The following is a 451,696-nucleotide window of genomic DNA, read 5'->3' on the forward strand; positions in this document are numbered from 1 at the left end:
GCGCAAACGCCAGTAACCCAACGTTAAGGGCCGCGAATCGCAGGGATTTCCCTCCACCGGACCAGTGCGGCTATACTCCGAAGCATGAATCTGCGCCAAGCCCTTTTGCACGCGGGCAACAGCGGGACGGCGCGTACCCTGCGCCGGCTCTGGGTGCGTCTACGGTTCGCCGCACGCGGCAGTCGGCTCGCAGCTTTCACCAGCTATGTGGTCAAGCGCTTCGTCGGCGACGATGGGCTGCGGCTGGCCTCGGGCCTCAGCTATGCCTCGCTGCTGGCGTTGGTGCCGCTGCTGGCGATCGCGCTGGCGATTCTGACCGCCTTCCCGGTGTTCGACGGTGTCGAGAAGCGGGTGGTTGCCACGCTGCTCGACGAGTTCCTGCCGCAAACCGATGCCGAAATGGCCGTGCGGTTCGAGACTTTCCTCGATAACGCGAACAGGCTGACGGCGCCGGGTCTCCTCGGGTTAGCGGCGACTGCGCTGTTGCTGCTGTCGAACATCAACGGGGCGTTCAACACGATCTGGCGGGTGCACGAACCCCGTCCCCTGGCCACGCGCGTGCTGGTTTACTGGACGCTGTTGACCCTGGGGCCGCTGCTGCTGGGCGGCTCGATCTCGGTGACCAGTTACTTCTTCGCCTCGATCCGGCAGAGCGGGCTGGATAGCTGGGGCGGCTTGGACATTCTGTTGACGCGTGGCTTTGCGATTGCGCTGGCGGCCGTGGGCTTCGGGATCATCTTCTACGTCGCGCCCAACCGGCGGGTGCACGCCTGGCACGCCGCCTTGGGGGGGCTGGTCGCGGCGGTCCTGTTCGAACTGCTGAAGGGCGCCTTTGCGCTCTATCTGTCATTGGTGCCTGGCTACCAGGCGGTTTACGGCGCGCTCGCCAGCATCCCGATTTTCCTGGTCTGGCTGTTCCTGGTGTGGTGCGTCGTCCTGTTGGGGGCGGAGGTCGTCGCGGGGCTGCCCGAATGGCGCGCGGCGCGCGCCCGCGGCCATGCGCGCGTTGGACCTGGCGGCAAGCTGGCGCTGGCGCTTGCGATCCTGGACCGGCTGCATGCGGGCGCGCTGGAGGGCCGGCAGCTGAAACGCGCCGAGGCGATCCGTGGCTTGCCCGTCACCCCGGCCGAGATCGACGAGATCGCGAACGCCTTGCGGGAGGCCGGTTTCATCGCCCGAAGTCCGGGGCTGCGCTGGGTGCTGTCCTATGACCTGTCGGCCGCGACGCTGGGCGAACTGCTGCAGGCGATCGGTCTGTCGCTCGAGGTGGGGATGGGGTGGCCGGGCCCGGTCCGCAGTGCGATCGAGGAACTTCGCGACTCGCACGCACCGCTGACCGATCTGACGATCGCCGAGGTCCTGAAGCGCAGCGGCCAGCCGCTGCCGCGCGTTGTGGCGCGCGGGGAGGGGACGTAACGCCGCGTTACCCCTGCCCGTGCCGGCGCAGGACATCCTGTACGCGGTCCTGCAGGGCTTGGCGGTGCTCCTCGGGCAGACTCTGCACCGCTTCCTGCATCTCCTGCAGCGCCGCGCGCAGACCGTAGACTTGATCCAGCAACTTGAGCACCACCGGCATGGCGTCGTCGTTGACGTCCATGTCCTCGCGTAGTTCCTGGATCAGGGAGACGCGGGCGACATCGGCGTCGTCGAACAGCCACTGGTCGTCCTGTTCGCTGGGCAGGACCCAGCGCTGCTCGACCCAGGCGACGACGTCGTTCTCGGCGACTTCGGTGGTTGCGACCACTTCCGCCAGCGTGCGCGCCATAGCGTGTCAGCCTCCCTCAAACGCGGTCTCGTGGGTTAGACCAGACCCGCCTTCTCGCGCGGGTTATAGGGGTGCTTCTGCCCCCACTTCTGGACGAACTTCTTGAGTTCGTCGTCCGGTTGGTCGGGCAGAACGACCTGCAGCTTGACCAACTGGTCGCCGCGTTCGCTGCTGCCTTTGGGCTGGATGCCGCGCCCGCGCAGCCGCAGCGTCTTGCCTGAGTTGCTGCCGGCCGGGATCTTCATTTGCACCGTGCCGTCGACCGTGGGGACGGTGACGATCGCGCCTTCGACGGCTTCCTGCAGGGTGATCGGCAAGGTCAGGTGGACGTCCGCGCCGTCGCGCGCGAAATAGGGGTGCGGCTCGACGTTGATCCGGACGTAGGCATCGCCGGCTGCGCCCCGGCCCGGCCCGGGTTTGCCCTTGCCCTTCAGGCGCAGTTGCTTGCCGTCCTCCGTGCCGGCCGGGATGTTGACGTCGACCGTCTGCCCGTCGGCCAGACGCACGCGTTTGCGCGCGCCGTTCGCGGCCTCCAGGAAGCCGACCTTGATGGCATAGGTGACGTCTTCGCCCTTGCGCTTGGTACCGCCGGCACCGGCGCCCATGCCCGCTCCGGGCCCGCCGGCGCCGGGACCGGCACCCCTGGGGCCGCCACCGGCCGCGCCGCGCGGGCCGCCGCCCATGCCGCCGAAACCGCCGCCGAACAGGTCGGCGAAGATGTCCTCGGCCGTGAACTGCTCGCCGCCGAAGTCGAACCCGGTGTACTTCGCGCCGCGTCCGCCGCTGGTGTAGCTGCGGTAGAAGCCGCCGCCCGGATTGGCGCGCGCTTGCTCCTGGCCGGTTTCGTCGATCTCGCCGGCGTCGTAGCGCTTGCGCTTATCCGCATCCGCCAGGATGTCGTAGGCCTGGGAGATATCCTTGAATTTCTGCTCGGCTTCCTTGTTCCCGGGGTTCAGGTCCGGGTGGTACTGCTTCGCGAGCTTGCGGTAGGCCTTCTTGATCTCGTCCTGGCTCGCGCTTTCGGAGATGCCGAGGACTTTGTAGAGGTCTTTCATGGGGCCGTTGTTCGTCCCGTCGTCCTTTGGGTGCGTGTGGCGCCTGCAACTTGCGTCCGCGGGAATGCCCCCGGGCGTCGAGGGCATTCCGCGCGTGAGCTGATTAATTTTTAATCAATCGCGTCCGGACTTTAGGTAGGTCGGGTTACTGCACCTTCCAAGTCCCATCAGGCTGTCGGCAGGCGGTGCCGTAGGCCTGTTCGGTTTCCCCGCCGATCGTGACGGTCTGCTGGAACTCCCGGCAATAGCTCCCGTTCTGTTGATACGTGCGCGTCGGCGTCACGCTGCCGGAGTGGCCGCTGTCCGGGTTATTCCAGGTCGACGTCTCGCCCGAGCGGGTGTGCTCGAGCGTGGCTTGCGTGGTCTGGGCCATATAAGCCTTGTCCGCACGGTCGAGCGATTTGCCAACTTCGGAGCCGGCGAGCGCGCCCAGTACCGCGCCCGCGCCGGTTGCCCACAGCTGACCGGAGCCGCCACCGACCTGGCTGCCCAGAAAGCCGCCCAACACGGCGCCGCCGAGCGCGCCCACGGTCTGCTTGGGGCCGACGTTGTTGCCTTCGCAGGCGCCCAGACCGAAGGCGGCGATCACAAGGACGATGGCGGTCTTCAGGCGAATGGCTTGGATGGTCATGGGAGGCACTCCTGAGTTTTTGAACGCGCCGCCCGGGGCGGCTGGAAGAGGCGTCGTCGCCGGCTTGGCGGCGCACGCGCGCATCTCTAGTTTAGCGTCCACAAGCTTAGCGCTGCTGTGCGAAAAATCGGACACCGCTTTCATCCAGCGCAAGGCACGCGCGCCCGGAACAGCCGGCGCGCGTGTCCCGCGCCTTGATACCGACCAAGGACTGGCATGTTTCCCGACCATCTGCCTGCCGACCCGATCGAGCTACTTTCCACTTGGTATGAAGACGCCAAGCAGAGCGAACCGACCGATCCCAACGCCATCGCGCTTGCCACCGTGGCGCCGGACGGGACGCCTTCGGTACGCATGGTGCTGCTGAAGGAGTTCGACCAGCGCGGGTTCGTCTTCTACACCAACCTGGAAAGCCGCAAAGGTCAGCAACTGACCGAGACGCCCAAGGCAGGCTTTGTGATGCACTGGAAAACGCTGCGCCGGCAGGTGCGCGTTGAGGGACCGGTTGCACAGGTCGACGACGCGGAAGCGGATGCCTATTTCGCCAGCCGCGCGCGTGGCAGTCAGATCGGCGCCTGGGCCAGCAAGCAGTCGCAGCCGCTGGAATCCCGGCATGCCCTGGAAAAACGCGTGGCGCAATACGGCGCCAAGTTCCATATCGCCAAGGTACCGCGCCCGCCGCACTGGTCGGGGCTGCGCATCGAGCCGCAGCGTATCGAGTTCTGGGCGGAAGGACGCTTCCGCCTGCACGACCGGGTCGTGTACCTCCCAGATGGCCAGGGCGGTTGGACGACCGAGCGCCTGTATCCTTAGGGGTAAACGGGCACGATCCAATTCCCTCTCGCTCCTCTTCTGCCACGCGCGAGAGGGGACGAGGTGGTTCACGCGGACCGGGGCAGGGCGCATCGGCGGATGACGCAGACAGACGCGACCAACAGCCAGCAGCGGGTAACCGGCACGCAGCAGCACAGACTGATGCGTCGGGCGACCTATGCCTCCGTCTCGGTTGCCAGCGGTTTGGTCCTGCTCAAGACCGGCGCCTGGCTGATCACCGATTCGATCAGCCTGCTGTCCACCCTGGTCGACTCGCTGCTCGACGTCGCTGCGTCGCTGGTGAACCTGCTGGCGGTGCGCCAGGCGCTCAGCCCGGCTGACCGGGAGCACCGTTTCGGCCACGGCAAGCTGGAACCGTTGGCCGCGCTGGGGCAGGCGGCTTTCATTACCGGGTCGGCGCTGTTCCTGGCGATCACGGCCGGCCAGCGGTTCATCGCCCCGCGACCGGTGCAGCAGGAGGAGGTCGGTATCCTGGTCATGCTGGCCTCGATCATCGCCACCCTGCTGCTGGTCAGCTACCAGCGGCGGGTCGTCCGGCGCACGGGCTCGCTGGCGATCCAGGCGGACAGCCTGCACTATACCGGCGACCTGCTGGTCAACGCGGCGGTGATCCTGGCGCTGGTCCTATGGCTGCAGACCGGCTGGACCTGGCTCGACCCGGCCTTCGCCATCGCGATTGCCGTCTATATCCTGATCACCGCCGTGCGGATCGTCCGCGGCGCCTACGACATGCTGATGGACCGCGAGCTTCCGGAGGAGGAGCGCCAGCGGATCGTCGAAATCGTGCGCCAGCACCCGCAGGTGATCGGCATGCACGACCTGCGCACCCGCGCGAGCGGACCGCACAGCTTCATCCAGCTGCATCTGGAACTGGACGGCCGGATGAACCTGTATCAGGCGAACGTGATTGCCGACACGGTGGAAACCGATGTCGCCAACGCCTTCCCGGATGCGGAGGTGATCATCCACCAGGACCCGCACGGGGTGGACGACGACTCCATGCCTTTTGCGAAGCAGCAGGCCGAGGGGGAAAGCGAAGAGGCGCCGTCCGTCGGGGATGCGCGCGATTGACGCCCATCAAGGCGTTGACGCCCCGGCGGGCCTAGCCTGATCCTACCTGTCGGTTCGGCGGCGAGCCGCGGGGCCACTTGTGAGATTCGCGGGGATAACCGCGAGAAAGGAATGCGTCATGGCAATCCGATCTATTCTGTGTCTGGTCGACGGCGGTGAGGACAGCGTGGCCACGGTCCGCAGCGCCCTCCAGATTGCGCAGGCGCAGGACGCCTACCTTGAAGTGCTGCACGTCGAACTTGATCCGCAATACGCCGTTCCGATCGCTGCCGACGGCATGACCGCGACGATGATCGAGGATATCGTCGAGACGGTTGCCAAGGAGAGCGAGAAGCGCGCCAAGGCGGCGGAACAGGCGGTGCGCGAGGCAGTCGAGGCTGCCGGTCTCAGCCTTTCGGACCCGCAGGCAGAGGCCAAGCCAGGCTTCGCCGTTGTCTTCCACAAGTTGCGGGGGCGCGAGCATGACTTGGTCGCCCGCCGCGGCATGCTGTTCGATCTGGTCGTGCTCACGCGGCGCCACGCCGAGGGGGAAGCGCCGGCGACGCCAACGCTGGAAATCGCGTTGATGGAGAGTGGGCGACCGGTCCTGGTGGCCGCTCCCACCGTCCCGCCCAAGATCGGTCATCGCGTCGCGATCGCCTGGCGTGCCACCGCGCCGGGCGTTCACGCCCTGCAAGGCGCATTGCCCTTGCTTGCGGGGGCCGAGGCGGTCACGGTGATCACCGTCGACGACGGGCACAGCGAGGACGCCCAGCCGGAGCAGGTCACAGCTTATCTGGCGCGCCATGGCATCCGCGCGGAAAGCCGCCATGTGGCTGCGCGCGGGCGCGATGCCGGCGATGCGATCCTGCAGCAGGCGGGGGAGATGGACGCCGACATGCTGGTGATGGGGGCCTACGCGCATAGCCGGCTGCGTCAGCTGATCCTGGGCGGCGTGACCTCGACCGTGCTGCGCCGGGCGAACCTGCCGTTGCTGCTGGCCCACTGACCCGCGGCGCACCGCTGAGGGTGCATTGCCGCCGATCCGGAACCGAAAAGACCCGCGATGAGCGAGGATACCCGTAAGACGATCATCCTGACCGGCGCCAGCCGCGGCATCGGTCACGCCACCGTCCGCCGTTTCTCCAACGAAGGCTGGCGCGTGATCACCTGCTCGCGCGAGGAGGTGCCGGAGGACTGTCGGCGCGACCCGAACTGGACGCACCACGTCACCGCAGATCTGCGCAACCAGGAAGGTCTCGACGCCTTTATCAAGCGCGGGACCGAGATTCTGGATGGCGGGCCGGTGCATGCCCTGGTCAATAATGCCGCCGTGTCGCCGAAGACGCCGTTCAAGGAGCGCTTGGGCGTGCTCAACGGCGACATGAGCGAGTGGCGTACGGTGTTCGAGTTGAACCTGTTCGCCCCGCTGGCGCTGGCGCGCGGTTTCGCGGTGCCGCTGCGCAAGGGCAAGGGATGTATCGTCAACATCACCTCGATCGCGGGCCACGCGATCCACCCCTTCGCCGGCAGCGCCTACTCGACCTCCAAGGCCGCATTGTCCGCGCTGACGCGCGAACTGGCGGTGGAGTTCGCCGCGCTTGGCGTGCGGGTCAACGCGGTCGCGCCGGGGGAGATCGAGACCTCGATGGTGGGGCCGGAGTACGAGACCCTGATCCCGCGCATCCCGATGCATCGCATGGGCACGCCGGAAGAGGTCGCTGGCGCGGTGTTCCAGCTGACCTCCCCCGACTTCGGCTATGTGACCGGAACCGAAGTGTTCGTTACCGGCGGCCAGCACCTGTACTGACGCCCGTCTGGTTGTGGGGAGGGGCACCACAAAGGGCACGACGGGACAAAGAGGTTGCGCCGTCGTCAGGCGCTGCGTGCCTTGGAATAAATCGGTAAGATACAGATGATGTTCCGCAAGCCCGCTGGGTCAGCGGGAAGTCAGGGAATAGTTAGACGCGCGCCGCGTGGAAAAGCTTACGGCACTGATTAAGCGATACAGTCAGAACCGTCACCGAATCTCTGTGCTGACCGTGGCCAGGCTGCCCTCAAACGAGGGGGAGACTTCTGTACAGCGCCTTGTTCTCCTGTGTGCCTTTTGGGGCACGCCCTGACTGGCCGCAGCGGGATTATCCCACCCGAGCCTGTAGGTCCTTGAACCAGTTCAGGCGTTCCTTGGTGGCGGCGATGTCCTGGTCGAGCCAGTCGAGGAAGAAGCCCGCGTCCTGGTCGTAATGCGCACGCAGGTCGGTCAGGCGGGCGAGTTCACGTTCGATCATCTCGACCAGCGTATCCACCTGCTCCTGGCGATCCTCGCCCTCCAGCAGGTGCAGGAAGCGCATCTTGAGCGCGATGATCAGCTTGTTGATGTCGTTGATCGGCGCGCGTACCGAGGAGGTCATCAAGCGGTGCAGGTCGCTTTGCCCGGCGTCGGTGATGCGCAGCAGGGCGTTGTCTTCCATGCCCTTGCCGGAAACCGGCTCGATCAGGCCCTCAACGATCAGCAACTCGACCGGCGTGCCGACCAGGTCCAGCGACGGACCGACGATGCGCTGGGTGAAGTGGCGCACGTCTTCCGCGAGCTCGGCGTAGTGCAGGTTCCGGCCAGCCAGCGCCCCGAGCGCGGCGAGGCGGATCGCTTCCGTCGGGATCAGGGTGTTGTCGCGGTACATCGCCAAACCTCCCAGCCGTCGGCCCGAAGGCGGCGCCGGTCCCGGCGCGGCAATCCGGACCATATCACTCTTGATTAGATACTGGATTGTGCGAACGCTGTCCAGTTGCACTTTTAACCATCGATATCTCTGTCTTGAGATACGTGGTCCGAGGCCGATCGGATCACATCCATCGCGCGTCCGCGACGGATTGCCGCTGGTTATGGCGTTCCGTGCGCGACGGGTGAGGCAGAAACCGCCGTTCGGGCGGTCCCGAACGGCAGTTTGGCACGGCTCCACGCGTGCGTCGCGTTTTCTACGACGGCGCCATACCGCGCTGCGCCTCGCTGCGCCGGCGCAGGATTTCCAGCGTGGCCAACAGGATCACCGACAGCGTGACCAGCATGGTCGCGACCGCCAGGATCGTCGGGCTGATCTGCTCGCGGATGCCGGACCACATCTCCAGCGGGATGGTCCGCTGCTCGTAGCCGGCCAGGAACAGAACGATCACCACCTCGTCGAACGAGGTGATGAAGGCGAACAGCGCGCCCGAGATCACGCCGGGCGCGATCAACGGCAGGATGATTCGGAAGAATACAATCCGTTCGTTGGCGCCCAGGTTGTTCGCCGCCCGGATCAGCGAGCGGTCGAAGCCGACCAGGGTCGCGGTCACGGTAATCACCACGAACGGCGTGCCGAGCGCGGCGTGGGCCAGGATCACGCCCAGGTGCGTCTGCGCCAGGTTGATCTGGGAGTAGAAGAAGAACATCGCCGCGCCCGAGATGATCAGCGGCACGATCATCGGCGAGATCAGGATCGACATGATCGCCTCGCGCGCTGGCATGTGCGGGCGCGACAGGCCGAGGGCGGCGAGCGTGCCGAGCGCGGTCGCGATGAAGGTGGCGGCGATCGCGATCAGAAAGCTGTTCTTGATCGAATGCAGCCAGCTCTCGGAGGTGAAGAAGTCCTGATACCAGCGCGTCGAGTAGGCCTCCGGATCCAGGTCGAGCATGCCTTCCGTGAAGGTGAAGTAGGGTTCCGCGTTGAACGACAGCGGCACGATCATGATGATCGGCAGGATCAGGTAGAGGAACACCAGCCCGCAGATCGTCAGGTAGGTGTAGTGCCAGGTCCGCTCGAGGCGGCCGACGTAGGGTGCGAACTTCGCCATCGGGCTTACCCCAGCTTCATGTTGTCGATGCCGACGATGCGGTTGTAGCCGGCATAGAGGAGCAGCACGCCGAACAGCAGGATCGTGCCGATCGCGGCCGCCAGGCCCCAGTTCAGGGACTGCTGCATGTGATAGGCGATGTAGTTGGAGATCAGCTGGCCGGATTGGCCGCCAACCAGGGCGGGGGTGATGTAGTAGCCGATCGCCAGGATGAAGACGAGGATACCACCCGCCCCCATGCCGGGGATCGTCTGCGGCACGTAGACCCGCCAGAAGGCGACCGGCGGCCGGGCGCCGAGCGATTTCGCCGCGCGCATGTAGGAGGGCGAGATGCCCTTCATCACCGAATACAGCGGCAGGATCATGAACGGCAGCAGGATCTGCGTCATCGCCACGATCGTGCCGGTCTGGTTGTAGATCATCTGTAATCGGCCTTCATCGGAGAGAATGCCGAGCCAGACCATCATGTCGTTCAGCACGCCTTCGGTCTGCAGCACCACGATCCAGGTCGTCGTGCGCACCAGCAGCGAGGTCCAGAACGGCAGCAACACCAGGATCATCAGCAGGTTGGCGTGACGCGCGGGCAGGGTGGCCAGCAGGTGCGCGACCGGGAAGCCCAGCAGCAGTGCGAGACCGGTGATCAGCGCCGACATCCAAAGCGTGCGGATGAACAGCATGACGTAGATCTGCCGGTATTCCGGCTGGGCGACGATTTCGCCCGTATCGGAGTAGGTCAGATCGATCGCGTTGAGGTAGTAGCTGGTGGTGTAGTAGCCGCTTTCCCGCTCGATCAGGCGCCAGACATCCAAGTCGCCCCAGTCGTCGTTGATCTCGATCAGGGCTTCCTTGTAGGGCGGTTCAAGCTGATCGGACCGGCGTGCGGTGCCCATGATCAGCGAGCGCATGCCGGCGTCTTGGTAGTTCAGCCGGGTCGCCGCCTGGCCGATGGTACGGGAGCGTTGGCCTTCCTGGATATCGAGCGCGAGCGCCTCGAAGGCGGCTTCGCCGGGCACGCTTTCGCCGTCCCAGGTCTCCAGCGCGGCCACCGTGCGCGGCAGTGCCTCGGGGATCTGGTGGTTCTCGACCGACCGGCTGGCCATGTCGAAGATCGGCATCAGGAAAGAAAAGAAAATGAAGAACAGCAACGGTGCGGCGAGCCCGAAGGCGATCAGCTTGTTGCGCCGCATCGCCCGGCGGATCGACGCCTTGAGCGGCGTGCCGTCGGCCGTGGTCAGCTTGTCGAGGCGGGTGTCGCCGTCCCCGCTCTGTGTGATGTCGGCCTGAGCCATCCCTGTCCCCGCTGCGGCTGGTCCGGTGGCCGGGTTGCCGCGGCGGTTCGGCCGCGGGTCGGCACGTCCGGCTCTTTCTCGGGAGTCGTTGTCTTTTTTCGTCGCCTAAGGCGGCAGCCCTGGGACATCTGCCGGGTCATCTACGTGTCGCCGGGTGTCGCCGGGGCTTGGCCGGATGCGGGCGGGGCTGGGACGGTGTCCCGTGGCCCCGCCCGCTGGCTTCCGGTGTGCCCCGTCAGCCAGGCTGTGCGCTGTTAGTTAGCGGGCCAGCCAGGCGTTGAAGCGTTCCGACATGGCGTCGCCGTTATCGGCCCACCACTCGGCGTCCTTCTTGATCGGGTTCTTGAAGTTCTCCGGGGTGGTCGGCATGTGCGGCTTCATGTCGATGCCCGCTTCCGCGTGGGTCGACACGAGCGGCGCCGAGGACTTCCGGGCCGGGCCGTAGGAGATGTACTTGGCCTGGTCGGCGAGGCGCTGGGTGTCCGTGGCGAAGTTCAGGTAGTCCTTCACCCGGTCAGTCAGCTTGCCGCGCGGGACGACCCAGCCGTCCAGCTCGAAGTACTGCCCGTGCCACATCAGTTCGAACGGCTGGTCTTCCATCACCTGCGCGTTGAAGAAGCGGCCGTTGTAGCCGGTGGCGATCGAGACCTCCTGGTCGGCCAGCAGCTGCGGTGGCTGCGCGCCCTCGGTCCACCAGATGGCGTCGTCTTTCAGTTCGTCGAGCTTGGCGAACGCGCGGCCGATGCCCTCGTCGGTGTCGAGCACCTCATAGACCTCGTCCATCGGCACGCCGTCGGCGACCAGGGCCCACTCCATGTTGCCATCCGGGACCTTCCGCAGCGCCCGCTTGCCGGGATAGGTGTCCATGTCCCAAACGTCGCTAACCTTCGATGGATAGTTGCCGTCCGGGAATGCTTCCTTGTTGTAGGCGAACAGGGTGGCGTAGACGATCGACGGCACGAAGCATTCGCGCAGCTGGACGAAGTCCTCGCTGGGCGGCGTGCCGTCCGGCGCGTCGGCCAGGATCTCGTCGGCCGGCAGCGGCTCGACGATGCCCTCGGCACAGGCGGTCATCGCCGGGCCTTCCAGCATGTCGACGATGTCCCAGGTCACATTGCCGGCCTGCACCTGGGCGCGGATGCCGGCGAGGCCGTTCGCGGATTTATCCTCGTTAACGATGTTAACGTCGGGATTATTCTCCATGTACGGCTCGTGATAGGCCTTCTGCTGGGACATGGTGTACGCACCGCCCCAGGAGACGATGGTCAGGGTCTCCGCAGACGCGGCCCCGGCCGTCACGCCAAGCGCAAGCGCGCTGCTGGCGGCCAGAAGGGTGGCTTTGTGAAGCTTCATTAGGCTCTCCCTGATTTGTTGGCCGGTCGGGGCTTGTGCGTGTCGACCGGCAGTCGGGCCATGATGCTTTGAGATCGATTCGGCGAACTCGGCTCAGCGAACCCGGTGTTCGACCGAATTCGAAGGCACGGCACCGTAGCGCCGGCCTGAGGGCCGCCGGCTTGTCGGCTTCGCCGACCTCGACGGCCACGCCGCCGCGCCTGGCGCATCATGCATCCAGGGCGCGGCAATCCTGCGTCGCCCAGCCGACCTTCACGGTTTCGCCCTTCTTAATGATGGCGTGACCGGAGGCGTTGGGGATTTTGATGACGAACTCGTCGTTGCCGCAGACGCGTACCCGCGTGCGGATGTGATCGCCCAGGTAGATCAGCTCTTCGACCTGCGCATCGAAGGCGTTGTCGATGCCGTTACTGGGATTGACCTCGACCCGTTCGGGACGGAGCGACAGCGTGGTTTTCTGCCCCTCGCCGGCAACGTTGACCGGCAGCGCCTTCACCGTGCCGCCGTTGTTGTCCAGTTCGACGTCGCAGGCTTCGCCGTTGACGTGCTTGACCGTGCCGCGCAGGCGGTTGTTCTCGCCGATGAAGTAGGCGACGAACGCGTTTTGCGGTTGCTCGTAAAGCTGATCCGGGGTGGCCAGCTGCTGGATGATGCCATCGTCGAACACGGCGATCCTGTTCGACATGGTCAGCGCCTCCGACTGGTCGTGCGTGACGTAGACGACCGAGACGCCCAGCTGCTCGTGGATGTGCTTGATCTCGAGCTGCATCTCCTCGCGCAGGTTCTTGTCCAGCGCGCCGAGCGGCTCGTCCATCAACACCAGATCCGGATCGAACACCAACGCCCGGGCGACCGCTACGCGCTGCTGTTGGCCGCCGGACAACTGGCCCGGGCGACGATTGCCGAACTGGCCCAGCCGGACCATGTCGAGCGCGCGCTGCACCTTCTTGTCGGCATCCGCCCGGTTCATCTTACGCACGTCGAGTGGGAAGCGGAGGTTCTCCGCCACCGTCATGTGCGGGAACAGTGCGTAGTTCTGGAACACCATCCCGATCCCACGCTTGTGCGGCGGCACCGCGTTGATCGGCGTGCCGTTCAGCAGGATTTCGCCATGGGTGGGGACCTCGAAGCCGGCCAGCATCATCAAGACGGTGGTCTTGCCGGAGCCGGATGGGCCGAGGAGGGTGAGAAATTCGCCGCGGGCCACGTGCAGGTTGAGGTCTTTTACGACGAGCGTTTCGCCGTCATAGCTCTTCTGCACATGGTTGAATTCAACGATATTGTCGTGCGACATCCCCGTCCTTTTCGTCTCCCAGGCACCGTGGCGCTTACAAGCGTTCACGAGGTCTTGCACGAATGCCGAGCCTGGAACGACTTGCCGTCACGGCGCTATGCCCGCACCAACCAGTCCGCCAGTGGTGCGTGATTTGCCTTGGTTCGGCGTCGACCCGTTGTTTTTTTGACGGTCCCGACACCACGGCGCCCTGTCGCCGTTTGGCTAAGGCTAATCGATCCGCTACCTGATTGGGAGTCATTTTGTTTCAAGATTGGGACTGGCCCGAGTGCGCCGGTCGGGAGCATACGGACTGTTCCTCTGGCCTCCGATCGGGTGATCCGGCAGAAGGTCGGAGCCGGAACGCTTTGACGAGAACGTGACGGCTTGCCGCCGGCGATCAGCAAGACGCAGCCCAAGGAGGAAAAGCGTGTCCGATTGCTCCGCAACCCACGACACGGTCGTGCCCGCGCCCACGTCCGTCCTGCTGCCGGTCGTCGGCGACAGCCGGCGGTTCCCGGTGCACCGGGTGTATTGCGTCGGACGGAACTACGCCGCGCACGCCGTTGAGATGGGCCACGACCCCAACAAGGAGCCGCCGTTCTTCTTTCAAAAGAACCCGGACAACCTGCTGTGTGGGGTGCCCGAGATGCCCTATCCGCCCGCGACCTCGGATCTGCACCACGAGATCGAACTCGTGGTCGCGCTGCAGGCGGGCGGCCGCGATATCCCGACCGCGCGCGCGCTCGACTACGTTTACGGCTATGCGGTCGCGCTCGACATGACCCGGCGCGATCTGCAGGGGGAGGCGAAGAAGCTCGGCCGCCCCTGGGCGGTCGGCAAGGCGTTCGAGCACTCGGCTCCGTGCGGTCCGGTCGTGCCAGCCTCAAAGATCGGCCACCCGGATGCCGGCGCGATCTGGCTCGACGTCAACGGCGAACGGCGGCAGGAAGGCGACCTGGTGCAGATGATCTGGAAGGTGCCGGAGATGATCGCGATCCTGTCCGGCCTGTTCACACTCCAACCCGGCGATCTGATCATGACGGGCACGCCGGCCGGCGTCGGTCCTGTACAGCGCGGCGACCGCCTGCACGGCCATGTCGCCGGCATCGGGGCGTTGGAGGTCGCGATCGGGTAGGGGAGTGCGTCCTTGGAAACGCGCATACAAAACGGTCCATCTCGCTCTTCGCGGATGGACCGTTAAAGCGTTGATCGGGTCGCGAAAGGGCGGCGGAGCCCGTCCTCCCCCGTCGTGCGTGGGCGGCTACGCCGCCTGACGCAGCCCCAGGCGTGCCCAGACGTCGATCAGGGCCTGGGTCAGGTGGTCCATGTCCGCGTCGCTGTGGCAGGGGTTCGGCGTCAACCGCAGCCGCTCGCTGCCGCGCGGGACGGTCGGATAGTTGATCGGCTGGACGTACAGGCCGTGACGCTCCAGCAACAGGTCCGAAGCTTCGCGACACAGCGTCGGGTCGCACACCATCACCGGCACGATGTGGCTTTCGGTGTGCACCACCGGCAGCCCGGCGGCGGCCAGCTTGCGCTTCAGCGTCGCGGCGCGCTCCTGGTGGCGCTCGCGCTCGATCTGGCTTTCCTTCAGGTGCTCGACGCTCGCCAGCGCGCCGGCTGCGACGTGCGGCGGCAGGGCGGTGGTGAAGATGAAGCCGGAGGAATAAGAACGGATGAAGTCGACGAGGTCGGCGTTGCCGGTGATGTAACCGCCAACGCAGCCGATCGCCTTGCCCAGGGTCGCCTCGATGATGTCCAGACGGTCCATCAGGCCGTCACGCTCCGCCACGCCCCCGCCGGTCGGACCGTACAGGCCGATCGCGTGCACCTCGTCGAGGTAGGTGAGCGCGTTGTACTTCTCCGCGACGTCGCAAATATCTGCGATCGGGGCGATGTCGCCGTCCATCGAGTAGACGCTCTCGAATGCCACGACCTTCGGCCGGCTGGGATCGATCGCCGCCAGCTTGCGCTCCAGATCGGCGACGTCGTTGTGCTTCCAGATCACCTTTTCGGCGCGGGAATGCCGGATGCCCTCGATCATCGAGGCGTGATTGTAGGAGTCCGACAGGATCACGCAGTCGGGCAACCGCGCCCCCAGCGTGGCGAGCGAGGCCATGTTGGAGACGTAGCCGCTGGTGAACAGCAGGGCCGCTTCCTTGTTATGCCAGTCGGCCAGCGCTTTCTCCAGCTGGACGTGGTAGTAGTTGGTGCCGGAGATGTTGCGCGTGCCGCCGGCGCCAGCGCCGCAGCGGTCGATCGCCTCGTGCATGGCCTGCAGCACCTTGGGGTTCTGCCCCATGCCGAGGTAGTCGTTGGAGCACCAAACGGTGACCTGACCAACTTCGGGCTTGCCGTGGTGGACGGCGTGCGGGAAATCCCCGGCGCAGCGCTCAAGCTCCGCGAAGTAGCGGTAACGGCCCTCCTGCTTGAGCTCGTCCAGCTTGCCTTTGAAGAACTGCCCGTAGTCCATAATACTACCTCGCCCCGATGCTCGGTGGACCCGGCGCGGGGCTGTCCCCCATGCGCCGCGTCCTTGGGATACTGGTCGGCGGGCTCGCGGGGCCGTTGCGCGTGCCCTGTCCGCCGATCACTGACGTACAGCCGATCGCTGACGTCCATATGTGCGGTACGATCCAATCCGTCACGTGTCGATAACAGGGGGTGCGGATCAAGACCGCAGACGCCCCATGTGCGCTTCCGTCGCGCCGGATCGGGACCGATAGCCAGCCTTCAGTCTGCCGACTGTTGGCGTTGCTGCCAAGAACAAACTGTCGCGCTGAGTTGACACAACGTCAATCCGAAAACGACAAGCCAGGTTGACACGCCATTCGTCCGACACGCTCATCGGTGTCGGGGCATAGCGTGCCTCGACTGAACATCCGATGAACGTGTGCCGGTGGGTGAAGTCAGGCCGCCGCCAGGCCTTCGCGCTGGACCCAGTCCCAGGTCTCCTCCAGCGCTCGGCCGAAAGCGGCGACGATCTCGTCGATCTGTTTCGGCTCGATCACCAGCGGCGGGCAGAACGCCAGCGTGTCGCCCATGTTGCGCAAGATCACGCCATGGTCGCGGCAGCGCGCGTCGAGGTAGCCGCCGACCTTGCCCACCGGATCGAACGGCGTGCGGGTCGCCTTGTCGGCCAGCAGCTCGACGCCGGCGATCAGGCCGACGCCGCGAACCTCGCCGACCAGCGGATGGTCGGCGTAGGCGCGCAGGCCGTCCTGCAGGTGCGGCGACAGGTCGCGGGCCCGCGCGGCGATATCCATCTCCTCGTAGATCTTCAGCGTCTCCAGCGCCACGGCCGCGGCGACCGGGTGGCCGGAGTAGGTGAAGCCGTGGGCGAAGGTGCCGATCTTGTGCGTGTTGTCGGCGATCGCCTGGTAGATCTCGTCGCGCATCATGATCGCGGAGATCGGCACGTAGGCGCTCGACAGCGCCTTGGCGCAGGTCACCATGTCGGGCTCGATCCCGAAGGTCTGGCAGCCGAACATCTGTCCGGTCCGGCCGAAGCCGCAGATCACCTCGTCGGCGATCAGCAGCACGTCGTGCTTCTTCAGCACCGCCTGGACTTTCTTCCAGTAGCCGGCCGGCGGGATCACGACGCCGCCCGCGCCCATCACTGGCTCGGCGATCATCGCGGCGACCGTCTCCGGCCCCTCGTCCTGGATCAACTGGTCCAACTCGTCGGCCAGGCGCTGGCTGAACGCCTCCTCGCTCTCCCCGGCGTGCGCCTCGGCATGGTAGTGCGGACAGCCGGTGTGGCGTACGCCCTCGATCGGCAGGTCGAAGTCGAGGTGGTTCTTCGGGATGCCGGTCAGCGAGCCGGAGGCGATCGTGATGCCGTGGTAGCCGCGCTTGCGGGAGATGATCTTCTTCTTCTCCCGCCGGCCGAGGGCGTTGTTGTAGTACCAGACGAACTTCACGGCCGTGTCGTTCGCCTCCGACCCGGAGTTGGCGTAGGCAACCTTGCCCATCTTCCCCGGCGCGATTCCGAGCAGCGTCTCCGACAGCTCGATGACGCTGGGCGGCACCTTGTGCGCGAAGGAGTGGTAGTAGGCGAGTTCGCGCAGCTGCCGCTCGGCCGCCTGGATCAGCCGCTCCTGGCCGTAGCCCAGCGCCGTGCACCACAGCCCGGCCATCCCTTCGATGTACTGCTTGCCGCTGTCGTCGGTGACGGTGCAGCCCGCGCCCTTGGTGATGATCAGCGGGCCCTGCTCTTCGTGCGCGCGCGCGTCGGTGTAGGGGTGGAAGTGATAGGCGACGTCGCGTGCGGCCGGGGAATTCGGACGATCGTGCTGCATGGCTTTCGGCTCGGCTGTCCTGCGTAAATAGAAGGGGGTGTCGTTCGACCGCGACAGGCTACGCCGCCGCTGCCGGGCCCGCCAAGCCTCCCGCGACTCCGGGCGGGGCGAGGGCGTGCCAGAAGTTGAACAAAATCTCGAACGCGGCCATTGTCAGGGCGTCCGTCAGGCGATATACACGCCCGCGCTGACGGGGCGTAGCTCAGCCTGGTAGAGCGCCGTCTTCGGGAGGCGGAGGCCGTTGGTTCGAATCCAGCCGCCCCGACCAATATGATTGGCACGTCGCAAGAAGCCGGTTCTCCGAGGGGAGCCGGCTTTTTTGCGTTGTGCCATTGCCTGCCCGGTTGCCGAGCCCTTAGCGTCGCGCTGCGAAGTTATACGTGGAATGGAGGTTTGGATGGCCGGGCGGGGCGCTGCGATTCCGCGGTATCGCCGGTATAGCGGGCCGGCGGTGCTGTCGCAGGGGTTCCGGCCGTTTTTCCTGGGCGCCGGCGTTTGGGCGGTCGCCGGGATGCTGCTGTGGTCGGGCGTATTGCTTGAGGGCGTGCCGCTGCCCACCGCGTTCCGGCCCGCGGTTTGGCACGCGCACGCCATGCTGTTCGGCTTCGTCGGCGCGGCGATGGCCGGGTTCCTGGCGACCGCGGTGCCGAACTGGACCGGCCGGATGCCGATCCAGGGCGCGCCCCTTGCCATGCTCGCCGGTCTTTGGGCATTGGGACGGCTCGCCTGTGCCACCTCCGGCGTGATCGGCGCGCCGGCGGCGATGATCCTCGATCTGTTGTTCTTCCTGGCCTTGCCGGCCGCGCTCGCGCGCGAGGTTGTGGCCGGGCGGAACTGGCGCAACCTGCCGGTCGTGGGGGCGACGCTCGTGGTCGCGGGCGCCAATGCGCTTGTGCACCTGGACCCGGTCGCCGGCGTCGACTCCGGCTATGGCCTGCGGCTGGCGATCGGGGCGTTCGCGTTCCTGATCGCGCTGGTCGGTGGGCGGATCGTGCCGTCGTTTACCCGCAACTGGCTCGCTAAGCGGGATGGCAGGCACCGCCCGGCCTCCGCCAATCGGGCGGATCGGGCGGTGGTTGCGCTGACCGGTCTTGCGGCGGCAGCCTGGACGGGGTGGCCGGACCATGCGGTCACGGGCGTGTTGTCGGGCGGGGCCGCGCTCGCCAACGCCTGGCGGCTGAGCCGCTGGCAGGGGCACCGGACCTGGCGCGAGCCACTGCTGCTCGTGCTGCACGTCGGTTACGCCTGGCTGGCGGTCGGGTTCGGATTGCTCGCGCTCGCCGCGCTGAGCGATGCGGTGGCGCAGACGACGGCGTTGCACGCGCTGACCGCCGGGGCGATGGGGACCATGCCCGCCGCCGTGATGACCCGCGCGACGCTGGGACACACGGGCCGCGCGCTCACCGGGGGGGCAGGGTCGGCCGCGCTGTTCGCGCTGGTGGCGCTTGCCGCCGCGTTGCGTCTCGCGGCCCCGATGTCGGGTGGGGGATACCTGAGCTTGCTCGGCGCCAGCGCACTTGCCTGGATCGCCGGCTTTGGACTGTACGTGGCGCTCTACGGCCCCCTGCAGATGCGGCCGCGATGATAGGGGGGGATGCCTAGTAGGCCCGCTCGATCGAGAAGTCGAGCGCGTCGATCAGGGCCTGCTTGATCTCGCCGTCGGGGAAGACGTCCATCGCGGTGCGGGCGTTGCGGCCATAGGCGCGGGCGCGTTCCAGGCTGTCATTCAGGCAGTCGTGCTTCTGCAGGAGCTGCATGGCGTGGGGCAGGTCGCCCTCGCGCTGGTCCATCTCCTCCAGGCAGCGCCGCCAGAACGCCTTTTCGTCCGCGTCCGCGCGCTCGAAGGCGAGCACGACGGGCAGGGTGATCTTCCCCTCGCGGAAGTCGTCACCGACCGTCTTGCCAAGCGCTTCCTGCTTGGCGGAGTAGTCGAGCACGTCATCGACCAGCTGGAACGCCATGCCCAGGCCGGTGCCGAAGCTGCGCAGGGCCTGCTCTTCGTCCGCCGAGCGCTCCGCCATCACCGCGCCGATCTGGCAGGCGGCGGCGAACAGCGCGGCCGTCTTGCCCTCGATCACCTCAAGGTAGGCCTGCTCGTTGGTGTCGGTGTCGTTGGTGGTGATCAGCTGGTGAACCTCGCCCTCGGAGATGATCGCGGAGGCGTTGGACAGGATCTCCAGCGTGCGCATCGAGCCGTCGGCGACCATCAGCTGAAAGGCGCGGGAGAACAGGAAGTCACCGACCAGCACACTGGCCTGATTGCCCCACAGCGAGTTGGCGGTGTCCAGCCCGCGGCGCAGTTCGCTCTCGTCGACCACGTCGTCGTGCAGCAGGGTCGCGGTGTGGATGAACTCCACGCTGGCAGCCAGGCCGATGTGCCGGCGGCCCTGGTAGCCGCACATCCGCGCGCTGGCGAGGGTCAGCAGCGGGCGCAGGCGCTTGCCGCCGGCGGCGATGATGTGGCCGGCGAGTTGTGGGATCAGCGCCACGGGCGACTGCATATGCTCGCGAATCACCGCGTTGACGGCCTGCAGGTCCTCCGCGCACAGCTGTTGCAGCGGCGCGATCCCCTGCTTGGCGTCGCCCTTGTCGCTGCCCTTATCGCTGTCTGTGCCCGGTGTATTGCCCGGGGCCTGCTTGTTCGCGTCGGGGGCCACGGCCACGTCCCGGCTCCTCGCCCGTCTTTTGTCGGATCGGTGTCGATTTATCTGGTTTGTCAGCTTGCGGTATGCCGCACTACGTCTGCGGTACGCCGCATTGGGGCGGGAGCATAGAGGGCATTCAAAGGGGGTCAAGGGCACCGCCGCTGTGCCAAACCCCCGCAGGGACCGCCAGAGCGTGGCGGCAGGGGACGAGAAGAAGCATGCGCGAACTGCTGCGCACCAACGATCCCGTGAAGCTTTCCTGGATCCAGGCGTTGCTGGCCGATGCCGGGATCGAGGCGGTGGTGCTGGACACCCATACCTCGATCGTCGAGGGGTCGATCGGCGCGATCCCGCGCCGGCTGTGCGTCCTGGCGGAAGATCTGGAGCGCGCGCGGCGGGTGCTGGAGGATGCGGGCGAGGGCTACAGCGAATGGTGAGGCCAGCCGATCCGGAAGCGGAGTCTACGGGGAGCGACGATCTGGCGGTGACGCACGACCGCCTGCTGGGGGGGCGGGTCGCGCTGGCCCAGCCGATGCATGGCTATCGGGCCGCCCTCGATCCGGTGCTGCTGGCCGCCGCGGTGCCGCTGCGGGGCGGCGAGCGGGCGCTGGAACTCGGCTGCGGCGCCGGGGCGGCGGCGCTGTGCCTGCTGGCGCGCGTGCCGGAGGGGCGGGTGAGCGGTCTGGAGGCGCAGCCCGCCTTGGTTCGCCTGGCCCGGTCTAACGCGGCGACAAACGACGTGGGCGATCGTTTCGAGGTATACGCGGGCGACCTGCTCGACCCGCCGTCGGACGTGGCGTCGGGCGCCTTCGACCATGCGTTCGCGAATCCGCCCTACCTGGCGGCCGGCACGGCGGATGCGCCGAGCGATCCGCTGCGCGCGGCGGCGAACGTCGAGGGCGCGGCGCGCCTGCCCGATTGGATCTCGGCGCTGGCGCGGGCAACACGGCGTGGCGGGACCGTTACGGTCATCCACCGCGCCGATCGCCTGCCTGAACTGTTGAGCGAGATGGGGCGGGTTGCTGGCGCGCTGGTCGTCTGTCCGCTTTGGCCCGCGGCCGGCAAGCCGGCCAAGCGCGTGCTGGTGCAGGGGCGTGTCGGCGTTGGCGGTCCGGCGACGCTCGCGACCGGCCTGACCCTGCATAGCGATGGCGGTTTTACCTTGGAAGCGCGCGCGATCCTGGAGGACGTTGTCCCGCTGAAGCTGCGATAGGGTGTCCAGCGTGAAAGTCCCCTATCGAATTTTCGCGTTTTAGCCCCAGGTGCGTGCAGGCCTGTAACCCATCCTTGGCAAACACCCGAACTCGGGGTCATTTAGCCACCATGATATATAAGCTCATCTCTCGGATTCCCGGCCTTAGACGCTTTTCCAAGAACAAGCCCGTGGTGCCCGTTCTGCGCCTCAACGGCGCGATCGGGCAGGGCGGGGCGCTGCGCTCGGGCCTGACCGCCAGCGCGCTGGCGGAGCCGATTCGCCGGGCGTTCTCCACCTCCGGCGCCAAGGCGGTGGCGCTCGCGGTCAATTCGCCGGGCGGTTCGCCCGTGCAGTCCGAGTTGATCGCCAGCCGGATTCGCCAGCACGCCGAGGAGAAGGACCTCAAGGTCTACGTTTTCTGCGAGGACGTCGCGGCCTCGGGCGGCTATTGGCTCGCGTGCGCGGGCGACGAGATCTATGCCTCGAAGGCTTCGATCGTGGGCTCGATCGGTGTGGTCGCGGCCGGCTTTGGCTTCCAGGACCTGATTCAGCGCTACGGCGTGGAGCGCCGGGTGCATACCAGTGGCGAGAAGAAGGTGATCCTCGACCCCTTCCAGAAAGAGGACCCGGACGAGGTCGCACGGCTCAAGGAGATCCAGGCGGAGATCCACGAACACTTTAAGGCGATGGTGCGCGACCGCCGCCAGGGCAAGCTGAACGCCGAGGAATCCGAACTCTTTTCCGGCGCGTTCTGGACCGGACAGGAAGCCTACAAGCTGGGCCTGATCGACGGCCTCGGCGAGCTGCGCCAGACGTTGCGGGGCGTGTTCGGCGAGAAGGTGCGGCTGCCGCTGGTCGAACCGAAGCAGTCCTGGCTCAAGCGCAAGTTCGGCGGCGCTTCCCTGAGTACCTTTTTCGACGGGGCTGGCGACGGCAGTTGGGCCGGCGATCTCCTGTCCGCGGCGGAAGAACGCGCGCTCTGGTCGCGCTATGGGTTGTAAGCCCTTCTCCGGGGGCGTGGCGGCGGGCTGACGCGCGGGTTTCAGCTATCAGGGGCGTTTTGCCGCAGGGTGCGGGCGCCCCAAGCTTCTCCCGACCGCTCACATCCCTTGGATGCGTGGCAGCCCTAGTGGGGTGCCACCGGCTTGACCAGCCCAAGGCGTCCGGGCCAAATGCGGGCATGTTCTCCTTTTCGAAACTGCTCGTTCTGGCTGCGGTGATCGCGGCCGTCTGGTTCGGCTTCAAGTACGTCGCGCGCCTGCAGTACCAGCGCGAGAAGGCCGCGGAGGCGCGCGACCGCGTCGAACGCCGGCGCGACGGCGAGCCGGTGAACGCCCGGAAAGGCCGCGAGAAGGCGCAGGACATGGTCCAGTGCCCGGCCTGCATGGCCTACGTCGCGCCCAAGGGCGCGCGTAACTGCGGCCGTCCGGACTGTCCGTATTAGCGACGGTCGCCCTCTCCCCTTCCTCTCAAGTGCGAGGCGCCCAAGCGGCCGTTTTCGCCAGCCATCAGCGGGACGCAAAGCTACGGAGGTACGGCGTTGATTCGCCGTATCGTCGCGGCTAAGGTCCGCGCCGTTCCCGCAGTGCACCACAACCGGCGGCAGCCCCGCGACCGGCGGGCGCTCAAGGCCCCGGCGAACCGCTAGGCAGACGACGCGATGCCCACCGAGGCCCGCAGCCAAGGCCGCGACACCCAACACCACGACCCCGAAACCTGTTTCCAGCGCCTGCTGCTGAAGCTCCAGACCTACTGGGCGGAGCGCGGCTGCGTGCTGCTGCAGCCCTACGACATGGAGGTCGGCGCGGGGACCTTCCACCCGGCGACCACTCTGCGTTCGCTTGGGCCGGAGACCTGGAACTGCGCCTATGTCCAGCCTTCGCGTCGGCCGACCGACGGGCGGTATGGCGAGAACCCCAACCGGGTGCAGCACTATTATCAGTTTCAGGTGCTGATGAAGCCCTCGCCGAAAGACAGCCAGGAACTCTACCTCGGCTCGCTGCGCGCGATCGGGATCGATACGCGCGCCCACGACATCCGCTTCGTGGAGGACGACTGGGAAAGCCCGACGCTGGGCGCCTGGGGCCTCGGCTGGGAGGTCTGGTGCGATGGCATGGAGGTCAGTCAGTTCACCTACTTCCAGCAGGTCGGCGGGATCGACTGCGATCCCGTGTCGCTGGAGCTGACCTACGGGCTGGAGCGCCTGGCGATGTACGTCCAGGGCGTGGAGAACATCTTCGACCTGGACTGGGACGGCGTGCCCAAGGACCAGGGCGGCAAGACCTACGCCGACGTCTTCCTGCAGAACGAGCGCGAATTCTCCGCCTACAACTTCGAGGAAGCGGATACCGAGGTGCTGTTCCGCCACTTCCAGGACGCGGAGAACGCCTGCAATCATCTGCTACGCCGCGATCCGCCGCTGTCCCTACCGGCTTACGACCAGTGCATGAAGGCGAGCCACCTGTTCAATCTGCTGGACGCCCGCGGCGTGATCTCGGTAACCGAGCGGGCCAGCTACATCGGCCGGGTGCGCGCGCTGGCGAAGGGCTGCTGCGAGGCGTGGCTGGCCAGCCGAACCCAGACGACCGACGCCGGGGAGGCGGCCTGATGCCCCAGTTCCTGCTTGAGCTGCGCAGCGAGGAAATCCCCGCGCGCATGCAGGCCAAGGCGTGCGCCGATCTGAAGAAGCTGGCCCAGCAGAAGCTGGAGGTCGCGAGCCTGAGCTACGAAGGGCTTGAGGGCTTCGTCTCCCCTCGCCGGCTTGCGCTTCTGGTCGATGGGTTGCCGGAGAAGCAGCCGGACACGCGCGAGGAGAAGAAGGGCCCCAAGGTCGACGCCCCGCAGAAGGCGGTCGACGGCTTCCTGCGCTCGGTCGGCTTGAACTCGATCGAGGAGGCGGAGCAGCGCGAGACCGAAAAGGGTACCTTCCTGTTTCACGTCCGCGAGATCGCCGGCCGGCCGACCCGCGAGGTGTTGGCCGACATGGCGGCGGAGCTGCCGCTGGAACTGCCTTGGCCGAAGTCGATGCGCTGGTCGGAGACGAGCGCGCGCTACGTTCGCCCGCTGCATGGCATTCTGGCCCTCTTTGGTGGCGAGCCGGTGCCGGGCCGCCTCGACCTCGGACGCGGCGAAGCGCTCGAGTTCACGACCGAAACGCGCGGCCATCCCTTCACGGCGCCGGAAGCCTTCGCGGTCGCGGACTTCGAGGACTACCGCGCCAAGCTGAAGCAGGCCGGGGTCGTGCTGTCGCGCGATGCCCGCCGCGAACGCATCCGCACGGAGGCTGAACGTGTCGCCGCGGCGGAAGGGCTGCGGCTGCGCCCCGACGACGGTCTCTTGGATGAGAACGCCGGCCTGACCGAGTGGCCGGAGGTGCTGCTGGGGCGGATCGAGGACCGCTTCATGGCGCTGCCGCCGGAGGTGCTGCAGGTCTCCATGCGCACCCACCAGAAGTATTTCGCCACCGAGACTGAATGCGGCCGGCTCGCCAACCGCTTCATCGTGGTCACCAACATTAAGACGCCGGACAACGGGGCCGCGATCGTCGCCGGCAACGAGCGGGTGCTGCGCGCGCGCCTGGCGGATGCCGAGTTCTTCTGGCAGACCGACCGCCAGCAGCCGCTGCGCGACCGGGTGGCGCAACTGCACGAGGTGGTTTTCCAGGAGAAGCTGGGTACGCTGCACGACAAGGTCGAGCGGATGCAGACGCTGGCCGCCACGTTGGCCGGGCCGGTCGGCGCGGATCGGGACAAGGCGCGCTCCGCCGCCTACCTCGCCAAGGCGGACCTCGTCACCGGCATGGTCGACGAGTTCCCCGAGCTGCAGGGCCTGATGGGCAGCTACTACGCTGAAGCCGACGGCGAGGCGCCGGAAGTCGTGCGCGCGGTTGGCGAGCACTATTCGCCACTGGGCCCGAGCGACGACTGCCCGAGCGCGCCCGAAAGCGTGGCCGTGGCGCTCGCCGACAAGCTGGACACGCTGACCGGCTTCTTCGCGATCGGCGAGAAACCGACCGGCTCCAAGGACCCCTACGCCCTGCGCCGTGCGGCGCTGGGCGTGGTGCGGCTGATCACGGATAACGGCCTGCGCGTGGGCCTGCGCGGCGCGCTTATCGAGGCGCACGGCCTGCTGCCGGAGGCGGTGCGCAAGGCCGCCAATGCCGGGACGGTCGCGGACGAAGTTCTCGCTTTCCTGACCGACCGCCTGAAGGTGGTGCTGCGCGATCGCGGCGTGCGCCACGACCTGATCGCGGCCGTGTTCGCGGTCGAGCGGCCCGAGGGCGGGCCGGAGGACGATCTGGTCCGGCTGCTGGCGCGGGTGGACGCGCTGGAAGGCTTTTTGCGTTCCGACGACGGCGCCAACCTGCTGATCGCGTATCGCCGCGCGGCCAATATCGTCCGGATCGAGGAGAAGAAGGACAAGCAGGTCTACGACACCGACGTTGCCGAGGACGCGTTGAGCGAGACGGCGGAGGCCAACCTGTTCCGCGCGCTCGATACCGCGGCGCGGCAGGCGAACGGTGCGTTGGCGCAAGAAGACTTCCAAGCCGCGATGCAGGCATTGGCAGAGCTGCGGGCGCCGGTCGACGCCTTCTTCGAGGACGTGACCGTCAACGCTCAGGATCCAACGCTCCGCGCCAACCGTTTACGCCTGCTGAAGCGGATCGGCACGACCTTGGCCCAGGTGGCCGACTTCTCGAAAATCGAAGGGTAGGGACGACCATGACCAAGTGGGTCTACAGCTTCGGTCCGAACGGCTCCGACGGCCGGGAAGACATGCGTCAGCTCTTGGGTGGCAAGGGCGCGAACCTGGCCGAGATGGCCTCGCTGCATCTGCCGGTGCCGCCGGGCTTTACCATCACCACCGAGGTCTGCGCCTACCAGATCAAGCACGGCGCCTATCCCGACGACCTGATGCAGCAGGTCCGCGAGGCGCTGAAAAGCGTCGAGAACGAGGTGGGCCACAGCTTCGGCGACCCGGAGAACCCGCTGCTGGTCTCCGTGCGCTCGGGCGCGCCGGTGTCGATGCCGGGCATGATGGATACGGTGCTGAACCTGGGCCTGAACGACGAGACGGTGGCCGGTCTGGCGCGCAAATCGGAAGACGAGCGCTTCGCCTTCGACAGCTACCGCCGGTTCATCCAGATGTTCGGCGACGTCGTGCTGGGCGTCGAGCATCACCGCTTCGAGGATGCGCTGGAACAGTACAAGGACGGCAAGGGCTACATCCTCGACACCGAGCTGACCGCCGATGACTGGCGTGAGCTGATCGAGGAGTACAAGGCGATCGTCAAGGCGGACACCGGCAATCCCTTCCCGCAGGACGTTCACGAGCAGCTCTGGGATTCCGTTGGCGCGGTGTTCGGCTCCTGGATGAACCAGCGCGCCAAGACCTACCGGCGTCTGCACAACATCCCCGAGGAGTGGGGCACGGCCGTCAACGTGCAGGCCATGGTGTTCGGCAACATGGGCGAGGACTGCGCCACCGGCGTCGCCTTCACCCGCGACCCCTCGACCGGCGACAACGACTTTTACGGCGAGTTCCTGCCCAACGCCCAGGGCGAGGACGTGGTCGCGGGCATCCGCACGCCGCAGCCGCTGACCGAGCACAGCCGGGAGAAGAACGAGAGCGACCTGCCGTCCATGGAACAGACCATGCCGGAGGTCTACCTTCAGCTGTGCGACGTGCGCGCCAAGCTCGAGTCCCACTACCTCGACATGCAGGACATCGAGTTCACCGTGCAGCGCGGCACGCTCTACATGCTGCAGACCCGCAACGGTAAGCGCACCGCCAAGGCCGCGCTTAAGATCGCCGTCGACATGGTGCACGACGGCCTGATCGGGCAAGAGCAGGCGGTGCAGCGGGTCACGCCGGGCTCGCTGGATCAGCTGCTGCACCCGACCCTCGATCCGGATGCGGAAAAGGACGTGATCTCCCGCGGTCTGCCGGCCTCCCCGGGCGCGGCCTCGGGTACCATCGTGTTTACCGCTGACGAGGCCGAACAGCGGGCCGAGCAGGGCGAGAAGGTGATCCTCTGCCGGGCCGAGACCTCGCCCGAGGACATCCACGGCATGCACGCCGCCGAAGGCATCCTGACCACCCGCGGCGGCATGACCAGTCACGCGGCCGTGGTCGCGCGCGGTATGGGCCGGCCCTGCGTCGCCGGGGCGGGCGAAATCCGGATCGACACCAAGTCCGGCACGATGCGCGCGCGCGACATCGAGTTGAAGGCCGGCGATACGATCACGATCGACGGCGGCTCCGGCGAGATCATGCGCGGCCGGGTACCCACCGTGGAGCCCGAGCTGTCGGGCGACTTCGCCACCTTGATGGGGTGGGCCGACAAGATCCGTCAGCTGGCGGTGCGCACCAACGCCGAGACGCCGAACGATGCCCGCACGGCCGTCAAGTTCGGGGCCGAGGGCATCGGCCTGTGCCGCACCGAGCACATGTTCTTCGAAAGCGACCGCATCGTCGCGGTGCGCGAAATGATCCTGGCGGATAGCGCGGAGGGACGGCGCAAGCCGCTCGAACGCATCCTGCCCATGCAGCGCGACGACTTCGCGCAGCTGTTCCGGATCATGCGTGGCCTGCCGGTGACCATCCGCCTGCTGGATCCGCCGCTGCACGAGTTCCTGCCCCACGAGGACTCCGAGATGGCGGAGATGGCGGAAGCGACCGGGCTGACGGTCGACGAGGTCCGTGCCCGGGCCAACCGCCTACGCGAGACCAACCCGATGCTGGGGCACCGGGGCTGCCGGTTGGGCGTGACCTATCCTGAAATCTACGAGATGCAGGTCCGCGCGATTTTCGAAGCGGCCTGTCAGGTTGCCGAAGAGGCGGGTGAGACGGTCGAGCCGGAGATCATGATCCCGCTGGTCGCCATCGACCGCGAACTGAAGCAGCTGCGCGAGCTGACCGACCGGGTCGCGGCCGAGGTGATGGAAAAGCACGGCCGAACGGTGAACTATCTGGTCGGCACGATGATCGAGCTGCCGCGCGCCTGCATGACGGCCAACCACATCGCGCAGCACGCCGACTTCTTCTCGTTCGGCACCAACGATCTGACCCAGACCGCCTACGGCATCAGCCGCGACGATTCCGCAAGCTTCCTGCCGTCCTACGAGCATCAGGGGATCATCGAGCGCGACCCCTTCATCACCATGGACCCGGACGGCGTCGGCGCATTGGTGCAGCTGGCGGCCGAGCGCGGCCGGCAGACCCGGCCCGACATCAAGCTCGGCATCTGCGGCGAGCACGGCGGCGATCCCGACTCGATCCGGCAGTGCCAGGAGGTCGGCCTGAACTACGTGTCCTGTTCCCCCTTCCGGGTGCCGATCGCCCGCCTCGCCGCCGCCCAGGCGGCACTCAAGGCTGGCTAGGGCAAGGGAGAAGGCTAGCGCCCGGCGGCGCGTGTGGGTCGGTGCGGCCCTGCGCCGCCGGGCGGCTGTTCAGCCAGCAACGCGGGTGTAGAGGTGTGTCTGCCCATCCCGTGTAAAGGCGAGGACATCCTGTACGCCGCCGCCGCGCATGCCGGGAGAATCCTGCGGCATGCCCGGCACGGCGATGCCGTGCACGTCCGGGCGCTCGGTCACCAGCTTTTCGATCGCGGGCAAAGGCACGTGCCCCTCGATCACATAGCCGTCGGCGATCGCGGTGTGGCAGGCGGCAAGCTGGGGCAGCAGGCCGACCTGTTTCTTGATCGACGAGACGTCTTGCAGATTGACGACCTCGACCGTCCAGCCGCTGGCGCGGAGGTAGTCCACCCACCGCTCGCAACAACCGCACGTCGGGCTCTTGTAGACGCGCATTGTCTTGGCCTCGGCCGCGTGGACGGGACCGAAGCTCGCCAGAACGCCTGTTGCGGTAATGCCGGCGACCGCCCCCAAGGCAAGCCGGCGTGAAATCGGTTTCCGACCAGCGTCGCGCGCCATCGTGCTCTCCATGTTGCCTGAAATGCCGTGCCTGCGGAACGCGACGGTCCATTCGATGCAGGCGCCCCTTATTGGAATATGCAACAGTACTCAGGCAGAACGGGCAAGACGGCGACTGAGAAAAATACGGCTTGACCTTCCGTCCACTGGAACCCCATCGAATTGTTCGATTACCCACGAAAGGACTCGTCGGCGCGCCTGGCCGTCTTAGAGGCGCGGCGGTTGGCTGACGCATCCCCCGTCACGCATGCGTGATCCTGTGCCGCGTTGAACCTGACGCGCGCGTGCTCCACCTGCTGAAACGGCACACTACCAAGGGAGATCGCATGCGTGTGACCACCAAGCCGCTTGGCGAGTACCCCTGGTACATTCGCCTGTTTTTCTGGAAGCAGAAGCGTACCTACGGGCAGGTGTTGGAGCCGGGGCTGGTCTGGGGCCGGTCGCCCAGGCTGTTCATGGGGGTGGCCCTGCTCTATGGCATGATCGAGCGGCGCCGGAATCCGCTCGCTCCGGCATTGCGCTCGCTGGTTACGGTGCGGGTCTCGCAGATCAACCATTGCCGCTTCTGCGTCGACGTCAATTCGGCGACCTTGATGAAGCGTGGCATCGGCGAGGAGAAGGTGGCCGCGCTGGACGATTGGCGGAACAGCAACCTGTTCGACGAAACAGAGCGCGCGGCGCTGGCCTACACCGAGGCGGTGACCTATTCCGACCGGGAGCCGGACGACGCGATTCACGAGGAACTGCGCCGCCATTTCGACGAGGATGCGGTGGTCGAACTGACCGGCCTGATCGCCTTCCAAAACATGTCGAGCAAGTTCAACGCGGCCCTCGACGTCCCACCGCAGGGCTTCTGCCGCCTGCCGCAAGCGGGGGAGTAGACGTTAGGGCTTCGCTAACGTTGATCGTGATTATCTGTTGTCGTCTCCGGGGGTGCAGGGTTACAACTGATCCCGGACGACGCAGAAGCGCACATATCTTGCGCGCGTCTGCAATGCGTGGACCGCCGGGTCGAGGATCATGGTGAAGCTGAATGCCACCAACGATCGGACTGTAAACGCCGCCGCGGCATCGGCTGCCGGCTTGGCGAACGGTGGTGTGCGTCTACCCGCTGACCGTCTCCTCGGTGATACCCTTCTTCTGCTTATCTGCCCCTGAACGCGCTGGCGCGTCAGTCGCCGGGGTGCGGGCGTTCAGGGGGGAGAGGGCAGCACAGCACCCCAGCCGCAAAATCACCGACACTTCGTGGCGACAGGTCATTTGTTGAGACCACGCCACCGGCTCGGAATCGCCGGAACCGCGCGCCCGTGTCGCGCGCCGTGCCCGAGCCTGCGGGACGAGGAAGGACGCGAGTAACACGCCATGACGACGCAGCCCGAAAACCACACCACGCCGGCGCACGATCAACGCTTCGGCGAGAACCACATCACCATCTTCGATACCACCCTGCGTGACGGCGAGCAGTCGCCCGGTTGTTCGATGAACAAGGAGGAGAAGGTCCAGGTCGCCAAGGTGCTCGACGCGATGGGCGTCGGTGTCATCGAGGGCGGTTTCCCGGTTTCCTCCAACAGCGACTTCGAGGCGGTCAGCGAGATCGCCGGGGTGGTGCAGAGCGCCCAGGTCGCCGGCCTGGCCCGCGCCCGGCCGGGCGACATCGACCGGGCGTGGCAGGCCCTCCAGCACGCCGCCAACCCGCGCATCCATACCTTCCTGTCCACCAGTCCGCTGCACATGAAGTACAAGCTGCAGATGGACCCGGAGGACGTCTATCAGGCGGTGATCGATAGCGTTACCTACGCCCGCAACCTATGCCCGAACGTGGAGTGGTCGCCGGAGGACGGCACGCGCACCGACCATGACTTCCTGTGCCGCTGCGTCGAGGCGGCGATCAAGGCGGGCGCGCGCACGATCAATATCCCCGATACCGTCGGCTATACCGTGCCGGACGAGTTCCGCGATCTGATCCGGATGCTGCGCAACCGCGTGCCGAACATGGATCAGGCGATCATCTCGGTGCACTGCCATAACGATCTGGGCCTGGCGGTGGCCAACTCGCTGGCCGCGGTCGAGGCGGGCGCCCGGCAGGTCGAATGCACCATCAACGGCATCGGCGAGCGCGCCGGCAACGCCGCGTTGGAAGAGATCGTCATGGCGCTCAAGACGCGCCAGGACATGATGCCCTACGAGACGGGCGTCGATAGCGGCTACATCACCAAGGCCTCGCGGCTGGTCTCCGGGATCACTGGCTTCAATGTGCAGCCGAACAAGGCGATCGTCGGCAAGAACGCCTTCGCGCACGAGTCCGGCATCCACCAGGACGGCATGCTGAAGAATGCCGAGACCTACGAGATCATGACCCCGGAAAGCGTCGGCCTGACGCGTTCGACGCTGGTGATGGGCCGGCACTCCGGCAAGCACGCCTTCAAGACCAAGTTGAAGGAACTGGGCTACGAGCTGTCGGACAACGAGCTGAAAGACGCCTTCCAACGCTTCAAGGACCTGGCCGGGCACAAGAAGGAGGTGTTCGACGAGGACCTGCTGGCGTTGGTCGACGACGCGGTGCTGCGGCACAACGACCACATCCGGTTCGTTCGTCTGGGCATCAACTGCGGCAACGACGGGCCGCAGACCGCCGATCTGGAACTGGAGGTCGAGGGCACGCGCAAGCGCGTCACCGCCGAAGGGTCCGGGCCGGTCGACGCCACCTTCCGCGCCATCCGGGAGATCTGGCCGCATGAGGCGACCCTGGAACTCTACCAGGTGCACGCGGTGACCGGCGGTACCGACGCCCAGGCCGAGGTCACGGTACGCCTGGAGGAAAACGGCAAGACCGTTAACGGGCAGGGCGCGGACTACGACACGCTGGTCGCCTCCGCCCGGGCCTACATCAACGCGCTCAACAAGCTGATGGTGAAGCGCGAGAAGCAGGTTCCGCCGGAAGAGGCGGCAGACGCACTGAGCGCGTAACTCTCGCTTAAAGCCGGGAAAATCGGTGAGGGTGGGACCCTTGGGACGAACCCGGGGCATCCCACCCTCGTTGCCGACACAGCTTCGCCATCTGTGCCTGTCCTCTCCCGTTCAGAAGAGGACAGCTTTTTTATCTTTCCCTGTTGCTGCCGTCCTGGCCGGGAAAAATCCTTGCCGTGCTGGGTCAAAAATCGTTAAGCGGGCGCGTGATCCTTTAGCGCGCGTTAACCACTTAGGGCACACTGTCGCGGCAGTGAATCGGCGGCGGCCTAGGCGCGACGACTCCGGTCGGTGCGTTCCCCGCGGCTACGGTGTGGGTCCCAAGGAGTTTCAAGAGCCACAATGTTTTCCCGTCTTCTCGGCGTCCTTAGCGCGGACATGGCCATCGACCTCGGGACCGCGAACACGCTGGTCTACGTGAAGGGCCGCGGCATCGTTCTGAATGAGCCCTCGGTGGTCGCAATCGCCGACCAGAAAGGCAAGAAACAGGTCCTCGCGGTCGGTGACGAGGCGAAGATGATGCTGGGTCGCACGCCCGGCAACATTCAGGCGATCCGTCCCTTGCGCGACGGCGTGATCGCCGATTTCGAAGTCGCCGAGGAGATGATCAAGCACTTCATCCGCAAAGTGCACAATCGCCGCTCCTTTGCCTCGCCGCAGTGCATCGTCTGCGTGCCCTCCGGCTCCACTGCCGTCGAGCGCCGCGCCATCCAGGAAAGCGCGGAGGCTGCGGGCGCGCGTCGGGTGTTCCTGATCGAGGAACCGATGGCGGCGGCGATCGGCGCGGGCCTGCCGGTCACCGAGCCGACCGGCTCGATGGTTGTCGACGTCGGCGGCGGCACCACCGAGGTCGCCGTGCTCTCGCTAGGCGGCATCGTCTATTCGCGCTCCGTGCGCGTGGGCGGCGATAAGATGGACGAGGCGATCATCGCCTACATCCGCCGCAACCATAACCTGCTGGTCGGCGAGGGCTCGGCCGAGCGGATCAAGAAGCAGATCGGCTCCGCCTGTCCGCCCGAGCACGGGGAAGAGGGCCGCACGATGGAGATCAAGGGCCGCGACCTGATGAACGGCGTGCCCAAGGAACTCGTCATCTCCGAACGGCAGATCGCGGAATCGCTGGCCGAGCCGGTCGGGGCGATCGTCGAGGCGGTGAAGGTTGCGCTCGAGCACTCGGCCCCCGAGCTTGCCGCTGACATCGTCGACAAGGGCATCGTCCTCACCGGCGGCGGCGCGCTGCTCGGCAATCTGGACTACGTTCTGCGCGCCTCGACGGGACTGCCGGTGTCGATCGCCGACGATCCGCTGTCGTGCGTGGCGCTTGGTACCGGTCGTTGCCTGGAAGAAATGAAGACGCTGAAGAACGTCCTCATTTCGATGTACTAGTCTTCTGGAACTGTAATTCATATCATTTACTGGATCAGTTTCGGGAGATGATGGGATGTCAGGTCGGGTGGCGGATGCAGTTGTTCTGAGTGACGAGGAGCAGGTTTTTCTCGAAGCGCAGGTTCGTCGGCATAAGGCGGCACGGTCGCTTTCGGATCGCTGCCGAATGATCCTTCTCTGTGCTCAGGGTTTGCAGAGTAAGGAAGTCGCGAACCGGCTCGGTGTGCATGAGCACACGGTTGGAAAGTGGCGCAGACGGTTCGTGAAGGACCGGATCGAGGGCCTCACGGACGAACATCGCCCCGGCCGGCCGCGCACAGTTTCGGACGACCAGGTTGCCGATGTGATCGAGCGCACGCTGCACACCACGCCCAGGGACGCCACCCACTGGTCGATCCGAACCATGGCCGCCGAGAGCGGGCTGTCGCACACCACGATCCGGCGGATCTGGACAGCCTTCGGCCTGCAGCCACACCGGAGCGAGACGTTCAAGCTCTCGACCGATCCCCTATTCGTCGACAAGGTGCAGGACATCGTCGGCCTTTACATGTCGCCGCCGAACCGGGCCATTGTGTTGTGCGTGGACGAAAAATCCCAGATCCAGGCGCTGGATCGCGAGCAACCGGTGCTGCCGATGGCGCCGGGTGTCGCCGAGCGGCGAACCCACACATACATTCGCTATGGCACCACGTCACTCTTTGCTGCGCTCGACATCGCCACAGGGGCGGTGATCGGGAAATGTTACAAGCGCCACCGGACGACAGAGTTCCTGGACTTTCTCAAGAAGGTCGATGCTGCCGTGCCGAAGGGGCCGGACGTGCATCTGGTGATGGATAACTACGCCACCCACAAGGCACCGAGCATCAAGGCCTGGTTGGCACGCCGCCCGCACTGGCACGTCCACTTCACCCCCACATCGGCAAGCTGGATCAACCAGGTCGAACGTTGGTTCGCGGAACTGACCCGCAAGCAGTTGCAACGCGGCGTTCACCGCTCGACCACCGAACTGGAAGCCGATATCGCTGCCTTCATCAAGGCGCATAACGAAAATCCAAAACCCTACAAATGGGTCAAATCCGCCGACGAAATACTCGCCGCCGTCAAGCGGTTCTGCCAGCGAACGGAGCAAACCCTATGCGCCGAACTTTAGATTCAGGTGACTAGGTCGAACGCGAAAAATTCACCTGCTCGGCGGGTCTGTTGTTTAATCCTTAACCGTTCTTGTCTAGTTTGGCATCTGCCGCCAACATGCGTCGGGTCCGATTCGGACCGAATGTGCGGCAGTCGGGAGGCACCGCGTGAGACGACCGGCAGGAACGCTGCTGACCTTGGCAACGCCGATCCGGGCGTGGGCCCAGCGCTTCGCTTTCCTGCTTCTCGTGGGTGCGGCCTTCGCCTTGATGCTGCTCGGCAAGGCGGACACGGTCTTTGTCGAACGCGCCCGTACCGCGATCACCGATACCGTTACCCCCGTTCTGGACGTCGTTTCGCGGCCGATCGCCTCGGTTGCGGAGGTGCTGCGCGAGGGGCAGGAGCTGGCGGCGCTGCGCGCGCAGAACGCTGCGCTGCGCCAGGAAAACGCCCGGCTGCAGCATTGGCAGACGGTGGCCCGGCGCTTGCAGGCCGAGAATACAGCCCTCAGCCAGTTGCTGAATGTCGCCCCCGAGCCCAGCACCAGCTACGCCACCGGCCGGGTCGTTGCGGATACCGGCGGGGCGTTCGTGCGTTCCGTGCTGATCAACGCGGGCCGCACGATGGGCGTGCAGAAGGGCCAGGCGGCCTTGGCGGGCGATGGGCTGGCCGGGCGTGTGGCCGAGGTGGGCCAGCACAGCGCGCGCGTGCTATTGCTGACCGATATCAACTCGCGCATTCCAGTCGTGATCGCCGACAGCCGCTATCGCGGCATTCTCGCGGGCGACAATACCTCCCGCCCGCAGCTGCGCTACCTGCCGGAGGAAGCCCGGCCGAAACCGGGCGAGCGGATCGTCACCAGCGGCCACGGCGGCGTCTTCCCGCCGGGACTGCCGGTTGGCCGGGTGGCCACGGCGGAGGAGGGCAACGTCCGGATATCTCCGTTCGCCGACTGGAACCGGATGGAATTCCTGCGCGTGGCCGACTATCGCATGCCGGGAATTCTGATGACCGATGGCGCGACGGCGCCCAAGCCGCCGGGCACGCCACGTCCGGGGATGGACAGGCTGCCCGAATTGCCGAGCGCAAGCGGCGAGGGCGGCGCGCTGGCCGAGCGCGCGTTGGAGGCGGAGGCCCCGCGCGAGTGATCCGGTGGGCGCAGCTTGCGCTTGGGCACGTCGGACGACGCATGCGCACAGGCGCCATGGAGTTTGATCATGTCAGCCGAACGTGTCGCAGGACCGCGGGGAGTGCGGCGTGAAAACGACCTTTTGGCAGCGCCTCGATCTGGTCGCGCGTCAGATCACGCCGCTACTGCTCACCCTGGCCCTGGTGACACTGACGCTGGTGCCTTATCGGATTCCGGACTTCGCGCCGGTGGTGCCGTGGCTCGCGCTGATCAGCGTGTACTATTGGTCGGTCCACCGGCCGGATCTGATGCCGGCGGCAGTGGTGTTCCTGATCGGGCTGTATCACGATCTTGCCGGCGGCACGGCGCTGGGCGTGGGCGTTCTGATCCTGCTGCTGGTGCATGCGCTGATCGCCACCCAGCGGCGCTTCTTCATCAGCCGGTCGTTCTTCGTCGTCTGGGCCGGCTTCGCCATCATCGCGCTGGGCGCCAGCGTGGTGCTCTGGCTGCTGAACGCGATCCTGGCCGGTGCCTTGATCGGGCCCCGTCCGGCGGTGTTTCAATTCCTGACGACGGTGGCGGCCTATCCGCCGCTCGCCTGGCTGTTCGCGCAGGTGCAGCGGGCGGTGCTGCGCTGACCAGGGCCGGGCGCGTGGCGGCCTGATAAGCGTCCTTGCGGACCCGCACGAGAGACCGACAACGATGGCGTTGCTGAACGAAGATCATAGCCGCTTCAAGACCTTTTCCCGGCGGGCAGCCCTGCTGGGCGGGGGCAAGGCGCTGCTGTTCGGCGCGCTGGCGGCGCGGTTGTACTACCTGCAGGTCGTCGAATCGGACAAGTACGCCACGCTCGCCGAAGACAACCGCATCTCCCTGCGCCTGCTGCCCCCGCCGCGCGGGCGGATCCTCGACCGTTTCGGCATCCCGCTGGCGGCGAACGAGCAGAACTACAAGGTCGTTCTGGTCGCCGAGCAGGCGAACGACGTTGAGCGCACGCTCGACCGTCTGGGGCAGGTCATCGAGCTGAGCGCGGACGAGCGCGCGCGGATCATGACCGAAGTGCGCAAGAAGCGCGCCTTCGTGCCCGTCACCGTGCGGGAGTACCTGGATTGGCAGACGGTCAGCCGGATCGAGGTGAACGCGCCCGACCTCCCGGGCATTTCGATCGACGTCGGCCAGACCCGCGCCTATCCGTTCGGCAAGGAAATGGCGCACGTCCTTGGCTACGTCGCCGCGGTGTCGGAGGCCGAGCTGAAAGCGGCCGAGGACCCGCTGCTGGAACTGCCGGGCTTCAAGATCGGCAAGAACGGGCTGGAAAAGGAATACGACGAGAAGCTGCGCGGCACCGCCGGCACCACGACGGTCGAGGTCAACGCCGTTGGCCGCACCATCCGCGAGCTGAAGCGCGAGGAAGGCACACCCGGACAGGATTTGGTGCTGAGCGTCGACAATCAGCTGCAGGCCTACGTGCAGCAGCGTCTGGCGGGCGAGAAGAGCGCCTCCGTCGTGCTGCTGGACATTGCCACCGGCGGCGTGCTGGCGCTGGGCTCCGTGCCGTCCTACGACCCGAACGCCTTCAACCTCGGCATCTCGTCAAGCCACTGGCGTCAGCTGCTGAACGACCCGCTGCACCCGCTGACCAACAAGGCGACCGCCGGACTCTACAACCCGGGCTCGACCTACAAGATGGTCGTCGCGTTGGCGGCCCTGGAGGCGGGGATCGATCCCGCGGAGGAGGTCTACTGCCCGGGGCACTACGATCTGGGCAATGCCCGCTTCCACTGCTGGAAGCGCTGGGGCCACGGCAAGATGGACATGCACGCCGCGATCAAGGAGTCGTGCGACGTCTATTTCTATGACGTCTCGCGCCGGGTTGGCGTCGATAACATCGCGGCGATGTCGAACAAGCTGGGCCTGGGCGCGCGCACCGGTCTCGACCTGCCGGGCGAGCGCGGCGGCACGATCCCGACCAAGGCCTGGAAACGCGCCCAGATCGGCGAGCCCTGGCAGGGCGGCGAGACCCTGGTCACCTCGATCGGGCAGGGCTTCGTGCTGACCTCGCCGCTGCAACTGGCGGTGATGACCGCGCGTATCGCCGGCGGCCATGCCGTGACCCCGCACTTCGCCCGCGACCTGCAACCGCGCGGCGACGACGATCCCACGGCACAGGCGGTTGATGCCGCCCAGGCGATGGCGGCCCGGCAGGGCGATCCGGCGGAGGCGGCTGCCGCCACGCCCGCCGCCCGTGCCGGCCTGTTCCCCAAGCTGGATATCCCCGAGGCCGATCTGGCATTGATCCGCGATGCCATGGATGCCGTGGTCAACGAACGCGGCGGCACCGCCTACAGCAAGCGGATTACCCGCGAGGGCTGGGCCATGGCCGGTAAGACCGGCACCTCGCAGGTGCGCCGGATCACCATGGCCGAGCGTCGGCAGGGCGTGGTCGAGAACGAGGACCTGCCGTGGCGCCGGCGCGACCACGGCTTATACGTCGCCTTCGCGCCCGTGCACGCGCCGCGCTACGCCTGCGCGGTCGTGGTCGAGCACGGCGGGGGCGGCAGCAGCGCCGCCGCGCCGATCGGCCGCGACGTGTTGACGGAGGCCCAGCGCCTCGATCCGCTGGCCAACGACTCGCCGCGGCAGATCGCGGACGCCCCCTCGCGGACGCAGGGCACGGGGCGCATGCCATGAGCCTTGCCGGTTTCAACCGCAACCCCGAACTCAGCCTGGGTCAGAAGATCCTGCAGGTGAACTGGGGCCTGATCCTGCTGATCGCGGCGTTGGCGGGGATCGGCTGCGTGATGCTCTACTCTGCGGCCGATGGCAGCCTGACGCCGTGGGCCCAGCGGCACGCCCTGCGCTTCGGCGGTGGCCTGGTGCTGCTGCTGACGGTCGCGATGTTCGACATCCGCTTCTGGTTCCGCTGGTCGTATCCAATCTACGTGGTCGGCGTGTTGCTGCTGATCGCCGTGGAGGTGATGGGCACGGTCGGCATGGGCGCGCAGCGCTGGATCCAGCTGGGCCCCCTGACCCTGCAGCCGTCCGAGGTGATGAAGGTCGCCATCGTAATGGCACTCGCCCGTTACTTTCATGGCATGGCGGAAGAGGAGATCGTCCGTCCGACCAAGCTGATCGGGCCGCTGGTGCTGGTTGGCCTGCCGACCGTGCTGGTGCTGAAGCAGCCCGACCTGGGCACCTCGCTGATCCTGATCATGGTTTCCGGCGTGCTGTTCTTCGCCGCCGGCGTGCGCTTGTGGAAGTTCGGCGTCGTCGCGGCGTTGGGCGCGGCCGCGGTGCCGGTCGCCTGGCAGTTTCTGCACGACTATCAAAAGCAGCGGGTGCTCACCTTCCTGAACCCGGAAAGCGATCCGCTGGGCGCCGGCTACCACATCATGCAGTCCAAGATCGCGCTGGGGGCCGGCGGGATGTTCGGCAAGGGGCTGCTGGAGGGTTCGCAGTCGCATCTGAACTTCCTGCCGGAAAAGCAGACCGACTTCATCTTCACCATGCTGGCCGAGGAGTTCGGGCTGATGGGCGGGGTGGCGCTGCTGGTGCTGTACGCGCTCGTCATCCTCTATGGCTTCGCAATCGCGTTGCGCGCCCGCAACCAGTTCGGCCGCCTGCTCGCGATCGGCCTGACAGCCAACCTGTTCCTCTACGTCTTCATCAACATCGCCATGGTGATGGGCCTGATCCCGGTGGTCGGCGTGCCGCTGCCGCTGGTCTCCTACGGTGGCACGGCGATGCTGGCGATCATGATCTCGTTCGGTCTGGTGGTCTCGGTCTACGTCCACCGCGACGTGCGCATCCCGCGCCGCGGCCTGGGCGAGGAGGATTGACCCTAGGTCTCGGGGGCACTGGCGGCTGTGCGTCGGGCGCCGGAGAGCAGCGCGGGCCGGCCGGAGTCGGACACGGCTTGGCAAAAACCACGGGCCTGAGACAAAACAGGCCTTCACAAAGCCCCCGCGCCTTGCTATCACCCGGCCCGCGTTGGGCCTGTAGCTCAGTTGGTAGAGCAGTCGACTCTTAATCGACTTGTCCAAGGTTCGAGTCCTTGCAGGCCCACCATCCCCTCCCTTCCGGTAATGTTCGCCCGCCGTTGGCGGAACCGCTGGTAAGTGCTCTGAGCGGGCACCATTCGTCCGCGACCGAGACGCCAACGCGGCCGTTGCGGCTGACGCTCGATCTCTAAGCGGCTATAATGTACATCGTGCAGGTGTCGCCGTCGTAGCAGTTGCGGCTGACGCTCGATCTCTAAGCGGCTATAATCGCCACGCCCCGCATGCGCCCGCCGGCGTAGTTGCGGCTGACGCTCGATCTCTAAGCGGCTATAATACGATATTATGTCGATAACTCGCGTACAAGGTTGCGGCTGACGCTCGATCTCTAAGCGGCTATAATTAAAGCTGCATCCCACCGACCAATTCGGTCGTTGCGGCTGACGCTCGATCTCTAAGCGGCTATAATAACCGCATAATGCGGTCGATGTTGTGGACAGTTGCGGCTGACGCTCGATCTCTAAGCGGCTATAATGATACCTCGACGCGGTTCACCGGATGATGGGTTGCGGCTGACGCTCGATCTCTAAGCGGCTATAATGCCGGGCCGGAGCGGGATCGGGTCCACACCGTTGCGGCTGACGCTCGATCTCTAAGCGGCTATAATGATAGCGGTCCGCAATAGCCTCGTCAGAAAGTTGCGGCTGACGCTCGATCTCTAAGCGGCTATAATGCTCCAAGAATATATTGACAATCACTGCAGTTGCGGCTGACGCTCGATCTCTAAGCGGCTATAATGGCACATCATGGTGCGGCAGCAGAAGACCGGTTGCGGCTGACGCTCGATCTCTAAGCGGCTATAATGTTCGAGGAAGTCGGGCGGTCAATTCAATCGTTGCGGCTGACGCTCGATCTCTAAGCGGCTATAATCGAGTTCCGCAAGACGTTGTTCGAGGACAAGTTGCGGCTGACGCTCGATCTCTAAGCGGCTATAATGCTTCGGCTTGCTCATTCCGGTCTCGCGAGTTGCGGCTGACGCTCGATCTCTAAGCGGCTATAATGGCCTTCATGTCGCCGCGGTAGGTGTTGGAGTTGCGGCTGACGCTCGATCTCTAAGCGGCTATAATATTTCTGACCTACGCCGAGGGTGCGCCGCAGTTGCGGCTGACGCTCGATCTCTAAGCGGCTATAATGAACACCCGTATGCAGTCGTGGTCGCGTACGTTGCGGCTGACGCTCGATCTCTAAGCGGCTATAATCTTCCTGAGTATCGGGGCGGCGCGACGACATGTTGCGGCTGACGCTCGATCTCTAAGCGGCTATAATGGATCTCTACAGCGGGAAAGTCCTGGCCTGGTTGCGGCTGACGCTCGATCTCTAAGCGGCTATAATAAACAATTGGCGCACTAGCACGAAAGCTGAGTTGCGGCTGACGCTCGATCTCTAAGCGGCTATAATCCTGCCCGACGGCCTGCGGGCCGGCATCCCGTTGCGGCTGACGCTCGATCTCTAAGCGGCTATAATGATATGGAGTTCGCTGCGCGTCCGTGGGAGTTGCGGCTGACGCTCGATCTCTAAGCGGCTATAATGCTCTTGGCCGCGGTAGGCGGTCGAGACGGTTGCGGCTGACGCTCGATCTCTAAGCGGCTATAATGGTTTCGAGAGCACGTCGACCCCTGCGAAGTTGCGGCTGACGCTCGATCTCTAAGCGGCTATAATGGTGCCCCGATCTCGACGGTGATCCGCTCGGTTGCGGCTGACGCTCGATCTCTAAGCGGCTATAATCGGCCGGCAACGCCGACGCCGGCGTCGAGTGTTGCGGCTGACGCTCGATCTCTAAGCGGCTATAATGACGACGCCCACGACGACCGGCACACGCAAGTTGCGGCTGACGCTCGATCTCTAAGCGGCTATAATAAGCCCCGGCATGCCAGCCGGTAGTGATGGTTGCGGCTGACGCTCGATCTCTAAGCGGCTATAATGCGCCCGCTGCGCTTCGGCAACGTCGGCGTGTTGCGGCTGACGCTCGATCTCTAAGCGGCTATAATTTCCGCCATCAGTAAGGCACCTCTTCTGCGGTTGCGGCTGACGCTCGATCTCTAAGCGGCTATAATCCAGGCATCAAATGGGCCACGACCGTAGGGGTTGCGGCTGACGCTCGATCTCTAAGCGGCTATAATACCTGGTGGCGATTGTGCGCGTCCTCCCAGGTTGCGGCTGACGCTCGATCTCTAAGCGGCTATAATAGATACCTTGCTAAGCCCCTGACCCAGGGGCTTTTTCTTGCCCAGCCAATGGGCGAATTTGAACGTTTGGCGGTCAGAAAAGGGCGAGTTGGTTTGGATTTCCACGGCCGCGTTCCCGTTTTCGTCCCGTAAAAATGCGCGCGTTGGCGTATTGTTTATCGGTCAGGGTAACGATGTGCACCTTGCCGCTTGCTGGCAAGCTGCCGCGAATGCGCTGGATGCGCGTTTCCGCCGCTTCCTTGCTTTCGACGAAGCGGAGATAGACGGAAAACTGCGCCATCTCGAAGCCTTCGTCGAGCAGGAAGTTGCGAAAGTCGGTCGCCGCCTTGCGTTCCCGCTTGGTGCCCACCGGTAGATCGAACATCACATAGAGCCACATGAGACGATACCCGCTGAGTGCCGGATACGACCGGGCCATGGGTCAAGCCAGCAGCGGCGGTACCCGCCGTGCCAGGTCCAGTTCACGTGCCGTGCCGGCGTAGCATTGCGCCAGCGACACGGCGGCGCGTTCCAGGCAGGTGCCGACCGGGGTCATCCCGTCCGTCGTGCTCATGTCCAGGGTCAGGATTCGCGCCAGGTCCGGCTTGGTGGTGCGGTCGACGGTTTCCGCCCCGTCGTTCACCAGATCGGCAACCAACAGGTCCGCCATGGGGCGGAACGGTTCCATCAGGTCGTCGGCCAGTTGGAAAGCGTTGCCCCGCTGCCGATGGGCGAGACCGAGGCTGGGGTGCAGGCCCGCCGCCATGATCGCCCGCGCCGTGCCGGCGCGCAGCACGGTATAGGCGTAGTTCAGCAGGGCGTTGACCCCGTCCATGTCGCGGTTGCGGCGGAAGTCCGGTCCGAACAGGAGCGGCCAGTAGCGCCGGGCCGCCTGCGCCTCCACATTCTCTGGATCGCCGGAACGGACCTTGCGCTGCAGCAGTTGGAAACCGGTGTGGCTTGCGCCGACGGCACGCAGCGTTTCCGCCTGCCCGGCGATCTTGGCCCGGACCAGTTGGGCCCACAGCCGCTTTTTCAGCGGCTTCGGCGCTGCCGCCTGGTCGGCGAGCCGGCCGGCCTGGGTGTGGTGGCCGGCGACCGGCAGCAGGAAGGCAGCCGGCAAATGGTTCGATCCGCACAGCACCACCGGGGCACCGCGCTCCGCCAGGGCGGCGATCAGCGCGTTGGAGTAGGTCAGGCCATAGCCGCTGGCGATCACCGCGACCACGTCGTCGAGCGGCACGCGGCCGATTTCCGCGCCGTTGGCGGCGACGGTCAGGAAGCCACGGTCCTTGGCAAGGTGCCGCCCGGTTTCCGCCACCTCCACCACGCGCCCGATCACCGGGGCTCTCCATCGCGTGCAGGCTTGACCCGGCCGAGAACGTCAACATGGACGCGTCGGGCGTTGGCAGTTTTCAGTTTGCTCCAAGTGGCGAACACCCATTGCAGGTGATCATCCTTGTCTTCATGCCGCGCTTGAATGCTGCCGCCTTCGTTATGGGCGGCGAGACGCACGCGTTTTGCGGAGGGTTCCAGGCGATGCACGCGGTAGACACAGCTGCCTAGCCCATTGTCGAAATCCGCTTCGACGCAGTCACCCGGGTGCAGCCGCATCACGAGCCGGGCGTTCGGATTCTTATCTGGCCAGTCCGGCGTGTAGCCGGGCTGGTTGGCGTCGTGCATGGTCACCCCTTCGCCCTGCCAGGTGCCGTCGGGGAGCTCGAAAATCTCCACCCGGTGGTTGTCGCCGGGGACGTACGCCTTCTCGAAGGTCCGGCCCAGGCTGTCGGTATGGCGGACGGTGCGCACGGACTTCTCGGTCTTCAGGAGGCGCACGCGGTAGACCTGCTGGTCCCGGGCGAATTCATCCAGCAGGGCGCGCCGGCGTGCGCCGGTCAATGTGCCTTCCCGCGTTTCTGCCGCCTGCAAGTGGGCGTGCAGTTTCTCCCGCAGGCGGGCGTCGCGAATCTGGCCGATCTCTTTGTTGGTGAGGTCCGTCACCGGTTTGCGGGTCACCAAGTTGAAGCGCTTGTCGTCGATCTCCTCGTCGACCCGGCCATAGGCGGTCTGCTCGTGCAGGCGGCCGGCGGTTTGATGCACGTCGGCCTGGGCGCCGGGGGCCAGGCCGTGGTCGGGCTTGTGGCTCACCACCATTGTCCGCAGCCGGGCCCACAGGTCGTCGCGGTAGCCGGGGTAGGGCTCCGGAAACGCGCCCTGCGGAAACCGGCGGTCGAGGTCGAGTTCTTCCGCTTGGGCGGAGGCGCGGGCGATCCGGTTCAGCAGGCCGCGGTCGGTGTTGGCGACGACAAAGGCGTCGATCGTGTGGTGCCGGTGGTCGTTCCGGTTTTTCGCCGCTGTATCGCTCTCGGCTTCCGCTTCGGTTTTGCGATTATCCTCCCGTGGCAGGACGTTCAGACCCCACTTGCCGCGGAGCATCGCGGTGAGCCGTCCGGGCACGACCCAGACTTGGTCGCAAACCTGCTCCAGGTAGGTCTTGGCGAGGCGCGACATGTATTTGGTGTCGTTCAGTTGTCTGGCGAGGAAATCGCCGTGCTCTGCGAGCTTTTCCATCGCATCCGGCTGGAAGCGCCAAGCTTTTGCCGGCACGATCCGCTGGGCCCGGGCGACGATCTCTTCCAACTCCGTCCCGGACCAGACATCCACCGGCGGGCGCTTGCCCTTTTGGCGGTTGGCTTCGCGCGTGCACAGCACCTTGTTCGCGAAGCTGTCGTCCAGGGTCTTGGAGTGCGGCAGAATATGCTCGATTTCGATCTGGGGCGTGAACAGGTCTTGGCAGCCGATTGGGGTGCCGGTGAAGACGCATACCCGTTCGTCCGGAGGCAGCTCTTCGTAAAGGCGTAGCCGCAGCATCGAATCGCGGCTGACAGGCACACCGAGCTCCGCCAGTCGGGCGCGGCGTTGCTCGTTGCGGGTCTCGTTCTCCCGGTTGCGCTGCTGATCCTTGGCCTTTTGCTCTTGGTTCTGCTTCAGCTCGCGGCTCAGCTCGATCACGACTTCTGTCGGCGGGCCATAGCTATCGATCAGCGCATTGACCAGCTTGCGCACCTGGTTGAGCGCGATGTGCACGGTCGGGTTCGCCACCCGGCCAACCCGCTCCTGCGAACCGTCCGGCGCGGCCGGGTTGGAGATCACGTGACGGGGCAGCGCCTCGCCATAGTAGGGCAGGCGCGTTGCAAGCCCGTCGCGGCGGTGATCGGAGTGGTGGTGGCCGATCGCCGCGACAGCTTCATCGTAGGTTAGGGGTCGGGCATAGACCTCGCCCGTCTCGGGATCGCCCCCGTCCTCGCGGGACTGCGTCTCCATCCCCTGGACCAGATCCCGCAGCACGCCGCGTCCGAATTGTCCGTGTCCGTCGGGCAAGCGCACGGTGGTCAGGTGCTTGGCCTTATCGGTGTCGATACCAAGGGTGTCGCGCAGCCATTCCGCCAGGGCGTCGGGGTCCTCGACGGCGAGCAGGTGTTCGACGACGGCAATCTGGCGGTCGCGGGGGAGGGCCGGCCACTGCTTGCCCAGGGCGTTCTTGTGGGCGAGTTTTGCCGCTGTCTGGTCCGGCGGGAAACCGGTCTGGCCGGCCAACTCGTAATTGAACCGGGCCTCGCCCGGCAGCTTGAGGGCCTTGCGCAGACTCTCGAAGGTCACGCGGTTGGTGGATCGGCAACTGAGTACGCCGATCAGCTTATCGCGCTCCTCAAGGGTCAGATAACGCGCCGGCTGCCCGGGCCGGGCGATCACGCGCAGTTGTGCCACGTCTTGAAGCATGCGGAAGCGCTGGAACAGCGGATGCGCCTTGGGGGCGCGGGCACCAAGGTCGACCGTCACGCCATCCAGCTCGACCTCCGCGACCGCCGGGCGCAGCGTGCAGCGGCCGACCGGTGGTGTCTTCAGCGGGCGCTGCTCAATGACAATGCGCTTGATGTCCTGCAGCAGATCGCCGGTTAGCTGGGGATGGTGGGGCTGTTGCGCCTGCCAGATTGCGTCCAGTTCTTGTTCGATCAGTTGGCGCGAGGGGTACCAGGGGTAGGTGACCTTGGTGCCATTACGCTGGGGACGGAAACGGACCGTCTGAGGCGTTTCAGCTTGGTCGGTGCGGTGGCCATATTTGTCGCGCCCGTGCCGCTTCGCCAGCAGCTGTCCAAGTGTTGTGGCAGCTTCTGCATCCAGGGCCTGCGTGAGCTCGGCGATGCCTTGCTTGATGGCGCCCTGCTCGGCGTCCTGATTATCGGCCAGTCGATTCGACTGGAAGCCGCGGCGCTGGTTCAGATGGAAGATCGCGCGGCCCAATTCATAGGCGTTGAGCGGCCCTTCCAACGCAGCGGCGCGCAACCAGTAAGGGTCCAGCCGTTCCAGCTCTTTGCGCTTTTCCACGTCCTCCGGCATGAGGCCGGCTGTGATCAGCGTCTGCATCAGCCGCCGCTGACGTCGAACGAAGCGGTCACGCCGTCGACGGGCGCTGCGCGCAGCTCGACGGTCTGCAGCCAGCGATTCCTTTGATTGCGGATCGCGTCCGGCCTCTTCTTGCGGGGTGAGCAGACGGGTCCCCGCATCCAGCAAGCCGACGGGCTGATGCGCTGGCCGGCCATCTGTGGTGGTGGTCCTTTCCAGATGAAGGGCACACCACCCGATGGAGTTGCTGCCCAGATCGAGTCCTAGCCGGTACTGTTGCATTATCGCACCCCCATGCTCGCCCCATGCCTGTGGCGCCGCGCTCGCCACATCCGCGTCTTAGCCAAGAAATACTAGCGTGTCGGTCGTGATTTCGACAGGGGTGCTAGGCGATCGCACGGCAACGAGTCCGGGTTAACGGGCGGCAGAGGTGAGGATCTTCTGGAGGTAGTCGGTGTTCCAGCCGGCGATTTTCCGGGCGGTTTTCAGGGAGTTTTTGTCTTTGCCGCGTCGCAGGATGTTGAAGGCGAAGCGCCTGACCAGCGCCATGTTCTTGGCGCCGTGCCCGCGGCGCAGGCGTGAGAGGTCCTCCTTGAAGGTCACGTCGAGCACCCAGTGCAGACTCTCGATCCCCCAGTGGCCGCGGATCGCCTGGGCGGCGCGCTCGGGGGTGAGTTTGGCAGAGGAGAGGTAGTACCGGATCTGCTCGCTGACGTGGCCGGCCTTCTCGCTGCGAGAGGTCGTCTGGATCAGGCAGGCCAGGCCGGGAAACCGCGGTTCGCCGGGATAGCGCCGGTTGCCGCCGAGCCACGCGATATCATGGCAGACCCGGTAGGTCCGGGTTTCCAGCCGGCCATGGTCCTTGTCGACGACCTCCAGACTGGGCAGCCCGGCGCTGGCGGGGTCGGTGAAGAAGAGGTCGGCCTCCGCGTGTAGGCTGGGCTGGTTGGCCTTGAGCGCGACGACGTAATCCGCTCCGGCCTCCTGGATCGCGGCGGCGACCGCGGGCGTGGCGCCGATCGCGTCCACAGTGACCAAAGCGCCGTTGACCGGCAGGCGCCCCAAAATGGCGCGGATCGCTGCGGTCTCGTTAGCTTTGTCCGGCACGGCTTCCTGCGCCAGGACGAGGCGCTCGTTGGACGCCCAGGCGGAGACCAGATGAAGCGCCGCCTGGGCGGCATTGGTATCGTGGCTGCGCCGCAACGTCTTGCCGTCGAGCGCGACGACCTCGGGGCCATCTGGCCGCAAGTCGGCCACCCAGGCCATGAACGCCGCCTCGAACAGCGCGGGATCGATCCGGTTCATCACAGTTCGCAGCCAGTCCTCCTTGGGCACGCCGAAGTAGAACTCTCCGTGTTGGCGCAGGAACGCCACGTGGCTGTCGCCCCAAGCCACGATCTCGTCGTAGTCATCGCATCCAGCGATGGTGGCGCTGGTCACCAGGAACAACAGCTCCGACAGCTGGAAGCGAACCCGCCACGGATCGCGGGGATCCTCGACCCGGCTGAAGTGCTGCAACAAGAGGCGCAGACTATCGCGGGGCGGCGCCTGATCCATCCGCAGGTCTCCTTTCGAACCGGGGAAACCTGTTTGAATCAAACCGCTCCGCGTCGGCACCAGCGAAATCCGTACCTCACCGCGTTAACCTGAGCAGGTTGCCGTGTAGGCGATCGCAACACGCTTGACAGGAAAGATTGGACATCGGAGAGTATTGCTACGGGTGTTGTTTGTTAGCCGCTTAGAGATCGAGTGTCACCCGTTAACAAGCACCTTTGAGTGCACAGAATCCCTCCTCTGTTTTGGAGGGGCGCGCGGCGGGCTGCGGCCCGCCGTTTGCGTTTGGACTTGTGCGCGCGCCGGAGGGGCGGTGGCTACAGCAGGTACAGCAGGCCGCCGCTAACAGCCGCCAACAGCAGGCCCATCGCCATCGAGGCGGTCAGTCGGCTGGCCTCAACCCCCGCGACGTCGGCGACCTCTTCGGGCAGGGAACGGGAGCGGGCCAAGAAGATGCGCTTGAACAGACCGGCCAGGAACAACGCCGCGCCAACGCCGAAAATGCCCCAGAACACGACATCCAGCGAATTCGTCTGTTCCGCGGCCAAGGCCGCCAGGGCGGCGACCAGCCCGTACATCAGAATGGCGAGTATGTCCCAGGGTTTCATCATGGCGTTCACTTCCCCGCATGGCCGCGTCAGGGCCCGGTCGTATCGCCGCGCCCGTCTCTATTGAGCATGCCGCGGGGGAGAGGATCAACGCCGACGTTGCCGTGCAGGCGACTTCGTCTATCGGGAGGAGGTGTTTGCCACAGCCATCCGCGAGGGCTGCTCGGCTGGCGCCGTGGGGCGGGCCGGCTCTTCCGGTGTCGTCAGCGTCCGGCGCACCAGATCGGTTAATTCGTTCGGCATGAACGGCTTGGCGATCGCGGCGACCGCGCCCAGCGCTTTGGCGGCATGCAGCATGTCGATGCCTGCATAGCCACCGGACATTGCGATCACGGGGACATCCACTTTGGACAGCTGGCCCGAGCGCAGCAATTCGATGCCGTCGCAGTGGGGCATGAACAGGTCCGTCAGAATCAAGTCGGGCGCCGCAATGTCCAGGAGCTCGATCGCCGTGTTGCCGTCGCGCGCCAAGATGACGCGATAGCCCGCGCGCGTGAGGGCGGTTTGCACCATGTCGCGTACGAGCGCGTCGTCGTCGACGACCAGAATGGTGCCGGCGGTTGGGGAAGTTGGAGCGTGCTGGGCCATGGAGAATTGGCGTCCCGGAATGTCGTGGTGACAGAGGCGTGCCGGGCAGCTTCCCGACACGCCTAAAGTTACGTCCGATGCCGGGTAAATGCCTATACCAACGCTCGTATAGGTATGAGTGTTTGCCCCGCTCAAAAGGATAGTGTCGCGCCAGCGGGCGGGACGATCGATCAGCTTTAATCCAAAGGTAACCGAAACCGGTGCACCAATGGTGCGTCGCGAAAACTGCGGCCGTTGGATGAGACGTCACCGTCGAAAGGGTTTGGATCGTGCTGTCGCTTGGAGGAATGGGAATCGTCGTGATGGGCGTTTTCGGCGGCTATCTGCTAGCCGGCGGAAAGATGTCCGTGATCATCAAGGCGTTGCCGTTCGAGTTCATGATGATCGGCGGTGCGGCCCTTGGCGCTCTGTTAATCGCCAATTCGATGAAGGTCGTGAAGCAGACGTTCGGTGGCGTTCTGCGCGTGATCAAAGGGCCGAAGTGGAAGCAGAAGGACTATCAGGACCTGCTGTGCCTGCTCTACGCGCTGGCCAATGTCTACAAGAAGAAAGGCGCGCTCGGTCTCGAACAACACGTCGAGCAACCGTCGGAGAGCCAGATTTTCCAGACCTATCCCAAGGTGCTGAACGACCACTTCGCCTGTGCGATGATTTGCGACACGCTGCGGATGATGACGCTCAACCTGGAGGACCCGCACCAGATCGACGACTACATCGATCGGCTGCTGGAAAAGCATCACCACGAGGACATGCAGGGCGCGCAGGCGTTGCAGACGACCGCCGACGCGCTGCCGGCGCTGGGTATCGTCGCGGCGGTGCTGGGCGTGATCAAGACGATGGCTTCGATCAACGAGCCGCCGGAAGTCCTTGGCAAACTGATCGGTGGCGCGCTGGTTGGTACCTTCCTCGGCGTGTTCCTGGCCTATGGCTTCGTCGGACCGCTGTCCTCGCGCCTGTCGCAGATCGTCGAGGACGATTCGCGCTTCTATCACGTGATCAAGGACGTGCTGGTCGCGATCGCTCAGGGCGCCGGTCCCCAGCTCGCCGTTGAGATCGGGCGTGGCAACGTGCCCACGGCCGTTCAGCCCAGCTTCTTCGACCTGGAGCAGGCGGTCGAGCAGGCCCCGGCGGTCACCTAACGGGCCGTCACTTAACGAGCCGTCACCTAACGACCGGGGACGGATCGTTCGATCCACCCAGCCGCATCCACCAAGGCCCGTTTCCCCAGGAAACGGGCCTTGTGACGTATGGTGAGTCGGACAGGCGTGTCGCTGGGCCGACGCCTAGCGGAGCGCGAACGCGAGTGCGGATAGCAGTACGAGTGCATTGGTGCCCCAGAAGACGGCGAGCACGAGTTGCTGGCGCATGGCGGTTGGTCCCGGAAATTAGGTGTAGTCGAACTTCTCGGAGATGATCCGGTGGGCGGGCACGTCCAGATTGCGTAGTTCCCTGTCCACCGCGTCGATCATCGGGCCGGGGCCGCAGATGAAGTAGCGGGCCACCCGCCGGCTTTCACGGGGCAGGCAAGCGTCCAAGACATCCTGCGTGATCATGCCGGCGGGGCCGTCCCAGTCTTCGGGGGGCTCCTGCAGCACGTAGTGTACCTTTAGGTTCAGGTGCTGGGCCATCTGGTCGAGTTCGGCCTTGCTGGCGATGTAGTCCACCGTGCGGTTGCCATAGATCAGGGTGATCGGCCGACGGTCGCCTTCGGTTCGAAAGGCGCGCAGGTGGCTTAGCATCGGTGCGATGCCGACGCCGCCGGCGATGTAAACAGTTGGGATCTCCTCCGCGTCCGGTACGAAGTTGCCGTGGGGACCGTCCAGATAGGCGGGCGTGCCGGGTGGGATCTCGCCGATGTGACGGGTGAAGTCGCCGTTCTCGCGGATCGTGAAGCCGATCTCCGGTGTCTGCTCGGGCGCGGTGGAGATCGAGAAGGGGTGCTCGCGCACCCGGAAGGGATGCGGGCCGATCTTCACCCAGGCGAACTGGCCGGGCTGGAAGCGCAGCGTCCCGTGCGTCCCGGCGCCGTCGCGCGCCTTCAGGCGCAGTTCCCACGTATCGGCGGCGACCGATTCCACGCTATGCACGGCATAGGGCGCACGCTTCTGCTGGATCGATCGGATGATGTAGACGTAGATCAGCGTCATGCCCGCCAGCGTCAGCAGCGCCCCCCAGAAGACGATCATCGCGGGTTGCGCGCTGTAGCGCCCGGCGGCGAGCGCGTGATGAGCAACCAGGCCGGTCACCAGGACCGCGCCGATCGCGTGGGCGCCGCGCCAGCTTTCGTACCGGTAGGGCAGCAGACGTCGCCCAATTGCGGTTGCCACCAACACCACCAGCAGCCCCCAGGCGACCGCGCCGGTGGCGATCGACCAGGTATCGAGGCCAAGGCGCAAGTGCGCGTCGGTGTCCCAAGGCAGGGCATGGCCCATCGGGGTCGAATAGACGAAAGGGTGGACCAGCATGAAGCCGACCAGCGAGAGCGCCACCAACTGGTGGAACCGCATGGTGAGGTCGATGCCGATCCGCCCGGACACGCTCCGGTAACGCCCGGACAGCATGAACTCCAGGCACATGATGGCAAGCGCCGACAGGCCGAGTGCGCTGGCCACCTCGTCCCAGAAAGGCCGCGGCGGTAGCGGGTGTGCCGCGGCGATCGCGACCGGGGCCAGCGCCAGCACGAGATAGAGCGTCAGGACCAGGCCCGGGTGCAGGCCCACGCGCGGCGGCCAACGGTGGTCCTGTAGCGCGGTTTTCGTAGCCGGCGTAGGCCGCTCACCGGCTTTCGGGTGGGCATCGATGGCCAAGGTGGTCATCCCTGTTCGCGTGTGCCTTGCGCGGCTTGCCGATGGTCCCAGGGCAAACCGTGCGGTGCATTAATTCCATCGCCGGAATGAGTCGTGATTGCTGACGGCGCAAACGGGCGCGTTTTGGTGCATCCTGCAGCGCGGCTCAGTTTTGCGGAGGTGCCCATACTGTCAGGAAAGGCAGTTCAGGACGAAATCCGCGCGTCCATTAATATCGATCTTTGGCAAGATAATCGTATCGTAGCCGAGGCTGTCGAAAGCCTTGAGCAGTCGATGGTATTCTTCGAGGGCGTCGTCCATACCATGCTGCCGCGCGCCATCCGTCTTGTAGATTTCCGGCCATGGCGGGGTCAGAAAGACCTGCCGGTGAAAGCAGTCTGTTGCGCGGAGGGTGTCGGATGCGGCGATGCCCGTCGCGTGCTCCAACGCGACGGCTGCATCGACAAGCCCACGGTCGAAGAAGACCCACGCCTGCGCGCCATCCATGTGCTGCCGATCGCGGGAGGCCATCTCGATCGCCCGCCGCGCGAACGCTTCGAGATCGACCCAGGGGAGCGCCTTTCCGGCGCCGCGCTGTTCCTCCGCAACGATTCGTCTGCCGGGTTCTTCGACGGTCTGGAAGCCCCGCCGTTGCAACTCGGCTAGGAGCGTCGATTTTCCGCCACCCGAACAGCCGGACAGAATGACATGCCGGTTGGCGGTGTCGCTTCGCATCTGGCTCACCTCCGGCGGTCGCTTATACGAATATCGTGCAGGGCAATGGCAGTTCTGTTCCGCGCGCGCGGACACAAACTTCTTGCCAGGACCCGTCTGCCTCAAACGGTCGTTTCGGGACCAGGCTCACTTACCGAAAAATGTTCAGGGTCCAAATGATCTATGTCACGCGCCCATTGCGGAACAGCCGTGCTGGGGCCGGGATGCGGGACCTGGACAGGGCGCCATGAACGTCTTGTCGGCTCTACCTCGCCGTTTCGGCTTCGATATAGACCCGGGTGACTTCCGGCTGGGCCTGTTTGATGGCGGCATCGAGCCGGGCGATCGTCTGCTCGATCCGTCCGGTCGGGAGACCGTCGGCGAATTCGACGCTGACGGTGGCCAGCACGTCGTCCGGGCCGAGTTGCAGGGTCAGCACTTGATTCACCCGCTCGACGTCGCTCTCTTTCCGAACGAGGCTGCGGATTCCGGCGGTGACGTGCGGCAGGGCGGACTCGCCGACCAGCAGGCCCTTGGTTTCGTAGGCGAGCAGGAAGGCGGTGACGCCCAGGATCAGGCCGATGACGATCGAGGCGACGCCATCCATCACCGCCCAGCCGAACAGATGCGCCATACCCACGCCCAGGAAGGCCACCACCAGGCCCGAGAGCGCCGCCGTGTCCTCGAACAGCACGGTGATTACCGTGGGGTCTTTGCTCTCGCGGACAGCCTGGATATAGCCGCGATCTCCCTTGGTCTGCTGGAACTCCTTGAGCGCGACCGAGAAGGCCCAGCCTTCGAACCCCATGGCAAGCAGCAGAACGACGTAGTTGACGACCGGGTTGGTGACCGGGTGCGGGTGCAGCACCTTCTCCACGCCCTCGTACAGCGACACGCCGGCGCCCACCGCGAAGATCAGGATCGCCACCACGAACGCCCAGAAATAGAGCTCGCGGCCGTAGCCGAAGGGATGATTCTCGTCGGCTGGCTTCTTCGCCCGGGCGGTGCCATGCAGCATCAGCCCCTGGTTGCCGGTGTCCACGACAGAGTGAATGCCCTCCGCCAGCATGGCCGAGGAGCCGGTGATCCCGGCGGCGACGAATTTGGTCACCGCGATCAGCGCGTTGCCCGCGAGGGCGGCGTAGATCACCTTCTTGGAATTGGCATTCGCCATAGGGGCGCGGACCTCGCAACTGCTATGAACGGAAAAGGCAGCGCGAGGGTGGCGATTAACCGGCGGGGGTGCAATGCGGGAACGTCCCGCTGGTCCCAATAGACCGCTGGTTTGCTTCAACTCCGTTGACGGCCTCTCGTGCGCTGTGTGGGCATACGGCCAGTGGCGACGTCCCGACCTTCGCCTGGTTGGCTTGGGTCTTGGGGGGCGATTTCGTAGAAATTCACCCGCCCGTTTGCGTCCCCGGTTGTGTCTAAGGTTTTTACAGTTCTGCGCCAGTATCTTCTTAAGGTGTAAAATATCCCAACAGATGAACTCCTAACACAATCGGGGTAGGCGCTAAATCAATGGGTTAGGGTCTGGCATGGCGCTTGCTTTAAGAAGCTTCGCGATGTGGGGCGGGCGGTCCGGGGTTTTCGAATAGAAATTATTTTCTGGATCGACTTATCGAACTGTACTCAGGAGGCGGCGGGGTATGATGCAAAAACCGACTGTATTGAATAGGGCCATTCTTGCGGCCGTTGCTGGTGTCGTGGCCATGGTCGCGGGGGCTGGCGGGGCGACGGCTGCGCCAATGACGACAACCGAGATTCTGGACCAATTCAATCTGGTCGTGTTCGGCGACCTTTCGGGCACTTCGGAAGTTGAAGGGCGTTCGCTGATCGGCGGAAACCTGACCGGCGGCTCAATGACCTTCAACACCCGCGCCGCGCCCATCTCAACGTTCGATGAGCTGATCGTCGGCGGCAACGTTTCTGGCGGTGGTTTCAAGAACCTGAACAATGGTGGCGATGCGACGGTCGGCGGCAACGTTCAGAACATGAACCTGAACGGCAATGGCACCCTGAACCTGGGGGGTGCGGTGACCGGGACGGTGCATGCCGGCACCGTCAACGCCAACCAAGCGGTCACGATCCCGGATTTCCAGGCGGCGCTGCAAAAGACCTCGGCCGATTTGGCGGGGCTTGCCGGTGTTGCGCCGGGGTTGTCCGGCAACCGGGGCCTGTTTAATACCGCGATCCCGGATGGCAATGATCTGGCCGTCTACAACGTGGATACGAGTTTCTTCGACGCCATCAACGAAATCGAGCTCGGCCTGAACGGCGCGACCACCGTCGTGATCAACGTCACCGGGACGGGCGCGCTTACGATCAGCGATAATTTCCTGGGGGGTCCGTTTGCCTTGGCGGACAATATCCTCTGGAACTTCAGTGACGTGACCAGCCTGACGTTCGGGACCCAGTTCTTCGGCTCCGTCCTGGCGCCTAATGCGGCTGTCACCAATACCAGCCCGATCGAAGGCAGCTTGATCGCCGATAGCCTGGTCCTGAATGGGGAAGTGCATCAGCAGCCATTTGCCGGCGACCTTCCAACGACCAGGGTGCTGGGCCCTGGCACCCTGGTGCTGTTCGGTGGCGGTCTGCTGGCGCTTGGGGCTGTCGGACGCCGGCGGCACGGCAGGTAACACCGGTTTCGCCCGTCGACAGCGCGCGATCACGCCCTAGCGGTCGCTTGCTTCCTGATGCCACGGCGTCAACGCGCTTTGCAGGCGGACCAGCAGCAGGTCGACCACGATCGCGAGTGCGACCGACAGCACGAAGCCAACGATCACCGGGGTGGCGAAGTCGCGGGTGAAGCCGTCGATGAACAGGCGGCCCAGACCGCCCTGGCCGATCAGGGCGGTGACCGTGACCAGCCCGATCGTGGTCACGGCGGCGATCCGGATCCCGGCCATGATCATCGGCAGCGCCAGTGGCAGTTCCACCTGGAACAGCCGCTGTGTGCGGGTCAGGCCCATCGCCTTTGCCGCCTCCAGCACGTGCGGGGAGACGCCGCGCAGTCCCTCCACGATGTTCCGCACCAGGATCAGGAGCGTGTAGATCGTTAGCCCGATCAGCGAGGTTGCCTTGGAGAGCCCGGTGTAGGGGATCAGCAGGATGAACAGCGCCAGCGAGGGGATCGTGAACAGCACCCCCGTGAAGCCCAGCAGCGGACCGTAGAGGCGCGGCCAGCGCAGCGCGGCGAGCGCCAGCGGGAAGGCGATCGCGACCCCGAACAGGAGTGCCAGGCTGGCCAGTTGGATATGCTCGACGAACAGCCAGCCGATGTCGTCCAGGTGGTTCCTGACCCAGGACCAGCGGATCAGCTCCACAGCCCGGCCTCCGCGATCCGGTCGAGGGTGATCACCCCCAGATAGTTGCCGGCGGCGTCGACCCGGACGACCGACCGGCTTTCCGCCGACAAGGCGGCGTCGAGCGCGGTGCGCAACGTGTCCCCGGGGCCGACGGTGGCGATCTCGGGCCCGCCAACGATTTGCCGGGCGGTGTGGCCGTTGACCAGCTGGCGGCTGTCGCACCACCCGAGGAATCGCCGGTCCGCGCCCACCACGGGCACCCATGGTTGCCCGGCTTCTTCGGCCGCGGCTTCGACCACGGCGGCGTCGGCATCGGGATCGACCGGGTTGCCGGCGGTGACGTCGAGGCTGTCCGCGGTCATCAGGGCAAGGCGTTTGAGCGTGCGCTCGCGGCCGACAAAGTCCGCGACGAACCGGCCGGCCGGGCGGGCCAGGATGTCCACCGGCCGGCCGTACTGCGCCAACCGGCCGCCTTCCTTTAGAATGGCGATCTTATCGCCCAGCTTGATCGCCTCGTCGACGTCATGGGTGACGAAGACGATCGTCTTGCGCACCTGTTTCTTGAGGTCGAGGAACTCCTGTTGCAGGCGGGCGCGCACGATCGGATCGACGGCGGCGAACGGCTCGTCCATCAGCAGTACCGGCGGCTCTCCTGCCAGCGCGCGGGCAACGCCCACACGCTGCTGTTGCCCGCCGGACAGCTGGTGAGGGAAGCGTTGCGCGACGGCGCGGTCCAGGCCGACGGTCTCCAACATGGCATCGACGCGCGGCGCGATCTCCCCGCGCGCCCAACCGAGCAGCCGGGGCACGGTGGCGATGTTGCCGTCGATTCGCCGGTGCGGGAACAGCCCGGCGTGCTGAATGACGTAACCGATGCCCCGGCGTAGCCGGGTCGGATCGACCTGGGAGACGTCCTGGCCGTCGACCAGGACGCGTCCCTCGGTCGCTTCCTCCAATCGGTTGATCAGCCGCAGCGTGGTCGTCTTGCCGCAGCCCGAGGGGCCAACCAGCATCACGGTCTCGCCGTCGGCGATCTCCAGGTCCAGGGCGTCCACCGCCGTCGTGCCGTCGGCAAAACGCTTGGTTACCTGCTCGAAGCGGATCATTGGCAGAGCTCGGGGACCTGAGGTGGTGGTTTGCTGGCTTCACGCGGGGCCGTCGGGCTAGATCAGCCCTTGGGCCTTCAACCATTCCTCGGCGACCATCTCCGGATCCATCTTATCGATACTCACCTTGGCGTTGAGCTTGGTCAGCGCTTTGGTGGACAAGGCGGCGGAGAGCTCGTTCAGTGCCGCTTCGATTTCCGGCGAGGTTGCATCGGCGCGGATCACGGGCACGAGGTTCTGGGCCGGGATCAGGTTCTTGTCGTCCTCGAGCGTGACCCAGCCGTTCTCGTCGATTGCGCCCTGCGTGGTGAACATGCGCGCGACGTCGATATCGCCATTCTGGAGCGCGTTCTTGGTCAGCGGCCCGCCCGCGTCGAGCGACCGGAACTCCTGGAACTCGATGCCGTAGACGTCCTTCAGGCCGGGCAGCCCGGCGTTACGCGTCTTCATCTCCGGCGGCCCGCCGATAATCAGTTCACCCGCCACGTCGGCCAGATCGGACACGGTGGTCAGGTTGTATTTCTCCGCGGTTTCCGCGCGGATGACCAGGGCGTCCTTGTCCTGTGCCGGAGAGGGCTCAAGGGCAACGATCCCCTCAGGCAGCCTCTCGCGGAGCTGGGTCAGGACCTCCTCCGGCTTGCGCGCGTGGGTCTCTCCGCTGGTGACGTAGGACAGCAGCGCCCCGGTGTATTCCGGCAAGGCCTCGATCTCGCCCTTGCGCAGGGCGGGGAAGACGATCTCGCGCGAGCCGAGGTTGAGGCGGGTCTCGACCTCGACGATACCGCGCGCTTCCAGGATGTCCTCGTACATGTTGGCGAGGATCAGTTGCTCGGGGAAATTGGTGGAGCCGACGATCAAGGTGTCGTCGGCCTTGGCCGAACCGATGCCCGCGAGGGTTCCCGCGGCGATTGCGGCCGCGCCAGCGAGCGCGGGCAGGGTATGTCGCAGGGCGTGCTGGGATAGCTGAGTCAGGCGGATCATGGAGTGCCTCCCTAGTGGCTTTTGTTCGTGTTTGCGGGTGTCCGACGCGTAGGAGGGGGAAATGTCATCGATTACGTCTGCTACGTCTGCGTCGGTCATGTGGATTAATGGTTGGAGGCCTAGTCTGCCCGGGCCCATGGCCGTGTGTCATCGGCAAGATGGGCTGGTGGTGCCGCCTGTCAACGAAACCGGGAGCGACGAAAGCGCCGGAGTAGGATGGCTCACGGCGTGGCCTGTTGGCGCATGCTTTGGAGAGCGCGCGGAACGATCACCCGCTGCAGGCCGGCCAGCAACAGCTCTGCTGTCATCGCCAGCACTGCCACTGCGATCGCGCCGCCCAGGACCTGGTCCATGCGGTGCTGCGCCAAGCCGTCGATGATGAAGCGGCCCAGCCCGCCCAAGCCGACATAGGCACCGATCGTCGCGGTGGCGATCACCTGCACCGTGGAGGTTCGGATGCCCGCCATGATCGCAGGCGCGGCGAGCGGCAATTCGACCTGTAGCAACCGCTGCCAGCCGGTCATGCCCATGCCGCGGGCGGCACCTGTGACCTGACGGTCGACGTCGCGCATGCCGACGTAGCTGTTGGTCACGATCGGCGGTATGGCGAGCGCGACCAGCGCGACGATCACCGGCAGGTCGCCATAGCCGGCGATGATGAACACCAGAATCACGATTCCGAACTCCGGCACCGCGCGGCCGATGTTGGAGACGTTGATCGCGAACAGCCCGCCCTTGCCCAGATGGCCCAGCCCGATGCCGACCGGCAGGGAGATCGCAAGTGCGATGGCGAGCGAGACCCCGGTGTAATACAGGTGTTCGATCACCCGGTTGGGAATCCCGTCGTTGCCTGTCCACCGTCCGGCCTCGGTGAACCAGGTCCAGAGATTCTGCAGCACCTCGACCGGGCTGCCGGCGCCGCGCATCATCAAAGAATCGCTGGCACAGCCCGTCAGCGCCAACAGTGTCAGGCTGGCAAGCGCGAGCGTGGTCCGCGATGACCGGGCGCCTGCGCTGGGCATGCGTTTGGGTGTCATGGCGATGGGTATCGCCCACCGCCGCACTCAGGTCAAACCCGTGCGTCCCGTTGAAGTCGCCGCTCGGCCGATGGGATCGCCCGGATAGGGATTAAGTCCGGAGTGTCATGCGTCGGCTTGTTGAGCCGTTTCTCGAGCCGCCGGTCTTGCGGGCACGGGATTCCGCCGCTGCTGGCCAACCGCTGAGATGGTCTGATATGAATGGGAGACGGCCCATCGTTGAGGCTGTCCAGGGACTTCGGGGGAAGAATTGAACAACGGGATGAAGCCGGTCGTCGCGGCGCTGGCCGCGGCGTTCCTGGTGGCGGTAACCCTGATCGCTGTGGTGCGTCCGGCGAGGGCCGATGAGCGTGCCTGGATCGTTGTCGATGCCGCGACGGGATCGGTGGTCAAGGCGCACCGCGCGCAGGCGCAGCACTATCCGGCCTCACTTACCAAGATGATGACGCTTTACATGGTGTTCGATGCGCTTGCGGCGGGCGAGCTGCATCTGGACGACACCATGTACGTCTCGCCGCACGCCCAGGAGATGCCGCCCACCGAACTGGGCCTGCGCGCCGGCGACCGGATCGACGTGGAGACGGCGATCAAGGCGCTCGTCACCAAGTCCGCGAATGATGCCGCCGTGGTGATTGCCGAGCATATGGCGGGGACCGAGTGGGACTTCGCCATGGATATGACGGCGCGGGCGGAGGAGCTTGGCCTGGACGATACCGAGTTCCGTAACGCTTCTGGCCTGCCAAACCCCTATCAGGTCACCACGGCGCAGGACATGGCGGTGCTCGCGCAGGCGCTGATCGACGACTACCCCGGCTACTACAAGTACTTTTCCCTGAAGCGGATGCGCTATCACGGGCGCGTCTACCGCAATCACAACAACCTGTTGGGCCGTTACGACGGGGTCGACGGCATCAAGACCGGTTACATCGACGCCTCCGGCTATAACCTGGTCGCCTCCGCCAAGCGGCAGGGCCGACGGGTGATCGCCGTGGCGCTCGGTGGGCGCAGCGCGGGCGCGCGCGACCGGCGCGTGGCGGACCTGCTCGACGTTGGCTTCAACCAGTTACCCAGCCAACTGCCGCCCGTCCCCAAGGCCAAACCGGGGCGTGGCCGCTATGCCGTCCAGGTCGGTGCGTTCGCCAGCGAACCTGCGGCCAAGCGGATCACCAAACGGGCGTTGGAGGAGGCGCGCTCGGCGCTGGCGGGGGGCATCCGTCGGGTCGCCCACCTGAGCGAGCGCGATCTCTACCGGGCCCGGGTAACCGGTTTGACCAGCGGGGCAGCGGAACAGGCCTGCCAGCGCCTGAAACGCCGCGGGATGGAGTGCCTGGTCGTGCGTGGGACGCCGACCCAGATCGCCGATGGTAGTTGATTGCCTGTTGCCCGCCGGACGCGCGATATAGGCGCGCATGAAGCATCCATGCGGCGGCCCACCCGGGGCGGCCACGGACCCCAGTAAGGAGCCTCCTGGATGGAGACGTTGGCCGCGCTTGCCACACTCTGGTTTGTTCACCTGCTTGCGGTGATGTCACCTGGACCGAGCTTGGTCGTGGTCGCGCGCAGCGCGATCGCCGGATCCCGCACGCGCGGCATGTGGGTGGCGCTCGGCCTGGGCCTGGGCACGCTGGTTTGGTCGTTGGCCGCGATGTTTGGTCTCAACGCGCTGTTTGCGCTCGCGCCCTGGCTTTATACGGGGATCAAGGTCGCCGGCGCGATTTTCTTGCTTTATATCGCGGTGATGATGTGGCGCCATGCCCGGGATCCGGTGCCGACCGGGGAGACAATGGGGTCGGACTCCGAGGATAGGCCGGACTTGCTGAAGCGGCCGGGGGCGGCCGTACGCCTGGGCCTGTTGACCCAACTGTCCAATCCGAAGGTTGCTGTCTTTTTCGGATCGATTTTCGTGACGTTGTTGCCGGCCGCGCCGTCGCCCGCCGTGCAGGCGGCCGTGATTGCCATCCTCTGCCTCAACGAGGTGGCATGGTATACGGCCGTCGCCTACGCCTTCGGCGTGCAGCGCCTGCGTCGGGGCTACGCCCGGGCGAAGGCGTGGATTGACCGGACTTGTGGCGGCTTTTTAACGCTTCTGGGGCTTCGGCTGGTCTTGGATGTTCGGTGAGGGCCCGTTTGGCGCGGGTTAGAACCAGATCTTGCCGTCCGCTTCCGGGTCCTCGATGTGGCTGTAGTCGCCGTATTGGTAGGCCTGTTCGATCATATCGGTCGGCACTTCCGCGACGTAGCCGCTATGCCCTTTGGCGGGTTTCGGCCGTCCGGCACCCGCGACCAGATCGGCGATGATCCGGCGCAGTAAAAGATTCTGACGCAGCAGGCTATCGATGTCACGGTGGCTGACGTGACCGTCCGCGTCCGCCCATCGCTCAAACACCTCCCGCTCGCTTGCGCCCAGGGCGTTGGCATCGATATCTCCGGCCGCAGTCTGCTCACCCGGTGTTGAGGCCAAGGATGTCGCGGCGAGCTTGTAGTCCAACTGACCCATTGTTTTCTTCGTCCTATTCATCGGCATGTGCGGGATTGCTGTAACACCTAAGTGATTTACATTTCCTTGCGTCCACGTCAAATGCGCGAAAAGTTATCGTCGGACATAGCGCACTAGGCGTATGGATGTGCGGTTGTATCCATTAGGATATTCGTGTCTTGGTGCTATGTAACCATCTAATACTTATGGATAGATGTGGTGGGAAATTTACGTAAAATAGGGTCTGTAATGTGCGGAACCCTTCTGGATTTTATCTAAAAACACATCGAGTGATGTGTGGTGCGACCCTGAACACGGTCGGCGTGCACCTGATTTTTGGGCGCACTGCGTGACAACGGACAGCCACAGTATGTGAGAACCTTGTTGCTCAGCCGTGCAGCCCTCCCGCGTCGCATACTGGGTCATCACCTCTTCCTTTGGACAGACACACCGACACGTCCGAAGAGGCGAATGATATGCAGGAGCGCTTTGAGATAGCTGTTGCCCGGGAGTTGCCGGCTGTACGCCGCTACGCGGCAACCTTGGCGCACGACCGCGCTGACGCAGACGACCTCGCTCAGGATACGCTGGAACGCGCGCTGATGCGTCCGCAACAGTATCGCGAGGGCACGCACCTGCGTGCCTGGCTTTACAGCATCCTGCGTAGCCGGTTCTTCAACCAGCGCCGCGACGCGGTCACGCGGTCGACTGCCTTGGCCCGGCGGTATCCGGTTCTCGGCTCATCGACCGTTGACGCCAATCAGGAAGCGCACGCGGAACTCCGTGAGATCAGTTCCGCCATGCAGCGCCTGTCAGATGATCATTTGGCGGTGCTTCAACTGACCGTACTGGACGGCTGCAGCTACGAAGAGACCGCCCGGCGTCTGAGTATGCCGGTCGGGACGGTACGCTCGCGATTGGCGCGGGCGCGTCAGCAGTTGCAGGCTGACCAGCCGCACCAGTGGCACTAACCAAGCGGCCCCGGTAGCGCTATGCGCAACCGGGGCTATAACGTCGGCGGGACACGGGGCTATCCACCCCTGGGTCCGCTTAGCGCGATCCGCCGTGGCGCTCGCCCAGCAGCAGGCCCACAATCAGTCCGCCGATCAGGGTGATGGCCAGGGTCGCCATCGGGTTTTCGCGGGCGCGGTGCTCAAGCCGGCGGCCCGTTTCCTGAGCGGCCTCACGCCCGCGGGCCGCCTGGCCGCGGCCGATCGCGTTCACATCGCGCGCCAGACCTTCCACATCGTCCTGCAGACGCTGCAGGCGCTGGCGCAGGATGTCGCTTTCGCCGCCGGTGTTCCGGTTGCCCTGGGCATTCTTATCGCCGGTATCCTGGGTGTTGGCGTAGGTCTGTTCCGCCATCTTCATCTCCTCTCGTTCGTGACTCGTGACTCATAGGGGGATCCGTAGACGATGGCTGCCCACGGGCACGCCCTCGTCTGTACCTATGCAACACATGACCGACCGCTTGAGTTCCATGCATCTGGTCAAGGCGGTGTCGACGAACGCAAAAATCCTTTGGAACTGGCGGGCTCATCCGGGTGTTGTAATAGGTGACGACATCGCTCGCCCTGCAGAGATATCACTGCTTTGAACGGAAAGGATCGCGGTCCCATGACTTCCCACGGCTTCGCCGACATGCTTGCGCGCGTCTGCACGGCCATTGCGCTGCTGGGGCTCGCCGGGATCGTGTTGGTTGCAACGCTTGGCGGGATTGCGGCGTCCATTTTTCTCGGGCTCGCCGAACTGCTGCACCCGGCCTGGGCGGCGCTTGGCACGGCGGCGGCTGGACTCGTATTCGTGGCCGGATGCCTTTTATTCGCCCGCGTGGTCGCGCGGTCGCCGGCGCGCCGCGAGCCGCGGCGACCGGAAAGCGCGCCGCAGGATGGTGTGGCGGATAATGGTGACGCGGACGCCGCCGAAGACGACCTTGCCCGGCTTCAGGCGCTTGCGGAGCGGGTGGAGCCGGCTGCGCGCCGGAATCTCGGACCGCTCGGGCTGGCGGCGTTCGCGCTCGGCGTGTTGCTGGGGCGGCGGCCCGATTTGCGGCGGGAGTTGATCGCTGCCCTGAAGGAGCGGGCATAGATCGTCGCATCGGGTGGAACCGGGGGCATAGGTTGGGTGTTGCCCACCTAGGACAGGCCGCCCCTGGCAACGCAACCGGATCGGCGTCTGGCCAGTGACCCCAAGCGATCCAGTGAACCCGCGCGATGCGGTGCGGCGCGCTTTCCGAGCGATTACCACGAAAAGACAGGAGACGAGGACGGTTTGACCTCCACTACCATCGACATTCACGGGCGCCACGACACCCATCGGCTGAGCGGCGAGATCGACGGCTCGCAGAACCTTGCCTTCATGATCGATGCCGCCGTCAAAGCCTGTCGCGACCTTTGGCATCCCGTAGAAGCCCATAAGGTTGACCACGGTGCACGCGCCGATGAGGCCGACTTCGAACCGGATAGCTGGATGAACGCCGGCTTGCTCACGGCCACTCTGGTGCGCACGGCCGCCGAGAACGGCTTTACTCTCGACCTGATCGGCGCCGACGAACCGGACGCCGATGTTCCGGAGGCGCACGTTGTGCTGGTTCAGGACGAGTTGAAGCCGCGAACGGTGGACGTGCAGTTGGAAGAAAGCGGCGTCCAGCGGTTCCATGGCCGGGTAACCGATTTCGTCGGCTGGGCCAAAGCGGTGTGATGCCTGATCCCGCCGCCGTCTGCGCCATAATTCCGGTTTGGGAGACGGCGCAGGCGCGGCTTACTCGGCACTCTGCCGGCAGACGGACTCGAGGCCCCCGCGGGGCTCGTAGTCGCGTACGCCTTCGAGCAACCAGGCGTCGACGGGATGATTGGCGTCCGAGCGCAGCACGTGAATGTCGCCCGTACCTTCCATGATCACCGCCTGGACCTGTTCGAGATCGTGGACGTTCGAGCTGCGCAACGTGCTGCGCAGGTCGTCCTCGGTGATCCGGGCGACCGCCATGTTGGTGGGCAGCAACCGGCCGCGCGGCCCCATAAGCAGGATCGGCCGGTTATCCAGGATCTTTTCCGCGGCCCGGAAGCGCCCGCGGATCTTCGAGATCGCCAGTTGCAGCGCGTAGAGCGCGATGATGCCCGCGATTCCGCGGCTGAGCGCCGGGCTGTCGGAGACGATGGTGGTCGCGATCGTGGAGCCGATCGCGATCGTGATCGCGATGTCGAAGTTGGACATTTCGGCGAAACTGCGCACGCCAGCCAGACGCGCACAGGCCAGGATCACGGCGTACATCACAACCGCGCTCGCCCCGACGTAGAGCAACTCACTAGGGGGAACCTGCAAAAAGTCGGTGGGGGACACGAGCGGTCTCCGTTCTTGAGGTCGGGAGTGAACACACGCAGCCCCACCGCACCCGCGCCCGGTGGGCTGGGTGTCGACGGGGCGCGTGCGCGGATGTGAGCTTGAAGTGGGCGGCTACACCGCCATCACGGTGCCGAGCTGCTCGTGCAACTCCTCGGTCTGGGCGTTGACCAGTTCCTTCTTGATCTCGCCCACCACCATCTTGCGGGTGTCGTCGTCCAGCTCATTGCGCAGGTGACCCATCTCCTTGGGCGGCGCGACCAGCACCAGGCGGTCGAACTCGTGGCGCTTGCGGGCATGGATCAGCACCTCCGCCACCTCGTGGGCGAAGCGCTCCTTGGCGAACTCGTGATGGTCGACCTTCGGGGTGAGGCCGTGGCCATCGCCGCCAGGGCCTTTTCCGAAGCCCGCCTGATCGCGCGTCAGCTCGCGGTCGGGCGGCAGGGCCTGCTGCATCGCGCGGTCTCTGGCGGATTGCAGACCCTTCTCCGGACCCAGGTTTTCCAGAAAACGGGCCCGCCGCCCATCGGCCACCAGGACCCAGGTGCGTATCGGCTTCATCGGGGACTCCTTAGCCGTGTATTGCGGATCGGGCGGGCGTATCCCGCCCCGTTAAGGCACAACACCTGGGGACCGGCTCTGGTTCCGGTTTAATCCCACATCTGTTGGCTAGCCGCCGATCTCTGGCATCTTCGGCAGGAAGTCGCCGCGCCGTGAAAGCACGAAGTCCTGGAAGACACGCGCGGTTTTGGTCGGATCGCGGTCGGCGCGGCGGATCAGGTACCATTGCCGGCCGATCGGCAGGCCGGGGGCCTTTACCGTCGCCAGTTTGCCCTCGGCAATCTCGGTATGGACCGTGTGCGCGGAGATGATCGCGATGCCAAGGCCGGCCATCACCGCCTGCTTGATCGTCTCGTTGGTCCCCATCTCGTAGACGTGAAACGGCCGGTCGCTCTCCAGCCGATCCAGGAAACGCCACATCAGCGTTCGCGTGCCCGAGCCCTCCTCGCGGGTCAGGAAGGTACATTCCGCCAGGTCTTGCGCGCTGACCTCGTCTTTCTGGACCAGCCAGCTGTCCGGCTGGGCCACCAGTAGGTAGGGGTGTTCGCCCAGCGTCTCCTGCACCACCTCGATATGCTTGGGCGGCCGGCCCATGATCGCCAGATCGTATTGCCGGCGGTCCAGGCCGGCGATGATGTCGTCACGGTTGCCGATCGATAGGTGCACCCGGATATCCGGATAGGCTTGCATGAAAGCGGCGACCAAACGCGGAGCGAAGTATTTGCCGGTGGAAACCACACCCAGCGTGACCGCGCCGGTGGCCCCGGCCTGCAACGCTTCGATCCGGCTGCGGCATCGCTCGACCACCGCGTCCATGTCGTTGGCTGCCTCCAGAAGCTCCAGGCCGATCGGGGTGGCCTCCAAGCCGTCGCGGTCGCGGGTGTAGATCGGCGCGCCCACGCTGCGTTCCAGAATCTTCAGTTGGGTGGTCACCGCAGGCGGGGTGACGCACAGCTCCTGTGCGGCGGCGGTTACCGATCCGTTGCGGATCGTGGCTGCAAACGCCCGGAGCTGGCGGAGCGACAGGCTACGCAGGTCGGCCATATAGTTCTCCTTAATCTGAATTCTAGAATATTAAATTTTGTTTTGTAAGGCAAAGCGCCAAAGTGCCGGCGTGCCCAAAAAGGCGCGGCGCTGGACTCTGGGCTTCCTGGTGGTGCGACGCGGGAAAGGCTTGCGCAGAATGGGGGTATGGGCGCACTCCCGAAGAGGTGCGAGCACGGCGCAGATGCCACCAGGACGTCAGTTGAGAGGGGAGAGACGAGTATGGCGAGCGAGCCCGAGGTCACGGCCGCCAAGACACGCGAAACGTTGAACGACTATCTGGCCCGATGGGCTGGTCAGGACGAGGAACGCACGGCAACCGCGGATACGCTCCTGCGGATGTGCGACGCCGCCGCGGAGATCGCCCGACAGATTGGCTGGGGGCCCCTGGGCGGTCCGCTCGCCGAGGAGGTCGGGGGCGAGAACGCCGCCGGCGATACCCAGAAAACGCTTGATGTTACTGCCAACGAGCTGCTGCTGGACGCGCTGCGCGAGGCGCCGGTCGCCTACTACGCCAGCGAGGAAAGCGAGCAGATCCAGACGCTCGATCCCGCCGCGCCGGTTTCGGTCGCGGTGGACCCGCTGGACGGGTCCTCGAACATCGAGCTCAACGTTTCGGTCGGCAGCATCTTCTCGATCTTCCCCACCGTGCCCGGCGGGGCGGAATCCTCCCTGTTTCGTCCTGGGCGCGAACAGCTTGCGGCGGGCTATTTCGTCTATGGTCCGCACACCTCGCTGATAATCACGTTGGGCGAGGGGACGGATCATTACGTTCTCGACCCGAAGACGCTGCAGTTCCGCCTGGTCGAACGCGGCGTGCAGATCCCGCGGGAGACCAAGGAGTTCGCGATCAACGCCTCGAACTACCGGGAATGGTATCCGCCGATCCGATCCTTCGTCGACGATCTGCTGGAAGGCGAACAAGGGCCGCGCGGCAAGAAGTTCAACATGCGTTGGGTCGCCTCGCTGGTCGCGGAGGTGCATCGGATCATGATGCGCGGTGGCGTGTTTCTCTACCCGAACGATCAGCGCCGTGGCTATCAGAACGGGCGCCTGCGCCTGGTCTACGAGGCGGCGCCGATGGCCTTCCTGGTGGAGCAGGCCGGGGGCGGCGCCACCGATGGGACCGAACGTATTCTGGATAAGGTGCCGAGCGACCTGCACCAGCGTGTGCCGTTGGTGATCGGGTCGCTGACCAAGGTGGAGCGGGTCGCGAAGTACTACACCGACCCCAGCTTCGAGCGCACCCAGTCGCCCTTGTTCGCCGAGCGCGGGCTGTTTCAGAGGTAAGTAACGAGAAAGAGACACGGAGACGGGCAGATGTCGATCCGACATCCGATTATTTCGGTGACCGGGTCCTCCGGGGCCGGGACATCGACGGTCAAACATACATTCGACCAAATCTTCCGGCGTGAGGGGGTGAAGCCGGCGACGATCGAGGGCGATGCCTTCCACCGCTTTAACCGCAAGGACATGAAGGCGGAATTGCATCGCCATGCGGAGGAAAACAACAACACCTTCAGCCACTTTTCGATCGAGGCGAACCGGCTGAAGGATCTGGAGGAGACTTTCCGTGCCTATGGCGAGACCGGCACGGGGCGTACCCGCCACTACGTCCACACCCACCAGGAGGCCGAGCAGCACGGCGTCGATGTCGGGCACTTCACCGAATGGGAGGACCTCGACCCGGACAGCGATCTCTTGTTCTACGAGGGACTCCACGGGGCGGTGAAGACGGAGGACATCAATATCGCCGGCCACGCCGACCTCAAGATCGGGGTCGTCCCGGTAATCAACCTGGAGTGGATCCAGAAGATCCACCGTGACAAGGCCGCCCGCGGCTATTCGACCGAGGATGTCGCGGACACGATCCTGCGCCGGATGCATTCCTACGTGAACGTGATCTGCCCGCAGTTCACCCAGACCGACATCAACTTCCAGCGGGTGCCGGTGGTGGATACCTCCAATCCCTTCATCGCGCGTTGGATCCCAACCCCGGACGAAAGCCTGGTGGTGATCCGCTTCCGCGATCCGCGCGGCATCGACTTTCCGTACCTGATCTCGATGATCCAGGGCAGTTGGATGAGCCGCGCGAACTCGATCGTCATTCCGGGCTCCAAGCTGGACCTCGCGATGCAATTGATCCTGACCCCGATGATCCGGCGGTTGGTCGAACGCGCCCGACGGGCGCACTGACCGCCGGCGGCGAACAGCACCCGGGGCTGCCGTCCGTTTCCGACGACCCCCGCCCTTATATGACCGACGCATGGGAGAGCACCCGATGGAAGGTTCCAGCAACCAGCCGCTCAGCACCAAGGAGCGCTACAAGGAAGGCGTTCTGAACTACCGCGACATGGGCTTCTGGCGTCCGGACTACGAGCCCGTCGAGACCGACATACTGGCCGTCTTCCGGATCACCCCACAGGACGGCGTCGATCCGATCGAGGCCGCGGCCGCCGTGGCGGGCGAAAGCTCCACCGCGACCTGGACGGTGGTCTGGACCGACCGCCTGACTGCTTACGACAAGTACCGCGGCAAGGCCTACCACGTCGAACAGGTCCCGGGCACCGAGGACCAGTGGTTCGCCTACATCGCCTACGACCTGGATCTGTTCGAGCCGGGCTCGATCACCAACGTCACCGCCTCGATCATCGGTAACGTGTTCGGCTTCAAGCCGCTCAAGGGCCTGCGGCTGGAGGACATGCGTTTCCCGGTCGCCTACGTGAAGACGTTCCACGGCCCGGCAACCGGTATCGTCGTCGAGCGTGAGCGGCTGGACAAGTTCGGTCGGCCGCTCTTGGGTGCCACGGTCAAGCCGAAGCTGGGCCTGTCGGGGCGTAACTACGGTCGCGTCGTGTACGAAGCGCTGAAAGGCGGCCTCGACTTCACCAAGGACGACGAGAACATCAACTCGCAGCCGTTCATGCACTGGCGTGACCGCTTCCTCTACTGCATGGAAGCGGTCAACAAGGCCGAGGCGGCGACCGGCGAGATCAAGGGCACCTATCTGAACGTCACCGCCCCGGACATCGAGCAGATGTACGAACGCGCGGAGTTCGCAAAGGAGCTCGGTTCGCCGATCATCATGGTCGACCTAGTGGTCGGCTACACCGGCATCCAGTCGCTCGCCAACTGGTGCCGGCGCAACAACATGATCCTGCACCTGCACCGCGCCGGCCACAGCACCTACACCCGGCAGAAGACCCATGGCGTCTCCTTCCGCGTGATCTCCAAATGGATGCGTCTGATCGGCGTCGACCACATCCACGCCGGTACGGTGGTCGGCAAGCTGGAAGGCGATCCGATGACCACGGCCGGCTACTACGACGTCTGCCGTGAGGAACGGAATCCGAAGAACCTGGAGAAGGGGCTGTTCTTCGACCAGGAGTGGGCGAGTCTGAATCGTACCTTCCCGGTCGCCTCCGGCGGTATCCACGCCGGGCAGATGCACCAGCTGCTGCACTACCTGGGCGAGGACACGATCCTGCAGTTCGGGGGCGGCACGATCGGCCACCCGATGGGCATCGAAGCCGGCGCGACGGCCAACCGCGTTGCGCTCGAGGCGATGATCCTGGCGCGCAACGAGGGCCGGGACATCTGGAACGAGGGGCCGGACATCCTGCGCGAGGCCGCCAAGTGGTGTTCGCCGTTGCAGAAGGCCCTGGATACCTGGGGCGACGTGACCTTCAACTACGCCTCCACCGACAGCCCGGACTACGTCACGACGCCGACCAGCGCGTAACGCCTGTTCCGTACGCAATACCCGCACGCAAGCGAGGACCGACATGCGACTGACCCAGGGCACCTTCTCCTTCCTGCCCGATCTGAGCGACGACCAGATCTACAAGCAGGTGCAGTACGCCATCGACAATGGCTGGGCCGTGAGCCTGGAATACACCGACGATCCGCATCCCCGGAACACCTACTGGGAGATCTGGAACCGTCCGATGTTCGACAATCCAGACGCCCAGGCGCTGATCGAGGAGTTGAAGGAGGCGCGTGCGCAATTCCCGAACTACTACATCCGGATCGTGGCGTTCGATAACAGCCACGGCTGGGAGGCACCGCGCCTGTCCTTCATCGCTCACCGCCCGCCGGAGGAACCGGGCTTCCGCCTGGAGCGCATGGAAGGTCCGCAGCGCCGTCAGCACTTCAGCCTGCAGCCCTATGCCAGCGCCAAGCCAACCGGCCAGCGCTACAAGAGTGCGAAGTAAGGGCTAAGTTCCCCGCGCCGCCATTGGGAGGACTGGGACGGGGAGGTTGCACGGTCCATGCTGGCGGCAACCTCCTCCCCGAATTCCTCTTCCCATTGGCGGCGAGGGAGTCCCGTGTGTGACGTCAAGGAATCCGCCATGGCCGACGACTTTGATCCGCAGCGCCCGAGCCGCCGGCCGCGCACCCAGGCTTCCGGCACCAGCGAACCTGCGGAAAGCGGCCGCGAGCAAAAGTCTGCCGAGCCTGCGCCCAGCGCGGTCGACCTGGGCGCCGAGTGGCAGAAGGCCGGCGTGCAGGAGGTGCTGGACGAGCTCGACCGTCAGTTGATCGGTCTGCAGCCGGTCAAGCGCCGAATCCGCGAGACGGCAGCGCTCCTGCTGGTCGAGCGGGCGCGCACGCGCATGGGCCTGACCCACGAGGCGCCGACGCTGCACATGTCCTTCACCGGCAATCCGGGCACGGGCAAGACCACGGTCGCCATGCGCATGGCCGACCTGCTGCACCGCCTGGGCTATCTGCGCCGTGGGCACGTCGTGAACGTCTCGCGTGACGATCTGGTCGGGCAGTACATCGGCCACACCGCGCCGAAGACGAAGGAAGTCGTGAAGAAGGCGATGGGCGGGGTGCTGTTCATCGACGAGGCCTACAATCTCTACCGCCCGGAGAACGAGCGCGATTACGGCCACGAGTGCATCGAGATCCTGCTGCAGGTGATGGAGAACCACCGCGACGATCTGGTGGTGATCCTGGCCGGCTATACCGGCGCGATGGCGAAGTTCTTCCAGTCCAATCCAGGCTTCCGTTCGCGCATCGCCCACCACATCGACTTCCCGGATTTCCAGGACGACGAACTGTTGGCGATCGCCAAACTGATGCTGGGCGAACATCACTACAAGCTGACGCCGGCGGGCGAGCAGGCGCTGCAGGAATACATCGCCAAGCGCCGTGCGCAGCCGCATTTCGCCAACGCCCGCAGCGTGCGCAATGCCCTCGACCGCGCGCGGCTGCGTCAGGCTATGCGCCTGTTCGAGACCGCGGACGGCCCGCTCGACGCCGAGGCGCTGTCGACCATCGATGCCCCGGACATCTATGCCAGCCGGGTATTCAAAGGCGGCCTGGACAGCGACCACGCCAGTCCGGAGAACGACGGTCAGCCGGCGGGGTAGGGCAGGTCGGCGCTTTGGGCGGTTACTCCGCTGCCATGCGCTCGCGCGTCAACTCCCAGGCCTGGGGAGCCATGGCGGGCAGGTCGGCATTCGCCTCCGCCATTTCTAGAAATGCCCGAGCGCAGGCGTTGGCCGGGCGCATGTCGTGAAGCGACAGGCGTAGGCCGTGCCAAAGCATGGCCGCCGCGCAGGGACCGGGCGCGGCCTTGGCGCTGAGGTCGCGCGCGTGCGCGGCGCCGGCCTCGGTGATCGACACGCGCCACCTGTCAGGCAGGCCGCGGGTGTCGAGTGCGACGAAGCCGGTCTCGTGCAGGTCGTACAGGCGCCCTTGCACCAGTTCGGTCGTTGGTGTGAACCAGTGACCGCTCAATGCGCCCAGACGCGCCGGCAGCTCGCCCACGCGGGGCGTCTCTTCGCGCGCCACCAGCAGCACCGACAGGTCGATGATCTCGTTGACGCTTAGACCGGCCATCGCCGTTTCTCCCATTCGCGGATCCAAGAGGGGCTCGAAAAAGGACTGCCCGTTTTAAAAGCGGGTTAGTGGACAGCCGCGCTGCCGGGAGCCGTCGCGGCTGGCCAGTCGTGCGGGCTCGCCGTCGGGGCGAGGGCTTGCGGCTGGTCGATGGCGACCGGGAGCTCGACCTGAGAGAGCGCGTGGGCCAGACGCATCGCGGCGCGCGTCGCCTCCCGCGCGGCAACCGGTGAGAGCAGGCTGCGCAGCAGCTGTTCGCAACCGGACCGGTCGCCGTCCTGCGCGGCGGCGACGGCCGCCAGCACCTGGGCTTCGTCCGGGCTGACCTGTTTGCAGCAGAAGCAGCCGATCGCCACCGGCTTCACCGCCGCGCCGTCGAGCCAGTCGAAGATTTGATCGAAGTCGCGCGCGACCTCCGGCACGCCGGCGACCTGAAAGCCGTGGTCGATCCGCGCCCGCGCGTCCTCGCCCTTGCGCTTGCAGACGAGGCGGGTGCGTAAACACCAGACCGTGAATTGCGCCCCGCTCGCCAGATCCTTTGTCAGGCTCGCCTCGAACGCTGCTGCGTGCATCGCCGCCATCCCGGGCCTCGCTCTCCTGCAATTGCAAATCATTCGCAATTATAAGCTGCCCGCCGCGTAACCATCTGTCAAACCCGATGTTTTGGAATTCTTCCAAGGAGACGCGCGGCGCGGGGCGCCGTCGGGTTTGAACCGGATGCGTAGCTGAGGAATACTCATGTGATCGGGCCTGGGCATGGGAATGTGCACGGGCATAAAGCCGCAGAAAAACAGCCGCAGAAAGCTGTGGCGGCGATCTAGGAGGTTTCGGCTCATGTGCAATATATTTGCGGGGCAAGACCCGGAAAGTTACGCCTGTATCACGCGTTCCGTCCGTCTTTCCGGTCACGCGACCAGCATTCGATTGGAAGCGCAGTTCTGGTCGATCATCGACGAGATCGCGCAGTATCAGGGGCTCAGCACGCCCCGCTTTCTGAGCAAGCTGTATGATGAGGCGTTGGAGATTCACGGCGAGGTCGGGAATTTCACCTCGCTGCTGCGCAACGCCTGCGTGATCTATCTGCGCCAGCCGGAGGCGGTGCCCCGTGCCGAGGCGCTGCTCCACCCGGTCTAGCCGTAGGGTGCGCCCGCGTCCGGCTTCCCCGGTCTATCGGCTCTGGCGGGGGCGTATCTGGGGTGTAGTACCCGGCTAATACCGGCCGCAGCAGCGGCCGGGTAATCTTGTGGATCGAACCGGACTCCGACGATCCCGGCACGGGTACGTGCGGGAGCGCCTGGCAGGTTCGAGCCCATTGCCCCGGGGCGTTCCAGAACACAACAAGAAGCGCCGCTGGGGTCCGTTCGCCATGAGGAGGTAAGCGCCCGCCATGATTGGCAAATCCCCCGGCATGAACCGCCGACAATTTCTGCAATCCGGCACGACCGCCGCTGGCGTGGTCGCGTTCGGTCTTCCCGTGATCACCGCACCGGATAAATCCTGGGCGGTGGAGCTTTCCGGCACGTTGGACCAGCATACGGCGGACACGCTGCTCGTCATGGCGCGGCGCCTGTACCCCCACCGCACTTTGAACGACGTCTATTACGGCCATGTGGTCGATGCGCTCGACCGGGCCGCGAAGGCGGACCGGGAACTCGCCCGCCTGCTCACCGATGGGGTGAAGCAGCTCGATACCGTCAAGCACCTGCGGTTCCTGGACCTGTCTCCGGGCTATCAGGTCGAGGTGCTGGAGGCGATGCAGGACCAGCCGTTCTTCGAGAAGGTCCGTTCCACCGAGGTCGTTGCGCTCTACAACGACCAGTTGGTCTGGCGCCATTTCGGTTATGAAGGGGCCTCGTTCCGCTATGGCGGGTACATCAACCGGGGCTTCAACGATCTGTCCTGGCTGCCGGAACCGCCTCCCGAGGCCAGCCCGCCCGCGCACGGCGATCTGGATTAGGGGAGGCACGGACCATGGCACGCATCGACCTGAACGACGACAGCGCGGTCGTCATCATCGGCTCCGGCGCGGGCGGCGGTACGCTCGCCAACGAACTCTGTCAGAAGGGCATCAAGACCGTTCTGCTGGAGGCCGGCAAACGCCACGAGATCGAGGATTTCGTCAACGACGAGTGGGCGTCTTTCTCCCAGCTCGCCTGGCTCGACATGCGCACCACCTCGGGTAGCTGGCGGATCGCCGAGGACTTCGAGAACCTGCCGGCCTGGATCGTCAAGTCGGTGGGCGGCTCGACCGTGCACTGGGCGGGCGCGAGCCTCCGTTTCCAGGAGCACGAGTTCAAGGCACGCACCACCTATGGCGCGATCGAGGGCGCCAACCTGCTTGACTGGCCGATCAGCCTGCAGGACCTGGAGCCCTATTACACGCGCGCCGAGGACAAGATGGGCGTGACCCGGACGAACGGCATTCCGGGCCTGCCGGGCAACAACAACTTCAAGGTGATGTATAACGGTGCCACGCGGATCGGCTACAAGGAGGTCCACACCGGCCGTATGGCGATCAACAGCCGCCCGCGCGACGGCCGGGCGGCCTGCATGCAGATCGGCTTCTGCTTCCAGGGGTGCAAGTCGGGCGCCAAGTGGTCGACGCTCTATACCGAGGTTCCCAAGGCGGAGGCGACCGGCAACCTCGACCTGCGGCCGGAAAGCCAGGTGATCCGGATCGAGCACGATAAGGCGGGCAAGGCTTCCGGCGTCGTCTACGTCGACAAGAACGGCAACCGCCAGCGCCAGAAGGCTCGCGTGGTGGCGGTCGCGGGCAACTCGATCGAGACTCCCCGGCTGCTGCTGCTCTCGGAAAGCGCGCAGTTCCCGGATGGGCTGGCCAACGCCTCCGGCCAGGTCGGGCGCAACTACATGCGGCATATGACAGGGTCGGTCTACGGCGTCTTCGACAAGCCGGTGAACGCCTATCGGGGCACGACGATGGCCGGCATCATCTCCGATGAGGTGGGCAACAATCCCGATCGCGGCTTCGTCGGCGGCTACGAGATGGAGACGCTGTTCCTGGGCCTGCCGTTCATGGCGGCTTTCCTGGATCCCGGGTCCTGGGGCGCCCGCTTCGCCGCGCACATGGATGCCTACGATCACATGGCTGGCATGTGGCTGGTGGGCGAGGACATGCCGCAGGAGTCCAATCGCATCACCCTGCACGACAGCGTGACCGACAAGAACGGGCTCGCGGTGCCGAACGTTCACTTCGACGATCACGCCAACTACATCGCCATGCGTTCCCATGCCTACAAGCAAGGCGCGGCGGTCTACGAGGCGGCCGGGGCGCTGGAGACGATCGAGACCCCGCCCTATCCCTCGACCCATAATCTGGGCACCTGCCGGATGAGTGCGCGGGCGGCGGACGGCGTCTGCAACGGCTTCGGCCAGACGCACGAAATCCCCAACCTGTTCATCTCGGATGGCAGCCAGTTCACAACCGGGGGCGGTGAGAATCCGACGCTCACCATCGTCTCGCTGGCGATCCGACAGGCGGAATACATCGCGCAGCAGATGGGCCAGAAAGCCATCTGACGCGCCGTGAGGACACGGGCGGCGGGCCTTGACCTCGCCGTCCGTGCGGCGTCTTTTGGCGGCCGCGTCTTACCCAATCATTATTCTACCTTGCATGGGAGCCTGTAGCTCAAGATGGCGAAACTCGTTCACATGATGGTCCGGGTGGTCGACCTGGACCGATCGATCCAATGGTACCGGCAGGCGTTCGGGCTGGAGCCGGCGGCCCGCTTCGAATTCGACAGCTTCGATCTGGTCTATCTGCGCAATCCGGAAAACGACTTCGAGCTGGAGTTGACCGCGAACAAGGACCGCCAGCAGCCCTACGACCTCGGGGAGGGCTATGGCCACGTCGCCGTGGTGGTCGACGACCTGGACGCCGAGCACGCCCGCTTTACGGCCGAGGGCTTCCAGCCCAAGGACATCAAGCAGCTCGAACACGGCGGGGAAAAGCTTGCGCGCTTCTTCTTCGTCGAGGACCCCGACGGCTACAAGTGCGAGGTCATGGAGCGCTACGGGCGCTATCAGTAGGCGGGGGCTATCGCGCTGCTGCCACCGCTTGGGCACGGCCCCAATCGACTTCTACGCCCAGCCCCGGAGTCTGCGGCACCACGGCGAGCCCGTCGGCGAAGCTGACGCCGTCGGCCAGGATGCCGTCCTCCAGGGTCAGAAAGGAAACATGGCCCTCGCAGTCGACCGGGTAGTGGGTCGTCAGCGCGCTGGCGAGCTGGGCGCTGGCGCTGTCGCCCAGCAGGGTGAAGGGGTTGGTGTCGACACTGACACCGATCCCCGCCGCCTCGCAGAGCGTCGCGATCCGCATTGCCGGGTGCAGGCCGCCGACCCGATTCAGCTTGATCACCACCCGGTCGCAGGCCTCCGCCCGGATCAGCTGCATCACCGCTTCGGGCGAGCGCACCGGCTCGTCCAGGACGATCGGGACGCCGGCGATCCGGCGCAGCTGGGCGTGGCCGCTATTGTTCTCGTAGCCCAGCGGCTGTTCGATCGACAGGTTGGGCCGGTCGGCGAAGACGCGCAGTGCGGCGGCGGCGTCGCCGGCGTTGCGCCAGCCCTGGTTGGCGTCGGCGTCGATCATGACCTCGGGCCCGACGGCGTCGAGCGCGGCCGTCAGCTTCTCCAGCTCCGCCGCCAGCCCGGCGCGCGACCAGCCGTGCGCCAGCAGGCTTTCGCCGACCTTGATCTTCAGGGCCTTGAAGCCCTGCGCGACGAAGTCCCGCGCGCCTTCGGCCATCGCCTCGGGGGTGGCGTGGTATAGGTTGGTGAGCTGCTCCAGCCGGTCGCGGTAACGCCCACCCAGGAGCATCGACGCCGGCACGCCCAGCGCTTTCCCGACCAGATCGTGCAGGGCCATGTCGACGCCTGCGCGCGCCGCGTTGCCGCCCGGTGCCGCGCCGGCATAGCAAGCCAGCATCGCCGCATGCGCGCCCGCGATATTGTCCGCCGGATGGCCTTTGAGTGCTTCGGCGTAGAGCGCCAGCACCGAGTCCATCTGCCTACGGGTTTCGCCGAGGTACCAAGTCTGTGTCGTCGCCTCGCCAAAGCCTACCGTGCCGTCGGCGGCGGTGAGGCGGACCAGCAGCGATGGCAGTTCCCCAGGCCAAACGGAATCCGAGTCGCCGTAGCCTTCTTTCACCAGGCGTGGGGTGAGCGGGACCCAATCGAGGGCGGCGATGGCGAGATCGTTGGGCATGGCGGCGGCCTTTCGCACACGAGAGGAGGGGGCGGCAGCCTAGGCATCCGCTTCGGGCACAGCAAAGACGTGCTGTCACCCCGCAACGGAATTTGCGCGCCGCGCGTGTGTCGGTCGCCTCATGTCGCGGTTTCCTGGTTGTCTGCCGGCGGTGTCTTGCCGACGGCGGCCCAGGCATCCGCCTCCCGGTCGTAGTTGCCGGCGTAGGCGAAGGCACCGGGCCGGTCGGGATGCTGCAGCGTGCCGGCGTAAAGGTCGCGCCAAGCGACCCAGGTCCCCGGCCGGCCCCCGGAGGGGTGCACGTAGGAGCGGTCCATGATCCGGGGCTGCGCCATCCAACTTTCCTTTTGCCAGGGCGTGCGCCGCCCAGTCTCAGTCTAGCACACCGTCGGCCATCGGCGTGGGACGGCATGGCCCTGCGAAATGGGCGGTGTCGGGGTGTGACAGCGAGGGCGCGTATGGCCCACAAAGCGGTCACTTCCCCGACCGGCATAAGATTAACAGAGTTGAGAGAGTGTTAAGGCTTGCCGTGACGTGCCATGCCGTGGCGGGGCGAGCGATCGGATCAACCGGATGGGAGGATCGCACGTGGAAAGGCGTCGGTTCCTGGAAACGGCCTTGGGGACGCTCGTAGCTGCCGGGTTCCTGCCGTCCGGGGTGTCCTCGGCGGTCGCGGCGGAACAGGGCGGGGATAACGCGAACGGCCAGCCGTTCGACCGCGCGCGCCTGGAGGACATGGCCCGCAAGCTGGCGGAGAGTAGCTACGATCCCGTGCCCGAGATTCCGGAGTCGCAGCTGCCGGAGATGAAGCGGCGCACTTACAAGGCGATCGGCTACCGTCCGGACCGCGCGCTGTGGGCCGACCGCGCGCGAGCCTTCCGTGCGCGGTTCTTTCATCCCGGCCTGTACTACCGCCAGCCCGTCAGCCTGTACGAGGTTGTTGACGGTACCGCCCGGCCGATTCCGTTCGACAAGGCGGACTACAGCTATCCCAACGACGAGCTGAAACAGCAGGTGGGCGAGAACATCGGCCACGCCGGCGTACACCTCTTCCACCACCTGAATTGGCAACGGGACGTGGTGTCGTTCCTCGGCGCGACCTACTTCCGGGCGGTCGGGCAGACGATGCAGTACGGCATCTCCGCCCGGGGCATCGCGATCGATACGACGGACATCGGCTCCGAGGAGTTTCCGCGCTTCACGGATTTCTGGCTGGAGCGCCCTGGGGAGAACCAGCAGCATGTGCGCGTGCATGCGTTGATGGACGGCGAGAGCGTCACCGGTGCTTACAGCTTCGACATCTGGCCGGGTGCGACGACGGAGGTGAATGTCGACGCGCTGATCTTCCCGCGCCGCGAGCTTTCCCGGGTGGGCATCGCGCCCCTGACTTCGATGTACGCTTACGGCGAGAACGACTACGTCGGCCGGCGAATCTACCGCTCCGAAGCGCATGACAGCGACGGCGTGCAGGTTCACCGCGGCAATGGCGAATGGATCTGGCGGCCGCTGACAAATCCGCACGATCCGCGGGTGAGCAGCTTTGTGGATGAAAACCCGCGTGGTTTCGGTCTGTGCCAGCGGGACCGCGCGTTCGACCACTATCAGGATCCGGGCGCCAACTACGAAGACCGCCCGAACCTGTGGATCGAGCCCGGCGAGGCATGGGGCAAGGGCGCGGTCGAACTCGTCGAACTGCCGACCAGTCAGGAGACGCTGGATAACATCATCGCCTACTGGAAGCCGGACAGCCCGCTGAAGCCTGGCGAAGGCCACCGCTTCACCTATCGCCAGCGCTGGGGCTCCAGGCCGCCGGTGCCCGGTCCCAGCGGCGCGCGCGTGGTGGCAACGCGGCTTGGCCGCGGTGGGAAGCCCGGTGGACGTAACAGCGGCACCAAGTTCGTGATCGACTTCGCCGGTGGCGATCTGCCGATGCTCGCGCCTGACCGTCACCCGACGGCGGTGGTCAAGACCTCGCGCGGCGAGACCTACAATCAGCACGTCTTCCGGATCGAGAAAACGGGCAACTGGCGTGTTGAATTCGACATGAAGGCCGATGGCGACGAGGACGTCGACCTGCGCTGTTTCCTGAGCCTGGATGGCGCGGCCTTGAGCGAAACCTGGCTGTACCGGTGGAACCCGGTGCGCTGGGATGAGTCGCGCTCCTGATTCCCTCTCGTCAGGAGCGTGATGGCGGGGTCAATGGGCGATCAACGCCCGAGACCGGATCCTCCCTGTGGAAGCCTCCCAGGCCCGCGGTCCTGCCAATCGGGCCGCGGGACAGGCATCCAACTCGAAGCCCCGTGGGCCGGTCGCGACCCACGGGGCTTTTTTTGCGCAGGCGCCGGCCGCGCCTTACAGCAGGAAGTCGTCGGCGAACATCGTCGTGGTGTTCGGCAGTGCGACCTGTAGCTCGGCAAGGCCATCGCCGGTGACGTCGCCCTGCAGCTCACCGTGGGCGAAGCGCAGTTCGCCGGCGGTGCCGCTGAAGGTGTCGGTGCCGACGAAGGTGAAGGCCTGGTTGCCCTCGGCGTGGGCATCGGCGTCGATCCGGGCGAGGTCGATCCAGTCGCCTTCGGAGCGTAGGAACTCCGCGATCGTGTCCGTCTCGCCCAGGTCCCATTGGGTGAACTCGAACTCGTCCGCGCCGGAGCCGCCGTACATCGTGTCGTGGCCGCCGCCGCCCATCAGGATGTCGTCGCCGCCGCCGCCGTCCATTTCGTCGTCGCCCGCGCCGCCGTAGAGGCGGTCGCCGCCACCGCGCCCGTACAGTGAATCGCCACCGTCCTCGCCGCGCAGCACGTTATCGACATCGTTGCCGATCAGGACATTGCGCGTCTCGGTGCCGTTGGCGGTCTGTGCGGTGCCCTGCAATTGCAGCTGCTCGACATGGTCGTCGAGGGTGTAGCTGATCCAGCTGTCGACCTTGTCCCAGCCGCCATCCTCGACCTCCTGGATGTCGTGCGAGTCGTCGACCAGGCGGTAGGTGTCATCGCCGTCCGTGCCCGTGAAGGTCAGGCCGCGCACGCCGTCGATCGCCCGAACCACGGCATCCGTGTCGCTGATGCCGTCCAGCACGATCGCGAGGTCTTCGGTTCCGTTGCCGTCCAGGTCGCCCGACAGGCGGTCGTCTTCGAAGCGTAGTTCGCCGGCCGCCCCTGAAAAACCGTTGCCGGCGATCCAGGTGAAGCCCTGGCCACCGTCTTCGGTCGCATCCGCATCAAGGTCGAGCACGAGGAGGTCCTCGTACAGGTTGAAGTCGGTGATCGTGTCCGGGTTGTCGGCCGTGCTGTCGCTGGAGGCGGTCAGTACGAAGCGGTCGCTGCCCCCGCCCCCGGTCAGCAGGTCGCCGCCGCCCAGACCGATCAGGGTATTATCTCCTGAGTTGCCCAGAATCATGTCGTCCAGATCCCGGCCGGTTGCGCGGAGGTCGGCTCTACCCTGAAGGTCGACCCGTTCGACCGAAGCTGGCTGCTGCAAGTCGACATAGCTGCGCAGCGTATCGAAACCGCCGCGCGCGTCGACACGCACATTCGCGGCATCGACATCCAGGACATCCGCGCCGTCCGTGCCGATCAGCAGATGCTCCGCCACGCCAAGGAAGGTTTTCGTTCCCGGCGCGAAGGTCGCATGGCCATTCAGATCGATAGCGATGTCTGCGGCACCGTCACCATCGAGATCGCCTTCGACGACGCCGTCGGCCATGCGCAGCTGGCCTGCCTGGCCCGTGAACGCCGTGCCGGCGATGTAGGTGAAGTCCTGCGCGCCGGTGGTCCTGGTGTCGGCGTCGATGCCGGACAGGTCGAGGCGGTCGCCTTCGCTGACCGTGAAGTCATAGATCAGGTCGGGCGCGTCGACCGGGCTGTCTGCTGTCGCGGCGACGACGAAGGTATCCGCCCCGTCATGGCCTTTCAGCGTGTCGCGGCCGCCGCCGCCTTCCAGCCTGTCGGCGCCGCCGCCGCCATAAAGTGTGTCGTTGCCCCGGCCGCCCGACAGGTCGTCGTCGCCGTTGTAGCCGTAGACCTGATCGTCGCCTGCCAGGGCGTGGATCACGTTGTCGTGCTCGTTCCCGCGCAGCACGTTGCGGCTGTTGTTGGCCGTCAGATCCTGGTCCCCCGCGCGGGTCAGGGTGACGGACTCCAGGTGCCGGTTCAGCGTCCAACTGACCGATAGGTCGACATGGTCCCAGCCGCCGCCGGCCTGCTCCAAGATCAGGGTGTCGACGTCATCGACCGTGTAGCTGTCGCTGCTGTCGGTGCCGAAGCGCACGTCCAGCGTGTCGGCGTCGACGACGAGGTAGGGGAGGGTGGTCGAATCGCCGTTGGCGAACACGATCTTTTCGATGCCGTACAGCGTATCCAGCCCGTCCGGTCCGAACGCGAGGGTCCGGCCGTCGTCGTACTGAATGAACACCGTGTCCTCGCGGCTGCCCGAATAGTGCGCGATGTCCCAGCTGTCGCCGCCCTTGAGCAGATCGTCGCCCGCGCCGCCTGTGAGCTCGTCGCCGTGGGCCTGGCCTTCCAATATGTCGTCGCCCGCGCCGCCCAGCAGCGTGTCCTGGCCGGTGCCGCCGCGCAGCCGGTCGCTGCCCCGGCCGCCCGCCAGGAGGTCGGCATCGAAGCCGCCCTTGAGCAGGTCGTCCCCGTCGCCGCCATCGAGCACGTCGGCTGCATCGCCGCCTTCAAGCGTATCGTCGTCGTTACCGCCGAGCAGCCGATCGGCCCCACGTCCGCCGATCAGGACGTCGTCGCCGCTGCGGCCATCGATATAGGCTCCGATGTCGCTCGCCTGCACGACGTCGTCACGCACGCTGCCCTCGACCCAGTCGAACATCACCTTGTTGGTCGAGATGTCGGTCGGTGCGCCCCAGCTCGCGCCCTCGGTATTGTAATAGACCACCGGGGAGAGACCGTCGGTCGCCGCATTGCGGTCGGAGCTGTGAACCAGGACGGTGTTGTCGTGGTCGCGTCCCCCATGGAAGTTGATGTCGCGGTTGGTGGCCTCGACCTCGATCTGGTTGCCGACGTTGGAATACCAGGAGCCGAATACCACGGCGTGGCGCATGTCGGTGCTGTCGATGCCGGTGAAGGTGCTGTCGTAGACGCCTTGCAGGTGCACGCCGTAGCCGTTGCCGCCGCTACCCTTGTTGTGGGTTCCATCCGACATGAGGCCGTTGGCCGCGACGTCGGCGCTGTAGAGGAACGTGAACGCGCTGCTGGCTGCGTCGCTTACTGCGATATCATTTACCGTCGCGCCGACCGCGTGGGCGATGTGCACCGCGCTGTCGCGGGTATAGGCCCCGAGCGTGTTCTCGAACGTGCCGCCATCGGGGGTGCCGAGGTTGTAGGCCATCGAGAAGCCGGACAGCGTCACGTCTTGGATCGGGTCAAATTTCTCGACCGTGGTCTCGTCTTCTGGAAAGTCGAAATGGAGGCCGTTTTCAAGGGTCACGCCTGTATCGGTGACCTCTTTCACCTGGACCATGCTGGTGCGCAGCGGCTTGTCCTCGCGCCATGCGGTATCACCGATGCTGTCGAGATAAGCCTCGGTGTTCTCCGCCTCGATCCACAGCCAGTCCCCAGCGGCGAGTTCTGGACCTTTGCCGAGCTGCAGGCTCGTGTCGCCTGCCTGAGCGCTGGCCTGGAGCTGGACATCCTGCCACGGCCATTCCCCGGCTACCGAGATGACATCGCCCGTCCAACCCGAGCTGTGATCCACCTCGAACACCGTTTCGCCCGCGCCCGCGCCGACCAGCGAAATGCCGTCGGTATGGATCGAAAGCGGGTGATCCAGGGTGTAATTGCCGGCTTGCAGATAGATCGTGCCGCCTTCTGGGGCGCTATCGATCGCGGCTTGCAGATCGTGGCTGTCGGCGCCGCTTGCGAGCGTGATGTGCCCGTCGGACCAGTCGTATGTCGTCATGGTAACCTCGGCCAGAGATCGGTGACGTTTGAGCAGGTTTCCTGCTTTCGCCTCCGGATCTATAAGGCCGAATTCTTAAAAAACGGGAATCACTGAGAAGTATGTTCGGGTTCTGTCGTCTTTTTCTCAAATTTAAGGAGTGAAACTGGAAATATGTTATCCATATTATCTTGTAACAGTTTTTTGTTATTTTCTGTGGGTGCGTGCATGCGCACCAATACCAATACAGCCCATCGACCGGCGGTGGCCGGCGGGGAGTCACATCACGTCAGGTTTGAAAGATATGCTCCGCCCCTGGCAAAGGGGCCGCCTGCCTTGCGTGGCTACCCTATAACCAGCTGTCTACGAGCGAACGAATCCGCGGTGGCAGCTCGTCGTTGTCGTGCTCGCGTCCAAACGTCTTCAGCCGATCGTTGATTTGCTTCAACTCAGCGATCCGCTTCTGCAAGGCCGTGTCCTGCTCGATGAGCGCCGTGACCTCCTCCAGGCGTGCCGGATCGAGTTCGCCGTCAACAAAGGCGTTGAGCTCTTCTTCGCTCACAGCTGGCATGTCGGCCTTGTACTTCGATGCGTTTACGTCCCGCCGTCGAGTCATTGTGTCGCAAGCCTCTAGTTGGCGCCGGCTTCAAGCCGGGCGCGACTCATACTCACGTGTGCCGAGGGTGTAACATCCCCGGCGATGATGTAAACGAACGGACACGGCAACCAACGTGTGCCCATCAGCTCAGACCAAGCCCGTGGTCGCGGCAAGCGCAACGAGCCCGGCATAGAGGCCGAAGACGCACACCACGCCGGTGGCGAACACGCGTTGTGACCAGCTGCGGCGCACGGCGGCGACCGCGCCTGTAACGAGGGCCGGCATGCCGTAGATCAAAGCCAGGATCATCCCGCCTTCGATCAGCAGCCGCTCGATCCAGAAGGCGACGATCTGCTCCGTACCGCCCAGGTTGCCGATCCGACCCATATCCTCGGAGTCGCCGGCGTTCGCGTAGGCCAGGGTGACCACACCGACCATCACGCCGAGGATGATCGCGAGGTTCCACCAACCGAGCTTTCTCACCAAAACCGTCTCTCCCCAGGGTTTTTCGTGTCCCGTATCAGGGGTCCAGGCAGCCGGCACGGACGTTCTCGCGCCATCGATCATGGGCTGCTGGTCCTTGGCTGTCAGTCATACGACCTTCACAGTCTGCCCGGTATTCCACGACAACTTAACCTAGGTAATTCTTCGCGCGAGCGCTGTGGTCTCATAGCCTGGTTTGCGTAAAAGAAAGACTAATACGAACGATTTGGCACAGTTAAACTGTGTCGGTTCTGGTTAACAACGGGTCGGAAATGCGCGTATAGCGCGTTGGTGGCGCAGACATGTGTGTGACGCTGGAATAATGTTCTATTATGTCCAGTCAACACTAAACGCCCTGTGTATACTTTAAGAAATCTGTCCGAGGAAGACACGTGCATCGATAGAAGTAGGGTGCACAAGCTTATATGATATGATTGGCTGTTAGAGGATTTGCCGGTAACATCGTCACAAGTTGTCACACCGAGGCATCACGGCAATGACATGGAATGTGTCAGGCTGTCTATAAGTATGACACGCTGCCAATATTTGGTTGGATGCGCTGCAATAACTACATTCATGGGTGCCTTGATGCAGATCAAGCAGCATGCACACGAGCCATTTAAGGAGGCACCACATGCCAGGCGTCCAGGACGAGGTCGAGGCGCACCTCAAGTCGCTTAGACGGTATGCCTGTGCGCTGGTGGGCAACACGGCCGATGCCGACGATCTGGTACAGGAGGCTGTGAAGCGCGCGATTTATTACTGCTCGGACGGTCGGGAGATCAAGGACGTTCGGGCGTACCTTTTCACCATTCTTCACAATGTGCGAACCGACCAGGCCCTCAAGTCGAAGCGAGCAGGGACCCAGGTGACGATCGATGACGAGGGGCCTCAACTCCCCTCCGCCGCATCCCAGGAGTCCACCGTGGAGTGCCGGCAACTCGGCCAGGCTCTGCGCCAGCTGCCGGAAAGCCAGCGTCAGGTGGTTCTCCTCGTGGGCATGGAAGGCATGGCCTACCGCGAGGCCGCGGAAGCGCTCGGCCTGCCGATCGGCACCGTGATGTCCCGGCTTAACCGCGGTCGGCAACGCCTGCGTGAACTCATGTCAACTGATCGCCGCCCGGGTTCCGGACGCACCTGAACCCGAGGCGCTGCCAACAAAGGACTAGCCATGTTCGAGACCCATCGTCGCACGGGGCGTCGCGTCCCAACGCTTGCCTGCGCCCTCCTGGCCCCAGCTCTGGTGCTGGCCGGCTGTGCCGGTTCGGAAAAGACCTTGCCGGGACAATCCGGCATTTACGCCAAGACGCGTGGGGAGGAGAGCCGGCTGATTCGCTTGGGGGCTGCCGGCCATGCGGCCCAGTGGTCGTCCGCCAACAACCTGCCAGGCAATGTTCGTCTGCTTGTGGCGAACCGCGGCATGGGCTCGGACCCCTCGCTGTTCGACGATTACGTGACCCTAACCCGCGCCGGCTGGGTGCGCAGCGAAATCCAATCCGACGGATCGGTGCAGCCAACCATGGGGCAGCAGTATGCGGTACCGGAGTTGGCCGAATATCGGGTGCCCATTTCCTTGTCCTACGTCGGCCGCGAGAATGGCTTGGATATCGTTCGGGTCACGCCTAAAACCCCGCTCGAGCCAGGACTTTACAGCATCGAGGCTGATCCGGCGGCCAGCCAGTCCGTCAGCGGACGCTTCGGCGTCCAGGCCGGGCAACTGGATCGCCGGCGCTATGCCCGGAACCACTGTCTGGACCGGTACGCTGGCGCGCAGACTGAGTATCGCGCGTGTGACGCTGGCGCGTCCACGCGATCCGGGGACCCGTCGATGTCGAACGATGCGCGGGATACGCAAGCCGCTGCCGTGGGTGAGGTCGAGCAGCAGCGCCTGCAGGGCCCCGAGACGACCGATGGTCGTACCGGGCGCGCAGGCGAAGACGCCGGCGGGCAGAACGCGGGCGCCCAGAACCGGTCCGTGAACGCCCAAAGTGATGGCGCAGGTCCGGAGAATGCCGACCCGCAGTCGGTCGAGAACATGATGCCAGGTCTGCATATCGTCGACATGAGCGTCGACCGCGCCCAGCGGGAGCAGGGCGACGTGCTGCTGATTCGCGGCGAGGTGGTCAACGCGGATGATGAAAGGCACGAGTTGCCCGGCTTGAAGGGCCAGATCGTCGACCCCCGCGGCACGGTGCTGCAGCGTTGGACCTTCCTCGCCAACGCCCGCGCGTTGGCGCCGGGAGAGCGGACCGGCTTCACCACCGTGCGCGACGCGACCGAGGAAGGCGGCAAGCGCGTCGAGATTCGCTTCCAGATCGAGGACTAGGCTGGCAAGCGAGCATGTACGCAGTTCGCGCGTGCGCCTGCGGCTTTCTGTGTAGGGCAGGCCGTAGCAGCCCATTCTTGGTGTGATGGGGGCAGCTAAGATGCTCAGCAGCAGAAGCGGGAACGGCCTGCATGGGGCTGTCCTGCCTGCTGCTCGACCGGCCCCCATGGACACGATCGGGTCGGTTTGAGCCGGTGTTGGCATCCCCCCGACCCGATCAAATCGGTTCAGCGGACTGGCCAGGCGCTTACGCTTACACCTCAGATTTATTGGACAGGTATTCGCGCGCCAGGCGCTTGCCGTCCTCGACGGCCGGCTGGGTGAACGGATCAACCTCCAGCAGGTCGGCCGCGATCACGGTCTCCAGCATGAAGTGCATGAACAGCCCGCCCAGGGTCATCTCGTCCAACTGTGCGACGTCGATCGTGCGCACCGGGCGGTCGCTCCGCTGCAGTGTCTCGACCGTGGCGCGCGCTTCGGCGGCCAGTAGCGCGCCCATGCGGGTGTTGGCCAGGTAGTCGATTTCCGGGTCGTCCAGGATCGTGGCCGGCGCGGCCGGACCCGGGCTTTCACCAGTGACGCGGAGGATCGTGAACAGCTTGTCGGGACGTCCGTCGAGGTAGAGCTGCAGCTGGCTGTGCTGGTCCACCGCACCCAGAGCGTCGATCGGTGTGGTACCGGTGCCGTTCTTACCCAGGCTTTCCGCCCACAGCTGCCGGAACCAACGGGTGAACGAGCCGAGCCGGTCGCTGTAGGCCATCAGCACGGATTGCGAGACACCCAGGTCGTGCATGGCGCCGACCTGCAGGGCCGCACCCTGGGCTGGGGCGCTCAGTTCCGGCTGTTCGGCGCTCATGGTTTCGCTCAGCATCTCGGCCGCGCCGGCGCGCAGTTCGCGCACATTCATGCCGAGCAGACGCGCGGGCAGCATGCCGACATTGGAGAGCACGGCGAAGCGACCGCCGATGTCTTCGTCGTGGGGCAAGGTCGCCAGGCCGTAGCGCCTCGCCAGACGGGTGAGCGGGCTGTCCTTCGGCTCGGTGATGACGGTGATCCGCTCCTTCATCGCCCCGGGGCTGAGGTGCAGTTCGAGGTTCGCCATTACGATCCCGAGTTGCATCAGCGTTTCCGCCGTGCTGCCGGATTTGGAGATCGCAATCACACCGGTCTTGGCCAGATCGATCCGGGTGCACAGGGCCTTGAAGGTCGCTGGATCGACGTTTTCCATGAAATGCAGGCGCGGGGCGCCGGCCGGCGGTCCGAAGCCTTGATCGACCAGGGCGGCGGTGGCTTTGCCGCCCAGCGAAGAACCGCCGAGGCCCAGGATGAGCACGTCGTCGAAGCTGGCCTGATAGCGCTCGGCGATGGAATCGATCGAGTCCAGGTCATGGGTCGTCTTCGCCGCTTCCAGGCAGCGCAAACGTGGGTTCCCCAAGTCCTGTGCCATTGCTTCGACGGCACGGCCCGCGCGTGCGGCCAGGTCTTCATGGGTCTTGTTGGTGATGCGGCCGCTTTGGTTTTGGGCGATCGCGCCGGACAGGTCTTGATTGAGCGAGTTGGCCATCTCGGGTCGAACCTCGGGTTGGCTGGGAGTGATACGACTCACCCGTAAAACAGGGCGCCCTGCACGGGGCGCCCTGTTGAAAACGGCGTGAGGGGAAATGGTGTGGCTAGCGGTTAGCGGCTGACTGCGAGATGCGGCGGGCTTGCCATGACCAGGAGCGTCCGAAGCTGTCTTGCCCCGTGCCCTCGATCCGGTCACGGGCCACCAGCTTGCCGGTGCGCGTGCTCCGGCTCCGTGTGCCGGAATCGAAGCTTAGACGGACCTTTCGGCCATCGCGTTGCCATGACCAGTTGCCAACTGGCGCCTCGACGCGACCGTCCGGTCCGAGGGTGATGATGATTGACTGGCTCGGGCCGCCGCTGAGGCGCCAGCGCGTTCCGGTCAAGTCGATTTCGGACAGCTGCGGCGTGGCCTGCTTATCCGTATCGGCCTGCCGTTGGTCCGACTGTTGAGCCGGCGCGTTATTCCCAGGAGCAGCGACGTTGTCGTTATCTGCCTTGGCATCCGGAGTGGTGTCTGTGGGGGTGGACCGGGGCGATGTCTGGGGATCGGCTGTGGCCTGGCCGCTCTCAGGAGTCTGATTGGTTGGCGCCGGCGAGGTCGTGTTCGTTGCGGTGGGGGAGTCGTCAGGCGTGGCGTGTGCGATGGGCCGGTCGACGGTCGTCTCGACGGCATTGTCGGAGAGGCGCAGCTTGGTCGGGGCCGTATCGGCCTTACGGTCGTGTGTGCGCGCCCCATCTTGGTTGTCGGAGTTGTCAGCGGCCTGCGTGGCGTTGGGTCCGGTGTTTTTGTCGGACTGGGGCGCTGACTTGACCGCGGCCAGCAGGCTGGCGCTTGGCTCGCCGGTCGGTTTCAGATCGCGATCCCGCTGGAAGGCCCGGATGCCCGCGCGCGTCTTCGGGCCAAAGGTGCCGTCGATCGGCCCGGCATCATAGCCAAGGACTGTCAGGCGGCGCTGGATAGTTTGGACCCTCGACGTCTCATAGCTCACGTTCTGTGGGGACGCTTCGGGGCTGGTAGTCTGGTCCTTCGATGGCGGGTCGGTTGGTGCCGCGCAGGCCGCGAGGACCAGCATTCCGGCCGCCGGGATGAGATGTCTTGCTTCCATCATAGTCAGACGTGCGCTCTTAGCCATGAGGCGCCCCCTAGCTGTCGTTGTTGTCAGGCAGGCGATCCGCGGACCACTGCCAGCGTTCGCCAAACGTGTCCTGACCCCAGCCGGTCATGTGCCGCGGGCCGCGGAGCTTGCCGATCAGGCGTGAATTCAGACGGCTGCCGCTGTCGTAATGGATCACCACACGGCCATCCTGACGCTCCCAACGCCAACTTCCGGCGGGAGCCTGGATCGTGCCGCCGCGTCGAAATTCGAGAACGATGTTCTCACCTTGCGGGTGGTGTAGCCGCCAGCGTGTGCCGGGCAGTGCGATCTCGGTATCGCCGGTCTGTTGGTCATCGCCCTGAGCGGTCTCTGTCTGACGGTTTTGGCCGTCTTGTTGATCCGCTTCAGCTTCTTCCCGAGCGGTATCCTCCGCGCGCTTGCGCTGCAGGGCCTTGGCAAGGCGCTGGCGCACGTCCTGGTCGGGCATGCCGATAACCGGCATGTCGTGATCCCGTTCGAACGCCATGATTGCCTTGCGGGTGGTCTGACCGTACTGACCATCCACCGGGCCCGCGTCGTAGCCAAGGGCGTCCAGGTGCTTCTGGATTTGCCTTACCTCGGCGCGCGTTGCGGCGACGTCGTCCGTGCCCGCTGCGGCGGGCGGTACAGGAGAAACCGCGCCCACGCCCCAGGTTACGAGACCCAGGGCAAGCACGGCCCCGAGCAAGGCATGGGCTCGCTTGGCTTTGGACTGTCCGGCTGGCCGTTTCATACCCAATCAATCGCCAGATGCCGCTTTCTATTCCGCGCGCGCCGGGCTTGGCGGCGCATAGCAGCTGCGTCTCTGATGGGTGGGAATAAATCGGCAAGATCGCGGGTCGATCTCGTTAGCGGACGCCCCGGAACCTTTGGATCCCCCCTCTAGATTCCTGAAGGACGCTCTGGGGCGCTCCGCCCAGGTCCGGCTTCTCCCCCCTGAGCCGGGCCGTGTTGCTCGGGACCGGCATGAAGCACCCTCGGCATGCCGGCCCCGATGGATGCCTTGTGGCGACCGCCCCGCAGTTCCGTCTCGCGAGAGCTGCGGGGCGTTTCCGTTCCAGCCCGCGCGTTGGGCCTCAAACGGACCGGCCGAGAGTTAACCTTCAATGACGGAACGGAATAACGCAGTCGCCGCCGCGTCCATGCGGTCGGATAGCAAGATCAAATCATTCGATTGACTAAAACGCAGCATCCTCGGAAAGGAGTTCCTGCGATGAGTGAACGCGTTCGTACGGCCGTCATCCCGGCCGCCGGTCTTGGCACGCGGTGCCTGCCCGCCAGCAAGGCGGTGCCGAAGGAGATGATGACCGTGGTGGACAAGCCGGTCATCCAATACGCCGTCGAAGAGGCCTTCGAGGCCGGTATTGAGCGCGTGGTGCTGGTCACCGGTCGCGGCAAGACCGCGATGGAGGATCATTTCGACATCGACGAGTCGCTCGACCAGACCCTGAATGACAAAAGTAAAACGACGGAACTCAACGCGGTCCGCAATACCGAGCTGGACAGCGGCCGTCTGATCGCCGTGCGGCAGAACGAGGCGAAGGGCTTGGGCCACGCCGTCTGGTGCGCCCGCCATGTGGTCGGGGACCAGCCGTTCGCGGTGATCCTGCCGGATGATCTGGTGCTCGCCGAGCGGGGCTGTTTGGGTCAGATGCTGGACGTCCACGATCAGGTCGGCGGCAATCTCGTCGCCGTGCAGGACGTCCCGCGTGAGATGACCAAGAAGTACGGCGTGCTCGACGTCATCAGTGAAGACGGGAAGCTGGCGCGTGCCAACGGCTTGGTGGAGAAGCCGGAGCCGGACGTGGCGCCGTCCACGCTTGCGGTGATCGGCCGCTACGTCCTGCAGCCCGAAGTGATGAAGGCGCTCGACGATCAGGGTCCCGGCGCGGGCGGCGAGATTCAGTTGACCGACGCACTGGCCCGCCTGCTGGGCACGCAGCCGTTCCATGGCTTCCGGTTTGACGGCACGCGCTACGACTGTGGCGATAAAAGCGGCTTCGTCGAGGCAAACGTGGCGTTCGCCCTGCAGCGCGCTGATCTGGGGCTGGCCGAAAGGCTGCACGCGCTCACGAGCCCCAACGCCCGGCAGGCCGCCTAGTCGAGCCGGCTGGTTCACCCCCGAAACCCGACATTCTTTCCTGTCGTCGCCGTGGCCAACAGTCGGCCGCGGCGACGCGAACGCACGCGTGGAGTACCATGTCGCCTCGTGAGGTGATGGCCACCCTGGACGAACGCTTCGTGCCGACCGTCGCCGGCTTCTGGGCCAGGTTCGCGGCTACGGGCCTGCTCGTCTACGTGGCCGCGATGCTGGTCTTGTTCCTGCCGACATCGGTTTTCCTGCCGGCTTCCGGTACGTTCATTCTATCGATCGGCATCATCGGGATTTGGCGCTATTCCTGGTGGGCGGTCCAGGCCGTGCGCGCGCTGTATTATCGGCGCGTGCGCTTCCCGCAATACCGCGCCGACGCGGAATCGATCGCCGACAACAAGGTCGATCACGTCTACGCGCTCGTCACCTCGTATCAGATCGAGCCGGAGGTGACCTGGCCGGTCTACACCTCGCTTTTGACCGAGATGAAGCGCTATGGCGTGCCGGCCACGGTGATCGCGGCGATCAGCCACGAGTCCGACCGCGATGTCCTGATGCGCGTGGTCGAGGACGTTGGGCTGCCGGATCACATCGAACTGGTCACGATGTACCAGGACGGCACCGGCAAGCGCCCGGCGATGGCCGAAGCGCTGCGCGCGATCTCCCGGCGGATGCCGAGCGAGAACTCGGTGTGCATCTTCATGGACGGCGATTGCCGGCTGAACGGCGGCACACTCGAGAAGGCGCTACCGTTCTTCAAGTCGATGCCGGATGTGGGCGGCGTAACGGTCGACAACCGGGGCATCACCACGGGCGGTCCCTGGACCAAGGAGTGGTACGACGTCCGCTTCGCCCAGCGCCACCTGGTGATGAGTTCGCTGTCGCTGTCGCGCAAGCTGCTGGTGCTGACCGGCCGCTTCTCGGTCATCCGGGCGCGGTTGGCCACGGACAAGACGTTTATCGAGCAGCTTGAGCACGATTCTATCTATCACTGGCGTTTCGGCCGCTTCCAGTTCTTGAGCGGCGACGACAAGTCGACCTGGTTCTGGCTGCTGAAGAACGGCTGGAACATGCTCTATGTGCCCGACGCCCGCGTTGATGGCTTCGAGGAGCTTCCCGGCAAATGGCTGCCGACCTCGGCGGCGTCGCTGATGAAGCGCTGGTTCGGCAACATGATGCGCACCAACGGCCGCGCCATCGCGCTTGGCCCCGGCCGGGTCGGCGGGTTCGCCTGGTGGGCGCTGATCGACCAGCGGATCACGATGTGGACCGCCCTTGTCGGACCGCTCGTCGCGGTCGTGCTGTCGATCATGTACGACGTGCGCATCCTGGCGGCCTATATCCTCTGGGTCTTGGGCACGCGGCTGATCCTGACTGCCGTTCTGGGGGCGCAGCGCGGCCGCTTCTCTCCGCATTGGCCGTTTCTGCTGCTGTTCAACCAGATCCTGGGCGCGATCATGAAGAACTATGTCGCGTTCCGGATGAACCGGCAGAAGTGGACGCGCCAGGAAATCTCCGCCGGCGAGCCGGAAAACACCACAAAGCGCAAGCTGCAGCGTGCGGGCTCCAACCTGGTGCACGCCACCGCTGTGCTGGCCTTTCTGGTGGGCATCTTCTTCTACACCGGCTTCTTCACCGTGCCCGAGCGCACGACCGTGCGCGAAGCGACGGCCTCTCCCCTGGCCGCGACCAACGACACGATGTGGGTGCGCAACATCCTCGACGATCTGCCGAGCGGGCGCACGCTCGATCTGCCGGAGGGCCGCTATGCGCTGAACGGTGGCCTGACGTCCCAACGGCCCGACCGGGCGATCCGCGGTGCCGGCGTGAAGCAGACGACCCTCACCCTATTACCGGATGGCGATGCCTCCACCGCCACCGATTGGAAGCGCGTGCGCTGCACGGGGGAGCAGCCGTCCCAGGCCTGCCGAACGGGTGGGCCGGTTCCGGTCCGCCTGCGCCACCTGACGCTGCGCGTACCGCGTGACTGACGCCCCGCCGCGCATTTCAAAGAATTTTCACTGCCACAGCCCGTACGCCGAGGACTGAGCGAGGACGCGATATGACCGACAACGATAAGCATTCCAACGGCAAGGAGCGCGCCGAGCCGATGCTGGCGACCGACCGCCTCCGCACCGAGCGCCGCGATCAACGTAAGCATGTGCGCGTCGAACTGCCCTTCGAAGCGCAGATCGATGGCAAAACCTATGTCGGTCGCGACGTTTCCTTAAACGGCTTCGGCATCGACAAGGCACTGTCGTTCCATGAGGGCGACAACGTCCATGCCGAACTGATCTTCAAGTTCAAGGGCTTCACCGTGAACCTGCCGGTCACCGCCAAGGCGAGCGGCACCGGCACCACGGGGCGCACCGGGTTCGAGATCACGTCGATCGAGGACGATGAGCTGGAGGTGTTGCGCAAGCTGATTACCGCGCACCTGTCCGGCACGCTGGTCTCGATCGATGGGCTGTTGGTTTCGACCGACGGTCAGGTGGCTCGCAAGGCGAAGAAAACCGGCCATGCGCATTCGGCGAAGAACCGCAAACGCGGGTCCGGTCTGGGCACGCTCGTGCGTTGGGGCGCCGTCGCATCGGTCGCCGTCGCCCTGCTGCTGCTGGCTGGCACCTCGTTTTACGAGCGTCTGTTCGTCGTCGACTCGCCGTTTGCCGCTACGACCGCGCCGCGCGTGGACATGCGTGCCTCAGGCAGTGGCCGGTTCAAGGACATGGGCATCGTGCCCGGCGATCGGGTGAAGGCGGACGAGAAGATCGGCCGGATCATCAACGATGAGCTGGTCTCCGAACTCGCCATCGCGCAGGCGACCTTCCAATACCAGAAGCAGCTGATCTCCAAGCTTCGGGAAGCCCGGGAGCAGGGCGGCGATGCCGCGGCGGAGGCGATCGCGGCCTCGCTGTCCAACTCCAACCGCTCTGGCTCGTCCGGCAAGCGCGACGTTGCCACGCTGCTGACGATCGAGAAGCGGATCGAACAGCTGGTCTCGAAGAAGAACCTGCAGCGGGCCCGGATCGCCGCGCTGAACCAGCAGGACAAGGGCAATACGATTTATTCGCCGTGCGATTGCATCGTACACTGGGCCCGCGGTGGCGCTGGCGGTACCTGGGTGCACAACGGCGACAAGCTCTACGAGCTGATCCCCGCCTCGCCGGACAAGGTAATGGTCGAGGCGCAGATTCCGATGAGCGAAGTGCGCGAGATCAAGCGGTTCCAGAAGGCCAATATCGAGCTGCCCAATCGGGAGCAGACGATCACCGGCCGGGTCGTCGAGGTGAAGCTGGAGGGTGAGCACCGTCCGCGCGCCGGCTTCCCCAAGTGGGTCCGGCAGGACCTGAGTAAGGCGACGGTCCTGATCGCGCCCGAGAAGAAGATTGCCCAAGTCGGCGTCGGCACGCCGGTCGACGTCAGCTTCTCCGGCACGCCGCAGTCGCTGCGCACCATCCACAACACGGTGACGGAAGTGGCCAGCAGTCTGGTCGATCAGGTGCTGACCGATGACAGCGCCCAGGCGGCCCGCGGCGATCTGCCGGAGAAGCCGCAACCTCAGAACTAACGTGCCCGCACGCTCAGCCGCCGCGCCCGGTTCCGGCGTTGGTCGCCGGTCGGGCGCGGTACGGGATGGAATAGTGAACCGGTGTGCGGGTCTCCCCAACACCCCGATGAATAACAGGGAAGAGCTATGAAGATCGCGATGATTGGCACCGGCTATGTCGGTCTGGTGTCCGGCGTCTGCTTTGCGGAGCTTGGTTTCGAGACGGTCTGCATCGACAAGCAGGCGGACAAGATCGACGGGCTGGAGCGCGGCGTCATGCCGATCTACGAGCACGGCCTGGAAGAGATGGTCGCGCGGAACTTCGCCGCGGGCCGGATCAGCTTTTCCACCGACCTGGCGGGCAGCGTCGCCGACGCGGACGCCGTGTTCATCGCCGTCGGCACCCCAAGCGACGTCGATGGCCGGCCGGATCTGTCGGCGGTTTACGCAGCCGCGCGCGAGATCGCTAACGCGGTGACCGGCTACACGGTGGTGGTCAACAAGTCGACCGTTCCGGTCGGCACCGGTGCCGAGGTCGCCCGGGTGATCCACGAAACCAATCCGGACGCGGATGTGGATGTCGCTTCCAATCCCGAGTTCCTGCGCGAAGGCCAGGCGATCGGCGATTTCATGAACCCGGACCGGGTGCTGCTGGGTGTCCCGAGCCCGCGGGCGGGGCAGGTCCTGCAGACGATCTACCAGCCGCTCAAGGATCAGGGGGCGCCGGTGATCGAGACGGTGCGCGAAAGCGCTGAGATCGCGAAGTATGCGGCGAACAGCTTCCTCGCCACCAAGATCACTTTCATCAATCAGGTCGCCGACCTGTGCGAGCGCGCCGGTGCTGACGTCGATGACGTGGCGCAGGCGATCGGCCTAGACCCGCGGATCGGCAGCAGCTTCCTGAAGGCCGGTCCCGGCTATGGCGGCTCCTGCTTCCCGAAGGACACGCGTGGCTTCGCGAGCGTCGCGCGCGATTACGGCAGCGACCAGGAGGTCGTGGATGCCGTGATCGAGGCCAACGAGAACCGCAAGTACCGCATGGCCGAACGGATCGTCGACGCCGGCGGCGGCGATCTGCGCGGCAAGACGGTCGCGGTGCTTGGCCTGACCTTCAAGCCCGACACCGATGACATGCGCGCCTCGCCCAGCCTGGTCATCGTGCCGGAACTGCAGCGCCACGGCGCCAAGGTGCGCGCCTACTGTCCGGGTGGCATGGGCAACGCCAGCGAGATGCTGGAGGGCGTCGATTTCTGCGATGGCAAGGAAGACGCCGCTCACAATGCCGATGTCGTGGTCGTCCTGACCGATTGGGCTGAGTTCAAGCAGATGGACCTCGTACAGATCGGCCAGCGGGCGCGCGGCAATACACTGATCGACTTGCGCAACCTGTTCGATCCGCAGCAGGTCCTGGATGCCGGCTTCACCTATTTCAGCGTGGGACGTCCGGCCAGCCAGGCGATGCAGGGATCGGATCTTGGAGCGATCGAAGACATGCCGCGGTTCGCGGCGGCAGGCGAGTGAGGCAAACCATGACCGATCATTCCCGCTTCTTCCATAAAGCCGGCTGCTTTGCGGTCCCGGCCGCGGCGCTGGCGTTCGCCATTGCCGCGGTGGTGGGCGCCCCGCAGGGGCAGGCGGCCGACGGGCAGCAGGATCGGATCAAGGGATTCCCGAACGCGGCCAATTCCGATTATGTCCCGCGCAAGCGGGTCGCCGGCTGTGCCCAACGTTACGGTGATGCGGCCAGGCTCGGGATCGATCCGGGCGATACCGGCCAGCCGCTCGACAAGGCAATCGAACAGGCCAAGCTGGGCCGTGTTTGGGGGGTCGAGAAAAACGCCTCGATCACTTCCTCGCCCGATGGCGCCGCCATGGAGGTTGTTTACCCGAAGGGCTCCTATAGCCCGGGGGCCGACGATGCGCCGCGTGGTGGTGCCGGCTTCGTGGCCGAATTCGGCGCCGGCGATGGGCTGGAGCGCGCCTGCCTGACCTATAATGTACGCTTCCAGGACGACTTCTACTTCAAGAAGGGCGGCAAGCTTCCGGGCCTTTACGGCGGCAACGCGCCGACCGGCGGTGATGAGGTGACCGGCACGAACGGCTTCTCCGCGCGGCTTATGTGGCGGTCGCTCGGTGCTGGGGAGGCCTACGCCTACGTCGTCAACAAGCCGGATGACTATGGCCTGTCGATTGGCCGCGGGGCCTGGCAGTTCCAGCCGGGAGCATGGCAGGCGATCCAGATGGAGGTCGTCCTCAATGATCCAGGCAGGGCCAATGGCCGGTTGCGTGTTTGGGTCGACGGTCGGCAGGTGATCGACAAGGGGCAGCTGGTCTATCGCACCGATCGGGGCGTGAAGATCGACGGCCTGATCTTCCAGACCTTCTTCGGTGGTGGCGACAAGTCGTGGGCCAGCCCGAAGGATCAGAGCGCCGCGTTCTCAGACTTCAAGATCTACCAGCCGCAGCGGGGCGAGGGATGAACGCCCGCAGAAGCATTGTGACGACGGCTCGACATGCGGGGCTCTGGCTCGCTGTGGCGGCGCTGACGGTGCAGGCGGCTCTGGGTGTGCCGACGGCCACCGCTGAAACCAGCCAGCCAGACCGCCAGTCCGAGGACGGTAACAAGTTCAACCGTGGTCAGACCGCGGTCACCGGAGCTGACGGGTTGGTCTCGATCAAAGAGCGCGAGGCCTTTCCCCTCGAGCAATACAAGGTGCACGACGACGACGCGAGCTACTTCGACGTCGAACAGCGCCGCCAGTTCATCCAGAGCCATGGTACGCCGGCCATGCTGGCGCAGGCCGAACAGCTGTCGCTATCGCAGTCCTGCGCCGATGCGATGAACATGCCGGTGATGTCGCATAAGATTCAGCTGCCGGGCTTCTATCCGCAACCCAAACGGTGGCGGCAGGCCGCGCAGCCGTTCTTCGCGTTCGAGGATGCGGTGACGCGCCTGGCCGGGCGGTGGGTCGTCACCGGCAACCCGGAGCCGGCCAGGTGCCTGACCCGGATGCTGGCAAAGTGGGCGCGGGAAGGTGGTTTCATGACCTTCTCCTTCGCCCAGGCGACGCCGCAGGCGTGGTTCGCCATCGAATCCTCGCTGTTCGCCGCGGGTCTCGCCTATTCGACGGTCAGCGAATTCGCCGCGCGGGAAATGCCGGAGAAGGCGCAGAAGGTCGAAGACTGGCTGAACGCCGTCTCGCGCGAGCATATCTCCAAAAAGTCGGACGGGCCGTCCTGCTGCAACAACCACTTCTATCGCCGAGGTTTGCACGCTGCCATCAACGGCGTGGTGTCGGACGATGACGAGTTGTTTCGCTACGGGGTCGCCGCACTTTACTCGGCCCTGCACGAGGCGAACCCTGATGGCAGCCTGCCGCGCGAGCTTACCCGCGGTACGCGTGCGGTCCACTACCAGAACTACGCCAACATCTATCTCAGCCTGATCGCCCAGATCGTCCAGCGGCAGGGGTATGACATCTACGACGTCGAGGTGAAGGACCGCACGTTGAAGACCTTGGCGAACTGGGCCGTCGACGTGGTCCGCCATCCCGCCAAGATCGATCCATACGTCACCGATTCCCAGAACCGCTGGTTCATGGACGATCCGCAGTATTTTGCCTGGATGGAAACCTACATTCGCGACTTTCCGAACGAGGGCATGCAGAAGCTGCTGACCCCGCGCCGTCCGACCTACAACCGGTCAGCCGGTGGCTTCATGACCCTGTATTTCCGCAAGCCGGATCCCAGCAACGAAGCAACCTCGCAGACCTTGGTGCAGGTCGGGAATGCCTTCGTCAGCGAGACGGAGAGCTGCGCGAAAGATCCGCGTTGGCACCAGAAGCGTGACATCGAGTGGCGGCGGCAGTGCGAGCGCACGCTGCGTGAGGAGCCGCCGCGTAAGCATTCCACCGGGGCCGACATCTATAGCGATCAGTTGTCGGAACAACCGGACCAGTAAACCAGTCGGTACGGACAAGACCAGCGCCGCGCGCCCAGCCAACGCGTCCAAGGAATGTGCAGGCACAGCCGCCGCCGGCGCTTACGCGACTTGCCGGGAGGAGCTTTTTCGATGACCCACGCCAATACGGCGCGATCTGTCAGTGCGCTTGTCGCCATCGCGGTGGTGAGCGGGAGCCTTGCGGCCTGTACGACGTCCGGCGGTCGTGTGCAGGGCTACTACGAGCTGCCCCGGGCGACGGAAGGCCGGATGGAAGCGGCTCAGCTCGCCATGGATCGCGGTAACTACGAGCAGGGGCTGCCGGTGTTCCGCGACCTCGCCAGCGAAGGGTGGCCACACGCGCAGTACGAACTGGGCAAGGCCTACCTGAAGGGCCATGGCGTGACGCAGGACAAGGAGAAGGCGGCTGACTACTTCAAGAAGGCGATCGCGGTGAACTCCAAGCGCCGCGATCAGGCCTCCTTCTATCTGGGCCGGATGTACATGAACGGCGAAGCGGTGCCGCAGGATTATGCCCGCGCCCGCGAGCTGTTTGAGCGCGCCCTCAAGGGCAGCCGCTACACCGGCCCTTACGACAAGGCCGGCTGGCCGCTTGGCGAGATGTACGAGAAGGGGCTGGGTGTCGAGCAGGATTACGAAAAGGCCGTCGAACTCTACAAACAAGCCTCCACCCACAATGGCGGCGACGCCGACGCCTACATGCGCCTGGCACAGATGTACCGCGAAGGTAAGGGTGTCCCGGTCGATCACGCCCAGGCCCTGGAATACATCCAGGCGGCGATGCAGACCCTTCGAGAGAAGTCCCGCGAAGGCAAGCTCTACGCCACCGCCGAGCTGTGGCGGCGCTACCGCGACGGCGAGATGGTGCCGCAGAACTCCGACAAAGCGCTGTCGTGGCTACGCAAGGCTGCCGAAGGTGGCCATACCCATGCGCAGACCGCGTACGGCTGGCGCTTGGTCGCCGGCGAGGGCGTCGACAAGAACCCGGAGCGGGGGTTCGAGATGCTTCGGGATTCGGCGAACGAAGGCCACGGCTATGCCATGCAATTACTTGGCCGGGCGTACGCCGATGGGGTCGGCGTCGAACGCGATCCGCAAGCCGCGCTCGATTGGTACCGCACGGCCGCCGATCACGGACAGCTTGGGGCCATGGCTTGGCTCGGCCGCGCCTATCAGGATGGCACCGGCGTTGAGCCGGATGGTGCGAAGGCCGCCAAATGGCTGCGCAAGGCGGTCGATAAGGGCCACAAGTCCGCCCGCATCGATCTTGCCGAGCTTTACCTGACCGGGCGCGGCGGCGTTCAGGCGCATCCAGAGAAGGCGGTGGCCCTGCTGCAGGAAGCGGCCGATCAAGGCGAGGTCCGGGCGCTCGCGAAACTGGGCGAGGCGTACTATCAGGGACTCGGCGTTCGGCAGGATGTGCGCAAGGCGTTCGGCCTGCTGCAGCGCGCGGCTGACCAGGGCTACGTCAACGCATACGACGATATCGCCGAGATCTTCCTGGAGGGCAAGGGCGGCTTCCAGAAAGACCCGCAGCGCGCGCTCAGCTGGCTGCGTCGTGCTGCGCAGGAGGGCAACCCCAGTGCGCTCACCACGCTTGCCGAACTGCGCCTGGAAGGTCGTGGGTCGGTGGCGCAGAACCAGTCGGTCGGGCTGCAGCTGCTGCGCGAAGCGGTGAACAAGGGCGACACCTACGCCATGGTGGTCATGGGCGATGTCTACGCCGAAGGCCAGGGGGTGGAGCCCGACCTGCAGAAGGCGGCCGATTGGTACGGTCGCGCAGCCGACCAGGGCCACACCACGGGGCTGGTCAAGCTTGGCAAGCTGTATCTGGACGGGGACGGCGTCGAACAGGACGGCGAGCGTGCCAAGCAGCTACTGGAAAAGGCCGTCGCCCGCGGGGATATGAACGCCAAGGTCGCCCTTGGGGCTGCCTATCTGGAAGGGGCGCCGCTGGCGCATGAGCCGGAGCGCGGCATCGCCTTGATCGAGGAAGCGGCTGCCGCTGGCGATGCTTATGCCATGACCGAGCTCGGGCGCGCTTACCTGAAAGGCAATGGCGTCCAGCCGGACCCGCAGAAGGCGCAGCGCTGGCTCACCAAGGCCGCCGATCAGGGGCAGACCGGTGCGCGGGTTACGCTCGGCCGTGCCTACCTGGATGGCGAGGGCGGCTTCCCGCGTCGTCCCGAGAAGGGGCTCTCGCTGCTTGGCAAGGCGCGGGAAGCGGGCAACCCCTATGCCACCACCGCGATCGCCAAGGCCTATCTGCACGGCAACGGTGTCCAGCGAAACACCGACCGGGCGCTGTCCCTGCTGCATGACAGTGCGCAGTCGGGCCACGCCTATGCGATGTCGATCCTGGGGGACGCCTATGCCAACGGCACCGGCGTGGCGCAGGACGGCGACAAGGCACTCGAATGGCACGAGCGCGCGGCCGAGAAGGGGCAGCTCGGCTCGATGCTCTCGGTCGGCCGGATGTACCTGGATGGCAAGGGCGTGCCCCAGAACGGCGAGAAGGCCAAGCGTTGGCTGGAGAAGGCGATCTCGCGCGGCCATGCGGGTGCGATGAGAGAGCTTGGCGGCGCCTATCTGGCTGGCAAGGCGCTGCCGCAACAGCCCGCGCGTGGGGTGGATCTGCTCCAGAAGGCCGCGCAGAAGGGGCACCGGTACGCCATGCTGGAATTGGGCCGCGCTTACCTGGACGGTCGCGGCGTGCAGCACAACGCGCAGGCGGCGGAGCGCTGGTTGAACCGGGCCGCCAACCGCGGCCTCGATGGTGCGATGGTCGAACTGGGCCGCGCCAAGCTGCTGGGCGAAGGCCTGCCGCAGGATCAGGACGCAGGGATCGCCTGGCTGAAGAAGGCGGCAGATCGTGGCCACACCTTCGCGCGGACGGCGCTCGCCAACGCCTATCTCGATGGCTACGGCGTCGAGCAGGATGTGCCCAAGGCGATCGAACTTCTGGAAAAGAGCGTCGAAGATGGCCACGCCTACGCCATGGCCACGCTCGGCCGCGCCCTGGTGAAGGGCGAGGTTACCGACCGTAACGTCGAGCGCGGCGCCGACCTGCTGCTTCGGGCGGCCCGCAAGGGGCACCAGGGCGCCTTCGTTTCGCTCGCCCGCGCCTACCTGAACATCCAGGGGGCGCAGGCGCAGAAACGCCAGGTGATCCTCTGGGTCGATCGGGTGCTTAACGCCCAGACCCAGACGTCCGTCGAGGCGCTGGGCCAGGCCGTTGCGAGAGCGATCGAGCAGCAAGGCCTTGGCAACAGCAGCGGCGAGGATGGGCCAGGCAATGACGTCAGCTAGCCGCTAGTTCTGCCGCCGGCCGCGTCCCAATCGGCGCGACCGGCCCCACCCATCTCTGAAAGACAACCGTGTCGTCCGGTGTGCCTGGCCGCACATCGCGCACGTGGCCTCGGTCCCGCAGCGCCACGACGGGGGCGGTGTTTCCCGTCCATGGGCGATCAAGGGGCCGTGGTGGCACGCTCATCAACTGGAGAGCAAACCATGGCTGATCCAGCCTTCATCCGCGAATTCTCCGAACTCCGCGCCGGCGACGTCAGCCAGGTGGGCGGCAAGAACGCCTCCCTCGGCGAGATGATGGCCAACACCCGCAGCGCGGGCATCGCGGTGCCCGATGGCTTCGCCACGACCGCGGCCGCCTACTGGGCATTCCTGGACGCGACCGGTTTGCGCGCGGAGATCGAGGAAGCGATGGCCGAACTGCAGGACGATCTGGGCAATCTGCCCGAGATCGGCCGGCGCGTGCGGAGCATGATCGAGGAAACCGACCTGCCGGCGGCGATGTATGACGGCATCGCTGCGCACTATGGCGCGATGTGTCGGGAGGCCGGCTTGACAGCGGTCGAGGTCGCGGTGCGCTCCAGCGCCACCGCAGAGGACCTCCCGGACGCGAGCTTCGCGGGACAGCAGGAGAGTTTCCTGAACGTCCACGGGCTGGATGCTGTCGTGCACGCGACGAAGAAGTGCCTGGCTTCGCTCTACAATGACCGGGCGATCGCCTACCGGATCGAGCGCGGCTTCGATCACGACAAGGTCGCGCTGTCCGTGGGCATCCAGCGCATGGTGCGTGCCGACTGTGGGGCAGCCGGCGTGATGTTTTCGATCGAGACGGAGACCGGCTTTCCCAATGGGGTCTTGGTCACGGGGGCCTGGGGACTTGGCGAAACGGTCGTCCAGGGCATGGTCGACCCCGATGAATGGCTGCTGTTCAAGCCCCACCTGGAGGACACGGGTAAACGCCCGGTGCTGTCCCAAACGCTGGGCAGCAAGCAGGAAAAGATGGTCTACGCCGGCGGTAGCACGGAGGTCGTGGCGACCAGTGAGGACGAGCGCCGCAGCTTGGTTCTGAGCACGGACGAGGTGCTTCAGCTCGGTCGTTGGGCCAAACGCCTGGAAGAGCACTACGGCCGCCCGATGGATATCGAGTGGGCCAAGGATGGCGTTACCGGCGAACTGTTCGTCGTTCAGGCCCGCCCCGAAACCGTCCAGTCGCAGCGCAACGACGGCAAGCTCAAGAGTTATTGCATCAACAGCGCCGGCGCGACGTTGACGCGCGGCTATGCAATCGGCGACGCGGTGGCCGCTGCGCCGGTTTGCCGGCTGGACTCGCCGGACGAGGCGGACCGCTTCGTCGACGGTTCCGTTCTGGTGACCGGCATGACCGACCCGGACTGGGTCCCCGTGATGCGCCGCGCCGCGGCGGTGGTGACTGAGCAGGGCGGGCGCACCTCGCACGCCGCGATCGTCAGCCGCGAGTTGGAGCTGCCGGCGATCACCGGCACCGGCAACGCCCGCGCGATGCTGGCGGACGGTCAGGAGGTCACGGTGTCCTGCGCGGAAGGCGGCGAGGGCTTCGTCTACGACGGCATCGCCGACTACACGGTTGAGGACATCGATCTGGATCAGGTGCCGCAGACCGACACCGCCGTCATGCTGAACGTCGGCAACCCCTTGTCCGCGCTGCGCTGGTGGCGCTTGCCGAGCGACGGTGTGGGGCTGGCGCGCCTGGAGTTTATCGTGTCCAATCTGATCAAGTGCCATCCGATGGCGCTGATCGATTACGATCGGATCGAGGATGCCGAGGTGCGCGCCCAGATCGATGCGGTCACGCGCGGCTACGACGACAAGGCGCAGTACTTCGTCGACACGCTGGCGCGCGCCGTCGCCCATATTGCGGCGGTGGCGTATCCGAAGCCGGTGATCGTCCGGATGTCGGACTTCAAGACCAATGAGTACGCAGACCTGATCGGCGGCAAGCTGTACGAGCCGGACGAGGAAAACCCGATGCTCGGCTGGCGCGGCGCCAGCCGGTACTACCACGACCAATACCAGCCCGGCTTTGAGCTGGAGTGCGAGGCCTTGCGCGTCGCGCGCGACGTGATCGGCATGTCGAACATCAAGGCGATGGTGCCGTTCTGCCGGACCCCCGATGAGGCTGACCGGGTCATCGCGACGATGGCCAACGCGGGTCTCCGGCGCGGTGAGAACGGGCTGGAGATCTATGCGATGTGCGAGGTGCCGGCCAACGTCGTGTTGGCCGAGGCGTTTGCCGAGCGGTTCGACGGCTTCTCCATCGGCTCGAACGATCTGACCCAGTTGATCCTTGGGATCGACCGGGACTCCAGCCGTCTGTCCAACCTGTTCGATGAACGCGACGATGCCGTGCTGTCGACCATCGCCGATGTAGTCCAGCGCGCGCAGGCGAAGGGCTGCAAGGTTGGCCTGTGCGGGCAGGGGCCGAGCGACCGGGTGGAGTTCGCCCGCGACCTCGTCTCCACGGGTATCGATTCGATGTCGGTCACTCCGGACAGTTTTGTGAAGGTCAAGAACCGCGTCGCCGCGCTGGAGCAGAACTGGGAGTCGGACGCGGTCGCTGACGCGGCCGCCAAGCGCAAGAGGAAGACGAACGGGGCGGCCGGTCACCCGGAATTTCACGGAATAACGGCCGCCGTCGGCAGTCCCAAGACGTAGCAGGCCGCGACCGCCGCAGTCGTCGGTCGAGACAGGCTGGCGACTGCGCGGCGGGCCGTCCCAAGCACCGACATGAGAGGATGCTGTTATGGCTGAAGCGCGCACCCTGGATCCCAGTTTGCTGCGCGAATACGACGTGCGCGGAATCGTGGGCGAGACGCTGTTTGCCGACGACGCCTACGCGCTTGGCCGTGCCTTTGCACGGGTCGTCGCCGATCGGGGCGGTTCGCGGATCGCGGTCGGGTATGACGGCCGGATATCCTCCCCGGAACTGGCCGATGCGTTCGCCAGCGCCCTGGTCGACAGCGGAATGACCGTGTTGGAGGTCGGCCTGGGGCCCACGCCCTTGCTGTATTACGCGACCAAGGTCCGTGGCGCCGATGCCGGTGTCCAGATCACCGGGTCGCATAACCCGCCGGAATACAACGGCCTCAAGTTCATGCTGAACGGCGAGCCGTTCTTCGGGAAGGATATCGCCGAGTTGGGCGAGATTGCCGGGCGCGGTGATTTCGTCGATGGCACTGGCGCGCGCGAGTGGATCGCGGTGATGCCCGAGTATGTCGAGGCGCTGGCCCGCGAACTCGACCTGGCCAGCAACATCCGGGTTGCCTGGGATCCGGGCAACGGCGCTGCGGGCGCGGCGACGCAGATGTTGAAGAAGATCGCGCCCGGTCAGCACACCCTGATCAATGCCGAGGTTGATGGTCGCTTCCCGAACCACCACCCAGACCCGAGCAAGGTCGAGAACCTGGAGCAGTTGCAGCAGGCCGTGCGCCAAGGTCAGTGCGACCTGGGCGTGGCGTTCGACGGTGATGGCGACCGGATCGGCGTGGTCGACGAAGAGGGCGAAGTCCTCTGGCCCGACGAGCTGATGATCCTGTTCGCCCGGGATATGCCCGGGGTCGGCAACAAGGCGCCGATCGTCGCCGACGTGAAGGCGAGCAAGCTGCTGTTCGACAAGATCGCGGAAACCGGCGGCGAACCGATCATGTGGAAGACCGGCCATTCCCTGATCAAGGCGAAGATGGCCGAAACCGGGGCGCAACTCGCCGGGGAGATGAGCGGTCACGTCTTCATTAATGACCGCTGGTACGGCTTCGACGATGCGCTCTACGCTGCCTGTCGGCTGCTGCGCATCGTCGCCGCGCGCAATATTTCGCTGGCGGAATTTCGGCGCAATCTGCCGGAAATCTTCAACACGCCGGAAATCCGGTTCGAGTGTCCACCCGACCGCAAGTTCGAGGTGGCCGGCGAGATCGAGCAGCGGCTTGCCGACGATCCGGACAGCGAGGTGATCACGGTCGATGGGGTGCGCGTGAACACCCCGCAGGGCTGGTGGCTGCTGCGTGCGTCCAACACCCAGGACATGCTGGTAGCCCGTTGCGAGGCGTACGACGCCGAAGGGCTTGAGCAACTCAAGGAGCAGCTGGCCGACCAACTGGCGCTCAGCAACCTGAAGATTCCGGCCGAAATCGAACCCGCCGCCCAGGCCCTGACGACCAGTCAAGGCACCTAGGCGGGCCTCCTGCTGCGATCTGAACAGCGGGTGGCACCAGGGTTTGAACGCGTTCGCGTCCGGTCGCTGAAGGTGGCTTCAGCCTCAGCGATCGGGCGTTCGAATGGACAGAACTGGCCCAAGGCAGAACCGGTGTCTTGCGTTGCGGGGCCGCTTGCCCTTTCGCCTGGGCGTTTGGGGCGCTAGCGTGCGGGCCGTCTCCTGCACTGCCTTGCCCTGGATGGCCCAGCCCGACGCCATGGTCGATATCAGACTGTTCGAAGACGCCGATTGGCCCGAGGTTTGGCGGATCGTCGCACCGGTGTTTCGGGCGGGTCGGACCTATGCAGTCGCCACCGATATCAGCGCCCAGGCAGCGCGTGCGATGTGGGTCGACACCCCGACCGCGACCTACGTCGTGCGGGACGGTGAGGGGCAACTCGTCGGCACCTATTTCCTGCAAGCGAACAAGCCCGGGCCCGGGGATCATGTCGCGAACTGCGGCTATATCGTCGATCCCGAAGCGCGCGGGCAGGGCGTGGCCACGGCGATGTGCCGGCATTCCCAAGAGCGGGCCGTGGCGCTCGGCTTCCGGGCGATGCAGTACAACCTCGTCGTGGCGACGAACGAGCAGGCCGTGGCGCTTTGGCAGCGCGAGGGCTTTGCGATCGTCGGTACGCTGCCGGGGGCCTTCTGCGATCCCGATTATGGCGATGTCGACGCCTACGTCATGTTCAAGACGCTTGTCTAAGCGCGTTGGGTCGGTCGGCAGCGCGCACCGAAACGCGGAGGCTAGACGTCATCGCGTTCGCGGTGAACATGGGTGGCGGTGGGATCCCTGCTGAATCGCGGGCGCACACCACGCTATAAGTTGGCTTTGACGGATGCCGGCGGTTCGTTGCATGACGAATGCCACCCGCTCCCGCGCGTATCATGCCTCTAAATGTGTCTCCGCCTCCTCCCGATGGAAGCAAAATGTGGAAGTAATCGGGGAGGCGTGTTTCCGGTAATGCAGAACGCTGAAAGGTGCGCCGAGTTTTCTAGTAGAAATGTTGTTGTTTTACCAATCAAAAGCGGAACATGCGCGGTGAACACGCGTTCTCATACGCAAGAGAGGCGAGGCATGAGCGATGAGGGGAAGCTTATCATGTTTTTTCGAGAGATGGCGTTGGGGTTTCTCGTCTTCGCGACGAGCGGTTTCGTCCTTGGGCGTGTGCTAGCCACCAAGATGGATATCAACGGCGAGGGGTTGAGCGGTGCCTATATCTGTTACGGGGTAAGCTTCGTTTCGGGTCTGATCGGCATCCTCGTCGCGATTGTCTGAGGTTCTGGGCTGTTATCGCCCGATGGTTAGGGGCGGACGGTGCCAGCTTGTCCAAAATATCTGGGTGGACTCGCAAGCGAAAATCGAGTCGAAATAATGAATGTTAGTCAATCGATGGAATATAGGAGCCGATAAACCCTTCTTCTGGATGGAGCGAGCCAAGGGTGAAAAGCCCGAGAGCCCATCTGGAAGGTCTAGGTTTAATGCATCATCACTATTCGGTTTTGCCGTTGCGCGGTCGTGCGGCGAGCGGCGTCGTTGTGAGTCTGTGCGCCCTTTTGGTCTTGGCCGCGCCCGGACAGGTCGCGGCACGGCGGGATCAGCCAAGCCGCCTGTCCGAAGACGGCCATCAGCTAAACCTCACCACGACGTCGGTGACGGGGAAAGATGGTCTGGTTTCGCCAAGCGAACGCGCGGCGTTTCCGTTGGATCGTTACGAGGTTCGTGACGATGGTGCGGGCTACTTCGATGTCGCCGAGCGCCGGGAGTTCATCCGGGACCACGGCACGCCGGGCATGAACGCGCAGGCCGAGCAGCTGCCGCTGTCACAATCCTGCGCGGCCGCCATGAACATGCCGGTGATGGCGCACAAGATCCAGCTGCCGGGCTTCTATCCCTCGCCGGAGAGATGGCGGCAGGCCGCGCAGCCGTTTTTTGCTTTCGAGGATGCGGTGACCCGCTTGGCTGGCTGGTGGGTGGTGAGCGGCGACCCGTATCCGGCCCGCTGCCTGACACGCATGCTGGCGAAGTGGGCCAAACAGGATGGCTTCCTGTCCTTTGCCTTTCCGCAATCGCCGCCCCAGGCTTGGTTCGCTATCGAGTCTTCGCTGTTTGCCGCCGGACTGGCCTATTCGACGGTTCAGGAGGTCGCGGAACGCGACCTGCCCGACCAGGCAGAGCACGTGGAGGCGTGGCTCGACGCCGTCTCCCGGGAGCACATCTCCAAGTCCTCGTACGGGCCGTCCTGCTGCAACAACCACTTTTATCGCCGCGCCTTGCACGCAACGATCATCGGTGTCGAGACCGATGACGACGAGCTTTTCCGGTACGGCGTTTCGGCGCTGTACGCGGCGCTGCACGAGGCGAATCCCGACGGCAGCCTGCCGCGCGAACTGATGCGGGGGCGCCGGGCGCTACACTACCAGAACTACGCCAACATCTACCTCACCATGATCGCCCAGATCGTGCAGCGGCAGGGGTACGACATCTACGACGTCGAGGTGCAGGGGCGCACCCTGAACACGCTGGCGAACTGGGCCGTGGGGGTTATTCGTGATCCGTCCAGGATCGACAAATACACGACGGATTCCCAGAACCTCGGGTTCATGGACGATTCACAATACTTTGCCTGGATGGAGGTCTACACCGACGACTTCCCGAACAAGGGCATGCAGAAATTGCTGAACCCGCGCCGGCCGACCTACAACCGATCCGCCGGCGGTTTCCTGACGCTGTATTTCCGCGAACCCGATCCGCAGAACGCGGCGACCACCCAGACGATGGTGGAAGTCGGCAACGCCTTCGTCAGCGAGACCGAGAGCTGTGCCAAGGACCCGCGCTGGCACCAGCAGCGCGACATCGAATGGCGCTTGGAGTGCGAGCGCACACTGCGCGAGGAACCCACCGGCCAGCATTCGACCGGGACAGACATCTACAGCAAGCGACTCTCGCAACAGACCGGAGGGTGAGCGGATTTTCTATCGCTGGAGGCATGCTTTTACAGACGTGTCTCCAGCGGTACCCCATGAAACTGGCTGGGTCGCGCCGATCGTGTCGCCTGCAACATTGTTTCAGGAGAGTTCTGGAGGGATCGGAGGTGATGGGGGCGGCGCGGTCCGGTCTTTCTTCGAAACCGATCCGCTCGGGAACTCACGTTCTGGGCGATAGCGCGTCCGAAAACGGATGGTAGATTGTCCGGGTCAATCAAGGGGCCTTCAATGACCTTCGAAATCTGGACGATCTACGTCGCAACCGTGTTCGCTTTGATGAGTACGCCCGGGCCAAGTCAGCTTCTGATGTTATCCAATAGTGGGGCGCACGGACTTCGAAAGTCACTTTTGACAGCGGCCGGCGATCTTTCAGCAAACAGTCTGCAAATGCTCGCTGCGGGTTTGGGGGTGGCTGCGATCCTTGCGATGTCGGCGGCCGCGCTTGCGGTCATTAAATGGATTGGGGTGGCTTATCTGATCTGGCTTGGCATTCGTATGATCAGAAGAGCAAAACTGAATGCGCCCAGAGGCGACGTTCCAGAACGCAGCGTCTCGCTCAGAAATCTCTGGGTTCAAGGATTTCTGACCTCAGCAGCCAACCCTAAAGCGGTTGTCTTCTTCGCGGCGCTTTTCCCGCAGTTCATATCTGCAGACCACGCGTTCTGGCCACAGTTCCTTATCCTATCTGCAACCTACATCATCATGGATGGGATCTTCCTTTCCTCTTATGGCGCCGGGGCAAGTTGGATTGCGGCTCGGTTTAAGGGGGCTGCAAAAGTCTGGATCGAACGCATCGGAGGCAGCTTCATGATCGTTGCGGCGATCTTGCTGGGGCTCAAATCGATCGCGCGACAGTGATTTATTTGGGCAGGCGCGGCTGAAAATAATAATATATTCCAGTGTGTTATAAGAAAATTCCGGCGATGCCCCACTCGCACGGTTGACTTCTGCAAACGTTTGCGGCGACCATCGAAACAGCAAACGATTGCAGCCACAGGGTTGCGCAATAAAATTATAAGACCGCGATCCAATCGCGGTGTGCTTGGGGAGAAACGATGTGACGGGCGAGATAGCGCTTGCCGTACGAAATGTGACCAAGAGCTACGGCGCGACGGTGGCTCTTGCGGGCATGTCGCTCGATCTTCGGGCAGGCGAGATTCATGCCATTCTTGGCGAGAACGGGGCTGGCAAGTCGACCCTGGTCAAGATCCTGAGCGGGGTCGTCGCACCGGACCACGGCGAGATCAGGCTCAACGGCGAGCGCTTCGCGCCGGCTTCCATTCTCGGGGCGCGCAGCAGGGGGATTTCGACCGGATTCCAGGAGATCAGCCTCGTCCCCAATCTGAGCGTCGCGGAGAACCTGCTGTTGCCGCGGCTCGGCAAGGGAAGCGCCGGGCTCAACAGCCGGCGCCGGACTTGGGACGCGGCGGGCGAGCTGCTGGCGCGTTTTGACGTCACTGACATCGACCTGTCCCGGCCCGTACGCACGCTCTCCCTCGCCGAGAAGCAGCGGATCGAGATCGTCCGGGCGCTGTCCCACGCGCGCAACGTCCTGGTCCTGGACGAGCCGTCGGCTTCGCTGGCCGATACGCGCTGGCTGTTCGAGCAGGTGCGCAAGCAGGCCCGGGCCGGGGTTGGTGTGCTGTATATCTCGCACCGCCTGAGCGAGGTCCGGAGCCTCTGTTCCCGCGGCACCGTGCTGCGCAACGGCCGCTCGATCGACACGGTCGACCTCGGCGGCGTGAGCGACGACGAGATCTTCCAGATGATGGTTGGCCGGTCGCCCGACACGGCGTTTCCCGAGCGCCATCCCTCCAGCATCTCCGCGCAGCCGCTCGTCGATCTGCGCGGCGTCGATGCGGGGCAGATCCAGGACGCATCACTCAAGATTCACAGCGGCGAGATCCTGGGTGTTGCGGCTCTGGAAGGGCAGGGGCAGCGCGACCTGTTCCACGCGATCGCCGGTTTGACGCCGGTCGAGCGGGGCGAAATTCGGATCGTCGGCGAACCGGCGCACCTGACCTCGCGGCGCGCGGCGATGAAGACCGGACCGGGGATCGCCTTCGTGCCCGAGGAGCGCAAGGTCGAAGGGATATTCAGCGGCCTACGCACGGCGGGCAATATCGCAATCTCGACCATGGCCGGCTGCAGCCGGTTCGGGTTCGTGAACCATGCGATCGAGCAGGCCAGTGTCGCCAAGAGTGCCGAACAGGTCGAACTGCAGCCCCGCTACCTTGGATTCCGGATCTCCGAGTTGTCCGGCGGCAATCAGCAGAAAGCGGTGATCGCCCGCGCCCTGCAGAGTCAGGCACGGATCCTCGTGCTGTTCGACCCCACGCGCGGCGTCGACGTCGGCACCAAGCAGGCGGTCTACAAGGTCGTGCGGGAATTTGCCGATCATGGTGGGGCGGTGCTGATCTACTCCTCCGAGTTGCCCGAACTCGTGCACCTTTGCGACCGCTGCTCGGTCGTCTACGGCGGGCAGATCACCGAGGAGTTCACCGGCGCGGAGATTACCGAGCAGGCGCTGATCGCCGGCGTCGTGGGGCACCGCGGCGACCAGCCGGCCGTCGCCGAGGCGGGGTGAGCCATGGCGTACGGTAGCAAGACTTCGGCACTGTCGCGCCTTGCCGGCAACGGCGCGGCGATCATCGCGCTCGTCTATGTCGTGCTCTTCAGCATCTACGCGGTGAGCGAGCCCACGGCTCTGTCGCTCTTCTCGATCACGAACCTGGTCAACAACTTCGTCCCGCTGGCCCTGGCCGCGGCGGGCCAAACGCTGATCGTGCTGCTTGCGGGCTTCGACCTCTCGGTCGCCGGCGTGATCTCGCTCACGAACGTGGTGTTGGCCGTGACGCCGCTGGAGGGGCCGCTCGGGGCGCTGGCCGGACTGGCGATCGCGCTGGCGATCGGGGGCGTGGCGGGAAGCATCAACGGTTTGCTGGTGGCCTATCTGCGCATCCAGTCGATCGCCGCCACGCTGGGCACGATGATCGTCCTGAAGGGGGTGGCCCTGCTGATCCTGAGCGCGCCGGGTGGCTGGATCTCGGACTGGATCGTCTACGAGCTCACGGACGTTGCCTTCGGTCTGGTGCCGATTTCCGGGCTCATCCTGCTCGCTGTCGCCGGGGTCTGGCTCGCCCTGAAGCGCACGGATTTCGGCGCGGCGATCTACGCGGTCGGCGAGGACGAGACCTCGGCCAGCTTGTCCGGGATCAACACCCGCCTGACCAAGTTCAAGTCCTACTGTCTGGCGGGCATGTTCTACGGCCTGGCGGGCTACATGCTCTCCGCCCAGACGGCAACCGGCAACCCGAATGCGGGCGAGCCCTTCCTCCTGCTTTGCTTCGCGTCCGTGGCCATTGGCGGCACCTCCTTTTCCGGCGGCCGGGGCGGCATGATCGGCTCGATCATTGGCGCGGCGACCCTGCTGCTGATGCAGAAGGTGCTGTTCTCGACGGGCGTGTCCTCCTTCTACACGGGCATGTTCCAGGGGGCGGTGATGATCGCAGCCGTGGTTTTTGCGGCCGCCATGCTCCGGGTTTCCATCCGCAAGGGAGCCGCGTGATGACGTCACAGGAAGATCGACACAGCGAACCCGCGGCGTCTCAAGGTTTCGAAGCCGGCGGCGATACGCGCGGGCGTAATCGGATCGAGGCCGAGACGGTGACGGTCGGGGTGATCTACCTGATTGCCTTCCTGCTGATCCTCGGATCGCGCGTGATCAGTCCCGCATTCGGGTCGCTGAACCAGGCGATGACGATCCTGGAGCTGGCCTCCTTCCTCGTCGTCGTCGCCTTCGGGCAAGGCTTGGTGATCCTCGTGCGCGGCCTCGATCTGTCGGTGGCGTCGATGATCACCCTGGGGGGTGTTCTGACCACGATGTGGATCGGGGCCGATGGTAATGCGCTCCTGTTGATTCCGCTGGTGCTTGCCGTCTGTTTCGCGGCCGGTCTGGTCAGCGGCATGGGGGTGACGTTCCTGGGCGTGCCGCCCTTCATCATGACGCTGTCCAGCGGGATCATCATCTATAGCCTCTGCCTCGGCTACACGAAGGGCAGTCCGAAGGGGGCGTCACCGGAACTGCTGACCGACTTCATGAGCGGTGAGCTTTTGGGCATCCCGACCGTGGTCGTCTTCCTCGTCCTGTTCGCGGTTGGCGCAACCCTGTTCCAGGGCTGGACCGTGTATGGCCGCCAGCTGCACGCGGTTGGGAACAACCCGGTCGCGGCCCGCTTCGCGGGCCTGCGGGTACGGACCCTGACCGCCAGTGCTTACGGCGTGTCGGCTCTGTGTGCCGGTTTCGTCGGCATGATGCTGGTCGGCTACGCGCAAGGGGCGACCTTGCGCATGGGTGACGACTACCTGTTGCCGTCGATCGCGGCGGTCGTGATCGGCGGCAGCTCGATCCTCGGCGGCAAGGGCAATTTCGCCGGAACGGTCGGGGGCGCGATCCTGCTGACGACCCTGACGACCATCATCAGCGCGATCGGGCTGGCGCAGGGCTGGAAGACGATCATCGAGGGCGTGATCATTCTTCTGGCGCTGCTGCTGTTGCGCGAAGAGCTGTTCACCGCCGTCCAACGGTTGGTCGGGAGACAGAACACCTAAGCACAATCGGCTGAGACTGGCTTCTTCGAAGTCAGTCCGCAGACGCGATGCAAACGTTTGCAGCTTCGGCTGGCGGGTGCCGCTCGCGTCATCCGTCCGGCTTCTGACCGGCCCAGAGCAGGTCGGGGGCGGATAAACAAGAGACCCCGGCGCTATGCGGGGCAACACGTGGGAGGACTACGCGATGATAGGACGTGTATCGACTTGGCAACGGGCGTTGATGGCTGCCGGCGCCGTGACGGTCGGCCTGAGCGGGCCGGCGATGGCGCAGGATGACGAGAAGTTCCAGATCTACCTGTCGCTTAGCTATTCGGGCAACTCGTGGCAGTCCGAGGCGGCCAACATCGTCAAGGCGTTGGCGAAGACGCCGCCGTACGACGAGCTGGTGGAGCTCACCGAGGTGATCTCGGGAACGGACCCGCAAGCGCAGATCTCCGACTATCAGAGCATGATCGCTGCGGGGGCCGACGGCATCGTCAGTTTCCCGATCTCCTCGAACGCGCTGAATCGGGTGATTCATCAGGGCTGTGAGCAGGGCGTCTTGTTCTTCATGTACGACGCCACGGTCACCGAGGACTGTGCCTACAACGTCAGCTACATCACCAGCGGCTTCGGTGAGAACTCGGCCCAGTACCTCGTCAACGAACTCGATGGCGAGGGCAAGATCTTCCTGTCCCGCGGCGTGCCGGGGAATTCCGTCGACCAGCGTCACACCGACGGGGCGATGCACATCTTCGACCAGTACCCGGGCATCGAGGTGGTCGCCGAGTACTACAGCTACTGGGATGACCGCACCACGCAGCAGGAAACGGCCAAGGCGCTGGCCGCGCATCCGGACGTCGACGGTATCTGGGCGCAGGCCGGCGAGCATGGCGCCATCAAGGCGCTGCTGGAGAGCGGCCGCGAAGACCTCGTTCCGGTCACGGGCGAGAATTCGAACGGTTTCCGGCTCGCGCTCGCCGACCCCGAGCTGCAGGCGCGTGGACTGAGCGGCGTATCGGCGGGCTCGCCACCGGCGCAGTCCGGCTACGCCTTCAAGCTGATGATGGAGATGCTGCTCGGCAAGCGTGAACTGGAAACGCACGATATCCAGTACCCGCTGCCATGGGTGCCCGCTGATCAGGTCAAGCTCTGCGAAGGCGACACCTTCGAGAACGGGTGCAACGCCTTTCCCAGCGGCAAGGTTCCGGATTCCTTCGTGACCGAGGTGTTCAACCCGACGCTGCTGCCCGAGCTGAGCATCCCCTCCGCCCTGGAAGGCGAACCCACGCCCGGGGCCGAGATCCAGCCACTTCCAGCCGAGGTGGTGCCGGCGCCGAACGAGCCCGGGATCAACTGCCGTCGCTGTGACCCGCCGGCCAATCACTACGAGCTGACCAAGGTCGAGCCGACCGTCGAGCCGGGCGAATAGAGCAGAGCTCCCCGTCCGGTCCGTGCGTGGCCGGGCGGGGTCCCCGATCCATCCCGCATCGCGCATTGCTGAGAAAACGAAGGGAGCGCCCCCGTCTCGGGCATCCCAGAAGTGCAACGGAAGAAACGGAAGAGAAGCGACATGGCAGAGGTACTGAAGCACGGCATCACACCCGAGGCGGCGGATGCGGCCGACACGAAAGTGCGCGACACGGTGCAGGACATCCTCACGCGCATGAAGGACGATCCGGACGGCGTGGTGCGTGAGTTGTCGAAGAAGTTCGACGATTGGACGCCAGACAGCTTCCGCTTGAGCCAGGAACAGATCCAGGCCTGCATCGACAGCCTTCCCCAGCAGACCATCGACGACATCAAGTTCGCGCAGAAGCAGATCCGGACCTTTGCGGAGGCGCAGCGCGGCACCATGCACGACCTCGAGGTCGAGACCGTTCCGGGCGTGACGCTCGGTCACCGTCACGTGCCGATGAACAGCGTCGGCTGTTACGTGCCGGGTGGCCGCTACCCGATGGTGGCCTCCGCCCACATGAGCATCGTCACCGCAAAAGTGGCCGGCGTGAAACGGATCGTTGCCTGCACCCCGCCGACCAAGGGCAACCCCCATCCCGCCACGATCGCCGCGATGGCGTTGGGCGGCGCGGACGAGATCTATCTGCTCGGTGGTATCCAGGCGATCGCGGCCATGGCGCATGGCACCAGCGAGATGAGCCCGGTCGATATGGTTGTCGGCCCCGGCAACGCCTTTGTCGCGGAGGCGAAGCGCCAGCTGTTCGGCCGGGTCGGCATCGATCTGCTGGCGGGCCCGACGGAGATCCTGGTGGTCGCTGACGACAGCGCCGACGGGGAAATGTGCGCGACCGACCTGCTCGGTCAGGCCGAACACGGCCCGAATTCCCCGGCAGTTCTCCTGACGACCTCCCGGCGCGTCGCCCAGGAGACCGAGCAGGAGATCGCCCGGCAGTTGGAGACCTTGCCGACCGCCGACGTCGCCGGCCAGGCTTGGAAGGACTATGGGCAGATCATCCTGGTCGAGGATGACGCGGAAATGCTGGCTGAGGCCGACCGGATCGCCTCGGAGCACGTTGAGATCCTGACGCGCGAACCGCGCTGGTATCTGGAGCGCATGACGAACTACGGATCTCTTTTCTTGGGCAAGGAAACCAACGTTGCCTACGGCGACAAAGTAATCGGCACCAACCACACGTTGCCGACGAAAGGAGCCGCGCGCTATACGGGCGGTCTTTGGGTCGGCAAGTTCATCAAGACAGTCACCTACCAAGAGTGCACACCTGAAGCCAGCGCGTTCATCGGCGAGTACTGCTCGCGTTTGTGCGCGGTTGAGAACTTCTGGGGGCACAAGGAACAGGCCGACCTGCGTGTCAGGCGCTACGGCGGCAAGAACGCCTAGGTCCCTGCGGCGCCGCGCCAGGCGGTCGAGAGGAGATGTAGATGTCGGAGAAGCGGCGCACCTCTCGCGGGTCCAGTTCGCGGTCGGATCGAGTTCCGAGCGCATCGGTTCGGCTCACGGCCCGCGACGTCGCTGCATCCCTGGGCGTTTCCATCTCGACCGTCTCGCGGGCCTTCACCGAGAACGCGGTGATCTCGGAGGAGACGCGGCGGATGGTGCTCGAAGAGGCCAGTCGCATGGGCTACACGCCCGACGTGCTGGCGCGGAGCATGATCACCCGGCGGACGCGGATTGCCGGGATCGCGGTGGCGGACATCACCAACCCCTTCTACCCAGAGGTGTTGGCGCGCCTGACCCGGCGGCTGCACGAGGCGGGCATGCAAAGCATGGTCTTCTTCGCCGATCCGGGGCGCAACGTCGACGACGCGATCCCGACGCTGCTCCAGTACAAACCGGACGTGGCCCTGATTCTGGCGGCGACGCTCTCCTCGGAGACGACCGCGGCCTGCAAGCGGGCGGGCACGCCGGTGCTGCTGTTCAACCGCAATGTGCAGGACGCGCAGGTCGAGTCCGTGACCTGTGACAACCTGGACGCCGGACGGATGGTTGCCGAGGTGCTGCTGGGTGCCGGACACCGGCGTCTCGCGTTCATCCAGGGGCTGTCCGACACCTCCACTAACCGCGACCGCCTGGAAGGTTTTCAGCAGGGCGCGCGTGCGGCGGGCGCAGCGGAGCCGACGGTCGAGGCGGCGGGCGGCTTTACCTACGAGGGCGGCTACGCCGCGCTCAAGCGGCTGATGGACGGCCTGAACCCGCCGGACGCGGTGTTCTGCGCCAACGACATCGTTGCACTGGGTGCGCTGGATGCAGCCCGTCGGGAACTGGGGCTGCAGGTACCTCAGGATCTCTCGGTGATCGGCTTCGACGACATCTCGATGGCGGCTTGGCCGTCCTACGACCTGACCACGGTGCGCCAGCCCGTGAACGCGATGATCCAGCTCACCGTGGAGAAGATTCAGGCTCTCTTGTCGAAAGACGATCAGGTGCCTGAGCAGGTGTTCTTGCCCGGGCGGCTGATCCGTCGCTCGTCGGCCCGACTGGAGGAGAGGTGATGGCCCAATTCAGACAAGGCCAGAAGGCTAAGGCAGGCATTCACGATAGCGACTGTCCCGCGCTCGGGATGCCGGAGATCGATCCCGAGGTTCTGCTCGCGGACATCCAGGACGAGGCGGTCGTCGCCTACCTGCAGGAGGTCCGGCCCGTTTACGAGCGCTTGAAACGTGTTCTGGGCCAGTTCTCCGGCGTGTTCATTCTGGCCCAGACGACCCGTCGGAACGTTGATCGCGACCGGCCACTCGTGACCACGGCGCGCGAGCAGTTGGCGCAGGCGGCGGATGCGGCCGGGCGTATCGTGCCGCCCGGGCGGGCCAGGCGGCATCACGCCTGTCTGCTCGAGGTCGCGGAGCATCTGACGGCCGTCTCGGATGCGCTGACGCGGCGGGTCGACCTGCTCGTTCCGGACAGCCACGACCTCTCAGAGGCCATGCGGCGCCTCTATGCCGCGCATGCCCGCCTGTTGGCCGTCAGTGACGAACGGGCAGGGATGACGCCGGTCGACTTCTCGCAGGCGTGCTGCTGCGGCAGTGCCGCAGCAGGCGGCCAGGGATCGGGCGCGGGCGAGAAGACCGCCGAAATCGAAACGCACTAAGTCCGGCGGCCCGACCCACCAAAACGAACAAGGGGAGAAACGTTCATGGCGGACTATTCGATCTACGTATTGGAGTATGCGGCTGTGCCCGAATACCACGTGAGCGGCATCATCTATGCCTATCACAACCAGGGCTATCGCAAGCTCCCGTATGCCTATGCGCTGATCAAGGGCAATGGGCACGTCGCGCTCGTCGACGTGGGCTATAACCACAAGGATTACGGCAAGCATCTGGCCGATAAGTTCGGCGTCAAGAATTGGCACAGCCCGCGCGAGGTGCTGGCCGAGGTTGGCCTGACCCCGGAAGACGTCGACACGGTCTTCGTCACCCACGCGCACTTCGACCACTTCGGCAACGTGGAAGATTTCCCGAACGCGACCTTCTACATCCAGGAACGCGAGATCGCGAAGTGGGTCTGGGCGATGTCGCTGCCGGAGCGCATGCGCTGGATGATGATTGCGGTCGATCCCGGCGATATCCTGCGCGGGGTCGATCTGGCGCGCCAGGGCCGTCTGGTGACGGTCGACGGCGACATGGAGAACGTGTTGCCCGGCATCGATCTGCACGTCGCCTACGACACCCATACCTTTGGCTCGATGTGGGTCACGGTGCGCAACGACGGCGAGGCGGAGTCCAGCGATCCCTGGGTGCTCGCCGGCGACCTCATTTATGTCTACGAAAACATCGAGGGCGACGGCGGCGCCGTGGATGCCGAGAACGTCTATACGCCGGTCGGCCTCGCGACGGGTAGTCAGACCAACATGGTCCTCGCGACCGAGGAGATGATGCGCCAGGTCGGCTACCAAAAGCGCCGCGTCGTGCCGGTGCACGAGGAACGGCTGAAGGACGAGTTCCCGAGCCGGATCTCGGACAAGGACCTGCGGGTCTCCGAAATCTGCGTTGCCGATCAGGAAACCTCGAAGGTCGGCTAGGTCCCCAATCGACGCCGGCCCGGCGGTGGCGGTTGGCCGTCCCGCCGGGGTCGGTGTCGTGGTCGTGAGGCGTTTTCGATGACTGGACATATTGGAATTGTGGGCGCCGGCCTCGTCGGCGCCGGCTGGGCGATCGTGTTCGCGCGGGCCGGACACGACGTGCGCGTCTTCGATGGTGCGGAGGCGACCTTGGCGGCCTTGCCGGGGCGCCTGGATACGGCGCTGGCCGATCTCAAGCAGTCCGGACTGATCTCGGACCCCGCCGCGATCCGCAACCGCATCACCATCGTCGAGACTCTGGGCGGCGCGCTGGCGGGTGCGCAGTACGTGCAGGAATCGGTGTTCGAGCGGACCGACGTGAAGCGCGCGCTTTACGAGCAGATCGATCCGCTCCTGGGCCCGGGCACGCTGGTCGGCAGTTCGTCGTCCGGCATCCCGGCCTCCGCCTTCACCGGCGGGATGGCGCATGCTGACCGCTATCTGATCGTGCACCCGGTCAATCCGCCCTATCTGGTGCCGGTGGTCGAGCTCGTGCCCAGTCCCGCGACCTCCGAAGCGACCGTGGCGCAGGCTCGGGAGCTGATGACGCAGGTCGGACAGGTGCCGGTTCACGTCCGGGGCGAGCCCCAGGGGTTCATTCTGAACCGGCTGCAGGGGGCGCTGCTGCGTGAGGCCTGGGCGCTGTTCGAGGAAGGCCACGCCAGCGTCGCCGATATCGACAAAACGGTTTCCCACGGGCTCGGCCTGCGCTGGTCGTTCATGGGTCCGTTCGAGACGATCGATTTGAATGCGCCGGGCGGGGTGCGCGACTACGCCGAGCGTCTGGGCGGGCTCTATCTCGACATCGCCCGCGATCGGACCGACCCGCAGCCGTGGAACGAGGAACTGGTGGCGCGCGTCGAGGCCGAGCGGCGCGCATGCCTGCCGGAGCAGGATTTGCAGACACGCGGCGCCTGGCGCGATCGCCGCCTGATGGCATTGGCCGCGCATAAGACTGCGGCCGAACAGAAGGATGGAACGTGATGGGCGGCCAGGCGGGACGAGACGATGGGGCGCTGGCGGGCCGCTGGGCGCTGGTGACCGGGGCGAGCCAGGGGCTGGGGCGCGGCTGTGCCCTGGCGCTGGCGGACGAAGGCGCCAACGTCGCCTTGATGGCACGCAACCGGGAGAAGCTCGAGGTACTGGCCGGCGAGATCCGGGACCGGGGCGTCGAAGCCCGTGTCCTGGTCCGTGACGTGTCCGAGATCGACGCGGCGGCGGCCGACATCGCTGACCTCCCGCACCTGGATGTGCTGGTCAATAATGCCGGCACGAACGCGCCGCAGAGTTTCCTCGACGTCGACCCCGAGACGTTCGACCGGGTCGCGAACCTGAACCTGCGCGCGGCGTTCTTCGTCGCCCAGGCCGCGGCGCGGCGGATGGTCGAGCAGGGCCGCGGATCGATCGTCAACATGTCCTCCCAGGCCGGACACGTCGGCCTCAAGTTGCGGACCGTCTATTGCGCGACCAAGTTCGCGGTCGAGGGGATGTCCAAGGCGATGGCCGTCGACCTGGCCGGGACGGGCGTTCGGGTGAACTGCGTGGCGCCAACCTTCGTGCGCACCGAGATGACGGCGGCGCAGTTGGAGCAGCCCGAGTTCCGGGACTATGTTGATCGCAACATCCTGCTTGGGCGGCTGGCAGAGGTCTCCGAGGTCGCGGCGGCCGTCGTCTTCCTGGCATCCGATCGCGCGGCGATGGTGACCGGCACCAGCCTGCCCGTGGATGGCGGCTGGTTGGCCCACTGAAAGCGCAGGCATGCGTCTTGCCAGCGCGCCCGGGAGCCTACGTAGCCGAATGAGGCGGTGGCGCAGGTCATCCAGTCGGGGGCGTGAGATCCGGCAGGCGGCCAGGCCATGGGCCTGTCTCGACCAGACTACGGCAAACCTCGGGGTGTAGCCTTCACCGGTCGGGTGTTCACAATCGTGAACCGGGCTCAACGCCACGGGACATGGCTGTCGGCTTGTCGAAGCGATAGGCTCCACGCTGCGCCACGATGCCGAAAGACAGCCCCTGATGATCGATCTGCGCCAGCTGCGGCAGTTCATTGCCGTCGCCGAGGAACTCCATTTCCATCGCGCGGCGGCCCGGCTCAACATGTCCCAGCCGCCGCTGACGGCCGCTGTGCGACGTCTCGAAGACGAGGTCGGCGCCGAGTTGCTGGAGCGCGGCAACCGGGTTGTCCGCGTGACGCCAGCCGGGAGAGCTCTGCTCGAACACGCCCGGTTGGCCATCGATCAAGCCGATCTGGCGATTGCGGCGGCCCGGGACGCGGCGGCCGGGCGGACCGGGCTGTTGCGCCTAACCTACGTTCCCAGCGCGATGCACGGCCGGCTGGCGGGGACTATTCGGGGCTTTCGGCACGCCTATCCCGCGGTCAGGCTTGATCTGCGGGAGGCCACGACGGCCGCGCAGGTCACGGCCCTGCGCGAGGGGACGAGCGATCTCGCCGTGCTGCTCCCGCCGCTGCCGGACGACGCCGGCCTGCGCATGATTGCCTTCGACGGGGACAGCTTCGCGATCGCCCTGCCGGCCAGTCATCCGCTGTCGACCCGCAGCGCGGTCACGCTCCGCGATCTCGCAGACGAGCCGTTCGTCATCTGGCCGGCGTCGGAAGGGCGGGGCTTCTACCATCAGGTCATCCAGCTCTGCGCGACGGCCGGCTTCGTGCCGCAGGTGGTTCAGGAGGCGGGGCAGATTCACGGTGTGCTCGCCCTGGTGGCGGTCGGGATCGGGGTCGCGCTCGTCCCGGCAAGCATGACCGGTTTTCGTGCGGACGAGATCGTCTACCGACCGCTTGCTCAGGAAGAGGCGCGCTTCACCCTCTTCCTCTGCCACCGCGATGAACCGCTTGGCACGGTGGCGCAAAACTTCGTGAATATGGCTCTGTGATAGCCTTGGCATATCGCTGAAGCAGATAAACGGTATTGGACCGATCGTAACGCGCCCTCTACCCGTCTCCTCAAGCAAACGAGGAGGTAAAGGTGATCAGTTTCGAAGATCGGGTTGCTATCGTAACTGGCGCAGGGCGCGGCCTGGGATTTGCCTATGCGGAGCTGCTCGCCCGCCGGGGGGCGCGGGTGATCCTCCAGGAGATCGGCGCGGATACGCACGGGACGGGGCAAGAGTCATCGGTTGCCGAGGCTGCCGCGACGCAGCTCCGATCACGCGGCTGCGACGTCGTCGCGGCGCCCGACCGGATCGACAGCCGAGAAGCTTGCCGGGCGCTGATCGAGGGCGTCGTGGCTACCCATGGGCGCCTGGATATCCTGATCCACAACGCTGGCTGGGTCGGCTACCAGGATATCGAGGCGTTGGAGCCGGACTTTCTGGCCCGGATGACGACGCTGGGCCTGGAGACACCGCTGTGGCTGGCACAGGCAGCTTGGCCGGTGATGAAGGCGCAGGGCTATGGCCGGATTCTGCTGACGACGTCGGATCGGGCGCTTTATCCCGACTACGTACAGGCTGGTTTGAGCGCCTATGCCGCGGCCAAGATGGCGACCGTCGGCATTACGAACGTGCTGGCGCACGAGGGCGCGCCGCATGGCATCCGCGTCAACGCAATCTCTCCGGTCGCGAAGACGCGCATGTGGGGCGTCGAGGGTGAGCCCGAGGACCTACGTCCCGATGCGGTCGCACCGGGCGCGGCCTTCCTGGTGTCGCAGGCGTGTGAGGCCAGCGGCTGGGTGCTGCGCGCCAGCAACGGTCAGTTCCACGCAGTCAAGCCGTGTGAGGCGGAAGGGGTTGACTATCCGCGCGATCTCCGTGCCGTCGCGGCGGGCAGTCCCGAGGCGGTGGCGGCTGCCTGGGATCGCATCGCGCTTGCTAACACGGAACCGCGGACATGACGCGCGACGTACTGATCACCTAACGCTTGCAATCGCCCCCGGCTGACGGTGAAGGTGTCAGCCGGGGGAGGCGCGCGTTACGTCTGCACCGACTTCACGAACGGTAGCCGGCGCACACGCTGGCCGGTCAGGCGGTGGAAGGCGATCGCCACCGCCGGGCCGATCGGCGGCGTGCCGGGTTCGCCGACACCGGTCGGCTCGGCGTCGGACTGGACCACCTCGACCTCGACGGCCGGCATCTCGTCCATCCGCAGCGAGCGGTAGCCGTCGAAGTTGTTCTGCTGCGGCTTGCCGTCCTTAAGCTCGACCTCGTCGTACAGTACTGCGCCGAGGCCGTAGCCGATGCCGCCTTCCATCTGGGCGCGCACCACGTTCGGGTTGACCGCCACGCCGCAGTCGACCGCGCACCAGACGCGGTGGACCTTGGGCAGGCCGTCCTCGCCCTGGCTGACCTCGGCGATCTGAGCGACGTAAGTGTCGAACGACTTGTGTACGGCGACGCCGCGGGCCCGGCCTTCCGGCGGACCGGCATCCCAGTCGGCCATCCGCGCGACCGCCTTCAACACGCCGGCGTGGCGGGGATGGTCGCCCAGCAGGGCAAGACGTCCCTCGACCTGATCGCGGCCGGCGGCGGCCAGCAGCTCGTCCAGGAACACCTCGGTGGCGAAGCCGGTGTGGGTATGGCCAACCGACCGCCACCATAACGGCGGCACGCCGACGTCGGTCGACTGCAGGCTGACGTGCAGGTTCGGGACAGCGTAGGGCAGGTTGCGTGCGCCCTCGACCGAGGTTGGATCGATGCCGTCCTGCATCATGCCGGAAAAGGGCGAGCCGGCGATGATCGACTGGCCGACGATGCTCTGATCCCAGGCGACGATGTTGCCGTCGGCGTCCAGGCCACCCTTCAGCTTGTGCACGTAGATCGGCCGGTAGCGCCCGCCGGTAATATCGTCCTCGCGGGAGTAGACCAGCTTGATCGGTCGGTCGGTTTCGCCCCACGCCTTGGCGACGGCCGCGGCCTCGGCGGCGAACTCGCCGTTCTGCTGGCCACGCCGGCCGAAGCTGCCGCCGGCCAGCATGGTGTGGATCTGCACCTTCTCCATCGGCAGACCCAGCGTCTGGGCGATCATCTTGTGGTCGACCGTCTGAAGCTGCGAACCGAACCGGGCTTCCGCGCCGTCGTCGTGCAGCGTCACTAGGGCGTCCAGCGGCTCCATCGGCGCGTGGGCGAGATAGGGGAAGATGAACTCGGCCTCCAGCACCTGCTCGGCACCGGCCAGGGCGTCGTCGATCTGTCCACGGTCCGCGGCCGGCTTTCCGCGGCTTTGCGCGCGCTTGCGGTGATCCGCGATGATCTCCTCCGACGAGCGCGTTTCGGCGTTGCTGTCGTCCCAGGAGATTTCGAGCGAATCCCGCCCCTTCTTCGCCGGCCAGAAGCCGGTCGCGTAAACCGCGATGCCGTAGGGCACCTGCTTGACGTCGAGCACGCCCTTGATCTTGCGCGCCTCACTGTCGTCGAACGAGGTCACCTTGCTGCCAAAGCGCGGCGGATGGGCGACCAGGACCGTGACCGTGCCTTCCGGCTGCAGGTCTAGTGTGAATTGTGCTTCGCCGGTTGCCTTGATCCGCGAGTCCACCTTGGGCACGTCGGTGCCGATCAGGCGGAACTGGTCCGGCGACTTCAGTTTCGGTTCCTTGGGCGCTGGCTGCTCGGCAGCCGCGGCGGCGAACGCGCCGAAGCCGGCTTCCTGGCCGCTGGCCTCGTGGCGGATACGGCCCTGGCGCACCGTGATCTCGTCCGCCGGCACGTCCCAGGTCTCCGCCGCGGCTGCGACCAGCATCGCCCGGGCGGCGGCGCCGGCCCGGCGCATCTGGGTGTAGGAGTTCTTGATCGCGTTCGAGCCGCCGGTGCCCTGCAAGCCGAAGTCGAGGTTCTTATAGACCTCGGGGTCGGAGGGGGCGGCGGTGGCGCGCATCTGCGACCAGTCCGCGTCCAACTCTTCGGCGACCAGGGTGGTGAGGCCGGTATAGGGGCCCTGGCCGAGCTCGCTGTGCTTGCTGAGCACGGTCACCGTGTCGTCCGGGGCGATCCGTACGAAGGCGTTGGGCGCCGCGGCCGTGCTCGTCCCGTCGCCCTGGATCACGCTGGCTGCGCCGGAGGCGGCCCGGCCGGGGGTCGGCAGGTAGACGCCGACGACCAGCCCGGCGGCGGCGGTGCCAGCCTGCTTCAGGAAGGTGCGCCGGCTGGTGCCCGTGCGGGCCTGCATGGTGTGGGTATCGCTCATGGTCGCCTTAGCCCTCCAGCTTGCCTGCGGCGTCTTGGATCGCCTGGCGGATTCGGGTGTAGGTTGCGCAGCGGCAGATATTGCCCGACATCGCCTTATCGATGTCGGCATCGCTGGGCGCCGGGTTGGCGCGCAGCAGGTTGGTCGCGCTCACCACCTGTCCGGATTGGCAGTAACCGCACTGCGGCACGTCGATCGCGGTCCAGGCGTCTTGCACGGCCTGGGCGACACGGTCGCTCTGGCCTTCGATGGTCGTGATCTCGGACCCCTGCACGCTGACGATCGGCAGGGAGCAGGAGCGCTGCGCCGTGCCGTCGATCTCGACCGTGCAGGCACCGCACTGCGAGATGCCGCAACCGTACTTCGTGCCGGTCAGGCCGAGTTCATCGCGTAGCACCCACAAGAGCGGCGTATCCGGGGTCGCATCGACTTCGCGGGTGCGCCCGTTAACCGTAATGCTGTAGGCCATGGAAGTCTCCCTGTTGGGCTATCATGGGCGCGCAGTCAGCCGTCTGATTGCTGTTACGGCAGTGATGTTGATCACAGACGGATATTCGTCAATCGTGTATACGCGTCTTATTCATGAGCGGCTTTCATAGGAAATATCGGATCGGTCGCCCTAAACGTACCGGGCGGGATTCTCCAAACTGAAGTGCGCTGGACACATGTGCGCATCACGTTTCTTGCGACCCGTCATGGTCGCGATTGGAGGGTCAGATTATGAAATATCTCGCCGCAACTGCACTGTCGCTCGCTCTCGTAGGCGTCGCTCCGGCCAACGCCGAAGACGCTCAGACCGATCAGACGTCCCCCGATGTGGCGGCCGTCTCTCCGGCACTGGCTGCTTATACCCAGCAAGATTTGGAAGGTGAGGTCTGGCAGCGCCCGGATCTGTCGAAGCGGGATCGCAGCATCGTCACCGTGGCGTCGCTGATTGCCCGCGACCAGCCGGACGATATGCCGGCTGAGTTTCGGCGTGCGCTCGACAACGGCGTCACGCCCTCCGAATTGTCGGAGATCATCACCCATCTGGCGTTCTACACCGGCTGGGCCAACGCCATGTCGGCTGTAGAAGTGGCGGACAAGGTGTTCGACGCGCGCGATGTCGACGCCTCGCAGCTGCCCTCGGCCAATCCGGAATTGACCCCGATCGACGAAGAGGCGGCTGAGGCCCACAAGCAGAGCCTGCAGGAGACCTATGGCAACGTTTCCCAGGGCGTCGTCAACTACACCAGCGCCCTGCTGTTCCGCGAGCTGTGGCGCCGGCCGGCGCTGGAACCACGGGATCGCAGCCTGGTGACGATCAGCGCCCTGATCTCGAACAGCCACACCGGCGCGCTTTCGTTCCATCTGAACCGGGCGATGGACAACGGTCTGACCAAGTCGGAGGCGTCCGAGGTGCTGACCCACCTGGCGTTCTACGCCGGCTGGCCGAACGTGTTCGCCTCCATGCCGGTCGCCAAGGAGGTGTTCAACACGCGTGCCGAGCAATAAGACGGCCCGTCGGTTGCTGACCCGAGATGGCGCGAGCTGATCGGGTCAGCCCCGATAGCGCAGTGCGTCCACCACCAGGGCGAAAGCGGGGGAATGCTGGCGCCGGCTTGGGTAGTAGAGGTGGAACCCGGAGAACGGCGGACACCAGTCCTCGAGCACGCGGGTCAGGCGGCCGGCTTCGACGTGCGGCAGCGCCAGCTCCTCCGGACAATAGGCGATTCCCAGGCCAGCCAGTGCCGTATTAAGCGTTTGGTAGGTGCCGTTACAGATGACCTGCCCGTCGACACGCACGCTCAGCTCCTCGTCGCCCTTCTGGAACTCCCAGGCATACAGCCCGCCATGGGTGGGGAGGCGGAGATTGATGCAGTTGTGTTGGAGTAGGTCGCGCGGTGTTTCCGGCTTTGGTCGATCGGCGAAATACGATGGGGCCGCGACGACGGCAATGCGCATGTCCGGGCCGATGCGGACCGCGATCATGTCCTGGGCGATCTGCTCGCCTTCGCGCACGCCGGCATCGAACCCCTGTTTGACGATGTCGGTCAGACCGTAGTCGATCGCGACCTCCACCTTGATGTCGGGGTATTGGGGTAGGAACCGGCAGAGTTTTGGCCAGAGAATCGTATCGGCAACGTAGTCGATAGCCGAGATGCGGACCGTTCCGGCCGGCTTTTCGCGCAGTTCGGTGATCGCTTCCAGCTCGGCCTCGATCTCGGCGAACCGCGGGCCGAGACGGCGCATCAGCCGGTCCCCCGCTTCCGTCGGGGTGACGTTGCGCGTTGTGCGGTTCAACAGGCGGATGCCCAGGCGTTCTTCGAGCCCGCGGGTCTTGTGGCTGAGCGCCGACTGGGAGACGCCGAGCTGGGCGGCAGCCTTGGTGAAGCTCCGCTCCCGGGCCACGATCAGGAAAGCGATCAAATCGGAAGCGTTTTCGCGCAACATGTTTGAGACCCTCCCCATTGGCTCGGTTCCAAATTTTTCAGAACCTTGGCCGGACATTTGGCGGAGCATTCATGATAAAAACTCATAAGTCTATACAAAACAGGGCGTGTACAACGGCCTAATCGCCTGAGCCATCTTGATTGCAGTCGAGGTTGCAGCTCAGCCGGAACAAAAATCAGGAGCAGACACGTTATGGAGATCATGCGAGACCGCTTGCCCTGCGGCACGGGGGCGATCCTCGCCGTTGCCGCGTCGGGCCCGCTGCTCGTGCTGATCGCCTTCACGGTGCCTCTCACGACCCTGACCGATACGGCCATTGCCTTGAACGCCGGCCCTGGGGCCCAGGCGTGGATCATGAGCGCGATCGCGGTGGGGGCCGCATCCGGTTTGTTGGGCAGCGGTGCGATCGGCGACGATTATGGGCGCCGCCGGGCCTTTGTCGTGGGTGCCCTGGTCTTGGCTGGGGCGTCTGGGGTGGCCGCGATGGCGCCAACGGCACTGTTGTTGGTGTTGGCGCGTGTGCTGCAGGGCCTCGGCGGGGCGGCGATCCTGGCCTGCGGTCTCGGCTTGGTGGGGCAGATCTTTCCATCCGGTCCGGCACGAGTCCGCGCCACCGGCGTTTGGGCGGCCGCGATTGGGGCCGGTGTGGCGATCGGCCCGGTGCTGTCGGCGCTGCTCGCGGATGTCGGCGGCTGGCGGCTGCCCTATCTGGCGACGGCGCTTGGCGGGGGCGCGCTCGCGCTGGCGGGATGGACCGTCTTGCCGGAGTCCCGCTCGCCCACGCCGCGGCGCATCGATTTCATCGGAACACTGCTGATCGGATCGGGCCTGGCCGCCCTCCTGTCCGGACTGGTGGAACTCCGCGCGGGCTGGGGACAGTCGTCCGCATTCGTGCTGCTCGCGACCGGCCTGATCCTTTTGGTCGGGTTTGTCGCGGTCGAGCGCCGCATGTCTGATCCGATGCTGGACCTCGGCCTATTTCAGCGCCCAGCGTTCGTTGGGGCGACCGTTGCGGCGCTTGCGGCCGGCACCGGTGTGCTCTCGCTGGCGTCTTTTGTGCCAACGCTGCTGGAGCGAGCCATGGGCGTGGACACGGCGCTCGCGGCGGCCGTGCTGATGGCCTGGTCGGCGACGAGCGTCCTGACCGCCTTTGGGGTCCGGTGGCTGCCAACGTCGACCACCCCGCGCAGCTTGCTGGTCATTGGACTGCTCGGGGCTGGGGGCGGGCAGCTCGGCCTGTATGGCCTGGCACCGGACAGTTCGCTTTGGCGCCTGTTGCCGCCGCTGTTGCTGGCCGGTCTGGCCTACGGCGTGCTGAACGCCGCGCTCGGTCGTCAGGCGGTGGAAAGTGTGCCCGCCGACCGCACCGCAATGGGCGGTGGCGCCAATAACACGGCCCGTTTTCTCGGCTCTTCGATCGGCCTGACCATCGTCACGCTGCTGGTGACAAGTCCGGACGGCACCGCAACACCTGAACGTCTGCTATCCGGTTGGAACGCTGCCGTGCTGATTACGGCTAGTGCGTCCTTGTCTGGCGCGCTGGTTGTCCTGCTGGCGCGCGGCAGGACCGTGCGAACGGCTTCTGCGCCGGAAGATACGGTGGACGCGACTGGTGATGTGCCATCGTGAGAACGCGGCTGCTAAACACGGACGGTGCGTCCCATGGCGGCCACGCCGGAGTGGTGACATTGCCGCCTACGCTCGGGCACTCGAGTGAACTTCCAGGAAGATTTCGGCTTTTCACACGGGTTGGTACGTCTTGGATCGGTCGACGGCGACTTGCCGCCCCCGAGAGCCGTCAGGCCCGCTTGAGGCCACCATCGACTGGTCGAACCATAGCAACACAGAGGACATTTTCAATGCCGTGGCCGCAGGACGAACTGCGCAGAATCACCGAGCAGGATGACTTGCACGTCGCCCCCTTCCGGGAGGATGGCGCAACCTACGGAACCCCCACCTGGATCTGGTGTGTGGCCGTGGAGGGGGAACTCTACGTCCGGGCCTACAACGGTCGGGAGTCCCGCTGGTATCAAGCCGCGATGCAGCAGAAGGCCGGCCGGATCACGGCGGCCGGCCTGACCAGGGAGGTTACCTTCGAACCGGTCGAAGGCCAGCTCAATGAGCTGATCGATGATGCCTACCGGGAGAAGTATCGGGATAGCCGGTACCTGATTCCGATGCTGGGCGCGCGCGCGCGCACCGCGACCGTGAAGATCACGCCGCGTCGCACGCATACGGGGTCAGATGGTGGGCCTGGCATGGCTCAGGGGTCTGTGAGCTATGATTTCACCGGTGCTGTCGCACTGGTCACCGGGGCCGCGTCGGGGATGGGGCTGGCGACGGCCCGCGCGTTCGCCCAGGCGGGGGCTTGCGTGACGCTTGCCGACGTCGATGGCGATACGGCGCGCAAGGCTGCCGCTCAGCTCAAGGAAGAAGGCCACCAGGCCCTTGCCATCGCATGCGATGTGGCCGATGAGCTCGCCGTACGAGACATGGTCACAGAAACCGTTGCCGCTTTCGGGCGCCTGGATGTGGCGTTCAACAACGCCGGCGTTCAATCGCCCGCGACGGATACGGCCGACTCGCAGAGCAGCGAGTACGACCGCGTCACCTCGATCAATCTGCGGGGCGTCTGGGCCTGCATGAAACACGAGTTGGCGCAGATGCGCGCGCAGGACAGGGGGGCGATCGTCAACTGCTCGTCACTCGGCGGGCTGGTCGGGGTCCCGGGACGCGGCGTCTACCACGCGGCCAAGCATGGCGTCCTTGGCTTTACGAAGAGCGCCGCGCTCGAATATGCCGCGACGGGGGTTCGGATTAATGCGGTTTGCCCGGGGATCATCGACACCCCGATGGCGGCTGGCATGAAAGCAACCGAAACAGAGGCCATGGACACCTTGATGCAGGAGGTGCCGGCCCGACGGCTTGGCTCCTCGGCAGAGATCGCCAACGCCGTCCTCTGGCTGTGCAGTTCGGGGTCCAGCTACGTGATCGGGCACGCGCTCGCCGTGGATGGTGGCTACACCGTCCGATAAAGCGGGGAGATCGAGGTCGCCGGATCTACTGAGCGCCGGCGTTTGCCAAATAGAACCCCAATATCTAGTTGCGGGGGGGGCCGGAGCCGGTTGCGACTTGGTTCACTGCCTCGCGCTCACCCCTTGCCGGCTTGGTCGGTTCTGTGCTGCGCAACTCATGAGTCCGGGTCATAACTTCAAGCAATATCTCCCCAGTAATCGAGCCCCGTTGGGAGCCTAATCTCCTGTCGACGGCTGCAACGCCGATCTTGAGCACGCATCCATCCAGCCACGGTAGTGAGAGCAGACACGATGAAACGGCACCTGACTGGCTTGTGCGCGGCCGCGGTTCTGGCGGCCGCTCCGGCGATGGCGCAGGACATGGAGATTTCCGAGAACGGCTCGCGGGACTCGTTCGTCGGCCCGGACAAGTACTTCACCGGCACGGCGGTGGTCGACCGCGTGTTCGCCCAGAAAGATGGGCGCAACCTCTCGGCCGGCCGCGTCACCTTCGCGCCCGGGGCCCGCTCCAACTGGCACACCCATCCTGCTGGCCAGACATTGATCGTGACCTCGGGCACCGGCTGGGTACAGCAGGAAGGCGGGGAGAAGCGCCGGATCCAGGCGGGTGACGTCGTCTGGACCCCGGCCGGCGTGAAGCACTGGCACGGCGCCACCGACAGCACCTCAATGGGCCATATCGCCCTGCAGGCCTTTGTCGATGGCGAGAACGTGAAGTGGCTGGAGGCGGTTAGCGACGACCAGTACCTCGACTGACCAGCGATTGACCCATCTGTAAGGAAACGGGGTGGCTGGCCGTGGCCAGGTCGAACTGGACGGTCAGCCGCCCTCCTGAGGGCCCGGCCCCGTCAAAATCCTGAAACGCGCCATGGTATAGTCAGCCGTCTAGACGAACCAGAAACGTTCCACGCGACCGCCATGCGCCGGTGCCAGTGCCGGGGCGTTGGGGACGCCAATAATAATCTTCGCGTTCGGATGAAACCGTGACAGATACCGCAACATCGGCCCCGGCTCCTGCCCGGCGCGCTTGGCTGCTTGCCGAATTCTGTCTGCTGTTTTTCGTTGCGCCGGCCCTGCAGTTCGCCTTCTTCGACACGCTTGGCGTGTTCGGGCCGATCGCTGTCGTCTGTCTCCTGGCGGTCGTTCTGCTTCAGCTCACCCCGGGCTGGCACTGGCGCGAATTGATCGCGTTCCACGGCCTTGCGCGCTGGCTGCCGTTCTTGGCCGCTTTTGTGATCCTCGCGATCGCGATCATGGCGGCGCTTGTGCTGTGGCTGCGTCCTTATGCGTTCCTGTCGATGCCGGTCGAGCGCACCGGACTCTGGGTGCTGATCATGACCCTCTATCCGGTGTTGTCGGTGATCGGTCAGGAAATCGTGTTCCGCCCGCTGTTCTTCCGGCGCTACGGCCATTTGATAGGCGGGCCGGTGATCCGTGTTGTGCTGAACGCCGGCGTGTTCTCGCTGGCGCACCTGTTCTATCAGAACTGGGTCGCCCTGACCCTGACCTTCCTGGGCGGGATCGCCTTCGGCTACGCCTACGAGCGCAGCGGTTCGTTCCCCCTGGTCTTCCTGATGCACACGCTGGCCGGCCAGGCGCTGTTCACGCTCGGGCTCGGCGCGTTCTTCTATCATGGGTCGATCCCCGGCTAGCCGTCCCGGGATCGGTCGCCGGTGCCGTTCGGCAGGCGGCTTGGGCTGTTCGTAACGCGAAACAGGGCCCACCGCGGAGAGGCGGCGGGCCCTGTTCGACGTTTGAGGTTGGCCGGCTGGGTCGGTTACACGGGCTGGACCGTTGGGCGGAACAGGATCTCGTTCACGTCCACGTTGTCCGGCTGGGAGATCGCGAAAGCGACCATATCGGCCATGGTTCCGGCCGGGACGCCGATCTTGCTGACCACGTCGCGCACCGTATCGCCGACGCCGGGTTCGGTGATGTGGCTGGTCAGCTCCGTATCGACTGCGCCCGGGGAGATCACGGTGACGCGGACGTTGTAGTCCTTGACCTCCTGGCGCAGTCCTTCGGACAGCGAGCGGACCGCGTGCTTGGTGGCGCAGTAGACGGCGCCGGTCTCGACGGTCTTGTGCCCGTAGACCGACGAGACGTTGATGACGTGGCCGGACTTCTGCTCCTTGAAGATCGGCAGCGCGGCGGCGATGCCGTAGAGCGTGCCCTTCACGTTCACGTCGATCATCTGGTTCCACTCGTCGATCCGCAGGCTTTCCAGCGGCGATAGCGGCATCAGGCCGGCATTGTTGAAGATCACGTCAACTCGGCCGAAGCTGTCCTTGGCGGTCTGCACCAGCTTCTGGACGTCTTCCAGCTTGGTCACGTCGGTAGAGACGGACACGGCCTCGCCGCCAGCTTTGGTGATCTCCTTCGTCAGCGTCTCGAGCCGGTCGGTCCGACGGGCGCCGAGCACGACCTTGGCGCCCTTGGCTGCCAGGTCGTGGGCGGTCGCTTCGCCCATGCCGCTCGAGGCGCCGGTGATGACGACGACTTTTCCGGTGATGTTATCGGTCATGACTTTCTCCTACTGTGTTTGCGCTCCGCGGCCGTTTCGCCGGCAGCGGAAGGGGTCGGTTCGCGGAGGGCAGCGCGACGCGCGCTTCTGATCGGGAAGAATTTTCAAGGCCGTGCGCTCACTCGGCCCGTTCGATGCGCACCGGAAAGGCGCCCTTCTGGAGCAGGGCATCGATCGGCCCATCGAAGGCGCCGAGCCGGACCAGGCCGGCTGCGGCCTGGAAGGGCTTGTAGAAGATCGCGAGGTTGCCCCAGGGGGCGTAGAGCGTGATGTCGCCGGCCTTGGCCGCGTAGCGCGACGGCGCGTCGGTGATGTCGAGCTTGCGCGGCAGGTCCGCGATCTTCTCGACCCCGTGATAGTCGCTCAGCTCCAGCTCCAGCGGCAGCAGGGCAGCGAAATCGCGCCCGGCCGGCGTGTCGTCGAGCGTCGCCGGCAGAACCCGGTCTGCGACGCGGATGTTGATTCGGGTCATGGTGGGCCTCCGGTCTTCGTTCGCTCAAAGAGTTAAGCGTCAAAGCGCGAGGGAATTATCCCTTGTGTTGTACTGGCACCCATGAGCCGAACTCATAAATCGAACGAATGCGACGTGCCGAATTCCGGTCGATTGGGACCGATACGGACTGGCGTTTTGATCCCGCGAGATGGCTGCACGTGACCCTCGTATTCAGGCGGACGCGAGAGGGCATGAGCATTCGTGAATAATGCTCATAAGTCTTTTGAGCATTCTGACCGTTAAGCGCCATGGATGACCCGCTATCTCTAACGTGTGGCGATGAGATCGCCTGTAACCGGCGTTGTTTTCCAGAAACGGCGATACCGCAGCCAAGCTGGCCCGGCCGCCGGCCTGGAAGACCGCGAGGAGACACGGATGAAGATCGGCATTCTCGGATCGGGCCTGATGGGCGGCAAGCTGGGCAAGTTTTGGGCCGCCTGCGGGCATGACGTGACCTTTGCCTATGCCCGCAGCCAGGCCAAGCTCGCACGCCTGGCCGCGGAATGCGGCGGCGCTGACGGCTCGGTCGCCGAAGCCGTCGACGGCGCGGAGGCGGTCCTGCTGTCCGTGCACTGGTCGCGCATCGACGACGTTCTGGCGCAGGCGGGCGACCTGGCCGGCCAGGTCGTGCTCAACTGCTGTGTCCCCTTGAACGACAGCAATAGCGACCTTGTGCTGGGCCCGACCACCTCCGGCGCGGAGGAACTGGCCGCCCTGCGACCGAAGGCCCGCTGGGTCTCCTGCTTCAACACCAGTCCGTCGGAAAGCTTCGCCCCGGTGTTTGCCCGCAAGGGCACGGACACGCCGCCACAGCTCCTGGTCTACGGCGACGACGTCGGGGCCAAGGACGTTGCGGCGGGTCTGATCCGCGACATCGGCTTCGAGCCATTGGAGACCGGTGGTCTGCGGACCGGGCGCTTCGCCGAACCGTTCGCCTTGGTGACCGCGGAACTGGCGTACGACCAGCCCGGCGGCCCGGCACTCACCTACCGTTTCGACAAGCTGCGCGGTTAAACGCACAACGCTCAGAATAAGGAGACGACCATGAAGATCATCCGCTCAGGCAGCAGCCCCTCGACCCCGGGGCCGGAAGACTATTTCACCGGAACGGTGCGCATCGACCCGCTGTTTCAGGCCGAAGAACCCGGCCGCGCCAGCGGGGCTCACGTCACCTTCGAGCCGGAAGCCCGGACCGCGTGGCACACCCATCCGGCGGGCCAGACCCTGATCGTCACCTTCGGCCGCGGCCGCGTGCAGCGCGAAGGCGGGCCGATCGAGGAGATCAGCCAGGGCGACGTCGTCTGGTTCCCCGCCGGCGAGAAGCACTGGCACGGGGCGTCGCCCGAGACGGCGATGAGCCACATCGCCGTCCAGGAAAGCATCGACGGCAGCCCCGTCACCTGGATGGAGAAGGTCTCGGATGAGGACTATTTCGGGGAAGGTGGTGAGCGCTGAGCGCCAAGCCGGGCCACCTTGCAAGACCCGCTACGCCATGCGGCCCGCAAACGCTCGGGTCATCGTTAAGCTGCGGTTCCCTGCAATCTGGCTCCGGAGTCTATGCGCCTGCGCTTTCTTCACCCGCTCCGACAGGGCGGGGCGTCTGCGCCGTGCGCCTGTAACCGCCACTGGGCCGCCCGGCCACCAGCCGATGTCTCTGCTCTTAATCGTTGGGGCGCCGTGCAAGCCGCATCAATAATGCAGAACACCTGAACGCTTGTTCTTTCCCGCATTATTGACGCTCAGGCACGGCGCAGCGAGGGCCGCTATTGCGGCACGCTCCACCATCAGGGCAGAGGCGTTTCCTCTGACTAAAAAAAAGCAGAACGGTTTGGTGCTTTTCAAAGGATAGCTTGGTGGAGCCGGCCGGGCTCGAACCGGCGACCTCTACAATGCCATTGTAGCGCTCTCCCAGCTGAGCTACGGCCCCATCCTGAAGCGACGGCGGCTGGGTGCGATCCGTGTGAATCGCCGTGTGCCGTCGCCACGGAACCTAAGAAGCGTGGTCCCCGGTGACAAGAGAAAACTGAGGACGCTCCTGCATCGATTTTCCGGTCCGGTTCGGCGTCGATCGTCTGGCCGAACAGGTCCGCCTGCGCGGGATCTGGTCCGGCGAGGTTGACCGGCGGGCCGCCGCTTGAGCTGGTCAGCGGCCTTGGCCCGCCGTCAGGTCGCAAGACCCGTTGAGATCGGTTAGTTGTCTTCCTGGTCGTCGTCGTCGACGACGTTGCTGAACGCGGTGTCGTCGCCGCCCAGGTCGGAGCTGTCGTCGATCTCTTCGCTGCTGTCTTCCTCGTAGCTGGTATCGTCGTCCAGGCCCGTGTCCTCGGTATCTTCGCCCAGGACGGCTTCCTCTTCGGCCGGTGCGGCCGCTGCGGCCGGAGCAGCCTTGCTGCGGCTGCTGTCCTTGCTGCGGCTGCGCCGGCTTTTGGCCGGCGCTTCAACGTCGACCGTTTCGCCGCACGACGGGCAGGCCGGCGGGTTTTTCCGTAGGTCGTAGAACTTCGTGCCGCACGACGGGCACAGGCGCTTCTTGCCCCACTCGGGCTTGGCCACGGTTCGCTCCCCCGTTGCTGCGTGCTTGGCGTTGACTGCGTACCGCGTTCGAGGCGACGCCCCGCGAGTGGACATCTGCCGCGCGCCGCCGCCCCCTGGCGGTTGGCGACGGCAATTGCCACGCCCTGGCTGGACCTGTCAAAAGGAAAAGGCCGGGCCGTCCGGCTTTCTCGCCCCGACCCAAAGCCGCCCGCTGGTGCGGCCATAACGCTCTCAGGACTCATGACCGATCCCACCGCGCTTCCACGTCCGCTGACCGCCCGCCCGGCTGGCGGGCTATCCGGCCGCGTCGCCGTCCCGGGCGACAAGTCGATCTCTCATCGCGCCTTGATGCTGGGCGCGCTGGCGGCCGGGGAAACCACGATCGACGGCCTGCTGACCGGTGCCGACGTGATCGCGACGTCGGATGCGATGGAAGCCTTGGGGGCTACGGTGCACCGCGGCGGCGAGGGGGAGAGCTGGCGGGTCTGGGGGCGTGGCGTGGGCGCGCTGATCGAGCCGGACCAGGTGCTCGACCTCGGCAACTCCGGCACCAGCGCCCGGCTGCTGATGGGGGTTTTGGCCGGTCACCCGGTGCGCGCAACGATGACCGGCGATGCCTCGTTGCGTCGGCGCCCGATGGGCCGGGTGATCGAGCCGCTGAGCCGGATCGGCGCGCAGATCGCCGCCCGCACCGGCGGCCGGATGCCGCTGACGGTCACCGGCACCGCCGATCCGATGCCGATCGCGTACGAACTGCCGGTCGCCTCCGCCCAGGTGAAATCGGCCATCCTGCTCGCCGGCCTGAACGCGCCGGGCGAGACCAGCGTGATCGAGCCCGAGGATACCCGCGACCACACCGAATTGATGCTGCGCGCCTTCGGCGCGGAGGTTCGGGTTGACCGGACCGAGCGCGGCCGCCGGTCGATTCTGGTGGGCGAGGCGGAGCTGACCGGCCGGCCGGTGCGTGTGCCGGCTGATCCCTCCTCGGCGGCTTTCCCTTTGGTCGCGGGGCTGCTGGTGCCGGGCTCGCGGGTCGAACTGCCAGCGGTCGGCATGAACCCGCATCGCACGGGGCTGCTGACCACCCTGCGCGAGATGGGCGCGGCACTTACCATGCAGAACGAGCGCACCGAGGCCGGCGAGCCGGTGGCCGATCTGATCGCCGAGGCGGGGCCGTTGCAGGGGGTCGAGGTACCGGCACATCGGGCGCCGTCGATGATCGACGAGTATCCGGTCCTGTGCGTTGCGGCCGCGCTTGCCGAGGGGCGGACGGTGATGCACGGCATCGGCGAATTGCGGGTAAAGGAGAGCGACCGCCTGGATGCGATGGCCCGTGGGCTGGAAGCTTGCGGCGTCACGGTGGAGGAGGGCGCTGATTGGCTGGTCGTCCACGGCACTGGCGGCCGGCGGCCGGAGGGGGGCGCCACGCTTGATGCCCGCCTGGACCATCGGATCACGATGAGTTTCCTCGTGCTGGGTCTGGTCAGCGAGGCCGGGGTGGCGATCGATGACGCGCGGCCGAGCGAGACCTCCTTTCCCGGTTTCGATCGGCTGATGGCGGCGCTGGGTGCGGATCTCCGGCCTGGCGTCCTCTAGCACGGCCCGCGCGCCCTTCCGTCATTGTCCCCGCCCATTGCCGCCGCCAGCGCGGAGCGTGCCGACGCGCCTGAACTTTCGCGTGTGGGGTTAACGGAACCGGGGTGGCGTTGATACCGTTTATTCGCCCGGGCGGCAAAAGCGCCCCAAGAAGGCGCCCCCTTTGGACGGGGATGACCGCCCGGTGGGGGTAACCGGCGAGTGACGTGAACGCGCGTTTGCCCAAAAAGCACGACAGCAAGGGAGGCTCACAGATGAGCGACACCAAGCGCAGTCACGCGAGCACCACCCAGGCGATCAACCGCCGCGGCTTTATTAAGACCGCCGGGGTTGCAGGCGGTGCGCTCGCGCTGAGCGGAATCGGCGCCCCACGCGTGCGCGCGCAGGCGGCCAAGGTGAAGGTCGGCCAGATCGCGCCGATGACCGGCTCCGCGGCCGAGTTCGGGCCGTTCTACCGCGATGGCGCGCGCCTCGCGATTCAGCAAATCAACGAGGCGGCGAAGGAGGTGTTCGGCCAGGAGATCATCGCCGAGCATATCGTCGAGGACACCAACACCCTGCCGACCCCGGCGATCGAAAGTGCACGCAAGTTGGTCGAGGCCGACGGCGTCGCGGCCATGATCGGCGCCTGGTCGTCGGGCGTGACGGTGGCGACCGCGACGTCCGTGTCGATCCCGAACGGGGTGTTGCAGATCTCCAACGGTTCGACCTCGCCGCTGATCTCGGTGCTGCCGGAGGATGCCGAGGCCGACCTGCTGTTCCGCACCACCTCCTCCGATGCGCTGCAGGGCGTGGTCGCCGCCCAGCTCGCCGCGGGCGAGATCATGGACGACTATTCCAACAAGACCGCCTCCACGATCTTCGTGAACAACCCCTATGGTCAGGGGCTGTCGAACGCTTTTGCACGCTCCTTCCAGCTGCGGGGCGGTACGGTGCACGCCCAGGTTCCGCACCCCGAGGAGGTGCAGCCGACCTACAAGTCCCAGCTCGCCGTCGCGCTCAAGGACGAGCCGGATATCCTGGTCTGCTGTTCCTATCCGGGGCACACCGCCACCTTCCTGAAGGAGGCGCGCGACGTCTTCGGCTTCACCAACTGGCAGTTCGTCGACGGCAACAAGTCCGAGAAGGTGCTGAATGCCGTCGGCGCAGAGGATCTGGCCGGGAAGATGGGCACCGCCCCCGGCTCCGATCCGAGCCTGCCGGCCTACCAGAACTTCGAAAGTGCCTTTAAGGCGCAGTTCGACCACGACCGGATCGTGCCGTTCACCAACTCGGCCTACGATGCGGGGGCCGCGATCGGTCTGGCCGTGGCGCGTGCGATCGCCAATGGCGCGGGCGAGCTCGACGGTCGCACCATTCGCGACAACCTGCGGCCGGTGTCGAATCCGGACGGCACGCGGATCGATGGCGGCAAGCCGGAGAACTTCGCCAAGGCGATGGAGATGCTCCGCAACGGCGAGGACATCAACTATTCCGGCGCTGCGGGCGCGTGCGACTTTGACGACAACGGTGACGTCAAGACACCGATCGCGCTGTGGCGCTTCACCAAGGATGGTACCGAGACTACGCAGATCCAGGGGGCCACGGACATTCCGTCCGAGTAACCCTGGCAAACGGCCGGCATCTGGCCGCTTACGAGGCTGTCTGGTCCGCCGGGCGGGAAAGGCCCGTCGCCGCATAACCGCGGCGGCGGGTTCTTTCTTATGTGGGCTTCTGTTACGCGGGACGCGGTATGCTGTGGGCGCTTACCGGTGGTATCCAGCACCTTCATCCGCACAGGCACGATAATTTTGCCTGCACGGACTGCACGAGCTGCGGCGTGGGTGTCAGGCCATCAAGCCGCAAGATCGGCGCAGACTGTTTACGCAGCCAAGATTCATGTTTTGCGAGGTTGCGCCCGGGCACGGTCGGGTTTTCATAACGTGATGCCCAGTCACGGAAGGCCAGGTGGGCTTCGTGCATATCCCCGCCCGGCAATATCCGCGCGCCGTAACGGGCGGTTTCACGCTGGTCGAGGCGTTGAAGCCGTGTGGCGGTGGGCGTGTAAATGAAAACGATCAGATCGACGGCGCGGATCAGGGTGTCTCCCCAGCTCATACACGAGCCTGTCAGAATCCAGCCCGCCGTCTCATCCTGTCGTCTCCCGATCAGGCTGATCCGATCTTCGATTGGCCGCTTGATCCTGAACGGGGGATCGGTCGGCATCCAGTAGAAATCATCGACATCTATCTGGGGAACGGTGAGCTGTTCGGCCAGGGCCGCGCCGAGCGTTGAGACACCGGCGCAGGACCCGCCTGTGATGTGGATTTTTCGCCCAGTCATGACCTGCGCCTTACCACCCAAGTCGAGCGGGGATTGCCAGCCTGCGGAATCGTGCGTGTGAACTGTCTGCTGTGTCCCGCAGCCAACCCTGGGCAGCGGTTTATCTGCGGCTGGCCAGCAACCCCGGGAGCAGCGCGGGAATTTCGGTGAACGAGCTGACGACTGCGTCCGCGCCGAGGTCGGCGGCGGGCTGGGCGGTATAGCCGTAGTCGACCAGCACGATTGGCACGCTGGCGTCCCGCGCGGCGTCCAGGTCGGTTCGGCTGTCGCCGATCATGACTGCCCGCTCCGGATCGCCGCCGGCAAGTTCGATCGTTGCGGTGATGTGGCCGCCGTCCGGCTTGCGGACTTTGAAGCGGTCACCGCCGGCCACCGCCGCGAAGTAGGGCATCAGCGCCAGTTCGCGCAGGATCTTGTCGCTGGGAACCTGCGGTTTGTTGGTGCAGACCGCCAGCGTATGCGTTTCCGACTGCCAGCGCGCCAGCGTGTCGAGGACGCCGGGGTAGGGGCTGCTGTGGCTGACCGGATCGCGTTCGTAGATGTCCTTGTACGCCTGGACCAGCTCGGGCAGTTGCTGGCCGTCGGGGCGCCCGCCCGCTGCCTCGATCCCCCAGGCCACCAGTTGGCCGACGCCGCGTCCAACCAGCTTGCGCACGGTCACTTCGGAGAGCGCACAGAGATCGAGGCTCGCGAGCAGGCGGTTCAGCGCGGTCGTCAGATCGGCGACCGTGTCGACCAGGGTTCCGTCGAGGTCGATGATGAGAGTGGCAGGTGCGTCCAGACGGTCAGCGGTTGGATCGGACATCGAATGAGTGGGTCTCCGGATGGGGTGTGGGCGCGCGAGCGGCACAGGTGTGCGGCGCGGGGCCACGCTTTTGACACGGTCGCCCCGGCTTGTGTGTTCACGGCCCACGCAAAAAGTAGCGGTGTGGGGCGGGATGCTAGCCTAACTACGCTGGCCGTGCATCCCGTCAGTGGCTGACCTGAAACGAAAGGATGCATGCCATGACCTCGATCGAGCCGTTTGAGACGCAGACGCCCCGCTCCACCCGCCTGGATATCGCCAAGCGCCTGGGCGCGGGCTTGATGGCGGCTTTCCTGTTGGCCGGGACGACCGCGCCCGCCTTGGCCGCTGGCAGCGACAGCGAGACCAGCGCTGGCAAGGCCGAGCAGACCAGCGATATGACCATCGACCAGGCCTGGGCCAATGCGAAGGAAGACTGGCGCGAACTGCAGGAGGCCAGCGGCGACGCCTGGAACGATGCCCGTGACGAGTTCGAGGAATCCTGGAGCCGCTTGCAGCGTATGATGTCCGAGGAGGAGGGCAGCGCTCCGCCGCCGGACAATCCGGAGGCGCTGGAGCAGAAGGAAAGTCAGCAGTAAATCGGCCTCGACCGATCTGCTATGGCGTGCTTCCGGCCCGGCGGGGTTAACCCGCCGGGCCGGCTTGCGTGTGGCGATGCAACATGATGAAACAAGGCTTGAATTGCGGTTCGCGCGTCAACTTGGCTGAATCCGGCCAACGTTATAGCCGCAAGTTTTCAAGCCATCCACGAAGCCGAGAGACCGTGAGCGCCGAACCGACCGAGTCCCCAGCTATTTCCTCAAGCCCCCGTCCCTTGGGTATCGTCGTCCTGGCCGCGGGGCAGGGCACGCGGATGCGCTCGAGCCGGCCCAAGGTGCTGCATCAGGTCGCCGGCAAGGCGATGCTGCGTCACGTCCTGGACGCCGTGGACGCGCTCCAGCCCGAACGCTGTGTGGTCGTCGTCGGTCCCGGTCAGGGCGAGGTTGCCAAGGCCGCCGCGCCCCATGCCACCGCCGAGCAGACCGAGCGTCTGGGGACCGGCCATGCCGTGCAGGCCGCGCACGCCGCCCTCGGCGACCTGGCGGCCGATCCGCAGGCGGAGGTGCTGGTGACGTGCGGCGACACCCCCTTGCTGACGGCGGAGACGCTGGCCGGCCTGCGGCGCGCGCGGGTCGCGCAGGATGCCGGCATGGCGGTGCTGGGCTTCCAGGCGGCGGACCCGGGGGCCTACGGCCGGCTGGTGATGGACGATACGGGGTTGTTGCAGCGGATCGTCGAGGCCAAGGACGCGAGCGCGTCCGAGCGCGCGATCGATCTGTGCAACGCCGGCGTTCTGCTGGCGCGCGCGGACATCCTGTTCGAATCCCTGGCCCGGGTGACTAACGACAACGCCAAGGGCGAATACTACCTGACCGACGTCGTCGGGATCGCCCGGGGCGACGGCGAACGCGTCGCCGTCGCGCTGGCGGCGGAGGCCGAGATGCAGGGCGTGAACAGCCGGGCCGACCTCGCCGCCGCGGAAGCCGGGATGCAGCAGCGTCTGCGCGCCGCGGCGATGGCCAGTGGGGTGACCTTGAGCGCGCCGGAGACGGTCTTCCTGTCCCACGACACCGCGCTCGCTGCGGACGTCATGGTCGAGCCGCACGTCGTTTTCGGCCCCGGCGTCGAGGTTGCGGAAGGCGCGACGATCAAGGCGTTCAGTCACCTGGAAGGCGCGCGTGTCGGCGCGGGCGCCCAGGTCGGCCCATACGCCCGCCTGCGTCCGGGCACCGTGCTCGGCAGCAACAGCCGAATCGGCAATTTCGTCGAGACCAAGAACACCGAACTCGGCGCCGGCGCGAAGGCCAATCACCTCACCTATCTGGGCGATACGGTGGTTGGCGCGGCTGCTAACATCGGCGCCGGGACGATCACCTGTAATTACGACGGCTTTCTGAAACACCGCACGCAGATCGGCGAGGGCGCCTTTATCGGCTCCAACAGCGCGCTGGTCGCCCCGGTCAGTGTCGGGGCCGGGGCGATCGTCGGGGCCGGCAGTACGCTGACGCAGGATGTCGACGCCGACGCGCTGGCGGTTGCGCGCGGGCAGCAGAAGACGGTGGCTGGCGGCGGCGCGCGGTTCCGCGCCTCCCGCCAGGCGGACAAGGCGCGCCGCGACGGCGCGGGCAAGCACGGGAGCTAGGCCATGTGCGGCATCATCGGCATCGTTGGACGGGAGCGGGTCGCCCCGCTGCTGCTCGACGCGTTGCGGCGCCTGGAATATCGGGGCTACGACTCGGCCGGGATCGCGACCCTGGTCAACGGCAAGATCGATCGCCGCCGGGCGCAGGGGAAGCTGCGCAATCTGGCCGCCCGGCTGGAGGAAGCGCCGATCGAGGGCACCACGGGGATCGGCCATACCCGCTGGGCGACCCACGGCCGCCCCAGCGAGGGCAATGCCCACCCGCATGCCAACGCTCATGTTGCGGTCGTGCACAACGGCATCGTCGAGAACTTCCACGAGCTCAGGCAGGAGCTCGAAGCCGACGGCGCGGTGTTCGAGACTGAGACCGACACGGAAGTGATCGTCCATCTGATCACCCAGGAGCTGAAGCGTCAGGCCTCGCCCAGCGCGGCGACGGCGGCGGCGCTCAAGCGGCTGGAGGGGGCGTTCGCGCTGGCGGTGCTGTTCGCGGGGCGGCACGACATGATGATCGGCGCCCGCCGGGGCAGCCCGATGGCGGTCGGCTACGGCGACGGGGAGATGTACGTCGGGTCGGACTCGCTGGCGCTGGCGCCTTTGACCAATCGGATCACCTATCTGGAGGAGGGCGACTGGGTCGAGCTGACGGCCGAGGGCGTCACCATCCACGACGCGGATGACGCGGTGGTGGAGCGGCCGGTAAAGCAGACGTCCGTCTCGGGCGCGATGATCGGCAAGGGCGATTACCGCCACTTCATGCAGAAGGAGATCCACGAGCAGCCGTCGGTGATCGGTGACACGCTGCACGCCTTCCTGAACCCGCTGCAACGCGCGGTCACGCTGCCGGACCTGCCGTTCGATCTGGGCAAGCTGCCGCGCGTGACGATCACCGCCTGCGGCACGGCCTTCCTGGCCGGCTGGGTCGCCAAGTACTGGATGGAGCAGGTTGCCCGCCAGCCGGTTGAGCTCGACCTCGCCTCCGAACTGCGCTACCGCGCCCCGCCGATGCCCGACGGCGGCCTCACGACCGTGATCTCGCAGTCGGGCGAGACGGCGGAGACCCACGGCGCCCTGCAGTACGCCCGCGAGCAGGGGCAGCGCACGCTTTCGATCGTCAACGTTGCGGAAAGCGCGATCGCGCGCGACAGCGAGGCGGTGCTGCAGACGCTGGCCGGGCCCGAGATCGGTGTCGCCTCGACCAAGGCGTTCACCACCCAATTGACCGTCCTGGCCGCGCTGTCGATCGCGATCGGCCGGGCCAGGGGCACGATCGATCAGGCGACCGAGGCGCGTCTGACCGACGCGCTGATCGAGGTGCCAGCCCGCGCGAGCGAGGTGCTGAACCACGACGGCCACATCGCCGAGATCGGGCAGTGGGTCGCGGAGGCGCGCGACGTGCTCTATCTCGGCCGCGGCAACCTCTACCCGATCGCGCTGGAAGGCGCGCTGAAGCTGAAGGAGATCTCCTACATCCACGCCGAGGGCTATGCCGCCGGCGAGATGAAGCACGGTCCGATCGCGCTGATCGACGAGCACGTGCCGGTGATCTGCTGCGCCCCCTCAGGCCCGCTGTTCCCGAAGATGGCGAGCAACGTGCAGGAGGTGATCGCGCGCGGCGGCCGGGTGATCCTGCTGTCCGACAAGCAGGGCCTCGAACGCGCCGGCGCGGGCGCGGAGTACACCATCGAACTGCCCGAGGTGGACCCGTTCGTCGCCCCGCTGCTCTATTCCATCCCCGTCCAGCTGCTCGCCTACCACACCGCCGTGTTCAAGGGCACCGACGTCGACCAGCCGAGGAACCTGGCGAAGTCGGTCACGGTGGAGTAGGGGCGCACCACGCCGCTATTTCACGAAGATCGATATGTGTCGGGGGCTGACTGGTGCCGCCGGTAGGAATCGAACCTACGGCCTCACCCTTACCAAGGGTGCGCTCTACCCCTGAGCTACGGCGGCATCCGGTCTGTGGCGGGCGGGGCATCAACAAGGCCCCGGCGCCAGCGCGGCGGAAAATGCCAGCCGGCGCGCGCGATGGCAAGGACGATTCGCGCACGTCCGATGGGTGAGCCCCATGGCTGCTGGTGCAGACAGGCGCGAGAGGGCGCTAGCTCTTGACCGGAGCCTCTTGACGGGGCGCCATCGCGCCCACGACCTTGGCGTCCCAGGCGCCCGCGTTTGGGGCGCCCGCGTTTGGCGCGGCACGCAACAGGACCGATCCGGAGATGAGCGAGCGTAAGCGTCCCCAGGTCCGCCGCGAGACGGCGGCCGAGCAGCAGGCCCGTGAGGAGCGGCTGGCCCAGCAGCTCCGCGCCAACCTGCGCAAGCGTAAGCGCCAGCAACGCGGCCGGCAGGCGGACGACGGCGCACCCGATGGCACCGCAGCCGGCGCAGGGCAGGGCAAGCCCGGCCCGGAGGGGAGCGACTAGCGCCGCGTGCATCTCGGCGCTTCCTTGCCGGTAGGCTGACGTCAGGCTTGTTTCGCTGTTCGGCGCCGAACCTGTGGCTTGGCTGCGCCAATCGCTCGAATCCCCGGTCTTTTTCTGGCGCGGTTTGCGTTTGCTGATCGTTCCGCGCGCAGCGGGCGCATCGTTGACTGGACGCGGCGTGTCCAGCGTCAGCCAGATTGCTGGGCGGCACCGTCCGGCGTCCGCCGTTCCAGTTCCGAGTTCAATTCGGCGCCGAACAAGACGCAGAAAGTCGATAGCCAGAGCCACAGCATCAGGATGATCACGCCGGCGAGCGAGCCGTAGGTCTCGTTATAATTGCCGAAATTCTGGATGAAGACGGAGAACAGCGCCGAACCTACGAGCCATAGGAGCGTGCCGAATAGGGCACCCGGCGTGATCCAGCGCCAGTGCGCGTTCCGGCGGTGCGGGCCGAAACGGTAGATGACCGCGAAGCTGAGGATCGTAAGAAGCGCGAGGATGGGCCAGCGCACAAAGGCGATCAGAAAGCCGAACGTCGACGCCAGCCCGATGGCCTGCAGTAGCAGAGGGACGACGGCCACGACCGCGAGGCCCAGCATGGCGATTCCGATCAGCACCAACGTCAATGCCACGCCCACGGCGTTCCTTTTCAGGACCCCACGCGTCTCCTCGACCTGGCAGGCGATGTTCAGCCCATCCATCAGGTTCTTCGTGCCGGAGGAGGCGCTATAGAGCGTCAGCACGAGGCTTGCCAGGGCGATCCACCCAACGCTTTCGCCGCCCGAGGCGATAGCTTGGGCCTGCCCTCTCAGAAGGCTTGCCGTCTCCTGGGGAAGGGACGCGGCGAAATACCCCATCTGATCAGCCATCGCTTGCGGATCGATCGCCAACCCGGCGATCGACACCATCGCGGCAATCAGGGGGAAAACAGCCAGCATGAACCAGAAAGCAATCCCGGAGGTCACGATCGGAATGTTGTCGCGCTCGATCCTGCCCTTGATGTTCTTGAATACCTGCAGCCAACCTTTCGCAGAAATGCCCTTTAGGTGGGACAAGCGCGGTTCACCGATTTCCCGTGAGATCGCATTCAGCATGGTTGCTTCCTTCCGACGGTCTTGTCGGCTGGACGTGTTGGCCGGCCGCAAGGGGCGGGCGCGCCGGTCCGCGGAATCGCCTGCCGCCATCTACCGGCGAGACGAAGTCTCCGCATGGGGCCCGGGACCGGAAGGAGCAGGCCGGCGCGCCGTGCGGCCTCCCCTATCGTCGGCTCCGCGTTTTTTAGGGGCATTACCTGGGCTCACCGTGGCGGTGAGTCTTGGGCCCCATACCCGTGCTTTCTTTCCAGGGGGCAGGAAAAGAAGACCATGCAGCGGCCGGATTTGTTCCCAAGGTCCGAGCTCAGATCACAGAAGTCACATCTGCGCTGCGCTGCGATGCATGCGGGACACTGCTGTCGTTCGAGTTGCGTGTTCTGATCCCCAATTGCGCGCCTCGTTGTATCGATGGCCCGTTCGAGGATACGGTCGTCTCCGCACAGATCTGCCCGTTCCGGCTGGGGTGCCGGTCAGGTTTTCGGCGGGGCAATGAAATTCCCGTTGTCCTGCATACCTGCGAGCCATTCAGCGTGGTTGGCCTGCTGGACGCGTTCCATTACAACCGCATGCCGAACGCCGTCGTACAGGCTGTGCGGTGAGCGTTGGGCCGCATCCGATGGACGCAAGCCCGCCATGCATGTGCCATGAAATCGGCGCATCTGCGCGCCACCAAGCGCTGCAGCACGTCGGGGGACGGCTTTCGGGCGGCCCGAGGATATCCCACAGCTAGGGCACGCGCGCCTGCGCGCGGCTTCGAAGGAGACGCATGGACCGCATCAAGATCCAAGGCGGCCGGCCGCTCAACGGCGAAATCGCCATCTCGGGGGCAAAGAACGCCGCCTTGCCGCTGATGGCCGCGTCGCTGCTGACGGAGGCGCCGCTGCGCCTGTCCAACCTGCCGCATCTGGCCGATATCACCACCCTCGCCAACGTGCTCTCGCAGCACGGGGTCGAGCTGCACATGGATGGCGGCGCGGCGGGCGGTCACGCCGGCCGGGTGCTGGAACTGACGGCCGGCAAGGTGGTCAATGTGCGTGCGGCCTACGACCTGGTGCGGCGGATGCGCGCCAGCGTGCTCGTGCTGGGGCCGCTGCTCGCGCGCGAGGGCTACGTCGAGGTGTCGATGCCGGGGGGCTGCGCGATCGGCACCCGTCCGATCGACCTGCACCTGAAGGCGATGGAGGCGCTGGGCGCGCGGATCGAGCTGCAGGACGGCTACATCGAGGCGCACGCCCCTGGCGGCCTGTCCGGCGGCGAGGTGGTGTTCCCCAAGATCTCCGTCGGGGCGACCGAGAACGCGCTGATGGCGGCCACGCTGGCCAAGGGGACGAGCCGGATCGTCAATGCCGCGCGCGAGCCCGAGATCGGCGATCTGGCCGAATGCCTGAACAAGATGGGCGCGCGGATCACCGGCATCGGCACCGACACCCTCGTCGTCGAAGGGGTGGACCGTCTGAACGGTGCGGAGCACGCGGTGATCGGCGACCGGATCGAGACCGGGACCTACGCCATGGCCGCCGCGATCACCGACGGCGATCTGGAGCTGGTCGGCGCCAACAGCAAACACCTGCGCGCTGCACTCGACAAGCTGAGCCTGGCCGGGGTCGCATGGCGGGAGACCAATCGCGGCATCCGGGTGTGCCGCGCCAATGGCCCGCTCCAGGGCACGGATGCGCAGACCGAGCCCTATCCCGGCTTCCCGACCGATCTGCAGGCGCAGTTCATCGCCACCATGGCGACGGCCGAGGGCGCGTCGATGGTGACCGAGACGATCTTCGAGAACCGCTTCATGCATGTGCCCGAGTTGATGCGTATGGGCGCGGATGTGCAGATTGACGGGTCGAGCGCCATGGTGCGCGGGGTCAAACGGCTGAAGGGCGCGCCGGTCATGGCGACCGACCTGCGCGCGTCGGTCAGCCTGGTGCTGGCCGGCCTCGCCGCGGAGGGTGAGACCGAGATCAACCGGGTCTACCACCTCGACCGCGGCTACGAACGACTGGAAGAGAAGCTGAGCGCTTGCGGCGCCGAGATCGTGCGCGCCCGTGCGCAGGAGGATGACGCGTGAGCAACCCCATCGCCAAACTGGTGTCCGGTGTGTTCGGCAAGCGTGGCGGCAGCGTCGCGCCCGATAACAAGCCGCTCAAGCTGCGCGCCTACGACAAGGAGGATTTTGCTGTCGTTTCGTCCGTGTTGCAGGACGCGCTGGTGCCGGTGATCGACATGGATTGGCTCAGCGAAGACAAGCGCTTCGCCCTGGTGGCCAACCGCTTCCGCTGGGAACGGCGCGCGCCGGTCGGCGACTTGCCGGACCAGCCGGCCGCAGGCGCGCCGAGCGCGGAGACCGAGACGCAAAGCAGCGCCGATTCCGGCCAATTGCCGCAGACCGCCGAGGAGCCGGACGCCCGCTTCGAGGACGCGCCGCTGTACGAGCGGGTGCATTGCGGCATTACGTTCGACCGGGTCGAGCAGGTGGCCTACCGCGGCTTCACCAAGGAGGCGAGCGGCCAGGTGCTCGAACTGCTGGCGGTGGTTGCCGACGATCGGGGACTGACCGTCACCTTTGCGGGGGATGCGGCGCTGCGCTTGCAGGGGGCCAACATCGTCTGCCATCTGGAAGACCTTGGCGAACCCTGGCCGACGCAGTGGCGCCCCAGCCACGAGCGCACCGAGCCGGAACAGCAGAGCGATCAAGACGCCGCTACCAATCGCAACGGGAACAAGCCGTGACGCCCGCGAATGAAAACCTGGTGCTGGCGCTGCCCAAGGGCCGCATCCTGAAGGAAGTGATGCCGCTGTTGAAGGCGGCCGACATCGTCCCCGAAGCCGCATTCGAGGACGACGATTCCCGCCAGCTGCGATTTCGCACCAACCATCCCAACCTGGACATCATCCGGGTGCGCGCCTTCGACGTGGCGACCTTCGTCGCCTTTGGCGCCGCGCATTTCGGCGTCGCGGGCAATGATGTGGTGATGGAGTTCGACTACCCCGAACTCTATGCGCCCGTCGATCTGGGGATCGGCAAGTGTCACCTCGCGGTCGCCGAGCCGAACGATCTGGTCAAGCGCGACGACCCGACGCGCTGGAGCCACGTGCGCATCGCGACCAAGTATCCCGGCATTACCAAGCGCCACTTCGCCGCGCGCGGCGTGCAGGCGGAGTGCATCAAGCTGAACGGCGCGATGGAGCTGGCGCCAAAGCTCGGGTTGGCGCGGCGGATCGTCGATCTGGTATCCACCGGCACCACCCTGAAGGCGAACGACCTGGTGGAGATCGAGCGGATCGCCGAGGTCACCAGCCGCTTGATCGTCAACCGCGCCGCGCTGAAGACCCGCCCGCACGACGTGGGCCGTTGGGTCGAGACCTTCCGGGAGGTCGCAGATGCCGCATAAGCTGGACGCGCGCCAGGCCGATTTCGAGCGGGCCTTCGCCGATTTCCTCGATGTCCGGCGCGCGGAGGAGGCCGACGTCGACCGCACCGTGCAGGGCATTCTGGCGGATGTGCGCGCCCGCGGCGATGCCGCGTTGCTCGACTATACGGCCAAGCTGGACCGCTACGAGACCACGGCCGCCGGCCTGAAGGTCACGCACGAAGAACTCGAGGGCGCGGTCGCGCAGTGCGATCCGGATACGGTGGAGGCGCTGCAACTCGCGCGCCAGCGTATCGCCGCCTTCCATGAACATCAGAAACCGGCGGATCTGGATTACACCGACGCGGACGGTGTGCGCATGGGGCATCGCTGGACCCCGATCGACGCGGTGGGGCTGTATGTTCCCGGCGGCACGGCGGCCTATCCCTCCAGCGTGCTGATGAACGCCGTGCCGGCCAAGGTCGCGGGCGTCGAACGCGTGGTCATGGTCGTGCCCGCGCCGGATGGCGTGCTGAACCCGCTCGTGCTCGCGGCCGCGCGGATCGCGGGGATCGACGAGGTCTACCGGATCGGCGGGGCGCAGGCGGTGGCCGCGCTCGCCTATGGCACGGAGACGATCGCCCCGGTCGACAAGATCACCGGTCCGGGGAACGCCTATGTCGCCAGCGCCAAGAAGCAGGTGTTCGGCACGGTCGGCATCGACATGATCGCGGGCCCGTCGGAAGTGTTGATCGTCGCCGACAAGGACAACGATCCCGCGATCGTCGCCGCCGACCTGCTGGCGCAGAGCGAGCACGACGTCAACGCACAGTCGATCCTGATCACCGATGACGCCGATTTTGGCGAGGCGGTCGAGCGGGCGGTGCAGACCCATCTGCAGCGCCTGCCGCGCAGCGAGATTGCCGGCGAGAGCTGGCGGCGCCACGGCGCGGTCATCCAGGTCGGGCAGATCGAGGAGGCTGGCCGCCTGATCGACCGCGTGGCGCCGGAGCACCTGGAGCTGCAAGTCGCCGATCCGGATGCCTTGCTGCGGACCTTCCGCCACGCCGGTGCGATCTTCATGGGGGGACATGCCCCGGAGGTTCTGGGCGACTACGTTGCCGGGCCGAACCACGTCCTGCCGACCGGGCGCAGCGCGCGCTTTTCCTCCGGTCTGTCGGTGCTCGATTTCATGAAGCGGTCTTCGCTGCTGCAGAGTTCGCCCGCCGGTTTCGCCAAGATCGGCCCGGCGGCGGTCGCGCTCGCCCACGCCGAGGGCTTGGACGCGCACGCGCTCTCCGTCAAACTCCGTCTGAACGAGGGGTAGGGCCCGAGTGCACGCATGCGGCGTGCGCCCCGTCCAACGACCACGGCAGTCGGTCGCTTCCCTTCGAGGCAGTGGGGACGAAAATGGTCGCCCCAAGTGCGTAAGCGCAGGAAGAGACGGTAACGCGGTGAGCGAGGACGAGAACGCCAGGCTCGACGACGGGTCCAGTCAAGAGCAGGCCGGCGGGAGCCGGCGCAACCAGATCGTTGACGTCACGCTGGACGAACGGACGGTCAAGCGGCGCCACCCCGACATCGAGCACGAGCGGGCGGTGGCGATCTACGATCTGCTGGAAGACAACCGTTTCGCGCCGTTCGGCGATTACCAGGGGCCCTACCGCTTGCATTTGCGGCTGGAGGAGAGCCGGCTGGTCCTCGACATCGCCAGTGAGGATCACCAGCATTTGGGGTCGATCGGGATTTCGATCTCGCCGTTCCGACGGATCGTCAAGGACTACTTCACGGTCTGCGAGAGCTATTTCGAGGCGATCAAGACCGCCAGCCCATCGCGTATCGAGGCCATCGACATGGGGCGGCGCGGTCTGCACGACGAAGGTTCGGAACTGCTGCTCGATCGCCTGAAGGGCAAGGTGGACCTGGACTTCGACACCGCGCGGCGGCTGTTCACCCTGCTGTGTGTCCTGCACCTCCGCGCCTAAGGCGCGCGGCCACGGGCGAGAGAGGGGCCTTGAAGGCGCCAAGCCATGCGCGATCTGCCCGACAGCGTGCTGTTCTCCTGCACCCACAACTCCGTCCGCTCGGCGATGGCGGAAGGGCTGCTCAAGCATCTGCTCGGGCATCGTCTGTATGTCGATAGTGCGGGGGTGCGTGAAGGCGAGATCAATGGCTTCGTCATCGCGGTGATGGACGAGCTCGGCATCGACCTGTCGAAGCACCGCGCCAAGACGTTCGATCAACTGACCGACACCTCATTCGACCTGATCATCACGCTGTCGCCGGAGGCCCAGCACCGGGCGGTCGAGATGACCCGCACGATGGCCTGCGACGTCGAATTCTGGCCGACCTTTGATCCGACCTTGGTGGAGGGGGCGCGTGAGCAGCAGCTTGAGGCTTTCCGCCAGGTGCGCGACGACCTGCTGCAGAAGTTGAAGGCGCGTTTTCCACTCGACTTGAAACCGGTGCCCTGACGGCGCATCTCGATAACGATAGCCAGGGGGCGGCCCGCCATGCGCACCGCGTGGATCGGGGCGAGTGAATCTTGCGTTTGTTGCACGGCGGGCCATCCCGTATGATCCGCGCGCCGCGCGGAGATGGGTCCGGGGCCCGATCGCCCGCGTCTCGAGACAATGACCGGCACGCCTTTGCCGATGGCGGGCGTGCCGCGGCACATCCGGGAGCGCCCCTAGGCGCCCCCGGGCCATCATGCGCGCGCTCTCAAGCGACGTGGCGCGCGCATCTGACGACACACCGACCGGAGGTCAACGCAGGAACGCATGTCGAAAGAAGATCTGATCGAATTTCAGGGCACCGTCAGGGAGCTGCTGCCCAACGCGATGTTCCGCGTGGAACTGGACAACGGCCACGAGGTTCTGGCCCATACCTCGGGCAAGATGCGTAAGAACCGCATCCGCGTGCTCGCAGGCGACCGGGTCAACGTCGAGATGACCCCTTACGACCTGTCCAAGGGCCGCATCACCTTCCGCTACAAGTAGCCGCACCGGTTCCGCGCGTCGGATGCCAAGGAGGGCCTCGCGCCGTGAGTTCGGCCCCGCAGACAGCCCGCACGGTTGCTGACGCCGCCGCGCCCGAGGCGCCTGCCGATGCGCGGGCGCCTGAGGGGATGTTGGTGCTTGCGTCCGGTTCGCCCCGGCGGGTCGATCTGCTGGGGCAGGTGGGCGTCGTCCCGTCGGAGATCGATCCCGCCGATCTCGACGAAACGCCGGGGCGGCGTGAGACGCCGCGCGCCTATGCCGCGCGCATGGCACGCTCGAAAGCGCATGCCGTCGCACAGCGGCATCCAACCTGTTACGTGCTGGCCGCGGATACGGTGGTGGCCGCCGGTCGACGTATTTTGGACAAGCCGGCGGATGCGCGCGAGGCACGCCAGCGTCTGGAGATGCTCTCCGGCCGGCGGCACTGTGTCTACGGCGGTGTCTGCCTAGTCGCGCCCGACGGCCGGGCGGCCGAACGTCTGGTCCAGACCAGCGTGCGCTTCAAGCGTCTGCACGATGTGGAGATCGCCGGCTACGTCGCCGGTGGCGAATGGCAGGGCAAGGCCGGCGGTTATGCCATCCAGGGCGCGGCGGCGGCGTTCGTGCCCTGGATCAACGGCTCCTACACCAACGTGGTCGGCCTGCCGCTTACTGAAACCCTGGCGCTCTTGGACGGGATGGGGGTGCCCCGGCCGCCGGTAGGGGCAGCGTCGGCATGACTGTCCGGCGCGGGCGCGCGCTGGTCGACGGCTGGCCTGGGGAGACGCGCGCGGCCGTGCTGGCGCCCGCGCCCGATGGCGACGAGGCTCTTGTCGAGTTGCTGGTCCTGCGCGCCGACAAGCCCAGCTACGCCGGCAACCTCTATCTGGGCCGGGTCAGTGCGCTGGACCGCGGGCTGAATGCGGCGTTCGTCGAACTCGGGCTGGCGCGCTCGGGCCTGTTGCCGCTCAAGACCGCCCCGGCCGGCCTACAGGAAGGTGCGGCCGTATCTGTGCGCGTCGTGCGCGAGCCATCGGCGGGGAAGGGCGCGAAGTTGGCGCACGCTCCCGACGGGGGCGAGTCGCACGTCAAGCCGCCCGCCTTGTTGGCAGAGGCGACACCGCTGCTCGACTTGCTGCGTCGCGTCGATCCCGAGCGCATCCTCGTCGAAGGGGCGGAGCGGCGCCGGGCTCTGGCGGACACCGCCCCCGATCTGCAGACGCGGATCGAGGGGTATACCGGGACCAAGCCGTTGTTCGAGGAAGCTGGCCTGAATGCCGAGATCGAGGCGTTGCTGGAGCCCGAAGTGCCGTTGGCCGGCGGTGGGCAACTGCTGATCGAGCCGGTGCGTACCCTGACCGCGATCGACGTGGACGCGGGCCGCGCCGATGCGCGGGGCGGCCGGACCCGGCAGGCGTTGGAGGTGAACCTCGATGCCGTGCGAGAGATCGCGCGGCAATGCCGGCTGCGGGCGTTGTCCGGGCTGATCGTGGTGGACTTTCTGGAACTTGAGACCAAGTCGGAACGGCAGCAGGTGGCGAACGCGCTGCAGGCGGCGTTCGCCGACGATTCCGTCGCCGTCAGCATCTCCCCGATGCGTGCCAGTGGGCTGGTCGAGATCGCACGGCAGCGCGCCCGCCCGCCGTTGCACGAATTGCTGAGCGAACCGGTGGGCCGTGCCGGACGGATCGCGGACACGTTGAGCCTGGCCTACGATCTCTTGCGCCGGGCTTGGGCGGAAGCCCTGGCGAACCCGGGGCGCACGCCTGTACTCAAAGCGCATCCCGACGTGCTGGCCGAACTCGATGGCCGCGCGGACGCGGCGCATGCCGCGCTGACGCGTGCTCTTGGCCGGCGGCCGGAACGCTGCGGCGACCCGACGCGCCCGCGCACGGTGCTCGACATTCTGCTAGCCTGAGAAATACGAGATGACGGACAAGAAGCATCAAGATCGCGTGGGGACGACCGGCACGGCGCGCGGCGCCAGTTGCCCGATGTGCGGCAAGGCCGCGGCCGAGCGTCATCACCCCTTCTGCTCGAAGCGTTGCCAGCACCTGGATCTGGCACGTTGGCTGGACGGCAGCTATCGCGTGCCGACCGACGAGCCGGCGGACCTGAGCGATCTACCGCGGGAGGATGAGGAATGAGGCGACTTCTGCCGGCCCTTTTGACGGGTCTGCTGCTGCTGGGGGGGCTGACACAGCCCGCTGGCGCGTTCGAGCGCGCGGTGATCGAATCGGTGGTCGCCGTACTGCGCCCCGAACCGGCCCAGCAGGTCGAGCCGCAGCGCGAGTCCGACTACCGTCCGCTGGAGCCGGAAGGCAGTGCGGTTGCCCTGGCGCATGGTCTGTTCGTGACGGCCAACCACGTGCTGGGGTCGGGCGACCGGGCGTTGCTCCGCCTGGACGATGGCCGCGTCTTCGAGGCCAAGGTGACGGCGCGCGCCCCGGCGGCGGATCTGGCGCTGCTGGAAAGCGCCGCGCCGGCACGGCCGATGCAGTGGGGCGAAACCCCGCTGCTGGGCGAGGAGGTGTGCGCCGTTGGCAACGCCTTCGGCCTGGGAATCTCCGTGGCCTGTGGGGTGGTGTCGAAGAAGCATGTCACCCACGCCGGCTTCAATCCGGTGGAGGACTATCTGCAGACCGACGCCGCGACCAACCCCGGCATGTCCGGGGGCGCGCTGGTCAACGAGAAGGGCAAGCTGGTCGGCATCCTCTCGGCGATCTTCACCAAGAGCAACGATGCCAACATCGGGGTTAACTTCGCGGTTTCCGGCGTTTTGACGCGCCGTGTCGTCGCCGACCTGAAGGACGACGGCAAATTCACCCGCCCCGCGATCGGCGCGTCACTGCAGGAGCAACCGCGCCTGGCGCCGCGCGATCAGGCCGGCGCGCGTGTCACCCGGGTGGACCCCGAAGGGCCGGCCGCCAAGGCCGGTCTGCGCGAGGGCGACCTGCTGGTCGCCTTGGCCGGTCGGTCGGTGCAGCGGCCAAGCGACGCGGTCGCCGCGCTGGCGCTGGCCGAGCGCGGCACCACGATCCAGGCGCGCGTGCAGCGCGGCGACAGCCAGGAGACCGTGGAGATCGATCTGCCGTCGAGCTAGCCGCCGCGCTCCTGCCGGGGCGGGGCCCCGGGCTGTCGGGCGCGGATATCATGCAGGATCTCCAGATTGGCCGCGAAGCCGATCAGCATCGCCCCCGCGAATCCGGCAAGCGCGCCCAGCGTCAGCAGCAGGGTGCCGGTCGCCGTGTCGTGCACCACCGTGCCCAGACCCAGCAGCATGCCGGTGCCGGGTAGGGCCAGGGCGATGCCGCCGAGCACGGCGACCGCGCCCAGGGCGCGGAACACCGGGATGCAGCGCGGGCGTGGGATATCCTCGTTCATACCCACAGGCTAGCGCGTCGCCCCCGGTAGACGCCAAGAGGTGGCTGTATACGTTGGGTGTGACAGCGGGCCGTGGTCGATCGGCGTGGAAAGCGTCGCCGCAGGGCTGGACACGACTCGCTGTGATCGCTATACACCGCACCGCATCGCGTAGCGGCCCTGTTCGAGCGCCGCTGCCTGTACCCGGTGCCCAGGTAGCTCAGTTGGTAGAGCATGCGACTGAAAATCGCAGTGTCGGAGGTTCGAATCCTTCCCTGGGCACCACTTTTTCTGCGGGTTTCAGCGTTTTCCGGCTTAAATCAGTGGCACTTCGGGTAACACGTCGGGTAACAAGCGTTACCCAGGATTAGCCTATGCGACTTCCGCGCGCCGACGAAATTGACCAGGACACCCCAGCGCACGAACTCCATTTCGTGCGGTACAGCGGCTCGTCAGACGCAGCACAACTGGCAAAAGCGGAAGCCGAGCTACAGCGGCGCCAACAATCGCACGATGCGGAGATAAGCCGTCGGCAAGAGCGCGCTGCTTGGGCGGCTGCTATAGCTGCTGGCCTATCCGCGCTCGCCACCATCGGCTTGGTAATCGTTTCGGCCATACGTTTATAAGCGTTACCCAAGACCGTTACCCGATATGACACCCGACCAACGCCTGCGCCTCGACTATCCCCACGTCGCCGATCTGCCGGAGCGGCCGGGCGGCTGGGGCCACGACTACGACCGCGTACACGAATGGCTCTGTGAGCGCCTAGGAGGGCCACTCAGCGGGCGTTGGTATCTGCTTGGGCTAACGTGTGCCTACTTCGCCAGCGAGGTGGACTGTGCGGCGTTCTGTAAGGCTTGGGTAGCTACAAATAATCCGGTGTATGAGTAGATTCGCCGTTGCAACCAACGCGCGCACACCCGTAACGTGACGCGTCATAGATAGACTTCGGAGCAATAATGTTGCGAGAAGAATCCATTCGACTGGCATGGCAAAGTTTGAAATATCCGCTCTTGGGCTTTGCAAACCTAGTAGCTCTTACTGTCGGAGCTGTTGGTGGCGTTGCTGGTGTCCTTCCGCTCTTTAGTGCCTCACAAGCCATCAACGAAATTGTTCAATCTGCGGCGTTGGCAATCATTGCGATCGCAGCATTGGGGGCCTTCGGTGTACGTGAAGTTACATTTTTGAAGAGAAGGAGGGTCGCCAATACCGTAAATGAACAGCGCGCTGCATCCGAAACTTTGAGAGACCTGAGCACTTATCTTGATAATGTGCTAACTGACCACCATGAAGGGCGTTCGCTCTCATATCGAGAACAAGACTGGGCTGTTGAAGAATTTTGTGGATTACTCGACTATTATTCTCGGATGTTCTCAACAATTACCTCAACTCGGTGCCGGGCGACAATTAAGCTGATTTTTGTCGAGAATCATGAACTCTACGTTTACGCGCTTGCGCGGGATAAAATCTCGTCTCACGAAATGAGCACTCGTGATGAACGACGATTGGAATTAAGGCATGATCGTTTGGAAGATAATGAAGATTTCAAAAAACTGTTCCTGCCGGATTTTGCTGACTCTGGATTTTACTTAAACAACTATCTGCCATATATGAACTCTTACGAGTCATCTAGTTTAACGTTTTGGCAAGAAATTGAGGGCGACAATTCAGAGTGGCCATTGCCCTACAGAAGCACCGTCGTATGGCCAATACGGCAAGATCAACGACGTTCTATTGGCGAAGACGAGTCGCTTTGTATTGGATTTTTAGCGGTAGATAGTGACTCTACAGGCGTTTTTGACCAAAGATGGACGGTACCTATTGGAAAAACACTGGCAAATTCATTATATCACGTGTTATTGTTATACAATGAGTTGACGCTGGCTACGCAGCCCTTAGTATCAAACCCGTCAAACGGGGAGGTGCCCGATCATGGACAAGAGTGCCAAGAGCAGTCCGCTCCGGAGGGCGAAAGCTCGGAGTGTGGGTAGGTCAGTCGGGCTTCGAGCTGAGCACGTCGACAAAAACAACCGCGTTGAAGTTAAAGTTTCTAATGGTGAGTATGCGGGTGAGCGGTTCAAGGTACTCGCTACACCTCCCACGGCCGCATACTTTAAGGAGCGTTCGCGGAAGGGCAAGAAAGAAAAAGCGTAGTGTCGCCCCGCCGACGCGGAACGCCGACGGGGCAAGCATGGTGCGGGCGTGCCTTACTCGGCGGCCTGCTGTTGAGGGGCAAAGCCTCCAAGCTGCTCAATTTCGGCAAGCGCGCGGTACTCTAGCTTGTCGGCCGGCGTGGTCGGTTCGTTACTGCGACTGAAAATCGCAGTATCGGAGGTTCGAATCCTTCCCTGGGCACCATTCAGCCGGTTTTTCAAGCGTCGGGCAGAACGACCTTCCCCCTCACATCGCTGACTTGAAGCCCACGCCTTGGCATAAAGCAGCCGCTCGTGCGCGATGGGGCGAACGGCTAGAGCATCGGACCCGCTCATCGAATCAGGGATTCCCTTCGGCGCTGCTGTGTGATTCACCGTCGTAGGAGGTGAATCATGAGCGGTGCGCATTCCAAGGACCTGCGCGAGCGGGTGGTGCAGTACGTCGAGGCGGGTGGCAGCAAGCGGGCGGCTGCCCGGCACTTTCGGATCAGCCCGAGTTCGGCGGTCAAGCTGGTAAAACGCTGGTCGCAGACTGGTCGGATTGCGCCGGATGCGCGAGGACGTCCGGGCGGTGGTGGCAAGCTGGCCGGCCAGTTCGACTATCTGCGGGCGTGTCTGGCCGAGCGGCCAGACCTGACGATGCCCGAGCTCGCGGACAAGCTGGCGCGCGAACGCGGCGTGTCGGTCGCGCCCGCATCTGTGTCCCGCTTCCTGTGCCGCAACGGCATCACTTACAAAAAAAGGCGCTGACGGCCGCCGAGCAGCGCCGCCCGGACGTGGCCGCCGCGCGGCGCGTCTGGACCGGGCTGCGCCAAGCCCGGATGCGCGCGCAGCCCAGGCGCCTGGTGTTCGTCGACGAGACCGCGACCTCGACCAAGCTGACCCGCCTGCGCGGCCGGGCGCCGCGGGGCACGCGGGTCGACGCCAAGGCGCCGGCCGGGCGCTGGGCGACCCAAACCTTTATCGCCGGCCTACGCTGCGACGGCCTGACAGCGCCTTGGGTGATCGACGGGCCGCTCAACCGCGAACGCTTCGAAGCCTACGTCGAGCACCAGCTCGCCCCGACACTGCGCCCGGGCGACGTCGTCATCCTGGACAACCTGTCCGCCCACGACAGCGCTCACGCCAGAGCGCTCCTCGCCGAGCGCGGCGCTTGGTTCCTGTTCCTGCCGAAATACTCGCCGGACCTAAACCCAATCGAACTGGCGTTCTCCAAGCTCAAGGCACATCTCCGGGCCGCCGAGGCGCGCACCTACGACGCCCTCTGGCGACGCACTGGCGACATCTGCAACCTGTTCCAGCCAGAGGAATGCTGGAATTTCTTCCGCCACGCAGGCTATGTGCACGAATAAAAGTCTGATGCTCTAGATGATGCCTGCTCAGAATTGCTTTACACGCGCGGGTTTCTGTAGCTGGCTCACGGGAAAGCATCTATCCGGTGGCATATCCATGGAATTTCACGTCTGGCTCGCGTTCGCGTCCGCTTCCATCCCCCTTCTTATGATCCCGGGGCCGACCGTGCTCCTGGTTCTGAGCTATGCCATCAGCCAGGGACGACGGGTCGCGCTGGCGACGGTCGTGGGGGTCGCGCTCGGGGATCTGATCGCCATGTCGGCCTCCTTGGCAGGGTTGGGGGCCTTGGTCCTGGCGTCCGCCAAGCTGTTCGTGCTGCTCAAATGGGTCGGGGCGGGGTATCTCGTCTACCTTGGCATCAAGTTGTTTCGCAGCGCCCCTGAGGCCGCTTTAGGGCGGCTCGACGAGGCGCCGTCGGTCTCGCCGCGGAAGGTCTTCGTGCATGCGGCCGCGGTGACGGCCCTCAACCCGAAGTCGATCGTTTTCTTCATCGCGTTCGTGCCGCAATTCATTGACCCGAATGCTGTCCTGGCGCCGCAGTTCGGCCTGCTCATCGCGACGTTCGTGGGCTTCGCCGCGATCAATACGCTGGCCTATGCCCTGCTTGCCGACACGTTGCGCCAGAAGATCGTGCGCCCGTGCGTGCTGCCGTTCTTGACCCGACTGGGGGGTGGTGTGCTCGTCGCGATGGGGGTCGCCACGGCGACGATGCGGCGCGCTTGAGCCTGTTCCGCGCCGTCCGTTTCGCGGGGCGGCGCGGGCGTCGTTCGTCTGTGGGACGTCGGGACGCAGGGCACGCGCTGGCTGTGGCGGCGAGCGATGGGTTGTGTCGCGGCACCTGACGCGGCTATCTCTTGCGGTATCAAGCGGGGCCGTAGGTAGGGGGCATGCTGCCGGCGATACGGTCCGCCGGTGTCGGTCGACGATGAGAGGGATCGGAGATGATCACCAAGCGCAATGTTGTCGCCACGGTCGCCGCGCTGGCGGTGATGGGCGCGATCGCCGCAGTCGTGTTGATGGCCTGGCCAGAGTCGTCCGAAGCGGCCCGATTGGGCGGGGCCTTGCTGGACTGAGGTCGCAGGTCCCCTGCTAAGCACCTGGGACTGCGTCAAATTGAAACGTCAAGCGGCCGGGCCCGTTGGGGCACCGGCCGCGTCGTCGCGCGCCAGGATCGGCTTACGCCGCTGGCTCAGTCTTCACGGTAGGTGTCGTGACATTCCGAGCAGGCGTCGGTGGTCTTCTTGAAGGCCGCCGCGTAGGCCTGCAGGTCCTCGTTCTGCGCGGCCTGGATCATCTCGCGGGCGTGCGTCTCCATCGGCTCGAAGCCCTGCACGAAGGTATCGTAGTCGTCCCAGATCTTGGGCAGGGCGGTGGTGTCCGCCTCTGCGTCGGGGAACGGGCCCTCCTGGAAATGTTGCGGGGCCATGCGCGCGGCATGCGCGATCGCACGGGCCTGCAGACCGAGGTAATCGAACGCCCGCGGGCAGCCTTCGCCCTTCAGCGCGCAGGCCACGGATTTGGTCGCCGCCGCCGCAGAGGCGAGATTGTCCTGGCGGTCCTGGATCCACTGCTCCGGGCTTTTGTCGCCTTGTGCGGCGGCGGGCGCGAGTGTCCCCGCAGCCGCGACGGCCAGCGTCGCGGCGGCAAGAGTGGTCTTGATTAGGGTCATCCTCATGGCAGGCAAACTCCTCCCTATCATCGTGTCTTCAATCCGGTGAGGCCCCATCGTCGGACACGGGACGAATCCGGGGCGGATGGGGATTGTGCGGTGCACCTATACGATTAAAGTTCATGTTATGTGACGTGCAACCGCGTCTCTGAGTCGCGTCATATTCACTTGCGCTAAAACGTCCTGGGGCGCTACCAAAAACCTTTGGTGGCGCAAAGTTGACGCAAGCACTCTGAACGATGTGCATCAACGAACCAAGCGAAGCTAGTCTGGAGTGGCAGGCATGGTCGAACGAACGGCGGACACGGGCAACGCCGCGCCGGCGAGCGGGCGCGAAACGGGAATGGGGATGGCTGGGCAGCAGCGCCTGAAGGTGTGGGACCCGTGGGTGCGCGCCTTCCACTGGCTGTTGGTGATCGGCCTCGTGCTCGCCTGGTATTCGGCCGAATACGGCTTCGGTGAGCTGGGCAAGGTCTGGCATATGCGCATCGGTACGGCCGTGCTGGGACTGATCGTCTTCCGCGTCCTGTGGGGACTGGTCGGCAGCCAGACCGCGCGGTTCAGCCAGTTCGTGAAGGGGCCGGGCGCGGTGCTTGGCTACCTCAAGGCGCTGCCCCGGCGCGCGCCGACGCCGATCGGGCACAACCCGCTGGGCGGCTGGGCCGTCGTCGTGTTGCTGCTGCTGGCGGCGGCACAGCCGATCACCGGCCTGTTCGCCAGCGACGACATTCTGTCCTCGGGCTATCTCGCCAACGACGTGCCGGCGGCGGTCCAGGACGCGATCGGCGGGCTGCACAAGGACCTCTTCTGGGTACTGCTGGGTTTTGTCGGGCTGCACGTCGTCGCAACGTTCGCCTACCTGCCGCTGAAGCGTGAGAACCTGATCCGCTGGATGATCACCGGTCGTCGCCCCGCGCCGGCCAGCTGGCGGGAGCCCTGGTTCGCCAGTCCGGGGCGCGCGCTTGTGTGCATCGCGGTGGCGGCCGGCGTCGCGGTCGCGATCCCACAGATCTGGGGCTGAGCTGAGCGCCTGCGTGCTGGTGCCTCCCTTCCCTGGGCGCGGGGGCTGCGACAGGATGGCGCAGCACATGGCTTTTAGTTTAGAGGTCTCTTATATTCATAGATACGAATTTATAGGAGGCTTGCCCGATGTCGATCGACCGTATCGTCTTACTGTTCGCTGGCCTGATGGTGCTGCTCGGCCTCGGCCTGTCGCAGGTGCATAACCCCGCTTGGCTGTGGCTGAGCGCCTTCGTCGGCGCCAATCTGGCGCAGGCATCGGTGACCGGTTTCTGTCCGCTGGCGTTCATCGTCAAGAAACTGGGCGCCAAGCCGGGGCAGGCGTTCGGCTGAACGTACCCGCGCGAAACGGACCGCCCGCTCAGCGCGGAGACAGGTTACGCGTGAAGAAATCGATCAGACGCGTGTGAAACAGGTTCTCCGCAGGGGTGCTGAGCAGGTGATCCTCCCCCTCGAAGTAGTGCACTTCCGGTTTGCGGCCCGCGGCGATAAGGCGGGCCTCTAACCGCCGCGTCATCTCGACGCTCCACATGGTATCGGCGGTGCCGTGGCTGATGAACAGCGGTCCGCCGTAGCGCTCGATCTCGATCGGTGTCGTGGGCAGCAGGTCGTCGGATCGCCCGCGCCACGTCCAGGCGCGCTCCCCCGGATCCCAGACCTGCCATCCGGGATCGCCGCGATCGCGCCAACGTCGCGCGTCGAACGCGCCGCAGACGACGTCTGCGGGGCTGTGTACGGCGATGGCGTCCGGCGGCATGTTCACGCCGTCGCGCAGCATCAGGCTGGCCATCAGAAGCGCATGCTCCGCGCCCCGAGAGGCTCCGAACAGCCCGACCCTGTGCGCCGCCAGCTCGTGGTCGCGCAGCGCCTGCAGCGCGTCCACGGTCCGGTCGATCGGCACGTCGCGGATGTTTCCGGCGTTCCAGGCGTTGCCGTCCCGGGAATAGGCAAAGGGCATGGCGCAGAACCCGTGGGCGGCCAGCAGCACCGCGGTGCGATGGCTCCAGCCGGAGGCGCCGCCTTCGGACCCGTGTAGGACCAGGAGTGCGGGGAACGGTCCATCGCCCGGCGGCGCGTAGGCGATTGCGACTTCCGGGATCAGGTGCCGAACGATTTTCAAGGTCACTGAAGCATGTCCACAGGGTGCTGACGGTTCGCTTCAGGGATACTGCCACAGCGACGCCTGAGCGCGAATTGTGGCTGTGCGCGGGCGATCAGAACCCGATTCGCGCGGCCACGAACGCGTTGGAATTGTCCCTGAGCTGACCGAACCGGGTGTCGTCGTCCGCGCCGAACAGCCAGTTGACGCCGGCCTCCAGGGTCCAGCGGTCGGTGGGACTCCAGCTCACCCGGGGACGCAGGTAGCCGTCCTGATCGGTCGGGGAGTAGAAGGCGAACAGGGTGGCGGTGACCTGTTCTCCCGGCCAGTCTTTCTGCAGCTTGACCGTCCAGAGGTTGCGCCGGTCATCGCGGGCCGGCGGATCGTCAAGGCGCTGGGTGCGCAGGAACTGCACCGCGCCGGTCAGGTTGGCGACGATCTCCCGCTCGTAGCCCAGCAACACGCGGACCTCCCGGTTCGGCACGGTGGGGTCGGTGCCGTCGCGGTCGTCCAGACTGTCGTAGTAGGCCACTTCGGCGTTCGCGATGCCGCCCAGGCCGCCAGGCATCGGTCCTTCGACACTGGCGCCATAGCTGCGCAAGCGTGGGAAGGTCGCCCGCTGGCTGCCTGGCAGCTGGCCTTCCGGGCTTTTCCAGTAGCCGTCGTAGAAATAGAGCGCGCTGTCGTAGCGCCCGATCGGCCGGTGCAGGCGCGCCGCCCATTCGTCGTTCGTGAAGGGCGTGTCCGGCTGGCGCACGTCGAGCGGCGTGCTGTCCCCGACGATGCGGTGCGCGAACGGGTTGAAGTAGCTCAGCCGGTCACCGTCGATGTAGCGGTCGGCGTCGAACTGCGGGGTATAGACCAGATCGAGGTTGGCGATATCGGTATAGAGGCTGGTCTTCAGCGCGTCCGACGGCGCTTTCAGCATGGTGTCGCGCCGGCCGATGAAGAAGGAGGGATAGTCCTTCGGAAAGAGGTCGTTCAGGAAGACGAAATCCCCAGTCCCCCAGGTAAGGATTTGCCGGCCGGCCTTAACATCAAGGAAATCGGTGGCGCGCCACAGCACGTTCGCCTCGCGCAGGTCCAACGCGCCGTCGCCAGACTGCAGGTCGGGCTCGTGCTGCTCCGCCACCGCGTCGGCCAGCAGGTGCGCGCGCACGGTCGCGGTGACGCCTGGCCAGCTCCGCACGGCCTTCAGCTCCGCGCGTGTTTCGGCGAGGGCAAAGCGCTCCTGATCCGTTCGCGCGCCCAGGCGCGGGCCGGCGCGGCTGTCGATGTAGCCGCCCAGCCGCCAGTCGCTCAGCAGGCCGAAAACGGGGGTGTCGTCCGGTGCCTCGGGCGTGGCCTGAAGGCCGCCGTCGGATGATTCGCCAGTCCCGGAGTTGCCGAGATCTTCCGGCAGCGCCGGACCGCCGCCGTCGTTGCCGAGGCCCTCGGGAAGCGACGGGCCGCTGGGTCCGTCCTCCGCCGCCGCATTGTCGTCGCCAAGCCCCTCCGGCAGGGCCGGCTGGGCGTACGCGGTCCCGGCCAGCAACGCCAGGATCGCGACGGTCGAGGCCAGGAGGCGCCAATATATGGTCATTCCGTACTGGTCAGCTGGCCGCGCGGCGGGTTGCGCAGGTAGCGTTCGGTGAAGATATCCGCCGACAGACCGACGTCGTAGTCCACCTGGGTGTAGGTCAGGGTGGATTTTCCGCCTTCCTGCAGGGCTTCCATGGTCGACTGGGCGACCGTCGGATAGCCCTCGATGGTCTCCACCTTGTTGACGGTGTATTGCCGGTACTTCGTGCCGTCGGCCTTGAAGTACTGCACCTGGACCGGGATGAAGGTCTGCTTGTGGATGTAGGAGACGTAGTGGTCGAACTCGACCAGTTCCGGACGCTTCGGCACGGAGCGCAGGACGTAGTACTGCTCGGTCGTCTCCTGCAGGGTGTGTGCGTCCTCGTTTGACCCGCGCCCGGAGACGTCCTCGTAGAAGTAGTCCGAGCCGACGAAGGAGGAACGCTCGTCCTCCGCCGCGATCCGGCGCACCAGGTCGAGCGCCGGCAGGTAGAGCCAGCGGTCGTCGTTGGCATCGGGGTGCTTGTGCACCATGAACACCGTGTCGCGGATGTCCGCCGGCTCGTGGAAGTAGACGTAGAAGCGTTGATGGCCGGTCTGCTCGCCGCCGTCCATCATGTCGTGGCGTAGGATCGTCATCGTACGTGCGCGGCTGCGCCTCTGGGGATCGATGATCTCCATCTGCACGCGCGCCCGGCCGTCGTCCGCCTGGTAGTAGGCGGCCTGCTCCGAGCGATCGGCGATCTCTTGGGCGCTGAGCTGCGCCTTAGCGGCGGCCGGCGCCAGCAGCAGCGCCGCCAGCAGGACTGCGGGAACGGCTCGCATCGCGCGTCTCCTTCTTGAACAGGTGGTGGGGGAACAGGCTGACCAGGGCCGGCAGGATCAGCAGGGTGGCGAGCCCTGCCAGCACCAGGATCGCCGAGATCAGCGTGCCCACCGTCTTGTATGGCACCAGTGAAGAGGCCAGCAGCGGCAGGAAGCCCACACCCAGGACAATGATGTTGCGGGTGATCGCCCGGGCCGGCTCCTCGAAGATTTCCGGCAGGGTGCGGGCCCACGATTGGGTGCGGGCGAAGATCTGCCGGCTGCGCGCCAGGAAGTGAATGGCGTAGTCGACCGCCAGCCCCAGGCTGAGCGACGACAGCACCGCCGTGGGCATGTCGTAGTCCTTCCCGATCCAGCCGACGATGCCATAGATCGTGACCACCGTGACGGTGAGCGGCACCATCGCCAGCAGGCCCCAACTGGGCGAACGGAACAGCACGATGACCAAGACCAGCACCACCGCGAACGAGCCGAGCAGCGCTTCGGCCATGCCGGTCACCATCCGCTCCTGCCAGACCAGATTGATGTAGGTGAGGCCGAACCAAGTCTTGTCCATCGCGACCGGCGGCGGGGTATCGGCCAGGTAGGCGTCGACCGCCTGGACGACGCTCTGCATGTCCTTGTTGTCGCCGCTGTTGAGCTGCAGCCACAGGTTGGCGCGGTCGTAGTCGGTCGTGGTGAAGTTCCAGACGGTGTCCGGGTCGTGGCTGTTTTCGTAGGTCAGGATGGTCTGTGCGACCGCCTGCGGGCTGTCGGGGATGCGGAAGGCTTCCGGGCTGCCGAGCAGTTCCCGGTGCACGGTCTTGATGATGTCGGGCAGGGCGGTGACCTTGCCGACGGTCGGAACCTCGGCTTCGAGATGCCCTTGCAGACCGGCGATCCAGCGCAGCATCTCCGGCTGCTTGAATGGCTGGTCGCCGGCGGACCCAGGGGTGGCCGGTTGCAGGGCTAGGTAGGCCATGTAGCTGCCGGCGAAGTGATCGTTGATCACCCGGTCCGCCACGCGGATCTCGTGGTCGCTTTCGAACCAGCGGATCGGGTTGTCGTTCACCTCGATCTTGGTGATGCCCCAGACGCTGAGCGCCAACACGACCGCGCTGCCGGCCAGGATCAGCTTGCCGTTGCCGGCCGCGAAGCCGCCCAGGACCCGCAAGCCTCCGGCAAGCGCGCCGCCCGGGCGTTCGGTATCTGCGCCCTTGGCTTTCTGCGCGGTGCCGAACTTGGCCAGCGTGGCGTCCGAAACGACCATCAGGTAGGCCGGGCGCAGCGTCACCGTGACGAACCAAGCCGCCAGCACGCCGATCGCGACGAATGCGCCGAACACCTGCACCGGCGGGTTCGGGGTCAGGACGAGCGAGGCAAAGCCGGCGATGGTGGTGAGCGAGGTGAACAGCATCGGCCGCCAGAGTTCGCCCATCACCTCCTGGATGATCTCCAGCCGCGGCCGGTCGGGCGTATAGCGGTCGTGGAAGTCGGACAGGATGTGAATGTCGTCGAGGATCGCGATCGGGATGATGAAGATCGGGATCATCGACGACATGATGTGCACGGTGAAGCCGCACACCACGAGCAGGCTCATGGTGAAGGCCACTGCGATCATCGCGGTGACGAGCGAGAACAGCACCAGCTTCACGTTGCGGAAGAAATAGAGCAGCAGCAGGAAGACGCAGAGCATCGCCAGCGGGGCGGAGACGGCCATCTGGAAGAACATCTCCGCGCCGAAGCGGTCCTCGGCCACCGGCAGGCCGGTGATGTGGTATTCGGCCCCGGTGTCCGCGAAGCTGTCGATCTCGTGGCGCAGTTCCTGCTCGACGGCGTGGCTGATCTGCTTGTGGGTGATCGGGAAATAGAGCGCGAGCGCCTTGCCGTCGGCGCTGACCAGCGTGCCGCGGTACATCGGGATGTTCTGCGCCCGCGTACGCACCTGGACAGCTTCCGCCGCCGTCTTGGGCACGCGCGGCATCAGGTAGGAGAAGTCGACCGCGCCGATCCCGCTGGTCTCGATGTTGTCGACTTCGCCGGGGGCGATGATGTCCTCGGCGACCACGCGGGCGGTCACCGGCTTTCCGTCCACCGTGATGTCGAACTTCAGGCTCTTCGCCGTTGCGGTCAGTTGGGCGATGTTGGCGAGGTCCTGCGGATTGAACACGCCCTCCGCGTGGCTGTCGTTGATCACCCCGACGACGACGAACTCGTCCAGCCCGAAGATCTGCTTCAGCCGGTGGTGGTCGACGCGGACCGGCGCATCGTCGGCCAGCATGTTTTCCGGGTCGGTGTCGATTGTCAGCGCCTGCAGCAGCGGCGCGCGGGGGAACAGCGTGCCCGCGACGGCCAGCAGCATGAGGGCGAAGGTAAGCGCCAGCACACTCCAGAAGTAGCCACGCCGGTGCGTCGCGGCGTGTTCGGACAGCTTGCGCATGGACGGCGCTCCTCCCCTTGGCCGGTCGTCTTGACGGCGAATCGTATTCGTTCGACCGAATATGTAAGCTTATACTAATATGCGTTTTTGATAAATCAATGGCTCAGTCCGCGTACGGCGGGTGTCGGGCGGGGAAGGGCCGGACAGGCCACAAGCCCTGAACAAGGGGCACGCCCCTGCGACAGACGGTTGCACCCAATTGAATATATCGGGCGTTGTGCTTTTATAGTTATATGAGCGATATAACTTTAGGGCCCGCAGCGGCGCCCGTCACGACGCCAGCCCTCGGGTCCGAACCTGTTAGGAACGGAGGTGACATGAATCATGACATCCACAACGAAGAGCCTTCGGCCGCTCGATCCCCAGGGCGCCGGCGGCGGGCAGGCGGTCGGTCGCCGGGATTTCCTGGTTCTGGCAACCGGAGCCACCGCCGCCTTCGGCGGCGCTGCTGCGCTATGGCCGTTCATCGATCAGATGAACCCGAGTGCGTCCAAGATGGCGTTGGCCAGCATCGAGGCGGACCTTTCGCCGGTGCAGGAGGGCATGGCGATCAGCGTGATGTGGCGTGGCCGGCCGGTCTTTCTGCGCAAGCGCACCCAGGCGGAGATCGAGCAGGCACGCAGTGTCGATCTGGACGCGTTGCCGGATCCCGAGTCGGATGCGGCGCGGGTCCAAACCCCAGAATGGCTCATCGTCGTCGGCGTCTGCACGCACCTTGGCTGTATCCCGCTGGGCAACAAACCGAGTGACCCGCGTGGCGACTACGGCGGCTGGTTCTGCCCGTGTCACGGCTCGCACTACGATACCGCGGGGCGCATCCGGAAAGGACCGGCACCGAGCAACCTGGTGGTTCCGCCCTACACGTTTGGCGACGGCAACACCGTGACGATCGGCTAGGCCCGTCGACGGTCTGGTCTGCGCCGGGCGCATGCCCCGTCCCGCATGCGTTGGTTGCGTGGATGGGGGCGCCCGGCTACAGAGGGTGTGGGCGGCGGAAAAATTAGGGTAGGAACGCATGACCACGCCTGGCGCGCGCCGTTGGACGCCGCTGGCCGTCGTCGGTCTACTCGCCGCCGGTGGCCTGGCTGGGTTGCTCGTGGCGGGAGGCGGCGCGGTCGCGGTGCATCAGACGAACAAGACCGAGTTCTGCACCAGCTGCCACGTTTACGATCAATTCGCGGCCAACTTTCGGCAATCCACTCACGGTACCAATCCCGTCGGTGTTCGAGCTGACTGCGTGGACTGCCACGTGCCGGACAACAACCTGGTCAACATGCTGTGGACCAAGGCAAGGTCCGGCGCGCAGGCTTACTGGGCCTATTATATCGAGGGCATCGATACACCCGAGGAGTTCGCGGAGGTCCGTCCGGAACTTCAAGAGGAGGTGCACGCCTGGTTTAAGTCACACGACAGCCAGACCTGCCGCTCCTGCCATTCCGTTGAGGCCATGCAACTGGATCAGCAGCCGCCTGCTGCGCGCGCCTCGCACCAGTCGTTGAGCGCCGGTAGCGGGATGACCTGTGTGGACTGCCATGTGGGCGTGCCGCACGGCCGCGCGTCGGATGGCTAAGCAGTGATTCGCCACGCAGTTCAGGAGATTTTGCGATGACTCGTGCCTTGCTCGCGGCCGGTGCCCTGTGCTTGATGACAGTCGGGGTCCAGGCCGCCGATGGTGATCCGGCCGTCGGCGAAGAATTGGCTCAACGCGCGTGTGCGATGTGCCATAAGCTGCCTGACGGGAGCGGCGTTGCGGTCGGTCCGGCGTTCGCCGGGATCGCGGCCAACCAGGCGCCTTTGGGGGCCGAAGCGCTCGTCGAGGTCTTGAACCAGCCCCAGCATGCACCGGCGAAGGCGCAAGTCACCTTGCCGGGCGACGCGCATGATCTGGTTGCGTATCTAAACGGGCTGAACTAGCACTCGGAAACAAGCCGTCAGGCCCTCGGGGCCTGACGGCTGTACCTTCTGCTCAATAGACGGGTTTGTGGCCGCTTTACTGGCTGAAGCCTTGGCCTTGCATTTGGCCACGGCGGGGTTTTGCGACGCCTTCGACCTTGAGGGGGACGGTCTTGGTACTGCCGTCCTCGAACGTCAGGGTCAGCGGAAACTCGGCGCCCAGCCTGAAGCGCTCGTTGGTGCCCGTCATGCACAGATGGCGGCTGCCGCGCTGCAGCGTGACCGTGCTTCCCGCCGGAATGGCGAGCGGCCCTTCGGCCGGCGCGGAGCGCTGGCGTTGCATGCCCTGGCCTGGCTGCATGCCGCTTGGACCCATACAGCGGTCCAACGATACCGTGCTCGCGACCGGGACCGAGGCGGCGGTGATGACGGCAGGGCCGTCGCCGGCGTTGCGGAGAGTCATGAAGACGCCGCCGCCTTCGTGCATCGGTGAGACGAGGGCGTGGGCACCGGAGACTTGCACCTGCTCGGCTTGCCCAGCGGCCGCAGCGGGTCCTGCAGTCGCAATCAGGCATCCGGAGATCACGGTCGCCACCGCGCTATAGACGCATAACATCCGTCGGTTGTTCATGGTCCGCCTCCATCCGTGCCAATTGGACCTACAATTGCATTTTATAGAATAGGTATGGGGCTGTTCGGGCGGTAGGGCCTGGTTGGGTGCTGTAGTGTCGCACCTGACGCGCGCGTCAGGCTGTCTTGCGGCCCCACCAACGCCGGGTGTGCCGGCAATAGTCGGTGTAGGGGCGGCCGAACATGTGGGTCAGATGTCGTTCTTCGCGCACGATCACGTAGCGGTCGGTGACCAGCACGGCCAGGGGAACCATGATCAGTGCCCACGGCAGGTCCGCCGCGATCGCGGCGCCAGCGGTCATCAGCGTCAGCGACACGTACATCGGGTTGCGGGTGTACGCGTACGGACCGTGCGTCACCAGATTGCGCGCCGGTTCCCAGGGTTCGATCGCGGTGTCCGCGCGCCGGAAGGTGAGCAGGGCCCAAAGCGCCAACCCGACGGCCGGCAGGGCGAGCGCGCCCGCCAGCATCCAACGCGTGGGCCCGTCGAACGCGCTCCAGGGAATGAGGCGGTCGATCCCCAGGCCGATCAGGAACGCACCGGCGTAAATTATCGGCGGGGGCAGCTTGACGTTGGGCTTGTCGGACACGGGGCGCTTCCGTCGGGTCAGTAGTTGAGCGGGACTTCGATCACCGGCGCGGCGGCAGGTAGCTCGAACGCGGCGGGATCGAAGTCAGGCGGACCGCTGATCTCCGGATCGTTCGACAGGCCCCAGGCCTCCGTCGGCATCATGCCGAAGAAGCGGTCGAGTTCGCCGTCACCATCTTCGTCGTGATAGGCGATGATGGCATAGCGCCCGGCGTCCAGGTCGCGGAAGGTGATCTCGACCGCCCCGTCGCGGGCCGGGGTCGTGCCCTCCCGGGCGGTGCGGGTCCAATCCCGGAATCCGTCCGTGCCCCGCCAAAAGGCGACGTGGATCGTGCCGTCGCCGCCGCGTACCCCGGTGACACGGACCGCGAGGTCGCTCGCATGCGCCGGTCCGGCCAGCGCCGCGACCATCGTCGCGGCGAGCCATGCCGGTGCCCATCGTCTCCTGATGGTGCCGCTCACTGCTGCTGACCGCCAACGATGTGCTGTCCGCCGCTGGCGGGGTCGATCGCGACGTACGGCAGGCCGGCCTGTTTCCAGGCGCCGAAGCCGCCTTCCAGGTGTGCGACCCGCTCGAATCCGGCCTGGACGCACGCTTCCGCCACCCGCCGGGAGCGCACGCCGGAGCCGCAGTGAAACACCAACTTCTTGCCCTGCTGCGCGGGCAGCATGCGCGCCTCGAAGGTCGACAGGGGCGCCAGCAGGGCGCCCTTGATGTGCTCGAAGGCGAACTCCTGGGGCGTGCGCACGTCGATCACGGCGACATCGCCGCGTTGCATGGCGTCGTACAGCTCCTTCGGACCCCATTGCTCCAGCGTCGCGCCATTCAGCTCGATCGTCTCCATCGCGGGCGTCCTCCTCGTCGTCATGGTGGCGGTGGGCCTGGGGCGAGCGCGTGACGTCGCCGCCCGGCTATCATTTAAGGTAACAGTGATATGAGTAACGGCGATACGGGGCTTGGGCAAAGCGATATTGCGGATTTAACTTATAGAGATCGACGATGGCCCCAAGCGTCACCGGAATCGGGGAGGGCAAGGACGATGCGGCTCAAGAACTACACAAACTATGCCCTGCGCACCCTGCAGATGGCGGCTTTGCGCGCGCCCGCGCTTACCCAAGTGGATCAGGTCGCCACAGCGCACGGAATCTCGCGCGCGCACATCATGAAAATCGTCCACGAACTGGGGAGGGCCGGCTATGTGGAGACGGTGCGCGGGCGTGGCGGCGGCTTCCGGCTGGCGCGCGACCCGGCGGAAATCACGTTGGGCGAGGTCGTCCGCCTGACCGAAGCGCCGATCGAACTGGTGGAGTGCTTCAATGACGACACCAACAGTTGCCCGCTGATCGGCATCTGCCGCCTGTCGACGGCCCTGGACGCCGCGCTGGAGGCTTTCTTGCAGGTGTTGGACGGCATCACGGTCACCGACCTCGCGGGCAACCGCCGCGATCTGGTCGCCCGCCTGGGCCCCGTCGCCGAAGCCCCCGCGCCGGAACCCACGGGATAGCAGGGGTGGAAACTCGCAGGTAGGCCGCTTGCAACTCCGGAGCCTGGCTCAGTCGGCCTGCTTTTCGAGGATGTAGACGGTCGATTTCGAGCCGAGCTTGACCAGATGGTCGCCATGCTCCTGGAAGCGCTCGGCGACCTTCCCGGTCTCGATTGCCCGCGCGAGACGCGATGTGTACGCCGGCTCGGCCAGCGTATGGTCGTTGTAGGAGAGCGCCAACAGCCCGCCTGGGACGAGGCGGTCGAGCAGGGTATCCAGATAGTAGGCCGGCGCGGCGCCCGGCGAGAGGGCGCCGATCGCTGCGATCGCCGCGTAGTCGCCGGGCGCGGTGTCGGGGGCTTCGTCGGGCGCGAGTTTGAAAAGATGGCGATAGATGCCGCGTGTCCGGGCCGTCTCCAGCATCGGCCCGGAGAGGTCGCAGCCGTCGATGACCGAAAACCCCTCGGCGGCGAGCGCTGCGCCCGAAAGTCCCGTCCCGCAGGCGAAATCGAGGATCGGTGTGTTGGGGGTCGGCAGATGTGCCGCCAGCGCTGCCGCGACGCGGCCCGGCGTCATGTAGCCGTTACCCGTCACGTCGGTGTCGTACGTGCCCGCCCAATCGTTGTAGAGCGTCTCGACCGCGTCCTGCGCCGTCGTGCGGTAGACTTTGTCAAAGAAGTCGCTTGCCATGCAGGTGAGGCTACCCCGCCCGCGGTGCGAGGTCTAGCGCGCCTTCTCGCTCAGCGGAGCTTCGGTCACCAGGGCCAGCAGGTCGCGCAGGGAGAGCATGGCGAACGGTTCGCCGCTGGCGTCGACCACGGGCAGGTGCCGAAAGCCGCCGTCGCGCATCCGGGCCACGGCTGTCTCCACCGGGTCGTCGACGGTGATGGTCGCGACCTCGGTGGTCATCACCTCCGCCACGGCGGTCGCCGTGGCATCCCGTCCCGCGGCGGCGACCTTCACCAGCAGGTCGCGTTCGGTGAAGATCCCGGACATGCTGCCATCCTTGACGGCGACCACCGCGCCGATCCGCTGAGCCGCCATCAGCGTTGCGGCTTCCGCGACGGTCAACTGGTCGTTCACCACTGCAAGCGCGCGGTGCTCGTGCATGCCGGGAACGTCGGCGATCCGCATGAGGGCTCCTTGTAGGCGAGCGCGTGGTTCGACGGGCCATCTCTCGTCGTAAAACTAGGGCGTGTATGCGACAGGTCCATGACGCGGCTTTCATCCGGGGGGCGGGTGCCCATAGGTTAAAGGCGTGGTGCTTGTCGCCTTCACAGTTTTTGTCCCTGCGTAACGGAATCCCATGGCCACCCCCGATCGATACCTCCCCGCCGCCCGAGCGTTGTTCGAACAGATCGCCCGCGACGCCGATCTGCCGCTGCAGGTCGAACTGTGGGACGGCAGCCGGGTGGCGCTCGGCGCCAATGCAGGCGGGAACGCGGCGCCGGCGCTCGCCCTCTCGGACGCGGGCGTGTTGCGCCGCCTGCTGCGCCGGCCGACGTTGGAGACGGTCGCGCGCCTGTACGCCGACGGGCGGATCGCCGTGGTCGGGATGGACCTGTTGGGCTTCGTCGAACGCGCCCGGCAGCACAAGGTCAGGCTGCGCCTCGGCGACCTCGACAAGTGGGCGCTGGTCAAGCGGGCCTGGCCGCTGCTGTTCGCGCCGGACCGGCCGGAGCACCTGACCCACGTATATGCCGGAGACGCGACCGGGCGCGCCCAGACGAAGCGGGACGAGCGCGCGTTCATCCAGTTCCACTACGACGTCTCGAACGCCTTCTATCGGCTCTTCCTCGACCCGGAAATGCAGTACTCCTGCGCCTACTTCACGGCTTGGGACAACGGCATCCAGCAGGCCCAGCACGACAAGCTGGAGATGATCTGCCGCAAGCTGCGCCTCAATCCGGGTGACCGGTTCCTGGATGTCGGCTGCGGCTGGGGCGGTCTGATCTGCCATGCCGCCCGGCACCACGGCGTGCAGGCCCACGGTGTGACCCTGTCGAAGACGCAGTACGATTGGGCGCTGGGCAAGATCGCCGCCGAGGGGCTGCAGGACCGCGTCACGGTCGAGCTCAAGGACTATCGGGAGCTGACCGGGCCGTACGACAAGATCGCCTCGATCGGAATGTACGAGCACGTCGGCATCCAGAACTATCCCGATTACTTCAGCCAGCTGAACCGGCTACTCGCCGACCGTGGCCTGCTGCTCAATCACGGCATCACCCGCGGGGCCAAGAAGTCGGCCCGGCGGTTCAACCGGATCCGTCCGGAGAACCGGCTGATCCGCAAGTACATCTTCCCCGGCAGCGAGTTGGATCATATCGGCCATACGCTCTCGGTGATGGAGGCACACCGTTTCCAGGTCCATGATGTCGAAGGCTGGCGCGAGCACTACGCTTGGACGACGCGGCTGTGGTACCGCGCGCTGATCGACCGCGAAGCCGCCGCCCGCGCGGAGGTTGGGGACGAGAAGTACCGCATGTGGATCGCCTATCTGGCGGGCGTGTCCCTCTCCTTTCAGGACGGCTCGCTCCGGATCTTCCAGACGCTCGCCAGCAAGCATAAGGGCAAGGGACCGAGTGGCTTGCCGCCCACCCGGGCGGACCTCTATCGCGATGCGCCCGGTGGCTTGTAGCCGCCTCATTGCGGGGTTATCTGCGCTAGGTGGATGAGCCACGGTATCGTCCCTCTTCTGAAAGAACACCGCGGAACACCATGAGCGAACAGCCCACCGCCGTCCCGTTGCCGAGCCGTGCGCTGATGCGCCTGTCGGGTGAGGACGCTAAGTCCTTCCTGAACGGCGTGGTCACCAACGACGTCCATCAGGTGACGGCCGAGCAGGCGATCTGGTCCGGCTTCCTGACCCCGCAGGGCAAGTTCCTGCACGAGTTCTTCCTGGTCGAGGGGCCGGACGGTGCGCTGTGGCTGGACTGCGAGGGGGCCCGGCGGGCGCACTTCAAGAAGCGGCTGGCGATCTACAAGCTACGTGCCAAGGCCGAGATCGCGGAGGCCGACGAGCTGTGCGCCTATGCGTTGCTCGGCATCCGGTCGCTGGGGCTGCTCGACCTGCCGGCGCTGGAAGGCTATGCGCGGCCGCTGGGCGACGGCGTGGCGTTCACCGATCCGCGCCTGAGCGGGCTCGGCGCACGCGCCCTCCTGCCGCGCGAGACGGCCGAGGCGACGTTGCGGGAGGCCGGCTTCCAACTTGGCGAGACGGCCGCGTTCGAGCGCCTGCGCTTCTCCCTCGGCGTGCCGGAGGGCAGCGGCGACCTGGAGCCCGAAAAGGCGACCCTGATCGAAAGCGGCTTCGACGAGCTGCACGGGATCGACTGGGACAAGGGCTGCTTCCTGGGCCAGGAGCTGACCGCGCGGATGAAGTATCGCGGGCTCGCCAAGAAGCGGCTGGTGCCGGTCGAGATCGACGGCCCGACACCGCAGGCGGGCGCGGAGATCCGCACCGACGGCAAGCCGGCGGGCACGCTGCGCTCGGCGGTCGATGGGGTCGGCCTGGCGCTGCTCCGCCTGGACAAGCTCGCCGCCGGCACCCCGATGACGGCCGGTGAGGCCACCGTGACCCCGCGCAAGCCCGACTGGGTGAATTTCTGACCAGCCGGGCGCTGTGAGTCTCACCTGAACAGAATCGCAGGAGTCCCCCGATGGACGACCCGCTGCGCCGGCTGATCGCGTTCGTCGCCGGGGTGGCCGTGGAGGGCCACCAGGCCGAGGGCGTGTTCGACTTCGAGGTTGGCAGCCGCTTTCCCGTCTCCGGCACGATCCAGGGGAACGAGGTCGCGGTCACCGACGAGACCTCTGGGGTCGTGCTGACCGGCCGTTTGCCCAATCTGCAGACCGCCGATGGCAAGCCGGTATCGCTCAATCTCGCCGGCGATGCCTTCGACGGTGCGGACGAGGGCAGCGGTCACGCCTTCGCGGGTGAGGTCTCTGGGCGCAATATCGACCTCACCGACAAGAAGACCGGGATCGACTACACCTACTGTTTGTGAGCGCTACCGCCCGAGCGGCGCCGTCTCGCCGGCCAGCCAGCGCGCCGTGTCCGCGTCGAGATGCGGGGTCAGGGTGTCGCGCACGCGGCTGTGGTAGCTGTCGATCCAGGCAAGCTCGTCTGCCGTCAAGAGTGCGGGATCGATCAGCGCCCGGCAGTAGGGGGCCAGCGTCAGCGTCTCGAAGCCCAGCATGGAACGGCTGTCAGGCCCGCTACCTTCGTGCGCGGTGACGGCCACCAGATTCTCGATCCGGATGCCGTAGGCGCCGGTCTTGTAGTAGCCGGGTTCGTTCGAGCAGATCATGCCGGGCGCGAGCTTGATCGAGCTGGGGTGCTTGGAGATCCGCTGTGGCCCTTCGTGCACCCCGAGGTAGCTGCCCACGCCGTGCCCGGTACCGTGATCATAGTCCAGCCCGGCCGACCACAATGGCCGGCGGGCCAACGCGTCGATCTGGCTGCCGGTGGTGCCGTCGGGGAAGCGTGCGAGCGAGAGGGCGATGTGACCCTTCAGCACCAGGGTATAGCGCGCGCGCTGCTCGCCAGTCGGCGTGCCGACGGGCAGGGTGCGGGTAATGTCGGTCGTGCCATCCAGGTACTGGCCGCCGGAATCCACCAGATACAGCTCGCCCGTCTGGAGCGCGCGGTTGCTGCTGTCGTCGACCCGGTAGTGCACGATCGCGCCGTGCTCGCCCGCGCCGGAGATGGTGTCGAAGGCGTGATCGCGGAACAGCGGATCGGCCCGGCGGAACGCGGCCAGCGCCTCGGCCGCCTCGATCTCGGTAATCGGTTCGCCGCGGTCCGCGCGTTCCGGAGCGCGGCTCTGCAGCCAGCAGAGGAAGCGGGTGACGGCCGCGCCGTCGCGGACATGGGCATTCCGCGCGCCCGCCAGCTCGGTCGCGTTTTTGCGGGCCTTGGGCAGCTGGCAGGGGTCGGCGTCGCGCGCTACGCGCCCGCCAGCGGCCTCGATCCGCTGGACGATCGCGGCCGGCGCCGTGGCCGCGTCCACCCGCACGGGCTTGCCGGCCTGTGCCAGCCTATCCAGCGCTTCGAGGAACAGTTCGGGTGCGTGCAGTTGGACGGTGTCGTCCAAACCGGCGCAGACGTCCGAGGGAACCTTGCGCGGATCGACGTACCAGTCGAGCCGGCCGTCGGCGTTTAGTACCGCGAATGACAGAACGAGCGGCGTGTGCAGCACGTCGCGCCCGCGCACGTTGAGCAGCCAGCAGATTGAGTCCGGCAGGTTGAGCACGGCGGCCGCCTGACCCGCGTCCGCAAGCGTGGTGGCGACCCGCGCGCGTTTCTCCGTGGAGGGTTCGCCGGCGTAGGCCAGGTCATGAATATGTGCTGGCGTCAGCGGAGCTGGCGGCTGATCCGGCCAGACCGCGTCCAGCGGGTTGTCCTCCACGGGCGCGAGGCTGCCGCCGGCGCGCTCGACCGCCTGCTGCAGCCGCTGCACGCCCTCGGCCGTGTGCAGCCAGGGGTCGTAACCCAGCACGCCGCCATCCAGATATTCCGCGATGAAGTCCGCCGGCGGCGCATCGCTCAGGTGACGCGGCTCGACCAGGGAGGCGTCCACCTCGTTTGCCACCTGCAGGGTATAACGCCCGTCGACGAAGATCGCGGCGACATCCTTGAGCACGACGGCGACGCCGGCCGACCCGGTGAAGCCGGTCAGCCAGGTCAGGCGCTGGGCGTGCGGCGGCGGAGCCTCCAGCTGGTGGGCGTCGGCCCGGGGCACCACGAACCCGGCGAGACCACGGCGATCCAGTTCGGCACGCAATGCGCTGATCCGTGCCGCGCTGGCAGGGCTGCCGGCCGACAGGCCGCCGTCGACCGATTGAGCTCGCACGGCCCGCGCGACCCAGGCCTGCAGGTCCGCGTCGAGGTTGGTACCAAACAGGGACATCCACGCCGTCGGCGCATCGGCGACGGGGGAGGCGGCGATGCCGGCCAAAAGCCGGTCTAGGGCCTCCGCCTCGAGTCCGACCCCGGCTTCTTGCAACGCCTGGGTAAGGCCGGACAGGTCGAGGGTATCGGAGGTTGGGTCGAGCGCGTTGGGCATAGCGGGATGGGCCCTTCCGGCGGCGGTCAGGAGGTTCAGAGCTAGGACGCTAGGCGTGTGGACCCAGGCACACAAGACCCTGGCGCAAGGTCGGCGCATCAGGGCCTGCAAGAAGGGCAGGGAGCTATGCGTCACAGCTCTGAAATCGTACTTTAACCCCTTTTAAACCAATAGTTTAAGCTATGCGCGCCTGGCAATACTGCGGTGCGGAATCGCCGTTATCGCCCGCGCGTGAAGAAGGCTATGTCTTTGGCATGGACGACGGCAAAAAGCTGGTTTGCGCCAGCGTGTTTGACCGGTCGTTCGCGGAGTTCGGCCACGCAACGGCGGGCCGAAGCCCGGTTCGTGAACCACGCAACCTGACCGCAACACCCACTAGATCCAGAGGAGTTTCCCTTATGACCCGCATGATCGATCCGACTGAGCTGTCGGGTGCGCGGGCCGGGCAGCGGTCCCAGGAGCGCCGGCCGGATACTGCCGACGTCTACCTGCTTGCCCGGCAGATGCAGGCTGATGCCATTGCCCGCACCACCCAGATGGTCGTCTCCAAGCTCGCCGAACTGGTTGGCCGCGGCATTCGCGGCGCGCGTTCGGCGTTCGCCAAGCATCGCGCCCGCCGGCGCACGGTCGCGGAGTTGAGCCAGCTTGACGCGCGCTCGCTCGCCGACATCGGCATCAACCCGCACGACATCACCGGCGCGGTTGATCGCCTGTTCGCGCAGCAGCAAGCCGAGGCCGCCGGGGCGACGGCAACTGGCCACGACTTTGGCGAGACGCTGCGTCCCGTCGAGGAAGACATGGCTCCGGTGCACGCGCGCACGGCGTCTGCCACGCTCGAGCGCCCGGCACCTGCGAATAGTCAGGATGATGCGCGCCCGCAGCGTCGGGCAGCGTAAGGCGCGCGCCACCGTGCGCGCCCACGCGGCCTGTTTGAAACCGCCCGTTGGCCTCCCGATCCGGCCAGCGGGCGGTTTTGTATGTTAGCCCTGCGTCAGGCTAGGCCCGCCGTGTGGTGGGCTCATGACCCGGCCGGCAGGCTGTCGCAACACCAATGTGGTCCAGTCGCCGATCCGTCGGCGGCGCAGCAGCACCAGTCCCTGCGCGCGGTGGCGCAGCAGGACCTTGCGTGCCTGGTGGTTCAGTAGGCCCGATAGGATCGCGATGCCACCCGGGGCCAGTGCCTTGTCCAGATCGCGCGCCATCTGTGTCAGCGGCTCGGCCAGGATGTTGGCGCAGATCAGGTCGTAGGGCGCGTTGGCCTGTAGCCGTAAGTCGGCGTAGCCGTCGCTCATCAGGCTGGTGACCCAGGGGGCGACGCCGTTGATCTGAGCGTTCTCGGCACAGATCCGCACCGAATTCGGGTCGTTGTCGGCTGCGATCACGGGGCGGCGCCACAGCCGCGCGACCGCGAAGGCAAGCAGCCCACTGCCCGCCCCCATGTCGAGCGCGCGGCGCATCGGGAAGCCGGTCTTCGCCAGCCGCTCGATCTCCAGCAGACATCCCAGCGTGGTCTCGTGCCGGCCGGTGCCGAAGGCTTGGTTCGCCTCGATGTGGAAAGCGATCGAGCCGGCCGGGCGCGGCTTGTCCCTGTCGTGCTCGCCGTAGACCCAGAAACGCCCGGCGTGGATCGGCGGCAGCCCCTCGTAGGCCTGCTGCACCCAGTCGACGTCGGGCAACGGTTGGCTCTCCACGGCCGGCTGCGGCACGCCGGCCGCCATCGCGGCGGTGGCCAGGCGTGTATCCAGGTCGTCCGGGTCCGGCGCCGTAGCCAGATAGACGTCGACCGGGATTTGACCCTCGGCGTTCGCCTCGCCGGTCACGATCGCCGCGTCGAATCCTTGCAGCGCCGCCTCGAAGGTCGCCAGCGCCGATTGCGGCACGTCCAGGTGCAGATGGTGCCCGCTGCTCATGAAACTCCTCGCCCCCGTGGATGCGGGCGCGGGTTATAGCCGCCCGGACGCGTTCTGGCAAAGCGGGTGTCCTGGCGCGGCAAGGTTGCCGCCCCTCTTCCTCGTGTGGGCAAGAGGGGCGGCCGGATTACAGCAGCTTCTCGTCCAGCGCGAGCGTGCTTGCCGCCCCCTGGCGGACCTGGGCGGCGGCGGCGTCCGCGCGCGGCAGCAGGTTGTCGGCATAGAACCGAGCGATGGCCAGTTTGGCGCGGTGCTGGTCGGGCGCGGATTCCTGCGCCGCCATCTGCTGGGCGGCGACGCCGGCCTGCTGGGCGAGCAGGGCGCCCGCCACCACCGTGCCGGTCAGTTCCAGGAAGGGGTCGGCAACCGCGGCGGATTGGGCGATGTCGTCCCGCGCGAGGGAGATCAGCGTCTCTCCGGCGGCCTCCAACTGGTCCAGGCCGCGGGCGACCGCCCGGCGGATCGCGGTCAGGTCATGGTCGCTGATGTCATCCAGATCGCTCAAGCCAGCGCGCAGATCAGCCAGCAGGGCGTGTAGTCCCGCGCCCTCGTCGCGCAGGACCTTGCGGCCCATCAGGTCGAGTGCCTGGATGCCGTTGGTGCCCTCGTAGATCGGCGCGATCCGGGCGTCGCGATAGTGCTGGGCGACGCCACCCTCCTCGATGAAGCCCATGCCACCCAGGATCTGCACGGCCGTCGAGGCGACCTCGACCCCGTGGTCGGTGCACCAGGCCTTGACCACCGGAACCAGCAGATCGACCCGGGTCTTCATGCGGGCACGCTCGTCGGCGTCCTCCGCCTGCTTGGCGCGATCCATGGCGTTGCCAGCGTAGAGCGCCAGCGCCCGGCCGCCTTCGGTGAGTGCCCGCATCGTCAGCAGTTTGCGGCGGATGTTGGGGTGCCGGACGATCGGCACGGACTCGTGGCCGCCGTGGATGTCGTGCGCCTGCATGCGCTCGAAGGCATAAGCGCGGGCATCCTGGTACGCGCGCTCCGCGATGCCGATCCCCTGCACGCCGACGGCCAGCCGGGCGTTGTTCATCATCGTGAACATGCCGGTCAGGCCGCCGTGCTCCTTGCCGATCAGGTAGCCGACCGCCCCGCCGTCGTCGCCGTAGCTCATCGTGCAAGTGGGGCAGGCGTGGATGCCCATCTTGTGCTCCAGGCCGGTGCAGCGCACGTCGTTGCGCTGACCCGGATTGCCGTCGGCGTCCGGCAGGAACTTGGGCACCAGGAACAGCGACAGGCCCTTGGTGCCGTGCGGGGCGTCCGGCAGGCGGGCGAGCACCATGTGCACGATATTCTCCGACAGATCGTGCTCGCCCCAGGTGATGTAGATTTTCTGGCCGGTGATCCGGTAGCTGCCGTCGTCCGCGCGCTCGGCCTTGCAGGAGATTTGGCCCAGGTCGCTGCCGGCCTGCGGCTCCGACAGGTTCATCGTGCCGGTCCACTCGCCGGTAATCAGCTTGGGCAGGTAGGTCGCCTGCTGCTCCGGCGTGCCGTGGGCCTGCAGCAGCTCGACCGCGCCGATCGTCAGCATCGGGTTGAGCGCGAGTGAGGTGTTGGCGCTGTGCCAGACCTCCATCAGCGCCAGCGCCAGCGTCCAGGGCAGTCCCTGGCCGCCCCACTCCGGATCGAACGGCAGGGTGTTGAAGCCGCTGTCGACGTAGCTGCGGTAGGCGTCCTGGAAGCCTTGGGCGGTGCGCACCAAGCCGTTGTCCAGGCGCACGCCTTCCTGGTCGCCGGAATGGTTCAGCGGCGCCCAGACCTCCGCGGCGACGTTGCCGGCTTCCTCGACGATCTGATCGACCAGTTCGGCATCGACCTCGGCGAACGCGGGCAGGGCATGCAACGCTTCCAGCCCGCCGGAGGTGCGCAGCGCGAAGTCAAGGTCGGCAAGCGGCGCGCGGTAGTCGGCCATGGGTCACTTTCTCCTGGTGAGTCGCTTCTGCTTCGACCCCTACGCTGCCACGACCGCCTGCCGGGCGCCATCCGACATGGGCGCACAGCAGGGCTGCTCACCTGTCTAGGCCGGCTTGGGGCCGGTCCGGCCGGGAAAGGTCAGTGGCTTTGCGCGAACTTGGCCTTCTGTTCGGGCGTGGCCTCGGTCTGGTATTTGGCCTTCCAGTCGTCGTAGGGCATGCCGTAGACGATCTCGCGGGCGTCGTCATAGGAGAGCTCGACCCCCTGCTCTTCGGCCGCTGCGCGGTACCACTTGGACAGGCAGTTGCGGCAGAAGCCGGCCAGGTTCATCAGGTCGATGTTCTGCACGTCGGTGCGCTCGCGCAGGTGCTGCACCAGGTCGCGGAACACCTGCGCCTCGATCTCGGTGCGGGTTTTGTCATCCATGGCTGTTTTTGCTCCCCTTTCAGCGGACTGTCGGGAGATATGACCCGACCGGCGCGAACGGTAAAGCGGCTAAACACCGATCAGTGTCTCGCGTGCCAGCATGTCGACCACCTGCTGCAGGGCCGTGTGCGTGTCCGCGCCCTCGGCGAGCGCGTCGTGGTAGACCTTGAGCTGGCGGTGGGCGCTGGTGCCGTGGCGGACGATCTCGCGGGCGTGGCTTACCTCGGCCAGCACGCCCATCTCCTCCGCTTCGGGGCGGATCAGGTCGAGCAACTCTTCCAAAAGCTCGCTGTACGGCAGCAGTTCGCCCCGGCCGAAGTCGACCAGGCCCTCGTCGAAGCCGTAGCGCTGCGCCCGCCAGCGGTTCTCGCGGACCAGGATGTTGGCGTAGCGCCGCCAGCGCTGATTGTTGCGCTTCAGGCGGTAGAGCATGCGCAGCAGGCACACGAAGATCGCCGCGATGCAGATGCCGTCGTCCAGGCGCGGCGTGACATCGGTGATCCGCAGTTCCAGCGTCGGGAAGCGCGCGGAAGGGCGGACGTCCCACCAGATCTTGCTGGCGTCCTCGATCAGCCCGGCCTCGACCATCATGGCGAGGTGGCGCTGGTATTCCGACCAGCTTTCGAACATCTCCGGCAGGCCGGTGCGCGGCAGCTCGTCGAACACCGCCAGACGATAGGACTTGAGCCCGGTATTCTCGCCCCGCCAGAACGGCGAGGAGGTCGACAGCGCCAGCAGGTGCGGCAGGAAGTAGGCCGCCTGACCCATCAGATCCATGCGCAACTCGTCGTCCTCGATGCCGACGTGAACGTGCATGGCACAGATGATCATCCGCCGCGCGACCGCCTGCATGTCGCGGGCGAGGACGTTGTAGCGCTCCTTGTCGGTGTGCTTCTGGCTGGTCCAGGCGGCGAACGGGTGGGTCGAGGCCGCGATCGGCGCGAGGTCGTAGGCGTTCACCACATCAGCCACCGTGCGCCGCAGCTCGCGCAGTTCCTCGCGGCAGCCGTGCAGCGTATCGTTGACGCCGGTGCCGACCTCGATCTGGCAGCGCAGGAATTCCGGACTGACCCGGCTCTTCAGCCGGCGTTCGCATTCCGCCATCAAGGCGTCCGGGACTTCAGTGACCAGATCGCGGCTCTGCCGTTCGACCAGCAGGTATTCCTCCTCCACGCCCATGGTGAAGGAGGGGACGGTCTGGCTCATGCGCGTGCGCTCCCGGCTCCGACGGCGGTTGGCTGTACAAAGTTTGCCCGCCGCGCGCCCAGCTTGCAAAGACTGTGGGCGATGAACGCGGATGATTCAGCGTCGTGAGCGGCTGATTGGGAGCCAGGCGTCTCGGGGGCTCTCCGCCCGTCGGCAGGCGCGAAGCGCGTTACTGCCGATACGGTTTGTACAGCTCGGGATCGTCGAGCAGCGGGCGCAGCAGCTCGACCATCTCGTCCGCCCAGGCACGCTGGCCGCGCTGGGTGTCGATCAGGTCCTGGCGAATCTCGACCAGCGCGTTGGCGAGGCCGCGCTTGTCGCCGTGGACGTGCTGGGTATAGCCGTGGCCGTCACGCGCGGAGTAGGGCTCGTTATCGCCGACCTGCCAGCCCCGCGCGCGGGCCCGGCGCATCAACGGCACCGGCAGGCGGGGGTCGTAGTCCCACAGCACGCCGATCTGCCACGGCCGCTCCCGCCCCCGCAGGATGGGGGTGAAGGAGTGCATCGAGACCAGCACGGGCGCCCGGCCGCGCGCGGTCATGGCGTCCAGCTGCCGGGCGACCGCGCCGTGATAGGGCCAGAAGAAGCTCTGCAGCCGCGCTTCCAGCGCGTCCGCCGAAAGCTCGCGGTTGCCGGGCACCACCGTCTCGTCGGCGATTGCGGGGGTCAGCGTGGGGTCGTCCAACTGCCGGTTGGGGTCCACGATCAGGCGCGAGAAGTGCGAGAATACGGCGGGCGCGTTCAGCGCGTCCGCCATCATCCGGGTGACCGGCGCGATCCCGATGTCGTAGGCGATGTGCCGTTCCAGCGCGCGCGCCGGCACGCCCAGGCCATCCAGCGCGCGCGGCACGAAGTTCGCCGCGTGGTCGCAGACCAAGAGCAGGTCGCTCTCCGCCTCGGCGTTGTAGGTCCAGAAGGGCGCGGGCTCGTCGTCGGCGAGCAGCGGGCACGCGGCCGTGTCGGTATCTTGGGTGTCGGGGGAGCGCGTCATCGCGCGCGATCATAGACCAGGGCTGCGTAACAGGGAAACGGGGTCCGTTCTGCCAAAGCCGCATGGCACCGTTTCGTCATTGACCCGTGATGAGTGCGGTCGCCTAATTGGCGCATGCGGATCGGACAGCCCAACACCTTCTTCTGCATCGACGGGCACACCTGCGGCAACCCGGTTCGGCTGGTGGCCTCGGGCGGGCCCAGGCTCGACGGCGCCACGATATCCGAGCGCCGGCAGGACTTCCTTGCCCGCTACGACTGGATCCGCACCGGCCTGATGTTCGAGCCGCGCGGCCACGACATGATGTCGGGGGCGATCCTCTATCCGCCGACCACGCCCGACGGCGACATCGGCGTGCTGTATATCGAGACCAGCGGCTGCCTGCCGATGTGCGGCCATGGGACGATCGGCACGGTGACCTTCGCGCTGGAACGCGGGCTGGTGCAGCCGGCCACGCCCGGCGTGCTGCGTCTGGACACGCCGGCCGGACGGGTCACCGCCGACTACCGCGTGCAGGGCGACAAGGTTGCGGCGGTCAAGATCACCAACGTCCCGGCCTTCCTATACGCCCAAGGCATCGAGATCGCGGTGGACGGGCTGGGCCGGCTGACGCTCGACGTGGCCTACGGCGGCAACTTCTACGCCATCATCGAACCGCAGGCGGCCTTCGGTGGGCTGGAGACGATCGGCGCGGCGGATGTGCTGGCCTGGTCGCCCAGGGTGCGGGACGCGGTCAATGCCGCCCTCGACGCCGTCCATCCCCAGGACCCGACGATCCGCGGGGTCAGCCACGTGATGTGGACCGGCACGCCGCAGACCGAGGGCGCGCACGCTCGCAACGCCGTCTTCTACGGCAAGCGCGCGATCGACCGCAGCCCCTGCGGCACCGGCACCAGCGCGCGCATGGCCCAGCTCGCCGCCCGGGGTGACCTCCGGCCGGGCGATGCCTTCGTGCACGAGAGCATCATCGGCTCGCTGTTCACCGGGCGGGTCGAGGCGGCCACCGAGGTCGCCGGCACCCCCGCGATCCAGCCGTCGATCGAGGGCTGGGCGGTGATCACCGGCTTCAACACGCTCTTCCTGGACGAGTCCGACCCCTACGTGCGCGGGTTTACGGTGGGGTAGGGGCTACTCAAAAACGAAGATCGACGTCCTGCTGAGCAGGGCGCGTAAGGCCCGTGTCGCCCATGTCCGGTGGCGATCCCCGCGTTACGACCGCCCCTGCCACCGGGCGATCTCTTCCCGCCAGAAATCGCGGTCGGCGTACTCGGTCGGATCTTCCACGCCGGCGTCGTGCAGCGCCTCCAGGCGCTCGACGCAGGTGCCGCAGCGCCCACAGTGCACCGCCTCGCCCTTGTAGCAGGACCAGGTCTCCGCGATCGGCACGCCGAGGCGGCCGGCTTCGGCGGCGATGTCGGTCTTCGACCAGTGGATGAACGGGGTTTCCAGGTTGATCGACGCGACGCCGTCGAGCGCGGTGTCCTCCATCGCCTGGAAGGCGTCGACGAAGGCCGGGCGGCAGTCGGGGTAGATCACGTGGTCGCCGGTGTGCATCGCCGCCGCCACGCGCGCAATCCCGCGCCCACCGGCGAGCGCGAAGGCGGCCGTCAGCATCAGCGGGTTGCGGTTGGGCACGACGGTGACGGCCATCGTTTCGGACGAATAGTGCCCGTCCGGGACGTCTTCGCTGTCGGTGAGCGCGCTGCCGGCGATCCGCCGGCCGACATCGGAGAGATCGATCACCTCGTACGCCACGCCCAGGCGCTTGGCGCAGCGGGCGGCGAACTCGATCTCCTTGCGATGGCGCTGGCCGTAATCGAAGGTCACCAGGGCGGCCACGCCGCCCGGTTCGGTCGACAGGCGATGGGCGAGCGTCACCGAGTCCAGACCGCCGGAACAGACCACCAGTGCCGGGCCCGGGTCGGCGGTCATGCCGGGGCGAGGCCGATCTTGCGGTCGCGCCGGCGCAGCAGCAGGACGCAGGGCAGGGCCAGGAGGGTCATCCACAGCTTGCCGAGGACTTGGCCCCACAGGTGGTCCAGGCCGCCGAAGGCGAGCTGCAGGAACACCAGGCTGTCGATCGTGAGGCCGACCAGGCCGCTCAGGAACACCGCAAGCACCAGGCGCCGGCGCTGCAGCGGGGTATAGACCGCGAAGTCCGCCAGTTCGGAGAACAGGAAGGCGGCCGTGGAGGCGATCACCAGCGCGCCCGGCGAGACCAGGGCCGACAGGCCGGCGCCGACCGTGATCGCGGCCAGCGTCCACAGCTTGCCCAGGCGCCGCTGCACCATGTCACGCATGACGAGCGCGATCCCGATCATCAGCACGCCCGAAGGCGCCATGATCGGATCGCCCAGCAGGCCCGGGGCGACCGGGATCAGGCACGGACCGTTCGGCACGCAGGTCGTGCCGAGGTTGCCGATCAGCCAGTTCGCCAAGGGCACGCAGGCGCAGAAGGCGACCAGGAAGGCCGCGCCCTCGATCCGTCGTTGCCGGGATGTCACGGGTGTGTCGGTCATCGCGACAAGGGTGCTACACGATGCGGGGTGCAAGGGGCAAGACGGCTGATCGTCGGGACCTGCGGCCGTGCCCGGCTGTCCCGGAACGTTGACCGGCCCGGCGGCCACGCCTTAAACCCGGTGGTCCATCAGACAATTGCGACCGCACCGCGCGAACGGCGAAGAAACCGAGATGACCAGCGACCACCGCGTCCACTTTTACGACTGTACGCTGCGCGACGGGCAGCAGACGCAAGGCGTCGATTTCTCCGTCGCCGACAAGCGTACGCTCTCGCTGGCGCTCGACGAGCTTGGCGTCGATTATATCGAGGGCGGCTGGCCGGGCGCGAACCCGACCGATGATGCCTTTTTCGATGAGCCCCCGCAGCTGACCAACGCCAAGCTGGTCGCCTTCGGTATGACCCGGCGGATCGGCCGGTCGGCGGACAACGACCCGGGCATGGCCGCGCTGCTGAACAGCCGCGCCGATGGTCTGACGATCGTGGGGAAGACCTGGGATTACCATGTCGACCTCGCGCTCGGCGCCGACCGGGACGACTACGTCGAGGTGATCGCCGACAGCGTGCGCATTGCCCGGGAGCGCAAGGGCGAGGCGATCTTCGACGCCGAGCACTTCTTCGACGGCTACAAGGCGAACCCGGACTACGCGCTGCGCTGCCTGGACGCGGCCTACCAGGCGGGCGCGCGCTGGATCGTGTTGTGCGACACCAACGGCGGCACCCTGCCGCACGAGGTCAGCCGGATCGTAGGCGAGGTCGCGCAGCGCATCCCGGGCCAGCAGCTCGGCATCCACACCCACGACGACACCGGCAACGCGGTCGCCAATTCGCTAGCCGCGGTGGAAGCCGGCGTGCGGCAGGTGCAGGGCACGCTGAACGGGCTGGGCGAGCGCTGCGGCAATGCCAACCTGATCTCGGTGATCGCCTCGATCGCGCTCAAGACGGATTTTAAGACGCGGATCACCGATCAGCAGCTCAAGGAGTTGACCCCGGTCTCGCGGCTGCTCGACGAGCGGCTGAACCGCGCGCCCTCGCGCGGCGCGCCCTACGTCGGGGAGAGTGCGTTCGCGCACAAGGGCGGGTTGCACGTCTCCGCGGTCGAGAAGGACCCGCGCACCTACGAGCACATCGATCCCGCGCGGGTCGGCAACCAGCGCCACATCGTCGTCTCGGATCAGTCGGGGCGCTCCAACATCCTGGCGCGGTTCCGTGAGATCGGCATCGAGATGGACCCGAACGATCCGGCCGTGGCCGATCTGGTCGAGCGGGTGAAGGCGCGCGAGTTCTCGGGCTATGCTTATGACGGGGCGGAGGCGAGCTTCGAGCTGATGGCCCGCCGGGCGCTCAAGCAGGTGCCCGACTACTTCGCGCTGTCCCGCTTCCGGGTGATGGACGACCGCCGCTGGAACGCGCGCGGGGAGCTGGTGACGGAGTCCGAAGCGACCGTGACCACCGAGGTTGCCGGGCGCGAGATGATGACGGTCGCCAACGGCAACGGTCCGGTGAACGCGCTGGACAAGGCCCTGCGCAAGGCGCTCCTGGAGTTCTACCCGCAGCTCGAGGACATGCGCCTGAGCGACTACAAGGTGCGTATCCTCACCCCCCAGGCCGGCACCGGCGCGGTCACCCGTGTGATGATCGAAAGCGCCGACGGGCAGGGGCGGAGCTGGACCACCGTGGGGGTGTCGACCAACATCATCGACGCCTCCTTCAATGCCCTACACGACGGCCTGACCTGGAAGCTGTACCAGGAAGGCGCCCACCAGGCGCAGACCCCGCGCCGTCCGCACGCGCTCGAGGAGTAGATGGCCCGCGAAAAGCCGCTGCCCGTGCCGGATGGGCCGCAGCCGGCGATTGTGCTGGTGCGCCCGCAGTTGGGCCAGAACATCGGTATGGCCGCGCGCGCGATGTTGAACTGCGGCCTGTCCGACCTGCGCCTCGTGGCCCCGCGTGATGGCTGGCCGAACGCGGACGCGCAGGCCGCCGCGGTGAACGCCCGCGCCGTGGTCGATCAGGCCCGGGTCTACGACAGTACCCACGAGGCGGTGGCGGAGATGGCGCGCGTCTATGCCACCACCGCCCGCGCGCGCGATCAGGTGAAATGGGTGCTGACCCCGCGAGCGACCGGTGCCGATCTGCGTGCGGCGGTACGCGACGAGGGGCCGGCGGCGGTGTTGTTCGGTCCGGAAAAGCAGGGGTTGGAGAACGACGAGGTCGCGCTGGCCGACACGCTGATCCGAGCCCCGCTCAACCCCGGCTTCACCTCCCTCAACCTGGCGCAGGCGGTGTTGATGATCGCCTACGAATGGTGGACGGCGGAGGAGGCCAGTCCGGCGGTCAAGCTGGTCAGCGGCCGGCAGAACAGCGGCCGGGCGGCACGGGTGGAGGAGTTCGACAACTTCATGGCCCGGCTGGAAGCGCGGCTGGAAGCGGCCGGCTATTTCAACATCCCGGAGAAGCGCCCGGCGATGGTGCGCAACCTGCGCAACATCTTCGCCCGCGCCCGCCCGACGGCGGCGGAGATCGATAGCCTGCACGGCATGGTCAAGGCGCTCTGGGAAGCCCCCAAGGTGACCCGTCGCCCGCGCGAGCAGGAGCGCGAGACCGACGATTGACCGTCGGAGTGCCGCGCCAGCAGCGCGCACGCGACAGCTTTACTTGACAAGCCGACGTTCAGCCGTAGTGTCCGCCGCACTTCCTGGGAACGTGGGTCGACCTTCGAGGGTCGGGCCCCGCCCGTCTCCGGGGCGCAGTGCTGCAAACGCGAAGCGTCCGGATGATCGTTAGTGCGGCATCCAGCAAAACGGAGCGATCGGGCCTACCGGGACATCAACGCGCGTCACAGCGCGGCCATTCCCGCTTAAGCGACGGAGAAAGCTCGCAAAATGAGCAAGCGTAAGGCTTCGAAGTACAAGATTGACCGACGCCTCGGCGTCAACCTCTGGGGCCGTCCGAAGAGCCCGTTCAACAAGCGCCCGTATGGCCCCGGCCAGCACGGCCAGCGCCGCAAGAAGGTCTCCGACTACGGCCTGCAGCTCGCCGCCAAGCAGAAGCTGAAGGGCTACTACGGCTCGATCGGCGAGAAGCAGTTCCGCAAGTACTACGAGGAGGCCACGCGCCGTAAGGGCGATACCTCCGAGAACCTGATCGAGCTGCTGGAGCGCCGTCTGGCGACCGTGGTCTACCGCTCGAAGTTCGTGCCAACCGTGTTCGCCGCCCGGCAGTTCGTGAACCACGGCCACGTGCTGGTGAACGGCAAGCGCGTCAACGTCCCCTCCTACAAGGTGCAGGACGGCGACGTGGTGCAGGTCGACCCGAAGAAGAAGGACATGCAGCTCGTGTTCGAGGGCCAGGAGTCCAGCGAGCGCGATCTGCCGGACTACATCGAGGTCGACAGCAACGACCTGAAGGCGACCTTCCAGCGCGGCCCGAAGCTGGCCGACGTGCCGTACCCGACGACGATGGAACCGAACCTTGTCATCGAGTACTACTCACGGTAAACGCGGTTTTCCGCGCGGAAGATGGATCACGCCCCGGAGGCCAAGCGCTTCCGGGGCGTTTTCGTGTGTCTATACCTGACTAGCATCGGGCTCATAGGCTCCCCGGGCGTCAGCCCCAGAGCAGGTAGGTGCCGTAGCCGACCAGCAGGGCCGGGACGCCGCTGTAGATCGTGGCGATGAACGCGGCCCTGGGCGCGATCGCGAGCGCCGGGAACAGGGCGTCGCCGTCGTTGGAGATCGCGTTGCCAAGTTGGCCTGACAGCGGCATCGCGCCGGTGATGTAGAGCGTGGTGACCACGATCTGCGGCCCGCAGCCGGGCAGGAAGCCGACCAGCACCGCCAGCGCCGGGATCAGCGGGGCCCAGGTGTCGAAGAGGGCAGCGAGGTCGACGCCGGTGAAGTGCACGCCCAGCTCGTAGATCAGGAAGCCGACGATCACCCAGACGGTGACGAAGTTGGTCGCGTCCACCGTGCGCACGAACGGTCCGCCCGCCCGCGACACGCCGGGATCGAACCGCAGCTCCGGATCCAGCGTCCACATCGCGAACGCGAGCAACGCGCCGGTGACACCGATGATCTGCGTCGGGTCATGCGCCGCGAACGGGCCGAACAGGGCATTGGTGTTGATCGTCATCAGATCCAGCGTGCCCAGGACCAGCCCCGGTAACAGCAGGACCGCCCAGAGCGGGCGCAACCGATTCAGCCGCGGCAGTGTCTTGCGCGGCATATGATCCGGCACTTCCGCATGATCGGCGCGCAGGAAGTCCTGTCCATGGATCGCGTCGATCGTATAGCCGGTGATCGTCCCGACCAGCATGCCGATCGCGAACACCATCAGGCCGGTGGTTGGTTCGGCCGCCAGTAGCAGGAAGGCCGCGTCGCCCATCGTCGCCGTCAGGACGGCGACCAGCGAGCCGAACGAAATCGCGCCGCGGACGTACTGCGTGACCACGGCGACGGCAGCGCCGCAGCCGGGCAGGGCCCCCAGCAGGGCCGCCACCGGCACCTGCCAGCGTTGGTACTTGCGCAGCACCGCGCTGACGTCGACGTCGAAGCGGTGCTCCAAATAGTAAATCGCGCCCAGCGTCGCCGCGACGAACACGCTGACCTGAAGGTAGGCATCCGACAGCGCGGCGAAGATGATCCCGCGCGTTTCTGCCGAGGTGAACAGCAACAGACCGAACACGGCGGCGAGCAGCAGCAACTTCGCCACACCCAGCTGGCGCAGGTATCTGCCCACGTCCCAAAGACTGCTCTTCGCGTTTGCCGCTAGGGTCGTCACGTCGCCGGTCTCCCATGTGCCTTAACTGCGCGTGGGGCTTTGTCGCAGGTCAATCTTAGCCATGGCTTAATTCATGTGACAAGGCTCGAATTTCAAGGGGGCTACGCGCGATGGTGACTGTGTCCACGGCGCCGACGCGCTCGGTCGCCGTGAACGATGGGTGTCGCGCAACCAGCCCCTCGGCGCGAGGGTGTCGAACGGTATAAGATGGGGGCACCACGCCGTCGTTCGCTTGTTGTCCCCTCTCGAGACGAGCTTCCGTCAGCCCCATGCTCAAGACTCTCGCGCCCGTCGTGGCGCTGCTCGTTTCGGTCGCGCTGTTGCTGATGGGCAACGGGCTGCAGGGCACGCTTCTGCCCCTGCGCGCCCAGTTGGAAGCGTTCGGGGCGCTGCAGATCGGCTGGCTGGGATCGGCCTATTTCGCCGGTTTCGCGCTCGGCAGTTGGGCGGGACCGCGATTCGTTCGGCGGGTCGGGCACATCCGGGCGTTCACGGCGTTGGCGGCAATCGCCTCGGCGACCGTGTTGGGCCACGCGTTGGCGATCCAGCCGGACGTCTGGTTGCCGTTGCGGGCCGTAACCGGTTTTTGCCTGGCCGGTTTGTACGTCGTCATGGAAAGCTGGCTGAACGCGCAGGCGACCAACGCCACCCGTGGGGCGATCCTGTCGGTCTACACCACGATCAACCTGACGGTGATCACGCTGGGCCAGCTGCTGGTCGCGGTGCTGGAGCCGCAGACCTTCGTGCCGTTCGCCGTTGCGGCGATGCTGATCGCGTTGGCCGGCGTGCCACTCGCGCTCACCACCTCCAAGCCGCCGGCTGGGCCGACGGCAACCGGCATCCGGCCGCTGTGGCTTTACCGCATTTCGCCGGTCGGGTTGGTCGGTTGTTTCGCTGTGGGGCTTGCCAACGGGCCGTTCTGGACGCTCGCGCCCGCGTTCGCCGTCGCCAATGGGCTGGACAGCGGCGGGGTCGGGCTGTTCATGGCTCTGGTGGTTCTGGGGGGCGCGGTCGGGCAGTGGCCGGCCGGACGGCTGTCGGACAAGCTCGACCGTCGCTACGTCATCCTGGGCACGTGCATCTTGGCGGCCGGGGCCGGGATCGCGTTGGTCGCCGCGGCGCTACACCGGCCGGCGTTGCTGCCCTATGCGGGGCTGGCGTTCGGTGCTTTTGCGATCCCGCTGTATGCGCTGTGCGTGGCGCATACGAACGACTTCGTGCCGTCCGGTCAGTTCGTTCAGGCGTCCGCTGGTTTGCTGCTGGCGAGTGCACTCGGCTCGGCGTTCGGCCCGGCCCTGGCATCGTTCGTGATGGCGCAGGCAGGCAGTGTCAGCCTGTTCGCTTTCTCCGCCGGCGTGCATCTGCTGCTCGCCGCGTTCGTGTTCGTCCGCCTGCGCACGCGCGCCGCGCCGGAGGCGAAGGCCCCGTTCGTGGCCGTGCCGCGGACCTCCACGGGGTTGAGCACGCTGGACCCACGTGCTGGCAAGCGTTAGCGGGCGCGTCCTCTTGTGCCGCGGCGTGGCGGCGCACTAGCCTTCGACGCGTTCGGCCCTACGAAACGAGTTCCCGATGACCCAGTCCGCCAACCAAACGGGCGTGTCGCCCGCGCGCGTCACGCTGCGTGCGATTTTGACCGTGTTCCTGCCGTTCGCCGGTGGCTATTACCTGAGTTACCTGTACCGCTCGGTGAACGCGGTGATCGCCGATACGTTGACGGCCGACGTCGGCCTGAGCGCGAGCGACCTGGGTCTGTTGACCAGCGCCTACTTCGTCGCCTTCTCCGCCTTCCAGATCCCCTTGGGGCTGCTGCTCGACCGCTACGGCGCGCGCAGAGTGCACGGTCTGTTGTTGCTGCTGGCCGCCGCCGGTGCGCTCGGCTTCGCGTTGGGGGAGGGGTTGTTGCAGCTGTGGCTGGCGCGCGCGCTGATCGGCCTGGGGGTCGCCGGTGGGCTGATGGCCGCGTTGAAAGCGATTACGCAGTGGTTTCCGGAACACCGGTGGCCAGTGGTTAACGGCTGCTTTCTGGCGATGGGCGGGGTGGGCGCGATGTCGGCGACCGCGCCGGTGGAATGGCTGCTGCAGGTGACCGACTGGCGCGGCATTTTCGCGGGTCTTGCGGCGGCGACGTTGGCGGTGGCGGTGTTGATCCTCTCGATCGTTCCGGACCGGCGGGACACGCATTTTCCGCAGTCGTTAAGCGAGCAACTGACGGGCGTGCGTCATGTGTTCGCCGACCGTTTTTTCTGGCGTTTGGCGCCGATGGCGTTTTTGTGCATGGCCACCAGCCTGTCGATCCAGGGGCTATGGGCTGGTCCTTGGCTGCGCGACGTTGCCGGTTTCGATCACGCGGGCGTGGCGCAGACGCTCTTCATGCTGGCTGCGGCGGTGACGGTCGGCTACGTCTTTTGGGGTACGGTGGCGGATTGGCTGAGCCGGCACGGCGTGCCGTTGACGCGCACGCTTGGCATGGGCGTGGCGCTGTTCCTGACCGCGCTTGGCTGCATCACCTTCGAACTCGACCGCACCGCCCTGTGGCCCTGGCTCTTCCTGGGTCTGATGGGGAATGTCACTGCGCTCAGCTACACCGTGGTGTCCCGGCACTTTCCGCTGGCGCTGTCAGGCCGTGCGACCACCGCGCTCAATCTGCTGGTGTTTCTCGGGGCCTTTGGGGTGCAGTCGGCGATCGGTGGCATCATCGACCTGGTCGCGGCGGGCCAGACGGACCCTTATCCGGCCGCCGCGTACCAAGTCGCGTTCGCCACCTTCCTGGCGCTCTGTTTGCTGGCGTGGCTGTGGTACCTGCTTGCCGCCCGTTTCGCGCGGGCGTAGGCAGCCCGATGGTGCCTTACGCCTCTTCGGCCAGTGGGTGGTACTGGTAGAGCCAGGTTTCGGTCAGGACCTGATCGTCGGTACGCAAGTAGCAGCGCAGTTCGATCGGGTCGGCGCCGTCGATCGTCAGGTCGAACATGGTGCGCCAGTGGCCCGGTACATCGTTCGGCACCGCTTCCGTGCGCTGGTTCGAGAAGCTGCCGCGCGAGGCGGTGAGCACCGGCTCCGGGATCGTGCCCTTGGGCAGGTCCTCCAGTGGGCCGCCCTTGAACTCGACCACGAACTTGCGTTTGTCCTTGGGGTTCGCCCGGCCAGCCTGGCCGCCATGGCCCAGCCGCGTGGCGACGCAGCGCGCCAGGTCGCTGGGATAGGGGCAGTCATCCATCCAGTACAGCTTGTAGTTCAGGTGGTATTCCGTACCCGCTCCGTGATCGCCGTCGGGGATCCAGATCGCGTTGATGTTGTCGTGGATTTCATCATCGGTCGGAATCTCGACCAGCTGAACCACGCCGGGGCCCCAGTCGTGCAGCGGCTCCACCCAACTCGACGGACGGCGATGGTAGCGTACGCCATCCAGATAGTTGTCGAACTCGCGATCCCGCTGCATCAAGCCGAAGCCGCGCGGGTTGCGGTCCTGGAAGCTGGAAATGGATATCCGGTCGGGGTTATTGAGCGGCCGCCAGATCCGCTCGCCATTCCCGGTCCACATGTACAGGCCGTCGGAATCGTGCACTTCCGGCCGCCAATCGGTCATGGTTTCCTTGCGGGTCTCGGAGAACCAGTACATCGAGGTCAGCGGGGCCAGGCCCAGCCGTTCCACCTTCTTGCGCAGGTGAAGGTTGGCCTCGATGTCCATCACCACGCCTTCGTTGCGGTGGAGCAGGAACTTGTAGGCGCCGGTGACCGACGGGCCGTCCAGCAGAGCGTAGACCGTGACGGGCTCCGCCTCGCTCGCCGCCGGCTCGAACCAGAAGGCGCGGAAGTCCGGGAACTCTTCCGCCCCCGATCCCCCGGGGTCGAGAGCGACGCCGCGCGCGGACATGCCGATCTGACCGGATTCGCCGATGCCGCGGAAATAGCAGCCGCCCAGGAAGGTCGCCCACGGCTCGACCTCGGACAGCGGCCCTTCACTGCGTGGCTGGTGCACCCAGAAGCCTGCGAATGCCGAGGGCTTTTCCGGCAGATCGGAGGCGACGTGGTCCGGGCCGACATCGAAATAGCCCGGATCGTACAGCACCTCGCGTGCGTCGCCACTGCCGGTCAGCTTGTGCATCTGCACCGTCTTGGGGAAGTACATCCCAACGTGCTGGAAGGAGATCGGATAGGCGCTCTCGGGGAAGAGCGCGTAGTTCATCCGATAGTCGAGCTTGCCGTGTGCGTCGTAGTCGATCCTCTGCACGATTTCCGGATCGGGGCGTGGCGGCGCGTCGTACGGTTGGGCGGCAAGTTCACGGGCGTGGCGCTTAAGCCACTCGTAGGAGAACGATTCCGCTGGTCCGAGCTTCAGACCGTCGGGCGCCTGGGCCTGCGCCGGGCCGGTGAACAGCCGCGCGAGGCCCGCGGCGGCGGAAAGCTGCAGCATTGTACGACGGGTCAGGCCGGTCATGGGCACCTCTTGGCTGTGCGACGAAGCGGGAGCGCCCTTGGTCGCGTCGGATATATGTCACGGACTCACGTTCTGCGAACGCCGAACGCCGCCAAGCTATCCAAGGCGCCGCCCCAATTGGGAGTGATCGTCCTGTGAGGCAGGGGCCAGCGGTGTCACAGGGGGCGGCAATCAGCGTGGCCCCCACAATGTTGGTATTATTGCGTGTATAAGTCACTGGACCGCTGTTGCGGCAATTCGGGCGGCCGCATCGGGAGTTTCTTTGGGGGATGGGGCTATTCGGATGAATTCGATTGATTCGCTATACGGACTTGCTCGTTATTGGTGAATTCCACGACCAACTTTCGACATTAACTAAAAATTGAGAGTCGAAGTATAAACCAGTTTCCGGCTGCGTGTGAAAGCGGCGCTCGGGCCCGTGTGCCCCACGCATCATCGTTCGACAAGACAGCCCGCTTGCGATGGGCGTGGCGGATGGAAGCTGGGTCAGAAAGATGCGGGGGACGTGCGTTCTGACTGACTTGGATGCGGGAGTGAAGCACCGATGAGTGGCCGGCATTCAGATATCCTGCAGTCGTTGATGCGCTTCCGGGAGAAGCATCGCCTGCTGGTCGACCTATTCCTCTATACCGCGCTCTTTGTCGTTTTACTGGTCAAACTCATTGCGATTGATGCGTTTGATCTGATGCACGAGTTCACCCGTACGCACGAGCATTGGGAGCTCGACGAAATCATCCTCGCGCTGTGGTGCCTCGCCGTCACAGCGTGCGCTTTTCTTGTTCAGCGATGGCGCTTCGATCGACGGGAGAAGCGCGCGCTGGAAGCCCGTCACCATGATCTGGAGCGTGCCGTCGAGTCCGCCCCCTATGCGGTCATGATGACCGACACCGCGCTCGAGCAGCCGGGTCCGCGCATTTTGTACGTCAATCGCGCGTTCGAGGAGATGACTGGCTGGTCCCGTACCGAAATTCTCGGGCGTACGCCACGGGTGCTTCAAGGACCGAAAACCGATCGCCGAGTTCTGGCAACCCTCGCCGCAAACCTGCGTGCGGGGCGGACTTGGCACGGCGAGGCGGTCAACTACCGCCGCGATGGCCGCCCGTTCAATATGGCCTGGTCGGTTTCGGCGGTGCGCGCCAGCAGTGGCGAGACGCTGCGCTACATGGCCATCCAGCGGGACGTCACCGAGCAGCGGAAGACGCAGGCGGCTCGCGACCATCTCAGCGCTCTGGTCGATCGCCTTATGGAAGCGGCCTCGGAAGGCATTCTCGTCGCTGACAAGGACGGCCAGATCGTTCATTTCGGTGCTGGGGCCGAGAAGATATTCGGATGGTCCAGCAGTGAGATTGTTGGCCAGTCGGCGAGTGTTCTGATCCCAGAGCGCCGGCGTAGCATCTATCCCGACGCCGCCAGCATGTTCGAGCAGAACGTGACGCAGTCGGGCGTTCGGGGCAGGGCGGATAACTTTATCGGCCTTCGCCGCGATGGTCAGGAATTCCCTGCTTCGGCCACGATTTCCCACCTGCTTTGCGAGGAGAATCAAGGCTACGCCGTGATTTTGCGCGATCTCACGCAGCAGCGTCTTGCGGAACGTGCCCTCCGCGAGAGCGAGCGGCGTTTCCGCGCGCTTTTCGACAGGGCATACCAGTCCATTTTCTTGCTCGATATCCAGGGGCGGGTTCGTGAGTTGAATGCGACGGCGCAGGCCGCCCTTGGTCTATCGTCCGTGGCGCAAGGGGGGATGCCCTTCTGGGACCTGTCGTGGTGGGTCCATCCCGACGACGCGAAGAGCCGCCTTCAGGACGCGGTTGGCCGGGCCGCCGGAGGCGAGACCGTGCGTGTGGTGATGGCGACATCGAGCCCTGAGGGGACGGAACGTATGCTCGATTTGTCGCTTAAGCCCGTTCGAGGCGACGATGACGGTGTGACGATGCTGGTCGCAGAAGGGCGTGACGTCACGGAACTGCTGCAGCATCAAGCCGAACTGGAACGCAGCGCAGCCCGCATGCGCAACGCCCAGCGCATCGGCCGGATGAACAGTTGGTTCTATGACCCGGTCGAAGATGTTTACTACGTTGATGGCAGTGAGAATACGCTCTTCGATTTCTCGATTTATGGCGACCGGATTGACGGGCCGGAGGCCAGGAGCTGGACGGCTCCCGAGGATCGCGAGCGGGTTGAGGCGGCCTTTTGGAACTCCTTGGCGACCGGGTCGGTCTACGACGTTGAACACCGGGTGTGTCTGCCAGGCGGAACATCCGCCGTTGTGCATGTCCGTGCGGAGGCCATCCGGAAATCGGATGGAACCGTCGAGGGCCTAGTCGGCGTTGCTCAGGATATTACCGAGCAACACAAGACTCAGCAGGAGTTGATCGACGCCCGGAACGCCGCCGAGGCCGCCAGTGAGGCGAAGTCCCGGTTTCTCGCGACGATGGGACACGAGCTGCGTACGCCGCTCAACGCCATCAACGGCTTCGCGCAACTCATGTCCAGTGAGATCTTCGGGCCGATCGGAAACGAGAAGTACACCGAATACGCGCGCCATATCCATGAGAGCGGCGAACATCTTTTAGAAGTCATCAACAGTATCCTCGATGTCTCGCGCCTCGAACGGGGAACCTTGGCGCTTGTTGAAGAGACGTTCGCAATTGCCCCGGTTATCGAGAGTGCCGTTGCGTTGCTGCAGCCCGCTGCTGCGGCCCGGGAGGTGCGGCTCGATGTCCACGTTGCGAATACGAGCATGCTGCGGGCAGACAAGCGTTTGATTAAGCAGGTGATCTTGAACCTGGTGAACAACGCCGTGAAGTTCTCTTATCCCGGCGGACGAATCTCGATTGACGGCGCGGTGCGCGATGACGGGGGTTATTTAATTGCCGTGACCGACCATGGTGTCGGCATTCCGCAGGAAGCCATGGACAACGTTATGCTGCCGTTCGTCCAGGCGGACGATGCCCTGCATCGCCGTCACGAGGGGATCGGGCTCGGTCTGTATTTGGTGAAAGCCTTCCTGGATCTGCACGGCGGTCAGGTGCACCTCGAAAGTGTGCCGGATCAGGGGACGCGGGTTACGGTTGTGCTCCCGGCGTGGCGGGTCCGGACGATCCGGATGGCAGAGACAGTCGAATCTGAATATATCACCTAATCTTTGGTATATCGCGCCTATTCGTAGCGATATACGCGCCAAAATATACATCACCCAAATGATATCTAGTAAATAGGCGCACTTTCGGGGCGGTTACCCTGAAATTTAATCAGTTGATAACGAGCGCATGGTTCACTTGACAGTGTGTCCAGTTGCAATTCGGGCGCGACCATTAAGTCAAGGAGTAGCACAGTGGCCGAGAAACATCGCTCACGAGGGTTGGTAAGAGGGTTGATGTGCGTCGGCCTTCTTTGCGCGACGGCCGTTGGGGTGCCTTCCGCCCAGGCGGAGGAAATCCCAAAGCGTCTGGTCGAAGAGGTCCAGAGCTGGAGAGATCATCCGACTGTCTTGATCACCCTGCGGGATAGGAAAGCCAAGGCAGCCGCGATCAGTCAGGCCGACATCGATGCTTTGGACGCCGAATGGCGGCAGCAGCGGGAGTCCCAGAAGCGGCCGTTGATCGCCCAGGTCGTGGGGGCGCCGCTGTCGAACTTCCTTCTGCACAAGCAGGTGGAAGCCGGTGGTCAGTTCATCGAGGTCTTCGTGATGGACGTTCGTGGGCTCAATGCCGGCATCAGCTCGGTCCCCTCGGACTATTGGCAGGGCGACGAGCCCAAGTTCCAGAAGACCTTCGGCGTCGGGCCCGATGCGGTCTACTTCAACGACGTCGAGGTGAAGGACGGCACCGGACATCGGGCCCAACAGGTCAGTGTCACCGTGACCGATCCCGACACGGGCGAAAAGCTCGGGGCCATCACCGCCGAAGTCAATCTCGACATCGCGGCCCTTTATGCCCGATCTGCCCAGCGCTGAGGCGTGGGTACTATTTCCTCTAGGTTGGTGTGAGCAAGAACCATGCTTGGAAAACTGAGAGACCTTGGCGTCGCGAAGAAGATTCTGCTCGCATTCGGTCTAACTTCCATCGTAACGGCACTGTGCCTCGCGTTTATTGTGATGCAGATCAACCGTGCGGACCGAATGCAGGCTGAGACCGCGCTTACGATGGAGCGCCTCGACGCCCTTGATGCGATCGGAACGGCCGTAACCGACCAGCAGAACGGCGTCCGCGGCTTTGTCGCCAGTGGCGACCCGGTTGATCTCGATCCCTACCGCGACGGGCGGGAAACCTATAAGGCTGAGATGGCCCATCTGCGCGCCATGGTGCCGGCCGACGATCCGCTTCGCGCGCGCCTCGGCGAGCTCGATCAGGCGATTGCTAAGTGGCGCGCCGAGGCAGCCGAACCGCAGATTTCGCTGATGCAGCACCCGGACACGGTGTCGCAAGCCCGTGCGCTTGGGGCGACAGGTGCGGGCGCCGCCGAGATGAACGCGTTTAACACGTTGCTGACAGATTTGACCGGCGCGGCGGCTACGGCCGTCGAGGACCGCAGCGAAGCGCAGCATACGGCGTTCGTGTGGACATATTTCGCCGCAGCCATCGGCGGCCTGCTTGCCCTGGCGATCGCCGGGGTGATGGGCGTGTGGCTCTATCGCGGTCTTGGCGGGCCGGTTGTCCGCATGACCGGTGCCATGCGCGCACTTGCCGATGGCAACAATGCGGCGATCATCCCGGATACCGATCGCCGCGATGAGATCGGTGAGATGGCCCAGGCCGTGGACGTCTTCAAACAGGCGATGGAGCGCAACGCCGAAATGGCGCGCGAGGCGGCCGAGCAGCAGGAGAAGCAGGCGGCGCGCGGGCGCAAAGTCGAAGAGCTGACGAAGAATTTCGACGCGGCGATCGGCGAGCTTCTGAAGACCCTCGATAATTCGACGAACGAACTCTCGACCAGCGCCGACAACATGTCCTCGGTGGCGGAAGAGACGACCCGCCAGTCGACCTCGGCCGCGTCGGCTGCCGACCAGGCTTCCGCGAACGTCAACGCGGTGGCGAGTGCGACGGAGGAGCTCTCCTCCTCGATCAAGGAGATCAGCCGTCAGGTCGCGCAGTCGGCGCGCCTTGCCGACGACACCAGCCAGGAGGCGGGTGAGGCGAACACCGTGGTCTCGAAGCTGGACTCCAACGCGCGCGAGATCGGCGACGTCGTCCAGTTGATCAACGACATCGCGGAGCAGACCAACCTGCTGGCCCTGAACGCGACGATCGAAGCCGCCCGTGCGGGTGATGCCGGGAAGGGCTTTGCCGTCGTCGCACAGGAGGTGAAGTCCCTGGCGAATCAGACCTCCAAGGCGACGGAGGAGATTGGTCGGCAGATCAACGGCATGCAGTCGGCGACCTCCTCCACGGTTTCGGCATTGCAGAAGATCATCACCCGGATCAGCGAGATGCACGAGATCACCACCACCGTCGCCTCGGCTGTGGAGGAGCAGGAAAGCGCCACCGGTGAGATCGCCCGCAACGTCGAGCAGGCGGCAGAAGGCGCGAATGAGGTCTCCCGCAATATCTCTGGCGTCAGCGAAGCTGCATCGACCGGAGGCTCGTCAGCTAATCAAGTCCTGCAAGCGTCGAACGATCTGAAGGCCGAGGCTGAACGCCTCCGCTCGGAAGTCGATACCTTCCTGCAGGAAGTTCGGGCGGCTTGATCTAAGCCAAGACCCCGCGATGGAATAGCAAGCCTGACGTCGCACTTAAGGTGGCGTCAGGCTTGTCTTTTTTGCGCTGACCTCGACGCGCTTATGTCCTGACCGCCGGCGTGTTGAGGTCGGGCCTTGACCGCGGCTCTATCGACGTTGGCAGAGCCCGCGGTGTCGGGTGCACCCTTTAATTGACTGCCCGTGTCCGGGCGTATCGGCCCCCCACGAAGGTATCGAAGAAGTCGCCCAGTTCCGGGTGGTCGACCTGCTGGCCGGTGTCGTCGGGTTCCAGATGGCGTTCGGCGACGTAGGTGCGGTGCGTGGCCTCGTGGACCAGCACATGGTACCAGGGCTTGTCTTTGGGCGGCTGGCTGCGGGCCATCACCTGATACCATTGCTCGCTGCCGCGGAACTCGGGGTCGACGTCGACGATAACCCCGCGGTAGCCGAACTTCGTGTGGTGGATTATCTGGCCCACGTTGAACTTTGCCTGCTGCTCGCTCATACCTCTTGCCGTTTGCGTTGGGTGTGTGCCGCGTGATCCTTGTCCAGTTCAGGTAGGTGCCGCTCGGTTGCCTTGCCAGATTGCTGGTCCAGACGGTTGCGTTGCGGCCCCAATCCGCAAGTCCAGTCCACGATCCAGGAGCGACGTGACGTGTCCGCCCTGTCCGACCATGCCAAGGGGCTTGTGATCACAGCCCTGGGTGTTCTTGTGCTGTCGCCGGACGCGCTGCTGCTGCGTCTGCTCACGGTCGATCCTTTTACGACCGTGTTCTGGCGCGCGCTGTTGATGGGAATCACCTTGGCATCGGTGCTGGCGCTGGTCTACCGCGGCCGGGCGGATCGGGCTGTGCGCGCGGTCGGCGGCTGGGGGCTGATCTCCGCGCAGATCTACGCGCTCAACATGATCAGCTTCGTTTACTCGATCCATCACACCTCCGCCGCCAACACGCTCGTGATCATCGCTGCCGCGCCGTTGTTCGCCGCGATTCTGAGCCGCGTCTTCCTGGGCGAGGGCGTGCGCCCGGAAACCTGGGCGGCGACCGTGATCGTGCTGGGCGGCATTGCGGTGGTGTTCTGGGACGGCCTCGCCCAGGGAACCTGGAATGGCGACCTGGCCGCGTTGGTGACCGCGCTGTGCCTGGCCAGCAACTTCACCATCCTGCGCCATCGCAAGCACATCGACATGGTCCCGGCGACGGCCCTCGGTGGCTTCATCGCCGCCGGTGTCCTGTTGCTGATCGGAGCGGCTACGCCAGGGAGCCCGAATGGGCAGGACTGGTTGGTGCTGGCGCTGCTCGGTTTCTTCGTCGTCCCGGTCGCCTTTGGGCTGATCACGATCGGCCCACGCTACATCACCGCGCCCGAGGTCGGCCTGTTGATGCTGCTGGAAACGGTGCTGGGTCCGCTGTGGGTTTGGCTCGCGCTGGGCGAGCGGGCGAGCGCGCTGTCTTTGACGGGTGGGGGCATCGTGCTGGTGACGTTGGCGATCTACTTCACCTGGCGCCTGTACGGGCGGCGCGCCGTTGCGGCTGCGGACTCTTCCGGGTAAACTACGACATCTGGGGGCGCAAACGGGGGAAGTAACTAAATGACGGCTATCACGCCATTGCCGCGGGTCGGTGGCCCGCACGTGATCGTGCTCGGCAACGAGAAGGGGGGCTCCGGCAAGTCGACCACCGCGATGCACCTGATCGTGGCGCTATTGAAGGCCGGCCACAAGGTCGGGGCGGTCGATCTGGATGCCCGTCAGGGCACGCTGTCCCGGCAGGTGGAGAACCGCCGCACCTTCGCCCAGCGTAACGACCTGAAGCTTGAACTGCCGGAGTTGCGCACGATCGACCGGGCGCGGGAAGCCGGCACCCGTGCTGACGCGGAAGCGGCCGAACGCGAGGCTCTTTCCGCGGCGATGGACGATCTGGCGAACTGCGCGTTCGTGGTGATCGATACCCCGGGCAGCGATAGCCATCTTTCGCGCCTTGGCCACACGTTGGCGGACACGCTGGTCACGCCGCTCAACGACTCCTTCCTCGATCTCGATCTCTTGGCGCGGATCGATCACGACGCGAAGACGATCCTCTCGCCCAGCGTCTACTCCCAGATGGTCTGGGAGCAGCGTCAGGCACGCGCCCAGGCCGGTGGCCGCCCGATCGACTGGATCGTCATGCGCAACCGCCTGAGCCACCTGGACGCGCGCAACAAACGCGACGTCGGCCGTCTCTTGGAACAGTTGGCCAAGCGCATCTCCTTCCGCATCGCACCGGGTTTCGGCGAGCGGGTGATCTTCCGCGAGCTGTTCCCCAAGGGCCTGACCCTGCTCGACCTGCGTGAGAGCGGAACCGGCGTGAATATGACGATGTCCCACATGACCGCCCGGCAGGAGGTCCGCGCGCTACTCGCGGAGATCGGTCACGGCACCGAGGCGGCGCTGACGGCCGCGGAGTAGGCTGGACCGCTGGACGGTTCCCCCGCGCGCGCCTACCTATCTTCATAAAGGCCAATCGTCAGCGTGAGGGCCCATCCCATGGCGCGGGATCAGAAGAACCGGCCGGCGACCCGGTCGGACGGCGGCACACCGCAGACCGGCGGGGACAGTTCCGGCGACGTGCAGGCGTTCCTGGATCAGGTTCGCAGTACACCCACCGTGCGTAAGCCGGGGGAGGTCGGCCGGCTGATCTTCGCCATGGATGCCACCGCCTCGCGCGAGCCGACCTGGGACCAGGCGATGCACACCCAGGCGGAGATGTTCCAGGAAACCAAGGCGTTGGGCGGGCTGCAGGTGCAGCTCGCCTATTATCGCGGCTTCGGCGAGTTCGAGGCGAGCGACTGGTACGTGGATGCCGACGCGCTGCTGAAGCGTATGACCGGCGTGCGCTGCTTGGGCGGGCGGACCCAGATCGAGAAGGTGCTCAAGCACGCCCGCAAGGAGGCGCAGGCGCGGCGGATCAACGCGGTCGTCTTCGTCGGCGACTGTATGGAGGAGGATGTTGATCGCCTCTGTCATCTTGCGGGCGAGTTAGGGCTTCTGAAGGTGCCGGTGTTCGCCTTCCACGAAGGCCGCGACCCGGCGGCACGTCACGCCTTCGAGCAGATCGCGCGCTTGAGCGGCGGGGCCTGCTGCGCCTTCGACGCCTCCGCGGCGAAACAGTTGCGCGAGTTACTGGCCGCCGTGGCGGTGTTCGCCGCCGGCGGGCGGCGCGCGCTGGCCGACTATTCGACGAAGCGCGGCGGCATGGCCAAGCTGCTGACCCATCAGATCAAGTGAGCCGGCGGTCGGAGACCGTTCGCGCCGCTGACGTCGAACGTTTAGGGACGCCGTCGTGATCGCCTATTTCCTGCTCGGCCTCGGCCTGTTGGTCGGCATCCTGCTGCTGCTCAAGTGGGCGAGCGAGGCGGAGCCCCGGCAGATCCTGAAGGCGCTCGCCTGGGTGGGCGGCATTCTGGGGGTGATCCTCGGCCTGTTTCTGCTGTGGGCGGGGCGGTACCAGCTGGCCTGGATCGCGTTACCGGCCTTGTTCGCGCTCATGAGTCGCTGGCGCCAGATCAAGAGCGTGCTGCGCAACGCCCGCGGCCCTAGCCCAAGCCAGTCCAGCGCGGTCGAAACCCGGTTTGTGCGCATGACCCTGGAACACGAGACCGGGGTGATGTCGGGCGAAGTGTTGGAGGGCGCTTACGCCGGGTGTCGCGTGGAAGACCTGTCCCTGGCGCAACTGGTCGAGCTGTGGCGCGCGGCGCAGGCCGAGGATGCGCAGTCGGCGGCGGTGATCGAGGCCTACCTGGACAAGGTACATGGCGAGGATTGGCACGACGTAGCCGACGCGGATGCGGGAGACGGCGGGGCGCGCGCCGGCGACAGCGCTGCCGCCAGGCGCGGCGGCGGGGCGATGACGCGGGAAGAGGCGTTGGAGATCCTGGGGCTGGAGGAAGGCGCCAGCCGCGCGGATATTCAGCACGCCTACCGAAGTTTGATGAAGAAACTGCATCCCGATGCCGGCGGCTCTGACTGGTTCGCTGCCAAGCTGAACGAAGCCAAGCGCGTGCTGATCGGCGACTGAAACTTGAGGCCCCGGCGGCCCCCGTGGCCGTTGCGTGGCGCACCTTGCGGTCCAGGGGGGCGTATGGCATCAACCACCGTGACGAGAAGGCGGGAATTGCTCGGTTGGCGGGCGATACAGCGCCGTTCACACGCAAGGTTAATCAGGCAGTAAATATGACACGTGTTCGCAAAGCGGTATTTCCAGTCGCCGGACTCGGCACGCGCGTGCTGCCGGCCGTCAAGGCGGTACCGAAGGAGATGCTGCCAGTGGTTGACCGGCCGCTGATCGAGTACGCCGTCGAGGAGGCGCGCGAGGCGGGGATCGAGGAGTTCATTTTCGTCACCGGCCGCGGCAAGGACGCGCTGGAGGACCACTTCGACCGCGCGGTCGAGCTTGAGGACACCTTGGAGCAGCGCGGCAAGACGCGCGAACTGGCGGCGGTCCGCCACACCAATCTGCCGGCCGGGTCGGTACAGTCGCTGCGCCAGCTAGATCCGCTGGGCCTGGGCCACGCGGTCTGGGTCGCGCGTCGGGCGGTCGGCGACGAGCCGTTCGCCGTCGTGCTGCCGGACGACCTGATCAAGGCCGACACGCCGTGCCTGAAGCAACTGGTCGATGTCCACGCCCAGGTTGGGGGCAACGTGGCCGCGGTGATCGATGTGCCGCGCGAGCAGACCGCACGCTACGGCATCCTGGATGTCACCGAGGACGATGGCCGGCTGGCCGCGGCCAAGGGCCTGGTCGAGAAACCCGACCCCCGTGAGGCGCCGTCGACCCTGTCGATTATCGGTCGTTATGTGCTCGACCCACGGGTGATGCGGGAACTCGACAAGCAGCAGGCCGGCAAGGGCGGCGAGATTCAGTTGACCGACGCCATGGCGGAGACGATCGGCGAGGTGCCGTTCCATGGCCTGCGGTTTGACGGCACGCGCTACGACTGCGGCAATAAGGCGGGCTACGTCGCCGCCACGATGGCGTTCGCCCTGGACCACCCGGAGACGAAGGACGCCACGGCCGATTTGATCCGCGCGTTCGCCCGGGATCTGTAGCGCTCACCGATCCGCTTTTTTCCGTCAGCCGGGGCAACCCGGCGGCCTTTGCTTGAGGAACAGCCCGCGCCATGCGCATTGCCATGATCGGCACCGGTTACGTCGGCCTCGTCTCCGGTGCCTGCTTCTCCGAATTCGGGACCGAGGTTGTCTGCGTCGACCGTGACGCGAACAAAATCGAACGGCTGAACGACGGCCAGATTCCGATTTTCGAGCCCGGCCTGGAAGACCTGGTCGCCCGCAACGAGAGCGCCGGTCGGCTGAGTTTCACCACCGATATGAAGGCGGCAGTGCAGGGCTGCGATGCGGTGTTCATCGCCGTCGGCACGCCGTCGCGCCGGGGCGATGGTCATGCGGATTTGACCTATGTCTACGACGCCGCCCGCGAGATCGCGGCGGCGGCCGACCCGGAAACGGTGGTCGTCACCAAGTCGACCGTGCCGGTGGGCACCGGCCGCGAGGTCGAGCAGATCCTGCAGGAGACGGCGCCGGACAAGCGCCTGCAGGTCGCCTCCAATCCGGAGTTCCTGCGTGAGGGCTCGGCGATCGGGGATTTCATGCGCCCCGACCGGGTGATCATCGGGGCGGAGACCCAGCGGGCGCAGACCGTGCTGCGCGCGCTCTACCGGCCGCTCTACCTGATCGAGACACCGATCATCTTCACCTCGCTGGAGACCTCGGAACTCACCAAGTACGCCGCCAACGCCTTCCTTGCGACCAAGATCACCTTTATCAACGAGATCGCGGATCTGTGCGAAGCGGTCGGCGCGGATGTCCACGACGTCGCCCGCGGCATGGGCCTGGACGGTCGGATCGGGCGGAAGTTCCTGCACGCCGGGCCGGGCTATGGCGGCTCCTGTTTTCCGAAGGATACGCTCGCGCTGACCCGTACGGCCCAGCAGGCCGGGTCGCCGACGCGGATCGTGGAGACGGTGGTCGACGTCAACGACCGCCGCAAAAGCGCGATGGCGGATAAGATCATCGCCCACATGGGCGGCGACGTCGCCGGTAAGACGGTTGCGCTGCTCGGTGTGACCTTCAAGCCCAACACCGACGACATGCGGGAATCCCCCAGTCTGGCGGTCGTGCCCGCCTTGCAGCAGGCCGGTGCCCGTGTGCGTGCGCACGATCCCGAGGGGATGCAGGCGGCGCAGGAGCTGCTGTCCGACGTCACCTGGTGTCAGGAGCCTTACGAGGCGATGCAGGGGGCGGACGCGCTGGTCATCCTGACGGAGTGGAACCAGTTCCGGAACCTGAACCTGAGCCGGATCAAGGAGACGCTGAACGCGCCGACGGTGGTTGATCTGCGCAATATCTACGATCCCACGGAGATGTGGGAGCAGGGCTTCCACTACACCTGCATCGGCCGCGCCTTTGGTCGCGACAAGCCCGGCGCGCTGATCGGCGATGGCACGACCCGGGAGGATCTTGGATGACTCAGCCGCAACCGCATCGCTTCGATCCGACGATTCTGCGGGAATATGACGTACGCGGCGTGGTCGGGCAGACATTGCACGTCGCCGACGCGCGGGCACTGGGCCAGGCGTTTGCCACGATCGTTCGGGACAATGGCGGCAGGCGGCTGGCGCTCGGCTATGACGGCCGCCTGTCCTCGCCGGAACTGGCGGAGGCGGTCGAGCAGGGACTGCGTGCGGGCGGCTGCGACGTTGTGCGGATCGGCCGTGGTCCGACGCCGATGCTGTACTACGCGGTCAACGAGCTGGACACCGACGGCGGCATTCAGGTGACCGGCTCGCACAATCCGCCGGATCACAACGGCTTCAAGATCATGCTCGGCAAGCGGTCGTTCTTCGGCGAGGACATCCAGCAGCTCGGCCGGATCGCCGCCGAAGGCGCGTTCGCGACGGGCGACGGGGCGGCCGAGGACGTCGACCTGATGGACCGCTACGTCGACCGCCTGCTACGCGGCATTCAGGTCGCCGACCGGTTCAAGGTCGCCTGGGACGCGGGCAATGGTGCGGTTGCCGATGCGCTGGTCAAGCTGGCCGACCGGCTGCCCGGTCAGCACCGCCTGCTCAACGCGACCGTCGATGGTACCTTCCCGGCGCACCATCCCGACCCGACGGTGCCGGAAAACCTGGAGCAACTGCAGGAGGCCGTGCGGACGGACGGGTGTGACCTGGGCTTCGCGTTCGATGGCGATGGCGACCGCATCGGGCTGATCGATGGCCAGGGGCGGATCCTGTGGGGCGACCAGATGATGGCGCTGATCGCCCGTGACGTCCTGCAGCGCAACCCGGGCGCCCCGATCATCGCGGACGTCAAGGCGAGCCAAATCCTGTTCGACGAGGTCGCGCGCCAGGGCGGCCGCCCGGTGATGTGGAAGACCGGGCATTCGCTGATCAAGTCGAAGATGCTGGAGGAAGGCGCCCCGGTCGCGGGCGAAATGAGCGCCCATATCTTCTTCAAGGAAGACTGGTATGGCTTCGACGACGCGCTTTACGCCGCCTTGCGCATCCTCGACATCCTAACCCGGACGGGCCAGGACCTGAGTGCGTTCCGGGACGGCTTGCCCAAGGTCGTGAATACGCCCGAAATCCGCTTTCCCTGCCCGGAGGACCGTAAGTTCAAGGTTGCCGAGGAGGTCAAGCAGCGCCTGGCCAGCAGTGATGCGGAGGTGATCGACATCGACGGTGTCCGGGTCGTCACCGAAGACGGCTGGTGGCTCTTGCGGGCTTCCAATACCCAGGATGTTCTGGTCGCCCGCTGCGAAGCGCATGACGAAGCCGGCCTGCAGCGCGTCAAGAATCTGCTGCGCGATCAGCTTGAGCAATCGGGGATCGCAGTCCCAGGGGATCTGTAGGCGCCGCGCCGGCGACCAAACGTTGGGCCGCTTCCGTTTTTGCACGTCTTTGGTGTGCATTTACCGCCGATTAACGTTGTTCGCCCACACTTCAACACAACCTGAAAAACCGCCCATAAAGGGCGGAGCGGAGCGATGAGGTTTGTGTTGAAAGGGCGGGGTGATGAGTGAACCGGGGGCGCAAGAGGCCGCGCGTGATCGCGCGATCCTGCAGAGACTCGCCGAGGAAAGCGGCGGGCTTGGCATCGAGGTTGCCGACGTTGCCGGCGGGATCGACGATCTAAGCAAGGCGCTGGCTGCGCAATCGGAAGAACTGCATCAGCTGCGCGACAGTGTCGATCAGGTCTCTCAGGCGAACGGCCGGATTGCGGAGAACGCACGCGCCAGCCGCGGCACCGCCGAGGAGGCAGCGAACGAGGTCGAGCACTCGCGCGGGACCGTCGAAAGCTCGCTCAAGGATATTCACGACCTGGTCGAAGCGGTCACGGTCATCCAGGAGCAGTTGAACGGTTTGCAGGACGCCCTCGCTCAGGTGGGCGAGGTCGCCGAGGGCATCAACGCGATCGCCAAGCAAACCAACCTGCTGGCGCTCAACGCCACGATCGAGGCCGCGCGCGCCGGCGAGGCCGGCAAGGGCTTCGCGGTCGTCGCCCAGGAGGTCAAGCAGCTGGCCGGCCAGACCAGCCGCGCCACCGGGCAGATTGACGAGACGCTGAAGCAACTGACCGAACAAGCCAGCCAGCTGATCGGGCAGGGCGAGGAGTCCACCAAGCGGGCCGAAGCCGTGCGCTCGGGAACTCAGACGATCGGCCAGGTGATCGACACCGTCGCCGGCGCGATGACCACCATGCAGACCGGCGTCGCCGACATTGCGGAGGCCGCGGAAACCATCGAATCCCGCTGCGGGGGCTTGCTTGAAAGCGCGACCGCGCTGTCCGACCGGGTCGACACCACGAGCGAGACCATGCGGCAGTCGCGCGACCGGGCGCAGAACCTGACCCTCGCCAGCCAGCGGGTGGTTCAGTTGACCGCGCAGACCGACACGGAGACGGTCGACACACCGTTCATCAAGAAGGTGAAGGATCTGGCCTCCGGGGTCGGCCAACTGTTCGAGGCTGCGATCCGTGAAGGCAATATCACCCAGCAGCAATTGTTCGATCGCAACTACCAGCCGATTCCGGGGACCGACCCCGAGCAGGTTAAGACGGCGTTCACCGAGTTCTGCGACCGCGTGCTGCCGCAGATCCAGGAGCCGATGCTGCAGTTTGACAGCAAGATCGTGTTCTGTGTTTGTGTCGACAACAACGGTTACCTGCCGACTCACAACAAGAAGTTCGCCAAGCCGCAGGGCAAGGACCCGGTGTGGAACGCCGCGAACTGCCGCAACCGGCGGATTTTCAACGACCGGGTCGGTCTGGCCGCCGGCCGAAACACCGACCCGTTCCTGCTGCAGGCCTACCGCCGCGACATGGGCGACAGCTACGTCATGATGAAGGACGTGTCCGCCCCGATCTTCGTCAATGGTCGCCACTGGGGCGGCGTGCGGCTCGCCTACAAGGTCTAGCTGGCGGCTGCCGCAGCACCAGTTTCTCTAAGGCACAAGCGGACAGCTTTACGCCGCTGACCAAGCGCCCTACATCTAGGCGCCCGAGTTGGCGTGGTTGTATGCGCGCCGGCTATGCAGGCCGGACTCCCGGCCATCGACGTTCTTGCGGATGGGAGTGCGCGGCATGCTGTTCTTCTTCTACGGCACTTTGATGGATCGCGAGCTGCGTCAGCATGTGCTGGGCGCGCGTGCCCAGGGGCTGCGCGTGACGCCGGGGGTCTTGATCCACCATCGCCGCTTCGCCGCGAGGTATGGCGATTATCCGGTCCTGGTCCCGGAGCTGAATGGGCGTGTCTCGGGCGTGTTCGTGGAGGGCATGGACGCCCATGCGCTCACTTGGATCGCGCATTTCGAAGGACCGTGGTACCTGCCGCAACGGGTCACGGCGTTCGATGAGCGTCGCCAGCGCCTGCGCCCCTGGGCGTTTCGGCCGACCCATCGCGATGCGGCCACGCGCGAGCCCTGGAACTTCCGCCGCTGGCAGCGCACCGGCAAGCCGGAAGTGCGGGAGATGCTGAACACCTGGCTTATGCACCGCAGCGATGGCCTGCCGATCGCCCTCGACACGCCTTGGCTGGCGCGCCGTCGCCTGCAGGATGTCATTCATCAGGGCGTCGATCAGCCCCGCCCCAACGTGCACCTCGACCGCCGCGCGATCGCAGACGCCGGCCTCGACGAAGGCGATGACCGCATGACGACGGCCGCGGCGTAAGGCGCGTTCAGGCGTCGAACCGGTCGATCACCGTGACGCCCGGGCTGGTATAGCCGTTCATCGCGGCCAGCGCGTCGGCGACACCGGACAGGGGGATCGTGCGCTCGACCAGAAGACTGGGATCAAAGCGTCCGCCAGCGATCAAGCCGAATAAATTGTCGAACCGGCCGGCCGCCATGCCGCGGGTGCCCAGAATCGCGATTTGCCGGGCGTAGACCAGTTCGAGCAGGGGCACCGGCGGCTCCGCGTGCCGGTCGAGCGGCATGCCGATCTGCACATGGCGGCCGAGCTTGGCAAGGCTATAGAGCGAGTTCCGGAAGGTCTCGGTGATGCCGAGGGCGTCGAGCGAAACCTGCGCGCCGCCGTCCGTCATCGTGCGCACCGCATGGCCAACCTCGTCGACCGAGCCGGCATTCAGCGTGCGTGTGGCGCCCAGTGCGTCCGCGCGTTCGAGCGCGGCGGCGTCGATGTCCACCGCCAGTACGCGGGCGCCCATCGCCGCGCCCAACGCGACCGCCGACAGGCCGACACCGCCGCAGCCGTGCACCACCAGCCACTCGCCGGGTTGCAGACGGGCGCGGTCTGCCAGCGCGCGGAACGCCGTGGTCACCCGGCAGCCCATCCCCGCGGCGGCGACCGCCGGCAGTTGGTCGGGCAGGGCGACCATGTTGAAGTCGGCGCGCGGCACGGCGACCAGCTCGGCAAAGCTGCCCCAGCGGGTGAAACCGATCACGTCCTGTCGGTCGCAGGCGGTTGCATCGCCGCCCCGGCAGGTCTGGCAACGGCCACAGGAGAGGATGAACGGTGCGGTGACGCGGTCGCCCGGGCGCACGCGTTCGACGTGACGTCCAACCCGCTCGACCACGCCGGCGAATTCGTGCCCGCCTACGTGCGGAGCCACGACATCCGGGTCGCTGCCGGTCCAGGCGTGCCAGTCCGAGCGGCAGACGCCGCAGGCATGCACCCGCACCAGGGCGCCATCGGCGGGGCAGTCCGGGTCGGGGACTTCGCGCACCTCCGGCGGGGTGCGGAAGTTTTCGAAGATCGCGGCTTTCATGGCAAACGGCTTAGCACGCGCGCCCGGCAAGCAAAACGCCCCGATGCGATGGGCACCGGGGCGTTCTGTCGCGAACTGCCGGGATGGATATCTTACTTGGCGTTGAAGGCAACCTCGACGCCGCCGCGTGGCTGGATCACCAGACAGTCTGTCCCGTGGGCGACCAGCGCACGGCAGGCACGCTCGGCATCCGTGCGGTCCAGACCGGTCAGGCGGGCACGGTACAGCGGACCCTGATCGCCGCGAATGCGGCTGACCGATACCTCGCTCGTGCCCAGGATCTGCGGGACAGCGTTGCCGGCCCGCACGGCGGCGACGTGCGCGGGCGCGGCGTCCCGATAGGCACCGACCTGCACCGCATAACGGCCCTCGGCGTTCGAGGTTTCGCGGGCGGCAACCTGAACCTCTTCCGGGCGACCGTAGCCCGGGACCGGTAGGCCATCGACGACGCGGGCCACCTTGTCGCGCAGCGCCGTCCGGTCTGCCTGCTGGATGCCGGTGCGGGCGGGCGGCACCGGCACCACGCCCGACCCGGCCGCGGCGACCTTGACCTCGTCGGCCTTGCTGGCGGTGCGCAGGATCTGTACCGGCTTGCGCGGCGGCGGGGCGACCACGGGGATGGTGCGCAGTTGCCGGGCCTTCGCGAACCCTTTGTCCAGCAGGGCCATGATGTGCTGATCGCGCGAGCGGGCGGTGCGGCCGCCGAACACCACGGCGATCAGCCGACGACCCTGGCGCACGACCGAGGCAGCCAGATTGAAGCCGGAGGCGCGGATATAGCCGGTCTTGATGCCGTCGGTTCCGCGGTATTCCTCCAGCAGGTTATTGTGGTTGCCGTAAGCCCGGCCGTTGTAGCTGAAGCGGGTCGTGGAGAAGTAGTGGTAGTATTCCGGGAAGTCGTAGATCAGCGCGCGCGAGAGGGTGGCCATGTCGCGCGCGGTCGACAGCTGATGGCGGTTCGGCAGGCCGGAGGCATTGCGGAAGGTCGTGCGCTTCATCCCAAGCGCCCGCGCCCGCTCGGTCATCATGCGGGCGAATTTCCACTCCGCACCGCCGAGCGCTTCCGCGAGCACCACTGCGGCATCATTCGCCGACTTGGTGACCAGTGCGAGCACCGCGTTCTGAACCGAGATCGTCTCGCCGGCGTGCAGGTACAGCTTGGATGGCGCCATGCCCTGGGCACGACGGCTGACCGGCAAGCGCTGATGCAGCGTCAGGCGCCCCTGGTCGAGGGCCTCGAATGTCATGTACAGCGTCATCATCTTGGTGAGTGACGCGGGGTAGTTGCGTGTATCCGCGTTTGCGGCGTACAGCACCGTGCCCGTATCTGCATCCATCACCAGGGCGGCGTAGCGGGCCTGCGCTTCGCCCGGTTGGGCAAGCACCACGCCTGCGACGACCACAACGCCGATCGCAGCCGCACTGTGACGTACACGCTTGGCCACCTGTCGGATGAGGTTCCGGATCACCACTCGCCCCCTTGACATCATCTATCCCGCACCCGCGCGAATCGGTGAAAGATTAAGTAAACCATGAGTCACTGTCCAGAATAATGACGTGCGGGTTTCCGAGACGTTAACTTCGATTGATTTGGCGTAAGCCTCTTTCCCACCGGTCAACAGAGCGAGATCACCGCGATGCATCGAAAAAATCCGGCGGATAAACCCGGGTCCCGTCAAGTCATGGCAGCCCTGGTGATTTGCCTGCTACCGCTTTTGGGCGCCGCATGCAGCTATTCGGGCGGGATCGAGAACCCGCTGACCCGCAAGGCAACCTGGTTCAGTTACTTGAACGGCGATGACGTACGGGACCGTTGCCGCGACTATCCGGATCGTTTCGAGGTCCGTCTGATCTACAACGGCAATTTCAAGCAGCAGGTGCGCACCTACGAGATCAACGGCGACGGCGCTGGCGGCGCCCGTGTCACGGCGCGCGCTATGCCGCAGGACGCCGGCAATCTGCTGAATTTCAAGCTTGAAGATCCGCTCGCCACCGGGCGCTGGGAAAAGACCACGACGACGCTCACCCCTGAGGAGCGCGCACGCCTGACCGAACGACTGGCCGACAGTGGCGTGTTCCAGCGGGTGCCCAGCGGGATCGATTTGAAATCCTGGGGCTCCTACTGGGTGTCGATCGCCTGCCGGGACGGTGAGCTGTCTTTCAATGCCTGGAGGAAAGGCGGCGACCGCTGGGACCAACAGAACCTGTGGGAGATCGTGAAGCCGCTGGATGACACCGGCGTCGCTTACTACACGCCCCATCCGGCGCGGTTCGAGGACAGTCCGACGATCACCAAATCGGCGGGCGACCGGCGCGCGGCGGATATCCATTTCCTGATGACGACAGGCGACAACGGCCTGATCGGGCTGCCATGACCGGTCCGGTGACCTACCGGCTTACTCTTCGCTGCGCCCGACCACGCTGATCCGGCCCGGCCCGGTGGCGGGCGGCAGCACGTCCTGCCAGGGCTGGTCGGGCAGCTTGGCGGTCAATTCGGTCAGGTGTCGGTTCCACCATTCCCGCTGCTCGCGCAACTGGTCGTGCTGAAAGTGATGGGTGCGCCAGGTCGGGTCGTCACTCGCCAGCGTCATCATGTCCATCGGGAAGCCGACGTCGGCCGAGCTGACCCGCGTGGAATCGAACGACAGGTAAGCCGCTTTGAGTGCGATCGCCATCGGCGTGTCATCCGCCAGCGTGCGGTCGAGGATCGGCTTGCCGTAGGCGACCGCACCGATCGACAGATAGGGGGTGCGCTCATTGACCTCGATCCAGTTGCCTTCTGGATACACCAGGAAGGCGGTCGGCCGCGGGTCCTCCGGCATCTGTCCGGCGATGATGGCGTGCAGATTGAAGCGCAGGTTCGAGCTCTCCAAGGCGCCCCGGTCTTCTTCCGCCGTTCGACGCAGGCAGCGGGCGTAGACATCGACCGCATCCAGTAGCTGCGGGAAGCCGTCCGCGTGCTGACGGCGCACGTCGCGGTCCAGGTAGGCCAGCGTCTTGTCGCGCAGCGAACGCAGCCCCGACGTCATGACGATGAACGGTCGGTCTTCCGCCCCGTGGAAGCTGGCCTTGGGCGCGGCGGAGACTTGGTTGCCGCTGGTGATGCGTCCGTCGGCCAGACATACCAGACCTTCCTGGACGCGGATCGCAAGGCAGTAGGTCATCGAAGCTTCCTTGGTAGCCAGACCGTTCAAGTGGGGCCGGGGACACGTGGCACCCGCTTGGCGAACCGCGAGAGTCCCATGCGCATGGTGGGGCGGCAAGCGCTCTCTTGCATAGAAGGGGCGATACCGCGTCGCGACCGGATAGGTGTATTGTGCACTGCACAAACGCCTCTTGACGAAGCAGCGGTCCTCCCCATATACCAGAGTGTGTTGCAGTGCAGCATAACTTCTGCAGCACAGCGAACACGCCGCGGACCGCAGCGACGCGGCAGCGCGGCAGCGCGGAAACGGCACAGAAATCGCCCCCGGCGCTAGGGAGCGCTGGTGGGCATCGAAAGGAGGCGATAGCCATGACCACCCAGAAGAAGAGCCAGGCCCAGGCCGCCCAGGACGTGTTCAAGCCCGTCGAGGATGCGGTCAACGCCGGCAAGGAGCAGATCGAGAGCGTCGTGAAGGCCAGCAACGAGGCTGCCACGAAGCAGTACGAGCAGGTCGTTTCGATGGCCAAGGAGCAGGCCGAGAAGGCGTCCAGCACCGCGTTCAAGAACTACGACGAGGCCAGCCAGCTGAATAAGGCCAACGTCGACGCGGTCGTGCAGGCCTCTTCGATCGCCGCCAAGGGCGTCGAGCAGATGAACCGCGAGTTCATGACCTTCGCCCAGCAGCGCATCGAGGCCAACATGAACCTGGCCAAGAAGATGTTCGGCGCGAAGACCCTGCGTGAGTTCTTCGACGCGCAGACCGACTTCGCCCGTCAGAACTTCGATACCTTCATGGCCGAGAGCGCCAAGATGACCGAGCTGTCGGTCAAGGTGTCGAACGAGGCGATGGAGCCGATCCAGAGCCAGACCAACAAGACGGTCGAGAAGGTCATGAAGTCCGCCGCGTAAACCGTACGTGGTTCAGGCACCGGGATGTCCGGTGCCGGCCTTTTCAAGGTCTGAGAGACAGCGGGGCCCGGGCAAACGCCTGGGCCCCGTTTTCGTGTGCGCAGGCCCGCAATGGGGGCTCAGCCGACCTCCTGCACCGCCTCGGCGAAGGCCTGCTCGAAGATGGTGCGCTGGTCTTCCGGGCCGACGGTGACGCGGATGCAGCGGTCGAGTGGGGGGACCCCCGGTTTACGGATGAAGACGCGGCGGTCCTGCAGCGCCTTTAGCAACCGGTCCCCGCGCGCGACCCCGCCGACTTCGATCGTCACGAAGTTGGTGAAGGAGGGCAGGGCGGTGAAACCGTGCCGGCGGGCGATCTCGGCATAGGCGCGCTTGCCGCGCTCGATCTCGTTCTTCAGGGCGTCGATATAGGCCTGGTCCTCCAGCGCGGCGCGGGCGGCGTGCTGGGCCACGCGGTTGACGCCGAAGTGGTTGCGGATCTTGTTCAGTCCGGTCACCGCGTCGGCGTGCGCGATCGCGTAGCCGACGCGCAGAGCCGCCAAACCGTAGATCTTGGAGAAGGTACGCAGCCGGATCAGGTTGGTGTCCGAAGGATCGACCGGCGGGTTGGTTCCCTCCGGCGCGAACTCGCTATAGGCCTCGTCCAATACCAGCAGCGTATCCGTGGGCAGGCGGCGGCGGAAGTCGGCTACCGCGTCGGCCGTATGGCGGGTGCCCATCGGATTGTCTGGGTTCGACAGGTAAACCAGCCGCGCGTCCACCGCCTGTGCCTTGGCGGCCAGCGCGTCCAGGTCCTCGTGGTCGTCGCGGTAGTCGACCAGGTGCAGCGTCCCGCCGAAGCCGTGCACATGGTAATTGAACGTGGGGTAGGCGCCGTTCGAGGTGACCACCGCACCGCCGGGCGGCACGGTCATGCGGACGACGTTGCCAAGCAGCTCGTCGATCCCCGCGCCCACCAGAACGTTGTCGGTGTTGATATCCCAATGCCGGGCGATCGCCTGGCGCAGCGTGACGGAAGTGGCGTCCGGATATTCCCAGCTGTCTTCAATGGCCGTTTGGATGGCATCGCGCGCCTTCGGGCTCGGTCCGAACGGGCTTTCGTTGGCGCCCAGCTTGGCGCGGAAGGTGAAGCCGCGCTCGCGCTCGATTTGCTCAGGGCCCACGAATGGCACGCTCGCGGGTAGATTGGCGACGATATCGGTGAACGGGATCTGGCTCATCTTGTTGTTTGACCTCCCCGGGTTGGCGAACCGCGCGGGAGGGTCGGGCAGGCGGGCGATAAAGTCAAAGTGATGCGTGCGATGCGTTCCACCTTGGGGATGCGCATGGCAAGGTGGGGCTATGACCCGAACCGTGTGCGCTCGCCGAGCCTCTCGCCCCCTGAGCTCTTTGCTGCTGAGTGGGGTGGCCGCCCTGCTGCTGACCGCCTGTACGACGTCGCAGCCGCCAGCCCCGTCGCCCGCCGCCAAGCCCGCGCCGCCGGCGCGCGAAGCTGAGCCCGATGTGCCGGATGGGCGGGATCTGGATGCCACCTCAGCGCCGGTGAAGCAGACGGCGGAACCGGAGGTCCGCCCGGCCCGCATGGGCCCGCCGCTGACCCACGAGGATGCGCAGGCGGCGCGCCAACTGATCCGCGCCCACGGCTTCGCGCCCCAGGATGTCGGCTTCCTGGTGACCGATCTACCCGGCCGGGAGCTGGCGGCGCACAACGCCCGGCAAGCGTTCATCCCGGCCTCCGTCGCGAAACTGCCGACGGCCGTGGCGGCGCTGGAGCTTCTGGGCGGCGATCACCGCTTCGATACCCGCATGACCGCCACCGCACAGCCCCGCGCGGGTCGATTGGACGGTGATCTGTGGTTGGTCGGGGGCGGCGATCCGCTGTTGGGCGCGGACGGCTTGGTGCATCTGTGCCGCGATCTGCACCGCGCGGGTGTGCGTCAGGTAATTGGAGATTTCTACTACGACACCACGCTTTATCAGGAGCGTCGGGCGATCCGCGACGATCAGCCGATGACCGCGGGCTACAACCCGGGCGTTTCGGCGCTGTCGATCAACTTCAACCGCCTGCCCGTACGCTGGGGCACCGGCGCGCCGAGCGATCCGGAGGCCTGGACCCTGCCGTCAGTCCCCTCGGTCTCCCTGTCGTTGCGCCGTCGGTCACCGCAGGGACAGGAATCTGGCGATTGGCTGCCCGATGGGAACGGCTGGCAACTGTCGACCGGCGCGCGCGGTTACGGACAGGACTCGCTGCCGCTGAAACACCCCGCGCAGGTCGCGGCAGAGGCGACACGGCAGGTTTGCCAGCGGATGGGGGTGAAGCTGCCGGCGCCCGAACCGGGGACGGCGCCGTCGGAGGCGCGCGCGCTGGCTGAACACCCGAGCCCGCCATTGCACGAGGCGGTGCGTTCGATGCTGCGCTACTCCAACAACCTGGTGGCCGAGTTGATCGGGCTTGCCGCCGGTCGGCAGTTGACCGGCCAGCCGCTTGGGTCGTCGCAGTCGGCGATCGCCGTGGGGCAGTGGTATGCGCGCACCCTGCCACAGACCGACTGGGCACGTTTCGATCCCGGGAACCATTCCGGGCTCAACGCGGCGGGCCGGGTGACGCCGGCGGAGCTGGCCGCGATCCTGCGGTTCGCGCATGACAGGCGGTATGGCCAGGCCCAACGCACCCTGATGGAGTTGCTGCCGACGGTGGGTCTGGATGGCGGCCTGGGACGGCGGCTGCAAACCCCGGATACCGCGTTTGCCGTGTTCGCCAAGACCGGCACGATGAACTTCGTCAGCGGTCTGGCCGGCTACTTGCCGACGCAAACGGGACGGGCGCGGATGTTCGCGATCTTTGTCAACGACAAGCCATTGCGCCGGGCTTACGACGCGAATCCCCGCGCCGCCGTTTGGGGGCGCCAGGCCGGCGACTGGCGGAACCGGGCGAAGGACCTCGAGGCCGCGCTGGTGCGCCTCTGGACCGATCCGACGCGACGGCGCGAGGCGGTGCCCACGGCCATGTTGCAGCGCAGCGAATAGAGCTTGATCCTGGGCGGCCCTCTCGGTCAGGATCGCGCCCGCGCGGGGCCGGGGCCGCGTTGATGTTGATCCGGTCGGGGCGGGTTGCATGCGGCCGCGCGCGTTCCGACATGGCAGCCAGCAACGAACGGGCCGATCCCGTCCGTTTTCAGATTCAGGCTCATCCGCGAGACCGCCAAAGGGAGGCACTAGTGAACATCGATAAGATCAGCGTCGGCAAGAACCCGCCATGGCAGGTCAATGCCATCATCGAGGTGCCGATGAATTCGGACCCGGTGAAGTACGAGCTGGACAAGGACTCCGGTGCGCTGGTCGTCGACCGCTTCCTGCACACGGCGATGTACTATCCGTGCAACTACGGGTTCATCCCGCACACGCTGTCGGATGACGGCGACCCGATCGACGTGCTGGTGGTTAACCGTCAGCCGGTCCAGCCGGGCTCCGTCATGGCGATCCGTCCGATCGGCGTCCTGGTGATGTCCGACGAAGCTGGCGAGGACGAGAAGCTGCTTGCCGCGCCGGTCGACAAGCTCGATCCCTATTTCTCCGAGGTGAAGTCCTACAAGGACATGCCGCAGGCTTACCTCGACCAGATCGCGCACTTCTTCCAGCACTACAAGGATCTGGAGAAGGAGAAGTGGGTCAAGATCGAGCGCTGGGGCGAGGCGGATGAGGCCGCCAAGATGATCGAGGCGGCGATCCAGCGCGCGCAAGGTAAGGCCGCGGAGTAGTCGCGCCGGCGCTTGGCGCCCAGATCAGAGAACGCGGACGGGCCGGCGGAGTTCTGCCGGCCCGTTTTCGTCTGCGTCGTTCGACCTCGACCGATCAGCGGCGTATGGTGACAGGCCTACCTTTCCTTTCCGCATTGCGTCTGGCCTGACGCTGACCGGGGCTCGCTCCGAAACCACCGACTGCCCACCCCAACGCGAACGCACGGCCTCGATGACCCAATTCTCCGACGACAGCGGCGGCGACAACGGCTTCCGCAAGCCGATCAAGGCTTACGCCAATCTCGATTTCCTGCAGAGCAAGGATGCCCGCCAGTTGCGTATCCTGGCGGAGTATCTGGAGCCGGAAAGCCGGTTCGAGCATTACAAGATCGACGACACGATCGTTTTCATGGGCTCCGCACGGCTGAAGCCGCGCGACGTCGCCGAGGAAATCCTGCACAAGGCGGAGGCCGGCGAGGGCGACGTGCCGCTCGCCAAGGCGCGCCACGACCTGTGGATGTCGAAGTATTACGAGGACGCGCGCGAGCTCGCCCGGCGGCTGACCGAATGGTCGAAGGAGCTGGACGAGACCGACCGGCGCTTCGTCGTCTGCACCGGCGGTGGCCCCGGTGTGATGGAGGCTGCCAACCGCGGCGCCAGCGAGGCGCGCGGCATGAACATCGGCCTGTCGATCACCCTGCCGCTGGAGCAGCACGAGAACCCCTACGTCACCCGCGAGTTGGGCTTCGAATTCCACTACTTCTTCATGCGGAAGTTCTGGTTCACCTATCTCGCCAAGGCGGTGATCTTCTTCCCTGGCGGTTTCGGTACGCTGGACGAACTGTTCGAGATCCTGACCCTGCTGCAGACGCAGAAGGTCAAGAAGCGCATGCCGATCGTGCTGTTCGGCTCCGATTTCTGGCGTGAGACGATCAATTTCGACGCGCTGGTCAAATACGGTACCATCAACGAGGCGGACAAGAATCTCTTCACGATCACCGATGATCTGGACGAGGCGTACGAGATCATCACCCGCGAACTGCGGGAATACGGCCTGAAGGAACCGGGCGCGCACCTTTAACGCCAATCATGCACGGGGCTAGCGATGGCACGGATCGAGCCGACCGCCGATGACCGGCGTTTCATGCAGGAGGCGATCGCCGAGGCGCACGCCGGCTACGACGAGGGCGGTGTGCCGGTCGGCGCGGTGCTGGTCCGCGATGGTCAGGTGCTGGCGCGTGGGCGTAATCGCCTGCAGCAAGAGGGCAACCCGATCCTGCACGGGGAGACCGACTGTCTCCGGCAGTTCGGCCGCGGCGGCGAGTTCGCCGGTACGACGCTGTACACCACGCTCAGTCCCTGTGCGATGTGCGCGGGCGCGATCATCCTGTTCGGCATTCCGCGCGTGATCGTCGGCGAGAACCGCAATTTCGCGGGCGAAATGGACTGGCTGCTGGATCGCGGGGTCGAGGTCGGCCTGCTCGACGATCCGGACCTCGCCGACTTCTTCGCCCGCTTCGTCGCCGAGCGCCCACACCAGTGGGGCGAGGACATCAAGGGCTACGAGCAGGGCGAGAGCGTCTGAGGACGGCCTGCGCCTCTACGACACCACCCGCAGGCGCGCCTTCTTCTCGAACACTTCGAGCGCGCCCTTGAGGGTGCCGGATCGCTTCAGGCGTTGCGGCCCCTGCCAGACCTCGTAGATCTGTCCCTGCGGCTTTTTGGCGATCGAGAACATCGGGCGTTCCATCGTGTGCCGGAACACCGAGAAGAGGGCGATGCCCTTCTTGTGATCGATCGCGTAATCGCGCCAGTCGCCGTTCGCCACGTGCGTGGAATAGAGGTTCAGGAGCTGCTGCAGTTCGGCGCGTGTCCAGAAGACCTGCTGTTGGCTCTTGGCCCCGCTTCCCTGGCTCATCGCGCGCGGTTCCCCTTTGTCCTCGCGGGTGGCTGGCGTGCGGCACGTGGGGCGCGCACGCACCCTTGGAGCTTGGCTGTTATGCGAGTGTCATCCGAAACCGTCCGCGTCGTCTAGGGGGCTAAGCGCGCGGCGACTTGATTAGCCGATCGTTGGCCCGCATCTACAGGAGGCAGTAGCAACCTTGAACGATCACGCTAGCGAGGAGCACCCGCCATGGCCGCGATGGAGACGCCGGTTTGCGAGTTCGGCTGGAAGCCGGCCGACTTCGCGCTCAAGGGCACGGACGGCAAGACCTATACGCTGGCCGACGCGGCCGGACCGAACGGCCTGTTGGTCGTGTTCATCTGCAACCACTGCCCCTATGTGCGCGCGGTGATCGACCGCTTGGTCGACGACGTGACGCAGCTTCAGGATAAAGGGATTGGTGCGATCGCGATCATGCCGAACGACACGGAAACCTATCCGGACGACTCGTTCGACAAGATGCAGGCCTTCGCCAAGCAGCACGGCTTCACCTTCCCCTACGTCATCGACGAGACGCAGGAGGTCGCCAAGGCCTATGGCGCGGTCTGCACGCCGGACTTCTTCGGCTTCAACGCGGATCTGGAACTACAGTATCGTGGCCGCCTGGATGAATCCCGGAAGGAGGCCGCGCCGAATGCCAAGCGCGAGCTGCTGGAAGCGATGACCCAGGTCGCCGAAACCGGTCAAGGCCCGCGCGAGCAGGTCCCCTCCATGGGCTGCTCGATCAAGTGGAAGTCGGCGGCATAATGATGGCCGCCTGACATCCCTCGGAGGCGTGGACACGAAAAAGGGGAGGCCGGTTGGCCTCCCCTTTTCAATTCCGGGCTGGATCGGGTGGACCCGCGGGCGTGAGTTACGCCGCGTTCTGCACCTCGATGCCCTTCTGCTGCAGGGTGTCCTGCAGCTCGCCGGTCTGGAACATCTCGCGGACGATGTCGCAGCCGCCCAGGAACTCGCCCTTGACGTAGAGCTGCGGGATCGTCGGCCAGTTGGAGAACTCCTTGATGCCTTCGCGCAGGCCCGGATCCTCCAGCACGTTCACCCCGTGGTAGGTGACGCCCAGGTGATTGAGCACCTGCACCACTGCGGCGGAGAAGCCGCACTGCGGGAAGGTCGGCGTCCCCTTCATGTAGACGGTGACGTCGTTGTCGGAGATTTCCTGCTGGATGCGGTCGTGGACGGATTGGTCGGCCATGGTGGCTTTCCCCTCGGTACCTATCAGGTTCGGTTCGTTGAGCGCGGTTAAGCGTAGCGGCGCTTAGCTCTTCGGCGTCGATGTCTGCACGGCGAGCGCGTGCAGCTCACCGCCCATTTTGCCTTGCAAGGCTTGGTAGACCATCTGGTGCTGCTGCACCCGGTTCTTGCCCTCGAATTCCTTCGAGACGACATAGACCGCATAGTGGTCGCCGTCACCGGCCAGGTCCTCGACCGAGACCTGCGCGTCCGGGATGCCCTCGCGGATCATCGACTCGAGGTCATGTGCATGGATTGGCATGGGGGCGGCTCTCCGGGTTTGTTGTCTCTTGTGTGTTCTGGCCTGGCTGTTTCGATGCGCGCGGGCGGGGCGTGCGCTCAGTCAGCCGCCGACATGAAGGTCGGCAGCCAGCTTTCATGCGCTGCCCGCACCTGTTCGACGGATATGGACGGGCCATCCGCCACTTTCAACGCGCGCCCGCCCGTGCGTCCGATCGCGTAGGCGGGCACCTGTGCCGCCTGCGCAGCCTGCAGGATAGCGCCCGCCTGCGGTGCGGTCACCAGGTAGCGCGCTTGGTCCTCGCCGAACAACCAGGCATGCAGGGCGATCTCCTCGGGCGGTTCGAGTGTTGCGCCCAGATCGCCGGCCATCGCCATTTCCGCCAGCGCCACGAACAGTCCGCCATCCGACAGGTCGTGGCAGGCGGTGACCTTGCCGCTGCGGATCAGGTCGCGGACGAAATCGCCATTGCGCCGCTCGGCGTCCAGATCGACCGGCGGCGGCGGCCCGTCCTCCCGGCCGCACAGTTCGCGCAGGTAGAGCGACTGGCCCAAATGGCCGTGTGTTTCGCCGATCAGGATGATCGCCTCGTCGCCCGCCTTGAAACCGATCGTCGCCATCGCCGACAGCTCATCGAGCAGGCCGACGCCGCCGATCGCGGGGGTGGGCAGGATCGCGGTCTCGCCGGTCTCGTTGTAGAGCGAGACGTTGCCCGAGACGACCGGCGTGTCGAGCGCCTGGCAGGCCTCGCCCATGCCCTGGCAGGAGCCGACGAACTGACCCATCACCAAGGGCTTTTCGGGGTTGCCGAAATTCATGTTGTCGGTCACCGCCAACGGCTTGGCACCGGTTGCGGTGATGTTGCGGTAGGCCTCCGCGACCGCTTGGCGTCCCCCCTGGATCGGATCGGCCAGCACATAGCGCGGCGTGCAGTCGACCGTGACCGCGAGTGCCTTGTCGGTGCCGTGAACGCGCACCACGCCGGCGTCGCCGCCTGGGCGCTGCACGGTATCGGCGCCGACCATGTGATCGTACTGCTCCCACACCCAGCGGCGCGAGCAGAGGTCGGGGCTGGCGATCAGCGTCTCGAGCGCGCGGGTCGCGTCGTGCGCCGGCACGTCGGTCGCGTCGACCTCGGCCTGCGCGGGCGTGGGCTCCCAGGGGCGGTCGTACTCCGGGGCGGCTTCCGCCAGCGGGTCGATCGGCAGGTCGCAGACCTGCTCGCCGCCTTTCTGGATCACCATCCGCCCGGTGTCGGTCAGCTCGCCGACCACCGCGAAATCCAGGTCCCACTTGTCGAAGATCGCCTTGGCCTCGGCTTCGCGGCCGGGCTTGAGCACCATCAGCATGCGCTCCTGGCTTTCGGAGAGCATGATCTCGTAGGCGCTCATTCCGTCCTCGCGCACCGGGACATGGTCCAGGTTCAGCGCGACCCCGCTGCCGCCCTTGGACGCCATCTCGAACGAACTCGAGGTCAGGCCGGCCGCGCCCATGTCCTGGATGCCGATCACCGCGTCGGTCGCCATCAGTTCCAGGCAGGCCTCGATCAGCAGCTTCTCGGTGAAGGGGTCGCCGACCTGCACGGTCGGGCGCTTTTCCTCGCTGTCCGCGTCGAACGAGGCGGAGGCCATGGTCGCGCCATGGATGCCGTCGCGCCCGGTTTTGGAGCCGACGTAGACCACCGGGTTTCCGGCGCCATGCGCCTTGGCGTAGAAGATCCGGTCCGCTTCCGCGAGGCCCACGGTCATCGCGTTGACCAGGATGTTGCCGTTATAGGCCGGGTGGAAGTTCACCTCGCCGGCGACCGTGGGCACGCCCACGCAGTTGCCGTAGCCACCGATGCCCGCGACCACGCCGGAGACCAGATGGCGCGTCTTGGGATGCTGCGGATCGCCGAAGCGCAGGGCGTTCAGGTTGGCGATCGGGCGCGCGCCCATCGTGAAGACGTCGCGCAGGATGCCGCCCACGCCGGTCGCCGCGCCCTGATACGGCTCGATGAAGGAGGGGTGGTTGTGGCTCTCCATCTTGAACACGGCGGCCTGGCCGTCGCCGATGTCGACCACTCCGGCGTTCTCGCCCGGGCCCTGGATCACCTGCGGGCCTTCCGTCGGCAGTGTCTTCAGCCACTTCTTCGACGACTTGTAGGAGCAGTGCTCGCTCCACATCACGGAGAAGATGCCGAGTTCCACCAGGTTCGGCGTGCGGCCCAGGATCTCCTGGACGCGGGCATATTCCTCCGCATTCAGGCCGTGCTCGGCGACCAGGGCGTCGGTGATTTCCGGGTTCGGTTCGCTCACGACAGCGCCTCCACCAGGCCGTCGAACATCGCGGCCCCGTCGTTTCCGCCGAGTGCGGGGTCGGCCAGGCGTTCGGGGTGGGGCATCATACCCAGGACGTTGCGCTGTTTGTTGTAGATACCGGCAATGTTGGCGACCGACCCGTTCGGGTTGGCTTCCGGCGTCACCTGGCCCTTGGTGTCGCAATACCGGAAGGCGATCCGCTCCTCGTCCTCCAGGCGCTTCCGGCCGGACTCGTCGATGAAGTAGTTTCCGTCGCCGTGGGCGATCGGGAACACGACACGTTGGTCGCTGTGGTAGTGCCGGGTGAACACGCTCTCGTTGCTCTGCACCGTCAAGCCGACGTCCTTGCAGATGTACTTCAGCGATTCGTTGCGCAGCAGCCCGCCCGGCAGCAGGCCGGATTCGATCAGCACCTGAAAGCCGTTGCAGATGCCCAGCACCGCCGTGCCCTTCTCCGCGCGCGCCTTGACGTCGCGCAGCACCGGGGAGTGCGCGGCGATCGCCCCGGAACGCAGATAGTCGCCGTAGGAAAAGCCGCCGGGCAGGACGATCAGGTCGACGTCGGGGAGGACGCTGTCCTTGTGCCAGACCATGAGCGGGCGCTGACCGGAAGCGCGTTCGAGGGCAACCGCGACATCGCGGTCGCAGTTGGAACCGGGGAAGACGATGACAGCGGCCTGCATCTTGGGGCTAGCCGATCTCGATGTCGTAGTTTTCGATCACGGTGTTGGCGAGCAGCTGCTGGCACATCGCCTCCACCCGCTCGCGTGCGTGCGTCTGGTCGGTATCGGTCAGTTCCAGCTCGAACACCTTGCCGGTACGTACGCCCTCGACGCCGTCGAAGTCGAGCTGGCTGAGCGCGTGTTGGATCGCTTTGCCCTGGGGGTCCAGGACGCCGGTCTTGAGGGTGACGTGGACGCGGGCTTTCACGGCGCGAACGGGCTCCGGTTCGTGGTCAGGCGAGGTGGCGGGCGGACGCGATAACGCCGGCAACCTAGCCCGCGGGCGCCTGACTTTACAAGCGCGGGGCGATGACCGAGAAGGGCCGGGCGGATGTGCGCCCGCTTTCGGCGCACGCCGATCTGCCGCGTACCCTTGGCCGTTCGGGAGGCGTCCGGACCGTGAACGTCGTATTCCTCGTCCTCGTACTGGTGGCCTTCGTCGTTGCCGCCGTCCGTCAGATCGGCTGGACCCCGCCGGCGGGGGCGGAAGAGCCGACCTCGCCGATGGAGCAGTTGGGCCTGGGCGTGGTCGACGCGGCCGAAGGCTCGGTCACGCTGGCCCTCGGGCTGGTCGGTGTGATGGCGCTGTTCCTCGGCCTGATGAAGGTCGCGGAGGCCGGCGGCCTGCTGCGCGTCGTCGCCAAGGCGCTCAGGCCCGTGATGGTGCGTCTGTTTCCGGAAGTGCCGGCGAACCATCCGGCGATGGGCGCGATGATCCTGAACCTCTCGGCCAACGTGCTGGGGCTGGGTAACGCGGCCACGCCGTTCGGTATCCGCGCGATGCAGCAGCTGGACACGATCAATCCGCACAAGGGCACGGCCAGCAACGCCATGGTGCTGTTCCTGGCGATGAACACCTCCTCGGTGACGCTACTGCCCACCGGCGTGATCGCGTTGCGGGCGGCAGCCGGGTCGGACGATCCCGCCGGCATCGTGCCGACCACGCTGTTCGCGACCATCTGCTCTACGGCTGTGGCGATCACCACGGCGAAGTTGCTGCAGCGCTTCTGGTCCTACCCGAAGCCGGCTGTGGACGAGCCCGCCGCCGGCTGGGCGGAAGTGCACGACCGGCCGGAAGAGCAGCCGCACCAGTCCGACGATCCCAGCCAGCCGGCGGCCGACGACGAGACATCCGAGGAGGTGTGGGACACCGAGCTGCCGGACGCGGCGAGCGAGGCCTATCCCGGGTGGGTGTCCGCGCTGGTGTTCGCGGTCGTGGCCGCGTTGATCCCGCTGACGGTCGTCTACGGCAAGACGATCGCGCCCTGGATCATCCCCGGGTTGATCGTGCTGCTGCTGGGCTATGGCGCGCTCAACCGCGTGCGGGTCTACGAGGTGTTCGTCGAAGGCGCGCGCGACGGTTTCCAGGTGGCGCTTCGGATTATCCCGTATCTGGTGGCGATCCTGGTCGCGGTCGGCATGCTGCGCGACTCGGGCGCGCTTGCGTTGTTGATCGATCCGCTGAGCCAGGTCACGCGCCTGTTCGGCCTGCCGGGTGAAGCCTTACCGATGGCGATCCTGCGTCCACTGTCGGGGTCCGGTGCTTACGGCGTGCTTGCCTCGATTATCCAGGACCCGGCGATCGGGCCGGACAGTTACACCGGCTATCTGGTTTCGACTTTCCAGGGATCGACCGAAACGACCTTCTACGTCCTCGCGGTCTATTTCGGGGCGGTGCAGATCCGGCGCATCCGCCACGCGCTGGCCGCCGCCTTGACGGCGGACATCGCTGGCATCCTCGCGGCGGTGGCGATCGTCGCCTATCTTTACGGCTAGGCGGTATTTCCACCTCTGAGTGAGCCGGCATGATGTCCGACAATCCGATCCAGCCCGCCACGACAACCACCGCCGACGGCAAGCCGCGTCAGGTCGGCGTAGAGATCGAGTTCGCCGGTCTGGAGTGCCGGCCCGCGGCGCGGATCGTGGCCGAGGTGACCGGTGGCAAGCTGCAGGAGGTTGACCGCTATCGCTACCTGATCGAGGAGACCGGGCAGGGCACCTACGTCGTCGAACTGGACACGCAGTATGTCCACCCCGAGGAAGGCGGGAAGGCCGAGGAACGCGTCAAGCTGGAGAGCGAACGCCTGGGCCGCGCGCTGGAAGAGGGGTTGCGCACCGCGATCGGTGAGGTGACGCGCATGTACCTGCCGGTCGAGCTGGTCTGTCCGCCGGTCGAGATCGCGGAGCTTGCCCGGCTGGACGAGATGACCCGGCGCCTGCGCCGCGCCGGTGCGCTGGGTACGCGGGAGTCGGTGGTTTACGCCTTCGGGCTGCAGTTGAATTTGGACCTGCCGGCGATGGATGCCGGCACGATCCTGCGCTACCTGCGCGCCTATCTGTTGTGCGCGGACTGGCTGCGCCGGGATATCGGCATCGACCTGACCCGTCGGGTGCTGCCGTTTATCCAGCCCTATCCCAAAACCTACATTCAGCGCGTGCTCGCACCCGGTTACGAGCCGAACCTGGGGCAACTGATCGACGATTACCTCGTCTACAACCCCAGCCGGAACCGCGACCTGGACCTGCTGCCGCTGTTCACCTTCCTGGCGCCGCAGAAGGTGCGGGCGGCGGTCGACGATCCCCGCCTGAAGGCACGCCCGGCGCTGCACTATCGCTTGCCGGACAGTCGGATCGATGATCCCGATTGGGGGATCGTGCAGGAATGGAACCGTTGGGCCCGCACGGTGGAGGCGCTGGCCGAGGACCCCGATCGGCTGCAGGCGATGGCACAGTCTTACCGGCGCTACCTTGAAGACGCCTGGTTCCCCGACTGGGCGGAAGCTGCGGACGCTTGGCTCAAGTGATGAGCGCACGGCCGCTCGTGGGGGTCACCGCCTCCGCCCGGGGCGGACGCTGGATGTGGTGGGCGAACCGCATAGCCATCTGGCGCGCCGGCGGGCAGGCCCGGCGAATCACCGTCGACGATCCCGGTCCGCCGGACGATATCGACGCGCTGCTGGTGGGCGGCGGCGACGACATCGACGCCGAGCTGTACGGCCTGGACCTGCGTCTGGGCCTGCGCATCGACAAGGAGCGCGACCGCCTGGAACTGGACCGGCTGGAGCGCGCGCATGCCCGGGGGCTGCCGGTCCTGGGCGTCTGCCGGGGCGCGCAGATCCTGAACGTCTTCCGCGGCGGCACGCTGCACCCGGACATCTACGAGGCTTACGGCCGCTTGCCGCCGCAGCGCACGGTGCTGCCGCGCAAGCGCATCACCATTGTCGAGGACAGTCGGCTCTACCGCGTGATGGGGCTGCGCCGCTGCCGGGTCAACTCGCTGCACCACCAGTCGATCGACAAGCTGGGCCAGGACCTCCGGGCGGTCGCCCGCGACAAGTACCGAATCGTTCAGGGCATCGACTGCGAGAGCGGCCAGTTCGTGCTGGGCGTGCAGTGGCATCCCGAGTTCGTGCCCCTGAATAGCCACCACCAGGCGCTCTACAAGGCGCTTGTGCGATCGGCTTGAGGTGCGATGGCGGCCGGGACGCTCAGGCCCGGCCAGCACACGGTTGGCTCTCCCGAAACGGTGAGAGGCTCGGGAAGGGCTTCTGGTGAAATGGAAGGGCGGTCAGACCCCTTTCCCAGTTGAGCGTGCGTTTCTATAACGCTGTCCATGAGTGAGCAGATGTATTTCACGCCGACCTGGATTGGTGGTCCGCACGCCACCCCGGACTCCGCGCTGCCGCTAGCGGGTGGGAACTTGTCCTTCGGCGCATGCGAGGTGGCGCGGCGCGATCCGGCGACTCCCGGGGCGGTCAAGCGGGAGGTGCTGACGATCCCGGAGTTGGCGGGCATTGATGGCGCGCGCGACTGGTTGCACGCGCTTTCCAGCCCGCGCGCGGAGATCGCAGGGCTTCGTTTCGACCAGCCGCGGGTGATGGGCGTAATCAACTGCACGCCCGACAGTTTCTCCGATGGCGGCGAGCGGTTCGACGCCGACAAGGCGGTCGCCGATGGCCTGGCGATGTGGCAGGCGGGCGCCACGCTCCTGGACGTCGGCGGCGAATCCACACGACCCGGCGCGGAGCCGGTCCCGGTGGAGGAAGAACTGCGCCGTATCCGTCCGGTGGTCGAGCGGCTGGCGGCGGAAGGTTGCCGCATCTCGATCGATACGCGCAACGCGCCCGTCATGCGCGAGGCAGTTCGGCTGGGGGCGGCGATCGTCAACGACGTCAGCGGCCTGACCCACGATCCTGACGCGATGACGACTGTGGCCGAACTCGATGTGCCGGTGGTCCTGATGCACATCCGGGGCACGCCGCAGACGATGCAGCGCCGCCCGAGCTACGACGACGCCACGCTGGACGTTTATGACGAGCTGAAGGCCCGCGTCGACGCCTGCCTGAAGGCTGGGATCGGGCTGGAGCAGATCATCGTCGATCCCGGGATCGGATTCGGCAAGACGGTCCAGCACAATCTGGAACTTCTGAACCGGGCGGCGCTGTTCCAGGGGATGGGCTGCCCGGTGCTGCTCGGCATCTCGCGCAAGTCGACGATCGGCAAGCTGTCCGGCGGCGCGCCAGCGGGCCGGGAGCGGCTGCCGGGCTCGCTCGCCGCCGCGCTGATGGGCGCGGCACGCGGGGTGCAGGTGATCCGCGTGCACGACGTGCCGGAGACGTTGCAGGCGCTCGCCGTCTGGCAGGCGGGCGAGCTGGTGCGGGCACCGGAAGGCGTTTGATGCTTCGTGCCCGTGATCTTTGCCTGCTGGTAAGCCTGTCTTAATCTAAGACCGGAAGATACTGACGCGGTTCAAGCGCGGACGCGGGATCGCACCACGAGAAGAGGATACACCATGACCCGCGAGCTTTTCGGCACCGACGGTATCCGCGGCACCGCCAACTGCCATCCGGTCACGGCGGAAACCGCGATGGCCGTGGCGATGGCGGCCGGAGAGCAGTTTCGGCGCGGCGACCACCGGCATCTGGTGGTGATCGGCAAGGATACGCGGCTGTCCGGCTACCTGCTGGAGCCAGCGCTCACGGCCGGATTCGTCGCCGCGGGCATGGACGTGGTGCTGACCGGTCCGATCCCCACCCCGGCGGTGGGCATGCTGACGCACTCGCTACGAGCCGATCTGGGCGTGGTCATCTCGGCTTCCCACAATCCGTATGCGGATAACGGCATCAAGCTGTTCGGTCCGGATGGCTTCAAGCTGTCCGACGCGGTTGAGGCGGCGATCGAGCGGCGCGTGCAGCAGGGCATGCAGCACAGCCGGGCCGCACCGGATCAACTGGGCCGGGCCCGTCGCCTGGACGATGCCGACGGACGCTATATCGAGTTCGTCAAAAGCACCTTCCCGCGTCGACTGCGTCTGGATGGTCTGAAGATCGTGGTCGATTGCGCCCACGGCGCGGCCTACAAGGTGGCGCCCCGGGTGTTCTACGAGTTGGGCGCCGAAGTTGTGCCGATCGCCTGCGATCCGGACGGCTTCAACATCAACGACTGCTGCGGTGCGACCGCGCCGACGGCGATGCAGGAAGCTGTCGTCGCGCATGGCGCACACATCGGCTTGGCGCTGGACGGCGACGCGGACCGCTTGATCGTGGCCGACGAGAACGGTCGGCTGATCGACGGCGATCAGTTGATGGCGCTCGTGGTCGGGTTCATGCAGGACGAGGGCGCGCTGTCCGGCGGCGGTCTGGTCGCCACGGTGATGTCCAACCTGGGCCTGGAACGCCATCTGAAGGCGCGTGGATTGGAGCTGATCCGTACCCCGGTCGGCGACCGCTACGTGGTCGAACGGATGCGGCGCGACGGCTACAACGTCGGCGGCGAGCAGTCCGGTCATATCGTGCTGTCGGATTACACGACCACCGGCGACGGTCTGATTGCCGCCCTGCAGGTGCTGGCCGTGCTGGTCGAGACCCAGCAGGCGGCAAGCCGGGCGCTCAACGTCTTCCAGCCGGTACCGCAGAAGCTGACGAGCGTGCGTGTCGCCGATCGCACCGTGCTGGACGACGCGCGGGCGCAGGATGCGATCCAGGCGACCGAGCGCGCGCTGGCCGATCAGGGGCGCCTGGTGATCCGCGCGTCCGGCACCGAGCCCAAAATCCGCGTGATGGCGGAAGCTGACGATGCAGAGCTGGTCGACCGCCAGGTCGATGGTCTGGCGCGGCGGATCAAGGAAATCGCGGAAGACCGGGCGCACCAGAGCAAACGCTCCAGCGCCGCGGAATAGCGCGTGCAAATCAGCGCAAAGGGGATGTCATGCCAGAGCGGATGCAGGGGCGCGTACTGATCGTCGCCGGGTCGGATTCTGGCGGTGGTGCCGGAATCCAGGCGGACATCAAGACGGTGACCGCCCTGGGCGGTTACGCCATGACAGCCATTACGGCGCTGACCGCGCAGACGACCGAAGGTCTCTACGGGGTGGAGGGGGTCGACCCCGCATTCATTCAGCAGCAGATGCGCGTCACGCTGGATGACCTGGGCGCGGACTGCATCAAGACCGGCATGCTGCACAGCATCGAGGTGATCGAGGCGGTGGCCGAGGTGCTGGCCGAGGTGCCCGACATTCCGGTGGTGGTCGATCCCGTGATGGTCGCGCAGAGCGGGGCCAACCTGCTGGAGCCGGATGCCGTGCGTAGCCTGCTGCGCAGTCTGTTGCCGCACGCCACGCTGCTGACTCCGAACCTGCCGGAAGCCGAGCGGCTCACCGGCATGGAGGTCTCGGACATCGATGCGGCCCAGCACACTGCGCACGCGCTGCTGACGCTGGGCGTTCCGGCGGCTTTGGTGAAAGGCGGCCACCTGACCGGCGACGCGTTGATCGACCTGCTGGCGACCGAGGCGGAGCTGGAGCACTTTACCGATCCGCGCATCCCGACCGACCAGACCCACGGCACCGGCTGTACGCTCGCCAGTGCGGTCGCCACCGGCCTAGCGCAGGGGCACGACCTGCGTTCGGCCGTCGTCCGGGCGCGCGCCTATCTGCGCGGCGCACTCGCCCATGCCCCCGGGGTCGGCCGCGGCCAGGGCCCGGTCAATCACGCTTGGGCGATTCCCCGGTTCGACGGGTAAGAGGCGCCGCGCGGTCGGTGGAACCTACGTCACCTGGGATTCTGCCGGCGGGTGCCTTTAAGTGACGAGAAGGTGATGGGCAGCGTCGATATTCGTGACGGCCGAGCAAGCGACGCCGCTAGGATCGACAGGCTCTATCCGGATGCCTTCCCCGACGAAGAGTTACGCCCCGTGGTTCGAGCCCTGGAACGGGACACAGCTTGGCTTGGGCTGAAGAGTTGGGCGCGGTTACAGTGACGTCTCGGCGGGCTTGTCAGGCGTAGCGGTCACGGCATCCGGCGCTATTTGAGTTGGCTATCCTTACTTCCCCGACGATTGATTCCGCCGCCCGGCACCGAACGGCGGTCGATCGCCTCCTGACACGCCACACAGGTGGTCACGCCCGGCAGCGCCTCGCGCCGAACCGCGGGAATCTCCTCGTCACACTCGACGCAATAGAGTTCCCCGGGCCCGTCAGGCAACTGCGCCCGCGCGCTCGTCACCGCATCGGCGATGCTGTCGTCGATCTGATCCTGCACCGCCCCATCGCGGGTCCAGCCACCAGCCATACTCTTCGCCCGATCTTCGTTGCACTCTGTAATAAGTATGGAGCGATGCACGGCGTGTTCCAAGGGTGGGTGGGTGTTGCCACGGCAACGAGTCCGGGTTAACGGGCGGCAGAGGTGAGGATCTTCTGGAGGTAGTCGGTATTCCAGCCGGCGATTTTCCGGGCGGTTTTCAGGGAGTTTTTGTCTTTGCCGCGTCGCAGGATGTTGAAGGCGAAGCGCCTGACCAGCGCCATGTTCTTGGCGCCGTGCCCGCGGCGCAGGCGCGAGAGGTCCTCCTTGAAGGTCACGTCGAGCACCCAGTGCAGACTCTCGATCCCCCAGTGGCCGCGGATCGCCTGGGCGGCGCGCTCGGGGGTGAGTTTGGCAGAGGAGAGGTAGTACCGGATCTGCTCGCTGACGTGGCCGGCCTTCTCGCTGCGAGTGGTCGTCTGGATCAGGCAGGCCAGGCCGGGAAACCGCGGTTCGCCGGGATAGCGCCGGTTGCCGCCGAGCCACGCGATATCATGGCAGACCCGGTAGGTCCGGGTTTCCAGCCGGCCATGGTCCTTGTCGACGACCTCCAGACTGGGCAGCCCGGCGCTGGCGGGGTCGGTGAAGAAGAGGTCGGCCTCCGCGTGTAGGCTGGGCTGGTTGGCCTTGAGCGCGACGACGTAATCCGCTCCGGCCTCCTGGATCGCGGCGGCGACCGCGGGCGTGGCGCCGATCGCGTCCACAGTGACCAAAGCGCCGTTGACCGGCAGGCGCCCCAAAATGGCGCGGATCGCTGCGGTCTCGTTGGCTTTGTCCGGCACGGCTTCCTGCGCCAGGACGAGGCGCTCGTTGGACGCCCAGGCGGAGACCAGATGAAGCGCCGCCTGGGCGGCATTGGTATCGTGGCTGCGCCGCAACGTCTTGCCGTCGAGCGCGACGACCTCGGGGCCATCTGGCCGCAAGTCGGCCACCCAGGCCATGAACGCCGCCTCGAACAGCGCGGGATCGATCCGGTTCATCACAGTTCGCAGCCAGTCCTCCTTGGGCACGCCGAAGTAGAACTCTCCGTGTTGGCGCAGGAACGCCACGTGGCTGTCGCCCCAAGCCACGATCTCGTCGTAGTCATCGCATCCAGCGATGGTGGCGCTGGTCACCAGGAACAACAGCTCCGACAGCTGGAAGCGAACCCGCCACGGATCGCGGGGATCCTCGACCCGGCTGAAGTGCTGCAACAAGAGGCGCAGACTATCGCNGGGCGGCGCCTGATCCATCCGCAGGTCTCCTTTCGAACCGGGGAAACCTGTTTGAATCAAACCGCTCCGCGTCGGCACCAGCGAAATCCGTACCTCACCGCGTTAACCTGAGCAGGTTGCCGTGTGGGTGTTGCCGAGCGGAGGCTGGATGAGGGCGCTGAGGGTCAAAACGAAAATTGTCAGATCCAGAACAACTGCCGGAGCCCGATCCCCCCCTTTACGCGCGCACGGCACTTCTGAAGGCAGCTAACAGCGCTAAAAGGGCCTCCCGTGGCTTGCCATCCGTGAGGCGGTTCGGAAAACAACGATGCTGTCGCAGACGGGGCGCGTCGCGGGGATGTCGGCCTCATACCATCGGCATCGCCGCTTCCGGGCGGCGGGCCAGCAGGTCGGCGATGATGGTGAGGCCCTGTTCCAGCTGCGCGCGCTCGGGGACGGCGGACAGACACAGGCGCACCGCGCCCGGGTCGGTGCCGTCGGCGCGGAAGGCGGTACCGGAGGTTACTGCAACACCGTGGGCGCGGGCTTCCGCGGTGAAGCTGCTGGCACGCCAGCCTTCGGGCAGTTGCAGCCAGGCATGGAAGGAGGAGTCGGCGCCGGCCGGCTCCTGGAGCGGTAGCAGGCGGCGGGCGATGCGTTGGCGCGCCGCTGCTTCCTCCCGCTGGGCGCGCGCAGCGGCTTGTGCCTGGCCGCTGTCGATCAGCTTCATCGCGATTTCCAGCAGCAGGGCCGAAACCATCAGCGTATCCGCGGCGACCGCCTGTGCAATCCGGGGGACCAGGGACGCCGGTGCCTTGATGAAGCCGATGCGCAGGCTGGGGGCGACGCATTTCGACAGGCTGGTGACGTAGACCGCCCGCTCGGGATCGCGTGCGGCGAGCGGGGCAGGCGGGGTCTCCGCCAGGAAGCCGTAGATGTCGTCCTCCACCAGCATCAGGTTCTCCGCCCGGGCCGTCTCGATCAGGGCGTCGCGCCGGGCGTCCGGCATGGTGATGTTGGATGGGTTGTGCAGGGTCGGCACGAGGTAGGCCGTACGCGCGCCACTGCGTCGGGCGGCTTCGGCCAGGGCGTCCGGGCGCATGCCCTCGGCGTCGCTTGCCACCGTGATCAATCGGATGCCGTGCTGCCGGGCGATGTAATGGACGCCGGGCCAGGTCAGTTCTTCCACCAGCAATGCGTCGCCTGGCCGGTCGAGGGCATGCAGTACGGCCGTCAAGCCGCCCTGCGTGCCGTGCACGGGGACAATATCGTCCGCCTGCGCCGGCAGGCCGAACTGCGCGATCCAGCGCGCCCCGGCCGCCCGGTGCTCCGGCCTGCCGACCGATGGCTGGTAGCCGGCGAGGGCGGTCAGGCGGCCAATGTCGCCATCGAGCCCGGCGAGCCCGGGCTGCAGGGCGCCGGCAAGGAAGGTGCGGGCGGGGTAGTTGACGCTGAGGTCGATCGGTCCCTGGGGTTCGACGTTCTCCGCCCCACAGTCCTCGAGCGACAGCGCGCTGTGCGGATCGTTTCGTGGCGGGCTTCCCGGGCGCATCCAGTCGGCCGTTGTGGCCTTGTGCGGCCGGACGAAGGTGCCGCGTCCGACCGTTGCTTCGACCAGTCCGCGGCGCTCCGCCTCGGTATAGGCACGCGTGACCGTACCGACCGTGACCTCCAGCGCTTGGGCTAACGCGCGGTGGGTCGGCAGACGCGTCCCTTCGGGCAGGCGCCCGGCGTCGATATCCGCCGCCAGCGCATCTGCAATCGCGCGGTAGCGCGCGCCGCTACGGGCCGTGAGATCAGGGGTCCAGCTCAAATGTTCGGTCATATTGTACCCGTACAATAAAGGCGTTGACGGAATTGTATGGGTAGTAGTAGCAACAATCAAGTCGTGATCGATGCACGCTGCGGAAATGTATCGATACAATTATCGCAGCCGAGAGGGCTGCTGGAGGACCGCATGACCGTTCCGTTCTATCAGGTCGACGCCTTTGCGCCCGCCCGTTTCCAGGGCAATCCAGCGGCCGTGATGGTGCTGGAAACTTGGCTCGGCGACGCCCATCTGCAGGCGATCGCGGCGGAGAACAATCTCGCGGAAACGGCGTTCCTCGTGCCCTCGGAGGGCCACGCGGCGGACTATGAACTGCGTTGGTTCACGCCAACGGTGGAGGTCGACCTGTGCGGACACGCCACGCTGGCGAGCGGCTTTGTCGTCCTGACCCATCTGGTGAGCGGTCGCGACACCGTGACCTTCAGCTCGCGCAGCGGCCTGCTATCGGTTCGCCGGACCGGCGATCTGTACACGCTCGATTTTCCGGTCAATCCACCGGAGCCGGCCAACGAACACCGCGCAGCGATGGCGGTCGCGCTCGGGAGCCGGCCGGAAACAGTGTTACGCGCCGGTGGGTTCTGGCTCGCGGTGTTCGACCACGAAGCCGCGGTCGCCGGGCTCGTGCCGGACATGGCGGCGACGGCTGCGCTCGGCGGGGTGGGGGTGATCGCGAGCGCCCCTGGAGAGTACGTCGATATCGTCTCCCGTTTTTTCGCGCCGCAATCCGGGATCGACGAGGACCCAGTCACCGGGTCGGCGCATACCGTACTGACCCCTTATTGGGCCGAGCGGCTCGACAAGGGCAACCTGCAGGCCCGGCAAATCTCCGCGCGCGGCGGGACGTTGAGTTGTCGACGGAATGGCGATCGGGTCGCGATCGGCGGTCGTTGTGAACTGGTGATCGCGGGGCACTTCCATGTCTAGGCCCGTCGAAATCCGCCGGGCTGTACAAGCGCCCGAGTACGAGGCCGCCCGGCGTCTGCTGCGCGAGTACGAGGCCGAGATCGGGGCCGATCTGTGCTTCCAGCACTTCGCGGCAGAACTGGCCGAGTTGCCGACGCGCTATGCCGGGCCGGCGGCTGGCCTGTGGCTCGCCTGGGGCGGAGCGTTGCCGCTCGGGTGTATTGCGCTGAGCCCGGCAGGGCCGGAAGCGCCGCAAACCGGCGAGTTGAAGCGGCTATATGTGCGCCCGGAGGCGCAGGGCACAGGTCTGGGGCGCGCGCTCAGCGAGACCGCGATCACGGCGGCCCGCACCGCTGGCTACGCGGATTTGCGGCTGGAGACGCTGGACCGGCTGGTTGCGGCGCGGCGGCTGTACGAGGCGTTGGGGTTCGCCGAAGTTGCCGATTTTACCATGGATGGCCGAGCGCCGGGCACACGCTTTCTTGCCCGCCGGTTATCCGCGGCTGACCACTCGGCGCGGAGCCCGCATAGCGTGCGCGCACAATTCGGATAGCGCGCAGGCGGCGATCCGCGTCTGACTCGATGTGCCTTCGAGGCCCGACGTGCCTTCAAGAAGTGTAACCGCGACGGGCCTTCCGCGCCGATGACCCGGCGGGGCTGGCCTCAGAGCCGGAGGAGAGATCCGATGTCGCGCAAAGCGTTGACGTTCACCGTGACGATCCCAATGCCCGCGATCGGCGACTTGGTGCCACTGGTCCGTGCCTTGCCGACGCGCATTTGGCGGGCGTTGCTGGTCTATCAGGAGCGTGCGAGTTCGCGTGCCGCCCTGCGCACCATGGACGACCGGCTGCGCCGGGACATGGGCATCTGCTACGAGGATGCTTTGCGCGAGGCTTACAAGCCGTTCTGGCGGCCGTGACGCGGGCTCTGGCCGTCAGCACTCAGGCGCGCTAGTGAGGGAGTAGCCACGCACCCGCGTGGCTGCTCCCATTCCGTATGTCTGAACAGAGTTTCTTTGCCATGAGTATCGAGCAGCCGCTGTACTTCGAGGATTTCACGGTCGGCCGCCGTTTTACGACGCGCGGCGTCACCCTGACAGAGGCCGACATTATCGACTTCGCGTTCAAGTATGACCCGCAACCCTTCCACATCGACAAGGTCGCGGCCGAGCAGTCGCCTTACGGCGGTCTGATCGCCAGCGGTTTCCACACCCTTTCGGTCTGCTTCCGCATGGCGATCCAGGCAGAGGTGTTCACCGCCTGCTCGATGGGGTCGCCCGGCTTGGACGAATTGCGCTGGCTACAGCCCGTGCGTCCGGGCGACACGTTGTGCACCGAGTTCGAGGTCGTCCATGCCGAACCCAGCCAGTCCCGTTCGTCGCGCGGGCGTGTGCGGATCGCCTATACCATGAAGAACCAGCGCGGCGAGACGGTGATGACCGTGACCGCGAATCAGATCCTGCGGACGCGCAAGGGGGCGGAAAGCGCCCAAGGCAGTACGGCATGACAGCTCGTATGACGGCTCGACGGGCGCGTGCTGAAGATGCCGAGTGGATGGCCGTCAGCGACCGTGATCCGGATGTCGCGCCCTGGGTCAGTGGGGACGACGCCACTGGACACCGCACCCGGATTGCCAGCGACAAAAGCCTGATCCTGGTTCTCGAGGACGGGTCCACACCGGTCGGCTACGCGCTGATCACCGATCTCGACGATCCACATGACAACCGGCAAATCCAGCGGCTGGTCGTGGCCAAGCGCGGGCAGGGGTATGGACGGATGTTGCTGGATGCTGCCGTCGGAGCCTGTTTCGGGCCGCTGGGGGCGCATCGTTGCTGGCTCGATGCCTTGTCCGACAACGCCCGGGCGCTTGCGCTCTATCGCGCTTACGGCTTCATCGAGGAAGGCACGCGGCGCGAGGGCTACATCAAGGACGGCCGTTACCGCGACCTGGTCGTGCTGTCCCTCTTGCCCGCCGACTGTCCGGCGACGGCCTGGCGTACGCTTACGCTCGACTGAAGCGGTTGCGCGTCGACTGCGCTACAGCGGCCAGACCCAGAGGATCATCGGCACCGAGACGAGCAGGATGATCGCGTCCAGCGGCAGGCCCATCCGCCAGTAGTCGCCGAACTTGTAGCCGCCCGGGCCCATCACCAGCAGGTTCGACTGGTGGCCGATCGGGGTCAGGTAGGTTGACGACGCAGCGATCGCCACCCCCATCAGGAAGGGGTCCACGCTTGCCCCCAGGCCCTGAGCCACCGTCACGCCGATCGGGCCCATCAGGACGGCGGTGGCGGCATTGTTCATGATGTCGGACAGCAGCATCGTCGTGATCATCAGCAGCGCCAGGATGCTCCAGTCCGGGATCGTTCCCGCCATCGACAGGATCGGATCGGCGATCACACCCGTGCCGCCGGTCGTCTCCAGCGCCTGGCCGACCGGGAGCATCGCGCCCAGCAGTACGATGATCGGCCATTCGACCGCTTCGTAGATCTCGCGCACCGACAACTCGCCCAGTAGCACTTGCACCAGCACCGCCAGCACGAAGGCGATGTGTGCCGGCAGCACGCCGAAGGCCACCAGCCCGATCGCGCCGGCGAAAACGATCGGCGCGCCCGGGCTCGCCTGCCGGCGGCCCAGCGGCAGTTCGCGTTCGGCCAGCGGCAGACAACCGAGCGCCTGGAAGGCTTCCGGCATCGACTCGCGCTCGCCCTGGAGCAGCAGCACGTCGCCGGCGACCAACCGCACGCTGCCCAGACGCTCGGTGATCGGCTGGCCCTGGCGGGCGACGCCCAGCAGGTTCAGCCCGTAGCGTGTATGCAGGCGCAGCGAGCGCGCGGTTCGACCTTCCAGGCGTGAGCCCGGGGTAACCACCGCCTCGACCATGCCGACGCGTTCCGAGCGGAGGTTCTCCGCCGACAGCTCGGCCTCGCCGACCATCACCATGCCGGCCTGCTTGACCACGCGTTCCAGGGCGTTGGTGTCGCCCTCGACCAGAAGGATATCGCCGGACTGCAGGCGCAAGTAGCCGGACGGGGCGAGCATCCGATCCTTGCGCCGGATCAGCGCGACGATCGCGATGTCGCCTTGCGCGGCCGTTTCCAGATCGACCAGCCGCCGGCCGACGTAGGGCGAGTCCTCCGGCAGGCGAACCTCGGTGATGTAATCCTCGACCTGGAACAGCGACTTGGTGCCTTCCGTCTGGCCCTGCCGTTCGGTCGGCAGCAGGCGCCAGCCGACCAGGCTGACGAACAGAATGCCGGCGACCGCGACGCCCAACCCCACCGGCGTGAAGTCGAACATGCCGAACGCGGTGCCCAGTTCCTGGCTCCGGTAGCTGGCGATGATGATGTTCGGCGGCGTGCCGATCAGCGTCACCAGCCCGCCCAACAGCGAGGCGAAGGACAACGGCATCAGGATCTGGCTGGCCGCCCGGCCGGCGCGGTGCGCGGACTGCAGGGCGACCGGCAGCACCAGCGCCATGGCACCTACGTTGTTCATGAACGCCGAGCAGGTCGAGGTCAGGCTGGACAGCGCCATGATGTGCGTGGTCGGGCGCGCGGTCGCCGGCCGCAGCACACGCGTTACCCATTCGATCAAGCCGGAGTTGTGCAGCGAGCGCGACAGCACCAGGACCGCCGCCACCGTGATCACGGCTGGATGGCCAAAGCCGTCGAACGCTTTGCCTTCAGGGACGATGCCGAGCAGCACCGAGGCCATCAAGGCGCCGACGGCGATCACGTCGTAACGCCAGCGTCCCCAGGCGAACAGTACGAGCGCGCCCAGCAGGATGGCGAACAGCATAAGCTGTTGGCTGGTCATGAAGGCGTTCCAGATTTGCTGGGAAAGGATGACGAGCCGAACGAAAGGGCTTGCACGAGCGCCTGCGGAACCGAGGTGAGTCGACGGCGACCATGGCAGTGGCCACGGTGCGCGATGGTAGCGCCCCAAGCCCGTTGGCCCAAGGGGGCGTTCGCGCCGGGCTGGCCCGTCATCTGTTCCGCCATGCGGTCTGTCATGCGACGAATGGTTGATACCTTTTTCGGGGGAACGTCCCGAAAGGTGCCGCGTTCGCTTTGCCGAACCCTGCCTTCTAAGGGCCGTGGTTGCGTGTGTCCAGCACGCTGATCGGCCGTATCTATCGCGGAATCGGGCGGTTGTCCGAGTGCGGGGTGGCAACCTTGCGCTGCAGCATAGAAGGGGGCTGCGTTGACGCGGTGCAGCGTGCGCCGTAGGTTCGGCGCTGTCTCGCGCCCGGCTCGAAAACCCGATGCGGCATTACCGTGACTCGAAATATCGCGGGCGTGCAAGCGCATGCGCCCCGGATTTGGCCCAACTATGCCGAGCCCGCTGACCGCTGCGCAGCGCGCCGGGTTGAACCGATACAGAGCCTGGCTATCGCAACAGACGAAGGAGGTCAGACATGACCGGTCCCACGCCGCCGCAGACCCGTCCGGCCGATCCCCGGTTTTCTTCCGGACCGTGCGCCAAGCGGCCTGGCTGGTCCCTGTCGGCGCTGGAGGACGCGGCCGTCGGGCGGTCGCACCGTGCCAAGGGTCCGAAGGGGAAGATCAACGAGGTGATCGAGCGCTCGCGCAAGCTGCTCGGTATCCCGGACGATTACCGCATCGCGGTGGTGCCGGCGTCCGACACCGGCGCTTACGAGATGGCGATGTGGTCGCTGCTTGGCCAGCGCGGGGTCGACGTGCTGGCGTGGGAGAGCTTCGGAAGCGGCTGGGTGACCGATGTCGTCAAACAGCTGAAGCTGGAAGATCGCCGCGTTTTCGAGGCGGATTATGGACACCTACCGGACCTGAACGCGGTCGATTGCGACCGGGATGTCCTGTTCACCTGGAACGGCACGACCTCCGGTGTATGTCTGCCGGACGGTGACTGGATCGATGCCAAGCGCGACGGTTTGACGCTGTGCGACGCCACCAGCGCGGTCTTCGCCATGGACCTGCCGTGGGACAAGCTGGATGTCACCACCTGGTCCTGGCAGAAGGTGCTGGGCGGCGAGGCCCAGCACGGCATGCTGGTGCTCTCCCCACGCGCGGTCGAGCGGCTGGAGAGCTACACGCCGCCGTGGCCGCTGCCCAAGCTGTTCCGTATGACCAAGGGCGGCAAGCTGAACGAAGACCTGTTCAAGGGCTCGACGATCAACACGCCCTCGCTGCTGGCGGTCGAGGATCACCTTGATGCCTTGAAGTGGGCCGAGGAGATCGGCGGCTTGAAAGGGCTGAAGGAGCGTGCGCAGCAGAACCTCAAGGCGGTCGCCGATTGGGCCGCGAGCCGCGACTGGGTCGACTTCCTGGCGGAAGATCCGAAAACCCGATCCTGCACCTCGATCTGCCTGAAGATCGTTGACCCCTGGTTCACCAACCTGGACAGCGAGGCCCGCGCGACCGCTGCCAAGCGCGTCACCACGCTGGTCGAGGAGCAGGGGGCCGGCCTTGACCTTAGCTCCTACCGCGATGCGCCGGCGGGTATCCGCGTGTGGGGCGGCGCTACGGTGGAGCCGTCCGACATGGCCGCCGTGCTGCCGTGGCTCGACTGGGCGTTCGAGACGGTCAAGTCCGAGCGGATGGCCGCGTAAGCATCGCGCGCTAGAGCACACTAAGGGTCCTCTCTCTTCCCTTTGGAGGAGAGGGGGCCGGATGAACGCGTCTCTCTCGCCAAGCAGTTTTCAATCGAGTTCATAGCACAGGATCAATTCGTCCGATGCCCAAAGTCCTGATCGCCGACAAGATGTCCGACAGCGCGGTGGAGGTGTTCCACCAGCGCGGCGTGGAGACCGAGGTCGCTACCGGTCTTAGCGCGGAGGAGCTGAAGCAGAAGCTGCCGGGCTTCGACGGCCTGGCGATCCGTTCCGCCACCAAGGTGACGCGCGACGTATTGGAAGCCGCTGGCGACCTGCGCGTGATCGGCCGCGCGGGTGTTGGCGTCGACAACGTCGATACCGATGCCGCGACCGCCCGCGGGGTGGTGGTGATGAACACCCCCGGCGGTAATTCGGTCACCACGGCCGAGCACGCGATCTCTCTGATGCTCGCAATGGCGCGGCGGATCCCGCAGGCCGACGCCTCCACCAAGGCCGGCAAGTGGGAGAAGTCGAAGTTCCAGGGGGTCGAGGTGACCAATAAGACCCTCGGCCTGGTCGGCTGCGGCAACATCGGTGCGATTGTCGCCGAGCGCGCCCGCGGCCTGCGCATGAAAGTGGTGGCCTACGATCCCTACCTGACGGTCGAGCGTGCCCGCGATCTCGGCATCCGGCGGGTGAAGAACCTCGAAGACCTGTATGCCGAGGCCGATTTCATCACCCTGCACGTGCCCAAGACCGAGCAGACCACGGGCATGATCGACAAGGCCGCGATGCAGCAGATGAAGAAGGGCGTGCGGATCATCAACTGCGCGCGTGGCGGCCTGATCGTCGAGCAGGACCTCGCCGACATGCTGAAGGATGGTCATGTCGCCGGTGCGGCGATCGACGTCTACGATGAGGAGCCGGCCCGCGAGAATCCCCTGTTCGAGCTGGAGAACACGGTCTGCACCCCGCACCTAGGCGCCTCGACCTCGGAGGCGCAGGAGAAGGTCGCCGTCCAGGTCGCCGAGCAGATGGCCGACTACCTGCTGACCGGCGCGATCTCCAACGCGATCAATATGCCGAGCCTGACGGCGGAAGAGTCGGCACACCTGGGCCCTTACATGACGCTCGCCGAGCAGCTCGGTTCGTTCGCCGGTCAGTTGACCGAGAGCGGTGTGCAAAAGGTCAACATCGAGTACGAAGGGGCGGTCGCCAGGCTGAATACCCGACCGCTCACCCAGGCCGCGCTGGCCGCACTCCTGCGACCGATGCTGGACAGCGTGAACATGGTCAACGCGCCCGTGGTGGCCCGCGAGCGCGACATCGAGGTGTCCGAGGTCAAGCACGAGCGTGACAGCGACTATCAGACGCTTCTGCGCGTGACGGTGGAAACCGAACGCCAGACCCGCTCCGTCGCCGGCACGCTGTTCGGCGGCGACAAACCGCGGCTGGTCGAGATCAAGGGCATCCCGATCGAGGCCGAGCTGGGCCCGCACATGCTCTATATTACCAACGAGGACAAGCCGGGTTTGATCGGTGCGCTGGGCCGCACGTTGGCGGAGGCCAACGTTAACATCGCAACCTTCCACCTGGGCCGCCAGTCGCGCGGCACCGACGCCATCGCGCTGATCGAGGTGGACGATGCCATGTCCGAGCAGACGCTGGAAAAAATCCGCGGCCTGGACTTGGTGAAGCAGGCCAAGGCCCTGCGGTTTTAAGAGGCCTTTGGGCAGACAGCTGTCAGGTGGCCATGATCGAGGCTGCCTGATAGCTGTCTGCTTACTCTGATGTCGGGGCTCGACCGGGTTCGACCGACCCCGACATCAGGCCGAGCAGTCGGCCTGTTGAAGCGTGGCCGATGGGCGGAAATGGTGCCGCTTACGATTTCCCGGCCACGTTCATCTCGGCACCGCAGACGTGTTCGCGCTCGTGGTCGGCACAGGGGCCGGCTTCCAGTTGCACGGTGGAATGCTCGACCGAGAAGCGTTCCGCCAGGTGGGTCTTGATCGCCTGCAGCACGCGACCATGGTCCGCGCCTTCATGGACATTGGCATGGAGCGTCACCAGCGGCCGTTCGGCCGTCAACGACCAGGCGTGTACGTGATGCACGTCCGAGATGCCGGGGACCGCTGCCGGCAGCTCGCGCTTAATTTCCTCGATATCCAGATGACCCGGCGTGCCTTCCAGCAGGATATGGCTGCTTTGGCGCACCAACATCCAGGCGCTGCGCAGGATCAGCGCGGCGACCAGAAGTGACAGCAGCGGATCGATCGGCGTCCAGCCGGTGGTCAGGATCACGATCGCCGCCGCGATCGCCGCGACCGAGCCCAGCAGGTCGCCGAGAACGTGCAACGCCGCCCCGCGCAGGTTCAGGTTGTGCTGATCCCCGCCGTGCAAAAGGCGGAAGGCGACGAGATTGACCACCAGCCCCAGGATCGCCACGCCCATCATGGCCGAGCCCATCACCGGCTGCGGGTTGAGCAGGCGGCCAACCGCTTCCACCGCGATCCAGCCGACGATGGCAAGCAGCGTCGCACCGTTGACGAACGCCGCCAGCACCTGAAAGCGCTGATAGCCGTAGGAGCGTGCCTTGTCGGCCGGCTTGCGGCCCAGTTGGAACGCGAACCAGGCGAGTGCGAGCGAGGCGGTGTCGGTCAGCATGTGGCCGGCATCGGCCAGCAGCGCCAACGAGCCCGAGATCAGCCCGCCGGCGACCTCCACCGTCATGAAGCCGCCGGTGATCAGCATCGCCCAGAAGACGCGGCGCTGGTTGTCCGCGTCGACCGGCGGGGCATGACCGTGGGTATGGTCGTGCCCGCAGCCCTCGCCGTGCTCGTGCGTATGATCCTGATCGTGCTGGTGCATGGTGCCGTCTAACCTGACCCGGGCGGCGGGTCGGATCAAGCCGTCGCGGAGTCGCGCGCCTGGCGGGCAAGTGCGCGCAGCCGTTGCGTCGCTGTGATCGACAGCACCACTGCGCTGGTAAAGAGGTACAGGCCGGCATGCAGCGTGACGTCGCTGACCAGCGAGGCTTGGACCGCGACCACCAGCAGGGCGGCGACGAAGACATCCAGCATCGACCAGCGCCCGAGCAGGTCGAGGGCGTCGAGCGCGCGGGGAAGAGCGTGTCCGCGGGCATCGACGATCAAGAAGATCCACAGGGCCGCGACCAACTTGACGAGCGGAAACGCGAAGGCGAACACCGCCAGCACGCCGAACAACAGCCAGTCGCCTTGGCCGTAGAGCGCCCGCGTGGCGTTCAACAGCGACACCTCGTCCTCCAGCCAGACGAACCGGCTGACCGTCATCATTGGCCAGGTCCAGCCGGCGATCAGTAGCCCCAAGGCCCCTGCCAGCGCGGGTCCGACGAGCCGGTCCAGCCCGCGTGCCCGCCCCGCCAGCGTTTCAGGATGAGTCAGCCGCATCTTGCCCCGTTGTTTCGTTTGGTGATCGATACGCGTTGGGTGTTCACCACCAAAACACGATGGCACCAAGGATTTTCTTGCGCGGTTCCGCGCGGTCGCAACCCCGTGGCACCCGGGTCTGAAGAGTTTTCGACATCTTTCGCGATCCTGATGCCTGAGTGGTTTTGGCGGTGAAAGTTCACGATCTGACACCCGCGTCTCGACGGCACGGCGGCATTTCCGTTTGCAGGCGTGTCCGCGAACGCGCTAGGACGAGCCCGGTTGGCTGGCGGGGAGACCCGCTAGCGACCACCGATCCTTAAACACCCCTTCGAGCCCGGGACGACGCGTCAATGACCGCCACCGCCGATCAGGCCCTGCTGCCCGCCGGCCTTCAGGACCTGCTGCCGCCCGCCGCGGCGCAGGAAGCAGGCGCGGTCGAGCGACTGATCGAGGCGTTCGGCGCGTACGGTTATGACCGCGTCAAGCCGCCCCTGATCGAGTTCGAGGACGCGCTGCTCGCTGGCGCCGGGGCCGCCTTGGGCCAGCAGACCTTCCGGCTGATGGACCCGGTTTCGCAGCGCATGCTGGGCGTGCGCGCGGACATGACGACCCAGGTCGCGCGGATTGCCACCTCCCGTTTGTCGCGCGCGCCGCGGCCGTTGCGTTTGTGCTACGGCGGGCAGGTGCTGCGGGTGACCGGGACACAGCTGCGCCCGGAACGCCAGTTCGCCCAGGTTGGTGCGGAACTGATCGGCAGTGAGAGCGAGCATGCCGACGCGGAAGCGTTGGTTATGGCGGTCAGCGGCCTGACCGGCCTTGGCGCCGAGGGGCTGACGGTCGATCTCAACCTGCCGCCGCTGGTCGCTGCGCTGGCTGAGCGGCTGCAGATCGACGGCGACACGACGCAGCGTTTGCGCCAGGCGCTGGACCGCAAGGATGCCGCGGCGGTGGATCGGCTGGCTGGCGACCAGGGGACGCTGTTCCAGGGGCTGCTGCGCGCCGCCGGTCCAGCGGATCGGGCGCTGCAGAACCTGGCTGCGCTCGATCTGCCGGAACGTGTCCAGCGCGAAGTCGACCGCTTGCAACACGTGGTCCGGCTGGTACAAGCCGCGCTGCCGGAACTGACGCTGACGGTGGATCCGGTGGAGCACCGTGGTTTCGAGTATCACCAGGGTGTGACCTTCACGATCTATGCCCGCGGCGTGCGCGGCGAACTTGGCCGGGGCGGGCGCTACACCACCGACGCCGCCGGGGGTCCGGCGGAACCGGCAACCGGCTTCACGCTGTTCATGGACAGCGTGCTGCGCGCGCTGCCGGACCCAGAAACGCCGCGGCGCGTCTACGTGCCGCACGCCCACGCCGTCGAGGCGGCCCGGCTACGCCAGGCCGGCTGGTCGGCGCTGGTCGGCCTGCTGCCGGAGGACGACCCGGTGGCGGAAGCGCGGCGCCTGGACTGCACGCACCTGTTGATGCAGGGCGACGTGCAGCCGTTGGACGGTCTATGAACGTGACCGGGCGATATTCGTAGCCACAACCGCAAGGAAAGTGACGACATGGCCAACGTGGCGGTCGTGGGCGCCCAGTGGGGCGACGAAGGCAAGGGTAAGATTGTCGATTGGCTCTCCGAGCGTGCCGATGTGATCGTACGCTTCCAGGGCGGTCACAACGCTGGGCATACGCTCGTCGTGGACGGCGTGACCTACAAGCTGTCGCTGTTGCCCGCCGGCGTGGTGCGCCCGGACAAGCTGTCGATCATCGGCAACGGCGTGGTGATCGATCCCTGGGCGCTCCTGGAGGAGATTGACCGGTTGCGCGGCCAGGGCGTCGAACTCACCCCTGATCGGCTGAAGATCGCTGAGAACGCCTGCCTGATCCTGCCGTTGCACGGGCAGGTCGACCGCGCCCGTGAGGAGGCGCGCGGCGCTGAGAAGATCGGCACCACCGGGCGCGGTATTGGCCCGGCTTATGAGGACAAGGTCGGCCGGCGCGCCATTCGGGTGTGCGATCTGATGGATGACGCGCTGCTGGAAGAGCGGGTCGATCACCTGCTGCTGCACCACAACGCGCTGTTCCGCGGTCTGGGCCGGGAAGAGTTCGATCGCGACGAGCTGCTGCGCGGCCTGCGCGAGGTCGCGCCGCGCATCCTGCCCTTCGTCGACCGTGTCTGGGACGTGCTCGACCGCGCGCGCAAGGATCGCCAGCGCATCCTGTTCGAGGGCGCCCAGGGCGCCATGCTGGACGTCGATCACGGCACCTATCCCTACGTGACCTCGTCAAACACCGTTTCCGGCCAGGCGTTGACCGGCAGCGGCTTCGGCGGCGGCTTCGACTATACCCTCGGCCTCGCCAAGGCCTACACGACGCGCGTCGGCGCGGGGCCGTTCCCAACCGAGCTGTTCGACGATACCGGCCAGCAGATCGGCGAGCGCGGCCGGGAGTTCGGCACCGTGACCGGGCGGGCCCGGCGTTGCGGCTGGTTCGACGCCACGCTGGTTCGCCAGGCGGTCAAGGTTGGCGGCATCGACGGCATCGCGCTTACCAAGCTGGACGTACTCGATGGGCTGGACGAGCTGAAGGTCTGCACCGGCTATGAGATCGACGGGCAGACCTACGACCACCTGCCGGCCGCGCCCAGCCTGCAGGCCAAGGCCAAGCCGCTGTACGAGACGCTGGAGGGCTGGTCCGCCTCGACCCAGGGGGCACGCCGGTGGCGCGACCTGCCGGCGACCGCGATCAAGTACATCCGTCGGATCGAGGAGCTGATCGAGGCGCCGGTCGCTCTGCTCTCGACCAGTCCCGAACGCGACGACACGATCCTGGTGACCGATCCCTTTCTGGTTCACTGAGGCACGCGACGACAGCGATGTTCGGCAAGCTGTTCGGCAAGAAGGGCGCCGCCGGCCAGACCCCCGTTGGCCCGCCGGATTTGAGCCGGGTCACGGAGACCGGCGGCGCCTTCTTCGTGCCCGGGGTCGATGATGCCGAGACGGCCCGCGCACGGCTCACGGAAGCGCGCGAGCGTCTGGCCCGGCCGCTCAAGGCGGCGGTCGGCGCGCCGGCCTACGCGGCCCTGGAGTACACGCACGAGCAGGACAGCTACCGTTCGGCAGTTGGCGCACTCGACCCGCGCCTGAACGAGACGGTGCGCGCGATCCTGCGTCAGGATGCCAAGTACCGCTTCCTGATCCTGACCGATCGCCACGGCTTCGACGCCGGGCTGCCGCTGATCGTGAGCGACCGGGAAGTGACCCGGGCTGTCGCCTTCAAGGACGGGTAGGGCGCTCGGCCACCTGCATGGGCTCGTGCGGGAACCCGACCCTCGACGCTCATTTCACCAGCAGGATCGGCACGCGGCAGACCCGCAGCATCTCGATGGTCGTCGAGCCCACGAAGAAGGCGCGGAAGCGGGTGTGCCCGGACGATCCCATCACGAGGTGGTCGAACCGCTCCTCTTCGATCAGCCTGCCCAGCGCCTCGTCCGGCTGGCCCGGCCGGATTTCGGTCTTGGCGTCGCGGCCGGCGGCCGAGAGGGTGGCTTGGGCGTTGGCGAGGCTCTTCTCCGCCGCGTCCGTCGTTGGACCGAAGGTGACGACTTTCAGTTCTAGCCCCGCGTAAAGCGGGCTGCGTGCCACGTACTCGACCGCCCGGGTTGCGCTCGGGCTGCCGTCGAAGGCGATCAACACCCGGTTGATCGCCTGGAATGCGCGCGACGCAACGAACAGCGGCTTGCCGACCGCCCGCATGACGCGGTCGAGGTTGGAGCCGAGGTGCTCCGTGGCGAAATCGGCGGCTTCGCCCCGCTTGCCGATCAGGACCATCTCGGCTTCGGTTTCCTTCTGGGCGATCGCCTCGACCAGGTCGCCGTGGCGCAGATGGGCCTTCACGGCGATCCCCGCGTCCTCCAGCAGGGCCTTGGCGTCGTCCAGAATGGCGCGTCCGCGTTGTAGCGCGAGCTTGGCCCGCTGCTCGTCGAGTTCGGACAGCTCGTTCAGCAGGGTGCTGCGGGCGCCCAGCGCGATCGAGCCGGACAGGTCGCTGCCCCCGCCGGCCTCGCGCCGGCCGAGCACGTGCATCAATTCGACGTCCAGCTCCGCTCGCCGGGCGATCCAGGCGGCATGGTCGCAGACGCTTTTCGAATAGGTGGAGCCGTCCACCAGCGCGGTCAGTTTGTGTGTCATGCGTCTGCCCCTCAGTGCCCCATCAATTTTTCCATGGCGCCCGGCTCGTCATGGATGGCGAGCCGGTCCACGATCGTTTCCGATGCCTCGTTCATGCCGACGATCTCGACGTCGGCGCCGTCGCGACGGAACTTGAGCACGGCCATGTCCAACGCGGCAACGGAGGAGATATCCCAGATGTGCGCATGACTGACGTCGATCACCACGCGTTCGATCGCTTCCTTGAAGTCGAAGGCGTCCATGAAGGCTTCCGCAGACGCGAAGAAGAGCTGGCCTTCGACGTAATAGGTGCGCGTGTGGCCGTCCTCCGACAGGGCGGAGCGAACCCGGAAGAGCTGCGCGATCTTGCTGGCGAAGAAGATGCCGGACAGGAGCACGCCGACCAGAACGCCGATTGCCAGATTGTGCGTCACCACGACCACGACCACGGTCGAGAGCATCACGACCGACGAGGACATCGGATGCGTCCGAAGCTGCTTGATCGACGACCAGGAGAAGGTGCCGATCGAGACCATGATCATGATTGCGACGAGGGCCGCCATCGGGATCCGGGCGACCAGGTCGCCGAGCACGACCACCATGAACAGCAGGAAGACGCCCGCGGTGAAGCAGGAAAGCCGGCCGCGGCCGCCGGATTTGATGTTGATGATCGACTGACCGATCATCGCGCAGCCCGCCATTCCGCCGATGAAACCGGTGAGCGTGTTCGCCAGCCCCTGGCCGATGCATTCCTGCTTCCGGTCGGAGGGCGTATCGGTCAGGTCGTCGACAATATTCTCGGTCATCAGGCTTTCGAGCAGCCCCACCACCGCCACGGCGGCCGCGTAGGGGAGGATGATCGTCAAGGTCTCAAAGGTCAGCGGGATATCCGGGATCAGGAACATCGGCAGCGTGTCAGGCAGTTCGCCCATATCGCCGACCGTCCGGACATCCCAGTCGAACACGAGTGCGAGACCTGTCAGCACGACGATCGTCACCAGCGGTGAGGGCACGATTTTGGTGATCAGTGGGAACAGGTAGATGATCGCCAGTCCGCCCAGCACCAGCGGATAGGTCAGCCAGGGCACCCCCACCAGTTCGGGGATCTGCGCCATGAAAATCAGGATCGCCAGCGCATTGACGAAACCGGTCATGACCGAACGCGACACGAAACGCATCAGACGCCCGAGCCCGGCGGCGCCAGCCGCGATCTGGAGCAGACCCGCAAGCACGGTGGTGGCGAGTAGGTATTCGAGGCCGTGGTCGCGCACGAGCGTGACCATAAGCACAGCGGTCGCCGCGGTCGCTGCTGAGATCATGCCGGGTCGACCGCCAGCGATGGCGGTCACGACGGCGATCGAAAAGGCGGCGTAGAGCCCGACCTTCGGATCGACCCCGGCGATGATGGAAAACGCGATGGCTTCGGGAATGAGGGCCAACGCAACGACGATCCCCGAGAGCAGGTCGCCTGTGACGTTGCCGAACCACTGATCGCGGTAGGCGTGAAAGTTAAACATGCAAATCCTATCGCCGCGCGGCTGCGCTTCGCCGGTCGTGTGATGGTTTTCAGGTATTGAATGAGGCTCAGGCTAAGCGGCGGCCAGAAGGTCCCTGGATTCCCGCGGACACGAGCCCAAGCAACCGGCCGACTACCGCCATGTCATTGTGCGCTGCACAATCGGCGTCCCCAGCGTAAATTTCAAGCCGAAAAGCTTCCCATACGAACCGTGGAAAGCGTGCGCCTGTGCGGGACTCATGCAGATGCACTGGGTTTGCCAGTGCCAAAATACGCGTGTGCTAACCGCTTACATCATAGAGTCGGCAAGGAAGGCCGCGGTTGCGACGGCCTCCCGCACCGCCAGCCGTTAGCTGTCGAACTGGATCAGCGAGGTCACCGGCACGTCGAGCTTGGCGCGGCCCTGCAAGAACGACAACTCGATGATGCAGGCGCAGCCGCGCACGTCGCCGCCGATCTTACGGATCAACTCGACCGAGGCGGACATCGTGCCGCCGGTGGCGAGCAGGTCGTCCAGCACGATCACCCGCTGGCCCGGCTGGATCGCGCCTTCCTGAATCTCGATCGTGTCCTGCCCGTATTCGAGATCGTAGGTGTAGGGCACGTTCGGCCCCGGCAGCTTGCCCTGTTTGCGCACCATCACGAAGCCCAGGCCGAGTTGCAGGGCAAGCGGGGCTGCGACCAGGAACCCCCGGGATTCGATGCCGGCCAGGATTTCCGGCTTTTCCGGCCGCACCGCGTCCTCCAACTGTTGCACGGTGGCCTGCCAGGCTTGGGGGTGCGCCAGCAGGGTCGAAATGTCGTAGAACAGGATTCCCGGCTTGGGGAAATCCGGCACCTGCCGGATGTGCGGCTTGAGGTCCATGAGCGCAGCGGTTTCCTAACGTGTGGGGGAGAGCGGCGCGGCCGGCGCGCAAGACGCGGCGCGCTTGATATTCTGCCCCGCGATCCTACTGGGGCGGCTGGCGGGTGACAACGGGCCGACAGGACGCACCCCGCCTGCCGCAACCGTCAGGGGTTGCGCCGGGGCCGGGCTTGGCGTGGGATGCGGCTGTTCCTAGTCGCCCAACACGAACGGCAGCCACGACCCGATGACCCGCATCCTCCACCGCTCCACCCGCCAGAGCTATCCCATCGCCGTTGGCGGTGACGGCCCGTACATCATCGCCCAGGACGGCCAGCGCTACCTCGACGCCTCCGGCGGCGCGGCCGTGTCCTGCCTGGGTCACAGCCGGCGCGACGTGATCGAGGCGGTCCAGGCTCAGCTCGACCGGCTGCCTTACGCGCACACGGCCTTCTTCAGCAATCAGCCGTCCGAGGAGCTTGCCGAGCACCTGACCAGCCGGGCGCCCGAGGGGCTGGAGCACGTCTACTTCGTCTCCGGCGGATCGGAAGCGAACGAGACGGCCCTCAAGCTTGCCCGCCAGGCGGCGGTGGAGCGCGGCGAGTCGCAGCGCACCCAGATCGTTGCCCGGCACCAGAGCTACCACGGCAACACGCTGGGAGCACTGGGGGCGAGCGGCAACCCCGGCCGGCGCGCGCTGTACGGGCCACTCTTGGCCGACAACGTGCACTTCATCGATCCCTGCTACGCCTATCGCTATCAGGAGGCAGGCGAGTCGGATCTGGACTACGCCCTGCGGGCGGCCGACCAACTGGAAACGAAACTGCAGGAGCTGGGCCCGGAAACCGTGCTGGCGTTCATCGCCGAGCCAGTGGTGGGTGCGACCCTGGGCGCGGTGCCGGCGGTCGAAGGGTATCTGAAACGCATTCGCGAGATCTGCGACCGTCACGGCGTTACCCTGATCCTGGACGAGGTGATGAGCGGGATGGGCCGTACCGGCACGCTCTACGCTTGCCGCCAGGACGGCGTGGCGCCGGACCTGTTGACCTGCGCCAAGGGCCTGGGCGCGGGCTACCAGCCGGTCGGCGCGGTGTTGATGTCCAACGCGATCTACGACGCGATCGCCAACGGTAGCGGGGCGTTCCAGCACGGCTTCACCTACATCGGGCACCCGACCGCCTGCGCCGGCGCGCTTGCGGTGCAGCGCGCGATCGAGCGCGATGATCTGCTGGCCAACGTGATCGGGCAGGGGGACAAGCTGCGCGCGGATCTGACCGCGCACTTCGGCAAGCATCCGCACGTGGGCGACATTCGGGGCCGTGGCTTGTTCGTCGGCATGGAACTGGTCGCCGACCGCGCCACCAAGGCCCCGTTCGACCCGGCTGAGAAGCTGCACGCCCGGATCAAGTCGGCCGCCTTTGCGCGCGGGCTGGTCTGCTACCCCAATGGCGGCACGGCGGATGGAACGCGCGGAGACCACGTGCTGCTCGCCCCGCCGTACATCCTGGAAGACAGCCACCGCGAGGAGCTGGTGGAGAAGCTGGAGGCGGCTCTGGCGGATGCGCTCGGCCAGGTGAGTGGAGCGTCGGCGTGAGTGCGCACGTCGCGCCCCTGGTGATCGCCGCTGCCCCGAACGGCGCGCGCAAGACCCCGAACGATTGTCCTGCCCTGCCGGTGACCGCCGACCAGTTGGCCGATGCTGCGGCGACCTGCCAGCAGGCGGGGGCTGCGATGTTCCACCTGCACGTCCGCGACGCCGAGGGCCGCCACAGCCTGGACCCGGCGCACTATGCCCGGGCGATCGACGCGATCCGCGCGCGGGTCGGCGACCGGCTGGTGATCCAGGCGACCTCTGAGTCCGGCGGCCGGTACGGTCCGCGCGAGCAGCTGGACGCCATGCGCGCCCTGCAACCGGAGTCGGTCAGTCTGGCGGTGCGCGAGGCGATCGGCCGGCCGGAGGACGAGGAGGCGGCGGCGGACTTCCTGAGCTGGGCGCGGACGCAGGCGGTGTCGGTACAGTATATCCTGTACGATTCCGGCGATCTGGCCCGTTACCGCGCCCTGGTCGCTCGCGGCGTGATCCCCGGCCGGCGGCACTGGCTGCTATTCGTCCTCGGCAGCTATGCTCAAGCGCGTGATGCAACCCCTGGGGAGTTGCTGAATTTTGTGACGCCGGACTGGCCGGACGAGACGCCCTGGATGGTATGTGCCTTCGGCCCGCGCGAGGCCGCCTGCGCGCTCACGGCAGCCGGGCTCGGCGGGCAGGTACGCGTGGGATTCGAGAACAATCTACTGTTGCCCGATGGCCGCAGTGCGCCGGACAACGCCGCCTTGGTTGCCAACGTTGCCACGGGTGCGCAGGCGATCGGCCGGCCGCTTGCGGACGCCGCCACCTTGCGCGCGGAATTGAACGGGCTGCTTTGGGAACAGGGATAAAATTGCCCGTAGCTCCCTCTGGTCATGCGAGGGGAAACTGTGTTCAATGGGACACGCGCGCCGACCCCATGATGCGAAGCAACGGCGCGTGTGAGGGAAGAAGAACAAAACCCTTCAGGGATTGGCTTCAACAGAGGGGAACGTTGAGGACCCAGCGGGTAAGCGCCACACGCTCTGGGTGCACGCACGCCGATGTCGAACGGCTTGGGGCACCGAGCCTGCATGTGCTCTCCAGATCACCGCGTCTCTCCTTTGTTGTTAAGGCCGAGAATCATCGCCGGCTTGCGTCTACGCGCTTTCGCGTAACGGGCCGGTCGGGGAGGACTGGCGTATCTGCCGTCGCTATGCCATCCCCGAAACCAACCAACCCAAGGCAGTCTACGGAGGCTCCTACATGAAGAAGCTCGTGATCACGGCCGCCGCCGTCGCCGTTGCGACCGGTGCCTGGATGGCGGGAACCAGCAGCGAGGCGCTGGCCCAGGACGATACGAATTTCGTCACCATCGGCACCGGCGGCGTGACCGGCGTCTATTATCCGGCCGGCGGCGCGATCTGCCGTCTGGTCAACAAGGACCGCGACGAGCACGGCATCCGCTGCTCCGTCGAATCCACCGGCGGGTCGGTCTACAACCTGAACACCATCCGCGCGGGTGAGCTGGAGTTCGGCGTCGCCCAGTCGGACTGGCAGTATCACTCCTATAACGGTTCTTCCCGCTTCGAGGATGCGGGCGCGTACAAGGATCTGCGCGCGATGTTCTCGCTGCACCCGGAGCCGTTCACCGTGGTCGCCCGCGAGGGCAGCGGCATCGAGGACTTCGAGGACCTGAAGGGCAAGCGGGTCAACGTCGGCAACCCGGGCTCCGGTCAGCGCGCCACCATGGAGATCGCCATGGAGGCCATGGACTGGAGCATGGATGACTTCTCGCTCGCCTCCGAGTTGAAGGCTTCCGAGATGGCGCAGGCGTTGTGCGACAACAAGATCGACGCCTTCGTCTATGTGGTCGGCCACCCGTCCGGTTCGATCCAGGAGGCCACGACCACCTGTAACGCCCAGCTGGTCAACGTGAAGAACGAGCAGATCGAGAAGCTCGTGTCGGATCGGCCATACTACTCCTTCGCCACCATCCCGGGCGGCATGTACAACGCCAACCCGGACGATGTGACCACCTTCGGTGTGCGTGCGACCTTGGTCACCAGCGCGGACGTCAAGGACAAGGTGGCTTACGAGCTGGCCAAGGCCGTGTTCGAGAACTTCGACCAGTTCAAGTCGCTGCACCCGGCCTTCCAGGTCCTGAATAAGGAGGAGATGGTCAGCCAGTCGCTGTCCGCTCCGATCCACGAAGGGGCTCTGAAGTACTACAAGGAAGCTGGCCTGAAGTAAGTCAGCGACCTTGATCTGAGATGCAGACGGCCGCGTCCCGGCAAGCGGGGCGCGGCCGATCTGTACTGTGAAGAGGCGGCGTTGAAACGTCGGCGGATCTGCTTCGACAATGCGCGTCGCCGGTGCACGCGCTGGGTGACCTGGAGGCGTCATGGCGAGTTCGCAAAGCCCGCAGCAGGGCAAGGCGGCCGAGGATAAGAAGCTGGACGATCTGGTCGCGTCGACCGATACCGGCGCGCGCGATCCCGATAATTCCGCAGCCAAATGGACCATTCTCGGTGTTGCGCTGACTTGGTCGCTGTTCCAGCTGTGGTACGCCTCGCCGCTGCCGTTCATCCTGAACATCGCCATTTTGAATGACACGGAAGCGCGCGCCATACATCTGGCGTTCGCGATCTTCCTGGCGTTCACCGCCTATCCGACGCTGAAGAGTTCGCCCCGGAACAAGGTGCCGGTCCAGGACTGGCTGATTGCCGGCGTCGCGGCCTTCTGTGCCGCCTATCAGTTCTTTTTCTACGAGGCGCTGGCCGGGCGCGTTGGTCTGCCGACCTGGTACGATACTGTCGTTGCCTGTGTGGGCATGGTTTGTCTGCTGGAAGCGACGCGCCGGGCGCTTGGTCCGCCATTGATGATCGTCGCGCTGGTCTTCCTGGCGTACGTCTTTTTCGGCTCGTCTGAACTCGTGCCGAACGTGATTCAGTGGAAGGGCGCCTCGCTCGACAAGACGATGTGGCACCAGTGGCTGCAGACCGAGGGCGTGTTCGGGGTGCCGCTGGGTGTCTCGACCAGTTTCGTCTTCCTGTTCGTGCTGTTTGGCTCGCTGCTCGATAAAGCAGGGGCGGGTAACTACTTCATCCAGGTCGCTTTCGCGCTGCTGGGCCACCTGCGCGGTGGGCCGGCCAAGGCGGCCGTCGTCTCCTCCGCGATGACCGGTCTGATCTCCGGTTCCTCGATCGCCAACGTGGTCACCACCGGGACCTTCACGGTGCCATTGATGAAACGGGTCGGCTTCTCCAGCGAGAAGGCCGGCGCGGTCGAGGTTGGCTCCAGCGTCAATGGCCAGCTGATGCCTCCGGTGATGGGCGCGGCCGCCTTCCTGATGGTGGAATACGTCGGCATCCCCTATTTCCAGGTGATCAAGCACGCCTTTCTGCCGGCGGTGATCAGCTATATCGCGCTGCTCTATCTGGTCCACCTCGAGGCGCTGAAGGGCGACTTCCAGGCGCTGTCCAAGCCGCAGGAACCCAAGCCGGCGAAATGGATGCTGATCGCGCTCGGGCTGACCGTGGCGTCGATCGCGATCATCGCGGGGGCGGTTTACTGGCTGTTCGAGCTTGCCGGATTGCTGGCGCAGTCGTCCAACCTGCTGTGGGCGGTGGTTCTGATCGGCGCGCTGCAGATGGCGCTCTATTTCGGTGTCAGCCGCGCGGTGCCTGCCGACAGCCGCTGGAAGTTGGTGTCGACCGGCGCGATTATCGCCTGCAACGTCGTGATCGGGGCGTTCGGCGTCTATGGGCTGGTCAAGCTGGTCACCGCGCTGTTCGGCGGCGTGGCCGTCTATGTCATGGCGCTGCTGGTGTTCGCCGCCTATGCGGCGCTGGTCTGGTATGCCACCCGGGTGCCCGAACTGGAACTCGACGACCCCAACAAGCCGGTCTACCGCCTGCCCGAGGTGGGGCCGACGGTGAAGGCTGGTCTGTACTATCTGCCGCCGGTCGGCGTGCTCGTCTGGTGCTTGATGATCGAGCGGCTGTCGCCCGGCCTTTCGGCCTTCTGGGCGACCGCGTTCATGCTGTTCATCCTGGTGACGCAACGCCCGCTCAAGGCGTTCTTCCGCAAGTCCAGCGACTACGCCACGCAGATGAAGGCGTCCGGGATCGAACTGCTCGACGGTTTGATCGCCGGCGCGCGCAATATGATCGGCATCGGCGTCGCCACCGCGGCCGCCGGTATCATCGTCGGTACCGTGACCCTGACCGGCATTGGCCAGGTGATGACGGAGTTCGTCGAGCTGATCTCCGGCGGCAACATCATCCTGATGCTGCTGTTCACCGCCCTGTTGAGCCTGATCCTGGGCATGGGCCTGCCGACCACGGCGAACTATATCGTGGTCTCCTCGCTGATGGCGCCGGTGGTGGTGCAGCTCGGCTCCGAGGTCGGGCTGGTGGTGCCGCTGATTGCGGTGCACATGTTCGTCTTCTACTTCGGCATCATGGCCGATGTGACACCGCCGGTGGGGCTGGCCTCCTTCGCCGCGGCCGCCGTATCGGGCGGCGACCCGATCAAGACCGGCTTCACCGCGTTCTTCTATTCGCTGCGCACGGTGGTGCTGCCGTTCGTGTTCATCTTCAACACCGAGCTGTTGCTGATCGACGTCTCGGGGCCGATCGACTTTATCTTGGTGGTGAGTTCGGCGCTCGCCGGCATCCTGGTATTCGCGGCGGCGACGCAGGGCTACTTCGCCGCGCGCAGCAAGATCTGGGAAAGTGCGCTCCTGCTGCTGGTCGCCTTCACGCTGCTGCGGCCTGGCTACTGGATGGATCAGATGATCCCGCCCTACCGGACGGTCGACCCGACCCAGATCACCGAGCGCGCGGCCGAGGCGCCGGCCGGCGATTCCCTGCGCGTGGTGATCGAAGGCCTGACCATTGAAGGCGAAGAAGCGCGCAAGACCGTGCTCCTGCCACTGGGTCCGGCGGAGGGCAAGTCGGGTGTGCAGCGTCTGCAACACGCCGGTATCATGGTGCAGACGATGGGCGATCAGGTGCAGATCACCAATGTCGTCTTTAACTCGCCGGCGGAGAAGGCGGGCGTCGACTTCGGCTGGAAGGTGCGGGGTCTGCAGGTTCCCACCCAGCAGCCGCCAAAGGAACTGTTCTTCATTCCGGCGTTGGTGCTCCTGGGCGGCGTCTATCTGTTGCAGCGTCGGCGCAATCCCGGCCGTCCGGCGCCGAAGCCGCAACCCCAGGGCGCCGGCGCGGAATGACCGGCTAGGGGCGACCGATCCCCGATGACCGGTCAACGATAGAGGGTAACGGCATGTACAAAGACATCCTGGTTCCGGTCGACTTGGCCGAGGAAAACTCCTGGAAGGCCGCCGTGTCGCGGGCGGTCGAGCTGGCGCAGGCGTTCGGCAGCCGGCTGCACGTGCTCACCGTCGTGCCCGATTTCGGCGCCACGATGGTCGCGCAGTACTTCCCGCACGACTACGAACAGAAAATCGTCGAGGAGGCGCGCCAACGCCTGCATACATTCACCAGGGATCACGTGCCGGCCGGCGTCGAGGTGCAGCACCTGGTGGGGCACGGGCGCGTCTATGACGAGATCCTACGGATGGCCGAGGAAGCGGATTGCGATCTGATCTGCATGGCCTCGCACCGTCCCGAATTGCGCGATTATCTGCTGGGGCCGAACGCCGCACGCGTGGTTCGGCATTCGAAGCGCTCCGTCCTGGTGGTGCGCGACGCGCCGAACGGGTAGGCTGTTGGGATGGCGCTAGCGATTGGCAGCGCATCCGGGCGGCGGACGAAAGTAGGCGCAGGTGAACGTACAGGCGGAAACGAAGGCCGCGTCGGAAGGCGGCTTTGCGACAGTCGATTTGTCCCAGGTGGGTGACGCGGAGGTGGCCGCTCTGGGCGCTGCGGCGCGGCGGGTGCGTGAGATCGAGACGGACCTCGCGGTGCGCGGCGGCAACGTCGTGGCCCGTCTGTTGGCGGAGGCCGAGGCCTTTTACGAGTGGGACCATTATCCCGAGGGCGATGCCTATGACCCGTCCCGGGAAAGCCAATATTTCTACCATGCACATGCGGCCGAAGAGCGCTTTCCCGGTGAGCATGGGCATTTCCATACCTTTGTCCGTCCGGTCGGCCTGAGCGATCTGCTCCCAGGGGACGAGATGCCGCCGCCGACCGCACTCACCCACTTGGTCGCGGTGTCGATCGATACCTCCGGACGCGCCGTGCGGCTGTTCACCACCAACCGTTGGGTCACGGGTGAGCGTTGGTATCCTGCCGCGACGGCGGTGCGTCTGTTGGCCAACTTCGAGATGACGGGCGATAAGCCGGCGCCCGAGGTCAATGGTTGGCTGAGCGCGTTGTTGCGTCTCTACCGGGCGGATATCGCAGCCCTGTTGACCGCGCGTGACGCGGCCTTGGTGCAGGCCGGCGGCGGCGTTGTGAGCGAGGCGGCACTGGAGAACAGGGAGCTGGAGGTGACCAGCCAGTTGGAGATCGACGTTGCGGCCCGCATCCAGATAGTCGAGGCGGAGGCCACGCGCCGGGGCGTCTAAGTGCTCGTGCTTGTTTTGGGCCAGTAGGGCGGCTGCGCGCCCTCGTCGCTTGACAGGGTGACTGCGCTGGCTAGCTTGACGCCACGGTCGCGTAACGGGCCGGCAGTGTTAGTTGAGAAGGGCAGAGTTTTGACGCGTGTTGCCAAGGCCGCGCAGGCGGTGACGATCACACTCCCGGACGGCAACCAACTGGCGTTCGACCACGCACCGACCGGCCGCGAGATTGCGGAGCGGATCGGCAAGCGGTTGGCCAAGGACGCGCTCGTGGTCAAGGTGGACGGCGAGTTGCGCGACCTGGACCTGCCGGTCACGGGCGACGCGCGGGTCGAGATCGTCACCCCGAAGCACGAGGACGCGCGCCAGATCATCCGGCACGACGCCGCCCACGTGATGGCGGAGGCGGTGCAGGAGCTGTTTCCGGACGCGCAGGTCACCTTCGGCCCGGCGACCGAGACCGGTTTCTATTACGACTTCGCCCGCGCGCACCCCTTCTCGACCGACGATCTGGAGAAGATCGAACAGCGCATGCACGAGATCGTGGATGCGGACAAGCCGTTCGTGCGCGAGGTCTGGGACCGCGACGCGGCGGCGCACTTCTTTGACGAGAAGGGCGAGAAGTACAAGGCCCAGCACATCCGCGAGGGCATCCCGAAGGGCGAGCAGATCACGATCTACCGCCAGGGCGACGACTGGCTCGACCTTTGCCGTGGGCCGCACGCCCCGTCGACGGGACGGGTCGGTCATGCGTTCAAGCTGATGAAGGTCTCCGGCGCCTATTGGCGCGGCGACCCGAACAACGAGCAGCTGCAGCGGATCGCCGGCACGGCTTGGGAGAGTGAGAAACGGCTCAACGACTACCTGGCCATGCTGGAGGAGGCGGAGAAGCGCGACCACCGCCGGCTGGGCCGCGAACTCGACCTGTTCCACCTCCAGGAAGAAGCCGTCGGCAGTGTGTTCTGGCACCCCAAGGGCTGGACGCTCTACCGGCAGGTGGAAAAGTACGTCCGCCGGATGCAGGAGCGCGAAGGCTACCACGAGGTCAAGACGCCGCAGCTGATCGACCGGTCGTTGTGGGAGCGCTCGGGCCACTGGGAGAAGTTCCGCGAGGCGATGTTTACGGCGAAGAGCGAGGATGACCATACCCTCGCGATCAAGCCGATGAACTGCCCGGCGCACGTTCAGATCTTCAACAAGGGCGTTACCAGTTACCGTGATCTGCCCTACCGGATCGCGGAGTTCGGCTCCTGCCACCGCTACGAGCCGTCGGGTGCGCTGCATGGGTTGATGCGCGTGCGCGCCTTCACCCAGGACGACGCGCACATTTTCTGTACGCCCGAGCAGATCAACAGCGAGACGCAGAAGTTCTGCGACATGCTGCTGGAGATATATCACGCGTTCGGGTTCGAGGACGTGCGGGTCAAGTTCTCCGACCGCCCCGAGACACGCGCCGGCTCGGACGAGGTTTGGGACAAGGCGGAGGCCGCGCTCAAGGAAGCGATCGAGGCGACCGGCATCCCCTACACGATGAATCCGGGCGAGGGTGCGTTCTACGGGCCCAAGTTGGAGTTTGTGCTGCGTGATGCGATCGGCCGCGATTGGCAGTGCGGTACGCACCAGGCCGACTTCGTGCTGCCGGAGCGGCTAGACGCCAACTATATCGGCGAGGACGGCAACAAGCACCGGCCGGTCATGCTGCACCGGGCGATCGTCGGCTCGTTCGAGCGGTTCATCGCGATCCTGATCGAGGAGCACGCCGGGCGTTTCCCGATGTGGCTCGCGCCGGTGCAGGCGACCGTGGCGACGATCACCAGCGCGGCCGACGCGTATGCCAACGAGGCTGCGGCGGCGTTGCGCCAGGCGGGTCTTCGGGTTGAGACGGACCTGCGCAACGAGAAAATCAACTACAAGGTCCGCGAGCACTCCAACCAGAAGGTCCCGGTGATCGCCGTGGTCGGTGAGCGCGAGGCGCAAGACCGGACGGTGGCGTTGCGTCGGCTGGGCAGCAAGCAACAAGAGGTTCTTGCGCTCGACGATGCGGTGACTAGACTCGCGGAAGAAGCAGCAATGCCCAAGGTTGGTTGAGCCACCTGCGATTGTCCGGTCTATGACCGGCGATCGATCGGATGGGTTGCACCGACGGGTTGGATTGCATCGACAGGACAACCACGTAACGACACGCGACGCGTTGCCGGCAGTGCCGGCGGCGCCGAGCGAGCGACACGGTTAAACAGGCAAGGGAGTCTGATCCATAGCCAGGCCAGCAACTTCGGGCCCGCCGACCAAGGGCGGCCCCCGCGTCAACGACCAGATCAATGTCCGTGAAGTGCGCCTGATCGGCCCCGAGGGCGAGAATCTCGGCGTGCTCGAAACGCGTGATGCACTCGATCGGGCAGGGGAGCACGGCCTCGACCTGGTCGAGGTGTCGCCGAACGTCTCGCCGCCGGTGTGCCGCATCCTCGACTACGGCCGCTACAAGTACGAAGAACAGAAGAAGCGCGCCGAAGCTCGAAAGAAACAGAAGACGATCGAGCTTAAAGAGATCAAGATGCGCCCGAACATCGACGACCACGACTACGGCGTGAAGATGAAGGCCATCAATAAGTTCCTGGACGAGGGCGACAAGGTCAAGGTCACGCTGCGTTTCCGTGGCCGTGAAATGGCGCACCAGGACTTGGGCAAGCGGCTTCTGGGAAAGGTGCAGGAAGACCTGGGTGAAAAGGCCAAGGTCGAGGCCCACCCGAAGCTGGAAGGCCGTCAGATGATCATGGTGATCGCGCCGCGCTGAGGCGCTGCCGGAGTCGGCCAGTCACGGCCTTGGATCGCGAAAAAAAAGTCCACCGATCGGCATCGATCGGTGGACTTTTTCCGTAAGCCGCCTGTGTCCGCCTGCAGCTGTATCAGGCCGCCCTTTGCGGCCAACCAGATCGCCGCGGGTCAGTCGCCGCGGGTCATATAGTCGACCAGCTTGGGCAGGGCACGCTCCAGGGCGCTGCGCTCCTGCGGATCCAGTGTGTCGATTGCCTGCACCAATTCGTTGATTGGATCGTCGCTCAACAGCTCGTGGCCCTCCTCGGTCACGTGTAACCCGCTGTTGCGCGCCCCGCTGCCGCGACGGCCCAGGTAGCCCTTGCGGACCAGAGCGGAAATCGTGGTCGATGCGGTTCCCATCGTGGATCCGCGATGGCGCGCGAACGCCGTCACCGTCCGCTGTTCTTGCGGCATCACCGCAAAATAGCGCAGCGCATGCCATTGGGCTGGCTTCAGGCCGTGGACGAAGCTGCGCGCGAAGTGCACCCGTACGAGCTGTTCCAGTGAGTGGGCCACCGCACCCGCACCGCGCTCGTGATCGGTGATCGTCGGATGGGCCGGCTCGTCGACCGGCTCGGCACGGGCATCCTGGGAATCGGCCCAGCGCATTTCTGGTGCCGTCATAGGATCCCGTGGGCTCCAGGTTATTGAACGTCGATCAACACCGGCCATGCTCTTCCTTCGCAATTTCACAGCGCGAAAATGGATACCGCAGTATTTTTTACCAAAAGAAAGCTGAATGTCGATAGAGAAAGTTGCAATGCGTTGGTCAACGCGCATGTGTCTTAATAAGACGGGGTTATCGGACGTATGTTGTTAGAGGTAAGGGGCAGGTACAGAGCTGCAAATTTCAAACGTTCACGGAACTTTAAGTGTGCTTTGGACTTTTATGAATACCTATTAATCTTTTAACATCTAACGTGAAAGTGGTTGGTGATCTGCGAGCACTGGTTACGAGTGAGGCTATAGAGTCGCGCATAGAGTGCATCCAGCCGACTGCGGGCGCGCGCCCTGCGCTCCGGAGACCAGTCGACCGGCGGGCCGGGATGGCCCAGATCGTGGGCAAAACCATCCAGATCGTGGCTGGTGTGGCATAGCAGTTTGAGCTCATGGCGCACGGTCGCGGCCGTCTCGCTGGTGTAGGCGTGCGGCGGAATCACCGGGAGCTGTTCCAGGATGTAGAGGTTCAGGTTCTGGCCCTGCAGTTTGCCCCGCGCCAGCCAGTCGAGCACCTGCGCGTTCAGGTTCGCGAGCAATAACGGGGCCGCGCGACGGTAGGCCGCGAGGGTTTCGTCGTCTTCCGCGGCGGGCAGCAGCAGCGGCAGTGAATTGGCCGCAGCGCAGCGCGGCACCGCCGCCGCAATCACAGTTCGGGCATTGCTGGGGGAGGTGACATGCTTCAACCCGATCGCCCAGTGCAGCCCCTCCGGCCAACGCATCTGATCGCCCGGAACGGCAAAACGGGGGGTGGGGCGAAAGGTCGGGTCGGCATGTTCAGCGTCGCTCGTGCGACGCGGCTGCGCCGGACGCTTCAGATTGCCCGGATGGATCTCGATGCTGGCTGCCCGATGGTCGAACGCCTGTACCATCTTGCCTTCGTAGAGCGGCCAGGCGTCCGGGTCGGCATCAGACCAGGGCTGGAATCGATGGGCATCGTTGGTGAGGTCGAACATTCGCCGGTAGCGGACGGGAAAGGTGGGGCAGGGCGCATCGCAGCGTCGGTCGACCAGGGGCGGCCAGCGACGATGCAGCCTAAGCGCGAGCGCTGCGTCCTGTCGGCTGCGTGGCATCGGGAGGCCGCCTGTGGCCGGATTGAGCGTGGCGAGCGCGCGCCGGCTGAGCGCCAGCGGACGTTCCGCGGCGAGATCGCCTGGATCGCCGAGCGCGAAGGCAAGCCGGGTTCGCTGCCCGGCTTTCTCCTGTCCGCTCAACGTGAGGCAGGCGAAGCGGAAGCGGCTGTCGACCTCGGGGAAGAAACGGTGGGCGCCGCCGCTGCGCGCGCGTCCACGGTTCTCGAAGTCAAGGAAGGACGCCAGCCTGCCGGTAGCCGCCAGCCGGCGCACGAAGCCTGACGTTCTGCGGTCGGTTGCGATCCCGCTCGGGACCAGCAAGGCGGCATGGCCATCGGGGGGCAAGCGGTCGGCGGCCAGCGCGGCGAAGCCGGCGTAGAGGTTGGCGTCGCTGGCGCAGGTGTGAGGGTAGCGCGCGCGCAGGGTTGCTGCGTAATCGGCGCGCCGCTGCCGTTCGGTCGCGAAGGCGTGCCACAGCGGGCTGCCGGTTGCGGCGAGCTGGGCGAGACGTTTCTTGCGCCCGGCGGAGTCCAGCCCGTGGAAAGCGGGGTCGCGGGCGGCCAGCCACTCGACCTGCTGCAGCTTCGCACGCTCCCATGGCGGGTTGCCGACGATCGCGTCGAAGCCGCCCGCCGGCGTCAGGCGCGCCCACGCATCGTCATCCAGCAGGGCGTCGGCGCACACGATGCGCTGGGTCAGGTCCGGGGGTGCCACGCCCGATTGCTGGCACTTGAGGGCGAGCGCGACCCGCGTGCAGGCCACGGCCAGCGGGTCGATGTCGATGCCGTAAAGCCGCTCGACCGGCATCCGCTCGGCCGCGGCCAACAGGAATGCGCCGGCACCGCAGGCGGGGTCGATCAGTGCCCGGGTAGCGGGACCGACGCCTGCCTGGTCGAGCAGCAGGTCGATTAGGGCAGGCGGCGTATAGTACGCACCGGCCTGTTGCCGGGCGAAGGGGCGGGGTCGCAGGACGATGTCGCCCGCGTCATCATTGGCCCCCTCCAGCCCGATCAGGTGTGCATAGGTTGCTTGCACGTCGCCCGGCGTCGGCGGGCACAGCGCCACCTGGGCGCTCGGCCCCTCGCCCAGATGTCGTCTGCGCCACGCGTCCCCCAGCTGTTGATCGGCCAGCGCGCGGAGCCAGGCGCGCACGCCGTCGTTCGCCAGAGTCCGCTGATCGCTGCCGCCCTCGGTGCGGAGATCGCGTAGCAGCGCGGCGAAGGCACGGTGGGTTGTGGCGGCGCTGGGAGTATGCATGGGAGGAGGCACGGCAATCTCCGGCCGGGGCGCACAGGCGGGCACCCATCGTAGGTTTGCATCGGCCGGCTCTCCGCGGCAAGGCGGCCCGTCGCGCCGCCTTGCAATGGCGGACCTGCGTGGTTATAACCCGGCACCTCCAAACAAGGGCGACCGCGGCCATCTGGACATGCCCGGAAGTCCGAACACTGTGCCGGTGCGGTTTTGCGCACCGGCCGCCAACGGCCCGATCCGAAAGGAACGAAAATGTCCAAGCTCAAGACGAAGAGCGGCGCCAAGAAGCGCTTCAAGATGACCGGCTCCGGCAAGGTCCGGGTCAAGTACGCCTTCAAGTCGCACAACCTGCGCAAGCGTTCGCAGAAGATGAAGCGACAGGCGCGTGGCATGCAGGTGCTGCGCACCACCGAGGCGGATATGGTCAAGAAGCACTACATGCCCTACCACTAGGGCCGCTTCGCGACCGACCGATCCCGAGACTGAATTCCCGTCATCTCCTAGCCAAGCAGGAGCGCCGCCATGTCCCGCGTGAAGCGTGGAGTTACCTCCCGCGCTAAGCATAACAAGGTCCTCAAGGCCGCCAAGGGCGCCCGGGGCCGGCAGAAGAACACGATCCGCGTTGCCCGTCAGCGGGTCGAAAAGAACCTCCAGTACGCCTACCGCGACCGCAAGCAGCGCAAGCGTGAATTCCGCAGCCTGTGGATTCAGCGGATCAACGCCGGGGCGCGCAACAACGGCCTGACCTACAGCCAGCTGATGGCTGGCCTGCGCGAGGCCGGCGTCGAGCTGGACCGCAAGGTGCTGGCCGATATCGCGGTGCGCGAGCCGGAGTCCTTCGCCAATCTGGTCGAGCAGGCGCGCAAGGCTCTGCCGGCGGGCGCGAAGGAAGATTCCTCCGCCGGCCGCGGCGCCATGTAGGACGCATCGCGGCCCGCGCAGCGGCCGCGAGACGTTTCCTGACGAAGGATTGCAGGCGGCCCGGTCATCACGGCGATGGCTGGGCCGCTGGTGCGCCGGGCGGGCGCCAAGCCCGCCCGCGATGATCGATAACAACCAAGACGTGTGCCGCGATGGACGAGCCTGAAGAGCTGAAGCGGTCGCTGCTGAGCGAGGTTGAGGCCGCGCAGACGCTCGACGATCTGGAGCAGGTGCGGGTTTCCGCGCTCGGCAAGAAGGGGCGCTTGACCCAGCAGATGAAGCAGCTGGGTCAGCTCGACGCGGACGAACGCAAGCGCGTTGGCCAGGCGCTGAATACGGTCAAGGACGCCGTTCAGAACGCCATCGAGACGCGCAAGGCACACCTCGCGGACGCAGAGTTGCAGGCCCGCCTGGAGCGCGAGCGGGTCGACGTGACCCTGCCGGCGCGCCCGTTCGACATGGGCCGCGTCCACCCGATCTCCCGCACGATCGAGGAGATGATCCAGATCTTCGGGGCGATGGGCTTCCGGGTCGCCGAAGGGCCGCACGTCGAGGACGACTTCCACAACTTCACCGCCCTCAATATCCCGCCCGAGCACCCCGCCCGGCAGGAGCACGACACCTTCTACGTCGAGGGCACGGGCGACGACGGCCACCGCAAGGTGCTGCGCACGCACACCTCGCCGGTGCAGATCCGCGCGATGCGCGCATTGGAAGCGCCGCCGATCCGGGTGATCGCGCCCGGCCGTACTTTCCGCAGCGACGACGACGCCACCCACAGCCCGATGTTCCACCAGATCGAGGGGCTGGTGGTCGACTGCAAGACGCACATGGGGCACCTCAAGGGCACGCTGATCGAGTTCTGCCGCGCCTTCTTCGGGGTCGAGGACCTGCCGGTGCAGTTCCGTCCCAGCTACTTCCCGTTCACCGAGCCGTCCGCCGAGGTCGATATCGGCTGCTCCAAGCAGGGCAACGAGCTCAAGATCGGCAAGGGCGGCGACTGGCTGGAAATCCTGGGCTGCGGCATGGTGCACCCGAAGGTGTTGGAAAACTGCGGCATCGATCCGGCCGTCTACCAGGGCTTTGCCTTCGGCATGGGGGTCGAGCGTGCGGCGATGCTGAAGTACGGCATCCCCGATCTGCGCACCTTCTACGATTCCGATCTGCGTTGGCTGCGCCACTACGGCTTCCTACCGATCGAGACGCCGTCGCCGGTGAAGGGTTTGTGAGACGATGAAGTTCACGCTGTCCTGGCTGCAGGATCACCTCGACACCGACGCGACCGCCGAGGAGATCGGCGAGGCCCTGACCAACCTCGGGCTCGAGCTGGAGGGTCTGGAGAACAAGGCGGAGGAGCTGGCGCCCTTCCGCGTCGCCTACGTCAAGGAGGCTGCCCAGCATCCCGATGCCGACCGGCTGAAGGTCTGCACCGTCGATCCGGGCGACGGCTCCGAGGTGCAGGTGATCTGCGGCGCGCCCAACGCCAAGACCGGCATGAAGGGCGTGTTTGCGCCGGTGGGGTCCTACGTGCCCGGGATCGATCTGACGCTGAAGGCCGGCAAGATCCGCGGCGTCGAGTCCAACGGCATGCTGGTCTCCGAGCGCGAGATGGGGCTCAGCGACGCGCACGAGGGCATCATCGAGTTGCCCGACGACGCGCCGCTCGGCGAGCCGTTCGCGAAGGTGATGGGGCTGGACGATCCGGTGTTCGACATCGCGATCACGCCCAACCGCGCCGACTGCCTGGGCGTGCGCGGTGTGGCGCGCGATCTGGCCGCCGCCGGGCTCGGCGCGCTGAAGGAAGATCCGCGCCTGGCCGCGGTCGCGGGCAGCTACGAACCGCCGCTGCAGTGGCGGCGTGACCTGCCGGCGGGCGCGGAAGAGGCCTGCCCCTATGTTGGCGGGCGGCACTTCCGCGACGTGCGCAATGGCGAGAGTCCGGCGTGGATTCAGCGGCGCCTGCGCGCGATCGGGCTGCGGCCGATCTCCGCGCTCGTGGACATCACCAACTACGTCACCTTCGACCTGGGTCGGCCGCTGCACGTGTTTGACGCGGCCAAGGTGAAGGGCGATCTCACCATGCGCCTCGCCCATAACGGCGAGCAGATCGAGGCGCTGGACGAGCAGACCTATACCCTCGACCCCGAGACGGTCGTGATCGCCGACCGGGAGTGTGCCCACGGCATCGGCGGTCTGATGGGCGGACAGGACTCCGGCGTGACCTCCGATACCACCGAGGTGTTCCTGGAGGTCGCGCTGTTCGATCCCGTGCGTATCGCCAAGGCCGGCCGGCGGCTGGGATTGCTGTCCGATGCGCGCTTCCGTTTCGAGCGCGGCCTGGACCCGGAAAGCGCCGACTGGGGCGTTGCGGTCGCCACCCGCCTGATTCAGGAGCTTTGCGGCGGCGAGGCGAGCCATCTGACGGCCGCGGGCGAGATTCCCAATACGCGCAAGCAGATCGAACTGCGGGTCGCGCGCGTCGGGGAGCTGGGCGGCCTGGAGATCGGCGCCAAGACCTGCCGGCGGATCCTGGACGACCTCGGCTTCGAGACGGCTGGCGACGACCAGGTGATCAAGGCGACCGTCCCGCCCTGGCGCGTCGACGTCGAAGGCGAGGCGTGCCTGGTCGAGGAAGTGCTGCGGATCAACGGCTACGACGCCATTCCGACCGTGCCGCTGCCACCGCTCACGGCCGTGCCGCAGGCGGCCGTCACCCCGGCGCAGCGCCGGGGCGAACTGGCGCGCGCCGCGCTCGCCGCCCGCGGCATGAACGAGGCGGTGACCTTCTCCTTCATGTCGTCGCGCCATGCCGAGCTGTTCGGCGGCCAGATTCCGGACCTTCAGGTCGCGAACCCGATCTCCAGCGAACTCGACGTGATGCGTCCGGCGGTGCTCGCCAACCTGGTCGAGGCGGGCACGCGCAACGCCGACCGCGGCTTCCCCGACGTCGCCCTGTTCGAGATCGGCCCGCAGTACTTCTCCGCCGCGCCGGACGGGCAGGAAACGCTCGCTGCCGGTCTGCGCGCCGGCCACAACGCCCCACGCCACTGGGACGTCGACCGTCGGTCCCATGACGTGTTCGACGCTAAGACCGATGCGCTCGCGGCGCTGGCGGCGGCCGGGGCGCCGGTCGACAACCTGCAGGTCTCGACCGACGCGCCAGGCTGGTACCACCCGGGCCGTTCTGGCGCGCTGCGCCTGGGCAAGCAGGTTCTGGCCACCTTCGGCGAGCTGCATCCCAAGATACTGGAGGCCTACGACCTGCGCGGGCCCGTGGCGGCCTTCGAGGTGTTCGTCGACCGCGTGCCGCAGACCAAGAAGCGCGGCGGCCTCAGCCTATCGTCCCTGCAGCCGGTCGAGCGTGACTTCGCCTTCGTGGTCGGGGCCGACGTGCCCGCGGAAAACGTGATCCGTGCGGCCAAGGGCGCCGACAAGGCCCTGATCGCGGAGGTCAAGCTGTTCGACGTCTATACCGGCGACAAGGTCGGCGAGGGTAAGAAGTCGCTTGCCATCGCCGTCACCCTGCAGCCGACCGAAAAGACCCTGACCGAGAAGGAAATCGACGCGGTCGGGCAGAAGGTGATCGGACAGGTGACGAAGAAGACGGGCGGCGAATTGCGGGGGTAGATGATCGGGTCACCGCCAAGGCACCGGGATAGCATGCCGGTGGCCTTTCAAGGCTTTTGCAGCCCGGAAAACCGGGTTGCGGCTGTTTCCGGTGAACCGAAGTCGATCTAGGCCCCAGGCTTGGTGTCTCCGTGTCTTGGTGGTGAATATCCGCTTTAGCGCGGGGCGCGAATCAGGAAACTGCCGCGAACGTCCACGGTGCCGTCGTCCGCCACCTCGACGACGAGCACCTCGCCGCTCGACGGGAAGACGTCGGTGAGCGCGGTGATGTTCACTTGGTGGGTGACCAGCACGAGCTTTGCGTCGTCCGGCGCGGTCGCGAGGAAGTCGCGCACGGCCGCCGTCTGGGCATCGCGGGTAGCGCGGTTCTGGAAGAAGGAGTTGAGGGCGGGAAAATCCTCGACCGAGGCCAGGCCCAACTCCTGCGCGGTATGTCGGCAGCGGCACCACTGGCTGGTCAGCACGCGGTCGACCTCGATGCCGTTGTCCCGGAAGGCTTGGCCGATCCGTCGTGCCTGCGCGCGGCCGGCGGCGTTCAGGTCGCGCTGGGTCGAACAGTCGCCCAGCTTGAAATGCGATGGATCGCCGGTGCCTGGCGCCAGCGCATGGCGCATGATCGCGACGGTGCCGGGCGCCTCCAGCGCGGCCCAGACATCGCCGCCCTCCTGCGCTTGGCTGGGAACGGGCAGGGCGGGGACGGTCAGCAGAACAAGGGCCAGAAGAACGACAAGACGGGGCATCGGGACGCTCCCGGTGAGCAACGGAAGAGGTCGGGGAAAGGGGCGACTCAGGGTCCGGTGAAGGCGATCAGGCGCCCGCAGGCGAGCGCGCCCAGCCACGCCGTCATCGATCCGAGCGCGGCCAAGACCCGCAGTCGGCGGCTGGCGCGCTCTGGATCGCGTCCGACCCGCAGCCGAAAGGCCAGGGCGCCGGCCGCACCGAGGCCGATCAGCGTCAGCTTGGCCCACAGCACGGGCAGGCCCGCATAGTCGAGCGGGCGCACGCTGACCAGCAGTACTCCCGTGGAAATCGCGAGCAGCAGGCCCGCGACCGCCATCGGCGTCAGGATCGCAGCCAGGCTTTGCAACGCGACCGACCGCCAAAACCCGAGTAGCCGCAGGTCGAGCGGCAGGATGCCACCAACCAGCAATGCGATCCCGAGGATGTGCAGCGCGCTGACGGTGGCGTAACTCCAGCGCCCCTGCGTCAGCGCCTGCGCGACCTCCCACTCGCCGAGCGCGCTCAGCGTTGTCGCCAGCAGCTCGGGCACGTTTGGCGGTCAGTCGCGTTCGGGATAGAGGACGTATTCCCGGTCGCCGAGGAACAGCCGTTCCACTTTCATCCGGCGTGCCTCGGCATCGGCCGACGGTTCACCGATCGCGCGGATCTCAACGCCCGGCGCCAGGTCGCCGTCCTTCAGACCGGCGCGTGCGTTGCGCCATGGCTGGCCGACCTCGACCGTCCAGCTTTCGCCGTCGGCCTCGACCGTGAGCACGCCGTGGGGATTGCCCAGCTTGGCTTCCCGGATGACGCCGGTCAGTTCGATGTTGCCCCCGGTGGTCCAACGCCAGCCGTGGTGGGCCTGGGCCAGAACCGGGACAAGCAGGATGAACGCGGCCAGGGCCGCCAGGATCGGGGAGCGCATGGATCGCCTCCATTATTGGCGCACTTGCGCCAAAATGGGGCGCGACTTTCCTGAGGAAAGGTCCGTCGGCACCCTGCGCAACCAAGTTCGCCTCATTGTGATAGAAGAGCTGGGCCGCCCGCCCGCACGAACGGGCATGGCGTGCCTGACGGGCGGCCCGAGGGCCCGGCATGCGGGGCCCGGCTCGCGGTGATCCGAAAGACGGGAAGAGACCACCGCGAACCACCCCTGACTACGCGCTTACCTCGGGATTGGTTCACCGATCTCTGGGCAGAAATCGGGCAGTCAAAGGCTAAGGCGGATGGGACGATGGTGCATCACAGGCACGCTGCCGGGGCCTGGAGGCCCTGGCGGACGGGAAGAGAGCCGGCGTCGTCGTCGGGCCAGTTGCGTGGATCGGGCGCGGCGCCTATGGTCGCGCCCGCCCGCGCGCATCACCCGCGATGACGGCGCCGCAGACGGCTGGCCGGGCCGCCGCCTGCGCCGCGCCCCGGGCCGCGCGTCGCTCCCAACACACGAAACCCTTAAAAGCTCCGCATGACCGATCAGCAGCACACGCGCAACTTCGCCATCATCGCGCACATCGACCACGGCAAGTCGACCCTTGCCGACCGGATGATCCAGCTGTGCGAGGGCGTGAGCGAGCGCGAGATGCGCGAGCAGTTCCTGGACAACATGGACCTGGAACGCGAGCGCGGCATCACCATCAAGGCGCAGACGGTGCGCCTGACCTATCGGGCGACGGACGGGCAGGCTTACACCTTCAACGTCATCGATACGCCCGGCCACGTCGACTTCTCCTATGAGGTCTCGCGCTCGCTGAAGGCATGCGAGGGCTGCATCCTGCTGGTCGACGCCAGCCAGGGCGTGGAGGCGCAGACGCTCGCCAACGTCTACCTGGCGCTCGACCACAACCTCGAGATCATCCCGGTCCTGAACAAGGTCGACCTGCCGGCGGCCGAGCCGGAGCGGGTGATGCAGGAGATCGAGGACGTGATCGGCCTGGACGCGACCGACGCGCTGCTGATCTCCGCCAAGACCGGGCAGGGCGTGGCCGACGTCACGGAATCGATCGTCAAGCGGATTCCCCCGCCGGAGGGCAACGCCCAGGCGCCGCTGAAGGCCCTGCTGGTCGATAGCTGGTACGACCAGTACATGGGCGTGGTGGTGCTGACCCGGATCATGGAGGGGCAGGTCAAGCAGGGCACGCAGATCCGCATGCTGGGCACCCGTGCGCTGCACGACGTCAACGAGGTTGGTACCTTCCAGCCCGCCCGCACCAAGGGCGAGATACTGGGGCCGGGCGACCTTGGCTACATCATCTCCGGCATCAAGGACATCGACGAGGCGCAGGTCGGCGATACGATCACCGACGAGAAGAACCCCTGCGATAAGCCGCTGGAGGGCTATAAGCCCTCCGTGCCGGTGGTGTTCTGCGGCCTTTTCCCGGCTTCCACGGAGGATTACGAGCAGCTGCGCGACGCGCTTGGCAAGCTGCGCCTGAACGACAGTTCCTTCCAGTTCGAGCCGGAGAACTCGCCCGCGCTCGGCTTCGGCTTCCGTTGCGGCTTCCTGGGGCTCTTGCACCTGGAGATCGTGCAGGAGCGCCTGGAGCGCGAATACGACCTTGACCTGATCACCACCGCGCCGAGCGTGATCTACCGGGTGATGAAGACCAGCGGCGAGATCGTCGAGCTGCACAACCCGACCGATATGCCCGATCGCATGCACATCGAGGCGATCGAGGAGCCCTGGATCACCGCGACCATCCTGGTGCCGGACACCTACCTCGGCAACGTGCTCAAGCTGTGCGAGGAGCGCCGGGGCATTCAGCAGGACCTGACCTACGCCGGCGACCGGGCGATGGTGGTCTACCAGCTGCCGCTCAACGAGGTGGTCTATGACTTCTACGACCGGCTGAAGTCGATCACCAGCGGCTACGCCTCGTTCGACTACCAGATGGCCGGCTATCACGAAGGCGATCTGGTCAAGCTGGACATCCTGGTGAACCAGGAGCGGGTCGACGCGCTCGCCCTGGTCGTCCACCGCAGCCAGGCGGAGCCGCGCGGCCGGTCGGTCTGCCAGCGGCTCAAGGAGCTGATCCCGCGGCAGCTGTTCAAGGTCGCGGTACAGGCCGCGATCGGCGGTAAGGTGGTGGCGCGCGAAACCGTGCCGGCGATGCGCAAGGACGTCACGGCGAAGTGTTACGGTGGTGACGTCACGCGTAAGCGCAAGCTTCTGGAGAAGCAGAAGGAAGGCAAGAAGAAGATGCGCCAGTTCGGCAAGGTCGAGATTCCGCAGTCGGCCTTCCTGGCGGCGCTCAAGATGGACGATCAGTAAGGGGCGTGAACCTATCGGTCGTCAGGGGTGTGTTTTTACGAAAGTTCTAAGAAAGAACACTAACGCACCCTGTCACCTTCATTTCTATTTTATGTCGAAAGTATTTACTTCAATTTTTTCTTAGCGATTTATCGGTTAGCTCTGCAACGCAGTCAGCCGGCCCGGGATTGGCCTGGGCCGGTTTTTTCGTTGTATTGCCCGAGTTATCAAAACCATGTCGCTTAAGAACATCACGATCCGATCGAAGCTGTGGAGCTTGCTCGCGGTGGCGGTCTTGGCGCTGTTGCTCGCCACGGGGACGGCCCTCTACTTCGCGCACGAGAACATGATCGAGGACCGCATCGCCAAGTTGCGTGACCTTTCCGAGACCGCCCACGGTGTCGCGGACAGCCTGGAGGCGCAGGTCGAGGCGGGTGAACTCACCCATGAGGAAGCGATCGGGCGGTTTCGCGAGACGCTGAACGCGATGTGGTTCGACCGTGGGCGGAACTACCTGTTCGCCTGGGCCTTCGACGGCACCAACGTGGTCATGCCGGCAAAGCCGTCGATGGTGGGGCAGAACAAGTTCGGGATGACCGACAGCAACGGGATGAAGCTGATCCAGGAGCTCGTCCGCTTGTCGCAGCAGCCGGGGGGTGGGCATCTCTATTACATGTGGCCGCGTCCCGGGTCCGAAGCGCCGGAGCGTAAGCTTAGCTATGCGATCGCGTTCGAACCTTGGGATCTGTTCGTGGGCACCGGCGTCTACCTCGACGACGTCGATGCCGCGTTCAACCGTCTAGCCCTGCGCGTTGGCGGGGTCATCCTGGTGCTGGCGCTGATCGCGGCCGGCGTGGTCCTGGCGATCCAGCGCGATATGATCGGCGCGCTGAGTGGCCTGTCGACCAAGATGCGCCGGATCGCCGATGACGACCTCGACGTGGAGATCACCGAGAGCGCGCGCCGCGACGAGGTCGGGGGCATGGCGCAGGCGCTGCAAGTGTTCCAGGACAACGCGCTGGAGAAGCGCCGGCTGGAGGCCGAGCAGCAGCAAGCAGCCGAGCGTAACGAGGCGGAGAAGCGCGCGGCGATGCACCAGCTGGCTGATCGCTTCGACCAGGAGATCGGTGGAATCGTCGACATGGTCGGTTCCGCGGCCACCGAGCTGCAGGCGACTGCCAAGCAGTTGACCGGGGCCGCTGATGCGACTGAAACCCAGACCGCGTCGGCCGCCAGCGCCGGCGACCAAGCCTCGGGCAGCGTTCAGACGGTGGCGTCGGCCGCGGAGGAGCTGTCGGCGGCGATCCAGGAGGTCAACGGGCAGGTCGCAAACGCCGCCGAGAAGCTGAAAGCGACCGCGACCAGCGCGCAGGATGCCGGTCAGCGTATGGACGAACTGCAGCAGGCCGTTGCGAAGATCGATGAGGTCGTCAGCCAGATTGGCGATGTGGCCGAGCAGACCAACCTGCTGGCGCTGAATGCGACGATCGAGGCGGCGCGTGCCGGCGATGCCGGCAAGGGCTTCGCCGTCGTCGCCGGCGAGGTGAAGACGCTGGCCAATCAGACGCAGCGGATGACCGACAGCATCGCCTCCCAGTTGACGGCGGTAAAGCGGGCCTCCGAAGCGGCCGTGGGCGGCACCCGCCAGATCGTCCAGGAGGTCGATGAGATCAGTTCGGCCACCAGCGCGATCGCCGCGTCGATGGAACAGCAGACCGCGACCACCGCCGAGATCAGCCGCAGCGCGCAGCAGGCGGCCCAGGGCACGGAATCCGTGTCGGGCAATCTGACCAGTGTGCGCGAGGCCGCGCAGCAAACCTCCCAGGCCACGGGTAATGTCAGCAGTGCCGCGGACCAGCTGGCCGAGCAGGCGGAAACGCTGCGCGGTGCGGTCAACGGCTTCCTGACGGAGGTGCGCTCAGCCTAAGTCCGTGCGGGGAGGGCGCGCGGCTGTCCGGTGTCAGCCGAATTTGTGGTCGCGCTTCCGCCCGGCACGGGTGAGCAGGAACAGCACGAGGGCAAGCGCGAGCGCGCCCAGCGCAACATAGGGGGCGGGCTGCTGCAGCAGCGGGAATACCCCGGACTGCCAAAGCGGCGGCCAGAGGCCCCGCTCGATCGTCGCCTGAACCAGGTTCAGGCTGCCGGCGTCCAGCGTGAACCAGATCTGCCCCAGCGGCTGCATCAGCGGCTGGCCGGAGGCCGCCGCGGCCGCGAGCAGCCCGCTCGTTGCCAGTCCGACCAGCAGGGCCAGCAGGCCCAGAAGTCCAAAAATAAACCGCACGATTCGCGCTCGCTCCCCGCTTTATGTGTGCCCCCATCCGGCGCCCGCGCGGTATCGACGGCGCCGCACAGGTGCCATCGAACCCTAGGGCAGGTTAAGCCGGCGGGGAAGGGGCGGGCCCGCATCTGTATCCTTCCGCGCGCCTCGGACAGGCGCCTGGGGGACAGGCGCATGGACGTTGGCTGTCGGCGGTTGCCGCCTTGTTGCATCGCCGGGATGCCTTCGCTAGGTTGCGCCCGCGCCGCGCGGCGGGACTCCGCCGCAGGCGACGACATCATATCTGCGCCCGCGTTGGCCCCGTGTGTTCCTGGGGCAGAACGATAGCGGGCGCGTCAACGCGGAGGGGTGGCCGAGCGGTCGAAGGCGCACGCCTGGAAAGCGTGTGTACGGGTATTCCCCGTACCGAGGGTTCGAATCCCTCCCCCTCCGCCAGTTTTCTAGCAAAAACAAAAATATATTTCCGCCGACCCACCGTTCCCCACTCTCTATTCTCCCCACAGAGGCCTCGGACGGGTGATGGAAAAAATCCTTGTTAGCGCCTGCCTTGTCGGCCGCCCGGTGCGTTACAACGGCTCGGCCAAGTTGGTTGAGCACCCACGATTGGCGCAATGGCGGCAGGAGGGGCGCCTGGTTGCCATCTGCCCCGAGTTGACGGCGGGGTTTAGCGTGCCGCGTCCGCCGGCCGAAATCTCGAACGCGCGGGACGGCCAAGCGGTTCTTGCGGGAAAGGGGCAGGTGTCGGAGGCGACAGGCGCCGACGTAACCAGCCTGTATGTTGCCGGCGCCGAGGCCGCGCTGGCCACGGCGCGCGCGCACGCGTGCCGCTTCGCCTTGTTAATGGATGGCAGCCCTTCGTGTGGCAGCGGTTTTATCTATGACGGCAGTTTCCTCGGCCGCAAGCACGTTGGCGCGGGGGTCACCACCGCTCTGCTGCGCGAGAACGGCATCGAGGTTTTTGCGGAAACGGAAATCGATGTGCTGCACGCGCGTTTGGCGGAACGTGCGTGATTGGCGGGCGCTGTTGCGCGTGTCCGATATTTGCTTATGAGTCCTGGAGGCTGGCAGGCGGCACAAAGGCGGGATAGCGCATCGGTGCATGTCGATGTCGGCCAACGCGCGATTGGCCCTGGCGCGTCAAGGCCTGCAGCGTTGAGTTCCCCTTGCAGCAAGGCCAAAGAGGCGCGGTGGATCAACTGATCACGTGGTCCATTCGTGCCGTGGCGTCGGCGCGCGGGCTTTGTCCGGCGGATAACTACTGGAAGAAGGCCTTTGAATGCGTTTAAGCTGCGGTGTCTCCATATGAACGATAAATGGAACTCACGCTCTGCGATTCCGCGCTTGAAGAACGACAAGGTGTATTTGCGGAAGCCGTAGAGATGATGAGACGGGGACTTCGCCAGAGGCGGGAGGTTGCGCAACGCTCATAAGTGGACGGCTCGGGACGTCACCGCCCGATGCCGCCACGGCCCTGGAGGTGCGTTATGCGGCAGGAAAGAGAACACGCAGAAAAAGTGTTCCGCGTGGTTGGATCCAAGTCGGACGCGGCCTGTTCGTCTCTGGCTGCGTCCTGGCGGCGCTCGATGGAGCGTTACGGGCTGGATCCGGCCTGGAGCAGGGCACCCGATCTGATCGAGGAGCGCGAGTTGGCCCAGAGGCGGGACGAACTGGGCCGGCTGATCGATCTGGCGGCGCCGAAATTGGACCAGCTTTTCGGACTTGTGGGCGCTTCGGGGTGCGGCGTTCTGTTGACCAACGAGGCGGGGATCGTGCTTGAAGGAAGGTACGCCGAGGCGGACGCCCGCACGTTTCGCGACTGGGGTCTGCATCCCGGGGCCGACTGGAGCGAGGCGTGCGAGGGTACGAACGGGATTGGCACGTGCTTGGCCGAAAAGCGCCGCGTCACCATCCATCGCGACGATCACTTCCTAGCGCGCAACACCGCCCTTAGCTGCATGGACGCGCCAATCTTCGGGGCCGAGGGGCGCCTGCTCGCCGCGCTCGACGTTTCCTCGGCGCGGGTCGATCAGACCGAGGGCTTCAATCGGCTGCTCGCCGCTGCCGTAGCCCAGTCCGCGCAGGCGATCGAAGCCTGCAATTTCAAGTCGGCGTTCCCCGGCGCGCGCATCATCACAGCCGATACCGCCGATGTGGATGCGGCTGTCCTGCTGGCCGTGGATGGGGATGATCTTGTCATCGGGGCGACCCGCGCGGCGCGGCGCATCTTCGGGCTGGAACCGACCGGCCCGATCAAGCCGCGTCCTGCGGTGGATATCTTCGGTCGCGGGGATGGACCCACGGGGTTCGAGAAGGCGGAACGTGCCGCGATTGTGCGCGCGATCGCCCGTACGGACGGGAATGTCTCACAGGCTGCCCGAGCGCTTGGGATCGGGCGGGCCACGCTCTATCGCCGGATGCGGCAGCTCAATATCGACAGATAGGTCGGCGTACCTGTCTCACGCCTGAGACACTGCGTGTGCATTCGCTGGTTCGGCCAGCTTTCGCCATCAATCCCCCGTGTCATGATGGTCCCTACACCGGAAAGAAGAAACCGGTGACCAAGGGAGAAACACTCATGAACGTGATTAGCAAACCCGAAAGTACCTACGCCTCTCCTTTCCGGGATCGGTACGACAATTTCATCGGCGGTGCGTTCGTCGCCCCGGTTGAAGGCGTTTACTTCGACAACGTAACACCGATCACCGGACAGAGAGTCTGCCAAGTTGCCCGCTCCGGTGCGGGTGACGTGGAAAAGGCGCTCGACGCTGCCCACGCCGCCAAAGCCGGTTGGGGCGCCACCCCAGCGGCCGAGCGTGCGAACATCCTCCTGAAGATCGCCGATCGGATGGAAAGCAACCTCGACCTGCTGGCCCAGGCCGAAACCTGGGACAACGGCAAGCCGATCCGCGAGACCACGGCCGCCGACATCCCGCTCTCGATCGACCACTTCCGCTACTTCGCAGGCGTTCTGCGGGCGCAGGAAGGCACGATGTCCGAGATTGACGGCGAAACCGTGGCCTATCACTTCCACGAGCCTCTCGGCGTCGTTGCCCAGATTATTCCGTGGAACTTCTCGATCCTGATGGCGGCGTGGAAGCTGGCCCCCGCTTTGGCGGCGGGCAACTGCGTCGTGCTGAAGCCGGCCGAGCAGACGCCCGCGGCGATCATGGTGCTGGCCGAGATGATCGCCGACCTGCTACCGGACGGCGTGCTGAACGTGATCAATGGCTATGGCTCGGAAGCCGGGGCCGCGCTGACCAAGAGCCCGCGTATCGCCAAGATCGCCTTCACCGGCTCGACCGTGACCGGGCGCAAGGTGATGGAGGCCGCGACCGAGAACCTGATCCCGGTGACGCTGGAACTGGGCGGCAAGTCCCCCAACGTCTTCTTCTCGGACATCATGGCCGAGGATGACGCGTTCCTCGATAAGGCGGTCGAAGGCTTTGTCCTGTTTGCGTTCAACCAGGGCGAGGTCTGCACCTGTCCCAGCCGTGCGCTGATCCAGGAAGATATCTACGAAGAGTTCATCGAACGCTGCATTGCCCGTGTGAAGGCGATCAAGCAGGGCGATCCGCGCGACCCCGAAACCATGGTCGGCGCCCAGGCCAGCGAGGAGCAGCAGGACAAGATCATGTCCTACTTGACCATCGGCGTGGAAGAAGGCGCCGAGGTGCTGACCGGCGGCGGTGCGGCGAAGATGGAAGGCGACCTGTCGGCGGGGTTCTATATCCAGCCGACGATCCTGAGAGGACACAACAAAATGCGTGTCTTCCAGGAGGAGATCTTCGGTCCCGTCGTATCGGTCACGACCTTCAAAGACGAGGCCGAGGCGTTAGAGATCGCCAATGACACTCTGTACGGTCTGGGTGCGGGTGTCTGGAGCCGCGATATGAACCGTTGCTACCGCATGGGCCGTGGGATCGAGGCGGGCCGCGTGTGGGTCAATAACTACCACAGCTATCCCGCCCACGCGGCCTTTGGCGGGTACAAGCAATCGGGCATCGGGCGCGAGACCCACAAAATGATGCTCGACCACTACCAGCAAACCAAGAACATGCTGGTCAGCTACGATCCCAAAAAGCTTGGCTTCTTTTGAGGGAGGTAGAACGATGTCGAAAAAGATGAAAGCAGCCGTCGTCCGCGAATTCGGGTCGCCCCTGCAGATCGACGAGGTTCCCGTCCCGGAAGTCGAGCCCGGCATGATCCAGGTGGCGATCCAGGCCTCTGGCGTATGCCACACCGATCTGCATGCCGCCGAAGGCGACTGGCCGGTCAAGCCCGAGCCGCCGTTCATTCCCGGCCATGAAGGCGTTGGCTATGTCTCTGCCGTCGGCAAGGGGGTGAACCACGTCAAGGAAGGCGACCGGGTTGGCGTGCCCTGGCTCTACACCGCGTGTGGCCATTGCCGGCACTGCCTGGCTGGCTGGGAGACGCTGTGCAAGAGCCAGCAGAACACCGGCTATTCGGTGAATGGCGGTTTTGCCAACTATGTGCTCGCCGACCCCGACTATGTCGGTCACTTGCCGGCGAACGTGGACTTCAACGAGATCGCACCGGTCCTTTGCGCCGGTGTGACGGTTTACAAGGGCCTGAAGATGACCGAGACCAAGCCGGGTGATACCGTGGCGATCTCGGGGATTGGTGGCCTTGGTCATATGGCGGTGCAATATGCCGTCGCAATGGGGCTGAACGTGGTCGCCGTCGACATCGACGACGCCAAGCTCAACCTTGCCCGGCGTCTTGGCGCGGCGGTAACCGTGAACGCCCGGAACGAAGATAATCCGGCGGCGAAGGTTGTTGAAGAAACCGGCGGTGGCGTTCAGGGCGTGCTTGTGACCGCCGTCAGCGAAAAGGCGTTCGAGCAGGCCGTGGGCATGGTCGATCGCGGCGGAACCGTAGCCCTGAACGGCTTGCCCCCAGGGGACTTCCCGCTCAACATCTTCGGCATGGTGCTGAACGGTGTGACGGTGCGCGGCTCGATCGTGGGCACCCGGCTCGACCTGCAGGAATCGCTGGATTTCGCAGACAAGGGCAAGGTGAAAGCCACCATCGATACGGCGCCTCTGGATGATATCAACGCCATCTTCGACCGGATGAGGAACGGAAAAATCGAGGGCCGAATGGTCCTTGACCTTTCAGCCTGATCTAGTCGCGGTTGCGGTCGGCCCGCAAGACAGGCGGGCCGACCGCGATCAAGCTGACACCTCCTATTTGCAGCCTCGCAGAGTTCACGATTCACTCTGCACGAGTCGATTGCCGACAGAGTCGTCGGCGCCCGCAGAAGATAGGGTTTCCGTTGTGGGCGTCTGCTTCACCAACAGGTCGGCGTGCGGCGTGAAGCGGAGGGTTAAAGGCATCAGGGCAGCCCCGAGCGCGGGGGCTTGCTCGCCGACGCTGCCGGTCTCGATCGTGATGGGCGAGAGGCCGGAGAGATTTAGGTCGGTCAGCGTATGGCGGACCTTATGGACCAAGCGATCTTGCCAGTCGGCGCGCATGACGCCGTCGATCACCGCCTGCTCGAAGTCGAACACGCTAGCGGCGCAGACGACCGTGCGAGCGATGGCGGCGCCGGCGCGTGCACACCAAGCCTGGAAGATTTCCTCCCCGCGCAGATCGTCGACCCGGCCCGCGATCAGTCCCGGACCGTCAAGGCCCGCCGCGTTGAGGTCCCGTTGCAGAAAGATCAGAGAAGCGCGGTGGATCAGCTGATCAGGCGGTCCCTCTGTGCCGTTCGCGCTGTCCATGGGCATTGAGCCGAGCGCCCCGGCGTTGCCGCGGCTGCCGGTGTGCAGCCGGCCGTCCAGCACGATGCCGCCGCCAATGAAACCACCGACGAACAGGTAAACGACGCTCCGCGCGGTAATCGCCTCGCCGAAGTACATCTCGGCGGCGCAGGAGGCGGTGATATCGTTGTACGGGAAGGTGGGCAGGCCGGTGGCGGCCTGCAGTTCATCGGCCGGATCCGCGCCTTGCCAGTCGTCGAGCGCGCCGGGCTCGAGACCCAGTTCCGACGCCCAGGCGTGCATGTCGCCGGGCATGGCGATGCCGATCCCGATGGTGCGCTGCCGCTCTTCCGCCGAAAGCGTGTCGAGCGTCCGCGATAGCGCGTCCTGCGCCGACGCGATCACCTGTTGCCGGTAGGGGCCGGCATAGTCCATGCGCTCGTGCGCGATGACCGTGCCGACGAAGTCCAACAGGACGACTTCCAGGTTGCGTCGGCCGATCTTGATGCCGACGGAGAAGCGGCCGCGCGGGTGCAGGGCGATCGGGGTGTAGGGCTGGCCGACGTTCCCCCGGACCTTGCTTTCCTTACGAACCAGTTTCTCCTTGAGCAGGCCACTTACGATGATGGAGACGCCCTGCGCGCTCAGTCCCGTCACGCGGGCCAGTTCGGCTTTGGAAAGGGGGCCGCGCTGGCGGATGACGGACAGGATAAGGCGTTCATTGTAAGCCCGCAGCCCGGCGCGATCGCCGCCGCGTTGGTCGTCCGATTGCTCGCCGTAGCCGTCGGTGTCCCGCGCCATTCCGTCTCCTTGCCGCTGATACGCATGAGCCTGCGCACCATAGCCTAACACCACCGTCAGTATGCGTCAGATAATAACAAAATCAACTTGATTTATCTATTGATCTGGTGTGGGAAAGCTGATCTTCTAAAGGTGCGGTGCCCGGAAGAAGGGCCGGTTGTGCAAGAGGCGGTGACAACGTCCGAGCCGGCACCTGGGACCGTCGAAAGCAAGTTTCTGGGAGGAAATGCTATGTCGAGGCTGTTTCGCTTTCTGGCGTCCACCGTCGTGTGCGCCAGTATCGTTGCCGGCTCTGTCGGTGCTGCCGCCGCTGACGACGACACGCTTGTGGGGATCGTGGTCAAGACGCGGACCAATCCCTTTTTCGTGAAGATGACGGAGGGGGCGGCTCAGGCTGCCGAGGAGCACGGTGTCGACCTGCGCTCCTATGCCGGCAATTACGATGGCGATGTCGGCTCGCAGATCGAGGCGATCGAAAGCCTGATCGCCGCCGGGGCCGACGGTATTCTACTGACGCCTTCGGATTCCTCGGCTCTGGTGCCAGTGGTCGAGCGGGCCCGCGAGGCCGGGATCCTGGTGATCGCGTTGGACACTGCGCTGACCCCGGCGTCAGCCGCGCACGCCACGTTCGCGACGGACAACTTCGAAGCGGGTAAATTGGTTGGTCAGTGGGCCCGGGCTCAGTTGGGCGATGCGGCGAGCGATGCGCGCATTGCCATGCTCGACCTGAACACCAAGGAAATTTCCGTCGACGTGGCGCGCGATCAGGGATTCCTGACCGGCTTCGGTATCGACGTGAAGGACCCTGAGGACATCGGCGACGAGGAGGATCCACGGATCGTCGGGCACGACGTGACCCAGGGCTCGGCCGAGGGCGGTCGCCGTGCGATGGAGAACCTGCTGCAGCGGAACCCTGGCATCAACGTCGTCTACACCATTAACGAGCCGGCCGCCGCTGGCGCGTACGAGGCCTTGCGTTCCTTCGGCTTCGAGGATCAAGCCTTGATCGTGTCGATCGATGGCGGCTGCCCGGGGGTGAAGAACGTCAAGGCCGGCGTCATCGGCGCGACGTCGATGCAGTTCCCGCTGCGGATGGCCAAGATGGGCGTCGACGCGGTCGTAGAGTACGCCGACACCGGCAAGCTGCCGAAGACCGGCGCGGACTCGAACTTCGTCAACACCGGCGTGGAACTCGTGACCGACGATCCCGTTGAGGGGGTGCCGTCGATCTCCCCTGAGGAAGGCCTCGAGAAGTGCTGGGGGTGACCCTGCCGCTTCCGCAGATTGCCTGCGCGGTCCGCCCGGCCGCGTGGGCTGTGCCCCGTCATCCGAGGCAGTGAGCTATGTCCGATCAATCCGCTCCCCAAAAGGGCGCGTCGCAGAGATACGACACCATGGTCGAAGGCAGCCCCGAGGAGGTTGCCTCCTTTGAACAGCATGCGCGTAGCCCGATCCAGCGGGTGCACCACTTTCTGCACGTCAACCCGACGGCGGTGCCGATGTTGGTGCTGGCGCTGAGTGTGGTCGTATTCGGGGCCGTGGCGAACAACTTCTTCACGGCCTTCAACCTGACCCTGATCATCCAGCAGGTGACGATCATCGGTATCCTCGGCGTCGCGCAGACGCTGATTATCCTGTCCGCTGGTATCGATCTGTCGGTCGCCGCGGTGATGATGCTGTCTGCCGTGGTCATGGGGAACCTGGCTGTTTATCAGGGCATGCCCACTTTCGTGGCGGTCCCCATCGGTCTGCTCTGCGGGGCGGCCTGCGGTTTCATGAACGGCATGCTTGTCACGCGTTTTCGCCTGCCGCCGTTTATCGTGACGCTGGGTGCGTGGAAGATGTTCTTCGCCCTGACCCTGTTCCTTTCGGGTGGCCAGTCGGTGCGCTCTCAGGACATCAACACGTCGGCCCCGGCGCTGAAGGTGTTCGGGACCCGTTTCGATGTTCTTGGAGCTCAGTTCACGACCGGGGCCTTGCTGATGCTGGCGCTGTTCGCGCTGGGCTGGTACGTGCTGAACAAGACCGCCTGGGGGCGTCACGTCTACGCCGTCGGCAACGATGCTGATGCCGCTCGCCTGGCCGGCATTCCCACCCGGCGCGTTCTGCTCAGCGTCTACATGCTCGCGAGTACCCTGTGCGCCCTGGCGGCCTGGGTGTCGATCGGCCGCGTTGGCTCGGTGTCGCCGCAATCCTTCTACGAGGGCAACCTCGACGCGATCACGGCGGTGGTTATTGGAGGCTGTTCACTGTTCGGCGGGCGTGGCTCGATCCTTGGCACGCTGATCGGGGCGTTGATCGTGGGGGTGTTCCGCTCCGGCCTCAATCTGTCCGGCGTCGATGTGCTCTGGCAGCAGTTCGCTGTCGGTGCCCTTATTATCTTCGCGGTCGCAATCGATCAGTGGCTCAGAAAGGTATCCGCGTGATGACGACACGCATCCCCATTCTGCAGGGTCGTAACCTGGTCAAGCGTTACGGCCGGGTCACGGCGATGGACGGCGCCGATTTCGATCTTCATCAGGGCGAGGTGCTGGCCGTCATAGGCGACAATGGCGCTGGCAAGTCCACCCTGATCAAGGCGATCTGCGGCGCCACCATCCCGGATGCGGGCGAGATCCGCATCGCGGGAGAACCGGTCCACTTCAACGGCCCGATGGACGCGCGCAAGGCGGGCATCGAGACGGTGTTCCAGACGCTGGCCCTGGCGCCCTCGCTGTCGATCGCGGACAACCTCTTCCTGGGCCGCGAGATTCGCGTACCGGGGGTGCGGGGGAACTGGTTCAAGATGCTCGACCACAAGCGGATGCATGAGCTAGCGCGTGAGCGGTTGAACGAGCTTGGCCTGCTCACGATTCAGGACATCAGTCAGCCGGTCGAGACGCTGTCCGGCGGTCAGCGGCAAGGTGTGGCGGTGGCCCGGGCGGCAGCCTTCGGCTCCAAGGTGGTGATCATGGACGAGCCGACAGCCGCCCTTGGCGTGAAGGAGAGTCGCAAGGTGCTGGAGCTGATCCAGGACGTGAAGGCGCGTGGTTTGTCGGTGCTTCTGATTAGCCACAACATGCCGCACGTGTTCGAGGTTGCCGACCGTATTCACGTTCATCGGCTGGGGCGGCGCCACGCCGTCCTCAAACCCGACGCGTGCACGATGTCGGACGCGGTCGCGATCATGACGGGTGCGATGGAACCGCCGGCCCCCCACGCGCCGGACCCGGTGCACTGAGGCACCATGTTTGTCGTTTGTGGGGAAGCGCTTTGGGACCTGTTCGGGGGGGAGACGTCCTCGGGCGACCTCCAGTTCGACGCCCGGGTCGGCGGCTCGCCGTTCAACGTCGCTGTTGGCGTCGCCCGGCTGGGAAAGCGGTCGGCGCTGTTGACGGGGTTGTCGGCTGACAGCCTGGGCCGTCGACTGCATGCGGCTCTGGACCGCGAGGGCGTCGATACCGCCTTGTTGATGACGAAACAGGCGCCGACCACGCTTAGCCTGGTCGATCTCGGACCCGACGGCCATCCGGCCTATGCCTTCTACGGGACCGGCGCGGCCGACCGCGCGCTGGCTGCGGAGGATCTGCCGCAGCTGGGTGAAGACGTTTCCGGCCTGCATTTCGGGTCCTACTCGCTGGTGACCGATTCGACCGGGAGCAGTCTGCTCGAACTCGCGCACCGGGAAGCTGGCCGCCGGCTCATCACGCTGGATCCAAACGTGCGGCCGACAGTCGAGCCGGACCTCGCACTCTGGCGTCAGCGCATCGCCGCCTTCGTCAAGACGGCCGATCTGGTAAAGGTCAGTGTCGAGGATCTGGAAACGCTGTACCCTGGGGTCGCGCCGGCCGAGATTGCCCGGTGCTGGCTTTCGACGGGGGCGAAGTTGGTGGTGGTGACGGCCGGCGGGCAGGGCGCGGAAGCGTTCACCGCCGCAGAGCACGTCCGGATGCCGGCACGGCGCGTGGATGTGGTCGACGCGGTCGGGGCTGGTGACACGTTTCAGGCCGCGCTGATCGCGGCGCTGCTTGAAAGCGGTCGGCTGACCGGCCAGGCCGTCGCTGCGCTCGACGCCGAAGCCTTGTCCCGCTTACTTGACTTCGCGATGGCCGCTGCCGCCCTTACCTGTGCGCGCCGCGGCGCTGACTTGGCCTACCGCGCGGAGCTGCCCGCGCTGGATCTGGAGGTGCATTAATGGTTGCACGCGTCGTGCCGGTCCCGGCCTTCGACCTCATCGTGTTCGGGGCCACGGGCGACCTCTCGAAGCGCAAGCTGCTGCCGGCGCTCTATCAGCGGTTCCGCGATGGGCAGTTGCCCGAAGCCGCGCGGATCCTGGGCACCGGGCGTAGCCCCATGGAAGATGACGGCTTCCGGCAACTGGCCGAAGAGGCGATCCAGAACCATGTCGCCGCCGATCACCGCGATGCGGACTCGTTGCGCCGATTTGTCAGTCTGTTGGGCTACGTGCCGCTTAGCGTGGACAGTGATGACGACTGGCGGGCGCTGTCGGACCGGCTCGCACATGGCGAGGACCGGCCGTGCGTGTTCTATCTGTCGGTTGGCCCCGATCTGTTCGGCCCGATCGCCCGGCAGTTGGCGGCGCATGGCCTGAATGGGTCGAATGTCCGCATCGTGGTGGAAAAGCCGCTGGGCCACGACCTCGCCTCGGCGCGCGATCTGAACAGCCAGCTCGCCGAGGTGTTTCAGGAGGGTCAGATCTATCGGATCGACCACTACCTGGGAAAGGAGACGGTCCAGAACCTGATGGCGCTGCGTTTCGCCAACGCGCTGTTCGAGCCGGTGTGGAACGCGCGCCACGTCGATCACGTCCAGATTACCGTGGCGGAAAGCGTCGGGGTCGCCGGGCGTGGGGGCTTCTACGACGCCACCGGCGCGACCCGCGACATGGTGCAGAACCACCTGCTGCAACTGCTTTGCCTGACCGCGATGGAGCCGCCGGCGCACTTCGATCCAGACGCGGTGCGCGACGAGAAGGTGAAGGTGCTGCGCTCGCTGACGCCGCCATCCGGCAGCGACGACATCGTGCGCGGCCAGTACCGCGGCAACGAGCGCCTGGAGTCCTACGGCGAAGACGTCGGCGATCCGGCTTCACGCACCGAGAGCTTCGTGGCGATCAAGGCGGCGGTGGCGAACTGGCGCTGGTCGGGCACGCCCTTCTACCTGCGCACCGGCAAGCGTCTGCGCGCCCGGATGTCGGAAATCGCGGTCTTCTTCAAGGACGCGCCGCACTCGATCTTTCCGCATTCGGCTGGCGAGCCCTTGCCGAACGTGCTGGCGATCCGCTTGCAGCCGGATGAGGGGATCACGCTCAGCATGACCATCAAGGACCCCGGTCCCGGCGGCATGCGGCTGACCGGGGCCAACCTGGACATGACCTTCGCGGATGGTCTGGGGCAGCCGGACCTGCGGATGCCCGACGCCTATGAACGGCTGGTGATGGACGTCGTGCGCGGCGACCAGACGCTGTTCATGCGGAGTGACGAGGTCGAGGCGGCCTGGGCCTGGATCGATCCGCTGATCACCGACTGGGCGGAGCGGCGGGATCGCCCCACGCCTTACGACATCGCCTCGTCAGGTCCGGAGGATGCGCTGATGCTGATGCATCGCGACGGTCGGCGCTGGCGGGAGATCGCGATATGACCGCCGGCGTGGACAGCCCGCCCGTGACAGCTTTCCCGGATCGCGACCTCTTGGCTGCCGGCTTGGCCGAGCGCGTCGCCCGGGATTTGGCTGCCGCGATCGACGCGCGGGGGCGGGCCACGCTCGCCGTGCCGGGGGGCGAAACGCCAGGCCGTTTCCTGCGCGCGCTCGCCCAGGCGGATATTGCCTGGATGCGGGTGCGCGTGACCCTGACGGACGAGCGTTGGGTGCCGCCGGAGGACGCGCGGTCGAACGCGCGCCTGGTGCGGGCGAATCTGTTGCACGGACCTGCGGCAGCAGCCGAGTTCGTGCCGCTTTACGCGCCGGGTTTATCCCCTGAAACCGGGGCAGAGCGGCAAAGCCGGGAGCTCGACGAACGCATGCTGCCGCTCGACGTCTGTGTGCTGGGGATGGGGGCGGACGGCCACACGGCCTCGCTGTTCCCGGGGGCCGAGCAGTTGCAAGAGGCGCTGGACCCGGCGTGTCTGCAGTCGCTGGTCGCGGTTCACGCTCCAGGCGCAGGGGAACCGCGCGTCAGCCTGAGTGCCCCCGTGCTGTGCGGCGCCGGCCAAGTTTACCTGTTGATCCAGGGTACGGAGAAACGGGCGGCGCTCGACGCTGCCCTGACGGCGACATCGGCCTTAGAGGCGCCGGTGCGGGTTGTGCTGACGCGTGCCGGCCCGGTTGAGGTGGTCTACGCCGACTGACGTGTGTCGGCATGGCAGGCGCACGCAGCGCCGAACGGAAGGTTGGAACAATGCTGAATTCGACAGTCGCGCAGGTAACCGAGCGGATCCGCGAGCGTAGCCAGGAGACCCGTAGCGCCTATCTTGAGCGATCTCGCCGCGCCGCCGAAGAGGGCCCGGTCCGGGCGGGTCTGTCGTGCAGCAACCTGGCCCACGTGACGGCCGCCTGCGGCGTCCATGACAAAAACGCGTTGGCCAGCGGCAACGCCGGCAACATCGGCATCGTGACCGCCTATAACGATATGCTTTCGGCGCACCAGCCGTTCGAGCGCTTTCCCGAGTTGATCCGCGCGGCCGCGCGTGAGGCGGGCGGGACCGCACAGGTTGCCGGCGGCGTGCCCGCGATGTGCGACGGCGTCACCCAGGGGCAGCCGGGCATGGAGCTCAGCCTGTTCTCCCGCGACACGATCGCACTGTCGACCGGCGTGGCGTTGAGCCACAACGCGTTCGACGCCGCGATTTTCCTGGGCGTGTGCGACAAGATCGTGCCCGGCTTGGTGATCGCTGCGGCCAGCTTCGGGCACATCCCGGCGGTGTTCGCGCCGGCCGGGCCGATGCCCTCGGGCCTGCCCAACGACGAGAAGTCGAAGATACGCCAGCGTTACGCCGCTGGAGAGATCGGTCGCGAGGAACTCCTGCGCGCCGAGATGCGTAGTTATCACGCGCCGGGGACCTGTACCTTCTACGGCACGGCGAATACGAACCAGATGTTGATGGAGTTCATGGGCCTGCATCTGCCGGGCGCCAGCTTTGTCAATCCGAACACGCCGCTGCGCGATGCCCTGACGCGGGAGGCCGCGCGTCGCGCGCTTGCGATCACGGCACTGGGCAACGCCTACACGCCGATCTCGGAGGTGCTCGACGAGCGTGCGTTCGTGAACGGTGTCGTTGGCCTGCTCGCCACCGGTGGCTCGGCCAATTTGACCCTGCACCTGCTGGCGATGGCGCGGGCGGCGGGCGTGCAGCTAACCTGGCAGGACATGTCGGATCTGTCGGAGGTCACGCCGCTGATGTCGCGGGTCTACCCCAACGGCCTGGCCGACGTGAACCAGTTCCACGCGGCCGGCGGCCTGGGCTTCATGATCGGGCAATTGCTCGACCGTGGCCTGCTGCACGCGGACGTGCGCACGATCGCCGGAGACGGCCTACACCGCTATACCCAGGAACCCAAACTGGACGACCACGGCGAGGTCGTTTGGGCGGACGGACAGGCGGAGAGCCTGGACCACTCGATCCTGCGGCCGGCCAATGAGCCCTTCCAGACGACCGGCGGTCTGCAGCTGCTGCGCGGGAACCTGGGCACTGGCGTGATCAAGACCTCGGCGGTGAAAGCGGAGCACCATACGGTGACGGCGCCGGTTCGGATCTTCCACGACCAGGAGGAGATGATAGCTGCCTTCAAGGCCGGTGAGCTGGCCCGTGACGTGATCGTGGTGGTGCGCTTCCAGGGACCGCGGGCGAACGGGATGCCGGAGCTGCACTCCCTGACGCCGTCGCTGGGGGTGCTGCAGGACAAGGGGCATCAGGTTGCACTGGTCACCGACGGCCGCATGTCGGGCGCCTCGGGCAAGGTGCCGGCAGCCGTGCATGTATGCCCGGAGGCGGCCGACGGCGGGCCGCTGGCACGGTTGCGCGACGGCGACGTCGTGTGTCTGGACGCAATCACGGGCAGCCTGAACGTCAAGCTGGACGCCAACGAACTGGCGGCGCGCGAGCCCGCGCGGCCTGACCTGTCCGATTATCACCATGGCCTTGGCCGAGACCTGTTCGCTGCCTTCCGTGGGCACGTCGGGCGGGCCGAAGACGGCGCCAGCGTGGTTGTTTAGCCGTAACTCGGAAAAGCAGCCTCATGGAGCTCAAAGGGGCCCGCCTCAAGGAAATTTCCCGACACACCACTCACGTGGGGAACGCTTTAGAGGCTCTTGTGGTTTAAGCGGTCTAACTGTGCTTGGCAGATGCCAGCCAGGTTCCATGACAGGAGTTTTAGTCGCCGATTCTGTAGCTTGCCGCCGCCTGTTGGCGCGGCGATTCATTGTTGCGAGTGGTTCGCATTCTCACTAACGTCCATCCCGATTCAAACAGTCAGGTATTCCCGAGGGTGCACTCAAGCAGGAGCGCGCGGATGGCGACGCGCCGTAGGGAGGCCGGGACGCGGATGGGATGGGAGCATGGGATCCTCGGCGCAGGAGCTTGCGGTGGAGGCGCTATACCGCCAGCATCAGACGGCGTTGCGCCGGTTTCTCGTGCGCATGCTGCGCTGCGAGGAGACGGCGGCTGAGGTGTCTCAGGAGGCGTGGCTGCGTCTGCTTCGCCGCACGCCAGGACGGCCCGTGGAAGAGCCCCGGGCCTATCTGTTCCAGGTGGCCGCGAATGCTGCCCGCGACCGCATGGCGCGGGAGCGCACGCACGCGGGCGTCGTCGACGGCAGCCCGGTACCCGAGGCGGTGGCGTGCTCCGAGCCGGATGCGGAAACCGCCGCCCTCGCGCGGGAGCGCCTTCTGCTGCTGGCCGAGGCCGTGGACGCGTTATCCCCACGCTGCCGCGAGGTCTTTCTGATGAGCCGGCTTGACGGACTCGCCAACGGCGAGATCGCGGCCCGCCTGGGGATTTCCCGGAACATGGTGGAGAAGCACATCATCCGCGCCCTGGTGCACTGCCGCCGTTGCCTCGACGCCGCCGGGAAATAATTGCATCTTCCCGGTCAGGAGGCGCTGCCCGCGGGCAGTCCAAGATTGTGAACCAAGCGCGGGAGCAGAGCCGGGGCGATACCACCGGTGCCCGCTACAGCTAGCTGGCCGGCCCAGTGAGCTGAACCAGCGTGCACTCGCATCAGATATCCCAGGTAAATTAGTGGTTTAGCGCGTCATTCGGCACGTTCAGCCGATGGCGCTTCACCCGATCCTGACTGGCACGTCATTTGAAACCTTGCACGGTTCCAGCTGATGCGCTTAGTATAACGTTCTAGTGTAACGTTCTACCAATAACATCCGGTCAACCGGAGCCATCGAAAATCCTGAGGAGGGAAGCATGCGAAGGGCGCTATTGGCGGCGGCCGCGATCATCGGCTTGGCCGTGGGAACGGCACATGCCGACGACCAAACGATGTTTGGGGCCGTCCTGAAGACCCCGGCGAACCCGCATTGGGGGGCGATGACGGAAGGCATCAAGGCGGCCGGCGAGCAGCACGGAATCGATATCATCGTCTCGACGGTCGAGAACGAAAGCGCGGCCGAGCAGCAACTCAATAATTGCCAATCGATGCTGCTGCGGGAGCCGGATGCGCTGTTGGTTGGCGCGATCAACTCCAATATTCTTCTGCCGTGCCTGAAGAGCGCGACCGAGCAGGGCATTCCAATTGCGGATCTGGATTTCAACCTGAACCGCGAAATCACCAAGGAAGCCGGGGTCGATGTCACCTTCACCGTCGGCGCGCCCGGCCGGGCCACCGGTAAGGCGGCGGCCGAATTTCTGGCGAATCGACTGGGGGCGGATGCCAGCGGCAGCGTGCTGGTTCTGCGGGGGCTGCCCGGCAACTCCGTCAGCATCGCCCGGACGAAAGGCTTTGAGAGCCGTTTGTCGGAGGTCGCGCCGAACCTGAAGATCGCCGACACGCTGCACGGCGACTGGGATCGCGGCAAATCTGCCAACATCACCAACGACATCCTGCTGCGAACTCCCGATCTCGTCGCCGTGTTCGCGGCGAACGACACGATGGCGCTCGGCGCCACCGAGTCCGCGATCGCAGCGGGGCGAGGCGATATCGAAACGATCGGTGTCGACGGCAGTTCGAGCGCAATCAAGTCGATCCGCTCGGGACGGCTGACGGCGAGCGTTGCGACCTTTCCGTATCTCGTGGGTAAGACGGCCGTCGATGTGCTTGAGAAGGTCGTCCGCGAAGATGCGCAGGTGGACGACTATCAGCACACCGAGATGCTGGTGTTGACCCAGGACGTCCTCGAAACCGGAGAGAACCCGCTTCTGGACTATATCCAATAGCTCCAGGTGGGGTGGCGGGACGCTTGCGCCCGCCACGACCGCTCCTCCACCCAAATTTCGGGAATATTCGGATGAACGCAACGGCATCGTTCATACGCAGGGCCGTACCGTCTCAAGTCACCAGATTGCGCGAATTCGGCTTCCGACTGGAATCCCTGATCGTGCTGGCTCTGCTGCTGATCGTCATGGGCAGCCTGTCACCGCTGTTCTTCAGCTTCACCAACCTGGTCAACATTGTTCTGGCGACTTCGACGATCGGCATCCTGGCGCTTGGCGTGACCTTCGTAATCGGGTCGGCGGGCATCGACCTTTCGGTCGGTTCGGTCATGGCGCTGGCAGGGGTCGTTGGCGCCCTTGTCGTGAACGATCTCGGACTACCCTGGTACTTCGCGGTGGTCGGCAGCCTCGCCGCAGGCGCCGCCTGCGGCTTCGTCAACGGGGTCGTGACCCACTATGGACAGGTCCCAGCCTTCGTCGTGACGCTCGGCATGATGGGGGTGGCGCGCGGCGTCGCGCTGCTTCTGACCGACGGGCAATCGATCTACGGCCTGCCGGAGGCCTTGCTGTTCCTGGGACAGGGGCGTCCCTTCGGTATCCCGGTGCCGGCGATCGTGTTCATTCTGCTTGCTTTCGGGCTGCACTTCATTCTGGTCCGCACGCGCTTCGGCAAGTACGCGGTGGCGATCGGGGACAACGCGACCGGCGCCCGCGCCATGGGCATCCACATCGGCCCGCACCGCGTGAAGCTCTACATGCTGTCCGGCCTGATGGCTGGCGTTGCCGGCTTGCTGACCATGGCCCGCGTGAACGCCGGCGATCCGACGGCGGGCATGACCTTCGAATTAAGCGCGATCACCGCAGCCATTATCGGCGGCACGAACCTCTTCGGTGGCCGCGCGACCGTCGCCGGCACGTTGATCGGTGCCCTGATCATGGGCGTCTTGCAGAACGGCCTGAACCTGCTCGCCGTGCCGACCTTCTGGCAGCAGATCTCGATCGGCATCGTTCTGGTCCTCGCCGTTTGGATCGACCAGGCGTCAAGCCGCAGGAGCGAATAATGGCGCAACTTGAGATACGCAATATCAGGAAGCATTTCGGGCCGATTGAGGTGCTGCGCGGCGTCGATATCTGTGCCGACAAGGGCGAGGTGATCGCCATCGTCGGCGACAACGGGGCCGGGAAATCGACGCTGATGAAGATTATCACCGGTGTCTATCGGCCGAGTTCCGGAGAAATCCGCTTTGACGGCGAAGCGATCCAGGGCGGCGACCCTGCGGTGATTCGCGACTGCGGCATCGAGATGATCTACCAGAACCTCGAGCTGATGAATCAGCAGGATGTCGCCTCGAATATTTTCCTGGGACGCGAGCCCACGCACAGCTTCTTCGGCGCGAAGACCGGCATCATCGATAAACGCGCCGTCTATCGAGGCGCCGAGGAAATGATCTCGCGCCTCAGCGTCCGTCTTCCATCGATCTATCTGAAGGTTGGCAAGCTCTCGGGCGGCCAGCAGCAGTCGGTCGCCATTGCCCGGGCGCTGACGTTCAGCCCCAAGCTGGTGATCATGGACGAGCCGACGGCTGCCCTGGCGGTGCGGGAAATTGAACACGTGCTCGAACTGATCCGCGAACTCAAGCGCCAGGGCATTACGGTCATTCTGATCAGTCACCGGCTGACCGACATCTTCGAGGTCGCCGACCGGGTGATCTCGCTCTACCACGGCGTGGTGAGCGCCGACGAGCAGATCGAGAACACTTCGATGGAACAGGTCGTTGCCCACATCGTCGGGGCCTCCGACGCCTGCAAAGCCCTGGAGGTCGAATAATGGCGCAGGCAATCGACGCCGCCGACGTCGCCGCCCTGATCCAGGACGGAGCGCAAGTGATCTCGAGCGGTTCCGGCGGTGGACTGGTCGAACCCGACGGCGTGTTCCAGGCCATCGAGCAGGCGTTCCTGGAAGGCGGACACCCGCGCGATCTGACGTACGTGCACGCGCTGGGGATGGGTGATCGCAAGACCCGTGGCACCAACCGGTTTGCCCATCAGGGCATGGTTAGGCGGGTGATCGGCGGACACTGGATCTGGTCTCCGGAGATGCTGCGACTGGCTGAGGAAAACGAGATCGAGGCCTATTGCTTTCCCTCCGGGGCGATTTCGCTGCTGTTCCGCGAGATCGGCGCTCGCCGCCCAGGCCTGATCACCCATGTCGGCTTGGGGACTTTCGCGGACCCGGAGCTCGGCGGCGGGAAATGCAATGCCCGGACGCACGAGGATCTGGTCGAGAAGGTCTCCTTCGATGGCCGGGATTATCTTCGCTATAAGCCCTTCGGGGTCGACGTTGGCATCATCCGAGGCACCTACGCCGATGCCGACGGCAACGTTAGTTGCGTTGAGGAGCCGGCGGACCTCGACAATGCGGCCGTTGCCATGGCGGCCCGCAATAGCGGCGGGATCGTGATCGCCCAGGTGCGCGAGCGCGTCGCTTCCGGCAGCCTCCGGCCGCGCGAAGTGACGGTGACGGGAAACCTGGTCGATTACGTGCTCGTCGTGCCCGATCAGCAACAGACCTATCGGGGCGGTTATGACCTGTCGCTCGCCGGTCTGGCCGATGCGCCGCAGGATCCGATTGCCGGGGAGAGCGATACGCTTCGTCGGATTGTGGCCCGGCGCGCGGCCGACGAACTGTTCGAGGGGGCCGTGATCAATTTCGGCTTCGGGATGTCTGCCGGGGTCGCCGAGATCATCGCGCGCAATGGAACGTCCGATCGTTACTGGGTGACGATCGAGCAGGGCATCCATGGGGGCGAACTGATGATGGGGGACCTGTTCGGTATCGCCGCGCGGCCGATGGCGATCGTGCCCTCCACCCAGCAGTTCGATCTTTATAGCGGCGGCGGGCTCGACATCACCTTCCTCGGAATGGCCGAGATGGACGCCGAGGGCAATGTGAACGTCTCGCAGCTCGGCGGCCAGATGACCGGACCGGGCGGCTTCATCGATATCTCCCAGGGCGCCCGCAAAGTCGTGTTCTGCGGCCGGTTCGACGCTAAGGGCACGCAGACCTCGGTCGAGGACGGGAAACTGTTGGTGCGCCAGCACGGTCAGTACCCGAAGCTGATCGACCGCGTGGCCAGCGTGACCTTCTCCGGGCCGGAAGCCTTGGCCCGCGGACAGGAGGTCATCTACGTCACCGAGCGCGCCACCTTCCGGCTCGCTCAGGACGGCGTCGAAATCATCGAAATCGCCCCGGGCATCGACCTCGAACGCGACGTGTTGGCGGCCATGGAGTTCACGCCGATCGTTCGGAACCCCGCCCTGATGCGCAGCGACATTTTCGACCACTGATCGACGGAGCGCGAACGATGGACAAGGCGGCGACACGTTACGACTACGTCATCGCCGGAGGCGGCTCCGCCGGATGCGTTCTGGCTGCACGGCTCTCGGAAGACCCGGATATTCGGGTGCTGCTGATCGAAGCGGGCTCGTCGGACAGCCACCCGATGATCCACATCCCGGCGGGCTTCACCAAGCTGGCTGGTCCGCGGGTGAATTGGGGTTACAAGACCGTTCCGCAGCGGCATCTGAACGATCGCGAGATGTGGTATCCTCAGGGCCGAACCTTGGGTGGTGGGTCGTCGATCAACGCCATGATCTACACCCGGGGGCATGCGGCCGATTACGACCGGTGGGCCAGGGAAGGCTGCGACCAGTGGTCGTATGACCAGGTGCTTCCCTATTTCCGCAAGGCCGAGGCCAACTCCCGGCTGAACAATGTCTATCACGGCATCGACGGACCGCTGAGCGTGTCGGATCCGATCAGTCCGCGCGAGATCACGCGCGCCTTCCTGAAGGCCGCCCAGGATACCGGAGCCCGCTTTACCCCGGATTTTAACGGCGAAAGCCAGACCGGCGTCGGCTTTCACCAGACCACGACGGTCAGGGGGCGTCGCGCCAGCGCTGCCGTGTGCTACCTGCATCCGGCGCGCAGCCGGCCGAACCTTGACGTAGCCACCCGCGCGACGACGACCAGGCTTCTGATCGAGAAGGGGCGGGCCGTCGGCGTTCGCTACCGGCAGGATCGCAACGGCGAGGAGCAAGAGGTCCGGGCTGACCGGGAGGTGCTGGTCACGAGCGGGGCCATCGGGTCGCCGAAACTGCTGATGCTCTCGGGAATCGGGCGTCCCGACCATCTGCGCGGACACGGCATCGACGTGGTTCACGAACTCACCGGCGTTGGCGAGAATCTACAGGATCATCTGGACTGCTATGTGACCGCCTATTGCGATGGGCCGCATAGCTACTTCGGAACTGACCGGTATTTCGAGCAGGCGTGGTGGGCGTTGCAATACATCCTGTTCGGGAATGGCCCCGCGACCACCAACGTGGTCGAGGCCGGCGGCTTCGTGTCGGTCGATCCGGCCTCCGAAATCCCGGATACGCAGCTTCACTTCCTGCCCGCCTTCGTGATCGAGCACGGCATGGTGCGGGTGAAGGATTACGGCATCAGTCTCTATACCAACTTCCTGCGCCCGCATAGCCGCGGCAACGTCCGGTTGCGCTCCGCTGATCCGGGTGCGGCTCCGCTGATCGACCCCGGGTATTTCAGTGCCGAGGAGGACCGCCGGATGGCGGTCGAGGCCTTGAAGTACGCACGCGAGATTCTCGCGCGGCCGGCGATCGCCAAATACTTGAAGGGCGAGCACATGCCAGGCCCCGACGTCAGGACCGACGCCGAACTGCTGGACTATGCGCGGGCGTGGGCGAAGACCGACTATCACCCGGTCGGGACTTGCCGCATGGGCGAGGACGCCGAGGCGGTCGTGGACCAACGTCTGCGCGTCAGGGGGGTCGAGGGACTGCGTGTCTGCGACAGTTCCGTGATGCCCTCGGAGATCAGCGGCAATACGAACGCGCCGACGATCATGATCGCCGAGCGTGCCGCCGAGATGATCAAAGCGGACGCTGCGGGGGCGCGAGCGGCGTGATGCAAAGGCTGTTCGCAATCATCGGAGACCCTGTGAAACAGGCCCGTTCGCCCGACGTCTTCAACGCTTTGGCCGCCGAGCGCGGGGTCGACGCGATCATGCTGTCGCTGCATGTCGGCGCCGAGGACTTCGCCGGCGTGCTTGACGGGTTGTCCGGGGTCCGGAACTTCGAGGGCGCGGTCGTCACGATCCCGCACAAGCGCGCCGCCTTCCTGCAATGCGGCAGCCATGGACGTGCGGCCGAGGCCGCCGGCGTGGCAAACGTCGTTCGTAAGACTGGCGATGGCCTGCACGGCGACCTGTTCGATGGGTTCGGTATGGTCAACGCGCTGCGGCGCGCAGGGGTGGAGCCGGACGGCCGCTCTACGCTCGTAGTCGGCGCCGGCGGGGCGGGCGTCGCCGTCGCGTTCGCCCTGGCCGAAGCAGGCGCGGCGCCGATCCAGGTGCGCGACCGCGATACCGACCGCTGCCGGCAGCTTGTCCACCAGCTTACGCAGTCTGGATACCCAGCGTGCGAATTCGCTGACGACTTCCAGGGGCTGCGCCTTGTGGTCAACTGCACGCCGCTGGGCCTCGACCCGGCGGATCCTCTTCCCGTTGCGCCCGAGCGGCTCGACCCGGACTGTGTCGTCGCCGATGCCGTTATGGCAGGGCGGGCGACCCGCCTGACCGCGGCGGCTTCGGCCCGGGGTCATGCGGTTGTGCCCGGCGAGGAAATGCTGGCAGGGCAGATGCCCGCAATTTGGTCGTTCTTCGGCCTGCCGGGGGAGACCGATATTTCGGCGGCCAAGCGATAGGACAAAGGGGGCAAGCCGCACGTCATGCCAAGCTCGCGCGTCACGATCACCGACATCGCCCGCTATGTCGGCGTTTCACCGTCCACGGTCTCTCTCGTGCTGCGCCGGAAGGGGGCGATCTCGGAGGCCACGAAGGAGGCCGTGCACCGTGCGATCGACGAACTCGGCTACGTCTACGATCGCAACGCGGCCAATCTGCGCAGCAGGACGACGCAGGCCATCGGGCTGCTGATCAACGACGTGCGCAACCCGTTCTTCGCCGAGCTCGCGACCGCAGTGCAGGAGGCGTCGGAGGAAGACGATTATCTGACACACCTGCTGAGCAGTTCCGAGAACGTAGCCCGGCAGTCGCGGTATATCCGGTCGCTTCTGGAGATGCGGGTCGCCGGCGTGATCGTCTGTGCGGCCACCGGCACGGATCGAGAGGCGTTGTCCCCGCTTCTTGAGCGGGAGATCCCAACGGTCCTGGCCGTGCGTCCCCTGGACGTCGAGGGGGTTGCATTCGTCGGGCCGGACAACCGCAAGGCGGGCGAACTGGTGGCCCGACACCTGCTGGACCTCGGGCACAGCGATTTGGCGTTTATCGGCGGTGAACCCGGGAACCCGGCTCGCGACGCCCGTTTCGGCGGCTTCGCGGCGGCTCTGGAGGAGCGCGGTGTGGGCCTCAACCCGGACTGGGTGATCGACATCAGACCGACCGTGACGGCCGGCGCCATAGCTATCGAGCGCCTGCTGGAGAGATCGCCTCGGCCGACGGCGATCGTTTGCTACAACGATCTCCTCGCGTTCAGCGCGTCCGAGCGCCTGTGGGCGGAAGGCATCGCCGTCGGAGAGGATGTCGCGCTGACCGGTTTCGACGATCTGCCCTTGTCGCGTGTCGCCGTGCCTCCGCTTACCACCGTCGACCTCAAGGTTCACGAGATCGGACGCCGTGCTTCCGAGTTGCTTTTGGACAAGCTCGAGCACCCCGGCTCGGAGCCGCAGCAGGTCTTCCTGGAACCCGACTTGGTGGTGCGCCGAACTTGCGGAAGCGGGTGCTCTCCGCAGAACAGGCCCACGCAGATTTCAGAAGGAGAAGCTTGATGGCGAGTCTCGTTCAACTCCGGTTCGAAGACCGTATGGCGTTTCTGGAGCTCAACGATCCGGACCGGCTGAATGTGCTGACCCGCCAGGGGCTCTCATGCTTGGAGGACTGCCTGGAACGGGTCGAAGCGGCCGGATCGGAGGTGCGGGCGCTGATCGTTCATGCCGCAGGCGAGCGAGCGTTCTGCGCTGGTGCCGACGTCGGCGACTGGAGCGGCTATGAGGCCGTCGAATTCGGACGGGACTGGATTCGCACCGGCCATCGCGTCTTTGCACGGCTAGCCCAACTGCCGCAGCCCGTTATCGGTGCCGTCGAAGGCGTGGCCTATGGCGGCGGCCTCGAACTCCTGGCGGCTTGTGACATCCGGATCGCCGGGCGGGCGGCCCGCTTCGCAATGCCCGAGGCACGGGTCGGAATCGTGCCCGGCTGGTCCGGCACGCAGCGGCTGGCCCGGCAACTGCCGCATGCCGTTTTCCGGCAGATGCTGTTTACGGGCCGGCCGATCAACGCCGAACACGCTTATCGCATCGGCTTCGTCGGCGCGTTGGCCGAGACCGGCACGGCCCTCGCAGCGGCTCGCGAAACTGCTGACGAGATCGCCAAGACCGGTCCCGTGGCCGTTGAAGTCTGCAAGCAGATGGTGAATGCCGCAGTCGGGGAGGGGAGCGAATCCGCGATCGAGGCCTTGGCTGGCAGCTTCGTGGCTACGACCGGCGACAAGGCGGAAGGCGTCGCCAGCTTCAAGGAAAAACGCGTGCCGAATTTTGTCGGCCGGTAATTCATCCAAATAGAGACGTGGGGAAACACCGATGGCCAGCACGGACTGGAAACTGACGTTCGGCGCACGCGCGGCAGACTTGCCGTCGACGCCATACGTCGGTAGGCATTTTATCGACGGGAAATGGCGCGACAGTGGTGATAGCCAGACGATGGCGCGCCGAAGCCCGGCGCACGACGCCCTTGTCGGCCAGTATGCCAAAGGCACCGCGGACGACGCCCGGGATGCGGTCGTGGCCGCGCGCCAGGCGTTCGACGACGGCCGTTGGTCGCGCCTCTCCGGCAAGCAGCGCCACGACTATCTCTGCCAGGTGGCGGAGCGTATCGAACGGGATCACGAGACGATCGCCGTTCAGGAGGTGCTGGAAAGTGGCAAGCCCATCACCCAGGCCCGGGCGGAGGTGTCTGGCGCGGCCGCCCTGTGGCGGTACGCAGCCACGCTGGCTTGGAACGTGCGTGGCGATAGCTATAACGCACTCGGCGACGACATGCTTGGCCTGGTAATGCGGGAGCCGATCGGCGTCGTCTCGATCATCACGCCGTGGAACTTTCCCTTCATCATCGCCGCCCAAAAGCTACCGTTCGCCCTTGCGGCAGGTTGCACGGTGGCACTCAAGCCGTCCGAGCTGACCAGTGGTACCACCGTGATGCTGGCCGGATTGCTCGACGAGGTCGGTCTGCCGGACGGTGTGGTCAACGTGGTGCTGGGCGAAGGCGACCCGGTCGGCGCTGTCCTGACCCATTCTGATGACGTCGACATGGTCTCCTTCACGGGGTCGACGCAGGTCGGCAAGGAGGCCGTGGCGGCTTCGGCGGGAACGCTCAAGAAAGTGTCGCTCGAACTCGGCGGCAAGAATCCTCAGGTGATCTTCCCTGACGCCGATCTGGAGGCGGCCGCCGACGCTGTGGTGTTCGGCGTCTATTTCAACGGCGGTCAGTGCTGCAATTCGAGCTCGCGGCTGCTGGTTCATCGCGATATCGCCGAGGAGTTCACGCAGCGCGTTGTTGAGCTGTCCCGGCAGGTGCCGTTCGGGGACCCCCTCGACTCGCAGGCCCGCGTGGGCGCGATCATCTCGGAGGCCCACGAGCGCAAGATTCAGGGCTATGTCGAGCAGGCGGTGACGCAGGGGGCCACGCTGCGTCTCGGCGGGCGTGCGTTGCAGGCGCCGAACGGGGAAGGCCGCTATTTCGAGCCGACCGTCGTGTCCGGGGTCTCGCCGGACATGGAGATCGCCCGCGACGAGGTGTTTGGGCCGGTGCTGTCGGCCCTGACCTTCGACACCTTGGACGAGGCGATTTCCATTACCAACGACTGTCTTTACGGGCTGTCCGCAGGAATCTGGAGCCGTAGCATCGACAATTGTCTTGCCTACGCGCGGCGGGCCCGTGCGGGCACCGTTTGGGTCAACACTTGGATGGACGGCTACCCGGAGTTGCCGTTCGGCGGATTCAAGCAGAGCGGCCTGGGTCGGGAACTCGGGCATTTCGGTCTGGACGAGTTCACGGAACAGAAGACCGTACAGCTCCATATGGGTGCGCGCACCAATTGGTGGGTGCCGCAGGCCTAGCGCTGGCCCCCTTCGATTCAAGCTGACCTCCGGGAGTTCTGGTGATGACGAGCCTTCGCCTGCCGACCGAGAACGGGGCCATGGAGCGCTATACGTTGGGCGCCCCGACCCGCTTTCCCGACCGTCCGCGCAATCACTTCAACCGGATCGCCTATGCGGCCGGCCACGTCGTGGCCGATCCTCTGTCGCAAGCCGATCCCTGGCTTGAGCCGGCGATCGACTGGGACAGAACGCTGGCCTTTCGCCATACGCTCTGGGACCTGGGCTTCGGCGTCGCCGAAGCGATGGATACGGCCCAACGCGGCATGGGGCTTGCCTGGACCGAGGCCCAGGAATTGATCCGGCGCAGTCTCAGGGAAGCGCAGGCGCACGGCGACGCCATGATCGCCTGCGGGGTCGGCACGGACCATTTGGCGCCGGGACCAGACGTCACGCTCGACCAGGTGATCCGCGCCTATGAAGAGCAGGCGGAGGTCGTGGAGTCCCTGAACGGCCGCATGATCGTCATGTCGAGCCGGGCGCTCGCCGCGGCGGCCGAGTCTCCCGACGATTACGCCAAGGTCTACGGACGCCTGCTCTCGCAAATCAAGCAGCCGGTGATCGTGCACTGGCTGGGCGAAATGTTCGATCCGGCATTGGCGGGGTATTGGGGGCGATCCGATCATGCCCAGGCCATGGATGTCTGTCTCGACGTCCTGGCGGCGAACGCGCAGAAGGTCGACGGGATCAAGCTCTCGCTGCTCGATAAGGAGAAGGAACTCTCGATGCGCCGCCGTTTGCCGAAGGGCGTGCGCATGTACACCGGCGATGATTTCAACTTCGCTGAGTTGATCGCCGGCGACACGGAGGGCTATAGCGACGCGCTATTAGGCGTTTTCGATCCGATCGCGCCGGCGGCCTCGGCGGCGCTCGACGCGTTGGCCGAGGGAAAGGAGAAACGGTTCCACGAAATCCTGGAACCCACGGTCCCGCTGGCGCGACTTATCTTCTCGGCGCCAACGCGTTTCTACAAGACGGGCGTCGTCTTCCTTGCCTACCTGAATGGCTTCCAGGACCACTTCGTGATGGTCGGGGGCCAGGAGAGCGCCCGCAACATCCTGCATCTTTCGGAGTTGCTGCGCCTGGCCGACCAGGCGGGATTGCTGCGCGATCCCGATACGGTCGCGCAGCGCATGCGCGCGGTGTTGGAAAGCCACGGGATCACGCAAGAGTGACAAACGCCAGGGCGCCAACTCTGGCCCACGGCCACAATTTCGGCTGGGGGACTGCGTCTCACTCCCGGTGGCGCAGCGCTTCAAGAACGGCACGGAAGGCTGGGGAGGCCTGGCGCCGGTTCGGATAATAGAGGTGAAAGCCGTCCCAGGCCGGACAATACGCGTCCAGGACCTGGACGAGGCGACCGGCTCTCAGGTGCGGCTCCGCCAGATCGACGGACATGTAGGTCAGGCCGAAGCCTGCCAGGGCGGCTTCGAGACACAAGAAAATGTTATTAAAAGCGATCTGCCCTTCAACTTTCACCCGCAGCACGTGACCGTCTTCCTGGAACTCCCAGGCGAAATTTCTGCCACTGGATTGCAGGCGGAAGTTGACGCACGGCAGATGGGCCAGGTCACGTGGATGCTCAGGCCAGGGGTAGGTGTCGAAGATCTCGGGAACGCCGACAACGATGTAGCGCAGATTCGGCCCGATCCGTGCCGAGATCATGTCGCGCGCCATGTGCTCCCCGCGCCGTACGCCCGCATCGTAGCCTTCGCTGACAATATCGTTCAGCCCGTTATCGAGCGTAATCTCGACATTGATGTCGGGATGTTCTTTCAGGAACGGCAGAAGCTTCGGCCATAGCAACTGGCTGATACCGAGTTCCGAAGACACCAGCCGTACCGTACCCGCCGGCGAGTCGCGCAACGCACCCAAGGCTTCGACATGGGCGTCGATTTCCTCGAAGTGGTGCGCAATGCCGTCTAGCAGCCGTTGGCCGGCCTCGGTCGGGGCGACGGCGCGGGTGGTCCGGGTCAGCAGGCGCACGCCCAGACGATCTTCCAATTGGCGTACCGTGTGGCTGAGCGCCGACTGCGATACGCCGAGCGTGGCGGCGGCGCGGGTGAAGTTCCGCTCCTGTGCGACGGCGATGAAGGCTCTGAGATCGTTGGTGTTCTCGCGCGGCATAAAGTCCCAGGCTGATGAGCTGTTTCGATCAACTCGAATTTATTATGGGGCTCAGGCGATCGGTCGCAACTCCCATCCTGGTGCCTGTTGCCGCTGGCGGGACGCTTCTTTGAGCCACATGCGCTCGGGCCACGTTGCAGGTGTCACTGGCGTTTTTAATCTGTCGGAATGCGCTAGAATCGGATAGGCCGTCGCATGTTTAAGAAAGAGAGTGAGATGGCCCGCGTTTTCATTACTGGATCGACCGAGGGGGTTGGACGCAATGCCGCAGAGATGCTGCTTGCCGAAGGCCATGAGGTCGTTTTGCATGCCCGCAACCCCGCCCGCGCCAAGGCGTTCGGCGACCTTGCCGAGCGTGCCCAGGTTCTGAGCGCAGACCTCGGAAGCCTCTCTGAAACCCGTGCCCTCGCCCAGGATTTGAACGCTATTGGTCCGATGGACGCGATCCTCCACAACGCGGGTATCATCGACAATCGACGGGAGAAAACGCCGGACGGGCTTCTGCGCGTCCTGATGGTGAATGCTATTGCCCCTTATGTGCTGAGCGTACTGGCCGATCGTCCGAAACGGCTGATTTTTACCGGCAGTTCCATGCACAGAGGCCATTCGGACGTGCTTGACGATATCGACTGGACACGCCACCCCTGGTCTGCGAGCCGGGCCTATGGCGAAAGCAAACTGCTGGTCACGGCGCTCTCCGCCGGGCTCGCCCGGTATTGGCCAGAGGTACTGTGCCATACGGTCGACCCCGGCTGGGTGCCCACCCGCATGGGTGGCCGGTCGGCCAGCGACCCGATCGAACAAGCGCACGTCACGCAGTGTTGGCTGGCGACCAGTGGGGATGCTGCCGTACAAGAGAGTGGCGCCTATTGGCATCACATGCGACGGCAGTCAGCCGATCCGAAAGTATCGGATTCACGTTTTCAGGACGAGGTGATTTCCCGGTTCGCAGCCATGTCGGGCATCCCCCTGGCACCGCGCTGACCGATTTCCGGCTCAGCTTAGGAGCTCGATGCGCAGTGGGTATTTGCCTTTGTGCCGCAGCGGCGCGAGCCCACCTTCGATATGTCCCAACCGGATCAGGTCGTCACGGAACGTGTAGTCGTCGTAGAAGAAGGCAAGATTTCCCCAGCCAAGGAAGTAGCAGAGATCGCCCGGCGTCTCGTCATGGAAAGGCGCGAATCCCTCTTCGTCGAGGCGGCGCGGTAGATGCGCGATCTTTTCGTTGGTCGAGAAATCCTCGATCGTTAGGTCGAGCGGGAGCATCGAGATCAGATCGCGCACCGTCGCATTGTCCTGCAGGCGATAGATCGCGACCTGCTCGGCGAAGCTGCAGCGGATCCGCCGCGTGTCGTTCTGAGAGCGTCCAGCTGTCGGCAGGAGAATGGTCGTGGCCGCGCCGGCTAGGAAGCTGCGGCGGCTAAGGCTGAGTCGATCGGTTGTCTTCATGCGTTCTCTCCAGGGATATGCACCCCTCAAGCAGACGACTTCACCAGTTTCCGGCCATTGCCAGCGATGGCAATGGCCACGAGGGCGAGAACCACGCTTCCGGCGAAGGTTGCGGTGACCGAGAGGTGGTCTAGCAGGACACCACCGATCATGGCGCCGAGCAGGATCGAAGCCTGAATGATGGCAACCATCAGGCTGCCCGCGGCTTCTGGCTGGTCATCCACGTTTTGCGACATCCAGCCCATCCAGATCACGGACATGGCGGTGTTCATCGCCCCCCAGACGGCAAGCAGAATCCCGGTGGCGATCAGGCCATCGCCGAAGAGCAGCAGTCCCAGCGTGCTGCTGCCCATGACCAGCGCGGGCAACCGGAGCAGCCGCTCGACTTGGTTCCCGACCAGACGGCCAGATACAGACGTCCCGACGAACCCGGCAGAACCTAGGATCAGTAGCAGGATGGACAAGGTATCCACGCCCACGCCGGTGATCTCCTCGAGAAAAGGGCGCAGATAGGTGAACATCGTGAAGGCCGAGCCGAATGTGAAGCTCAGCGCCAGCAGCCCGCGCAAGAAATAGCGACGGCCGAGCAATTGGCCGAATACGCGGATATCCTGTTTGAACCGGGTCGGCAGCGAGGGCAATGCGATGAGGTGCCACAAGAGGTTCACGGTGACGAAGGGGACCAACGCCCAAAACACGCCTCGCCAGCCGATCAGCCCACCGAGATAGCTCCCCAGAGGTGCAGCAAAGGCCGCCGCGACCGCCTGTCCGCCATACATCAACGCCAATGCGCGCGGCACGTCCTTTGCCGGAACCAGCCGCATGATGATCGAGGTTGCCAGGGACCAGAAGCCGCCGATGCAAATCCCCAGCAGGACGCGTGCGGCGATCAGCGTGGCGAAAGACTGGGCCATCGCCACCATCACGAGTGATAGCAGCATCAGGGCCGTGAGCGCGATCAGCACGAGCTTGCGGTTTAAACGTCCGGCCACGGTGGTGATCAGCAGGCTGGTCACCACTGCGGAAAAGCCGCTTAACGAGACGGCCTGACCGATTTGGCCATTGGTTGCGTTCAGCCCACCCGCCATAGGGGTCAGCAAACTGACCGGCATGAACTCGGCCGTAAGCAACAGGGCCACGCAGAGCGACATCGAAAGCACCGCTCCCCAGGCTGCACCTGCGTTTCTCCCGCCCTCGGCAAAGCTCATATCCGTCACAAAGTGTCTCCTTAACCTGTCGTACGCGCGGAGACTAACGATCCTGAGTTTCCCTGATTACACGGAAAATTTGGGATGCTCTCATTAGCACCGTTTCTAAAAGCGGGCGCCGGGGGATTGATGAGATACATTCATGGCAACAAGCAAGGTGCCCTCACTAATCGGTCGGTACGGCTTTGCTTAAATTGTCGTGTTCAAAGGCAAACCTGTTAGGAGACTCTGCCGTGAACAGACCAACCGACCTCGAAAATGCTCCGACGCGCACCGACGAGCCCGATGCCGGCCGACGCGACTTTCTCAAGATGGCGGGGGCTGGCGCCGCGGCCCTGAGTGCCGTATCCGTTGCTGGCGCACCGGTCTTCGCACAGTCCAGCAAGGAGTGGGACAAGACCTTCCCGAAGAGCGATGCTGTCGATTACGGGCGTGTTACCTTCACCAACCGCTACGGCATCACGCTCGTCGGCGACCTGTATCTGCCGAAGGACCGCGCGGAGGCAGCGCTGCCGGCGATTGCCGTTGCGGGCCCGTTCGGCGCCGTAAAGGAACAGGCCGCCGGCCTCTACGCCCAGACGATGGCGGAGCGCGGCTACGTCACGGTCGCCTTCGATCCGTCCTATGTGGGCGAAAGCGGGGGCGAGCCGCGCAGCGTTGCCTCGCCGGACATCAATACTGAAGATTTCATGGCCGCGATCGATGCCCTCGGCCTGCACCCCTCCGTCGACCGGGAACGGATCGGTATTATCGGTATTTGCGGCTTCGGCGGCATGGCCCTGAACGCGGTGGCTGCGGACAAGCGCGTCAAGGCCGTCGCGACGACGAGCATGTACGACATGTCCCGGGTGATGGCGAAAGGCTACTATGACAGCATGACCGACGAGCAGCGCGCACAGCAGCTCGAGAAGATGAGCTACCAGCGCTGGGTCGATGCCAAGGCCGACTCGCCGGCGCTAGCCGGCGGCTTGCCGGACAGCCTGGACGGGGTCGATGATCCCGTGGTCCGGATGTACTACGGCTATTACAAGACCGAACGCGGCTTCCACAAACGTTCGGTGAACTCCACGACCGGCTGGACCGTGACGACCCCGATGTCGTTCATGAACATGCCGCTTCTGACCTACATCACGGAAATCTCGCCGCGTCCGATGCTGTTGATCGCGGGATCCGAGGCGCATTCGCGCTACTTCAGCGAAGACGCTCACGCCGCGGCCGCCGAACCGAAAGAGTTGATGATCATCGAAGGTGCGGATCACGTCGATCTGTATGACCAGATGGACATCATCCCCTTCGACAAGCTGCAGTCCTTCTTCAAAGAACACCTGGCGTAAGCTTCCTGGCGATGTCTGCCGTCTGATCGGCAGACATCGCCATTCCAAAGATGACAACGCTGCGTTAAAGAAGCGCAGGTCAGCATCTGGTGGCGCCGTGTCTCCATGCGTATCCCAAGGCGACCTCGGAGTGAGAGAGCGTACGCAAACGAGAGCTCTCACGTGAATACCCGCCGCTTTCCTGCGGTGTGGTTGTCCGGATCCCCTGCATAGAGAATGTGCAGAAATCATAGGTCCGGTCTGAGATACATGAGTTTTATTTAATTCGGCGTTGTAGGTGATCGGTCGCCCGGGTGGAGGGACTCCAAGATCAACCGTCGGATTCATGTGTGGATTGTTTGAGGTCCTCAAAGTCCGTCTTTTAGGACTCGGCGCGGCATGTCTCGATATGTGCGCAGAACCGGCGCGTGGCCGTGGAACCGGTCGGACCTGCTTTGGCTTGCGCCCATAACGGCTTGCTGGCCTCGGTTACCGAGAAATCTGTCCGCATGGTCGTTGGCAGTTTGATGCTTGATGGTTGGAGACAATCCATTTTCATTAAAGCAATATGTTGTCAAATATGTAGCATGGTGTCATGGTGTTCGCATGAGCAAACCCCACCGCAGTCCACAAACCGAGCAGCTCGCCGAGTTGATCTTCGAGGTTTTTCGCCTGCACGGCGAGTTGATCGCTATGGGCGAGCGAATGGTTGGGCCCTGCGGCCTGACGAGCGCGCGTTGGCAGGTCGTCGGCTCGATCGACGAGTCAGGCCAGCCGCTCACCGTGCCCATGATCGCTCGCAACCTTGGAATCTCGCGCCAAGCGGTGCAGCGCGTGGTTAACGACCTGGAGCACCAGGGGCTCGTGTGTTTGAGCGAAAATCCGCACCACAAGACCGCCCGGCTGGTCGAACTGACGGAGGATGGCCAGTCGGCGGTCGCGGAGGCCAATCGCGTCTTTACCCGTTGGGCTAATGCGACGACGGCGGATCTGGATGCGGACCGCTTGGCCGAGACTTGGCGGCTCCTGGCCGAGTTGCGGGGGCACTGCCGGGACTATGGGATGGAGGAGGTGTAGCGCCTGGTACGCGCGCTTGTCCGGCGCACGCGCGCGTCCGGTATGCAAAGCATCCCGTTTGAATACTGAAAACGCCCGTAATGGCCTGACTGATGTCGTTAACAGGTCGTGCGCGGGTTGGACCCCTGATCCCAATGAAGGCTAAGTCCGTGACCCCCCCAAATCTCACGTTCCGATCGCTGCGCCTGCCCCGACGGGGCGTCGGTCTATGAGAGATGCGCGACAGACTACGGCGTCCGGCCTGCGGCGTCCGATTTGCCGGACGTTGTGGCCATCGCTGCTGACGCTCCTCGTGCTCGGGATTGCGGGCTGCTCCGAGGGCTCTGAGGTGGAATCGGCGTCGCAACCGGAGGCCAAGCCGATCGCCTGGGCCGAGGTAACCCGGTTCGAAGCGCAGCGTACGCGCCAATTGCCTGGCGTGCTGCGTGCGGCCCAGCGGGCGCCGCTCAGCTTCGAGGTCGCCGGCCGCGTGGCGAAAGTGACGGTCGAGATCGGTGAATCCTTCGCCCGCGGCGATCTGCTCGCCCGGATCGATCCGCGTAACTACGAGCTCGCGTTGGAAGAACGCCGCGGGCAGTTGGCGGAAGCGAACGCCGAGCTGGCCGAGGCCGAAGAGGAATTCGGACGCCAGAACAAGCTCTATGAGCGGGGCTGGGCGTCCAAGGCGGCTTACGACCGCGCCAATTCCGCGTTGGAGAGCGCGAACAGCCGGGTCGAGACGGCCCGGGCACGCGTCGCGATCGCCCGTGAAGATCTGTCGGACACGAAGCTCGTGGCGCCTTATGCCGGGACCGTCGCGGACCGGCTGATCGAGCCCTCGCAGCAGGTTGCAGCGGGGGAGACAGTGCTCAAGGTGCAGGGTGGTGACGCACTGGAAGCCGTTGTGGACGCGCCCGAGACGGTCATCGACCGGCTGGAACTGGGCAGCCACCATACCGTCCGCCTGCCGGCACGGCCCGGGAGCGCGCTCACCGGCACGATCACCGAGATCGCGACGGACGCGCAGGCACGCAACGCCTATGCCGTGACCCTGCGGCTCGCCCAGGCGCCAGAGGGCGTGCGCTCTGGCATGACCGCGGAGGTTGCCTTTGCCCTTAACCAGCCGGGGGGAGTCGAGACAGGGGAGGCGCTCCTGGCCATCCCGGCCACCGCTTTTCTGGCGGCAGACGGTCAGCGGCGCGTCGTTTACGTCTTCGATCCGGAAGCCAAGGTTGTGCATCGGCGCGAGATCGAGGTGATGGAGATCAGCGGCGACCAGGCGCTGGTGGCTGCCGGCCTCGAGGCTGGAGAGATCGTCGCGACCAAGGGGCCCGCCTTCCTGACCGACGGGCAACGGGTGCGGCGTCTTGGTGTCGGCCCGCGCCGTTTCGACCAGTAGGGCCTGTGCGATGACCTTAACCGAGTTGGCGTACAGGCACCGGCCGTTGGTCGGCTTGCTGGCGGTTGTTCTGATGGCCTTCGGCGCGTTCAGCTATTTCAACTTGCCGGCGCGCGAGGACCCGAAGGTCACCATCCGCGAGGCCGTGGTCACTACCAGCTATCCCGGGCTCTCGGCCGAGCGGATCGAACGGCTGATCACCAAGACGTTGGAGGAGCAGGTCCGCCGCGTGCCGGAGGTCGAGGAACTGCGCTCCACCTCCATGCCAGGCCAGTCGATCATCCACGTCGTGATCGAGGACCGTTACTTCAATCTGGACCAGATATGGGACGACGTGCGCCAGGAGGTCCGCGCCGCCCAGGATAAGCTGCCCGAGGGTGCCAGTCCGCCCCAAGTGAACGACGAGTTCGGTGATGTCGCGGTGATCACCGCCGCGCTGACCTCCGATGATTGGGCCATGCGCGACATTGCGGACATGGCGGAACACATTCGCGACCGCCTCTATGCCGTCGATGGCACCAAGCGGGTGGACCTGCTGGGCATCCAGCAGGAGCGGATGTGGATCGAATTCTCCAACGCCCGCCTGGCTGAACTGGGCGTGGGACCGGACGCGCTGCAGCAAACGCTGAGCCGACAGAACGTGATCCGGCCCGGCGGTGAGTTGGATACCGGCGACCGCGCCTTCCTGATCGAGCCGAGCGGTAATTTTGAGAGCACCGAGGACGTCGGGGATACGCTGATCCGCCTGCCCGGCGAAGCCGGCGTGGTGCCGCTGCGCGACGTGGCCACGGTCCGGCGCGGCTATCGCGATCCCCCTGCGCGCAAGGCCTATTACAACGGCAAGCCGGCGGTCATTCTGGCCGTTTCAATGCTGGAGGGGCGCTCGGTCCTGGACTTTTCCAAGCGGGCAACCGCCCGGCTTGACGAGGTGCGGCAGAGTCTGCCGGCCGGCTACCGGCTCGACCTTGTTACCTTGCAGGAGCGGCAGGTCGAAAAGGCCGTCTACGGCGTCAGTTTCAATGTCCTGCAGACCCTCGCCATCCTGCTAGCCGTGGTGGTCCTATTCCTGGGCCTGCGCACGGGTCTCATCGTGGGCGCGATCGTGCCAACGGTGATGCTGATCACCGTGGCCATCATGGGCCTGTTCGAGATGACGTTGCAGCGTATGAGCCTGGCGACTCTGGTAATTGCGCTTGGACTCCTGGTCGACAACGGCATCGTGGTGGCGGAGGAGTTCAAGCGCCGCCTGGGCGAGGGCGTGGAGCGCGACGCCACCCTGCGCGCGGTCGGGTCCGAGCTGGCCCTACCGCTCTTGTCGTCGACCTTGACGACGATCCTGGTATTTCTGCCGCTGATGCTGGCCGAGCACGTCTCCGGCGAATACACGCGGTCGATCTCGCTCATCATGCTGATCTCGCTGCTCACCTCCTGGGTGGGGTCGATGACGGTGACACCGCTGCTTTGCCATCGCTTCATCAAGGCGCCGGAACCGGGCGCGACGGAAAGCGATGGCGGCTTGTCGGAGCGGATATTTCGGCCGCTTGTCGCCATCTATGACCGGCTGTTGCGCCGCGTGTTGCGGGCACGCTGGGCGTTCCTGGGCGCAATGACCTTGCTGCTGGTGGCCTCTGTGTACGCGATCGGGCAGGCGCCGAGCCGCTTCTTCCCGGCTTCAGACCGGGCGCAGGTACTGGTCTATTTGGATCTGCCGACCGGCGTGACAGCGCGCACCACCGACGCCCGCCTGCAGGACGTCTTCGAGGTTCTGAACGACAAAGATCGGTTTCCCCAGGTGCAGGATTACGGGGCCTACGTCGGCTTTGGGGGACCACGTTTCGTGCTCTCCCTGACCCCGATCGACCCGGCGCCGAACCAGGCGTTCATGGTTCTGAACGTGGGCGAGCGTGCGCAGGTCGATCCGACCGTCAAACAGCTACGCAGCCTGTTCCGGCAGGAGTTCCCCGGCCTGTTCGCCCGGGTCGCCGGCATGTTCCTGGGGCCTAGCGACAGCAGCAAGATCGATATCCAGGCGACTGGCCCGGATGCGGAGGTCATCACCCGTACGGCCGATCGGATCGCGGAGATCCTGAGACAGGTGCCGGGGAGTAACGGTGTCCGCCACGACTGGCAGAACCGCATCGCCAAGATCCGGGTCGCTGTCGACCAGGCACGCGCGCGGCGCGCCGGGGTGACCAGTGCCGACATCGCCGAGGCGCTGGAGACCTACTTCTCCGGCCGGCAGGTGACGGAGTTCCGGGAAGGCGACGACATCTTCCCCGTGGTCGCGCGGGCCGAGGCTGGGGAACGCACCGACCTGGACCGGTTGAAGACGCTCAGTGTCTACGGCGACGACGGGCGTGGTGTGCCGCTGATGCAGGTGGCGGACTTCGAACTACAGAACGCCTACGCCCGCATTCACCGCGAGGATATGACCCGCACGGTCACGGTCGAGGCCCGCAACGACCGCATGACGGCGGAGGACATGGTGCCGCTGATCCGTCCAGACCTGGAGCGCCTGCGCGCCGACCTGCCGCCCGGTCACGGCATCGAACTGGACGGCGTGGTCAAGGAATCCGCGGAGGGGCAGGCGGCGCTCGCGGCCAACGCGCCGCTGTGCCTGGGCGTGATCGTCCTGCTGCTGGTGGCGCAGTTCAACGGTTTCCGCCGCCCGGCCATGATCCTGGCGACGATGCCGCTGGTGCTGATCGGCGTGGCCATCGGGCTCTACGTAATGGGCGCCAACTTCGGCTTCATGCCGATCCTGGGCCTCTATGCCCTGGCCGGGATCGTGGTCAACAACGCCATCGTTCTGATCGACCGGATCGATATCGAGCGCGCGCAGGGCTACGCGCCGGCGGAAGCGGTCGTGAAGGCGAGCGTGCGGCGGCTGCGTCCAATCCTGATGACCACCGCGACCACGATCGTCGGGTTGCTGCCGCTGATCGTCTTCCAGGATGCCCTGTTCTTCGGCATGGCCAGCGTCATGGCCTTCGGCCTTGGCGTCGCCACTGTGTTGACGTTGGGCATCATCCCGGTGCTCTACAGCCTGTTTTGCCGGACCGGCCCGGCGCAGCGGGAGTCATAGTGCGTCGTCCTCCTCGCGCTTATCCTTGCCGGCCGGACACTGACCGAGCCGATATCCAGGCAATCAGGACCGCCGCGACGACGAGCACGATCACGTTGTAGAGCATCGCGCCGGCGAACGCCTCCGCGTAACGGGAGGCGTCCATAGCTGCCGTACCGGTCTGTCGGCCCAGGATGTCGACAAAGAAGATTCCGACGATCGCGACGCCGAAGGCGCCGCCGACTTGCTGCATCGTGGAGATGAACCCGGCCGCCATGCCCGCATGGCGTTCCTCGACGAAGCCGATCACGAGATTGAGCAGGGGCGTCATGGACAGGCCCTGGCCGAAACCGAACAGGACGAGGGCCGGCAGCAGGACATCAACGTCGGTGCGATTGACCAGGGTCGTGGCGGCGGCGATGAGCCATACGATACCGGCGGCATAGATCAGGGCGCCGCCGGCAATAACGAGGTGGCCCCAACGCGCGACCAGCCTCGGCGCCAGCAAGGAGGCGGCGACGAAGCCAACGCTGGCCGGCGCGAACAGCGTTCCGGCCTCGAACGGCGTCAGCCCGAAGCCGGATTGCACGAGTAGCGCGAAGCACATGAACAGCGACGTGGCGGTCGAATAGATCAGCAGCACCACGACCGCCCCGATGGAGAAACCCGCGTTCCGGAACAGGCCGAGGTCGATGGCCGGGTGGCCGCCCTGCGTCCCGGCGTGACGTTCCCAGCGGATGAATGCGGCCAGCAACAGCGCCGAAGCTGCAAAGCTGCCCCAGATCCATGCCGGCCACCCGGCGTTCGACCCTTCCAGCAGCGGCAGCAGGAGCAGCACGAGCCCGGCGGTCGCCAGGCCGAATCCTGGCCAATCGACGGCGATTGCATCGGGGGCCTGGGATTCCGGGATGGTGCGCGCCAGAACAGCGGCGATAGCACCGATCGGCAGGTTGATCAGGAATACGGCGCGCCAGCCAAGGCCGAGCAGGTCGCTTTCGACGATCAGCCCGCCCAACACCTGCCCGGCAATGGCGGCCAGTCCGAGCGTCATCCCGAGCAAGCCGAACGCGCGACGACGCTCCGCATCGTCGTACAGGACCCGCAGGAGCGCGTAGACCTGGGGAAACAGGAGGGCTGCGGTCGCTCCCTGCAGAAAGCGCGCCCCGATCAGGGCGTTGGCATCCGGCGCCACGCCGCACAAGAAGGAAGTGAGCGCAAATCCCAGCATGCCAAGCACGAACAGCCGGCGGCGTCCGTGAATGTCCCCAAGACGACCGCCTGCGATCAGCAGGACGCCGAAGGCCAGTTCGTAGCCGGCGATGACGAAGCCGATGTCGGCAAAATCGGCTTCAAGATCGCGTTGGATCGTAGGGATCGCGACATTGACCACGAACAGGTCGAAGACAGTGATGAATCCGCCGAACAGGAGGATGGCAAGTGCCAGGGCGGACGGCACGTGGCGATCGCGGGGTGCCGAGCTCTGGGCGTTTGGGTCGGCGGAGGCGCAGTTGTCTGACATGGACGGCTCCCTTTGTTGAAGCCGTCGTGTAGGCGTTCTATTTATCCTGTTACTATGGGAGAAATTATACTGTTACCATGAGTGATAGGATCGACCGCCTTCAGCGGTCACGAACCGAATTGTCCGACTTCCTGCGGCGGCGGCGTGAAAGCGTATCGCCGCTGGATGTGGGCCTGCCGCCTGGGACGAGACGTCGGACGCCTGGCCTGCGGCGCGAGGAGGTCGCCGCGCTCGCGGGTGTCGGGCTCACTTGGTACACATGGCTGGAACAGGGCCGGGAGATTCAGGTCTCGACAGCCTTTCTCGACAACGTCTCGCGCGTGCTGAAGCTCGATGAAACCGAGAGACGGCATCTGTTCCTGCTCGCGCACCATCGCCCTCCGGCCATCAAGGGGCGCCCCTGGTGCGAAGTGCCGCCGCTCGTCCGCCGGCTGCTCGACGATCTGGTGCTGCGGCCGGCCTATGTCATGAACCTGCGATGGGACGTCATCGGCTGGAATGCGGCCGCCGAATGTCTGTTCGGTTTCGAGCGCCGCGATCCGGCGGAACGCAACATGCTGTGGATGCTGTTCGCCGACGACAGCCTCTCCAGTCGGATGGTGTCCTGGGAAACCCATGCACCGCAGATTCTGGCCAGTTTCCGACGGGATTACGCGCAGGCGCCCGAGGACGAGGATATGAACGGGCTGGTCGACGCGTTGGAGCGACGCGCGCCTGCATTCGCCCACCTCTGGCGCCGGCATGATGTGCATGGCCGATGCCAGGGGCGCCGGAGCTTTGTGCTCGACGACGTTGGGACGGTCACGTTCGACCATTCCACTTTGATCGTGGACGAGGCGAAGCACCTGCGTCTGGTTCTCTATGCTGCGGTCGAGCAGGACGGCGCGAGCGCGGCCTTCGAGAACAAGCAGAAGGGTGGGGTAGACCCTGGCGTTCCCGCGTCCCCAAGCGGGTGACGGTCGGCGCTTGGCCTAGAAGACGCCGTGCCCCGCCACCAGTCCGACGCCGATCAGCACGACGAAAGCGATCCACAGCCAGCTCATCGTTTGGTTGGTCATCCTTCCTCCTGTGCCTGTAGACCGCCCGTCGATGGGATTAGTCTACACCGTGCGCGTGACCTTTGTGTGCTCACAGGTTAGGTACGCGCACCAGTTTGTCGGACAGCGGATGAGAAGCTGTGACGGCGGGCACAGGTCGACGGATGCCCAGCCCCTTCGGTCGCGCGAGCCTACGTGCCGTCGAGCGCCAGCACCTTGCCGGCCAGATACAGCGAGCCGCAGATCAGCACCCGGGCAGGGGAGCCGTCGGTGTTGGCAGCAAGGGCGTCCAGCGCGGCGGGGACGTCTGAGGCTTCGGTCACTTTGCGGGCACCGGCCTGGCGGGCGAACGCAGCGGACTCGGCGGCTGTGTGGCTTGCCTCCTCGCCCGGGATGGCGACCGCGCTTAAACTGTGCGCGCGGGCGACCAAAGGCTCCAGGAATGCGACCGGCTGCTTGGAGTTCAGCATGCCGAAGATAACGTGCAACGGCCGTTCGGTGTCCGGGTCCGCCTGCCAGGCATCGATCGCCGCGGCCAGCACCTGGCCGGCGTCGGCGTTGTGGCCGCCGTCGAGCCACAGTTCCCAACCTGCTGGCAGCCGCCGGGCGAGTGCGCCGCCGTCGAGGCGCTGCATCCGCCCTGGCCAGTGTGCCTTGGCGAGGCCGGTGCGCGCGGCCTCGGCATCGACCCGGAATCCCGCCAGCTGCTCCGCGCACGCGAGTGCCATCGCCGCGTTGGCGATCTGGTAGGGACCGAGCAGGCCGGGCGCCGGCCAGTCGCCGGTCAGTGCGCCGCCCTCGTAACGGAAGCCCTGGCCGCCGCGGTGGGTCGTATAGGTCCAGTCGGTCCCGTGGGCATGCATGGGTGCGCCGATCTGCGTCGCCGTATCGTGCAGGACCTGGGCGGCCGCCGGTTTCTGCGGGGCGATCACCGCTGGTGTGTCGGGTTTCAGGATGCCGGCTTTTTCGCTCGCGATCGCCTCCAGGCTATCGCCCAGGAACTGCATGTGATCCAGGCCGATCGGGGTGATCCCGGTCAGGGCCGGGTGCGTGAGCACGTTGGTCGCATCCAACCGGCCGCCCAGCCCGGTTTCCAGCAGCAGCACGTCCGCCGGCGTCCGCGCGAAGGCCAGGAAGGCCGCGCAGGTGGTGATCTCGAAATAGGTGATCGGGTCTTCGCCGTTCGCCCGCTCGGCTTCTTCCAACAGGGCGATCAGCCGATCTTCAGAGATCAAGTCACCGGCCAGGCGGATGCGTTCGTGAAAGCGGACCAGGTGTGGGGACGTATAGACGTGAACCCGATAACCCTGCGCTTCCAGCATCGCGCGCAGGAAGGCGAGCGTGCTGCCCTTGCCGTTGGTGCCGGCGACGTGGACCGCCGGCGGCAAATCCCGTTCCGGATGCCCGAGTGCCTCCAGCAGCCGCCAGACCCGGTCCAGCGACAGATCGATCACCTTGGGGTGCAGGCGCATCAGGCGCGCAAGCACCCGGTCGCTGGCGTAGGCGTCTGGTGAGGTCATGGGGCGGAAAGCTGACGCGGCTACGGTGAACGCGGGGCAGGGCTCAACGTAAGGAGATCGCGGAAGACCGTTGCGGCACTACTCCGCGGCGCGGCGGGAACTTTTGGTTGATGAGCCAGAAGTGTCCGGGTCACCGGACTGATCCGTATCGCCGGCGGCGCTGTCGGTCTGATTGCCCGGGCTTGGCGTGTTCTTGTCGCCTGCGGGGGCAGCCTCTGACTTCTTGTCCGGCTTCTTCTCGGCCTTGGCCTTGTCCGACTTGTCCTTTTCCGGCTTGGTTTTCTCGGCCGCCTTGTCGCCGGCGTTCTTGTCGCGGCTGCGGCCGGTCAGGCTGAGGCTCCAGCTGCTGCGTTGCTTTTCGCCGTGCTGAGCGGTCGCCGCCGTGTCTTTTGCCGAGCTGCTCTTGGCCGAGGTGTCCAGGGTGACCGTTTCGGCAACGGCCTCCGGCTTGGACTGGGGTTCGGCCTTGGGCTGGCCGTCGTCGATTCGTGGGCCGTGGCTGGCCACGCGCGGGCCGTCCAGCTTCAGGGCGCCTTCGGGGAGCGGGATGATGCGCGCTTCCGGCTTCGTGCGGGTCAACAGGCTGAACAGCGTGATCAGGCGGTCGCGCAGTTCGCGCCGGTCGACCACTTGATCGACCATGCCGTGGTCGCGCAGGTACTCCGCGCGCTGGAAGCCCTCGGGCAGTTGCTCGCGCACGGTGGCCTCGATCACCCGCTGGCCGGCGAAGCCGATCACCGAGCCGGGTTCCGCCAACGTCAGGTCGCCCAGCATGGCGAAGGAGGCGCTGACCCCGCCGGTGGTGGGGTCGGTCAGCAGCACGACGTAGGGCAGGCCCTTTTCCTTCACCATATCGACGGCGACCGTGGTGCGCGGCATCTGCATCAGCGAGAGGATGCCCTCCTGCATCCGCGCGCCGCCAGAAGCAGGCACGACCAGCAGCGGGGCCTCCTGCATGCAGGCCAAGCGGGCCGCGGCCAGCAACCCTTCACCGACGGCGATCCCCATGGATCCGCCCATGAAGGAGAAGTCGAAGCAGGCCATCACCACGGGATGGCCGCCCATGCGCCCGTGCGCGACCACGATGGCGTCATTCCCCTCGGCCTTGGCGCGGGCCTCGCGCAGGCGGTCGCCATAGCGTTTGCGGTCGCGGAACTTGAGCGGGTCCTGGATCGTTTCGGGCAGCTCGATCGGCGTGTACTGACCGCTGTCGAACAGCAGCTTCATCCGCATGTGCGGGCCGATGCGCAGGTGATAGCCGCAGTGCGTGCACACCCTGAGCGCTTTCTCGAGCTCGCGGTGGAAGATCATTTGCCCGCAGTCCGGGCACTTCTCCCACAGGTCGTCGGGAATGTCCTGGCGGGTGACGAGCGCCCGGAATTTCGGACGGACGTAGTTGGAGATCCAGCTCATGAGGGCCCCTAGGCCTGCTTAACCGCATTGCGCACGCCGTCGGCCAGCGCCCGCACTTGGTCCAGGACCGCGTGTGCGCAGCCGTTCTTGGGCGTGCCGTCGTCGTTCAGGTTACTGGCTACCGTCTCGACCAGGGCGGACCCGACCACCGCGGCGTCGGCAATGCCGGCGATCTTCGCCGCCTGTTCGGGCGTGCGGATGCCAAAGCCCACGGCGACCGGGAGATCGGTGTGCCGGCGTAGACGTTGAACCGCCTCGGCGACCTGCTGGTCGGCGGCGGCCCGCGTGCCGGTGATCCCGGCGATCGAGACGTAGTAGACGAACCCGCTGGTGTTGGTCAGAACCGCCGGCAGGCGGGCGTCGTCCGTGGTCGGTGTGGCCAGGCGGATGAAGTTGACCCCGGCCTTGAGCGCCGGGACGCATAGCTCGCCGTCTTCCTCCGGCGGCAGGTCGACGATGATCAGCCCGTCGACGCCAGCAGCTTGCGCATCGGCCAGGAAGCGTTCGACGCCGTAGGAATAGATCGGGTTGTAGTAACCCATCAACACGACCGGCGTTTCCCGATCCTGTTCGCGAAAGCCGCCGACCAGCTCAAGCGTGCGTTTCAGCGTCATGCCCGCGCGCAGCGCCCGCAGGCTGCCCCGCTGGATCGCCGGGCCGTCGGCCATGGGATCGGAGAAGGGGATGCCGATCTCAATCAGGTCGGCGCCGGCTGCCGGCAGACCGGCCAGAATCTCGGCGCTGGTCGCGAAATCAGGGTCGCCGGCGGTCACGAAGGTGACCAGACCGCCGCGTCCCTCGGCTTTCAGCTTCTCGAAACGCGCGCGGATACGGCCGGAGTCCGTGCCGCGTGCGCTCTCCGGCACCTGGCGTTCCTGGATCGCTAGGTCGGCAGCCGTCTTCGGGGGGGTCGCGCTTTCGTTCACAGCTCTACTCCGAGCCGCTTGGCGACAGCGGCGACGTCCTTGTCGCCACGTCCGCACAGGTTCATGACCATGATGTGGTCGCGCGGCAGGTCGGGTGCCAGCTTACGCACCACCGCGAGCGCATGGGACGGCTCCAGCGCGGGGATGATGCCTTCCTTGCGGGTGCACCACTGGAAGGCCTGCAGTGCTTCGTCGTCGGTTGCGGAGAGGTAGTTCACCCGGCCGGTCTCGTGCAGCCAGGCATGTTCCGGACCGATGCCTGGATAGTCCAGCCCGGCGGAGATCGAGTAGGCGTCGACGATCTGCCCGTCGTCGGTCTGCAGCAGATAGGTGCGGTTGCCGTGCAGCACGCCCGGCCGGCCGCCGTTGAGCGAGGCGGCGTGCTCGCCGCTCTCGATGCCGTGCCCGGCGGCCTCGACGCCGTAGATATCGACGTCGGCGTCGTCCAGGAAAGGATAGAACAGTCCCATCGCGTTCGAGCCACCGCCGATGCAGGCGACTAGGCTGTCCGGCAGCCGGCCTTCGGCTTCCTGCATCTGCCAGCGCACTTCCTGGCCGATCACCGACTGGAACTCGCGCACCATGTAGGGGTAGGGGTGCGGGCCCGCGACCGTGCCGATGATGTAGAAGGTGTTCTCGACGTTGGCGACCCAGTCGCGGATCGCCTCGTTCATCGCGTCCTTCAGCGTCGCGGTGCCGCTGTCGACCGGCACGACCTCCGCGCCCAGCAGCTTCATGCGGAAGACGTTGGCGGCCTGACGTTCCATGTCGGTGCGGCCCATGTAGACCACGCACGGCAGGTCGAAGCGCGCGCACACCGTGGCCGTCGCGACGCCGTGCTGGCCGGCGCCGGTCTCCGCGATGATTCGGGTCTTGCCCATCCGCCGGGCGAGCAGGATCTGACCCAAGGTGTTGTTGATCTTGTGCGCGCCGGTGTGGTTCAGCTCGTCGCGCTTGAAATACACCTTCGCGCCGCCGAGTTCCTCGGTGATGCGCTCGGCGAAGTAGAGCGGGCTCGGCCGCCCGACGTAGGTGCGGCTGTAGAGATCGAGTTCGTTCAGGAACTCGGGGTCCTGGCGCGCTTCGTTATAGGCGCGCTCGACCTCCAGGATTAGCGGCATCAGCGTTTCGGCGACGAACCGGCCGCCGAAGATGCCGAAATGGCCGAATTCATCCGGGCCGCCTTGGAAGGTGTTGGGGCGTTCGACGGTCATTGCGGGTCAATTAACTGGGGTGGCTGTCAGGGCGCGGACAATGCCGCATTCCGCGCCCTCAGGCAACGGGACGCAGGCGCGCGGCGGCGGCAAGCAAGGTCCTTATTTTTTCCGGGTTCTTGCGGCCTGGCGCATCCTCGACGCCGCTGGAGACATCGATCGCCCGGGCGCGGGAGATTTCGACCGCTTCCGCCAGGTTGTCGACGGTGAGGCCGCCCGAAAGCATCCAGGGCACGGACCAGCTGCGCCCGGCCAACAGCTGCCAGTCGAATGACAGCGCGTTGCCGCCGGGCAGGGCGTCCGGCTTTTCCTTGGGCGGCTTAGCGTCGAACAGCAGTCGGTCGACGATGGGCGCGTAGCTATCGGCCCGGTCCAGGTCGTCCGGGCCGGCCACCGGGATTGACTTCATTACCGGCTTTGCAAACCGGGCACGCACCTCAGCGACCCGCTGCGGCGTTTCCGCACCGTGCAACTGGATCAGATCGACCGGGGCGGTTTCCAGAATCGCGCCCAGTTCGTCATCCGACAGGTCGACGGTGACGGCCACCTTCACGGCCTGACCCGCATGCGCGGCGAGGGCGGCTGCCTGCTGCGGCGTTACGTAGCGCGGGGACGGGGGGTAGAAGATGAAACCGACGTACGCCGCCCCCGCCTGTGCGGCGGCTGCCATCGAGTCGGCATCCGTTAGCCCACAGATCTTGGTTGCGACGCTCATGCCGGGACTTCCTGTTCCTCAGGGGCGGGCCAGCCGGCGAGTTGGCGCGCCGTCACCGCGATCAGGGCGAGCACGGTGAGCAGCAGGACGTATTCCACCAAGATCTCAACCAACAGCGCGCCGGCGGCCAGCGGTAGGGCGACCGACGGGTCCTGCGGCTGCGGCAGGTTGGCCGGGCCCTGCGTGAGTACGATCGCGAAGGTCAGGTAGACCAGCCAGACGAGGGCGGCGTTCGGCACGTTGGCCAGGCGGGCCTGCCAGGCGCGTCCCGGCACTTCCGCCCGGACGACCCGGACGGGCACGCGCAGCGCCAGCGGTGTCATCAGGCTGAGCGTTAGCCAAGCCGCGATCGCGATCGCAAGGCGCCCCGTCTGCTCGCTGATCGGTAGGTTGGAGATCACCAGCGTGATCATCACGATCGCGCCCAGGATGGCGATCGCGAACACGAACGCCCAGATGGTGAAGTCGGTTTCCGCCTTGCCCCAGCCAAGGGCGGGGATGCGCGCGTGATCGCAACCCAGCAACAGCAGGCGCAGCCACGCCGTGCCCAGCATCAGGTCGAACGGCAGGGTGAGGAGGTGCAGGCTGGCCGCCGTTTCCGCGTTGGCAAAGGCGAAGCGTTGCACGATTGGCACCAGCAACGCGACAAGCAGCGCCGGCCAGGCGAGGCGTGGGATCAGCGCGGCGTGCTGCTTGAGTGCGCGCACCGTTCCGATCAGCACCGGGCCGGCGTCGATCCGGCCTTCGCCGGTTGTGGAGAGGAGCGGGGGCGTGTCGGTCATGATTGTGCAGGTTTAGCCCATCAGGCGCGGGTGTCGACACCCGCACGCTTCTGGAAGATGACGGACAGCAGCGTGGCGCCGAGGGCCATTTGCAGGAACTCGACGACCAGCGAGATCAGGACGCCTGGGATGTGCGGACCGCCTTGGCCGAACACCGAGGCGGTGAGTGCCAGAATGCTGACGCCGACGACGTAGGCGGGTGCCAGGACCAGCGCGACCAGACCAACCAACTGGAACAGCACGTCCTTGGTCGCCTGAAAAGACGCGCCGATCGAGTAGTTGCGGTCGATGGCGGTGGCCGGCAGGACCAGGCCGAACCCCATCATACCCGTCACCGCCAGCAAGGCACCGACCATGGTCATGGCGATCGCGCCGGTCTGCGTGCTGACGACGCTGGGGGCGAGCATCACCGCTGGCATGGCCGCCAACACGCCGATGAAGAAGACCATGATTCCCCGCAGGAAGTAACGAAAGTCGCGCGCATGCAACTTCAAGCGGGGGCGCGTCGTCTCCGTCCCGGCGCCGAACAGAACCAGACGGTGCCAGTCGACCAGGAAGACGACGTAAGCGGCCATGACCACCGGGATCAGCAGGACCAGGAGCAGCGTTGGCCCGGCGGTTGGCTGGTTAGCGATAAACGGGTTGCCGCCGCTTAGAATCACCGTGCCCTGCAACAGGAAGATCGCCGTGAACGGGACGAGCGCCACTTGTGGCAGGTAGCGCAGCAGCTGGGCGAACGTGCGTAGCGTCTCCTGCGCGGTTTGCGTGACCGGCAGGGGCTGGCGCGGCGACGGCCGGTTGCCGCCGGGGCCGCGCCCTCGGTCTTGTTGGGGCGGCTGTGGATCGTCGCCCTGCTCGAAACGCTCGTCGCCGTCGTCCGGTCTCATGCGATACGGGGTCCTTTAGGCGGTGGTCAGGCCGCGATTTCGTCCACGATCTGCCGGGCCGCTGCGGCGGGAGACTCCGCCTGCGTGATCGGACGGCCGATCACCAGGACATCGGCGCCGGCGGCAAGCGCGTCCCGGGGCGTCGTGACCCGTTTCTGGTCGCCTGCAACAGACCAGGTGGGGCGAATTCCCGGAACTACCAGGGCCATATCGGGGCCCAGGCGGTTGCGTAACAGGGCGATCTCGCGCGGCGAGCAGACCAGGCCATCGATGCCGTTGTCCTGGGCGAGCGTAGCCAGCCGCTCGACTTGGGTGCTTACCGGGGACCGTTGACCCACCGCCTCCAGATCTTCGTCGTCCAGGCTGGTCAGGACGGTCACCGCCAGTACACGCGTGCGCGGCCGGCCGTCATCGCACCTGGTCTCCGCGGCTGCATCGGCGGCGGCGCGCAGCATCGCCGGTCCACCGCTCGCGTGCACCGTCAGCCAGCTCGGCGCCAGGGGAGCTGCGGCGCGGATCGCACCGGCGACGGTGTTCGGGATGTCGTGGAACTTAAGGTCCAGGAACAGACCTAGATGGCGCGTTTCCGGCGCATCCAGGATGGCGCGGATGCCTTCTGGCCCGTGGGCGGTGAAGAACTCCTTGCCCACCTTGACCCCACCGACGACACCGGCCAACGCGTGTGTCAGCGCCCGCGCGCGGTCCAGGTCGGTGGTGTCGATTGCCGCGTAGATTCGCGCGGCTGGGCTGTTCGGTTGCATCGCAAGCTGTGTAGCAGAGCGCTACGAACGCGTCATGAGCTTCCGTCCGAGTGGGGCGGGAGCTGTCGCACGTTTGCGCCGAGCTGACCTTTCAGGAGGGCCTCTTTGCCCTCAAGATTGCGCAGGCAGCGACCTATTGGCGCGCCGCCAGCCAGGTCTGGAAGGTGGTTTCGTCGAGCCGTCCGCTGGCCAATTCGGCGAACCGTTCGCCGATCAAGGGACCGAACTTGAAGCCGTGGCCGGAAAAGCCGGCAAGGACGTGGGCGCGGCCCTGGCAGCGATGCAGGAATTGCGAGTCCGGGGCGACGGTGTAAAAACAGGTGCGTCCGGAGAGCAGGCGGTAGCGCGCCGGCTCGGCCAGCTGGCGGCGGGTCATCTCGAACAGCCGCTGGAGTTCTGCCGCGCTTGGGCTGCGGTCGACATCCGGGTCGCCGGTAAGGGAGAAGGCGTGATCGCCCAGCTTGAGCGGCGCGTCGCCGACCGGCGGCACCGCGTAGACGCTGCCTTGCGTGCGGGAGTCGGCCTCGCCGATGTCGAGGACCATCGGCATGCGCCGCCAGGCAGTATAGAGGTCATCGGGGATGTCGGCATAGCAGACGAGCTGGCGCGACGGGGTCAGGACGTCATCGAGTTCGGGCCAAAGTCGCCCGGCCCAGGGCCCGGCCGCGACCAGGATCAGGTCCGCCGCGCGATGGCTGCCGTCCTCCAGCCGGACATGCCCACGTTCGGCGTCGATATCGGTGACGGCGGTGTGCGGTGTGACCGCCCCGCCGTGTACGCGCAAATGACGGGCGAGGGCGTCGATGATCGGCTCGGCCGCCAGGACGCCGCCGGTTTCCACCCAGTAGGCCCGTTCGACACCCTCTAGGTTGAGCAGCGGGAAGCGCCGGGCGGCTTCGCCGCGGTCCAGCACGCGGTAGCGCTTGCCCAGGCGGTCCAGCGTTGCCGCACTGTCTTGTGCCCAACTCGCGCCCGGACGGCTCAGCATCAGCGTACCGGTCTGGGTGTAATGCGTTTCGCCCAGGTCCGCCCACAGCCGCTCCCAGGCGGCGTAGGCCGCATCGACCAGGGCGGCGTAGCCATGCTGCGTACCGTAGGTATGGCGGATCAGCCGGCCGGAATCGACGGAGGAGCCGTGCGCGTTCGGCACCGGGCCCTGCTCGATCACCTCAACCCGGTAGCCTGTTGCCAGCAAGGCGCGGGCTGCGGACAGACCGATCACTCCGGCCCCGATGACGACCGCCGTTGGCGGCGTGCCCGACATGGCGGGCTCAGTTCCCGCTGCGCTCGTAGGCCAGGATCGCAGCGGCCAGATCTTCCAGCGCTGCGCCGGTCGACTTGAACAGTGTGATCTGGTCGTCGGCGCTCCGGCCCGGGTGCTTGCCTTGGGTCAGGTCGAACAGATCCGCGCGCACGTCCTCGCGTTGCAGGGCGCCCGACTCAATCGGCTGGACCAGATCGCCGCCTTCCTTCAGGGCGCCGGCGAAGGTGTCGCAGAAGACGTCGGCGACCTGAACGGCCCGATCGTCCGTTTCGCGCATCGTGGGCTTGAACGCGCCCATCAGGTCGACGTGCTGGCCGGGGTGCAGCCAGTCGCCGTGGATCAGCGGCTCGGTCGACATGGTGGCGCAGGAGATCACGTCGGCCTGTGCGACGCCGGCTTCCAGCGAGTCGATCGGGTGGGCGTTCAAGCCCTCGCCCTGCAGCGTATTGGCCAGCTTCTGCGCCTTGTCCGGTGTGCGGCCCCAGACGTCGATCCGCTCAATCGGTCGGACGGCGCAGTGGGCGCGCACCATTTCCGGGGCCATGGCGCCGGTGCCGACCATCAGCAGGCGGCGCGCGTGGGGCACCGCAAGATAGTCGGCGGCGAGCGCGCTTGCCGCGGCGGTACGCTTGTTGGTCAACGGCTGGCCGGCGACCAGGGCCAGCGGCTCGCCGGTCGCGCCGTCGTTCAGCAGTACGTTCGCCATGACGGACGGCAGACCGCGGCCGGGGTTGTCCGGGAATACGGTGGCCACCTTGATGCCGATGTAGCGCCCGGTCTGCCAGGCCGGCATCAGCAACAGCGTTCCATCGGCGCCGGGGTCGTTCGGGACCTCGTGGTGATGGCGGGGTGGCATCTCAGCGCCGCCCTGGAACACCGCACGCAGCGCTTCCACCAGACTGGGATAATCCAGCGCGCGACCGACCTGCTCGGCGGAGAGGACCTTCATGCCAACGGCTTTCGACGGTGATGGGCGTGTGAGACGGGGAACTCCCTCGCCGTCATCTGAGGGAACTCCCCCTTATCTCCCCCTCGCTATCTTAAGGCGAGGGCTCTCCCGACACGGTTCCCGTAAACCGGACAGCAGCGTGCTTTAGCTACCCGTCTTGGGCAGCGAATGGGTCTGCTGGCTGGTGTTGGCGGGCGCGGAGAGGCGGGGGTTATTGGAGGGCTGACTGCCGGCTTGGCTGGTTCCGGCCTCGTCCTGCGCCTTTTCCAGCTTGCGTTTCAGGAAGCCGACCTCGCGCTCCAGTTCCTCGATGCGGTAGCGCCGCCAGCGTGCCGTGCGACGGTTGCGACCCTGGCTCCACCAGTCGATCGAGCCGCCGATCAGGAAGCCGATGAACACGGCCAGCAACACCACCAGGAAGAGCGGGGGCTCGATCGCCAGCGGCAGGGGCCAAAGATCGATCTCCACCGGCTGGCGATGGTTGACGGAAAAGATTACCGCCACCGCGATCAGTGGCAGGGTGATGATCCAGGATAGGTATTTCACGCCGGGCTCCGCCTTGTCATGACTGGGGGATAGCGCCGCCCGCAATGGGGTGAGGGCCGCGCGTGGCGCGATCGACGCCGCGTTGGCACGACCCGGAGAAGCCGGTTCCTAGTCTGTCGCGTTCAGACGTTCGCGCAACAGTTTTCCGGTCTTGAAGAAGGGGATGCGCTTGCTTTCCACGTGGACGGTTTCGCCGGTGCGCGGGTTGCGGCCGGTCCGGCTGTCACGGTCCTTGACGGAAAAGGCGCCGAAGCCGCGCAATTCAACGCGCTGGCCGTGCGCCAGCGCCTCCGCGATTTCGTCGAAGATCGTGGAGACGATGCGCTCCACGTCGCGCTGGTAGAGATGCGGGTTCATGTCCGAGATACGTTGGATCAACTCGGATTTCGTCATGCTTGGAACGCCCCTGTTTTCGTGAAGCCGGTCGGCCGCGCTCGGCTGTCCAGATGCCAACGCTCCCACGTGTTGCCGCGGCTCTCGGGTTCCTCTCAGACACGCGCGCACGGTCCAGACGACAGCGCAGCGCAACAAACGTGCGAAACGGTCTCAGACCGCGCCGAGCAGGTCAAGGTAACTTGCTCACTTGCCTGGATTTTTGCCTCTCAACTGCGGCAAATGCGCACGAAAAAGCCCGGCTGCCGGGGAGGTCCCAGCAGCCGGGCTTAACCGAAGTCCAGAGGCTCTAGGCTTGGCCTAGCTCTCTTCCGAGTCCGCGTCGCTCTTGCTCTTCGAAGCGCTCTTCTTCGCGCCGGACTTGGACTCTTCCTCGCTCGCGGCTTCCTTCGCGGCCGAGCGCATTGCCGGGCCGAGGATCTCGCCCAGGCTGGCGCCGGTGTCCGTGGAGCCGTACTCGGCCATCGCCTCCTTCTCCTCGTCGATCTCGCGCTGCTTGATCGACAGGGTGATGCGGCGGTTCTTCTTGTCCACGCTGGTGACCTTGGCGTCGACCTTCTCGCCCGGGGCGAAGCGGTCCGGACGCTGCTCGGAGCGGTCGCGCGCCAACTCGGCCTTGCGGATCGTGCCGGTCGGGCCGTCCTCGTCGCCGACGCGGACCTCGACGGCGTTGTCCTGCACCTCGGTGACCGTGCAGGTGACGATCTGACCCTTGCGGACCTCGCCGGCGGCCTGCTCGAAGGGATCGTCCTCGAGCTGCTTGATGCCAAGCGAGATGCGCTCCTTGTCGGTGTCGACGTCGAGCACCTTGACCTTAACCTGGTCGCCCTTCTGGTAGTCCTTCACGGCCTCGTCGCCGCTGCGGTCCCAGGATAGGTCGGACAGGTGAACCATGCCGTCGATGTCGCCCGGCAGGCCGACGAACAGGCCGAACTCGGTGATGTTCTTGACCTCGCCCTCGAGCTCGGTGCCGGCCGGGTACTTCTCCTTGAACTCTTCCCAAGGGTTCGGCAGGCACTGCTTGAGGCCGAGCGAAATCCGGCGCTTCTGCTCGTCCACGTCCAGGATCATCACCTCGACCTCTTGAGAGGTGGAGACGATCTTGCCCGGGTGGATGTTCTTCTTGGTCCAGCTCATCTCGGAGACGTGGACCAGACCCTCGATGCCGGCCTCGAGCTCGACGAACGCGCCGTAGTCGGTGATGTTGGTGACGCGGCCGGTGAACTTGGCGCCGGTCGGGTACTTCTGGGAAGCGCCCTCCCACGGATCGGCCTCGAGCTGCTTCATGCCGAGGCTGATGCGCTGGGTCTCCGGGTTGAAGCGGATGACCTGCACCTCGACGGTCTGGCCGATCTGCAGGATGTCGGTCGGGTGGTTGACCCGCTTCCAGGACATGTCGGTGACGTGCAGCAGGCCATCGACGCCGCCCAGGTCGACGAACGCGCCGTAGTCGGTGATGTTCTTCACCACGCCCTGCAGCACCTGGCCTTCCTTCAGGCTGGCAACCAGCTCGCTGCGCTGCTCGGCGCGCGTCTCCTCCAGCACCGCACGGCGCGACACCACGATGTTGCCGCGCGAGCGGTCCATCTTGAGGATCTGGAACGGCTGCGGCGTGCCCATCAGCGGGGTGACGTCGCGCACCGGACGGATGTCGACCTGGCTGCCCGGCAGGAACGCCACGGCGCCATTGAGGTCGACGGTGAAGCCGCCCTTGACCCGGCCGAAGATCTGGCCGGTGACGCGCTCGTTGCTGTTGAACGCGCGCTCGAGCTGCGTCCAGGCCTCCTCGCGGCGGGCCTTCTCACGGCTGAGGACGACCTCGCCGTTGCGGTTTTCGTAGCGTTCGAGGAAGACCTCGACGTCGCCGCCTTCCTTCAGATCGGCATCTTCGCCGGCCTTGGCGAATTCCTTGAGCGCGACGCGCCCTTCGCTCTTCAGGCCGACGTCGATCATCACCTCGTCGCCGTCGAAACCGAGCACGGTACCTTTGAGAACCGTACCTTCCAGGCGGCCTTCGCCGCCGAGGCTCTCCTCGAGGAGCGCCTCGAAATCTTCCTGGGTGCTGCTTACAGCAGCGGCGGATTCAGCCATGATGTCTCACGTATCCTTCTTGTGAACCGTCTTCGTATTCAGGCCAGCCGGTTGTGTCCGGCGGTCTTCCCGACGCCTGGGGCGGAAGGCCGGGCGTTTTTCGGCGTCCGGTTTGTGCGGCTCGCGGGCCCGGGTGGGCCCAAGAACCGCCCTTCCATGCGGCGACGACCCCATAACCGTCGCCGTCCGGTGTGACGGGGCGGTCGGGGTCGCGTGGGTGTTTATGCGGTGCGCATATCCGCTGTCCAGCGAAACCGGCACGGATCGGCCGATCCACCCAACGCCGTCGATCACGGCCGTTAGGCTGCGGTCACGCCGCAGCGGGTGCGCACGATGTCCAGTGCCTTCCGGAACGCGGTTTCCACGTCGAGGTCCGACGTATCGAGCGTGACCGCGTCGGCCGCCGCGGTCATCGGGGCGGTCGCGCGCGCGCTGTCACGCGCGTCGCGTTCCTTCAAGTCTTCCAGGACGCGCGCATATATACGCTCCTCGCCCCGGCCAAGCAACTCTTCGTGCCGCCGACGGGCGCGCTCTTCCAGACTGGCGGTGACGAACAGCTTGGCGCACGCTTCCGGGCAGACCACGGTTCCGATATCGCGCCCGTCCAGCACCGCACCGGCTCGCCCGGGCGGTGGATCGAACGCCACCGCCCGCTGGAAGTCGAGCAGCGCGGCGCGCACGTCTTGATGGGCGGAGACGATCGAGGCGGCCGCGCCCACACCTTCCGCGCGGAGGTCGTCGCGGCCCAGATCGTCGCTGACGAGGGTACGCGCGACCTCGGTTGCGGTCTCGGCATCGTTGGGATCGCCGCCGGCCGCAAGCAGCTTGGCCGCGACCGCGCGATAGATCGAGCCGGTGTCCAGGTAGACGAGATTGAGCGTTGTGGCCAGCCGGCGGGCCAGAGTTCCCTTGCCAGCCGCCGCCGGACCGTCGACGGCGACCACGATGCTGCCGGTGTGCAGGTATTCGGTTGAGCGGGTATCGGTCATCCCGCGCCGTTTAGCATAGCCGTCGCGGGCAGGGGAGGGGCTTTCCGGAGAACGTGTGCGAGGGATTACCCGTACCTGATCCTCAGCGCTGGGCCGTACGTTGGTCGGGGTAGATGAAGCCGATGACGTCGTAGGCGCTGGCCCCTAGCTGGTTGCCGGGCACGTACCAGAGCCGAACCTGCGACCAGTCGCCGGCGCGGGAGACATCGCGCACCGGAGTGTTTTCATGGATGCGCCCGTGATTTAGCCAGTTGGCATGGTTGACCACGATCTCCCGCGTGCCACGCACCTCGCTGACGTAGGCGAGATGGCCGCGTTTGTAGCCGGTATCGAGTAGGATCAGCGCCCCTTCTTTGGGCGTCTGTCCGCGTGGATAGCGGCCGCTGGCTTGGCGCCACCAGGTCCAGGCGTCGCCGCGGATTTGAATGCCGGAAGCCTTGCGGGCGTAGGGCACGCATTGCAGCGGCCGGGACGGCGAATACATCACCGGGCGCGCCGTCGGTTTGGGAACGTCTGGACGGGTGATTTCGGGGCGCTGAATGATCTGCGGCCGCGCCATCACGCTGCGTTCGGTATCGACGGTCGGCTGAGCCGTGCTGCAGGCGGCGAGTGCGAGCAAAACGACGGCGAACGGCACGAACTGGGTTCGCGTCACGACAGGAAGGCCCCCAACAAACTGCGGTTTGCGCGAGTTTAGACGACCGTGCACTCCAGGGAAAGTGTTTTTCATGAGACGCTTACACGGCCTGTTTGTAGCGGTTTTTGAGCAGAACGCCTGAAGTGCCGTCGGTGCATCCGGCTTGCGACAGCGGCGGGGTGGATGCGACACCTTGCATCGAGGGGATGGACGATCGCTTAAGGCCGCTGACCGAGCTTCCGAGCCGGGGGCTGGGGGACGGCTGGCGCGACGGTCGAGCCAAAGATCACGAACGAGGCAGCTACCGTCATGCAGGACCATCAGACCGGCGCGCGCAACGCGCCGCTGCAACAAGCCCTGGGCGAACTGGTGTTCGAGACGCGTGGTCAGGGCTTTCTGGAGATCACCCAGGAAGTTTCCGACTGGGTTGCCCAGCAAGGCCTAACGGATGGTCTGCTGACGCTGTTCATCCGCCATACTTCCGCCTCGCTCGTGATCCAGGAGAATGTCGATCCGGACGTGCAGGCGGACATGCTGGACTTCTTCCGCCAACTGGTCGTCGAGGACACCAGCCTGTACCGCCATAGCTACGAGGGACCGGACGATCAGCCCGCGCACATCCGCGGTGCGCTGACCTCCAGTGATTTGAAGATTCCGCTGCAAGGCGGTCGGCTGATGCTGGGCCGCTACCAGGGGATCTACCTGTTCGAGCACCGCACCAGCCCGAAGATCCGGCATATCGCGCTACATCTGTTGGGGAACTAAGCGTTCCGGCGTCGCCTTTAGGACCATCCGACATGAACTAACCGCCATGAAATGGTCAATATTCCGCCATGCGGCGCACTTCGGCACTTCCCATTTGCATTCTTGACGGCAGGCCGGTGGCTGTCAGTCCACTGCGGACCAACGCGTAACGCGCGTTAATCCGCTCAGCAGAAACGGCGGCCATACAGCCTGCTACCGGACGCTCTGAACAGAGCAGAGTTTGGGAACAGCCGAAGGAAGGAGGCGTTCGCAATGCAACTCAGCCGTTTGCGCACGGCCGTGGCCGGCGTGGCGTGCAGTGCCATGCTTGTCGCCGGCGCTGCGCCTATTGTTTTTACGCCCAGCGAGGCGACGGCTCAGGAAATGCCGCCGAGTTTCGCCCCGGTGGCCAAGAAGCTTTTGCCCTCGGTGGTCAATATCTCGACCACCCACACCGTGGAGGAGCAGGCGGGCCCCCTCAGCCAATTGCCGGAGGGCCACCCGCTGCGCCGGTTCTTCAAGCAGTTCGGCGATCAGCCCGGTGAGCACCGCGAGCGCCAGATGCGCGCGCTTGGCTCCGGGTTCGTGATTGATAAGGCGGGCTATATCGTCACCAACCATCACGTCATCGATAAAGCCGATGACGTGTCGGTCATCCTACAGGACGATACCCGCCTGGAAGCCGAGATCGTTGGCGACGATCCGAAGACCGATCTGGCGCTTCTGAAGGTTGATACCGACCATGAGCTGACGGCGGTTAACTGGGGTGACAGCTCCAAGGCGGAAATTGGCGATTGGGTGCTGGCGATCGGTAACCCGTTCGGCCTGGGGGGATCGGTGACGGCTGGCATCGTCTCCGCACGCGGCCGCGCGATCAACGCCGGGCCCTACAGCAGTTTCATCCAGACCGATACCGCGATCAACCAGGGCAACTCCGGCGGGCCACTGTTCAACACCGAAGGCGAGGTGATCGGCGTCAATACGGCGATCCTGTCGCCCAGCGGCGGTAACGTTGGGGTCGGTTTCGCCCTGCCGGCCAAGGTCGCTGAGCCGATCATCACCGAACTCAAGGAGAACGGCGAGGTCGTGCGTGGCTGGCTGGGCGTCAGCGTGCAGCCTGTGACCGATCAGCTGGCCCGTGGTCTTGAGTTGCCACAGAACGAAGGGGCGCTGATCGGCGATGTGCGGCCCGATAGCCCTGCGGACGCAGCCGGCCTGCAATCCGGTGACGTGGTGGTCGGTTTCAATGGCGATAAGGTCCGGGATCCCCGCGACCTGGCCTGGATGACCGCGCAGAGCGACCCGGACGAGACGGTCGAACTGTCGCTTTACCGCGACGGTGATCAGCGCACGGTCGAGGTCGAATTGGGCCGGTTGTCCGACGCCACGCAGCAGGCCGCTCTCGGCGGCGACACCGATAAGCTGGCCCGCAAGACCGCGCAGTCGATGGGCGTGCAACTGGCCGCGCCGACCGCGCGGGCCCGCGAGCAGTTCGACCTCCCGCGCGACGTCGATGGCGCGGTGATCGCCCGCGTCGCGCCGAACGGTCCAGCCGCGTCGCGGGGTATCCGGCCTGGTGATGTGATCCGGCAGGTCGGCCGTCGTCCGGTCGAAGGGCCACGGGACGTTTATGCTGCCGTCGAGCAGGCGCTCTCGCAGGGGCAAGACGGCTTGGTGGTGCTGCTAAGCCGCGGTAACCAGACGCAGTTTGTCTCTATCCCGCTGATCCAGCCGGAGCAGCAAGGGTAACCCTGGGCAAATGCAAGGAGCCGGTCCGAAAACCCGGACCGGCTCCTGATTCTCACGTCAGTCCAGCATGGGCTGGGTCTACATCGGTATGGCGTCCGACCGCCCGTGTTACGGGCTGGAGGGCGACGTTTCGTTGGTGGCCCCTGCCAGCTTATCCTGTTCCGGTTCCGGGCGCTCGGCCACCTGTTGCGGTGATCCGGCATCCGTGTCCGTTTCCGACTCGTGGTCGCCCGGGGCCAAGTAGAACACGTGCTGGCCGATCACCGGGCCCTTGTCGAACTGGTTACGCCAGTCCGGCGAGACATAGTCGGCGTGGTACCAGCGTGCGCCGCCTGTGGGGTCGGGCGAGAAGTCCCAGAACACCGCACGGGCCAATGCCTGGCTGTGACGCCAGGCGGCCTTGTCCTCCGGGTCGTCGCTGCGTCCGTCGCAGTAGAACGAAAACTGGCAACGGTGCAGGTTGTCCTCACCGCCTTGCTGCATGACCTCGCAGACAGTATCGGGATAGTCGTCAGAGGCGACCCGGTTCATCACGACGTGGCCGACCGCCAGTTTACCGGCGTCCGGTTCGCCGCGGGCTTCGAAATAGATCGTCTTGGCTAGGCACTGGATCTGTTGACGGACGTCGATGCTGCCGGGACGTGTAGGCGCATCTGCATCGTTCGCTGCCGCGAGGTGCGGCGCGACGAATGCCGCAACGCCCCCGAGTAGCCCCAGAGCGACCAGACCAGGCAATCGACGCCTGCGCGCCGCCCTGGTTGGTGCGGCGATCCCCATCTCTGTCGTCATCGCCGTGTCCCTCCAAAAAACGAAGCGGCCGCGGCCTCGCTGGCGCGACCGTTTTGTTTCGCCGATCGTCCGGATGGCAGGTGCCCCCTCCAGAACCCATCCGTCGATGGCCAATTGTGACACATTTAAGCCAAATTTGGTCAATGTGGAGTCCTGAATCGCAGGACGATCCAGAGGTAGCGTAGCACACCACAAAGGTAAGGTCGGGCGCTGCGACCTCCACGATTGGCGGTACGTCTTAAGTGAACGTCGTAAGTAGGTGGAATCGCCGTGAGTGAATGCCTGTGACAACTGCATCTACGACACCACGAACGCGGGCCGAGAATCGGGTCAGGCGCGGATACCAAAAAATAGGTATCCAAAGCGGCTTTTGTGACAGGATTGTGCTTTGCGCGAGGTTGAGGTGCTGCGGATGTCGCAAAACGTGCGGTTAACGCTCAGCCCGTCTCAAGCATGCAACCCGCGCCGACCCGAAGGTCGGCGACTGGACGGATCTACCAGTCTAATTACTTAAGTGGCTGATCGAGTTTAGCGTTTTTCAGGTTCGCGCCATCCAGGCACGCACCGGTCAAATCCGCGCCCGTCAGGTCGGCGCCCGACAGATCGCAGTCGCTCAGGTCCGCCATCGCGAGCCGTGCGCTGACGAGGCATGCGCCAGAGAGGGTCGCTTCCGACAGTTTGGCGTACTCCAAGTTGACCGGCCAAACTTGGTTGGCGCGTCCAACATCCTCGACCGGACCCAGGTTGGCACCCGACAGATCCGCCCTTCGCAGGATGCTATGGTGCATGTTGGCGCCGCGCAGGTCCGCGCCAGTCAGGACCGTCTCGCGCAGGTCGGCGAAGGCCATTTGCGCCATGGCGAATTCGCTCTTGTCGAGTTTCGCCGCGCGCAACGAGGTCCGCTCCATCATGGCCGCGGGGAGTTTGATTCCGGGGCGAATCAAACCCGTCAGGTCGAGCTCGTTGAGGTCGAGCCGCGTGCCCTCGCGTGCGGAACTGTCGACCCAGCGCTTATGCTCCTCCAACAAGTTGTCGAGGTTGCGCAGGATGTGCTTTGCCGAGCGGGCACGCACGGCCCCGAGAAGCTCCGGTGCATCGCCCATGTTGTCGTCCAGGACGGCCCCGCGCAGGTCGGTCCCTTCGAAACGTGCGCCCTTGATCCGCGCGCCGGCCAGAGTGACCCCGGTCATCGAGCAGCCGGACAGGTTGGCGCATGACAGGTCGCTGCCGTCCATCGAGGCGCCGACCAGCACGCTGTTGCGCAGGTCGGCGTTGCGGAAGTTGGTATTGTGGAGCCGGGCATCTGAAAAGTCGGTTTGCAGAACCAGCGCATTGGACAACTGCGCGCGCGTCAGGTTGGCACGTCGGGCGATGATCGCCGATAGTTCGGCCGGCATGCTGTCGAACTGCAGATTCTGCGGGTCGCCCCGGGCATCACACCGGGCGAGCTGGGCCTCGCGGATATCGGCGTCGACCACCGTGGCGTCGGACATATCGACCCCGCGCAGGCAAGCGCCGCGCAGGTCAACTCGGGTCAAGTTGGCCTTGACCAGACTGCTCATCCGGAGGTCGGCCCCGAACAGGTTCGCGCCCCGCAGCCCTGTCTTGTTGAGGCGGCAGCGGTGCAAACGGGCACCGGTCATATCCGCCTCGGACAGATCGACGCCGGAGAGGTCACGGTTGGACAGGTCGTAAAACGCGAGCATGGCCCGGCGGCCCCCGGGCTTGCGCGAGAGGAAGAGTTTATGGGCCTTCAAAATGGCCACCAGTTCCTGGTCGCCGACCTTTGTCCAGCTCAGCGACGACCCCATGTCGCCTGACCTGTTGCTCATACCACTGCTATCCCCGCATGAATGCAACCAACCCCACTAAAGCAAGTTGCCTTAAAGGGGCGTTAAATTTGGCAGGCAACCAACTGGCTTGCGCTCTACGCCGCAAATGTGTGTCCGCAGAGCGTGGATGCCAGGATTGCCTCCACGGCTTCAGGCGTAGATCATCTTGCGCGTCATGCCGCCGTCGACCGTGAACTCCTGGCCGGTGACGAAGCCGGCGTCCGGTCCGGCCAGCCAGACGGCGAGGGCGGCGATATCCTCCGGCCGGCCGACCCGTCCGACCGGATGCTGCGCGTGGTCCTCGGTGGTGAGGTCCTCCGGCGTCCGTGCGTCTGTCGGGCTGCCCCAGCGGCTGACGTCGATCCAACCGGGCGAGACCGCGTTGACCCGCACGTCTGGGCCCAGCGAGATGGCCAAAGCGTGGGTCAGGGCGACCAGCCCGCCCTTGGACGCGCTGTAGGCCTCGGTGTGTGCTTCCGACATCGCCGCGCGGGTGGAGGCGATGTTGACGATCGCCCCACCGCGCCGCCGCAGCAACGGTGCGGCCAGGCGGGCGGCCAGGAAGGCGCCGGTCAGATTGACTGCGATCACTCGGTTCCAGTCCGCGAGTGTCAACTCTTCCGGAGGCGCTGACACCATGATGCCGGCGACGTTGACCAGGGCGTTCAGGCCGGTCGGCGTGGTCTCTGCGATGCGATCGAACGCGCGGGTAAGTTGTTCGGCGTCGCCGACGTCTGCAGTGATCGCGGTCACTGTGCCAAAGGCCCGTAGGTCTTTTTCCGCCGCCGCCAGCGCCGCGTCGTTGGCGTCAAGCAGGATCACCGACCAGCCGTCGTGCAGCAGCCGCAGGGCGATGGCCTTGCCGATCCCTTGGGCTCCTCCGGTGATCGCGGCAACGCGGGCGTCCTCGTTCATGCGTAGCTGGCCCCTTGGTTCTGTGCGCTCATGTGCATATGGATACGAAGGGGAGGGCTTCAGGCGCCGTTTGCGCGGCTCAGGGACGCGGCTGCTTGTCGGGCCGCTTCGGTGCCGCTGGCATAAGCGCCGCGCACCGTTCCGAACGCGCTCAGCGAGCAGGCTTCGCCGGCCAGCCAGATCCGATCTTCCACCGGCTGCAGCAGGCGCTCCCGCGCGTCTGCCCGGCCTGGTCGGCAGACGGTGTAGCTACCGCGGATCCAAGGATCGCGGCCCCAGGCGGTGGTTGCGCTGGAGACGAGATGCCGGCGGACGTCCGACCCGAACATTGCGACCAGCTGGTCGACGGCGAAAGCCGTCATCTCAGCTGGGTCCGTTTGTTCCAGCTCGCGCGCCAACGGGCCGCCGGTATAGGCGACCGCCATATCGCGTCCGAACGGCCGAATCTGGAAGTTGCACCCCCGTGGAGCGTCCGGCTGATGGGCGACCAAGGCGTGGTCCAACCCGAAGACGTCGCGGTCGAAGGCCAATGCTACCTTGTTGGCGGCGCCCAGCGGCACGCCGTCGAGCGTGTCCAGAAGATCGCCCGGCAAGGCCGGGTCGACACGCAGGTCGCCTGACAGCAACACGTTGGTTGAGGGGGTCAGGATTGCGGTGCGGGCCTGCAGGATGCCGCGGTCCGTCTCCAGACGCAGGTCGGCCCCGGTGCGGTCAAGGCGGCGGACCGGTGTGGCGGTTGCGACCGGCAGTTCGGCGGCCCAGGCCGCGATCAGCGCGCCAAAACCAGCCTCGACGGGCCAGTTGTCATCGGTTTCCTTGTAGCGATGGTCGTCCACGGCGCTGGTTGCGGCCGGATCCTCGCCGGTCATCGCCCGTAGGAATTGGCGATGGATGCCGTCCCAACGGCCCAGATCGGGCATCACCTCGGCCATCGCGACGTCGTGGCCGGAGCGGGCGGCGGCCGCGACGGCGGCCTCGGCCCGCTCGGCCGCGGCCCAGCGTTCGGCGAGTTCCGTGTTGTCCGCCCAGCGGTTGCCCAGCCAGATGCGCGTCGTGCAGTCGCTTTTGCGGTATCGGAAGCCGAGCGAGTCGGCAATTTCCGTGAAGGGATTCTCGCGCGCCTGATGCAGCCAGTGGCAGCCGCGATCCCAGGGCAACGGCGCTTTGCCATCGCCGGCGTTCAAGGCGTCGGTGAAGGCGCGTCCGCCGGTTCGTGTCTGCGCTTCCAGCACCGCGACGGATAAGCCACGTGCACGTGCGGTTTTGGCCGCGGCCAGGCCGGCGACGCCGGCACCAACGATGGCAAGGTCCACTTCTGAGGGCAGGTCGGACACCAAGGACGTCTACCGGGATAGCATGAATGGGGTGGTCAGGCGCCGCGGTTCGGGGGAGCCGTATCTCCGCCCTCCCGTCCGACGGTCTACCCGTGCTAGACCATTGGCGTGGCGGAGGCCACTGCTTCCTACTCCCTGGAGACTGACGGTCGTGCGATATCTTCTAACCGCTGCCCCGCTGATCCTCGCGCTCGCCGGCTGTGCGCCGCAGCCGTTCGATGCGTCCAGCCCCTGGCAGCCGCTGCGGGATAAGGGAGAAGGGCGCGCGTATCGTGGGGGCATGATGGCGTCCACGCCCGCCAACATGTTCGACGAGTTCGATGCCGAGTCCCAAGCCAACCAAGGGCAGGACCCCAGTGGTCCACAAACCCGCTTGCCCGATCCGAGCAGTGGCGAGAACCCCTGGGCGACGATACCGCAGAACCCGGTAGTTACGGTCTGCTACGGGTCGGTCTTCAACGGCAGGGAGCAAGTGCGTGAAGCCGCCAAGCGCCTGTGTCCGGAAGGGGCGCGGCTGGAGTTGCTGCAGACAAGTACCCTGCAAAGCGACTGTCCGCTGCTGCAGCCGAGCCGCGCGGCCTTCCGCTGTTGGACCGACGATCCGGCGACGGTGGGCGCCGCGGGCTCTCAGTAAGCCGGTAGTTCCGCTGTCCACTCCGCGCGAACGTCCGGATCCGTCTCCAGCGCCAGACGTCGACCGGCTTCATGCCTCAGATCGTCTGGGTCGCTTAACCGGGCGAACGCCCAGACGGCGGCGCCGCGCACGAGCTCGGACTCGTCGTCCAGCAGGCCCCGCGCGGTTTCTTTCAGCTCATCGAGCCCGCTATTGCCGATCGCGATCAGGACGTTGCGGACGAAGCGCGCGCGCCCCGTCCGTTTGATCGGGCTGGCGGTAAAGACCTGTCGGAAGCTGGCATCGTCAAGGTCGGCGAGGTCGCGCAGGCGCGGAGCGGTCAGTTCCAGACGTCCCCAGAAGGCGTCTTCATCGGTGCGTTGGGCGAACTTGTTCCAGGGACAGATCGCCAGACAGTCGTCGCAGCCGTAGATCCGGTTGCCGATCAGCGGGCGCAGCTCGCGCGGGATCGGTCCCTTGTGCTCGATCGTCAGGTAGGAGATGCAGCGCCGGGCATCGAGTTGATAGGGCGCGGGGAAGGCGTTCGTCGGGCAAACGTCCAGGCACGCCCGACAGCTGCCGCAGTGGTCGGCTTCCGGCGCGTCCGGTTCGAGGGCGAGCGTGGTGAATACTTCGCCCAGGAACAGCCAGTTGCCCCAGGTGCGCGAGAGCAGGTTGGTGTGCTTGCCCTGCCAGCCAAGCCCGGCGGCGGCTGCCAGCGGCTTTTCCATCACCGGTGCTGTGTCGACAAACACTTTCACAGCGCCCTCCAGCTCCTCATGCATCCAGCGTGCGAGCCGTTTCAGGCGTTTCTTAACCAGGTCGTGATAATCCCGGTTTCGGGCGTAGATGCTGATCGCGCCGCGTTCCGGATGATCGAGGACTGCCAGCGGGTCGTGTGTCGGACCATAGTTCTGAGCCAGCACAACCACGGAACGGGCTTCTGGCCAGAGACTTTGCGGATGGCCGCGCCGGTCGGCCGTGTCGGCCAGCCAGCCCATGTCGCCGTGGTGGCCGAGGTCAACGTACGCCTGCAGATTGGCCCGCGCAGTGCCGTCCAGGCTTGCGGGGGCGAAGCCGACGGCATCGAAGCCGATCTCCAGCGCTTTCGCGCGGATCGCCGATTTCGCGTCGTGCGGTGGCTGTTGGGCGGCTGCGGTCATCGCTCTCAGCATGGCCGATATCCCGGGGAGACGCCTAGGGCAAGATCGCGGGCAGAACCTCTGCTGCCCATGAGCTTGCTCCACCGTTTGAAGTTAGGATGAAGAAGGGGATGGAGGTGAGTCGTAAAAGCGCCTGGACGGGCGGAGGCTTGTGGGTCAGAGCCAGGTGCATGCTTCGTCGCACGAGCTATCGGGTCCGACTGGCGAGTGCGTTTGCCTTGCTCGGGCTGATCGCGCCGCTTGGTCTTGGCGCGCTCGTGGGGGACCGGGTTTCGCGCGATTTGCGGGAACATGCGGGCGGCGACATCGCGACGATGGCCCGGCAACTGGCACATAACCTGGACTATGAGTTGGCCCATCTGGATGCCCGCACCCAAATCCTGGCCGAGAGTTTGCACCTGCATGACGCGTTCGATCCGGCGACGATTCGCAGGGCGTTGAGCAAATTCCAGAGGCTGACATCGGAGATCGTTTGGGTCGGCTATGCCCAACCGGATGGCACCGTGGTAGCCGCCACGGACGGTTTGTTGGAAGGCCGTTCAATCCGCGAGCGCCCGGTTTTCCAGGAAGCTAGGCGGTCAGCGTATCTGGGCGGACTGCATCCGGCGAAGCTACTGGAACGCCATTTGGGAGACCCGGGTCGGCAGGAGCCGTTGCGGTTGATCGATGTCGGCGTGCCGGTGCGGGACCCAAAGACGGGTCATCTGCACGGCGTTATCGCCGTCCACATCAGTTGGGAATGGGCGCGCGAGGTCCGCCAACGCCTGCTGAGCACGACGGAGGCTTCCAGCAAGGTTGCGTTTACCATTCTGAGTCAGGAGGGCGAGGTGCTGTTGAGCCCTGCGCCGCCACCCGTGCTAGGGGAAACAGGCCCGCGGATCGGCAACGTTGTGCGAGAGGTGGCCGCCGCCCCCGGCGAGCAGCCCTGGCATCTCGTCGATTCCAATGCCCGGGAGGACATCGTCGCCAGCCTTCAGACGAGTCAGGCGGGTCTGGGGTGGCACGTGCTGGCCTGGCAGCCGGCGGATCATGCGTTCGCGCGTGCGCGGCAGGCCTGGCGCACCGCTCTCGCTTTCGCGTCCGGGGCCGCGGTGCTGTCCGGCTTGCTCGGCTGGTATCTGGGGTATCGGATGGGCGCGCCAGTTCTGAAGCTTGCCTCGGCGGCCCGCGGTATCCGGGCGGGGCGGCAGACACGCCTGCCATCGATCCAGGGCCCCCGCGAACTCGCTAGTCTCTCGGGCGCGCTCAACGATCTGCTTGCGTCGCTGCGCCGGGAAAGTTCGCTGCAGGTGCGTAATGCCACCCTGCAGCGCGAGCGATCCGCGGCCGAGCGGGCGAGCCGAGCCAAGTCGACCTTTCTGGCCAACATGAACCACGAACTGCGCACGCCGCTGAACGCGGTCATGGGCTTCGCGCAGATGATGCGGCACGACCCGAAGACACCCCTGCCTGATGTTCACGCGGAGCGTGTCGAGCAGATCGAGCTAGCCGGTCAGCACTTGCTGATGGTGATCAGCGACGTTTTGGCGACCGCGCAGGCGGAGGCTGGCGAACTCAAAGTAGCGTCGGAGGAGTTGGATCTGGCGAAGGTGCTCTGTGACAGCCTTGCGCTGGTCGGCCCGGTTGCGCAGGAGGCTGGCGTGACATTGCCGGATGCCTTGCCCGAAACGCCGATGCCGGTGATCGCCGATCCGTTGCGGACCCGGCAGATCCTGGTGAATTTGCTGAGCAACGCGGTGAAATACAATGACCGCGCGGGATCGGTGGGGGTGCAAATACAGCGGGACGGCGACTTGCTGCAGCTGTCGATCATCGACGATGGTCCCGGGGTCGATCCAAAACGCGTTGATGCTCTGTTCGAGCCGTTCAATCGCGGCGATGCGAGGACCGCCGGTAAGGAAGGTATTGGTCTTGGCTTGCCGCTCAGCCGCATGCTTGCGGAGCGGATGGCGGGACGGCTGGAATTGGAGAACGGCCCACAGGGCGGGGCGATTGCTCGGCTCAGCCTGCCGGCCGCCGACAGCTAGCCAGGTGATGCGCCGGTCTCATCGTTTGCCTGGTCGGTTATGGTGGGATGGCGTGTCATAAAACCGTCGCGCGAGCTTAACGTGACCGTCGTTGTCCCGGCGGGTCCCCTGCGTAGGCTTGCGGCCCGCTGCTGGCCCTGTGCGCGCGTCCGTGCTGCTGCGCTGCGGGCCGTTGTGTCCATCCGCTTTAGGCAACCCGCGAGGATTCCCGCCATGCGCTTCCGCCTGTTCGCCACCGTGCTGACCGCCTTCGCCGTCTCGGCGGGCGGGGCGGCTGCCCAGTCGGGCACGCTGACGCTCTACACCTCCCAGCCGAACGAGGACGCCGCCGAGACGGTCGAGGCGTTCAACGCGCAGTATCCCGACGTCGAGGTCGAGGTCTTCCGCTCCGGCACCACCAAGGTGATGGGCAAGCTGATGAGCGAGATCTCCGGCGGCAATCCGCAGCCGGACGTGCTGCTGATCGCCGACGTGGTGAACATGGAGAAGCTGAAGGCTGGTGGCCACCTGATGGCTTATCAGGGCGCCGATCTCTCAGGCTTCGATTCCAAGACCTACGACGCCGACAAGACCTACTTCGGCACCAAGCTGATCACCACCGGCCTGATCTATAATACCGCCGCTCAGCACACGCCGGAGACCTGGGAAGACCTGACCGAGCCGTGGGCCAAGGGCAAGGTAATCATGCCATCGCCGCTCTATTCCGGTGCGGCCGTCAACACGATGGGCATCCTGACCCGCGCCGATGGATTGGGCTGGGACTACTACGAGGCGCTGGCTGAAAACGACGTAGCGGCGGTGCGCGGCAACGGCACCACCCTGAAGCAGGTAGCCAGTGGCCAGAAGGCTTACGGCATGGTGGTCGACTTCCTGGCCTTCAACGCCAAGGCGCAAGGCTCGCCGGTCGACTTCATGGTCCCGGAGCGCGGTCTGACCTGGGTGTCGGAGCCGGTGGCGATCCTGGAGAGTGCCGAGAACAAGGAGGCCGCCCGGGCGTTCGTCGACTTCCTGCTCTCCAAACAGGGGCAGGGGCTTGCCTCCAGCCAGGGCTACATTCCCGCCAAGTCCGGTGTCGAGATGCCGGACTGGCTGCCGGAAGATCGCGAGCTCACGCTGATGGAGAAGGATGCGGGTGCGATCCTGGAGACGATGGAGCAGGACCTGAAGCGCTTCGAGGAGCTGTTCGGCGCATCCTGAGCCCTGATTCCTGCCGTCCCTGAATGACTCTCCATAAGGCCCGGTTGATTGGCGAAGGCCGGCCGTTGCTCTACGCGACGGCCGGCCTCGTCGTGCTGCTGTCGGTCGTGCCGATGCTGCGGCTGCTGGTCGAGGCGGTGTGGCCGAGCGGCGGACTGTCGTTGCAGCCGCTGCGCGAGGTGCTGAGCGATTCCGCGACCTGGCGGGCGACCCGACATAGCCTGGAAGTCGGGATCGCCGGAACGCTGCTTGCCACCGTGATCGGAAGTGCGGCGGCGCTGCTGTTCACCCTGAGCGACATCCGCGCCAAAGGGCCGCTGGTGTTCGCCTTCGTGCTGCCGCTGATGATTCCCCCGCAGATCGCCGCGCTCAGTTGGTTGCAGGTGTTCGGTCCGTCCAGCGTGCTGCTCAAGATTCTGGGATTGGCCCCGCCACTCGGCAGCCCGAATCCGCTCTATTCACGCGCCGGTATCGTGCTGTTGCTGGGCACGCACTTCGCACCGCTCGTATTCCTGTCGCTGCGCGCTGGTCTACGGGCCTTGCCCCGGGATCTCGTTGAAGCGGCACGTGCCTCCGGCGCCCGGGCACCGGCCACGGTGGTGCGGATCGTGCTGCCGGTGATGATGCCGCCTTTGGTTGCCGGCGTGGCTCTGACCTTCGTTTCCTGTATCGGCAATTTCGGCATTCCCGCCCTTTTGGGGATTCCGGCGAACTATCAGGTTCTGACCACCCTGATCTTCCAGCGCTTGGCGACCTTCGGCCCCGACGTGCTGTCGCAGGTGGCGATCCTGTCCGTGCTGATTGGCGTGATCGCGGGGAGTGGGATCGCGGTCCAGGGATGGATGCTCACGCGTAAGGACTACCGTCTGAGCGGTGGCGGTGGTGACGGCCTGCCGTTCGCGCTGGGCCGCTGGCGCGGCTGGATCGAGGCTGCGGCCTGGGGCTATGGACTAGCGGTTCTGGTGATTCCGCTTTTGGCGATGCTGTGTACCGCGCTGGTCGTCGGGTATGGCGTGCCGCTCACTGTCGAGACGGCGACGCTGGACAACTTCCGTTTCATCTTGTTCGACCATGACGCGAGCGCCCGGGCGTTTCGCAACAGCATGAGCTTGTCCGCCGCCGCTGCGCTGATCCTGGTGCCGCTTTGCGTGGTACTCGCGTACTTTCTCGTGCTGAAACGCGACCCGCTTGCACGGGCACTCAATGTCGCCGCCGAGATGCCATACGCGTTGCCAGGGGTGGTCCTGGCGGTGGCGGCGATCTTGATCTTCATCCAGCCGCTGCCGCTTACCGGGGGCACGATCTACAACACCGTCTGGATCATCCTGTTCGCCTACGTCGCGCGCTTCCTGACCCTGGAGTTACGGCCGATTATCGCAGGCTGCCATCAGCTCGACCCGGCATTGGAGGAGGCCGCGCGCATGTGCGGTGCGGGCATCCTGCGCCGGCTGTGGTCGATCGTGCTGCCGCTGCTGGCGCCCGCAGCGACGGCCGGGGCGCTATTGGTATTCATGCAGGCGCTCAACGAGCTGACCGTGTCGGCGCTGCTCTGGTCCTCGGGCGCTGAGACATTGGGCGTTGTGGTTTACAACCTGGAATCCGGCGGTTTCACCACCAAGGCGACGGCGGTGGCGGTATTGGCCGTGGCCGCCACGGTGGCGGTCATGCTGGCCTTGACCCTGCTCGCCGGTCGCCTGCCGAGAGGAACACTGCCATGGCAGAAGTGAAGCTGGAGGGCGTCACCAAGGACTTCGATGGAACGCGCGCGGTCGACGACGCGAACCTGAAGGTCGCCGACGGTGAACTGGTGGCGCTCTTGGGGGCGTCCGGTTGCGGCAAGACCACGCTGTTACGTTTGATTGCCGGGTTCGAGCGGGTCAACGCCGGACGGATCGCGATTGGCGGGCAGCAGGTAGCCGGGCCGGATACGCACACCTCGGTTGAGGACCGCAACGTCGGTATCGTCTTTCAGTCCTATGCCTTGTGGCCGCATATGTCGGTGGCTGAGAACGTGGGCTTCCCGCTCAAGGTCGCCCGCGTGCCCCGATCGGAAGCGCGCCAGCGGATCGAGCGGGCGCTGGACACCGTCGGGTTGGCGGGGGCTGGGGAGCGACAGCCCGGCACGCTGTCCGGTGGCCAGCGCCAGCGGGTCGCGCTCGCGCGCTGTCTGGTGATGGAGCCGGATGTCGTTCTGCTCGACGAGCCGCTTGCCAACCTGGACGTGCACCTGCGCGCTTCGATGCAGGAGACCTTCCATGATTTCCATCGTCGCAGTGGCCAGACGATGGTCTATATCACCCACGATCAGGCGGAGGCGATGGCGCTTGCCGATCGGGTCGCGGTGATGGACGGTGGACGGTTGTTGCAGGTCGCGCGGCCCGATGTGCTGTACCATCGGCCGGCTACGCCCACGGTTGCCGGCTTCATCGGCGCCAGCACCGTCGTCCCGGTGTTCGTTCGCGGCGGCGAGATGCAGGAAACACGTCAGGTCGATCTACTGGGCGTAGCGGTAACGGTGCGTGCGGAGCCGGCGGCGCCCCATGACGGAGCTGCCCAAGTCATGCTCCGGCCGGGGGATCTTGTGATCCACGACGCCCCCAGTGACGACCGCCTGGCTGTTCGGGTAGTCCGGCGCATCTACGCCGGCGGCCATCTGCTGCTGCGTTTGGTGCATGACAGCAGCGGTGCGGCGTTCACCGTTCCAGTGGCGGAGGACAGCCAGTTCGGCGCGGGGGCCACTGCCTGGCTGGAGATTCTGGGGGGCTGGCTGATTCCGCGCGACGACCCGTCGTAATCCCCGGACTGAGCGCCCCGAGGCTGGGCTAGGCTTGGGGCTGGCTGGTCTTGTCCCGGCCGTCCCCGTCGAGGCTGCGTCCCGCGCCGCCAAGCATCTGATCCAGCGCCTCGACCCGGCGACGCAGGGTGTGGGGGGCGTAGTGATTGAGCAGGAAATCCTCGCTGAAACCGGCCAGCGCTTGCAGACGCCCGAGGTCGACAATCACCGCCTTGTCGCGGTTGCTTTCCAGGATGCCCTGATTGGAAAGCTGGCGCAGTGTCCGATTCACATGCACGACGGACAGGCCAAGCGTGTCCGCGATGATCGTCTGGGTCACAGGGATCGTGAAGCGTTTGCCGTTGGTCAGACCGCGAACCCGCAGGCGCGCCCAGAATTCCAGGAACAGGTGTGCGACCCGTTCGGCGGCCGACCGGCGCCCCACGTTGACCAAATGTTCTGCCAGAATTTCATGCTCGCGCGCCGCGGCCCAGCCGAGCGCGACACCTAGACGCGGCGACCGGCTGGTAACCGTGACAACTTCCTCAGGCATGAAAGTTGCAACTTCGAGATCGTTCAAGGTCGCCACGCTGGCTGTGCAAACCGCGGAGACCGGGGCAAATAGTCCAACGATATCGCCTGGCATTAGAAACGAAAGAATCTGCCGACGACCATCCGGTAAGGTTTTATACGAGGCGGCCCAACCATCGAGGATGACGTGGCCGCGTCGGTGCGGCTCGCCTTCGGTTACAATGTCGGTGCCGCGGGGGATCTGCTGATGCGGGCCATCGATTAGACTATCTAAAGCTTCGTTATCATTGTCTTCGAAATCAATAAAGAGGGACAGTTTATTATGAAGTGCCTCGGCCCCCGGCTTCATGGCCGTTCCTCATTTGGTGGTTAATGATCCTTGTGGTCGAAAATGATCACACCTACCGTAGCCGGGCGTCACAGATCGTGCAAAGACTAAAACACACGTATATAGTTTGTATAAGATGATGGTGGCGCATGACCTTCCAGGATGCCGTATGACGGATGACTCATCACAGGGCGATGCAGATGCCAAAGCGGCCCTTTTATTAATTCAGGTCTTGATTTTAACCTTGATCGAGGCGCGCTTGGTCGACGGTGAGGCCTTTCGTCGGATCACCGATGAGGCTTTGACGGCTGATCTTGATCTCGACCCGGCGGTGCTGACGCAGATCGTGCTTCGATTGCACAGCGTTTTACAGGACACTTACGCGATCGCCCCGATTAATACGAGCCTGTTCGAGCCTGACGACAACAGTCGCGACAACGATTCACGGACCTGATGACGATCCCGCCGGTGGCCTCACCCCCGGCCGCGATAGGGTGCGACGCCGGTATCCGGCAGCCAGAGGCCCCCAGGCGGCGTGTCGGTCTGGTAGAAGACGTCGATCGGAATGCCGCCGCGCGGGTACCAATAACCGGCGATGCGCAGCCAGCGGGGCTGGATCGCGGCCTTGATTCGCTTGGCGATCGCGAGTGTACAGTCCTCGTGGAACGCACCGTGGTTGCGGAAGCTTGTCAGGAACAGCTTCAGTGACTTGCTCTCCACGAGCTTCTGGTCTGGCGCGTAGTCGATCACGAGATGCGCGAAATCCGGCTGGCCGGTAACCGGGCAGATCGAGGTGAACTCCGGCGCGGTGAAGCGCACCAGGTACAGTTCGTCCGGATGCGGATCGTCGACCACTTCCAGTTCAGCTTCCTCTGGCGAACGCGGGATCGCCCGATCGTGGCCGAGTGTGCTCAGTCCCTGATAGCGTTCTTCCGTCATGGCTCTTGTCTATTCGGTGTTTCGGCCTAAGCGTCGATAGGCGGGATATCGCCTGCGTGCCAGCCTTCGGCAAGCGCCTGAGCGTGCTCGGTAAGTTCGCCACGTTCGATCGCGCCGCGCAGGCCGGCCATCAGCGCCTGGTAGTAGTGCACATTGTGCCGGCTGAGCAGCATCGGCCCCAGCATCTCCTCCGAGCGGATCAGATGGTGCAGATAAGCTCGGCTGAAGGTTGTGCAGGTGGCGCAATCGCAATTGGGGTCGAGCGGCCGGGTATCCTCCCGGTGTCGGGCGTTCTTCAGGTTGATCGGTCCGCGGGCGGTGAACGCCTGTCCCGTGCGCCCGGAGCGGGTCGGCAGGACGCAGTCGAACATGTCGATCCCGCGCATCACCGCGCCCACGATGTCATCCGGCCGGCCGACGCCCATCAGGTAGCGCGGTTTGTCCGCGGGCAGCTCGGGGCAGGTGACCTCCAGTACGCGGAAGGTCTCCGCTTGGCCCTCGCCGACCGCGAGCCCGCCGACCGCGTAACCCGGCAGATCCATGGCGCTCAGCTCGCGCGCGCTTTCCCGGCGTAGGTCGTCGTAGACGCCGCCCTGGACGATGCCGAACAGGCCGTAGCCTGGGCGTTCGCGGAAAGCGCGCTGGCACCGCTCCGCCCAGCGCAGCGACAGGCGCATCGAGTCCGCGACCTTGTCGTGCGGCCAGCCGGCGGGTGGGCATTCGTCGAGCTGCATGGTGACGTCGGCGTCCAGCAGGTCCTGGATCTCGACCGAGCGTTCGGGGCTCAACGCGTGCGTGCTGCCGTCGATGTGGCTCTTGAAGGTGACGCCGGTCTCGTCGAGCTGGCGCAGTTGGGCCAGCGACATCACCTGGAAGCCGCCGCTGTCGGTCAGGATCGGTCCGTCCCAGGCCATGAAGCGGTGTAGTCCGCCCAGCTTGGCGACCCGCTCCGCGCCCGGACGCAGCATCAGGTGGTAGGTGTTGCCCAGCACCATCTGCGCGCCGGTCTGGGCGACGTCCCAGGGCGCCATCGCCTTCACGGTCGCGGCCGTGCCGACCGGCATGAAGGCGGGCGTCTCGACGGGGCCATGGGCGGTGTGCAGGCGCCCACGCCGGCTCATGCCGTCGGTCGCCAGTTTGTCCCAGCGGAAGTCGGTCATATCGTCGTCTCGTCGATGTCGGGCAGGCGCTGCAGCAGGCTGGCGTCGCCGTAGGAGAAGAAGCGGTAGCCCTGCTGTTTGGCGTGTTCGTAGGCCGACAGCATGCGCCGGCGCCCGGCGAAGGCGCAGGCCAGCATGAACAGGGTCGAGCGGGGCAGGTGGAAGTTGGTGAACAACAGGTCGGTCGCCTTGAAGCGGTAGCCGGGCAGAATGAAGATGTCGCTTTCGTCCCGGAAGGGATGCACGGTGCCGCTGTCGTCCGCCGCCGTCTCCATCAGGCGCAGCGCCGTCGTGCCGATCGCCACCGCCCGGCCGCCGGCCGTGCGCGCCTGGTTGATCGCCTCGGCGGTTGCGGGCGTGATTTCGCCGAACTCCGCGTGCATCGCATGCTGGCGCGGATCGTCGGTCTTGACCGGCAGGAAGGTCCCCGCGCCCACGTGCAGCGTTACGGTGACGCGTTGGACGCCGCGGGCGTCCAGGTTGGCCAATAGTTGGTCGGTGAAGTGCAGGCCGGCGGTTGGGGCGGCAACAGCGCCGGGGGTGTTGGCGAAGACGGTTTGGTAGTCCTGATAGTCCGTGCTGTCTGGCCCGTCGCGCCGGTCGATGTAGGGCGGCAATGGCATGCCGCCAATCTGTTCGAGCATCTGGAGCAGATCGTGCCCACCACGGTCGAACCGCAGCACAACCTCACCGCCTTCCAGCTTGTCGATCACCGCTGCGTTGAGGGTTTCGGCGAAGGTTACGGTGTCGCCGACGCGCAGGCGCTTGCCCGGGCGGGCGAAGGCGTGCCAAGTGTCGTCGCGTTCTGGATCGGGCTTGTGCAGCGTGGCCTCGATCCGCGCCTGGCCGCGGGTGCCCCACAGACGAGTCGGGATCACGCGGGTATCGTTGAACACGGCGACATCGCCCGGCTGCAGCAACTGCGGCAGGTCACGGACGCCGAGGTCCTGGAACCCCTCGCCAACCGCCAGCAGACGCGCGGCGTCGCGCGGCTTGATCGGCCGCTGCGCCACGAAAGACTTGGGCAGATCGAAATCGAAGTCGTCGGTGTGCATGATCTGGCGGAAACGACGGTGATGGCGGGCGCGCGGGGATATAGCACCGCGCGAGGTGATCCGGAAAGGCCAGCGCTCAGGCCCGGGAATCCTGACGCAGGCCGAGTACGAGGCGTTCCTGCATTACCGCACCGACCGCATGAAACGGCCGGTGATCGCTGCCGGCGAAACCAGGCGCGCGCATCAGCAGGGCATCGCCTGCTTGCCCGGTGATCTCCAGGGCGTGATCGAAGCTGCGGGCCGGGCAGATGTAGAAGGGCGCGGCGCCTTGCAGCACCAGGTTCACCACCAGATGCACATAGCGGACATGATCCTTGTGCGGCGAGATCCCGACCGTGGTTGCCGGGTAGCGCTGGACAACTCGATCATTCAGGACGATCGGCGGGCAACTCGGCGTTTCAGGCCGGGCGAGGGCAGCGTTCAGGCGGTCTGCCAGCTCGGCGGCGAGGGTGCCCAGCGGACTAGCGGCCGGGACCTCGTCCGCGATCTCGAAGCATTGCGTGACCGCGCGGTCGCCTTCGCCGACCACCGGACGGGCGGTCCGGAAATCGAGCGCCGTCGCCGCTTGAATAAGCTCATGTCGACCGGATCGGGACAGGGCCGGGACGGCGGCGGCGCCGTCGCGTGCGACGCGATCGAGGGCTGCGGCCAACGCCGTGTCGTCCAGATCCAGCCAGTCTTTATGCGAGCGGAACGATGCGGGAGCCATGCCAGGTAATCTGGCGTTGCGACACGTGGAGGAAAACCGGGATCACCTTGGCGGTGCATGTAATAACTGCAAACAACACAATCCCAGACACAAAACCGGCCGCCAATGCCATTAAGCGGCCGGTCTTCCCTCACCGACGAGGTGTGTCGTTCAAATCGTCAAGAGCGACGGAACGATCGCCGCCGTCTTCGCGGGCTGGACCGCGGTGCCGGGGCATCTGACGCCTCAGGGGCGTCCCATGACGGGCGCTGCATTTGTGCGCGCTGTCCCTGGGAGTTCAGATATCAGAGGGACCGCGGTTCAGGCCTATTCGTCGCTCGACGACTTCGACAGCGAGCGCAGAAGGTCGAACGCCCGGCGGCGCACCTTCTCGTCGTCGATGCTGTAGTACGCGCGCACCAGTTCTAGCGTCTCACGCTCCGCCATCACGTCGTGGGCGGTGCTGTCCTGAGTGGCCTCGTGCGCGCCGATGTTCTGGTTGGCGACGTCGTTGGCCGCCTTGGCGGAAAGGTCGTCGAAGAAATAGCTGACCGGAACGTCAAGGACGCGCGCCAGTTCGTACAGGCGACTGGCGACGATCCGGTTCGCGCCACGCTCGTACTTCTGAACCTGCTGGAACGTGATGCCGACCATCCGGGCCAGCTTTTCTTGACTTAATCCTACAAGAACTCGGCGCTGCCGGAGGCGCTGTCCTACATGTACATCGACCGGGTTCGGTTTCATTGTTGCTTCGCTCATGGCCCAATACTCGTGCTTTGTTGCCGTGTTGCACGGTTACCTGACGGGTCTGCTGCCTGCCAAAGGGGCAACCGCATTTAGGTAAGTGCGGTTTACCTTCCTTTCGCGTGCAAGATCAACAAGTATTCTTGGTAAAATGGTGTACATCCGCTTCCAAAGGTATAGGTTTCAAGGTATCCCGTACAGTGTGTTTGATGTGACAGACTCGCCCGAGGGGTGAAGGGTAAGAAGCCAATGTGAATTAATTAATTGTCGCCGCTCGTCACGATTAGGTAGAACACCCCACATGTGGGAAACGGTTAACAAAACCGCCAGGGCATGGCTGTTATGCGCTGGTGTATACGGATTTTTGTCAGTCGCCATCGGTGCGTTCGCTGCGCATGGGCTGGAAAGCAGTCTGGATGCAATGCGACTCGGATGGATCGAGACGGGCGCGCGTTATCAGGCGTTGCATGCCTTGGCTTTGGTCGGGGTCGCGCTCTTGCAAGGGCTGGCGGGCGCGCGGATCGTCCGGCCGCTTGTCGTTGCCGGCGTAGGGTTCGCGGTTGGGGGCTTGCTGTTTCCCGGCGGTCTATACCTCGCGGCATTGCTTGGCTGGACCTTCCTGATCCCGGTTGTGCCCGTGGGAGGCGGGGCCTTCCTGGTCGGTTGGCTGGCGCTTGCCTGGACAGCCATCGCTTCGAAGCGCTAGCGGACGTTCGCGCGGTTGCGCACGGCGTTGGTGCTACTGCGACTGCGTCGCCGCGTCGGTCAGCTTGTCGAGCGCACGGGTCATTTTGTCGATCAGGGCGTCTTGCCCTGTGATGCCGTGACGTTCGGCAAGGTAGGCCGGATCGTTATAGACCAGCCGCACCGCGCCATCGGCGTCGACGTAGGCCAGCGCTTTCATCGGCAAGTCGAGTGCGACCGTTGGCCCGGCCTGCATCAGGGGCGTGCCGAGTTTCGGGTTGCCGAAGATCAGCAGCTGCGTCGCCGGCAGCTCCAGGCCCACACGCTCGGCGCCGGCGGCGTGGTCGATCCGGGCAAACACGCGGATGCCGTTCTGCTTCAGCACCGATTCCAGCTTGTCCAGCGTGACGCCGACAGGGTGGGGCGACCTCTTCACGATCATGCCGTCCCCCGCGGCGCCCGCGTTGGACGTTGCCGTGCACGCGATGACCAGGAAAAGGGCGGTGGAAAACGCAAACCGGCGCATGGCGGGGCTCCTTCAAATGCGATGACACGATCCCATGGACAGCTTGCGCCTCCACGCGCTGTGGCCGTAGGGCGGCTGCCGTCAATCAGGATCACGATCGCTTGAAGCAGTGGAGGCGTTGGCGGCGCGGATGGCTGGTTATTCGACCGTGGCGTGCGCGCGGGGGCCGGGGGCGTCGCTCATGCCCTCGCAATATAGGCCATAGAGCGAGTCCAGAACGATCTGCACCGCTTCCCCGCACAGGGAATAGTAGATTGTTTGTGCTTCCCGCCGGGTCACGACCAGACCGTCGGCGCGCAGCTTGGCCAAATGCTGCGACAACGCGGACTGACTGATGTCGACCAAGTCGCACAGCTCCCCGACCGAGCGTTCCCCGCGTGACAGGTGGCACAGGATCAGCAACCGACGTTCGTTGCTCATTGCCTTCAACAGGGTGCTGGCCTCACGGGCGGCCTGCTCCATTCCCTCGTAGCGCATGGCTGCAGTATTTTGGCTCACACGTATATGATCAAGTCCACTTGATACTCTATTTCCCGCACCGACGCGATGGCTTTAGCGTCGCGCCGTCTGGAAGCGCGTTCCCGCCACGCGTTCACGACAAGGAGCAAGGTTAGACATCATGAGCGAAGCCCATCACCTGGATGCGCGCGACCTCAAGTGCCCGTTGCCCGTCCTGCGTGCGCGCAAGGCGATGAAGCAGGTTCCGGTGGGCGGTCTGCTTGAGGTGCAGGCGACCGATCCCAGCGCCCCAGCCGATTTCGAAGCGTTTTGCGAGACCACCGGCCATACGCTGGAAGCCTCGCAGGAGGCTGAGGGAATCTATACCTTGCGGATCCGCAAGACCGGCTAAAGCCCTACGGGTAAAGTGAGGCTCCCTGCGGCGGCTGGGCTTTAAGCTGCCGGGGCGGGGGCGAGTTCGGTGATGGCCGCGCACAGCCGGTCCAGTTCGTCCTCCGTGTTGTAGTAATGCACGCTGGCGCGCACGACGGCGTCAAGTTCCCGCTGGTCCATGTCCAGGCGCGTGGAGGCGCGTTCGCTCACCGTGACCTGGATCTGGGCGTCCGCGAGCGCCGTCTTGACGGCTTGCGCTGTCTGTCCTTCGAGCGTGAAGGTGCAGATGCCGCAGGTTTCCCGACCCAGGTCGCGGATCGTTACGCCCGGAATGCGCTCCAGCCGGCGACGCAGCGTGCTGGCAAGCCAGCCGATCCGTCCCTGGATCGCCGGCATTCCCCAGGACAGGGCGTAGTCCACCGCCGTGCCCAGCCCGATCACCGCCGCATAGTTGAACTCGAAGGTCTCGAATTTCCGCGCGCCCGGGCTGGGGGTGTAGGCATCCCGTGCGCTCCAGGTGGCCGAGCGAATGTCGAGGGAAGCTGGCTCCAGCCGGTCGATCCAGTCGGGGTGGATGTAGAGAAAGCCGGTGCCGCGCGGCCCGCGTAGGTATTTGCGTCCCGTGGCCGACAGGAAGTCGCAGCCGATCGCCTGCACGTCGAGGGCGAGCTGTCCAGCCGATTGGCAGGCGTCGAGCAGATAGGGAACGCCTTTCGCCCGCGTGACCGTCCCAACCTCCGCCGCGGGATTGACCAGGCCGCCGTTGGTCGGGACGTGGGTCAGGGCGACCAGCCGTGTCCGGCTATCGATCAGGGAGTCGAGCCGGTCGACGTCGATCTGGCCGAACGAGTCGTCTGGTACGACGACGATCTCGACCCCCTGGTGGCGGGCCAGCTGGAGAAAGGTGATGTAGTTGGAGACATATTCCGCTTGCCCGGTCAGGATCCGGTCCCCCGGCTGCCAGGCGAACGCGCGGACGATGCGTTGCCAGCTGGTGGTCGCGCTGTCGCTCAGCGCGATCTGCTCTGGTGCACAGTTCAGCAACTCGCCGAGCGCGGCATAGGTGCGCGCGATCTGGGTTTCGGCGTGTTGGCAGGCCTCATAGCCACCATGCGCCGCCTCGTCGTGGATGTGGCGGATCTGGGCGTCGACCACGCAGCGTGGCATCAGGGCCGACCCGGCGGCGTTCAAATGGATGCCGTGGTTCACGCCTTCCGTTTCGGCACGGGTGCGCGGGACGTCAATTTCCATAGCGGTGCCTCCCCGGCGATACTTTTGGGCCCGGTTCGCTAGGGCCGGACCTCTTAGCAGTTGCGCGCACGCCCGAGCCGGTATCGTAATCGGGCCGGTTGCCGGGGCTCAAGGCTGCTTGTTGCGGTGTCTGCTTGACCGGCGCGGCGATCGCACGGACAAGGTGGGCCCGTCGCTGGGGGCGGCGCGGCGAACCGAAGACGGCGCGAAGGAGCGCAAAACTTGGCGGCCAAGGACGATTTGCTGCAGGCGGCTGAAACGGGTGACACCGAGGCGGCGTCCGCCGCCCTGGACACCGGTGCGCTCCCGGACGTGGGCGACCGTTATGGCGTCACCGCGCTGCTGCGTGCGGCCGGGCGTGGGGATCAGGCGATGGTCGATCTGCTGCTTGCACGCGGGGCCCAGGTCGACAAGGGCTCCGCCCAGGACAACACGCCGCTGATGCTGGCTGCCGCCCGCGGCCACCGGGAGGTGGTGGCGCGCCTGCTGCGCGCCGGCGCCAACCCGGCGCACCGCAACAAATGGCACTTCACCGCCCGGGATTGGGCGCAGTGGTCGGCCGGGTCGAGCGACGTGGTGGCGATGTTGGACGCGGCGCACGGCCGATAACGGCTGGCCGGCGTTACCCGTCGGACGGCGCGTCCGTGTTCGGGGCGCGCCGCTCGGCGATGCGGGCGGCGGTCGCTGCTTTCTTCTCCGCGCGCCAGTGGCGGAATACCTTGCTGCGGTACGGCCCGGAATACTTGGGCGTGCGCGAGTGATAGACGCCGATCGCCTTGGTCCAGGAATTCTCGCTTGACCGCAGGTCGAGCAGGAAGGCGGCCGCGTAGGCGACGTTGTAGGCCGGGTCGAACGCTTGAGTCAGGGTGTCGAACGCCTCGCCGTGCCAGTGCAGGTTCACCTGCATACAGCCGACGTCGATATTGGTGACGCCGCGCGCCTGGAGCCGGCGTACTTCGGCAATCGCGGCGGCCTTGCTCGGCAGATATCGCCCACGTCCCTCGGCCATCACGGTCCACGGCCAGGCAACTCTTGCCTTGCTGGCGGCGTGCCAGCGCCCCGATTCCACCTTGGCCAAGGCCCCCATCAGGTGCGCCGGCAGGTCCGGGCGCATCGCCTCCGCCGCGTCGGTCGCCGCGGCGCAGAGCGCCCAGGGATCGGCTTCGTCCGCCGTGTCGGCGCGCACCGGACCGATCGCGGCGGTCATCACGAGCGTCGCGATCAGGGCGCCGGCGAGGCGGGGCAGGTAAAGGGACTGGCGTGGCATGCAAAGGCTCCGAAGCGGACGTGCTGCGCTGTGAGGGGATGCACGACTCGTGCCAGCTGGCTTGACGCCATTAACTTGTATCAAGGTGATTCGGCCCTGCGCGAGAATTATTACCTAAAACAGGTTAATTCGGTATGGGGTTGATACCAAAATAGCCCGAAACTGGTCGGTTTTGCCGCAGGCCCGCATTTTTTGTTTGCATCGCAGCATGAACGGTCCCAAATTGTGCAGTGCGGCACGGTGGCCCGTTGGCCATCGGGCCGTAACGCCCTTCATGAGCGTTTACCTCCCCAGACTTGGGCCGTGCGGGCTTCCGCACGGCCCTTTTTTCTGTGTGCTCACTTTTGGGCGACGGGGAGGCGGCGGTTATTCCAACAGGCGCCATCGACCGTGCGGGATCGGGAAACGCGTCAGCCTGGCTATAGCTGGCTGGCGTCGAGCGCACCCACCGTCTCGATCACCTTGCGCAGATCGCGGGCCAGGGTCTTCAGGCCGCTGGCGCGGCGGAGCTGGCGCTCGTCCATGTAAAGCGCGCGGTTGACCTCGATCTGCAGGGCGTGGACGTGCGTTTCCGGCCGGCCGTAGTGGCGGGTGACGAAGCCGCCGGAGTAAGGCGTGTTGTGGGTGACGTGGTAACCTTGGCTCGCCAGGATTTCGTGCACCAACCGGGGGATTTCCGGGTTGCACGCCTGGCCGTGGCAATCCCCCAGGACGAAATCGACCCGGCGATGGCCGGCGTCGCGGTCCATCGGGCCGCCGATCGACGGCATGGAATGACAGTCGATCAGGATCGCCCCGCCGAAACGCGCCTTGGTGTCGTCGAGTAGCTGGCGCAGCGTGGTGTGATAGGGCCAGTAGTAGCTCCGGATGCGCCGCAGCGCCTCGGCGAACGACAACTTGTCCTGATAGATGTCCGCGCCGTTTGCGACCACCCGCGCGATCGTGCCCAGACCCGCGGCCACCCGCGGGCTGCGGGTGTTGGCATAGGCGGGCAGGGGGTCGACGAACATTCGGGGGTCCAGTTCGAACGGTTCCCGGTTGGCGTCGACGTAGGCGCGCGGGAAGTTCGCCCGCAATAGCGGCGCGCCCAGTTCGGGGGCGCTGGCGAAGATCTCGTCGACGAAGCCATCCTCGCTGCGGCGCAGGCTGAGCCGGTCCAGACGCGAGGACTCGACGAACGCCGGCGGATAGTGCCGGCCGCTGTGCGGGGAAGCGAGGACCAGCGGCAGGGTCTGCGTCTCCGGCGCCAGCACCTCGCACGGGCGCTCGATCTCGCAGGGCTCTATTTCCGCTTCCATCGACGTGTGCGTCTCGACCTCTTGGGGATGCCGGGCGCGGCGGCGCGCCCTCGACGGTGTCAGAGTGTTACGGAATCGCGACCCGCCTGTCACCCCAAGCTGGGCTTCGCGGAGCTATGGAGGTGGTGCGGTTGCCATTGGCTCCGGCGTCTGCAAGGCCCTTATGCCGAAGGCGACATGGCGCCCGGCGTGCCATCCGGCAAGCGCGGATGTCGCGGGCGCGGTACGGCGGTGAAGGTATGGTGCCTGGCACCGCGCTGCTGCAGGATGCCAGAGGTGACAAGGACGGATAGGGATTTGGCGGGTGGCGCGGATTCTCTTGGCGGAAGACGATACGGGATTGCGCAACGTGCTGACCGCGGCCCTGCGCAAGGCCGGGCACAAAGTCGATGCGGTCGATTGCGGGCGAAGCGGCCATGCCCGGATACATCTGCAGCGCTACGACCTGCTGCTGGCCGATGTCGTCATGCCCGGCATGGATGGGATTGAACTGGCCCGGCGTGCCGGACGGCGCTGGCCCGGGATTCGGGTGATGTTCATCACCGGCTTCGCCGCCGTCGCGCTCAGCCCACGCAACGACCCGCCGGCGGACGCACGGGTGCTGTCCAAGCCCTTCCATTTGAACGACCTGACCCGTCAGGTCGAAGAGGTCCTCGCTGTCGAGACGACGCCGGGCGCCTGAGGGCTGCCCCGGCCGTTCCAACTCCCCGTGCTGTCCGGCACCGCCCGACGACTCGGGTCGGATTGCGCCGGCGTGACATCACCCCCCTTGCACAGCCCCGCGCACGGTGGTAAGCGAGCGACCGCGATAGCGGCGGGAGTCGGAAGGTGCGCCGCCCGCCATCGCGGGATGGGCGTGTAGCTCAGCGGGAGAGCGCCTCGTTGACATCGAGGAGGTCCCAGGTTCAATCCCTGGCACGCCCACCATTTCGTTTCGGTTCCCTGTGCATTCCTGATTCCTTGCCGTGCGCCGCGTTCGCCGGAGAAGGCTTGCGTTTGCGCCCGGCCGCGAACCACAAAGGCGTATGACACAGACGCTGAACACCCTCGTCACCGGCGATGGGCCGCCGCTGGTCGTGCTGCACGGCTTGTTCGGGCAGGCGAAGAACTGGGCGACGATCGCCAAGGGGCTGGCCGACGGCCGGCGGGTGATCGCTGCTGACTTGCGCAACCACGGTGCTTCGCCCTGGTCGGACGAGATGACCTATCCCGCCATGGCGGACGACGTCGCCGGGCTGATCGAACAGCTGCCGGAAGGCCGGGCGGAGGTGCTGGGCCACTCCATGGGCGGCAAGGCGGCGATGGTGTTGGCGCTCACCCGGCCCGAGCTGGTCGACCGGCTGATCGTCGCCGACATCGCGCCCATGGCCTATTCCGGCGGTTCGCTGTTGCCGTTCGTCGACGCCATGCTGGCGGTCGATCCCGCCCGCCACGACAGCCGCAAGAGCGTCGAACAGGAGTTGAAGCGCGCGGTCCAGGATCCGGGCATCCGGCAATTTCTGCTGTCCAACCTGACCCGTGGCGACTCCGGCTTTCGCTGGACCCTGAACCTCTCGACGCTCCGGGCCGCGATGGACACGCTGGCCGGTTGGCCGGACGTTGACGGCCGGTACGATGGCGCGACCCTGTTCCTGGCAGGCGCGCGCTCGGACTACGTCACCGAGGCGGCGCGGCCTGCGATCGACCGGCATTTTCCCAATGCGCAGATCACGCGCGTGCCGGCCGGTCACTGGGTCCACGCCGAGGCGCCGCAAGCCACGCTCACCGCCCTGCGCGCGTTTCTGGAGTTGGAGTGAGACCGAGGCCGGCCTCGCCTTCCGGCAGCGTGCCGGTGCGCGGATCGGTTGGCTTATCCGCGGGTCATCTGGCCGGCCTGATAGGCGGCGCACAGGTCGGATAGGGGACAGATCGGGCACTTGGGCGCACGGGCTGTGCAGATCTGCTTGGCAAAGGTGATCAGCCAGATGTGACCGTCGCGTTTGGCCCAGCCGGGGGCACACGCGTCGAGTTGCTGGGCGGTCTGTTCCTCGGTCTTGCCGTGGGCGAGGCCGAGGCGGTTGCAGACCCGGTGGACATGGGTGTCGACGGCGATCGCCTCCTGCCCGAACGAGAACCGCAGCACGATGTCCGCGCATTTGCGTCCGATTCCGGGCAGCTCCATCAAGCCCTTGCGGGTGCGCGGAATCTCGCCACCGCGATCGCGGACCGCTGCCGCCAGACGCCTCAGGTTGCGGGTCTTGGCATTGTACAGCCCGCAGGGCTTGATCGCGGCGGCGATCTCCGCGTCGGGCAGGGCGAGGATGCTTTCGGGCGTGTCGGCCAGCTGGAACAGGGCGGTCTTTGCCTTGGCCGTGTTGCTGTCGCGGCTCTGCGCGGACAGCAGGCAGGCGACCAGCGCGCGGAAGTGCTCAACCTCCTCCTTGACGTGCGGGCGGCGCTCGCCCTCCGGCACGTGATAGCGCGCGTGCAGGCGTTCGAAGAGGCTTTGGATCTGAGGCTGGGTGAGCATAATGCCGGGGAAGCTGGGGCAGGTGGGGGCCTGCGTCTAGGCGCTTGCCCCGGCGGCGCGTTGTTCGGGGAGGACGATGTTCATGTGTTGCTCGATCATCAGCGCGGTCTCAAGCGCCCGGCGGCCGTCATCGCCGGTCACCATCGGTTTGCCGCCGTGGCGCAGCACGTCGATGAAGGCCGCCAGCTCCTGGCCCAGGTTGTCGTTGATCAAGGCGCGCCGGCCGCTGATCGAGCCGTTGACGTAGGGCAACTGCGGCTCAATCGCGCCCAGGCGGGAGTGGCTGCAGGTGCGTGCCAGGAAGTCGATGTCGATTGTGCCGTCCGCCTGGACGATCCGCGCGCGCCGGCTCCGCCCCTCGCTGGCGCGGCTGGCGACCAAGCGCACCGTGCAGCCGTTGGCGTAGTACAGCGTGACGTCGGCTTCATCCGGGTAGTCGGTGACCGATGGCGCGCCCAGCCCGATCACGCCGGTGATCCGCGTACGCACCAGGGACTGGGCCAGATCGATATCGTGGATCATCAGGTCGGTGACCACCGAGCAATCCAGGCTGCGCCCGGTAAACGGGCCCATGCGCTCGCAGTAGATGTCGGTGGGCGCGCTTGCCATGCTCGCCAGTCCGACCTGTGCGGCGAAGAAGCGTTCCTGGTGGCCGACCTGCAGGAGCATGCCGCGTGCGTCGGCCAGCGCGATTAGCGCGTCGGCCTGCTGCAGGGTCGCGGTCATCGGCTTTTCCACCAGCACGTGGATGCCGTTCTCCAGGCAGGTGCGGGCAACCTCGTAGTGCGTCGAGGTGGGCGTTGCGATGCTCAGCGCATCGACCTGATCGATGACCGCATCCAGTCGGTCGTAGGCGGGGCAGCCATAGGGCTCGGCCACGGCGCGGGCGCGCTCGATGTCGATGTCGATCACCGCGCTTAACGCGCATCCTTCGAGCGCGGCGTATTTGGCGGCATGGAAGCGCCCGAAATAGCCGACGCCGACAACGCCAACACGCAAGGGGCGGTCGCGCTCGCTGGAAACGGAGATGATCCCCTCCCATAGACGGTTGGGTGTGGCATGCCGGGGTACCGATAGGGCGGGACTCGGAAAAGGCATACCTCAATATTTGTTGGCACAGTACTGAGTGTTGGCCCGCTGCTCAATGTTGCGCATTTGTGATTCAGCGCGTGGGGGCTACCCGCCCGGCGAGACGAAATGTCGCAGAAGCCATAAGGAGACGGCGGGATTCCAGGCCATAGACGATGCGCGGGCAGAGGGGCGCGCGGTCCATATGTGACACACGCTTTACACGTCGCTGCGCGGCCGCCATCTCCCGGCAACCTCTAACCTGCCACGGGCTATGCACCGCGGTTCCTGAGCGCGAAGGACTGAAAGGAGCGAGTGGGGATGGCGACTCCCGCCCAAGACCGTCGTCGCACCCTGAAGACTGTGTTGCCGTTGATCGGCATCCTGTGCGCAATGGGGGTGCTGATGTATTACGCGGTGCCGCTCTACAACATGTTCTGCCAGGTGACCGGTATTGGCGGCACCACCCAGCGGGCGACGGCCGGGCAGGCGGTCGAGCGGGTCGACCGCGAGATCACGGTGCAGTTCGCCACCCAGGTGCAGCCTGACCTGCCCTGGGAATTCTGGCCCGAGCAGCGCAAGGTTACGATCGACCTGGGCGAACGGAAAACGGTCTATTTCCGCGCCAAGTCCAACGCCGACCGCGCAATCGTGGGCCATGCCGCCTATAACGTCACGCCGCTCAAGGTCGGGAAGTACGTCAACAAGATTCAGTGCTTCTGCTTCACCGAGGAGAAGCTGGACGCGGGCGAGAGCGTGCGCATGCCCGTCGAGCTGTTCGTGTCCCCGCAACTTGCCAAGGATGTCGATACCGACGAGGTGCGGACGGTGACCTTGTCCTACACTTTCTTCGAATCGACGAATCCGGACGGTGCCAAGGACCTGAAGCGTCTCGATACGCCCGCCGGTGACGCGGATGCCGATGGCGGGATGAATTTCCCGAGCGCGCAGGACGAGGCGTCGGATTCCGGTGGGAACCCGTCCTGAGGGAAACGGTTGGACCGCCCCAGGCGCGAGGATCGTATTTACCTTCCCTTTACCGCGATCCGGCAGGCTCGCGCGGGGTTGACCGTGCCGCGCCAGCAGCCGCTGGCGGCACGGTTCGTGGGTCTTTAGGTGGATCGAATGGCGGACACCAAAGCTGGCAACGGAATGCGGATCCCGGTCGCGTTGGCGCGCCAGGGGAAGATTCCGTGGTCGTTGCGCTTGAAGGCGTGGTGGAACGGGTATCAGATCCGTCTGCCCGATATACCGCCGGAGACGGTCGAGACCGAGTTGCCCGACCATGAGGTCCGCGCGCCGGAAAAGGTCCTGCCCTGGGACGACGAGCGGATCAGCCTGGTTCAGGACGTCTGGGGTCCCGGGTTCGACCGCCCCGGCGGCGAGGCGGATGTGCTCACGCTGCTGAAGCCCATCGGCCTGGACCCCAAGATGACCTTGATGGAACTTGGGGCCGGTCTGGGCGGGGCGACACGGACGGTCAGTAAGGAGTTCAACGTCTGGATCGCCGGTATCGAGAGCGATCCTGATCTCGCGCGTGCGGGGCAGAAGCTGTCCGAGATTGCTGGCCTGGCCAAGAAGGCGCCGATCCACGCCGAAGGGCTGCGCGAGATCGAAATCAAGCCGGGCAGCCTCAACGTGCTGTTCGCCCGTGAGGCCTTCGTAAGCGTCCCCGACAAAACACGTCTGCTGCACACCATCGAGAAAGGGCTCAAGACGAACGGCCAACTGCTGTTCACCGATTACGTCCTCTCAGCAGTTGGCAACCGCAGCCCGGAGCTGGACGCCTGGCGCGATGGCGAGCCGGAGACGCCGGCGCCGTGGGCGGTGTCGGACTGGCTGGAAGCGCTGAAGGAGTTGAAGTTAGAGGTCCGCATCAAGGAGGATCGCAGCCACCATCATATCGCCGCGGCGAAGCACGGCTGGGCCAGCTTCATGGAGCATGCCGCGCACGACGGGCGTCTTGAGCGTTACGGCCAACTGGCGTTGGATGAATGCGACCTCTGGACCCGCCGGTTGAACGCGTTGGAAAGCGGCGCGCTGCGCGTCTATCGCTTCCACGCGATCAAGCGTGGCGCCGCCACCCTGTCGGACTGGTAAGCGCCACCGATCTTGAAGGAGTCTCCCGCGCAGCCGCGCTTGACGGGAGCGGGGGCGGCCACTATGGTCCGCCGCCGAATTGGCCGGGGTGCGCGCGTCCCACAGCCTTGGTGACGGGGCGAAGCGACGGCGCCGACCGGAGATCGCAATCCGATAACCTTACAACCAGCCACGCGTCAGCCGGAACGCCAACAGCCATGAAGATTCGCAATTCCCTGCGCACCGCGAAGAAGCGGGACAAGAACTGCCGCGTCATCCGCCGCCGCGGGCGTACCTACGTGATCAACAAGAAGAACCCGCGTCTGAAGGCCCGCCAGGGCTAACAGCCAACAGTTGACGCCGCGCGCCCGAGAACGGGCGGCACGGCGTTCAACGAACGCGCAAAGAAGCCGCGTCGGGATCGCCCGGCGCGGCTTCTTTGCGTTGTGGGGGCAGCGGCGCTGGCCGATTGTGACGGCAATCAGGTTGACCTTGCGCACGCGCCGGCCACATACTGCATGCAACTGGTACTACCAGTTGCATGCGCACCGTCTCCTGGAGGTGCGGCTGGACCTGCCGGGCGACCGGCCAAATTCGCGCAAGATCGGCGCGCGGGTGGATGAAACCACCTGTCGAACGTCGGCGTTTATCATCACTCCGGCACTTCAGAAGGCGTGCACCTAGCGCGCGGCTTGCGGCCGGAGCGACGATTATGCGGAGGTAGACGACCTTGGTCTCGATGCCCGAGCCCAAGCGCGAGATTCTCGACCGGCAGGACGAGATCGTCGCGCGCCTGAGGGAAATCGTGCCCGGCGAGGGCGTGATCGTGCACGCAGCGGAAAAGCGGGCCTACGAGTCCGACGGCCTGACCGCTTACCGCACGTCGCCGATGGTCGTGGTGCTGCCCAGTACCGTCGATCAGATCAGCCAGATCATGGCGTACTGCAACGACCTTGGCATCCGGGTGGTGCCGCGCGGGGCGGGGACGTCGCTGTCGGGCGGCGCGCTGCCGCTGGAAGACGGCATCCTGCTGGGCCTGGGCAAGTTCAACCAGATCCTCGAGGTCGACTACGATAACCGCTGCGTCGTCGCGCAACCCGGCGTGACCAACCTGGGCATTACCAAGGCCGTGGAGCACGAGGGCTTCTACTACGCCCCGGATCCTTCCTCCCAGATCGCCTGTTCGATCGGCGGCAACATCGCGGAGAATTCGGGCGGTGTGCACTGCCTGAAGTACGGTCTGACCACGAACAACGTGCTGGGCGTGCAGATGGTGCTGATCGACGGCACCGTGGTGCGTCTGGGCGGCAAGCATCTGGACAGCGAGGGCTACGATCTCCTCGGCCTGATCACCGGGTCGGAAGGCCTGTTGGGCGTGGTGACCGAGGTTACGGTACGCATCCTGAAAGCCCCGGAAAGCGCGCGGGCCGTCCTGCTTGGCTTCCCGTCGAACGAACAGGCTGGCGATACGGTGGCCGGCATCATCGCCAGCGGCATCGTGCCGGCGGGCGTGGAGATGATGGACAAGGTCGCCATCCAGGCCGCCGAAGACTTTGTCAGGGCTGGCTATCCGCTCGACGTCGAGGCGCTGTTGATCTGCGAACTCGACGGTCCGGAGAGCGAGGTCGACGAGCTGCTCGCCCGCGTCTCCCGGATCGCGCAGGACAACGGCGCCAGTTACGAGCGTGTCAGCCAGGACGATGAGGAACGCGCCAAGTTCTGGGCCGGCCGCAAGGCGGCCTTCCCCGCCGTGGGCCGGGTCACCCCCGACTACTACTGCATGGACGGCACGATCCCGCGCCACCAGCTGGCGCACGTGCTGGCCCGCATGCGCGAGATGTCGGAGCACTACCAACTGGGGGTGGCCAACGTCTTCCACGCCGGCGACGGCAACCTGCACCCGCTGATCATGTACGACGCCAACGAGGGCAATCAGCTGGAGCGCGCGGAGGAGTTCGGCGCGGATATCCTGAAGCTGTGCGTTCAGGTCGGCGGCGTGCTGACCGGCGAGCACGGCGTCGGCGTCGAGAAGCGCGATCTGATGGGGGAGATGTTCACCCAGATCGATCTCGACATGCAGCAGCGCGTCAAGTGCGCGTTTGACCGCGACGGTCTGCTCAACCCGGGCAAGATGTTCCCCACGCTCTCCAACTGCGCGGAGATGGGGAAGATGCACATCCATCGCGGCAAGCTGCCGTTCCCGGACATTCCCCGGTTCTGAGCGCGCCATGACCGACAGCACCCCCGACGGCGCCGTGTCTGGCACGGGCGCCCGCAACCCCGAAGCGACCACCTACCGCCCGGAAACCCAGGAGCAGTTGGTCGACCTGATGACCTGGGCGGCGAGCGCCGACGCGCCGCTGGAACTGAGCGGATCGGGCAGCAAGCGCGCGCTTGGCCGGCCGATGCAGACCCAGGCCGGCCTGTCGCTGACCGCCTTTTCCGGCATCGAATTGTACGAGCCGGAGGAACTGGTCCTGAAGGCCGGGGCTGGTACGCCGATGGCGGAACTGGTCGCGGAGTTGGCGAAGCACCACCAGGCGTTCGCGTTCGAGCCGCCGGATCTGGCGCCGCTGCTGGGTGCACCGGCCGGGCAGGGGACGCTGGGCGGCACGGTTGCCTGCAATCTGGCCGGTCCGCGCCGGGTCAAGGCCGGGGCGGCGCGCGATCACTTCCTGGGCTATGCCGGTGTGTCCGGCCGGGGCGAGGCGTACAAGTCCGGCGGCCGGGTGGTGAAGAACGTCACCGGCTACGACCTGTGCAAGCTGATGGCCGGCTCCTACGGCACGCTGACCGCGATGACCGAGATCACCATGAAGGTCCTGCCCGCCAGCGAGGCGACGCGCACCGTGCTGCTGACCGGTTTGGACACCGGCGAAGCGGTGCAGGCGCTGACCGCCGGCCTGACCTCCAGCTTCGAGGTGTCTGGCGCGGCGCACCTGCCGGCCGGCATCGCGCCCTATAGCAGGGTGTCGGATATCGCTGCCGCGCATACGAGCGTGACGGCGCTGCGCCTGGAAGGCCCGCCCAAGTCGGTCGAACACCGCGCACGCAAGGTGGCGGAGGTGGTGCAGGGCTTCGGCGCCACGTCCGACCTGCTGGATGAGGCGAGCCAAGCCTTGTGGGCCGAGATTCGCGACGTGCGCCCGTTCGTCGGGCTGGACGGCATGGCCGTCTGGCGGATTTCCGTGCCGCCGGCGCAGGGACCGGACGTCGCCGCGCGGCTGTCGCTGCTCGATAGTCGCGCGCAGTACTACCTGGACTGGGGCGGCGGGCTGATCTGGCTCGCGGTGCCGGAAGGCACCGATGCCTTCGTAGAGGGGGTGCGCGGCGCCGTGGGGGCCACGGGTGGTCACGCCACCCTGATCAAGGCCTCCGAGCAGGTCCGCGCGGCCGTGCCGGTGTTCCAGCCACAGGATGCCGGTCTGGCGGCGTTGACGAAGAACCTCAAGAACGGCTTCGACCCCAAGCGCCTGCTCAACCCCGGGCGCATGTACGCCGGCGTTTAACCTCGACCAAGCGTCAACGCGGGAGCTTTTAGCGAGCCCATGCAGACCCACTTCTCGCTCGCCCAGCTGGCCGATTCCGATACGCAGGACGCCAACGACATCCTGCGGCTGTGCACGCACTGCGGTTTCTGCACGGCGACCTGCCCGACGTTCGTGCTGTTGGGCGACGAGCTGGATAGTCCGCGCGGGCGGATCTACCAGATCAAGAACATGCTGGAATCGGGCAAAACGCCGGATGACAAGACGGTCACCCATCTGGACCGCTGCCTGACCTGCCTGTCCTGCATGACCACCTGTCCGGCGACGGTGAACTACGCCCACCTGCTGGAACACGGGCGGGAGTACATCAACGAGCACTACACCCGGCCGCTGCCGGACCGCGCGTTGCGCCGATTGCTGCAGCTGGTGCTGCCCTATTCGGGACGTTTCCGCGCCGCGCTGCTCGGCGCGCGGCTGGCCCAACCGTTCGCGTCCCTGATGCCCGGACGGCTGAAGACGCTGGTCGGTATGGCGCCCAAGGAATTGCCGTCGCCCAGCTGGGTCGACAGACCGCAGGTCTTTCCGGCCGAAGGGCCGCGGCGCGCGCGTGTTGGACTGCTCGCCGGCTGCGCGCAGAAGGTCGTGAACCCGTCGATCAACGAGGCGACGGTCCGCCTGTTGAACCGCCACGGCGTCGAGGTGGTGGTGACCAAGGAGCAGGGGTGCTGCGGCGCGCTGGTCCAGCACATGGGCGATACCGAGGACGCGCAGACGCAGGCCAAGGCGAACATCGCCGCCTGGACTCGTGAGATGGACGGCGAGGGGCTGGATGCCGTGATCATCAACACGAGCGGTTGCGGCAATACCGTGAAGGACTACGGCTTCCTGTTCCGCCACGACGAGGCCTGGCGTCCGGAGGCCGAGCGGGTGCAGGCGATCGCCAAGGACGTTACCGAATTCATGAGCGAGTTCGGCCTGAACACCCCCGTGCGCCAGCCGGACCTGCGCGTGACCTATCACGCCGCCTGCTCGCTGCAGCACGGCCAGGGCGTCACCAAGGCGCCGAAGACACTATTGGGCGCGGCGGGCTTCCAGGTGAAGGACGTACCGGAAGCGCACATCTGCTGCGGCTCCGCGGGCACCTACAACCTGCTGCAGCCGGAGATCGCCAGCCAGCTGCGCGACCGCAAGGTCGCCAACATCGGCAAGACCCGGCCCGACGTGATTGCCGCCGGCAACGTCGGCTGCATGACCCAGATTCAAAGCGGCACCGACGTTCCGGTCGTGCACACCGCCGAGCTGCTCGACTGGGCGACCGGCGGTCCCGTGCCGAAGTCCCTGGAAGGCCGCGAGATTCCGGAAAAGCCGGCGCCGCAGAAGGCGGCGGCGGAGTAGAGTCGCGGCGCCGGCCCGCCTTTTGGCTTCCTTCGAGATGGCCCATCGACCGCGTCTCGACCCATGCCAATGGCTGATCGTAGGGGCTTAGTCTCGCTGTAGCCACGCGCACGCGGCCTCGAAGGTCTCCAGCGACCGGCGCAGCACCGCGTGGCGCCAGTCCGTGTCCTCGGGCACGAAGACGCGGCTTAGCTCGGCCTTGATGCGTTGGCCGGTCTCGCTCTCCAGCGTGCCGTCCGGGGCGTGCAGGTGCAGCCAGTTGTCCGCGCGCAGGGCGCGGCGCACTTCCGGGGTGGGTTCGCTGCCAAATTCGAGGGCGCAGGCCACCAGGTCGCGCCCCGGCAGGCGCCGCTCGATCGCTTCCAGCGCGGTGCCCGGCAGTTCGGTCGCCACCGAATTGCCCAGTGTGGGGCAGGCGAAGTCGTCGCCGAACGCGGCCTGGACGTTGCGGTAGGCGCTTCCCTTGGGATCGTGCATCACGATCCGCTCGCCGTGACCGTAGGGCCCTAGCCCGGTATGCAAGTCGACCACCGCCACCCTTCGGGCCTTCGCCAACGCCCCGTCGATCGCGGTTTCCAGCGTGCGTCTGGACCACACCGGGGCGGTGCCGCCGTAGAAGATGCCGTCGGGATGCTGGTACTGCCCGCCGGAGATCGCCTTCTGCAGGACGTGCGTGCCGTGCGCCTCCATAAAGCGTTCCATCGCCGCGTCGCCGCGCTGGATCGTTTCCTCGGTCCAGTCGCGCGGGCAGATCTCGGGGAACAGTTCCTCATATCCCGGATTCTTGGGGTGCGGCTGATCGTGGTCGACGAAGTTGCGGTTCAGGTCGACGTTGCCCTCGGTCACCCGCCGGGTCCAGGCATAGCCGTAAGGGTTGAGGGCATGGATCTGCAGTAGCGCCACGTCCTCCGGCAGCTTGCCAGTCTGCAGCCAGGCTAGCTGCGCAGCGGTGCCGGGGTAACCTTCCGTGCCGTGGGTGCCGGAGATCGTTACCAGCACCCGGTCGGCCTCGCGCGGGCCATGCCAGGCGAGATCGGTGAACACCGGGTTGCCGTCGGGGGCGTTGACCGGGTTCATCACCTCTTCCAGCGTGCCGTTGTGGTCGCGGCTAGCACGCAGAAAACGGCTGCGCGCGTCGCGGTAATCGTGCGGGAAGACCTGCTCCGGGGTGGGATCGCGATCGCTCATGGTGCTGGTGGACTCACCCTGACTGGTTGAAGACGGGCAAGGGTTGTGGCCGGTCCGGCGGCTCGATCGTCGTTTTCCGGCTGGTCAGCGCCCGTCGGCGCGCCATAATCGAAAACTATGCGACGGCTCTCAACACCTGCCTTGATCTTGTCACTTCTGGCCGTGGCGCTGTTGGCCGTGATGCCGGCCCGGTCGGATCAGGACGACCCGCGCCTGGACCGGCTGTTCGACCGGCTGGAAAGCGCAACCAGCCGGGGGCAGGCGCAGGTGCTCGCTTCACGCATCTGGTCGATCTGGTTCCAGCATCCCAATGGCTATATCGAGGCGCTGCTGCGCCAGGGCCGGGAAGCGCTGCAGGATGACGACCTGGCGGGCGCCTACATCGCCTTCGACGATGTCGTGCGCAAAGCCCCCGACTTCGCGGAGGCGTGGAACGCCCGGGCCACCGTGAACTACCAGATGGGCAACTACGAACGGTCGCTGGCCGACATCCGCCGGACCCTGACGCTGGAGCCGCGCCACTTCGGCGCGCTGTCCGGGCGCGGGCTGTGCTACCTCGCCCTCGACCGGCCGGAACAGGCATTGACGGCGTTCGAGGCGTCGCTTGCAATCCATCCCTACCAGCCGGGCGTGAAAGCTCAGGTCCGTCAGCTCCAGGCCGAACTCGACGCTCGTGATCTCTAGGCGCGGGAGCTGCCCACGCCCGCATGCCACCCATGCACGCGCTGGTTAGCCGCAGTCGTGTAGGGACGTTAGCTTACCTGCAGAGCTAGCTGGACTTCTGCGCCCCTTGATGGCGTTCGTTTGGCCGGCTGAACGGCCATCCAGCGTGCCGGCAACACGACCAAGAGTACTAAGACCAGATGCGCGACGAGAAACTGATCGGTGGCGCGTACGCCGTCGCGGCGTTCGGCAGTTGGGGCGTGTTGCCCCTGTACTTCCACGTGCTCAGGCACGTGCCCGCGTTGGAGATTCTCTCGCACCGGATCGTCTGGTCGGTGGTCCTGCTTGCCGGTCTGTTGACGGTCCTGCGTCGGTGGCAGGGCGTTCGCGCGGCTCTGGCGGACCCGCGCACGCGGCTGATGCTGATGGGCTCGACGCTCTTTATCTGCGTCAACTGGCTGACCTTCATCTGGGCCGTTTCGGCCGAGCGGGTGATGGAAATCTCGCTCGGCTACTACATCAACCCGTTGGTCAACGTCGTGCTCGGCGTCCTGGTCCTGCGCGAGCGGTTGAGCCCGGCGCAGGGGGTGGCGGTCGCGCTGGCGACGATCGGGGTCGCCAACCTGGCGTTCCAGACGACAGGGCTGCCGTGGCCGTCGCTGGTGGTGGCGCTGTCGTTCGGCTTCTACGGCCTGATCCGCAAGACCACCAACGTGGAGTCGATCGAGGGGTTGTTCCTGGAAACGCTGTTCATGGGGCCGTTTGCGCTCGCCTTCCTGCTGTGGATCGGGGCGATCGGTACAGGCAGCTTCACCGCAGCCGGCCCGGGACAGGCGCTGCTGTTGGTGGCGGCCGGGCTGGTCACCTCGCTGCCGCTGATCTGGTTCACCAGCGGCGCGCGGCGGATCAGCTACATCGCCGTCGGCTTCTTCCAGTATCTGGCCCCGACGGGACACTTCTTGCTGGCGGTGTTCGCGTTCGGTGAGCCGTTCTCGGTCGATCACGCCGTGACCTTTGCTTTCATCTGGACGGCGCTGGCGATTTTCTCCGCCGATCGCTGGCGTCAGGCAACGCGCGCGCGGCGGGAACGGCGTGCCGGGGCAGCGGCCGAATGACCACATTGCGTACGCGGTTTGGATGTGGTCTAGGCTCGGTCGCATGAGCCAGTTCGCCTCGACCCAGCCTGCCAATGCCGCCGCGGCGCCAGCGGTGTCCCGCCTGCGTGCCTGGATGATGGCCGCACGCCCCCAGACACTGCCCGCCGGTGCCTCGCCGGTGATCGTCGGCACGGGGGCAGCCATCGGGGCTGGCGTGTTCCATCTTTGGGCCGCGCTGGCTGCTCTATTCGGCGCCCTGCTGATCCAGATCGGCACCAACTTCGCCAACGACTATTACGACGCGCTGAACGGTGCCGACACCGACGCGCGCACCGGCTTCACCCGCGTGACCTCGGTCGGTCTGATCGATGGGCGCACCGTCTACCGCGCGATGTGGCTGACGTTCGCGGGGGCCGTCGGGGTCGGCTGCTATCTGGTCTGGCTGGGCGGCTTGCCGATCGTTGCGCTCGGGCTGGTTTCGATCGCGGCCGGGATTGCCTACACCGGTGGGCCGGCCTACGGCTACAAGGGGTGGGGCGATCCGTTCGTGTTCGTTTTCTTTGGCCTGGTTGCGGTCAACGGGACCTATTACGTCCAGGCTGTGGCCGGCGGTGCACCGTTACCGCTCGGCATTCCGGACGGGACGCTTGGCTGGGATAGTCTGCTGGCCAGCCTGCCGCCGGCGGGGCTGACCACCTGCATGCTGGTGATCAACAACATCCGCGACGTCGATGGCGACCGCGCGGCGGGCAAGCGGACGCTGGTCGTCCGTTTCGGCCGGCCGGCAGCGCGCCTGGAACTCGTCGGCTTGCTGGTGCTGGCCTACGGCGTTCCGCTGGCGTTGGCCTTGGTGGAGAGCGCCTGGGCGCTGCTGCTGCCACTGCTGACCGTGCCGATTGCCGTGTCGGTCGTGCGCACGCTTTACATCGCTACCGACGGCCCGACACTTAACCGGACGCTTGCGCGTTCGGGCAAGCTGATGCTGGCGCACAGCCTCCTGTTCGCGGCCGGGCTGGCGGTCTCCTAGCGGGGCGCTTTCGGGGCCCGATCATCGGTCTGCGTGTTGGGCGGAACGAGTATCTCAGGCGGGGCTGTGGAAGCGCAGATCGACGCCAAGGTCCTTCAGCATGCCAGCGATGGGATCACGCTCCCGTTGGCGCAGGGCCCGGCTGATGCCGCCGGCCAGGGTGCTGGCGGCCCACGCAAGGTAGTCCTGGCCGGTCTCGCGTACCAGCAAGTTCAGGTTCGCCTTTGGCAGGGCGGGAAGCTGCGTTTCGTCGTGCCAGTGTCCAAGAGACGCGGTGAGCTGCGCGGACATGATGGTGATCCCGCCGTTTTTCAGCTCGCAGAACATCTCGTCGAGATTGTCGAATATCAGGTGACGCTCTACCCGGAAGGGGGCGCTTTGGACCGCGGCCATGGCCAGAGCCGAGTAGAGGCAGCCGCGGGGAAGGGAGACCAGGCGGATGTCGCCGCGCCTTGTCGACAAAGGGCTGCATCCTGCCCAGCCGAGGTCTAACCGCCAGGTGCGGGTGGCCTGCTGCAGCGGCTGCGTGGTGGCGGCGATCCCAAGGTCGATCTCGCCGGCCTCGAAGGCCTGCAGGACGTTGTGGGAGGTCATCGAGACGATTTCGATATCGCGTTCCGCCAAGGGATCGAGCCAGGTCTTACAGGTGAGCCAGAGGTCCTCTGGAATCCCGACCCGGAGCCGTTCATCAGGCATTTGGCGAAGGGCGTCGACGCGTTGCTCGAACGCATCCAGCAGGGCGTTGGCGGCCTGGACCAGCTGCTCCCCGCGGGCGGTGAAGTGCACCCCGCCGCGTCGGTGGTGCAGCACCTGAAATCCGACCGCGTCCTCGACCGCGTCGATCTGCTGGCTGATGGCCGGCTGCGTCCGTCCGATTTGCCGGGCGGTTTCGGACATGCTGCGGGTCCGATGCAGCGCCTCCAGCGTCAAGACATGACGGAACGACAGTTTTGCGAGATGGGACACGCTCTTGCCTCCGTCTGTATCAGTCTGGCCGCTTCCGGACGGCTACCAGGACCTTCAGGCCGATCGAGGCCATCAAGATCGCGACGCCCACGGTCTTGGACACCGTCATGGGCTCCCCCAAGAACAGACTGCCAAGAAAAATACCCATGATCGGGGTCATCAGGAAGAAGGACGCGGCCTGGTTCGCCGTCAAGACGCTCAGAAGGCGGAACCAGAGTGCTATCCCGAAAATCGACCCCAGAAACACGAGATAAAGCAGTTCCGGCAGCGCCCGGGCGATGGCCGTCCAGCCTGGTGGTGTCTCCAAAGCGAGCGACACAACCATCAGCACCAGCCCCGAGACCAGAAATTGGGGGCCGCAGATATCGAGGAAGTTGTGCGCGGTCACGATCCGCTTGACCAGCGTGTTGCCCAGCGCAAGCGCGGCCACGGCGACCAGGAGCACGATCGCCGCCGCTGCGTAGGACTCCGGGTCTAGGTGCTGGCTGCTGTGGCGATCCAGTACTGCGACGCCGACCCCGATCATCCCCATGACGACGGCGATCCCTTCGATCAGAGAAGCACGCTCCCGCAGGACCAGGAAGGCCGCCGGAATTGTCAGCAGCGGCAGCGAGGAGACGACGATGTTGACGACCGAGGTCGGGATGGCTGTCAGTGCCCAGTAAGCCGCGCCCAGGTAGACGGCCTGGGACAGCAGCCCGGCGATCAGGATCGTGCGCCGCGTTGCCGGAGAAGACTGACGCCAGAGCTGGATGGCGGCGGCGCCGCGCACTGCCAGCAGCAGTCCTCCAGAGACGCTCAAGCGGATCGCCGCCAGCATGATCGGGGGAATGTCGGGCAGGGCGAAGCGGGTCACCACGAAGGAGAGCGACCAGATCAGGGCGAACAGTGTGCCCCCGAGGGCCGCCCAGAGCCCGGTTGTGGTGGCCCTTGAGTACGTGTTGGGGAATGACCGCATGGAACGGGAAACCTCATCGGCTGCAAGCCGCGCGTGGAACGGCCCGGATGACAGCCGGTGAGGCTTCGAGGTGAGGGGCAGTACAAGCTTTCCGGCGCCAGCGTGACCCCGGCCATAAAGCGCGGCGGCTGCGTGTTCTGGGTTGTGCCGCGGTTATGGCCGGGCGGGTCGCCGAAGCGAAATTGATTTTCCTTATTCCGATCCGGCAGGACGCGTATGGATCGGTTGGGCCAGCGTGCTTATGCGTGGAAGTGCTGCATCACGGAATCGGCGATGCGGTCCTTGCCGACGACGCCGATGACATGGCGGGACTGTGCCTCTGTCCGGCCGTTCGGCATGACCAGGGCGTAGTGGCCATCCTGGTCGCTCATCCGCTGCAGGACGTCGTGCAGGATGTCGTCGCGCTCGGCCAGCACCCAGGCGCGGCTGGCCAGCTCGCCAAGGGTGGCGTCGGTCTGCACGCCCTCGCTGGAGCGCAGGACGCGGCTGACGCGGACCACCCCGACCGCTTCGTCACCGTCGGTGACCAGGATGAAGTGCTTGTCGGTGTCGAAGCCGAGCGTCTCCAGCGCGGTCTCCAACGTCATCTCCGCGGGCAGGACGGCGAAGGCATCGTCCATCACTTCGGCGGCGTGACGCACCAGGAACATGTTGGTGTGCCGCTGCTTGGGAATGTGCTTGCCGCGCCAGGCGAGCTTGATGGTGTAGATATTCTCCGGCGACAGCCACCGGCGCACGCCGATCGACAGGGCAACCGCGATCACCATCGGAACGATGATGTTGTAGTCGCGGGTCATCTCGAAAACCATGACGATCGCCGTCATCGCCGCGCCACTGGCGCCGCCGACCACGGCCGCCATGCCGACCATGGCGAATTCCACCGGGGAGGCATCGAATCCGGGCAGCCAGTTGAGCGCGATCGCCAGCGCCGCCCCCAGCGTCGTGCCCATGAACAGGGATGGCGAGAAGATTCCGCCGGAAGCGCCGGACCCGAGCGACAGCGTGGTCGCCGCCAGCTTGGCGACGAACAGGATCGCCATCAACTGGAAGGTCGCCAACTCGTTGTGCAGGACCGCGCTGATCGTGCCGTAGCCAGTGCCCTGGATGAAGTAGTGCCCGTAGCTCTGCGCCAGCAGGTACATCATCGTTCCGACGATCAGCATGCCGACGGCGTGGCGCAGATAGTGATTCTTGAAGTAGTGGTCGAATACGTCTTCAAGAGCGGAGAGCACGCGGATGAAGGCGAAGGACGCCAGCCCGCACAGCAGCCCTAGCAACGTGAAGCCGGCGAGATCGCTGAAATTGATGCCCTGGAAGGCCGCTTCCTGGGCGATTGGCACGATGAACGCGGGATCGATGCCGAAAAAGAGCCGCCCGATATAGGTCGCCGTGGCGGTTGCGATCACCACCGGCAGGAACGTCCGGCTGGAGACCTCCGGGAGCATCAGCTCGATCGCGAACATCACCCCGCCCAAGGGGGTGTTGAAGGTCGCCGCGATGCCGGCCCCGCCACCGGCGGCGATCAGGGTGATCCGCTGCCAAGTCGGCAGGCGCGTCAGTTGCCCCATCGTGGAGCCGAATGACGAGCCGATCTGGATGATCGGCCCTTCGCGCCCGACAGCGGCGCCGGAGCCGATCGACAGCGCCGAGGCGAGCGACTTCGCAATCGCAACGACCGGGCGGATCTGCCCCTCGCGGTGGTAGATCGCGTCCATCACCTCCGGGACACCATGGCCGCGTGCCTCCGGCGCGAAGGTCTGGGTCAGCCAGACCACGCCCAGACCGCCGATCACCGGAACCAGGATGACGAACGGCCCCCACGGGCCGAGCGGCATCAACGCTTCGGCGTCGTAGACCACATCCAGCTTACCGGCGAAGAAGAGGTTGTGCAGAACTGCGATCAACATTCGGAAGGCAAGCGCGCCGATCCCGGTCACGATCCCAACAAGGAACGCGAGGCCGGCGAGCGTAACCAGTCCGACTTGGCGACTTCCGTCTGTTTGTTCCGTCATGCTGTTCCGCAGCATAACTTTCTATCGGGCAATATTCCACCGGACGGAAAGGTGGGGTGCATGTAATGCATAGCTATCGAGCGGTATCAGTGTACCAGGAGCCGCAAGAGAACCTTGCAGTAACTTGGTGCTCCGGCGTGTCAGGGGGCTGGGCCCCTGACACTGTATGGTGATGAAGGCGTCGACTATCCGTTTAGGACGCGCTCATACGGTTGGCGGTACCTAAGCCTGATACCAGTGCCCCTGACCTCCACGTGGATAGACAAACCGCACCCTTACGGCGCCGTTAGCGCCCATCGACCAAGGCGATGCGCAGGACGTTGGTGGCGCCCGGGGTTCCGAACGGGACACCAGCAGTGACCACCAGCTTCTCGCTTTTCTTGGCGAACTGCTCGTCGAGGGCGATCTTGCAGGCCTTGTCGACCATTTCCTGGAAATTGGCGACGTCGGCGGTGTTCACCGTGTGCGCGCCCCACAGCAGGGTCAGGCGCCGGGCGGTGTCCAGCCGGGCGGTTAGCACCAGGATCGGCACGTGCGGTCGCTCGCGCGCCGCGCGCAGGGCGGTTGACCCGGAGGTGGTGTAGCTGACGATCGCCGCCGCACCGATGGTTGAAGCGACCTGCGCGGCCGCGGCCGAGATCGCATCGGGCGCAGTTGGCTCCGGCTGCGGATGCAGCGCCTCGACGATCGCGCGATAGAAGTTGTCCTTCTCCGTGCGCGCGATAATCCGGTCCATGAATTGCACGGCTTCGCGCGGATAGTGGCCGGCGGCCGTTTCGGCCGACAGCATCACGGCGTCCGCGCCATCGTACACGGCCGTCGCGACGTCGGAGGCTTCCGCCCGCGTCGGTGAGGGCGACTGGACCATCGAGTCGAGCATCTGGGTCGCCACGATCACCGGCTTGCCGGCCAGCCGACAGGCGCGGATGATATCCTTCTGGTGGCCAGGCACTTCCTCGGCGGCAACTTCGACGCCCAGATCGCCCCGGGCAACCATGATGGCATCCGCCAGCTCGACCAGTTGGTCCAGGCAGTCCAGCGCCGCCGGCTTCTCCACCTTGACCACGATTCCGGCCTTACCGCCGATCAGCTTGCGGGCCTCCGCGACGTCTTCCGGGCGCTGCACGAACGACAGCGCGACCCAGTCGACCCCCATCTCCAGACCGAAGCTGAGGTCCTCGCGATCCTTCTTGGTCAGCGGCGAGATTGGCATGACCACGCCGGGGACGTTCACGCCCTTGCGGTCGGACAACGGGCCGCCGGTCTCGACCTCGCACTCGGCGTAGTCGGAGCCGCATTCCTTGACGATCAGCCGCAACTTGCCATCGTCGAGCAGGATCGGGGTCTCCCGCTCCAACACCTCGAACACTTCGGGGTGGGGCAGCGGGGCGCGGCTGCTATCCCCCTCGGTCTCGTCCAGGTCGAGACGGAACCGTTCGCCGCGCGTTAGCTGTACCGTGCCATCTTTCAGCCGTCCGATGCGCAGCTTGGGGCCCTGCAGGTCCTGCAGGATTCCGATCGGGCGTCGATGCTCCTGCTCCAGCTCGCGGATCGTCGTATAGGTACGGCGATGATCGTCGTGACTGCCATGGGAGAAATTCAGGCGGAACACGTCCGCGCCCGCCTTGAACAGGTCATTCAGCACATCCCGGTCCCGGCTCGAGGGGCCCAGGGTGGCGACGATCTTAGCGTTTCTATTCCGTCGCATGACTCTCCACTATTCCGATGCCTGCGCCACCTTAAGCATTGCGTGCGGCAGGTCCAGGACAAAACCCGTTAATCAACGGTTGCAGGATTGTGAATAAAGCCCGGAGACTGGTTGCTTGTTACGCCAGACTTCCAGGCATGACAGTTTGGCCCAATCGTGGCGCGCTAGATGGGACCAGAAACCTCACGTCGCGGTGATCAGGATCGCGCGTAGGTCGTTCACGTTGGTGAGGGTTGGGCCCGTGATAACCAGATCGTCCAGCGCCTGAAAGAAGCCGTAGCCGTCGTTATCCGCCAGCAACGCCAGCGGGTCCAGGCCAGCCGCGCGGGCGCGGGCGAGACTGTCCGGCGTGACGAGCGCGCCGGCATTGTCTTCGCTGCCGTCGATCCCGTCGCTGTCGCCGGCGAGCGCCCAGATCCCGGGCGCACCGTTCAATGCGACCGCGAGCGCGAGCAGGAATTCCAGGTTGCGCCCGCCGCGCCCCTGGCCACGCACCGTCACCGTGGTCTCGCCGCCGGACAGCAGCACCGCCGGGGCAGGGGCAGGTTGACCGTGGTGCGCGACCTGCTGGGCGATACCGGCCATCACCTGGGCGACCTCGCGGGCTTCTCCCTCGATCGCGTCGCCCAGGATCACCGGCGTCACGCCAGCCGTGCGCGCGACCTCGGCCATCGCTTCAAGAGAGGCCTGCGGGCGGGCGATCAGGCGGTTGTCCACCCGCGTCAGTCGGGGGTCGCCCGGTTTCGGCGTTTCCTCGACCTCGGCGTCGAGGTGGCGACGGACCGATTCCGGCGGATCGATGGCGTACTTGGCCAGGATCGCACGGGCGTCGGCGAAGGTGGTTGGGTCCGCCACCGTTGGACCGGAAGCGATGGTCGCCGGATCGTCGCCGGGCACGTCGGAGATCAGCAGCGAGACGACTCGAGCCGGCGCCGCCGCAGCGGCGAGTCGACCGCCCTTGAGCGCGGAGAGATGCTTGCGCACGCAGTTCATCTCCGCGATGTCGGCACCACTTTTCAGCAGCGCCTTGCCGACCGCTTGCTTGTCTTCGAGCGACAGCCCCGGGGCGGGTTGGGCGAGCAGCGCCGACCCGCCGCCGGAGATCAGACAGATCAGCAGGTCCTGTTCTCCCAGCCCGCCGGCCAGCTCCAGGATCCGTTGCGCCGCCGCGCGTCCGGCCGCGTCGGGGACGGGATGGGCCGCCTCGATGCACTCGATATGGTTGAGCGCCACGGCGTGGTCGTAGCGTGTGACCACCAGCCCTTCGGGTGGCGGCGCGTCGGCCGGCCAGGAGTCTTCCAACGCGCGCGCCATCGATGCTGCGGCCTTGCCTGCGCCGACGACGACCGTGCGGCCATCGCTCGGCAACTCGGGGAGGTGGGCAGGTACCGCCTTGGCCGGATCCGCCGCGGCCAGGCCGGCATCGAACAGCCGGCGCAGCAGCTCTTGCGGGCTTTCGGGAACCAATGCGCTTTAGGCGCCGGAGCCGACCGCCTTGGGCGCATCGGCAAGGTTGGCTGGTGCGTCCACGGCGGTGTAGCTGCGCACGATGGCGTCCAGGTGCGTTTGCATCGCTTGGCCTGCCGCCTCGGGATCGCGGGCGCGGATCGCGTCGTAGATCTTCCGGTGATGGCTGAGCAGCATGCGATCGTCCTCGGGGCGGGCGATGAGTGTGTAGCGGTGATAGTCGAACATCTTTTCCAGGATGTCCTGCAGCGTACTCATCAGGTGCATGTAGACTGCGCTGCCGGTGGCCTTGGCGATCGCCATGTGAAAGGCGTAGTCGTCTTCGGCCTTGTGGTGGCCGCCACGCGCCGGATCTTCCATCGCCTGCAGCGCGTCGCCGATCGCCGCGATCTGCGCGCTGTCGGCTGCGCGCGCGGCGCGCCGGGCGGCCCAGACCTCGATGTTGGCACGGATTTCGGCCAGCTCGTGCAGATTCTTGGCGTCGGCGCGGACCAGTCGGAGCAGGCCGGAGTCGGTGTTGTTGGGCGCGGTTGTGATGCGCGTGCCGCCGCCCTGGACGGCCGAGACGAACCCTTGCGCCTTCAGCTCTTGCAGCGCGGCGCGGACGGAAACGCGCGAGACGTTCATCATTTCTGCGAGCTGGCGCTCGCCCGGCAGACGCTCACCCGGGGCCAGGGTGCCGGCGGCGATCATCTTCATGATTTCATGTGCCACGCGATCCGACACACGTTCGCGTTCGATCTCGCGGAACCTCGGGTCCTGTCTCATGCCGTCTCGATATCCTCTGGTTCGAAGCGCCTGCGTGCGCGAGCCCGCCAGTTTGGCCCCACAGCGCCGCGCGCTTGTATACAACTGTTGGAATACTGGTAGCACCAGCCTCCGGCATCGTCACGTCTGAAGAGGTACCATCCCGTTAAGATCGCAGTATTTTTAGGTCAATTTCCAAACTATCCACACGTATCGCGCGGTATCGTCGCTAGGTTATTCTCCAGTTTTTCGGTATGGAGAAGAAACTCTGGCGCGTTTACATATCACCGTGTGCGGCTGGCCGGTTCGGTGCGTCGCCGATGCGAATCAGGGCCCTGCAGCGTGATGCGTGCCCGCGACAAAGCAGGGCTTAGCCAGCCCCGCCATCGACCTGCACGTCCATCCTTTGCAAATTCTCACGGGCTGATTGGGCGAGACTGGAGTCGGGAGCCTGGCGGATCACCTCTAGCCAGCGCTGGCGGGCGGCCGCGGTATTGCCTTGCAGACGGGCGAGGGCGCCCAGTTCAAACAGAGCCTCGATATTGCCGGGATCCATCTCAAGGGCGCGTTCCAGATTTTCCCGTGCCATCGTCGGCGCGTCGACATAGCGGTAGGCGCTACCGCGGTAGACGTAGAGGTTCGGGCGTTGAGGCGCGTGTTCGATGGCCTGGTTGAGGTCGTCGATCGTCTCCCAGTAATGCCCGGCTTGAAAGCGGGCGTGCGCGCGGTCCAGCAGCAATTCGACGTCGTTCGGCCGGAGCTTCAAGGCTTGCGTCGCGGCGGCTTCCGCCCGCGCGGGCTGGTTTGCCAGCAGCCAGGCCCGGCTCGCCTGCGACAAGGCTGTAATCCGCGGCCCTTCGCCAATGTCGGCGGACATGGTGCGCGCCAGATCCTCCAGCATGCGCCCGGCCCGCCGATAGTCGCCGCGGGTCATATGGGCGACCGCCTCGCAATGGCGTGCGGGATCGCCGCCGCCAGTGTCCTGCCAGGTGCGGGCGCGTTCGATCGCCGTGTCAGGCTGGTTGCGTGCCATCTCCAGACAATCGGCGTAGCGCCGGGCTGCTTCGGCGCTCGAGTCCTTAGGGCTTGGATCGGCCGGCAGGTTGCGCGGCGTTTCGACGGAGTCGGTTGGCGGGCCAAAACTGAATCCGTCGTCGCCGCGTTGGGCAGCCGCCGGTAAGGTCGGCAGGATCAGCGCGAACGCGAGGGGGGCTAGGATCGGGGAGAGGCGGAAATGGGACATCTCAGGAAGGGCGTCTTGTCTCGCTAGCATGCGCGCCCTAACGTCGCTGCCGCCGAGCGCCGGTGCAAGAGGCTGCACTGCCTGAGTTAATTTGATGTTGAGGGGAGCCGTCGCATGGCCGATGGAACCGTGCCGCGCCTGTTCTGCTTCGGGCTGGGCTACAGCGCCAGCCATCTGGCGCGCCGCTTGCTGCACCGCGGCTGGCACGTCGCGGGGACAGTCCGCAGCGCCGAGAAGGCAGACCAACTGCGCGAGCAGGGGCTGGAGGTGCATCTCTTCGACCGTGACCATCCGCTGGCCGATCCGGCCGCGACGCTGGCCGGGACGACACACCTGTTGATCTCCGTCCCGCCGGACGGACAGGGCGCGGGCGACGCTGCCCTGGACCACCATGGCGCCGACCTCGCCGCGTGCGCCGATCAGCTACACTGGGCCGGTTACCTCTCGACCACGGGCGTCTACGGCAACCGCGATGGCGGCTGGGTCGACGAGAATTCGGAGCTGTGCCCGAGCAGCGCGCGCAGCGCCCGTCGGGTGCAAGCGGAGACGGCTTGGCGCCGGATGCACATCGACCACGGCGTGCCGATGCACACCTTCCGCCTAGCCGGCATCTACGGCCCCGGACGCGGGCCGTTCCGGTCGATCCGGGAAGGCAAGGCCAAGCGTATCGATCTGCCGGAGCAGAAGTTCGGGCGCATCCACGTCGAGGACATCGGCGATGTGCTGGAAGCCTCGATCGCCCGTCCCGATCCCGGGGCGATCTACAACGTTTCCGACGACGAGCCGGCCGCGCCCGCCGACGTCACACAGTTTGCCTGTGAGCTGTTGGGTGTCGAGCCGCCGCCGCTCGTGTCCTGGGAGGAAGCGGACATGAGCGCGATGGCGCGCACCTTCTGGCAGGACAACAAGCGGGTCGATAACAGCAAGGTGCATCGGGACCTTGGCGTGCAATTCCGCTATCCGACCTACCGCGAGGGGTTGCAGGCAGTGTTGCAGGCCGAGACGCAGACGCCAGTTGAAAGGCGTTCGTAGCCGGTGCTGCCGACGGTCGTGTAGGGGCGGCCCCTTCGCTTGAAACCCGGCTTAACGAGGACAGCCTGAGCGTCTATCAGCACGCCGCGAGTCCGTTTCGGCTATAAGGCTTTCCACGTGCCCTTCATCGTCGCTGGCATTTTCGCCGTCACTTACTTCGGCATGGCCCTGGGGCGCATTCCGGGGCTGCGGATCGACCGCACGGGCATCGCGGTGGTGGCGGCGGTGGCCGTGGTGGCAACGGGGGCCGTGTCCGAACGGCAGGCTTTGGCAGCGATCGATGGCGAAACGCTGATCGTATTGTTCGCCATGATGGTGGTTTCGGCCCAATTCGGCGCCGCGGGCGTGTACGACGATTGCGCGCGTCGGATCGTCGCCTTGGGCCGCACCCCGACGGTCTTGTTGGCAGGCGTGGTGAGTGTGGCCGGCGGCTTGTCGACCGTGCTCGCGAACGACGTCGTCGTGTTCGCGATGACGCCGGTCCTCTGCGCGGGACTTGGCGAACAAGGCCGCGATCCACGCCCGTTCCTGATTGCCTTGGCGGCGGCGAGTAATGCGGGGTCCGCCGCCACGCCGATCGGCAATCCGCAAAATATCCTGATCGGGCGCGCCGGCGATCTCGGCTTCCTCGAGTTCGTTCAGACCTGCGGGCCGCCGGCGTTGATCGCGCTGGTGATCGTATTCGTGATCGTTCGTCTCGTCTGGCATAAACACTTCACGGCGCCGCTGTCTCAGCCATTGGGGGCTCCCAGCGGCGAGCAGATTCCCTTGGACACCTGGCAGACGGGGAAGGGCTGTCTTGCCCTCGTGGCTGTCGTCGCGGTCTTCTTGATGCCGCTTGAAACCGGTTTTGGCATGCTGTGCGTGGCTGCCGTGTTGCTGCTCAGCCGACGGTTGGCCAGTCGCGATATGCTCTCGGCCGTCGACTGGCACCTCCTGCTACTGTTCGCCGGACTGTTCGTGGTGACGGCGGCAACGACGGCGACCGGCTTGAGCGCGCGCGCACTGGACACGCTGACCTATTTCGTTGACGACCCGACCGCCGTGCCGGTCCTGGCGCCGGTCCTGTTGCTGCTGTCCAATCTTGTGGGCAACGTGCCGACCGTGATTCTGCTGCTCGAGCTCCTGCCGGGACTGGGTACAGCCGATTTGCATGCCATTGCGGTGCTGTCGACGTTTGCCGGCAATTTGCTGTTGGTTGGCAGCCTTGCCAATCTGATCGTTGCCGAGCGCGCTGCCTGGTGCGGCGTGCATGTCGGATTTGCGAGTTTCGCCCGTAGTGGTGTTCCAATCGCGCTCTCGTCTATGGCGGTCGCCATTTTGTGGTTCGCATAAGCGAGCGAAGAGCGTGTTGTCTTTCCCTATTATCGGGACGTCAGCGTGGCGTACGGGGGGCTAGGCCATGTGTGCGGAGCTTGCGGTACAGCGTCGAGCGCGCCACGCCAAGCCGTTTGGCGGCCCACGTCAGGTTGCCATTCGTATCGGCCATGGCTTGTCGGATCGTCTCGCGTTCCGAAGCGTGTAGGTTGCCGCGCGCGCCAGCCGAGGGCTCGTCCGGCGCCAGTGGTCTGGCGCCGGCGTGGTCAGCCGTCTGGGGGGCCGTATGAAGGGACGTTTCCGCGCCCGTTCCGTTGGCTTCTCTGATTTCCTCGGGCAGGTCGTCTAGCGTGAGCCGGTCGAAGTCCCGCAGCAGCAGCATCGTCTCGACGACATTGCGCAGCTGCCGAACGTTGCCGGGCCAGTGATAGCGGGTCAGGGCATCCAGAGCATCGGGGTCGATGCGTACGTCTGATTCGCCGCGTCTTTGGCACGCCATGCGAATGAAATGCTGGGCGAGCAGGGCGGCATCATCGCCACGCTCGCGCAGGGGTGGGATACGCAGGCGCGCGACCGAAATCCGGTAGAACAGGTCGCTTCGAAAATGTCCCTGGTCGACGCGCTGTTCCAGGTCGCGGTTGGTCATTGAGATCAGACGCGCCGTTACCGCCACGGGGCGCGCGGCTCCCAGACGGTAGACCTGCCCGTCCTCGAGCACGCGCAGCAGCGTCGGCTGCAGGTCGAGCGGCATCTCCCCGATTTCGTCGAGACAGAAGGTGCCGCCGTCGGCATGTTCGATCTTGCCTTTGCGCCCCTTGTCCATGGCGCCGGTAAAGCTGCCCGGCTCGTAGCCGAACAACTCCGAGGCGATCAGATCGCGGGGTAGCGAGGCTGCGTTGACCGGAACGAAGGGGCCCGGGAAGGTGGGGGCGAAGTGCAGGGCGCGGGCGAACAACTCTTTGCCGACACCGGTTTCGCCCTCGATCAAGACAGGACCGTCTCCCGTGGCGATCTTGTGCGCGCGTTCGGCACAGCGCCGGATTTCAGCGCTGTCGCCAATGATGGCGTCGAAGCGGATCGGATCAGTATCGCTGTTCCGGCTTTTCGGGCGCGGATTGCCACGGCCCTTCAGTTTCAGGATGGCGCCGAGAGGCGCGCCATCCTGTTCGATCGGGTCGAGAGCCGCCCCGGCCAACGGTTCCGGCATCTGCTGTGCCCATCCATCCGGCGTGGTGCCGGTGAACTCCGCGATCTTCTGGTAGGGTTGCACGCTGCCGTCGGGATCGAGCAGCCGCTGGATGCGGTCGCTTGCGTAGATCAGTCGGCCCTGGCGGTCGATCAGCGCGACGTCCCCGGACAACTGGCGCCGGGCCCCGAGGTAGTGGCGCAGCAGGGCGGTATGTTCGTCGTTGAGCCGCTGGGCGAAGGCGTTTTCCACCCTCCGGGCCGCCGAGACGGCGAAGGCGAGCGCCTGGGGATGGAAGCTGGAGGTGGGGCCGGAAATATCGAGGACCCCGAGCATGGACCGGTCGAGGGGGTGCTGAATCGGGGCGGCGGCGCAGGTCCACTTCTTGATCTCCAGGCAGAAGTGTTCCGCCGAATGGATTTGCACAGGGCTCTGCTCGTGCAGGGCAGTTCCGATCGCGTTGGTGCCGATTTCCTTTTCCTGCCAGGTGCCCCCGGGCTGCAGATTGATGTCGTAGGCCAGTTCCATCGTGGCCAGGTCGCCGCGTGAATAGAGCACGAGGCCGTTGGCGTCGGTCAGCAGCATCATCGAGCCCGTGGCCGAGAGGAACTGCCCGGCTTCCTGCAGCAACGGGTCGACCACGTTTCTGTGAACTGGAAAGTGGGATTGCGCACGCGCCAACGCCTCGCTGCGCGCGGTTGGCGCGCGTCGGCGTTCGATATCGACCGTCTCGTGGCAACGCTGCCAAGACTGTTCCACGACCGACCGGACCGGGGTCGACCGCACGCGTCCGGTAACGAAGGCCTCCCAGGCCTCCATCACCCGCCGATCCTGAGTCATGAGCGCGGCCTCCCCAGGTCGCGACCGTTATGTATTTAAGAGTGAATCTACGAAATCGGTATGTGCTATGCAAATCCACTCTGCATGCAGATGTGTGTAGGCGGCTATGCGGACAAAATGGCGCCAAGTCGGCTGAGTGCGTTATCTCTCGCTGTCGCACCCTGAAGCGTTGCAAATCGAAACGTGTGGCAGACACAGTGTCTCATTTTGCAACGGATATTCGGCCAACGCACCTCAAGTGCACTGTCGCAAGTTTTTTTGCCGGGGAACGGCAAACGCGTGGCGATACGCAGCAGAGACGACGGCTGCCAGGGTCCAGAGCGGGCACGAAAGGTCTCTTGGCATGCGGCTTGCTGATTAGAAGCGCGACCGGCGGCCGAGACGCCGTTGGGCACAAAGCAAATAAAAGCAACGCATACCAAGCGGGAGGGCTCGCTCTTGAGCGTACAGAACATTCGAGACGTCCAGGTCCTTGGCATCGATGCCGGCGGGACCATGACGGACACCTTCTTTGTCGACCGCAACGGAGAGTTCGTGGTCGGCAAGGCACAAACCACTCCGAAGAATGAATCCCTCGGCCTGCTGGAATCCAGTCAGGACGCGCTTGCGCACTGGGACATGGATCTGAAGGAGGCGTTCCAGACCCTGCGCACGGGTGTCTACTCAGGTACGGCGATGCTCAACCGTGTCGTGCAGCGCCAGGGTCTGCGATGCGGCCTGATCGTCAATGCCGGTATGGAAGATTTTCACCGGATGGGCCGGGCGATCCAGAGCTATCTCGGCTATGCCTACGAGGACCGCATCCATCTGAACACGCACCGATACGATCCACCGCTCGTGCCGCGCGAGCGCACCCGGGGGGTGGTCGAGCGGATCGACATGATGGGCGAAGTTGTGATTCCGCTGCGCGAAGACAGCGCCCGCGCGGCCGCCCGCGATCTCATCAAGCAGGAGGTCGAGGGCATCGTGATCAGCCTGCTGCACTCCTACAAGAACCCGACGCACGAACGCCGCGTGCGGGACATCGTGGAGGAGGAGGTCGCCGCGGCCGGCGCGCAGATTCCGGTGTTCGCCTCCGCCGACTATTACCCGCTACGCAAGGAGACGCACCGGACCAACACCACGATCCTGGAGGCCTACGCTGCGGAGCCGTCCCGTCAGACGCTGGCGCAGATCACCGAGGCGTTCCAGGATCAGGGCGCCAAGTTCGATTTCCGGGTGATGGCGACCCACGGCGGCACGATCTCGCGCAAAGCTCAGGAACTTGCGCGTACCATCGTCTCCGGGCCGATCGGCGGCGTCATCGGTGCCAAGTATCTGGGCGAGACGCTTGGCTACAAGAACATCGTCTGCTCGGACATCGGCGGCACGTCTTTTGATCTGTCGCTGATCACGCAAGGCAATCTTGTCATCCGCAGCGATCCGGACATGGCCCGGTTGGTGCTGTCACTGCCGCTGGTGGCGCTGGACTCGGTCGGTGCGGGCGCAGGCAGCTATGTGCGCCTCGATCCCTACACCCACGCGATCCAACTCGGCCCCGAGAGTGCTGGCTATCGCGTTGGCGTCTGCTGGGCGGACAGCGGGATCGACACGGTTACGATCTCCGACTGCCACCTGGTTCTGGGCTACATCAACCCGGACAACTTCCTGGGCGGTCAGATCAAGCTCGACCGCGAGCGCGCGGTCGCAGCGATCCGCGAGCAGGTGGCCGACCCGCTCGGGCTGTCGGTCGAGGACGCGGCGGCCGGTGTGATCGAGCTGATGGATCAGGATCTGCGCGATCACATGAAGTCGATGATTTCCGCCAAGGGGTACAGCCCGGCGAGTTTCACCTGCTTCTCCTACGGCGGGGCCGGTCCGGTGCACTGTTACGGCTATACCGAAGGGCTCGGCTTCGAGGACGTGATCGTCCCCGCCTGGGCGGCCGGCTTCTCGGCGTTCGGGTGTGCCGCGGCGGATTTCGAATACCGCTACGACAAGAGCATGGACATCAACGTGCCCCCGGATGCGAGCCATGCCGAGAAGATCAAGGCGGCAGCCGATCTGCAGGCGGCTTGGGACGAGTTGAGCGAGAACGTCCTGCAGGAGTTCGAAGCCAACGGCTTCACGCGCAAGGACGTCACGCTGCAGCCGGCCTTCCGGATGCAATACCGAGGCCAGCTCAACGACCTCGAGATCGACTCTCCGATCGCGAAGGCCGAAGGGACGGACGGTTGGGACCAACTGGTCGACGGCTTCAACGACGCCTACGCCCAGGTCTATTCGGCCTCCGCCCGCTCGCAGGAACTCGGCTACTCGGTCACCTCGGCGATCATGCGCGGCAAGGTCGAGATCTCCAAGCCGAACATCCCGACCGAGGAGATCCAGGGCGAGACGCCGCCAAAAGAAGCTGAACTCGGCACCCGCAAGTTCTACCGCAAGGGCAAGTGGGTGGATGCCCGGCTGCTGCAGATGGAAACGCTGCTGCCGGGTAACAAGATCGTCGGGCCGGCGATCATCGAGTCCGATGCCACGACGTTCGTCGTGCCCGGCGGTTTCGAGACCAGGCTCGACGAGCACCGTCTGTTCCACCTGCGCGAACTCTAATCGGACGTCCGGGACAACGGACGCTCTCTTAAACAAACGCGTTCTCAATTTGGGGAGGACACGCGATGAAGGACGATGTGAAGTCCGCGCGCGGAATCGTGCGCGGCGGCGAGAAGCTGAAACAGCACCGCGATCGGATACTCGAGGCGACGCGCGAAAACGGTTGCTACGCGGGCTTGAGTTCCTGCGAGCTGCGCGAACGCAATCCGATCCATTACAACAAGCTGTTCTCGCGGCTGCGTGCCGGCGTCGTCGAAGCGCGTGAGACGGCTAAGAAGATCGCCGCCTCGCCGATCGTCGAGCAGGAGGGTGAGCTGTGCTTCACCCTCTACAACGCTGCCGGCGACTGCGTATTAACGTCCACCGGGATCATCATTCACGTCGGCACCATGGGTGCGGCGATCAAATACATGATCGAGAACGGCTGGGAAGAAAACCCAGGCGTCAATCCGGGCGACGTGTTCTGCAACAACGACTGTCTGATCGGCAACGTCCACCCTTGCGACATTCATACCATCGTGCCGATCTTCCACCAGGACGAGTTGATCGGATGGGTCGGCGGGGTCACGCACGTGATCGATACCGGCGCGGTCGGCCCCGGATCGATGACCACCGGCCAGGTGCAGCGCTTCGGCGACGGGTATCAGATCACCTGCCGCAAGATCGGCGAAAACGACGAGCTGTTCCGCGACTGGCAGCATGAGAGTCAGCGCATGGTCCGGACCACGCGCTATTGGATGCTGGACGAGCGGACCCGGCTGGCCGGCTGCCACATGATCCGGGATCTCGTGCACGACGTGATCGCGGAAGAAGGGATCGAGTCCTACTGGCAGTTCGCCTACGAGGCGATCGAGCACGGACGGATCGGGCTTCGCAACCGGGTTAAGGCGATGACGATTCCCGGCAAGTACCGGCAGGTCGGCTTCGTCGACGTCCCCTACAGCCATGAGGACGTCCGGGTTCCCTCCGACTTCGCCAAGGTCGACAGCATCATGCATACCCCCTCGGAGATCGAGATCCGGGCGGACGGCAGTTGGCGGCTCGATTTCGAGGGCAGCAGCCGCTGGGGCTGGCACACCTACAACGCGCACCAGGTGAGTTTCACGTCGGGCATCTGGGTGATGATGACCCAGACCTTGATCCCGACGGAGCTGATCAACGATGGGGCGGCGTACGGGACCGAGTTCCGGCTGCCCAAAGGCACCTGGATGAACCCGGACGACCGGCGTGTCGCGTTCGCTTACTCTTGGCATTTCCTGGTTTCTTCTTGGACCGCGCTGTGGCGGGGGCTCAGCCGGGCGTACTTCGGCCGCGGCTTCCTGGAGGAAGTCAACGCCGGCAACGCCAACACGTCGAACTGGCTGCAGGGCGGCGGCTTCAATCAGTACGACGAGATTCACGCCGTGAACTCGTTCGAGTCGGCTGCCGAAGGGGTCGGAGCGTCCGCTGTGAAGGATGGCATCGACCATGCGGCCGCGATCTGGAACCCCGAAGGCGACATGGGGGACATGGAGATTTGGGAACTCGCCGAGCCCCTGGTCTACCTCGGGCGCAACATCAAGGCGAACTCTGGCGGTTACGGGAAGTATCGGGGTGGCTGCGGCTTCGAGAGTCTGCGCATGGTCTGGAATGCCAAGGACTGGACCATGTTCTTCATGGGCAATGGTCACATTACCTCGGACTGGGGGCTGATGGGCGGTTATCCATCGGCCGCAGGTTACCGCTTCGCGGCCCACAAGACCGGCCTGAAGGAGCGGATTCAAAACGGAGATCCACTGCCGTTCGGCGGCGACGCCGATCCCAACGCGCGGCGCCTGGAGAGCCTTCTCGCGTCGACCGCGCAGATCAAGCGGGACAAGCAAGCGATCACCACCGAGGAGATGTTCGCGGACTATGACCTGTACCTGAACTACCTCCGGGGCGGACCGGGCTTCGGCGACCCGATCGAACGAGACCCCGAGAGTGTCGCGGCGGATCTGAACGGCGGCTACCTGCTGCCGCGCTTTGCCGAGCAGGCTTACGGGGTCGTCGTCGCGCAGGACGGCGATGGCAGTTGGTACGTCGATGCCAAGGCGACGGAGGCCCGGCGGGCAGAGATCCGCAAGGACCGGCTGGCCAAGGCGCAGCCGACCCGCGCATGGATCAAGCAGGAGCGCGAGCGCATCCTGCACAAGCAGGGGGCGGACGATACAGTGAAGCAGATGTTCGCCTCGTCCTTCCGTCTGGGTCCGCGATTCTACCAGGAATTCAAGACGTTCTGGGAACTGCCCGAGGATTGGCAGCTGGTCGAGGAAGAACTCGATCGTCCGAGTTACGGCGCGCACTACGCGATGGACATCTCGGAACTGCCAGACGTGCACCCGGTCCAGTTGGTCGAAGAGTAGGTCCTGGCGAAGGGGCCGGGACGGAAACCCAGTCCGCGGCCCCCGCCTGTCTTGTCATTCCTGAACAACGGATCGCGCTTACCGAAAGGACGATACGTCATGTCTTACAGCCGCAAGAAGATCGAGGAACTGATCGACGGCACGATCGACCCCGACACGCTGCACACCATGCTCTCGGCCCCGAAGGATCAGGACCGGTTCACGAAGTATCTTGAAATCCTGCAGGAACGGGTGCCGTGGGACGATCCGATTCTGCTGCCCTATGGCCCGCACCTCTACTGCGTGCAGAAGAAGGAGACCAAGCAGTGGGTCATTCGGTGCGGGTGCGGTCACGAGTTCTGTGACCAATCCGAGAACTGGAAACTGAGCGCCGTGGTCAATGTACGCGATACACCGGAGGAGATGGCGGAACTCTACCCGGATTTGATGGCGCCGACATCCAGTTGGCAGGTCATCCGCGAGTACTTCTGTCCGGAGTGCGGCACCCTGCACGATGTCGAGGCCCCGACACCCTGGTACCCCGTGATCAAGGATTTCGAACCCGACATCGAGGCTTTCTATCGGGACTGGCTGAAGTTGCAGGTGCCCGAGCGGGCGTAGGCGCTCTCGGGCGAGTTGGACGTCTTTTGGATTGAGGATACGCCACCCGCGACGCTGGATCATCGGCGTGGCGGGTGGCGCTTTTGTTCGTCGTTGCGCCGCATCCGCGTTGCACGGCACGTCGTTGCCCAGATCCCCGTGGACCGGATGCGCGCCGTTCGCTTGACCCGTCGGGCTTGCTAACGCCGCGTCGCGCGTATCGCCCCGGCCTGTCGGTCAAGGGTCCAGGCAGACGCATGGCCGCCATCGGGTTTTCCTGTTGCCTGGAAATGGTAAGCGTTGCTTATTATATGCTTGCGTTAGAGTCGAACGGAGCAGTGCATTGGGCTTCGCCAACCAACCGAATCAAAGTCTGGGGTTCCTGTTGCACGACGTGCAGCGGCTGTTGCGTCGTAACTTCGCCCGTCGCACCCAGCATCTCGGCCTGACCCAGGCGCAGTGGCAGACCTTGGCCTACCTAGCGCGCTGCGAGGGCATCAATCAGGCGAAGCTGGCGGAACTCTTGGATATCCAGCCCATCACCCTGACCCGGCAGATCGACCGGCTGGAAGCCTCAAACCTCGTGGAGCGGCAGCGGGATCCGGACGACCGCCGCGCCGTGCGGCTGTACCTGACCGAGGCGGCCACGCCGCTGCTTGAAAGCCTCTGGGCGTTTGCAGAGGAGACCCGGGAAGACGCGCTTGCCGGGGTTTCAGCGCAGACCCGCGAGACCTTGATCCAGACGCTGCAGGAGATGCGCCGCAATCTGAGCGACTGCGACGCCGAGGCACGGAGGCCATTCGTCGGCAAAGAGAAGAGTGAAACGTAAAACTAAATGACCCAGGACACGCAGCCCCAGACCGCCCCAGATACCGAACAAACCGGCCGGGACGGGGCCTCATCAAGTTCATCCGCCCGCAAGCGTCGGCGGCGTTGGGTGCGCCCGCTGCTCTTGCTCGCCGGACCGTTGGCCGTCCTGGTCGGCGGCATCGCCTGGTATTACACCGGCGGCCGCTACGAGAGTACCACCAACGCTTATGTGCATGCCGACATGGTCGCGATCAGTCCGGAGGTGAGCGGCCCGATCGCCGAGGTGAAGGTGGACGAGAACGAGGTGGTGCACAAAGGCGATGAGCTGTTCCGCATCGAGCAGCGGCCGTTCAAGCTTGCCGTTGCGCGCGCGGAAGCCGAGCTGCATTCGGTCCGCCAGGATATTCGCGCTCTAAAGGCGACCTATCAGGAGCAAAAGGAAAACCTGCAACTCGCCCGTATCCGGCGTGGGTTCGCCCAGCGCGATTTCGATCGCAAGAACAAGCTTAGCCGAACCAACGTCGTCTCCCAGGCCAAGCTGGACGAGGTGCAGAACGCGCTCGAGACCGCGCGGCAACAGGTGGCTGTTTCGAAGCAGGCCATGCAAGCCACGCGGGCTCAGCTGAGTGGCGACCCGGACTTGCCGGTTGATCAGATGCCGAAGGTCAAATCGGCACAGGCGGCGCTGGAGAAAGCGCAGCTCGACCTTGCGCATACCACCGTCCCCGCGCCGTTCGATGGCATTGCCAGCAACACGCCGGAGCCGGGCCAATACGTCGGGCCGTCGGCATCAGTGATGAGCGTGGTCGCGACCCGCGGCGTGTGGGTCGACGCCAACTTCAAGGAAACGGCGTTGACCCACGTGGCCCCGGGCCAGGCAGTGGACATCCGGGTCGACACCTACCCAGGCCGGGTCTGGCACGGCACGGTTGCCAGCATCGCACCCGCCACCGGGTCGGAGTTCTCGGTGCTTCCGGCCCAGAACGTGACCGGCAACTGGGTGAAGGTGGTGCAGCGGATTCCCGTGCGCATCGCGGTCGAGACCCCGCGGGATGCCCCGCAACTGCGCTCGGGCATGAGCACCGAAGTCGAGATCGACACCCGCCATCGTCGTGAGCTGCCCGCGTTCGCGCGTAAGGCGTTGGCGTGGCTGGGGACGTTCCCCGAGACCGCGATGGCGAAGACGCCGGACCAGGCATCTAAGGCAGCTGGGGGCAGCGCCGGGCAATGACCAGCGCCGTCGCGTCGGGCCGTGCCTCGGAAGGGGCGTCCTCCCGTGGCCTGACCACTGTATCGATCATGCTGGCGACGGTCATGCAGGCGTTGGACACGACCATCGCCAACGTCGCCTTGCCGCACATGCAAGGCAGCATGTCCGCGACGCAGGAACAGATTTCCTGGGTGCTGACGTCCTACATCGTCGCGGCGGCGATCATGACGCCGCCGACCGGGTATCTGGCGGCACGGTTCGGCCGCAAGCGGTTGTTCATGGTCTCGGTCGCCGGGTTCACCCTGGCATCGATGCTTTGCGGCGTGGCGACCTCGCTGCCGCAGATCGTGGCCTTCCGGCTGCTGCAGGGTGCCTTTGGGGCCGGCTTGGTCCCGCTGTCGCAGGCGGTGCTGCTCGACACCTATCCCCGGGAACAGCACGGCTCCGCCATGGCGATGTGGGGGATGGGCGTGATGCTGGGCCCGATCCTTGGGCCGACTTTGGGTGGCTATCTGACCGAATACTATAACTGGCGCTGGGTTTTCTTCATCAATGTGCCGGTTGGCGCATTGGCGCTGGCCGGGATCATGGCCTTCGTCTCCGAGACCAAGACGGAATCCGGGCGCGTCTTCGATTGGTTCGGCTTCACGCTGTTGAGCATTTCTATCGGCGCGTTGCAGATGCTGCTCGACCGTGGGCAGTCGCAGGATTGGTTCTCGTCGTACGAGATCATCATCGAGACCGCGCTGTGCGGCCTGTGCTTTTACATGTTCCTGGTGCACATGTTCACCGCGAAGCACCCTTTCCTGGAACCAGGCCTGTTCAAGGACCGGAACTTCGTCATCGGCCTGTGCTTCATCTTCATCGTCGGCATTATCCTGCTGGCGACGCTCGCGCTGTTGCCGCCGTTTCTTCAGAACCTGCTGGGGTATCCGGTCCTGACGGCCGGGCTTGTCCTGGCGCCGCGCGGGCTTGGCTCGATGGCGGCGATGCTTCTGGTCGGACGGCTGGTGAAGCATGTCGACATCCGCCTGATGATCTTGTTCGGCCTGAGCATGACGGCGCTGTCGCTCTTCCAGATGACGCAGTTCAACGCCGAGGTCAGCATGACCACGATCGTGCTCACCGGCGTGCTACAAGGGATCGGGCTGGGCTTCATCTTCGTGCCTTTGAGCACGATCACCTTCTCCACCCTGGATGTCCGGTACCGGACCGAGGGGACGGCGATGTTCAGCCTGATGCGCAACATCGGCTCAAGTATCGGCATCTCGGTGATGACGACGCTGCTAACCCAGAACACCCAGTTGCTGCACGCCGGGCTTGTCAGCTTTCTGACGCCCTTCCGCGCCCTCATGCAGCCGTCGATGCTGCCGGACATGTGGAACTGGCACACCACCGCCGGGGCGGCCGCCCTCAACAAGTTCGTGACGGAGCAGGCGAGTCTGATCGCCTACCTGGACGACTTCCGGGTGATGATGTGGACCGTGATCGTGGTGATGCCGCTGCTGTTGCTGATGGGCAGCCCGAAGCAACGCGCGGCGGCCAATAGCGTCGAAGGCCTGGAATAGGGGCTTTCGGGGCTACTTCGTCGTCAGCTTGAACTCGATCCGACGGTTCTTGCGCAGGGCGTCGGGACTGTCGTCCTTGGCGATCGGCTGATACTCGCCGAAGCCGGTGGCAGCCAAGCGGTCGGGTGGAATGCCCTGGCCGATCAGGAACTTGACGACCTCGGTCGCGCGGGCGGTGGAAAGCTCCCAGTTGGACGGGAAGCGGCCGGTCTGGATCGGGCGGTCGTCGGTGTGGCCGTCGACGCGCAGAATCCAGTCGATGTTGTCCGGGATCTCCTGGGTAATGTCGTTCAGCGTGTCGGCCAGCTGGCGAATCTGCTGCCGGCCGTCGGGGCCCAGCCGGGCGGAGCCGCTGTCGAACAGCACTTCCGACTGGAACACGAAGCGATCGCCCACCACCCGGATGTTCTCGTTGTCGCCGAGAACCTCGCGCAGCCGGCCGAAGAACTCGGAGCGGTAACGCGCCAGCTCCTGCACCTTGTTCGCCAGCGCTTCGTTCAGACGCTCGGACAAGTTGGCGATCCGGACATCCTTCGCTTCGTTCCGCGCTTCCTCGGCTTCCAGCGCGGCGTTCAGCCGGGCAACCTGGCGACGCAGGGAAGCGAGCTGACTGTTCAGCATGTCGAGACGCGCCTGCTGGTCCTGGCTCAGCGATTGGGCCTGCTGCAGCTGCTCGCGGGTCTGGGAGAGCTGGCTTTCCATCTCCTGGGCCGTGCTGCGTTGCTTTGCCAGTTCGTCTTGCAGACGGGAAATCTCGGTCTCCTGCGTCTGGGACGACCGTCGCGCGGCGGCAAGGCGGGCGAGCAACTGCTCGATGCGTTCCTGGCGCTCCTCCGCCGTCAGCTGCTGCTCTTCCAGGTTTTGCTGCAGGCTCTCGATCTGGTCCTGGCGCTTCTCGGCCTCCTGCTCAAGGGCGGCGAGGGTGTTTTCGAGCGTCGTGACCTCGTTGCGCAGCTCATCGCGCAGGCTGCGGAGGGTGGCGAGCTCGTTCAGCTGGGTCTGAATCTTGTCCTTGTCGGCGTCGATCGTTTGATAGGCCTGCTGGAGTTCCTGCTTCCGCTCCTCAGCGACCTGTTCGCTCTCTTGGAGTTGTTGTTGCAGTCGGTCGTTGCGGTCGGACAGGCTGGCGAGCTGCTGCTGCAGGTCCTCGCGCTTGGAGACGGAGCTTTGCAACTGTCCGGACAGCTGGGCGACGTTGAGGCGCAGATCGGCGTTGGCGTCACGCTCCAGGCTCAACAGCTCGGACAGTTCGTCGACCCGCTCCTGCAACTGCTGCAGCGCCTCGTCCCGGCCGGACAGGGCCGCTGACAGGAAGAACTGCGCGATCACGAAGACCATCAGGACGAACACGACGACCAGCAGCAGGCTGGCCAGACCATCGACGAAGCCGGGCCAGATGTTGACCGACCGCTGACTGCCGCCGGTGCGGTCCATGCGGTACATCGTCTAGCGCTCGCTGCCGTAGCCGCCGTAACCGCCGCCGCCGTAACCGCCCGATCCGTAGCCGCCTTGCGCGCCGCCGCTCTGGGGCTGATCGGTCTCCTCCGCGATCGCGGCGATCGTGCGCGCGAGCAGGCGGATCTCGTTGCGGATCTCCTTGATCACCTGATCGCGGCCCTGGCTCTGGTCGCTGAGCAGCCGCTCCAGACGAACGTCCAGGTTGCGGATATGGTCCTTGGTCGCGTCGTCCATGCCGCCGGCCGGCTGTTCGCTGTCGCCGGCATCCGCGATCCGGCCCAGGATCGGCTTGAGCTGCGACTGCGTCTCTGCAACCCGCATCAGTACCGATTGCTCGGTGCGCATCTGGTCGGTCAGGGTGGTCAGGCGCTCGGTCAGCTGCATCAGGTTGCGGTTGATCTGGGCGCGGTCTTCCTCACCCCCCGAGATCGTGCGCTGGAGCGTGTCTAGGCTATCCGCCGTCTGCTCCAACAGCGCCTGGATATAGGCGGGCACGCTTTCGCCCGCGCCGGCGCCTTCGCCCATGCCGCCACTGGACAGCTTGGTGATCGAGGACAGCCACTCCTCCAGCTCGTTCATGAAGCGGTTGTGCGCCTGACCCGCCTGCAGTTCGAGGAAGCCCAGCACCAGCGAGCCGGCGAGGCCGAACAGCGAGGAGGAGAAGGCCGTGCCCATGCCCTGTAAGGGCTGCTGTAAGGCCGTCTTCAGTTGCCCGAACAAGGCCGCCGGGTTCTGCCCCGAAGCACTCAGATCGCTGATCGCGCCCGCGACGGAGTTCACCGTCTCCAAAAGTCCCCAGAACGTGCCCAGCAGGCCCAGGAAGATCAGCAGGCCGATCAGGTAGCGGCTGATCTCGTGGCTTTCGTTGATCCGGCTGCTGATGCCGTCGAGCAGCGAGCGCATCGACAGGGTCGAGAGCGACATGCGCCCGCGCCGCTGCTCGCCCATCATGTTGGCAAGCGGGCTCAACAGACGGGGAGGACGTTCGTTCTGCAGCGAGCTGGGCAGGCCTTGCCCCTGGCTTTCGCTGCGGAAACGTTCGATCCACTCGACTTCCGGGCGCAGCAGCAGCACCTGGCGGAAGATGTAGATGATGCCGAGCAGCAGTACGCCCAGGATCAACCCATTGAACAGCGGGTTGCCCATGAACGCGGCCTTCAGCTGCGGCAGCAGCATGACGGCGGCCCCCACGACGATCGCGAGGAAGATCAGCATCCGGATCAGGAAACGGCGGGGTTGGCTCATCTCGGGCGCTTGTCTCCCTTGGCCCTGGACGGGGTGGGCTGCGTCGGTAGCACGCAGTTCACCACCGCGCGGCGCACACTCGCACGGAGTAGTGCCCTCATAACACACCCCGTGCGGTGTTTTGAGGGCGCGCCGGCGTCTTCAGGTTCACCGGTTGGGGGCTCACCGGTTGGCGGGCACGATGTCGACCCGACCCAGCGGTCCTTGCTGGGCCGTTGCGCCGAGCGCACGGACGTCCATGCGCGTGGACCGGATGCCCTGATCGATCAGATAGGTGCGCACGGCAAGCGCGCGCGACAACGACAGCCGGCGCGCCTGGCTGGCGGTATCTTCGGTCCCTTCTGCGAAGGCTTTCAGTTGGATGCGCTGTTGGGGATTGTCCGCCAGCATTGCGGCCAATTGGTCCAGCGACTGCTTGGCGCTGTCGCTCAGCGCGGCGGACTCGCCGTCGAATATCAACCGCGTCTGGTCTGGCAGGTCATTGGGCGGCAGGGCAGCCGTTTGGGGCGCGTCGGTGCCTTGGTCTTCGGTCGTTTCGGCAGGGGCGTCGCCGTCGCTCTCCGCTACGGTCGCCGGTTCGTTGTCGACCGCCTCGCGCTCGGGCGCAGGTGTGGCCTGGCTGCCGGCGTCGACCGACGTGATGCCGTCGGAGGACTGATCGCGCGATGGTGACGCTGTTTCCGAGGCGTCCTCGGGGGCTTGACGCGCTTGCTGGGTGGGTTGCGGCGCTTGCGGTTTCCGCGTCGGTCGCACGGTTTCGGGAGCGGTTGTGGACTCGGCGTCCCCGGTGGCGTTCTCGCTACGCGTGGGCATCTGCGGCTTGGTGCCTGGGGTAGCCGAGCGCCGCTGGGCGGGCTTGCGCGCGGGCGTTGGGTCGCGGGGTTGGGTGGTCTCCCGCGCCACGCGCCGCTCGGAGAGCGTTTCCGGGTCGATGACCAGTTCACTTCGCGGCGGGCGCTGGGGCGGATAGCGCAGGATCGTGCCGGTGGGCCCGCGGAAGGGCTCCCCGAACGTCACGGCTGGCTGGTTGCTGCTGGGAGCAGGTGTTGCCCGAGCGGCATTGCCAGTGGGCGACGGAGCCCTGTCGTTCGAGGTCCGGTCGCGCCCGACGCCGATCGCGTCCAGGTTGACGATCACGTTGTCGCGGCCTTGCACGCCGCGTGCGCCGGTATCGGAGTTGCTGCCGCCGCCGATATAGACGGTGCCGTCTTGCGCACCAGCCGGGGTGGCCGGGCTCAACGCCATGCACAGGACAAGCGCGCCAAGGCTCAGCCAGCGGGCATCAATCGATCGTGGGACGTATGCCAGGAGCATGCGGAATTCCCTCACAGAATCGCCGGGGATGAGCGTACGTCGCCCGGCCATATGGGACAACCGCTTTACGCCTGACGGGCTTGTTGGACCTTTTTCGGTACGTCGCTTGGCGGGGGCGTGCGGTTAGCTTTGGGCGCCCGGGCTGCCATTGGCGCTATCCGGGCTGGCCTTCTGAGCGGTCTTCGCTTGTTTCGCCGCTTTCTGCAGCAGGCGCTGGAAGGTGACTTCCAACGCCGCATTGGCGGCGATAATCGACGGGCTGTCTACGCGGATCGCCTTGCCCTCGATCTCACCGACGAATCCGCCGGCTTCGCGTACCAGGATGAGGCCGGCCGCCATGTCCCAGGGCGACAGTCCGCGCTCCCAGAAGCCCTCATAGCGTCCGGCGGCGACGTAGGCGAGGTCGAGCGCGGCCGAGCCGAACCGGCGGATGCCGGCGGTGTTCGCCATCACCGCGTCCAGTTCCGCCTGGAATTGCGGACGGTCGCCCTTGCCCTTGAACGGGGCGCCGGTGGCGATCAGGGCATTATCCAGCCGGTCGCGGGAGGAGACGCGGATGCGGCGGTCGTTCAGATAGGCGCCAACGCCCTTTTCCGCCCAGTACATCTCTTCCTTGATGGGATCGTAGACCACGCCTGCGATGACCTCGCCGCGCTGCTCCAGCGCGATCGAGATGGCGAAGTGGGGCAGGCCGTGCAGGAAGTTCGTCGTCCCGTCGAGCGGGTCGACGATGAACCGGCGGTGCTGGTCGTCACGGCTTTCCTGCTCAGCCGATTCCTCCATCAGCAGCCCGAATTCCGGGCGTGCCTTGGAGAGTTCCTGGCGCAGGGTCTTTTCCGCGCGGCGGTCGGCGGCGGAGACGAAATCGGCGGGCCCCTTCTTGGAAACCTGCAGGTTCTCGACCTCGCCGAAGTCGCGCTTCAGCGATTTCGCCGCTTTGTCGGCGGCGCGGATCATGATGTTCAAAACGGGCGAACGGGTGGCCATGCAGCTTCCGGCGGACTGTCGGATGTCAGGGACCGAACCGGTTGCGTCCGGGCACGCTTCACGTGCCGGCGCGGTTGGCTCGGGATGGGGCGGACGGCTATGGAAGGCGCGCGCGGGGGCGCTACTCCTTCACCTTCTCGACGTAGCTGCCGTCGGCGGTCTTCACGACCACCTTCTGGCCTTCCTCGATGTGCGGCGGGACGGAGACGCGCACGCCGTTTTCCAGATCCGCCGACTTGTAGGAAGCGCTGGCCGTTTGCCCCTTCACCACCGGTTCGGCGTAGGTGACCGTCAGCGTGACCGTCTCCGGCAGGCGGACCTCCAGGGGAGTCTCGCCGTAGAACTCGATCTCGACCTGCATGCCTTCGGTCAGGAAAGCCGCCGAATCACCGATCACATCGCGGGTAACGGTCATCTGCTCGAAGGTGTCCTGGTCCATGAAGGTGTACTCGTCACCATCGGCGAACAGGAACTGATAGGGAAGCTGCTCCAGGCGTACGCGCTCCAGCGTTTCGGCGGACCGCACGCGGTCGTTGGTCTTGTTGCCGTCGAACAGGTCGCGCAGTTCGAGCTGCATGTAAGCGCCGCCCTTGCCGGGTTTGACGTGCTCGGTCTTGAGCACGCGCCAGACGCGGCCCTTGTGCTCGATCACGTTGCCGACGCGGATTTCGTTGCCTTCGATCTTGGGCATCGGTGGTTCGTCTCGATCGTTTGTTCAGCTGGTTTCCATTTCGCCGGGCCGGCGCGCGCCTTGCCGCGTGAAACAAGCGGCCGCGCGCTGCCGGCTGGCGAGCGGGCGGGAACCTAGCAAGGCGTCCCCGGCAAGTAAACGTCGCGTCGCTGTCGCGGCGATCCGCAAGCTCAGCGCGCGGCGCGGGCGATCCGCGCGTTCGCTTCGGCCACGGCCGCGGCCGGCCCGTCTGGGTGCTGCCACACGGCCGCCGCCAGCGCGACGAAATCCGCCCCGGCACTGACCAGCGGCGTGACGTCGTCGAGCGTGATCGGCGGTCCGGCGCGCTCCGCCATGGCGACGCAGGGCAGTTCCATCACTGCCTGCCACCACGTGAAGTTGCCGGTGTGTTCGGCATCGTGCGCGGTCTCCGGTGGCCCCCGGTCGGGTTCCGGCGCGGTGAAGGCGACATAATCGGCGCCGGCTTCGCCCGCCATCATGGCCGCATGGCGGGAGGTGGCGCAGAACATCCCGACGATCCGATCCTCGCCCAGGCTCTTGCGCGCCGCCTTGACTTTGCCGCCAGGGCCAAGGTGCACACCGTCGGCATCCAGGCGCTTCACCGCAGATGGGTCGTCGGCCAGCAGGGCGGCGACGTCGCGTGCCTGCGCCGTTTCGATCAGGGAGGCGGGCGCCTCGGGCGGCAGCAGCACGGCGGCAACGTCGCCGCCGTCGAGCGCGGCCGCGAGCGTGTCTGCGGTCGTGCCGGCCGGCACGATCAGATACAGGCGGGCGAGGGGATCTTGCGGGTCATCGGTCATGGCCCGCGGGTGATAGCCAACCGGCCATCCGCGATCAACGCCCGTGCGCGACGGTGCTGCCTAGAAATGCGGCGACGGCGCTCTTGGGATCGGCCACGTCCAAGAGGTCGAGCGCGTCCGGCCGGTCGGTGCGGAAGGCGGCGCCGTGGGCTTGCGCCAGCGCGTGCAGCTTCTCCGCGACGGCTGTTTGGCCGGTGAAGATCACGCCGGCCACGCCGGCGCGGTAGGCTGCCAGCACGTCGCCCGGCCGTGGGCCGCAGTCCAGATAGGCGCTGGCAAGGGCGTGCTCGTACCCGGGGCGCGCCTGCTCCAGCAGCTGCACGAACCAGCCGGGCCCGGCATAGGCGGCGGCGCCCGGGGCAGACAGCAGTGTGACGGTCACGTCGGCTTCGGCCGCCGCGCGCAACGCCACTTCTGCGTGCGCCAGGCTGTGCACGGTGATGCAGGGAGTGGGCATGGGCCCGCGTGGGGCGTCGTCCGTCAATACGGCGGCCTGCTCAGGACGAAGGGGAGGTTTCTCAGAATAGAAACGTCATGTTGATCCAGCCCGCAAGGGCGGGGTCGAAACAGGCCTGACGGCTGGCCGCCCTCCAAACCCGTACGTCACACGAAAACGGCGGGATGCCGAAGGACACCCCGCCGTTTCAAGCCACATGTAGTGCTGAGTGCTTACGCGACCTGGCCGATCTTCACGGCCGCATCGGACATGCGGTTGGAGAAGCCCCACTCGTTGTCGTACCAGCTCATCACCCGCACGAACGTCTTGTCGATCACGTGCGTCTCGGCGATGTCGACGACGCTGGAATGACTGTTGTGGTTGAAGTCGGTGGAGACCAGCGGCTCGTCCGAAATGCCCAGGACCCCGCGCATGCGTTCCGACTTGGACGCGTCGATCAGGGCTTGCTTCACCGTGTCGGCGTCGGTGGCCTTGCTGGCGTCGAACTTGAAGTCGACCAGCGAGACGTTGATCGTCGGCACACGCACGGCCGCGCCGTCCAGCTTACCCGCCAACTCCGGCATCACCAGGCCGACCGCGCGGGCGGCGCCGGTCGAGGTCGGGATGATGTTGTTCGCCGCGGCGCGCGAGCGGCGCGGGTCCTTGTGCATCGTATCCACGATGCGCTGATCACCGGTGAAGGAGTGCACGGTGGTCATGTAGCCGCGCTCGATCCCGATGTTGTCCTGCATCACCTTGGCGACCGGGGCCAGGCAGTTGGTCGTGCAGGAGGCGCAGGAGATCACCTCGTAGCTGGGGTCGATCTGATCCTCGTTGACGCCGACCACCATGGTCATGTCCGCGCCCTTCGACGGCGCGGAGACCAGCACCTTCTTGGCACCGGCCGTCAGGTGGTTGGCGGCCTTCTCACGATCGGTAAAGACGCCGGAGCACTCCATCGCGACGTCGATGTTCATGTCGCCCCAGGGCAGCTTGGTCGGATCCTTCTCTTGGATCACGTCGATCGCCGGCCAGTCGCCGATCTTCAGCTTGCCGCCCTCGGCCTTGACCTCCGCCGGGAAGGTGCCGTGGGCGCTGTCGTGGCGCAGCAGGAAGGCGTTGGTTTCCAGGTCGGCCAGGTCGTTGATGGCAACGATCTGAATGTCCTTGCGCCCGGACTCGTAGGCGGCGCGGAGCACCATCCGCCCGATCCGCCCGAAGCCGTTGATGGCGACGCGTACTGCCATGGGTGTTCGTCCTTGGTCTTTGCGAAACGTGACTATTCGTGTGGTGCGGGGTGATCGTCATCGCACCCCGGTTAGGCGCGGGTCGTGACCAGCGTTGCGTCGGAGCATCCGCCGAAAAGCGGCGCCGCCGGCAACTGCAGGCCGACGGCGCCGTATTTAGGCGATTTCGGCGGGTTGACAACCGATCACCCGGCCGACTGCCGCGCGTTGAGTCTTAGGCGGCGTATTTGCCGCGCGCGGCCTGAGCGGTGGCAACGGCGCGGTCGAAGAACGCCTTGCGGGCGGTTTCGGCGTTGTCGTTGTCGCCACTCCAGGCGCGAAGGGCGGCGTCCTGCAGCGCCCGGCCGTAGGAGAAGGTGAGTGCCCACGGCGCCCCCACCTTAGGGGCGAGCTTGTTGATGGCGTTCAGGTTCTCGGTGGCCTGCTGGTCGCTCTGCCCGCCGGACAGGAAGGCAGCGCCCGGCACCGCGGCCGGCACGGTGCGCAGGAAGCACTCCAGCGTCTTCTGCGCGACCTCCTCGGGACCCGCCTGCTTCGAGGCTTCCTTGCCGCTCAGCACCATGTTCGGCTTCAACACCATGCCTTCGAGCAGGACGTTCTGCTCGGCCAGCTGGGTGAACACCTCGCGCAGCGCCGCTTCGGTCGCGCGGTAGTGCGCGTCGATGTCGTGGGTGCCGTCCATCAGGACTTCGGGTTCCACGATCGGGACGATGTTGTTTTCCTGTGCGAGCGCCGCATAGCGGGCCAGCGCGTGGGCGTTCGCCTTCAGGCACTGAGTGCTCGGTCGGTTGTCGCCAACATCGATCACCGCGCGCCACTTCGCGAAGCGGGCGCCCAGCTTGTAATACTCCTGGAAGCGCTCACGGAGACCATCCAGCCCCTCGGTGACTTTCTCTTCGCCGGACGGCGCAAGCGGCTTGGCGCCGGTATCGACCTTGATCCCCGGGATCATCCCGGCATCCTGAATCTTCTTGACCAGCGGCTGGCCGTCGGAGGCTTCCTGGCGGATGGTCTCGTCGTACAGGATCACGCCGGAGATATGTTCGGCCGCGTCCGGGGTGCAGAACAGAATTTCACGATAGTCGCGGCGCGTGCGCTCGGTCGACTCAATGTTGTAGTTACCGAAGCGCTTGGTGATCGTCCGCGTGCTTTCGTCGGCCGCCAGCAAGCCCTTGCCGTCGGCGACCATTTGTTTGGCGGTGGTGGTCAGTTGGTTGGCGTCCATGTCTCCCCTCCGTGCGCTGTTGGCATGCCGATCCTGATGTGATCCCCGTGACTCGGGCTGGTCCGGGGGCGGTTACCGGCCGCGATGCGCCGCGGTGTGGCTGGTGCCGTCGCGGCGTCTAAAGCCAGATGTCGTGGTGCCGACTGGCCAATGAAAGATGTTGTTCCAGCCAGTCCCCGAACGTTTCTCGTGAACGGGTCTTATAGCCAGTCTTTCACCGTCGACACCACGTCTTCCGGGGTGAGGCCGAAGTGCTTGTAGAGGTCGCCCGTCGGAGCGGATGCGCCGAAGCCCTTCATGCCAACGAACGCGCCGTCGAGCGTGGTCCAGCGTTCCCAGCCGAAGCCGCTTGCCGCCTCGATCGCCACCCGCAGGGCGCTGGTGCCGAGCACCTCGTCACGATAGTGCGCCGGCTGGTTCAGGAAGATGTCCCAACTCGGCATCGACACCACCGCCGCGGAGATGCCTTCCTCGGCCAGCATCTCGCGGGCCTGAACCGCGATCTGGACCTCCGAGCCGGAGGCGAGCAGCGTGACCTGGCGATGGCCCTGCGCGGGCACCAGAATGTAGGCGCCGTAGGCGGAGTAGTTCTCCTCCGCGCCCTCGTTGCGCAGGGTGGGCAGGCCCTGACGGCTGAGCGCCATCACGCTGGGCGTATCAGACGATTCCAAGGCGATTTGCCAGCACTCCGCGGTCTCGATCGCATCGGCCGGACGCAGCACTTGCAGTCGCGGCATCGCGCGCAGGCTGGCCAGTTGCTCGACCGGCTGGTGGGTCGGGCCATCCTCGCCCAAGCCGATCGAATCGTGCGTCATCACGTGGATGGTGCGCAGCTTGTTCATCGCCGCCAGGCGAAGCGATGGCCGGGCATAGTCGGAGAAGATCAGGAACGTACCGCCATAGGGGATCAGGCCGCCGTGCAGCGCCAGGCCGTTCATCGCCGCGGCCATGCCGTGCTCGCGCACGCCCCAGTGAACGTAATTGCCCCCGTAATCGCTGCGCGTCACGGCTTTATGGCTGCTGGTCTTGGTGTTGTTGGAGCCGCTCAGATCGGCGGAGCCGCCGATCAGCTCCGGGATCCGCTCGACCAGGGCCTCCAGCACGGTCTGTGAGGCCTTGCGGGTGGCGACCTTCGGCTTCTCTGCCAACAGCGTGCGCTTAACCTCGCTGATCGCGGTGCCGAGGTCTTCGGGCAGGCGCCCTTCGAGCCGGCGGTTGAATTCCGCGCGCATATCCGCATCAGCGCTATCGCGGCGCTTGTCCCAGGCCGTCGACAGCTCGCCGCCCTTGGCGCCGACCTGGCGCCAGGCGTTCAGGATAGTGTCCGGGATTTCGAAAGCTGGATGCGGCCAGCCCAGCTTCTCGCGCGCGCCCGCGATCTCGTCCTCGCCCAACGGCGCGCCGTGACTCTTCTCGCTGCCGGCAAGCTTGGGCGCGCCGTAGCCGATCGTGGTCTTGCAGGCGATCAGCGAGGGCTTGTCGCTTGCCCGGGCCTGTTCGATCGCCTGTGCGACCGCCTCGGGATCGTGGCCGTCGACGCTCAGGGTGTGCCAGCCGTACGCGTCGAAGCGCTTGATCTGGTCGACGCTGTCGGACAACTCGGTCGAGCCATCGATCGAGATGCCGTTGTCGTCGAACAGCACGACCAGCCGGCCGAGCCCTAGGTGGCCCGCGATCGAGGCGGCTTCGTGGCTGATGCCTTCCATCAGGTCGCCGTCGCTGGCGATCACGTAGGTCCAGTGATCGACCAGGTCGTCACCGAACCGCGCGCTCAGAATGCGCTCGGCCAGCGCCATGCCAACGGCGTTGCCGACTCCCTGGCCGAGCGGGCCGGTGGTCGTTTCGATCCCCCCGGCCTCGCCGTATTCCGGGTGGCCAGCGGTCTTGCTGCCCAGCTGACGGAAGTTCTTCAGCTGCTCCAGCGTCATCTCTTCGTAGCCGGTCAGGTACAGCAGGCTGTACAGCAGCATCGAGCCGTGCCCGGCAGACAGGATGAAGCGGTCGCGATCCGGCCAGTCGGGCCGCTTCGGATCGAATTTCAGAAAGCGGGTGAACAGCACGGTTGCCACGTCGGCCATACCCATGGGCATACCGGGGTGGCCCGACTGCGCCTTTTGTACCGCGTCCATCGCCAGTGCGCGGATCGCATTGGCCATGTCGTTGTGAGGGACCGTTTCAGCCGTTCCCGGCATGGAGGCGGTTGTTTGCGCAGTATCCATGAAACGTACGAGCCCAATTGTTGTGTGTTAGAAAGGTCTTAGCGGGCGCGACCGGCCGCTGCCGGATCGAACGGTCGGCCTTGCCCCACTACTCAGCTTGGAACATGCCGATGGGGGGCATGGGGGTCAACACGCGTACGCGCGGGCGTGTCCGCAAAAATATTTAATCGACCTTAAGTCTTTGCCTGAACTTTGAAGGCGCAATGGAAGCGAGAGCAAGCATGGGTGCGGCGTACGGTCGCAAGTTGTGAACGAATGGCGTTAATGTCACTAGTGACCCAGCTTCGAGGGAGCCGCTGATAAGAGTTTTTGTGACGTCATAGAACCTGGCTGCAGTGTTCAGGAACTTATCGCGATTGCGGTTCTTGGTCAGGAAAACTGCTACGGATGGGCGGAGTATTCGCGTATCAAGAGGTCGCTCATCCGTTGCCGTCGGTCGTGCGGAGTCCGGAGTTGACCGCACGCGCCGCCGCCACCTATCGTCAAGAAACGCGTCCGCATGACGCGCCGAATGGCAACCGCTACGGTCATGGCATGTCCCGTCTGGACGAAGCGCAACAACGCTTGAACGCCGCGCTGACGCGCTTGGAGCGCGTGGTGGATGCGAAGATCAAGGCTGCAGAGCAGGACGGGCCGGCGGGCGTCGATCCGCAGCAGTTGGATGCCCTGAAGGCAGAAAACGAACAGTTACGCCAAGCTAGCGCGGACGCGGGCGAGCGGCTCGATACCGCGATCCATCGGCTGGAAGGGGTTCTGGCCGAATAGGGCTTGGCCGAAGAGCGGTACGGGACGCACAGCGACCTGACGGCGACGATAAGAAAGGCAAACGGGCATGGGTCAGGTAGCGGTCGATATTAACGGGCGCCGGTTTCAGGTTGCCTGTGATGACGGTCAGGAAGACCATGTCCGCGAGTTGGGTGCTTACATCGACGGCAAGGTCAAGCAAGTCGTGAATCAGGTCGGGCAGGTGGGCGACCCGCGGCTGTTGTTGATGGCCAGTTTGCTTGTCACCGATGAGTTGTACGAACTGCGCCAGGGCGGAACGGGCCAGGGCGACGGGGCCGGCATGGTTGGTGGCGCCAGCGCGATCGAGGAGCGGGCGGCGCAGATGATCGAAGGTACCGCTGATCGTCTGCACGATATTGCCGCGCGCCTCGAAGCCTCCTAGGTTCCGGGATAGGGTGTGCTGCCCGGTGCGTTAGGTCACCAAGTCCCGGGGGCGATACTCTGCGAAACGGGAGCTGTCCCTGCCGGTGCCCCTCGGGCATCGGTAGCACGGCACCCACTTGGTCTATTCGGCCCGCAGGGAATGGAAACGGCCGACGGCCGGCGCGGCACACCCCCCCTTTGAAGACGGCTTTCCAGACTCTCCGGCGCCGGCGGCACAGACCAGCCGCCGAAGTCATGTTCGTCCGCACCCTCCGCTCGCGAGCGTTTTCCCATGACGATAACACGCGTGTCCTCCGACGGTTCCGGTGGCGGGGCCGCTCCCGATGGGCGCGATCAGGCCAAGCAACAGCTGCGCCGCGAAGCCAAGGCGCGTCGTGCCGCGGCGGCCCAAGACAATCCGCAGGCTGGGGAGGCGCTGGCGCGGGTGGTGCTCGAGACCGTGCCGTTCGCTCATGGGGATGCCGTCTCGGGGTTCTGGCCGCTGGGCGACGAGATCGATCTCCGTCCGCTGTTGGAAGCGCTGCACGAGCGGGGGCATCCGATCGGCCTGCCGACCATGACCGCAAAGGCCGAGCCCCTGACCTTCCGCGCCTGGCAACCGGGGGCAGAGTTGCAGGACGGCGGTTTCGGCACGCGCGTTCCGCCGGAAAGCGCGCCGGTGATCGTGCCGCGGGTGCTGCTGGTGCCGCTGCTGGCGTTCGACCGCGCCGGCTACCGTTTGGGCTATGGCGGCGGCTTCTACGACCGCACGCTGCAGCAGTTGCGTGCCGATCAGCCGGACACGCTCGCCGTCGGCGTCGCCTATCGGGCGCAGGAGGTCGACGTCGTGCCGCGCGACCGCTATGACCAGCGCCTGGACATGATGCTGACCGAACAGGGTCCCGTCGCCCTCGATCCGTCGGGCGGAGGAACTGCCTGATGCGCTTGTTGTTCGTGGGCGATGTGATGGGTCGGGCCGGCCGGAACGCCATCGCCGAGCATCTTCCCCGCCTGAAGCGCGCGTTGAAGCCCGACTTCGTTGCGGTGAACGGTGAAAACGCCGCCCACGGGGCCGGGATCACCGAGAAGATCTGCCAGGAGATCCTCGACTGCGGCGCCGACGTGGTCACCGGCGGCAACCATTCCTGGGACCAGAAGGAAGCGCTCAGCTACATCGAACGGGAGCCGCGCCTGCTGCGGCCGGCGAATTTCCCCGCCGGCACCCCAGGACGCGGGACGGGCGTGTTCGAGGGGCGGCGCGGCACCAAGGTTCTGGTGATGAATCTGATGGGCCGGCTGTTCATGGACCCCTTGGACGATCCCTTCGCGCTCGCCGATCGCGAGCTTACCAAGCACCGCCTGGGTCAGACGGTGCATGCCGCCATCGTCGATTTTCACGCCGAGGCGACCAGCGAAAAGATGGCGATGGGCCACTATCTGGACGGGCGGGTGTCGATGTGTGTCGGCACGCACACCCATGTGCCGACCAGCGACGTGATGATTCTGGATGGCGGCACCGCTTATCAGTCCGATGCCGGGATGACGGGCGACTACAACTCTGTAATCGGCATGACCAAGGAAGCGCCGGTTGCGCGCTTCACCAAGAAGCTGCCGACCGAACGTCTAGGGCCTGCGACGGGCGAAGCCACGCTGTGCGGTCTCTATATGGAGACCGATGGCCGTACCGGTTTGGCAACCCGGGTCGAGCCGGTGCGCGTTGGCGGTCGGCTGGCGGAGACGATTCCGGCGGTGTGATGTGGGGCGCGTGGGCTCCCGCGAGACGATGCGCTTTTAAGATGTCTGGTCCGCCAGGGCGCGGAAGCGGCGGACCTCGGTGTCGAGCAGCTCGGTGCGCTCGGTCGTCTCCGCGGCCGTTCGCGCGGCAGCCTCGTAGTTGACGGCTTCGAACAAGGCATCCAGGGCCGCGAGGGCACTGCTCTGTGCGAAAGCGGCCACGCTCTCGGCCGCGCGGGCACGCGTCTCGGCCCGGGCTTCCGGGTCGACCGGCAGTTCTTCGGCGAGCTCGGGGCGGGTCGGATCGGTGGCGGGCTGGGCCTGGGACATGGCGGTACCTTCCAAGCGTGATCTGGCCAAGAGGGCTGGTAGCGGCCTGTGGCGTGGGGTGTCCCGGTGATGCCCGGCTGCCCCGCACACGCGATATGCTAATCCAGCCGTCTTAAGGCACGGTTAACCGCTGTGGCGCGGAACGCGGTGTCGCTTACCGGCCGCGGCTGATCCTATGCATATTGTGCATGTAAAAATGCATTCAAGTAATGGTGCGCTCAACGCTTCCCGGCGGGTTTTCCCCGGATCGTTGGAGACCCATGGGGGTGCCCGGCCGCCGGGGGCTTCAGACGTGGAGTCAAAGCTGCTAGAAGCACACGCGCCGGCGGCCACGCTCGGGTCGCGACAGCTGGGCCAGAAAGCACGAGAGCGCCGGCGGGGATAGCGATTTTACCCTAGATATAGCTGTGCTATAAGCTTCAACCGCAGTATTTGGGAGCGCGGACGCGATGGCAGGCCATTCGCAGTTCAAAAACATCATGTACCGCAAGGGCGCGCAGGATAAGAAACGCGCCCGGCTGTTCACCAAGCTTGCCCGCGAGATCACCGTCTCCGCCAAGGAAGGCGGCGACGATCCGGATTCCAACCCGCGCCTGCGCTCGGCGATCGCCCAGGCACGGGCGAACAACATGCCGAACAACAACATCGAGCGGGCGCTGAAGAAGGCGACCGGCGAGGGCGCCAGCCAGAACTACGAAGAGGTCCGTTACGAGGGCTATGGTCCCGGCGGGGTGGCGATCGTGGTCGACACCCTGACCGACAACCGCAACCGGACCGCTTCGGAAGTGCGCAGCGCCTTCTCCAAGCTGGGTGGCAACCTGGGCGAGACCAACTCCGCTTCGGTGATGTTCGAGCGGGTCGGTCGGGTGATCTTCCCGGAGACGGTCGCCGACTTCGATACCGTGTTCGAAGTCGCTGCCGAGGCGGGCGCGGACGATGTGCAGCATCAGCCCGCGAACGAGGACGACGATGAGCCCGGCAGCTACGAGGTCATCTGCCAGGCGAACGATTTCTCCACCGTGCGTGACACCTTGACCGAACGGTTCGGCGATCCGAAGGAGGCGCGCCTGGGCTGGAAGCCGCACTCCACCCAGCCGGTCAGTGAGGAACAGGCGCAGACCCTGCTGAAGCTGCTCGATACGCTGGAGGATTACGACGACGTGCAGCAGGTGACCTCCAACCTGGAACTCGACGACGACGTCATGCAGCGGCTGTCGGCGTGACGCCAGCCGGCGCCGCTTGGCAAGTGGGGCGCGCATGCGTGTGATCGGCCTCGACCCCGGGCTGCGGCGCACCGGTTGGGGGGTGATCGACGCCGACGGCGCGCGCCTGTCGCACGTTGCCAACGGGATCGTGCAATCCACCGCCGAGCTCACCACCGCCGAGCGGCTGGTCGAGCTGCACGAGGGCATCAACGCCGTGTTGGCGGAATACCGGCCGGATCAAGCGGCGGTCGAGGAGACCCTGGTCAACAAGAACGCGCAGTCGACGCTCAAGCTTGGTGTCGCGCGCGGGGTCGCGCTGCTGGTGCCAGCCTTAGGCGGGCTGCCGGTCGTCGAGTATCTGCCGATGATCGTGAAGAAGGCCGTGGTCGGGACCGGTCATGCCGAGAAAGAGCAGGTCACGATGATGGTCGGCCGCCTGCTCCCCGGGGTCGAAATCCGCAACGCCGATAGCGCCGACGCACTGGCGGTGGCGATCTGCCATGCCCATCACGCCGGCAGCACCAGCCGTTGGGGCGGTGCGGCGTCCGGCGGAAGCGATACGCGCGCGCTGGCAATCTCGGCTTCCGGCAACGGGCAGGTCCCGGGTCAGGCCGCGGCTGACGAAACGCCGGCGCGCCAGCCTGCCGGCGGTCGGGCGGTACCCAGGAAAGGACGGCGACGGTGATCGGCAAGCTGCGTGGCATGGTCGACGAGGTCGATGACGATCATCTGATTTTGGACGTCGGCGGCGTCGGCTACCTCGTGCACGCCTCCAGCCGCACACTGGGGCGTCTACCCGGCCGCAGCGAGGCCGTCGCCCTGATGATCGAGACGGTGGTGCGCGAGGACGCGATCCTGCTCTACGGCTTCCATGAGACGGCCGAGCGCGATTGGTTCCGTTTGCTCAACACCGTGCAGGGCGTCGGCGCGCGCCATGCTCTTGCCATTCTTTCGGTGCTCCCTCCCGACCAGCTTGCCCAGGCCGTGGCCGCGCAGGACAAGCAGTCGGTGGCGCGCGCCAATGGCGTCGGCCCCAAGCTGGCCGGGCGGATCACCGCCGAACTGAAGGACAAGGCCGGGACGATCGCTCTTGGCCCCACGGCCAGCGGCGAATCGCCGGCCGCGGACACCGGGGGCGAGGGGCCGGCTGTGTCGAACTTGGGCGAGGTGAGTGAGGATGCCGTGAGCGCCTTGACCAATCTGGGCTACAGGCGCACTGAGGCGTTCACTGCGGTGGCCGCGGCAAGCCGTCGGCTGGGCCGGGACGCTGGCTTGCAGACCCTGATCACGGAAGGGCTTAAGGAGCTCTCCCAATGACCGACGACCAGCGGGTCGTCCAGAGCGAACGCACGGAAGAGGACACGGGCGAGGCGAACCTGCGCCCTGCGGGGCTGGACGAGTTCGTCGGCCAGCAGGAGCTGCGGTCCAACCTGTCGGTGTTCATCGAGGCGGCCCGTCGGCGCGGCGAGGCGCTGGATCATGTGCTGTTCTTCGGTCCGCCGGGCCTGGGCAAGACCACGCTGGCGCAGATCGTCGCGCGCGAGTTGGGGGTCGGCTTCCGCCACACCAGCGGCCCCGTGATCGCCAAGCCGGGCGATCTGGCCGCGATCCTGACCAATCTGCAGCCACGCGACGTCCTGTTCATCGACGAGATTCACCGCCTGACCCCGCAGGTCGAGGAGATCCTCTATCCAGCGATGGAAGATTTTCAGCTCGATCTGATCATCGGGGAGGGGCCGGCGGCGCGCTCGGTGCGGATCGACCTGCCGCCGTTCACGCTGGTTGGCGCGACCACGCGCTCGGGCCTGATCACCACGCCGCTGCGCGAGCGCTTCGGCATCCCGCTGCGTCTGCAGTTCTACCAGCCCGACGAGCTCAAGCTGATCGTCGCCCGCGGGGCGCGGGTGCTCGGCATCGAGATGAGCGCGGACGGCGCCATGGAGGTTGCCCGCCGGTCGCGTGGCACGCCGCGTGTCGCTGGCCGGCTGCTGCGCCGGGTCCGCGACTTCGCCGCCGTCGCCGACAACGCGCTGATCGACCAGGGCGTCGCCGACAACGCCCTGAAGCGCTTGCAGGTCGACGAACGCGGGCTGGACTCGATGGACCGCCGCTACCTGCGCTGTCTGGCGGAGAACTACGGTGGCGGGCCGGTCGGCGTGGAGACGCTGGCTGCCGCGCTCAGCGAGCAACGCGATGTGCCGGAGGAAGTCATCGAACCCTACCTGATCCAGCAGGGCCTGCTGCAGCGCACGCCGCGCGGTCGGATGCTGACCAGCCAGGGCTTTTCTTATCTGGGGTTGAAGCCGACCCCGCGCGTCGCGGCCCAGCTCGACATGCTGGGAGACGCAGGTGATCCGGACGCCGATCCGGCGGATGGCCCGGCAACTGGCGCGAGCGGAGGGGCGGCATGACCGAGCTGCCGCCGAGCGAGACCTTGCCGGCCGACCTGCCGCAGGAAGCCCGTGGCCTGTCCGGCCGCCTGGATCCGGAATCCGGCGTGCACCGGATGTGGATGCGGATCTATTACGAGGACACGGATGCCGCCGGCATCGTCTACTACGCCAACTATCTGCGGTATGCCGAGCGGGCGCGCACCGAGATGCTGCGCCTGGTTGGCATCGGCCAGCGCCGGCTGATGGAGGAACGCGGGCTCGCGTTCGCGGTCGCCGGCGCCGAGGTCGATTACCTCTCGCCCGCCCGGCTGGACGACGTGCTGGAGATCCGCTCCTTCTGTCGCAAGTTCGGCCGCGTGCAGCTGACCATCGAGCAGTGCCTAGTGCATGCCCTGGAGCGACGGGAGATCGCCCGGGCGCGGGTGCGCGTGGCCTGCCTGGATACCAACACCCGCCCGGCACGTCTGCCGGACGATGTCCTTCGGGCGCTCGACCCCTATAAGCAATTGCAGGAGCCAACCTGAACGATGGAGAACGATTCCCTCGCCGGCGCGGCAGGGCAGGCGGCGCACGACATCTCGCTGACAGGCCTGTTCTTCCAGGCTGACATCGTCGTCAAACTGGTGATGTTGCTTTTGATCGCGGCGTCGGTCTGGTCCTGGGCGATCATCTTCGACAAGGCGATGATGCTGCGTCGATTGAAGCGGGCGGCGAACCAGTTCGAGGAAGCCTTCTGGTCGGGCGGCTCGCTCGACGATCTGTACGACCGCATGTCCGAGCGCGCCAACGACCCGATGGCATCGATCTTTCTCGCCGCGATGCGGGAATGGCGGCGCTTCGCCAGTCGTGCCCAGTCCGAGATGACCGCCAGCGTCCAGGGTCTGCAGCAGCGCATCGAGAAGGTGATGGACATCACGCTCGGCCGGCAGATGGAGTCGATCGAGCGGCGCATGATCTTCCTGGCAAGCGTCGGGTCGGCCGCGCCGTTCGTCGGTCTGTTCGGGACGGTGTGGGGGATCATGAACTCCTTCACCTCGATCGCCGCGACCGAGAACACCTCGCTCGCCGTGGTCGCCCCCGGGATCGCGGAGGCGTTGTTCGCCACCGCGCTTGGCCTGGTCGCGGCGATTCCAGCGGTGATCGCCTATAACAAGCTATCGACCGATATCGCCCGCTACGCCGAGCGGCTGGAGAACTTTGCCGGCGAGTTTTCCGCGATCCTATCGCGCCAGGTCGAGGAGGTGCGCTAGCCATGGCGGGCGGTCTTCAGGGCGGTGGCGGCATCCGGCGGCGTCGGCGCGGCCACCGGCGTAGCTACACCCCGATGAGCGACATCAATGTCACGCCGTTCGTCGACGTGATGCTGGTCCTCTTGATCGTGTTCATGGTGACCGCCCCGCTGCTCACCGTCGGTGTCCCGGTCGACCTGCCGAAGAGTCAGGCGTCTCCGATCAACGAGAACACCGAGCCACTGGTGGTCACGGTCGACCGTAACGGGTCGATCTACATCCAGGAGACGGAGGTGCCGTTCGAGAACCTCGTGACCCGGTTGAACGCGATCACCGAACGCAAGCCCGACACCCGCATCTTCGTGCGCGGCGACAGGGAAATCGCCTATGGCCGTGTGATGCAGGTGATGGGCCGCCTCAATGGCGCGGGCTTCGAAAAGGTCGCGTTGATCACCGAACAGGACGAGCAGGGCTAGGCGATGCGTAAGGCGCTGCTGTTCTCGCTTGGGCTGCACGTCGGCTTGGTTGCCGCGTTGATCATTGGGATTCCGGACTTTGGCGAGGACCTGCAGGTGCGCGAGCCCGTGCCGGTCGATGTCGTGAGCGAGGAACAGTTCGCCCAGGCGGCGCCGGAGATCGAGCAGGAGCAGCCGCCCGCTGAGTCCAAGCCGGAACAGCCGCCCAAGCAAGCGGAGCAGGAAGCTCCGCCGCCCGCGCCCGCCCCGCCGGAACCGCAGAACGCCCAGCCGACCGCGCCCGAACCGGCGCCGGAGCCTCCCGCGCCCGAGCCACAGCAGCAGGCGCCGGCTGAGCCAGAACCGGCGCCCGAGCCGGAACCGGAATCGCCGCCTGAACCCGAGCCTCAGGCGGAACCGGCGCCGCAGCCACCGCAGAAGCCCGAGGTTGCGCCCAAGCCGGAGCAGAACGAGCCGGAGCCGGAAACGCAGACCGCCGAACAGCAGCCAGACGAGACGTCCGACCAGACGGCGGATGAAGCCACCCCCGCGCCGTCGCGCAAGCCGGAGCGCCAGGTGGCGGAGAAGCCTGAGCAACCGGAGCCCGAGCAACGCGAAGAGCCGGAACAGCAGGAGCCGCCGAAGCAGCAGAAGCGCGATCTGAACTCGATCCTCAAGGATGTCGAAAAGGACTTCGCCGGTTCCAAGGAGGCGCAGGACAACCCGGATCCGGACGCTCAGAACCAGACCAGCCAGGAAGGCGAGCAGACTCAGGATGCCCAGCAGGCCGTTCGCTCGCCCGAGGCGGATCAGATCGCCCAGCAGTTAACGGCCAGTCAGATCGACGCGATCCGTCAGCAGCTCGCTTCCTGCTGGAGTCCGCCCGTGGGCGCGCGCAATGCGGAGGATCTGCGCATTGAGGTCCGCGTGCGTCTGGACCGCGATGGCAGCGTGCGCAGCGCCGAGCTGGTCTCGCGCGAGCGGATGGGCGAGAACTTCTATCGCGCGGCGGCGGAAAGCGCGATGCGCGCGGTACGCATCTGTTCGCCGCTCAAGGGGCTGCCGCCGGAGAAGTACGACCAGTGGCAGACCCTGCTGCTCAACTTCGACCCGCAGGAGATGCTGGGCGGGTAGACGCAAGAGCGACCAAAACGGGTCCCCTGCGTATTGAGATCCGTTTGTCGCGCGGCTGCGGCACACAGCGGTCACTTGGCAGATGCCCGATTTTCGCCTTAGTGCGAGGCTATGGCGCCGTTACCATCGGGGCGCCCGGCCCGTGCGGGCGCGATTCGCGCGCCGGTCGGTGCGTGTCACCGCGTAGCTTCCTGAAGCGAGAGACGAGCCAAGCATGACCCTTCCCACCCGTCGGCGCTTTCTGACCGGAACGCTGTGCGCCGCTGGCGCGCTTGCTGCCGGCCCGACCGGCTTTGTGCGCGAAGCGCGTGCGGAGCTGGAGATCGACATCACGCGCGGCTACGTCGAGCCGCTGCCGATCGCGATCACCGATTTCTACGGCGAGACCCAGCAGACCCGGTCGGTCGGCCAGGACGTCGCCGGCGTGATCCGGGACAATTTGCGCCGGTCCGGCCTGTTCAAGCCGATCGAGCAGGGGGCCTTCATCCAGAGCCCGGAGGCCTTGCGGGGCGGGCCGCGGTTTCAGGACTGGCGGTTGATCGACGCCCAGGCGCTGGTCAGCGGGAAAGCCGAACAGCAGGCAGACGGTCGGCTGCGGGTGCAGTTCCGGCTGTGGGATGTCTTCGGCGAGAACCAGATGATCGGCAAGGCGTACTTCACCACACCGGGCAACTGGCGGCGGGTGGCGCACATCATCTCGGACGCGATCTATCAGCGCCTGACCGGTGAAGAGGGCTACTTCGACACCCGCATCGTCTACGTCTCGGAAAGCGGCCGGCAGGACAAACGGACGAAACGCCTGGCGATCATGGACCAGGACGGCGCCAACCACCGCTATCTGACTGATGGCTCCAGCCTGGTGCTGACCCCGCGCTTCTCGCCGACCCGCCAGGAGATCACCTACGTCTCCTATCAGGGGCACTCGCCCCGGATCTATCTGTTCAACCTGAACACCGGACAGCAGGAAGTGCTGGGCGAGTTCCCCGGCATGACCTTTGCTCCGCGCTTTGCGCCCGACGGCAACAGCGTGATCATCGCGCTCGACAACCAGGGCAACAGCGAAATCTACGTGATCGACCTGCGCACGCGCGAGCGCCGTCGTCTGACCAATTCGAGCGCGATCGACATCTCCGCCTCGTTCGCGCCGAGCGGCGAGCGCGTGGTGTTCAACTCCAACCGCGGCGGCAGCCTGCAGCTCTATACGATGGACGCCGATGGCTCGAACGTGCAGCGGATTTCGTTCGGCGACGGACGCTACTCGACCCCGGTGTGGTCGCCGCGCGGCGACATGATCGCCTTCACCCGACAGCACCAGGGCACGTTCTATATCGGCGTGATGCGTCCCGACGGCAGCGGCGAGCGGATGCTGGCCGAAGGCTATCGTGTGGAGGGGCCGACCTGGGCGCCGAATGGCCGGGTGATCTGCTTCTTCCGGCGCACGCGCGCCGACGATCAGGGGCGTTATGCAAGCAAGCTCTACACGATCGACTTGACGGGATATAACGAGCGGGAAATTCCCACCCCCCAAGACGCTTCGGATCCGGCATGGTCGCCTGCGATTCCGTGAGATCGATCAAATTCGATTGAAAAGGAAGGCGCAGGTTAAACGCTCAAGTACTTTGACGCCGCAAGTCATGAATCTTGATCGGGAGAGAACCCGTTCGTATAGTCCGCGCAACTTCGACTTAACGGGGGCCGTGTCGTGTTTCGGCGCGATCGCCCCGTAGACGCCGATCCGACCAACACACCATCGACCCGGCCATTCCCTGGATGAGGTCCGGACGACATCGAGAGGATAGACGATGCGTTTAAAGTTGCTGACCCTGTTCGCCGCGGCGCTGTTGCTGACCGCCTGTGAAACCGGGCCCCAGAACCAGAGTGATATGGACGGTACCGGCTCGCAGACTGCCTCGCAGTCGACCGGCAGTGCCGACGATCTGGCCAGCGGCGGAGCTGGTGCCGACACGGGCAGTGTCAGCGGCGGGGAGATGGCCGGTCCGGAGCCGGGCACGCAGGAGCACCTGGTCGTCAACGTCGGCGACCGAGTCTTCTTCGGTTTCGACGCGTATCAGCTGTCGAGCGAGGCGCAGGCCACGGTCGAGAAGCTGGCCGCTTGGTTGAAGCAGTATCCGAACAAGCAGGTCATCGTCGAAGGGCACGCCGACGAGCGCGGTACGCGGGAATACAACCTCGCCTTGGGCGCCCGCCGCGCGAACGCGGTGCGCGACTACCTGATCGTGCTCGGCATCGATCCCAACCGGGTCCAGACGGTGTCGTTCGGCGAGGAGCGTCCGGCCGTTCAGGGCTCCAACGAGGACGCCTGGGCGCAGAACCGCCGCGCCGTCTTCGTGGTCGAGGGCACGCCCTCGTCCTAAGGACGCGCCCGATGCCCTCCTCTGCTAAGCGGTGGGCAACCGGATGAGATGGCGCCCGTTCGGTGTTACCGCCGGACGGGCGCTGTCGTGTGCGAACCACATTTGTGCCCGAATCGCGCGGCAGATATCCTGACGCCACACCTGTTTCTTTTTGCACCGCGACATCAGCGACGGAATTCCCATGACCGCTTTCCCGACTTCTCCGATCTGCTGCTCGAAGGCGCCGAGGCTTCTGCTCACCGCGCTCGTCACGGGCTTTCTGGTGTGGAGCGTGCCGGCACCGCAGGCGCACGCGCAGAGCGGCGTGGAACGCCTCACCAACAAGGTCGACCGGCTGCAGCGCGAGTTGAACGATTTGCAGCGGCAGGTCTACAGCGGCGAGGGTGGCGGCACTGCGCCGGCGGCAAGCAGCGCTCCGACATCGGGCAGCGGTGGCGGCATGACCCAGACCGCGGCCGCGCGCCTGCAGCAGAAGCTGAGTCAGCTGGAGCGGGCGGTGCAGGACCTCACCGGTCGTTTGGAGCGGGTACAGTACGATCTGCGTCAGCTCACCCAGCGGATGGATACCCGGGCGAAGGATGTCGATTACCGGCTGAGCCAGCTGGAGCAGGCGGCGGGCGTCTCTGCCACCGGGGGCGGCCAACAGACGGGGCAGGGCGCGCAGACCGGTCAGGGCCCAGGTCAAACCAGCCGGTCGGGCGGTGATCAGGGAGGTCGGCAGGCCCAGGACCTGCGGCCCGACCGCCAGGGCAATCAGCGCCAGGGAACGCAGCAGGGCCAGGCCAGCCAGCGCGCGCAGTCCGGACAAAACGGTCAGAACGGCCAAGGCCAAGGCGGGGATACGTTGGGCCAGGTATCCCAGCGCGCGGTCGACGAGCTGCGTCAGAACCGCGACAACCAGCAGACCGGGTCCGGCCAGCAGGGCCAGAGCCAACAAGCGGAGACTCAGGGCCGTGGTCAGGGGCAGCAAACGGCCGCCGCCGAGGTCGAACTGCCCGACGGCTCGCCACAGGAGCAGTACGACTACGCCTTCGGCCTGCTACGCCAAGCCGATTATGCCCAGGCCGAGCAGGCGCTCACCAAGTTCCTGAACCAACATCCCGAGCATACGCTGGCCGGCAACGCTCAGTATTGGCTGGGCGAGACTTTCTACGTCCGCGGCAACTACGAGCGTGCCGCCGTGACCTTCGCCGAGGGGTTCCAGACCTATCCCGACAGCCAGAAGGCGCCGGATAACCTGCTCAAGCTCGGTATGTCGCTCGCCCAGATCGACCGCACCGAGGATGCCTGCGGCATCTTCGCCGAGCTGCAATCCCGTTATCCCGATGCCAAGCAGAACATCCTCCAGCGCGCCCAACGCGAGCAAAGTCGCCTCAGCTGCGGCCAGGGGTGATCCCGACGTCGTCTGTGGTTCATAGAGCAGGCGTCGGAGAGGCGGCGCCACGCGCGGCCTGTGATGATCGGGCGTCTGACATGACCGACGGGGCGCCCGTCACGGCCGAGGAGGTCGCCGCCCGGATGGCGGCGTTCGATCCGTTCGAGCCGCGACCTGTTGTCGCGGTGGCGGTGTCGGGCGGACCGGACAGCCTGGCGCTGACGCTGTTGCTGGCCAATTGGGCGGCCGCGCGCGGGGGGCGTGTCCTCGGCATCACGGTCGATCACGGCCTGCGTCCGGAGGCTGCGGAGGAGGCGCGTTGGGTCGGCGAGGTGCTGGCCGCGCGCGGGATCGAGCACCGGGTCGTCGGCTGGCAGGGGGAACGGCCCGAACGGGTGCGCCAGCAGCACGCCCGGGAGGAACGCTACGACCGGCTGCGCGCCGTCTGTGCCCAGGAAGGCATCCTGCACCTCGCCCTCGGCCACCACCGTGCGGACCGGGCGGAGACGGTGCTGCTGCGCCTGAAGGGGCAGAGCCGGCTGGACGGTCTGGCCGGTATGGCGCATCAGCGCGAGATGCCGGAAGTGCGGCTGATCCGTCCGCTGATCGACCTGCCGAAAGGCCGCCTGATCGCCACGCTGCGCGACCGTGGGCTTGGCTGGGTGGACGATCCGAGCAACCGCAATCCCGATCATCTGCGCGTGCATATGCGCGCCTTGCTGCCGCATTTGGCCGAAGACGGGCTTACGGTGACGCATATCAATGCCTTGGCCGGGGCCCTCGGCACCGCCCGGCGGACGGTCGAGGCCGCGCAGGATGCGCTGCTCGCCCGCGCGGTAACGTTGCATCCGGCCGGTTTTGCCCGGCTGGATCCCGGCATGTTCCGCGACGCCCGGCCTGAAGTGGCCGATGGCGCGTTGGCGCGCGCTCTGCTGGCGGTTGGCGGGGCGATCTACCCGCCGCGCGGCGGCCGGCTGGAGCGTCTGGCCGGGGAGCTGCGGACAGGGCTGAGCGCGACGCGCACCCTCGGGGGCTGTCAGGTGATCCCGTGCAAGGCCGGGCTCCTCGTGGTGCGGGAGTGGGAGCGGGTCGCCGCGATGACCCTCCACCCCGGCGAGGCGGCGGTGGTCGATGGTCGGTTCGAGGTGACGCTGTCGCCAACGGCACCGGGCTCGGCGATCCTGCGCCCGCTCGGGCGGGCCGGCTGGGCGGGCCTGACCCAGAGGCAGCCGTCATTGAAAGCTCACGCGTTGCCGGGGCCGGTGCGTCCTGCACTGATGGGCGTTTTCGAGGCACAAGAATGTGCTGCAGATGGCGCCCGGGGACTGGTCGCGGTCCCGGAGTTGTCCCATCTTGAGTCAAATGGATGTGCGTGGCTCGCGGACTGGCGCTATGCGCCCCGCCGCGCGCTGACAGGCGCCGGCTTTACAGTTGTTCAAGACGAAGCGCACACTATGTCTTAAGGTGTTCGCACATGAGGCGCGCGGGCCGGCTGCCCGCCGCCGGAAATCGGATTTTGGGTCTGCGGCGCTTTGAATCGGCGATGGTGGCCGCACCCGGACGCGACGTTATCCGGTCTAACAGGCCCCGGCCGTAGGGCCCGCCGGCAGAGGTAGAGGAAACGATACCGTGAACTTCAGCCGCAACGCAGCACTCTGGATCATCATCGTGCTGCTGCTGTTCGCCCTGTTCAACCTGTTCCAGGGCAGCTCCCAGCGCGGGCCGGAACAGCAGATGGCCTTCTCCGATTTCATGGATCAGGTGGAAAGCGGCCAGGTGTCGCGCGTCACCATCCAGGGGCAGGAGGTCTCTGGCCAGTTCCGCGACGGCCGGCAGTTCCAGACTTACGCGCCGCAGGACCCGAATCTGGTCGAGCGGCTGCGCAACAACGGCGTGCGGATCTCCGCCCAGCCGGAGGAGGAGGTGAACCCCCTCCTGTCGATTCTGATCTCCTGGTTCCCGATGCTGCTGCTGATCGCCGTGTGGATCTTCTTCATGCGGCAGATGCAGGGCGGCGGCGGCAAGGCGATGGGCTTCGGCAAGTCCAAGGCCAAACTGCTGACCGAAAAGACCGGACGGGTAACGTTCGACGACGTCGCCGGCATCGACGAGGCCAAGCAGGAGCTGGAGGAGGTCGTCGACTTCCTGCGCGATCCGCAGAAGTTCCAGCGCCTGGGCGGCCGTATCCCCAAGGGTATGCTGCTGGTGGGCCCTCCGGGCACCGGTAAGACGCTGCTGGCCCGCGCGATCGCCGGCGAGGCCAACGTGCCGTTCTTCACCATCTCCGGTTCCGACTTCGTCGAGATGTTCGTCGGCGTGGGCGCCAGCCGGGTGCGCGACATGTTCGAGCAGGCCAAGAAGAACGCGCCCTGCATCGTCTTCATCGACGAGCTGGACGCGGTCGGCCGGCACCGCGGCGCCGGCCTCGGCGGCGGCAACGACGAGCGTGAGCAGACCCTGAACCAGCTGCTGGTCGAGATGGACGGCTTCGAGGCGAACGAGGGCGTGATCATGGTGGCCGCCACCAACCGCCCGGACGTGCTCGACCCGGCGCTGCTGCGCCCGGGTCGGTTCGACCGGCAGATCACCGTGCCCAACCCGGACGTGCTGGGGCGCGAGCGCATCCTGCGCGTGCACATGCGCAAGGTGCCGCTGGCCCCCGATGTCGATCCCAAGGTGATCGCGCGCGGCACGCCCGGCTTCTCCGGCGCGGACCTCGCCAACCTGGTCAACGAGGCGGCGCTGGTCGCCGCGCGCGCCAACAAGCGCGTGGTCACCATGAACGACTTCGAGCTCGCCAAGGACAAGGTCCTGATGGGCGCGGAGAAGCGCTCCATGGTGATGGACGAGAAGGAGAAGGAGCTGACCGCCTATCACGAGGCCGGCCACGCCCTGATCTCCCTGTTCGTCGACGGCAACGATCCGCTGCACAAGGTGACGATCATCCCGCGCGGCCAGGCGCTGGGTGTCACCATGTCGCTGCCGGAGAAGGACCGCTACGGCTACAAGAAGTCGGAAATCACCGCGCGGCTGGCGATGATGTTCGGCGGCCGGGTGGCCGAGGAGCTGATCTACGGTCAGGAGCACGTCACCACCGGCGCCGGCAACGACATCAAGCAGGCGACCGATCTGGCCCGCCGGATGATCACCGAGTGGGGCATGAGCGAGCGCCTGGGCCCGCTGCGCTACTCCGAGAACGAGCAGGACATCTTCCTGGGCCACCAGGTTGCCCAGCGCAAGAACCTGTCGGAGTACACCGCCCGCCTGATCGACGAGGAGATCCACCGCGTGATTGCCGAGGCGGAGTCCAAGGCCAAGGAAGTCCTGACCACCCACTTCGACGATCTGCACACCTTGGCGAAGGGCCTGCTGGAGTATGAGACCCTGTCGGCGAGCGAGGTGCAGAAGCTGCTGAACGGCGAGAACATCGACCGCTCCGATCCCGGTGGTGGCGAGAAGAGCCACTCCGGCCGGCGCGCGTCCGTGCCGAGCAGTGGCCGCAACAAGGGCGGCGCCACCGGCGGTCTGGAGCCGGAGCCGCAGGGCGGCTAGGTCTCATCACACAGAACCGTAACGACCACGGCCGCCGGGGCACGTTCTCGGCGGCCGTTTTCGTATGGGGATAGCTGCTCCTCGCCCAACACCGATACGGCCCGCTGACGCCTCAGCCACGTTGCGCGTGCCGGCACGGGTTTGTAGGGTCCGCGTCCCGGCGCGGGGCGATTGACTATCGAGTCGCCCGCGGTTCCCAAGAGCTGTCAGACGTAAAGGCGTAATCCGAGCACCATGGCCGATACCCAAGGCATCACCGGCGATCAGCTGAAGTCCTACATCGAGCGGATCGAGAAGCTGGAGGAGGAGAAGGCCAACTTGCAGGCCGACATCCGCGAGGTCTACTCCGAGGCCAAGTCCAACGGCTTCGACACCAAGGTGATGCGCCAGATCGTGCGCCTGCGCAAGATGGACCAGCAGGACCGCAGCGAGCAGGAAGAGCTGCTGCACATCTACAAAAGCGCGATCGGCATGGAGTAGCCACCCGCGCGGGTCTACTGCCCCAGCGCCAGCTTGATCGCGTAGCCGACGACGCCAAGTGCCGCGACGCTGGCGGCCCACAGGCCGGCGAACCAGGCGAGGCGTTTCCAAGTGCGGTCGGCGCCGGCGGTCGTGGGGTCGGCGCGGTCCTCGTGGACCACGCCGACTTTCGGGAATCTGGCGCGCGCCATCAGTGATAGCCCTCGTTTGGGTCGACCTTGCCGCGGAACACCCAGTAGACATAGGCGGTGTAGCCCAGGATCATCGGCAGCAGCACGGCCGTGCCGGCGAGCAGAAACCACAGGCTGCTGTCGGGCGCCGCGCCGTTCCAGATCGTGACCGAGTGCGGCACGATGTAGGGATAGAAGCTGATCCCGATGCCGATGTAGCAGAGCACGAACAGGCCGTTGGCGGCCAGGAAGGGCAGGGCGTCCGGCCCGCGCTGCAGGCCGCGCACCAGGGCGTAGGCGGCGCCCAGCACCAGTAGCGGCATCACCGCGCTCAGAACCAGGTTGGGCCAATCGAACCAGCGGGCGAGGTAGGCGTCGTTCAGGAACGGCGTCCACAGACTGACCGAGCCGATCGCCGCCAGCGTCAGCGCGCCGAATACCCAGGCGAGGCGCACGGCCTGCTGGCGCGGGTGGCCGTCGGTCTTCATCACCATCCAGGTCGCGCCCAACAGCGCGTCGCCGACCACCAGCGCACAGCCGGTCATCACGCTGAACACCGTCAGCCAGTCGAACCAGCCGCCGGCGTAGCTGCGGTTGGCGACCTCGATGCCCTGGACCAGCGCGCCCAGCGCCACCCCCTGGGCGAACGCCGCGAGGATCGAGCCGCCGGAAAAGGCCGCCGACCAGAAGTGCTTGTGCCGCTTGCTGCGCCAGCGGAACTCGAACGCCACCCCGCGGAACACCAGCGCCAGCAGCATCGCGATCAGCGGCGCGTAGAGCGCCGGCAGGATCGTCGCGTAGGCCAGCGGGAACACCGCGAACAGGCCGCCGCCGCCCAGGATCAGCCAGGTCTCGTTGCCGTCCCAGACCGGGGCGACCGAGTTCATCATGATGTCGCGGTCCTGCTCGCTCTTCACCAGCGGGTAGAGGATGCCGATGCCGAGGTCGAAGCCGTCGAGCAGGATGTAGGCCAGGACCGCCACCGCGATCAGCGCGGCCCAGATGGTTGCTGGATCGATCATGGCGGTGTGCCTCCTATTCCGCGGGGAAGACCTTGTCGGGCGCGACCGAGGCCGCGGGCGTCAGCCCGGCCGAGCGGGTCGGCCCCTCGGGGCGGTCGCTCTCGCCGGCCTCCGGCGGCTTCGCCATCAGGCGCAGGATGTAGACCGTGCCAGCGCCGAACAGCGTGAAGTAGACGAGGATGAAGGCGACCAGCGAGGTCGCGACCGCTGGTGCGCCGACGGCTGAGGCGGAGTCGGCCGTGGTCAGCAACCCGTAGACCGTATAGGGCTGCCGGCCGACCTCCGTGGTGACCCAGCCGGCGAGTACGGCGACGAAGCCTGAGGGCGCCATCGCCACGGCCGCGCGCTTCAGCCAGGTGTCGTCATAGAGTTGCCTGCGCCGACGCTGGATCAGGCTCCAGAGGCCGACACCGACCATCGCGAGGCCGAGGGCGACCATGATCCGGAACGACCAGAACACCCAGGCGGCCGGTGGACGCTGGTCTTCCGGGAAGGCGTCCAGACCCTTCACCGCGCCGTCCCAGTCGTGGGTCAGGATGAACGAGCCGAGGTTCGGGATGCCGATGGAATAGTGCAACTCACCGGCCTCGTCGTCGGGGATGCCGAACAGATAGAGCGGCGCGCCGTCCGTATGCGTCTCGTAGTGGCCTTCCATTGCCGCGATCTTGGCCGGTTGGTGCTCCAGCGTGTTCAGGCCGTGCAGGTCGCCGGCCACGATCTGCAGCGGCGCCACCAGGGCGGCCATCCACATCGCCATCGAGAACATGATCCGCGCGCCGCGGTCGCGGCTGTTTTTAAGCAGGTGCCAGGCGCCCACGCCGCCGACCACGAAGGCGGTCGTCAGGTAGGCGGCCAGCACCATATGCCCCAGCCGGTAGGGGAAGGAGGGATTGAACACGATCGCCCACCAGTCCTCCGGCACGAACTGTCCGGCGTCGTTGATCGCGAAGCCCGCCGGGGTCTGCATCCAGCTGTTCACGCTCAGGATCCAGAAGGCCGACGACAGCGTGCCGACCGCCACCATGGCGGTGGCGAACAGGTGCAGCTTCGGCCCCACCCGGTTGAAGCCGAACAGCATGATGCCGAGGAAACCGGCCTCCAGGAAGAAAGCGCTCAGCACCTCGTAGCCCATCAGCGGGCCCACGATCGGCCCGGCCTTGTCGGAAAAGACGCTCCAGTTCGTGCCGAACTGGTAGGACATCACGATGCCCGAGACGACGCCCATGCCGAACGCGACGGCAAAGATCTTCTTCCAGTAGGCGAACAGCGTCGCGTAGGCGTCGTCCTTGGTCCAGAACCACAGGCTCTCGAGCACCAGCAGGTAGCTCGCCAGCCCGATCGAGAAGGCCGGGAAGATGATGTGGAACGAGATGGTAAAGGCGAACTGGATACGCGCCAGATCGAGCGCGGAGAGCGCGTCGAGCATCGATGCCTCCGGAAAACCGGCGTTCGGGAAAGCTCTATACAGGATGAGACTTTAAGCGTGCATGTTCAGCTTTCAATGATTCTAAATTAGTCTGCGCGCATGTGACACACGTACGCGCGGACAGGCTGGTCGCCATCGTTGCACACGCCGATGTGGGACCCTACACATCTCAATATTATTTCATGCGCCCATGTGCGGGGAGCGGCAACGGTTGCGGCGCTCCTGCCCGGTTCAGCCGGCACCGGTATAATTTGTAGGGTCTTGAGAGCGCCCGACCGCGATCTGTGGCGTGGTGTATAAACGTGTATTTATAGACCGCTCAAGATAGTGCCGGGCTTGATTGCTGGATGTTTAGTCGAAACTTGGATTGTTCCAAGTTTTCCTCTCATGAATATCATTGTATTGTAAATTTATTATGCAATAAATAATGAAGTTAAATCCAATATAACGGTGGTAATAACCCAAGTAATTTACAGATTATTCATATTTTAGTGATATAAAGATAAATGCTGCCCATAGGCGGTAGAAGGTGTTTGCACGCCAAGGGCCATCGGACCCGTCCCATTCAGGTAGAGGTAGAGATGCAGAAGGGCCGCGTCATCCGTATCGGCTTGACGCTCGCCATTTTTGGCGTGGTGATCTGGACAGTGGCGCCCTACGTCACCAGCCGGGTCTCAACCTCCGCGGTCGTCAACGCGCCCCTGTCCCCGATCGTTGCACCCTTTAACGGCCGGGTCGCGGAGCCGTCGAAGCCCGTCGGCGCCCGGGTGCAACCGGATGAGCTGTTGTTTAAGGCCGTCTCGGAAAGCCCGGATCGGCGCTATCAAAGCGAACTTGAGGCACGCACCCAAACGCTGCAGCAGCGTCTCGCGGCGGTCGCCCGGCAGCGGACGCAGCTTGAGCAACTGGCCGAGGATCTGCACGCCCGCCAGAGCCGCTATCGCAGCCATGCGTTGAAACGTCTGCGCCACGAGATCGAGCAGACGCAAGCCGCGCTTGAAGGTGCGCGGGCCGAAGCCAAGGAGGCTGACGCGGCGCTTGCGCGCAGCCGCAACCTACAGGCCAAGGGGCTCACCCCCAATTCCGAGCACGATGAGCGCGTTACGGTCGCGCAGGTGGCCCGGGCCCGGGTGAACGAACTGCAGGCGCGGCTGGACGGCTTGACGTCGGAGGTGGTGGCGGCCCGGGAAGGTACCTTCGTCCGTGCCGGCGTGCACGACGTGCCCTATTCCCAGCAGCGCGCCGACGAGGTGGCCCTGCGCCTGAGCGAGCTTGCCCGCAGCGAAGCACGCTTGGCCGCGGAGTTGTCGGGAGCCCGCCACCAATTGGCCGAGGAGCGTGCCCGGCGTGACCGGACGGAGGCGTTCCGTCCCACCGCGCCGATGCGCGGCGTGGTCTGGAGTGCGAGCGGCGTGCGTGGAGACCCGATTTCGACCGGGCAGGTGGTTCTGCAGGTCGCTGACTGCGAACAGCGGTTCGTCGAAGTGGCCGTTAGCGAAGGCTATTTCGAAGCCATCCAGGCCGGCGACATCGCGCGTGTGCACCTCAAGGGCAGCGACCGCACCTTGCGCGCGCCCGTGATCGCGGTGCGCGGGGCCGGGGCTCGCAAGGAAGGGCCAAATCTGGCCGCCCGCGTGCCGCAGGTCGAACGTGGCCAGTTGCGCGTTCTGGTGTCGCTGGAAGGGGTCGGGCTGGATCGTTCGGCGAGTACCTTCTGCAACATCGGCCGCACGGCGGAAGTCTACTTTTCCCGAGATACGTCTGGGATGATCGGCACGGCGGCAACGGCCGTGCGCGGCTGGGCTATGGCGCTATGGCAGACGCTCGATAGCGGCGTTAGCGAAGCAGTTGGCGCGCGCGCCGGACCCGGAATCGCCGCGCCGCAGATGCCGGATCCCCCCGAGGCAGCCAGCCGCGGGAGACTGCCGGCATCGACGGCTGGCTTCCGGTCTTCTGAGCACCAAGGCAGCGAGTGAATGTGGCCGCAGCTCGACAGCCTGATCCCGCTCTTGCTCGTCATCGGTGTCTTTACAGGTCTTGCCCCGCTACTGGGGCGGCAGAACGCGGTGGGGCGCTGGCTGGTGGTCGGCTTCGTGACGATCGTCGTGCTACACTATATGGCTTGGCGGATACCGGTCACGTTGCTGCCGGCCAACGACCTCTCGACGCAGTCGCTCTGGGTCTGGTTCCTGTTCGCGATCGAGCTGCTGGCGCTGGGGGACGCGGCGATCCTGTTTGCGACCTTGCTGCGCCGGACCAACCGCAGCCCCGAGGCCGACCAACACGAAGCGCGTTTGCGCAGCCGGTCGCTCGCTGACCTGCCGACGGTGGACGTATTCATTGCCACCTATAACGAATCCATCGAGGTGCTTGAGAAGACGTTGGTCGGCGCGCTGTGTATCGACTGGCCGGGCACGCAGCTGAACGTCTATGTCCTGGACGATGGCAGCCGGCCCTGGCTGGCCGAACTGGCGGCGGCGAAAGGCGCGCGGTATCTCACCCGCGACGGCAACGCGCACGCCAAGGCCGGTAACATCAACGCCGCGATCCAGCGCACCGACGGCGACTTCTTCCTGATTCTCGATGCCGACTTCATCCCGCGTCGGGACATCCTGTACCGCATGATCGGCTTCTTCGAAGATCCGAAGGTCGCGATCGTCCAGGCCCCGCACAATTTCTTCAACCACGACCCGATGCAGGCGAACCTGGCGCTTCGGCGGACGTTGCCGGACGATCAGCGCCTGTTCTTTGACGAGATCATGGCCGGGCGCGATGGGTGGGACTGTGCTTTCTGCTGCGGCTCCAACTCGATCACGCGGCGTTCCGCCATCGCGGAGATCGGCAACCGCATGCCGACCGACTCGATCACCGAGGATATCCTGCTGACGCTTGCGCTGATGCGCCGGGGCTACATCACCCGCTACCTGAACGAGAAGCTGGCGATCGGCCTGGCGCCGGAATCGTTAGAGGCCTTCTTCGTCCAGCGCGCCCGCTGGGCGCGCGGTGGACTGCAACTGCTGTACCTGAAGAATGGGCCTTTTGGGTCGGGCTTGCCGCTGCGCGCGCGCTTTCTGTTCCTGCCCACGCACTGGCTGACCCAGTCGCTGGTGCAGGTCACCGGTATGGCGATCCCGGCGATCTATCTGCTGACCGGTTTGTTGCCGTTGATGAACGCAACCGTCGAGACGGTGTTCATCTATCAGCTACCCGCTTTGTTCGCGATCCTGATGGCGATGCGCTTTTTCGCGCCATCGGCCTATTTCCCGCTCGCCGCCACGGTACTGGGCGTGTTGCAGGCGTTTCGCCTGCTGCCGACGGTCCTGGTGACGATGATCAAGCCGTTCGGCCACGCCTTCAAGGTGACGCCCAAGGGTAAGGACGCCGGCGGCAAGCGCTATGACCCGGTCACGGTGCGTCTGTGCAGCCTGTTGATCGGTGCCACGGCGCTCGGCCTGTTGCTGAATGCCGACTTCAACACCCGGATCATCGACCGCAGCGCCCTGATCCCCTTGGTGGCGATCTGGAGCGCCTACAACATGCTGATCCTGATGCTGGTCGGGATCACCGCCTTTGCGGCGCCGGCACGGCGGGCGGAGGAGCGCTTCGAACTGGACGAGCCGGCCCGCCTGCGCGGCGCGTTTGGGCAGTTGGACGTCCGGCTTCTGGACCTCTCTCTTGGCGGTGCCCAGCTCGTGGCCGACGAAGCTCCACGGGTCCCCGTCCAGCGCGGCGACTGGATTTGGACTCAGATCGAGGGGGTGGGGGACTTGCCGGGCGAAGTGATGCGCGTCGGCCAGGACGGGCGGCGGTTCGGCGTGCGCTTCTACCTGCCTCAAGGCGGGGACCGCGACTTGTTGATCGCCAAGCTGTTCACCCAGGGGATGGACAACGCCACGCGTAACGACAACGGCTGGCAGGTCGCGCTGGGTATGCTGGCGCGTTTGTTCGCCCCCGATCACGCGCCGCATCCCGTGGCGGGCAACCCCCCGTCAGAGCCGCCGGATTTGGTGCTGGCGGAATTTCGACGCATGCGCCGCACCGGGACCGTGCGCGAGCTGGTCGCGGATCAGGACGACAGTCGGGTCGCGTAGCGCGTGGCCTGGTCGCTGGCGGATCGGTTTACAGGACGTCGTCCAACGCGCGCTCGATGTCCTGGGCGTCCTCGATCGCGTGCGCTTCGTGCTTGCCATCGATCGCGCGGACGTAGGTGCTTAGATCGTCGCCGTGGCCGATTTCCAGGAATTCGGTGACGCCGTGGTCTTTCATGTATTCCACGCTTTCGCGCCAGCGGATCGGCCGGGCGACCTGCTCGGCCAGTCGGGTGCGAATCTCGTCCGCGCTCTCCAGTGCATAGGCGGTCACGTTGGAAACCAGCGGCAGCTTTGGCGCGCGGACCTCCACCTCGGCGAGGGTCGCCTGCAGTTCGGCGACGGCCGGTTCCATCAGGCTGGAGTGTAGCGGCGGGATGCCATCCAACAGATGGGTCTCGCCCCCCTTCTTGGCTGCCAATTGCAGGAAAGCTTCAACCGCGGCGCGTTCGCCACTGACAGCGTGGCTGTCGGGGGCGTCGTCGCGTGCCAGCTCGCAGATCCCCTTGCCCTGCGTCGCGGCTTCGCGAGCGAGGCTCTCGACGGTCGCGAGATCGAGACCGTGGACCGTACAGACGGCGCCCTTCTCCGGCGAAAAGGCCGACCAGACCGCCTTCGCCCGCGCGCGCAGCCATTTCGCGGCCGCGCCGGCGCTCAGGGCATCGACAGCGGCGAGCGCCGTGGCCTCCCCACGGCCGTGGCCGGCGACGAAGCTGCCGGTCTGCGAGAGCCATAGATCGCCCTGTTCCTCGAGCGCCTTCACACCGGCCAGGCTGACCGCGAGCATCGCCGGATCAGCGTTCTCCGGCAGGGCCAGCGTTTCCTCGGGGCCCTCAAAGATCAGGCGCGACAGTTCCTGACCCAACGCGTCGTCGATTTCCTGGAAGACGTACCGCGCGGAGGGATAGGCCTGGACGTAGTGCAGGCCCATGCCGATCGTCTCGCCACCGCGGCCGGGGAATATGAAGGCGCGCGCCATGAAAGGGCCCTCCTGTCGGATTTGGGCGACGGCTTGGTTCGCGGGCACCGTACCGCGTGGCCGCCTTGTGCTACTTTACGTGTTTTATGGGTTCGACCGACTGTCATGATGCCATGATGCGGCGCGAAAAGCCACGCCGGGAGAACCGGCTGGTCGGGGGCATGTCGTATTGCCGCCATCGCGGTCAAGCGCCCGCGGGATTAGGAGCGCGATTGTCCGTTGCCACTTTCCGCCGCTTCGATCGGCGCGCCCGCGTGGCGTTCCACGAACGGGCCCAGCCAGACATCCACCGGCGCCTGCCGGCCGCGCACCGGCAGGTCGGCCTCGCGCATCATGCCGTCGAGCGCAGCGGTGCTCTGGACCGGTATTTGATCGACCACGCTTGTGGAGACGACGAGGCCGACGCCGCGCTCCTTGGCGATCGCCATGAGCCGGCTGGCCAGGTTCACGGTGTCGCCGGCAAGGGTAAGCTGGTGCTGTTGCCGACCACCTAGCCGGGCGACCTGGACCAAGCCGTGGTGCAGGCCGATGCGCACGGGCAGGTCGGTCCTGGCGGTGCGCACCAGCAGGTCGCGGGCGCAGGCGAGTGCCCGGGCGGCGTCGTCGGGCCGGGGGGTCGGTACCCCGAACACCAGCATCGCCCCGTCGCCAGCGAAATTATCGACATAGCCGCCGTGGCGATGCGCGCCGTCTTCCAACTCCGTGTGCAGGGCGCGCATCATCGCAACCGTATCCGACGGGCTGGCGGTCTCGCTGCGATTGGTGAAGCCGATCATGTCGACGAACAGCACGGCAGCCGATAGCACTTGTCCCTCGAACGCCGGCCGATCGGCGTTGGCGAGCGCTTCGGCCAGGGGCTTCGGGACATAGCGTGCCAGGCGGCGGCGTTGCGCATCCCCCAGGATGAGGCGGATGGCAACGGCCGTTCCGGTGCCCAGAACGCTGGCCACTGCGGGGACCGTGATGTTGAGCCAAATCTGCCAAAGCAGAAACACCGCCACGGCGAGCGCAATCCACGCCGCGACCGGCAAAAACGCGGCCAGGATCGCCCACCGCGCAGGGTGCAGGTGCCCGGCATGCCAGCCAAGCGTGCCGAGCAGGATGACGGCCGCCATTTCCACGAGCATGGTCCAGGGGCCGTGGCTGAGGAAAGTGTTGTCCAGCAGGTTCGCGCTCAGGGTCGCGAACGCTTCCACGCCCGGCATCGCGGGGTCGAATGGGGTGACGAAGGTGTCGCCGGAACTGGTCGCCGTGGCCCCCAGCCAGACGATCCGTCCGCGCACGTCGGCTATGTTGAAGGCGCCGCGCAGTACGTCAATTAGCGGAATCGTCTTGAAGCTGCCCGCGGGGCCGTAGAAGGCCGGCGTCCACTGTCCGCCCGTGCCGAGCGGCACGCGTAGGTTGCCAATATGTACGGCCCTGGACAGATCGATCACGATATCCGACCGACCGGCGCCTTGTAACCGTGCGACCGCCAACACAGCCAGCGACGGCAGCGCCGAGCCGTCCGGCAGCAGGATCGCGGGGGGCAGGCTGGTGAGCGTGCCATCGGAGCCGAGCCCGACATTGACGTGGCCGAGGCCCGCCGTCTGTGCGAGTAGGGTGATCGGGGTCAGCAGTGTCGGCGGTTGCGGCGGGGCCGGCGCGGTGGCCCCGCGGTTCATCGGGACGGTGTGCGGCGATAGATCGACCGGCCGGGGCAAAGTTTGCGCCGCATTGGCCGTTCCCGCCACCGGCAGCAAGGTGCGGCCACTCGCGCGCAAGGCCGCAGCAAGGTCGGCGTCGGCGGCGCGGGGGCGCGCTGGCTCCGCCATCAGCAGATCGACGGCGATCACGGCGGCGCCCACCTCGCTGAGCCGGCGGATTGCGGTGCCCAGCTGATCGCGTGGCAATGGCCAGCCGCCGGCGGCGGCGACCGTCGCATCGTCGATCGCTACGATCGTGACCGGGGCGGACGGGGGCTCGGGCCCGCGCAGCGTGTAGCGCCACGTGAGCGTGTTGTTTTCCAGCCCGGCGATGCGTGGCAGTTCGCGCAAAGCAGGGTAAGCGAGCGCCAGCAGGGCGAATGGCAACGCGGCCAGCAAAATGCGCGCCCACCGCACCGTTCGGCTCCTGTGTGCCGGCTGGCTCATGGCAGGGTTGTGCGGGCCAACACGTCGTCGACTCGCGCTTGGCCCCAGCGCACCACCGTGCCGGGTGGTTCGCCGGGTCTCACATCCGTACCTTCACCGGCACCAAGAATGACGGCTTGGTTCTGCGCGCGCACCTCCACGGTGCCGCTGACGGTGAACACCGCCGTCGCTGCCCTGGCATCCAGATCGTCTAGGGCGACGACCCACTCCGTGGATCGGGCGGCGGCAACGGCACTGGCCGTCTGCACCTCGAAACGTTGCCATGGCCGTGCTGGATCGAGGACAAGACGCAGGATGCCGCGGACCAGACGCATCGCCGCGTTGCCGCGCTCGGGCGCGAAGGTGGATACGGCGACCTGGCTGTCCGCCCCGAGCGTGAGCCGGGAGCCATCCGTGAAGCGCACTGCCAGTTTGGCGCCGGTCAGGGTGCGAAGCGTTTCTCCGCGGTGGACCTCCGCCCCCAGGCTGAGGACGCGCGGTGTGCCGTTGAGCCACGCGCTGGCCGGGCCAGTCACGGCGGTCACGGTGCCTACAGGCTCGCCCGTCTGTGCCCGTGCGAAGCCAGGCGCGACCAGTAGGGTGGCCGACAGCATGGCGGCGATCGCGACAACCAGGAAGGCACGCATCGACCCGACCTTTCCCGGGCGCGGGCCCGAGTTGTCTAACACAGGTGATTAGCCGTGCATGCTAGCACGGGCACAAGGCCATCTTGCACGCCTGTTTGTTCGAGCGTTGGCGTCTCCCGGATGCGCAGCAGACTCGCGGCGCTGTAATATGTCCGCCGCCTGAGACTTGCAGAGCGCGGCACGAGATACATTTCCCGGAATGCCGATTGAAGTTCCCGCTCTGAGTTTATCCGACATCGAGAGACGAGACGTAGATGGATGACCGATAACCCGGCCAGCCCGGTCGTGCGCCTGGATGGCGCTCGGCTCTCTTATCCCTCGCCGGAAGGTGAAATCGCTATCCTGCAAGGCATCGATCTATCGGTGCGTGCGGGGGAGGTCGTCGCGGTGACCGGGCCATCCGGCTCCGGCAAGTCGTCGCTGATCGCGCTGATTGGCGGTTTGGAGCGGGCTACCGGTGGCACGGTTCAGGTGCTGGACACCGACCTCGGCCGGGCTGACGAAGCCACACGCACCCGTCTGCGCCGACACGACATCGGTGTGGTGTTCCAGGCCTATCATCTGGTTCCCGCGATGACGGCCCGGCAGAATACGGCGCTGCCGCTGATTCTCTCCGGTGCCAAGGAGGCGCAGGCACAGGCTGCGACGATGTTGGAGCGCGTCGGTCTGAGCCACCGCCTGGACCACCGGCCGAGCCAGTTATCGGGCGGCGAGCAGCAGCGCGTGGCGATTGCGCGTGCGTTCGTCGCGTCGCCAAGGCTGATCCTGGCGGACGAGCCGACCGGCAACCTGGACCGGCGTACCGGGACCAGCATCGTCGAAACGATGTTCGACCTGTGCCGCAAGACCGACGCGGCGATGCTGCTGGTCACCCACGACGAAGGGCTGGCCCAGCAATGCGATCGCGTCCTTGCGATCGACGACGGCCAGGTTGTCAGCTGATATGAAGCGCCTTCCCGATCACGCGTACGCCCAGGATCTGCACCCTGGAACGCTGTTCACGCTGCTGAAGGCGGAACTGGCGGCGGGCGTATACGGTCTGCGCTTGTTCGTGGCCGCGGTGGCGGTGGCGGCCGGCATGCTGGGCACGGTGTGGCTGCTGGCAGATGGCCTGACGGGCGCGTTGGCGGAAAACGGCAAGCGTATGTTGGGCGGCGATCTGGCGGTCGAGGTGATCAACGCACCGCTTGGCGGTGAGACGCTTAACGAGATGCGCCAGCTGGGTCGGGTTTCGCAGGTGGTTGAACTGCGGACCAGCGCGCGGGCAGAGGCATTGCGGGCGGCGGTCGAGCTGAAGGCGGTCGACGCGCGCTATCCCTTGTACGGTGCGGTCGAACTGGACGGCGCTGCGGACCTGCAGGATGCGTTTGCCATGCGCGACGGCCGGCCGGGCGCCGTTGTCGAGCCGGCGCTGCTGCAGCGCCTGGGCATTCAGGTCGGGGACGCCATTCGCCTGGGCCGGCAGACGTTCACCGTCCGCGCGGCGTTGACGTTGGAGCCGGACCGCCTGGCTTCCGGCGGCTTCATGGTCGGTCCGCGGGTGATGATTGCGCGCGACCAGCTGGAGTCCGCGGGCCTGACGGGCCGTGGCACGTTGGTGGAATACGTCACCCGCTTGCGTCTGCCCGAAGGAGCGGAGGTCGAGACCGCGGCCGACCGGTTGAACGCGATCGCCCCGGCGCGCGGCTGGGACTTGGAACGCCCGCGCGACGTCGGCGAGCGGGTGCGCCGCGTCGCCGAGCGGACGACCACCTTCCTCGGGGTGGCCGGCTTGGTGGCGCTGGCGATCGGTTTGTCGGGCGCCTGGACCGCCGCCACCGTCTGGGTACAGCGGCGCGGTCGGACGATCGCGTTGTATCGCCTCTCCGGGGCGACGGCCGGCCTGGTGACGGCGCTGCATGCCGCGATCATTGCGGTTGCGGGCGTGCTGTCGCTTGCGCTCGGTATCGCGATCGCGTTCGGCGTGGTCTGGTTCCTGATGGACCTGATCGCCGGGCGCCTGCATCTGTCCTGGGGGCTGAGCGATCTGGCTATCCCGGCGGCGCAGGTGGTCGCGACGCTGACCCTCGGTTTGGCTGGTGCGAGCGCGGCCGCGCTGTCGGCCGCCGCGCGCACGCCGCCGGGGACGGCGATGCGTAGTGGGGAAGCGGCGGTGTCCCCCCACGCCCGCCACGTCGCGCTGGGCGCGTTGGGGGTGCTGGCGGCCCTCGCGCTGGCCGTGGTCAGCCTGCCGCAACCCTATCTGGCGGCGACGGCGGCGACGGGGTTGGCCATCGCGGCGCTGGCGTTGGGAGTGGCCGGTTGGTTGTTGGCGTTGTTGGCGACCCGGCGCACGCCGCGCAGCTTCCTGGGGCTGGTCGCCCGGCAGGGACTAGCCGTCCCTGGGTCGGCCGCGACCAAGGCGCTCGCGCTCGGTATCGGGATCGCCGGGATCACAGCCGTGATCGCCGCGCAGAACTCGCTGGAAGGCTCGTTGCGCGCGGACCTGCCGTCGCGTGCGCCGGATCTCGTGCTGATCGACGTGCAGCCGGACCAAGTCGAGCACATTCGCGAACGTGTGCAAAGCGATGATGGCCTGGGCCGGCTGGAGGCGACGCCGTTCATGCGTGCGCGCATCCTGCAGGTGAACGGCAAGCCGGCCGAAGAGGTCATCGTCGACGAGAGCGAACGCTGGGTGATCGAGGGCGATCGCAGCTTCTCCTGGTCGCCGGGGCCGACCTGCGAAGCGATCATGCAGGGAAAGTGGTGGCCGAAGGATTACAACGGGCCGCCGCTGATTTCCGCTCAGGAGGACGTGGCGGAGGCGTTTGGTCTGTCGCCGGGCGCGACCATCACCTACAGCGTGCTGGGGCGGACCTTCACGAGCGAGGTCGCGAACATCCGGCAGGAAAGCTACCGGTCCTACAGGCCGGACTATCTGCTGGTTGCTTCCCCGCAGCCGTTCCGGGAGGCGCCGCACAGTTGGATCGTCACCTTGAAGGGCGTGGGCCCCAACGCCGATGCGGCCGTTGACGCCGTGATGCGCGATCTGGGGCAGGCGGCTCCCAATGTGACCAGCATCGACGTGCGCCGGATCGTCGGGCAGATCACCGCGGTGATCGACGGTGCGATCCTGGGGTCACTTGCCGTGGCGGCGACGCTGCTCCTGGCGGGGGCGCTGACGCTGGCCGCCGCCGTGACCGCGGACGTTGACGCGCGTCGGCGGGAAGCCCTGGCGTTCACGCTGATCGGCGCGTCGCGGCGGGAGATCGCGCTCGCCCGGCTGATCGAAGCGGCCGTGATCGGCGTGCTCGCCGCCATCCTGGGCGGCGCGGCCGGTCTCCAGGGCGGGCGCTGGCTGGCCGATCAGGCGCTGCGTATTGATTGGGAACCGGGCTTGCTGGCCTTCCTTTTGCCGGCTGTGCTGGGTGTGGTGGCGGCCGTTGCCGCGGGGCTGGCCGGTGGTATCGGCGCGGTGCCGCGTGGGCGTGGCCAATTGGTTCGGCAGCTCAGCAGCTGAGGCAACGCGTCCGGTTCGAAATTGCCGAATGGACTGGATACCATCAATTTTGGCCCCATTTCCGAAGCTGGCGTTGGGGCCACACCGGCCGAGCGAGGGAGGCTGATGCAGCCACACGGTTTGATCCGAACGGTCGCCGCGGCGACGGCGCTTGTGCTGTTGCTGGCGGGCCCAGCAGGCGCCCAGAACGCGGCGCCTGTCGAGGTGGCGACCGCGGAACAGCGCACCATCCTCAACCTCGTGCGGGTTTCCGGCACGGTGGTGGCGCCGCGCACCTCGCAGGTCTCGACCTCGCTTGGCGGGCTGGTCGAGGAGGTGGCGGTCGACCTTGGCGTCCAGGTCGCGGCCGGCGATACGCTGGTTGCGCTGGATGATGCATTGGCCCGCCACGACGTTGCCCGCGCCGCGGCGGCGGTGGACGAGGCGGAAGCCGACCTGGCCGATGCGCGCCAGCGCGTGCGCCGGGCGGAGCAGTTGGCACAGACCAACAACATTCCGCAGAGCGAACTGGATTCCCGCCGGGCGGAAGCGCAGCGCGCGGCGGCGTCCGTCGACCGGCTGGAGGCCGAGGCGTCGGCCGCGCGCGAGCGGCTGGACCAGCACACGATCACCGCCCCGTTTGAGGGCGTGGTGACCGACCGCGTGACGGAACCCGGGGAGTGGGTTTCGCCCGGCGAGACCCTGGTCGTGGTGAGTGCGGTGGATCAGCTGTACGTCGATCTGCAGGTGCCGCAGACCTATTACCCCGACCTGCGCGATGGCGCGCCGATCTCGCTCAGCTTCGAGGCGTTGCCCGGGCGCAGCGTGCCTGCGGTGATCGCCGCCCAGGTCCCGGTCAGCGATCCGACCCAGCGCACCTTCACCCTGCGCGTGGCTCCGGATGCCGAGGGGACGCTGCCGCTCACCCCCGGCATGTCGGCGCGGGCGGAGATCGAGCTTGCGACGGGCACGCAGGACATCGTCGTGCCGCGTGGGGCGATCATCCGCTATCCTGATGGGCGCACCACGGTGTGGACGCTGGACGACAGCGAGGAGCGCCTGCACGCCCGCGAGGTGCAGGTTGAGCTGGGCCGTGCCTTCTCCGGCGTGGTGCAGGTAACCTCCGGGCTTGAGGTCGGGCAGCGCGTGGTGACCCGCGGCAACGAAACCCTGCGCCCGGGTCAGGCGGTGCGCCTCTCCGGCTCCGACAGCTGATCCCTTCTGGCCCGACGCGCTAAAGGACGCCCGATCCCCCGATGTTCGACGCCCTTGTCCGCCGCGGCATTCTGGTGACCGTCGCCGTCCTGATCATGTGCGTGATCGGGATTGCGGCGGCACTTCGGATTCCGATCCAGATGATCCCGGACCTGGAAGTACGCACGATCACCGTACGCACCAGTTGGGCCGGCGCGACACCGCAGGACATCGAGAAGGAAATCCTGATCGAGCAGGAGCAGTACCTGCGTCAGGTGCCGAACCTGGAACGCCTAAGTGCGCGCGCCGAGACCGGCCAGGCGCGGGTCGAGCTGGAGTTCCCCTACGACGTCGACATCACGCAAACGCTGATTCAGGTGAACAATGCCCTGAACCAGGTGCCGGATTATCCGGAAAACGTCGATCAGCCGCGGGTCTACGCGACCTCCTTCTCCGCCAACTCCTTCATGTATTTCAACGTCGCCCCGGTCGACGGCAATCCGCGCGGCCTCGACATGGCGATGATGCGCGACTTCCTCGACGACAACGTGCGCACCCGCATGGAGAGCGTGTCGGGTGTGTCCGGCGTGTCGTTGTGGGGCGGGGCGGCCCGGCAGATCCAGGTCATGATCGACCCGAACAGGCTGGCCGACCGGGACATCACCATGACCCAGGTGCGTGATGCCTTGCGTCAGCGTAACCAGGACGTCTCCGGCGGCGAGGTGTCCAGCGGCAAGCGCCGCTATCTGCTGCGCACGGTCGGCCGGTTCGGCGACATGGAGAACATCGAACAGCTGGTCGTGCGACGGTCCGGCGACAGCGTGACCCGTCTGGGCGACCTGGCGGAGGTCCGCTTCGGCCACGCCGAGTTGAGCGGCTATTCGCTGGTCAACACCAAGCCGGTGATCACGCTCGCGGTGCGGCGCGAGGCCGGATCGAACGTGATCGACATCAAGTACGCCATGATCGACGAGATGCAGGCGATCAACCAGCAGATCCTGCGTCCGGCGGGCATGGAAATGCAGTTGATGGCGGAGGATGCCGGTTACGTCGAGGCGTCGATCAAGAACGTCTGGCAGAACCTGGCCATTGGTGCGGTGCTGGCGACGGCGATCATGTTCGTCTTTCTGCGCTCGACCAAGGCGACGGCGGTCGGCGTGGTCGGCATTCCGATCTGCACGATCGCGGCCTTCCTCGGCCTGATGTTGATGGGCCGAACGATCAACGTGATCTCGCTTGCCGGTGTGGCGTTCGCGATCGGCATGACGCTCGACAACGCGATCGTGGTGCTGGAGAGCATCGACCTGGAGCGCCGGCGCGGGTTGGACCGCGTCCGCGCGGCCGTCGCCGGTGTGCGCAAGGTCTGGCCGGCGGTGGTCGCCTCGACCCTGACGACGGTGTTGGTGTTCGTGCCGATCGTGTTCATCGAGGAACAGGCAGGCCAGCTCTACTCCGACGTCGCGATCGCGGTGTCGGCGGCGATCCTGGCGTCGATGCTGGTGGCGATCACGATCGTGCCCACCGCCAGCGCCCGGATCGACTTCCGTAAGCGCGGCGGCCTGACCCACGGGCCCGACACGGAGGGAGCAAGCGAGGGACGGGTCGCCCGCGCCGTCGGTTGGCTGACGGTTGGCAAGCTGCGTCCGCTGGTGACGATCGCCATTAGCATCGCCGTCAGCGGTTTCATCATTGTCGCGTTGACGCCGCCCGCGGCCTACTTGCCGGAGGGCGAGGAACCGAAGACCTTCGCCGCGATGAACGCGCCGCCGGGCTACAACCTGGAAACGATGCACGAGATCGGCCTGGAGGTGCAGGACTACTTCATGCCGTTCGTGGGCGACGATCCCGCGCAGTTCGAGAACGGCGAAACCTCGGTGCCGGCGATGAAGTACGTGAACATGCGCATCGAACCCTCGCGCGTGCGGATCATCACGGAATCGGTCGACCCAGACCACATCGAGCCATTGATGGACGCGCTCACGGAGAAGTTCCGCGAATACCCGGGGATGCGCGCGTTCGCGGCGCGAGGCTCGATCATAACCTCCAACGACGGCGGAACGCGCTCGGTCAACCTGGATATCTCGGGCCCCGAACTCGCCGAGGTCTATCAGGTCGCCTCCGCCGCCTACGAGCGGGCGCAGGCAATTTTCGACAACCCGCGCGTCCAGGCGCAGCCGAACACGTTGTCGCTGTCCCAGCCGCTGGTCGAGGTGCGGCCGGATTGGGACCGCGCGGCCGAACTCGGCCTGGATGCCGGGCAGATCGGTTTCACCGTCGCCGCGATGACCGACGGGGCGTTCGTCGACGAGTTCTTCCGCGACGACGAGAAGGTCGACATCTACTTCTACGGGCCCAGCGGCAAGAACGCCGACCTCGCCGATCTGGAGAGCGTGCCGATCTATACGCCGGCCGGCGGAGTGGTGCCGTTGGGCACCACCGCGTCGATCGTCGAGACGGTGGATACCAACACGATCCGCCGGATCGACGGTCGGCGGACCGTGACGTTGAACGTGATCCCGCCGGAGGGCGTGCCGCTTGAGGTGGGCGTGCAGCGCGTGCGCGAAGATCTGGTCGGCTACCTGAAGGACAACGGGCAGGTGCCCCAATCGGTGCGCATCGACATCTCAGGCGCCAGCGACCAGCTGCAGGCGACGCAGGAGGCGATCGCCAATAACTACGTGATCGCGGTGGCGATCGTGTACCTGCTGCTGGTGGCGATTTTCCGCCACTGGGGCTACCCGCTGCTGATCATGACCACGATCCCGCTGGGCGCGGCGGGCGGCATCGTCGGCCTGCAGCTACTCAACCTGGCGGGTAGCCAGCTGCCGCTTCTCGGCCTGCAGCCGATCCACCAGCCGTTCGACATGATCTCCATGCTGGGCTTCCTGATCCTGATGGGGACGGTGGTGAACAACCCCATTCTGATCGTCCACCGGGCCATGGAGAACGTGCGCGAGGAGGCGATGGCCGCGCGCGCCGCGGTGCAGGAGGCGGTGGCTTCTCGCCTGCGGCCGATCGCCATGACCACGCTCACCACCCTGTTCGGCCTGCTGCCGCTGGTGGTGATTCCCGGCGAGGGAACGGAACTCTATCGCGGCGTCGGCGCGATCGTGCTGTTCGGCATCCTGGGCGCGATGATCGTCTCGCTCACCTTCCTGCCGGCCCTGACGTCGCTGGTCCTCAGCCTGGGCGAGGCCCGTCAGAGCCGGCGTTCGGTTACGCCCGTCGGTGCTGCCAGCCGGCCGGCGGAATAGCCCGCCCGGCCGGGCGGTGACGACACGCAGCTTGGAGGTTAGGTCTTGGCCATCGGGGTACCGTGTGCGCGCCAGGCGCTTACCCCCGGGGCACGGCGCGGGCGGTTTCCAGACTTGCCTCAGCCTTGGCAGCGATCGCTGCCCAGTCGGCGCGGGCGATTTCGGCGCGCGGGGCCATGCGGGAACTGCCCACCGCAAGGACGTTTTTCAGGCCCAGGTAGCCCGCCATGTTGGAATCGTCGATGCCGCCGGTCGGCCAGAAGGTGATGTCCGGCAGCGGGTCGGCGACGCTGCGCAGCAGGTTGGGGCCGCCCAGCGCCTCCGCCGGGAACAGTTTCTGCACGACCGCACCGGCTTCGCGTGTGCGCATCATCTCCGACGGTGTGGCGACCCCGGGGATCAGCGGCAGCCCGACGCGTCCGGCGGCCTCCAGCAGTTCCGGCGTGTGCCCGGGGGCAACCGCGAAGCTGGCGCCTGCATCCTGCGCCTGCTTCAGATGATCGGCGGTGGTGGCGGTGCCGACCCCGACCACCGCTTCCGGCACCGCCCGCGCCATGGCTGCCAACGCGGCAAGCCCGGCCTCGGTGCGCAGGGTCACTTCGAACACGCGCACCCCGGCTGCCCACAGCGTTTCGGCCAGGGCCGGGGCCTGCGCGGCGTCGTCGATCGTCAGCACGGGGGCGACCGGGGCCGCGTGCAGGGCGTCCCGCAGGCTTTCGGGGATTGGGGGCAGGGTCATGACAGGTGATCCGTATCGTTGTGCGAAGGGGAGTTGGACGAGGAGGCCGGGGTCAGATCGGACAGGTCCGGTGCCTGGAACGTCGCGCGCGGGATGATCGTGCCTTTGTGGCCGATCACCACGGCGGCCAACCGGTTGCCGGCCACGGCGGCGGCGTCCACCGATGCCCCGGCGCGTCGGGCCGCCAGGAAGCCCGCATTGAAGGAATCGCCGGCTGCGGAGGTGTCGACCGGCTGGGCGACCTGAACCCCCGGAACCTCGCGCCAATGCCCGTGGGTGTAGAGCCCGGCGCCGCGTTCGCCCTGCTTGATCACCACCGTCTCGGCGCCGCGGCGTGCAAAGCGCACGGCCGCGTCCTCCGGCGTGCTGTCGGCGTAGACCGCCTGACAGTCTTCCCAGCTTGGCATCATGGTATCGGCGATCGCCGCCATCCGGTCGTAGGCGTCGCTTGCGGCCGCCGCCGAGGGCCAGCAGCGCGGGCGGTGGTTGGTGTCGAATGCCACCGTGAGGCCGCGTTCGCGCGCCGCTTCGCACAGCCGGAACAGCTCCTGGCGCTGGGCATCGTCGAACAGCGAGAGCGTGATCCCGGACAGGTAGAGCGCGGCGAAGCGGTCCAGTTCAGCGCGCAGACGGTCGAGCACGCCGTCAGAGACCATCGTGCGCACCGGCGCGTTCCAGCGCCAGTAGGCGAAGCTCCGTTCGCCGTTGGCATCCGTGTGGATGGCGTAGAGGCCCGGCTGTGCCCCCGGCTTTCGAGCCGTCAGGCTGGTGTCCATGCCTTCTTCCTGCCAGGCCCGCGTCATCTCGTCCGAATAGACGTCGTCGCCCAGTTGCGTGACGTAGGCGACCGGGACGCCAAGGCGTGCGAGGTAGACGCTGGTGTTCAGCGTGTCCCCGCCGAACCCGCGGCGCATCCAGCCCTGGCCGAGTCCATCGCCTTCGCCCGGACCCTGGTCGATCAACTCGACCATGCATTCGCCGATCGCGGCGACCGCACCCGTGCCGGCCATCAGGTAACGTCTCCCAGCAGCCAATGCGCGCGCTGTGACAAGGCCAGCATGGCCAGGCGCGCTCCCAGTTGCAGCCTCATGAATTCTTTCCTCCCGTCGAAGTTTGGATGGGCCCCGGTTGATGCTCGGGGGACATAGGTATTCCGGAGGCAGCGTCGCCTCGCACGGATTTCACGCGGCCAAGCGCGCTCTTGATCCGGCTCAGACGCTCGCCAAGCTCTGGGCCGGCGCGCAACGCGAGCGCGCTGACCAGAATGTCGACCAAGACGAGTTGGACGAGCCGGCTCGACATCGGGGTGTAGAGGAAGGTGTCCTCCATCTCCGGCACCGGGACGACGTGGTCGCAGAGGGCTGCCAAGGGCGAGCCGACGCGGGTCACCCCAATGCGGATGGCATGGTTGGTTCGGGCGACCTGCGCGGCTTCGATGATCTCCGGCGATTGCCCGGTGAAGGAGAACAGGACCAACGCGGTGTGCGCGTCGGCCACGCTGGCGGACATCACCTGCTGGTGCGGGTCGGAATAGGCGACCGCCGGCCGTCCCAGACGAAAGAACTTCTGCTGCGCATCCGCCGCGACAAGGCCGGAGGCGCCGACACCGTAGAACTCGAACTGACGGGCATCTGCCATCGCCTCGACCGCGGTATCGACGGCTTCCCAGTCGGTTTCGGCGCGCAGCTGATCGAGCGCGGCGATCGAGGAACTGCAGATCTTGTGGGCAAGACTGGCGACGTCGTCATCGGCGGAGATATCGGTGCGCATCGACGGGGCTTGCCGGCCGATCTCTGCGGCGAGCGCATAGGAAAACGCCCGGTAGCCGCTGTAGCCCAGCTGTTGGGCGAAGCGCATCACCGTGGGTTCGCTGACCTGCGCCCGCGCCGCCACCTGACGGATCGCCATCTGTAGCACCGCGCGCGGATCCGTGAGCACGACGTCCGCAACCCGGCGCTCCGAACGCCGAAGCTGCGAGACTGAGTCCCGGATTTGCGAAAGCAGGGACGGCAACGGCGCCCTCCTGCGCGCTTGCGTTGAAGCCTGTGCGGATGCGGATGGGTCGACCGGTGGTCCAGCCAACGAGCCTGTAGTGGAACTACACAAACTGGCGTTTTGCAAGCACGGAAGGTGCTCTTGTGTAAGAATTTGTAATTCTGCGCCACAAGACACTTCGCCAGATGCGGCATAGCGGGATATGCGGGGAACGGGGCGCCGGAAAAGTGGCCAATGATGATCTGGGCGGCCGACGGGCGACAACCTGCGCAGCCTCGGCAGAGGCGTGGCGATGGTTGGCTGAGAATGGGCAATTGAGCAGGCTGCCCCACATTTCGGCAGCCTGCGCCATGGGCGCGGGTATCGACCGCTAGACCATCGTTTTAAGCCACAAACGCATCGCGCCTGCGGTTTCACGGAACTGCCAAAAACCTAAGCAATCGCGCACATCTGTGGTCTACAGCCTACAGCCGCGACCGCAACCAAATGGAAATGGTTCGCCCAAGCGGGAAGATTGGCAAACGCCAAAGGTCGATCCGGCGAGATTGCGCCGAATGTGCCGCCAAAGATCGTGACGGTTGCCGTGCTTCGGGTAACTGTCGCTTGGCTAGAACGACAGGCCGTAAGCGATCAGCGCGGCAACGAGCAGGGTGAAGCTGCTGCCTATCATCAAGATGCGCGGTTCAGCCGTGGTGGCCAGATTGCAGGCGGCCTTACTGCGCACGCTCATCGTTATCCTCCAGCAACGTGGTCGGACGGCCTGCTGCCGTCCTTCAAAAAGTACGTTACTGCAGGTGAGACTGGCTTGCAACTGCGTCAAGAGGCGCGATCGGCCCGCCCGTCAGAACGGTTCTACCCAGGGCCGCAGATCGCATTCATGGGTCCAGGCGCTGCGCGGCTGCAGGTGCGGTTGCCAGTAGCTTTCCGCGATCGCCTCCGGCTTCAGCAGGGTATCCTCACCGCGGTCGCGGAATGGCTGCCGTCGCGCGCTGCCCAAACCCGGTCCCGCGCCGACGGCGACGTTCATCAAGAGTTTCCTGCGTTTGCGTGCTGTATTTCGGCCGGTATCGAAGCTAGACGCACGCCCCTGTCACGGCAACCTGGCGCCACCGGGTTCACGGGCGTAAGGGCGCGGCGCTATAGTCCGTTCCGGCACCAATGTCGCATGCGCGCGATCTCGCGATCGCGCTGACCACCCCGAACAGGAGTCTATAGACATGAGTCCCGACGCCAGCCGTCCCGCTGCACCGCAGCTGCAGGACGCCAAGTTGTTCCGCCAACAGGCCTACATCGACGGTCAGTGGGCGGATGCCGACAGTGGCGAGCGTTTCGAGGTCACCAACCCGGCCGACGGGCAGGTGATCGGCACCGCACCGTCGATGGCCGCCGGCGAGACCCGTCGGGCGATCGAGGCGGCCGACCGCGCATTCGCCGACTGGCGCGCCAAGACCGCGAAGGAACGCGCGCAAATCCTGCGCAAGTGGTACGACCTGATCATAGCGGCGCAGAGCGATCTTGCCCAGCTGATGACCCTGGAACAGGGCAAGCCGCTGACGGAAAGCATGGGCGAGGTGGTCT

Annotated in this window: 410 protein-coding genes, 8 tRNA genes, 1 other RNA gene and 1 CRISPR repeat array (1 of these 420 running past the window's edge); of the genes, 251 read left to right on the plus strand and 168 right to left on the minus strand. The window is 66.0% G+C overall.

Translation table 11 applies throughout. The annotated features are described in order from the left end of the window. Window positions 1-84 precede the first annotated feature (84 nt). Complete coding sequence (locus RHOSA_RS20910) at window positions 85-1,416, plus strand: YihY family inner membrane protein (protein ID WP_051431880.1); 1,332 nt, start codon at window positions 85-87, stop codon at window positions 1,414-1,416. Window positions 1,417-1,423: 7 nt separating this feature from the next. Here RHOSA_RS20910 and RHOSA_RS0106470 read toward each other — a convergent pair whose 3' ends face one another. The 3 genes from RHOSA_RS0106470 to RHOSA_RS25875 all read right to left on the minus strand — a co-directional run bounded on the left by RHOSA_RS0106470 (window position 1,424) and on the right by RHOSA_RS25875 (window position 3,451). Beyond that, a complete protein-coding gene (locus RHOSA_RS0106470; protein WP_027288035.1) occupies window positions 1,424-1,765 on the minus strand; it encodes a chaperone modulator CbpM in 342 nt (113 codons plus the stop codon). 35 nt (window positions 1,766-1,800) lie between these two features. Then, window positions 1,801-2,820, minus strand: a complete 1,020-nt coding sequence (locus RHOSA_RS0106475; protein ID WP_027288036.1) for a DnaJ C-terminal domain-containing protein — start codon at window positions 2,818-2,820, stop codon at window positions 1,801-1,803. Window positions 2,821-2,965: 145 nt separating this feature from the next. After that, window positions 2,966-3,451: an RT0821/Lpp0805 family surface protein gene (locus RHOSA_RS25875; RefSeq protein WP_027288037.1), complete on the minus strand. Its 486-nt coding sequence runs from the start codon at window positions 3,449-3,451 to the stop codon at window positions 2,966-2,968. Between the two features lie 216 nt (window positions 3,452-3,667). Between RHOSA_RS25875 and pdxH the strand changes: the two genes are divergently transcribed. The 4 genes from pdxH to RHOSA_RS0106500 all read left to right on the plus strand — a co-directional run bounded on the left by pdxH (window position 3,668) and on the right by RHOSA_RS0106500 (window position 7,145). Then, window positions 3,668-4,264 (plus strand): pyridoxamine 5'-phosphate oxidase, encoded by a 597-nt coding sequence (gene pdxH / locus RHOSA_RS0106485; RefSeq protein WP_027288038.1) that lies wholly within the window; start codon window positions 3,668-3,670, stop codon window positions 4,262-4,264. 99 nt (window positions 4,265-4,363) lie between these two features. Then, window positions 4,364-5,356, plus strand: a complete 993-nt coding sequence (locus RHOSA_RS20915; protein WP_156092588.1) for a cation diffusion facilitator family transporter — start codon at window positions 4,364-4,366, stop codon at window positions 5,354-5,356. Between the two features lie 118 nt (window positions 5,357-5,474). Then, a complete protein-coding gene (locus RHOSA_RS0106495; protein WP_037255821.1) occupies window positions 5,475-6,344 on the plus strand; it encodes a universal stress protein in 870 nt (289 codons plus the stop codon). 57 nt (window positions 6,345-6,401) lie between these two features. After that, complete coding sequence (locus tag RHOSA_RS0106500) at window positions 6,402-7,145, plus strand: SDR family NAD(P)-dependent oxidoreductase (RefSeq protein WP_027288040.1); 744 nt, start codon at window positions 6,402-6,404, stop codon at window positions 7,143-7,145. Window positions 7,146-7,473: 328 nt separating this feature from the next. On the opposite strand, the gene RHOSA_RS0106505 is transcribed toward RHOSA_RS0106500, so the two are convergent. The 5 genes from RHOSA_RS0106505 to RHOSA_RS0106525 form a co-directional block, all read right to left on the minus strand. After that, on the minus strand, window positions 7,474-8,016 hold the full coding sequence (locus RHOSA_RS0106505; RefSeq protein WP_027288041.1) for a transcriptional regulator: 543 nt from the start codon (window positions 8,014-8,016) through the stop codon (window positions 7,474-7,476). Between the two features lie 295 nt (window positions 8,017-8,311). Further along, window positions 8,312-9,166, minus strand: coding sequence for an ABC transporter permease (locus RHOSA_RS0106510; protein WP_027288042.1), 855 nt, complete (start codon window positions 9,164-9,166; stop codon window positions 8,312-8,314). Between the two features lie 5 nt (window positions 9,167-9,171). Then, window positions 9,172-10,455: an ABC transporter permease gene (locus RHOSA_RS0106515; RefSeq protein WP_051431881.1), complete on the minus strand. Its 1,284-nt coding sequence runs from the start codon at window positions 10,453-10,455 to the stop codon at window positions 9,172-9,174. 258 nt (window positions 10,456-10,713) lie between these two features. Further along, complete coding sequence (locus tag RHOSA_RS0106520) at window positions 10,714-11,808, minus strand: extracellular solute-binding protein (RefSeq protein WP_051431882.1); 1,095 nt, start codon at window positions 11,806-11,808, stop codon at window positions 10,714-10,716. Between the two features lie 208 nt (window positions 11,809-12,016). Next, window positions 12,017-13,102 carry an ABC transporter ATP-binding protein gene (locus RHOSA_RS0106525; protein ID WP_027288045.1) on the minus strand — a complete coding sequence of 362 codons (1,086 nt, stop codon included), beginning with the start codon at window positions 13,100-13,102 and terminating at the stop codon, window positions 12,017-12,019. Between the two features lie 409 nt (window positions 13,103-13,511). Between RHOSA_RS0106525 and RHOSA_RS0106530 the strand changes: the two genes are divergently transcribed. Next, the gene (locus RHOSA_RS0106530) at window positions 13,512-14,219 is read left to right on the plus strand and encodes a fumarylacetoacetate hydrolase family protein (protein ID WP_051431883.1); all 708 of its coding nucleotides are present in this window, start codon (window positions 13,512-13,514) and stop codon (window positions 14,217-14,219) included. Window positions 14,220-14,345: 126 nt separating this feature from the next. Here RHOSA_RS0106530 and hemA read toward each other — a convergent pair whose 3' ends face one another. Both hemA and RHOSA_RS0106540 read right to left on the minus strand, forming a co-directional pair. Continuing rightward, window positions 14,346-15,557, minus strand: a complete 1,212-nt coding sequence (gene hemA, locus RHOSA_RS0106535) for a 5-aminolevulinate synthase (protein WP_027288047.1) — start codon at window positions 15,555-15,557, stop codon at window positions 14,346-14,348. A gap of 436 nt (window positions 15,558-15,993) precedes the next feature. After that, complete coding sequence (locus RHOSA_RS0106540) at window positions 15,994-17,385, minus strand: aspartate aminotransferase family protein (protein WP_027288048.1); 1,392 nt, start codon at window positions 17,383-17,385, stop codon at window positions 15,994-15,996. 191 nt (window positions 17,386-17,576) lie between these two features. Between RHOSA_RS0106540 and RHOSA_RS0106550 the strand changes: the two genes are divergently transcribed. After that, a tRNA-Pro gene (locus RHOSA_RS0106550) sits at window positions 17,577-17,653 on the plus strand. 129 nt (window positions 17,654-17,782) lie between these two features. Next, entirely contained in the window at window positions 17,783-18,970 is a 1,188-nt protein-coding gene (locus RHOSA_RS0106555) for an NnrS family protein (protein ID WP_027288049.1), read from the plus strand. 13 nt (window positions 18,971-18,983) lie between these two features. Here RHOSA_RS0106555 and RHOSA_RS0106560 read toward each other — a convergent pair whose 3' ends face one another. After that, window positions 18,984-19,952, minus strand: coding sequence for a polyprenyl synthetase family protein (locus tag RHOSA_RS0106560; RefSeq protein WP_027288050.1), 969 nt, complete (start codon window positions 19,950-19,952; stop codon window positions 18,984-18,986). Between the two features lie 296 nt (window positions 19,953-20,248). Here RHOSA_RS0106560 and RHOSA_RS0106565 point away from each other — a divergent pair, with 296 nt between their 5' ends. The 7 genes from RHOSA_RS0106565 (at window position 20,249) to ppdK (ending at window position 28,607) form a co-directional block, all read left to right on the plus strand. Beyond that, on the plus strand, window positions 20,249-20,467 hold the full coding sequence (locus RHOSA_RS0106565) for a putative signal transducing protein (RefSeq protein ID WP_027288051.1): 219 nt from the start codon (window positions 20,249-20,251) through the stop codon (window positions 20,465-20,467). Further along, the gene (locus tag RHOSA_RS0106570; protein ID WP_027288052.1) at window positions 20,461-21,243 is read left to right on the plus strand and encodes a tRNA1(Val) (adenine(37)-N6)-methyltransferase; all 783 of its coding nucleotides are present in this window, start codon (window positions 20,461-20,463) and stop codon (window positions 21,241-21,243) included. The genes RHOSA_RS0106565 and RHOSA_RS0106570 overlap by 7 nt, the downstream gene beginning before the upstream one ends. Before the next feature lie 173 nt (window positions 21,244-21,416). Further along, window positions 21,417-22,226 carry a S49 family peptidase gene (locus RHOSA_RS0106575; RefSeq protein ID WP_244880624.1) on the plus strand — a complete coding sequence of 270 codons (810 nt, stop codon included), beginning with the start codon at window positions 21,417-21,419 and terminating at the stop codon, window positions 22,224-22,226. 179 nt (window positions 22,227-22,405) lie between these two features. Then, complete coding sequence (locus RHOSA_RS0106580) at window positions 22,406-22,669, plus strand: hypothetical protein (RefSeq protein WP_027288054.1); 264 nt, start codon at window positions 22,406-22,408, stop codon at window positions 22,667-22,669. Between the two features lie 216 nt (window positions 22,670-22,885). Further along, window positions 22,886-23,833 carry a glycine--tRNA ligase subunit alpha gene (locus tag RHOSA_RS0106585; RefSeq protein ID WP_051431884.1) on the plus strand — a complete coding sequence of 316 codons (948 nt, stop codon included), beginning with the start codon at window positions 22,886-22,888 and terminating at the stop codon, window positions 23,831-23,833. Next, on the plus strand, window positions 23,833-25,938 hold the full coding sequence (glyS, locus tag RHOSA_RS0106590) for a glycine--tRNA ligase subunit beta (protein ID WP_027288056.1): 2,106 nt from the start codon (window positions 23,833-23,835) through the stop codon (window positions 25,936-25,938). The genes RHOSA_RS0106585 and glyS overlap by 1 nt, the downstream gene beginning before the upstream one ends. Window positions 25,939-25,946: 8 nt before the next feature. Then, window positions 25,947-28,607, plus strand: a complete 2,661-nt coding sequence (gene ppdK / locus RHOSA_RS0106595; protein ID WP_027288057.1) for a pyruvate, phosphate dikinase — start codon at window positions 25,947-25,949, stop codon at window positions 28,605-28,607. 69 nt (window positions 28,608-28,676) lie between these two features. On the opposite strand, the gene RHOSA_RS0106600 is transcribed toward ppdK, so the two are convergent. Next, the gene (locus RHOSA_RS0106600) at window positions 28,677-29,159 is read right to left on the minus strand and encodes a DUF411 domain-containing protein (protein ID WP_037255826.1); all 483 of its coding nucleotides are present in this window, start codon (window positions 29,157-29,159) and stop codon (window positions 28,677-28,679) included. Window positions 29,160-29,485: 326 nt separating this feature from the next. Between RHOSA_RS0106600 and RHOSA_RS0106605 the strand changes: the two genes are divergently transcribed. The 9 genes from RHOSA_RS0106605 (at window position 29,486) to RHOSA_RS0106645 (ending at window position 39,840) form a co-directional block, all read left to right on the plus strand. Continuing rightward, entirely contained in the window at window positions 29,486-30,040 is a 555-nt protein-coding gene (locus tag RHOSA_RS0106605) for a carboxymuconolactone decarboxylase family protein (RefSeq protein WP_027288059.1), read from the plus strand. A 481-nt stretch (window positions 30,041-30,521) separates the two neighbouring features. After that, window positions 30,522-32,126 carry a 2-isopropylmalate synthase gene (locus RHOSA_RS20920; RefSeq protein ID WP_051431885.1) on the plus strand — a complete coding sequence of 535 codons (1,605 nt, stop codon included), beginning with the start codon at window positions 30,522-30,524 and terminating at the stop codon, window positions 32,124-32,126. Window positions 32,127-32,468: 342 nt separating this feature from the next. Then, window positions 32,469-33,512 (plus strand): rod shape-determining protein, encoded by a 1,044-nt coding sequence (locus tag RHOSA_RS0106615; protein WP_027288060.1) that lies wholly within the window; start codon window positions 32,469-32,471, stop codon window positions 33,510-33,512. Between the two features lie 55 nt (window positions 33,513-33,567). After that, window positions 33,568-34,662 carry an IS630 family transposase gene (locus RHOSA_RS0106620; RefSeq protein ID WP_027288061.1) on the plus strand — a complete coding sequence of 365 codons (1,095 nt, stop codon included), beginning with the start codon at window positions 33,568-33,570 and terminating at the stop codon, window positions 34,660-34,662. Window positions 34,663-34,810: 148 nt separating this feature from the next. Next, window positions 34,811-35,791 (plus strand): rod shape-determining protein MreC, encoded by a 981-nt coding sequence (gene mreC / locus RHOSA_RS20925; protein WP_081728534.1) that lies wholly within the window; start codon window positions 34,811-34,813, stop codon window positions 35,789-35,791. A 109-nt stretch (window positions 35,792-35,900) separates the two neighbouring features. Then, entirely contained in the window at window positions 35,901-36,410 is a 510-nt protein-coding gene (gene mreD / locus RHOSA_RS0106630) for a rod shape-determining protein MreD (RefSeq protein WP_027288062.1), read from the plus strand. A 64-nt stretch (window positions 36,411-36,474) separates the two neighbouring features. Further along, complete coding sequence (mrdA, locus tag RHOSA_RS0106635; protein WP_027288063.1) at window positions 36,475-38,463, plus strand: penicillin-binding protein 2; 1,989 nt, start codon at window positions 36,475-36,477, stop codon at window positions 38,461-38,463. Beyond that, window positions 38,460-39,611 carry a rod shape-determining protein RodA gene (gene rodA, locus RHOSA_RS0106640; protein ID WP_027288064.1) on the plus strand — a complete coding sequence of 384 codons (1,152 nt, stop codon included), beginning with the start codon at window positions 38,460-38,462 and terminating at the stop codon, window positions 39,609-39,611. Before mrdA ends, rodA begins: the two co-directional genes overlap by 4 nt. Before the next feature lie 153 nt (window positions 39,612-39,764). Then, a tRNA-Lys gene (locus tag RHOSA_RS0106645) sits at window positions 39,765-39,840 on the plus strand. 99 nt (window positions 39,841-39,939) lie between these two features. Further along, window positions 39,940-42,016: a CRISPR direct-repeat array (repeat unit 36 nt; unit sequence GTTGCGGCTGACGCTCGATCTCTAAGCGGCTATAAT). Between the two features lie 73 nt (window positions 42,017-42,089). Here RHOSA_RS0106645 and cas2 read toward each other — a convergent pair. The 6 genes from cas2 to RHOSA_RS24060 all read right to left on the minus strand — a co-directional run bounded on the left by cas2 (window position 42,090) and on the right by RHOSA_RS24060 (window position 49,149). Continuing rightward, on the minus strand, window positions 42,090-42,395 hold the full coding sequence (gene cas2, locus RHOSA_RS0106650) for a CRISPR-associated endonuclease Cas2 (RefSeq protein ID WP_081728536.1): 306 nt from the start codon (window positions 42,393-42,395) through the stop codon (window positions 42,090-42,092). 42 nt (window positions 42,396-42,437) lie between these two features. Beyond that, window positions 42,438-43,337, minus strand: a complete 900-nt coding sequence (cas1, locus tag RHOSA_RS0106655; RefSeq protein ID WP_027288066.1) for a type II CRISPR-associated endonuclease Cas1 — start codon at window positions 43,335-43,337, stop codon at window positions 42,438-42,440. Further along, window positions 43,334-46,681, minus strand: a complete 3,348-nt coding sequence (cas9, locus tag RHOSA_RS20930; RefSeq protein WP_081728537.1) for a type II CRISPR RNA-guided endonuclease Cas9 — start codon at window positions 46,679-46,681, stop codon at window positions 43,334-43,336. The genes cas1 and cas9 overlap by 4 nt, the downstream gene beginning before the upstream one ends. A 132-nt stretch (window positions 46,682-46,813) precedes the next feature. Continuing rightward, window positions 46,814-47,956 (minus strand): ISAs1 family transposase, encoded by a 1,143-nt coding sequence (locus RHOSA_RS0106665; protein WP_027288067.1) that lies wholly within the window; start codon window positions 47,954-47,956, stop codon window positions 46,814-46,816. Window positions 47,957-48,270: 314 nt separating this feature from the next. Then, on the minus strand, window positions 48,271-48,564 hold the full coding sequence (locus RHOSA_RS0106670; RefSeq protein WP_027288068.1) for a hypothetical protein: 294 nt from the start codon (window positions 48,562-48,564) through the stop codon (window positions 48,271-48,273). Between the two features lie 117 nt (window positions 48,565-48,681). Then, window positions 48,682-49,149: a response regulator gene (locus RHOSA_RS24060; RefSeq protein ID WP_051431887.1), complete on the minus strand. Its 468-nt coding sequence runs from the start codon at window positions 49,147-49,149 to the stop codon at window positions 48,682-48,684. 287 nt (window positions 49,150-49,436) lie between these two features. Between RHOSA_RS24060 and motA the strand changes: the two genes are divergently transcribed. Continuing rightward, window positions 49,437-50,288 (plus strand): flagellar motor stator protein MotA, encoded by an 852-nt coding sequence (motA, locus tag RHOSA_RS0106680; protein ID WP_037255828.1) that lies wholly within the window; start codon window positions 49,437-49,439, stop codon window positions 50,286-50,288. 246 nt (window positions 50,289-50,534) lie between these two features. Here the strand turns inward: motA and RHOSA_RS20940 are convergent, their stop codons facing one another. The 3 genes from RHOSA_RS20940 to RHOSA_RS0106695 form a co-directional block, all read right to left on the minus strand. Further along, a complete protein-coding gene (locus RHOSA_RS20940; RefSeq protein ID WP_051431888.1) occupies window positions 50,535-51,965 on the minus strand; it encodes a ferredoxin reductase family protein in 1,431 nt (476 codons plus the stop codon). 162 nt (window positions 51,966-52,127) lie between these two features. Further along, complete coding sequence (locus tag RHOSA_RS0106690; RefSeq protein ID WP_027288070.1) at window positions 52,128-52,670, minus strand: AAA family ATPase; 543 nt, start codon at window positions 52,668-52,670, stop codon at window positions 52,128-52,130. A gap of 244 nt (window positions 52,671-52,914) precedes the next feature. Next, window positions 52,915-53,823, minus strand: a complete 909-nt coding sequence (locus RHOSA_RS0106695) for a cation diffusion facilitator family transporter (RefSeq protein ID WP_027288071.1) — start codon at window positions 53,821-53,823, stop codon at window positions 52,915-52,917. 574 nt (window positions 53,824-54,397) lie between these two features. Between RHOSA_RS0106695 and RHOSA_RS20945 the strand changes: the two genes are divergently transcribed. Further along, on the plus strand, window positions 54,398-55,288 hold the full coding sequence (locus RHOSA_RS20945; protein WP_051431889.1) for a choice-of-anchor A family protein: 891 nt from the start codon (window positions 54,398-54,400) through the stop codon (window positions 55,286-55,288). A 36-nt stretch (window positions 55,289-55,324) separates the two neighbouring features. On the opposite strand, the gene RHOSA_RS0106705 is transcribed toward RHOSA_RS20945, so the two are convergent. The 4 genes from RHOSA_RS0106705 to RHOSA_RS0106720 form a co-directional block, all read right to left on the minus strand. After that, window positions 55,325-55,975, minus strand: a complete 651-nt coding sequence (locus tag RHOSA_RS0106705) for an ABC transporter permease (RefSeq protein ID WP_200371950.1) — start codon at window positions 55,973-55,975, stop codon at window positions 55,325-55,327. After that, on the minus strand, window positions 55,966-57,063 hold the full coding sequence (locus tag RHOSA_RS0106710; RefSeq protein ID WP_027288073.1) for an ABC transporter ATP-binding protein: 1,098 nt from the start codon (window positions 57,061-57,063) through the stop codon (window positions 55,966-55,968). Before RHOSA_RS0106710 ends, RHOSA_RS0106705 begins: the two co-directional genes overlap by 10 nt. A 57-nt stretch (window positions 57,064-57,120) precedes the next feature. Continuing rightward, the gene (locus RHOSA_RS20950) at window positions 57,121-58,044 is read right to left on the minus strand and encodes an ABC transporter substrate-binding protein (RefSeq protein WP_037255831.1); all 924 of its coding nucleotides are present in this window, start codon (window positions 58,042-58,044) and stop codon (window positions 57,121-57,123) included. Between the two features lie 221 nt (window positions 58,045-58,265). Next, window positions 58,266-59,081, minus strand: a complete 816-nt coding sequence (locus RHOSA_RS0106720) for an ABC transporter permease (RefSeq protein WP_200371949.1) — start codon at window positions 59,079-59,081, stop codon at window positions 58,266-58,268. A 262-nt stretch (window positions 59,082-59,343) separates the two neighbouring features. Between RHOSA_RS0106720 and RHOSA_RS20955 the strand changes: the two genes are divergently transcribed. Both RHOSA_RS20955 and RHOSA_RS0106730 read left to right on the plus strand, forming a co-directional pair. After that, on the plus strand, window positions 59,344-60,453 hold the full coding sequence (locus tag RHOSA_RS20955; RefSeq protein WP_051431890.1) for a D-alanyl-D-alanine carboxypeptidase: 1,110 nt from the start codon (window positions 59,344-59,346) through the stop codon (window positions 60,451-60,453). A gap of 108 nt (window positions 60,454-60,561) precedes the next feature. Continuing rightward, window positions 60,562-61,200 (plus strand): LysE family translocator, encoded by a 639-nt coding sequence (locus tag RHOSA_RS0106730; protein ID WP_200371948.1) that lies wholly within the window; start codon window positions 60,562-60,564, stop codon window positions 61,198-61,200. Window positions 61,201-61,218: 18 nt separating this feature from the next. Here RHOSA_RS0106730 and RHOSA_RS0106735 read toward each other — a convergent pair whose 3' ends face one another. Next, entirely contained in the window at window positions 61,219-61,578 is a 360-nt protein-coding gene (locus RHOSA_RS0106735; protein ID WP_027288076.1) for a hypothetical protein, read from the minus strand. Window positions 61,579-62,033: 455 nt separating this feature from the next. Here RHOSA_RS0106735 and RHOSA_RS0106740 point away from each other — a divergent pair, with 455 nt between their 5' ends. Beyond that, a complete protein-coding gene (locus RHOSA_RS0106740; RefSeq protein ID WP_027288077.1) occupies window positions 62,034-62,528 on the plus strand; it encodes an RNA polymerase sigma factor in 495 nt (164 codons plus the stop codon). A 79-nt stretch (window positions 62,529-62,607) separates the two neighbouring features. On the opposite strand, the gene RHOSA_RS0106745 is transcribed toward RHOSA_RS0106740, so the two are convergent. Beyond that, the gene (locus RHOSA_RS0106745) at window positions 62,608-62,922 is read right to left on the minus strand and encodes a hypothetical protein (RefSeq protein WP_156092592.1); all 315 of its coding nucleotides are present in this window, start codon (window positions 62,920-62,922) and stop codon (window positions 62,608-62,610) included. Window positions 62,923-63,174: 252 nt separating this feature from the next. On the opposite strand from RHOSA_RS0106745, the gene RHOSA_RS0106750 reads away from it, so the two are divergent. Together RHOSA_RS0106750 and RHOSA_RS0106755 are read left to right on the plus strand one after the other, a co-directional pair. Further along, window positions 63,175-63,645, plus strand: a complete 471-nt coding sequence (locus RHOSA_RS0106750) for a hypothetical protein (protein WP_027288079.1) — start codon at window positions 63,175-63,177, stop codon at window positions 63,643-63,645. Window positions 63,646-63,828: 183 nt separating this feature from the next. Further along, a complete protein-coding gene (locus RHOSA_RS0106755; protein ID WP_027288080.1) occupies window positions 63,829-64,257 on the plus strand; it encodes a hypothetical protein in 429 nt (142 codons plus the stop codon). Between the two features lie 60 nt (window positions 64,258-64,317). Here the strand turns inward: RHOSA_RS0106755 and RHOSA_RS20960 are convergent, their stop codons facing one another. The 3 genes from RHOSA_RS20960 to RHOSA_RS0106770 form a co-directional block, all read right to left on the minus strand. Next, window positions 64,318-64,896 (minus strand): DUF421 domain-containing protein, encoded by a 579-nt coding sequence (locus RHOSA_RS20960; protein WP_200371947.1) that lies wholly within the window; start codon window positions 64,894-64,896, stop codon window positions 64,318-64,320. Between the two features lie 114 nt (window positions 64,897-65,010). Beyond that, window positions 65,011-65,457, minus strand: coding sequence for a baeRF12 domain-containing protein (locus tag RHOSA_RS0106765; protein ID WP_027288081.1), 447 nt, complete (start codon window positions 65,455-65,457; stop codon window positions 65,011-65,013). A 108-nt stretch (window positions 65,458-65,565) separates the two neighbouring features. Beyond that, a complete protein-coding gene (locus RHOSA_RS0106770; protein ID WP_037255834.1) occupies window positions 65,566-66,501 on the minus strand; it encodes a LysR family transcriptional regulator in 936 nt (311 codons plus the stop codon). Window positions 66,502-66,723: 222 nt separating this feature from the next. Between RHOSA_RS0106770 and RHOSA_RS0106775 the strand changes: the two genes are divergently transcribed. The 5 genes from RHOSA_RS0106775 to cbbX all read left to right on the plus strand — a co-directional run bounded on the left by RHOSA_RS0106775 (window position 66,724) and on the right by cbbX (window position 71,882). Continuing rightward, window positions 66,724-67,791 carry a class 1 fructose-bisphosphatase gene (locus RHOSA_RS0106775; protein WP_051431892.1) on the plus strand — a complete coding sequence of 356 codons (1,068 nt, stop codon included), beginning with the start codon at window positions 66,724-66,726 and terminating at the stop codon, window positions 67,789-67,791. 30 nt (window positions 67,792-67,821) lie between these two features. Continuing rightward, window positions 67,822-68,697: a phosphoribulokinase gene (locus RHOSA_RS0106780; RefSeq protein ID WP_027288084.1), complete on the plus strand. Its 876-nt coding sequence runs from the start codon at window positions 67,822-67,824 to the stop codon at window positions 68,695-68,697. An 85-nt stretch (window positions 68,698-68,782) separates the two neighbouring features. Further along, window positions 68,783-70,243: a form I ribulose bisphosphate carboxylase large subunit gene (locus tag RHOSA_RS0106785; protein WP_027288085.1), complete on the plus strand. Its 1,461-nt coding sequence runs from the start codon at window positions 68,783-68,785 to the stop codon at window positions 70,241-70,243. A gap of 43 nt (window positions 70,244-70,286) precedes the next feature. Beyond that, window positions 70,287-70,715: a ribulose bisphosphate carboxylase small subunit gene (locus RHOSA_RS0106790; RefSeq protein ID WP_027288086.1), complete on the plus strand. Its 429-nt coding sequence runs from the start codon at window positions 70,287-70,289 to the stop codon at window positions 70,713-70,715. Between the two features lie 138 nt (window positions 70,716-70,853). Further along, the gene (gene cbbX / locus RHOSA_RS20965; RefSeq protein ID WP_081728540.1) at window positions 70,854-71,882 is read left to right on the plus strand and encodes a CbbX protein; all 1,029 of its coding nucleotides are present in this window, start codon (window positions 70,854-70,856) and stop codon (window positions 71,880-71,882) included. A 22-nt stretch (window positions 71,883-71,904) separates the two neighbouring features. Here the strand turns inward: cbbX and RHOSA_RS0106800 are convergent, their stop codons facing one another. Both RHOSA_RS0106800 and RHOSA_RS0106805 read right to left on the minus strand, forming a co-directional pair. Next, window positions 71,905-72,354, minus strand: coding sequence for a hypothetical protein (locus RHOSA_RS0106800; protein WP_027288087.1), 450 nt, complete (start codon window positions 72,352-72,354; stop codon window positions 71,905-71,907). Between the two features lie 65 nt (window positions 72,355-72,419). Next, a complete protein-coding gene (locus tag RHOSA_RS0106805) occupies window positions 72,420-72,935 on the minus strand; it encodes a hypothetical protein (protein ID WP_027288088.1) in 516 nt (171 codons plus the stop codon). A gap of 253 nt (window positions 72,936-73,188) precedes the next feature. Here RHOSA_RS0106805 and RHOSA_RS0106810 point away from each other — a divergent pair, with 253 nt between their 5' ends. The 4 genes from RHOSA_RS0106810 to RHOSA_RS0106825 all read left to right on the plus strand — a co-directional run bounded on the left by RHOSA_RS0106810 (window position 73,189) and on the right by RHOSA_RS0106825 (window position 76,404). Then, window positions 73,189-73,488, plus strand: a complete 300-nt coding sequence (locus RHOSA_RS0106810) for a ribbon-helix-helix domain-containing protein (protein ID WP_027288089.1) — start codon at window positions 73,189-73,191, stop codon at window positions 73,486-73,488. A 253-nt stretch (window positions 73,489-73,741) separates the two neighbouring features. Beyond that, on the plus strand, window positions 73,742-74,311 hold the full coding sequence (locus RHOSA_RS0106815; protein WP_027288090.1) for a twin-arginine translocation signal domain-containing protein: 570 nt from the start codon (window positions 73,742-73,744) through the stop codon (window positions 74,309-74,311). A 14-nt stretch (window positions 74,312-74,325) separates the two neighbouring features. Then, complete coding sequence (locus RHOSA_RS0106820) at window positions 74,326-75,894, plus strand: GMC family oxidoreductase (protein WP_027288091.1); 1,569 nt, start codon at window positions 74,326-74,328, stop codon at window positions 75,892-75,894. A 114-nt stretch (window positions 75,895-76,008) separates the two neighbouring features. Further along, the gene (locus RHOSA_RS0106825) at window positions 76,009-76,404 is read left to right on the plus strand and encodes a VOC family protein (RefSeq protein WP_027288092.1); all 396 of its coding nucleotides are present in this window, start codon (window positions 76,009-76,011) and stop codon (window positions 76,402-76,404) included. Between the two features lie 7 nt (window positions 76,405-76,411). On the opposite strand, the gene RHOSA_RS0106830 is transcribed toward RHOSA_RS0106825, so the two are convergent. Together RHOSA_RS0106830 and RHOSA_RS0106835 are read right to left on the minus strand one after the other, a co-directional pair. Then, window positions 76,412-77,581 carry a mandelate racemase/muconate lactonizing enzyme family protein gene (locus RHOSA_RS0106830; RefSeq protein WP_027288093.1) on the minus strand — a complete coding sequence of 390 codons (1,170 nt, stop codon included), beginning with the start codon at window positions 77,579-77,581 and terminating at the stop codon, window positions 76,412-76,414. A gap of 119 nt (window positions 77,582-77,700) precedes the next feature. Then, window positions 77,701-77,916: a hypothetical protein gene (locus RHOSA_RS0106835; protein ID WP_027288094.1), complete on the minus strand. Its 216-nt coding sequence runs from the start codon at window positions 77,914-77,916 to the stop codon at window positions 77,701-77,703. A 253-nt stretch (window positions 77,917-78,169) separates the two neighbouring features. On the opposite strand from RHOSA_RS0106835, the gene RHOSA_RS0106840 reads away from it, so the two are divergent. Further along, window positions 78,170-79,747: an OpgD/OpgG family glucan biosynthesis protein gene (locus tag RHOSA_RS0106840; RefSeq protein WP_027288095.1), complete on the plus strand. Its 1,578-nt coding sequence runs from the start codon at window positions 78,170-78,172 to the stop codon at window positions 79,745-79,747. A 186-nt stretch (window positions 79,748-79,933) separates the two neighbouring features. On the opposite strand, the gene RHOSA_RS24065 is transcribed toward RHOSA_RS0106840, so the two are convergent. The 3 genes from RHOSA_RS24065 to RHOSA_RS0106855 form a co-directional block, all read right to left on the minus strand. Next, window positions 79,934-83,500 carry a calcium-binding protein gene (locus tag RHOSA_RS24065; RefSeq protein ID WP_051431893.1) on the minus strand — a complete coding sequence of 1,189 codons (3,567 nt, stop codon included), beginning with the start codon at window positions 83,498-83,500 and terminating at the stop codon, window positions 79,934-79,936. Between the two features lie 328 nt (window positions 83,501-83,828). Next, window positions 83,829-84,041 carry an anti-sigma factor family protein gene (locus RHOSA_RS0106850; protein WP_156092594.1) on the minus strand — a complete coding sequence of 71 codons (213 nt, stop codon included), beginning with the start codon at window positions 84,039-84,041 and terminating at the stop codon, window positions 83,829-83,831. Between the two features lie 183 nt (window positions 84,042-84,224). Continuing rightward, on the minus strand, window positions 84,225-84,560 hold the full coding sequence (locus RHOSA_RS0106855; RefSeq protein WP_156092596.1) for a hypothetical protein: 336 nt from the start codon (window positions 84,558-84,560) through the stop codon (window positions 84,225-84,227). Window positions 84,561-85,194: 634 nt separating this feature from the next. On the opposite strand from RHOSA_RS0106855, the gene RHOSA_RS0106860 reads away from it, so the two are divergent. After that, on the plus strand, window positions 85,195-85,701 hold the full coding sequence (locus RHOSA_RS0106860) for an RNA polymerase sigma factor (protein WP_027288098.1): 507 nt from the start codon (window positions 85,195-85,197) through the stop codon (window positions 85,699-85,701). A gap of 30 nt (window positions 85,702-85,731) precedes the next feature. Continuing rightward, entirely contained in the window at window positions 85,732-86,886 is a 1,155-nt protein-coding gene (locus RHOSA_RS0106865; RefSeq protein ID WP_027288099.1) for a hypothetical protein, read from the plus strand. Window positions 86,887-87,139: 253 nt separating this feature from the next. Here RHOSA_RS0106865 and RHOSA_RS20975 read toward each other — a convergent pair whose 3' ends face one another. From RHOSA_RS20975 to RHOSA_RS24075, 3 genes are all read right to left on the minus strand, one after another. Next, entirely contained in the window at window positions 87,140-88,450 is a 1,311-nt protein-coding gene (locus RHOSA_RS20975) for a phosphoglucose isomerase-related protein (RefSeq protein WP_037255840.1), read from the minus strand. 106 nt (window positions 88,451-88,556) lie between these two features. Further along, complete coding sequence (locus RHOSA_RS24070) at window positions 88,557-89,525, minus strand: peptidoglycan-binding domain-containing protein (protein ID WP_027288100.1); 969 nt, start codon at window positions 89,523-89,525, stop codon at window positions 88,557-88,559. A gap of 70 nt (window positions 89,526-89,595) precedes the next feature. Beyond that, window positions 89,596-90,321, minus strand: a complete 726-nt coding sequence (locus tag RHOSA_RS24075) for a peptidoglycan-binding domain-containing protein (protein WP_081728544.1) — start codon at window positions 90,319-90,321, stop codon at window positions 89,596-89,598. Between the two features lie 480 nt (window positions 90,322-90,801). Here RHOSA_RS24075 and galU point away from each other — a divergent pair, with 480 nt between their 5' ends. The 25 genes from galU to RHOSA_RS0107010 all read left to right on the plus strand — a co-directional run bounded on the left by galU (window position 90,802) and on the right by RHOSA_RS0107010 (window position 123,691). Then, window positions 90,802-91,689, plus strand: a complete 888-nt coding sequence (galU, locus tag RHOSA_RS20990) for a UTP--glucose-1-phosphate uridylyltransferase GalU (protein ID WP_037255842.1) — start codon at window positions 90,802-90,804, stop codon at window positions 91,687-91,689. A 98-nt stretch (window positions 91,690-91,787) separates the two neighbouring features. After that, window positions 91,788-93,671, plus strand: a complete 1,884-nt coding sequence (locus RHOSA_RS20995; RefSeq protein ID WP_156092598.1) for a glycosyltransferase — start codon at window positions 91,788-91,790, stop codon at window positions 93,669-93,671. Window positions 93,672-93,742: 71 nt separating this feature from the next. Continuing rightward, window positions 93,743-95,248: a PilZ domain-containing protein gene (locus tag RHOSA_RS0106895; protein ID WP_027288101.1), complete on the plus strand. Its 1,506-nt coding sequence runs from the start codon at window positions 93,743-93,745 to the stop codon at window positions 95,246-95,248. Window positions 95,249-95,374: 126 nt separating this feature from the next. Further along, window positions 95,375-96,748: a UDP-glucose dehydrogenase family protein gene (locus tag RHOSA_RS21000; protein ID WP_051431895.1), complete on the plus strand. Its 1,374-nt coding sequence runs from the start codon at window positions 95,375-95,377 to the stop codon at window positions 96,746-96,748. An 8-nt stretch (window positions 96,749-96,756) separates the two neighbouring features. After that, on the plus strand, window positions 96,757-97,707 hold the full coding sequence (locus RHOSA_RS24080; RefSeq protein ID WP_051431896.1) for a polysaccharide lyase: 951 nt from the start codon (window positions 96,757-96,759) through the stop codon (window positions 97,705-97,707). A gap of 17 nt (window positions 97,708-97,724) precedes the next feature. Continuing rightward, complete coding sequence (locus RHOSA_RS21010; protein ID WP_169816606.1) at window positions 97,725-99,188, plus strand: alginate lyase family protein; 1,464 nt, start codon at window positions 97,725-97,727, stop codon at window positions 99,186-99,188. Window positions 99,189-99,299: 111 nt separating this feature from the next. Next, entirely contained in the window at window positions 99,300-102,497 is a 3,198-nt protein-coding gene (locus RHOSA_RS0106915; protein WP_027288102.1) for an SEL1-like repeat protein, read from the plus strand. A 201-nt stretch (window positions 102,498-102,698) separates the two neighbouring features. Beyond that, window positions 102,699-105,185, plus strand: coding sequence for a phosphoenolpyruvate synthase (gene ppsA, locus RHOSA_RS21015; RefSeq protein WP_081728548.1), 2,487 nt, complete (start codon window positions 102,699-102,701; stop codon window positions 105,183-105,185). Window positions 105,186-105,273: 88 nt separating this feature from the next. After that, window positions 105,274-106,701: a phosphoglucomutase/phosphomannomutase PgmG gene (gene pgmG / locus RHOSA_RS21020; protein WP_051431898.1), complete on the plus strand. Its 1,428-nt coding sequence runs from the start codon at window positions 105,274-105,276 to the stop codon at window positions 106,699-106,701. Between the two features lie 220 nt (window positions 106,702-106,921). Next, window positions 106,922-107,431 (plus strand): GNAT family N-acetyltransferase, encoded by a 510-nt coding sequence (locus tag RHOSA_RS0106930; RefSeq protein ID WP_211234259.1) that lies wholly within the window; start codon window positions 106,922-106,924, stop codon window positions 107,429-107,431. 372 nt (window positions 107,432-107,803) lie between these two features. After that, entirely contained in the window at window positions 107,804-108,004 is a 201-nt protein-coding gene (locus RHOSA_RS0106935; protein WP_027288104.1) for a hypothetical protein, read from the plus strand. 260 nt (window positions 108,005-108,264) lie between these two features. After that, window positions 108,265-109,692, plus strand: a complete 1,428-nt coding sequence (locus RHOSA_RS21025; protein ID WP_211234260.1) for an alginate lyase family protein — start codon at window positions 108,265-108,267, stop codon at window positions 109,690-109,692. Between the two features lie 249 nt (window positions 109,693-109,941). Further along, complete coding sequence (locus RHOSA_RS0106945) at window positions 109,942-110,571, plus strand: LysE family translocator (protein WP_027288105.1); 630 nt, start codon at window positions 109,942-109,944, stop codon at window positions 110,569-110,571. 199 nt (window positions 110,572-110,770) lie between these two features. Beyond that, window positions 110,771-112,300, plus strand: a complete 1,530-nt coding sequence (locus RHOSA_RS0106950) for a sugar ABC transporter ATP-binding protein (protein WP_200371946.1) — start codon at window positions 110,771-110,773, stop codon at window positions 112,298-112,300. A gap of 3 nt (window positions 112,301-112,303) precedes the next feature. Continuing rightward, complete coding sequence (locus RHOSA_RS0106955) at window positions 112,304-113,281, plus strand: ABC transporter permease (protein WP_027288107.1); 978 nt, start codon at window positions 112,304-112,306, stop codon at window positions 113,279-113,281. Beyond that, window positions 113,281-114,324, plus strand: a complete 1,044-nt coding sequence (locus RHOSA_RS21030; RefSeq protein WP_051431901.1) for an ABC transporter permease — start codon at window positions 113,281-113,283, stop codon at window positions 114,322-114,324. The genes RHOSA_RS0106955 and RHOSA_RS21030 overlap by 1 nt, the downstream gene beginning before the upstream one ends. A gap of 184 nt (window positions 114,325-114,508) precedes the next feature. Continuing rightward, the gene (locus RHOSA_RS0106965) at window positions 114,509-115,735 is read left to right on the plus strand and encodes a sugar ABC transporter substrate-binding protein (protein WP_027288108.1); all 1,227 of its coding nucleotides are present in this window, start codon (window positions 114,509-114,511) and stop codon (window positions 115,733-115,735) included. Between the two features lie 141 nt (window positions 115,736-115,876). Beyond that, entirely contained in the window at window positions 115,877-117,160 is a 1,284-nt protein-coding gene (gene hisD / locus RHOSA_RS0106970; protein WP_027288109.1) for a histidinol dehydrogenase, read from the plus strand. A 41-nt stretch (window positions 117,161-117,201) separates the two neighbouring features. Then, entirely contained in the window at window positions 117,202-118,272 is a 1,071-nt protein-coding gene (locus RHOSA_RS21035) for a LacI family DNA-binding transcriptional regulator (protein WP_081728549.1), read from the plus strand. Then, entirely contained in the window at window positions 118,272-118,868 is a 597-nt protein-coding gene (locus RHOSA_RS0106980) for a hypothetical protein (RefSeq protein ID WP_037255845.1), read from the plus strand. The genes RHOSA_RS21035 and RHOSA_RS0106980 overlap by 1 nt, the downstream gene beginning before the upstream one ends. Before the next feature lie 45 nt (window positions 118,869-118,913). Next, entirely contained in the window at window positions 118,914-119,801 is an 888-nt protein-coding gene (locus tag RHOSA_RS0106985; protein ID WP_027288111.1) for an N-acyl homoserine lactonase family protein, read from the plus strand. 78 nt (window positions 119,802-119,879) lie between these two features. Beyond that, the gene (locus RHOSA_RS0106990) at window positions 119,880-120,824 is read left to right on the plus strand and encodes a 3-hydroxyacyl-CoA dehydrogenase (RefSeq protein ID WP_027288112.1); all 945 of its coding nucleotides are present in this window, start codon (window positions 119,880-119,882) and stop codon (window positions 120,822-120,824) included. After that, window positions 120,824-121,588, plus strand: a complete 765-nt coding sequence (locus RHOSA_RS0106995; RefSeq protein ID WP_027288113.1) for an SDR family NAD(P)-dependent oxidoreductase — start codon at window positions 120,824-120,826, stop codon at window positions 121,586-121,588. Before RHOSA_RS0106990 ends, RHOSA_RS0106995 begins: the two co-directional genes overlap by 1 nt. A 268-nt stretch (window positions 121,589-121,856) precedes the next feature. Then, window positions 121,857-122,732: a LysR family transcriptional regulator gene (locus tag RHOSA_RS0107005; protein WP_027288114.1), complete on the plus strand. Its 876-nt coding sequence runs from the start codon at window positions 121,857-121,859 to the stop codon at window positions 122,730-122,732. A gap of 92 nt (window positions 122,733-122,824) precedes the next feature. Further along, window positions 122,825-123,691: an SDR family NAD(P)-dependent oxidoreductase gene (locus tag RHOSA_RS0107010; RefSeq protein ID WP_027288115.1), complete on the plus strand. Its 867-nt coding sequence runs from the start codon at window positions 122,825-122,827 to the stop codon at window positions 123,689-123,691. 77 nt (window positions 123,692-123,768) lie between these two features. Here RHOSA_RS0107010 and RHOSA_RS0107015 read toward each other — a convergent pair whose 3' ends face one another. Both RHOSA_RS0107015 and RHOSA_RS0107020 read right to left on the minus strand, forming a co-directional pair. After that, window positions 123,769-125,976 carry a xanthine dehydrogenase family protein molybdopterin-binding subunit gene (locus RHOSA_RS0107015; protein ID WP_051431902.1) on the minus strand — a complete coding sequence of 736 codons (2,208 nt, stop codon included), beginning with the start codon at window positions 125,974-125,976 and terminating at the stop codon, window positions 123,769-123,771. 7 nt (window positions 125,977-125,983) lie between these two features. Continuing rightward, the gene (locus RHOSA_RS0107020; RefSeq protein WP_027288117.1) at window positions 125,984-126,445 is read right to left on the minus strand and encodes a (2Fe-2S)-binding protein; all 462 of its coding nucleotides are present in this window, start codon (window positions 126,443-126,445) and stop codon (window positions 125,984-125,986) included. 251 nt (window positions 126,446-126,696) lie between these two features. Between RHOSA_RS0107020 and RHOSA_RS0107025 the strand changes: the two genes are divergently transcribed. Then, entirely contained in the window at window positions 126,697-127,470 is a 774-nt protein-coding gene (locus RHOSA_RS0107025; protein ID WP_037255849.1) for a carboxymuconolactone decarboxylase family protein, read from the plus strand. A gap of 45 nt (window positions 127,471-127,515) precedes the next feature. On the opposite strand, the gene RHOSA_RS0107030 is transcribed toward RHOSA_RS0107025, so the two are convergent. Then, on the minus strand, window positions 127,516-128,409 hold the full coding sequence (locus RHOSA_RS0107030) for a LysR family transcriptional regulator (protein ID WP_027288119.1): 894 nt from the start codon (window positions 128,407-128,409) through the stop codon (window positions 127,516-127,518). Window positions 128,410-128,601: 192 nt separating this feature from the next. Here RHOSA_RS0107030 and RHOSA_RS0107035 point away from each other — a divergent pair, with 192 nt between their 5' ends. The 4 genes from RHOSA_RS0107035 to RHOSA_RS24085 all read left to right on the plus strand — a co-directional run bounded on the left by RHOSA_RS0107035 (window position 128,602) and on the right by RHOSA_RS24085 (window position 133,096). Continuing rightward, window positions 128,602-130,038, plus strand: coding sequence for an MFS transporter (locus RHOSA_RS0107035; RefSeq protein WP_051431903.1), 1,437 nt, complete (start codon window positions 128,602-128,604; stop codon window positions 130,036-130,038). A gap of 230 nt (window positions 130,039-130,268) precedes the next feature. Continuing rightward, window positions 130,269-131,444 carry a glucose 1-dehydrogenase gene (locus tag RHOSA_RS25485; RefSeq protein ID WP_081728551.1) on the plus strand — a complete coding sequence of 392 codons (1,176 nt, stop codon included), beginning with the start codon at window positions 130,269-130,271 and terminating at the stop codon, window positions 131,442-131,444. A 291-nt stretch (window positions 131,445-131,735) separates the two neighbouring features. Beyond that, on the plus strand, window positions 131,736-132,200 hold the full coding sequence (locus tag RHOSA_RS0107045) for a (R)-mandelonitrile lyase (protein WP_027288122.1): 465 nt from the start codon (window positions 131,736-131,738) through the stop codon (window positions 132,198-132,200). 227 nt (window positions 132,201-132,427) lie between these two features. Next, window positions 132,428-133,096, plus strand: a complete 669-nt coding sequence (locus RHOSA_RS24085) for a CPBP family intramembrane glutamic endopeptidase (protein WP_051431904.1) — start codon at window positions 132,428-132,430, stop codon at window positions 133,094-133,096. Between the two features lie 125 nt (window positions 133,097-133,221). On the opposite strand, the gene RHOSA_RS0107055 is transcribed toward RHOSA_RS24085, so the two are convergent. After that, window positions 133,222-133,968 carry an SDR family oxidoreductase gene (locus tag RHOSA_RS0107055; protein WP_027288123.1) on the minus strand — a complete coding sequence of 249 codons (747 nt, stop codon included), beginning with the start codon at window positions 133,966-133,968 and terminating at the stop codon, window positions 133,222-133,224. Between the two features lie 118 nt (window positions 133,969-134,086). Beyond that, the gene (locus tag RHOSA_RS0107060) at window positions 134,087-134,440 is read right to left on the minus strand and encodes a cyclophilin-like fold protein (RefSeq protein ID WP_027288124.1); all 354 of its coding nucleotides are present in this window, start codon (window positions 134,438-134,440) and stop codon (window positions 134,087-134,089) included. Window positions 134,441-134,836: 396 nt separating this feature from the next. Here RHOSA_RS0107060 and RHOSA_RS0107065 point away from each other — a divergent pair, with 396 nt between their 5' ends. After that, complete coding sequence (locus tag RHOSA_RS0107065; RefSeq protein ID WP_027288125.1) at window positions 134,837-135,475, plus strand: NADPH-dependent F420 reductase; 639 nt, start codon at window positions 134,837-134,839, stop codon at window positions 135,473-135,475. A 30-nt stretch (window positions 135,476-135,505) separates the two neighbouring features. Next, window positions 135,506-135,916 carry a (R)-mandelonitrile lyase gene (locus RHOSA_RS0107070; RefSeq protein ID WP_027288126.1) on the plus strand — a complete coding sequence of 137 codons (411 nt, stop codon included), beginning with the start codon at window positions 135,506-135,508 and terminating at the stop codon, window positions 135,914-135,916. Window positions 135,917-136,312: 396 nt separating this feature from the next. On the opposite strand, the gene RHOSA_RS0107075 is transcribed toward RHOSA_RS0107070, so the two are convergent. Then, window positions 136,313-136,388 (minus strand) — tRNA-Ala (locus tag RHOSA_RS0107075). A gap of 263 nt (window positions 136,389-136,651) precedes the next feature. Then, window positions 136,652-137,014 carry a TIGR02300 family protein gene (locus RHOSA_RS0107080; RefSeq protein ID WP_027288127.1) on the minus strand — a complete coding sequence of 121 codons (363 nt, stop codon included), beginning with the start codon at window positions 137,012-137,014 and terminating at the stop codon, window positions 136,652-136,654. Between the two features lie 222 nt (window positions 137,015-137,236). Here RHOSA_RS0107080 and aroA point away from each other — a divergent pair, with 222 nt between their 5' ends. Further along, window positions 137,237-138,592 (plus strand): 3-phosphoshikimate 1-carboxyvinyltransferase, encoded by a 1,356-nt coding sequence (gene aroA / locus RHOSA_RS0107085; RefSeq protein WP_027288128.1) that lies wholly within the window; start codon window positions 137,237-137,239, stop codon window positions 138,590-138,592. 254 nt (window positions 138,593-138,846) lie between these two features. Then, window positions 138,847-140,196 (plus strand): ABC transporter substrate-binding protein, encoded by a 1,350-nt coding sequence (locus RHOSA_RS21045; RefSeq protein ID WP_051431905.1) that lies wholly within the window; start codon window positions 138,847-138,849, stop codon window positions 140,194-140,196. 163 nt (window positions 140,197-140,359) lie between these two features. Here the strand turns inward: RHOSA_RS21045 and RHOSA_RS0107095 are convergent, their stop codons facing one another. Then, window positions 140,360-140,914: an ATP-binding protein gene (locus tag RHOSA_RS0107095; RefSeq protein WP_027288129.1), complete on the minus strand. Its 555-nt coding sequence runs from the start codon at window positions 140,912-140,914 to the stop codon at window positions 140,360-140,362. Window positions 140,915-141,014: 100 nt separating this feature from the next. Further along, on the minus strand, window positions 141,015-141,719 hold the full coding sequence (locus RHOSA_RS0107100) for an HAD hydrolase-like protein (protein ID WP_037255852.1): 705 nt from the start codon (window positions 141,717-141,719) through the stop codon (window positions 141,015-141,017). A 200-nt stretch (window positions 141,720-141,919) separates the two neighbouring features. Here RHOSA_RS0107100 and RHOSA_RS0107105 point away from each other — a divergent pair, with 200 nt between their 5' ends. The 3 genes from RHOSA_RS0107105 (at window position 141,920) to glmS (ending at window position 145,728) form a co-directional block, all read left to right on the plus strand. Next, window positions 141,920-142,297 (plus strand): hypothetical protein, encoded by a 378-nt coding sequence (locus RHOSA_RS0107105; protein ID WP_027288131.1) that lies wholly within the window; start codon window positions 141,920-141,922, stop codon window positions 142,295-142,297. Between the two features lie 236 nt (window positions 142,298-142,533). Next, a complete protein-coding gene (gene glmU / locus RHOSA_RS0107110) occupies window positions 142,534-143,901 on the plus strand; it encodes a bifunctional UDP-N-acetylglucosamine diphosphorylase/glucosamine-1-phosphate N-acetyltransferase GlmU (protein ID WP_242468686.1) in 1,368 nt (455 codons plus the stop codon). Between the two features lie 3 nt (window positions 143,902-143,904). Then, window positions 143,905-145,728 (plus strand): glutamine--fructose-6-phosphate transaminase (isomerizing), encoded by a 1,824-nt coding sequence (gene glmS, locus RHOSA_RS0107115; protein WP_027288133.1) that lies wholly within the window; start codon window positions 143,905-143,907, stop codon window positions 145,726-145,728. A 51-nt stretch (window positions 145,729-145,779) separates the two neighbouring features. Here glmS and RHOSA_RS0107120 read toward each other — a convergent pair. Further along, window positions 145,780-145,854 (minus strand) — tRNA-Thr (locus RHOSA_RS0107120). A 266-nt stretch (window positions 145,855-146,120) separates the two neighbouring features. Between RHOSA_RS0107120 and RHOSA_RS21050 the strand changes: the two genes are divergently transcribed. Beyond that, window positions 146,121-146,324, plus strand: coding sequence for a hypothetical protein (locus RHOSA_RS21050; protein ID WP_037255857.1), 204 nt, complete (start codon window positions 146,121-146,123; stop codon window positions 146,322-146,324). Window positions 146,325-146,512: 188 nt separating this feature from the next. Here the strand turns inward: RHOSA_RS21050 and RHOSA_RS21055 are convergent, their stop codons facing one another. Next, a complete protein-coding gene (locus RHOSA_RS21055) occupies window positions 146,513-147,418 on the minus strand; it encodes a YihY/virulence factor BrkB family protein (RefSeq protein WP_051431906.1) in 906 nt (301 codons plus the stop codon). Window positions 147,419-147,654: 236 nt separating this feature from the next. On the opposite strand from RHOSA_RS21055, the gene RHOSA_RS25050 reads away from it, so the two are divergent. The 12 genes from RHOSA_RS25050 (at window position 147,655) to RHOSA_RS0107185 (ending at window position 156,846) form a co-directional block, all read left to right on the plus strand. After that, on the plus strand, window positions 147,655-148,017 hold the full coding sequence (locus tag RHOSA_RS25050) for a hypothetical protein (RefSeq protein ID WP_156092602.1): 363 nt from the start codon (window positions 147,655-147,657) through the stop codon (window positions 148,015-148,017). A 167-nt stretch (window positions 148,018-148,184) separates the two neighbouring features. Further along, a complete protein-coding gene (gene murA / locus RHOSA_RS0107135; protein ID WP_027288134.1) occupies window positions 148,185-149,483 on the plus strand; it encodes a UDP-N-acetylglucosamine 1-carboxyvinyltransferase in 1,299 nt (432 codons plus the stop codon). Continuing rightward, entirely contained in the window at window positions 149,480-150,145 is a 666-nt protein-coding gene (locus tag RHOSA_RS21060) for a DUF2948 family protein (protein ID WP_051431907.1), read from the plus strand. Before murA ends, RHOSA_RS21060 begins: the two co-directional genes overlap by 4 nt. Further along, a complete protein-coding gene (hisG, locus tag RHOSA_RS0107145) occupies window positions 150,142-150,807 on the plus strand; it encodes an ATP phosphoribosyltransferase (protein ID WP_027288135.1) in 666 nt (221 codons plus the stop codon). The genes RHOSA_RS21060 and hisG overlap by 4 nt, the downstream gene beginning before the upstream one ends. Then, complete coding sequence (gene hisD, locus RHOSA_RS0107150; protein WP_027288136.1) at window positions 150,797-152,092, plus strand: histidinol dehydrogenase; 1,296 nt, start codon at window positions 150,797-150,799, stop codon at window positions 152,090-152,092. Before hisG ends, hisD (RHOSA_RS0107150) begins: the two co-directional genes overlap by 11 nt. A 127-nt stretch (window positions 152,093-152,219) precedes the next feature. Then, entirely contained in the window at window positions 152,220-152,750 is a 531-nt protein-coding gene (locus RHOSA_RS0107155) for a UPF0262 family protein (protein WP_081728553.1), read from the plus strand. 45 nt (window positions 152,751-152,795) lie between these two features. Continuing rightward, window positions 152,796-153,239: an arsenate reductase ArsC gene (locus tag RHOSA_RS0107160; RefSeq protein ID WP_027288138.1), complete on the plus strand. Its 444-nt coding sequence runs from the start codon at window positions 152,796-152,798 to the stop codon at window positions 153,237-153,239. Window positions 153,240-153,545: 306 nt separating this feature from the next. After that, on the plus strand, window positions 153,546-153,764 hold the full coding sequence (gene infA, locus RHOSA_RS0107165; protein WP_027288139.1) for a translation initiation factor IF-1: 219 nt from the start codon (window positions 153,546-153,548) through the stop codon (window positions 153,762-153,764). Between the two features lie 128 nt (window positions 153,765-153,892). Continuing rightward, the gene (locus RHOSA_RS21065) at window positions 153,893-154,483 is read left to right on the plus strand and encodes a Maf family protein (RefSeq protein ID WP_037257631.1); all 591 of its coding nucleotides are present in this window, start codon (window positions 153,893-153,895) and stop codon (window positions 154,481-154,483) included. Continuing rightward, complete coding sequence (locus RHOSA_RS0107175; RefSeq protein WP_027288140.1) at window positions 154,480-155,661, plus strand: ribonuclease E/G; 1,182 nt, start codon at window positions 154,480-154,482, stop codon at window positions 155,659-155,661. The genes RHOSA_RS21065 and RHOSA_RS0107175 overlap by 4 nt, the downstream gene beginning before the upstream one ends. Before the next feature lie 10 nt (window positions 155,662-155,671). After that, window positions 155,672-155,890 carry a DNA gyrase inhibitor YacG gene (locus RHOSA_RS21070; RefSeq protein WP_027288141.1) on the plus strand — a complete coding sequence of 73 codons (219 nt, stop codon included), beginning with the start codon at window positions 155,672-155,674 and terminating at the stop codon, window positions 155,888-155,890. Further along, window positions 155,887-156,846: a S1C family serine protease gene (locus RHOSA_RS0107185; protein WP_027288142.1), complete on the plus strand. Its 960-nt coding sequence runs from the start codon at window positions 155,887-155,889 to the stop codon at window positions 156,844-156,846. The genes RHOSA_RS21070 and RHOSA_RS0107185 overlap by 4 nt, the downstream gene beginning before the upstream one ends. Here the strand turns inward: RHOSA_RS0107185 and RHOSA_RS0107190 are convergent. After that, on the minus strand, window positions 156,843-157,127 hold the full coding sequence (locus RHOSA_RS0107190) for a hypothetical protein (RefSeq protein ID WP_027288143.1): 285 nt from the start codon (window positions 157,125-157,127) through the stop codon (window positions 156,843-156,845). The two genes, RHOSA_RS0107185 and RHOSA_RS0107190, sit on opposite strands and share 4 nt — an antisense overlap. A 188-nt stretch (window positions 157,128-157,315) precedes the next feature. On the opposite strand from RHOSA_RS0107190, the gene RHOSA_RS0107195 reads away from it, so the two are divergent. From RHOSA_RS0107195 to RHOSA_RS25880, 6 genes are all read left to right on the plus strand, one after another. Further along, window positions 157,316-157,391: transfer RNA gene (locus RHOSA_RS0107195), tRNA-Phe, on the plus strand. A 674-nt stretch (window positions 157,392-158,065) separates the two neighbouring features. Then, on the plus strand, window positions 158,066-159,097 hold the full coding sequence (locus RHOSA_RS25055; RefSeq protein WP_156092604.1) for a hypothetical protein: 1,032 nt from the start codon (window positions 158,066-158,068) through the stop codon (window positions 159,095-159,097). Window positions 159,098-159,391: 294 nt separating this feature from the next. Then, window positions 159,392-159,464, plus strand: a tRNA-Ser gene (locus RHOSA_RS0107205). A 188-nt stretch (window positions 159,465-159,652) separates the two neighbouring features. Continuing rightward, window positions 159,653-160,611, plus strand: a protein-coding gene (locus tag RHOSA_RS24670) for an IS630 family transposase (RefSeq protein ID WP_156092606.1) whose coding sequence is annotated in 2 segments (ribosomal slippage) — window positions 159,653-159,994 and window positions 159,997-160,611 — 957 coding nt in all. Because the reading frame shifts where the segments join, the coding sequence is not laid out codon by codon here. 97 nt (window positions 160,612-160,708) lie between these two features. Then, the gene (locus RHOSA_RS0107220) at window positions 160,709-161,335 is read left to right on the plus strand and encodes a LysE family translocator (RefSeq protein ID WP_027288145.1); all 627 of its coding nucleotides are present in this window, start codon (window positions 160,709-160,711) and stop codon (window positions 161,333-161,335) included. Window positions 161,336-161,553: 218 nt separating this feature from the next. Further along, window positions 161,554-161,685: a hypothetical protein gene (locus RHOSA_RS25880; protein WP_276570029.1), complete on the plus strand. Its 132-nt coding sequence runs from the start codon at window positions 161,554-161,556 to the stop codon at window positions 161,683-161,685. Between the two features lie 116 nt (window positions 161,686-161,801). Here the strand turns inward: RHOSA_RS25880 and RHOSA_RS24090 are convergent, their stop codons facing one another. Continuing rightward, a complete protein-coding gene (locus tag RHOSA_RS24090; protein ID WP_169816607.1) occupies window positions 161,802-162,287 on the minus strand; it encodes a c-type cytochrome in 486 nt (161 codons plus the stop codon). Between the two features lie 277 nt (window positions 162,288-162,564). On the opposite strand from RHOSA_RS24090, the gene RHOSA_RS0107235 reads away from it, so the two are divergent. Then, on the plus strand, window positions 162,565-163,302 hold the full coding sequence (locus RHOSA_RS0107235; protein ID WP_200371932.1) for a cytochrome b/b6 domain-containing protein: 738 nt from the start codon (window positions 162,565-162,567) through the stop codon (window positions 163,300-163,302). 128 nt (window positions 163,303-163,430) lie between these two features. Then, window positions 163,431-163,634, plus strand: a complete 204-nt coding sequence (locus RHOSA_RS0107240) for a YgaP family membrane protein (protein ID WP_027288147.1) — start codon at window positions 163,431-163,433, stop codon at window positions 163,632-163,634. A 28-nt stretch (window positions 163,635-163,662) separates the two neighbouring features. Here RHOSA_RS0107240 and RHOSA_RS0107245 read toward each other — a convergent pair whose 3' ends face one another. The 4 genes from RHOSA_RS0107245 to RHOSA_RS21085 form a co-directional block, all read right to left on the minus strand. After that, window positions 163,663-164,427 (minus strand): alpha/beta hydrolase family protein, encoded by a 765-nt coding sequence (locus RHOSA_RS0107245; RefSeq protein WP_037255863.1) that lies wholly within the window; start codon window positions 164,425-164,427, stop codon window positions 163,663-163,665. An 88-nt stretch (window positions 164,428-164,515) separates the two neighbouring features. Next, window positions 164,516-165,982, minus strand: a complete 1,467-nt coding sequence (locus RHOSA_RS21080; RefSeq protein ID WP_051431909.1) for a DUF1302 family protein — start codon at window positions 165,980-165,982, stop codon at window positions 164,516-164,518. After that, window positions 165,979-166,785: an outer membrane lipoprotein-sorting protein gene (locus RHOSA_RS0107255; RefSeq protein WP_027288149.1), complete on the minus strand. Its 807-nt coding sequence runs from the start codon at window positions 166,783-166,785 to the stop codon at window positions 165,979-165,981. Before RHOSA_RS0107255 ends, RHOSA_RS21080 begins: the two co-directional genes overlap by 4 nt. After that, complete coding sequence (locus tag RHOSA_RS21085; protein WP_051431910.1) at window positions 166,727-169,204, minus strand: efflux RND transporter permease subunit; 2,478 nt, start codon at window positions 169,202-169,204, stop codon at window positions 166,727-166,729. The genes RHOSA_RS0107255 and RHOSA_RS21085 overlap by 59 nt, the downstream gene beginning before the upstream one ends. A gap of 324 nt (window positions 169,205-169,528) precedes the next feature. Here RHOSA_RS21085 and petA point away from each other — a divergent pair, with 324 nt between their 5' ends. The 3 genes from petA to RHOSA_RS21100 all read left to right on the plus strand — a co-directional run bounded on the left by petA (window position 169,529) and on the right by RHOSA_RS21100 (window position 171,118). After that, complete coding sequence (gene petA, locus RHOSA_RS21090; RefSeq protein ID WP_081728555.1) at window positions 169,529-170,101, plus strand: ubiquinol-cytochrome c reductase iron-sulfur subunit; 573 nt, start codon at window positions 169,529-169,531, stop codon at window positions 170,099-170,101. Window positions 170,102-170,219: 118 nt separating this feature from the next. Then, on the plus strand, window positions 170,220-170,774 hold the full coding sequence (locus tag RHOSA_RS21095) for a NapC/NirT family cytochrome c (protein ID WP_051431911.1): 555 nt from the start codon (window positions 170,220-170,222) through the stop codon (window positions 170,772-170,774). A 35-nt stretch (window positions 170,775-170,809) separates the two neighbouring features. Further along, window positions 170,810-171,118, plus strand: a complete 309-nt coding sequence (locus RHOSA_RS21100) for a c-type cytochrome (RefSeq protein WP_037255865.1) — start codon at window positions 170,810-170,812, stop codon at window positions 171,116-171,118. Between the two features lie 76 nt (window positions 171,119-171,194). Here RHOSA_RS21100 and RHOSA_RS24095 read toward each other — a convergent pair whose 3' ends face one another. From RHOSA_RS24095 to RHOSA_RS0107295, 4 genes are all read right to left on the minus strand, one after another. Then, the gene (locus RHOSA_RS24095) at window positions 171,195-171,728 is read right to left on the minus strand and encodes a copper chaperone PCu(A)C (RefSeq protein ID WP_051431912.1); all 534 of its coding nucleotides are present in this window, start codon (window positions 171,726-171,728) and stop codon (window positions 171,195-171,197) included. A gap of 115 nt (window positions 171,729-171,843) precedes the next feature. Then, the gene (locus RHOSA_RS0107285; RefSeq protein ID WP_027288150.1) at window positions 171,844-172,317 is read right to left on the minus strand and encodes a methyltransferase family protein; all 474 of its coding nucleotides are present in this window, start codon (window positions 172,315-172,317) and stop codon (window positions 171,844-171,846) included. A gap of 17 nt (window positions 172,318-172,334) precedes the next feature. Next, a complete protein-coding gene (locus tag RHOSA_RS0107290; protein WP_215904993.1) occupies window positions 172,335-172,778 on the minus strand; it encodes a DUF2141 domain-containing protein in 444 nt (147 codons plus the stop codon). Then, a complete protein-coding gene (locus RHOSA_RS0107295) occupies window positions 172,775-173,161 on the minus strand; it encodes a rhodanese-like domain-containing protein (RefSeq protein WP_027288152.1) in 387 nt (128 codons plus the stop codon). Before RHOSA_RS0107295 ends, RHOSA_RS0107290 begins: the two co-directional genes overlap by 4 nt. Window positions 173,162-173,356: 195 nt before the next feature. Here RHOSA_RS0107295 and RHOSA_RS0107300 point away from each other — a divergent pair, with 195 nt between their 5' ends. Beyond that, on the plus strand, window positions 173,357-173,821 hold the full coding sequence (locus RHOSA_RS0107300) for an RrF2 family transcriptional regulator (RefSeq protein ID WP_027288153.1): 465 nt from the start codon (window positions 173,357-173,359) through the stop codon (window positions 173,819-173,821). 48 nt (window positions 173,822-173,869) lie between these two features. On the opposite strand, the gene RHOSA_RS0107305 is transcribed toward RHOSA_RS0107300, so the two are convergent. Together RHOSA_RS0107305 and RHOSA_RS0107310 are read right to left on the minus strand one after the other, a co-directional pair. After that, a complete protein-coding gene (locus tag RHOSA_RS0107305; RefSeq protein ID WP_027288154.1) occupies window positions 173,870-174,490 on the minus strand; it encodes a class I SAM-dependent DNA methyltransferase in 621 nt (206 codons plus the stop codon). Window positions 174,491-174,523: 33 nt separating this feature from the next. Next, a complete protein-coding gene (locus RHOSA_RS0107310) occupies window positions 174,524-174,934 on the minus strand; it encodes a CBS domain-containing protein (protein ID WP_027288155.1) in 411 nt (136 codons plus the stop codon). A gap of 172 nt (window positions 174,935-175,106) precedes the next feature. Here RHOSA_RS0107310 and RHOSA_RS0107315 point away from each other — a divergent pair, with 172 nt between their 5' ends. From RHOSA_RS0107315 to RHOSA_RS0107325, 3 genes are all read left to right on the plus strand, one after another. Continuing rightward, a complete protein-coding gene (locus RHOSA_RS0107315; protein ID WP_027288156.1) occupies window positions 175,107-176,438 on the plus strand; it encodes a class I SAM-dependent methyltransferase in 1,332 nt (443 codons plus the stop codon). 80 nt (window positions 176,439-176,518) lie between these two features. Beyond that, window positions 176,519-177,409, plus strand: coding sequence for a CAF17-like 4Fe-4S cluster assembly/insertion protein YgfZ (gene ygfZ, locus RHOSA_RS0107320; RefSeq protein WP_027288157.1), 891 nt, complete (start codon window positions 176,519-176,521; stop codon window positions 177,407-177,409). Window positions 177,410-177,459: 50 nt separating this feature from the next. Next, the gene (locus tag RHOSA_RS0107325) at window positions 177,460-177,807 is read left to right on the plus strand and encodes a hypothetical protein (RefSeq protein WP_027288158.1); all 348 of its coding nucleotides are present in this window, start codon (window positions 177,460-177,462) and stop codon (window positions 177,805-177,807) included. A 3-nt stretch (window positions 177,808-177,810) separates the two neighbouring features. On the opposite strand, the gene RHOSA_RS0107330 is transcribed toward RHOSA_RS0107325, so the two are convergent. Beyond that, window positions 177,811-179,868 (minus strand): aminopeptidase P family protein, encoded by a 2,058-nt coding sequence (locus RHOSA_RS0107330; RefSeq protein ID WP_081728556.1) that lies wholly within the window; start codon window positions 179,866-179,868, stop codon window positions 177,811-177,813. Window positions 179,869-180,266: 398 nt separating this feature from the next. Between RHOSA_RS0107330 and RHOSA_RS0107335 the strand changes: the two genes are divergently transcribed. After that, complete coding sequence (locus tag RHOSA_RS0107335) at window positions 180,267-180,764, plus strand: DUF1127 domain-containing protein (protein ID WP_027288160.1); 498 nt, start codon at window positions 180,267-180,269, stop codon at window positions 180,762-180,764. Window positions 180,765-180,848: 84 nt separating this feature from the next. Here the strand turns inward: RHOSA_RS0107335 and RHOSA_RS21110 are convergent, their stop codons facing one another. The 5 genes from RHOSA_RS21110 to RHOSA_RS0107360 form a co-directional block, all read right to left on the minus strand. After that, the gene (locus RHOSA_RS21110; RefSeq protein WP_051431913.1) at window positions 180,849-181,778 is read right to left on the minus strand and encodes a 50S ribosomal protein L11 methyltransferase; all 930 of its coding nucleotides are present in this window, start codon (window positions 181,776-181,778) and stop codon (window positions 180,849-180,851) included. A gap of 127 nt (window positions 181,779-181,905) precedes the next feature. Then, window positions 181,906-183,699 (minus strand): acyl-CoA dehydrogenase, encoded by a 1,794-nt coding sequence (locus tag RHOSA_RS0107345; RefSeq protein WP_027288161.1) that lies wholly within the window; start codon window positions 183,697-183,699, stop codon window positions 181,906-181,908. 140 nt (window positions 183,700-183,839) lie between these two features. Further along, window positions 183,840-184,127, minus strand: a complete 288-nt coding sequence (locus tag RHOSA_RS0107350) for a DUF1244 domain-containing protein (RefSeq protein ID WP_027288162.1) — start codon at window positions 184,125-184,127, stop codon at window positions 183,840-183,842. 69 nt (window positions 184,128-184,196) lie between these two features. After that, entirely contained in the window at window positions 184,197-185,333 is a 1,137-nt protein-coding gene (locus tag RHOSA_RS0107355; RefSeq protein ID WP_027288163.1) for a carboxylate-amine ligase, read from the minus strand. Window positions 185,334-185,502: 169 nt separating this feature from the next. Continuing rightward, window positions 185,503-186,324 carry an N-formylglutamate amidohydrolase gene (locus tag RHOSA_RS0107360; protein WP_037255870.1) on the minus strand — a complete coding sequence of 274 codons (822 nt, stop codon included), beginning with the start codon at window positions 186,322-186,324 and terminating at the stop codon, window positions 185,503-185,505. A 114-nt stretch (window positions 186,325-186,438) separates the two neighbouring features. Here RHOSA_RS0107360 and RHOSA_RS0107365 point away from each other — a divergent pair, with 114 nt between their 5' ends. Continuing rightward, on the plus strand, window positions 186,439-187,449 hold the full coding sequence (locus RHOSA_RS0107365) for a 4-hydroxyproline epimerase (RefSeq protein WP_027288165.1): 1,011 nt from the start codon (window positions 186,439-186,441) through the stop codon (window positions 187,447-187,449). Between the two features lie 84 nt (window positions 187,450-187,533). On the opposite strand, the gene queC is transcribed toward RHOSA_RS0107365, so the two are convergent. Together queC and RHOSA_RS0107375 are read right to left on the minus strand one after the other, a co-directional pair. Beyond that, window positions 187,534-188,256, minus strand: a complete 723-nt coding sequence (queC, locus tag RHOSA_RS0107370; protein ID WP_027288166.1) for a 7-cyano-7-deazaguanine synthase QueC — start codon at window positions 188,254-188,256, stop codon at window positions 187,534-187,536. Next, the gene (locus RHOSA_RS0107375; protein ID WP_027288167.1) at window positions 188,253-188,843 is read right to left on the minus strand and encodes a VUT family protein; all 591 of its coding nucleotides are present in this window, start codon (window positions 188,841-188,843) and stop codon (window positions 188,253-188,255) included. The genes queC and RHOSA_RS0107375 overlap by 4 nt, the downstream gene beginning before the upstream one ends. Window positions 188,844-189,015: 172 nt before the next feature. Here RHOSA_RS0107375 and cimA point away from each other — a divergent pair, with 172 nt between their 5' ends. The 3 genes from cimA to rpsD all read left to right on the plus strand — a co-directional run bounded on the left by cimA (window position 189,016) and on the right by rpsD (window position 192,342). Further along, the gene (gene cimA, locus RHOSA_RS21115) at window positions 189,016-190,647 is read left to right on the plus strand and encodes a citramalate synthase (RefSeq protein ID WP_051432447.1); all 1,632 of its coding nucleotides are present in this window, start codon (window positions 189,016-189,018) and stop codon (window positions 190,645-190,647) included. Further along, window positions 190,648-191,457, plus strand: coding sequence for an RNA methyltransferase (locus tag RHOSA_RS0107385; protein WP_051431914.1), 810 nt, complete (start codon window positions 190,648-190,650; stop codon window positions 191,455-191,457). Window positions 191,458-191,727: 270 nt separating this feature from the next. Continuing rightward, window positions 191,728-192,342, plus strand: coding sequence for a 30S ribosomal protein S4 (gene rpsD / locus RHOSA_RS0107390; RefSeq protein ID WP_027288169.1), 615 nt, complete (start codon window positions 191,728-191,730; stop codon window positions 192,340-192,342). 109 nt (window positions 192,343-192,451) lie between these two features. Here the strand turns inward: rpsD and RHOSA_RS21120 are convergent, their stop codons facing one another. Then, on the minus strand, window positions 192,452-193,624 hold the full coding sequence (locus tag RHOSA_RS21120; protein WP_081728558.1) for a putative manganese transporter: 1,173 nt from the start codon (window positions 193,622-193,624) through the stop codon (window positions 192,452-192,454). A gap of 269 nt (window positions 193,625-193,893) precedes the next feature. Here RHOSA_RS21120 and RHOSA_RS21125 point away from each other — a divergent pair, with 269 nt between their 5' ends. Together RHOSA_RS21125 and RHOSA_RS0107405 are read left to right on the plus strand one after the other, a co-directional pair. Then, on the plus strand, window positions 193,894-195,117 hold the full coding sequence (locus tag RHOSA_RS21125) for an MFS transporter (protein WP_037255878.1): 1,224 nt from the start codon (window positions 193,894-193,896) through the stop codon (window positions 195,115-195,117). A 76-nt stretch (window positions 195,118-195,193) separates the two neighbouring features. Continuing rightward, the gene (locus RHOSA_RS0107405) at window positions 195,194-196,453 is read left to right on the plus strand and encodes an MFS transporter (protein ID WP_051431915.1); all 1,260 of its coding nucleotides are present in this window, start codon (window positions 195,194-195,196) and stop codon (window positions 196,451-196,453) included. 16 nt (window positions 196,454-196,469) lie between these two features. Here the strand turns inward: RHOSA_RS0107405 and RHOSA_RS0107410 are convergent, their stop codons facing one another. Next, window positions 196,470-198,059 carry an OpgD/OpgG family glucan biosynthesis protein gene (locus RHOSA_RS0107410; RefSeq protein WP_027288171.1) on the minus strand — a complete coding sequence of 530 codons (1,590 nt, stop codon included), beginning with the start codon at window positions 198,057-198,059 and terminating at the stop codon, window positions 196,470-196,472. A 544-nt stretch (window positions 198,060-198,603) separates the two neighbouring features. Between RHOSA_RS0107410 and RHOSA_RS24100 the strand changes: the two genes are divergently transcribed. From RHOSA_RS24100 to RHOSA_RS0107425, 3 genes are all read left to right on the plus strand, one after another. Next, window positions 198,604-201,201 carry a PAS domain-containing sensor histidine kinase gene (locus RHOSA_RS24100; protein ID WP_051431916.1) on the plus strand — a complete coding sequence of 866 codons (2,598 nt, stop codon included), beginning with the start codon at window positions 198,604-198,606 and terminating at the stop codon, window positions 201,199-201,201. A 234-nt stretch (window positions 201,202-201,435) separates the two neighbouring features. After that, the gene (locus RHOSA_RS21135) at window positions 201,436-202,014 is read left to right on the plus strand and encodes a hypothetical protein (RefSeq protein ID WP_051431917.1); all 579 of its coding nucleotides are present in this window, start codon (window positions 201,436-201,438) and stop codon (window positions 202,012-202,014) included. Between the two features lie 165 nt (window positions 202,015-202,179). Beyond that, complete coding sequence (locus RHOSA_RS0107425) at window positions 202,180-203,745, plus strand: methyl-accepting chemotaxis protein (protein ID WP_169816608.1); 1,566 nt, start codon at window positions 202,180-202,182, stop codon at window positions 203,743-203,745. A 178-nt stretch (window positions 203,746-203,923) separates the two neighbouring features. On the opposite strand, the gene hspQ is transcribed toward RHOSA_RS0107425, so the two are convergent. Beyond that, the gene (gene hspQ, locus RHOSA_RS0107430; RefSeq protein WP_027288173.1) at window positions 203,924-204,241 is read right to left on the minus strand and encodes a heat shock protein HspQ; all 318 of its coding nucleotides are present in this window, start codon (window positions 204,239-204,241) and stop codon (window positions 203,924-203,926) included. Window positions 204,242-204,391: 150 nt separating this feature from the next. On the opposite strand from hspQ, the gene RHOSA_RS21140 reads away from it, so the two are divergent. The 9 genes from RHOSA_RS21140 to RHOSA_RS0107475 all read left to right on the plus strand — a co-directional run bounded on the left by RHOSA_RS21140 (window position 204,392) and on the right by RHOSA_RS0107475 (window position 213,964). Beyond that, window positions 204,392-205,288, plus strand: a complete 897-nt coding sequence (locus tag RHOSA_RS21140) for a DMT family transporter (RefSeq protein WP_051431919.1) — start codon at window positions 204,392-204,394, stop codon at window positions 205,286-205,288. A 39-nt stretch (window positions 205,289-205,327) separates the two neighbouring features. Then, window positions 205,328-206,182 carry a division plane positioning ATPase MipZ gene (locus tag RHOSA_RS21145; RefSeq protein WP_051431920.1) on the plus strand — a complete coding sequence of 285 codons (855 nt, stop codon included), beginning with the start codon at window positions 205,328-205,330 and terminating at the stop codon, window positions 206,180-206,182. A gap of 78 nt (window positions 206,183-206,260) precedes the next feature. After that, a complete protein-coding gene (locus RHOSA_RS0107445; protein WP_027288174.1) occupies window positions 206,261-207,001 on the plus strand; it encodes a vWA domain-containing protein in 741 nt (246 codons plus the stop codon). 55 nt (window positions 207,002-207,056) lie between these two features. Continuing rightward, window positions 207,057-207,791: a DnaJ domain-containing protein gene (locus RHOSA_RS0107450; RefSeq protein ID WP_027288175.1), complete on the plus strand. Its 735-nt coding sequence runs from the start codon at window positions 207,057-207,059 to the stop codon at window positions 207,789-207,791. 155 nt (window positions 207,792-207,946) lie between these two features. Next, entirely contained in the window at window positions 207,947-208,822 is an 876-nt protein-coding gene (locus RHOSA_RS0107455) for a UTP--glucose-1-phosphate uridylyltransferase (protein ID WP_027288176.1), read from the plus strand. A gap of 71 nt (window positions 208,823-208,893) precedes the next feature. Continuing rightward, entirely contained in the window at window positions 208,894-210,258 is a 1,365-nt protein-coding gene (locus RHOSA_RS21150; RefSeq protein WP_051431921.1) for a UDP-glucose dehydrogenase family protein, read from the plus strand. Beyond that, window positions 210,255-211,646 (plus strand): phosphoglucomutase/phosphomannomutase PgmG, encoded by a 1,392-nt coding sequence (gene pgmG, locus RHOSA_RS0107465; RefSeq protein WP_027288177.1) that lies wholly within the window; start codon window positions 210,255-210,257, stop codon window positions 211,644-211,646. Before RHOSA_RS21150 ends, pgmG (RHOSA_RS0107465) begins: the two co-directional genes overlap by 4 nt. Before the next feature lie 163 nt (window positions 211,647-211,809). Next, window positions 211,810-213,210, plus strand: coding sequence for a methyl-accepting chemotaxis protein (locus RHOSA_RS0107470; protein WP_027288178.1), 1,401 nt, complete (start codon window positions 211,810-211,812; stop codon window positions 213,208-213,210). Window positions 213,211-213,376: 166 nt separating this feature from the next. Then, window positions 213,377-213,964, plus strand: a complete 588-nt coding sequence (locus RHOSA_RS0107475) for a gamma-glutamylcyclotransferase family protein (protein ID WP_027288179.1) — start codon at window positions 213,377-213,379, stop codon at window positions 213,962-213,964. Window positions 213,965-213,971: 7 nt separating this feature from the next. Here the strand turns inward: RHOSA_RS0107475 and RHOSA_RS0107480 are convergent, their stop codons facing one another. Continuing rightward, window positions 213,972-215,021, minus strand: a complete 1,050-nt coding sequence (locus RHOSA_RS0107480) for a zinc-dependent alcohol dehydrogenase family protein (protein WP_027288180.1) — start codon at window positions 215,019-215,021, stop codon at window positions 213,972-213,974. A 92-nt stretch (window positions 215,022-215,113) separates the two neighbouring features. Next, the gene (locus RHOSA_RS21155; protein WP_215904995.1) at window positions 215,114-216,490 is read right to left on the minus strand and encodes a serine hydrolase; all 1,377 of its coding nucleotides are present in this window, start codon (window positions 216,488-216,490) and stop codon (window positions 215,114-215,116) included. A 213-nt stretch (window positions 216,491-216,703) separates the two neighbouring features. On the opposite strand from RHOSA_RS21155, the gene RHOSA_RS21160 reads away from it, so the two are divergent. Further along, window positions 216,704-217,396, plus strand: coding sequence for a hypothetical protein (locus tag RHOSA_RS21160; protein ID WP_051431922.1), 693 nt, complete (start codon window positions 216,704-216,706; stop codon window positions 217,394-217,396). A 21-nt stretch (window positions 217,397-217,417) separates the two neighbouring features. Here RHOSA_RS21160 and RHOSA_RS0107495 read toward each other — a convergent pair whose 3' ends face one another. Beyond that, the gene (locus tag RHOSA_RS0107495) at window positions 217,418-218,185 is read right to left on the minus strand and encodes a proteasome-type protease (protein ID WP_027288181.1); all 768 of its coding nucleotides are present in this window, start codon (window positions 218,183-218,185) and stop codon (window positions 217,418-217,420) included. A 350-nt stretch (window positions 218,186-218,535) separates the two neighbouring features. Here RHOSA_RS0107495 and RHOSA_RS21165 point away from each other — a divergent pair, with 350 nt between their 5' ends. After that, window positions 218,536-219,075 (plus strand): phasin family protein, encoded by a 540-nt coding sequence (locus tag RHOSA_RS21165; protein ID WP_027288182.1) that lies wholly within the window; start codon window positions 218,536-218,538, stop codon window positions 219,073-219,075. A gap of 119 nt (window positions 219,076-219,194) precedes the next feature. Here RHOSA_RS21165 and RHOSA_RS0107505 read toward each other — a convergent pair whose 3' ends face one another. Then, window positions 219,195-220,295: an aminotransferase class I/II-fold pyridoxal phosphate-dependent enzyme gene (locus RHOSA_RS0107505; RefSeq protein WP_027288183.1), complete on the minus strand. Its 1,101-nt coding sequence runs from the start codon at window positions 220,293-220,295 to the stop codon at window positions 219,195-219,197. A 184-nt stretch (window positions 220,296-220,479) separates the two neighbouring features. Between RHOSA_RS0107505 and dacB the strand changes: the two genes are divergently transcribed. The 4 genes from dacB to RHOSA_RS0107525 all read left to right on the plus strand — a co-directional run bounded on the left by dacB (window position 220,480) and on the right by RHOSA_RS0107525 (window position 224,397). Next, window positions 220,480-222,102 (plus strand): D-alanyl-D-alanine carboxypeptidase/D-alanyl-D-alanine endopeptidase, encoded by a 1,623-nt coding sequence (dacB, locus tag RHOSA_RS21170; protein WP_169816609.1) that lies wholly within the window; start codon window positions 220,480-220,482, stop codon window positions 222,100-222,102. Window positions 222,103-222,293: 191 nt separating this feature from the next. Continuing rightward, a complete protein-coding gene (gene ppa / locus RHOSA_RS0107515) occupies window positions 222,294-222,833 on the plus strand; it encodes an inorganic diphosphatase (RefSeq protein WP_027288184.1) in 540 nt (179 codons plus the stop codon). A gap of 211 nt (window positions 222,834-223,044) precedes the next feature. Continuing rightward, window positions 223,045-223,893 carry an LOG family protein gene (locus tag RHOSA_RS0107520; protein WP_051431924.1) on the plus strand — a complete coding sequence of 283 codons (849 nt, stop codon included), beginning with the start codon at window positions 223,045-223,047 and terminating at the stop codon, window positions 223,891-223,893. Between the two features lie 24 nt (window positions 223,894-223,917). Beyond that, a complete protein-coding gene (locus RHOSA_RS0107525) occupies window positions 223,918-224,397 on the plus strand; it encodes a nucleoside deaminase (protein WP_037255882.1) in 480 nt (159 codons plus the stop codon). A 15-nt stretch (window positions 224,398-224,412) separates the two neighbouring features. On the opposite strand, the gene RHOSA_RS0107530 is transcribed toward RHOSA_RS0107525, so the two are convergent. After that, window positions 224,413-224,730, minus strand: coding sequence for a DUF2794 domain-containing protein (locus RHOSA_RS0107530; RefSeq protein ID WP_027288187.1), 318 nt, complete (start codon window positions 224,728-224,730; stop codon window positions 224,413-224,415). Between the two features lie 216 nt (window positions 224,731-224,946). Between RHOSA_RS0107530 and RHOSA_RS0107535 the strand changes: the two genes are divergently transcribed. Continuing rightward, window positions 224,947-225,504, plus strand: a complete 558-nt coding sequence (locus tag RHOSA_RS0107535; RefSeq protein ID WP_027288188.1) for a thioredoxin family protein — start codon at window positions 224,947-224,949, stop codon at window positions 225,502-225,504. A gap of 106 nt (window positions 225,505-225,610) precedes the next feature. Here the strand turns inward: RHOSA_RS0107535 and grxD are convergent, their stop codons facing one another. The 5 genes from grxD to purS form a co-directional block, all read right to left on the minus strand. Then, window positions 225,611-225,952 (minus strand): Grx4 family monothiol glutaredoxin, encoded by a 342-nt coding sequence (gene grxD, locus RHOSA_RS0107540; protein WP_027288189.1) that lies wholly within the window; start codon window positions 225,950-225,952, stop codon window positions 225,611-225,613. Between the two features lie 63 nt (window positions 225,953-226,015). After that, the gene (locus tag RHOSA_RS0107545; RefSeq protein WP_027288190.1) at window positions 226,016-226,252 is read right to left on the minus strand and encodes a BolA family protein; all 237 of its coding nucleotides are present in this window, start codon (window positions 226,250-226,252) and stop codon (window positions 226,016-226,018) included. A gap of 77 nt (window positions 226,253-226,329) precedes the next feature. Next, window positions 226,330-228,528 (minus strand): phosphoribosylformylglycinamidine synthase subunit PurL, encoded by a 2,199-nt coding sequence (gene purL / locus RHOSA_RS0107550; RefSeq protein WP_027288191.1) that lies wholly within the window; start codon window positions 228,526-228,528, stop codon window positions 226,330-226,332. Then, window positions 228,525-229,214, minus strand: a complete 690-nt coding sequence (gene purQ / locus RHOSA_RS0107555; RefSeq protein WP_027288192.1) for a phosphoribosylformylglycinamidine synthase subunit PurQ — start codon at window positions 229,212-229,214, stop codon at window positions 228,525-228,527. The genes purL and purQ overlap by 4 nt, the downstream gene beginning before the upstream one ends. A 7-nt stretch (window positions 229,215-229,221) precedes the next feature. Then, window positions 229,222-229,461 (minus strand): phosphoribosylformylglycinamidine synthase subunit PurS, encoded by a 240-nt coding sequence (gene purS, locus RHOSA_RS0107560; protein WP_027288193.1) that lies wholly within the window; start codon window positions 229,459-229,461, stop codon window positions 229,222-229,224. A 101-nt stretch (window positions 229,462-229,562) separates the two neighbouring features. Between purS and RHOSA_RS0107565 the strand changes: the two genes are divergently transcribed. The 6 genes from RHOSA_RS0107565 (at window position 229,563) to thiD (ending at window position 236,273) form a co-directional block, all read left to right on the plus strand. Then, window positions 229,563-231,029 carry a nucleoside recognition domain-containing protein gene (locus RHOSA_RS0107565; protein WP_207140173.1) on the plus strand — a complete coding sequence of 489 codons (1,467 nt, stop codon included), beginning with the start codon at window positions 229,563-229,565 and terminating at the stop codon, window positions 231,027-231,029. A 29-nt stretch (window positions 231,030-231,058) separates the two neighbouring features. Continuing rightward, entirely contained in the window at window positions 231,059-232,057 is a 999-nt protein-coding gene (locus RHOSA_RS21175) for an amidoligase family protein (RefSeq protein ID WP_051431925.1), read from the plus strand. Next, window positions 232,057-232,719 (plus strand): gamma-glutamyl-gamma-aminobutyrate hydrolase family protein, encoded by a 663-nt coding sequence (locus RHOSA_RS0107575; RefSeq protein ID WP_027288195.1) that lies wholly within the window; start codon window positions 232,057-232,059, stop codon window positions 232,717-232,719. Before RHOSA_RS21175 ends, RHOSA_RS0107575 begins: the two co-directional genes overlap by 1 nt. Window positions 232,720-232,866: 147 nt before the next feature. Next, window positions 232,867-233,931, plus strand: coding sequence for a dihydropteroate synthase (gene folP, locus RHOSA_RS0107580; protein ID WP_156092608.1), 1,065 nt, complete (start codon window positions 232,867-232,869; stop codon window positions 233,929-233,931). 114 nt (window positions 233,932-234,045) lie between these two features. Then, entirely contained in the window at window positions 234,046-235,431 is a 1,386-nt protein-coding gene (gene glmM / locus RHOSA_RS0107585) for a phosphoglucosamine mutase (protein ID WP_027288197.1), read from the plus strand. Window positions 235,432-235,460: 29 nt separating this feature from the next. Then, window positions 235,461-236,273, plus strand: coding sequence for a bifunctional hydroxymethylpyrimidine kinase/phosphomethylpyrimidine kinase (gene thiD, locus RHOSA_RS0107590; protein ID WP_322786835.1), 813 nt, complete (start codon window positions 235,461-235,463; stop codon window positions 236,271-236,273). A 281-nt stretch (window positions 236,274-236,554) separates the two neighbouring features. On the opposite strand, the gene RHOSA_RS0107600 is transcribed toward thiD, so the two are convergent. From RHOSA_RS0107600 to RHOSA_RS0107610, 3 genes are all read right to left on the minus strand, one after another. Beyond that, the gene (locus RHOSA_RS0107600; RefSeq protein WP_027288199.1) at window positions 236,555-236,821 is read right to left on the minus strand and encodes a DksA/TraR family C4-type zinc finger protein; all 267 of its coding nucleotides are present in this window, start codon (window positions 236,819-236,821) and stop codon (window positions 236,555-236,557) included. A gap of 98 nt (window positions 236,822-236,919) precedes the next feature. Then, a complete protein-coding gene (locus tag RHOSA_RS0107605; RefSeq protein WP_027288200.1) occupies window positions 236,920-238,062 on the minus strand; it encodes an ISAs1 family transposase in 1,143 nt (380 codons plus the stop codon). Between the two features lie 328 nt (window positions 238,063-238,390). Next, the gene (locus RHOSA_RS0107610) at window positions 238,391-239,848 is read right to left on the minus strand and encodes an aminotransferase-like domain-containing protein (RefSeq protein ID WP_037255884.1); all 1,458 of its coding nucleotides are present in this window, start codon (window positions 239,846-239,848) and stop codon (window positions 238,391-238,393) included. A gap of 132 nt (window positions 239,849-239,980) precedes the next feature. Here RHOSA_RS0107610 and RHOSA_RS0107615 point away from each other — a divergent pair, with 132 nt between their 5' ends. The 5 genes from RHOSA_RS0107615 to RHOSA_RS21190 all read left to right on the plus strand — a co-directional run bounded on the left by RHOSA_RS0107615 (window position 239,981) and on the right by RHOSA_RS21190 (window position 242,769). Then, complete coding sequence (locus tag RHOSA_RS0107615) at window positions 239,981-240,775, plus strand: PhzF family phenazine biosynthesis protein (protein ID WP_027288202.1); 795 nt, start codon at window positions 239,981-239,983, stop codon at window positions 240,773-240,775. Then, a complete protein-coding gene (locus tag RHOSA_RS21180; RefSeq protein ID WP_081728563.1) occupies window positions 240,768-241,307 on the plus strand; it encodes a GNAT family N-acetyltransferase in 540 nt (179 codons plus the stop codon). The genes RHOSA_RS0107615 and RHOSA_RS21180 overlap by 8 nt, the downstream gene beginning before the upstream one ends. 132 nt (window positions 241,308-241,439) lie before the next feature. Next, window positions 241,440-241,673: a DUF1127 domain-containing protein gene (locus RHOSA_RS0107625; protein WP_037255886.1), complete on the plus strand. Its 234-nt coding sequence runs from the start codon at window positions 241,440-241,442 to the stop codon at window positions 241,671-241,673. A gap of 101 nt (window positions 241,674-241,774) precedes the next feature. Then, window positions 241,775-242,260, plus strand: coding sequence for a MaoC family dehydratase (locus RHOSA_RS21185; protein ID WP_037257699.1), 486 nt, complete (start codon window positions 241,775-241,777; stop codon window positions 242,258-242,260). Window positions 242,261-242,268: 8 nt separating this feature from the next. Then, window positions 242,269-242,769, plus strand: a complete 501-nt coding sequence (locus RHOSA_RS21190) for a GNAT family N-acetyltransferase (RefSeq protein ID WP_169816610.1) — start codon at window positions 242,269-242,271, stop codon at window positions 242,767-242,769. Window positions 242,770-242,790: 21 nt separating this feature from the next. Here the strand turns inward: RHOSA_RS21190 and RHOSA_RS0107640 are convergent, their stop codons facing one another. Next, window positions 242,791-244,572 carry an SLC13 family permease gene (locus RHOSA_RS0107640; RefSeq protein WP_027288204.1) on the minus strand — a complete coding sequence of 594 codons (1,782 nt, stop codon included), beginning with the start codon at window positions 244,570-244,572 and terminating at the stop codon, window positions 242,791-242,793. A gap of 601 nt (window positions 244,573-245,173) precedes the next feature. Between RHOSA_RS0107640 and RHOSA_RS0107645 the strand changes: the two genes are divergently transcribed. Both RHOSA_RS0107645 and serA read left to right on the plus strand, forming a co-directional pair. Further along, window positions 245,174-246,346 carry a phosphoserine transaminase gene (locus RHOSA_RS0107645; RefSeq protein WP_027288205.1) on the plus strand — a complete coding sequence of 391 codons (1,173 nt, stop codon included), beginning with the start codon at window positions 245,174-245,176 and terminating at the stop codon, window positions 246,344-246,346. A gap of 125 nt (window positions 246,347-246,471) precedes the next feature. After that, window positions 246,472-248,052, plus strand: coding sequence for a phosphoglycerate dehydrogenase (gene serA / locus RHOSA_RS0107650; RefSeq protein ID WP_027288206.1), 1,581 nt, complete (start codon window positions 246,472-246,474; stop codon window positions 248,050-248,052). A gap of 160 nt (window positions 248,053-248,212) precedes the next feature. On the opposite strand, the gene RHOSA_RS21195 is transcribed toward serA, so the two are convergent. Continuing rightward, complete coding sequence (locus RHOSA_RS21195; protein ID WP_051431927.1) at window positions 248,213-249,199, minus strand: cation diffusion facilitator family transporter; 987 nt, start codon at window positions 249,197-249,199, stop codon at window positions 248,213-248,215. 35 nt (window positions 249,200-249,234) lie between these two features. Continuing rightward, on the minus strand, window positions 249,235-249,759 hold the full coding sequence (locus RHOSA_RS0107660) for a paraquat-inducible protein A (RefSeq protein ID WP_027288207.1): 525 nt from the start codon (window positions 249,757-249,759) through the stop codon (window positions 249,235-249,237). 332 nt (window positions 249,760-250,091) lie between these two features. Between RHOSA_RS0107660 and RHOSA_RS0107665 the strand changes: the two genes are divergently transcribed. The 3 genes from RHOSA_RS0107665 to RHOSA_RS0107675 are packed head-to-tail and all read left to right on the plus strand — an operon-like array spanning window position 250,092 to window position 253,018. After that, complete coding sequence (locus RHOSA_RS0107665; protein WP_027288208.1) at window positions 250,092-251,246, plus strand: ATP phosphoribosyltransferase regulatory subunit; 1,155 nt, start codon at window positions 250,092-250,094, stop codon at window positions 251,244-251,246. 48 nt (window positions 251,247-251,294) lie between these two features. Next, window positions 251,295-252,587, plus strand: a complete 1,293-nt coding sequence (locus RHOSA_RS0107670) for an adenylosuccinate synthase (RefSeq protein ID WP_027288209.1) — start codon at window positions 251,295-251,297, stop codon at window positions 252,585-252,587. 17 nt (window positions 252,588-252,604) lie between these two features. After that, entirely contained in the window at window positions 252,605-253,018 is a 414-nt protein-coding gene (locus RHOSA_RS0107675; RefSeq protein ID WP_027288210.1) for a hypothetical protein, read from the plus strand. Between the two features lie 49 nt (window positions 253,019-253,067). Here the strand turns inward: RHOSA_RS0107675 and RHOSA_RS0107680 are convergent, their stop codons facing one another. The 3 genes from RHOSA_RS0107680 to RHOSA_RS0107690 form a co-directional block, all read right to left on the minus strand. Continuing rightward, on the minus strand, window positions 253,068-253,919 hold the full coding sequence (locus RHOSA_RS0107680; RefSeq protein ID WP_027288211.1) for a universal stress protein: 852 nt from the start codon (window positions 253,917-253,919) through the stop codon (window positions 253,068-253,070). A gap of 11 nt (window positions 253,920-253,930) precedes the next feature. Next, window positions 253,931-255,415 carry a SulP family inorganic anion transporter gene (locus tag RHOSA_RS0107685; RefSeq protein ID WP_027288212.1) on the minus strand — a complete coding sequence of 495 codons (1,485 nt, stop codon included), beginning with the start codon at window positions 255,413-255,415 and terminating at the stop codon, window positions 253,931-253,933. 348 nt (window positions 255,416-255,763) lie between these two features. Then, a complete protein-coding gene (locus RHOSA_RS0107690) occupies window positions 255,764-256,279 on the minus strand; it encodes an adenine phosphoribosyltransferase (protein WP_027288213.1) in 516 nt (171 codons plus the stop codon). A gap of 226 nt (window positions 256,280-256,505) precedes the next feature. On the opposite strand from RHOSA_RS0107690, the gene RHOSA_RS0107695 reads away from it, so the two are divergent. The 8 genes from RHOSA_RS0107695 to infC all read left to right on the plus strand — a co-directional run bounded on the left by RHOSA_RS0107695 (window position 256,506) and on the right by infC (window position 267,148). Further along, entirely contained in the window at window positions 256,506-257,852 is a 1,347-nt protein-coding gene (locus RHOSA_RS0107695) for an aspartate aminotransferase family protein (protein ID WP_027288214.1), read from the plus strand. Next, on the plus strand, window positions 257,849-258,694 hold the full coding sequence (locus tag RHOSA_RS0107700) for a beta-keto acid cleavage family enzyme (RefSeq protein ID WP_027288215.1): 846 nt from the start codon (window positions 257,849-257,851) through the stop codon (window positions 258,692-258,694). Before RHOSA_RS0107695 ends, RHOSA_RS0107700 begins: the two co-directional genes overlap by 4 nt. 394 nt (window positions 258,695-259,088) lie before the next feature. Then, window positions 259,089-260,075, plus strand: a complete 987-nt coding sequence (locus RHOSA_RS0107705) for a TAXI family TRAP transporter solute-binding subunit (RefSeq protein ID WP_027288216.1) — start codon at window positions 259,089-259,091, stop codon at window positions 260,073-260,075. Window positions 260,076-260,226: 151 nt separating this feature from the next. Beyond that, entirely contained in the window at window positions 260,227-263,061 is a 2,835-nt protein-coding gene (locus RHOSA_RS21200) for a TRAP transporter permease (protein ID WP_051431928.1), read from the plus strand. A 53-nt stretch (window positions 263,062-263,114) separates the two neighbouring features. Beyond that, window positions 263,115-263,555, plus strand: a complete 441-nt coding sequence (locus RHOSA_RS0107715) for a universal stress protein (RefSeq protein WP_027288217.1) — start codon at window positions 263,115-263,117, stop codon at window positions 263,553-263,555. A 61-nt stretch (window positions 263,556-263,616) separates the two neighbouring features. Further along, window positions 263,617-264,363, plus strand: coding sequence for a DUF6969 family protein (locus RHOSA_RS21205; protein ID WP_051431929.1), 747 nt, complete (start codon window positions 263,617-263,619; stop codon window positions 264,361-264,363). 159 nt (window positions 264,364-264,522) lie between these two features. After that, window positions 264,523-266,445: a threonine--tRNA ligase gene (gene thrS / locus RHOSA_RS0107725; protein ID WP_027288218.1), complete on the plus strand. Its 1,923-nt coding sequence runs from the start codon at window positions 264,523-264,525 to the stop codon at window positions 266,443-266,445. 166 nt (window positions 266,446-266,611) lie between these two features. Then, on the plus strand, window positions 266,612-267,148 hold the full coding sequence (infC, locus tag RHOSA_RS0107730; RefSeq protein WP_027288219.1) for a translation initiation factor IF-3: 537 nt from the start codon (window positions 266,612-266,614) through the stop codon (window positions 267,146-267,148). 149 nt (window positions 267,149-267,297) lie between these two features. Here the strand turns inward: infC and RHOSA_RS21210 are convergent, their stop codons facing one another. Continuing rightward, window positions 267,298-267,795: a MarR family winged helix-turn-helix transcriptional regulator gene (locus RHOSA_RS21210; RefSeq protein ID WP_156092610.1), complete on the minus strand. Its 498-nt coding sequence runs from the start codon at window positions 267,793-267,795 to the stop codon at window positions 267,298-267,300. Window positions 267,796-268,079: 284 nt separating this feature from the next. Beyond that, the gene (locus RHOSA_RS0107740) at window positions 268,080-270,218 is read right to left on the minus strand and encodes an Eco57I restriction-modification methylase domain-containing protein (protein ID WP_027288220.1); all 2,139 of its coding nucleotides are present in this window, start codon (window positions 270,216-270,218) and stop codon (window positions 268,080-268,082) included. A 246-nt stretch (window positions 270,219-270,464) separates the two neighbouring features. Here RHOSA_RS0107740 and rpmI point away from each other — a divergent pair, with 246 nt between their 5' ends. The 4 genes from rpmI (at window position 270,465) to pheT (ending at window position 274,760) form a co-directional block, all read left to right on the plus strand. Next, window positions 270,465-270,665, plus strand: coding sequence for a 50S ribosomal protein L35 (rpmI, locus tag RHOSA_RS0107745; protein WP_027288221.1), 201 nt, complete (start codon window positions 270,465-270,467; stop codon window positions 270,663-270,665). Between the two features lie 69 nt (window positions 270,666-270,734). Next, complete coding sequence (gene rplT / locus RHOSA_RS0107750) at window positions 270,735-271,133, plus strand: 50S ribosomal protein L20 (protein WP_027288222.1); 399 nt, start codon at window positions 270,735-270,737, stop codon at window positions 271,131-271,133. Between the two features lie 152 nt (window positions 271,134-271,285). After that, window positions 271,286-272,362, plus strand: coding sequence for a phenylalanine--tRNA ligase subunit alpha (gene pheS / locus RHOSA_RS0107755; RefSeq protein ID WP_027288223.1), 1,077 nt, complete (start codon window positions 271,286-271,288; stop codon window positions 272,360-272,362). A 4-nt stretch (window positions 272,363-272,366) separates the two neighbouring features. After that, on the plus strand, window positions 272,367-274,760 hold the full coding sequence (gene pheT, locus RHOSA_RS0107760) for a phenylalanine--tRNA ligase subunit beta (RefSeq protein ID WP_027288224.1): 2,394 nt from the start codon (window positions 272,367-272,369) through the stop codon (window positions 274,758-274,760). Between the two features lie 155 nt (window positions 274,761-274,915). Here pheT and RHOSA_RS0107765 read toward each other — a convergent pair whose 3' ends face one another. The 3 genes from RHOSA_RS0107765 to RHOSA_RS0107775 are packed head-to-tail and all read right to left on the minus strand — an operon-like array spanning window position 274,916 to window position 276,405. Further along, the gene (locus RHOSA_RS0107765; RefSeq protein ID WP_027288225.1) at window positions 274,916-275,500 is read right to left on the minus strand and encodes a histidine phosphatase family protein; all 585 of its coding nucleotides are present in this window, start codon (window positions 275,498-275,500) and stop codon (window positions 274,916-274,918) included. Window positions 275,501-275,547: 47 nt separating this feature from the next. Beyond that, the gene (locus tag RHOSA_RS0107770) at window positions 275,548-276,030 is read right to left on the minus strand and encodes a hypothetical protein (protein WP_027288226.1); all 483 of its coding nucleotides are present in this window, start codon (window positions 276,028-276,030) and stop codon (window positions 275,548-275,550) included. A gap of 9 nt (window positions 276,031-276,039) precedes the next feature. Continuing rightward, window positions 276,040-276,405 (minus strand): DUF6152 family protein, encoded by a 366-nt coding sequence (locus RHOSA_RS0107775; protein WP_027288227.1) that lies wholly within the window; start codon window positions 276,403-276,405, stop codon window positions 276,040-276,042. A 537-nt stretch (window positions 276,406-276,942) separates the two neighbouring features. Between RHOSA_RS0107775 and lepA the strand changes: the two genes are divergently transcribed. Together lepA and RHOSA_RS0107785 are read left to right on the plus strand one after the other, a co-directional pair. After that, window positions 276,943-278,745, plus strand: a complete 1,803-nt coding sequence (gene lepA / locus RHOSA_RS0107780; RefSeq protein ID WP_027288228.1) for a translation elongation factor 4 — start codon at window positions 276,943-276,945, stop codon at window positions 278,743-278,745. A 214-nt stretch (window positions 278,746-278,959) separates the two neighbouring features. Further along, entirely contained in the window at window positions 278,960-280,651 is a 1,692-nt protein-coding gene (locus RHOSA_RS0107785; RefSeq protein ID WP_027288229.1) for a methyl-accepting chemotaxis protein, read from the plus strand. Between the two features lie 33 nt (window positions 280,652-280,684). Here RHOSA_RS0107785 and RHOSA_RS21215 read toward each other — a convergent pair whose 3' ends face one another. Next, window positions 280,685-281,005 carry a hypothetical protein gene (locus RHOSA_RS21215; RefSeq protein ID WP_051431931.1) on the minus strand — a complete coding sequence of 107 codons (321 nt, stop codon included), beginning with the start codon at window positions 281,003-281,005 and terminating at the stop codon, window positions 280,685-280,687. Window positions 281,006-281,344: 339 nt separating this feature from the next. Here RHOSA_RS21215 and RHOSA_RS0107795 point away from each other — a divergent pair. The 5 genes from RHOSA_RS0107795 (at window position 281,345) to adhP (ending at window position 286,146) form a co-directional block, all read left to right on the plus strand. Continuing rightward, window positions 281,345-281,437 (plus strand) — tRNA-Ser (locus RHOSA_RS0107795). An 84-nt stretch (window positions 281,438-281,521) separates the two neighbouring features. After that, window positions 281,522-282,013, plus strand: a complete 492-nt coding sequence (locus RHOSA_RS0107800) for a 2-thiouracil desulfurase family protein (protein WP_037255891.1) — start codon at window positions 281,522-281,524, stop codon at window positions 282,011-282,013. Window positions 282,014-282,486: 473 nt separating this feature from the next. Then, a complete protein-coding gene (locus RHOSA_RS0107805) occupies window positions 282,487-283,443 on the plus strand; it encodes a helix-turn-helix domain-containing protein (RefSeq protein ID WP_027288231.1) in 957 nt (318 codons plus the stop codon). A gap of 134 nt (window positions 283,444-283,577) precedes the next feature. Further along, complete coding sequence (adh, locus tag RHOSA_RS0107810) at window positions 283,578-285,098, plus strand: aldehyde dehydrogenase (RefSeq protein WP_027288232.1); 1,521 nt, start codon at window positions 283,578-283,580, stop codon at window positions 285,096-285,098. A 13-nt stretch (window positions 285,099-285,111) separates the two neighbouring features. Next, window positions 285,112-286,146 carry an alcohol dehydrogenase AdhP gene (gene adhP, locus RHOSA_RS0107815; protein WP_027288233.1) on the plus strand — a complete coding sequence of 345 codons (1,035 nt, stop codon included), beginning with the start codon at window positions 285,112-285,114 and terminating at the stop codon, window positions 286,144-286,146. An 84-nt stretch (window positions 286,147-286,230) separates the two neighbouring features. Here the strand turns inward: adhP and RHOSA_RS21220 are convergent, their stop codons facing one another. Beyond that, entirely contained in the window at window positions 286,231-287,526 is a 1,296-nt protein-coding gene (locus RHOSA_RS21220; protein ID WP_051431932.1) for an ROK family transcriptional regulator, read from the minus strand. Between the two features lie 231 nt (window positions 287,527-287,757). Here RHOSA_RS21220 and RHOSA_RS0107825 point away from each other — a divergent pair, with 231 nt between their 5' ends. From RHOSA_RS0107825 to RHOSA_RS0107910, 18 genes are all read left to right on the plus strand, one after another. Further along, the gene (locus RHOSA_RS0107825; protein WP_027288234.1) at window positions 287,758-288,792 is read left to right on the plus strand and encodes a substrate-binding domain-containing protein; all 1,035 of its coding nucleotides are present in this window, start codon (window positions 287,758-287,760) and stop codon (window positions 288,790-288,792) included. A 77-nt stretch (window positions 288,793-288,869) separates the two neighbouring features. Further along, entirely contained in the window at window positions 288,870-289,952 is a 1,083-nt protein-coding gene (locus tag RHOSA_RS0107830; RefSeq protein ID WP_027288235.1) for an ABC transporter permease, read from the plus strand. Further along, complete coding sequence (locus RHOSA_RS0107835) at window positions 289,952-290,746, plus strand: ATP-binding cassette domain-containing protein (RefSeq protein WP_037255899.1); 795 nt, start codon at window positions 289,952-289,954, stop codon at window positions 290,744-290,746. The genes RHOSA_RS0107830 and RHOSA_RS0107835 overlap by 1 nt, the downstream gene beginning before the upstream one ends. A gap of 6 nt (window positions 290,747-290,752) precedes the next feature. Beyond that, window positions 290,753-291,700 carry a carbohydrate kinase family protein gene (locus tag RHOSA_RS0107840; protein ID WP_027288237.1) on the plus strand — a complete coding sequence of 316 codons (948 nt, stop codon included), beginning with the start codon at window positions 290,753-290,755 and terminating at the stop codon, window positions 291,698-291,700. Then, window positions 291,700-293,166, plus strand: a complete 1,467-nt coding sequence (gene zwf, locus RHOSA_RS0107845; RefSeq protein WP_027288238.1) for a glucose-6-phosphate dehydrogenase — start codon at window positions 291,700-291,702, stop codon at window positions 293,164-293,166. Before RHOSA_RS0107840 ends, zwf begins: the two co-directional genes overlap by 1 nt. Then, a complete protein-coding gene (gene pgl, locus RHOSA_RS0107850; protein ID WP_027288239.1) occupies window positions 293,163-293,873 on the plus strand; it encodes a 6-phosphogluconolactonase in 711 nt (236 codons plus the stop codon). Before zwf ends, pgl begins: the two co-directional genes overlap by 4 nt. A gap of 50 nt (window positions 293,874-293,923) precedes the next feature. After that, complete coding sequence (gene edd / locus RHOSA_RS0107855) at window positions 293,924-295,738, plus strand: phosphogluconate dehydratase (RefSeq protein ID WP_027288240.1); 1,815 nt, start codon at window positions 293,924-293,926, stop codon at window positions 295,736-295,738. A gap of 342 nt (window positions 295,739-296,080) precedes the next feature. Continuing rightward, window positions 296,081-296,599 (plus strand): RNA polymerase sigma factor, encoded by a 519-nt coding sequence (locus tag RHOSA_RS0107860; protein ID WP_027287146.1) that lies wholly within the window; start codon window positions 296,081-296,083, stop codon window positions 296,597-296,599. Window positions 296,600-296,939: 340 nt separating this feature from the next. Continuing rightward, on the plus strand, window positions 296,940-297,908 hold the full coding sequence (locus tag RHOSA_RS0107865) for a substrate-binding domain-containing protein (protein WP_027288241.1): 969 nt from the start codon (window positions 296,940-296,942) through the stop codon (window positions 297,906-297,908). 125 nt (window positions 297,909-298,033) lie between these two features. After that, window positions 298,034-298,966, plus strand: coding sequence for an ABC transporter permease (locus RHOSA_RS0107870; protein WP_037255902.1), 933 nt, complete (start codon window positions 298,034-298,036; stop codon window positions 298,964-298,966). Beyond that, on the plus strand, window positions 298,966-299,733 hold the full coding sequence (locus RHOSA_RS21225) for an ATP-binding cassette domain-containing protein (RefSeq protein WP_037255904.1): 768 nt from the start codon (window positions 298,966-298,968) through the stop codon (window positions 299,731-299,733). The genes RHOSA_RS0107870 and RHOSA_RS21225 overlap by 1 nt, the downstream gene beginning before the upstream one ends. Next, complete coding sequence (locus tag RHOSA_RS0107880; protein WP_027288243.1) at window positions 299,733-301,253, plus strand: acyl CoA:acetate/3-ketoacid CoA transferase; 1,521 nt, start codon at window positions 299,733-299,735, stop codon at window positions 301,251-301,253. The genes RHOSA_RS21225 and RHOSA_RS0107880 overlap by 1 nt, the downstream gene beginning before the upstream one ends. A 17-nt stretch (window positions 301,254-301,270) precedes the next feature. Next, a complete protein-coding gene (locus tag RHOSA_RS0107885) occupies window positions 301,271-302,893 on the plus strand; it encodes a GMC family oxidoreductase (RefSeq protein ID WP_027288244.1) in 1,623 nt (540 codons plus the stop codon). Continuing rightward, complete coding sequence (locus RHOSA_RS21230; protein WP_037255909.1) at window positions 302,893-303,690, plus strand: shikimate dehydrogenase family protein; 798 nt, start codon at window positions 302,893-302,895, stop codon at window positions 303,688-303,690. The genes RHOSA_RS0107885 and RHOSA_RS21230 overlap by 1 nt, the downstream gene beginning before the upstream one ends. Window positions 303,691-303,714: 24 nt before the next feature. After that, window positions 303,715-304,773 (plus strand): LacI family DNA-binding transcriptional regulator, encoded by a 1,059-nt coding sequence (locus RHOSA_RS21235; RefSeq protein WP_051431934.1) that lies wholly within the window; start codon window positions 303,715-303,717, stop codon window positions 304,771-304,773. 35 nt (window positions 304,774-304,808) lie between these two features. Continuing rightward, entirely contained in the window at window positions 304,809-305,552 is a 744-nt protein-coding gene (locus tag RHOSA_RS0107900) for an enoyl-CoA hydratase/isomerase family protein (RefSeq protein WP_169816612.1), read from the plus strand. Window positions 305,553-305,583: 31 nt separating this feature from the next. Next, entirely contained in the window at window positions 305,584-307,119 is a 1,536-nt protein-coding gene (locus tag RHOSA_RS0107905; protein WP_051431935.1) for an aldehyde dehydrogenase family protein, read from the plus strand. Window positions 307,120-307,163: 44 nt separating this feature from the next. Then, complete coding sequence (locus tag RHOSA_RS0107910; protein WP_027288247.1) at window positions 307,164-308,333, plus strand: dihydrodipicolinate synthase family protein; 1,170 nt, start codon at window positions 307,164-307,166, stop codon at window positions 308,331-308,333. A gap of 58 nt (window positions 308,334-308,391) precedes the next feature. Here the strand turns inward: RHOSA_RS0107910 and RHOSA_RS0107915 are convergent, their stop codons facing one another. Further along, the gene (locus RHOSA_RS0107915; protein ID WP_027288248.1) at window positions 308,392-309,285 is read right to left on the minus strand and encodes a LysR family transcriptional regulator; all 894 of its coding nucleotides are present in this window, start codon (window positions 309,283-309,285) and stop codon (window positions 308,392-308,394) included. Between the two features lie 195 nt (window positions 309,286-309,480). Here RHOSA_RS0107915 and RHOSA_RS0107920 point away from each other — a divergent pair, with 195 nt between their 5' ends. After that, the gene (locus RHOSA_RS0107920; protein ID WP_200372000.1) at window positions 309,481-310,269 is read left to right on the plus strand and encodes an SDR family NAD(P)-dependent oxidoreductase; all 789 of its coding nucleotides are present in this window, start codon (window positions 309,481-309,483) and stop codon (window positions 310,267-310,269) included. Window positions 310,270-310,281: 12 nt separating this feature from the next. Here the strand turns inward: RHOSA_RS0107920 and RHOSA_RS0107925 are convergent, their stop codons facing one another. After that, window positions 310,282-310,734 carry a cyclophilin-like fold protein gene (locus RHOSA_RS0107925; protein WP_027288250.1) on the minus strand — a complete coding sequence of 151 codons (453 nt, stop codon included), beginning with the start codon at window positions 310,732-310,734 and terminating at the stop codon, window positions 310,282-310,284. 26 nt (window positions 310,735-310,760) lie between these two features. Beyond that, window positions 310,761-311,942: an MFS transporter gene (locus RHOSA_RS0107930; protein ID WP_027288251.1), complete on the minus strand. Its 1,182-nt coding sequence runs from the start codon at window positions 311,940-311,942 to the stop codon at window positions 310,761-310,763. Window positions 311,943-312,175: 233 nt separating this feature from the next. Here RHOSA_RS0107930 and RHOSA_RS0107935 point away from each other — a divergent pair, with 233 nt between their 5' ends. The 4 genes from RHOSA_RS0107935 to RHOSA_RS0107950 all read left to right on the plus strand — a co-directional run bounded on the left by RHOSA_RS0107935 (window position 312,176) and on the right by RHOSA_RS0107950 (window position 318,795). Continuing rightward, entirely contained in the window at window positions 312,176-313,276 is a 1,101-nt protein-coding gene (locus RHOSA_RS0107935; RefSeq protein ID WP_027288252.1) for an alpha/beta hydrolase, read from the plus strand. 585 nt (window positions 313,277-313,861) lie between these two features. Next, entirely contained in the window at window positions 313,862-314,332 is a 471-nt protein-coding gene (locus RHOSA_RS21240; protein WP_051431936.1) for a MarR family winged helix-turn-helix transcriptional regulator, read from the plus strand. Window positions 314,333-314,660: 328 nt separating this feature from the next. Then, window positions 314,661-315,710, plus strand: coding sequence for an efflux RND transporter periplasmic adaptor subunit (locus RHOSA_RS0107945; protein ID WP_169816613.1), 1,050 nt, complete (start codon window positions 314,661-314,663; stop codon window positions 315,708-315,710). 10 nt (window positions 315,711-315,720) lie between these two features. Further along, entirely contained in the window at window positions 315,721-318,795 is a 3,075-nt protein-coding gene (locus tag RHOSA_RS0107950) for an efflux RND transporter permease subunit (protein ID WP_027288254.1), read from the plus strand. A 19-nt stretch (window positions 318,796-318,814) separates the two neighbouring features. On the opposite strand, the gene RHOSA_RS0107955 is transcribed toward RHOSA_RS0107950, so the two are convergent. Continuing rightward, window positions 318,815-320,230, minus strand: a complete 1,416-nt coding sequence (locus RHOSA_RS0107955) for an MFS transporter (RefSeq protein WP_244880626.1) — start codon at window positions 320,228-320,230, stop codon at window positions 318,815-318,817. Window positions 320,231-320,412: 182 nt separating this feature from the next. Here RHOSA_RS0107955 and RHOSA_RS21245 point away from each other — a divergent pair, with 182 nt between their 5' ends. After that, entirely contained in the window at window positions 320,413-321,249 is an 837-nt protein-coding gene (locus tag RHOSA_RS21245) for a helix-turn-helix transcriptional regulator (protein ID WP_242468761.1), read from the plus strand. 272 nt (window positions 321,250-321,521) lie between these two features. On the opposite strand, the gene RHOSA_RS0107970 is transcribed toward RHOSA_RS21245, so the two are convergent. The 15 genes from RHOSA_RS0107970 to RHOSA_RS25060 form a co-directional block, all read right to left on the minus strand. Further along, entirely contained in the window at window positions 321,522-322,850 is a 1,329-nt protein-coding gene (locus tag RHOSA_RS0107970; RefSeq protein ID WP_027288256.1) for a bifunctional folylpolyglutamate synthase/dihydrofolate synthase, read from the minus strand. Between the two features lie 78 nt (window positions 322,851-322,928). Then, the gene (accD, locus tag RHOSA_RS21250; RefSeq protein ID WP_081728570.1) at window positions 322,929-324,263 is read right to left on the minus strand and encodes an acetyl-CoA carboxylase, carboxyltransferase subunit beta; all 1,335 of its coding nucleotides are present in this window, start codon (window positions 324,261-324,263) and stop codon (window positions 322,929-322,931) included. 8 nt (window positions 324,264-324,271) lie between these two features. After that, window positions 324,272-325,129 (minus strand): tryptophan synthase subunit alpha, encoded by an 858-nt coding sequence (trpA, locus tag RHOSA_RS0107980; RefSeq protein ID WP_027288257.1) that lies wholly within the window; start codon window positions 325,127-325,129, stop codon window positions 324,272-324,274. A gap of 56 nt (window positions 325,130-325,185) precedes the next feature. Then, on the minus strand, window positions 325,186-326,403 hold the full coding sequence (trpB, locus tag RHOSA_RS0107985) for a tryptophan synthase subunit beta (RefSeq protein ID WP_027288258.1): 1,218 nt from the start codon (window positions 326,401-326,403) through the stop codon (window positions 325,186-325,188). Between the two features lie 58 nt (window positions 326,404-326,461). Continuing rightward, window positions 326,462-327,118, minus strand: a complete 657-nt coding sequence (locus RHOSA_RS0107990) for a phosphoribosylanthranilate isomerase (protein ID WP_027288259.1) — start codon at window positions 327,116-327,118, stop codon at window positions 326,462-326,464. After that, the gene (locus RHOSA_RS0107995) at window positions 327,115-327,900 is read right to left on the minus strand and encodes a hypothetical protein (protein ID WP_027288260.1); all 786 of its coding nucleotides are present in this window, start codon (window positions 327,898-327,900) and stop codon (window positions 327,115-327,117) included. The genes RHOSA_RS0107990 and RHOSA_RS0107995 overlap by 4 nt, the downstream gene beginning before the upstream one ends. 20 nt (window positions 327,901-327,920) lie before the next feature. Beyond that, the gene (locus RHOSA_RS0108000; protein WP_027288261.1) at window positions 327,921-328,787 is read right to left on the minus strand and encodes a hypothetical protein; all 867 of its coding nucleotides are present in this window, start codon (window positions 328,785-328,787) and stop codon (window positions 327,921-327,923) included. Window positions 328,788-328,813: 26 nt separating this feature from the next. Continuing rightward, window positions 328,814-329,548, minus strand: coding sequence for an orotidine-5'-phosphate decarboxylase (gene pyrF, locus RHOSA_RS0108005; RefSeq protein WP_027288262.1), 735 nt, complete (start codon window positions 329,546-329,548; stop codon window positions 328,814-328,816). A 133-nt stretch (window positions 329,549-329,681) separates the two neighbouring features. Next, window positions 329,682-330,812 (minus strand): NAD(P)/FAD-dependent oxidoreductase, encoded by a 1,131-nt coding sequence (locus tag RHOSA_RS21255; RefSeq protein ID WP_051431938.1) that lies wholly within the window; start codon window positions 330,810-330,812, stop codon window positions 329,682-329,684. 7 nt (window positions 330,813-330,819) lie between these two features. Beyond that, complete coding sequence (lhpI, locus tag RHOSA_RS0108015) at window positions 330,820-331,761, minus strand: bifunctional Delta(1)-pyrroline-2-carboxylate/Delta(1)-piperideine-2-carboxylate reductase (RefSeq protein WP_027288263.1); 942 nt, start codon at window positions 331,759-331,761, stop codon at window positions 330,820-330,822. Between the two features lie 144 nt (window positions 331,762-331,905). Beyond that, window positions 331,906-332,307, minus strand: a complete 402-nt coding sequence (locus RHOSA_RS24105; RefSeq protein ID WP_051431939.1) for a LapA family protein — start codon at window positions 332,305-332,307, stop codon at window positions 331,906-331,908. A 108-nt stretch (window positions 332,308-332,415) separates the two neighbouring features. Continuing rightward, window positions 332,416-332,700 carry an integration host factor subunit beta gene (gene ihfB / locus RHOSA_RS0108025; RefSeq protein WP_027288264.1) on the minus strand — a complete coding sequence of 95 codons (285 nt, stop codon included), beginning with the start codon at window positions 332,698-332,700 and terminating at the stop codon, window positions 332,416-332,418. Window positions 332,701-333,000: 300 nt separating this feature from the next. After that, the gene (gene rpsA / locus RHOSA_RS21265) at window positions 333,001-334,791 is read right to left on the minus strand and encodes a 30S ribosomal protein S1 (RefSeq protein ID WP_081728572.1); all 1,791 of its coding nucleotides are present in this window, start codon (window positions 334,789-334,791) and stop codon (window positions 333,001-333,003) included. Window positions 334,792-335,090: 299 nt separating this feature from the next. After that, complete coding sequence (cmk, locus tag RHOSA_RS0108035; protein ID WP_027288265.1) at window positions 335,091-335,738, minus strand: (d)CMP kinase; 648 nt, start codon at window positions 335,736-335,738, stop codon at window positions 335,091-335,093. A 124-nt stretch (window positions 335,739-335,862) separates the two neighbouring features. After that, on the minus strand, window positions 335,863-336,435 hold the full coding sequence (locus RHOSA_RS25060; protein WP_169816614.1) for a CHAP domain-containing protein: 573 nt from the start codon (window positions 336,433-336,435) through the stop codon (window positions 335,863-335,865). A gap of 291 nt (window positions 336,436-336,726) precedes the next feature. Here RHOSA_RS25060 and RHOSA_RS0108045 point away from each other — a divergent pair, with 291 nt between their 5' ends. Both RHOSA_RS0108045 and RHOSA_RS0108050 read left to right on the plus strand, forming a co-directional pair. Next, window positions 336,727-337,182, plus strand: a complete 456-nt coding sequence (locus tag RHOSA_RS0108045; protein WP_081728574.1) for a secondary thiamine-phosphate synthase enzyme YjbQ — start codon at window positions 336,727-336,729, stop codon at window positions 337,180-337,182. A 252-nt stretch (window positions 337,183-337,434) separates the two neighbouring features. Continuing rightward, a complete protein-coding gene (locus RHOSA_RS0108050) occupies window positions 337,435-338,910 on the plus strand; it encodes a DegQ family serine endoprotease (protein ID WP_037255916.1) in 1,476 nt (491 codons plus the stop codon). A gap of 108 nt (window positions 338,911-339,018) precedes the next feature. On the opposite strand, the gene RHOSA_RS24675 is transcribed toward RHOSA_RS0108050, so the two are convergent. From RHOSA_RS24675 to RHOSA_RS0108070, 4 genes are all read right to left on the minus strand, one after another. Further along, on the minus strand, window positions 339,019-339,699 hold the full coding sequence (locus RHOSA_RS24675; RefSeq protein ID WP_169816615.1) for a cell wall hydrolase: 681 nt from the start codon (window positions 339,697-339,699) through the stop codon (window positions 339,019-339,021). 506 nt (window positions 339,700-340,205) lie between these two features. Beyond that, window positions 340,206-341,531 carry a pentapeptide repeat-containing protein gene (locus RHOSA_RS0108060; protein WP_027288268.1) on the minus strand — a complete coding sequence of 442 codons (1,326 nt, stop codon included), beginning with the start codon at window positions 341,529-341,531 and terminating at the stop codon, window positions 340,206-340,208. Window positions 341,532-341,681: 150 nt separating this feature from the next. Next, window positions 341,682-342,446 (minus strand): SDR family oxidoreductase, encoded by a 765-nt coding sequence (locus RHOSA_RS0108065; RefSeq protein WP_027288269.1) that lies wholly within the window; start codon window positions 342,444-342,446, stop codon window positions 341,682-341,684. Window positions 342,447-342,505: 59 nt separating this feature from the next. Further along, window positions 342,506-343,780: a flavin monoamine oxidase family protein gene (locus RHOSA_RS0108070; protein ID WP_037255920.1), complete on the minus strand. Its 1,275-nt coding sequence runs from the start codon at window positions 343,778-343,780 to the stop codon at window positions 342,506-342,508. Window positions 343,781-343,931: 151 nt separating this feature from the next. Between RHOSA_RS0108070 and RHOSA_RS0108075 the strand changes: the two genes are divergently transcribed. Then, window positions 343,932-344,414 carry a hypothetical protein gene (locus RHOSA_RS0108075; protein WP_156092616.1) on the plus strand — a complete coding sequence of 161 codons (483 nt, stop codon included), beginning with the start codon at window positions 343,932-343,934 and terminating at the stop codon, window positions 344,412-344,414. Here the strand turns inward: RHOSA_RS0108075 and queG are convergent. After that, window positions 344,408-345,568: a tRNA epoxyqueuosine(34) reductase QueG gene (gene queG / locus RHOSA_RS0108080; protein ID WP_242468763.1), complete on the minus strand. Its 1,161-nt coding sequence runs from the start codon at window positions 345,566-345,568 to the stop codon at window positions 344,408-344,410. The two genes, RHOSA_RS0108075 and queG, sit on opposite strands and share 7 nt — an antisense overlap. Window positions 345,569-345,726: 158 nt before the next feature. On the opposite strand from queG, the gene RHOSA_RS0108085 reads away from it, so the two are divergent. The 4 genes from RHOSA_RS0108085 to RHOSA_RS0108100 all read left to right on the plus strand — a co-directional run bounded on the left by RHOSA_RS0108085 (window position 345,727) and on the right by RHOSA_RS0108100 (window position 351,574). Beyond that, complete coding sequence (locus RHOSA_RS0108085) at window positions 345,727-347,583, plus strand: sensor histidine kinase (protein WP_169816616.1); 1,857 nt, start codon at window positions 345,727-345,729, stop codon at window positions 347,581-347,583. A 213-nt stretch (window positions 347,584-347,796) separates the two neighbouring features. Further along, entirely contained in the window at window positions 347,797-348,780 is a 984-nt protein-coding gene (locus RHOSA_RS0108090) for an ABC transporter substrate-binding protein (RefSeq protein ID WP_037255923.1), read from the plus strand. 23 nt (window positions 348,781-348,803) lie between these two features. Further along, window positions 348,804-350,507 carry an ABC transporter permease gene (locus RHOSA_RS0108095; RefSeq protein WP_027288275.1) on the plus strand — a complete coding sequence of 568 codons (1,704 nt, stop codon included), beginning with the start codon at window positions 348,804-348,806 and terminating at the stop codon, window positions 350,505-350,507. Next, complete coding sequence (locus RHOSA_RS0108100; protein ID WP_027288276.1) at window positions 350,495-351,574, plus strand: ABC transporter ATP-binding protein; 1,080 nt, start codon at window positions 350,495-350,497, stop codon at window positions 351,572-351,574. The genes RHOSA_RS0108095 and RHOSA_RS0108100 overlap by 13 nt, the downstream gene beginning before the upstream one ends. A gap of 28 nt (window positions 351,575-351,602) precedes the next feature. Here the strand turns inward: RHOSA_RS0108100 and RHOSA_RS21280 are convergent, their stop codons facing one another. Continuing rightward, window positions 351,603-352,433 (minus strand): Crp/Fnr family transcriptional regulator, encoded by an 831-nt coding sequence (locus tag RHOSA_RS21280; RefSeq protein WP_051431943.1) that lies wholly within the window; start codon window positions 352,431-352,433, stop codon window positions 351,603-351,605. Window positions 352,434-352,581: 148 nt separating this feature from the next. Between RHOSA_RS21280 and RHOSA_RS0108110 the strand changes: the two genes are divergently transcribed. Next, window positions 352,582-352,866 carry a hypothetical protein gene (locus RHOSA_RS0108110; RefSeq protein WP_027288277.1) on the plus strand — a complete coding sequence of 95 codons (285 nt, stop codon included), beginning with the start codon at window positions 352,582-352,584 and terminating at the stop codon, window positions 352,864-352,866. 20 nt (window positions 352,867-352,886) lie between these two features. Here the strand turns inward: RHOSA_RS0108110 and queF are convergent, their stop codons facing one another. From queF to RHOSA_RS21290, 5 genes are all read right to left on the minus strand, one after another. Then, window positions 352,887-353,351 carry a preQ(1) synthase gene (queF, locus tag RHOSA_RS0108115; protein WP_027288278.1) on the minus strand — a complete coding sequence of 155 codons (465 nt, stop codon included), beginning with the start codon at window positions 353,349-353,351 and terminating at the stop codon, window positions 352,887-352,889. A gap of 26 nt (window positions 353,352-353,377) precedes the next feature. Further along, window positions 353,378-354,511, minus strand: a complete 1,134-nt coding sequence (gene tgt / locus RHOSA_RS0108120; protein WP_027288279.1) for a tRNA guanosine(34) transglycosylase Tgt — start codon at window positions 354,509-354,511, stop codon at window positions 353,378-353,380. Beyond that, window positions 354,508-355,566, minus strand: coding sequence for a tRNA preQ1(34) S-adenosylmethionine ribosyltransferase-isomerase QueA (gene queA, locus RHOSA_RS0108125; RefSeq protein WP_027288280.1), 1,059 nt, complete (start codon window positions 355,564-355,566; stop codon window positions 354,508-354,510). Before queA ends, tgt begins: the two co-directional genes overlap by 4 nt. Before the next feature lie 76 nt (window positions 355,567-355,642). After that, the gene (locus RHOSA_RS24115) at window positions 355,643-356,275 is read right to left on the minus strand and encodes a hypothetical protein (RefSeq protein WP_051431944.1); all 633 of its coding nucleotides are present in this window, start codon (window positions 356,273-356,275) and stop codon (window positions 355,643-355,645) included. 306 nt (window positions 356,276-356,581) lie between these two features. After that, on the minus strand, window positions 356,582-357,013 hold the full coding sequence (locus RHOSA_RS21290; RefSeq protein WP_037255928.1) for a helix-turn-helix domain-containing protein: 432 nt from the start codon (window positions 357,011-357,013) through the stop codon (window positions 356,582-356,584). A 286-nt stretch (window positions 357,014-357,299) separates the two neighbouring features. Between RHOSA_RS21290 and RHOSA_RS0108140 the strand changes: the two genes are divergently transcribed. Then, on the plus strand, window positions 357,300-357,704 hold the full coding sequence (locus RHOSA_RS0108140) for a DUF423 domain-containing protein (RefSeq protein ID WP_037255930.1): 405 nt from the start codon (window positions 357,300-357,302) through the stop codon (window positions 357,702-357,704). Between the two features lie 33 nt (window positions 357,705-357,737). Here the strand turns inward: RHOSA_RS0108140 and RHOSA_RS0108145 are convergent, their stop codons facing one another. Beyond that, window positions 357,738-358,208, minus strand: coding sequence for a DUF302 domain-containing protein (locus RHOSA_RS0108145; protein WP_037255933.1), 471 nt, complete (start codon window positions 358,206-358,208; stop codon window positions 357,738-357,740). A 138-nt stretch (window positions 358,209-358,346) separates the two neighbouring features. Then, window positions 358,347-358,685, minus strand: a complete 339-nt coding sequence (locus RHOSA_RS0108150; protein WP_027288283.1) for an ArsR/SmtB family transcription factor — start codon at window positions 358,683-358,685, stop codon at window positions 358,347-358,349. Window positions 358,686-358,827: 142 nt separating this feature from the next. Here RHOSA_RS0108150 and RHOSA_RS0108155 point away from each other — a divergent pair, with 142 nt between their 5' ends. Next, on the plus strand, window positions 358,828-359,058 hold the full coding sequence (locus RHOSA_RS0108155) for a sulfurtransferase TusA family protein (protein ID WP_027288284.1): 231 nt from the start codon (window positions 358,828-358,830) through the stop codon (window positions 359,056-359,058). A 41-nt stretch (window positions 359,059-359,099) separates the two neighbouring features. Here RHOSA_RS0108155 and RHOSA_RS0108160 read toward each other — a convergent pair whose 3' ends face one another. Continuing rightward, on the minus strand, window positions 359,100-360,290 hold the full coding sequence (locus RHOSA_RS0108160) for an aminotransferase class V-fold PLP-dependent enzyme (RefSeq protein WP_027288285.1): 1,191 nt from the start codon (window positions 360,288-360,290) through the stop codon (window positions 359,100-359,102). A gap of 222 nt (window positions 360,291-360,512) precedes the next feature. On the opposite strand from RHOSA_RS0108160, the gene RHOSA_RS21295 reads away from it, so the two are divergent. Continuing rightward, entirely contained in the window at window positions 360,513-360,899 is a 387-nt protein-coding gene (locus RHOSA_RS21295) for an ankyrin repeat domain-containing protein (protein WP_051431945.1), read from the plus strand. A gap of 13 nt (window positions 360,900-360,912) precedes the next feature. Here RHOSA_RS21295 and RHOSA_RS21300 read toward each other — a convergent pair whose 3' ends face one another. Together RHOSA_RS21300 and RHOSA_RS0108175 are read right to left on the minus strand one after the other, a co-directional pair. After that, the gene (locus RHOSA_RS21300; RefSeq protein WP_051431946.1) at window positions 360,913-361,557 is read right to left on the minus strand and encodes a lysozyme family protein; all 645 of its coding nucleotides are present in this window, start codon (window positions 361,555-361,557) and stop codon (window positions 360,913-360,915) included. Window positions 361,558-361,976: 419 nt separating this feature from the next. Continuing rightward, window positions 361,977-362,855 carry an N-formylglutamate amidohydrolase gene (locus RHOSA_RS0108175; RefSeq protein ID WP_027288286.1) on the minus strand — a complete coding sequence of 293 codons (879 nt, stop codon included), beginning with the start codon at window positions 362,853-362,855 and terminating at the stop codon, window positions 361,977-361,979. A 304-nt stretch (window positions 362,856-363,159) separates the two neighbouring features. On the opposite strand from RHOSA_RS0108175, the gene RHOSA_RS0108180 reads away from it, so the two are divergent. The 3 genes from RHOSA_RS0108180 to RHOSA_RS0108190 all read left to right on the plus strand — a co-directional run bounded on the left by RHOSA_RS0108180 (window position 363,160) and on the right by RHOSA_RS0108190 (window position 364,651). After that, a complete protein-coding gene (locus tag RHOSA_RS0108180) occupies window positions 363,160-363,537 on the plus strand; it encodes a response regulator (protein ID WP_027288287.1) in 378 nt (125 codons plus the stop codon). A gap of 170 nt (window positions 363,538-363,707) precedes the next feature. Further along, window positions 363,708-363,782 (plus strand) — tRNA-Val (locus RHOSA_RS0108185). 98 nt (window positions 363,783-363,880) lie between these two features. Continuing rightward, window positions 363,881-364,651 (plus strand): alpha/beta fold hydrolase, encoded by a 771-nt coding sequence (locus RHOSA_RS0108190; RefSeq protein WP_027288288.1) that lies wholly within the window; start codon window positions 363,881-363,883, stop codon window positions 364,649-364,651. A 53-nt stretch (window positions 364,652-364,704) separates the two neighbouring features. Here the strand turns inward: RHOSA_RS0108190 and RHOSA_RS0108195 are convergent, their stop codons facing one another. Both RHOSA_RS0108195 and RHOSA_RS0108200 read right to left on the minus strand, forming a co-directional pair. Next, window positions 364,705-365,364, minus strand: coding sequence for an endonuclease III domain-containing protein (locus RHOSA_RS0108195; protein ID WP_027288289.1), 660 nt, complete (start codon window positions 365,362-365,364; stop codon window positions 364,705-364,707). Window positions 365,365-365,400: 36 nt separating this feature from the next. Then, window positions 365,401-366,462, minus strand: a complete 1,062-nt coding sequence (locus RHOSA_RS0108200; protein WP_081728577.1) for a Gfo/Idh/MocA family protein — start codon at window positions 366,460-366,462, stop codon at window positions 365,401-365,403. A gap of 291 nt (window positions 366,463-366,753) precedes the next feature. Between RHOSA_RS0108200 and RHOSA_RS21305 the strand changes: the two genes are divergently transcribed. The 7 genes from RHOSA_RS21305 (at window position 366,754) to glcF (ending at window position 373,394) form a co-directional block, all read left to right on the plus strand. Beyond that, the gene (locus RHOSA_RS21305) at window positions 366,754-367,419 is read left to right on the plus strand and encodes a cytochrome c oxidase assembly protein (protein ID WP_051431947.1); all 666 of its coding nucleotides are present in this window, start codon (window positions 366,754-366,756) and stop codon (window positions 367,417-367,419) included. Between the two features lie 138 nt (window positions 367,420-367,557). Beyond that, a complete protein-coding gene (locus RHOSA_RS0108210; protein ID WP_027288291.1) occupies window positions 367,558-368,532 on the plus strand; it encodes a hypothetical protein in 975 nt (324 codons plus the stop codon). Window positions 368,533-368,729: 197 nt separating this feature from the next. Then, the gene (ykgO, locus tag RHOSA_RS0108215) at window positions 368,730-368,855 is read left to right on the plus strand and encodes a type B 50S ribosomal protein L36 (protein ID WP_027288292.1); all 126 of its coding nucleotides are present in this window, start codon (window positions 368,730-368,732) and stop codon (window positions 368,853-368,855) included. Between the two features lie 10 nt (window positions 368,856-368,865). Then, the gene (locus RHOSA_RS25065; protein ID WP_156092618.1) at window positions 368,866-369,195 is read left to right on the plus strand and encodes a hypothetical protein; all 330 of its coding nucleotides are present in this window, start codon (window positions 368,866-368,868) and stop codon (window positions 369,193-369,195) included. Window positions 369,196-369,250: 55 nt separating this feature from the next. Further along, the gene (locus RHOSA_RS0108220) at window positions 369,251-370,732 is read left to right on the plus strand and encodes an FAD-linked oxidase C-terminal domain-containing protein (protein ID WP_027288293.1); all 1,482 of its coding nucleotides are present in this window, start codon (window positions 369,251-369,253) and stop codon (window positions 370,730-370,732) included. A 7-nt stretch (window positions 370,733-370,739) separates the two neighbouring features. Then, complete coding sequence (locus RHOSA_RS0108225) at window positions 370,740-372,020, plus strand: FAD-binding protein (protein ID WP_081728578.1); 1,281 nt, start codon at window positions 370,740-370,742, stop codon at window positions 372,018-372,020. A 39-nt stretch (window positions 372,021-372,059) separates the two neighbouring features. Further along, a complete protein-coding gene (gene glcF / locus RHOSA_RS0108230; RefSeq protein WP_027288295.1) occupies window positions 372,060-373,394 on the plus strand; it encodes a glycolate oxidase subunit GlcF in 1,335 nt (444 codons plus the stop codon). An 87-nt stretch (window positions 373,395-373,481) separates the two neighbouring features. On the opposite strand, the gene RHOSA_RS0108235 is transcribed toward glcF, so the two are convergent. Beyond that, complete coding sequence (locus tag RHOSA_RS0108235) at window positions 373,482-374,582, minus strand: M14 family metallopeptidase (RefSeq protein ID WP_027288296.1); 1,101 nt, start codon at window positions 374,580-374,582, stop codon at window positions 373,482-373,484. A 141-nt stretch (window positions 374,583-374,723) separates the two neighbouring features. Here RHOSA_RS0108235 and RHOSA_RS0108240 point away from each other — a divergent pair, with 141 nt between their 5' ends. The 3 genes from RHOSA_RS0108240 to RHOSA_RS0108250 all read left to right on the plus strand — a co-directional run bounded on the left by RHOSA_RS0108240 (window position 374,724) and on the right by RHOSA_RS0108250 (window position 377,369). Then, window positions 374,724-375,266, plus strand: coding sequence for a tetratricopeptide repeat protein (locus tag RHOSA_RS0108240; RefSeq protein ID WP_027288297.1), 543 nt, complete (start codon window positions 374,724-374,726; stop codon window positions 375,264-375,266). A gap of 179 nt (window positions 375,267-375,445) precedes the next feature. Then, window positions 375,446-376,360, plus strand: a complete 915-nt coding sequence (rarD, locus tag RHOSA_RS0108245) for an EamA family transporter RarD (protein WP_027288298.1) — start codon at window positions 375,446-375,448, stop codon at window positions 376,358-376,360. A 43-nt stretch (window positions 376,361-376,403) separates the two neighbouring features. Beyond that, a complete protein-coding gene (locus RHOSA_RS0108250; protein WP_051431948.1) occupies window positions 376,404-377,369 on the plus strand; it encodes a 1,4-dihydroxy-2-naphthoate polyprenyltransferase in 966 nt (321 codons plus the stop codon). Window positions 377,370-377,423: 54 nt separating this feature from the next. Here RHOSA_RS0108250 and RHOSA_RS0108255 read toward each other — a convergent pair whose 3' ends face one another. The 7 genes from RHOSA_RS0108255 to RHOSA_RS21315 form a co-directional block, all read right to left on the minus strand. Further along, window positions 377,424-378,335 carry a LysR family transcriptional regulator gene (locus tag RHOSA_RS0108255; RefSeq protein ID WP_027288300.1) on the minus strand — a complete coding sequence of 304 codons (912 nt, stop codon included), beginning with the start codon at window positions 378,333-378,335 and terminating at the stop codon, window positions 377,424-377,426. A 19-nt stretch (window positions 378,336-378,354) separates the two neighbouring features. Next, a complete protein-coding gene (locus tag RHOSA_RS0108260; protein ID WP_081728579.1) occupies window positions 378,355-379,293 on the minus strand; it encodes a DMT family transporter in 939 nt (312 codons plus the stop codon). Between the two features lie 239 nt (window positions 379,294-379,532). Then, window positions 379,533-381,305 carry a chloride channel protein gene (locus tag RHOSA_RS21310; RefSeq protein ID WP_037257769.1) on the minus strand — a complete coding sequence of 591 codons (1,773 nt, stop codon included), beginning with the start codon at window positions 381,303-381,305 and terminating at the stop codon, window positions 379,533-379,535. A 286-nt stretch (window positions 381,306-381,591) separates the two neighbouring features. Continuing rightward, window positions 381,592-383,013: a pyruvate kinase gene (gene pyk / locus RHOSA_RS0108275; protein ID WP_027288303.1), complete on the minus strand. Its 1,422-nt coding sequence runs from the start codon at window positions 383,011-383,013 to the stop codon at window positions 381,592-381,594. A 183-nt stretch (window positions 383,014-383,196) separates the two neighbouring features. After that, entirely contained in the window at window positions 383,197-384,480 is a 1,284-nt protein-coding gene (locus RHOSA_RS0108280) for a glycerate kinase type-2 family protein (RefSeq protein ID WP_037255939.1), read from the minus strand. A 6-nt stretch (window positions 384,481-384,486) separates the two neighbouring features. Then, window positions 384,487-385,248 carry a FadR/GntR family transcriptional regulator gene (locus RHOSA_RS0108285; RefSeq protein ID WP_051431949.1) on the minus strand — a complete coding sequence of 254 codons (762 nt, stop codon included), beginning with the start codon at window positions 385,246-385,248 and terminating at the stop codon, window positions 384,487-384,489. A 349-nt stretch (window positions 385,249-385,597) separates the two neighbouring features. Continuing rightward, window positions 385,598-386,470, minus strand: coding sequence for a tetratricopeptide repeat protein (locus RHOSA_RS21315; RefSeq protein WP_051431950.1), 873 nt, complete (start codon window positions 386,468-386,470; stop codon window positions 385,598-385,600). Between the two features lie 114 nt (window positions 386,471-386,584). On the opposite strand from RHOSA_RS21315, the gene RHOSA_RS0108295 reads away from it, so the two are divergent. Further along, window positions 386,585-387,502 (plus strand): SDR family oxidoreductase, encoded by a 918-nt coding sequence (locus tag RHOSA_RS0108295; protein ID WP_027288306.1) that lies wholly within the window; start codon window positions 386,585-386,587, stop codon window positions 387,500-387,502. 117 nt (window positions 387,503-387,619) lie between these two features. Then, complete coding sequence (locus RHOSA_RS0108300) at window positions 387,620-388,837, plus strand: SLC13 family permease (RefSeq protein WP_027288307.1); 1,218 nt, start codon at window positions 387,620-387,622, stop codon at window positions 388,835-388,837. A gap of 40 nt (window positions 388,838-388,877) precedes the next feature. Here RHOSA_RS0108300 and RHOSA_RS21320 read toward each other — a convergent pair whose 3' ends face one another. Continuing rightward, window positions 388,878-390,845 (minus strand): sigma-54-dependent Fis family transcriptional regulator, encoded by a 1,968-nt coding sequence (locus RHOSA_RS21320; RefSeq protein ID WP_037255944.1) that lies wholly within the window; start codon window positions 390,843-390,845, stop codon window positions 388,878-388,880. 438 nt (window positions 390,846-391,283) lie between these two features. On the opposite strand from RHOSA_RS21320, the gene RHOSA_RS0108310 reads away from it, so the two are divergent. The 6 genes from RHOSA_RS0108310 to RHOSA_RS0108335 all read left to right on the plus strand — a co-directional run bounded on the left by RHOSA_RS0108310 (window position 391,284) and on the right by RHOSA_RS0108335 (window position 399,982). Next, window positions 391,284-393,431 (plus strand): hydantoinase/oxoprolinase family protein, encoded by a 2,148-nt coding sequence (locus RHOSA_RS0108310; protein ID WP_027288308.1) that lies wholly within the window; start codon window positions 391,284-391,286, stop codon window positions 393,429-393,431. A 65-nt stretch (window positions 393,432-393,496) separates the two neighbouring features. After that, window positions 393,497-395,815 (plus strand): hydantoinase B/oxoprolinase family protein, encoded by a 2,319-nt coding sequence (locus RHOSA_RS0108315; protein WP_027288309.1) that lies wholly within the window; start codon window positions 393,497-393,499, stop codon window positions 395,813-395,815. A 99-nt stretch (window positions 395,816-395,914) separates the two neighbouring features. Then, window positions 395,915-396,415, plus strand: a complete 501-nt coding sequence (locus RHOSA_RS0108320) for an acetone carboxylase subunit gamma (protein WP_027288310.1) — start codon at window positions 395,915-395,917, stop codon at window positions 396,413-396,415. Between the two features lie 322 nt (window positions 396,416-396,737). Continuing rightward, the gene (locus RHOSA_RS0108325) at window positions 396,738-397,223 is read left to right on the plus strand and encodes a MarR family winged helix-turn-helix transcriptional regulator (protein WP_037255947.1); all 486 of its coding nucleotides are present in this window, start codon (window positions 396,738-396,740) and stop codon (window positions 397,221-397,223) included. Window positions 397,224-397,229: 6 nt separating this feature from the next. Then, a complete protein-coding gene (locus RHOSA_RS21325) occupies window positions 397,230-398,435 on the plus strand; it encodes an HlyD family secretion protein (protein WP_051431952.1) in 1,206 nt (401 codons plus the stop codon). Next, window positions 398,432-399,982, plus strand: coding sequence for a DHA2 family efflux MFS transporter permease subunit (locus RHOSA_RS0108335; RefSeq protein WP_027288312.1), 1,551 nt, complete (start codon window positions 398,432-398,434; stop codon window positions 399,980-399,982). The genes RHOSA_RS21325 and RHOSA_RS0108335 overlap by 4 nt, the downstream gene beginning before the upstream one ends. Window positions 399,983-399,994: 12 nt before the next feature. On the opposite strand, the gene RHOSA_RS0108340 is transcribed toward RHOSA_RS0108335, so the two are convergent. From RHOSA_RS0108340 to tkt, 10 genes are all read right to left on the minus strand, one after another. Next, a complete protein-coding gene (locus RHOSA_RS0108340; protein WP_027288313.1) occupies window positions 399,995-401,425 on the minus strand; it encodes a peptidoglycan -binding protein in 1,431 nt (476 codons plus the stop codon). Between the two features lie 3 nt (window positions 401,426-401,428). Continuing rightward, on the minus strand, window positions 401,429-402,685 hold the full coding sequence (locus RHOSA_RS21330; RefSeq protein ID WP_215904998.1) for a flagellar motor protein MotA: 1,257 nt from the start codon (window positions 402,683-402,685) through the stop codon (window positions 401,429-401,431). Window positions 402,686-402,847: 162 nt separating this feature from the next. Then, entirely contained in the window at window positions 402,848-403,999 is a 1,152-nt protein-coding gene (locus RHOSA_RS24120; RefSeq protein WP_051431953.1) for an OmpA family protein, read from the minus strand. 123 nt (window positions 404,000-404,122) lie between these two features. After that, window positions 404,123-404,986: an inositol monophosphatase family protein gene (locus tag RHOSA_RS0108355; RefSeq protein ID WP_027288314.1), complete on the minus strand. Its 864-nt coding sequence runs from the start codon at window positions 404,984-404,986 to the stop codon at window positions 404,123-404,125. 121 nt (window positions 404,987-405,107) lie between these two features. After that, a complete protein-coding gene (gene efp, locus RHOSA_RS0108360) occupies window positions 405,108-405,677 on the minus strand; it encodes an elongation factor P (RefSeq protein ID WP_027288315.1) in 570 nt (189 codons plus the stop codon). Window positions 405,678-405,847: 170 nt separating this feature from the next. Continuing rightward, entirely contained in the window at window positions 405,848-406,477 is a 630-nt protein-coding gene (locus tag RHOSA_RS0108365) for a thiamine phosphate synthase (RefSeq protein WP_027288316.1), read from the minus strand. 34 nt (window positions 406,478-406,511) lie between these two features. Then, the gene (locus tag RHOSA_RS24125; RefSeq protein ID WP_051431954.1) at window positions 406,512-406,934 is read right to left on the minus strand and encodes a hypothetical protein; all 423 of its coding nucleotides are present in this window, start codon (window positions 406,932-406,934) and stop codon (window positions 406,512-406,514) included. A 212-nt stretch (window positions 406,935-407,146) separates the two neighbouring features. Then, the gene (gene gap / locus RHOSA_RS0108375) at window positions 407,147-408,160 is read right to left on the minus strand and encodes a type I glyceraldehyde-3-phosphate dehydrogenase (RefSeq protein ID WP_027288317.1); all 1,014 of its coding nucleotides are present in this window, start codon (window positions 408,158-408,160) and stop codon (window positions 407,147-407,149) included. Window positions 408,161-408,374: 214 nt separating this feature from the next. Then, window positions 408,375-409,385, minus strand: a complete 1,011-nt coding sequence (locus tag RHOSA_RS0108380; RefSeq protein WP_027288318.1) for a class I fructose-bisphosphate aldolase — start codon at window positions 409,383-409,385, stop codon at window positions 408,375-408,377. Window positions 409,386-409,585: 200 nt separating this feature from the next. Beyond that, a complete protein-coding gene (gene tkt, locus RHOSA_RS0108385) occupies window positions 409,586-411,604 on the minus strand; it encodes a transketolase (protein ID WP_081728581.1) in 2,019 nt (672 codons plus the stop codon). Between the two features lie 453 nt (window positions 411,605-412,057). Here tkt and RHOSA_RS0108390 point away from each other — a divergent pair, with 453 nt between their 5' ends. The 5 genes from RHOSA_RS0108390 (at window position 412,058) to RHOSA_RS0108405 (ending at window position 414,508) form a co-directional block, all read left to right on the plus strand. Then, a complete protein-coding gene (locus tag RHOSA_RS0108390) occupies window positions 412,058-412,369 on the plus strand; it encodes a hypothetical protein (protein ID WP_156092622.1) in 312 nt (103 codons plus the stop codon). A 67-nt stretch (window positions 412,370-412,436) separates the two neighbouring features. Further along, window positions 412,437-412,772 carry a cell division protein ZapA gene (locus tag RHOSA_RS0108395; RefSeq protein WP_027288321.1) on the plus strand — a complete coding sequence of 112 codons (336 nt, stop codon included), beginning with the start codon at window positions 412,437-412,439 and terminating at the stop codon, window positions 412,770-412,772. Between the two features lie 12 nt (window positions 412,773-412,784). Further along, a non-coding RNA gene (gene ssrS, locus RHOSA_RS24680) (6S RNA) lies at window positions 412,785-412,946 on the plus strand. A gap of 99 nt (window positions 412,947-413,045) precedes the next feature. Next, complete coding sequence (locus tag RHOSA_RS0108400; protein ID WP_081728582.1) at window positions 413,046-413,693, plus strand: 5-formyltetrahydrofolate cyclo-ligase; 648 nt, start codon at window positions 413,046-413,048, stop codon at window positions 413,691-413,693. Then, on the plus strand, window positions 413,693-414,508 hold the full coding sequence (locus RHOSA_RS0108405) for a TIGR00282 family metallophosphoesterase (protein WP_027288323.1): 816 nt from the start codon (window positions 413,693-413,695) through the stop codon (window positions 414,506-414,508). Before RHOSA_RS0108400 ends, RHOSA_RS0108405 begins: the two co-directional genes overlap by 1 nt. A 36-nt stretch (window positions 414,509-414,544) precedes the next feature. Here RHOSA_RS0108405 and RHOSA_RS0108410 read toward each other — a convergent pair whose 3' ends face one another. Continuing rightward, entirely contained in the window at window positions 414,545-414,817 is a 273-nt protein-coding gene (locus tag RHOSA_RS0108410; RefSeq protein WP_027288324.1) for a hypothetical protein, read from the minus strand. 449 nt (window positions 414,818-415,266) lie between these two features. Between RHOSA_RS0108410 and RHOSA_RS0108415 the strand changes: the two genes are divergently transcribed. From RHOSA_RS0108415 to RHOSA_RS0108480, 14 genes are all read left to right on the plus strand, one after another. After that, complete coding sequence (locus RHOSA_RS0108415) at window positions 415,267-416,040, plus strand: YebC/PmpR family DNA-binding transcriptional regulator (RefSeq protein ID WP_027288325.1); 774 nt, start codon at window positions 415,267-415,269, stop codon at window positions 416,038-416,040. Between the two features lie 34 nt (window positions 416,041-416,074). Beyond that, window positions 416,075-416,707 carry a crossover junction endodeoxyribonuclease RuvC gene (gene ruvC / locus RHOSA_RS21345; protein WP_081728583.1) on the plus strand — a complete coding sequence of 211 codons (633 nt, stop codon included), beginning with the start codon at window positions 416,075-416,077 and terminating at the stop codon, window positions 416,705-416,707. After that, window positions 416,704-417,339: a Holliday junction branch migration protein RuvA gene (gene ruvA / locus RHOSA_RS0108425; RefSeq protein WP_027288326.1), complete on the plus strand. Its 636-nt coding sequence runs from the start codon at window positions 416,704-416,706 to the stop codon at window positions 417,337-417,339. Before ruvC ends, ruvA begins: the two co-directional genes overlap by 4 nt. Further along, window positions 417,336-418,433, plus strand: a complete 1,098-nt coding sequence (ruvB, locus tag RHOSA_RS0108430) for a Holliday junction branch migration DNA helicase RuvB (RefSeq protein WP_027288327.1) — start codon at window positions 417,336-417,338, stop codon at window positions 418,431-418,433. Before ruvA ends, ruvB begins: the two co-directional genes overlap by 4 nt. Then, window positions 418,430-418,939 carry a YbgC/FadM family acyl-CoA thioesterase gene (locus RHOSA_RS0108435; protein WP_081728584.1) on the plus strand — a complete coding sequence of 170 codons (510 nt, stop codon included), beginning with the start codon at window positions 418,430-418,432 and terminating at the stop codon, window positions 418,937-418,939. The genes ruvB and RHOSA_RS0108435 overlap by 4 nt, the downstream gene beginning before the upstream one ends. A 3-nt stretch (window positions 418,940-418,942) precedes the next feature. Further along, window positions 418,943-419,665 carry a protein TolQ gene (gene tolQ / locus RHOSA_RS0108440; protein ID WP_027288329.1) on the plus strand — a complete coding sequence of 241 codons (723 nt, stop codon included), beginning with the start codon at window positions 418,943-418,945 and terminating at the stop codon, window positions 419,663-419,665. Between the two features lie 2 nt (window positions 419,666-419,667). After that, window positions 419,668-420,120, plus strand: coding sequence for a protein TolR (tolR, locus tag RHOSA_RS0108445; RefSeq protein ID WP_027288330.1), 453 nt, complete (start codon window positions 419,668-419,670; stop codon window positions 420,118-420,120). A 3-nt stretch (window positions 420,121-420,123) separates the two neighbouring features. Then, window positions 420,124-421,233, plus strand: coding sequence for a cell envelope integrity protein TolA (gene tolA, locus RHOSA_RS24130; RefSeq protein ID WP_027288331.1), 1,110 nt, complete (start codon window positions 420,124-420,126; stop codon window positions 421,231-421,233). Window positions 421,234-421,447: 214 nt separating this feature from the next. Continuing rightward, window positions 421,448-422,800 carry a Tol-Pal system beta propeller repeat protein TolB gene (gene tolB, locus RHOSA_RS0108455; protein ID WP_027288332.1) on the plus strand — a complete coding sequence of 451 codons (1,353 nt, stop codon included), beginning with the start codon at window positions 421,448-421,450 and terminating at the stop codon, window positions 422,798-422,800. Between the two features lie 235 nt (window positions 422,801-423,035). Then, window positions 423,036-423,608 (plus strand): peptidoglycan-associated lipoprotein Pal, encoded by a 573-nt coding sequence (gene pal / locus RHOSA_RS0108460; protein WP_027288333.1) that lies wholly within the window; start codon window positions 423,036-423,038, stop codon window positions 423,606-423,608. Window positions 423,609-423,789: 181 nt separating this feature from the next. After that, window positions 423,790-425,001, plus strand: coding sequence for a tol-pal system protein YbgF (gene ybgF, locus RHOSA_RS24135; RefSeq protein WP_051431955.1), 1,212 nt, complete (start codon window positions 423,790-423,792; stop codon window positions 424,999-425,001). An 80-nt stretch (window positions 425,002-425,081) separates the two neighbouring features. Continuing rightward, on the plus strand, window positions 425,082-426,446 hold the full coding sequence (tilS, locus tag RHOSA_RS21360) for a tRNA lysidine(34) synthetase TilS (protein ID WP_081728585.1): 1,365 nt from the start codon (window positions 425,082-425,084) through the stop codon (window positions 426,444-426,446). A 166-nt stretch (window positions 426,447-426,612) separates the two neighbouring features. Next, on the plus strand, window positions 426,613-428,535 hold the full coding sequence (gene ftsH / locus RHOSA_RS0108475) for an ATP-dependent zinc metalloprotease FtsH (protein WP_027288334.1): 1,923 nt from the start codon (window positions 426,613-426,615) through the stop codon (window positions 428,533-428,535). Between the two features lie 234 nt (window positions 428,536-428,769). Further along, entirely contained in the window at window positions 428,770-429,015 is a 246-nt protein-coding gene (locus RHOSA_RS0108480; protein ID WP_027288335.1) for a DUF2312 domain-containing protein, read from the plus strand. A 14-nt stretch (window positions 429,016-429,029) separates the two neighbouring features. Here the strand turns inward: RHOSA_RS0108480 and RHOSA_RS26045 are convergent, their stop codons facing one another. Genes RHOSA_RS26045 through RHOSA_RS0108495 form a run of 3 tightly spaced genes read right to left on the minus strand, consistent with a single transcriptional unit; the run spans window position 429,030 to window position 431,633 of the window. Beyond that, entirely contained in the window at window positions 429,030-429,206 is a 177-nt protein-coding gene (locus RHOSA_RS26045) for a DUF2474 domain-containing protein (protein WP_081728586.1), read from the minus strand. Further along, on the minus strand, window positions 429,206-430,207 hold the full coding sequence (cydB, locus tag RHOSA_RS0108490; RefSeq protein ID WP_027288336.1) for a cytochrome d ubiquinol oxidase subunit II: 1,002 nt from the start codon (window positions 430,205-430,207) through the stop codon (window positions 429,206-429,208). Before cydB ends, RHOSA_RS26045 begins: the two co-directional genes overlap by 1 nt. A 13-nt stretch (window positions 430,208-430,220) precedes the next feature. Then, a complete protein-coding gene (locus tag RHOSA_RS0108495; protein WP_027288337.1) occupies window positions 430,221-431,633 on the minus strand; it encodes a cytochrome ubiquinol oxidase subunit I in 1,413 nt (470 codons plus the stop codon). Between the two features lie 581 nt (window positions 431,634-432,214). On the opposite strand from RHOSA_RS0108495, the gene RHOSA_RS0108500 reads away from it, so the two are divergent. Both RHOSA_RS0108500 and RHOSA_RS21365 read left to right on the plus strand, forming a co-directional pair. Continuing rightward, complete coding sequence (locus RHOSA_RS0108500) at window positions 432,215-433,609, plus strand: HlyD family secretion protein (RefSeq protein ID WP_027288338.1); 1,395 nt, start codon at window positions 432,215-432,217, stop codon at window positions 433,607-433,609. Continuing rightward, window positions 433,610-435,724 carry a glycosyltransferase gene (locus RHOSA_RS21365; RefSeq protein WP_051431956.1) on the plus strand — a complete coding sequence of 705 codons (2,115 nt, stop codon included), beginning with the start codon at window positions 433,610-433,612 and terminating at the stop codon, window positions 435,722-435,724. Window positions 435,725-435,752: 28 nt separating this feature from the next. On the opposite strand, the gene RHOSA_RS0108510 is transcribed toward RHOSA_RS21365, so the two are convergent. The 3 genes from RHOSA_RS0108510 to RHOSA_RS24140 form a co-directional block, all read right to left on the minus strand. After that, window positions 435,753-436,700, minus strand: a complete 948-nt coding sequence (locus tag RHOSA_RS0108510; protein WP_027288339.1) for an ACP S-malonyltransferase — start codon at window positions 436,698-436,700, stop codon at window positions 435,753-435,755. 200 nt (window positions 436,701-436,900) lie between these two features. Further along, complete coding sequence (locus tag RHOSA_RS0108515; protein WP_027288340.1) at window positions 436,901-438,802, minus strand: CHASE2 domain-containing protein; 1,902 nt, start codon at window positions 438,800-438,802, stop codon at window positions 436,901-436,903. Between the two features lie 26 nt (window positions 438,803-438,828). Next, a complete protein-coding gene (locus tag RHOSA_RS24140) occupies window positions 438,829-439,458 on the minus strand; it encodes a FecR family protein (RefSeq protein WP_051431957.1) in 630 nt (209 codons plus the stop codon). A gap of 258 nt (window positions 439,459-439,716) precedes the next feature. Here RHOSA_RS24140 and RHOSA_RS0108525 point away from each other — a divergent pair, with 258 nt between their 5' ends. The 4 genes from RHOSA_RS0108525 (at window position 439,717) to RHOSA_RS0108540 (ending at window position 447,384) form a co-directional block, all read left to right on the plus strand. Beyond that, window positions 439,717-440,400 carry an ABC transporter ATP-binding protein gene (locus RHOSA_RS0108525; protein WP_027288341.1) on the plus strand — a complete coding sequence of 228 codons (684 nt, stop codon included), beginning with the start codon at window positions 439,717-439,719 and terminating at the stop codon, window positions 440,398-440,400. Between the two features lies 1 nt (window position 440,401). Next, window positions 440,402-442,957, plus strand: a complete 2,556-nt coding sequence (locus tag RHOSA_RS0108530) for an ABC transporter permease (protein WP_027288342.1) — start codon at window positions 440,402-440,404, stop codon at window positions 442,955-442,957. Window positions 442,958-443,062: 105 nt separating this feature from the next. Beyond that, window positions 443,063-444,151, plus strand: coding sequence for an efflux RND transporter periplasmic adaptor subunit (locus RHOSA_RS0108535; protein WP_051431958.1), 1,089 nt, complete (start codon window positions 443,063-443,065; stop codon window positions 444,149-444,151). Window positions 444,152-444,192: 41 nt separating this feature from the next. Then, the gene (locus RHOSA_RS0108540; protein ID WP_027288344.1) at window positions 444,193-447,384 is read left to right on the plus strand and encodes an efflux RND transporter permease subunit; all 3,192 of its coding nucleotides are present in this window, start codon (window positions 444,193-444,195) and stop codon (window positions 447,382-447,384) included. 79 nt (window positions 447,385-447,463) lie between these two features. Here the strand turns inward: RHOSA_RS0108540 and eda are convergent, their stop codons facing one another. The 5 genes from eda to RHOSA_RS0108565 all read right to left on the minus strand — a co-directional run bounded on the left by eda (window position 447,464) and on the right by RHOSA_RS0108565 (window position 451,145). Then, window positions 447,464-448,123, minus strand: a complete 660-nt coding sequence (gene eda, locus RHOSA_RS0108545) for a bifunctional 4-hydroxy-2-oxoglutarate aldolase/2-dehydro-3-deoxy-phosphogluconate aldolase (RefSeq protein ID WP_051431959.1) — start codon at window positions 448,121-448,123, stop codon at window positions 447,464-447,466. Then, window positions 448,120-449,133: a sugar kinase gene (locus RHOSA_RS21380; protein ID WP_051431960.1), complete on the minus strand. Its 1,014-nt coding sequence runs from the start codon at window positions 449,131-449,133 to the stop codon at window positions 448,120-448,122. The genes eda and RHOSA_RS21380 overlap by 4 nt, the downstream gene beginning before the upstream one ends. 76 nt (window positions 449,134-449,209) lie before the next feature. Beyond that, a complete protein-coding gene (locus RHOSA_RS21385) occupies window positions 449,210-450,136 on the minus strand; it encodes a MurR/RpiR family transcriptional regulator (protein WP_051431961.1) in 927 nt (308 codons plus the stop codon). Between the two features lie 589 nt (window positions 450,137-450,725). Continuing rightward, the gene (locus RHOSA_RS25885; protein ID WP_276570073.1) at window positions 450,726-450,848 is read right to left on the minus strand and encodes a hypothetical protein; all 123 of its coding nucleotides are present in this window, start codon (window positions 450,846-450,848) and stop codon (window positions 450,726-450,728) included. Between the two features lie 111 nt (window positions 450,849-450,959). Continuing rightward, on the minus strand, window positions 450,960-451,145 hold the full coding sequence (locus RHOSA_RS0108565; RefSeq protein WP_027288346.1) for a hypothetical protein: 186 nt from the start codon (window positions 451,143-451,145) through the stop codon (window positions 450,960-450,962). A 190-nt stretch (window positions 451,146-451,335) separates the two neighbouring features. On the opposite strand from RHOSA_RS0108565, the gene gabD reads away from it, so the two are divergent. Further along, a protein-coding gene (gene gabD, locus RHOSA_RS0108570; RefSeq protein WP_037255957.1) for an NADP-dependent succinate-semialdehyde dehydrogenase crosses the window boundary here: on the plus strand, window positions 451,336-451,696 show its start. 1,121 nt of this gene lie beyond the right edge of the window; only the first 361 of its 1,482 coding nucleotides appear in the window; its start codon is at window positions 451,336-451,338; its stop codon lies beyond the right edge, outside the window.

Source organism: Rhodovibrio salinarum DSM 9154 (genome assembly GCF_000515255.1).
Classification (GTDB): domain Bacteria; phylum Pseudomonadota; class Alphaproteobacteria; order Kiloniellales; family Rhodovibrionaceae; genus Rhodovibrio; species Rhodovibrio salinarum.

Excerpts from the sequence above, each read along its gene's own strand:
- RHOSA_RS25875 (WP_027288037.1), bottom strand. The coding sequence starts at position 3,451 with ATGACCATCCAAGCCATTCGCCTGAAGACCGCCATCGTCCTTGTGATC.
- RHOSA_RS0107385 (WP_051431914.1), top strand. The coding sequence starts at position 190,648 with ATGGCCCGCGAAAAGCCGCTGCCCGTGCCGGATGGGCCGCAGCCGGCG.
- ykgO (WP_027288292.1), top strand. The coding sequence starts at position 368,730 with ATGAAGATTCGCAATTCCCTGCGCACCGCGAAGAAGCGGGACAAGAAC.
- hspQ (WP_027288173.1), bottom strand. The coding sequence starts at position 204,241 with ATGAGCGAGCAGCAGGCAAAGTTCAACGTGGGCCAGATAATCCACCAC.
- RHOSA_RS0107800 (WP_037255891.1), top strand. The coding sequence starts at position 281,522 with ATGGAAAAAATCCTTGTTAGCGCCTGCCTTGTCGGCCGCCCGGTGCGT.
- RHOSA_RS0106710 (WP_027288073.1), bottom strand. The coding sequence starts at position 57,063 with ATGATCCGCTTCGAGCAGGTAACCAAGCGTTTTGCCGACGGCACGACG.
- RHOSA_RS0108405 (WP_027288323.1), top strand. The coding sequence starts at position 413,693 with ATGCGCTTGTTGTTCGTGGGCGATGTGATGGGTCGGGCCGGCCGGAAC.
- motA (WP_037255828.1), top strand. The coding sequence starts at position 49,437 with ATGGGAATCGTCGTGATGGGCGTTTTCGGCGGCTATCTGCTAGCCGGC.
- RHOSA_RS0107695 (WP_027288214.1), top strand. The coding sequence starts at position 256,506 with ATGACCCGCATCCTCCACCGCTCCACCCGCCAGAGCTATCCCATCGCC.
- RHOSA_RS0108200 (WP_081728577.1), bottom strand. The coding sequence starts at position 366,462 with ATGCCTTTTCCGAGTCCCGCCCTATCGGTACCCCGGCATGCCACACCC.
- RHOSA_RS0106785 (WP_027288085.1), top strand. The coding sequence starts at position 68,783 with ATGGAAGGTTCCAGCAACCAGCCGCTCAGCACCAAGGAGCGCTACAAG.
- RHOSA_RS20940 (WP_051431888.1), bottom strand. The coding sequence starts at position 51,965 with ATGACCACCTTGGCCATCGATGCCCACCCGAAAGCCGGTGAGCGGCCT.
- cydB (WP_027288336.1), bottom strand. The coding sequence starts at position 430,207 with ATGATCGATCCAGCAACCATCTGGGCCGCGCTGATCGCGGTGGCGGTC.
- RHOSA_RS0108000 (WP_027288261.1), bottom strand. The coding sequence starts at position 328,787 with ATGAGACCGGACGACGGCGACGAGCGTTTCGAGCAGGGCGACGATCCA.
- RHOSA_RS24140 (WP_051431957.1), bottom strand. The coding sequence starts at position 439,458 with ATGCGTGCCTTCCTGGTTGTCGCGATCGCCGCCATGCTGTCGGCCACC.
- RHOSA_RS0106915 (WP_027288102.1), top strand. The coding sequence starts at position 99,300 with ATGACCCACGCCAATACGGCGCGATCTGTCAGTGCGCTTGTCGCCATC.
- pheT (WP_027288224.1), top strand. The coding sequence starts at position 272,367 with ATGAAGTTCACGCTGTCCTGGCTGCAGGATCACCTCGACACCGACGCG.
- RHOSA_RS24120 (WP_051431953.1), bottom strand. The coding sequence starts at position 403,999 with ATGCTCCTGGCATACGTCCCACGATCGATTGATGCCCGCTGGCTGAGC.
- RHOSA_RS0108110 (WP_027288277.1), top strand. The coding sequence starts at position 352,582 with ATGACGGATGACTCATCACAGGGCGATGCAGATGCCAAAGCGGCCCTT.
- RHOSA_RS21135 (WP_051431917.1), top strand. The coding sequence starts at position 201,436 with ATGTGCGTCGGCCTTCTTTGCGCGACGGCCGTTGGGGTGCCTTCCGCC.
- RHOSA_RS0107835 (WP_037255899.1), top strand. The coding sequence starts at position 289,952 with ATGACGACACGCATCCCCATTCTGCAGGGTCGTAACCTGGTCAAGCGT.
- RHOSA_RS0107865 (WP_027288241.1), top strand. The coding sequence starts at position 296,940 with ATGCGAAGGGCGCTATTGGCGGCGGCCGCGATCATCGGCTTGGCCGTG.
- RHOSA_RS24065 (WP_051431893.1), bottom strand. The coding sequence starts at position 83,500 with ATGACGACATACGACTGGTCCGACGGGCACATCACGCTCGCAAGCGGC.
- RHOSA_RS0107520 (WP_051431924.1), top strand. The coding sequence starts at position 223,045 with ATGACCCAATTCTCCGACGACAGCGGCGGCGACAACGGCTTCCGCAAG.
- pgmG (WP_051431898.1), top strand. The coding sequence starts at position 105,274 with ATGGCTGAAGCGCGCACCCTGGATCCCAGTTTGCTGCGCGAATACGAC.
- eda (WP_051431959.1), bottom strand. The coding sequence starts at position 448,123 with ATGACCCTGCCCCCAATCCCCGAAAGCCTGCGGGACGCCCTGCACGCG.
- RHOSA_RS21065 (WP_037257631.1), top strand. The coding sequence starts at position 153,893 with ATGTTGGTGCTTGCGTCCGGTTCGCCCCGGCGGGTCGATCTGCTGGGG.
- RHOSA_RS21050 (WP_037255857.1), top strand. The coding sequence starts at position 146,121 with ATGAGCGAGCGTAAGCGTCCCCAGGTCCGCCGCGAGACGGCGGCCGAG.
- RHOSA_RS0108190 (WP_027288288.1), top strand. The coding sequence starts at position 363,881 with ATGACACAGACGCTGAACACCCTCGTCACCGGCGATGGGCCGCCGCTG.
- RHOSA_RS0106780 (WP_027288084.1), top strand. The coding sequence starts at position 67,822 with ATGTCGATCCGACATCCGATTATTTCGGTGACCGGGTCCTCCGGGGCC.
- RHOSA_RS0107480 (WP_027288180.1), bottom strand. The coding sequence starts at position 215,021 with ATGAAAGCCGCGATCTTCGAAAACTTCCGCACCCCGCCGGAGGTGCGC.
- RHOSA_RS0107445 (WP_027288174.1), top strand. The coding sequence starts at position 206,261 with ATGGCGCGGGATCAGAAGAACCGGCCGGCGACCCGGTCGGACGGCGGC.
- RHOSA_RS21365 (WP_051431956.1), top strand. The coding sequence starts at position 433,610 with ATGTGGCCGCAGCTCGACAGCCTGATCCCGCTCTTGCTCGTCATCGGT.
- RHOSA_RS0108535 (WP_051431958.1), top strand. The coding sequence starts at position 443,063 with ATGCAGCCACACGGTTTGATCCGAACGGTCGCCGCGGCGACGGCGCTT.
- RHOSA_RS0107880 (WP_027288243.1), top strand. The coding sequence starts at position 299,733 with ATGGCGCAGGCAATCGACGCCGCCGACGTCGCCGCCCTGATCCAGGAC.
- RHOSA_RS20915 (WP_156092588.1), top strand. The coding sequence starts at position 4,364 with ATGACGCAGACAGACGCGACCAACAGCCAGCAGCGGGTAACCGGCACG.
- RHOSA_RS0107495 (WP_027288181.1), bottom strand. The coding sequence starts at position 218,185 with ATGACCTACTGCCTTGCGATCCGCGTCCAGGAAGGTCTGGTATGTCTG.
- RHOSA_RS21160 (WP_051431922.1), top strand. The coding sequence starts at position 216,704 with ATGGCAGCCCTGGTGATTTGCCTGCTACCGCTTTTGGGCGCCGCATGC.
- RHOSA_RS0107615 (WP_027288202.1), top strand. The coding sequence starts at position 239,981 with ATGACCGTTCCGTTCTATCAGGTCGACGCCTTTGCGCCCGCCCGTTTC.
- RHOSA_RS0107675 (WP_027288210.1), top strand. The coding sequence starts at position 252,605 with ATGTTCGGCAAGCTGTTCGGCAAGAAGGGCGCCGCCGGCCAGACCCCC.
- RHOSA_RS21165 (WP_027288182.1), top strand. The coding sequence starts at position 218,536 with ATGACCACCCAGAAGAAGAGCCAGGCCCAGGCCGCCCAGGACGTGTTC.
- RHOSA_RS0108150 (WP_027288283.1), bottom strand. The coding sequence starts at position 358,685 with ATGCGCTACGAGGGAATGGAGCAGGCCGCCCGTGAGGCCAGCACCCTG.
- pgl (WP_027288239.1), top strand. The coding sequence starts at position 293,163 with ATGACCGCCGGCGTGGACAGCCCGCCCGTGACAGCTTTCCCGGATCGC.
- folP (WP_156092608.1), top strand. The coding sequence starts at position 232,867 with ATGAGTGAGCAGATGTATTTCACGCCGACCTGGATTGGTGGTCCGCAC.
- RHOSA_RS21195 (WP_051431927.1), bottom strand. The coding sequence starts at position 249,199 with ATGCACCAGCACGATCAGGATCATACGCACGAGCACGGCGAGGGCTGC.
- RHOSA_RS25055 (WP_156092604.1), top strand. The coding sequence starts at position 158,066 with ATGTTGCGAGAAGAATCCATTCGACTGGCATGGCAAAGTTTGAAATAT.
- RHOSA_RS24100 (WP_051431916.1), top strand. The coding sequence starts at position 198,604 with ATGAGTGGCCGGCATTCAGATATCCTGCAGTCGTTGATGCGCTTCCGG.
- RHOSA_RS0107885 (WP_027288244.1), top strand. The coding sequence starts at position 301,271 with ATGGACAAGGCGGCGACACGTTACGACTACGTCATCGCCGGAGGCGGC.
- RHOSA_RS0106965 (WP_027288108.1), top strand. The coding sequence starts at position 114,509 with ATGATAGGACGTGTATCGACTTGGCAACGGGCGTTGATGGCTGCCGGC.
- RHOSA_RS0107930 (WP_027288251.1), bottom strand. The coding sequence starts at position 311,942 with ATGAGCTTTGCCGAGGGCGGGAGAAACGCAGGTGCAGCCTGGGGAGCG.
- RHOSA_RS21230 (WP_037255909.1), top strand. The coding sequence starts at position 302,893 with ATGCAAAGGCTGTTCGCAATCATCGGAGACCCTGTGAAACAGGCCCGT.
- RHOSA_RS0107685 (WP_027288212.1), bottom strand. The coding sequence starts at position 255,415 with ATGTTTAACTTTCACGCCTACCGCGATCAGTGGTTCGGCAACGTCACA.
- RHOSA_RS0107220 (WP_027288145.1), top strand. The coding sequence starts at position 160,709 with ATGGAATTTCACGTCTGGCTCGCGTTCGCGTCCGCTTCCATCCCCCTT.
- RHOSA_RS21180 (WP_081728563.1), top strand. The coding sequence starts at position 240,768 with ATGTCTAGGCCCGTCGAAATCCGCCGGGCTGTACAAGCGCCCGAGTAC.
- aroA (WP_027288128.1), top strand. The coding sequence starts at position 137,237 with ATGACCGATCCCACCGCGCTTCCACGTCCGCTGACCGCCCGCCCGGCT.
- RHOSA_RS0108565 (WP_027288346.1), bottom strand. The coding sequence starts at position 451,145 with ATGAACGTCGCCGTCGGCGCGGGACCGGGTTTGGGCAGCGCGCGACGG.
- tilS (WP_081728585.1), top strand. The coding sequence starts at position 425,082 with ATGACCGACGGGGCGCCCGTCACGGCCGAGGAGGTCGCCGCCCGGATG.
- RHOSA_RS0107255 (WP_027288149.1), bottom strand. The coding sequence starts at position 166,785 with ATGCGAGCCGTTCCCGCAGTCCTGCTGGCGGCGCTGCTGCTGGCGCCG.
- RHOSA_RS20945 (WP_051431889.1), top strand. The coding sequence starts at position 54,398 with ATGACGACAACCGAGATTCTGGACCAATTCAATCTGGTCGTGTTCGGC.
- RHOSA_RS0106605 (WP_027288059.1), top strand. The coding sequence starts at position 29,486 with ATGCGTGTGACCACCAAGCCGCTTGGCGAGTACCCCTGGTACATTCGC.
- RHOSA_RS0106570 (WP_027288052.1), top strand. The coding sequence starts at position 20,461 with ATGGTGAGGCCAGCCGATCCGGAAGCGGAGTCTACGGGGAGCGACGAT.
- RHOSA_RS0106745 (WP_156092592.1), bottom strand. The coding sequence starts at position 62,922 with ATGGCGGAACAGACCTACGCCAACACCCAGGATACCGGCGATAAGAAT.
- RHOSA_RS0108285 (WP_051431949.1), bottom strand. The coding sequence starts at position 385,248 with ATGAGACAGGACCCGAGGTTCCGCGAGATCGAACGCGAACGTGTGTCG.
- RHOSA_RS21240 (WP_051431936.1), top strand. The coding sequence starts at position 313,862 with ATGAGCAAACCCCACCGCAGTCCACAAACCGAGCAGCTCGCCGAGTTG.
- RHOSA_RS21185 (WP_037257699.1), top strand. The coding sequence starts at position 241,775 with ATGAGTATCGAGCAGCCGCTGTACTTCGAGGATTTCACGGTCGGCCGC.
- RHOSA_RS0106520 (WP_051431882.1), bottom strand. The coding sequence starts at position 11,808 with ATGAAGCTTCACAAAGCCACCCTTCTGGCCGCCAGCAGCGCGCTTGCG.
- RHOSA_RS0107310 (WP_027288155.1), bottom strand. The coding sequence starts at position 174,934 with ATGCGGATCGCCGACGTTCCCGGCATGCACGAGCACCGCGCGCTTGCA.
- glmM (WP_027288197.1), top strand. The coding sequence starts at position 234,046 with ATGACCCGCGAGCTTTTCGGCACCGACGGTATCCGCGGCACCGCCAAC.
- RHOSA_RS21315 (WP_051431950.1), bottom strand. The coding sequence starts at position 386,470 with ATGTCCCATTTCCGCCTCTCCCCGATCCTAGCCCCCCTCGCGTTCGCG.
- RHOSA_RS24675 (WP_169816615.1), bottom strand. The coding sequence starts at position 339,699 with ATGACGACAGAGATGGGGATCGCCGCACCAACCAGGGCGGCGCGCAGG.
- RHOSA_RS0108095 (WP_027288275.1), top strand. The coding sequence starts at position 348,804 with ATGACTCTCCATAAGGCCCGGTTGATTGGCGAAGGCCGGCCGTTGCTC.
- RHOSA_RS0107300 (WP_027288153.1), top strand. The coding sequence starts at position 173,357 with ATGCGGCTCAAGAACTACACAAACTATGCCCTGCGCACCCTGCAGATG.
- RHOSA_RS0106865 (WP_027288099.1), top strand. The coding sequence starts at position 85,732 with ATGTTCGAGACCCATCGTCGCACGGGGCGTCGCGTCCCAACGCTTGCC.
- RHOSA_RS21210 (WP_156092610.1), bottom strand. The coding sequence starts at position 267,795 with ATGACGGCACCAGAAATGCGCTGGGCCGATTCCCAGGATGCCCGTGCC.
- RHOSA_RS0107610 (WP_037255884.1), bottom strand. The coding sequence starts at position 239,848 with ATGACCGAACATTTGAGCTGGACCCCTGATCTCACGGCCCGTAGCGGC.
- RHOSA_RS0108525 (WP_027288341.1), top strand. The coding sequence starts at position 439,717 with ATGACCGATAACCCGGCCAGCCCGGTCGTGCGCCTGGATGGCGCTCGG.
- RHOSA_RS0107905 (WP_051431935.1), top strand. The coding sequence starts at position 305,584 with ATGGCCAGCACGGACTGGAAACTGACGTTCGGCGCACGCGCGGCAGAC.
- RHOSA_RS0107920 (WP_200372000.1), top strand. The coding sequence starts at position 309,481 with ATGTTTAAGAAAGAGAGTGAGATGGCCCGCGTTTTCATTACTGGATCG.
- RHOSA_RS0107665 (WP_027288208.1), top strand. The coding sequence starts at position 250,092 with ATGACCGCCACCGCCGATCAGGCCCTGCTGCCCGCCGGCCTTCAGGAC.
- pal (WP_027288333.1), top strand. The coding sequence starts at position 423,036 with ATGCGTTTAAAGTTGCTGACCCTGTTCGCCGCGGCGCTGTTGCTGACC.
- RHOSA_RS0107915 (WP_027288248.1), bottom strand. The coding sequence starts at position 309,285 with ATGCCGCGCGAGAACACCAACGATCTCAGAGCCTTCATCGCCGTCGCA.
- edd (WP_027288240.1), top strand. The coding sequence starts at position 293,924 with ATGCTGAATTCGACAGTCGCGCAGGTAACCGAGCGGATCCGCGAGCGT.
- RHOSA_RS0108510 (WP_027288339.1), bottom strand. The coding sequence starts at position 436,700 with ATGGCGCGCGCCTTCATATTCCCCGGCCGCGGTGGCGAGACGATCGGC.
- RHOSA_RS24090 (WP_169816607.1), bottom strand. The coding sequence starts at position 162,287 with ATGAGGATGACCCTAATCAAGACCACTCTTGCCGCCGCGACGCTGGCC.
- tkt (WP_081728581.1), bottom strand. The coding sequence starts at position 411,604 with ATGGATACTGCGCAAACAACCGCCTCCATGCCGGGAACGGCTGAAACG.
- RHOSA_RS0108410 (WP_027288324.1), bottom strand. The coding sequence starts at position 414,817 with ATGTCCCAGGCCCAGCCCGCCACCGATCCGACCCGCCCCGAGCTCGCC.
- RHOSA_RS0107565 (WP_207140173.1), top strand. The coding sequence starts at position 229,563 with ATGACCGAGAAGGGCCGGGCGGATGTGCGCCCGCTTTCGGCGCACGCC.
- ihfB (WP_027288264.1), bottom strand. The coding sequence starts at position 332,700 with ATGACGAAATCCGAGTTGATCCAACGTATCTCGGACATGAACCCGCAT.
- RHOSA_RS0108160 (WP_027288285.1), bottom strand. The coding sequence starts at position 360,290 with ATGGAAATTGACGTCCCGCGCACCCGTGCCGAAACGGAAGGCGTGAAC.
- adhP (WP_027288233.1), top strand. The coding sequence starts at position 285,112 with ATGTCGAAAAAGATGAAAGCAGCCGTCGTCCGCGAATTCGGGTCGCCC.
- RHOSA_RS0106495 (WP_037255821.1), top strand. The coding sequence starts at position 5,475 with ATGGCAATCCGATCTATTCTGTGTCTGGTCGACGGCGGTGAGGACAGC.
- RHOSA_RS0107525 (WP_037255882.1), top strand. The coding sequence starts at position 223,918 with ATGGCACGGATCGAGCCGACCGCCGATGACCGGCGTTTCATGCAGGAG.
- serA (WP_027288206.1), top strand. The coding sequence starts at position 246,472 with ATGCCCAAAGTCCTGATCGCCGACAAGATGTCCGACAGCGCGGTGGAG.
- RHOSA_RS0107360 (WP_037255870.1), bottom strand. The coding sequence starts at position 186,324 with ATGACGCGCTCCCCCGACACCCAAGATACCGACACGGCCGCGTGCCCG.
- RHOSA_RS0106720 (WP_200371949.1), bottom strand. The coding sequence starts at position 59,081 with ATGACACCCAAACGCATGCCCAGCGCAGGCGCCCGGTCATCGCGGACC.
- RHOSA_RS0107470 (WP_027288178.1), top strand. The coding sequence starts at position 211,810 with ATGAGTGAACCGGGGGCGCAAGAGGCCGCGCGTGATCGCGCGATCCTG.
- RHOSA_RS0106515 (WP_051431881.1), bottom strand. The coding sequence starts at position 10,455 with ATGGCTCAGGCCGACATCACACAGAGCGGGGACGGCGACACCCGCCTC.
- RHOSA_RS21035 (WP_081728549.1), top strand. The coding sequence starts at position 117,202 with ATGTCGGAGAAGCGGCGCACCTCTCGCGGGTCCAGTTCGCGGTCGGAT.
- RHOSA_RS0108540 (WP_027288344.1), top strand. The coding sequence starts at position 444,193 with ATGTTCGACGCCCTTGTCCGCCGCGGCATTCTGGTGACCGTCGCCGTC.
- RHOSA_RS0107190 (WP_027288143.1), bottom strand. The coding sequence starts at position 157,127 with ATGAACGAGGATATCCCACGCCCGCGCTGCATCCCGGTGTTCCGCGCC.
- RHOSA_RS0107645 (WP_027288205.1), top strand. The coding sequence starts at position 245,174 with ATGACCGGTCCCACGCCGCCGCAGACCCGTCCGGCCGATCCCCGGTTT.
- RHOSA_RS0107910 (WP_027288247.1), top strand. The coding sequence starts at position 307,164 with ATGACGAGCCTTCGCCTGCCGACCGAGAACGGGGCCATGGAGCGCTAT.
- RHOSA_RS0107825 (WP_027288234.1), top strand. The coding sequence starts at position 287,758 with ATGTCGAGGCTGTTTCGCTTTCTGGCGTCCACCGTCGTGTGCGCCAGT.
- mrdA (WP_027288063.1), top strand. The coding sequence starts at position 36,475 with ATGGCGTTGCTGAACGAAGATCATAGCCGCTTCAAGACCTTTTCCCGG.
- RHOSA_RS0107900 (WP_169816612.1), top strand. The coding sequence starts at position 304,809 with ATGGCGTTTCTGGAGCTCAACGATCCGGACCGGCTGAATGTGCTGACC.
- RHOSA_RS21125 (WP_037255878.1), top strand. The coding sequence starts at position 193,894 with ATGCTCAAGACTCTCGCGCCCGTCGTGGCGCTGCTCGTTTCGGTCGCG.
- RHOSA_RS0107005 (WP_027288114.1), top strand. The coding sequence starts at position 121,857 with ATGATCGATCTGCGCCAGCTGCGGCAGTTCATTGCCGTCGCCGAGGAA.
- tolB (WP_027288332.1), top strand. The coding sequence starts at position 421,448 with ATGACCCTTCCCACCCGTCGGCGCTTTCTGACCGGAACGCTGTGCGCC.
- RHOSA_RS0107995 (WP_027288260.1), bottom strand. The coding sequence starts at position 327,900 with ATGACCGACACGCCCCCGCTCCTCTCCACAACCGGCGAAGGCCGGATC.
- RHOSA_RS26045 (WP_081728586.1), bottom strand. The coding sequence starts at position 429,206 with ATGGCGCGCGCCAGATTCCCGAAAGTCGGCGTGGTCCACGAGGACCGC.
- RHOSA_RS0106930 (WP_211234259.1), top strand. The coding sequence starts at position 106,922 with ATGGCCCAGCCCGACGCCATGGTCGATATCAGACTGTTCGAAGACGCC.
- gap (WP_027288317.1), bottom strand. The coding sequence starts at position 408,160 with ATGGCAGTACGCGTCGCCATCAACGGCTTCGGGCGGATCGGGCGGATG.
- RHOSA_RS0106475 (WP_027288036.1), bottom strand. The coding sequence starts at position 2,820 with ATGAAAGACCTCTACAAAGTCCTCGGCATCTCCGAAAGCGCGAGCCAG.
- RHOSA_RS0107805 (WP_027288231.1), top strand. The coding sequence starts at position 282,487 with ATGCGGCAGGAAAGAGAACACGCAGAAAAAGTGTTCCGCGTGGTTGGA.
- RHOSA_RS0107330 (WP_081728556.1), bottom strand. The coding sequence starts at position 179,868 with ATGCCCAACGCGCTCGACCCAACCTCCGATACCCTCGACCTGTCCGGC.
- RHOSA_RS0106695 (WP_027288071.1), bottom strand. The coding sequence starts at position 53,823 with ATGGCGAATGCCAATTCCAAGAAGGTGATCTACGCCGCCCTCGCGGGC.
- RHOSA_RS0107240 (WP_027288147.1), top strand. The coding sequence starts at position 163,431 with ATGTCGATCGACCGTATCGTCTTACTGTTCGCTGGCCTGATGGTGCTG.
- RHOSA_RS0106985 (WP_027288111.1), top strand. The coding sequence starts at position 118,914 with ATGGCGGACTATTCGATCTACGTATTGGAGTATGCGGCTGTGCCCGAA.
- glyS (WP_027288056.1), top strand. The coding sequence starts at position 23,833 with ATGCCCCAGTTCCTGCTTGAGCTGCGCAGCGAGGAAATCCCCGCGCGC.
- RHOSA_RS21330 (WP_215904998.1), bottom strand. The coding sequence starts at position 402,685 with ATGAGCCAACCCCGCCGTTTCCTGATCCGGATGCTGATCTTCCTCGCG.
- RHOSA_RS0107640 (WP_027288204.1), bottom strand. The coding sequence starts at position 244,572 with ATGACCAGCCAACAGCTTATGCTGTTCGCCATCCTGCTGGGCGCGCTC.
- RHOSA_RS0106500 (WP_027288040.1), top strand. The coding sequence starts at position 6,402 with ATGAGCGAGGATACCCGTAAGACGATCATCCTGACCGGCGCCAGCCGC.
- RHOSA_RS0106555 (WP_027288049.1), top strand. The coding sequence starts at position 17,783 with ATGGCCGGGCGGGGCGCTGCGATTCCGCGGTATCGCCGGTATAGCGGG.
- RHOSA_RS20920 (WP_051431885.1), top strand. The coding sequence starts at position 30,522 with ATGACGACGCAGCCCGAAAACCACACCACGCCGGCGCACGATCAACGC.
- RHOSA_RS24125 (WP_051431954.1), bottom strand. The coding sequence starts at position 406,934 with ATGCCCACTCCCTGCATCACCGTGCACAGCCTGGCGCACGCAGAAGTG.
- RHOSA_RS0107025 (WP_037255849.1), top strand. The coding sequence starts at position 126,697 with ATGAAATATCTCGCCGCAACTGCACTGTCGCTCGCTCTCGTAGGCGTC.
- tolR (WP_027288330.1), top strand. The coding sequence starts at position 419,668 with ATGGCGGGCGGTCTTCAGGGCGGTGGCGGCATCCGGCGGCGTCGGCGC.
- RHOSA_RS0106735 (WP_027288076.1), bottom strand. The coding sequence starts at position 61,578 with ATGGGTCAGTTGGACTACAAGCTCGCCGCGACATCCTTGGCCTCAACA.
- RHOSA_RS0106580 (WP_027288054.1), top strand. The coding sequence starts at position 22,406 with ATGTTCTCCTTTTCGAAACTGCTCGTTCTGGCTGCGGTGATCGCGGCC.
- RHOSA_RS20975 (WP_037255840.1), bottom strand. The coding sequence starts at position 88,450 with ATGGCCAACTCGCTCAATCAAGACCTGTCCGGCGCGATCGCCCAAAAC.
- RHOSA_RS0106835 (WP_027288094.1), bottom strand. The coding sequence starts at position 77,916 with ATGGCGCAGCCCCGGATCATGGACCGCTCCTACGTGCACCCCTCCGGG.
- RHOSA_RS0106505 (WP_027288041.1), bottom strand. The coding sequence starts at position 8,016 with ATGTACCGCGACAACACCCTGATCCCGACGGAAGCGATCCGCCTCGCC.
- RHOSA_RS0106690 (WP_027288070.1), bottom strand. The coding sequence starts at position 52,670 with ATGCGAAGCGACACCGCCAACCGGCATGTCATTCTGTCCGGCTGTTCG.
- RHOSA_RS0107475 (WP_027288179.1), top strand. The coding sequence starts at position 213,377 with ATGCTGTTCTTCTTCTACGGCACTTTGATGGATCGCGAGCTGCGTCAG.
- pgmG (WP_027288177.1), top strand. The coding sequence starts at position 210,255 with ATGACTCAGCCGCAACCGCATCGCTTCGATCCGACGATTCTGCGGGAA.
- RHOSA_RS0107600 (WP_027288199.1), bottom strand. The coding sequence starts at position 236,821 with ATGGCTGGTGGCTGGACCCGCGATGGGGCGGTGCAGGATCAGATCGAC.
- RHOSA_RS24070 (WP_027288100.1), bottom strand. The coding sequence starts at position 89,525 with ATGCTGGTCCTCGCGGCCTGCGCGGCACCAACCGACCCGCCATCGAAG.
- RHOSA_RS0107295 (WP_027288152.1), bottom strand. The coding sequence starts at position 173,161 with ATGGAGACGATCGAGCTGAATGGCGCGACGCTGGAGCAATGGGGTCCG.
- hisD (WP_027288136.1), top strand. The coding sequence starts at position 150,797 with ATGCCGCATAAGCTGGACGCGCGCCAGGCCGATTTCGAGCGGGCCTTC.
- rarD (WP_027288298.1), top strand. The coding sequence starts at position 375,446 with ATGCGCGACGAGAAACTGATCGGTGGCGCGTACGCCGTCGCGGCGTTC.
- RHOSA_RS0107670 (WP_027288209.1), top strand. The coding sequence starts at position 251,295 with ATGGCCAACGTGGCGGTCGTGGGCGCCCAGTGGGGCGACGAAGGCAAG.
- RHOSA_RS0107030 (WP_027288119.1), bottom strand. The coding sequence starts at position 128,409 with ATGTTGCGCGAAAACGCTTCCGATTTGATCGCTTTCCTGATCGTGGCC.
- RHOSA_RS0106670 (WP_027288068.1), bottom strand. The coding sequence starts at position 48,564 with ATGATGAAACCCTGGGACATACTCGCCATTCTGATGTACGGGCTGGTC.
- RHOSA_RS0107305 (WP_027288154.1), bottom strand. The coding sequence starts at position 174,490 with ATGGCAAGCGACTTCTTTGACAAAGTCTACCGCACGACGGCGCAGGAC.
- RHOSA_RS21100 (WP_037255865.1), top strand. The coding sequence starts at position 170,810 with ATGACTCGTGCCTTGCTCGCGGCCGGTGCCCTGTGCTTGATGACAGTC.
- RHOSA_RS0107660 (WP_027288207.1), bottom strand. The coding sequence starts at position 249,759 with ATGCGGCTGACTCATCCTGAAACGCTGGCGGGGCGGGCACGCGGGCTG.
- RHOSA_RS21190 (WP_169816610.1), top strand. The coding sequence starts at position 242,269 with ATGACGGCTCGACGGGCGCGTGCTGAAGATGCCGAGTGGATGGCCGTC.
- RHOSA_RS0108060 (WP_027288268.1), bottom strand. The coding sequence starts at position 341,531 with ATGAGCAACAGGTCAGGCGACATGGGGTCGTCGCTGAGCTGGACAAAG.
- queC (WP_027288166.1), bottom strand. The coding sequence starts at position 188,256 with ATGACCGCCGACCCGGGCCCGGCACTGGTGGTCTGTTCCGGCGGTCTG.
- RHOSA_RS0108085 (WP_169816616.1), top strand. The coding sequence starts at position 345,727 with ATGCTTCGTCGCACGAGCTATCGGGTCCGACTGGCGAGTGCGTTTGCC.
- RHOSA_RS21070 (WP_027288141.1), top strand. The coding sequence starts at position 155,672 with ATGACGGACAAGAAGCATCAAGATCGCGTGGGGACGACCGGCACGGCG.
- rodA (WP_027288064.1), top strand. The coding sequence starts at position 38,460 with ATGAGCCTTGCCGGTTTCAACCGCAACCCCGAACTCAGCCTGGGTCAG.
- RHOSA_RS0107055 (WP_027288123.1), bottom strand. The coding sequence starts at position 133,968 with ATGACCGATAACATCACCGGAAAAGTCGTCGTCATCACCGGCGCCTCG.
- RHOSA_RS0107830 (WP_027288235.1), top strand. The coding sequence starts at position 288,870 with ATGTCCGATCAATCCGCTCCCCAAAAGGGCGCGTCGCAGAGATACGAC.
- thiD (WP_322786835.1), top strand. The coding sequence starts at position 235,461 with ATGCCAGAGCGGATGCAGGGGCGCGTACTGATCGTCGCCGGGTCGGAT.
- cas2 (WP_081728536.1), bottom strand. The coding sequence starts at position 42,395 with ATGTGGCTCTATGTGATGTTCGATCTACCGGTGGGCACCAAGCGGGAA.
- RHOSA_RS0108320 (WP_027288310.1), top strand. The coding sequence starts at position 395,915 with ATGTCTTACAGCCGCAAGAAGATCGAGGAACTGATCGACGGCACGATC.
- RHOSA_RS0107625 (WP_037255886.1), top strand. The coding sequence starts at position 241,440 with ATGTCGCGCAAAGCGTTGACGTTCACCGTGACGATCCCAATGCCCGCG.
- RHOSA_RS0107350 (WP_027288162.1), bottom strand. The coding sequence starts at position 184,127 with ATGGATGACAAAACCCGCACCGAGATCGAGGCGCAGGTGTTCCGCGAC.
- RHOSA_RS0108315 (WP_027288309.1), top strand. The coding sequence starts at position 393,497 with ATGAAGGACGATGTGAAGTCCGCGCGCGGAATCGTGCGCGGCGGCGAG.
- RHOSA_RS0106825 (WP_027288092.1), top strand. The coding sequence starts at position 76,009 with ATGGCGAAACTCGTTCACATGATGGTCCGGGTGGTCGACCTGGACCGA.
- RHOSA_RS20910 (WP_051431880.1), top strand. The coding sequence starts at position 85 with ATGAATCTGCGCCAAGCCCTTTTGCACGCGGGCAACAGCGGGACGGCG.
- RHOSA_RS0108100 (WP_027288276.1), top strand. The coding sequence starts at position 350,495 with ATGGCAGAAGTGAAGCTGGAGGGCGTCACCAAGGACTTCGATGGAACG.
- rpmI (WP_027288221.1), top strand. The coding sequence starts at position 270,465 with ATGTCCAAGCTCAAGACGAAGAGCGGCGCCAAGAAGCGCTTCAAGATG.
- RHOSA_RS0107100 (WP_037255852.1), bottom strand. The coding sequence starts at position 141,719 with ATGTCCGATCCAACCGCTGACCGTCTGGACGCACCTGCCACTCTCATC.
- RHOSA_RS24075 (WP_081728544.1), bottom strand. The coding sequence starts at position 90,321 with ATGAAACGGCCAGCCGGACAGTCCAAAGCCAAGCGAGCCCATGCCTTG.
- RHOSA_RS0107345 (WP_027288161.1), bottom strand. The coding sequence starts at position 183,699 with ATGGCCGACTACCGCGCGCCGCTTGCCGACCTTGACTTCGCGCTGCGC.
- rplT (WP_027288222.1), top strand. The coding sequence starts at position 270,735 with ATGTCCCGCGTGAAGCGTGGAGTTACCTCCCGCGCTAAGCATAACAAG.
- RHOSA_RS21045 (WP_051431905.1), top strand. The coding sequence starts at position 138,847 with ATGAGCGACACCAAGCGCAGTCACGCGAGCACCACCCAGGCGATCAAC.
- RHOSA_RS0106820 (WP_027288091.1), top strand. The coding sequence starts at position 74,326 with ATGGCACGCATCGACCTGAACGACGACAGCGCGGTCGTCATCATCGGC.
- RHOSA_RS0106815 (WP_027288090.1), top strand. The coding sequence starts at position 73,742 with ATGATTGGCAAATCCCCCGGCATGAACCGCCGACAATTTCTGCAATCC.
- RHOSA_RS21310 (WP_037257769.1), bottom strand. The coding sequence starts at position 381,305 with ATGACGGAACAAACAGACGGAAGTCGCCAAGTCGGACTGGTTACGCTC.
- RHOSA_RS25880 (WP_276570029.1), top strand. The coding sequence starts at position 161,554 with ATGATCACCAAGCGCAATGTTGTCGCCACGGTCGCCGCGCTGGCGGTG.
- RHOSA_RS0108225 (WP_081728578.1), top strand. The coding sequence starts at position 370,740 with ATGACCGACAGCACCCCCGACGGCGCCGTGTCTGGCACGGGCGCCCGC.
- tolQ (WP_027288329.1), top strand. The coding sequence starts at position 418,943 with ATGGAGAACGATTCCCTCGCCGGCGCGGCAGGGCAGGCGGCGCACGAC.
- RHOSA_RS0108195 (WP_027288289.1), bottom strand. The coding sequence starts at position 365,364 with ATGCTCACCCAGCCTCAGATCCAAAGCCTCTTCGAACGCCTGCACGCG.
- RHOSA_RS21225 (WP_037255904.1), top strand. The coding sequence starts at position 298,966 with ATGGCGCAACTTGAGATACGCAATATCAGGAAGCATTTCGGGCCGATT.
- RHOSA_RS0108530 (WP_027288342.1), top strand. The coding sequence starts at position 440,402 with ATGAAGCGCCTTCCCGATCACGCGTACGCCCAGGATCTGCACCCTGGA.
- ybgF (WP_051431955.1), top strand. The coding sequence starts at position 423,790 with ATGACCGCTTTCCCGACTTCTCCGATCTGCTGCTCGAAGGCGCCGAGG.
- RHOSA_RS21325 (WP_051431952.1), top strand. The coding sequence starts at position 397,230 with ATGACCCAGGACACGCAGCCCCAGACCGCCCCAGATACCGAACAAACC.
- RHOSA_RS0108380 (WP_027288318.1), bottom strand. The coding sequence starts at position 409,385 with ATGGACGCCAACCAACTGACCACCACCGCCAAACAAATGGTCGCCGAC.
- ruvC (WP_081728583.1), top strand. The coding sequence starts at position 416,075 with ATGCGTGTGATCGGCCTCGACCCCGGGCTGCGGCGCACCGGTTGGGGG.
- RHOSA_RS0107925 (WP_027288250.1), bottom strand. The coding sequence starts at position 310,734 with ATGAAGACAACCGATCGACTCAGCCTTAGCCGCCGCAGCTTCCTAGCC.
- RHOSA_RS0108355 (WP_027288314.1), bottom strand. The coding sequence starts at position 404,986 with ATGGCCACCCGTTCGCCCGTTTTGAACATCATGATCCGCGCCGCCGAC.
- RHOSA_RS21175 (WP_051431925.1), top strand. The coding sequence starts at position 231,059 with ATGATGTCCGACAATCCGATCCAGCCCGCCACGACAACCACCGCCGAC.
- RHOSA_RS0107785 (WP_027288229.1), top strand. The coding sequence starts at position 278,960 with ATGTCGCTTAAGAACATCACGATCCGATCGAAGCTGTGGAGCTTGCTC.
- RHOSA_RS0106945 (WP_027288105.1), top strand. The coding sequence starts at position 109,942 with ATGACCTTCGAAATCTGGACGATCTACGTCGCAACCGTGTTCGCTTTG.
- purQ (WP_027288192.1), bottom strand. The coding sequence starts at position 229,214 with ATGCAGGCCGCTGTCATCGTCTTCCCCGGTTCCAACTGCGACCGCGAT.
- RHOSA_RS0108335 (WP_027288312.1), top strand. The coding sequence starts at position 398,432 with ATGACCAGCGCCGTCGCGTCGGGCCGTGCCTCGGAAGGGGCGTCCTCC.
- RHOSA_RS0106540 (WP_027288048.1), bottom strand. The coding sequence starts at position 17,385 with ATGCAGCACGATCGTCCGAATTCCCCGGCCGCACGCGACGTCGCCTAT.
- queA (WP_027288280.1), bottom strand. The coding sequence starts at position 355,566 with ATGCACACCGACGACTTCGATTTCGATCTGCCCAAGTCTTTCGTGGCG.
- RHOSA_RS25885 (WP_276570073.1), bottom strand. The coding sequence starts at position 450,848 with ATGAGCGTGCGCAGTAAGGCCGCCTGCAATCTGGCCACCACGGCTGAA.
- hisD (WP_027288109.1), top strand. The coding sequence starts at position 115,877 with ATGGCAGAGGTACTGAAGCACGGCATCACACCCGAGGCGGCGGATGCG.
- RHOSA_RS0108365 (WP_027288316.1), bottom strand. The coding sequence starts at position 406,477 with ATGACCGATGACCCGCAAGATCCCCTCGCCCGCCTGTATCTGATCGTG.
- RHOSA_RS0106510 (WP_027288042.1), bottom strand. The coding sequence starts at position 9,166 with ATGGCGAAGTTCGCACCCTACGTCGGCCGCCTCGAGCGGACCTGGCAC.
- RHOSA_RS0106565 (WP_027288051.1), top strand. The coding sequence starts at position 20,249 with ATGCGCGAACTGCTGCGCACCAACGATCCCGTGAAGCTTTCCTGGATC.
- cas9 (WP_081728537.1), bottom strand. The coding sequence starts at position 46,681 with ATGCAACAGTACCGGCTAGGACTCGATCTGGGCAGCAACTCCATCGGG.
- RHOSA_RS0106765 (WP_027288081.1), bottom strand. The coding sequence starts at position 65,457 with ATGAAGCCGATACGCACCTGGGTCCTGGTGGCCGATGGGCGGCGGGCC.
- RHOSA_RS0106860 (WP_027288098.1), top strand. The coding sequence starts at position 85,195 with ATGCCAGGCGTCCAGGACGAGGTCGAGGCGCACCTCAAGTCGCTTAGA.
- grxD (WP_027288189.1), bottom strand. The coding sequence starts at position 225,952 with ATGGCCGACCAATCCGTCCACGACCGCATCCAGCAGGAAATCTCCGAC.
- ppdK (WP_027288057.1), top strand. The coding sequence starts at position 25,947 with ATGACCAAGTGGGTCTACAGCTTCGGTCCGAACGGCTCCGACGGCCGG.
- pdxH (WP_027288038.1), top strand. The coding sequence starts at position 3,668 with ATGTTTCCCGACCATCTGCCTGCCGACCCGATCGAGCTACTTTCCACT.
- RHOSA_RS0108415 (WP_027288325.1), top strand. The coding sequence starts at position 415,267 with ATGGCAGGCCATTCGCAGTTCAAAAACATCATGTACCGCAAGGGCGCG.
- RHOSA_RS0107020 (WP_027288117.1), bottom strand. The coding sequence starts at position 126,445 with ATGGCCTACAGCATTACGGTTAACGGGCGCACCCGCGAAGTCGATGCG.
- RHOSA_RS0107950 (WP_027288254.1), top strand. The coding sequence starts at position 315,721 with ATGACCTTAACCGAGTTGGCGTACAGGCACCGGCCGTTGGTCGGCTTG.
- RHOSA_RS0108065 (WP_027288269.1), bottom strand. The coding sequence starts at position 342,446 with ATGAACGAGGACGCCCGCGTTGCCGCGATCACCGGAGGAGCCCAAGGG.
- cimA (WP_051432447.1), top strand. The coding sequence starts at position 189,016 with ATGACCAGCGACCACCGCGTCCACTTTTACGACTGTACGCTGCGCGAC.
- RHOSA_RS0106750 (WP_027288079.1), top strand. The coding sequence starts at position 63,175 with ATGACTTCCCACGGCTTCGCCGACATGCTTGCGCGCGTCTGCACGGCC.
- infA (WP_027288139.1), top strand. The coding sequence starts at position 153,546 with ATGTCGAAAGAAGATCTGATCGAATTTCAGGGCACCGTCAGGGAGCTG.
- RHOSA_RS21220 (WP_051431932.1), bottom strand. The coding sequence starts at position 287,526 with ATGGCGCGGGACACCGACGGCTACGGCGAGCAATCGGACGACCAACGC.
- RHOSA_RS0106980 (WP_037255845.1), top strand. The coding sequence starts at position 118,272 with ATGGCCCAATTCAGACAAGGCCAGAAGGCTAAGGCAGGCATTCACGAT.
- RHOSA_RS0108050 (WP_037255916.1), top strand. The coding sequence starts at position 337,435 with ATGCAACTCAGCCGTTTGCGCACGGCCGTGGCCGGCGTGGCGTGCAGT.
- RHOSA_RS0107355 (WP_027288163.1), bottom strand. The coding sequence starts at position 185,333 with ATGAGCCAGACCGTCCCCTCCTTCACCATGGGCGTGGAGGAGGAATAC.
- RHOSA_RS0107775 (WP_027288227.1), bottom strand. The coding sequence starts at position 276,405 with ATGCGCTCCCCGATCCTGGCGGCCCTGGCCGCGTTCATCCTGCTTGTC.
- RHOSA_RS21255 (WP_051431938.1), bottom strand. The coding sequence starts at position 330,812 with ATGTCGGGCACGCCGCCAACGGCGGTCGTCATCGGGGCCGGAGTGATC.
- RHOSA_RS0107175 (WP_027288140.1), top strand. The coding sequence starts at position 154,480 with ATGACTGTCCGGCGCGGGCGCGCGCTGGTCGACGGCTGGCCTGGGGAG.
- ygfZ (WP_027288157.1), top strand. The coding sequence starts at position 176,519 with ATGAGCGAACAGCCCACCGCCGTCCCGTTGCCGAGCCGTGCGCTGATG.
- RHOSA_RS0108395 (WP_027288321.1), top strand. The coding sequence starts at position 412,437 with ATGGGTCAGGTAGCGGTCGATATTAACGGGCGCCGGTTTCAGGTTGCC.
- RHOSA_RS0108145 (WP_037255933.1), bottom strand. The coding sequence starts at position 358,208 with ATGCGCCGGTTTGCGTTTTCCACCGCCCTTTTCCTGGTCATCGCGTGC.
- RHOSA_RS24095 (WP_051431912.1), bottom strand. The coding sequence starts at position 171,728 with ATGAACAACCGACGGATGTTATGCGTCTATAGCGCGGTGGCGACCGTG.
- RHOSA_RS21150 (WP_051431921.1), top strand. The coding sequence starts at position 208,894 with ATGCGCATTGCCATGATCGGCACCGGTTACGTCGGCCTCGTCTCCGGT.
- RHOSA_RS20955 (WP_051431890.1), top strand. The coding sequence starts at position 59,344 with ATGAAGCCGGTCGTCGCGGCGCTGGCCGCGGCGTTCCTGGTGGCGGTA.
- RHOSA_RS21145 (WP_051431920.1), top strand. The coding sequence starts at position 205,328 with ATGACGGCTATCACGCCATTGCCGCGGGTCGGTGGCCCGCACGTGATC.
- RHOSA_RS0107715 (WP_027288217.1), top strand. The coding sequence starts at position 263,115 with ATGTACAAAGACATCCTGGTTCCGGTCGACTTGGCCGAGGAAAACTCC.
- adh (WP_027288232.1), top strand. The coding sequence starts at position 283,578 with ATGAACGTGATTAGCAAACCCGAAAGTACCTACGCCTCTCCTTTCCGG.
- RHOSA_RS21095 (WP_051431911.1), top strand. The coding sequence starts at position 170,220 with ATGACCACGCCTGGCGCGCGCCGTTGGACGCCGCTGGCCGTCGTCGGT.
- rpsA (WP_081728572.1), bottom strand. The coding sequence starts at position 334,791 with ATGGCTGAATCCGCCGCTGCTGTAAGCAGCACCCAGGAAGATTTCGAG.
- RHOSA_RS0106935 (WP_027288104.1), top strand. The coding sequence starts at position 107,804 with ATGAGCGATGAGGGGAAGCTTATCATGTTTTTTCGAGAGATGGCGTTG.
- RHOSA_RS0107070 (WP_027288126.1), top strand. The coding sequence starts at position 135,506 with ATGAAGATCATCCGCTCAGGCAGCAGCCCCTCGACCCCGGGGCCGGAA.
- RHOSA_RS0108210 (WP_027288291.1), top strand. The coding sequence starts at position 367,558 with ATGGCGGACACCAAAGCTGGCAACGGAATGCGGATCCCGGTCGCGTTG.
- RHOSA_RS0107065 (WP_027288125.1), top strand. The coding sequence starts at position 134,837 with ATGAAGATCGGCATTCTCGGATCGGGCCTGATGGGCGGCAAGCTGGGC.
- RHOSA_RS0107035 (WP_051431903.1), top strand. The coding sequence starts at position 128,602 with ATGGAGATCATGCGAGACCGCTTGCCCTGCGGCACGGGGGCGATCCTC.
- RHOSA_RS21235 (WP_051431934.1), top strand. The coding sequence starts at position 303,715 with ATGCCAAGCTCGCGCGTCACGATCACCGACATCGCCCGCTATGTCGGC.
- RHOSA_RS0107970 (WP_027288256.1), bottom strand. The coding sequence starts at position 322,850 with ATGACCTCACCAGACGCCTACGCCAGCGACCGGGTGCTTGCGCGCCTG.
- RHOSA_RS0108155 (WP_027288284.1), top strand. The coding sequence starts at position 358,828 with ATGAGCGAAGCCCATCACCTGGATGCGCGCGACCTCAAGTGCCCGTTG.
- RHOSA_RS0107425 (WP_169816608.1), top strand. The coding sequence starts at position 202,180 with ATGCAGGCTGAGACCGCGCTTACGATGGAGCGCCTCGACGCCCTTGAT.
- RHOSA_RS0108500 (WP_027288338.1), top strand. The coding sequence starts at position 432,215 with ATGCAGAAGGGCCGCGTCATCCGTATCGGCTTGACGCTCGCCATTTTT.
- RHOSA_RS0107335 (WP_027288160.1), top strand. The coding sequence starts at position 180,267 with ATGACCCGCATGATCGATCCGACTGAGCTGTCGGGTGCGCGGGCCGGG.
- RHOSA_RS0107410 (WP_027288171.1), bottom strand. The coding sequence starts at position 198,059 with ATGACCGGCCTGACCCGTCGTACAATGCTGCAGCTTTCCGCCGCCGCG.
- RHOSA_RS0108260 (WP_081728579.1), bottom strand. The coding sequence starts at position 379,293 with ATGCGGTCATTCCCCAACACGTACTCAAGGGCCACCACAACCGGGCTC.
- RHOSA_RS0107015 (WP_051431902.1), bottom strand. The coding sequence starts at position 125,976 with ATGAGCGATACCCACACCATGCAGGCCCGCACGGGCACCAGCCGGCGC.
- RHOSA_RS21055 (WP_051431906.1), bottom strand. The coding sequence starts at position 147,418 with ATGCTGAATGCGATCTCACGGGAAATCGGTGAACCGCGCTTGTCCCAC.
- RHOSA_RS0106620 (WP_027288061.1), top strand. The coding sequence starts at position 33,568 with ATGTCAGGTCGGGTGGCGGATGCAGTTGTTCTGAGTGACGAGGAGCAG.
- RHOSA_RS0108090 (WP_037255923.1), top strand. The coding sequence starts at position 347,797 with ATGCGCTTCCGCCTGTTCGCCACCGTGCTGACCGCCTTCGCCGTCTCG.
- efp (WP_027288315.1), bottom strand. The coding sequence starts at position 405,677 with ATGCCCAAGATCGAAGGCAACGAAATCCGCGTCGGCAACGTGATCGAG.
- RHOSA_RS0106990 (WP_027288112.1), top strand. The coding sequence starts at position 119,880 with ATGACTGGACATATTGGAATTGTGGGCGCCGGCCTCGTCGGCGCCGGC.
- RHOSA_RS0107690 (WP_027288213.1), bottom strand. The coding sequence starts at position 256,279 with ATGGACCTCAAGCCGCACATCCGGCAGGTGCCGGATTTCCCCAAGCCG.
- cbbX (WP_081728540.1), top strand. The coding sequence starts at position 70,854 with ATGGCCGACGACTTTGATCCGCAGCGCCCGAGCCGCCGGCCGCGCACC.
- RHOSA_RS21200 (WP_051431928.1), top strand. The coding sequence starts at position 260,227 with ATGGCGAGTTCGCAAAGCCCGCAGCAGGGCAAGGCGGCCGAGGATAAG.
- rpsD (WP_027288169.1), top strand. The coding sequence starts at position 191,728 with ATGAGCAAGCGTAAGGCTTCGAAGTACAAGATTGACCGACGCCTCGGC.
- RHOSA_RS0107575 (WP_027288195.1), top strand. The coding sequence starts at position 232,057 with ATGAGCGCACGGCCGCTCGTGGGGGTCACCGCCTCCGCCCGGGGCGGA.
- queF (WP_027288278.1), bottom strand. The coding sequence starts at position 353,351 with ATGACGGAAGAACGCTATCAGGGACTGAGCACACTCGGCCACGATCGG.
- RHOSA_RS0106995 (WP_027288113.1), top strand. The coding sequence starts at position 120,824 with ATGGGCGGCCAGGCGGGACGAGACGATGGGGCGCTGGCGGGCCGCTGG.
- RHOSA_RS0107095 (WP_027288129.1), bottom strand. The coding sequence starts at position 140,914 with ATGACTGGGCGAAAAATCCACATCACAGGCGGGTCCTGCGCCGGTGTC.
- RHOSA_RS0107105 (WP_027288131.1), top strand. The coding sequence starts at position 141,920 with ATGACCTCGATCGAGCCGTTTGAGACGCAGACGCCCCGCTCCACCCGC.
- RHOSA_RS0106665 (WP_027288067.1), bottom strand. The coding sequence starts at position 47,956 with ATGGATCAGGCGCCGCCCCGCGATAGTCTGCGCCTCTTGTTGCAGCAC.
- RHOSA_RS0107365 (WP_027288165.1), top strand. The coding sequence starts at position 186,439 with ATGCGGATCGGACAGCCCAACACCTTCTTCTGCATCGACGGGCACACC.
- glmS (WP_027288133.1), top strand. The coding sequence starts at position 143,905 with ATGTGCGGCATCATCGGCATCGTTGGACGGGAGCGGGTCGCCCCGCTG.
- RHOSA_RS0108140 (WP_037255930.1), top strand. The coding sequence starts at position 357,300 with ATGTGGGAAACGGTTAACAAAACCGCCAGGGCATGGCTGTTATGCGCT.
- RHOSA_RS0106470 (WP_027288035.1), bottom strand. The coding sequence starts at position 1,765 with ATGGCGCGCACGCTGGCGGAAGTGGTCGCAACCACCGAAGTCGCCGAG.
- RHOSA_RS0108340 (WP_027288313.1), bottom strand. The coding sequence starts at position 401,425 with ATGTACCGCATGGACCGCACCGGCGGCAGTCAGCGGTCGGTCAACATC.
- RHOSA_RS0107505 (WP_027288183.1), bottom strand. The coding sequence starts at position 220,295 with ATGAGCCAGATCCCGTTCACCGATATCGTCGCCAATCTACCCGCGAGC.
- RHOSA_RS21080 (WP_051431909.1), bottom strand. The coding sequence starts at position 165,982 with ATGACCATATATTGGCGCCTCCTGGCCTCGACCGTCGCGATCCTGGCG.
- RHOSA_RS0107315 (WP_027288156.1), top strand. The coding sequence starts at position 175,107 with ATGGCCACCCCCGATCGATACCTCCCCGCCGCCCGAGCGTTGTTCGAA.
- RHOSA_RS0107405 (WP_051431915.1), top strand. The coding sequence starts at position 195,194 with ATGACCCAGTCCGCCAACCAAACGGGCGTGTCGCCCGCGCGCGTCACG.
- RHOSA_RS25485 (WP_081728551.1), top strand. The coding sequence starts at position 130,269 with ATGCCGTGGCCGCAGGACGAACTGCGCAGAATCACCGAGCAGGATGAC.
- queG (WP_242468763.1), bottom strand. The coding sequence starts at position 345,568 with ATGCTGAGAGCGATGACCGCAGCCGCCCAACAGCCACCGCACGACGCG.
- RHOSA_RS21300 (WP_051431946.1), bottom strand. The coding sequence starts at position 361,557 with ATGCCACGCCAGTCCCTTTACCTGCCCCGCCTCGCCGGCGCCCTGATC.
- RHOSA_RS0106830 (WP_027288093.1), bottom strand. The coding sequence starts at position 77,581 with ATGCCCAACGATCTCGCCATCGCCGCCCTCGATTGGGTCCCGCTCACC.
- RHOSA_RS0106775 (WP_051431892.1), top strand. The coding sequence starts at position 66,724 with ATGGCGAGCGAGCCCGAGGTCACGGCCGCCAAGACACGCGAAACGTTG.
- RHOSA_RS21320 (WP_037255944.1), bottom strand. The coding sequence starts at position 390,845 with ATGACTCAGGATCGGCGGGTGATGGAGGCCTGGGAGGCCTTCGTTACC.
- RHOSA_RS0107860 (WP_027287146.1), top strand. The coding sequence starts at position 296,081 with ATGGGATCCTCGGCGCAGGAGCTTGCGGTGGAGGCGCTATACCGCCAG.
- pyrF (WP_027288262.1), bottom strand. The coding sequence starts at position 329,548 with ATGCAACCGAACAGCCCAGCCGCGCGAATCTACGCGGCAATCGACACC.
- RHOSA_RS0108175 (WP_027288286.1), bottom strand. The coding sequence starts at position 362,855 with ATGGAAGCGGAAATAGAGCCCTGCGAGATCGAGCGCCCGTGCGAGGTG.
- RHOSA_RS0108495 (WP_027288337.1), bottom strand. The coding sequence starts at position 431,633 with ATGCTCGACGCGCTCTCCGCGCTCGATCTGGCGCGTATCCAGTTCGCC.
- zwf (WP_027288238.1), top strand. The coding sequence starts at position 291,700 with ATGGTTGCACGCGTCGTGCCGGTCCCGGCCTTCGACCTCATCGTGTTC.
- RHOSA_RS0108250 (WP_051431948.1), top strand. The coding sequence starts at position 376,404 with ATGAGCCAGTTCGCCTCGACCCAGCCTGCCAATGCCGCCGCGGCGCCA.
- RHOSA_RS0107325 (WP_027288158.1), top strand. The coding sequence starts at position 177,460 with ATGGACGACCCGCTGCGCCGGCTGATCGCGTTCGTCGCCGGGGTGGCC.
- RHOSA_RS0106895 (WP_027288101.1), top strand. The coding sequence starts at position 93,743 with ATGACCGACAACGATAAGCATTCCAACGGCAAGGAGCGCGCCGAGCCG.
- RHOSA_RS0108295 (WP_027288306.1), top strand. The coding sequence starts at position 386,585 with ATGGCCGATGGAACCGTGCCGCGCCTGTTCTGCTTCGGGCTGGGCTAC.
- RHOSA_RS0107160 (WP_027288138.1), top strand. The coding sequence starts at position 152,796 with ATGCGCGATCTGCCCGACAGCGTGCTGTTCTCCTGCACCCACAACTCC.
- RHOSA_RS0107535 (WP_027288188.1), top strand. The coding sequence starts at position 224,947 with ATGGCCGCGATGGAGACGCCGGTTTGCGAGTTCGGCTGGAAGCCGGCC.
- pheS (WP_027288223.1), top strand. The coding sequence starts at position 271,286 with ATGGACGAGCCTGAAGAGCTGAAGCGGTCGCTGCTGAGCGAGGTTGAG.
- RHOSA_RS0107680 (WP_027288211.1), bottom strand. The coding sequence starts at position 253,919 with ATGACACACAAACTGACCGCGCTGGTGGACGGCTCCACCTATTCGAAA.
- RHOSA_RS0107060 (WP_027288124.1), bottom strand. The coding sequence starts at position 134,440 with ATGACCCGAATCAACATCCGCGTCGCAGACCGGGTTCTGCCGGCGACG.
- RHOSA_RS0106615 (WP_027288060.1), top strand. The coding sequence starts at position 32,469 with ATGTTTTCCCGTCTTCTCGGCGTCCTTAGCGCGGACATGGCCATCGAC.
- RHOSA_RS0107705 (WP_027288216.1), top strand. The coding sequence starts at position 259,089 with ATGAAGAAGCTCGTGATCACGGCCGCCGCCGTCGCCGTTGCGACCGGT.
- tgt (WP_027288279.1), bottom strand. The coding sequence starts at position 354,511 with ATGACCGACTTCCGCTGGGACAAACTGGCGACCGACGGCATGAGCCGG.
- RHOSA_RS0107375 (WP_027288167.1), bottom strand. The coding sequence starts at position 188,843 with ATGACCGACACACCCGTGACATCCCGGCAACGACGGATCGAGGGCGCG.
- RHOSA_RS24060 (WP_051431887.1), bottom strand. The coding sequence starts at position 49,149 with ATGGCCCAGCACGCTCCAACTTCCCCAACCGCCGGCACCATTCTGGTC.
- petA (WP_081728555.1), top strand. The coding sequence starts at position 169,529 with ATGACATCCACAACGAAGAGCCTTCGGCCGCTCGATCCCCAGGGCGCC.
- RHOSA_RS0107545 (WP_027288190.1), bottom strand. The coding sequence starts at position 226,252 with ATGCCAATCCATGCACATGACCTCGAGTCGATGATCCGCGAGGGCATC.
- RHOSA_RS20950 (WP_037255831.1), bottom strand. The coding sequence starts at position 58,044 with ATGATCCGCCTGACTCAGCTATCCCAGCACGCCCTGCGACATACCCTG.
- RHOSA_RS21290 (WP_037255928.1), bottom strand. The coding sequence starts at position 357,013 with ATGAGCGAAGCAACAATGAAACCGAACCCGGTCGATGTACATGTAGGA.
- RHOSA_RS0106810 (WP_027288089.1), top strand. The coding sequence starts at position 73,189 with ATGTGCAATATATTTGCGGGGCAAGACCCGGAAAGTTACGCCTGTATC.
- RHOSA_RS0106585 (WP_051431884.1), top strand. The coding sequence starts at position 22,886 with ATGCCCACCGAGGCCCGCAGCCAAGGCCGCGACACCCAACACCACGAC.
- RHOSA_RS0108045 (WP_081728574.1), top strand. The coding sequence starts at position 336,727 with ATGCAGGACCATCAGACCGGCGCGCGCAACGCGCCGCTGCAACAAGCC.
- RHOSA_RS0107840 (WP_027288237.1), top strand. The coding sequence starts at position 290,753 with ATGTTTGTCGTTTGTGGGGAAGCGCTTTGGGACCTGTTCGGGGGGGAG.
- RHOSA_RS0106525 (WP_027288045.1), bottom strand. The coding sequence starts at position 13,102 with ATGTCGCACGACAATATCGTTGAATTCAACCATGTGCAGAAGAGCTAT.
- RHOSA_RS21110 (WP_051431913.1), bottom strand. The coding sequence starts at position 181,778 with ATGAGCAGCGGGCACCATCTGCACCTGGACGTGCCGCAATCGGCGCTG.
- RHOSA_RS0108235 (WP_027288296.1), bottom strand. The coding sequence starts at position 374,582 with ATGAGCGATCGCGATCCCACCCCGGAGCAGGTCTTCCCGCACGATTAC.
- RHOSA_RS24115 (WP_051431944.1), bottom strand. The coding sequence starts at position 356,275 with ATGGCTCCCGCATCGTTCCGCTCGCATAAAGACTGGCTGGATCTGGAC.
- RHOSA_RS0107235 (WP_200371932.1), top strand. The coding sequence starts at position 162,565 with ATGGTCGAACGAACGGCGGACACGGGCAACGCCGCGCCGGCGAGCGGG.
- RHOSA_RS0107740 (WP_027288220.1), bottom strand. The coding sequence starts at position 270,218 with ATGCATACTCCCAGCGCCGCCACAACCCACCGTGCCTTCGCCGCGCTG.
- RHOSA_RS21305 (WP_051431947.1), top strand. The coding sequence starts at position 366,754 with ATGGCGACTCCCGCCCAAGACCGTCGTCGCACCCTGAAGACTGTGTTG.
- galU (WP_037255842.1), top strand. The coding sequence starts at position 90,802 with ATGAGTGAACGCGTTCGTACGGCCGTCATCCCGGCCGCCGGTCTTGGC.
- RHOSA_RS0107455 (WP_027288176.1), top strand. The coding sequence starts at position 207,947 with ATGACACGTGTTCGCAAAGCGGTATTTCCAGTCGCCGGACTCGGCACG.
- RHOSA_RS0106800 (WP_027288087.1), bottom strand. The coding sequence starts at position 72,354 with ATGGCCGGTCTAAGCGTCAACGAGATCATCGACCTGTCGGTGCTGCTG.
- RHOSA_RS21280 (WP_051431943.1), bottom strand. The coding sequence starts at position 352,433 with ATGAAGCCGGGGGCCGAGGCACTTCATAATAAACTGTCCCTCTTTATT.
- ppsA (WP_081728548.1), top strand. The coding sequence starts at position 102,699 with ATGGCTGATCCAGCCTTCATCCGCGAATTCTCCGAACTCCGCGCCGGC.
- tolA (WP_027288331.1), top strand. The coding sequence starts at position 420,124 with ATGCGTAAGGCGCTGCTGTTCTCGCTTGGGCTGCACGTCGGCTTGGTT.
- RHOSA_RS0106600 (WP_037255826.1), bottom strand. The coding sequence starts at position 29,159 with ATGGCGCGCGACGCTGGTCGGAAACCGATTTCACGCCGGCTTGCCTTG.
- RHOSA_RS0108480 (WP_027288335.1), top strand. The coding sequence starts at position 428,770 with ATGGCCGATACCCAAGGCATCACCGGCGATCAGCTGAAGTCCTACATC.
- glcF (WP_027288295.1), top strand. The coding sequence starts at position 372,060 with ATGCAGACCCACTTCTCGCTCGCCCAGCTGGCCGATTCCGATACGCAG.
- RHOSA_RS0107045 (WP_027288122.1), top strand. The coding sequence starts at position 131,736 with ATGAAACGGCACCTGACTGGCTTGTGCGCGGCCGCGGTTCTGGCGGCC.
- RHOSA_RS24080 (WP_051431896.1), top strand. The coding sequence starts at position 96,757 with ATGACCGATCATTCCCGCTTCTTCCATAAAGCCGGCTGCTTTGCGGTC.
- RHOSA_RS0106740 (WP_027288077.1), top strand. The coding sequence starts at position 62,034 with ATGCAGGAGCGCTTTGAGATAGCTGTTGCCCGGGAGTTGCCGGCTGTA.
- RHOSA_RS0106770 (WP_037255834.1), bottom strand. The coding sequence starts at position 66,501 with ATGGCCGACCTGCGTAGCCTGTCGCTCCGCCAGCTCCGGGCGTTTGCA.
- RHOSA_RS0107765 (WP_027288225.1), bottom strand. The coding sequence starts at position 275,500 with ATGCCCCGTCTTGTCGTTCTTCTGGCCCTTGTTCTGCTGACCGTCCCC.
- RHOSA_RS21000 (WP_051431895.1), top strand. The coding sequence starts at position 95,375 with ATGAAGATCGCGATGATTGGCACCGGCTATGTCGGTCTGGTGTCCGGC.
- hemA (WP_027288047.1), bottom strand. The coding sequence starts at position 15,557 with ATGGACTACGGGCAGTTCTTCAAAGGCAAGCTGGACGAGCTCAAGCAG.
- pyk (WP_027288303.1), bottom strand. The coding sequence starts at position 383,013 with ATGCGACGGAATAGAAACGCTAAGATCGTCGCCACCCTGGGCCCCTCG.
- RHOSA_RS21030 (WP_051431901.1), top strand. The coding sequence starts at position 113,281 with ATGACGTCACAGGAAGATCGACACAGCGAACCCGCGGCGTCTCAAGGT.
- RHOSA_RS0108220 (WP_027288293.1), top strand. The coding sequence starts at position 369,251 with ATGCCCGAGCCCAAGCGCGAGATTCTCGACCGGCAGGACGAGATCGTC.
- RHOSA_RS21085 (WP_051431910.1), bottom strand. The coding sequence starts at position 169,204 with ATGCGCAAGCTGTCCGAACACGCCGCGACGCACCGGCGTGGCTACTTC.
- RHOSA_RS0108400 (WP_081728582.1), top strand. The coding sequence starts at position 413,046 with ATGACGATAACACGCGTGTCCTCCGACGGTTCCGGTGGCGGGGCCGCT.
- lhpI (WP_027288263.1), bottom strand. The coding sequence starts at position 331,761 with ATGAAGGTCCTCTCCGCCGAGCAGGTCGGTCGCGCGCTGGATTATCCC.
- murA (WP_027288134.1), top strand. The coding sequence starts at position 148,185 with ATGGACCGCATCAAGATCCAAGGCGGCCGGCCGCTCAACGGCGAAATC.
- RHOSA_RS0108435 (WP_081728584.1), top strand. The coding sequence starts at position 418,430 with ATGACCGAGCTGCCGCCGAGCGAGACCTTGCCGGCCGACCTGCCGCAG.
- ruvB (WP_027288327.1), top strand. The coding sequence starts at position 417,336 with ATGACCGACGACCAGCGGGTCGTCCAGAGCGAACGCACGGAAGAGGAC.
- RHOSA_RS0106790 (WP_027288086.1), top strand. The coding sequence starts at position 70,287 with ATGCGACTGACCCAGGGCACCTTCTCCTTCCTGCCCGATCTGAGCGAC.
- RHOSA_RS0107185 (WP_027288142.1), top strand. The coding sequence starts at position 155,887 with ATGAGGCGACTTCTGCCGGCCCTTTTGACGGGTCTGCTGCTGCTGGGG.
- RHOSA_RS0107990 (WP_027288259.1), bottom strand. The coding sequence starts at position 327,118 with ATGAGCGTCGCAACCAAGATCTGTGGGCTAACGGATGCCGACTCGATG.
- RHOSA_RS21380 (WP_051431960.1), bottom strand. The coding sequence starts at position 449,133 with ATGGCCGGCACGGGTGCGGTCGCCGCGATCGGCGAATGCATGGTCGAG.
- RHOSA_RS0107530 (WP_027288187.1), bottom strand. The coding sequence starts at position 224,730 with ATGAGCCAGGGAAGCGGGGCCAAGAGCCAACAGCAGGTCTTCTGGACA.
- trpB (WP_027288258.1), bottom strand. The coding sequence starts at position 326,403 with ATGACCGTCGAACGCCCCAACACCTTCCAAGGCGGCCCGGATGAATTC.
- lepA (WP_027288228.1), top strand. The coding sequence starts at position 276,943 with ATGACCGATCAGCAGCACACGCGCAACTTCGCCATCATCGCGCACATC.
- RHOSA_RS0106955 (WP_027288107.1), top strand. The coding sequence starts at position 112,304 with ATGGCGTACGGTAGCAAGACTTCGGCACTGTCGCGCCTTGCCGGCAAC.
- accD (WP_081728570.1), bottom strand. The coding sequence starts at position 324,263 with ATGAGCTGGATCTCCAACTACGTCCGTCCGAAATTCCGGGCGCTCGTC.
- RHOSA_RS20995 (WP_156092598.1), top strand. The coding sequence starts at position 91,788 with ATGTCGCCTCGTGAGGTGATGGCCACCCTGGACGAACGCTTCGTGCCG.
- RHOSA_RS0106805 (WP_027288088.1), bottom strand. The coding sequence starts at position 72,935 with ATGGCGGCGATGCACGCAGCAGCGTTCGAGGCGAGCCTGACAAAGGAT.